At 36.7% G+C, this 461,373-nt stretch carries 427 protein-coding genes, 4 tRNA genes, 2 pseudogenes and 1 riboswitch (1 of these 434 only partly in view); of the genes and pseudogenes, 217 read left to right on the top strand and 216 right to left on the bottom strand.

Features of this window, described 5'->3' with window-relative positions; genetic code table 11:
• The 5 genes from OPU68_RS02165 to OPU68_RS02145 all read right to left on the bottom strand — a co-directional run.
• A protein-coding gene (locus OPU68_RS02165; RefSeq protein WP_498472309.1) for an RluA family pseudouridine synthase crosses the window boundary here: on the bottom strand, nucleotides 1-523 show its 5' portion. The gene continues 176 nt to the left of window position 1, outside the view; 523 of the gene's 699 nt are visible here — the first part of the coding sequence; its start codon is at nucleotides 521-523; the stop codon falls past the left edge of the window.
• Nucleotides 524-526: 3 nt separating this feature from the next.
• Nucleotides 527-853, bottom strand: coding sequence for a hypothetical protein (locus tag OPU68_RS02160; RefSeq protein ID WP_498472308.1), 327 nt, complete (start codon nucleotides 851-853; stop codon nucleotides 527-529).
• Nucleotides 854-861: 8 nt separating this feature from the next.
• Nucleotides 862-1,713, bottom strand: coding sequence for a carboxylesterase family protein (locus tag OPU68_RS02155; RefSeq protein ID WP_498472307.1), 852 nt, complete (start codon nucleotides 1,711-1,713; stop codon nucleotides 862-864).
• Nucleotides 1,714-1,787: 74 nt separating this feature from the next.
• Nucleotides 1,788-2,603, bottom strand: coding sequence for a 3-methyl-2-oxobutanoate hydroxymethyltransferase (panB, locus tag OPU68_RS02150; RefSeq protein ID WP_498472306.1), 816 nt, complete (start codon nucleotides 2,601-2,603; stop codon nucleotides 1,788-1,790).
• Between the two features lie 72 nt (nucleotides 2,604-2,675).
• Entirely contained in the window at nucleotides 2,676-3,389 is a 714-nt protein-coding gene (locus OPU68_RS02145; RefSeq protein ID WP_498472305.1) for a Crp/Fnr family transcriptional regulator, read from the bottom strand.
• Between the two features lie 95 nt (nucleotides 3,390-3,484).
• Here OPU68_RS02145 and OPU68_RS02140 point away from each other — a divergent pair, with 95 nt between their 5' ends.
• The 8 genes from OPU68_RS02140 (at nucleotide 3,485) to OPU68_RS02105 (ending at nucleotide 12,323) form a co-directional block, all read left to right on the top strand.
• Nucleotides 3,485-5,863 (top strand): heavy metal translocating P-type ATPase, encoded by a 2,379-nt coding sequence (locus tag OPU68_RS02140; protein WP_498472304.1) that lies wholly within the window; start codon nucleotides 3,485-3,487, stop codon nucleotides 5,861-5,863.
• 111 nt (nucleotides 5,864-5,974) lie between these two features.
• Nucleotides 5,975-6,163 (top strand): cbb3-type cytochrome oxidase assembly protein CcoS, encoded by a 189-nt coding sequence (ccoS, locus tag OPU68_RS02135; RefSeq protein WP_498472303.1) that lies wholly within the window; start codon nucleotides 5,975-5,977, stop codon nucleotides 6,161-6,163.
• A gap of 15 nt (nucleotides 6,164-6,178) precedes the next feature.
• On the top strand, nucleotides 6,179-8,464 hold the full coding sequence (ccoN, locus tag OPU68_RS02130) for a cytochrome-c oxidase, cbb3-type subunit I (protein ID WP_498472302.1): 2,286 nt from the start codon (nucleotides 6,179-6,181) through the stop codon (nucleotides 8,462-8,464).
• 12 nt (nucleotides 8,465-8,476) lie between these two features.
• Nucleotides 8,477-8,674 carry a CcoQ/FixQ family Cbb3-type cytochrome c oxidase assembly chaperone gene (locus tag OPU68_RS02125; RefSeq protein WP_498472301.1) on the top strand — a complete coding sequence of 66 codons (198 nt, stop codon included), beginning with the start codon at nucleotides 8,477-8,479 and terminating at the stop codon, nucleotides 8,672-8,674.
• 19 nt (nucleotides 8,675-8,693) lie between these two features.
• Nucleotides 8,694-9,578, top strand: a complete 885-nt coding sequence (locus OPU68_RS02120) for a c-type cytochrome (protein WP_498472300.1) — start codon at nucleotides 8,694-8,696, stop codon at nucleotides 9,576-9,578.
• Nucleotides 9,579-9,688: 110 nt separating this feature from the next.
• Nucleotides 9,689-11,143: a cytochrome c oxidase accessory protein CcoG gene (gene ccoG, locus OPU68_RS02115; protein WP_498472299.1), complete on the top strand. Its 1,455-nt coding sequence runs from the start codon at nucleotides 9,689-9,691 to the stop codon at nucleotides 11,141-11,143.
• A gap of 2 nt (nucleotides 11,144-11,145) precedes the next feature.
• Nucleotides 11,146-11,595, top strand: a complete 450-nt coding sequence (locus OPU68_RS02110) for a FixH family protein (RefSeq protein ID WP_498472298.1) — start codon at nucleotides 11,146-11,148, stop codon at nucleotides 11,593-11,595.
• On the top strand, nucleotides 11,586-12,323 hold the full coding sequence (locus OPU68_RS02105) for a sulfite exporter TauE/SafE family protein (RefSeq protein ID WP_498472297.1): 738 nt from the start codon (nucleotides 11,586-11,588) through the stop codon (nucleotides 12,321-12,323). The genes OPU68_RS02110 and OPU68_RS02105 overlap by 10 nt, the downstream gene beginning before the upstream one ends.
• 44 nt (nucleotides 12,324-12,367) lie before the next feature.
• Here OPU68_RS02105 and OPU68_RS02100 read toward each other — a convergent pair whose 3' ends face one another.
• The 4 genes from OPU68_RS02100 to OPU68_RS02085 form a co-directional block, all read right to left on the bottom strand.
• Complete coding sequence (locus tag OPU68_RS02100) at nucleotides 12,368-12,841, bottom strand: DUF6702 family protein (protein ID WP_498472296.1); 474 nt, start codon at nucleotides 12,839-12,841, stop codon at nucleotides 12,368-12,370.
• A 58-nt stretch (nucleotides 12,842-12,899) separates the two neighbouring features.
• Complete coding sequence (locus tag OPU68_RS02095; RefSeq protein ID WP_498472295.1) at nucleotides 12,900-13,610, bottom strand: LOG family protein; 711 nt, start codon at nucleotides 13,608-13,610, stop codon at nucleotides 12,900-12,902.
• Nucleotides 13,607-14,320 (bottom strand): nucleotidyltransferase family protein, encoded by a 714-nt coding sequence (locus OPU68_RS02090; RefSeq protein WP_498472294.1) that lies wholly within the window; start codon nucleotides 14,318-14,320, stop codon nucleotides 13,607-13,609. The genes OPU68_RS02095 and OPU68_RS02090 overlap by 4 nt, the downstream gene beginning before the upstream one ends.
• Before the next feature lie 63 nt (nucleotides 14,321-14,383).
• On the bottom strand, nucleotides 14,384-14,815 hold the full coding sequence (locus OPU68_RS02085) for a RapZ C-terminal domain-containing protein (protein WP_498472293.1): 432 nt from the start codon (nucleotides 14,813-14,815) through the stop codon (nucleotides 14,384-14,386).
• A 146-nt stretch (nucleotides 14,816-14,961) separates the two neighbouring features.
• Between OPU68_RS02085 and OPU68_RS02080 the strand changes: the two genes are divergently transcribed.
• The 12 genes from OPU68_RS02080 to OPU68_RS02025 all read left to right on the top strand — a co-directional run bounded on the left by OPU68_RS02080 (nucleotide 14,962) and on the right by OPU68_RS02025 (nucleotide 25,880).
• Nucleotides 14,962-16,131, top strand: a complete 1,170-nt coding sequence (locus OPU68_RS02080) for a hypothetical protein (RefSeq protein WP_498472292.1) — start codon at nucleotides 14,962-14,964, stop codon at nucleotides 16,129-16,131.
• A 9-nt stretch (nucleotides 16,132-16,140) separates the two neighbouring features.
• Entirely contained in the window at nucleotides 16,141-16,677 is a 537-nt protein-coding gene (locus OPU68_RS02075) for an adenine phosphoribosyltransferase (RefSeq protein ID WP_498472291.1), read from the top strand.
• Between the two features lie 78 nt (nucleotides 16,678-16,755).
• Nucleotides 16,756-17,460, top strand: coding sequence for a tetratricopeptide repeat protein (locus OPU68_RS02070; RefSeq protein ID WP_498472290.1), 705 nt, complete (start codon nucleotides 16,756-16,758; stop codon nucleotides 17,458-17,460).
• 14 nt (nucleotides 17,461-17,474) lie between these two features.
• Nucleotides 17,475-17,960 carry a 6,7-dimethyl-8-ribityllumazine synthase gene (gene ribH, locus OPU68_RS02065; RefSeq protein WP_498472289.1) on the top strand — a complete coding sequence of 162 codons (486 nt, stop codon included), beginning with the start codon at nucleotides 17,475-17,477 and terminating at the stop codon, nucleotides 17,958-17,960.
• A gap of 336 nt (nucleotides 17,961-18,296) precedes the next feature.
• Complete coding sequence (gene ypfJ, locus OPU68_RS02060; RefSeq protein ID WP_498472287.1) at nucleotides 18,297-19,145, top strand: KPN_02809 family neutral zinc metallopeptidase; 849 nt, start codon at nucleotides 18,297-18,299, stop codon at nucleotides 19,143-19,145.
• A 311-nt stretch (nucleotides 19,146-19,456) separates the two neighbouring features.
• On the top strand, nucleotides 19,457-20,686 hold the full coding sequence (locus OPU68_RS02055) for a site-specific integrase (RefSeq protein ID WP_498472286.1): 1,230 nt from the start codon (nucleotides 19,457-19,459) through the stop codon (nucleotides 20,684-20,686).
• Nucleotides 20,687-20,982: 296 nt separating this feature from the next.
• Nucleotides 20,983-21,261 (top strand): helix-turn-helix domain-containing protein, encoded by a 279-nt coding sequence (locus OPU68_RS02050; protein ID WP_498472285.1) that lies wholly within the window; start codon nucleotides 20,983-20,985, stop codon nucleotides 21,259-21,261.
• Between the two features lie 85 nt (nucleotides 21,262-21,346).
• Nucleotides 21,347-22,585 carry a primase-helicase family protein gene (locus OPU68_RS02045; RefSeq protein WP_498472284.1) on the top strand — a complete coding sequence of 413 codons (1,239 nt, stop codon included), beginning with the start codon at nucleotides 21,347-21,349 and terminating at the stop codon, nucleotides 22,583-22,585.
• 266 nt (nucleotides 22,586-22,851) lie between these two features.
• Entirely contained in the window at nucleotides 22,852-23,730 is an 879-nt protein-coding gene (locus tag OPU68_RS02040; protein WP_498472283.1) for a DUF8464 domain-containing protein, read from the top strand.
• A gap of 147 nt (nucleotides 23,731-23,877) precedes the next feature.
• Nucleotides 23,878-24,333 (top strand): plasmid mobilization protein, encoded by a 456-nt coding sequence (locus OPU68_RS02035; protein ID WP_498472282.1) that lies wholly within the window; start codon nucleotides 23,878-23,880, stop codon nucleotides 24,331-24,333.
• A 12-nt stretch (nucleotides 24,334-24,345) separates the two neighbouring features.
• Nucleotides 24,346-25,284 (top strand): relaxase/mobilization nuclease domain-containing protein, encoded by a 939-nt coding sequence (locus tag OPU68_RS02030; protein WP_498472281.1) that lies wholly within the window; start codon nucleotides 24,346-24,348, stop codon nucleotides 25,282-25,284.
• 2 nt (nucleotides 25,285-25,286) lie between these two features.
• Nucleotides 25,287-25,880: a hypothetical protein gene (locus OPU68_RS02025; RefSeq protein WP_498472280.1), complete on the top strand. Its 594-nt coding sequence runs from the start codon at nucleotides 25,287-25,289 to the stop codon at nucleotides 25,878-25,880.
• Nucleotides 25,881-26,164: 284 nt separating this feature from the next.
• Here the strand turns inward: OPU68_RS02025 and OPU68_RS02020 are convergent, their stop codons facing one another.
• On the bottom strand, nucleotides 26,165-27,259 hold the full coding sequence (locus OPU68_RS02020; protein ID WP_498472279.1) for a nuclease/transposase family protein: 1,095 nt from the start codon (nucleotides 27,257-27,259) through the stop codon (nucleotides 26,165-26,167).
• Between the two features lies 1 nt (nucleotide 27,260).
• Entirely contained in the window at nucleotides 27,261-28,076 is an 816-nt protein-coding gene (locus OPU68_RS02015; protein ID WP_498472278.1) for an RNA polymerase sigma factor, read from the bottom strand.
• 398 nt (nucleotides 28,077-28,474) lie between these two features.
• Between OPU68_RS02015 and OPU68_RS02010 the strand changes: the two genes are divergently transcribed.
• From OPU68_RS02010 to OPU68_RS01940, 15 genes are all read left to right on the top strand, one after another.
• Nucleotides 28,475-28,699: a helix-turn-helix domain-containing protein gene (locus OPU68_RS02010; protein WP_065722192.1), complete on the top strand. Its 225-nt coding sequence runs from the start codon at nucleotides 28,475-28,477 to the stop codon at nucleotides 28,697-28,699.
• A 287-nt stretch (nucleotides 28,700-28,986) separates the two neighbouring features.
• Nucleotides 28,987-29,595 (top strand): recombinase family protein, encoded by a 609-nt coding sequence (locus OPU68_RS02005; RefSeq protein ID WP_498472277.1) that lies wholly within the window; start codon nucleotides 28,987-28,989, stop codon nucleotides 29,593-29,595.
• Between the two features lie 118 nt (nucleotides 29,596-29,713).
• Nucleotides 29,714-30,811, top strand: coding sequence for a porin (locus OPU68_RS02000; protein WP_498472276.1), 1,098 nt, complete (start codon nucleotides 29,714-29,716; stop codon nucleotides 30,809-30,811).
• Nucleotides 30,812-30,828: 17 nt separating this feature from the next.
• A complete protein-coding gene (locus OPU68_RS01995; RefSeq protein WP_498472275.1) occupies nucleotides 30,829-32,259 on the top strand; it encodes an anion permease in 1,431 nt (476 codons plus the stop codon).
• A gap of 16 nt (nucleotides 32,260-32,275) precedes the next feature.
• Nucleotides 32,276-32,932 carry a succinate dehydrogenase cytochrome b subunit gene (locus tag OPU68_RS01990; protein WP_498472274.1) on the top strand — a complete coding sequence of 219 codons (657 nt, stop codon included), beginning with the start codon at nucleotides 32,276-32,278 and terminating at the stop codon, nucleotides 32,930-32,932.
• An 11-nt stretch (nucleotides 32,933-32,943) separates the two neighbouring features.
• The gene (locus OPU68_RS01985; protein ID WP_498472273.1) at nucleotides 32,944-34,860 is read left to right on the top strand and encodes a fumarate reductase/succinate dehydrogenase flavoprotein subunit; all 1,917 of its coding nucleotides are present in this window, start codon (nucleotides 32,944-32,946) and stop codon (nucleotides 34,858-34,860) included.
• Nucleotides 34,861-34,870: 10 nt separating this feature from the next.
• Nucleotides 34,871-35,620, top strand: a complete 750-nt coding sequence (locus OPU68_RS01980; RefSeq protein WP_498472272.1) for a succinate dehydrogenase/fumarate reductase iron-sulfur subunit — start codon at nucleotides 34,871-34,873, stop codon at nucleotides 35,618-35,620.
• Nucleotides 35,621-35,937: 317 nt separating this feature from the next.
• Nucleotides 35,938-36,429: an MFS transporter gene (locus tag OPU68_RS01975; RefSeq protein ID WP_498472271.1), complete on the top strand. Its 492-nt coding sequence runs from the start codon at nucleotides 35,938-35,940 to the stop codon at nucleotides 36,427-36,429.
• Between the two features lie 483 nt (nucleotides 36,430-36,912).
• Nucleotides 36,913-37,236: a cupin domain-containing protein gene (locus OPU68_RS01970; protein WP_073335367.1), complete on the top strand. Its 324-nt coding sequence runs from the start codon at nucleotides 36,913-36,915 to the stop codon at nucleotides 37,234-37,236.
• A 505-nt stretch (nucleotides 37,237-37,741) separates the two neighbouring features.
• On the top strand, nucleotides 37,742-38,122 hold the full coding sequence (locus OPU68_RS01965; RefSeq protein WP_079466049.1) for a hypothetical protein: 381 nt from the start codon (nucleotides 37,742-37,744) through the stop codon (nucleotides 38,120-38,122).
• A gap of 185 nt (nucleotides 38,123-38,307) precedes the next feature.
• On the top strand, nucleotides 38,308-42,657 hold the full coding sequence (locus tag OPU68_RS01960) for a CusA/CzcA family heavy metal efflux RND transporter (protein WP_498472270.1): 4,350 nt from the start codon (nucleotides 38,308-38,310) through the stop codon (nucleotides 42,655-42,657).
• The gene (locus tag OPU68_RS01955; protein WP_498472338.1) at nucleotides 42,658-43,815 is read left to right on the top strand and encodes an efflux RND transporter periplasmic adaptor subunit; all 1,158 of its coding nucleotides are present in this window, start codon (nucleotides 42,658-42,660) and stop codon (nucleotides 43,813-43,815) included. It begins immediately after the preceding gene.
• A gap of 42 nt (nucleotides 43,816-43,857) precedes the next feature.
• A complete protein-coding gene (locus OPU68_RS01950; protein WP_498472269.1) occupies nucleotides 43,858-44,325 on the top strand; it encodes a heme-binding domain-containing protein in 468 nt (155 codons plus the stop codon).
• A 99-nt stretch (nucleotides 44,326-44,424) separates the two neighbouring features.
• A complete protein-coding gene (locus tag OPU68_RS01945) occupies nucleotides 44,425-45,192 on the top strand; it encodes a phosphatase PAP2 family protein (RefSeq protein ID WP_079466046.1) in 768 nt (255 codons plus the stop codon).
• A gap of 139 nt (nucleotides 45,193-45,331) precedes the next feature.
• Nucleotides 45,332-47,848, top strand: a complete 2,517-nt coding sequence (locus tag OPU68_RS01940) for a cation-translocating P-type ATPase (RefSeq protein WP_079466045.1) — start codon at nucleotides 45,332-45,334, stop codon at nucleotides 47,846-47,848.
• A gap of 20 nt (nucleotides 47,849-47,868) precedes the next feature.
• Here the strand turns inward: OPU68_RS01940 and OPU68_RS01935 are convergent.
• A pseudogene (locus tag OPU68_RS01935) lies at nucleotides 47,869-48,099 on the bottom strand (hypothetical protein); the annotation flags it as partial.
• 31 nt (nucleotides 48,100-48,130) lie between these two features.
• Between OPU68_RS01935 and OPU68_RS01930 the strand changes: the two are divergent.
• Both OPU68_RS01930 and OPU68_RS01925 read left to right on the top strand, forming a co-directional pair.
• Nucleotides 48,131-48,373, top strand: a complete 243-nt coding sequence (locus OPU68_RS01930) for a hypothetical protein (protein WP_079466044.1) — start codon at nucleotides 48,131-48,133, stop codon at nucleotides 48,371-48,373.
• 46 nt (nucleotides 48,374-48,419) lie between these two features.
• Nucleotides 48,420-48,806, top strand: coding sequence for a hypothetical protein (locus tag OPU68_RS01925; RefSeq protein WP_123921093.1), 387 nt, complete (start codon nucleotides 48,420-48,422; stop codon nucleotides 48,804-48,806).
• A 165-nt stretch (nucleotides 48,807-48,971) separates the two neighbouring features.
• On the opposite strand, the gene OPU68_RS01920 is transcribed toward OPU68_RS01925, so the two are convergent.
• From OPU68_RS01920 to OPU68_RS01910, 3 genes are all read right to left on the bottom strand, one after another.
• Nucleotides 48,972-49,202 (bottom strand): hypothetical protein, encoded by a 231-nt coding sequence (locus tag OPU68_RS01920; protein WP_498472268.1) that lies wholly within the window; start codon nucleotides 49,200-49,202, stop codon nucleotides 48,972-48,974.
• 201 nt (nucleotides 49,203-49,403) lie between these two features.
• Nucleotides 49,404-50,003 carry a hypothetical protein gene (locus tag OPU68_RS01915; protein ID WP_073336897.1) on the bottom strand — a complete coding sequence of 200 codons (600 nt, stop codon included), beginning with the start codon at nucleotides 50,001-50,003 and terminating at the stop codon, nucleotides 49,404-49,406.
• 244 nt (nucleotides 50,004-50,247) lie between these two features.
• Nucleotides 50,248-50,814, bottom strand: coding sequence for a thiol-activated cytolysin family protein (locus tag OPU68_RS01910; RefSeq protein WP_498472267.1), 567 nt, complete (start codon nucleotides 50,812-50,814; stop codon nucleotides 50,248-50,250).
• 35 nt (nucleotides 50,815-50,849) lie between these two features.
• Here OPU68_RS01910 and OPU68_RS01905 point away from each other — a divergent pair, with 35 nt between their 5' ends.
• Nucleotides 50,850-51,437 (top strand): hypothetical protein, encoded by a 588-nt coding sequence (locus tag OPU68_RS01905; protein ID WP_498472266.1) that lies wholly within the window; start codon nucleotides 50,850-50,852, stop codon nucleotides 51,435-51,437.
• 205 nt (nucleotides 51,438-51,642) lie between these two features.
• Here the strand turns inward: OPU68_RS01905 and OPU68_RS01900 are convergent, their stop codons facing one another.
• From OPU68_RS01900 to OPU68_RS01860, 9 genes are all read right to left on the bottom strand, one after another.
• On the bottom strand, nucleotides 51,643-52,143 hold the full coding sequence (locus OPU68_RS01900; protein WP_498472265.1) for a GreA/GreB family elongation factor: 501 nt from the start codon (nucleotides 52,141-52,143) through the stop codon (nucleotides 51,643-51,645).
• A 314-nt stretch (nucleotides 52,144-52,457) separates the two neighbouring features.
• Nucleotides 52,458-53,018 carry a Crp/Fnr family transcriptional regulator gene (locus OPU68_RS01895; protein WP_139421379.1) on the bottom strand — a complete coding sequence of 187 codons (561 nt, stop codon included), beginning with the start codon at nucleotides 53,016-53,018 and terminating at the stop codon, nucleotides 52,458-52,460.
• Between the two features lie 81 nt (nucleotides 53,019-53,099).
• On the bottom strand, nucleotides 53,100-54,098 hold the full coding sequence (locus OPU68_RS01890; RefSeq protein WP_498472264.1) for an alpha/beta hydrolase: 999 nt from the start codon (nucleotides 54,096-54,098) through the stop codon (nucleotides 53,100-53,102).
• Nucleotides 54,099-54,212: 114 nt separating this feature from the next.
• Nucleotides 54,213-55,112 carry a 3-hydroxyacyl-CoA dehydrogenase gene (locus tag OPU68_RS01885; RefSeq protein ID WP_498472263.1) on the bottom strand — a complete coding sequence of 300 codons (900 nt, stop codon included), beginning with the start codon at nucleotides 55,110-55,112 and terminating at the stop codon, nucleotides 54,213-54,215.
• A gap of 65 nt (nucleotides 55,113-55,177) precedes the next feature.
• Nucleotides 55,178-57,085 carry an oleate hydratase gene (locus OPU68_RS01880; RefSeq protein ID WP_498472262.1) on the bottom strand — a complete coding sequence of 636 codons (1,908 nt, stop codon included), beginning with the start codon at nucleotides 57,083-57,085 and terminating at the stop codon, nucleotides 55,178-55,180.
• A gap of 284 nt (nucleotides 57,086-57,369) precedes the next feature.
• Entirely contained in the window at nucleotides 57,370-58,623 is a 1,254-nt protein-coding gene (locus OPU68_RS01875) for an ABC transporter permease (RefSeq protein ID WP_498472261.1), read from the bottom strand.
• A 26-nt stretch (nucleotides 58,624-58,649) separates the two neighbouring features.
• Nucleotides 58,650-59,606, bottom strand: coding sequence for an HlyD family secretion protein (locus OPU68_RS01870; protein WP_498472260.1), 957 nt, complete (start codon nucleotides 59,604-59,606; stop codon nucleotides 58,650-58,652).
• Between the two features lie 33 nt (nucleotides 59,607-59,639).
• On the bottom strand, nucleotides 59,640-61,046 hold the full coding sequence (locus tag OPU68_RS01865) for a TolC family protein (protein ID WP_498472259.1): 1,407 nt from the start codon (nucleotides 61,044-61,046) through the stop codon (nucleotides 59,640-59,642).
• Between the two features lie 108 nt (nucleotides 61,047-61,154).
• Complete coding sequence (locus OPU68_RS01860; protein WP_498472258.1) at nucleotides 61,155-61,355, bottom strand: hypothetical protein; 201 nt, start codon at nucleotides 61,353-61,355, stop codon at nucleotides 61,155-61,157.
• A 505-nt stretch (nucleotides 61,356-61,860) separates the two neighbouring features.
• On the opposite strand from OPU68_RS01860, the gene OPU68_RS01855 reads away from it, so the two are divergent.
• On the top strand, nucleotides 61,861-62,637 hold the full coding sequence (locus tag OPU68_RS01855; RefSeq protein ID WP_498472257.1) for a copper resistance protein NlpE: 777 nt from the start codon (nucleotides 61,861-61,863) through the stop codon (nucleotides 62,635-62,637).
• 403 nt (nucleotides 62,638-63,040) lie between these two features.
• Nucleotides 63,041-63,334, top strand: a complete 294-nt coding sequence (locus tag OPU68_RS01850) for a putative quinol monooxygenase (protein WP_139421366.1) — start codon at nucleotides 63,041-63,043, stop codon at nucleotides 63,332-63,334.
• 328 nt (nucleotides 63,335-63,662) lie between these two features.
• Here OPU68_RS01850 and OPU68_RS01845 read toward each other — a convergent pair.
• From OPU68_RS01845 to OPU68_RS01835, 3 genes are all read right to left on the bottom strand, one after another.
• Nucleotides 63,663-63,746 (bottom strand) — tRNA-Leu (locus OPU68_RS01845).
• A 5-nt stretch (nucleotides 63,747-63,751) separates the two neighbouring features.
• Nucleotides 63,752-63,827: transfer RNA gene (locus tag OPU68_RS01840), tRNA-Gly, on the bottom strand.
• Between the two features lie 41 nt (nucleotides 63,828-63,868).
• Nucleotides 63,869-63,950 (bottom strand) — tRNA-Leu (locus OPU68_RS01835).
• 168 nt (nucleotides 63,951-64,118) lie between these two features.
• On the opposite strand from OPU68_RS01835, the gene OPU68_RS01830 reads away from it, so the two are divergent.
• The 5 genes from OPU68_RS01830 (at nucleotide 64,119) to OPU68_RS01810 (ending at nucleotide 68,592) form a co-directional block, all read left to right on the top strand.
• Nucleotides 64,119-64,499, top strand: a complete 381-nt coding sequence (locus OPU68_RS01830) for a DUF3127 domain-containing protein (protein WP_063971492.1) — start codon at nucleotides 64,119-64,121, stop codon at nucleotides 64,497-64,499.
• Between the two features lie 87 nt (nucleotides 64,500-64,586).
• Nucleotides 64,587-65,390: an N-formylglutamate amidohydrolase gene (locus tag OPU68_RS01825; protein WP_498472256.1), complete on the top strand. Its 804-nt coding sequence runs from the start codon at nucleotides 64,587-64,589 to the stop codon at nucleotides 65,388-65,390.
• 307 nt (nucleotides 65,391-65,697) lie between these two features.
• On the top strand, nucleotides 65,698-67,062 hold the full coding sequence (hutF, locus tag OPU68_RS01820) for a formimidoylglutamate deiminase (RefSeq protein ID WP_498472254.1): 1,365 nt from the start codon (nucleotides 65,698-65,700) through the stop codon (nucleotides 67,060-67,062).
• 4 nt (nucleotides 67,063-67,066) lie between these two features.
• Entirely contained in the window at nucleotides 67,067-67,714 is a 648-nt protein-coding gene (gene aat, locus OPU68_RS01815; RefSeq protein WP_498472253.1) for a leucyl/phenylalanyl-tRNA--protein transferase, read from the top strand.
• A complete protein-coding gene (locus OPU68_RS01810; protein WP_498472252.1) occupies nucleotides 67,711-68,592 on the top strand; it encodes a DMT family transporter in 882 nt (293 codons plus the stop codon). The genes aat and OPU68_RS01810 overlap by 4 nt, the downstream gene beginning before the upstream one ends.
• A gap of 532 nt (nucleotides 68,593-69,124) precedes the next feature.
• Here the strand turns inward: OPU68_RS01810 and OPU68_RS01805 are convergent.
• The 21 genes from OPU68_RS01805 to OPU68_RS01705 all read right to left on the bottom strand — a co-directional run bounded on the left by OPU68_RS01805 (nucleotide 69,125) and on the right by OPU68_RS01705 (nucleotide 98,089).
• Nucleotides 69,125-70,495, bottom strand: coding sequence for a tetratricopeptide repeat protein (locus OPU68_RS01805; RefSeq protein WP_498472251.1), 1,371 nt, complete (start codon nucleotides 70,493-70,495; stop codon nucleotides 69,125-69,127).
• A gap of 161 nt (nucleotides 70,496-70,656) precedes the next feature.
• A complete protein-coding gene (locus tag OPU68_RS01800) occupies nucleotides 70,657-71,271 on the bottom strand; it encodes a hypothetical protein (RefSeq protein ID WP_498472250.1) in 615 nt (204 codons plus the stop codon).
• A gap of 58 nt (nucleotides 71,272-71,329) precedes the next feature.
• Nucleotides 71,330-72,199, bottom strand: coding sequence for a dTDP-4-dehydrorhamnose reductase (gene rfbD, locus OPU68_RS01795; RefSeq protein ID WP_498472249.1), 870 nt, complete (start codon nucleotides 72,197-72,199; stop codon nucleotides 71,330-71,332).
• Nucleotides 72,200-72,201: 2 nt separating this feature from the next.
• On the bottom strand, nucleotides 72,202-72,681 hold the full coding sequence (locus OPU68_RS01790; protein ID WP_498472248.1) for an acyl-CoA thioesterase: 480 nt from the start codon (nucleotides 72,679-72,681) through the stop codon (nucleotides 72,202-72,204).
• Nucleotides 72,682-72,744: 63 nt separating this feature from the next.
• Entirely contained in the window at nucleotides 72,745-73,245 is a 501-nt protein-coding gene (locus OPU68_RS01785) for an OmpH/Skp family outer membrane protein (protein WP_498472247.1), read from the bottom strand.
• A gap of 34 nt (nucleotides 73,246-73,279) precedes the next feature.
• Nucleotides 73,280-73,921 carry an OmpH/Skp family outer membrane protein gene (locus tag OPU68_RS01780; protein ID WP_498472246.1) on the bottom strand — a complete coding sequence of 214 codons (642 nt, stop codon included), beginning with the start codon at nucleotides 73,919-73,921 and terminating at the stop codon, nucleotides 73,280-73,282.
• A gap of 22 nt (nucleotides 73,922-73,943) precedes the next feature.
• Nucleotides 73,944-76,478: an outer membrane protein assembly factor BamA gene (bamA, locus tag OPU68_RS01775; RefSeq protein ID WP_498472245.1), complete on the bottom strand. Its 2,535-nt coding sequence runs from the start codon at nucleotides 76,476-76,478 to the stop codon at nucleotides 73,944-73,946.
• Nucleotides 76,479-76,510: 32 nt separating this feature from the next.
• Nucleotides 76,511-77,257: an undecaprenyl pyrophosphate synthase gene (gene uppS, locus OPU68_RS01770; RefSeq protein WP_498472244.1), complete on the bottom strand. Its 747-nt coding sequence runs from the start codon at nucleotides 77,255-77,257 to the stop codon at nucleotides 76,511-76,513.
• 5 nt (nucleotides 77,258-77,262) lie between these two features.
• Nucleotides 77,263-78,060 (bottom strand): type IX secretion system protein PorG, encoded by a 798-nt coding sequence (gene porG / locus OPU68_RS01765; RefSeq protein WP_498472243.1) that lies wholly within the window; start codon nucleotides 78,058-78,060, stop codon nucleotides 77,263-77,265.
• 178 nt (nucleotides 78,061-78,238) lie between these two features.
• The gene (locus tag OPU68_RS01760) at nucleotides 78,239-80,743 is read right to left on the bottom strand and encodes an exopolysaccharide transport family protein (protein WP_498472242.1); all 2,505 of its coding nucleotides are present in this window, start codon (nucleotides 80,741-80,743) and stop codon (nucleotides 78,239-78,241) included.
• A gap of 1 nt (nucleotide 80,744) precedes the next feature.
• Nucleotides 80,745-81,623 (bottom strand): polysaccharide biosynthesis/export family protein, encoded by an 879-nt coding sequence (locus OPU68_RS01755; protein WP_498472241.1) that lies wholly within the window; start codon nucleotides 81,621-81,623, stop codon nucleotides 80,745-80,747.
• Between the two features lie 30 nt (nucleotides 81,624-81,653).
• Nucleotides 81,654-82,760, bottom strand: coding sequence for a glycosyltransferase family 4 protein (locus OPU68_RS01750; protein WP_498472239.1), 1,107 nt, complete (start codon nucleotides 82,758-82,760; stop codon nucleotides 81,654-81,656).
• A 19-nt stretch (nucleotides 82,761-82,779) separates the two neighbouring features.
• Complete coding sequence (locus OPU68_RS01745; RefSeq protein ID WP_498472238.1) at nucleotides 82,780-83,793, bottom strand: glycosyltransferase family 2 protein; 1,014 nt, start codon at nucleotides 83,791-83,793, stop codon at nucleotides 82,780-82,782.
• A gap of 3 nt (nucleotides 83,794-83,796) precedes the next feature.
• Nucleotides 83,797-84,867, bottom strand: coding sequence for a formimidoylglutamase (locus OPU68_RS01740; RefSeq protein WP_498472237.1), 1,071 nt, complete (start codon nucleotides 84,865-84,867; stop codon nucleotides 83,797-83,799).
• A 5-nt stretch (nucleotides 84,868-84,872) separates the two neighbouring features.
• Nucleotides 84,873-86,429, bottom strand: coding sequence for a DUF8728 domain-containing protein (locus OPU68_RS01735; protein WP_498472236.1), 1,557 nt, complete (start codon nucleotides 86,427-86,429; stop codon nucleotides 84,873-84,875).
• 40 nt (nucleotides 86,430-86,469) lie between these two features.
• On the bottom strand, nucleotides 86,470-87,597 hold the full coding sequence (locus OPU68_RS01730; protein ID WP_498472235.1) for an EpsG family protein: 1,128 nt from the start codon (nucleotides 87,595-87,597) through the stop codon (nucleotides 86,470-86,472).
• A gap of 87 nt (nucleotides 87,598-87,684) precedes the next feature.
• Nucleotides 87,685-89,142, bottom strand: coding sequence for a hypothetical protein (locus OPU68_RS01725; protein WP_498472234.1), 1,458 nt, complete (start codon nucleotides 89,140-89,142; stop codon nucleotides 87,685-87,687).
• Between the two features lie 400 nt (nucleotides 89,143-89,542).
• Complete coding sequence (locus OPU68_RS01720; RefSeq protein ID WP_498472233.1) at nucleotides 89,543-93,973, bottom strand: PKD domain-containing protein; 4,431 nt, start codon at nucleotides 93,971-93,973, stop codon at nucleotides 89,543-89,545.
• Nucleotides 93,974-94,104: 131 nt separating this feature from the next.
• Complete coding sequence (locus OPU68_RS01715; RefSeq protein ID WP_498472232.1) at nucleotides 94,105-95,235, bottom strand: glycosyltransferase; 1,131 nt, start codon at nucleotides 95,233-95,235, stop codon at nucleotides 94,105-94,107.
• Nucleotides 95,236-95,256: 21 nt separating this feature from the next.
• The gene (locus OPU68_RS01710; RefSeq protein WP_498472231.1) at nucleotides 95,257-96,606 is read right to left on the bottom strand and encodes a hypothetical protein; all 1,350 of its coding nucleotides are present in this window, start codon (nucleotides 96,604-96,606) and stop codon (nucleotides 95,257-95,259) included.
• 400 nt (nucleotides 96,607-97,006) lie between these two features.
• Nucleotides 97,007-98,089: a glycoside hydrolase family protein gene (locus OPU68_RS01705; protein ID WP_498472230.1), complete on the bottom strand. Its 1,083-nt coding sequence runs from the start codon at nucleotides 98,087-98,089 to the stop codon at nucleotides 97,007-97,009.
• A gap of 161 nt (nucleotides 98,090-98,250) precedes the next feature.
• Between OPU68_RS01705 and OPU68_RS01700 the strand changes: the two genes are divergently transcribed.
• From OPU68_RS01700 to OPU68_RS01670, 7 genes are all read left to right on the top strand, one after another.
• Nucleotides 98,251-98,802 carry a DUF7010 family protein gene (locus OPU68_RS01700; RefSeq protein ID WP_498472228.1) on the top strand — a complete coding sequence of 184 codons (552 nt, stop codon included), beginning with the start codon at nucleotides 98,251-98,253 and terminating at the stop codon, nucleotides 98,800-98,802.
• A 173-nt stretch (nucleotides 98,803-98,975) separates the two neighbouring features.
• Nucleotides 98,976-99,455 carry a hypothetical protein gene (locus OPU68_RS01695; RefSeq protein ID WP_498472227.1) on the top strand — a complete coding sequence of 160 codons (480 nt, stop codon included), beginning with the start codon at nucleotides 98,976-98,978 and terminating at the stop codon, nucleotides 99,453-99,455.
• Between the two features lie 301 nt (nucleotides 99,456-99,756).
• A complete protein-coding gene (locus OPU68_RS01690) occupies nucleotides 99,757-100,164 on the top strand; it encodes a retroviral-like aspartic protease family protein (protein WP_498472226.1) in 408 nt (135 codons plus the stop codon).
• 120 nt (nucleotides 100,165-100,284) lie between these two features.
• Nucleotides 100,285-101,322, top strand: coding sequence for a DUF2971 domain-containing protein (locus tag OPU68_RS01685; RefSeq protein ID WP_498472225.1), 1,038 nt, complete (start codon nucleotides 100,285-100,287; stop codon nucleotides 101,320-101,322).
• 129 nt (nucleotides 101,323-101,451) lie between these two features.
• On the top strand, nucleotides 101,452-101,760 hold the full coding sequence (locus OPU68_RS01680) for a hypothetical protein (protein WP_498472224.1): 309 nt from the start codon (nucleotides 101,452-101,454) through the stop codon (nucleotides 101,758-101,760).
• Nucleotides 101,761-101,784: 24 nt separating this feature from the next.
• Entirely contained in the window at nucleotides 101,785-102,705 is a 921-nt protein-coding gene (locus tag OPU68_RS01675; protein WP_498472223.1) for an alpha/beta hydrolase family protein, read from the top strand.
• 271 nt (nucleotides 102,706-102,976) lie between these two features.
• On the top strand, nucleotides 102,977-103,387 hold the full coding sequence (locus OPU68_RS01670; protein ID WP_498472222.1) for a VOC family protein: 411 nt from the start codon (nucleotides 102,977-102,979) through the stop codon (nucleotides 103,385-103,387).
• 99 nt (nucleotides 103,388-103,486) lie between these two features.
• On the opposite strand, the gene topA is transcribed toward OPU68_RS01670, so the two are convergent.
• A complete protein-coding gene (gene topA / locus OPU68_RS01665; RefSeq protein WP_498472221.1) occupies nucleotides 103,487-106,057 on the bottom strand; it encodes a type I DNA topoisomerase in 2,571 nt (856 codons plus the stop codon).
• Between the two features lie 125 nt (nucleotides 106,058-106,182).
• Between topA and OPU68_RS01660 the strand changes: the two genes are divergently transcribed.
• The 25 genes from OPU68_RS01660 to OPU68_RS01540 all read left to right on the top strand — a co-directional run bounded on the left by OPU68_RS01660 (nucleotide 106,183) and on the right by OPU68_RS01540 (nucleotide 126,637).
• Nucleotides 106,183-109,836, top strand: coding sequence for an MMPL family transporter (locus OPU68_RS01660; RefSeq protein ID WP_498472220.1), 3,654 nt, complete (start codon nucleotides 106,183-106,185; stop codon nucleotides 109,834-109,836).
• 42 nt (nucleotides 109,837-109,878) lie between these two features.
• Complete coding sequence (locus OPU68_RS01655) at nucleotides 109,879-110,790, top strand: dialkylresorcinol condensing enzyme DarA (protein ID WP_498472219.1); 912 nt, start codon at nucleotides 109,879-109,881, stop codon at nucleotides 110,788-110,790.
• A 3-nt stretch (nucleotides 110,791-110,793) separates the two neighbouring features.
• Entirely contained in the window at nucleotides 110,794-111,933 is a 1,140-nt protein-coding gene (darB, locus tag OPU68_RS01650) for a dialkylresorcinol biosynthesis protein DarB (protein WP_498472218.1), read from the top strand.
• Nucleotides 111,933-112,364, top strand: a complete 432-nt coding sequence (locus tag OPU68_RS01645; protein ID WP_498472217.1) for a hotdog family protein — start codon at nucleotides 111,933-111,935, stop codon at nucleotides 112,362-112,364. Before darB ends, OPU68_RS01645 begins: the two co-directional genes overlap by 1 nt.
• Before the next feature lie 95 nt (nucleotides 112,365-112,459).
• Entirely contained in the window at nucleotides 112,460-112,903 is a 444-nt protein-coding gene (locus tag OPU68_RS01640; protein ID WP_498472216.1) for a hotdog family protein, read from the top strand.
• A gap of 7 nt (nucleotides 112,904-112,910) precedes the next feature.
• Complete coding sequence (gene DarG, locus OPU68_RS01635) at nucleotides 112,911-113,318, top strand: flexirubin biosynthesis protein DarG (RefSeq protein WP_498472215.1); 408 nt, start codon at nucleotides 112,911-112,913, stop codon at nucleotides 113,316-113,318.
• Between the two features lie 47 nt (nucleotides 113,319-113,365).
• A complete protein-coding gene (locus OPU68_RS01630; protein WP_498472214.1) occupies nucleotides 113,366-113,518 on the top strand; it encodes a hypothetical protein in 153 nt (50 codons plus the stop codon).
• Between the two features lie 110 nt (nucleotides 113,519-113,628).
• Nucleotides 113,629-113,949 carry a hypothetical protein gene (locus OPU68_RS01625; RefSeq protein ID WP_498472213.1) on the top strand — a complete coding sequence of 107 codons (321 nt, stop codon included), beginning with the start codon at nucleotides 113,629-113,631 and terminating at the stop codon, nucleotides 113,947-113,949.
• Nucleotides 113,950-113,963: 14 nt separating this feature from the next.
• Nucleotides 113,964-114,959: a BtrH-related acyltransferase DarH gene (gene darH, locus OPU68_RS01620; RefSeq protein ID WP_498472212.1), complete on the top strand. Its 996-nt coding sequence runs from the start codon at nucleotides 113,964-113,966 to the stop codon at nucleotides 114,957-114,959.
• 1 nt (nucleotide 114,960) lies between these two features.
• The gene (locus OPU68_RS01615) at nucleotides 114,961-115,713 is read left to right on the top strand and encodes an ABC transporter ATP-binding protein (protein ID WP_498472211.1); all 753 of its coding nucleotides are present in this window, start codon (nucleotides 114,961-114,963) and stop codon (nucleotides 115,711-115,713) included.
• Entirely contained in the window at nucleotides 115,703-116,965 is a 1,263-nt protein-coding gene (locus OPU68_RS01610; protein ID WP_498472210.1) for an ABC transporter permease, read from the top strand. The genes OPU68_RS01615 and OPU68_RS01610 overlap by 11 nt, the downstream gene beginning before the upstream one ends.
• Nucleotides 116,955-117,374 carry an acyl-CoA thioesterase gene (locus tag OPU68_RS01605; RefSeq protein WP_498472209.1) on the top strand — a complete coding sequence of 140 codons (420 nt, stop codon included), beginning with the start codon at nucleotides 116,955-116,957 and terminating at the stop codon, nucleotides 117,372-117,374. Before OPU68_RS01610 ends, OPU68_RS01605 begins: the two co-directional genes overlap by 11 nt.
• A gap of 66 nt (nucleotides 117,375-117,440) precedes the next feature.
• Complete coding sequence (locus OPU68_RS01600; RefSeq protein ID WP_498472208.1) at nucleotides 117,441-118,607, top strand: beta-ketoacyl synthase N-terminal-like domain-containing protein; 1,167 nt, start codon at nucleotides 117,441-117,443, stop codon at nucleotides 118,605-118,607.
• A 40-nt stretch (nucleotides 118,608-118,647) separates the two neighbouring features.
• Complete coding sequence (locus tag OPU68_RS01595; RefSeq protein ID WP_498472207.1) at nucleotides 118,648-118,890, top strand: hypothetical protein; 243 nt, start codon at nucleotides 118,648-118,650, stop codon at nucleotides 118,888-118,890.
• On the top strand, nucleotides 118,880-119,167 hold the full coding sequence (locus tag OPU68_RS01590; protein ID WP_498472206.1) for a type II toxin-antitoxin system RelE/ParE family toxin: 288 nt from the start codon (nucleotides 118,880-118,882) through the stop codon (nucleotides 119,165-119,167). The genes OPU68_RS01595 and OPU68_RS01590 overlap by 11 nt, the downstream gene beginning before the upstream one ends.
• Nucleotides 119,168-119,184: 17 nt before the next feature.
• The gene (locus OPU68_RS01585) at nucleotides 119,185-119,724 is read left to right on the top strand and encodes a 3-oxoacyl-ACP synthase (RefSeq protein ID WP_498472205.1); all 540 of its coding nucleotides are present in this window, start codon (nucleotides 119,185-119,187) and stop codon (nucleotides 119,722-119,724) included.
• Between the two features lie 149 nt (nucleotides 119,725-119,873).
• Nucleotides 119,874-120,131, top strand: coding sequence for a phosphopantetheine-binding protein (locus tag OPU68_RS01580; protein WP_498472204.1), 258 nt, complete (start codon nucleotides 119,874-119,876; stop codon nucleotides 120,129-120,131).
• Between the two features lie 82 nt (nucleotides 120,132-120,213).
• Entirely contained in the window at nucleotides 120,214-121,410 is a 1,197-nt protein-coding gene (locus tag OPU68_RS01575) for a beta-ketoacyl-[acyl-carrier-protein] synthase family protein (protein ID WP_498472203.1), read from the top strand.
• Nucleotides 121,410-122,471 carry a beta-ketoacyl synthase N-terminal-like domain-containing protein gene (locus OPU68_RS01570; protein ID WP_498472201.1) on the top strand — a complete coding sequence of 354 codons (1,062 nt, stop codon included), beginning with the start codon at nucleotides 121,410-121,412 and terminating at the stop codon, nucleotides 122,469-122,471. The genes OPU68_RS01575 and OPU68_RS01570 overlap by 1 nt, the downstream gene beginning before the upstream one ends.
• 153 nt (nucleotides 122,472-122,624) lie before the next feature.
• Nucleotides 122,625-123,380, top strand: coding sequence for a polysaccharide deacetylase family protein (locus OPU68_RS01565; protein ID WP_498472200.1), 756 nt, complete (start codon nucleotides 122,625-122,627; stop codon nucleotides 123,378-123,380).
• A complete protein-coding gene (gene lolA2, locus OPU68_RS01560) occupies nucleotides 123,373-123,999 on the top strand; it encodes a flexirubin biosynthesis/transport protein LolA2 (protein ID WP_498472199.1) in 627 nt (208 codons plus the stop codon). Before OPU68_RS01565 ends, lolA2 begins: the two co-directional genes overlap by 8 nt.
• Nucleotides 123,965-124,600, top strand: coding sequence for a flexirubin biosynthesis protein LolB2 (gene lolB2 / locus OPU68_RS01555; RefSeq protein ID WP_498472198.1), 636 nt, complete (start codon nucleotides 123,965-123,967; stop codon nucleotides 124,598-124,600). Before lolA2 ends, lolB2 begins: the two co-directional genes overlap by 35 nt.
• Before the next feature lie 3 nt (nucleotides 124,601-124,603).
• Entirely contained in the window at nucleotides 124,604-124,978 is a 375-nt protein-coding gene (locus OPU68_RS01550) for an ApeI family dehydratase (protein ID WP_498472197.1), read from the top strand.
• 4 nt (nucleotides 124,979-124,982) lie between these two features.
• Nucleotides 124,983-125,465: a hypothetical protein gene (locus OPU68_RS01545; protein WP_498472196.1), complete on the top strand. Its 483-nt coding sequence runs from the start codon at nucleotides 124,983-124,985 to the stop codon at nucleotides 125,463-125,465.
• Nucleotides 125,465-126,637 carry a DUF2062 domain-containing protein gene (locus OPU68_RS01540; RefSeq protein ID WP_498472195.1) on the top strand — a complete coding sequence of 391 codons (1,173 nt, stop codon included), beginning with the start codon at nucleotides 125,465-125,467 and terminating at the stop codon, nucleotides 126,635-126,637. The genes OPU68_RS01545 and OPU68_RS01540 overlap by 1 nt, the downstream gene beginning before the upstream one ends.
• Before the next feature lie 187 nt (nucleotides 126,638-126,824).
• Here OPU68_RS01540 and OPU68_RS01535 read toward each other — a convergent pair whose 3' ends face one another.
• From OPU68_RS01535 to flxA, 7 genes are all read right to left on the bottom strand, one after another.
• Nucleotides 126,825-128,471, bottom strand: a complete 1,647-nt coding sequence (locus tag OPU68_RS01535; RefSeq protein ID WP_498472193.1) for a C45 family autoproteolytic acyltransferase/hydrolase — start codon at nucleotides 128,469-128,471, stop codon at nucleotides 126,825-126,827.
• On the bottom strand, nucleotides 128,461-129,993 hold the full coding sequence (locus tag OPU68_RS01530; RefSeq protein WP_498472192.1) for a phytoene desaturase family protein: 1,533 nt from the start codon (nucleotides 129,991-129,993) through the stop codon (nucleotides 128,461-128,463). Before OPU68_RS01530 ends, OPU68_RS01535 begins: the two co-directional genes overlap by 11 nt.
• Before the next feature lie 194 nt (nucleotides 129,994-130,187).
• Nucleotides 130,188-131,072: a lysophospholipid acyltransferase family protein gene (locus tag OPU68_RS01525; protein ID WP_498472191.1), complete on the bottom strand. Its 885-nt coding sequence runs from the start codon at nucleotides 131,070-131,072 to the stop codon at nucleotides 130,188-130,190.
• A gap of 52 nt (nucleotides 131,073-131,124) precedes the next feature.
• Nucleotides 131,125-131,379, bottom strand: coding sequence for an acyl carrier protein (locus tag OPU68_RS01520; protein ID WP_498472190.1), 255 nt, complete (start codon nucleotides 131,377-131,379; stop codon nucleotides 131,125-131,127).
• A gap of 7 nt (nucleotides 131,380-131,386) precedes the next feature.
• Nucleotides 131,387-132,607 carry a beta-ketoacyl-[acyl-carrier-protein] synthase family protein gene (locus tag OPU68_RS01515; RefSeq protein WP_498472189.1) on the bottom strand — a complete coding sequence of 407 codons (1,221 nt, stop codon included), beginning with the start codon at nucleotides 132,605-132,607 and terminating at the stop codon, nucleotides 131,387-131,389.
• Between the two features lie 71 nt (nucleotides 132,608-132,678).
• A complete protein-coding gene (gene flxB, locus OPU68_RS01510) occupies nucleotides 132,679-133,410 on the bottom strand; it encodes a flexirubin biosynthesis SDR family reductase FlxB (protein WP_498472188.1) in 732 nt (243 codons plus the stop codon).
• 46 nt (nucleotides 133,411-133,456) lie between these two features.
• Nucleotides 133,457-134,971 (bottom strand): flexirubin biosynthesis tyrosine ammonia-lyase FlxA, encoded by a 1,515-nt coding sequence (gene flxA / locus OPU68_RS01505; RefSeq protein WP_498472187.1) that lies wholly within the window; start codon nucleotides 134,969-134,971, stop codon nucleotides 133,457-133,459.
• A gap of 89 nt (nucleotides 134,972-135,060) precedes the next feature.
• Here flxA and OPU68_RS01500 point away from each other — a divergent pair, with 89 nt between their 5' ends.
• Entirely contained in the window at nucleotides 135,061-136,329 is a 1,269-nt protein-coding gene (locus OPU68_RS01500; protein ID WP_498472337.1) for an NAD(P)/FAD-dependent oxidoreductase, read from the top strand.
• Here OPU68_RS01500 and flxY read toward each other — a convergent pair.
• Entirely contained in the window at nucleotides 136,318-137,607 is a 1,290-nt protein-coding gene (gene flxY / locus OPU68_RS01495) for a flexirubin biosynthesis putative acyl-CoA ligase FlxY (RefSeq protein WP_498472336.1), read from the bottom strand. The genes OPU68_RS01500 and flxY overlap by 12 nt on opposite strands.
• Before the next feature lie 172 nt (nucleotides 137,608-137,779).
• Here flxY and ileS point away from each other — a divergent pair, with 172 nt between their 5' ends.
• From ileS to trpS, 7 genes are all read left to right on the top strand, one after another.
• Nucleotides 137,780-141,346 carry an isoleucine--tRNA ligase gene (gene ileS / locus OPU68_RS01490; protein WP_498472186.1) on the top strand — a complete coding sequence of 1,189 codons (3,567 nt, stop codon included), beginning with the start codon at nucleotides 137,780-137,782 and terminating at the stop codon, nucleotides 141,344-141,346.
• 156 nt (nucleotides 141,347-141,502) lie between these two features.
• Nucleotides 141,503-141,883, top strand: a complete 381-nt coding sequence (locus OPU68_RS01485; protein ID WP_498472335.1) for a TraR/DksA family transcriptional regulator — start codon at nucleotides 141,503-141,505, stop codon at nucleotides 141,881-141,883.
• A gap of 99 nt (nucleotides 141,884-141,982) precedes the next feature.
• Complete coding sequence (locus tag OPU68_RS01480) at nucleotides 141,983-142,225, top strand: DUF6576 domain-containing protein (protein ID WP_498472185.1); 243 nt, start codon at nucleotides 141,983-141,985, stop codon at nucleotides 142,223-142,225.
• A gap of 81 nt (nucleotides 142,226-142,306) precedes the next feature.
• Complete coding sequence (locus OPU68_RS01475) at nucleotides 142,307-142,498, top strand: DUF2683 family protein (protein WP_498472184.1); 192 nt, start codon at nucleotides 142,307-142,309, stop codon at nucleotides 142,496-142,498.
• Complete coding sequence (locus tag OPU68_RS01470; protein WP_498472183.1) at nucleotides 142,498-143,151, top strand: lipoprotein signal peptidase; 654 nt, start codon at nucleotides 142,498-142,500, stop codon at nucleotides 143,149-143,151. The genes OPU68_RS01475 and OPU68_RS01470 overlap by 1 nt, the downstream gene beginning before the upstream one ends.
• Nucleotides 143,152-143,170: 19 nt before the next feature.
• Nucleotides 143,171-143,812, top strand: coding sequence for a SanA/YdcF family protein (locus tag OPU68_RS01465; protein WP_498472182.1), 642 nt, complete (start codon nucleotides 143,171-143,173; stop codon nucleotides 143,810-143,812).
• A 69-nt stretch (nucleotides 143,813-143,881) separates the two neighbouring features.
• Complete coding sequence (gene trpS / locus OPU68_RS01460) at nucleotides 143,882-144,850, top strand: tryptophan--tRNA ligase (RefSeq protein ID WP_498472181.1); 969 nt, start codon at nucleotides 143,882-143,884, stop codon at nucleotides 144,848-144,850.
• Nucleotides 144,851-144,903: 53 nt separating this feature from the next.
• Here the strand turns inward: trpS and OPU68_RS01455 are convergent, their stop codons facing one another.
• The 6 genes from OPU68_RS01455 to OPU68_RS01430 form a co-directional block, all read right to left on the bottom strand.
• Complete coding sequence (locus tag OPU68_RS01455; protein WP_498472180.1) at nucleotides 144,904-145,602, bottom strand: YjjG family noncanonical pyrimidine nucleotidase; 699 nt, start codon at nucleotides 145,600-145,602, stop codon at nucleotides 144,904-144,906.
• A 79-nt stretch (nucleotides 145,603-145,681) separates the two neighbouring features.
• A complete protein-coding gene (locus OPU68_RS01450; RefSeq protein WP_232704573.1) occupies nucleotides 145,682-145,819 on the bottom strand; it encodes a hypothetical protein in 138 nt (45 codons plus the stop codon).
• Between the two features lie 55 nt (nucleotides 145,820-145,874).
• Nucleotides 145,875-146,465 carry an RNA polymerase sigma factor gene (locus OPU68_RS01445; RefSeq protein WP_498472179.1) on the bottom strand — a complete coding sequence of 197 codons (591 nt, stop codon included), beginning with the start codon at nucleotides 146,463-146,465 and terminating at the stop codon, nucleotides 145,875-145,877.
• A gap of 216 nt (nucleotides 146,466-146,681) precedes the next feature.
• A complete protein-coding gene (locus OPU68_RS01440; protein ID WP_498472178.1) occupies nucleotides 146,682-147,155 on the bottom strand; it encodes a hypothetical protein in 474 nt (157 codons plus the stop codon).
• 118 nt (nucleotides 147,156-147,273) lie between these two features.
• Complete coding sequence (metK, locus tag OPU68_RS01435; protein ID WP_498472177.1) at nucleotides 147,274-148,554, bottom strand: methionine adenosyltransferase; 1,281 nt, start codon at nucleotides 148,552-148,554, stop codon at nucleotides 147,274-147,276.
• A gap of 199 nt (nucleotides 148,555-148,753) precedes the next feature.
• The gene (locus tag OPU68_RS01430) at nucleotides 148,754-149,704 is read right to left on the bottom strand and encodes a hydrogen peroxide-inducible genes activator (protein ID WP_498472176.1); all 951 of its coding nucleotides are present in this window, start codon (nucleotides 149,702-149,704) and stop codon (nucleotides 148,754-148,756) included.
• A 110-nt stretch (nucleotides 149,705-149,814) separates the two neighbouring features.
• Between OPU68_RS01430 and OPU68_RS01425 the strand changes: the two genes are divergently transcribed.
• The 3 genes from OPU68_RS01425 (at nucleotide 149,815) to recJ (ending at nucleotide 154,117) form a co-directional block, all read left to right on the top strand.
• Nucleotides 149,815-151,305: a catalase gene (locus tag OPU68_RS01425; protein ID WP_498472175.1), complete on the top strand. Its 1,491-nt coding sequence runs from the start codon at nucleotides 149,815-149,817 to the stop codon at nucleotides 151,303-151,305.
• A 116-nt stretch (nucleotides 151,306-151,421) separates the two neighbouring features.
• The gene (locus OPU68_RS01420) at nucleotides 151,422-152,312 is read left to right on the top strand and encodes a T9SS type A sorting domain-containing protein (RefSeq protein ID WP_498472174.1); all 891 of its coding nucleotides are present in this window, start codon (nucleotides 151,422-151,424) and stop codon (nucleotides 152,310-152,312) included.
• A gap of 92 nt (nucleotides 152,313-152,404) precedes the next feature.
• Nucleotides 152,405-154,117, top strand: coding sequence for a single-stranded-DNA-specific exonuclease RecJ (recJ, locus tag OPU68_RS01415; RefSeq protein ID WP_498472173.1), 1,713 nt, complete (start codon nucleotides 152,405-152,407; stop codon nucleotides 154,115-154,117).
• A 50-nt stretch (nucleotides 154,118-154,167) separates the two neighbouring features.
• Here the strand turns inward: recJ and OPU68_RS01410 are convergent, their stop codons facing one another.
• From OPU68_RS01410 to OPU68_RS01395, 4 genes are all read right to left on the bottom strand, one after another.
• Nucleotides 154,168-156,732, bottom strand: a complete 2,565-nt coding sequence (locus tag OPU68_RS01410; protein ID WP_498472172.1) for a DUF7619 domain-containing protein — start codon at nucleotides 156,730-156,732, stop codon at nucleotides 154,168-154,170.
• 91 nt (nucleotides 156,733-156,823) lie between these two features.
• Nucleotides 156,824-158,290 (bottom strand): hypothetical protein, encoded by a 1,467-nt coding sequence (locus OPU68_RS01405; protein WP_498472171.1) that lies wholly within the window; start codon nucleotides 158,288-158,290, stop codon nucleotides 156,824-156,826.
• A gap of 69 nt (nucleotides 158,291-158,359) precedes the next feature.
• Nucleotides 158,360-159,121, bottom strand: a complete 762-nt coding sequence (locus OPU68_RS01400; RefSeq protein WP_498472170.1) for a LytR/AlgR family response regulator transcription factor — start codon at nucleotides 159,119-159,121, stop codon at nucleotides 158,360-158,362.
• A 1-nt stretch (nucleotide 159,122) separates the two neighbouring features.
• Nucleotides 159,123-161,042 (bottom strand): tetratricopeptide repeat-containing sensor histidine kinase, encoded by a 1,920-nt coding sequence (locus tag OPU68_RS01395; RefSeq protein WP_498472169.1) that lies wholly within the window; start codon nucleotides 161,040-161,042, stop codon nucleotides 159,123-159,125.
• 136 nt (nucleotides 161,043-161,178) lie between these two features.
• Here OPU68_RS01395 and nadD point away from each other — a divergent pair, with 136 nt between their 5' ends.
• From nadD to OPU68_RS01370, 5 genes are all read left to right on the top strand, one after another.
• On the top strand, nucleotides 161,179-161,793 hold the full coding sequence (nadD, locus tag OPU68_RS01390; protein ID WP_498472168.1) for a nicotinate (nicotinamide) nucleotide adenylyltransferase: 615 nt from the start codon (nucleotides 161,179-161,181) through the stop codon (nucleotides 161,791-161,793).
• 57 nt (nucleotides 161,794-161,850) lie between these two features.
• Nucleotides 161,851-162,192 (top strand): DUF3817 domain-containing protein, encoded by a 342-nt coding sequence (locus OPU68_RS01385; RefSeq protein ID WP_498472167.1) that lies wholly within the window; start codon nucleotides 161,851-161,853, stop codon nucleotides 162,190-162,192.
• 55 nt (nucleotides 162,193-162,247) lie between these two features.
• Nucleotides 162,248-163,246: a 2-hydroxyacid dehydrogenase gene (locus OPU68_RS01380; RefSeq protein WP_498472166.1), complete on the top strand. Its 999-nt coding sequence runs from the start codon at nucleotides 162,248-162,250 to the stop codon at nucleotides 163,244-163,246.
• Between the two features lie 286 nt (nucleotides 163,247-163,532).
• Entirely contained in the window at nucleotides 163,533-165,791 is a 2,259-nt protein-coding gene (locus OPU68_RS01375) for a TonB-dependent receptor domain-containing protein (RefSeq protein ID WP_498472165.1), read from the top strand.
• Between the two features lie 36 nt (nucleotides 165,792-165,827).
• Nucleotides 165,828-168,086, top strand: a complete 2,259-nt coding sequence (locus OPU68_RS01370) for a TonB-dependent receptor domain-containing protein (protein ID WP_498472164.1) — start codon at nucleotides 165,828-165,830, stop codon at nucleotides 168,084-168,086.
• A gap of 90 nt (nucleotides 168,087-168,176) precedes the next feature.
• On the opposite strand, the gene ctlX is transcribed toward OPU68_RS01370, so the two are convergent.
• From ctlX to OPU68_RS01345, 5 genes are all read right to left on the bottom strand, one after another.
• Nucleotides 168,177-169,094 (bottom strand): citrulline utilization hydrolase CtlX, encoded by a 918-nt coding sequence (ctlX, locus tag OPU68_RS01365; RefSeq protein WP_498472163.1) that lies wholly within the window; start codon nucleotides 169,092-169,094, stop codon nucleotides 168,177-168,179.
• 38 nt (nucleotides 169,095-169,132) lie between these two features.
• Nucleotides 169,133-170,047, bottom strand: coding sequence for a dimethylarginine dimethylaminohydrolase family protein (locus tag OPU68_RS01360; protein ID WP_498472334.1), 915 nt, complete (start codon nucleotides 170,045-170,047; stop codon nucleotides 169,133-169,135).
• 179 nt (nucleotides 170,048-170,226) lie between these two features.
• Complete coding sequence (locus tag OPU68_RS01355) at nucleotides 170,227-171,513, bottom strand: citrate synthase (protein WP_498472162.1); 1,287 nt, start codon at nucleotides 171,511-171,513, stop codon at nucleotides 170,227-170,229.
• 217 nt (nucleotides 171,514-171,730) lie between these two features.
• Nucleotides 171,731-173,023, bottom strand: a complete 1,293-nt coding sequence (gene eno, locus OPU68_RS01350; RefSeq protein WP_498472161.1) for a phosphopyruvate hydratase — start codon at nucleotides 173,021-173,023, stop codon at nucleotides 171,731-171,733.
• Nucleotides 173,024-173,144: 121 nt separating this feature from the next.
• A complete protein-coding gene (locus tag OPU68_RS01345; RefSeq protein ID WP_498472160.1) occupies nucleotides 173,145-173,543 on the bottom strand; it encodes a septal ring lytic transglycosylase RlpA family protein in 399 nt (132 codons plus the stop codon).
• Nucleotides 173,544-173,676: 133 nt separating this feature from the next.
• On the opposite strand from OPU68_RS01345, the gene OPU68_RS01340 reads away from it, so the two are divergent.
• The 4 genes from OPU68_RS01340 (at nucleotide 173,677) to OPU68_RS01325 (ending at nucleotide 176,453) form a co-directional block, all read left to right on the top strand.
• Nucleotides 173,677-174,444, top strand: a complete 768-nt coding sequence (locus tag OPU68_RS01340) for an enoyl-CoA hydratase/isomerase family protein (protein ID WP_498472159.1) — start codon at nucleotides 173,677-173,679, stop codon at nucleotides 174,442-174,444.
• A 9-nt stretch (nucleotides 174,445-174,453) separates the two neighbouring features.
• Entirely contained in the window at nucleotides 174,454-174,885 is a 432-nt protein-coding gene (locus OPU68_RS01335) for a deoxycytidylate deaminase (RefSeq protein ID WP_498472158.1), read from the top strand.
• 44 nt (nucleotides 174,886-174,929) lie between these two features.
• Nucleotides 174,930-175,841, top strand: a complete 912-nt coding sequence (gene xerD / locus OPU68_RS01330; RefSeq protein ID WP_498472157.1) for a site-specific tyrosine recombinase XerD — start codon at nucleotides 174,930-174,932, stop codon at nucleotides 175,839-175,841.
• A gap of 96 nt (nucleotides 175,842-175,937) precedes the next feature.
• Nucleotides 175,938-176,453, top strand: a complete 516-nt coding sequence (locus OPU68_RS01325) for an NUDIX hydrolase (protein ID WP_498472156.1) — start codon at nucleotides 175,938-175,940, stop codon at nucleotides 176,451-176,453.
• Nucleotides 176,454-176,531: 78 nt separating this feature from the next.
• On the opposite strand, the gene OPU68_RS01320 is transcribed toward OPU68_RS01325, so the two are convergent.
• Complete coding sequence (locus OPU68_RS01320) at nucleotides 176,532-177,089, bottom strand: thioredoxin family protein (protein ID WP_498472155.1); 558 nt, start codon at nucleotides 177,087-177,089, stop codon at nucleotides 176,532-176,534.
• Between the two features lie 108 nt (nucleotides 177,090-177,197).
• Complete coding sequence (gene miaA / locus OPU68_RS01315) at nucleotides 177,198-178,100, bottom strand: tRNA (adenosine(37)-N6)-dimethylallyltransferase MiaA (protein WP_498472154.1); 903 nt, start codon at nucleotides 178,098-178,100, stop codon at nucleotides 177,198-177,200.
• Between the two features lie 215 nt (nucleotides 178,101-178,315).
• On the opposite strand from miaA, the gene OPU68_RS01310 reads away from it, so the two are divergent.
• Nucleotides 178,316-179,470: a methionine aminotransferase gene (locus tag OPU68_RS01310; RefSeq protein ID WP_498472153.1), complete on the top strand. Its 1,155-nt coding sequence runs from the start codon at nucleotides 178,316-178,318 to the stop codon at nucleotides 179,468-179,470.
• 15 nt (nucleotides 179,471-179,485) lie between these two features.
• A complete protein-coding gene (locus OPU68_RS01305) occupies nucleotides 179,486-180,052 on the top strand; it encodes a DUF2911 domain-containing protein (protein WP_498472152.1) in 567 nt (188 codons plus the stop codon).
• Nucleotides 180,053-180,110: 58 nt separating this feature from the next.
• Here OPU68_RS01305 and OPU68_RS01300 read toward each other — a convergent pair whose 3' ends face one another.
• The 8 genes from OPU68_RS01300 to OPU68_RS01265 all read right to left on the bottom strand — a co-directional run bounded on the left by OPU68_RS01300 (nucleotide 180,111) and on the right by OPU68_RS01265 (nucleotide 190,818).
• Nucleotides 180,111-180,734, bottom strand: coding sequence for an HAD family hydrolase (locus tag OPU68_RS01300; protein ID WP_498472151.1), 624 nt, complete (start codon nucleotides 180,732-180,734; stop codon nucleotides 180,111-180,113).
• Complete coding sequence (gene hutI, locus OPU68_RS01295; RefSeq protein WP_498472150.1) at nucleotides 180,731-181,957, bottom strand: imidazolonepropionase; 1,227 nt, start codon at nucleotides 181,955-181,957, stop codon at nucleotides 180,731-180,733. Before hutI ends, OPU68_RS01300 begins: the two co-directional genes overlap by 4 nt.
• A 56-nt stretch (nucleotides 181,958-182,013) precedes the next feature.
• Nucleotides 182,014-182,970, bottom strand: a complete 957-nt coding sequence (gene metF, locus OPU68_RS01290) for a methylenetetrahydrofolate reductase [NAD(P)H] (protein WP_498472149.1) — start codon at nucleotides 182,968-182,970, stop codon at nucleotides 182,014-182,016.
• 27 nt (nucleotides 182,971-182,997) lie between these two features.
• Nucleotides 182,998-185,661 carry a methionine synthase gene (metH, locus tag OPU68_RS01285; RefSeq protein ID WP_498472148.1) on the bottom strand — a complete coding sequence of 888 codons (2,664 nt, stop codon included), beginning with the start codon at nucleotides 185,659-185,661 and terminating at the stop codon, nucleotides 182,998-183,000.
• A gap of 52 nt (nucleotides 185,662-185,713) precedes the next feature.
• A complete protein-coding gene (locus OPU68_RS01280) occupies nucleotides 185,714-186,736 on the bottom strand; it encodes a homocysteine S-methyltransferase family protein (RefSeq protein WP_498472147.1) in 1,023 nt (340 codons plus the stop codon).
• 309 nt (nucleotides 186,737-187,045) lie between these two features.
• The gene (locus tag OPU68_RS01275) at nucleotides 187,046-188,212 is read right to left on the bottom strand and encodes an O-succinylhomoserine sulfhydrylase (protein WP_498472146.1); all 1,167 of its coding nucleotides are present in this window, start codon (nucleotides 188,210-188,212) and stop codon (nucleotides 187,046-187,048) included.
• 120 nt (nucleotides 188,213-188,332) lie between these two features.
• Nucleotides 188,333-189,871 (bottom strand): ACT domain-containing protein, encoded by a 1,539-nt coding sequence (locus OPU68_RS01270; protein WP_498472145.1) that lies wholly within the window; start codon nucleotides 189,869-189,871, stop codon nucleotides 188,333-188,335.
• Nucleotides 189,868-190,818 (bottom strand): alpha/beta fold hydrolase, encoded by a 951-nt coding sequence (locus tag OPU68_RS01265; RefSeq protein ID WP_498472144.1) that lies wholly within the window; start codon nucleotides 190,816-190,818, stop codon nucleotides 189,868-189,870. The genes OPU68_RS01270 and OPU68_RS01265 overlap by 4 nt, the downstream gene beginning before the upstream one ends.
• A gap of 54 nt (nucleotides 190,819-190,872) precedes the next feature.
• A riboswitch (SAM riboswitch) is annotated at nucleotides 190,873-190,980 on the bottom strand.
• A 148-nt stretch (nucleotides 190,981-191,128) separates the two neighbouring features.
• On the opposite strand from OPU68_RS01265, the gene OPU68_RS01260 reads away from it, so the two are divergent.
• Complete coding sequence (locus OPU68_RS01260; protein WP_498472143.1) at nucleotides 191,129-191,935, top strand: glucose 1-dehydrogenase; 807 nt, start codon at nucleotides 191,129-191,131, stop codon at nucleotides 191,933-191,935.
• A gap of 248 nt (nucleotides 191,936-192,183) precedes the next feature.
• The gene (locus OPU68_RS01255; protein WP_498472142.1) at nucleotides 192,184-194,790 is read left to right on the top strand and encodes an MGH1-like glycoside hydrolase domain-containing protein; all 2,607 of its coding nucleotides are present in this window, start codon (nucleotides 192,184-192,186) and stop codon (nucleotides 194,788-194,790) included.
• Nucleotides 194,791-194,831: 41 nt separating this feature from the next.
• Here OPU68_RS01255 and OPU68_RS01250 read toward each other — a convergent pair whose 3' ends face one another.
• From OPU68_RS01250 to OPU68_RS01215, 8 genes are all read right to left on the bottom strand, one after another.
• The gene (locus tag OPU68_RS01250; protein WP_498472141.1) at nucleotides 194,832-195,254 is read right to left on the bottom strand and encodes an OsmC family protein; all 423 of its coding nucleotides are present in this window, start codon (nucleotides 195,252-195,254) and stop codon (nucleotides 194,832-194,834) included.
• A gap of 23 nt (nucleotides 195,255-195,277) precedes the next feature.
• Entirely contained in the window at nucleotides 195,278-196,600 is a 1,323-nt protein-coding gene (locus OPU68_RS01245) for a DUF58 domain-containing protein (RefSeq protein WP_498472140.1), read from the bottom strand.
• A gap of 7 nt (nucleotides 196,601-196,607) precedes the next feature.
• Nucleotides 196,608-196,928, bottom strand: coding sequence for a four helix bundle protein (locus OPU68_RS01240; protein ID WP_498472138.1), 321 nt, complete (start codon nucleotides 196,926-196,928; stop codon nucleotides 196,608-196,610).
• A 94-nt stretch (nucleotides 196,929-197,022) separates the two neighbouring features.
• On the bottom strand, nucleotides 197,023-198,018 hold the full coding sequence (locus tag OPU68_RS01235) for an AAA family ATPase (protein WP_498472137.1): 996 nt from the start codon (nucleotides 198,016-198,018) through the stop codon (nucleotides 197,023-197,025).
• A 129-nt stretch (nucleotides 198,019-198,147) separates the two neighbouring features.
• On the bottom strand, nucleotides 198,148-198,615 hold the full coding sequence (tnpA, locus tag OPU68_RS01230) for an IS200/IS605 family transposase (protein WP_498472136.1): 468 nt from the start codon (nucleotides 198,613-198,615) through the stop codon (nucleotides 198,148-198,150).
• Nucleotides 198,616-198,706: 91 nt separating this feature from the next.
• A complete protein-coding gene (locus OPU68_RS01225; protein WP_498472135.1) occupies nucleotides 198,707-199,870 on the bottom strand; it encodes a DUF4350 family protein in 1,164 nt (387 codons plus the stop codon).
• 26 nt (nucleotides 199,871-199,896) lie between these two features.
• Nucleotides 199,897-200,673: a DUF4129 domain-containing protein gene (locus OPU68_RS01220; protein WP_498472134.1), complete on the bottom strand. Its 777-nt coding sequence runs from the start codon at nucleotides 200,671-200,673 to the stop codon at nucleotides 199,897-199,899.
• 24 nt (nucleotides 200,674-200,697) lie between these two features.
• A complete protein-coding gene (locus tag OPU68_RS01215; protein WP_498472133.1) occupies nucleotides 200,698-201,690 on the bottom strand; it encodes a stage II sporulation protein M in 993 nt (330 codons plus the stop codon).
• 20 nt (nucleotides 201,691-201,710) lie between these two features.
• Between OPU68_RS01215 and OPU68_RS01210 the strand changes: the two genes are divergently transcribed.
• The 10 genes from OPU68_RS01210 (at nucleotide 201,711) to OPU68_RS01165 (ending at nucleotide 210,896) form a co-directional block, all read left to right on the top strand.
• Entirely contained in the window at nucleotides 201,711-202,460 is a 750-nt protein-coding gene (locus OPU68_RS01210) for an RDD family protein (protein WP_498472132.1), read from the top strand.
• Nucleotides 202,461-202,523: 63 nt separating this feature from the next.
• Nucleotides 202,524-202,934: an energy transducer TonB gene (locus OPU68_RS01205; RefSeq protein WP_498472131.1), complete on the top strand. Its 411-nt coding sequence runs from the start codon at nucleotides 202,524-202,526 to the stop codon at nucleotides 202,932-202,934.
• A 4-nt stretch (nucleotides 202,935-202,938) separates the two neighbouring features.
• Nucleotides 202,939-203,661, top strand: a complete 723-nt coding sequence (locus OPU68_RS01200; protein ID WP_498472130.1) for an energy transducer TonB — start codon at nucleotides 202,939-202,941, stop codon at nucleotides 203,659-203,661.
• Nucleotides 203,662-203,766: 105 nt separating this feature from the next.
• Complete coding sequence (gene miaB / locus OPU68_RS01195; protein ID WP_498472129.1) at nucleotides 203,767-205,209, top strand: tRNA (N6-isopentenyl adenosine(37)-C2)-methylthiotransferase MiaB; 1,443 nt, start codon at nucleotides 203,767-203,769, stop codon at nucleotides 205,207-205,209.
• Nucleotides 205,210-205,236: 27 nt separating this feature from the next.
• On the top strand, nucleotides 205,237-205,728 hold the full coding sequence (locus OPU68_RS01190) for a hypothetical protein (protein WP_498472128.1): 492 nt from the start codon (nucleotides 205,237-205,239) through the stop codon (nucleotides 205,726-205,728).
• Nucleotides 205,700-206,518: a tetratricopeptide repeat protein gene (locus tag OPU68_RS01185; RefSeq protein WP_498472127.1), complete on the top strand. Its 819-nt coding sequence runs from the start codon at nucleotides 205,700-205,702 to the stop codon at nucleotides 206,516-206,518. The genes OPU68_RS01190 and OPU68_RS01185 overlap by 29 nt, the downstream gene beginning before the upstream one ends.
• Before the next feature lie 38 nt (nucleotides 206,519-206,556).
• A complete protein-coding gene (locus OPU68_RS01180) occupies nucleotides 206,557-207,852 on the top strand; it encodes a sigma-54 interaction domain-containing protein (RefSeq protein WP_498472126.1) in 1,296 nt (431 codons plus the stop codon).
• Between the two features lies 1 nt (nucleotide 207,853).
• The gene (locus OPU68_RS01175) at nucleotides 207,854-208,543 is read left to right on the top strand and encodes a hypothetical protein (protein WP_498472125.1); all 690 of its coding nucleotides are present in this window, start codon (nucleotides 207,854-207,856) and stop codon (nucleotides 208,541-208,543) included.
• 3 nt (nucleotides 208,544-208,546) lie between these two features.
• Nucleotides 208,547-209,098 carry an LPS assembly lipoprotein LptE gene (lptE, locus tag OPU68_RS01170; protein WP_498472124.1) on the top strand — a complete coding sequence of 184 codons (552 nt, stop codon included), beginning with the start codon at nucleotides 208,547-208,549 and terminating at the stop codon, nucleotides 209,096-209,098.
• A 4-nt stretch (nucleotides 209,099-209,102) separates the two neighbouring features.
• Entirely contained in the window at nucleotides 209,103-210,896 is a 1,794-nt protein-coding gene (locus OPU68_RS01165) for a DUF8458 domain-containing protein (RefSeq protein WP_498472123.1), read from the top strand.
• A gap of 34 nt (nucleotides 210,897-210,930) precedes the next feature.
• Here the strand turns inward: OPU68_RS01165 and OPU68_RS01160 are convergent, their stop codons facing one another.
• Complete coding sequence (locus OPU68_RS01160; protein ID WP_498472122.1) at nucleotides 210,931-211,737, bottom strand: GLPGLI family protein; 807 nt, start codon at nucleotides 211,735-211,737, stop codon at nucleotides 210,931-210,933.
• Between the two features lie 2 nt (nucleotides 211,738-211,739).
• Nucleotides 211,740-212,696 carry a GLPGLI family protein gene (locus OPU68_RS01155; RefSeq protein WP_498472121.1) on the bottom strand — a complete coding sequence of 319 codons (957 nt, stop codon included), beginning with the start codon at nucleotides 212,694-212,696 and terminating at the stop codon, nucleotides 211,740-211,742.
• A 229-nt stretch (nucleotides 212,697-212,925) separates the two neighbouring features.
• Between OPU68_RS01155 and OPU68_RS01150 the strand changes: the two genes are divergently transcribed.
• From OPU68_RS01150 to OPU68_RS01120, 7 genes are all read left to right on the top strand, one after another.
• The gene (locus OPU68_RS01150; RefSeq protein ID WP_498472120.1) at nucleotides 212,926-213,255 is read left to right on the top strand and encodes a HesB/IscA family protein; all 330 of its coding nucleotides are present in this window, start codon (nucleotides 212,926-212,928) and stop codon (nucleotides 213,253-213,255) included.
• A gap of 41 nt (nucleotides 213,256-213,296) precedes the next feature.
• Nucleotides 213,297-213,665, top strand: a complete 369-nt coding sequence (locus OPU68_RS01145; protein ID WP_498472119.1) for a four helix bundle protein — start codon at nucleotides 213,297-213,299, stop codon at nucleotides 213,663-213,665.
• A gap of 37 nt (nucleotides 213,666-213,702) precedes the next feature.
• Entirely contained in the window at nucleotides 213,703-215,151 is a 1,449-nt protein-coding gene (gene sufB, locus OPU68_RS01140; protein ID WP_498472118.1) for a Fe-S cluster assembly protein SufB, read from the top strand.
• Between the two features lie 9 nt (nucleotides 215,152-215,160).
• Nucleotides 215,161-215,577 carry a hydroxyisourate hydrolase gene (gene uraH / locus OPU68_RS01135; protein ID WP_498472117.1) on the top strand — a complete coding sequence of 139 codons (417 nt, stop codon included), beginning with the start codon at nucleotides 215,161-215,163 and terminating at the stop codon, nucleotides 215,575-215,577.
• 32 nt (nucleotides 215,578-215,609) lie between these two features.
• On the top strand, nucleotides 215,610-216,353 hold the full coding sequence (sufC, locus tag OPU68_RS01130) for a Fe-S cluster assembly ATPase SufC (RefSeq protein ID WP_133944889.1): 744 nt from the start codon (nucleotides 215,610-215,612) through the stop codon (nucleotides 216,351-216,353).
• A 39-nt stretch (nucleotides 216,354-216,392) separates the two neighbouring features.
• Nucleotides 216,393-217,700 (top strand): Fe-S cluster assembly protein SufD, encoded by a 1,308-nt coding sequence (gene sufD / locus OPU68_RS01125; RefSeq protein WP_498472116.1) that lies wholly within the window; start codon nucleotides 216,393-216,395, stop codon nucleotides 217,698-217,700.
• A 190-nt stretch (nucleotides 217,701-217,890) separates the two neighbouring features.
• Nucleotides 217,891-218,412 carry a hypothetical protein gene (locus tag OPU68_RS01120; protein WP_498472115.1) on the top strand — a complete coding sequence of 174 codons (522 nt, stop codon included), beginning with the start codon at nucleotides 217,891-217,893 and terminating at the stop codon, nucleotides 218,410-218,412.
• A gap of 57 nt (nucleotides 218,413-218,469) precedes the next feature.
• Here the strand turns inward: OPU68_RS01120 and OPU68_RS01115 are convergent, their stop codons facing one another.
• The 6 genes from OPU68_RS01115 to OPU68_RS01090 form a co-directional block, all read right to left on the bottom strand.
• Complete coding sequence (locus tag OPU68_RS01115; protein ID WP_498472114.1) at nucleotides 218,470-218,820, bottom strand: hypothetical protein; 351 nt, start codon at nucleotides 218,818-218,820, stop codon at nucleotides 218,470-218,472.
• A gap of 16 nt (nucleotides 218,821-218,836) precedes the next feature.
• Nucleotides 218,837-219,181 (bottom strand): DUF1801 domain-containing protein, encoded by a 345-nt coding sequence (locus OPU68_RS01110; protein ID WP_498472113.1) that lies wholly within the window; start codon nucleotides 219,179-219,181, stop codon nucleotides 218,837-218,839.
• Between the two features lie 6 nt (nucleotides 219,182-219,187).
• Nucleotides 219,188-221,026 (bottom strand): ABC transporter ATP-binding protein, encoded by a 1,839-nt coding sequence (locus tag OPU68_RS01105; RefSeq protein WP_498472112.1) that lies wholly within the window; start codon nucleotides 221,024-221,026, stop codon nucleotides 219,188-219,190.
• Between the two features lie 56 nt (nucleotides 221,027-221,082).
• On the bottom strand, nucleotides 221,083-222,009 hold the full coding sequence (locus OPU68_RS01100; RefSeq protein ID WP_498472111.1) for a M28 family peptidase: 927 nt from the start codon (nucleotides 222,007-222,009) through the stop codon (nucleotides 221,083-221,085).
• Nucleotides 222,010-222,094: 85 nt separating this feature from the next.
• Nucleotides 222,095-222,688 carry a hypothetical protein gene (locus OPU68_RS01095; RefSeq protein ID WP_498472110.1) on the bottom strand — a complete coding sequence of 198 codons (594 nt, stop codon included), beginning with the start codon at nucleotides 222,686-222,688 and terminating at the stop codon, nucleotides 222,095-222,097.
• A gap of 69 nt (nucleotides 222,689-222,757) precedes the next feature.
• A complete protein-coding gene (locus OPU68_RS01090; protein ID WP_498472109.1) occupies nucleotides 222,758-223,147 on the bottom strand; it encodes a DUF4293 family protein in 390 nt (129 codons plus the stop codon).
• Nucleotides 223,148-223,319: 172 nt separating this feature from the next.
• Here OPU68_RS01090 and rho point away from each other — a divergent pair, with 172 nt between their 5' ends.
• Nucleotides 223,320-225,122 (top strand): transcription termination factor Rho, encoded by a 1,803-nt coding sequence (rho, locus tag OPU68_RS01085; RefSeq protein WP_498472107.1) that lies wholly within the window; start codon nucleotides 223,320-223,322, stop codon nucleotides 225,120-225,122.
• A gap of 132 nt (nucleotides 225,123-225,254) precedes the next feature.
• On the opposite strand, the gene OPU68_RS01080 is transcribed toward rho, so the two are convergent.
• Both OPU68_RS01080 and OPU68_RS01075 read right to left on the bottom strand, forming a co-directional pair.
• Nucleotides 225,255-225,548 (bottom strand): GNAT family N-acetyltransferase, encoded by a 294-nt coding sequence (locus OPU68_RS01080; RefSeq protein ID WP_498472106.1) that lies wholly within the window; start codon nucleotides 225,546-225,548, stop codon nucleotides 225,255-225,257.
• Nucleotides 225,549-225,620: 72 nt separating this feature from the next.
• Nucleotides 225,621-226,832, bottom strand: a complete 1,212-nt coding sequence (locus OPU68_RS01075; RefSeq protein WP_498472105.1) for a type IX secretion system plug protein — start codon at nucleotides 226,830-226,832, stop codon at nucleotides 225,621-225,623.
• Nucleotides 226,833-226,876: 44 nt separating this feature from the next.
• Here OPU68_RS01075 and OPU68_RS01070 point away from each other — a divergent pair, with 44 nt between their 5' ends.
• Nucleotides 226,877-227,515 (top strand): MBL fold metallo-hydrolase, encoded by a 639-nt coding sequence (locus tag OPU68_RS01070; protein ID WP_498472104.1) that lies wholly within the window; start codon nucleotides 226,877-226,879, stop codon nucleotides 227,513-227,515.
• 29 nt (nucleotides 227,516-227,544) lie between these two features.
• Here the strand turns inward: OPU68_RS01070 and OPU68_RS01065 are convergent, their stop codons facing one another.
• The 8 genes from OPU68_RS01065 to OPU68_RS01030 all read right to left on the bottom strand — a co-directional run bounded on the left by OPU68_RS01065 (nucleotide 227,545) and on the right by OPU68_RS01030 (nucleotide 237,089).
• Nucleotides 227,545-227,871, bottom strand: a complete 327-nt coding sequence (locus tag OPU68_RS01065) for an SUF system Fe-S cluster assembly protein (protein WP_498472103.1) — start codon at nucleotides 227,869-227,871, stop codon at nucleotides 227,545-227,547.
• A 1-nt stretch (nucleotide 227,872) separates the two neighbouring features.
• Nucleotides 227,873-228,568, bottom strand: coding sequence for a 3'-5' exonuclease (locus OPU68_RS01060; protein ID WP_498472102.1), 696 nt, complete (start codon nucleotides 228,566-228,568; stop codon nucleotides 227,873-227,875).
• 79 nt (nucleotides 228,569-228,647) lie between these two features.
• Nucleotides 228,648-229,982: a quinol:cytochrome C oxidoreductase gene (locus OPU68_RS01055; protein WP_498472101.1), complete on the bottom strand. Its 1,335-nt coding sequence runs from the start codon at nucleotides 229,980-229,982 to the stop codon at nucleotides 228,648-228,650.
• A 12-nt stretch (nucleotides 229,983-229,994) separates the two neighbouring features.
• Complete coding sequence (locus tag OPU68_RS01050) at nucleotides 229,995-230,738, bottom strand: c-type cytochrome (RefSeq protein ID WP_498472100.1); 744 nt, start codon at nucleotides 230,736-230,738, stop codon at nucleotides 229,995-229,997.
• Nucleotides 230,731-231,252 carry a DUF3341 domain-containing protein gene (locus OPU68_RS01045; protein WP_498472099.1) on the bottom strand — a complete coding sequence of 174 codons (522 nt, stop codon included), beginning with the start codon at nucleotides 231,250-231,252 and terminating at the stop codon, nucleotides 230,731-230,733. Before OPU68_RS01045 ends, OPU68_RS01050 begins: the two co-directional genes overlap by 8 nt.
• The gene (nrfD, locus tag OPU68_RS01040) at nucleotides 231,239-232,636 is read right to left on the bottom strand and encodes an NrfD/PsrC family molybdoenzyme membrane anchor subunit (RefSeq protein ID WP_498472098.1); all 1,398 of its coding nucleotides are present in this window, start codon (nucleotides 232,634-232,636) and stop codon (nucleotides 231,239-231,241) included. Before nrfD ends, OPU68_RS01045 begins: the two co-directional genes overlap by 14 nt.
• Before the next feature lie 7 nt (nucleotides 232,637-232,643).
• The gene (locus OPU68_RS01035; protein WP_498472096.1) at nucleotides 232,644-235,697 is read right to left on the bottom strand and encodes a TAT-variant-translocated molybdopterin oxidoreductase; all 3,054 of its coding nucleotides are present in this window, start codon (nucleotides 235,695-235,697) and stop codon (nucleotides 232,644-232,646) included.
• 21 nt (nucleotides 235,698-235,718) lie between these two features.
• On the bottom strand, nucleotides 235,719-237,089 hold the full coding sequence (locus tag OPU68_RS01030) for a c-type cytochrome (RefSeq protein ID WP_498472094.1): 1,371 nt from the start codon (nucleotides 237,087-237,089) through the stop codon (nucleotides 235,719-235,721).
• 188 nt (nucleotides 237,090-237,277) lie between these two features.
• Between OPU68_RS01030 and OPU68_RS01025 the strand changes: the two genes are divergently transcribed.
• Entirely contained in the window at nucleotides 237,278-237,787 is a 510-nt protein-coding gene (locus OPU68_RS01025) for an SPOR domain-containing protein (protein ID WP_498472093.1), read from the top strand.
• A 48-nt stretch (nucleotides 237,788-237,835) separates the two neighbouring features.
• On the opposite strand, the gene OPU68_RS01020 is transcribed toward OPU68_RS01025, so the two are convergent.
• The 5 genes from OPU68_RS01020 to OPU68_RS01000 form a co-directional block, all read right to left on the bottom strand.
• The gene (locus OPU68_RS01020; protein ID WP_498472092.1) at nucleotides 237,836-239,113 is read right to left on the bottom strand and encodes a DUF6080 domain-containing protein; all 1,278 of its coding nucleotides are present in this window, start codon (nucleotides 239,111-239,113) and stop codon (nucleotides 237,836-237,838) included.
• 152 nt (nucleotides 239,114-239,265) lie between these two features.
• On the bottom strand, nucleotides 239,266-240,807 hold the full coding sequence (locus OPU68_RS01015; RefSeq protein WP_498472091.1) for a protein adenylyltransferase SelO: 1,542 nt from the start codon (nucleotides 240,805-240,807) through the stop codon (nucleotides 239,266-239,268).
• 40 nt (nucleotides 240,808-240,847) lie between these two features.
• On the bottom strand, nucleotides 240,848-243,205 hold the full coding sequence (locus tag OPU68_RS01010; RefSeq protein ID WP_498472090.1) for a penicillin-binding protein 1A: 2,358 nt from the start codon (nucleotides 243,203-243,205) through the stop codon (nucleotides 240,848-240,850).
• A gap of 7 nt (nucleotides 243,206-243,212) precedes the next feature.
• A complete protein-coding gene (locus OPU68_RS01005) occupies nucleotides 243,213-243,683 on the bottom strand; it encodes a gliding motility lipoprotein GldH (protein WP_498472088.1) in 471 nt (156 codons plus the stop codon).
• Nucleotides 243,667-245,133: a PSP1 domain-containing protein gene (locus tag OPU68_RS01000; protein WP_498472087.1), complete on the bottom strand. Its 1,467-nt coding sequence runs from the start codon at nucleotides 245,131-245,133 to the stop codon at nucleotides 243,667-243,669. Before OPU68_RS01000 ends, OPU68_RS01005 begins: the two co-directional genes overlap by 17 nt.
• Before the next feature lie 379 nt (nucleotides 245,134-245,512).
• On the opposite strand from OPU68_RS01000, the gene OPU68_RS00995 reads away from it, so the two are divergent.
• From OPU68_RS00995 to OPU68_RS00975, 5 genes are all read left to right on the top strand, one after another.
• Nucleotides 245,513-246,748, top strand: coding sequence for an OmpP1/FadL family transporter (locus OPU68_RS00995; protein WP_498472086.1), 1,236 nt, complete (start codon nucleotides 245,513-245,515; stop codon nucleotides 246,746-246,748).
• 15 nt (nucleotides 246,749-246,763) lie between these two features.
• A complete protein-coding gene (locus OPU68_RS00990; protein WP_498472085.1) occupies nucleotides 246,764-248,299 on the top strand; it encodes an SGNH/GDSL hydrolase family protein in 1,536 nt (511 codons plus the stop codon).
• Nucleotides 248,300-248,407: 108 nt separating this feature from the next.
• A complete protein-coding gene (locus OPU68_RS00985; protein ID WP_498472084.1) occupies nucleotides 248,408-248,833 on the top strand; it encodes an RrF2 family transcriptional regulator in 426 nt (141 codons plus the stop codon).
• 56 nt (nucleotides 248,834-248,889) lie between these two features.
• Nucleotides 248,890-249,462 carry a hypothetical protein gene (locus tag OPU68_RS00980; protein ID WP_498472083.1) on the top strand — a complete coding sequence of 191 codons (573 nt, stop codon included), beginning with the start codon at nucleotides 248,890-248,892 and terminating at the stop codon, nucleotides 249,460-249,462.
• 61 nt (nucleotides 249,463-249,523) lie between these two features.
• Nucleotides 249,524-249,955 carry a nucleoside deaminase gene (locus tag OPU68_RS00975; RefSeq protein WP_498472081.1) on the top strand — a complete coding sequence of 144 codons (432 nt, stop codon included), beginning with the start codon at nucleotides 249,524-249,526 and terminating at the stop codon, nucleotides 249,953-249,955.
• Here OPU68_RS00975 and OPU68_RS00970 read toward each other — a convergent pair whose 3' ends face one another.
• Together OPU68_RS00970 and OPU68_RS00965 are read right to left on the bottom strand one after the other, a co-directional pair.
• On the bottom strand, nucleotides 249,956-250,714 hold the full coding sequence (locus OPU68_RS00970; protein ID WP_498472080.1) for a type III pantothenate kinase: 759 nt from the start codon (nucleotides 250,712-250,714) through the stop codon (nucleotides 249,956-249,958).
• Nucleotides 250,715-251,101: 387 nt separating this feature from the next.
• Complete coding sequence (locus OPU68_RS00965) at nucleotides 251,102-252,961, bottom strand: M1 family metallopeptidase (protein ID WP_498472333.1); 1,860 nt, start codon at nucleotides 252,959-252,961, stop codon at nucleotides 251,102-251,104.
• Nucleotides 252,962-253,133: 172 nt separating this feature from the next.
• Here OPU68_RS00965 and OPU68_RS00960 point away from each other — a divergent pair, with 172 nt between their 5' ends.
• Both OPU68_RS00960 and OPU68_RS00955 read left to right on the top strand, forming a co-directional pair.
• The gene (locus OPU68_RS00960) at nucleotides 253,134-253,844 is read left to right on the top strand and encodes a TlpA family protein disulfide reductase (protein WP_498472079.1); all 711 of its coding nucleotides are present in this window, start codon (nucleotides 253,134-253,136) and stop codon (nucleotides 253,842-253,844) included.
• 376 nt (nucleotides 253,845-254,220) lie between these two features.
• The gene (locus tag OPU68_RS00955) at nucleotides 254,221-255,738 is read left to right on the top strand and encodes a GH3 auxin-responsive promoter family protein (RefSeq protein WP_498472078.1); all 1,518 of its coding nucleotides are present in this window, start codon (nucleotides 254,221-254,223) and stop codon (nucleotides 255,736-255,738) included.
• A 131-nt stretch (nucleotides 255,739-255,869) separates the two neighbouring features.
• Here the strand turns inward: OPU68_RS00955 and OPU68_RS00950 are convergent, their stop codons facing one another.
• The 5 genes from OPU68_RS00950 to OPU68_RS00930 form a co-directional block, all read right to left on the bottom strand.
• The gene (locus tag OPU68_RS00950; protein WP_498472077.1) at nucleotides 255,870-257,519 is read right to left on the bottom strand and encodes a DNA repair protein RecN; all 1,650 of its coding nucleotides are present in this window, start codon (nucleotides 257,517-257,519) and stop codon (nucleotides 255,870-255,872) included.
• A gap of 182 nt (nucleotides 257,520-257,701) precedes the next feature.
• Nucleotides 257,702-258,607, bottom strand: a complete 906-nt coding sequence (gene porD / locus OPU68_RS00945; RefSeq protein WP_498472076.1) for a type IX secretion system protein PorD — start codon at nucleotides 258,605-258,607, stop codon at nucleotides 257,702-257,704.
• Nucleotides 258,608-258,701: 94 nt separating this feature from the next.
• Nucleotides 258,702-259,895 carry a bifunctional phosphopantothenoylcysteine decarboxylase/phosphopantothenate--cysteine ligase CoaBC gene (coaBC, locus tag OPU68_RS00940; RefSeq protein ID WP_498472075.1) on the bottom strand — a complete coding sequence of 398 codons (1,194 nt, stop codon included), beginning with the start codon at nucleotides 259,893-259,895 and terminating at the stop codon, nucleotides 258,702-258,704.
• A gap of 110 nt (nucleotides 259,896-260,005) precedes the next feature.
• Nucleotides 260,006-260,329 (bottom strand): DNA-directed RNA polymerase subunit omega, encoded by a 324-nt coding sequence (locus tag OPU68_RS00935; RefSeq protein WP_028122280.1) that lies wholly within the window; start codon nucleotides 260,327-260,329, stop codon nucleotides 260,006-260,008.
• Nucleotides 260,330-260,362: 33 nt separating this feature from the next.
• Entirely contained in the window at nucleotides 260,363-261,355 is a 993-nt protein-coding gene (locus OPU68_RS00930) for an outer membrane protein assembly factor BamD (RefSeq protein ID WP_498472074.1), read from the bottom strand.
• Between the two features lie 242 nt (nucleotides 261,356-261,597).
• Between OPU68_RS00930 and OPU68_RS00925 the strand changes: the two genes are divergently transcribed.
• From OPU68_RS00925 to OPU68_RS00910, 4 genes are all read left to right on the top strand, one after another.
• Nucleotides 261,598-262,548: a hypothetical protein gene (locus OPU68_RS00925; RefSeq protein ID WP_498472073.1), complete on the top strand. Its 951-nt coding sequence runs from the start codon at nucleotides 261,598-261,600 to the stop codon at nucleotides 262,546-262,548.
• 69 nt (nucleotides 262,549-262,617) lie between these two features.
• Nucleotides 262,618-264,414 (top strand): translation elongation factor 4, encoded by a 1,797-nt coding sequence (gene lepA, locus OPU68_RS00920; RefSeq protein WP_498472072.1) that lies wholly within the window; start codon nucleotides 262,618-262,620, stop codon nucleotides 264,412-264,414.
• A gap of 81 nt (nucleotides 264,415-264,495) precedes the next feature.
• Nucleotides 264,496-265,038: an RNA 2'-phosphotransferase gene (locus OPU68_RS00915; protein WP_498472071.1), complete on the top strand. Its 543-nt coding sequence runs from the start codon at nucleotides 264,496-264,498 to the stop codon at nucleotides 265,036-265,038.
• A gap of 86 nt (nucleotides 265,039-265,124) precedes the next feature.
• Entirely contained in the window at nucleotides 265,125-266,840 is a 1,716-nt protein-coding gene (locus tag OPU68_RS00910; protein ID WP_498472070.1) for a M14 family metallopeptidase, read from the top strand.
• A 101-nt stretch (nucleotides 266,841-266,941) separates the two neighbouring features.
• On the opposite strand, the gene OPU68_RS00905 is transcribed toward OPU68_RS00910, so the two are convergent.
• The 19 genes from OPU68_RS00905 to mraZ all read right to left on the bottom strand — a co-directional run bounded on the left by OPU68_RS00905 (nucleotide 266,942) and on the right by mraZ (nucleotide 287,932).
• Nucleotides 266,942-267,763, bottom strand: coding sequence for a choice-of-anchor J domain-containing protein (locus tag OPU68_RS00905; protein WP_498472069.1), 822 nt, complete (start codon nucleotides 267,761-267,763; stop codon nucleotides 266,942-266,944).
• 90 nt (nucleotides 267,764-267,853) lie between these two features.
• Nucleotides 267,854-268,492, bottom strand: coding sequence for a 50S ribosomal protein L25/general stress protein Ctc (locus tag OPU68_RS00900; protein ID WP_498472068.1), 639 nt, complete (start codon nucleotides 268,490-268,492; stop codon nucleotides 267,854-267,856).
• A 43-nt stretch (nucleotides 268,493-268,535) separates the two neighbouring features.
• Nucleotides 268,536-269,474: a ribose-phosphate pyrophosphokinase gene (locus tag OPU68_RS00895; protein ID WP_498472066.1), complete on the bottom strand. Its 939-nt coding sequence runs from the start codon at nucleotides 269,472-269,474 to the stop codon at nucleotides 268,536-268,538.
• A gap of 190 nt (nucleotides 269,475-269,664) precedes the next feature.
• Nucleotides 269,665-270,075 (bottom strand): BrxA/BrxB family bacilliredoxin, encoded by a 411-nt coding sequence (locus tag OPU68_RS00890; protein WP_498472065.1) that lies wholly within the window; start codon nucleotides 270,073-270,075, stop codon nucleotides 269,665-269,667.
• Nucleotides 270,076-270,396: 321 nt separating this feature from the next.
• Entirely contained in the window at nucleotides 270,397-270,843 is a 447-nt protein-coding gene (locus tag OPU68_RS00885) for a GatB/YqeY domain-containing protein (protein WP_498472064.1), read from the bottom strand.
• A gap of 100 nt (nucleotides 270,844-270,943) precedes the next feature.
• Nucleotides 270,944-272,824, bottom strand: coding sequence for a cell division protein FtsZ (ftsZ, locus tag OPU68_RS00880; RefSeq protein ID WP_498472063.1), 1,881 nt, complete (start codon nucleotides 272,822-272,824; stop codon nucleotides 270,944-270,946).
• A 113-nt stretch (nucleotides 272,825-272,937) separates the two neighbouring features.
• Entirely contained in the window at nucleotides 272,938-274,326 is a 1,389-nt protein-coding gene (gene ftsA / locus OPU68_RS00875; protein ID WP_498472062.1) for a cell division protein FtsA, read from the bottom strand.
• 116 nt (nucleotides 274,327-274,442) lie between these two features.
• Nucleotides 274,443-275,447 carry a cell division protein FtsQ/DivIB gene (locus OPU68_RS00870; protein WP_498472061.1) on the bottom strand — a complete coding sequence of 335 codons (1,005 nt, stop codon included), beginning with the start codon at nucleotides 275,445-275,447 and terminating at the stop codon, nucleotides 274,443-274,445.
• A gap of 70 nt (nucleotides 275,448-275,517) precedes the next feature.
• Nucleotides 275,518-276,894: a UDP-N-acetylmuramate--L-alanine ligase gene (murC, locus tag OPU68_RS00865; RefSeq protein WP_498472060.1), complete on the bottom strand. Its 1,377-nt coding sequence runs from the start codon at nucleotides 276,892-276,894 to the stop codon at nucleotides 275,518-275,520.
• An 8-nt stretch (nucleotides 276,895-276,902) separates the two neighbouring features.
• On the bottom strand, nucleotides 276,903-277,367 hold the full coding sequence (locus OPU68_RS00860; RefSeq protein ID WP_498472059.1) for a hypothetical protein: 465 nt from the start codon (nucleotides 277,365-277,367) through the stop codon (nucleotides 276,903-276,905).
• Nucleotides 277,364-278,488: an undecaprenyldiphospho-muramoylpentapeptide beta-N-acetylglucosaminyltransferase gene (gene murG / locus OPU68_RS00855; RefSeq protein ID WP_498472058.1), complete on the bottom strand. Its 1,125-nt coding sequence runs from the start codon at nucleotides 278,486-278,488 to the stop codon at nucleotides 277,364-277,366. Before murG ends, OPU68_RS00860 begins: the two co-directional genes overlap by 4 nt.
• Before the next feature lie 122 nt (nucleotides 278,489-278,610).
• Entirely contained in the window at nucleotides 278,611-279,846 is a 1,236-nt protein-coding gene (locus OPU68_RS00850) for an FtsW/RodA/SpoVE family cell cycle protein (RefSeq protein WP_498472057.1), read from the bottom strand.
• Between the two features lie 44 nt (nucleotides 279,847-279,890).
• A complete protein-coding gene (gene murD, locus OPU68_RS00845) occupies nucleotides 279,891-281,234 on the bottom strand; it encodes a UDP-N-acetylmuramoyl-L-alanine--D-glutamate ligase (RefSeq protein WP_498472056.1) in 1,344 nt (447 codons plus the stop codon).
• An 81-nt stretch (nucleotides 281,235-281,315) separates the two neighbouring features.
• Complete coding sequence (gene mraY, locus OPU68_RS00840) at nucleotides 281,316-282,557, bottom strand: phospho-N-acetylmuramoyl-pentapeptide-transferase (RefSeq protein WP_498472055.1); 1,242 nt, start codon at nucleotides 282,555-282,557, stop codon at nucleotides 281,316-281,318.
• A gap of 6 nt (nucleotides 282,558-282,563) precedes the next feature.
• Complete coding sequence (locus OPU68_RS00835; RefSeq protein ID WP_498472054.1) at nucleotides 282,564-284,024, bottom strand: UDP-N-acetylmuramoyl-L-alanyl-D-glutamate--2,6-diaminopimelate ligase; 1,461 nt, start codon at nucleotides 284,022-284,024, stop codon at nucleotides 282,564-282,566.
• A gap of 40 nt (nucleotides 284,025-284,064) precedes the next feature.
• A complete protein-coding gene (locus tag OPU68_RS00830) occupies nucleotides 284,065-286,062 on the bottom strand; it encodes a penicillin-binding transpeptidase domain-containing protein (RefSeq protein WP_498472053.1) in 1,998 nt (665 codons plus the stop codon).
• On the bottom strand, nucleotides 286,043-286,408 hold the full coding sequence (locus OPU68_RS00825; protein ID WP_063971539.1) for an FtsL-like putative cell division protein: 366 nt from the start codon (nucleotides 286,406-286,408) through the stop codon (nucleotides 286,043-286,045). The genes OPU68_RS00830 and OPU68_RS00825 overlap by 20 nt, the downstream gene beginning before the upstream one ends.
• A 75-nt stretch (nucleotides 286,409-286,483) precedes the next feature.
• A complete protein-coding gene (gene rsmH / locus OPU68_RS00820) occupies nucleotides 286,484-287,377 on the bottom strand; it encodes a 16S rRNA (cytosine(1402)-N(4))-methyltransferase RsmH (RefSeq protein WP_498472052.1) in 894 nt (297 codons plus the stop codon).
• An 81-nt stretch (nucleotides 287,378-287,458) separates the two neighbouring features.
• Nucleotides 287,459-287,932: a division/cell wall cluster transcriptional repressor MraZ gene (mraZ, locus tag OPU68_RS00815; protein WP_498472051.1), complete on the bottom strand. Its 474-nt coding sequence runs from the start codon at nucleotides 287,930-287,932 to the stop codon at nucleotides 287,459-287,461.
• A 334-nt stretch (nucleotides 287,933-288,266) separates the two neighbouring features.
• Between mraZ and OPU68_RS00810 the strand changes: the two genes are divergently transcribed.
• The 9 genes from OPU68_RS00810 to OPU68_RS00770 all read left to right on the top strand — a co-directional run bounded on the left by OPU68_RS00810 (nucleotide 288,267) and on the right by OPU68_RS00770 (nucleotide 298,321).
• The gene (locus OPU68_RS00810) at nucleotides 288,267-288,893 is read left to right on the top strand and encodes an NAD(P)H-dependent oxidoreductase (protein ID WP_498472050.1); all 627 of its coding nucleotides are present in this window, start codon (nucleotides 288,267-288,269) and stop codon (nucleotides 288,891-288,893) included.
• Nucleotides 288,894-288,917: 24 nt separating this feature from the next.
• A complete protein-coding gene (locus OPU68_RS00805) occupies nucleotides 288,918-289,160 on the top strand; it encodes a hypothetical protein (RefSeq protein WP_498472049.1) in 243 nt (80 codons plus the stop codon).
• Between the two features lie 201 nt (nucleotides 289,161-289,361).
• The gene (gene nadB, locus OPU68_RS00800; protein WP_498472048.1) at nucleotides 289,362-290,957 is read left to right on the top strand and encodes an L-aspartate oxidase; all 1,596 of its coding nucleotides are present in this window, start codon (nucleotides 289,362-289,364) and stop codon (nucleotides 290,955-290,957) included.
• 7 nt (nucleotides 290,958-290,964) lie between these two features.
• Nucleotides 290,965-292,119, top strand: coding sequence for a PDDEXK nuclease domain-containing protein (locus OPU68_RS00795; RefSeq protein WP_498472047.1), 1,155 nt, complete (start codon nucleotides 290,965-290,967; stop codon nucleotides 292,117-292,119).
• Nucleotides 292,116-292,979 carry a carboxylating nicotinate-nucleotide diphosphorylase gene (nadC, locus tag OPU68_RS00790; RefSeq protein ID WP_498472046.1) on the top strand — a complete coding sequence of 288 codons (864 nt, stop codon included), beginning with the start codon at nucleotides 292,116-292,118 and terminating at the stop codon, nucleotides 292,977-292,979. The genes OPU68_RS00795 and nadC overlap by 4 nt, the downstream gene beginning before the upstream one ends.
• 60 nt (nucleotides 292,980-293,039) lie before the next feature.
• Entirely contained in the window at nucleotides 293,040-295,733 is a 2,694-nt protein-coding gene (locus OPU68_RS00785) for a TonB-dependent receptor (protein WP_498472045.1), read from the top strand.
• A gap of 81 nt (nucleotides 295,734-295,814) precedes the next feature.
• Nucleotides 295,815-296,243, top strand: a complete 429-nt coding sequence (locus OPU68_RS00780; protein WP_498472044.1) for a hypothetical protein — start codon at nucleotides 295,815-295,817, stop codon at nucleotides 296,241-296,243.
• Nucleotides 296,244-296,279: 36 nt separating this feature from the next.
• Nucleotides 296,280-297,269, top strand: a complete 990-nt coding sequence (locus OPU68_RS00775) for an aspartate-semialdehyde dehydrogenase (RefSeq protein WP_498472042.1) — start codon at nucleotides 296,280-296,282, stop codon at nucleotides 297,267-297,269.
• A gap of 53 nt (nucleotides 297,270-297,322) precedes the next feature.
• Nucleotides 297,323-298,321, top strand: coding sequence for a cation diffusion facilitator family transporter (locus OPU68_RS00770; RefSeq protein ID WP_498472041.1), 999 nt, complete (start codon nucleotides 297,323-297,325; stop codon nucleotides 298,319-298,321).
• Here the strand turns inward: OPU68_RS00770 and OPU68_RS00765 are convergent.
• Nucleotides 298,318-298,743 (bottom strand): exosortase F system-associated membrane protein, encoded by a 426-nt coding sequence (locus OPU68_RS00765; RefSeq protein WP_498472040.1) that lies wholly within the window; start codon nucleotides 298,741-298,743, stop codon nucleotides 298,318-298,320. The genes OPU68_RS00770 and OPU68_RS00765 overlap by 4 nt on opposite strands.
• Before the next feature lie 375 nt (nucleotides 298,744-299,118).
• Nucleotides 299,119-299,649 carry an exosortase family protein XrtF gene (gene xrtF, locus OPU68_RS00760; RefSeq protein WP_498472039.1) on the bottom strand — a complete coding sequence of 177 codons (531 nt, stop codon included), beginning with the start codon at nucleotides 299,647-299,649 and terminating at the stop codon, nucleotides 299,119-299,121.
• A 57-nt stretch (nucleotides 299,650-299,706) separates the two neighbouring features.
• Between xrtF and OPU68_RS00755 the strand changes: the two genes are divergently transcribed.
• Nucleotides 299,707-300,723 (top strand): aminoglycoside phosphotransferase family protein, encoded by a 1,017-nt coding sequence (locus tag OPU68_RS00755; protein WP_498472038.1) that lies wholly within the window; start codon nucleotides 299,707-299,709, stop codon nucleotides 300,721-300,723.
• A 95-nt stretch (nucleotides 300,724-300,818) separates the two neighbouring features.
• Here the strand turns inward: OPU68_RS00755 and OPU68_RS00750 are convergent, their stop codons facing one another.
• Both OPU68_RS00750 and OPU68_RS00745 read right to left on the bottom strand, forming a co-directional pair.
• On the bottom strand, nucleotides 300,819-301,478 hold the full coding sequence (locus OPU68_RS00750) for a C40 family peptidase (RefSeq protein ID WP_498472036.1): 660 nt from the start codon (nucleotides 301,476-301,478) through the stop codon (nucleotides 300,819-300,821).
• Between the two features lie 222 nt (nucleotides 301,479-301,700).
• Complete coding sequence (locus OPU68_RS00745; protein WP_498472035.1) at nucleotides 301,701-303,899, bottom strand: glutamine synthetase III family protein; 2,199 nt, start codon at nucleotides 303,897-303,899, stop codon at nucleotides 301,701-301,703.
• 348 nt (nucleotides 303,900-304,247) lie between these two features.
• On the opposite strand from OPU68_RS00745, the gene OPU68_RS00740 reads away from it, so the two are divergent.
• Nucleotides 304,248-305,915 (top strand): DUF6909 family protein, encoded by a 1,668-nt coding sequence (locus tag OPU68_RS00740; RefSeq protein ID WP_498472034.1) that lies wholly within the window; start codon nucleotides 304,248-304,250, stop codon nucleotides 305,913-305,915.
• A 70-nt stretch (nucleotides 305,916-305,985) separates the two neighbouring features.
• Complete coding sequence (locus OPU68_RS00735; protein WP_498472033.1) at nucleotides 305,986-306,912, top strand: hypothetical protein; 927 nt, start codon at nucleotides 305,986-305,988, stop codon at nucleotides 306,910-306,912.
• Between the two features lie 7 nt (nucleotides 306,913-306,919).
• Here the strand turns inward: OPU68_RS00735 and OPU68_RS00730 are convergent, their stop codons facing one another.
• Nucleotides 306,920-308,161 (bottom strand): DUF445 domain-containing protein, encoded by a 1,242-nt coding sequence (locus tag OPU68_RS00730; protein ID WP_498472032.1) that lies wholly within the window; start codon nucleotides 308,159-308,161, stop codon nucleotides 306,920-306,922.
• Between the two features lie 128 nt (nucleotides 308,162-308,289).
• Here OPU68_RS00730 and OPU68_RS00725 point away from each other — a divergent pair, with 128 nt between their 5' ends.
• Nucleotides 308,290-309,819, top strand: coding sequence for a hypothetical protein (locus OPU68_RS00725; RefSeq protein WP_498472031.1), 1,530 nt, complete (start codon nucleotides 308,290-308,292; stop codon nucleotides 309,817-309,819).
• An 18-nt stretch (nucleotides 309,820-309,837) separates the two neighbouring features.
• Here the strand turns inward: OPU68_RS00725 and OPU68_RS00720 are convergent, their stop codons facing one another.
• Nucleotides 309,838-311,139 carry a M48 family metallopeptidase gene (locus OPU68_RS00720; protein ID WP_498472030.1) on the bottom strand — a complete coding sequence of 434 codons (1,302 nt, stop codon included), beginning with the start codon at nucleotides 311,137-311,139 and terminating at the stop codon, nucleotides 309,838-309,840.
• A gap of 80 nt (nucleotides 311,140-311,219) precedes the next feature.
• Here OPU68_RS00720 and OPU68_RS00715 point away from each other — a divergent pair, with 80 nt between their 5' ends.
• On the top strand, nucleotides 311,220-312,362 hold the full coding sequence (locus tag OPU68_RS00715; protein ID WP_498472029.1) for a serine hydrolase domain-containing protein: 1,143 nt from the start codon (nucleotides 311,220-311,222) through the stop codon (nucleotides 312,360-312,362).
• On the opposite strand, the gene OPU68_RS00710 is transcribed toward OPU68_RS00715, so the two are convergent.
• Nucleotides 312,359-312,988: a TetR/AcrR family transcriptional regulator gene (locus OPU68_RS00710; protein ID WP_498472028.1), complete on the bottom strand. Its 630-nt coding sequence runs from the start codon at nucleotides 312,986-312,988 to the stop codon at nucleotides 312,359-312,361. The genes OPU68_RS00715 and OPU68_RS00710 overlap by 4 nt on opposite strands.
• Nucleotides 312,989-313,143: 155 nt before the next feature.
• Here OPU68_RS00710 and OPU68_RS00705 point away from each other — a divergent pair, with 155 nt between their 5' ends.
• From OPU68_RS00705 to OPU68_RS00690, 4 genes are read left to right on the top strand one after another with little or no spacing between them, the layout of a single operon-like run.
• Nucleotides 313,144-313,854: a TatD family hydrolase gene (locus tag OPU68_RS00705; RefSeq protein ID WP_498472027.1), complete on the top strand. Its 711-nt coding sequence runs from the start codon at nucleotides 313,144-313,146 to the stop codon at nucleotides 313,852-313,854.
• A complete protein-coding gene (locus OPU68_RS00700) occupies nucleotides 313,847-314,572 on the top strand; it encodes a tRNA threonylcarbamoyladenosine dehydratase (protein WP_498472026.1) in 726 nt (241 codons plus the stop codon). Before OPU68_RS00705 ends, OPU68_RS00700 begins: the two co-directional genes overlap by 8 nt.
• Nucleotides 314,573-314,580: 8 nt before the next feature.
• Nucleotides 314,581-314,952 (top strand): ribonuclease P protein component, encoded by a 372-nt coding sequence (gene rnpA / locus OPU68_RS00695; protein WP_498472025.1) that lies wholly within the window; start codon nucleotides 314,581-314,583, stop codon nucleotides 314,950-314,952.
• Nucleotides 314,953-314,996: 44 nt separating this feature from the next.
• Nucleotides 314,997-315,590 carry a DUF4126 domain-containing protein gene (locus tag OPU68_RS00690; protein ID WP_498472024.1) on the top strand — a complete coding sequence of 198 codons (594 nt, stop codon included), beginning with the start codon at nucleotides 314,997-314,999 and terminating at the stop codon, nucleotides 315,588-315,590.
• Between the two features lie 58 nt (nucleotides 315,591-315,648).
• On the opposite strand, the gene OPU68_RS00685 is transcribed toward OPU68_RS00690, so the two are convergent.
• Together OPU68_RS00685 and OPU68_RS00680 are read right to left on the bottom strand one after the other, a co-directional pair.
• Nucleotides 315,649-317,055 carry a M949_1556 family lipoprotein gene (locus tag OPU68_RS00685; protein WP_498472023.1) on the bottom strand — a complete coding sequence of 469 codons (1,407 nt, stop codon included), beginning with the start codon at nucleotides 317,053-317,055 and terminating at the stop codon, nucleotides 315,649-315,651.
• A gap of 10 nt (nucleotides 317,056-317,065) precedes the next feature.
• The gene (locus OPU68_RS00680) at nucleotides 317,066-319,945 is read right to left on the bottom strand and encodes a carboxypeptidase regulatory-like domain-containing protein (protein WP_498472022.1); all 2,880 of its coding nucleotides are present in this window, start codon (nucleotides 319,943-319,945) and stop codon (nucleotides 317,066-317,068) included.
• Between the two features lie 223 nt (nucleotides 319,946-320,168).
• Between OPU68_RS00680 and OPU68_RS00675 the strand changes: the two genes are divergently transcribed.
• Together OPU68_RS00675 and OPU68_RS00670 are read left to right on the top strand one after the other, a co-directional pair.
• The gene (locus OPU68_RS00675) at nucleotides 320,169-321,374 is read left to right on the top strand and encodes an endonuclease/exonuclease/phosphatase family protein (RefSeq protein ID WP_498472020.1); all 1,206 of its coding nucleotides are present in this window, start codon (nucleotides 320,169-320,171) and stop codon (nucleotides 321,372-321,374) included.
• A 298-nt stretch (nucleotides 321,375-321,672) separates the two neighbouring features.
• A complete protein-coding gene (locus OPU68_RS00670) occupies nucleotides 321,673-322,098 on the top strand; it encodes a DUF6146 family protein (protein WP_498472019.1) in 426 nt (141 codons plus the stop codon).
• A gap of 48 nt (nucleotides 322,099-322,146) precedes the next feature.
• Here the strand turns inward: OPU68_RS00670 and prfA are convergent, their stop codons facing one another.
• Nucleotides 322,147-323,235: a peptide chain release factor 1 gene (gene prfA, locus OPU68_RS00665; protein ID WP_498472018.1), complete on the bottom strand. Its 1,089-nt coding sequence runs from the start codon at nucleotides 323,233-323,235 to the stop codon at nucleotides 322,147-322,149.
• 292 nt (nucleotides 323,236-323,527) lie between these two features.
• Complete coding sequence (locus tag OPU68_RS00660; RefSeq protein ID WP_498472017.1) at nucleotides 323,528-323,803, bottom strand: hypothetical protein; 276 nt, start codon at nucleotides 323,801-323,803, stop codon at nucleotides 323,528-323,530.
• Between the two features lie 285 nt (nucleotides 323,804-324,088).
• On the opposite strand from OPU68_RS00660, the gene fumC reads away from it, so the two are divergent.
• Nucleotides 324,089-325,483 (top strand): class II fumarate hydratase, encoded by a 1,395-nt coding sequence (gene fumC, locus OPU68_RS00655; protein ID WP_498472016.1) that lies wholly within the window; start codon nucleotides 324,089-324,091, stop codon nucleotides 325,481-325,483.
• 151 nt (nucleotides 325,484-325,634) lie between these two features.
• Here fumC and OPU68_RS00650 read toward each other — a convergent pair whose 3' ends face one another.
• Nucleotides 325,635-326,345 carry an ABC transporter ATP-binding protein gene (locus tag OPU68_RS00650; protein ID WP_498472015.1) on the bottom strand — a complete coding sequence of 237 codons (711 nt, stop codon included), beginning with the start codon at nucleotides 326,343-326,345 and terminating at the stop codon, nucleotides 325,635-325,637.
• Between the two features lie 117 nt (nucleotides 326,346-326,462).
• Nucleotides 326,463-327,926 carry a DUF5687 family protein gene (locus tag OPU68_RS00645; RefSeq protein WP_498472014.1) on the bottom strand — a complete coding sequence of 488 codons (1,464 nt, stop codon included), beginning with the start codon at nucleotides 327,924-327,926 and terminating at the stop codon, nucleotides 326,463-326,465.
• Between the two features lie 183 nt (nucleotides 327,927-328,109).
• On the opposite strand from OPU68_RS00645, the gene dnaB reads away from it, so the two are divergent.
• Genes dnaB through rnhA form a run of 3 tightly spaced genes read left to right on the top strand, consistent with a single transcriptional unit; the run spans nucleotide 328,110 to nucleotide 330,521 of the window.
• Nucleotides 328,110-329,681 (top strand): replicative DNA helicase, encoded by a 1,572-nt coding sequence (gene dnaB, locus OPU68_RS00640; RefSeq protein WP_498472012.1) that lies wholly within the window; start codon nucleotides 328,110-328,112, stop codon nucleotides 329,679-329,681.
• A 10-nt stretch (nucleotides 329,682-329,691) separates the two neighbouring features.
• On the top strand, nucleotides 329,692-330,042 hold the full coding sequence (locus OPU68_RS00635; RefSeq protein WP_498472011.1) for a hypothetical protein: 351 nt from the start codon (nucleotides 329,692-329,694) through the stop codon (nucleotides 330,040-330,042).
• Between the two features lie 2 nt (nucleotides 330,043-330,044).
• Entirely contained in the window at nucleotides 330,045-330,521 is a 477-nt protein-coding gene (gene rnhA, locus OPU68_RS00630; RefSeq protein ID WP_498472010.1) for a ribonuclease HI, read from the top strand.
• 3 nt (nucleotides 330,522-330,524) lie between these two features.
• On the opposite strand, the gene OPU68_RS00625 is transcribed toward rnhA, so the two are convergent.
• From OPU68_RS00625 to OPU68_RS00615, 3 genes are read right to left on the bottom strand one after another with little or no spacing between them, the layout of a single operon-like run.
• Complete coding sequence (locus OPU68_RS00625; RefSeq protein WP_498472332.1) at nucleotides 330,525-332,126, bottom strand: YifB family Mg chelatase-like AAA ATPase; 1,602 nt, start codon at nucleotides 332,124-332,126, stop codon at nucleotides 330,525-330,527.
• Between the two features lie 12 nt (nucleotides 332,127-332,138).
• Nucleotides 332,139-333,218, bottom strand: a complete 1,080-nt coding sequence (locus OPU68_RS00620) for a mannose-1-phosphate guanylyltransferase (protein ID WP_498472009.1) — start codon at nucleotides 333,216-333,218, stop codon at nucleotides 332,139-332,141.
• A complete protein-coding gene (locus tag OPU68_RS00615) occupies nucleotides 333,215-333,811 on the bottom strand; it encodes a SprT-like domain-containing protein (protein ID WP_498472008.1) in 597 nt (198 codons plus the stop codon). The genes OPU68_RS00620 and OPU68_RS00615 overlap by 4 nt, the downstream gene beginning before the upstream one ends.
• 126 nt (nucleotides 333,812-333,937) lie before the next feature.
• Between OPU68_RS00615 and OPU68_RS00610 the strand changes: the two genes are divergently transcribed.
• Together OPU68_RS00610 and OPU68_RS00605 are read left to right on the top strand one after the other, a co-directional pair.
• Nucleotides 333,938-335,581 (top strand): tetratricopeptide repeat-containing sensor histidine kinase, encoded by a 1,644-nt coding sequence (locus tag OPU68_RS00610; RefSeq protein WP_498472007.1) that lies wholly within the window; start codon nucleotides 333,938-333,940, stop codon nucleotides 335,579-335,581.
• Between the two features lie 3 nt (nucleotides 335,582-335,584).
• Nucleotides 335,585-336,247, top strand: coding sequence for a response regulator (locus tag OPU68_RS00605; protein WP_498472006.1), 663 nt, complete (start codon nucleotides 335,585-335,587; stop codon nucleotides 336,245-336,247).
• 147 nt (nucleotides 336,248-336,394) lie between these two features.
• Here the strand turns inward: OPU68_RS00605 and OPU68_RS00600 are convergent, their stop codons facing one another.
• From OPU68_RS00600 to OPU68_RS00580, 5 genes are all read right to left on the bottom strand, one after another.
• Complete coding sequence (locus tag OPU68_RS00600) at nucleotides 336,395-336,844, bottom strand: GNAT family N-acetyltransferase (RefSeq protein WP_498472005.1); 450 nt, start codon at nucleotides 336,842-336,844, stop codon at nucleotides 336,395-336,397.
• Nucleotides 336,837-337,460 (bottom strand): ribosome biogenesis GTP-binding protein YihA/YsxC, encoded by a 624-nt coding sequence (gene yihA / locus OPU68_RS00595; RefSeq protein WP_498472004.1) that lies wholly within the window; start codon nucleotides 337,458-337,460, stop codon nucleotides 336,837-336,839. Before yihA ends, OPU68_RS00600 begins: the two co-directional genes overlap by 8 nt.
• Before the next feature lie 87 nt (nucleotides 337,461-337,547).
• A complete protein-coding gene (locus OPU68_RS00590) occupies nucleotides 337,548-338,309 on the bottom strand; it encodes an alpha/beta fold hydrolase (RefSeq protein ID WP_498472003.1) in 762 nt (253 codons plus the stop codon).
• Nucleotides 338,310-338,384: 75 nt separating this feature from the next.
• Nucleotides 338,385-338,783: a hypothetical protein gene (locus OPU68_RS00585; protein WP_498472002.1), complete on the bottom strand. Its 399-nt coding sequence runs from the start codon at nucleotides 338,781-338,783 to the stop codon at nucleotides 338,385-338,387.
• A 45-nt stretch (nucleotides 338,784-338,828) separates the two neighbouring features.
• Nucleotides 338,829-340,229, bottom strand: a complete 1,401-nt coding sequence (locus OPU68_RS00580) for a nucleoside recognition domain-containing protein (RefSeq protein ID WP_498472000.1) — start codon at nucleotides 340,227-340,229, stop codon at nucleotides 338,829-338,831.
• 485 nt (nucleotides 340,230-340,714) lie between these two features.
• Between OPU68_RS00580 and OPU68_RS00575 the strand changes: the two genes are divergently transcribed.
• The 4 genes from OPU68_RS00575 (at nucleotide 340,715) to OPU68_RS00560 (ending at nucleotide 344,507) form a co-directional block, all read left to right on the top strand.
• Nucleotides 340,715-341,743, top strand: coding sequence for a methionine ABC transporter ATP-binding protein (locus tag OPU68_RS00575; protein ID WP_498471999.1), 1,029 nt, complete (start codon nucleotides 340,715-340,717; stop codon nucleotides 341,741-341,743).
• A complete protein-coding gene (gene metI, locus OPU68_RS00570; protein WP_498471998.1) occupies nucleotides 341,733-342,386 on the top strand; it encodes a methionine ABC transporter permease MetI in 654 nt (217 codons plus the stop codon). The genes OPU68_RS00575 and metI overlap by 11 nt, the downstream gene beginning before the upstream one ends.
• Before the next feature lie 10 nt (nucleotides 342,387-342,396).
• Entirely contained in the window at nucleotides 342,397-343,200 is an 804-nt protein-coding gene (metQ, locus tag OPU68_RS00565; protein ID WP_498471997.1) for a methionine ABC transporter substrate-binding lipoprotein MetQ, read from the top strand.
• A gap of 242 nt (nucleotides 343,201-343,442) precedes the next feature.
• Complete coding sequence (locus OPU68_RS00560; protein ID WP_498471996.1) at nucleotides 343,443-344,507, top strand: T9SS type A sorting domain-containing protein; 1,065 nt, start codon at nucleotides 343,443-343,445, stop codon at nucleotides 344,505-344,507.
• Nucleotides 344,508-344,732: 225 nt separating this feature from the next.
• Here the strand turns inward: OPU68_RS00560 and OPU68_RS00555 are convergent, their stop codons facing one another.
• The 5 genes from OPU68_RS00555 to OPU68_RS00535 all read right to left on the bottom strand — a co-directional run bounded on the left by OPU68_RS00555 (nucleotide 344,733) and on the right by OPU68_RS00535 (nucleotide 350,160).
• Entirely contained in the window at nucleotides 344,733-345,242 is a 510-nt protein-coding gene (locus tag OPU68_RS00555; RefSeq protein WP_498471994.1) for a hypothetical protein, read from the bottom strand.
• A 62-nt stretch (nucleotides 345,243-345,304) separates the two neighbouring features.
• Complete coding sequence (gene lysA, locus OPU68_RS00550) at nucleotides 345,305-346,504, bottom strand: diaminopimelate decarboxylase (protein WP_274275800.1); 1,200 nt, start codon at nucleotides 346,502-346,504, stop codon at nucleotides 345,305-345,307.
• A gap of 384 nt (nucleotides 346,505-346,888) precedes the next feature.
• A complete protein-coding gene (locus OPU68_RS00545; protein ID WP_498471993.1) occupies nucleotides 346,889-347,368 on the bottom strand; it encodes a hypothetical protein in 480 nt (159 codons plus the stop codon).
• A 6-nt stretch (nucleotides 347,369-347,374) separates the two neighbouring features.
• Complete coding sequence (locus OPU68_RS00540) at nucleotides 347,375-348,604, bottom strand: 3'-5' exonuclease (RefSeq protein WP_498471992.1); 1,230 nt, start codon at nucleotides 348,602-348,604, stop codon at nucleotides 347,375-347,377.
• Nucleotides 348,605-348,633: 29 nt separating this feature from the next.
• Nucleotides 348,634-350,160: a helicase HerA-like domain-containing protein gene (locus tag OPU68_RS00535; protein WP_498472331.1), complete on the bottom strand. Its 1,527-nt coding sequence runs from the start codon at nucleotides 350,158-350,160 to the stop codon at nucleotides 348,634-348,636.
• Nucleotides 350,161-350,286: 126 nt separating this feature from the next.
• On the opposite strand from OPU68_RS00535, the gene OPU68_RS00530 reads away from it, so the two are divergent.
• The 8 genes from OPU68_RS00530 to OPU68_RS00495 all read left to right on the top strand — a co-directional run bounded on the left by OPU68_RS00530 (nucleotide 350,287) and on the right by OPU68_RS00495 (nucleotide 357,246).
• On the top strand, nucleotides 350,287-351,168 hold the full coding sequence (locus OPU68_RS00530) for a bestrophin family protein (RefSeq protein ID WP_498471991.1): 882 nt from the start codon (nucleotides 350,287-350,289) through the stop codon (nucleotides 351,166-351,168).
• 2 nt (nucleotides 351,169-351,170) lie between these two features.
• Nucleotides 351,171-351,701 (top strand): RNA methyltransferase, encoded by a 531-nt coding sequence (locus OPU68_RS00525; RefSeq protein ID WP_498471990.1) that lies wholly within the window; start codon nucleotides 351,171-351,173, stop codon nucleotides 351,699-351,701.
• Between the two features lie 11 nt (nucleotides 351,702-351,712).
• On the top strand, nucleotides 351,713-352,867 hold the full coding sequence (locus OPU68_RS00520; protein WP_498471989.1) for a hypothetical protein: 1,155 nt from the start codon (nucleotides 351,713-351,715) through the stop codon (nucleotides 352,865-352,867).
• A 171-nt stretch (nucleotides 352,868-353,038) separates the two neighbouring features.
• Nucleotides 353,039-353,692, top strand: coding sequence for a CBS domain-containing protein (locus OPU68_RS00515; protein ID WP_498471988.1), 654 nt, complete (start codon nucleotides 353,039-353,041; stop codon nucleotides 353,690-353,692).
• A gap of 3 nt (nucleotides 353,693-353,695) precedes the next feature.
• A complete protein-coding gene (locus OPU68_RS00510) occupies nucleotides 353,696-354,568 on the top strand; it encodes an NAD kinase (protein WP_498471986.1) in 873 nt (290 codons plus the stop codon).
• Nucleotides 354,569-354,670: 102 nt separating this feature from the next.
• Entirely contained in the window at nucleotides 354,671-355,738 is a 1,068-nt protein-coding gene (gene fbaA, locus OPU68_RS00505) for a class II fructose-bisphosphate aldolase (RefSeq protein ID WP_498471985.1), read from the top strand.
• Nucleotides 355,739-355,824: 86 nt separating this feature from the next.
• Nucleotides 355,825-356,682 (top strand): acetyl-CoA carboxylase, carboxyltransferase subunit beta, encoded by an 858-nt coding sequence (gene accD, locus OPU68_RS00500; protein ID WP_498471984.1) that lies wholly within the window; start codon nucleotides 355,825-355,827, stop codon nucleotides 356,680-356,682.
• Between the two features lie 111 nt (nucleotides 356,683-356,793).
• Nucleotides 356,794-357,246, top strand: coding sequence for a DUF6973 domain-containing protein (locus OPU68_RS00495; protein ID WP_498471983.1), 453 nt, complete (start codon nucleotides 356,794-356,796; stop codon nucleotides 357,244-357,246).
• 67 nt (nucleotides 357,247-357,313) lie between these two features.
• On the opposite strand, the gene OPU68_RS00490 is transcribed toward OPU68_RS00495, so the two are convergent.
• The 3 genes from OPU68_RS00490 to surE all read right to left on the bottom strand — a co-directional run bounded on the left by OPU68_RS00490 (nucleotide 357,314) and on the right by surE (nucleotide 359,490).
• Nucleotides 357,314-358,003 (bottom strand): class I SAM-dependent methyltransferase, encoded by a 690-nt coding sequence (locus tag OPU68_RS00490; RefSeq protein WP_498471982.1) that lies wholly within the window; start codon nucleotides 358,001-358,003, stop codon nucleotides 357,314-357,316.
• Nucleotides 358,004-358,148: 145 nt separating this feature from the next.
• On the bottom strand, nucleotides 358,149-358,709 hold the full coding sequence (locus tag OPU68_RS00485; RefSeq protein WP_498471981.1) for a Crp/Fnr family transcriptional regulator: 561 nt from the start codon (nucleotides 358,707-358,709) through the stop codon (nucleotides 358,149-358,151).
• A gap of 16 nt (nucleotides 358,710-358,725) precedes the next feature.
• Nucleotides 358,726-359,490 (bottom strand): 5'/3'-nucleotidase SurE, encoded by a 765-nt coding sequence (gene surE / locus OPU68_RS00480; protein ID WP_498471980.1) that lies wholly within the window; start codon nucleotides 359,488-359,490, stop codon nucleotides 358,726-358,728.
• Nucleotides 359,491-359,819: 329 nt separating this feature from the next.
• Here surE and OPU68_RS00475 point away from each other — a divergent pair, with 329 nt between their 5' ends.
• Entirely contained in the window at nucleotides 359,820-361,940 is a 2,121-nt protein-coding gene (locus tag OPU68_RS00475; RefSeq protein WP_498471979.1) for a carboxy terminal-processing peptidase, read from the top strand.
• A 57-nt stretch (nucleotides 361,941-361,997) separates the two neighbouring features.
• On the opposite strand, the gene htpG is transcribed toward OPU68_RS00475, so the two are convergent.
• Nucleotides 361,998-363,887: a molecular chaperone HtpG gene (gene htpG, locus OPU68_RS00470; protein ID WP_498471978.1), complete on the bottom strand. Its 1,890-nt coding sequence runs from the start codon at nucleotides 363,885-363,887 to the stop codon at nucleotides 361,998-362,000.
• 514 nt (nucleotides 363,888-364,401) lie between these two features.
• On the opposite strand from htpG, the gene scpA reads away from it, so the two are divergent.
• From scpA to OPU68_RS00440, 6 genes are all read left to right on the top strand, one after another.
• Nucleotides 364,402-366,525 (top strand): methylmalonyl-CoA mutase, encoded by a 2,124-nt coding sequence (gene scpA, locus OPU68_RS00465; protein WP_498471977.1) that lies wholly within the window; start codon nucleotides 364,402-364,404, stop codon nucleotides 366,523-366,525.
• Between the two features lie 1,024 nt (nucleotides 366,526-367,549).
• Nucleotides 367,550-368,941 carry an RtcB family protein gene (locus OPU68_RS00460; protein ID WP_498471976.1) on the top strand — a complete coding sequence of 464 codons (1,392 nt, stop codon included), beginning with the start codon at nucleotides 367,550-367,552 and terminating at the stop codon, nucleotides 368,939-368,941.
• A gap of 85 nt (nucleotides 368,942-369,026) precedes the next feature.
• Nucleotides 369,027-369,725, top strand: coding sequence for a peptide chain release factor H (gene prfH / locus OPU68_RS00455; protein WP_498471974.1), 699 nt, complete (start codon nucleotides 369,027-369,029; stop codon nucleotides 369,723-369,725).
• A complete protein-coding gene (locus tag OPU68_RS00450; protein WP_498471973.1) occupies nucleotides 369,712-370,236 on the top strand; it encodes a tetratricopeptide repeat protein in 525 nt (174 codons plus the stop codon). The genes prfH and OPU68_RS00450 overlap by 14 nt, the downstream gene beginning before the upstream one ends.
• Nucleotides 370,237-370,343: 107 nt before the next feature.
• Nucleotides 370,344-370,910 (top strand): Crp/Fnr family transcriptional regulator, encoded by a 567-nt coding sequence (locus OPU68_RS00445; protein WP_498471972.1) that lies wholly within the window; start codon nucleotides 370,344-370,346, stop codon nucleotides 370,908-370,910.
• A gap of 81 nt (nucleotides 370,911-370,991) precedes the next feature.
• The gene (locus tag OPU68_RS00440; protein WP_498471971.1) at nucleotides 370,992-371,729 is read left to right on the top strand and encodes an SDR family oxidoreductase; all 738 of its coding nucleotides are present in this window, start codon (nucleotides 370,992-370,994) and stop codon (nucleotides 371,727-371,729) included.
• A gap of 57 nt (nucleotides 371,730-371,786) precedes the next feature.
• Here OPU68_RS00440 and OPU68_RS00435 read toward each other — a convergent pair whose 3' ends face one another.
• Nucleotides 371,787-372,113, bottom strand: coding sequence for a hypothetical protein (locus OPU68_RS00435; RefSeq protein ID WP_498471970.1), 327 nt, complete (start codon nucleotides 372,111-372,113; stop codon nucleotides 371,787-371,789).
• A gap of 91 nt (nucleotides 372,114-372,204) precedes the next feature.
• Between OPU68_RS00435 and meaB the strand changes: the two genes are divergently transcribed.
• Entirely contained in the window at nucleotides 372,205-373,191 is a 987-nt protein-coding gene (meaB, locus tag OPU68_RS00430; RefSeq protein WP_498471969.1) for a methylmalonyl Co-A mutase-associated GTPase MeaB, read from the top strand.
• On the opposite strand, the gene OPU68_RS00425 is transcribed toward meaB, so the two are convergent.
• The 3 genes from OPU68_RS00425 to OPU68_RS00415 all read right to left on the bottom strand — a co-directional run bounded on the left by OPU68_RS00425 (nucleotide 373,192) and on the right by OPU68_RS00415 (nucleotide 375,099).
• Nucleotides 373,192-373,707 carry a DUF4251 domain-containing protein gene (locus OPU68_RS00425; RefSeq protein WP_498471968.1) on the bottom strand — a complete coding sequence of 172 codons (516 nt, stop codon included), beginning with the start codon at nucleotides 373,705-373,707 and terminating at the stop codon, nucleotides 373,192-373,194. It lies immediately after the preceding gene.
• Nucleotides 373,708-373,775: 68 nt separating this feature from the next.
• A complete protein-coding gene (locus OPU68_RS00420; protein ID WP_498471967.1) occupies nucleotides 373,776-374,882 on the bottom strand; it encodes a glycosyltransferase in 1,107 nt (368 codons plus the stop codon).
• A gap of 1 nt (nucleotide 374,883) precedes the next feature.
• Nucleotides 374,884-375,099 carry a uroporphyrinogen decarboxylase gene (locus tag OPU68_RS00415; protein WP_498471966.1) on the bottom strand — a complete coding sequence of 72 codons (216 nt, stop codon included), beginning with the start codon at nucleotides 375,097-375,099 and terminating at the stop codon, nucleotides 374,884-374,886.
• 165 nt (nucleotides 375,100-375,264) lie between these two features.
• Between OPU68_RS00415 and OPU68_RS00410 the strand changes: the two genes are divergently transcribed.
• Together OPU68_RS00410 and OPU68_RS00405 are read left to right on the top strand one after the other, a co-directional pair.
• The gene (locus tag OPU68_RS00410) at nucleotides 375,265-377,787 is read left to right on the top strand and encodes an ATP-dependent Clp protease ATP-binding subunit (protein ID WP_498471965.1); all 2,523 of its coding nucleotides are present in this window, start codon (nucleotides 375,265-375,267) and stop codon (nucleotides 377,785-377,787) included.
• A 52-nt stretch (nucleotides 377,788-377,839) separates the two neighbouring features.
• Complete coding sequence (locus tag OPU68_RS00405; protein ID WP_498471964.1) at nucleotides 377,840-378,424, top strand: Crp/Fnr family transcriptional regulator; 585 nt, start codon at nucleotides 377,840-377,842, stop codon at nucleotides 378,422-378,424.
• A 112-nt stretch (nucleotides 378,425-378,536) separates the two neighbouring features.
• Here OPU68_RS00405 and OPU68_RS00400 read toward each other — a convergent pair whose 3' ends face one another.
• Both OPU68_RS00400 and OPU68_RS00395 read right to left on the bottom strand, forming a co-directional pair.
• On the bottom strand, nucleotides 378,537-378,794 hold the full coding sequence (locus OPU68_RS00400) for a hypothetical protein (RefSeq protein ID WP_498471962.1): 258 nt from the start codon (nucleotides 378,792-378,794) through the stop codon (nucleotides 378,537-378,539).
• The gene (locus tag OPU68_RS00395) at nucleotides 378,791-379,060 is read right to left on the bottom strand and encodes a hypothetical protein (protein WP_498471961.1); all 270 of its coding nucleotides are present in this window, start codon (nucleotides 379,058-379,060) and stop codon (nucleotides 378,791-378,793) included. The genes OPU68_RS00400 and OPU68_RS00395 overlap by 4 nt, the downstream gene beginning before the upstream one ends.
• Before the next feature lie 263 nt (nucleotides 379,061-379,323).
• Between OPU68_RS00395 and mnmA the strand changes: the two genes are divergently transcribed.
• Nucleotides 379,324-380,511 (top strand): tRNA 2-thiouridine(34) synthase MnmA, encoded by a 1,188-nt coding sequence (gene mnmA, locus OPU68_RS00390; RefSeq protein ID WP_498471960.1) that lies wholly within the window; start codon nucleotides 379,324-379,326, stop codon nucleotides 380,509-380,511.
• 60 nt (nucleotides 380,512-380,571) lie between these two features.
• Here mnmA and OPU68_RS00385 read toward each other — a convergent pair whose 3' ends face one another.
• Genes OPU68_RS00385 through OPU68_RS00365 form a run of 5 tightly spaced genes read right to left on the bottom strand, consistent with a single transcriptional unit; the run spans nucleotide 380,572 to nucleotide 383,566 of the window.
• Nucleotides 380,572-381,318 (bottom strand): LytR/AlgR family response regulator transcription factor, encoded by a 747-nt coding sequence (locus OPU68_RS00385; protein ID WP_498471958.1) that lies wholly within the window; start codon nucleotides 381,316-381,318, stop codon nucleotides 380,572-380,574.
• Between the two features lie 41 nt (nucleotides 381,319-381,359).
• Entirely contained in the window at nucleotides 381,360-381,662 is a 303-nt protein-coding gene (locus tag OPU68_RS00380) for a 2TM domain-containing protein (protein WP_498471957.1), read from the bottom strand.
• The gene (locus OPU68_RS00375; protein WP_498471956.1) at nucleotides 381,649-381,948 is read right to left on the bottom strand and encodes a 2TM domain-containing protein; all 300 of its coding nucleotides are present in this window, start codon (nucleotides 381,946-381,948) and stop codon (nucleotides 381,649-381,651) included. The genes OPU68_RS00380 and OPU68_RS00375 overlap by 14 nt, the downstream gene beginning before the upstream one ends.
• A 5-nt stretch (nucleotides 381,949-381,953) precedes the next feature.
• Entirely contained in the window at nucleotides 381,954-382,232 is a 279-nt protein-coding gene (locus OPU68_RS00370) for a 2TM domain-containing protein (protein WP_498471955.1), read from the bottom strand.
• 2 nt (nucleotides 382,233-382,234) lie between these two features.
• Nucleotides 382,235-383,566 (bottom strand): 2TM domain-containing protein, encoded by a 1,332-nt coding sequence (locus tag OPU68_RS00365; RefSeq protein WP_498471954.1) that lies wholly within the window; start codon nucleotides 383,564-383,566, stop codon nucleotides 382,235-382,237.
• A 188-nt stretch (nucleotides 383,567-383,754) separates the two neighbouring features.
• Between OPU68_RS00365 and OPU68_RS00360 the strand changes: the two genes are divergently transcribed.
• The 4 genes from OPU68_RS00360 (at nucleotide 383,755) to OPU68_RS00345 (ending at nucleotide 387,436) form a co-directional block, all read left to right on the top strand.
• Entirely contained in the window at nucleotides 383,755-383,952 is a 198-nt protein-coding gene (locus tag OPU68_RS00360) for a hypothetical protein (RefSeq protein WP_498471953.1), read from the top strand.
• Nucleotides 383,953-384,201: 249 nt separating this feature from the next.
• Nucleotides 384,202-385,242 (top strand): PA0069 family radical SAM protein, encoded by a 1,041-nt coding sequence (locus OPU68_RS00355; RefSeq protein WP_498471952.1) that lies wholly within the window; start codon nucleotides 384,202-384,204, stop codon nucleotides 385,240-385,242.
• A 177-nt stretch (nucleotides 385,243-385,419) separates the two neighbouring features.
• The gene (menD, locus tag OPU68_RS00350) at nucleotides 385,420-387,084 is read left to right on the top strand and encodes a 2-succinyl-5-enolpyruvyl-6-hydroxy-3-cyclohexene-1-carboxylic-acid synthase (protein ID WP_498471951.1); all 1,665 of its coding nucleotides are present in this window, start codon (nucleotides 385,420-385,422) and stop codon (nucleotides 387,082-387,084) included.
• 4 nt (nucleotides 387,085-387,088) lie between these two features.
• Complete coding sequence (locus OPU68_RS00345; protein WP_498471950.1) at nucleotides 387,089-387,436, top strand: hypothetical protein; 348 nt, start codon at nucleotides 387,089-387,091, stop codon at nucleotides 387,434-387,436.
• Between the two features lie 7 nt (nucleotides 387,437-387,443).
• Here the strand turns inward: OPU68_RS00345 and OPU68_RS00340 are convergent, their stop codons facing one another.
• Both OPU68_RS00340 and OPU68_RS00335 read right to left on the bottom strand, forming a co-directional pair.
• Nucleotides 387,444-388,070 (bottom strand): aminotransferase class IV, encoded by a 627-nt coding sequence (locus OPU68_RS00340; protein ID WP_498471949.1) that lies wholly within the window; start codon nucleotides 388,068-388,070, stop codon nucleotides 387,444-387,446.
• Complete coding sequence (locus OPU68_RS00335) at nucleotides 388,054-388,998, bottom strand: aminodeoxychorismate synthase component I (protein WP_498471948.1); 945 nt, start codon at nucleotides 388,996-388,998, stop codon at nucleotides 388,054-388,056. The genes OPU68_RS00340 and OPU68_RS00335 overlap by 17 nt, the downstream gene beginning before the upstream one ends.
• Before the next feature lie 124 nt (nucleotides 388,999-389,122).
• Here OPU68_RS00335 and OPU68_RS00330 point away from each other — a divergent pair, with 124 nt between their 5' ends.
• The 6 genes from OPU68_RS00330 (at nucleotide 389,123) to OPU68_RS00305 (ending at nucleotide 393,849) form a co-directional block, all read left to right on the top strand.
• A complete protein-coding gene (locus tag OPU68_RS00330; RefSeq protein ID WP_498471947.1) occupies nucleotides 389,123-389,830 on the top strand; it encodes a hypothetical protein in 708 nt (235 codons plus the stop codon).
• A 71-nt stretch (nucleotides 389,831-389,901) separates the two neighbouring features.
• Complete coding sequence (locus tag OPU68_RS00325; protein WP_498471946.1) at nucleotides 389,902-390,642, top strand: beta-carotene 15,15'-monooxygenase; 741 nt, start codon at nucleotides 389,902-389,904, stop codon at nucleotides 390,640-390,642.
• Between the two features lie 5 nt (nucleotides 390,643-390,647).
• Nucleotides 390,648-391,739: an AI-2E family transporter gene (locus tag OPU68_RS00320; RefSeq protein ID WP_498471945.1), complete on the top strand. Its 1,092-nt coding sequence runs from the start codon at nucleotides 390,648-390,650 to the stop codon at nucleotides 391,737-391,739.
• An 8-nt stretch (nucleotides 391,740-391,747) separates the two neighbouring features.
• A complete protein-coding gene (locus OPU68_RS00315) occupies nucleotides 391,748-391,999 on the top strand; it encodes a DUF3820 family protein (RefSeq protein WP_498472330.1) in 252 nt (83 codons plus the stop codon).
• Between the two features lie 3 nt (nucleotides 392,000-392,002).
• Nucleotides 392,003-393,040, top strand: coding sequence for a glycosyltransferase family 9 protein (locus OPU68_RS00310; RefSeq protein WP_498471944.1), 1,038 nt, complete (start codon nucleotides 392,003-392,005; stop codon nucleotides 393,038-393,040).
• Between the two features lie 38 nt (nucleotides 393,041-393,078).
• Nucleotides 393,079-393,849 carry a lipopolysaccharide kinase InaA family protein gene (locus OPU68_RS00305; protein WP_498471943.1) on the top strand — a complete coding sequence of 257 codons (771 nt, stop codon included), beginning with the start codon at nucleotides 393,079-393,081 and terminating at the stop codon, nucleotides 393,847-393,849.
• Here OPU68_RS00305 and uvrB read toward each other — a convergent pair.
• From uvrB to OPU68_RS00290, 3 genes are all read right to left on the bottom strand, one after another.
• On the bottom strand, nucleotides 393,846-395,837 hold the full coding sequence (gene uvrB, locus OPU68_RS00300) for an excinuclease ABC subunit UvrB (RefSeq protein ID WP_498471942.1): 1,992 nt from the start codon (nucleotides 395,835-395,837) through the stop codon (nucleotides 393,846-393,848). The two genes, OPU68_RS00305 and uvrB, sit on opposite strands and share 4 nt — an antisense overlap.
• A gap of 66 nt (nucleotides 395,838-395,903) precedes the next feature.
• Nucleotides 395,904-397,253 carry a M56 family metallopeptidase gene (locus OPU68_RS00295; protein WP_498471941.1) on the bottom strand — a complete coding sequence of 450 codons (1,350 nt, stop codon included), beginning with the start codon at nucleotides 397,251-397,253 and terminating at the stop codon, nucleotides 395,904-395,906.
• Nucleotides 397,253-397,624 (bottom strand): BlaI/MecI/CopY family transcriptional regulator, encoded by a 372-nt coding sequence (locus OPU68_RS00290; protein WP_498471939.1) that lies wholly within the window; start codon nucleotides 397,622-397,624, stop codon nucleotides 397,253-397,255. Before OPU68_RS00290 ends, OPU68_RS00295 begins: the two co-directional genes overlap by 1 nt.
• Nucleotides 397,625-397,724: 100 nt before the next feature.
• Here OPU68_RS00290 and OPU68_RS00285 point away from each other — a divergent pair, with 100 nt between their 5' ends.
• A complete protein-coding gene (locus tag OPU68_RS00285; protein ID WP_498471938.1) occupies nucleotides 397,725-398,924 on the top strand; it encodes a PQQ-dependent sugar dehydrogenase in 1,200 nt (399 codons plus the stop codon).
• A gap of 20 nt (nucleotides 398,925-398,944) precedes the next feature.
• Here OPU68_RS00285 and tsaB read toward each other — a convergent pair whose 3' ends face one another.
• The 5 genes from tsaB to OPU68_RS00260 all read right to left on the bottom strand — a co-directional run bounded on the left by tsaB (nucleotide 398,945) and on the right by OPU68_RS00260 (nucleotide 402,941).
• Nucleotides 398,945-399,631 carry a tRNA (adenosine(37)-N6)-threonylcarbamoyltransferase complex dimerization subunit type 1 TsaB gene (tsaB, locus tag OPU68_RS00280; RefSeq protein ID WP_498471937.1) on the bottom strand — a complete coding sequence of 229 codons (687 nt, stop codon included), beginning with the start codon at nucleotides 399,629-399,631 and terminating at the stop codon, nucleotides 398,945-398,947.
• A 25-nt stretch (nucleotides 399,632-399,656) separates the two neighbouring features.
• Nucleotides 399,657-400,088 (bottom strand): nuclear transport factor 2 family protein, encoded by a 432-nt coding sequence (locus OPU68_RS00275; protein WP_498471935.1) that lies wholly within the window; start codon nucleotides 400,086-400,088, stop codon nucleotides 399,657-399,659.
• 7 nt (nucleotides 400,089-400,095) lie between these two features.
• Entirely contained in the window at nucleotides 400,096-400,848 is a 753-nt protein-coding gene (locus tag OPU68_RS00270; RefSeq protein WP_498471934.1) for an SDR family NAD(P)-dependent oxidoreductase, read from the bottom strand.
• Between the two features lie 139 nt (nucleotides 400,849-400,987).
• Nucleotides 400,988-401,533: a peptide-methionine (R)-S-oxide reductase MsrB gene (gene msrB / locus OPU68_RS00265; RefSeq protein WP_498471933.1), complete on the bottom strand. Its 546-nt coding sequence runs from the start codon at nucleotides 401,531-401,533 to the stop codon at nucleotides 400,988-400,990.
• A 49-nt stretch (nucleotides 401,534-401,582) separates the two neighbouring features.
• Entirely contained in the window at nucleotides 401,583-402,941 is a 1,359-nt protein-coding gene (locus OPU68_RS00260) for an acyl-CoA dehydrogenase family protein (RefSeq protein ID WP_498471932.1), read from the bottom strand.
• A gap of 412 nt (nucleotides 402,942-403,353) precedes the next feature.
• On the opposite strand from OPU68_RS00260, the gene OPU68_RS00255 reads away from it, so the two are divergent.
• The 6 genes from OPU68_RS00255 to OPU68_RS00230 all read left to right on the top strand — a co-directional run bounded on the left by OPU68_RS00255 (nucleotide 403,354) and on the right by OPU68_RS00230 (nucleotide 408,230).
• The gene (locus OPU68_RS00255) at nucleotides 403,354-403,968 is read left to right on the top strand and encodes a DUF4349 domain-containing protein (protein ID WP_498471931.1); all 615 of its coding nucleotides are present in this window, start codon (nucleotides 403,354-403,356) and stop codon (nucleotides 403,966-403,968) included.
• 47 nt (nucleotides 403,969-404,015) lie between these two features.
• Nucleotides 404,016-404,225: a hypothetical protein gene (locus OPU68_RS00250; protein WP_498471930.1), complete on the top strand. Its 210-nt coding sequence runs from the start codon at nucleotides 404,016-404,018 to the stop codon at nucleotides 404,223-404,225.
• A 138-nt stretch (nucleotides 404,226-404,363) separates the two neighbouring features.
• Nucleotides 404,364-404,735: a hypothetical protein gene (locus OPU68_RS00245; RefSeq protein ID WP_498471929.1), complete on the top strand. Its 372-nt coding sequence runs from the start codon at nucleotides 404,364-404,366 to the stop codon at nucleotides 404,733-404,735.
• Nucleotides 404,736-404,841: 106 nt separating this feature from the next.
• On the top strand, nucleotides 404,842-405,231 hold the full coding sequence (locus OPU68_RS00240) for a heavy-metal-associated domain-containing protein (protein ID WP_498471928.1): 390 nt from the start codon (nucleotides 404,842-404,844) through the stop codon (nucleotides 405,229-405,231).
• A gap of 20 nt (nucleotides 405,232-405,251) precedes the next feature.
• On the top strand, nucleotides 405,252-407,582 hold the full coding sequence (locus OPU68_RS00235; RefSeq protein WP_498471927.1) for a TonB-dependent receptor domain-containing protein: 2,331 nt from the start codon (nucleotides 405,252-405,254) through the stop codon (nucleotides 407,580-407,582).
• Nucleotides 407,583-407,783: 201 nt separating this feature from the next.
• Nucleotides 407,784-408,230 (top strand): hypothetical protein, encoded by a 447-nt coding sequence (locus OPU68_RS00230; protein ID WP_498471925.1) that lies wholly within the window; start codon nucleotides 407,784-407,786, stop codon nucleotides 408,228-408,230.
• 75 nt (nucleotides 408,231-408,305) lie between these two features.
• Here the strand turns inward: OPU68_RS00230 and OPU68_RS00225 are convergent, their stop codons facing one another.
• The 3 genes from OPU68_RS00225 to OPU68_RS00215 form a co-directional block, all read right to left on the bottom strand.
• Nucleotides 408,306-408,530, bottom strand: a complete 225-nt coding sequence (locus tag OPU68_RS00225) for a putative signal transducing protein (RefSeq protein ID WP_498471924.1) — start codon at nucleotides 408,528-408,530, stop codon at nucleotides 408,306-408,308.
• A gap of 2 nt (nucleotides 408,531-408,532) precedes the next feature.
• A complete protein-coding gene (locus OPU68_RS00220; protein ID WP_498471923.1) occupies nucleotides 408,533-409,540 on the bottom strand; it encodes a quinone-dependent dihydroorotate dehydrogenase in 1,008 nt (335 codons plus the stop codon).
• Between the two features lie 119 nt (nucleotides 409,541-409,659).
• A complete protein-coding gene (locus OPU68_RS00215; RefSeq protein ID WP_498471922.1) occupies nucleotides 409,660-412,311 on the bottom strand; it encodes a hypothetical protein in 2,652 nt (883 codons plus the stop codon).
• 247 nt (nucleotides 412,312-412,558) lie between these two features.
• Here OPU68_RS00215 and OPU68_RS00210 point away from each other — a divergent pair, with 247 nt between their 5' ends.
• The 6 genes from OPU68_RS00210 (at nucleotide 412,559) to OPU68_RS00185 (ending at nucleotide 420,778) form a co-directional block, all read left to right on the top strand.
• Nucleotides 412,559-414,214 (top strand): tetratricopeptide repeat protein, encoded by a 1,656-nt coding sequence (locus OPU68_RS00210; RefSeq protein WP_498471921.1) that lies wholly within the window; start codon nucleotides 412,559-412,561, stop codon nucleotides 414,212-414,214.
• 101 nt (nucleotides 414,215-414,315) lie between these two features.
• Complete coding sequence (locus OPU68_RS00205) at nucleotides 414,316-416,604, top strand: T9SS type A sorting domain-containing protein (protein ID WP_498471919.1); 2,289 nt, start codon at nucleotides 414,316-414,318, stop codon at nucleotides 416,602-416,604.
• A gap of 107 nt (nucleotides 416,605-416,711) precedes the next feature.
• Entirely contained in the window at nucleotides 416,712-417,206 is a 495-nt protein-coding gene (locus OPU68_RS00200; protein WP_498471917.1) for an RNA polymerase sigma factor, read from the top strand.
• The gene (locus OPU68_RS00195) at nucleotides 417,193-417,786 is read left to right on the top strand and encodes a hypothetical protein (protein WP_498471916.1); all 594 of its coding nucleotides are present in this window, start codon (nucleotides 417,193-417,195) and stop codon (nucleotides 417,784-417,786) included. The genes OPU68_RS00200 and OPU68_RS00195 overlap by 14 nt, the downstream gene beginning before the upstream one ends.
• Before the next feature lie 223 nt (nucleotides 417,787-418,009).
• Nucleotides 418,010-419,551 carry a glycine--tRNA ligase gene (locus OPU68_RS00190; RefSeq protein ID WP_498471915.1) on the top strand — a complete coding sequence of 514 codons (1,542 nt, stop codon included), beginning with the start codon at nucleotides 418,010-418,012 and terminating at the stop codon, nucleotides 419,549-419,551.
• 99 nt (nucleotides 419,552-419,650) lie between these two features.
• Entirely contained in the window at nucleotides 419,651-420,778 is a 1,128-nt protein-coding gene (locus OPU68_RS00185; RefSeq protein WP_498471914.1) for a serine hydrolase domain-containing protein, read from the top strand.
• A 90-nt stretch (nucleotides 420,779-420,868) separates the two neighbouring features.
• On the opposite strand, the gene OPU68_RS00180 is transcribed toward OPU68_RS00185, so the two are convergent.
• The 10 genes from OPU68_RS00180 to rpiB all read right to left on the bottom strand — a co-directional run bounded on the left by OPU68_RS00180 (nucleotide 420,869) and on the right by rpiB (nucleotide 433,385).
• Nucleotides 420,869-421,297: a hypothetical protein gene (locus tag OPU68_RS00180; protein WP_498471913.1), complete on the bottom strand. Its 429-nt coding sequence runs from the start codon at nucleotides 421,295-421,297 to the stop codon at nucleotides 420,869-420,871.
• 201 nt (nucleotides 421,298-421,498) lie between these two features.
• Nucleotides 421,499-423,544, bottom strand: a complete 2,046-nt coding sequence (locus OPU68_RS00175; RefSeq protein ID WP_498472329.1) for a prolyl oligopeptidase family serine peptidase — start codon at nucleotides 423,542-423,544, stop codon at nucleotides 421,499-421,501.
• Between the two features lie 482 nt (nucleotides 423,545-424,026).
• Nucleotides 424,027-424,668 carry a tetratricopeptide repeat protein gene (locus tag OPU68_RS00170; protein ID WP_498471912.1) on the bottom strand — a complete coding sequence of 214 codons (642 nt, stop codon included), beginning with the start codon at nucleotides 424,666-424,668 and terminating at the stop codon, nucleotides 424,027-424,029.
• 264 nt (nucleotides 424,669-424,932) lie between these two features.
• The gene (locus OPU68_RS00165) at nucleotides 424,933-427,164 is read right to left on the bottom strand and encodes a TonB-dependent receptor (protein WP_498471911.1); all 2,232 of its coding nucleotides are present in this window, start codon (nucleotides 427,162-427,164) and stop codon (nucleotides 424,933-424,935) included.
• Between the two features lie 145 nt (nucleotides 427,165-427,309).
• A complete protein-coding gene (locus tag OPU68_RS00160; RefSeq protein ID WP_498471910.1) occupies nucleotides 427,310-427,678 on the bottom strand; it encodes a YraN family protein in 369 nt (122 codons plus the stop codon).
• Nucleotides 427,679-427,714: 36 nt separating this feature from the next.
• Nucleotides 427,715-428,644, bottom strand: a complete 930-nt coding sequence (locus OPU68_RS00155) for a S66 peptidase family protein (RefSeq protein WP_498471909.1) — start codon at nucleotides 428,642-428,644, stop codon at nucleotides 427,715-427,717.
• A 284-nt stretch (nucleotides 428,645-428,928) separates the two neighbouring features.
• Nucleotides 428,929-429,606 (bottom strand): LysE family translocator, encoded by a 678-nt coding sequence (locus tag OPU68_RS00150; RefSeq protein ID WP_034963621.1) that lies wholly within the window; start codon nucleotides 429,604-429,606, stop codon nucleotides 428,929-428,931.
• Between the two features lie 204 nt (nucleotides 429,607-429,810).
• On the bottom strand, nucleotides 429,811-431,961 hold the full coding sequence (gene rnr, locus OPU68_RS00145; protein WP_498471908.1) for a ribonuclease R: 2,151 nt from the start codon (nucleotides 431,959-431,961) through the stop codon (nucleotides 429,811-429,813).
• 14 nt (nucleotides 431,962-431,975) lie between these two features.
• Nucleotides 431,976-432,770: a hypothetical protein gene (locus OPU68_RS00140; RefSeq protein WP_498471907.1), complete on the bottom strand. Its 795-nt coding sequence runs from the start codon at nucleotides 432,768-432,770 to the stop codon at nucleotides 431,976-431,978.
• 183 nt (nucleotides 432,771-432,953) lie between these two features.
• Complete coding sequence (gene rpiB / locus OPU68_RS00135; protein ID WP_498471906.1) at nucleotides 432,954-433,385, bottom strand: ribose 5-phosphate isomerase B; 432 nt, start codon at nucleotides 433,383-433,385, stop codon at nucleotides 432,954-432,956.
• 677 nt (nucleotides 433,386-434,062) lie between these two features.
• On the opposite strand from rpiB, the gene OPU68_RS00130 reads away from it, so the two are divergent.
• Nucleotides 434,063-435,253 carry a phosphoglycerate kinase gene (locus tag OPU68_RS00130; protein ID WP_498471905.1) on the top strand — a complete coding sequence of 397 codons (1,191 nt, stop codon included), beginning with the start codon at nucleotides 434,063-434,065 and terminating at the stop codon, nucleotides 435,251-435,253.
• 219 nt (nucleotides 435,254-435,472) lie between these two features.
• Here OPU68_RS00130 and OPU68_RS00125 read toward each other — a convergent pair whose 3' ends face one another.
• The 6 genes from OPU68_RS00125 to OPU68_RS00100 all read right to left on the bottom strand — a co-directional run bounded on the left by OPU68_RS00125 (nucleotide 435,473) and on the right by OPU68_RS00100 (nucleotide 444,073).
• The gene (locus OPU68_RS00125) at nucleotides 435,473-436,294 is read right to left on the bottom strand and encodes a class I SAM-dependent methyltransferase (RefSeq protein WP_498471904.1); all 822 of its coding nucleotides are present in this window, start codon (nucleotides 436,292-436,294) and stop codon (nucleotides 435,473-435,475) included.
• Nucleotides 436,295-436,373: 79 nt separating this feature from the next.
• A complete protein-coding gene (mnmG, locus tag OPU68_RS00120) occupies nucleotides 436,374-438,236 on the bottom strand; it encodes a tRNA uridine-5-carboxymethylaminomethyl(34) synthesis enzyme MnmG (protein ID WP_498471903.1) in 1,863 nt (620 codons plus the stop codon).
• A 207-nt stretch (nucleotides 438,237-438,443) separates the two neighbouring features.
• Nucleotides 438,444-438,860 (bottom strand): rRNA maturation RNase YbeY, encoded by a 417-nt coding sequence (gene ybeY, locus OPU68_RS00115; RefSeq protein ID WP_498471902.1) that lies wholly within the window; start codon nucleotides 438,858-438,860, stop codon nucleotides 438,444-438,446.
• A 4-nt stretch (nucleotides 438,861-438,864) separates the two neighbouring features.
• A complete protein-coding gene (locus OPU68_RS00110) occupies nucleotides 438,865-441,021 on the bottom strand; it encodes a patatin-like phospholipase family protein (RefSeq protein WP_498471901.1) in 2,157 nt (718 codons plus the stop codon).
• A 1-nt stretch (nucleotide 441,022) separates the two neighbouring features.
• Entirely contained in the window at nucleotides 441,023-443,467 is a 2,445-nt protein-coding gene (locus OPU68_RS00105) for a bifunctional UDP-N-acetylmuramoyl-tripeptide:D-alanyl-D-alanine ligase/alanine racemase (protein WP_498471900.1), read from the bottom strand.
• An 18-nt stretch (nucleotides 443,468-443,485) separates the two neighbouring features.
• Nucleotides 443,486-444,073 carry a thymidine kinase gene (locus OPU68_RS00100; RefSeq protein ID WP_498471899.1) on the bottom strand — a complete coding sequence of 196 codons (588 nt, stop codon included), beginning with the start codon at nucleotides 444,071-444,073 and terminating at the stop codon, nucleotides 443,486-443,488.
• A gap of 125 nt (nucleotides 444,074-444,198) precedes the next feature.
• Here OPU68_RS00100 and OPU68_RS00095 point away from each other — a divergent pair, with 125 nt between their 5' ends.
• The 7 genes from OPU68_RS00095 to OPU68_RS00065 are packed head-to-tail and all read left to right on the top strand — an operon-like array spanning nucleotide 444,199 to nucleotide 450,099.
• Entirely contained in the window at nucleotides 444,199-445,557 is a 1,359-nt protein-coding gene (locus OPU68_RS00095) for a DUF8457 domain-containing protein (RefSeq protein ID WP_498471898.1), read from the top strand.
• Nucleotides 445,558-446,229: a 16S rRNA (cytidine(1402)-2'-O)-methyltransferase gene (gene rsmI / locus OPU68_RS00090; protein WP_133944568.1), complete on the top strand. Its 672-nt coding sequence runs from the start codon at nucleotides 445,558-445,560 to the stop codon at nucleotides 446,227-446,229.
• 44 nt (nucleotides 446,230-446,273) lie between these two features.
• Nucleotides 446,274-447,017 (top strand): 3-oxoacyl-[acyl-carrier-protein] reductase, encoded by a 744-nt coding sequence (gene fabG / locus OPU68_RS00085; RefSeq protein WP_498471896.1) that lies wholly within the window; start codon nucleotides 446,274-446,276, stop codon nucleotides 447,015-447,017.
• 57 nt (nucleotides 447,018-447,074) lie between these two features.
• Nucleotides 447,075-447,827, top strand: a complete 753-nt coding sequence (locus tag OPU68_RS00080) for a prolipoprotein diacylglyceryl transferase (RefSeq protein ID WP_498471895.1) — start codon at nucleotides 447,075-447,077, stop codon at nucleotides 447,825-447,827.
• Nucleotides 447,824-448,063 (top strand): hypothetical protein, encoded by a 240-nt coding sequence (locus tag OPU68_RS00075; protein ID WP_498471894.1) that lies wholly within the window; start codon nucleotides 447,824-447,826, stop codon nucleotides 448,061-448,063. Before OPU68_RS00080 ends, OPU68_RS00075 begins: the two co-directional genes overlap by 4 nt.
• A 9-nt stretch (nucleotides 448,064-448,072) precedes the next feature.
• Nucleotides 448,073-449,476, top strand: coding sequence for a radical SAM protein (locus OPU68_RS00070; RefSeq protein WP_498471893.1), 1,404 nt, complete (start codon nucleotides 448,073-448,075; stop codon nucleotides 449,474-449,476).
• Between the two features lie 50 nt (nucleotides 449,477-449,526).
• A complete protein-coding gene (locus OPU68_RS00065; RefSeq protein WP_498471892.1) occupies nucleotides 449,527-450,099 on the top strand; it encodes a 5'-methylthioadenosine/S-adenosylhomocysteine nucleosidase family protein in 573 nt (190 codons plus the stop codon).
• A gap of 53 nt (nucleotides 450,100-450,152) precedes the next feature.
• Here the strand turns inward: OPU68_RS00065 and OPU68_RS00060 are convergent, their stop codons facing one another.
• Complete coding sequence (locus OPU68_RS00060) at nucleotides 450,153-451,193, bottom strand: GMP reductase (RefSeq protein ID WP_498471891.1); 1,041 nt, start codon at nucleotides 451,191-451,193, stop codon at nucleotides 450,153-450,155.
• A 259-nt stretch (nucleotides 451,194-451,452) separates the two neighbouring features.
• Here OPU68_RS00060 and OPU68_RS00055 point away from each other — a divergent pair, with 259 nt between their 5' ends.
• Nucleotides 451,453-452,661, top strand: a complete 1,209-nt coding sequence (locus OPU68_RS00055; RefSeq protein ID WP_498471890.1) for a glycosyltransferase — start codon at nucleotides 451,453-451,455, stop codon at nucleotides 452,659-452,661.
• Between the two features lie 11 nt (nucleotides 452,662-452,672).
• On the top strand, nucleotides 452,673-453,416 hold the full coding sequence (locus tag OPU68_RS00050) for a DUF3667 domain-containing protein (RefSeq protein WP_498471889.1): 744 nt from the start codon (nucleotides 452,673-452,675) through the stop codon (nucleotides 453,414-453,416).
• A 64-nt stretch (nucleotides 453,417-453,480) separates the two neighbouring features.
• On the opposite strand, the gene OPU68_RS00045 is transcribed toward OPU68_RS00050, so the two are convergent.
• Nucleotides 453,481-453,554, bottom strand: a tRNA-Asn gene (locus tag OPU68_RS00045).
• Nucleotides 453,555-453,639: 85 nt separating this feature from the next.
• Nucleotides 453,640-455,121, bottom strand: a complete 1,482-nt coding sequence (rseP, locus tag OPU68_RS00040; RefSeq protein WP_498471887.1) for an RIP metalloprotease RseP — start codon at nucleotides 455,119-455,121, stop codon at nucleotides 453,640-453,642.
• A gap of 309 nt (nucleotides 455,122-455,430) precedes the next feature.
• Between rseP and OPU68_RS00035 the strand changes: the two genes are divergently transcribed.
• Complete coding sequence (locus OPU68_RS00035; RefSeq protein WP_498471886.1) at nucleotides 455,431-456,330, top strand: pirin family protein; 900 nt, start codon at nucleotides 455,431-455,433, stop codon at nucleotides 456,328-456,330.
• A gap of 53 nt (nucleotides 456,331-456,383) precedes the next feature.
• Here the strand turns inward: OPU68_RS00035 and OPU68_RS00030 are convergent, their stop codons facing one another.
• The 4 genes from OPU68_RS00030 to OPU68_RS00015 form a co-directional block, all read right to left on the bottom strand.
• Nucleotides 456,384-456,806 (bottom strand): DUF6646 family protein, encoded by a 423-nt coding sequence (locus OPU68_RS00030; RefSeq protein ID WP_498471884.1) that lies wholly within the window; start codon nucleotides 456,804-456,806, stop codon nucleotides 456,384-456,386.
• A gap of 46 nt (nucleotides 456,807-456,852) precedes the next feature.
• The gene (locus OPU68_RS00025; protein WP_498471883.1) at nucleotides 456,853-457,860 is read right to left on the bottom strand and encodes a cytochrome d ubiquinol oxidase subunit II; all 1,008 of its coding nucleotides are present in this window, start codon (nucleotides 457,858-457,860) and stop codon (nucleotides 456,853-456,855) included.
• Nucleotides 457,861-457,862: 2 nt separating this feature from the next.
• Entirely contained in the window at nucleotides 457,863-459,200 is a 1,338-nt protein-coding gene (locus OPU68_RS00020; RefSeq protein WP_498471882.1) for a cytochrome ubiquinol oxidase subunit I, read from the bottom strand.
• A 173-nt stretch (nucleotides 459,201-459,373) separates the two neighbouring features.
• Nucleotides 459,374-460,012: a DUF6266 family protein gene (locus OPU68_RS00015; RefSeq protein WP_498471880.1), complete on the bottom strand. Its 639-nt coding sequence runs from the start codon at nucleotides 460,010-460,012 to the stop codon at nucleotides 459,374-459,376.
• A gap of 398 nt (nucleotides 460,013-460,410) precedes the next feature.
• On the opposite strand from OPU68_RS00015, the gene OPU68_RS00010 reads away from it, so the two are divergent.
• Both OPU68_RS00010 and OPU68_RS00005 read left to right on the top strand, forming a co-directional pair.
• Entirely contained in the window at nucleotides 460,411-460,596 is a 186-nt protein-coding gene (locus OPU68_RS00010) for a hypothetical protein (RefSeq protein ID WP_498471879.1), read from the top strand.
• Between the two features lie 218 nt (nucleotides 460,597-460,814).
• Nucleotides 460,815-461,373, top strand: a pseudogene (locus tag OPU68_RS00005) (T9SS type A sorting domain-containing protein); the annotation flags it as partial.

The raw sequence follows: 461,373 nt of genomic DNA, 5'->3' as shown, positions 1-461,373 counted from the left end.
CTCCAATTTTTGACAACTGAGCCCGGATTTGATGATGTCTTCCCGTTTCCAAATCAATTTCCAACAATTGGTAATTATCTAAAGTTTTGACAACATTGTAAGTTAAAATTGATTCTTTTGCACCTTCAGTTTGCTTTACAAAAACTGTTGCTTTGTTTGTCTTCTCGTTTTTTTGGAGATAATGAACCAGTCTTTGCGATTTCGGAAGCATTTCCTTGCCAACAATCGCCCAATAGGTTTTTTTGACTTCACGATCTTTTACCATTACCGTCAATCTGGAAAGCGCTTTGGAAGTTTTCGCATAAATTACTAAACCGGAAGTTGGTCTGTCTATTCTATGAACCAAACCAAGAAAAACATTTCCCGGTTTATCATCTCTTTTTTTAATGAAATCTTTGATTAATTCGAGCAAAGACAGATCGCCTGTTTTATCACCTTGGACGAGTTGCCCGGCTTTTTTGTTGATGACCAACATATGATTGTCTTCGTAAACGATTTGATCTTCAGAAAAATATTGATTCATAACTTAATCTCTGGAAATCCTTTGTCTATTAAAAATAGAAACAATCACGCCCGTAAAAAGTCCGATCGTTTTAATCCTTGCAAATTGAGAATCGAAGGGTAAAAAAGCACCAATAATACAAAGACCAGCTGCGATGTACATCAGATAAACAAATTTCTTATTCAGGAAAGACTGCGCTTGAAACACAAAACTTAAACCGATCAGAATATAAAAGAATCTTTGATAAAGCAAATCCGTGATCTCCTGAGGAAATATATTAAACCAGCCTACCGCAAGGCAAATCAATGCCAGAATAGATAAAACGCCTTGTATTGTATTAGAATTTTTCATTTTTAAATTTAATTTTTAGTTTGCTTAAAAAGCCATTTTGGAATCTTATCTACCAACTCGGCAGAGAGAATATTGTTATGATATTTGTCTTTATATTCCCAAAGAAACACTTTGCCTTTGGTTTTCATTTCTTCAAAAAACCTGAAATTGCTTTGAGGAAAATTATCTGTGTCCAGACTTCCGTGGACAATCCAGATTGGCATTTTCGTGAGTTCATCTATTTTATCAAACTGAGAAATTCCCGAAACGTTGATCGCCGCTGCAAACAGATCTGGTCTTTTGGAGATTGCGTTCGAAGTTGTTGCGCCACCCATCGAGAATCCAATCACGTAAATCCTGCTTGGGTCAATATTTTCTTTTATAACTAATGAATCAATGGACTTTAAAACCATATCTAAGTGTTCATTCGATTCAGAAACTTTCACATTTCGGGTTTCATCCAGATGATAATTGGAAGAACGAATTGGAAACTGAGGCGACAAAATATAAGCCTGATATTTTTCCCTATTCTCCGGAAGCAGCCACATTTTGGACAAAACACCCATTTGTGAAGTGTTGTTTGTTCCAATGGCGCCCGAACCGTGAAAGACCAAAATTAAAGGATATTTTTTGCTTTGATCTATTTTTTCGGGTTTTAATAATCGATAATTCAAAGCTACTTTTCCGTCATCAAATTTTCCCGTCTGGAAATCTGAAAAATCAAGATTTTTAATTTCCTTAATTCTTGCAAGTGATTTCAACGAATCTTTTTTATCATAAAATTCCGTTCTTGTTCCAAATGTTGTTTGATGACAAACACACGAAACAATTGAGAATAAAATTACAGTGAAAAATAGAAGTTTCGTAATTTTTTGAATCATCATTAAGTGTTTATAATTAAAACCCTTTCAGAGTTTTGATTTCTGAAAGGGCATTATATATTTTTATTTTGTTATTAATAACTTTCCTTCTCATTCGGGAAGTCAGACGTTTTCACATCTGTTACAAATTGAGAAACGGCGCCTGTAATTTCTGTGTACAAATCCAAATATCTTCTTAGAAATTTCGGAGAAAAACCTTTATTCATCCCAACCATATCGTGATAAACAAGGACTTGACCGTCACAGTTAATTCCAGCTCCAATCCCAATCGTAGGAATCGAAATGCTTTCTGTGGCTTTCTTTGCCAAATCTGCCGGAATTTTTTCCAAAACAACTGCAAAACATCCCAATTCTTCCAGAAGTTTGCAATCCGCAATTAATTTTTCGGCTTCTGCATCTTCTTTTGCACGCACTTTATAAGTTCCGAACTGATAAATACTTTGAGGTGTCAAACCGAGATGTCCGCAAACCGGAATTCCTGCGTTCACAATTTTTCTGATGGATTCTTCAATTTCTTTTCCACCTTCGATTTTGATAGCGTGTGCACCGCCTTCTTTCATCATTCTTACCGCAGATTCCAATGCTTTTTCCGGATTACTTTGATAAGTTCCGAATGGTAAATCTGCCACTACCAAGGCTCTTTCCACACCACGAACAACACATTGCGTGTGATAAATCATTTGATCTAGTGTGATTGGTAAAGTCGTTTCAAAACCGGCCATCACATTTGCTGCAGAATCACCAATTAAGATAGAATCTACACCGCCGGCGTCAACCATTTTTGCAGTTGTGAAATCGTAAGCCGTCAACATTGTGATTTTTTCCTTATCGAATTTCATTTTTCGCAAGGTTTCTGTGGTGATTTTTTTTATTTCGGAGTGTACAGACATTATTTTGGAATTAAGAATGAATAATTAAAAATGAAAATCTTATTAATTATTCATTCTTAATTTTTAATTAGATTATATTACGACGTGACCAAGCTTGATCAGTTTGTCTCGATTAAGGATTTTGATATTTCTGCCTTCTACGGAGATCAGATCATCTTGTTTGAATTCGGAAATCAATCTGATTGCGCTTTCTGTTGCTGTTCCAATCAGATTGGCAATTTCTTCTCTCGTCAAAGAAATTTTGATAAAACCTTCGGGATCAGTTCCGAGTTTTTGTTCCAATAAAATTAGGATTTCAGCCAGTCTTTCTCTTACTGTTTTCTGAGCAAGAAAAGTGACAGTGTTAGCAGATTCGCCCAATTCGTAAGCTATTTTTTGAAGCATTGCATAAGACAATTTCGGATCTACTTTCAAAAGATGAAGAAAAATATCCGCCGGTAAAAACTGAACGGTCATTGGTGTCATTGCTTCTGCATTGGCCTGGAAATTCTCGCCACAAAGCAAAGAACGGTAACCTATCAAATCATTTTCTTTACAGAATCTTAAGATCTGGTCTTTTCCGTAAACACCTGATTTGGATAATTTTGCCGTTCCTTTTTCGATAAAATAAACACCTTTCGGCGATTCTCCATCTTCAAAAACGACTTCGCCTTTTGAGAATTCAAGAACTTTTAAAGCTTTTTCATACACTTCAAAATCTTCAGAATTAAGACTTTCCCGCAAAGAATCTTTATGAAAAGCCTTCGAGAAATTTTCTTCTATAACCAATTGTTGTTCAAGAGACATACCTATGACATTTGTCAGCAAAAATAAGACTTTTTAACGCTACATACCAATATTTTTGCCGTAATTTTGCAATCCAAACACCTGAGTAATTTTTAATGGCAGAACAATGTTTTCACTGCGGGCAAAAAATCGATAAGGAACAAATTCTTTTTGATGAAAAAACATTTTGCTGCAACGGTTGCCAATCGGTTTATGAAATTCTGAATGTTCATAATCTGGACAATTTTTACAACATCAACAAACGCTCCGGAATAAAACCTAGTACGGAAAACAATTCCCAGTTTGATTATCTTGACACCCCCGAAATTTTCGCTAAAATTGCAGATTTCTCGGAAGGCGGAACTACGCTTGTGACTTTCAAGATTCCTGTAATCCACTGTTCTTCATGCATTTGGCTTTTGGAAAGTCTTCACACCATTAATAAAAACATCAAATATTCTCAAGTCAATTTTACCAGAAAAACCGTTCAGATTTCTTTCAAAGAAGAAGATTTGAAACTCAGTGAACTGGCAAAATTCCTTACCAATCTTGGTTACAAACCAGTCATTAATCTGGAAACGGCTGAGAAAAAAATTGATACTTTAGACAAAACACTTCTCATCAAACTGGCAATTGCCGGGTTTGCTTTCGGAAACGGAATGTTTTTCAGCTTCCCGGAGTACATTTCTGGCGACGATGTCTGGTTTCATTCTTACAAACATTTATTCCGGGTTATTCTATTTTTGCTGGCAACTGCGGTTGTATTTTATTCAGCTTCAGATTATTATAAATCAGCTTGGTACGGGCTGAAAAACAAAATCATTAACATTGATGTTCCGATTGTTCTCGGAATCTTCGTTCTTTACGGAAGAAGTATTTATGAAGTCGTAACCGATTATGGTCCAGGCTATTTCGATACGCTTTGCGGATTATTGTTTTTTATGTTGATGGGGAAAATGTTTCAGAAAAGAACTTACAACACACTTTCCTACGACAGAGATTACAAATCTTTTTATCCAATTGCCGTCACGAAAGTTGACTTTGATGGAAACCAGAAAAATATTTTATTATCCGAATTGGCAGTTGGTGACAGAATTATGGTGAGAAATCAGGAAATCATTCCTGTAGATTCCATTTTGATTAAAGGCGAAGGAAATATCGACAACAGTTTTATTACCGGAGAATCTGCTCACATTTCCAAAAAACCTGGGGATAAAATTTTTGCCGGCGGAAAACAATCTGGTTCAATTCTCGAACTTGAAGTGATTAAAAGCGTGGACCAAAGTTACTTGACTCAGCTCTGGAACAAGGAAGCTTTCAAAAAATTCGAAACCGGACTTGATACTTTAACGAATACAATCAGCAAATACTTCACATTCGTTATTTTAGGAATTACACTTCTTGCAGGAATCTATTGGGCAAGAATTGACACAGAAAAGATGTTCCAGGTAGTTTCCGCAATTCTGATTGTGGCTTGCCCGTGTGCTTTGGCTTTGTCGGCACCGTTTACTTTTGGTCACATAATGAGAATTTTAGGCCGGAATAATTTCTATGTAAAAGATACTTTGACGATTGAACGATTAGCAAAAATCGACACTTTGGTTTTCGATAAAACCGGTACAATTACCGAAAGTAAAAAATCTAACATCAATTATTTCGGAACTGAGATTGAGGATATTGATTTGAAGAACATCAAGTCACTTCTGAAAAACTCAAACCATCCGCTTTCCAAATCGCTTTATAATTTCATTGAAGTTAATGATGACTACTTTGAAGTTGAAGATTTTGTGGAGATTTCGGGAAAAGGTTATCAGGGAAAAGTTCGTGGCGCTACTTATAAAATTGGTTCAGCGAGTTTTACAGGTGAAAAATCCCAAGATTTGGAAACTGCGGTTTACATTAAAAAAGATGAAAACTTCATTGGAAAATTCATTTTCAAAAATGAATATCGAAACAATCTTTCTACACTTTTCAGTCATTTAAAAAATTATAAAATCAATATTCTGAGCGGCGACAATCCTTCAGAAAAATCGATTCTTGAAAAACTGATTCCGAATGTTTCTGAGATGAAATTCAATCAAAATCCGGAAAACAAGTTGGATTTCATCAAAGAATTACAAGACAAAGGACAGAAAGTGGCAATGCTTGGCGACGGATTGAATGACGCCGGAGCCTTAAAACAAAGCAACGTCGGAATCGCGATTTCGGATGACAGCAATTCTTTCACACCATCTTCCGATGTGATTATGAATGGTGAAAAAATTCCGGATCTGGATAAATTTTTAGCTTTGTCAAAAGATGCGATTACGATTGTAAAAATCACATTCATAATTAGTTTGTGTTATAATGTTATCGGAGTTGGATTTGCGGTTTCCGGAAAAATGCATCCACTTTTTGCAGCGATTTTTATGCCTTTGAGTTCTGTAACAGTTGTAACATTCACGACACTTTCCACTTGGCTTAGAAGTTCCAAATACTTCAGGATAAACATTTAGAACGCCCTTATTTAGAGCGATTATAAATTATCCATATTTCCGTCATTCTGACCAAAGTCAGTAATTTTCACTAAATTTGACGACTGTTTTTACCTTAAATTTGTAGCAGATATGGAGATTCTCTATTTGATGATTATCTGCAGCGTTTCTTTAGCTGTTATTTTCTTAATTATTTTCATAATTGGAGCTAGAAAAGGACAGTTTGAGGACGATGAATCACCCGCAGTCAGAATTTTATTTGACGATGAAGTGAAGACAGAAAAGGAGATAAAAACTCCGGAAAAAAATGATAAAGAATAATTGCTATTTGTAGATATGGAAACACAAAAATTTAGTTATGACAACGGGATTGTTCGCGCCTTTCTTATTGCGACGGTCGTTTTCGGGTTATTAGGTTTTTTATTAGGACTTACCGCTGCGTTGTTGCTATTTTACCCTGAATTACCAGAATTTTTCCTGGGAACAGATGACCCGACTATCCAAACGCTAAGAAGCGGAGGAATGCAGGGACTGATAGATTCTCAAGGTGCTTTTGGATTTGGGCGAATCAGAATGATGCACACGAGTACTGTAATTTTCGCTTTCGTGGGGAACAGTTTCTTTGCAGGATTTTACTATTCTATGCAGAGATTGCTTAAAACCAGAATGTGGAGTGACACTTTATCTTGGATGCATTTCTGGGGTTGGCAGCTGATGTTGGTAACTACTTTGATTACTTTCATAATGGGGATCAATACCTCAAAAGAATACGCTGAACACGAATGGCCAATTGATTTATTAATCTTGGTGGTGTGGCTGATTTTCGGACTTAATATGTTTGCGACAATAGCAATAAGAAGAGTAAGACATATGTATGTTGCAATTTGGTTCTACATCGGAACATGGGTTGCAGTAGCGATGCTTCACATTTTCAACAACTTAGAAGTTCCATTATCTTTTGGCGGATGGAAATCATATTCAGCTTACGCCGGTGTGAAAGACGCCTTGGTACAATGGTGGTACGGACATAATGCGGTTGCATTTTTCCTTACAACTCCGGTGCTTGGGATGATGTACTATTTTGTTCCGAAGGCTGCAGACAGACCGGTTTTCTCCTACAAATTATCGATTATTCACTTTTGGTCGTTGATCTTTGTCTATATCTGGGCAGGTCCTCACCACTTACAATATACATCTTTACCAGCTTGGGCTCAGGCTGTAGGAACAGGTTTCTCTATTATGCTTATCGCTCCATCTTGGGGAGGTATGCTAAACGGTCTATTGACTTTGAGGGGTGCCTGGGATAAGGTAAGAGAAAATCCGGTTCTTAAATTCTTTGTAGTAGCTGTAACTTGTTATGGTATGGCAACCTTTGAAGGACCTCTTTTAGCAACCAAAACAGTGAATAAAGTAGGTCACTTTACAGATTGGGTTATTGGTCACGTTCACTTAGGTGCACTTGGATGGAACGGATTTATGGCTTTTGGGGTCATCTATTACTTAGTTCCAATCATGTGGAGAACCAAACTTTGGTCTGTGAAATTAGCTAACTGGCATTTCTGGTTGGGAACTTTCGGGATCATTTTCTACGCAGTTCCATTGTATATTGCTGGATTTACCCAAGGATTGATGTGGAAACAATTCAACCCGGACGGAACTTTGATGTACAAAAACTGGTTGGATACGGTAACAGCGATTTTACCATTCTTTAAATTAAGATTCTTAGGTGGGTTTTTATATTTCTCTGGAGCCATTCTTATGGTTGTGAACTTGGTAGCTACCGCTAGAAAAGGATCTTTCCAAAGAGAAGTTCCTGTTGAAGTTCCTGCATTGGCAAAAATCAATAAAGGAAGAAAAGAAGGAGAAACATTCCACTTATGGTTGGAAAGAACACCGTTATATCTAGGAATACTATCTTTCATCGCAGTAGCAATTGGTGGATCTTTAGAAATCCTTCCTACAATATTTGTAAAAGAAAACGTACCGACAATTTCAGCAGTGAAGCCTTACTCACCATTGGAACTGGAAGGTAGAGATCTATATATCAGAGAAGGTTGTAACTCTTGCCACTCGCAGATGATTCGTCCTTTCCGAGATGAAGTTGTGAGATTCAACGGGAAAAACGGACAGTATTCCAAAGCCGGAGAATACATCTATGACAGACCATTCCTTTGGGGATCTAAAAGAACAGGTCCGGATTTGCAGAGAGAAGGTGGCGCAAGACCAGATTCTTGGCACTTCAAACATATGTACAATCCAAGATCTACATCTGCAGGTTCCATTATGCCGAGATTCCCTTGGTTGATAGAAAATACACTTGACAGAAGCAAGACCAAAGCAAAATTAGAATTGATGAAAAACTCTTTCGATGTTCCATATACCAAATCTCAGATCGATTCTATGGATACTTGGATGAATAATCAAGCTAACGCAATCGTTAAAAATGTATTCTCTGAAGCTGATGATGTTAAGAAATCATTTGCTGAAGCTAAAGCTAATAAGGCAAAATCAGGAGAACAATTTGTTCCGCTTGAGAAAAGAGAGATCGTAGCTTTGATATCTTACCTGCAAAGACTTGGAACGGATATCAAAACAACAGAAGTAAAAACAGCCAGTAATTAATAATTAAAATAAATGATTCCGCAAAGTTTTAAAGACATCGTCTCCAATGTGGAAAATGCAGGTTTGTTTCAAACCATTGCAATGATCATCTTCATTTTATTCTTTGTTATAATGGTTTATGTTGTGATCAACAGACCGAAAAAATATTATAAAGAAGAAGAAAATGCACCTTTGGAAAAAGATCATGAAGACGACGAATTTACTTTGTAATTAAAAAAGATAATTAATCATGAAAAGAAGAACACCTGTTTATATTAATATTCCAATCGTTTTAGGATTACTAATTATTGTTTTTTACATGTTCTCCCAAAGTTCGGACTTCCTGTCTTCCAAGTTTTTCTTGGGAACAGCTTTGATCAGTATCGTTGTGGTATTTATTCAGGGAGCAATTGGAGATTTGATTGAGAATGAGAAATTCAAAAAATTAACTGATACAGAAAAAGCAGCTTACATCTCTGATAAAAAAGTGCCTTACTTCCAATATCTTTGGAATGGTGCTTTCAAAAGCCAATCAGAAAAAGAAGAGAAAGACATTCTTATTGATCACGGATTCGACGGCATTATGGAACTAGACAATCAGCTTCCAAAATGGTGGTTGGGATTATTTTATTTCGGAGTTGCCTATTGTATTTTGTATGTTTCATCTTATTTCTTAACAGATTTCGCTCATCCTTACAAAGAATATGAGCAGGAATACAGAGAGCAGACAGCCGCTATCAATGAGTATATGGCAACCGTCACTCAGCCAACCATAGAGACGGCAGTTTTTTCTGAAGATAATGTAGAAGCTGGTAAAGCTGTTTTCGAAACCAACTGTGTGTCTTGCCACGGAGAAGGTGGAAAGGGTGGAATCGGGCCTAACTTGACAGATAATTTCTGGATCAACCAACCTGAAAAAACATTATTCAAGACTGTTTTCTGGATGGTGGAAAACGGAAGTCCAAATAACCCTACAATGCAGGCTTGGGGTAAAAATGGTGTTGTTTCCGGGTTTGAAATTCAGCAAGTGGCAGCGTATGTTTACCACATCAACCAGGAACAAGCTCCTATTACACCTGCAAAAGGTGGTGCGGCTCCGCAAGGAACAGAAGCGCATTGGGAAAAAACTAAGTAATATCATATAAAAGAGATTGTCAAAGAATATCGTTCTTTTCGGAATGGTATTTGAAAATGAATAGTACACTGTTCATTCTCAGGACAATCTCTTTTTTTATCTAAAATATTATGAGTACTACAGAAAAAAAATACAACGAAGCGGAAAGCTGGGTCGTAGAAGCTGAAACATTCAGAGACTCTGTAGGGACAATGGATAATACCGGTAAAAGAAAATGGGTATTTCCAAGAAAACCTAAAGGAAAATTTACCAATTACAGAGTTCTGGTAAGTATCTTATTATTAGCAATCTATTTTGCTGTTCCATTCTTGAAAATCAATGGAAATCCGGTTCTGTTATTCAATATTATAGAACGTCAATTCTTTATTTTCGGGCAGCCTTTTTATCCTCAGGATTTCTTTATTTTGGCTTTGGGCGCCATCGTTTCATTAATATTCATCATCATTTTTACCGTTGTCTTCGGAAGGATTTTTTGTGGCTGGATTTGTCCTCAAACCATTTTTCTGGAAATGATATTCCGTAAAATAGAATATGCAATAGAAGGCGACAGAAACAAACAAATACGTCTGGATAATCAGGAATGGGATACGGAGAAGATCTGGAAACGATCTTTGAAATGGTTTATTTTTCTATTAATTTCAATCATCATTACCCACATTATGTTTATGTACATTGTTGGGTATGAAGAGGTTTTCAGAATTATGCAGGAAGGTCCGTTTGCAAAACCTACCAATTTTTTGGTAATGATTCTTTTTACCGCCGCATTTTATTTTGTATTTGCCTGGTTTAGAGAGCAGGTTTGTACAATGGTTTGTCCTTATGGAAGGCTTCAAGGTGTTTTGATTGACAAAGAAACCATCAACGTTTTTTACGATTACAAAAGAGGAGAAAACCGGGCCAAATGGAAAAAAGGAGAAGACAGAAGAGCTGAAGGCAAAGGCGATTGTATCGATTGCAAACAGTGCGTTGTAGTCTGCCCTACAGGAATTGACATCCGTGATGGTTTGCAGATGGAATGCGTGAATTGTACGGCTTGTATTGATGCTTGTGATGAAGTAATGGTAAAAGTAGGTCTTCCGCCAGGATTGATCCGATACGCTTCCGAAAAAGAAATTGAGGAACAGCAGAACTTCAAATTCTCAGGAAAGATGAAGGCTTATACGATTGTGTTATTAGCATTAGTCGCTTTCTTAGGCGGACTATTGTACAACAGAGGCGAGATGGAAGCCAAATTCCTGAAACCACCAGGATCAACTTTCTTCGTAAGAGATGGGAAAATTACCAACACTTACAACTATACTTTCCTTAATAAGTCAAACGAAAACAAAACGGTGATCATTAAAATTATTGAACCTAAAAACGGTGAAATATCCTCTGGGACTTCCAACCGAATCATCATGAAAAGAGATGCGATGATCAAAGGAACTATCAACGTTAGTTTCCCGGAAAGTCAAATCAAACTTTCAAAACAAAATCTCGAGTTGGGTGTTTACGATATGAATGGCGAATTATTAGATTCTTACGACACCTATTTTGAAGGACCTTTTAAATTTCAATTTAATTAATAATGAAAAACTTAAATTGGGGACACGGATTGATGATTGCCTTAGGATGTTTTATCCTTTTCATCCTCTTTCTGATCTTTATTTTTCCAATGGGAAAACAGAATGCCGAAATGATTTCCAATAATTATTATGAGGAAGAACTGAAATACCAAGACGTCATCGATGCCAAAAATAATGCAGCGAAATTAGAAAAAACGCCAACCTATAAAACGACCGGTGAAGGTCTTTTGGTAACATTCCCTGAAACTATAAAAGTAGATGAAAACACCGTCAACTTTGTTTTGTTCAGAACCGAAGATTCTAATCTGGATGTAAAAAAAGAAGTCACTTTACAACATAATCTATTCTTGATTCCTGCAAAAGTAATCTCAAAAGGTTCTTATACTTTAAAATTAAAATGGAAAGAAAATAAAAAGCCTTATCAGGTGGATTATGACATCTTATGGAAATAGCACTCATCATATCGGCGATTGGTTTGGGATTCGCGTCCGGATTCCATTGCATCGGTATGTGTGGACCCATTGCTCTATCGATGGGGCTGACGAAAAATCAGAAGGCCAATTTCTATCTTCAAAATCTCACCTATCAATTCGGAAGGATTCTCACCTACTCTATTCTTGGCGGAATCCTGGGCATCATCGGTCAAAGTTTTGAATTGGCTGGATTTCAAAAATATTTAACTGTTTTGGTGGGAATTTTATTGATTGTAATGGCAGTTTTCTCTTTCGGAGGAAAAGACTTTGCCGCAAAAATTCCATTTGTCTCCAGAGGCTTATTGAAGGTCAAAATGAAACTTGGGAAAACCCTACAGCGTCCAGATTACAAATCTCGTTTCGCCACCGGAATTCTGAATGGACTTCTACCTTGCGGAATGGTGTACATGGCTTTGACGGCTTCTTTAGCCGCTGGAGGCATTTGGCAAAGTTCATTCTTTATGTTCCTTTTTGGATTAGGAACTTTCCCATTTATGTTCGCCGTAGTTTACTTAGGAAATTTTATTACAACAGCTTTCCGAGTTCGGATTTTAAAAGTAATTCCTGTAATGATGATTATCTTGGGCGGATTATTTGTTTTAAGAGGATTGGAACTGGGAATTCCGTACGTTTCGCCACATTCCGAATCTTTGCACGTGAATCATTCTACTGATGGTTTTCATATGGATCATACGAATTGTCATTAAATAAAAGACATAAAAAAAATCGGCCAACTGACCGATTTTAATTTTTAGAAAGTGACTTCCGCAGTTTCCTTTCCCTTCTGGAAGTTGAGCGTTTTCAATGCACCTTTATAAGTAATATTCACGATATTGACCTGTTTTGGAAACTGTCCAATCAAAATACTGTTCTTGATTTTCAAACTTGAAATATCAGAAACACCACCCGCTTCATAATAAACCCAAACTGATTCACCATTTACCTGACTGCCTGTGAAAGTCAATGCTTTTGGAGCACCATTGATAGATACATCTACATTATTGTTCACATATTTTTTAACTTCTGCTTCGAAACCTGCCGTTGCCGGGTCGATTTTGACGGCTTGAGAAATGTGAGTCGTATTTAGCTTAGTTGTGAACTTCAAAGTTTTGGTTCCATCAATATAATCCACTTTGGTCATTGATGAAAAGAAATCCAACACTGTAAAGCTAAAAAGCCCAACCAATAAGATTCCGAGAGATAATATAAGTATTGATTTTTTCATTTTAATTAAGTTTTAATAACTTTTATGATTAAATTAAGGTCAAATTATATGCCACACATTAGAAATTCACACTTACCGAATATTTGTCATAGAATGCTTTGATATGCGCCACGGCATCTTCTGCCGTATCCACAACGCGGAAAAGTTCCAAGTCTTTTTCAGCAATCAAACCTTCTTTCAACAATGTGCCTTTAAACCAATCCAGCAATCCGCTCCAGAACGCACTTCCGACCAAAACAATTGGAAACTTCCCTATTTTATTGGTCTGGATTAAGGTCAAAGCTTCTGTCAATTCGTCCAAGGTTCCAAAACCACCAGGCATCACAACGAAACCTTGCGAATATTTGACGAACATTACTTTCCTAACGAAGAAATAATCAAAATTGATATTGTAACCTTTGTCAACATAAGGATTAAAGTGCTGTTCGAAAGGCAATTCGATGTTTAAACCGATCGATTTTCCATGTCCGTTGGCACCTTTGTTTCCTGCTTCCATTATTCCAGGTCCGCCTCCAGTGATGACTCCAAAACCGATTTCCGTAATTTTCTTCGCAATGTCAACAGCCATTTTGTAATAGAAATTATCTTCCTTCAATCTAGCAGAGCCAAAAATGGAAACGCATGGTCCAATTCTGGCCATTTTTTCGTAACCGTCCACGAACTCGGACATCACGCGGAAAACCATCCAACTATCTTTTGTAATTGTCTCGTCCCAAGTCTTTTGTCGCAGACTTTCCTGCAATCTTTTATCGTCGTCCTGTTCTATCATCTGAATATTCTTTCCGCTTCAACAATCGATTCCGGTCTGCCAACATCTACAAGATTTGAAGTATGCTGATAACCCACGATGATATCTTCTTTCATCAATTCCATATATTCATCCATAATAGAGAATTTTCCGGTTCTTGTGAATTTATCAAAAATTTCAGAATTCACGCAATGAACGCCACTGAACGCCAATTCTCTCAATTTGAAAATCCCGCCAACCACAGTTTTTTTATTGGTTTGAAGGTTTCTCCAGCCTTTCAGAAACATTTTTTCGTTGAACATCAGTTTTCTGGAACTTTCTCTGTCAGACACAGCCAAAGTAACCATTGCTCCTTTAGTTTCGTGAAGTCGGATGAAATTACTGATGTTAAGATCAGTCAGAATATCCACATTCATGATCAGAAATGATTTTTCATTCTCAAGGAATCTTTTTGCGAAAAGCAATCCGCCACCGGTTTCCAAAAGTTCTTCGTGCTCATTTGAGATTTCGATATTAGCTCCGAAGTTATCGTTCTCAGCTAAAAAAGCCAGAATCTGTCCTCCGAAATGATGAATATTGATGACAAAATCATTGATTCCAAAACCCTGAAGATATTTGATATTTCGTTCGAGAAGTGGAACTCCGTTTACTTTTGCCAAAGCTTTCGGATGTTCGTTAGTAAAAGGTTTCAATCGGGTTCCCTTTCCTGCAGCAAATATTAATGCTTTCATATTTTATTAATGATAAATAATAATTGATAAATGATTGAATAATGAGAGATAAATAATCAATTATTAATTATCGCTTATCGTTGATAAATTAAGATGTAATTGTTCGTCGTGATGCACCGAAACTTCCGCCTCAGGATATTTTTCTTTAATAAATTGAGCCGTTTTAATCGCCGAATAAACCGAACGATGTTGTCCGCCAGTGCAACCAAAATTGATTTGCAGATGTTCAAAATTTCGGCTCAAATAATTTTCAATACTGATAGAAATAAGTGAATGGATTGATGTCAAGAAGTTTGGCATTTCTGTTTTCGTTTCCAAAAACACCTGAACGCCGATGTCATTACCTGTTTGTACTTTATATTCTTCTATTCTTCCGGGATTCAGTATTCCGCGGCAATCGAAGACGAAACCGCCTCCATTCTCGGTATTATCTTTTGGGATGCCACCTTTTTTATAAGAAAAACTATGAATCTCTATATTGAGTTTGTTCTGCATTAAATATAATTTTTCCGTAAAGTTACTTTTTTTAATTTTCTTTCAAAAATCTGAGTATTCTGAATTTAAAATTTAATTTTGCATATTAATTGATGTAGGAACGTAAAAATCACACAAATTTCTTATTTTTAAAAAATAAATCTAAAATGAAATTCATAAAATACTGTCTATTAATAAGTTTATTGATTTTCACAGTCAGCTGCAAAAAGACAAAAGTGGATGGCAGCAACCGGATGAGCTTTCAGGAAAGCATCAATGATATGGCTTCCAGCTTACCGACTCTGCAACAAGTGAAATTTAATGAAGCTTTGTATATTCTCAAAACTTTTGGCGTAGAAGCAGAAGGCGATGTTGCAGAAATTGAAGCATTAGGAAAACTTCTGAACGGCAAAAAAACACCGGAAATTCTTGCTTTGGCAGATCAGGTGGCTCAGAAAAACGGAATCGCATGGAGCAGCACAGCTCCGCCTAGTTTAGGAGAAATGAACATCTTTGGTGATGTGGCCGCTTCCGAAAAGGACCCGAATGACATTGAAGCCGCAGGACTCAACATTGTGGTTAGAAATATTGCCGGCGACAGTCTTACAGGATCCAAAGGCCTAATCATCATCCCACAATTAATTGACAACAACGGAAAAAAAGTAGACTTCGAAGGCGCAGCGTTGGAAACTATTATGGAAATCTCCAGCGGCGGAACTAAAATCTCAACGTCTAAAAACCTAATGCAAGACCCAGCCTTTCGAGGTTTCACGATTAAGTATTCATCACTTCCGAGAGAAAAAATCTTCGAAGATAAAATCGATATCAAACTATCTGTAAAAACAACCAAGAAGCTTTTGCAGATGATAAAAATGGGAATTCCTGTTAACGGACAAGCGCTTTACACACCGCCAGCGCCTGTAGTTGAGGATTCTCTGCAAGCGCCACCACCTCAAGTAGATCCGCAAACTGGAGAAACACTTGCTCCACCTCCTGCTGCTCCTGCAAAATCAACCGCAGATCCGAAAGCTACAGTCACAAAGTTCCTTAATAACCTCTCAACTCAGAATTTAAAAGCTGCATTTGAAACATCTGAAAATCCAAATTGGGGATCTTATGACAAATTTTCCAACCCAAATTCAGGCTTCGGCTCAGTAAAAAATATTAATGTCAAAAACATGACAGTGCCTTACAACAAAGACAATTCTGCAAATGTGAACGTGACTTATGATGTAACAGACAAAAACGGAAAAGTAACTTCATTAAATGTAACTTACGGTTTGAAAGCTATCAACAATAACTGGAAAATCACGACATACAAAATCAACAATCCTTAAAAATAAATAATGGCGTCAGCAGAACTCATCCATAAGCTAGAACAAACCATAGAAAACATCCCGGACTTCCCAATTCCGGGAATCCAATTCAAAGATATTTGCCCTATTTTCCTTCAGCCAAAACTATATGAAGAAGTGATTGCGGATCTTGCAGAGTTCAGCCGTGGAAAAATTGACGTCGTTTGCGGAATAGAAAGCCGTGGTTACCTTTTCGGAATTGCAATCGCTGTCGCTTTGGATGTTCCTTTTGTATTAATTCGAAAAGCAGGAAAATTGCCGCCACCATTCATCAGTGAAAAATATGACCTGGAATATGGTTCTGCGGAAATCGAAATGAAAACCGGACATCTTAAAGAAGGACAACGTGTTTTGATTCACGATGACCTCTTAGCAACAGGCGGAACCACAGAAGCTGCCGCAAAATTAGTTGCAAAGCAAGGAGCAATCCCGACGCAATTCAGTTTTTTGATTGATTTAAAAGATCTGAACGGCGAAGATAGATTATCAAAATTTGGGGCAGAAGTCTATTCTATCCTCAATTATTAAAGAATTTTCATACTAAAAAAAGAATTTTTGCAAATCAAAACTAAAACATTAAATTTGCACTTCATTTACTAAAAAATTATGGCAGATCTACATAACAAAAAAAACGAACAAGAAGGAAAAGAAACTGTAGAATTCTTCAAAGATCTTGATAAAGAAGCACTTAATATCGAAGGCTTTTTAGAAAAAAACGCTAAACCTCTAAGTATTGGTTTCGGTATTTTGATCATTGCAGTTTTAGGCTGGTTTGGCTATCAGCAGTTCATTGTTGGTCCTAAAAACGAGGAAGCTACGAAAAGTTATCTTTCTGCTCAGAAAAACTTAGCTGAAGGCAAAGAAGATTTAGCTCTTGGTGGAAAATCTGTTGCAAACCCAGGTTTCTTGGGAACTTATGAACAATACGGAAATACTCAGGCTGGTAAATTAGCCGCTTACAACGCCGGATTGATTGAATTCAAAAAAGGAAACTATCAGAAAGCTTACGATTTGCTAGACAACTTCAGTTCAAGTAACAAAGTTTTGGTAGCGCTAAAATACGGTGCAATGGCAGACTGTCTTTCCAACCTTAATAAAAGCGATGACGCTCTGGCAATGGCAGACAAAGCTTCTTCCGCTTCAGACGACGCTTACACTTCTTACTATTTCACAAAGAAAGCAGGAATGTTAGCTTTGGCACTTAAAAAAAATGCAGATGCAAAAAAATATTTCGCTGCGATTGACGAGAAATATCAGGATTATGACAACGGTCAATCCGATGCATTCATAGAAATGACAAAATATTATTAAAAATATAAAAAAATATGGCTACTGTAAATCTTTCAGATTACAAACCGCTCAACATATCCAATGCCGATGAATATTCAATCGGCATTGTTGTTTCTGAGTGGAACGACTTTATCACTTATAACCTTAGAAACGGTGCTCTCGATACGTTGAAAGCCGAAGGCATCAAGGAAGAGAACATTCAAATTTATTACGTTCCCGGCGCATTCGAGTTGAGTTTTGCAACGATGAAACTTTGTCGTTCAGGAAAATTTGCGGCTGTCATAGCCATTGGAAACGTGATTCGCGGGGAAACGCCACATTTCGAATTCGTATGTTCCGGCGTGACGCAAGGTATTAAAGACTGTAATATTTTGACCGACACACCAGCCATTTTCTGCGTTTTGACAGATGACAACAAAGAGCAATCCATCGCAAGAAGCGGCGGAAGTCTAGGCAACAAAGGCGTAGAAGCAGCCGTTACGGCACTGAAAATGATAGACTTCAACATCAAATCAAATTAGAATTTCCGATTGTAGATTTTTTGGAGCTTTTGACTCCGTAGAATAATAAGTTAAAAATTTTTATTTAGAGCTATTTCCTGCTGTCCACTGTATCTTTTTTTCCCAGGCTCAATTCCAGCCGCAAAAAAAGGATGCCGTTTCCATCAGGGCTATTTGATAAAGTAGGTTTCAAAATAATTCCATGTATATCAAAAAGAAATTATTACTTTTAATAAAAATAAAATATGAAATCGCCATTAATGAGTTTTGCAAACAAATACCGATGAAGATCAAGGCGATACCATTACTTGTCCCGACTATTCGGGATCACCATTAAAAAACAATAAAAACATACGTATGAAATGGACAAATGACAGAAGTGGCAATCTCGACGACAGACGTGGCTCAGGCGGCGGGGGCGGAATGCTAGTTGGAGGCGGATTGGGAACAATCATCGTTGCAGCCATCGTTTTCTTTCTTGGAGGCGATCCCTCGGCAATCCTTAATAACAGCAGTTCTTCGCAACCACAAACAGAACAGAGAGAACTTTCCAAAGAAGAACTCAACGTCCGGGAATTTGTAAGTATGCTGACTAAAGAAAATGAAGACACCTGGGGAAAAATCTTTCAGGATAATGGTATTCAATTCACGCCAGCCAAAGTCGTTCTCTTCGAAAACGGAACAGATTCAGGTTGCGGACAAGCTCAGTCAGAGATGGGCCCTTTCTATTGCCCCGCCGATCAAACTATCTATATGGATATGAGTTTCTTCAACGAGCTTCAACAGAAATTTGGCGCAAAGGTTGGAGAGTTCACAGTGGCTTACGTTCTTGGTCACGAATACGGACATCATATTCAAACCTTATTGGGAACCACTCAAAAAGTCAATCAATTAAGAGGAAAATATTCTGAAACGGAAATGAACAAGGTTTCCGTTGCCACAGAACTACAAGCCGATTTCTACGCTGGACTTTGGGCAAAACAAACAGACAACCGTGAGAAAATATTAGAACCTGGCGATATTCAGGAGGCAATGAGCGCCGCCGCCGCCGTTGGTGACGATAACATCCAGAAAAGAGGACAAGGCTACGTGAACCAGGAAAGCTTCACACACGGTTCTTCCGCACAAAGAGAAGAATGGTTTATGAAAGGCTATAATACTGGCGATATAAGACAAGGTGATACTTTTAATGCGCTATTGAGATAAGATCAGCGAAACATTGTAAATAAAAATAACAGGCAAATGATTGTCTGTTATTTTTTTATCTATACTTCAAAAATTTTTGACTGAAAACAAAAATGACTATCAATCCAAAGATTAACAGTCATATTTTGTACCCCAGACGGAGGTATTATAAAACTTTTCTATTTTTTCCTTTTTTTTAATTCATTTATATTCAATAACTTTGATATACAATAGGTTTTAAGATAATTGATTTTTTGATTTTAAATAATCTTAAATGTAAATTAATCCCCCCTTTTGTTCCCCCTTACATTTATTTATATCTATTTCAACTTATGATAAAGTACAATTTTGAATTAAGAAAAGACAAAGTAAGTCAAGACGGTTTAATGCCAATTAGAATATTATTCAGAATTGACAGCTCTATAATAAAAAGAAATACTGGATTGAGTTGCAAAATAAATGACTGGCAAAATAATCGTGTGAAAGCTAATTCAAAAAAAGATACTTATTATGGCTATGACGAAATAAATGAAAAACTCCAACAGATAGAAACCAAAATTCAAGACATTTCGCTTTATTTCAGAGCAAATAAGCTTGAACCAACAAAGGATTTGTTTATTGAAAAGTTTGATTCAAATGAAAAAGTTGAAACATCTAGTGAAGTCGATTTTTTCAAATGCTTTACAGAATACATTGACAAAGGAAAATTAATAAAAACGCCTAACACCATCAAGGGTCAAACTACTGTAAAAAACTATCTGGAATTCTTTTGTAAGGAAAATGGAATTTTGCTTTCTTTTGATAAAATTGATGAAGATTTTTTTGAATCAATAAGGGATTACTCTTATGAAATAAAAAAGATGAAGCAAAATTATTTCGCTAAAGTAATCAAGGTCTTAAAGTCATTTTTAAACTGGGCAACAGAAAAAGGATATAATGCAAACAGGGAGTTCGAGAAATTTAGAGCTGTTGAACACGACATTGATATTGTGTATTTAACATTTGAAGAGTTGATGAAATTATACGAAAAAGATTTTGACAGCGATAGACTGTCTCAGGTTCGGGATTTCTATTGTATGGGATGTTTCACAGGCTTACGATTTTCTGACCTTTCAAAATTACATTTAGCCAACATTTCTGAAGACCATATAGTTCTTTCTATTCAGAAAACTAAAACACAGAATCACGCCATCAAGCTGAACAAATACGCAAAAGCTATTTTAGAGAAATACAAAGGAACAATCAATGAACCCCTACCCGTTATCTCTTCTCAAAAATTCAATGAATACATCAAAGATTGTTGTGAATTAGCAGCAATCACACAACCGTTCACAACTCATTGGTTTGTGGGTAATAGGAAAAAATCGCTCACACAACCCAAATGTAAATTCATAACAAGCCATACAGCTAGAAAAACATTTATTACGAATTCTTTACTATTGGGGATGGAGCCCAAAGCAATAAAGAAAATAGCCAACATTAAGAAAGATACTGTTTTGGATAAGTATATGAAAGTAACGGAAGCATTCACAGACGAACAAATGGACAAAGCGTGGGGATAGTTTTTCTTATAACTTGATTTATTTTAAATAATATCCAATAATCTTTATTTTTGATTAACCTAAAAAGAAGTTAAACTATATTAAAATGAGCTGTTTTTAGTTAAATTTAGTTAAAAAACCAATTCCACTTAAAAGGCTAATTTGGAATAATTTAGATTAATCTGGATTAAAAAAAATAAAATTTGGGCTAGTTTGGATTAAATTGGATGAATCCAGATGATTCGTAACTATTTGATTTACAGTTGTTAAATTAATATTATTGCATTTAAATTTAAACCAATTTAAAATACAATAATATGTCCGTACAACTCTATTCCCATTCCAAAGGAGATTTGGAAAAAGCGGTTGAAATCATTCTTAAGAAAGCAAAAGAATTTACAGTACCCGCTAAAGCAGAACAACAACAACCGGAAGACCTAATCCCACAGATTGAAGCTGCGAAATTCCTGCACGTTTCTATTCCCACCATTATTGATTGGAGAAAAAACAAAAACCTGCCCTATTACAATTTTAGCGGTCGCTATTACTATTCCAAAAAAGAACTTTTAGAACACGGAAAAAATCGAAGAAAGTAAGTGTAACTACTTATCATTGAAAGTTGCATTCTTCAATTTTTTTTAACCTTTTCGTAATTCCCTGCGGAAGCAAACCCCTTTTACAATGAGCGAAAAAATCCCTTATCTAAGAGTAGGAACCACCTACTATAAAAATATTGAGAAACCGTTAATCTCAGGAGATAAGATCTCAATACTGACTCGATGGAATCGTGAGACCATTATCAGCGATCACGGAAAGATATACGTCTCAAAAGTTCCTAAGTATGACGGTTTCTGTTGTATACCATCTCATTTGCAATACCAACAAATTATTCAAGGATTCTATAATGTTTACAATGAGATTCCTTATCAGCCGATTAAAGAAACACCGGAGCAAACATCCCTGAAAGAGAAGATTCCATTTTCACTTAGATTTATGGAGCATATTTTCGCAGAACAGTTGGAATTTGGATTGGATTATATCAAGATCTTACTGCAATATCCAACACAGATACTCCCGATTCTTTGTCTTGTAAGCAAAGAAAGATCTACCGGAAAATCAACTTTTATCAAATGGCTGAAATCCATTTTTGGACTTAATATGACTTACATCAAAGGAGATTCTTTCAGCAGTCAGTTTAATTCGGATTGGACATCGATGCTTATTGTTGCTATTGATGAAGTATTCTTTGACAAAAAGGAGATCACTGAACGATTAAAATATCTTTCCACGACTGATAAAGATAAGAAGGAGGCAAAAGGAAAAGATCGTGAAGAAGTGGAATTTTTTGGAAAATTCATTCTATGTTCCAATAATGAAGACAACTTCATCCAGATTGATGAAAATGAGATCCGATTCTGGATTATTAAAATTAGATCAATCAAAAGCGAGAACACTGAATTTCTACACAATCTAAACAAGGAGATTCCCTATTTCCTCCGTTACCTAATCCAAAGACCTTTTCACAGTCATAAGGAGACAAGAATGTGGTTCACTGATTCCCAAATTAGAACAAAAGCCCTTCAAAAATTGGTTTGGAAAAACAACAATAAACTAGAATCTAAGATCATCGAACTTTTATATGAGTTTTTCGAAAATACCGAAGATAAAATTATCAACTGTATTCCACAGGATATTTTCAATATGCTTGGTAAAATGTTCAGCAAACAATATTGGACGGTCAACGATGTCAGGAAACTCCTGAAAGAAAACTGGAGACTTGAACCTCAGAACAATTCATTGGCTTACATCAAATACGATCTAGATTATAGTGGAAGTTTTTACCAGCAGAATAAAACAGGGCGATATTTTACAATAGAAAGGAATTTTATTATTCAAAAATTTGATGAAATGATGAATTAATTGATAATGAAAATAAAATCAATTAGTTACAGCTCATCAAAAGCCTCATCAAACTTTTAAACCTTGGTTTTTGATGAGAGACTGATGAGAAGAATGTTTCTACTTTGATGAGATGACGAGACTTTGATGAGGTTATAAAGCATTGTAATTCAATTTTTTATAAGGCTTTCTCATCAATTCATCAAAAATTAGTCAAAGACAAATCCATCCGCTTTCGTCGACAGGACAACTGCTATCTATTAATAAAAACATTAAAATTTACAAAAATGAACTGCAAACAATTTAATACAATCCCGTTGGAAGAAGTCCTCCTTTCTCTCGGACACCTTCCCACGAAACAAAATGAAAAAGAAGCTTGGTATCTCAACCCCTTTGCCAGCGAATCTCAAGCCTCTTTTAAAATCAATAAAAGACTAAACTATTGGTACCTATTTTCAGAAGGAATCGGTGGAACGAATACCGACTTTATGAAGAAATATCTGAACGCTTCAGTCAATGAAGTTTTAATATGGGCAGAAGATCAGAATTTTTCTTCCTTTCAACAGCAAAATTTCCAAAACCAGATTTTAGAAAATCTTCCTAAAAATTATGAAATATGTGACATAAGAGAAATCCAAAATTCAGCACTTTTAGAATATTTAAAGAGCCGAAAAGTAGAAAGTCAAACCGAATTTTTAAAAGAGATTCATTATCGAATGAAAGATAAAAACTATTTCGGAATTGGTTTCAAGAACGATTCTGGCGGTTATGAAATCCGCAATAAATACTCCAAAATTTGTTTGGGTAAAAAAGATGTTTCTAATATAAAAAGCGGATCAGAATCGCTTCGGGTTTTCGAGGGGTTTTTCGATTTTCTCTCATTTAAAAATGTAGAGAATTTTTTAGAAAAAGAACCTGCCGATTATCTCATTTTGAATTCTGTGTCGATGATTTCAAAGATTAAAAAATCACTCGAAGCTTATGATAATATTGAGCTTTATTTTGACAATGATGATGCCGGAAATCGTGCCGTTGAAATGATTAAAAATGAAAACCAAAACGCAAAAGATTGTCGGGTTTTATATTCAGATTTCAAAGACTTGAATGAGTGGTTGATCCATAAAAATCCATCAAATCAGAGACAAGTGAAACTTAGGAGAAGGTGAGTAAAATAAACACAGGTAAAATATGGTGGTATGTTAGTGCAAAAAGTACCCAAAGTTTACAATAAGCGTGACCGCTGATTGCAAAATTGGGATTTTTGATTTCTTCCTATCGTCAGAAATGTGTTGAAACACACTAATATAAACACAATGGAAAAAGATTTCTTACAGGAGTTTATCACAAAAGCTATCGAAGAAAATGAAAAGAAACTTGATGGCGAAAAGAGAAAAAAGCACTTTCAGGAGCTCGGCAGAAAAGGTGGTTTGAAAAAGAAAAACAATAACCATCTAAGCAAAATAATTTCTTTTCGGGTGACGGATTCTGAGTATGATGAAAACCAAAAATCTGCTCAAAAATTAAAGCTCAAACTGTCCACCTACGCAAGGATGGTTTACATGGAAAAAGAACTTAAAATAAATGAATTTAAAACCGATGAAGTCTTGCTACAATATGGAAATCATTTTATCAGAATTAAAAATTTATTGAGGCATCGTGAGTTCTCAGAGTTTGAAAATAAGAAGCAGATCCTTCAGGAAATTGAGACCGTAACCAACCTGATTTATCATTATCTGTATGAGAAACAAAACAGAGAGAAACCTACTTAATGAAACTTAAAAATGAATAACAGCGCAACGACCAGAAACATCTCAAAGATCGCTATTGAATACAACGGTAATGATAAAGGAACTGCACAGAGAGTCTACCAAAATAATCTGTTAACCGAAGATCCGGAGCATCAATTTAAAGAAATGAAAACCGTTGCCGACAGAAACAAAAATGTGAAGAACTGGGCACTGACCGGATACATCTCTCCTGAAAAATCGATTGGAGATAAACTTTCCAATGACGAACTCACACAGCTCGCACTGAAAGCTTTAAAAAAGATCGGGGTTACCGATAACAACCAGATGATTTTGGATATTCATGCATCAACGAAGCAAAAGCACATTCACTTCATTGTAAACCGTGTAGATATCCATGGTTTTAATACTATAAAAGCTCACAAAATTGGTGAGAACTTCGGAAAGGCGGTTCGTGAAGTCTGTCGGGAAATGAATCTGAAGACAGATATTGAGATTGGCAAGGAAAAGAAAAAAATGATGCTTGAATCGTTGATCGCTTCTCTTAAAATTTCTAAAAACTTTGTCGAGCTTATTGATTCTATGAAAAAATCAGGTTATAGGATAACTCTTTCTCAAAATGAAAAAGTGGGAATCTCTGGGATGCGAATCGTGAGATTTGAAGATATTAATCATCAGACCGAGCGCGATTATAAGCCGGGTTATAAGCTCTCTGAAATCACCAGTACGTTAAGGATTACAGACATCAAGCAAAAATTACAGGAAAATCAAGAAAGAGCAGGGGATTTCGGTTCAAAGAATATTCAAGTTGGTGTAAGTGAAAATGTTAATATAAATAAGTATTTAAACGAACAGAAAAATTCATCCTCGGTTAGCAATCAGCTTGAAAATATGGCAAAGGCATTACTGAAGCCAACTTTCACTCCAGCACAGGATGATGATTTGCTAAAAAAGAAAAAACGAAAATTTAGATAAAAATGGATAACGAAAACAAGCAGCTTGATGGCGTAGCACTACTCAAGAAGGTAATTGAAACCAATGAAGCCACTATTGAACATTATATTATGCTCATGAATTCCCGTGAAGATATTGTACACATGGATCAGAAGATAGAGGCTTCTTTGATTAATTTGAATGCGACTCTCGATAAATCATCTAGAATGTTAGAAGTAGAAGAACAAAGAAGGCAAGACTTTCTGCTGGCAATCCCCAAGACTATCGAGGCAAACTTTTCTGATAAAGCAGTCGGGCAACTTGAGCAGTTGGAAAAAAAATCAACACTTTTCAAGACTGCAATTTACGGAATAATTGGAGCTCTGTTACTTTCGGTTTTAACAACAATTGGAAATGTTGTTTTTGCAAAGCAGTGGTACACCGAGAGCCTTCGCAGCAAAACTGAAATCAGGCAGGATATTCTGGACGAAATTAAAAATAACGGTCAATCGCTATATCGGGTGGATGACTATGATCAACTTAAATATAATACCGACCTGATGAACAGATGGATGAAAAAAAATCCGAAAGATGCAGAAAAGTTTTTAAGGTTTAAAGATGGTTATGAAAGCAGATAGACAAGTTTAATCGTACTCAATCAGTTCTGAGATATTACTGAAGTAACTCCGGAATGCCAACTCTCACCAATCCATAATTTTTCAAACATCCAACGGAATTCTGAAAAATGTATATCCATTTTTTTTCTTTTTCTTTTCACCATCAGTAATTTATTAGTATCTGCGATTCATATTTTAAGTTATAAAAAAAGAGCCCACGCCGTTGTATATACTACTAGAGTATTTAGTGAGTGTTCAAGACCTCACCCTGCGGGTTTACAAGCACCCTCATTGTTTTTTTTAAGCTATCCGATAATCAATTCGATTCCGGCCTTTTCAGCTTTATATTTTATCTTGGTCTGTAAGTCATAATAACTCCAGTTGCGAAGTACAAACTCCTGTTCTTTTGCAATACCTATTTTGTCTTCTTGATCTTTAAGAATCAGGGTGCCTGCCTGCTGCCGGATGCAAAAATCAATCAGCATACGGCTGTACAGATGAAGATGATGACTGACAAAACGGTTTTCCAGATTTTCTATTTTATGCAGTGCCTTCTGTTTCCGTTTGGTTCCATTTCCGGAACGGGAATAAGCGACTCCGGCTCGAATCCTTTTATTACTGGCCTGGATCGCCAACCTGCGGTAGAGGAATTCCTCTTTCGAGCCAATATTCATTCGCACATTATTTGCTTTTACCACGATTGGATGCTCCAGAGACAAAGAAGCTTCTGCAATGATTTCTGGTTTTAAACGGTGGTCTTCCTTTTCAAATTCAAATACTGCAAGCCAAAATATTTTCCCGTCTTTCAGTTGTACCTGTGAGTTGCACAACTTGATCTCTTCTCTTAAGAGGCGTTCCAGAACCGTATGTTTATCAGAGAAATCTCTCCCTAAATAGGTTCTGACCGGGATTGCAAACATATTGAAGCTGAACGCTTTCTTTTCCGCATCATAGTTCATTTTGCTGATGCATTTCACCGGAAGCGGAATGGGTATATCTTTTTTAAAGTTCATTAAAGATTTTGATCCCTGCCAATAGTCAGCTTTGTTTTTGGAAAAGGTAGACTGAACTGTATTGTTAAGGCATCCCAGAATGTCGGTGGGGATTTCTCCTTTAAAACGGTCAAAGACCAGGCGTGCTGTGGTGTTTGTTTTAGAACGGTCGAAGATTCCCATTTCATCCTTTTTTTCGTCAGCAAGCTTATATTGGATGTCTTCGGTGAGGTAAAAGAAATCCTTGATCATTTCCTGTACATACAGATGGGAAACAATCAGATTAGCCGCCCGGAAACAGCGGTTCTGATAACGGTAGAGCTTTTCCCACATTTGGCTTTTATCTTCAGATGGAACATCAATCACCAGCTGAATTTTTCGGGTCAGGGTTATCGTAGACTTTTCCATATCAAAGGGGTATTTGAAAATTGTTTTGACTTTGCAGGTGCTGATAGGCATAAAGAAATTCCCGATGAACTTCCTTTTCTGGTAGTTGCAGTTCCTGTGCAATCACCGCAAAAGAGGATTTTTGCTCAAACCTTCTTTTGATAATCTCCAGCTGCTGATTGCTGAGTTGTTCTGACTGCTCTTTTTTAATTGCTGCTTTTTCTTCAGGCTGCTCAAACGAGGCGACTTTAAGAATTTTACGAAGCTCATCTATGGCTTTGCTCACCTCTATGCTTATGCCTGTCACGCTGCTTCCCATAGCCTCTGCAATGGGTTTGTACTGGAAGCCATATTCCAGGCAAAGTTCTATCAGGTGTTTTCTTTTGGGATTCAGAACGGGTAAGACCTTTGTGATTTCATCAAATTTGTTTTGGTCGGATTCCTGGCCGTGTAAATACTCTTTATCTTTCAAAGGGTCGTAACCGGCGAGATAATCCTGATAATTCTCAAAACTGTCAAGAGAAGCCATTAAGCGGGTGAATTTATTTCTTGGCGCAGTCACATACGCTATACAATCCCTTTTCATCACAAACCGTAAAAAGCCGGTAATATGATCAGGCGTTTCAATGGTGTCGCGGTGCAACCACAATTTTAGGAAGGTATCCTGAACAATAGTGTCCACTACAAAATCATCCTTCAGCACTTGCCATCCAACCCAGAAAAGAAGTCTTTTGTAACGTAAATGAATATGATTTAGAGCAATGGGATTGCCGTCTTTCAGCAGTTTGTATAACTGAAAATCAGTCAACTTTCGGGGCAAAGTGTTTGTTGCTTTCATAAGCAGTCTTTTTTTTAGTTACATTATAACTAGAAGGAACTGCTAAGATTCACAGGAAGAATTCTCTACATCATCCATAATACTAACTTACTACATTTCGCCAAAATAAAAGCGTGGAACTCAACTTATTGACTAGAGGTACTGGTATACCCGTGTACGATAAGTGAGCCCACGCCGCGGTCGTGAGCTAATATACTTATCTTCTCGTACACATAAAAATTACCAGTTTTCTAGTCGAGAATCTAAGCAATAGCTTCGATTAATATTATTGAAGTATTGCAAAGTTACCATTGTTGTAACTTATATAGCAAATATAAAACATTTTTCCTATTGTAGGTTAATTCGACTACAAAATTTTATTTAAATCTCATCAATTTGTCTATTCAATGTAGATCGAAATGGATAAATTAGATTTTAGAATAGCTTTTGGGAAAAGAATAGAGATTTTTAGAAAAAAGCTTAATTTGAGTTATAGAGAGTTGGCTCAAAAGTGTGATGTTGATCACAGTAATATTAGTAAAATAGAAAAAGGGGAAGTTGATCTTAGGATCTCTACTATTCAGGAGCTAGCCAAAGGTTTAGATGTGCATCCACAAGAATTATTTAATTTTAAATTAAAATAAGAAAATTTTTCCTGAACAATTTTATTCTTAAAAATGGATAAAATACCGAAGAGCGTCGGTATTTTTGTTTTGTAAAAATCATGAGAATAACACGGGGTTCAAAATTTAGTAAGTAGGTTTTTAAATGTTTCTGTTTGCCAATTCTAATCAAAAAAAAATGGTAGTATTTTGAGATTTTAAAATACATTGTGTTTAAAATCTGATATTTTCAATTTACTTTCTCAAAATGTCATATCATTAATCAAAGTTTCATAAATTTACAAGGTGTGAGTTTAATGTTACAAAGTATGAAAATAGGATATGCCCGGGTTTCGACTAAAGATCAAAATTTAGATTTACAAATTGAAGCCTTAGAAAAAGCAGGCTGTGAAAAAATTTATCAGGAGAAAATTTCGGGTGCAACAAAAAATCGCCCGGAACTTGATAAAATGATTGAGCAGTTTAGAGAAAGTGACGAACTCTATGTTTGGCGGCTTGATCGATTAGGTCGAAGCTTAAAAAACATTATTGATCTTGTTTTAAGTTTAAGCGATAAAGGAATTATCATAAAAGGTCTTGTAGATGGTGTTGATACTTCAACTATTAATGGGAGACTTTTCTTAAATTTAATGGCTTCTTTGGCTGAATATGAAAGAGAATTAATTAGAGAAAGAACAAATGCTGGTTTACAATCTGCAAGAGCAAGAGGTAGATTGGGAGGTAGACCTAAGGGTTATACTAAAGAAACAATTTCTAAACTGTTACTTCTGCGCACTATATACAAAGATGTCACGAAACGTCCCGAAGATATTTATAAGCCTTTTGGATTGACTAGAGCAACATTTTATAGGTATGCGAAAATTTTGGACAATCATACGGATGAAGAAATAAAGAAAATGGGAATTAAGAAAAAATAATTTTTAAAAAAATTAAATTATTATAAAATGGCAATAAGTGGATTATAAAATATATAAAATGAGTGGTTTTTCATTACTAAAAAAATACATGTTGCTTAGTTTAATATTAATCAGCATCATGTCAATTGCACAGATACCCGATTCTACGGCAAGTAAAAAGGTGGAAGATGTTATCAAATATCCTCAACTTCAGATCAAGGGTCTTTTTCAGGCGCGTTATATTGTGGGCATGAACAGGGATGTTGATGTAAATGGTCTTCATCATTCTGACGGATCCGGAACCAGCAACAATTTTATGGTCAAATACATGAGGGTTCAGGTTCATGCCCAGATCAGCAAACGGACGGAAGTGGTAGTTCTTGCTAATCTTGCTGATTTTAAAAATGATCCTAAATCCAGAGTTTTAGAGAACGCCTATTTAAAATATACCTTTAATAAAAAATTAGCGATTACTGTCGGGCAATACAGACCCTGGTTTGGTATTGAAGAAACATATCCTATTGACATTATTAAATCATTGGATTGGTCAAACCAATATACAGAGTTCGGAAAACTGGGATGGACGAGTTTTCAGATCGGACTTTCTGCAACCGGACAGCTTGAATTAGGGACAATTCCAATTCAGTATGCAGTATCTATTGTTAATGGAAACGGCAAAAATCAAGTGAGTGACAACGATAACGGCAAGCAGTATTCTACACGGTTGGTTTTTGGTCTTTCTAAAAAATACAGCGTAAATCTAGGTCTAAATGGTGGTATAGGCGAAGTTTTGAGTAACAAGATCTATGCTGTAGGAATCGATATCAGTTCTATTGTACATTTTGATTCAAAATGGAGTCTGGATATGCAGTTTGAAGCTAAACAGGCAACCAACCATCTTCTTTATTTTGCTGTTGCTCCTGAACTGAGAACTGATAGCCCTGATCAAAACTTGATTCGTGGAGCTTATTTCCTTCCAAATTTAAGATACGAAATTAATCACAGGAATCTAAGTGCCTTTGAATTGTCCTGCCGATATGAATATCTGGATACCAATTTCAGATTGAACTCAAATCCCAGACAGACCATTACCCCCATGTTTGGACTGGAATTTTTGAAAAATTATGGGGCTAGGATCCAACTTGGAGTACAGTTCGACCGGTATAAAAACAGCATAGCCAATACAACACAATATAACAACAATCTATTCATTGTGCAGGTACAAAGTAGATTTTAAACATTCAAAAAACGATTATGAAAGAAGTAACTTTTAAAGGCTTGGCAATAACGTTTGCTGTTGCTCTGATTCTATGGTTTATTCCCGCACCTGAAGGAGTAGCAGAAAATGCCTGGCATCTTTTCGGGATATTTGCAGCAACTATTTTGGGAATTATCTTAAAAGCTGCTCCAATGGGAACGATGTGCATGATGGCTCTCGGAGTCACTGCACTGAGTCAGGTTCTGGCACCGGGAGACGCCGGCAAATCAATTACCAAAGCACTTTCAGGGTTTGGAGATAAAGTAATCTGGCTTATTGGTATTTCATTCTTTATTGCGAGAGGATTTATCAAAACCGGATTAGGAAATAGAATCGCTTTTTTATTCATCCGGGTATTTGGGAAAAGTTCTTTGGGATTGGCGTATGGATTAGGTTTGGCCGACGTTTGTTTGGCGCCAGCTATTCCCAGTAATACTGCAAGAGGTGGTGGAATTATTTTTCCGATTATGAAATCGATGGCGATGAGTTTCGATTCTGTTCCTGAAAAACCTGAAACGCACAGAAAGCTCGGTTCATTCTTAACATTAAACAGTTATTACATGAACCTGATCGCCTCGTCTATGTTTTTAACAGGAACAGCGAGTAATCCAATGTGTCAGAAGTTTGCTGCAGGATTCGGAATTAACATCAGTTGGATGTCTTGGGCAGCTGCAGGTTTCTTGCCCGGATTGGTTGCATTCTTAGTGGTGCCTCTGGTTTTATATAAATTATATCCGCCTGAATTAAAGAAAACGGATGGTGCTCCACAAATGGCTGCACAGAAATTAAAAGAAATGGGACCCATTTCCAAAAATGAATGGCTGATGTTATTGGCATTTTTTATTTTACTGGGTCTCTGGATTTTTGGCAGTGCATTGTCAATCGATGCCACAACAACAGCATTTATCGGCTTAACTTTACTACTGCTGACCTCCGTATTAACCTGGGAAGATTTAAAATCCGAAAAAGGGGCATGGGATACGATTGTGTGGTTTGCGGTGTTAGTCATGATGGCAAGTTCATTGAATGAACTTGGTTTTATTGGCTGGTTCAGTGATCTGATTAAAGTGAAAATTGGTGACATGACCTGGACCGTCGCCTTTCCAGTGATTATTCTTGTTTATTTCTTTAGTCATTATATTTTCGCCAGTGCGACAGCGCATGTTGCCGCAATGTATGCAGCTTTATTGGGAGTTGGTATTGCAGTCGGAATTCCTCCGATGTTATTGGCTATGATGCTGGGTTTTCTAGGTTCTATTTTTGGCGTACTGACGCACTATGGTCATGGTCCGGCTCCTGTGTTCTTCGGAAGCGGATATGTTGACTTGAAATCCTGGTGGCTCCGTGGTTTGGAAATAGGAATTGTTCTGTTGATTATTTATATGGGCGTTGGCGGACTTTGGATGAAAATATTGGGATATTATTAATCAGTAAATACAAAATATGCTTTCAACATTATCTAGAAAGATGCTAATGTGTCTTACAGGTCTTTTCCTAAGTTTTTTTCTACTGATTCATTTCCTCGGAAATCTTCAGCTTTTTTTACCGGAAGAGAAGGCACATCTTCAGTTCAACGCTTACTCACATTTTCTATCCGGAAATATTGCTATTAAGGTGGTTTCCTATGTCTTATACGCAAGTATTATTCTTCATGCGATTGATAGCTTAATCATCACATTAAAAAATAAAAAAACCGGAGCGAAATATCAATATGAGAATCGGGGAAGAGCCAGTAAATGGTACTCCCGAAATATGGGTATCCTGGGAACTTTGATTTTAATTTTCCTTGTGATCCACTTTCAGAATTTCTGGTATGTCTATAAATTCGGAAGTTTGCCGCTGGACGAAGATGGAAATAAAGACCTCTACATACTGGTAGTGACCGTCTTTAAAGAATGGTGGTATGTCCTTATTTACGTCCTTTCAATGGTTGCTTTATGCTATCACATGATCCATGGAATTTACAGTGCGACCAGAACATTAGGATTATTTCATCCAAAATTTGTCAAATGGTTTAAAATTATTGGAACTGCTTACTCAGTCATTATCAGTTTAGGATTTGCCCTGATGCCTGTTTACATATTCTTCACTGCCCATTAAATATAGAAAATATGGATTTAGATTCAAAAATACCGGAAGGACCATTGGAACAAAAATGGGAAAACTATAAAAAATCAGCTAAGCTCGTCAATCCTGCCAACCGAAAAAAATTGGACGTTATCGTCGTAGGGACAGGACTTGCTGGAAGTTCCCTCGCCGCTTCGTTGGGTGAAATGGGCTACAATGTAAAATCATTTTGTTTTCAGGACAGCCCCAGAAGAGCACATTCGGTTGCGGCTCAAGGAGGGGTGAATGCTGCTAAAAATTATAAAAATGATGGTGACAGCGTGTATAGAATGTTTGTGGACACCCTAAAAGGTGGAGATTTCAGGGCACGTGAAGCAAATGTTTACCGAATGGCAGAGTGTTCGTTAAACCTTATTGATCAGGCTGTTGCACAAGGTGTTCCCTTTGGTAGAGAATATGGAGGCTATCTCAACAACCGATCCTTTGGAGGTGTTCAGGTAAGCCGTACATTCTATGCAAGGGGACAAACCGGTCAGCAATTGCTTTTAGGAGCTTATCAAGCTTTAATGCGGCAGGTTGGTAAGAAGAGTGTGCAGCTATTTTCAAGACATGAAATGCTTGACCTGGTGACCATCGACGGAAAAGCACGAGGAATTATTGTACGTAATTTAGATACCGGAGAAATTGAAAGACACGCCGCCCACGCTGTAGTTTTAGCTACGGGTGGGTATGGTAAAATCTATTACTTATCTACTTTGGCAATGGGCTGTAATGGTTCCGCAATTTGGAGAGCACATAAAAATGGAGCATTAATGGCATCTCCGAGTTGGATTCAGGTGCACCCTACATCACTGCCGCAGTCAGGTGATTATCAGTCGAAATTAACCTTGATGTCAGAATCTTTAAGAAACGACGGCAGAATCTGGGTTCCTCTAAAAGAAAATGAAACCAGAAAAGCCAATGATATTCCTGAAAATGAAAGGGATTATTATCTGGAAAGGAGATATCCGGCTTTCGGAAATTTGGCGCCAAGAGATATTTCATCAAGAGCAGCTAAAGAACGAATCGATGCTGGTTTTGGAATTGGTCCGTTAAAAAATGCAGTCTATCTGGACTTTTCAAAAGCTTTAAAAGATCAGGGTAAAGAAAAAATCCAGGAAAAATATGGAAATTTATTTGAGATGTATCTTAAAATCACAGGATACAATGCTTATGAAGCACCCATGATGATATCTCCTTCTGCCCACTTTACAATGGGTGGGCTGTGGGTCGATTATGAATTAATGACTACCATACCAGGTTTATTTGCTCTAGGAGAAGCTAATTTCGCAGACCATGGAGCGAACAGACTCGGCGCAAACTCTCTGCTTCAGGCCTCGGTGGACGGATATTTCATCGCACCTTACACCATCGCCAATTATTTATCACAAGAAATCCATACCGGAAAAATTACAACAGAAGGCAATGAATTTGAAAAAGCAGAAAATCAGGTCAGAAAACAGATTGAAAGCTTAATCACTATTAATGGAACAAAGACCGTTGATTATTTTCATAAAACATTGGGTAAACTGCTTTATGACTATTGTGGATTAGCAAGAAAAGAAGAAGGTTTAAAATTCGCAATCGCAGAAATCCAAAAACTGAAACAGGAATTTTATAAAGACGTCAAAGTATCAGGAAAGGCGGATAGTATGAATTCTGAACTTGAAAAAGCAGGACGTGTTGCCGATTATTTTGAAATTGGCGAACTGATGTGCTATGATGCCTTAACCCGAAATGAATCCTGCGGAGCCCATTTCCGGGAAGAATATCAAACTCCAGAAGGCGAAGCATTGAGAAACGATGCTGAGTTTCAATTTATCTCTGCGTGGGCTTGGACGGGTGACAATAATGAGCCTGAACTTATTAAAGAACCTTTGGTTTTTAAAGAAATACAACCCACTGTAAGAAGTTACAAGTAAAATATAAATTATGGATTTGCATCTTAAAATATGGAGACAGAAAGATCATCAGAGTGAAGGTAAGCTGGTGGACTATGATTTAAAGGAATTAAATCCTGATATGTCCTTTCTTGAAATGTTGGACACATTAAACGAAAAACTAATCATTAGTGGTGATGATCCGGTAGAATTTGATCACGACTGCCGTGAAGGAATTTGCGGGCAATGCGGAATGATGATCAATGGGATTGCTCATGGTCCCATCAAACAAATCACCACGTGCCAGCTTCATCTACGTTCCTTTAAAGATGGTGAAAAGATTATGATTGAACCTTTCAGAGCTTTGGGTTTTCCAATTAAAAGAGATTTAAAAGTTGACCGTTCTGCATTCGACAGGATTATCTCTTCAGGAGGTTTTGTATCGGTAAATACCGGTCAGGCTCCTGATGCGACGGCTATTGCAGTCACTCATCAGACTGAAGAAGAAGCGTTTGATTCTGCTGCCTGTATTGGATGCGGTGCCTGTGTTGCGACCTGTAAAAATGGCAGTGCTGCATTGTTTACTTCAGCAAAGATTTCACACATGGTCTTACTTCCACAAGGTAGAGAAGAAAGAAGTTCTCGCGTCCTAAATATGGTGAAACAGATGGATGCTGAACATTTTGGTCACTGTTCTAACACCGAAGCATGTGAAGTTGAATGTCCACAAGGAATTTCTGTATTGAATATTGCCAGAATGAATTATGAATATGGGAGGGCATTGTTTCTACGTAAAAAATAATTCTGCTTATTTCGTAGAACAATACTTAGTTGATGGTTGAATGGAAATGTATCAAAAAAAACGCTACATTAGCTCAGGAATAGCAAATAAACTTATAATATGGACTCACGAATAATAGAAAAAATTTTACTAGGTTCGCTTATAATGACGGTAATTATATTTCTAATGGAAATTAACTTCTATGATGATACTAATTACACGGCAGGTAAATTAAACAAAATATTGTTCTGGTCATATATCAGAGGTCTAGTAATCTCTGGAAGTGTTAATATAGCAAATAATTATTTTTCAAAATTAAGAGATAAATAATACAGGGCATGGCAATAGAACTCGGTGGTGTCATATTCCTCAGCCTTGGTGGATTCTTAGGAGAGAAAGGATGGCAATATCCATTTCTAATTTATGGAATTGCATTGATTTGTTTAGTTCTAACCATCCTGTTTATTCCATCACAAAAAAGTAATGTGATAGAAGTACAATCGGAAGATGTGCTTGAAAAGAAGATTACGGTCACAGGAATTATCTTGAATATTGTTTTAACAACAAGTATTGCAATGATTTTATTTTTTATAACGTTTGTGACCCTTCCGAGCTACCTTCCTTCAAAGTTTGTATTTTCAGAATCTGAAACTGGTTATTTTATGGCTTTCATTTCATTGATTGCAGTAGTTTCTGCAAGTCTGATGCCTTCAATAACACATAAATTTGGTTCATGGAAGACAGTATCTCTGGGATTTTCCATTTTTGCAATAGGATATCTGTTTTTCGCCTTCTCTTCAAACATTGTAGTCTCGGTGGAGCTGCGGTAGCTACAGGAATTGGATTTGGTTTAACCATTCCGTTACTCAATCACATGACAGTTGAGAGCAGTAGTCCTAAAAACATAGGACGAAACCTAAGCTACTATTCAATTGGAATCTTCGGAGGACAATTCATGTCTTCGTTTCTCGGACTGATTTCTTCTGATCCTAAGAACTTATTTATCATCTGTGCTGTGATAGCATTCGTGACTTTCTTTGGTTTAAATAAAATAAAGCATGTTTAATTTTAAAAAATAAAAATATTATTTTTCATACATCTACAAATCGACATTATGTAAATTAGCAGAGTATAGAAAGTCTCAAAAAACGATTATTCAATCAATCCAGACGAGGGATACACTTCGTTATTATTATAGTGGCTATAGTTTTGCTTTATGATCAAATTGAATATGTAGTGCTATCTGAAGTTTTACGCTTTTTTTAAGTGAAACTTCCCTGCTTTTTCTTATTTTAATAGCAAAATAAATGTTTATGACAGATACAGCTTCCTTCTATGAGGATTTACGTTATGAGGACGGAAAAAAACCAGCAGTTAAAACAATGATTAAAAATGATTTTGCAAAAGAAATCAGAATTCTGTTTCGTGATACACAAGAAATGAAGGCACATACTGCTCCATTTCCAATTATCGTTCATGTCATGGAAGGTTTAATTGACTTTGGGGTTGATGGTAAACGGCATCTGTTGAAGAAAGGCATGATAATCCAATTGCCGGCCCATGTTCCGCACGATCTTATTGCACTGCAAGAGAGTATGGTAAGATTGAGCTTATTATTGCAAAAAAGTTCAGACTAACCAAACTGGCAATCTGACTCTTATTTTGATATTTAACTGAATTTAAATTTATTTGCAACTGTCTGATGTTAAACTTGTTCAATAAGATAAAATAGTCTCAAAAAGCGATAATTCGGCAAAAGATGGACAAAGGAAAAAAAGAGGCTACAGTTCCCCACTAAGATTCTATTGGGATGAACTCTATAAAAATCAAAAAAAGCTTACTCTGGAATTTTCGGATGATATTATTTTCTCATTAACCGATCAATTATCCTCAAACATCTGTTTGAGGATTTTTTAATGCAATAAAAATTTATTTTATCTGCTTTTTTTGTGTACAATTAAATAGGGTCTGAGTTATAATAAATCTATCGTCATCGATATTATTTTATTTAACCTGATATTGGTGAACGTATCCTTTTCTTTAATTATAGTTCATTGATATTCCTGTTTATATTGTTTGCATTTAGAGATAAGCATATATATTTATAATCATTCTTAATGAAACATTTCATAATTTTGATACGTGAAAAAATGGATTTCCATACTGTTACTTTCCTTTTATTTGGTTTCGACAACTGAACTGTATCAGCTATTGAAAATCCCAACACTGATAGAGCACTTTATTGAGCATAGTGGAGATAATCCTGAGATGACACTGATTTCTTTTCTTAAAATGCATTATGATCATCCTGTGAAAGATGCTGACTATCAGACAGATCAGAAGTTGCCTTTCGTAACCCATTCGTCTCATCTTGTGCTTGTTTTCACTGTAAATCCAAATTTGACTGTTGAAGTCAAAAAACCAATCATAACAGATCATCATAAGAAAATTGTTTCCTTTGGTAATCTTTTCTATGATAAAGATGATTCAAATTCTATCTGGCAACCGCCGAAAAACTGTTAAAATCTTTTCGTTTTTACTTTACGTTTTTATGACGTCAATCTTATTGTGAACATTTCTGTTGATGGTATTCTTAGTGATATTCAAAACCAAGATTAGCTACTGTATTTCACGATATGATCGTGCTGACTATTTTCTTGTCAGCTAAAAACGTATTCAATTTCAAAAAAAATTTAACAGAATTATTTATGCTAACAAAAATCATTGAGTTTTCTGTGAAGAATAAACTCATTATAGCATTATTGGTATTCGGGTTGATAGGCGTTGGCGCTTATCAGGTGACCCAATTACCGATAGATGCAGTCCCTGATATTACCAATAATCAGGTTCAGGTGATCACAACTGCGCCATCATTTGGGGCGACAGATATAGAAAGATTAGTCACTTTTCCAATAGAACAGGCCAACAGTAATATTTCAGGACTGAAGGAAATCCGAAGTTTTTCAAGGTTTGGACTTTCACTGGTTACCATCGTTTTTGATGACGGTGTTGATATTTACTGGGCTAGACAACAGGTTGCAGAGAGACTGCAACAAGTTCAGAATCAGATTCCACAGGATGTGGGAACGCCTGCTTTAGGACCTATTTCTACAGGACTTGGAGAAATTTATCAATATGTTGTCCGTCCGAAAAAAGGATATGAAAGCAAATATGATATTACAGAACTCAGAACACTTCAGGATTGGATTGTCAGAAGACAATTGCTTGGTGTAAAAGGCGTTGCGGAAGTCAGCAGTTTTGGCGGAAAACTGAAACAATATGAAATTTCCGTCAATCCCGATAAACTCAATGCTTACGGAATTACCATTACAGATGTTTTCGATGCATTGAAAACCAATAACCAGAATACAGGCGGTTCTTATATCGAAAAAGGACCTACCGTTCTATACATAAGAAGTGAAGGATTGGTCGGGAATCTGGATGATATTAAAAATATTGCTATCGCCACCAAAAACAATGATGTTCCTCTGTTTATAAGAGATATTGCAAAGGTGCGTTACGGTTATGCAACAAGATTTGGGGCAATGACTTACAATGACACCGGCGAAGTTTCGGGTGCGATTGTGATGATGTTGAAAGGTGAAAATAGCAGCGAGGTAATCAAAAATGTAAAAGCCAAAATCGAGCAAATCCGAAAAACCTTGCCGGAAGGTATTGTGATAGAACCATTTTTAGACCGAACCAAAATGGTGAACAACGCCATTGGTACTGTTGAAAAAAACCTGATGGAAGGCGCATTGATTGTCGTTTTTGTACTGGTTTTATTTCTGGGGAATTTCCGTGCAGGCTTGTTGGTCGCGTCCGTCATTCCTTTGGCAATGCTTTTTGCGGTTTGTATGATGAATCTCTTCGGCGTCAGCGGAAATCTGATGAGTCTGGGTGCGCTGGATTTCGGGCTGATTATAGACGGTGCTGTGATTATTGTAGAATCTGTAATGCATCAGTTTACCCACAATTCAAAATTCCGGAAAGCGCTGTCAGTTTCAAAACAGGAAATGGACACCATTGTCATAGATTCCGCAGGAAAGATGATGAACAGTGCGGTCTTCGGACAGATCATCATCCTCATTGTGTATCTGCCAATTTTAACATTACAAGGAATTGAAGGTAAAATGTTCAAACCAATGGCACAAACCGTTGCCTTCGCTTTATTGGGAGCATTTCTGCTTTCTCTGACTTATATTCCGATGATGAGTTCTATTATTTTAAGCAAGAAAATATGCCACAAAATGAACTTTTCAGACCGGTTAATGGCGAAGGCTGAAAATCTTTACCGAAAAACTATACTAAAAGTTTTAAGAATACCAAAAACCATTTTCAGTATTGTCATTGTTCTTTTTATCCTTTCCGTTGTGGTTCTAAGCAGAATGGGAGGCGAATTTATACCATCCCTGGAAGAAGGAGATTTTGCTGTTGATACCAGAGTTTTGCCCGGAAGCAACCTCAAAACCACAATTGAAAGTACGCAGAAAGCAGCTCATATTCTGAAAACCCGCTTTCCGGAAGTTCAGAAAGTAGTTACCAAAATAGGAAGCGGAGAAGTTCCCACCGACCCGATGCCGATGGATGCTTCGGATATGATGGTAATCCTGAAAGATAAAAGCGAATGGACTTCCGCCAAAACCTTTCCGGAGCTTTCAGACAAAATGAGCAAAGCGTTGGAAGATGTTCCCGGAATTACCGTTGGTTTTCAGTATCCTGTGCAGATGCGTTTTAATGAATTGATGACCGGCGCAAGACAGGATGTTGTTTTGAAAATATTCGGAGAAGATCTGGAAATATTGGCGAAAAATGCCAATCAGCTTGGTAAAATAATCAATACCGTAAAGGGAACTCAAAATCTATATATCGAGCCTGTTTCTGGTCTTCCGCAGGTGATTATCCAATACAACAGACCGGTGATTGCACAATATCATTTGTCTATCGGAGACATCAACAGAGTGATCAATACCGCTTTTGCAGGGCAAAGCACAGGTCTGGTTTTCGAGGGCGAAAAACGTTTTGATATGGTCGTCAGATTAAACAGTAATGACCGAAAGAATCTGGATGATGTCAGGAATTTATTAATTCCCACGCCGTCTGGTAATCAGATTCCGCTTTCTCAGCTTGCCAATGTCGAGATTAAAGATGGTCCGAACCAAATACAGCGTGAGAACGGGCAACGGAGAATTGTGGTAGGTTTTAACATCAAAAACCGTGATGTTCAGGGAATTGTAGAAGAACTTCAAGCCAAAGTTGACAAACAATTGAAACTTCCTACAGGATATTATGTCACGTACGGAGGTTCTTTTGAAAACCTCAAAAATGCCAAAAACAGACTGATGATTGCAGTTCCTATTGCCTTGGTTTTAATTTTTGTACTGTTGTTTCTGGCGTTTAATTCGGTGAAAGAAAGTCTTTTGATTTATACGGCGATTCCGCTTTCCATTATAGGCGGTGTGCTGTTACTGGCTGCAAGAGGAATGCCTTTCAGCATCAGTGCTGGTGTTGGATTCATCGCGCTTTTCGGTGTGGCTGTCCTTAATGGAATTGTACTGATTTCAGAATTCAACAGACTGTATAAAGGTGGCATTAAAAATATTGTCAGAATTGTGGTAGACGGCGGAGAAGCCAGATTAAGACCAGTGTTGATGACTGCTTTTGTGGCTTCATTAGGATTTATCCCGATGGCAGTGAGTAACGGCGCCGGAGCAGAAGTCCAAAGACCATTGGCAACCGTTGTCATCGGCGGACTTTTGATTGCGACATTGCTCACCCTTTTTGTGCTTCCACTGCTTTACGTAACTATTGAAAAAGGATTAAAAATGAAAAATAACCGCAAAAATATAATAACGCCCATTCTCATTATTTTCTTTGTTTTAACGGGAAATATGATGAATTCTCAAACCAAAGTCACTTTAAATGAAGCGGTTGCCATCGCTTTAAAAAACAATAGAGGTCTTAAAAGTGAGAAATTAAAATCAGAATATGCAAAAGCACTTATCAAGACTTCTTCAGACATTCCTCAGACAGGAATTTCTGCTGATTACGGGCAAATCAACAGCGCTTATCGTGATCTGAAATTTGGGGTTTCCCAGAGCATTGCATTTCCTACCGTTTACAAAAGACAAAAAAATCTCTATACAGAAGAATGGAAAAAAAGCGAGCTGAATATTTCATTGAAAGAATATCAGCTGAAAAAAGGCGTGACACTCACATTCTACAACATTCTGTATTGGCAGGAAAAGGAAAAGATTCTGAATGAATCGTTAGATTTTTATGCTCAATTTCTGGATAAGGCAACTTTAAGATTAAAAAGTGGCGAGAGTAATATTTTGGAAAAAGCGACGGCTGCCAATCAAAAATCAGCTATCGAAATCCAGATTAAACAAGTGAAACAGGAACTGAGAACTTTGCAGCTGCAATTGCAATGGCTTTTGAATTCAGAAACAGAATTCATTCCTGATGGAGACCGTATTTTTTCTCTTTCCAATCTGCAAAATGATGTTTCCGGTAATCCTTCGTTAAAAATATTAGAACAGCAAAAAAACATTGCAGCACAACAAACGGCTTTGGAGAAATCTAAATTACTGCCCGGTTTACAATTAGCTTATAATCTGAACAGTTTCCGTGGGATGGGTGCAGATGACAAAGTGTACACTGCTTCACCACAGTTTCATTCTGTTCAGGTTGGCGTTTCGGTTCCGATATTTTCTGGGGGACAAAAAGCAAGGATTGAAGCTTCAAAAATTGCAGAATCTGTGACCGAAAATGATTTGCAGAATGCGGAGTTTACGTTAAAAAACCAGTATAAAAAACTATCAGAAATTCAGCAGAAAAACTTGGAGATAGTTTCTCAATACGAGAAATATGAACTGAAAAATGCCAATATGATTCTGGAAACTGCTCAAAAACAGTTCATCAACGGAGAAATTAATTATCTGGAATTTGTAATGCTTGCCAACCAGGCGATCAGCATCAAAAATAATTATACAGATGCCGTTTGGAATCTTAATGAAAGCATTGTTGAGCTGGAATATATCACTTTAAATCAATAAATTATGTCAAAATCAATTCAAAATAAATATTCGGTTTTATTAATGCTTGTCCTCTTTTTTGCGGTTCAGTGTAATCAAAAAGAAGAAACTATTGCAAAGCCAACAGCTCCTAAAGATGAAACTACGGTTACATTGACCGATGCTCAGCTTAAAAATACGACTATCGAAACAATGTCGCTTTCTGTGAAGAATATTTCTACAGTGCTCAGAATCAATGGAAAAATAGATGTTCCGCCACAGAATCTGGTTTCCGTAAGCGTTCCGTTGGGCGGTTACCTGAAAAACACCAACCTGCTTCCGGGAATGAAAGTAAGCAAAGGACAGGTGATCGCCGTGATAGAAAATCCTCAGTTTATACAGCTTCAGCAGGATTATTTGATGGCAAAATCGAAACTTCATTTCGCAGAACTGGATTATAACAGACAAAAAAAGCTGAACCAAAGCCAGGCAAGCAGTGATAAAGTAATGCAGATGGCGCAGTCTGAGATGAACAGCCAGAGAATTATGATGAATACTTTGGCAGAACAGCTTCAGCTCGTGAACATCAATGCGGGAAGTCTTACTTCGGGAAATATCAGAAAAAGTGTTCCGGTGTACAGCACGATCAACGGTTTTGTGAGCAAAGTGAATGTGAATATCGGAAAGTTTGTGAATCCTTCTGATGTTTTGTTTGAACTCATCAATCCAAATGATATTCATCTGAACCTGAAAGTGTATGAAAAAGACCTCCAAATGCTGAAAATAGGACAAAGACTTACCGCCAATACCAATACGCAGCCGGATAAAAAATACGGTGGCGAAATTATCCTGATCAGCAAAGATATCAATGCAGACGGAACGGCAGATGTGCATTGCCATTTTGAGCAGTACGATCACAATCTGACTCCAGGGATGTATATGAACGCCGAAGTAGAAACCAAAACATCTTTTTCCAACGCGCTACCAGAGGAAAGTATTGTCAATTTTGAAGGTAAAGATTATGTTTTTGTTGAGGAAAAAAAGCAAACTTATAAAATGATTCCGGTAACGCTGGGAGAAGCTGAAAACGGTTTCATTCAAATCAAAAATTTTGAAGATTTTAAGAACAGAAAAATCGTTACCAAAAATGCCTATACGCTTCTAATGAAGTTAAAAAATACGGCAAGTGAAGAGGAATAATTCCACTCAAATAAATATTAATCCAAAAAAAAATAAAAAATTATGAATAAGTCAATTTTAAATTTAAAAAATATTTTAACTGTACTGTTGTTGCTGTTTATCGGTATTCAGTTTATTGATGTCCAGAAAAATATCAGTCAGAGTCAATCTGCCAACGCTATCGAAAATCACTATAAAATACCTGAAAAAGTTCAGGCAATTTTAAAAACAAGTTGCTATGACTGCCATTCCAACAATACAACTTATCCTTCTTACAGCAAGTTGCAACCTGTGAAATGGTGGTTGGCAGATCACGTGAATTCTGGTAAAAGACATCTCAACTTTGATGAATTCAATTCTTACAGCCGTGATAAAAAACTTGAGAAACTGGATGAGATCGTAGAAACCGTCAAAGAAGGCGAAATGCCGCTTGCTTCCTATACAGTTATTCATCAGGATGCAAAACTATCTGCTTCTAGTCGGGCTGAAATAGAAAAGTGGGTCAGTGAAACAAAAAAAGGGATCAAATAGATGTTCAGATTTAATTTCAACTCATTCTTGATCAATCATCACATAGGATCCTTGAAATCTTATATTATTTCTTTAAATTTAATGTTTAAATAACTGACCATGAAATTATTAATAATCATTGTTTTAACCTGTTCAAACATTTGTTTTGGACAGGTTAGATCTGATTCAGCCGGACTGAAAAAACTCGATGTAGAGAATTACAGTGATTCAGTGTACAAACCAAGCTACAAAAAACTCATTATTCCAACAGTGTTTATTGGCTTCGGAGTAGTAAGCCTAAGTTCTGATGCGCTCAAAAATCTAAACAGTTCCACAAAGTATGAGATCGGAGAACATCAACCCAAGCATATCACTCTTGATAACTACACCCAATATTTGCCTGCAGCAATGGTCTATGGTTATAATCTTGCAGGCATAAAAGGAAAGCATAATCTTAAGGAGCGAACTATTATCTACGGAACCTCTCAGCTGATTTCTGCTGCATTTGTTTTGCCTTTAAAGCATCTGGTAAAAGAGGAACGTCCGGATAGTACCAATCATCTTTCTTTTCCTTCCGGCCATACAGCGACTGCTTTTTCTTCCGCACATTTTCTCTTCAGAGAATATCAGGATGAGAATATTTGGATTGCCCTTTCAGGATATCCCATTGCCATTTTTACAGGTGTTTACAGGACATTAAATGATAAACATTGGGTAGGCGATGTGGTTGCAGGGGCTGGATTTGGTATCCTGAGCACCGAGATCGCCTATTGGATATTCCCCATTGTCAATAAGATCTTCAAAAATAACGAATCGAAAGGCGTCACTTTCATCTATCCGGTCATTCAATCGAAGTCTGTCGGTTTGGGTCTGGTTTTGAATCTGTAATGATGCAATATCACTAGAACAAAGCTCCAATTGCTAATCACAGTTTTATCCATACAGATGATTAACTGATATGGTTCAGGCAGGGAGATCCAATTTCTACATAATAATTGCTTACTTTTAAATAACTTATTTATTTGATATGTCTTACAATATACCCGAAGGACTTACTGGTCTCATCAGCGATGAAGTGACAGCTTCCAGACAACAATATGGATATAACCGGTTAGAGGGTATCCATAAGAACACGTGGTTTGATCTGCTTATCGGTATTTTAAAAGAACCGATGCTGATCCTGCTTATCATTATCTCGGTCATTTATGTTATCGTGGGGGATTATGGAGAGGCTGCGTTTATGTTTGTGGCAATTGTTGCGGTGACGGCGATTTCTTTTTATCAGGATAACCGAAGTAAAAAAGCTTTAGAGGAACTTGAAAAACTTAATGAGCCTTTAAGTAGGGTCATCAGAAACTCGAAGGCAGTAGAAATTCCGACCTATGAAATTGTCGTTGGTGATCTATGCATTACCGAGGAAGGAAGGATTATCAATGCTGATGGGGTCATTGTTCACAGCAATGATTTTTCCGTGAATGAATCTTCGCTTACCGGCGAAAGTTTTTCTGTTTTCAAGGATAGCAGATCTGAGGATCATCTTGTTTACAGTGGAACGGTAACGGTTTCGGGGTTAGCCGTTTTTAAAGTCAATAAAATAGGCAAAGAAACGCGTGTCGGCAAAATTGGAGAATCCATACTGAATATAAAAGAAGAAATTTCGCCACTGCAGATCCAGATCCGGAAATTTGTAAAAGGGATGGCTGTTATTGGTATCGTTATTTTTCTAATGGTTTGCATCTTCAGTTATATTAAAACCGGAGATCTGGTAACGAGTCTTCTTAGTGGATTAACACTCGCGATGTCTGTACTTCCCGAAGAAATTCCTGTAGCCTTTACAACTTTTATGGCTTTGGGTGCCTGGAAACTGATGCGTGAAGGTATTATTATCAAACGGAGCAGTATTGTGGAAACCTTGGGAAGCACCACGGTCATCTGTACCGATAAAACAGGGACTATTACTGAAAATTCAATGAAGCTTCAACATTTATATAATTACCTTTCCGATAAGATTTATGAAGAAAAGGAATTCAAAAATGATGATTTAAGTGAATTGATTAATTATGCAATGTGGAGCAGTGAGCCAGTCCCTTTTGACCCTATGGAAATAACTCTGCACAAAACATATGAGGAAACTCAAAAGAATGATGTAAGAAAAGAATATCAGATGTTTCACGAATATCCACTTGAAGGGAAACCTCCGATGATGACCCATCTTTTTGAAAACACAGATAAAGACAGGATCATTGCAGCAAAAGGCGCTCCCGAAGCTATTTTGAGTGTTTCCAAGCTATCAGAGACTGAAAAAGAAAAGATAAGAGATATTATAAAAACGTTTGGACAGCAAGGCTACCGTGTTTTGGGAGTTGCCAAGTCTCATTTTGAAGGAAACAGCTTTCCAAAAAACCAACAGGATCTTGATTTTGAATTTTTAGGGCTGACTGTATTTTATGATCCCCCAAAAAAAGGAATCAAAGAGGTATTTCAAAGTATTTACGATGCAGGTATTAAAGTGAAGGTCATTACCGGTGATAATGCAGATACAACGAATGCCATTGCGCTTCAGGCAGGAATTATCAATACTACTCCCGCAATCAATGGAAGTGATATTATAGGAAGTTCTGAAAAAGAGCTGATGCAGATCTCGGAGAATACCGTTCTATTTACCAGAATGTTTCCTGATGCCAAGCTTGCGGTAGTAAATGCCCTGAAAAAGAAAGGGGAAGTGGTAGCGATGCTTGGAGATGGCGTAAACGACGGTCCAGCATTAAAAGCTGCCCATATTGGCGTAGCTATGGGAAATAAAGGGACTGAAATTGCCAAATCAGCTGCTGCGCTGGTGATTACGAATGATGATCTGGAAAAACTGATTGTCGGAATTGCCGCTGGTAGAAGAATTTACACCAATATTAAAAAGGCGATCCAGTATATTATTTCCATTCATATTCCTATTATACTGACGGTTTCTTTGCCTCTGTTTTTAGGATGGATATTTCCGCACATATTTACTCCGGTTCATGTTATTTTCCTCGAGCTGGTTATGGGACCGACCTGTTCTATTGTTTATGAGAATGAGCCTATGGAAAAAAATACAATGAAACAACCTCCAAGAGCTATGGGAGATACTTTTTTAAGTCTAAAAGAGTTGGGAATCAGTATTATTCAGGGATTGGTGATCACTCTCGGAGTTTTGTTTGCCTATCAGTTTGCTGTTCAAAACGGAGGTGATGAAGAAAAGACAAGGGCAATGGTATTCAGTACATTGATCTTTGCCAACATATTACTGAGTTTTGTCAACCGGTCATTCTTTTATAGTGTGCTGGAAAGTTTCAGAAACCGTAATCCCTTGCTTATCGGCATTTCTGCCTTGGTTTTGGGGTTGCTTTTTGCAATATTATATGTAAAGCCGATCTCTCTATTCTTTAAAGTAACAGCACTTAATGTAAGTGAATTGGGGATGACCGTTATCATTGCAGCGGTTTCTGTTTTATGGTTCGAGATCTACAAATATGTAAAAAGAATAGGAAAAGCAAAAGAACAAAAATAAAGAATCAGGGAATATTAACTTTATACAGAAAACTTATTTCTGGGCAGACCAATCTCATGTTCCTGCGGATAAGGTTTTCTTTGCGTCATACTGACGTCCTCCCGTAAAGTTCTAGCAACTTCTAATGATTTGGATTCATCCATTGAATATCTTGGGTCAGGAATGAACGGCATTTTTGCCATTTTCTGGATCGTAATTGTCGGAAAGTGAAAATCAACTTCGACCGTTCCCAATAAAAGATAACAACCACCTTCTTTGTTTTTAATTAAATTAAACAAAAACATGAAAATTAAATATTTTGAAATTAATGATGATTTAATCAAAAACAATTTAATAGAATTTGCAAATGCCTCCAAATATCTTTTATACAATGAAAACCCGGCATTATTAGAAAAGCTAGACATTGAAAATGATATATTTTATTTTAAAACAATCCCAGTAAAACCAAAATTAAATTATGGTATTGGGAGTGGATTTTTTAATCAAAATAATAAAAAAGACGGTATATGGGATGAAGATGGATGAAAATAATTTATAAAAACGGTGAAATAATACACAGAAAATAAATAAAATGAAAAATATACTATTGATATTGTTATTTAGTTGTATAAATATTTTTTCCCAAACGGGAAAAATTTGTACTCTTTATTTATCCTCGAATAAAAATGATTCAATGTTAGAAGAAATATATAATTGTGATGGTAGTTTTTTTTTAAAATTTAAATATGGAGAAGCAAAAGATGCGGTTGTAGTAAAACAAAAAGATGGCTCTTATAAAATATCAAACATTGGCTATATGATAAATCAACAATATTTAGATATCAAGAAATTTCAAAAAAAGAAATATTTTATTCTTGTTAAAAAAGACAAAATAACATTAAGCGTTATTGAGGCTGATAATCAGAAGAAATTTTATGAATATTTGAAGTCAAAAAAAACACAAAAATATTTATTATAAAGCGGCAGCATTTTTTCCACCATTCTAAAAATCATACTTCTGTCTTCTTCATCCAATTGGTTTATTAGATGGAGTTTTTCAAAATCGGGTTTATCTTCGATGGTAATATCTTCGGGAACAATATTTTCGTAATTTAAAATTTGGTCTGTAGAAAGATTAAAAAGTTTAGACAATTTTAAAATTTCTTCCACAGATAAATTCATAGTCAGTAATTATATTTTCGCTTAAACCATCTGATATTTCTTTTTCTCTCATTTTTGTAAATAGCTTATTTTTACAATTGTGCAAAATAGAAATTTTGTACTTTATTTCCGTTAATGTCGCCAAAGCCACAACTTTAATACTCAATAGAATAAGTCTCAAAAAACGATAGCAAAATAGAAAATTTTTTTTCATTTACTTTAATTTTCCTCATACAAAATCTTTAGGTATGTCAATTAACATAAACTGAAATTTAAAAAAAATGAATAGAGTAAGCTTATTGAATTCACATAGCTATTTTAATCAGAAAAATCTTTCTTACAAAATAAAACCGTTCTCAATCGAGAACGGTTTTTTGTTAATAATCAAAACCTATTTATGACTGAACAATTGTATTTAGTTTGAACTATAATTATACGTTATATTAGCCCAAAACACTTCATCTCCGCTGTTTGTCATATTTCCCGGACCACTAAAAGTGGATGACGGAAAAATATTATTGTAATTAGCAATTCCAAAACCTGTTGTTTTTGAAATAAACAATGCTTGAGAGCTATCTGCCGGAGCCTTTTTTATATATTTAAAAACTCTTTTTAGTTTTAAAGATGATGTCGATTTATCAAAATTTCCAAAATATTCAGTATTGCTATTTTCTTTGATAAAGACAGAATCTTGCTTAATTGAGATGTTATATTTCAAATCAGACGCATTATCAGCGACGAGTTTTACAGTCATATTTTCAAGATCAAGTTCTACTTTTTTCCAAGAAGACTCCTTATAAAGTGACCAGTAATTTTGAATATAGCTTTCATCAGCAGTTATCGAATTTCCAGATGGACCTTTAAATAGATTTACATTGTTTACAGTATAAGTTTTAAAATTCATGCTGTATTTTGTGGAAGATACTGGTGTAGTGGTTGTAGTTTCGACCTGACCCTCATTTTCGCATGCAATACATGTTAATGCTGCAAGAATTATGTATGTAAATAATTTCATGACACAAAATTAGTCAATTATAATAAATGTATTGTTATTGCTTGGAAGAAGTCTATACGTATAATTCTCAGTATAATTTGAAACAAATTCACAAGGAAATCTTCCTCTAGGTACACAAACACCCTCCACTCTCGTAAGAGGTTGATTCGGAATGCTCATGCCAGTATTTAACCCTGCGTTTTGAAGGGTAATCTGTTCTGTGGTTTCTGTGTAATTCCAGCTATTAGATGTAGGCCCTCCACCTTTAACTCCTTTTTTTTAATTTTTTCTCAATGACAAACTTAATACTTGGGGGAGCAATCATATTAGTTTGGCTGCGGTTTGAGTAGAAGTTTAATCTGAGATCTACATTTTTATTGCGTCCGCTACTAACTATATTATCGTGAACCATTCGTACATAAACAGGTGGTTTTCTAATATCATACTTAAATGTTGTTTTTACCTGTGAGTTATCATTCAGATATGAGTAAGAACAAAAAATTGGCACTCCAGGCTGACTTTTAGAAAATGTTCCTTTAGCTACATGATTTACAAATGATTGATACCCCTGGAAAGACTGGACAGCCGTCACACCATTACCACCGATTAAATATAGATTAAAATCTGCACCATCAAGGAAGTTTCTTTCTTCCTGAGTCAAAGTACTTTCACCATTAACGAAAAGTTTGCTGAAACTTTCATTCAGGATTGTACGTGCTGTCTCTGTCAATTCATTAGTTTCAATAGAGAGAACTCCCATTCTTCCGTAAGAAATAGAACTAACATATACAGGTTCAACACCACCGGTATCAATATTTGTATCATTAACCAATACATTAGCTCAGGAATAGTAAATAAACTTATAATATGGACTCACGAAGAATAGAAAAAATTTTATTAGGTGCGCTTATAATAACGGTAATTATATTTCTAATGGAAATTAACTTCTATGATGATACTAATTACACGGCAAGTAAATTAAACGAAATATTGTTCTGGTCAATTATAAGAGGTCTAGTAATCTCTGGAAGTGTTAATATCCAACTCGATGCTGATAAGAAAGAAGTAAGCGGAGAATTAGCCAAAAATTATATTTTTAAACAAATAAAAGCATATACGCCGGCCCAGTTGAATGGTACGTATCATAGCAACACCAGTGAGAAAGGATACAACGAAATCCTGACATTGACATCTGAAAACGACAGTATTTACTCAGTAAAAATTTCATTTACGGGTGCTGCGAAAGGGTGTACGTTTGAAGGAAAAGGAAAGTTAGTGAATAATCAGATTGATGTTGATTTAAAAACCATCAATAAAGATTTAAAAGGGACGATAACTATTTTATTTAAGGAAAATACAGCTGAAGTATTTACTTCCAAATTTGAAGATAGATTCGCATTAAATTACTTTTGTGGTGGCGGTGCAAGTTTAGCCGGAGATTATCATAAGAAATAGCATAATAAAGGTTTTATAAATAGCCTCGGTAAAAAACTTCGGTTGATGCATGGAAGTCCATTAACGAAAGTGTAGCTGAACATAAGGTTATTGAGCATTATATATTTTACCCTAAAAATTTTTAAAAAAATGGAAGAGACTTCCAGAAAGGTCTCTTTTTTTTGCTCGTGGTTTTCATCCGTTTTTTCAAAAATTCACAAATCCATTAGTATTTTATCGACACTATTTCAAACTGCTTTTCCGCTTTTCCCAATTTCAATGTCACGCGATCGCCGACCTTTCTGTCCATAAAGGTTTTCGCAATAGGAGAGGTAAACGCTATTTTCCCTTCTGCAACATTTGCCTCATCCACACCCACGATTTGATAATGCTGGATTTTGGGATCGGAGTCAACTTTAAAGTACACTTCAGCACCGAACTTCACTATATTTTTGGGTTGTTTGGCAAGGTTAACAATTTTCGCAGACGAAATTCGATCGAGTAACAATTGCAATTTCGCGTTGATTAAATTTACGGCAATGCGATTTTCATTCTCGTCCGAAATGGAGGTATTGTCGCGCTCGTGAATCATTTGGTCACGTTCGGCGAGTAACTGACCGTATCCGACCTCTGTAACGAAGTTTACCGTACCGCGCGGTAAATCGGCACGGGGCGGAATCATCGGAATTTCCTCCTGATCACCCTCTTTCACAAATCCCCTACTCATATATTCCAGTTATACATTTATTCTGTTACACTTAAAATTATTGATATGTTTTGAGTTAAAAAACTACCAGATAAACATAACCGTTTTAAGGCTATAAAGGTTGCAAACCTGTTTCGAAAAGCACTTAACTACAAAGTGCGCAATTCAGACAACCGCTGTTTAGCCGCAATTGTTTCATTGTCTGCAATGTAAATATACATTTTTTTAAGGAACTTCGCATTCTTCAGACGCAAGAATAAAATCTTTACAAAATGCACAATTATTTTTCGCACCGCCACTCAAGCAGCATCTCTGTCTGTACTTTGATATCTTTTCTAAACCTCACTTCTGATCCTACTCAAAGTTTCCTGAGAAATGCCAAGATAAGAAGCTATCATCCCAAGCGGAGCACGCAAAAGTATATCCGAATTATCTTCTAAAAGCTGAATATATTTTTCCCTTGCCGTCATATACTGCAAAGAATTGATGCGCCTTTCCATATTCGACATCAGTAGCCCCAACACACGGCGACTGAAATTGGCGATGGTAAGCGAAGTTTCGCAGAGTTCTTCCATTTTCGAGTAAAGGAAAAAGACAACTTCACTGTCTTCTATCGCTTCAATGGAATGCCGCGCCGGAATTTTCTCAAAAATGGTGTCTTTATTAGCCAGAATGCTGTTTTCAGGATAAAAATTGGTGGTGATGTCTTTTCCTTTTTCAAAATAAAACGAGCGCAGAAGTCCTTTTTCTACAAAATACACCTTGCGGTTTAAAGTGTTTTGATCGCTGATAACGGTACCCTTTTTCACAGAAATTTTTTCGGTCTGGGTGTTCAGAAAACTGCGGATATCATCGTCGATGGTGATGTAGGTGGCAAGCATTTCGGGAAAAGTCATCAGGATTCAATTTGTACAAAAATAAAAATAATGCCCCACAAATGAGGCATTATTCACAAACTAAACATTAAAAATAAACTATTAAAAATCAATCTCTTGTAACCACCTGAAAAGTTCGTCATACACTTTTATGCGCACCGGTTTTCTGGAAAGCACCAAATCGTGAATGCCGCCTTTTACGGGAACTATCGTGACATTCCCCTTAAAATTTTCAGCATTTTTATGAATATCATTCACGTTCAGGATGATATCGGTGGTCGTTACTTCCTCATTCCAGACTTTGGGATAGCCCGATTTTTCAGAATGCATCACCAATACCGGAACCTTGAGTTCTACATTGCGGATGTCTCTCTGTGCACGGTGAATAGCGCGGATAAAGCCAAAATTCACTTTCCCGTTGGCATTGGGTTTCAGTTTTAAATCATAATTCCATTCGCCCTGGAAATTTTTATGCAGGCTTTCACCGTATAACGTGGAAAATCCACCGCCAATTTTCGTGTCAGGATAATGTTTTCCCAAACCACTGATGATGGGAACCCCAATTTTTTTTGCCATAAACCCCATATTGAAATCGTAAAACGGACTGTTCACCCAAAGTCCGGCAATGTTCGGATTTTCAGTATGATATTTCATATACCGTGTCGTAATCAAGCCGCCGGTTGAGTGTCCTGCCAACAGAATTTTGTTATGATTTTCGGCAGCAATGATTTTTAAAGCCTCATCGATTTCGGCATTGTACTCGTCCAGATTTCTGACATTGTTAAAAGTTTGATGCGGCAAATAAGAACGCCCATATTTTCTTAAATCCAAAGCATAAAAGTCAAACCCTTTTTCATTGAATTTTTCGGCCATTTCTGCCTGAAAAAAATAATCGTTAAACCCGTGAATATACAACACTGCTTTATGGGTGGGACTTTCCGCTTTTTTACGGATGACTGTTGCGGTAACTTTTCCTTCGTAATCGTTTGGAAAATTCAATGTTTTCTGCTCAAAACCGTTTCCCAAAATATCCGGCTTATATTCCTGCGAGAAGAAAAACCCCGAAAGGAAAATCAGCAGCAGTAAAAAGTTCTTTTTCATTGTCCAGTTGTTTGTTAACGCAAAGTTCGGGCTTCTTTTGAAATTTGGCTTTGACATTTATCAAAAAAAACGCCCGGAAATTTCCGGACGCTCTTTCTATAATAATGAAAACTTCTATTTCAAAAAGTCTTTACCCTGAAAAGTCGGGTTGGGATATTTATAAAAACCTTCGCCGCTGGAAACGCCAAGTTTTCCGGCATCGATAAACTGATTTTTCAGCACGTTGACAAATTTCATTTTTTCCTCATTTCCTGAGCGTTCCGCTTCGGTTTTAAAAATGTGGTATACCGTTCCCAAACCAACCACATCCAAAATACCGAACGGTCCTATTGGCGAACCGGTTCCGAGCATCCAGGTTTTGTCGATGGTTTCAATGTCCGCAACGCCTTTCGCATATAAAGTGATTCCTGAACTCAACAGCGGCACCAAAAGCGTATTGAGAATGTAGCCAGGCTGTTCTTTTTTCAGTGGCAGCGCAATCATTCCGATTGATTTGGCGAATTCCACGAGTGTTGCAAATACTTCGGGATCGGTCTTTTCAGTGCCCATAATTTCCGCCGTGTTGTGTTTCCAGATTTCGTTGGCGAAATGCAAAGCGAGAAATTTTTCCGGCCTTCCGGTTTCATCCATCAATAAACTTGGCAAAAGCGTGGAAGTATTGGTGGCAAAAATGGTTTTTTCGGGGGCGATTTTGGATAAATTTCTGTAAAATTCCTTTTTAATGCCGATACTTTCCGGAATGGCTTCAATCAGCAGATCCGCATCGGAAACCGCGTCGTGAAGGTTGATTGAAAACTGCAGTTTTTGATAGGCTTCTTCCAGTTTTTCGGATGAAATCTGCAGGTCCGATTTGTATCGGGGCAGAAAAGTGTCAATCAGTTTTTTGGATTTTTCAATGGCTTCCCCATTGATGTCGTAAATGGTCACGTCATAGCCGTGCAGTGCGGATTGGAAAGCAACTTGCGAACCCAAAACGCCGCTTCCGGCTACGGTAATTTTTTTTATTGTTGTCATTTTTTTTTAAATTTTAGAAAACCTTAGAGGTATTCAAAACCTATAAGGCTTTTCAGGTTAAATAATTACTCCCCTTCTTGCTTATGCTCAAAGAGACTTTTTAGTTTGTCCCACTGCTGCGCGAAAAAACCATCGGCTTCGTCGTGCGAAATTTCCGGCAGAATATGCTCGAAATAGGTATCCTTCAAAACTTTATTCAGAATTCCGCTGCCCGGAAAACCTTTGCCGTCGTTCAAAGTATTGGCGGCTTTTAACAAATGACGGATGTCGTATTGCAACGGATTGATATCAGGGACCTGTTTGTTACTGTCAAGAAGTTCATAAACCGCAATTCTTGCCGTTCTTACTGAACTTTCCATTGTAAAAACTACATCGTTATTGGTTTCCACAAACTGTCCTACCAGTCCGAGATTCACACAGCCATCGGGAACAACCTGTGGACGGTCACCTTTTGCACGCGGTAAAAACATGGAAGTGATATACGGCATGTAAGAGGTTTTCACGATCGTATTTTCTATGATATTATCCAGTTGATTTTCAATTCCTAAATGATAGGCCAACTCTGCCAAAATCTCGTTTCCAGTACATTCCGGCATTGTTTTCTGAACGTAATTTCCTTTTTCGTCCATCAGCAAAGCATACACCCAGATGACCAAAACATCATCCGGCTGATTCGGGAAATGAGGCTGTCTGTTGCAGGTAAAACTCATCACCCAGTTGCTGTCGGTAATCGAAATAATACCTCCTGTAACGGTTTTGCCGGAATAGGGATCGTTCACCGAATACTCTTTCAGTTTTTCTACAAAAGCAGACGGTTTACAGGTAAGCGTTGCCGACATCCATGCCGATTTGGAAACATCGGAATTGAATTTTTCAGGTTTGCCAAAAACTTCAGATTTTTTTGCCAGATTGTTCCAAACTGTCCATCCTTTTGATTTTCCGGAATTTTCTTTGGTAAAATCTACCAAGGGTGCCGTAACATTATCGCCGTAGCGTGTGTCTTCCGTCATAGAGCCGGTTGTGACGATCACAAAATCATTTTCGCGTACTGCAATGTTCACTTCAGAACCGTTCTGTTCGGTAATAATATTTCTGACAGTTTTTTTATCGCCTGCGATTTCGATATCCAGGTTTTTTACCACGGTATCAAACTGAATTTTGACGCCCAGTTCCTGTAAATGTTTCCGTAAAGGAACTACGAAGGTGTCATACTGATTGTATTTTGGAAAAACCAGCGAGGAAAGGTCATTCAAACCGTCAATAGCGTGCAGGAAACGGTGAAAGTACAGTTTGAGTTCCAGTAAACTCTGCCAGTTTTCGAAAGCAAACATGGTGCGCCAAAACCACCAAAAATTACTTTCTAAAAATGTTTCGGAAAACCAGTCTTCTATGGTTAAATCATCCAGTTCTTCCTTTTTCGCGAGCAGAAGTTTCATCACCGCCCACTGGTCTTTTTTGCTAAGCCCGAATTTGCTGAAATCCTTTACTTCGCCTCTGTTGTGAATGAGCCTTGCTTTGGAATGGTTGCGGTCGTTGTCGTTTACAATCCGGTATTCATCGAGCACGGAATAAGGCTTGGGAAGTTCCAAAGCGGGAATATCCTGAAACATATCCCAGAAATTTTCGTAGGTAAAATCCATTTCACGTCCGCCGCGAATAATGTATCCGGTTTGTGCGTTTCCGGAGCCGTCCAAAGAACCGCCTTCAATTTGGAGTTTTTCCAAAAAAGTAATATTTCCGGCAGGAATTTGGCCATCCCGAATGAAATAATAGGCAGATGAAAGTCCGGCGATTCCGCTACCTACAATATAAACTTTGCTGTCTTTAAATTTGCCGTCCGGAAGTCCTATATTTCTTTGGTAATTCCCAATCTGATCGGGAAAAGGCATTGTGTCGGTGGGAACATTCTGCAGGCGCGTTTGGCTTGCATCGGGTTGATGATTGACTTTTCTGTGATTTTCGGTTGTGTTCATAATTAATTTTTTTGTAGATTAATGATGACTCGAAGGTACGACCGCAGGTTTTTTTATCTTTTGACATTTGTCAAAAAGTGATTTTAACTGAAAGGAGCAAAGTTTGATAGGAGTTAGAGGTTACAGGTTAGAGGTTAGAGAAAGCGTGCTAGAACATCCACTAGTTAAGAAATTCTTTACCATAAATTTAGATTAGATTTATTTCGTACATCCTCTCAAAAACAAAAAAAACGTCCGGAAATTGCTTCCCGGACGAACAAACAAACTATAAAGAAATGAAAACTTTATATTTCTTGCGGTGTTGAGCCGTTTTCTTTGAGGTTATTTTCTGATGCTGTAATTTCATCAAAATCATCGCTTTCATCATCTTCTGAAATATGGTATTTTTTGTAGAGTGAGTTGATTTTAATTTTAAGCGCAATCCATCCTAATACAAAATACACTAACGCCAGGATCAAAAGATGGATGAAGTATTTTTGGGTTAAATAATCCGAACCACGCTCCACAACCATGATTTTTAATGCCTCGAGATAAGGCGTCAGGGGAATAATGGAATTGAAATACTGCACCAACTGAGGCATCGCCGACGTGGGCCACGTAAATCCACTTACGATGAACGCCGGAGAAGCAATCACCATCAGATATTGTGTCGCCTTCAGCGCGTCAGGAACCAGAATACTGAACAGCACGCCCAAATTGGTAGATGCCACCACGAAAATTGCGGTTAGCAGAAAAAAGTTGGGCACATTCACCGGTGACGGAATTTTAAAATAAAGGCTGCACAGGTAGAAAAAGAGGATATTGAAATTAGCAAAAACCCATACCGGAAGGCATTTTATCGCCATCACCAAAATCGCATATTTGTGTTTACCGGCAAAATCACGTTTAAAACTATCGCGCTTTAATTCCTCAGCAAAAGTCACGGCCATTGCCATCAAAATTACCTGCTGCAGTACCACCGCCATCATCGCGGGCCACATAAAAATCAGGTAATTACTCGTGGTGTTAAACAGCGTGATGTAATTGGCTTTAAACGGTTCGTACTGGGTTTTCGCAATTTCGGCATTCATGCCTTTTCTCTGCAGCCCCTTGATCTCTGCACCTGCCGAAAATGTTCCCAAGATCTGCTGAATCGCTTTCGTAGCAAAATTGGCGGTGAGTACATTGGACGTGTTGACGTAAACCGTAATTTCAGGATACTTTTTCTGAAGCATCAGCGCCTCAAACCGTTCCGGAATGATGACAACAGCAGCCGCTTCGGTTTTAATGACCTCATCTTTCAGGGGAGCCGGCTCATCGATATAATTCAGGACTTTAATGGTGTGATTGTCCTCAAACATTTGGGTTACCTGGTCGGAAAGCGGTGTTTTATCGTGGTTGATGAGGATCACCGGAATATTTTCAACCTTCCCTTTTTTATACGTGAACCCAATGAGCAATGCGTAGAATGCCGGTGCCATAAAAAACACCGAAAGCATGGTTTTGTTGGTAAAAAAGAGCCGAAATTCTCTTCTCAGTAAATATGTTAACTGTTTCATTTTTAATAGAATAAAAATTCCGTCACTTATTTTAAAACCACATTGGAGTTCACCAGAATATTACCCAATTGGGCTCGATTATCTGGAATTACTTTAATCTCATAAACCGCATCTTCAGGATTATAATCCGGAAAAGCCGTCGTAATATCGGCGTATTTTGCCAATTGTTTGATGGAAACAATGCGCCCGGTAATTTCTTTTTGGTTGTAATTTACGACCATTTTTACGGTTTTCCCTTTTTGATAAGATGAAATTTTACTTTCCGGAACGGTGAATCTGAAATAAGTCGTGTCCGGAATATAGCCTGAAAAAAGCGCAAAACCGGCAGTCGCGAGTTCGCCTTTGTTCAAAGAAACTGTTTCGATTTCCATATCGTTTGTAGCGATCACGTACCTTTCAGAATAAGCCACATTCGCTTCCTGCAGCGCGCCCATCGCCTGATTGGCCTGTCCTTCCGCCATTTCTATTTTTTCGTATCGCGTACCGATCTGAACGTCGTGGAGTTCGGCATTTGCAGCGTCCAACTGTGCTTTAGCGCCTTGGTATTTCGCAAAGGCTTCATCATAATTTTGTGGCGAAAGCAGGCTGTCGCGGTACATATTTCTTGCCCTATTGTACGCTTTCTGCGCATACTGGTACTGCTCCTGAAGCCCTTTTTGTTTGGCTCTCAACTGTCGCATTTGGTCGGCGGTAGCACCGTTTCTTGCCATTAGAGCCTGTGCCTTGGCTGCGGAAGTCGCCCCCTTTGCCTGTGCGATTTTTGCAGAAACTTCAGGCACATCGAGTTTTGCCAGCGTATCCCCGGCTTTTACGGTTTGCCCCTCTTCCACATAAATTTCCAGTATTCTACCGGTTACTTTTGGTGAAAAAGTAATGAGGTCTTTTCTGGTTTTACCTTCAATGGCACGTTCTGCGGGCTTTTCGCTGCAATTGACCAAAGTTAACAGGGTAAGAACAGAAAGTATTTTTAATGTAGATTTCATTTCGTTTGCTTGTTTTTTAATTTTTTTAATTAATTAAAGATTTTCAAGATTAAGGTTTTGGGTAGATTTCATCAGTTCAATAGCGGAAACTCTCTGATTGAAAATCGCGGTCTGCAATTCCAGTTCGGCATTCTGTAAATCTGTTTCAGCGTCGATAAGGGCGGCGGAAGTTTTGGTGCCGTATCTGAATTCCTTTTCCACCTGTTCCAAACCTTTTGCTGCGATCTGTCTTGCCTTTTCTTTCAGTTTTATTTGTGCGTTCGCGATGTTGTAATTGGTTTGGTTGTTGGCGAGGTTTAAGTTCAATTTTTTAATTGCGTCTTTCTGTTTGCTCTCCAGAATTTCTTTGTCTATTTTGGCTTTTTCAATGGCGTGTTTACCTTCATTACCGTCGAAAACCTCCCATTTAAAACCAATCCCTGCGGTAAACATGGGAAATACGTTTATGGCACTGGGATGCAAATCGAGTTTTTTTTCTGTGCCGGGAAAAATTTCATCCGAGGTTGTAATGTGGTTGTTGTAAAGTCCGAAATACGACAGCGAAGTCTGCGCCTGAACTTTCGGAACCCACCATCTTTCTTCGGCTTTAATTTTAAAATCTGTCGCGTTAATACCATGCTGAAGCGCTTTCACTTCTGCCCTGTTTTCTACGGTTTCGTTCAGAACATCGTAGTTTATCGGCTGAAGGCCGTGTTCAATCATGGCAATACGCTCCCTTTCAATGCCGGTCAAAAGATGGATCTGAGTGATCAGAAGATCCTTTTTACCTGCATATTCCACCATTTTGGAATCCAAAGTGGTCTGTGCAAGTTCTATTTTTTTGTGGTCGTAAGGCGTAATCAATCCGTAACCCAAGGCTTTGTCGGCCGTTTTTTTATTGATTTCCAAACGTTTTTTGGACTGATCCAGAACTTTTTTGGATTCATAGACCAGCGACAATTGGTCGTATGCTTTGGAAATTTCGGTAATGACGTCGTCCTTGGTTTTCTGCATCATCACTTCTTCCGAAAGATTTTTTTCGCGATTGGCTTCTTTCAGGTATTTTACCTTTCCGCCGGAATAAATCACCATACTGGCTTCGGCTTTTGCAGAGGCAGAAAGACCGGAAATATTGAATGTATTACTCAGTTGTCCTTCAGGCACCACCGCTCCCGGAAAAACCGGAGGAACTGCCGGAACTTTAATTTCCGGTGAACTGATATGCGCCGAAGTGTACATATAACCGGTTTTCCCGGTAACCTCCACTTTTGGGAGAAACACATCATTCAGTTTTTCGTCGTCGAGTTTTGTATACTTATTTTCTAAAACCTGCTGGTTCAGCGTTTCATTATTCTGCAGCGCACTGCTGATGAGTTCCTGCAACGTAGGTGCCTGCTGCGCATAGAGCGTGAGCGGCAGCGAAAAAACTGCGCTCATAAGGAGTTTGTGTATAGTTTTCATTTCTGTTTGTTTGTAAAATTGAACGTGCAAATTTGCGACCGCTGCAAATAAATTCCTTTGACAAATGTCAAAAAAAAAACCGGAAGCCCAAATGTTCCGGTCTATGTATTAAAATTTAAAATCATGAAATTGTTTTGGGTTAAACATTATCCGATTTTTGAAGCCTCGCATCAATGATTTCAAATGCCTTTTTTCATCTTCGAGGCTTACCATTATTTTCAAAGTGTTCGCCGTCGGCGTTGTGGTGAAGGTCATATATTTGTATTCGACCGTGTTTTCGATACCGGCATCCGCTAGTTTAGGTTTCACCAGCTGAATCTCCTGCTGTACTTCACTTTCAAATACTGGAACTTTGGTTTTGTTGGTTCAATTACCAGAGTTTCGGTGGGCTTGAAAAGCCAATAATGAATTAGAAAATCATCGAAACGAAATAAATAAATAAAAACGCTGAGATAAACGCCTGTTGGAGGGAAGCTTCGGGAGCTTTTCAGAAATTATGGTTTCATCGTAAAAAGTTTTAAAGAGATGAAGAGACCTCTAGAATGGTCTCTTTTTTGTAAGCCTGCTGTAGCCTTTTTAAATTGATCTTTACAAAGTTGTGCGAGTAGTTAAGCGACCAAAAATTAAGTTTGTTATTTTTTGCACTATGGGAAATCACCTGCCACGATAACAGCTGTTTTTCGATGCAAATTTATTCTTATCTCAAAAATAATAACTTCAAATTCTTCTATTTTAGTACTCCGCAAAGCCTTATTGGGTCTTTTAAAATTATTAATTAGGTCATCAAACATTTTAAACTAATCAAAAAAAAATAATGAACACATTTAAATTTTTAACCGTAGCAGCACTAACCACCATTTTTGTTTCTTGCAGCGACAGTAAATCAACCGTTGACACTGCAAATAAAGAGCAGACAAAAACAGAGACACAGCAGAATAATGATTTTTCTTCAGGAATCTACACGGCAACATTGCCTTGTGCAGATTGTATGGGAATCGAAACTTATATTACCTTTCAAAAAGACAACAAAGCGGTTAAAAGTACATCGTATTTAGACAGCGACGGTACTTCTGAAAACGAGTATGGTACTTGGACAAAGAATGATGATATTATTGAAGTATCCATCCCAAATTCGCCCAAAGAATATTATCTGGTAAAACCCAACAAAACTTTGGTAAGATTGGATGCTGATAAGAAAGAAGTAAGCGGAGAATTAGCCAAAAATTATATTTTTAAAGAAGTAAAAGCTTATACGCCCGCTCAATTGAACGGTACCTATAACACCAACGTCAGTGGGAAAGGATACAACCAAATTCTGGAATTGAAATCTGAAAATGACAGTATTTATTCAGTGAAAATTTCATTTACCGGTGCTGTGAAAGGCTGTACTTTTAAAGGCAAAGGAAAGTTAGTGAACAATCAGATTGATGTTGATTTAAAAACCATCAATATAGATTTAAAAGGGACGATGACGATTTTATTTAAGGATAAAACAGCTGAAGTATTTACTTCGAAATTTGACGATAGATTGGCATTAAATTACTTTTGTGGCGGCGGTGCAAGTTTAGCCGGAGATTATTATAAAAAATAATATTAAGGGTTTTATCAGTAGCTGATCGATAAAAAACTTCGGTTGATCGCTGGTAGTCCAATAATGAAATTGTTGTTGAACGGAAGGTTATTTAGCATTATAGATTTTACCGTAAAATTTTTTTAAAAAAATTGAAGAGACTTGTTGAAAGGTCTCTTTTTTTGTACGTCGTTTTCATCTGTTATTTTAATTAACTTTCTAGAGTAATTTTAAGCTGCCCAAGGAATCGTCTGAACTACTTTCTGCTGAACAGATTGTAGGTGGGCAGCACAATTTGATGCTGATTTGCGATGATCCACATTAACGTTGTTTAACATCTTTTGTATTTTTAGATTGATTAGGAAAACTTATTTTTGTTAGAAAGAGTTGAAGAACACTCTTAATAACATTAAAATTTTAAATTATGGAAAAGTTTGCAGTATTAGCAAGAGTAGAAGCAAAACCAGGTAAAGAAAATGAAGTATTGGAATTCCTAAAGTCAGCCTTGCCGCTTGCGGAAGGTGAGCCAGGAACCGTAAGATGGTATGCTTTACAAATTGGCCCTTCTACTTTTGGTATATTCGATACGTTCGAAACTACAGATGCAAGAGATGCTCACTTGAATGGTGAGATTGCAAAGGCTTTAATGGCCAATGCTTCTGAATTACTTGCTAAAGAACCTGTACTTGAAATGGTAGATCTGCTAGCAGTAAAGTAAGCAATCGAACACAAATTTTTAATACAGTTAAATGGAGCAAGGCATTTCCCCGGCTCCATTTTTTTTATATCATTTTGTGAAAGGTTGAACCTTTGCTGTGTATACAAGATTTATCTTGATTATTCAAAGAAAATTTCGCAAATAGTAATGAGGAACTTACTAATGATTCAGGTATCCAAATCTCAGGCGTTATGCAGCTAGTATAATAGAGGTAAACTTGCATTGGAGATCTTGTTGATTAAGAAAATATTAAAATTTCTTATCCCCCCCTTTGTTCCCCCTTAAAATAAAAAACTCTCTGTTAACCGTAGTTACAGAGAGTTTTAAGTACCCCAGACGGGACTTGAACCCGTACGTCCTTACGGACACAGGATTTTAAGTCCTGCGTGTCTACCAGTTCCACCACCAGGGCAGAGGTGGAGCGAAAAACGGGACTCGAACCCGCGACCCCGACCTTGGCAAGGTCGTGCTCTACCAGCTGAGCTATTTTCGCATAAAAAAAATTCCTAATTGCTTAGAAATTTTTTAGCATTGTGCGGATGAAGGGACTCGAACCCCCACGCGGTGAAGCACCAGATCCTAAGTCTGGCATGGCTACCAATTACATCACATCCGCATTATTTTTAAGAACTTCTTTTCTTTCGTTTTGGTGAGTGCAAATATAGAACCTTTTAATATTAACTCCAAAATTATTTCAATCTTTTTTTAAAGTTTTTTGACCTTCTGTTTTTTGAATAACATCAATACTTTTATTACCTTTACAGACTTAAAACATTTACGAGACATGGAATTAACAGGAACAATCAAGAAGATTTCTGATTTACAAACATTTGCAAGCGGATTTCAAAAAAAAGAACTCGTTCTTTTGACTGAAGAACAGTATCCACAACCAATCAATATCGAGTTTACCCAAGATAAAGTTGATTTGCTGAACGCATACAAAGTTGGAGATAGCGTAAAAGTTCATATCAATATCAGAGGAAGGGAATGGACAAGTCCTCAAGGTGAAGTAAAGTATTTCAACTCTATCGTAGGATGGAGAATGGAAAAAGGTGGTGCTTCCGATTTCAATGAGCCAACTCAAGCAACTCCAAATCAAGGTCAACCGGCTGCTGAGAACAAGAACGTTTTCGCAGAGGACGAAGATGACGATTTGCCATTCTAAGATTTTTAGAATCAATCTATAATAAATCCCTGCATTTTTGATAAAAGATGCAGGGATTCTTTTTATATTTCAACTTTGAAATCGTCTATGGAAATCTTTAAAATCATCGAACCCAAAACTTCAAAAGTTCCTATCATCATTAGCGTTCCTCACACAGGCACTTTCATTCCGGATGATATAAAATCTAAGATGAATCCAGAATTGTCTAAAAAACTGGACGATACCGATTGGTTCATAGATAAGCTTTATGGTTTTGCAACTGACTTAGGAATAACGATTATTACCGCCAATTACAGCAGATGGGTTGTTGACCTTAATAGAAATCCGGAAAATCAACCGCTTTATAATGACGGAAGAGTTATTACCGACGTGGTGACCATTACGGATTTTAATGGAAATCAGATTTATAAAGATAATGACGTTCCGGATTCTGAGGAAGTTTCAAGAAGAGTTGAGCTTTATCACAAACCTTACCACGAGAAATTAGATGAGCTTTTAAAGAATACAAAAGCTGAATTCGGGAAAGTGTTGTTATTTGATGCGCATTCGATAAGGAAGTCTGTTCCTGGAATTCGTGCTGAGGATTTTCCAGATTTGATTCTTGGTGATAATGATGAAACGTCTGCAAGTTCGGAATTAATCAAAGCAACGATTGAGTCTTTGCAAAATAAAGGTTATGAATTCTTGCATAATCATCCTTTTAAAGGTGGTTACATCACGAGAAGTTTTGGAAAACCGGAGGAAAATATTCACGCTTTGCAACTGGAAATGTGCAAGACGAATTATATGGATGTTTCGGAAATGAATTATGATAAGACTAATGCGGAGAGAATTCAGGTAGTTTTGAAAGAGACTTTGGCAAATCTTATCGAGCAAATGAAATTTATTTGACTTTAATAATATTACCACAAAGTTTGTCATTCCGTAGGAATCTATACTGTTGAAATTGACTTCGTCGAACCACTTCGTTAGGTTTCTTTCAAAATGACAAATATTGTGTTTATGACAAAATGTTGATTCGAAGCTGAAAACCGCAGCCCGACTTGAGCGGAAATCCTTTTTTGCGTGGTCTTGCGTTCTATTGAACTGGAAACATTCTGCAAAAAAGATTGGGAGCGGAAGGCGGATAAAGCTGCCCAAATAATAAAAAATAATGTTGGTAACTATCAACTATGAACCAAAAACCATCAACTAAAAAATGTACACATTCAAAGGATTACTGACCGAAAACGGATGGATGGAAAATGCTTTTATAAAGCTGGACAACGCCGGAAATATCTCTGAACTGAAAACCGTAAAAAAACCTGAAGGCGAATATGTCGACGGTTATGTTTTGCCCGGATTTCAGAATGCGCATTCGCACGCTTTTCAGTACGCGATGTGTGGTTTGGCAGAATATTTTGAAGGCTCGGAAGTTCCGGATGATTTCTGGAGCTGGCGCGATGCGATGTACAGAATTGCGTTGTCGCTTTCCCCAGAACAGATGGAAGATGTGGCGGCAATGTTATACGCTGAGATGCTGAGAAACGGTTATACATCGGTGGCGGAATTTCATTATGTGCATCACGATAAAGATGGAAAAGCTTATCAGAATCTCTCCGAAATGGGAGAAAGATTAGTTGCTGCTGCGAAAAGAGTTGGCATTAGAATCACGTTGATTCCAATGTTTTACCAGAAAGGAAATTTCGGGACGGAGCCTTACGATTTGCAAAGACGTTTTATTTTTAAAAATATTGAAGATTATTATCAATTGTTGGAAGCTTCAAAAGAGTCGATAAAGTTTTATGATAAAGCGAATCTGGCGGTTGGTTCGCATTCTTTGAGAGCCGTTCAGAAAGAGGATTTGATTGAGTCTTCTTTACTTGCGAAAGATTATCCGTTTCATATTCACATTGCGGAACAGTTGAAAGAGATCAAAGATTGTATGGATTTCTACGGAAAAAGACCTGCTGAATGGCTTTTGGAAAATTGTGAGGTGAATGAAAATTTCAATTTGATTCATTGCACACATTTGGAAGATAATGAGGTTGAAGGTATTGCAAAATCTGGTGCAAACATCGTGCTTTGCCCGTCAACGGAAGGAAATTTGGGTGATGGGAGATTTAGGTTTAAGGATTATCAGAAGTTTGGCGGGAATTGGTCGATTGGAACGGACAGTCAGATTTGCGTGAATCCTTTGGAAGATTTGCGAATTCTGGATTACGGTCAACGGATTCATACGCACAGACGTGATACTTTTTTCCAGTCGAATCTTGGTGACAGCGGATTCAATGCTTTGAAGACGGCTTGGAAATCCGGACGGAAATCGATGGCTTTTGAGAATGAAAATTTTTTCAAAGTCGGAGAAAGTTTTGATGCGGTTGTAATTGACGCCAAAGCACCTTTGATTGCGACCTCTTCTCTTAAAAATCTTTGTAATACGATTGTTTATTCTTCTGATTCTTCACATTTGCTTGGAACTATTGTTGCCGGAAAATGGGTGGTGAAAAATGGGAAACATGAGCATTATGAAGAGGTGAGACAAGGTTTTGTCACATCCATTAATGAAATTAAAATACGCTAATTAAATGCTTCGCTTAGACTCAGAAGATATTTCTTTTCCTGACCCGGAACTTTATGACCCAGATGGCGGACTAATGGCAATTAGTGGCGACTTAAAACCGGAAAGACTTTGGTTCGCCTATCAATTGGGACTTTTTCCCTGGTACAATGAAGGTGAGGAAATCCTTTGGTGGTGCCCAGATCCGCGATTTGTTCTTTTTCCGAATGAAATCAAAATCTCAAAATCGATGAAGAAAATTCTGAGAGACGATGTTTTTGAATTTACGGAAAACCAATGTTTCGAAGACGTGATGAGGAATTGCAAAATGGCGGAACGGAAAGACCAGGACGGAACCTGGATCAACGAAGATCTAATAGAATCTTTTGTGAAACTTCATCAATTTGGGAAAGCAAAAAGCTTTGAAGTTTGGCAAAACAGTGACTTAGTTGGTGGATTTTACGGAATCCAGGTCGGAAATGTGTTTTGTGGCGAAAGTATGTTTGCAAAAGTTTCCAACGCTTCCAAAGCCGGATTTATCCATTTTACAACCAAATATCAGAACAAATGGGAACTCATCGACTGCCAAATACATTCTGAACATCTGGAAAGTCTGGGCGCAAAAATGATTCCTAAAATCGATTATTTAAAAATCTTAAAACAACAAATCTCTTGACAGCAGAAAGACAAAAATGGATGCTCCTTATCGCATTATCATTAATTTGGGGATCATCTTTTATATTAATTAAAAAATCGCTTAACCATTTCAATCCTTATGAAGTAGGTGCTTTACGCGTTCTGATTTCCGGAATTGTGTTGATGCCTTACGCCATCTCAAAAATCAAACTGTTTCCGAAACGTCATTTGAAATGGCTGATCATTGCAGGATTGACTGGAAGTTTTATTCCGATGTTTCTATTTCCAATGGCGGAAACCGAAGTCAGCAGCAGCATTGCCGGAATTATCAATTCTATGATGCCGATATTTGTAATTATCGTGGGATCTTTGGTGTGGAAATTCTCCACCACAAAAAGACAATTACTCGGTGTTCTGATCAGTTTTTTCGGCGCTTGTATCTTAGCTTTAGGGAGTGGCGAGGGTGGTGAGATCAAAGTCTATCCTATTCTGCTATTGCTTCTTGCAACCTTGCTTTATGCAGTCAGCACAACCACTATAAAATCAAAACTACACGAGGTTCCTGCGATCCTGATGTCAGCTTATATTTTTTCATTTGTCTTATTTTTACCATCACTGATTGCATTGGTTTTATCAGGATTTTTCAAAGACCTGACTTTAAATCAAAGCACGCTTGAAGGATTAGGTTTCGTGGCGATATTATCCATCGTCGGTACAGGATTGGCGATGATGTTGAATTATAAATTACTGAGTATTTCTACGCCTTTATTCGCTTCTACTGTAACTTTATTAATGCCGATTGTTGCGATTATATGGGGAGTTCTGGATGGTGAGAAGCTGACGACGCAGCAATCTGTCGGGGCTTTGATTATCTTGGCTGGATTGATATTTTTGAGGAGTAAGCCGAAGGTGGTTTAAGTTTGAAATAACAAAATACGCTCAGCTTTTCTAAATTTCAGCGTCACTAAATTTGCCCGCTTAAAACTTGTCTGCACAAGTTGTTCATTTTGTCCGCACACATTGTTCAATCTGTCCGCACAAGTTATCCAATTTGTCCGCACAAATTATTGAGTTTGTCTGCACAAATTGGATAAACAAAGCAGTTAAGTTGAGTATGTTCTGAAATACCGATGAATAACGGGCTTAGAATTGTCTGTCTTTTGAGAATTTTACAGGCCGCTCCTACGGAGCTTGTTCGAAATCGACTCATTCTTTTCTATTAACAGGTCGTCGCTCTGCGACTTTTAATTGAAAAGAGCTTGTAATCCGATGTTAATTTTGGTGCTGAAAATTCAATAATATGCCGAAAGCCCTAGCCCTGATTGCAGTGGAAATCCCACAGCAATCCCTTCGACAGGCTCAGGACAGGCTGGCTTGCGAGGAATTGCAACGGAAAGCAGGTTCCCGGCTCCCGAAAACGAAAAAGCCCAGACGAATCTGAGCTTTTATTTTATTTCTTTTTAGCCTTTATTTTTTTGACCTGTTCTTTGATGAATGGATATTTCTGCTGCATATCTTTGCTGAGCGTTGAGTCCAGTTCCAAAGCTTTTTCAAGCATTGCGATTCCTTCTGATTCGCTTTTCAAATGCAAGTAGCAATTGCTGAGCTGATAATATAATTCTGCGCGTGGATGGGCTTTAAGGGCTTTTTCCAAAATTGTAATCGCTTCTTCATATTCGCCAATCAGCATCAGAACTTCTGAGTAGGCGTACCAGTTGTAAAACCTCGTTGGTTCGGATTCTATCAGCTTTTTAAGGCAAATTAAGCTTTCTTCGTAATCTCCGCTAGTAATGTAAAGGAATGCCAGACGCTTTTGGTACTCGACGTTTCCTTCGCTAAGATTAGCAGCTTCCTGAGCAAAATACAGTGATTCTTTTATATTGCCCAACTCTTCGTAGATGAAGGACTGCTCCATCATCGCCAAATAAAACTGCGGGTCTTCTCTCAATGATTTTTGGAAAGATGTCAGTGCGGGAACCAATTTCTTGGCTTCTTTGTAACACAATCCAATCTTGTAGAAAGTGAATGCTTTGGTGTATTCCAAATCGAGCATTTCTTCGTAAACGGCAATCGCTTTGTCCCACTCTCCCATTGCTTCGTAACAAGCCGCTTTGTTGGCGTAAACACCGACAGCCTGCGAGTTAATCGCTAACAGATAATCGAAACCGTTGATGGCTTCTTCATAATTCTTTTTGTTGAAATGGAATTGCCCATACTCGTACCAAGCCGTTTCTGAAAAAGAAAATTTGTCAAGATATTGATTCAGGAAATCCAAAGCTTCTTGCGAACGGTTCAGTTTGCTGTAACAAACCATCACGTTTTCCAAAGAATAATCGTCGTAAGGGTCGTGCTCCAAAGCTGAAGTGTAATGTTTCAGGGCATTGAATGGGTCGTCCAGATTGACATATTCGTCAGCAATGAAGTTGTGAAGGAAATTCTCTTCCTCTTCCAATTCCAAAGCTTTCTGGCAATATTCGATTGATTTTTTCGGGTTTCCGAGATTTGAGTAATATTTCGCGCAACAAACCAAAAAGTCTGTGTCTTCCAAAGATGACTGATGCAATTCATCAATCAGTTCTTTAGCTTTCGTATAACGTTCCAGTTCCAGGAAAACCTCCAATTGCTTGGTTTTGATTTCGAGGGAATTCGGATGTATTTTCAGAGCGTGGTTTACAGCCATTTCTGCATAGCTATAATCTCCCAGTTCCAGATAATAGATGATTATTTCTATATACTCTTCGGTATCGAAGTAGAATTCATCATTATTCTCTATCATTTCTTCGAACTTTTTAGCAAGTTCGTTTTCAAAAAATTCTTCCAATATATGTGATTTAGATTTGAGATTCAGCTCCGCTCAGGTTGGATTTATCCTCTGTGAGATTTGTAAATCAATTACAATTGCCCGGTCTTAAATCTTCATTTAATAAAGTTACTTAATTTTATTCTGAAAATAAGCTATGTAACTTCAACAACTTATTAACATTAATCCTTTTTCTGCTCTGTGTATATTGTAGTCAAAAACATACCAAACGACTTTTCCAATCCGATAATATCGCCCGATTTCAGGTTGACACCGCCGTAAAGGCTGTCATTACTACGAATCTTGAAATTGGTCAAAGAAAGGTACAAAGACGGCTGTCCTTCTTTTGCTGACAATTTTACAGTTGAACCCAGTAATTTTCTGGTGGAGACTGACATAACTTCACTCTCTTTCAAATCAAGTTTGATGAAACTTCTTGGTTCTAACTCTGTGGTTTTGTTGTTGATATTGATTTTCTGTTTCTTTTCTGAAGCCGAAACCAGATAAGCAACGTTCTCTTCGTTTGGAATATCATCAATATTCGTATAATACAAATTCAAAATATAATAAGACGAATTGAATTTTTGAATCGTTCCGTCGATGTTTTCGATTGGTTTTAAACTGAATGAGTTCGCTCCAACTTGTTTTGCTTTTTTATAAATATCACCGAAAATCTCCACATCTTTATCTGAATAAAAATTCACAAGAATTTCTCCCAAGAATTCAGATTTCGAAGGTTCATTGATTTTATAAAAAAACTTGTCTTTGTTGTCATTGGTTTTCTCTACCTTATTCAAAGTAACTATCTGAAGGTAAAAGAATTGAAAACAAAAAACACTGATTAAAAAGAGTAGTTTACGCATTCGTTATTTTTAGGATTTCTACACAATCCTGAAGACTGTTTTCCCAATGTTTTGGTTCGATGTTATAATCTTTCTCGATTTTGTCCAAAGACATTGTGCTTCTTTTTGGGCGTTTAGCCGGCGTAGGGAATTCCTCGGTTGTTATTGATTTTAATATAACTTTGGAATCTGAAAATTCTTTTATTTTATTAGCAAAATCAAACCAAGTGGTTTCCGGATAATTGGAGAAATGGTAGATTCCAAATTTTTTATTTTCAGTTTCGATGATATCCATAATCGCTTCTGCAAGGTCATTGGCGTTGGTCGGTTGTCCGTGTTGGTCACCTACGATTCCCATTTCGTCTTTGATATTGAACAAATGCAACATCGTCTTCACAAAGTTCTTATTGAATTCTGAATACAACCAAGACGTTCTGAGAATTACAGTTTCAGGATTATTTTCCAAAGCTAATTCTTCGCCTTTTCGTTTTGAAGCGCCATAAACACCGATTGGGTCTGTAAAATCATCTTCGGAATAACTCAGATTGGTTTCGCCATCGAAAACATAATCTGTTGAAACGTGAATCAAAACAGCGTTGTGTTCTTTGGAAACTTCAGCCAAATTACCAACACCGACTGCGTTAACAGCGAAAGCTTTTTCTTCCTCTTTCTCAGCCAAATCAACAGCCGTGTATGCTGAAGCATTGATGACAAAATCAGGTTGATATTCTTCGAATTCTTTTTCAATCTGCGCTTTGTCTGTAATATTAAGCGCATCCGATCCGGTAAAATTGAAATCAAACTGATCGTGGTATTTTGGTGCTAATTTTTGAAGACAATGTCCTAACTGGCCATTTCCACCAATAACTAAAATTCTTTGCATAATTATTTTGTTCTATTTTGATTTCTGAAAAAGACCACTCTTTCCTTGAATGTTTTATGATCAATTTCTACTAAGAAATGAGCAACCTTTTCCAATGTAGAATCCGGCATTTTCTCCGCTCTTCTGGTTTTCATATTGAAGTAGATCACTGTCAACCAAAACACGGCATTTACCTTTCCATTTTCATCTTTCATAAGCAATTCCACAACTGCCGTCAAATCATCAACAGAAACAGTCTTGCTGGTAATTTCAACGGTTGAATTGTACCTTACTTCTTTCAGATATGCAATCTCATTTTGAATGGTAACCCAAGTGCAGCCCGTTTCTCTCGTATATTGCTCGTAGGTGAATCCGTAGTTTTGTTCCACGTGATCTTCTCTTGCGTTGAGCATATATTCCAGATATTTCACATTATTGAGATGACCAATCGGGTCGCAATCTGCAAAACGAATCTTTACTGTTGATGAAAATTCTTTTTCCATAATACAAAAATAAAAAAACCGCTCCGTAAAAAGAGCGGTTTTCATTATTTTCTTGCCTTAAAATTAAAGACCTAATTCTTTTTTAACAGCAGCTGTTGCATCTGTACCTGCTTTGTAAACTAAAGCCGGGCTAGAAGCATCGAATACAAATTCGTAAGCAGCAGCTTTTGAAACTTTAGAAATAGCATCATTGATTTTTTTCTCAATTGGCGCTAAACCTGCGTCTCTTTTCTCAGCGATATCTTTTTGAGCAGCAGCATAAAGTTGCTGAAGATTGTCCTGAAGTTTTTGAACTTCCTGGCTTCTTTGCTCGTTGATAGCTGGCGTTTGTTTTGCAGCCTCATCCTGATATTTTTTCATCAAATCCTGAAGAGATTTTCCTTGTTTCTCCAATTCACCTTGTTTTGAAGTCTGCAAAGTTTGTAATTGAGCATCAAGCGCCTTCATTTCCGGCATAGATGTAAAGATCGAATTGATATCAACAGAAGCAATTTTTTGAGCTTGTGCAAATCCAGTTGCAAAAACCATTACAACGGCTACTAATAATACATTTAATTTGTTCATTTTAAAAAGTTATGTTTATAATTTATATTAATTTCTATTTAAGTTCAATTGGCTCTGCAGATTTTGCTTTTCTCTGCATTGCACCTCCTTTTATTTTATTATCCGTTTTTCCTCTGGAATTATTTACACCTGGTCTTGTATTGCTTTTGGTTTCTTCTACTTTTGGCAGAGATTTTACTAAAAGATTGAGAACAGCTTCGGTGTAGTCATATTTTTTATCAAGGAATATCACACTGATATTGTTGCTTTTATCAAGAACTATGCCCAGATTATTCTTAGTAGAGACTGTTTTGATCGCATTCCAGATCTGATCTTGATATGGTTTCGTCAGGTTCGATCTCAATTGATTGATCTCGCCATTTGATCCAAATCTTCCACCAATCGTGTTGCGGATATTGGTTTCCATATCTATTACTTCTTTCTCTCTTAGCTTTAATTGATCACCTAAAAGAAGTACTTTTTCATTCTCAAACGCTTCTCTTTTTCTCTCATATTCTGACTGCAACCTTTGAAGATCTGACTGCCATTGAGCAACCTGTGTATTAAGTCTGGCTTCGGCCTCTTTGTACTGAGGCAGTTTGCTCAATACATAGTTTGTATCTACAACGCCAATCTTCTGTGCATAGATTTGTGTTGCGGTAAAAAGAATTGTTATAATTAAAGCTATTTTTTTCATCGTATAAAAATAAAAAATTATTTTATAATGGTTGATTCATCAAGAAATGCTGCTGCCATCCTGAAGGATCTGAACTTCCCAGAGTTTTATCAAATCCATAAGCGAAATCAAATCCGATCAAACCAAATGCTGACATCGATACTCTGATACCAAGACCTGCAGATCTTTTTAATTTGAATGGATTGTAAGTTCCGTAACTGTTCCAGGCGTTACCAGCTTCTACAAAAGTAAGAACGAAAATTTTCGCTGTTTGGTTCATAGAAATTGGATATCTAAGTTCAGCCGCAAATCTATTATAAATAGTCGCACCTCCGTAGGGCGTAATATCATAAGTTGAAGATGAGCTAAAACCTGTAGAAGAAGCATTTTCATAACCTCTCAAAGGCACTAATTCTCTACCATCATATCTACCATTGAACAAGCCTACACCTCCGACATAATATCTTTCAAATGGTGGCGGACCTAATTCTTTGCTGTATCCATTTAAGAATCCCATTTCTCCAGTTGTTCTAAGAACCAATTTCCCGATAACCTCGTTGTAGAAATCTGCCTTTAGCTTTACTTTATAGAATTCCATCCATTTGTACTTATCCAAAGTATTCATACTAGCATAATCTTTGTCACTAAACCAAGAATATGGTGGTGTAAATTTCAAAGTTGCTTCTATATTGGAACCATAAGTTGGAAACACAGGATCCAATCCGGCAGAACTTCTGCTCAAACCGATATTGAAACTGAATGATTTTGTACTTCCGTTATACTCCACCTGATCACCAAAATTAAATGGATAGTTACTAAAGTTATAACTCTGGTACTGAATCCCTGTATAAAGAGAGAAATAATCATCCGGCCATTTTAATAATCTTGTCAAACCTACACTTGCGGAGAAGATATCCATCTTCTGGTCGCCTGTTGATAATGAGTAATTCACGTTTGAATAGTTCAATCCAACACTAAGAGCAGTGGGTCTGGTTCCAAAAACCCAAGGTTCTGTGAACGAGACTCCGTAATTGGTAAAATATTGCCCAGCTTGTGCCTGAAGGGATAATGTCTGTCCATCTCCCTGAGGAACAGGTTTGAAGTCTTTGAATTTTAAGAAGTTTCTCAGTGAGAAATTATTAAAAGTCAAACCAAGTGTTCCGATGAAAGATCCCCCACCGTAACCAGCCTGCAACTGAACCTGGGAAGACCCTTTCTCTACAAGTGTCCAGTGCATATTAACCGTATTATCCTGTGGATTTGGTTTTACATCTGTTCCAATTTGCTGAGGATCAAAGAACTGCATACCTGCCAATTCAAAATATGTTCTTTTGATATCTGTTTTTGCAAACAAAGCACCCGGTTTTGTTCTTAATGCTCTCAAGATAACGTGATCATGAGTCGTGGTGTTACCAGACCACGTTACACGGTTCCAGGTTGCTTTTTCGCCTTCGCTAATTCTAATTTCTAAGTTAATAGAATCTCCTTTTACAGATTTCTCTATCGGAGTTACATTGGAGAATAGGAATCCATTGTTCATATAAATGGATTTGATGTCAGAGTCATCTTCTTTACCACCATCATCTCCAACTTTTTTGTTGAATCCAACAGCATCGTAGATATCTCCTGTTTTATAACCTAATACTCTTTGTAAAAACTCAGTGGTAAAGGTTGTATTACCAATAAAATTGATATCACCGATATAGTATTTCTTACCTTCATTCAATTTTACATTGATGTTATAACCTTTATTATTTCTGGTCACAGAATCAGAAACAATTGTTGCATCACGGAAACCTAATGAGTTGTAGTAACTGATCAGGTTTTTCTTGTCTTCATCATATTTGTCCTGAACAAATTTTGACGGTTTTAAAATCCCCAAAAGAAATCTTTTCTGCTTGGTATCTTTAAACCCGCTCTTTCTTAATTTTCTGTCAGATACGCTGGTATTCCCATCAAACTCGATTTTATCGATCTTAACTTTTTTACCTTTTGAAACTTCGATCGTCCAGTCAACCAAATTGGCATCACCACCATTGGCCTTTTCCTGGATATTAATCTTAGCATCAGCAAAACCTTTTGCAATATATTCCTGTGGAATCTTATTTTGTAGGCTGGAAACTAAATTGTTATTGATTTTTGTACCAGGTTTCAAATTGTTATCCTTAATGAGCTTCTCATTTTTGGATTTTCCAATTCCTTTACCTGTAAATTTAACTTCTCCAAGTTCTTTAAGGTCTTGCAACGAGAATTGCAGGACAACATTCTGTCCTTCCACATCCTGAATATAGACCTCAACCTTAGAAAAAGATTGCGTTTCCCAGAGTTTCTTGATAGCGTTGCTAACTCGTTGCCCGGGAATTTCTAACTTCTCTCCTTTCACTAGACCTGTAAAACGCAAAATCTGAGCTGGTGTATATCTTTTGACACCGTCTACAACGATATCTTTTAGAACGTACTCTTGATTTTGGTTTGCTGCAAGTTCTGTGTTTTCTGCATTGTTACCCTGTGGAACAACCTGTGCGTTTACAAACGCTGAAGTTGCTAACAAAATAATGGGTATAATTCTTAATCTCATCCTTATTGAAGTTGTTCTCTTTTCTAAATATATTATGAAAGAAGCTGCTCGCTTGTCTTTCCGTATCTTCTTTCTTTATTTTGATAATCCAAAATGCACTGGAAAAATGTATCCTTTGTAAAATCTGGCCATAGAACATCTAAAAACTGAAGTTCTGCATAGGCAATCTGCCACAGCAAAAAATTACTGATCCTTACTTCTCCACTGGTTCTAATCATAAGATCTACCGGTGGGAAATCCTTGGTGTAAAGATGATTTTCAAAACAATTTTCATCAATCTCGTCCGCATTTAGCTTTCTATCTTTTACTTTCTGGCTGATCTCTTTTACGGCTTTCAGAATCTCTTTTTGTGAGCCATAGCTTAATGCTAAAATCAGATTTCCGTTTTTATTATCTTTTGTAATATCTATTAAATTCTCTAACTGATCTTTTACCAACTCCGGCAATGCTGATATATCACCAATGACGTGCATCCTGAGTCCTTTAGAAAATATATCTTCCGCTTCCAGCAATAGTGTTTCTGACAACAGATTCATAAGCGTATCTACTTCATCCTTTGGTCTGTTCCAGTTTTCTGAGGAAAAAGTATAAAGCGTAAGGTATGGAATATGAACCTCGTTACATGCATTGATAGCATTACGAACTGCATTAATTGCATTCTTGTGTCCAAAGGTCCTGTCTTTTCCTCTGGATTTCGCCCATCTTCCATTGCCATCCATAATGACAGCAACATGTTGAGGCAACTTGTCTTTATCTATAAGTTTCTTTAAGTCGTCCATAATCATTATTTGCAATAACAAGGTGGTCTTCCAAAAGAATAAGACAAAATAAGCGTTGCGGAATTGATCCAATCTTTTGAATTTGGATTACCTATATTTCTCTGCTGGATAAAACCCTGTACAATTGCAGTCGTATTTTCATCATTAAGACTGGTCTTTTTTACCGTGATATCTTTCTCTTCCAGCGTGCTATAATCTACCTGATCTGAGAATGTTGGCCGGAATGTGAATTCTCCTGACAATGCCCAGTTATAATTAAACTTATATTTGAGGCCAACACCAAACGGTATTCCCATCGTAAACGCTTTATCTTGTTTATAAGCCACCTGCACGTCTGTGACAGATGCTATTGTAAGTTCCGGCTTGGCAGTTTCCATATACAAAGCAGAAAGACCACCAAAAATATAGGGACTCAGCATACTTACCTGTTCTTCGTTTACAGGCAAAAAATTATATTCGAAGACTAGGTCTGCAGAAAATACTGAGTTTGTGCCACGCATCTGTCGCATTCTCCTGTAGTTTTCTTTAGCATAACGGTCATCAAACTGGATATTGTTAAATCCTATATTAAGCCTGATTGTCTGATAAGGGTTAAAATTCATCCTGTACATCACTCCTCCATAGAATGGCACACCATTATCCGATATGCCCCCAATTGGTCTCTGGAGAACATAGTTTGTCCTTCCAATGTCGCCGACAAGATTGCTCATCCCCATTTGCACCCCAAGCTCATGCCTCTGCGCATTGGCAAAGCTGAAAAAACTAAATAGTACGATAAGGGTATAAGTGATGTCTTTCTTCATTTTCAATTTACTGAAACGTATTTTATTCAAAAATTTGGTGCAAATATAAAACATTTTTAGTTTAAGGAACTTCTTAATGTTAAGTTAAATAAGAGTGAAAAAATATAAATTATTGTTATAAAACGAACATGTCTTCAAAATAGTCTTTAAAAAAAACAAAAGCCTTTTAAAAAGGCTCTTATTTTTTATTAAAAAACATTTTCAGTTTGTTCCTGATTTTGATGATCGTAGGTTCTTTATAATTTTTATCCTCGTCAAAATAGCCGTAGCCATATCCGTAGCCGTAGCCATAACCGTAGCCATAACCGTAGCCATAACCTTGTTTCACTACGAAGTCATTGTAAACAAGTCCTAAATTATTAATTTCTTTGTTAAAATATTTTTCGCTGATCATTCTCAGCATGTGTTTTTCTGTGTATTCGTGGCGGACTACATAAATGGTAGTGTCTGCTTTTTTGATTAGCTCGAATGAATCTGCAACCAAACCAACCGGCGGAGAATCTATAATAACATATTCGTAGATTTCCTTCAATCTCTCTATGAATTTCATGTTATGATCACTCATCAATAACTCAGATGGATTTGGAGGGATGGGTCCGGAAGTAATTACATCCAATCCCGGGATGCTGGTGTGATTGATAATCTCCTCCAATTGTACTTGTCCGGTCAGATAATTGGAAATCCCATTTTTGTTATTGATTTTAAAATCACCAAAAATTTTCGGTTTTCTAAGATCCATTCCCAAAAGGACTGCTTTTTTACCACTTAGTCCCAAGACCGAAGCAATATTAATTGAAACATACGTTTTCCCTTCTCCACTGATGGATGATGTCACGAGAATAACTTTGCTTTTTTGCTCCTCGTCAAATAAAAAACGGAGGTTTGCCCTAATAGCTCTAAAGGCTTCGGAAATGGAAGATTTTGGCTCTTCCAATACTGTTAAATTATTATCATAATTATTGTGTCCAATAACTCCGAGAAGTGGAATCCTGGTCGCTGATAATAATTCTTTAAGATTTCGGATTTTGTTATCCAACAATTCTCCCAAAACTAAAAACACAAGAGGAATGAGTAATAGTCCTCCAATAATCTGAATTTTAGTAGCATTTACATCCGGAGCAATAGGACCTTGACCCAGATTTTTCGCTTTGTCTATAACGTTCAGATTGCTTTGATTGGTCGCAACTCGCATCTGAGATTTTGCCTGCTCAGAAAGGAGTGTGTTGTAAGTACTTTCTATAATATCATATCCTCTTTGAGCATCCAAAAACAAACGCTGTTTTTCCGGTAAAGTAACCAGCTCCTGCTCAATTTTTGCTATGCCTGTATTCAAATCGGTTAATTTGTTGTAGTAACCTTGGAAATACTTTTTCAATCCGTCTTGTGAGGTATATTTAGCCTCATTTATCAACCGGTTTATTTCACGCATCGGCTCTGAATTTGGAGTGTAAACCTGCGCTAACTCTCTCCGTTTTGCGTATAACTGCTTTAATTCCGATACAGACGCATTGAAAGTTCCATCTTCTATGCCTGCTAAATTTAAACTTATAAGCTTCTCAATATTATTGGTGCCGACCGTATTTCTGATATCATTTAAAGAATTGATTTTCATTGTCAATTCTGCCTTTTGTGATTCGAGATCGGTAAGCTTTTGTAAAGTTTTAGAATCGATATTTGCCATATCGAAAAGGCGGTTGTTGATCTTCAGATTATTCAGAACAATACCACTGGAGTCCAATTTTTTTCTGATTGTCGTAAGATTACCATTCAGATATTCTACGGTATTTTGATCCACGGTATTCTGATCCAGCAATCTTTTTTTAATTAATTCCTCCACAGAATTATTAAGAAAACTGACTGTATTATTCAGATTATAACCTGTTTTGCTAATTATCATAATGGATGAAAGCTCCTTGTCAAAATCAACAAAAAGACTTCCAATAATGGAATTAACAGCCTCATTGACAGGAATAAGATTTACAATTACATTATCCAAACCTAAATTTGATGGATTTGGATTCTTAACCAATCTAAATCTGAGATTAGGCGTTTCATACCATTCATCAAGCTTCAGAATTTTGTTGTTTGGTCTTGGATAAGCTCCTATGGTTTCATAAGATTCTGTATTGTAATTGTACAGACCTGTAGACTGTCCTTCTTCCGGCAGGATAATCTCATAGGTATTTCCGCTTTTCGGGATGATACTTATTGGATAATTGACTTGCTGCAGATGTGAGTAATCTATCTCAAGGAAAAATGGACTGTCTTCCTGATCAAGATAGGTGGTCTTAATCAATCCTTTTGTAGTGTAATTGGTATGGAGTTTTAACTTTTTTACCAAATATTCATTATGGCTTCTGGATAATAATATTTTTTTGAGGTAAACACCATCCTGATTTCCGCCCTGACCCCAGATAAAATTTATGGATTGATTGGGTGTAAAATAACTGGCTGTATTATTTGAGATACTTAATGATAGGCTAGACTGATAGATTCTTTGCGCATAATACTTGCTGTAAACATAAGATATACAATAACCTAAAAATCCTAAAATGACAAACCAATACCAGTTGCGAAGAACTCTCTGCACAAAGTGAGCCGGATCAAACAAATTGAAAGCTCCCATTTTTTCAGCAACCTGAGCTGAGTCTTGTGTATTTTTTCCGTTCTTATCGGGAATCATATTATAATGTCTTTAGGATTAGATAAATAGACATTACTGTAGTAAGCACGGAGACTCCTGTAGTCAAAGCCTGTACAGGTTCCTTACCAAATCCATTGATGCTTTTACCATTCGTATTCAGATAGATAATATCGCCGTTTTGAAGCCAATAGTAAGGCGAATTCATAGCATCTTCTCTCGTCAAATCAAGTTTTGCCGTTTTGATGCCTTCCGGGTATTTTCTATGGATTGTTATACTTTTTCTGTCGACAGTACGATTCAAACCTCCATTCATTGCAAGTGCCTGCATGATATTGAGTTGGGTCACGTAAGCTGTTTTTTCGCCAGTCATTCCTACAGTTTCCATATCGCCTAAAATGTAATATCTGATCCCATCCAAGTTGAGTCTGACTTCTGATTTTCCTTGCAGAAAATTCTCATTGACACGAGTTTGGATCTCTTTGGTCATGTCTTCTACGGTACGTCCCTCTGCTTTTACATATCCAATTCCGAAAATATTAACATCACCATTGGAATCGACCTTCAAGCCGTTAAAATAAAATGTTGAATTTCCTCCTATTCCTCCGCCAACTTGAGAGCCACCACCCGGCTGAGCACCTCCAGCAGACTGCGAAGAAGCTACGCCACCGCCCGATGCAGAAGCATTGAGAGAAGAATAAAACTGAGCAGCATCACCCTTAGGTGTAGTTACAACATTAAGGGTCAGGATATCACCTTTTGTAATCCTGTATTCTGGTACATTATAAGGCACCAAACCTTCCTCATTTATTGTAAGACTTTCGCTTGGCTGCAGATAACGGATATCTTTTTTTGTGACACAAGAAGATATCCCTAGTAAAATGAGTAGTAAAAATATGTTAAACAAATAACTTTTTTTCATTAATGTTCTTTTAGCAAAAATATAACAATTTCAATCTTTTCTGAATCTCAATAAAAATATTGGTAAATAAGCTCCTATAAAACCTAAAATCAGGATAATGACTAATAACTGATTGACGTTAAAATGTCTGAAGAAATAGGTAATACCTACGATTAATAAAAAGTAGGCTATAATATAAGCTGTTGACCGTTTATGAGTCAAACCGAGATTAAGTAGTTTGTGGTGAATGTGGTTTTTGTCCGGGGACATTATGGATTTACCGTGGTATATTCTAGTGATGATAACCGTAATAGTATCAATAATTGGAAGAATCAAAATCGCAACCGCAATTACCGGTGCAGACTGAAGGTGGTAAAAGACCTCATCCTTCTTTGCAATAAAAATTTCTATAAATGAAATACCCGTAAAAGCGAGCAGAAATCCCAATATCATAGAACCGGTGTCTCCCATAAATATTTTTGTACTCCGCTTATTTGATAGATTATAAATCAGAAAGCCTAAAGATGCCGCTATGATAATACCACAAAGAATTACCAATGGGTCATTGTGATCGCCTAATCTGAAAAAACTGATACCAAACAATGCACTTGTGACTATGGTGTAACTGCCTGCGAGACCATCGATCCCATCAATCAGATTAAAGGCATTAATTAATATAATAAATGTAAAAATACTGAAGAGGACACTGATATAATAATTGATCTCATAAATACCAAATAAGCCGAAAAGACTTCTAATCCTCACATCGGAACAAATGACCATCAATGCGGAAACTAAAATCTGAGCCAGTAATTTTTTGTAAGCCCGAAGAACCATTATATCATCCATTACACCTACAAAAAACAAAATGATAAAGGACGCAAAAAGAAATTTGTATCGATCAAATAATTCGTAGGCAAAGATTGGTGCACAAACGCCTAAAGAGAAAAAAACCGCAATGCCACCGAGATTGGGAATCTTTCTGAGATGAGAGCTTCTTGCGCCAGGCTCATCCATAAGATTTTTACGTCTGGAAATTTTTATGATAGTAGGAATAGCAAGATAAGTGATGAGAAAAGAGAATGTAAATCCCAAAATCAACTTGAAATAGAAAAAAGATATCCCGTAACTTTCTAGAAAAACTTGGAAATTATTCATTCGTGTCTTATGTTGGATTTTAACTTTTGCCCATTAATCTCCTGATAATCCTCTTAAATCCGAAAAAATATAAGAGGTAATATAACTTTTTTTTCAGAGGCAAAGATAATAGATAATTCTTACCAAACCGATTAAATTGCAATATATCTTTAATTTTTAGCCCTTTAGTTCTAATATAATCATCCAAAATACAAGACATTTTATAAAAATCAGCATCTTTTTTTACAAAAGCCAGATAGGCTAAAAAAGTGTAAACACCTTCCAGAATCTGAAAATTCTTCAAAGCTGTTTTCTGGCTGGAAAATCTGCTTTTTTCATAAAATTGTTCTACAGTTTCCACAGCTTTCAGAATATCAAGGCCTTTCATCGTATGGCTTTTGCTGATAGAATCCTGTCTTTCAAGATATTGGTAATAAAAATTCGACTTGAAAGCCAGAACATTACATTCCAACAACAGTTGCGGAATCAATTCTATATCTTCAAAATGGATTCCTTTTTTGAATCGTTTTTCATTAAACAAATCCCTCTTGAAAAGCTTATTACAAGCGAAATAAGAAATATCTGAAAAAACCGAAAGATGATCCTCAAGTACAATTTTCTCCGGAAAACCTGGCAACTGCGTTAATTTTTGAGTGATATTTCCAATTTCATCCACTTTCTGAAGATTGCAGATGGTCATTTCTGCCTGATGTTTTTCGGCTAACTCGTACATTTCCAGAAACATATTTTCGGAAATATAATCATCGCTGTCTACAAAACCAAGATATTTACCGGTAGCTCTATCTATTCCGAAATTTCTGGCATCACTTAGTCCGCCATTTTCTTTTATAAAGCCAAAGATTTTTTCAGGATATTTAAGTTGAAAATCTTCAATGATTTTTTGAGAATCATCTTTACTGCCATCATTTACAACCAGAATTTCAATTTCCTTCAAAGTTTGATTGACTAATGACAACAGGCATTTTTCCAGATATAATTCTACATTATAAACCGGAACGATGACGGAAACTTTGATAGGCAATGCGGAATTCATATTTTAATTTCTTGTAAATCTCGAACTTAGGAAACCTCTTTTAGCCTCATCAAAATCCGAACGTGAGCAAGGGATACAATTATCAATATTCTCGTCTTCACCAAAATACCAAAGATTGCTGAAAACATCTCGCTTAAAAGCATACTGTTCATCCTTGATTAAAACAAAAAATGTTTCAAAAGACTTTTCTTTAGGATGCGATCTCTGAATATTAATTCCTTCTATCAAATACCAAATCATTTGCGCCAAAAGCTGATGATTGAGCTGAGATTCGGAGTAAATATTATAGTTAAAAATCCCAACAGATTTCAATTTTTCGCCAAGACCTATTTCTTTCATATAGGCGCAAACTTCCCTTTTATTAAGACCATTCACTTGCGGATTGATGGAAAAAGCTTCATTGAAACTTTCGACAGCATCACAGTTTATTGTCACCAAGTCTGCTTTCCGGAAATAAGGTTCGGTTTTCTCGGTAGAATTCATCATTTCTGCCAATCGGATGATATCGAACTGAACTTCTTTAATCAATTTCACAGAATCAGATTCATTCAGATGTTTCTGATAACCAAGATGATGGTAATTTTTGATAGAGAAATTTTTAGATCCCAAAATCTTACTCAAGAAATTGGATTCGTGGATTTCTTCATCCTGTTTCAATGAAACGACGTTGCTGATTTGGGTATAATTAATATCTTTCTGATGAAAACTAAGCGCCGAAAACAGGGAAAAAGCAAAATCATTACTTCCACCAATAACAACAGGAATTGCATGTTTGTAATGACAAGCTGATAAAACCTCCTGTAAAATATAATGCGAATCCTGAGACGTTTTCCCGGAAACCAAATCGCCCAAATCCACGATCTGAATATCAAAATCGAGTTGAGAAAGCTTGTAAAATTCTCTGCGGATTTGGGTAAATTCCTGACTGTCTGCATCGCCATTGGCGCCTCTGTAATCTGACAAAAACAACAAGACAATACTGTCTTCCTTAATCTCATTGACGATTTTGTCTCCGATCTGCCAATTCTCAGTTCGGATTTTTCTTGGTGGAATAATAAAATCTTCGAAGTTCATTGATTCTATTTTATAATATTAATAATGACATCTTTTGGTGTTTCTTTGGAAAACTTCACCAATTGATTTCTAAGTTGATCTGCATTTTGTTTTTTAACGGAATAAAACGAAACCGTAGTTCCTCCAGCCATATACAGATCGGGAATGGTAAGCGTCCCGACTTTTGTGAAATAGTCCGGCATTTTGACCCAGTCTTCAAACACCATAGCAATCTCAAAACCCTGCAGCTTTGCCGTGTTGTAAATGTAAGCCTGAAGTTTTTTATTGTCTGTAAACTCGCCGTGATCTGCCTTCCTGAGCTTTGCCACTTCTATGCTTCCCAATCCGTACGTATCCAGAAGATGGATGTTGTTGAAATATGTAATCGCGCCGATGTCATTTGCTATAACTTTGGCATTTCTGTGATAGTTGTTGAGAAAATCTGCCAGCTGGATCTGTTGGTCGAAAATATTTTTGGACGCCATAGATTGAAATTTCAGCATCGGGACAAACCGCATAGAAAATGTAATTAATAACAAAATAATCATTGCAAATTTCAACACTTGGTTTCCGACTTTCTTTTGAAAAATTTCATCCGCAAAAGGTGCAATCGCAAACAGAATCACGACTACCAAATAAGCTTCATACCGAATGAGCCAACCAAAATTGGCAAACAAAAGATGAACTGCGAAGCCACAGAAAACGACAATTGGAATGGCGTTTTTAGAAATCCTGTCTGTAAAAGTTTTTTGACTTTTTGATTTGATGAAAATCTGGATAATTAAAATTAAGATTAATACCAAAACCGAAATTCCCCGATAGGCATTTCCCGCAACTCTTGTGAAGAATCCGACAATTCCGTCATTGGTATTGCCTTTTAGAATCAAAGAATTCGGAAGGAAAAACGATCCGTGGTCTACAGAAATCCAACCGTAAATCAAAACAGGTGTGATGGCAAACAATCCAAGCGCAACACTTTGGAAATATTCTTTCTTGATAAAAAAGAGATAAACGCAGATAAAAAAAACGAAGAACAAACTTTCGTACCGGAAACCCGTTGCCACAATCGCGAGCAAAGCCAAATTGGAAAAATTTCTCGGCGTCTGATCTTCCAGATATTTTTTGAAAGCCAATAAAGCCAGAACCATTGCCAATGTATGGAAAACATGCTCCATCCCTGTCATGATCATCAGATGCAAAGGCATTAATAAAACTATGGAAGACAGAAAAACAGTGTAAGTTAACTTTGAAAACTGCTTCAGATAATTGTGAGAAATCCAAATCAGAAAGATTCCTGCAATGCTATTGGCCACAAGTGGAAGATATTCCCAATTTCCGAAAACCTTGATCAGGACAGCTAATAAGAATGTGAAAAGCGGAGAAGACGTGGTAGAAGAAAACTCGTACTGCGTGATTCCCCAGACGTTGAATTCCGCAAAATTCTTCGCCATAGAAAGATGAATATAGGCATCATCCAGCGGATAAATGTAGCGTCCGGCGAAACCAGTCACAGATTGTATGTTGTAAAAAATCAATAAGCCTAGAATCAGGACTATTAATAAAAGGGTTAATTTTTTTTTCATCTTTAAAATAAAGTTTTCCAAATTTGCTTAGGCATTGATTTTAATAACTCCACAGGAAGTTCATATACGTTTCTGGCGTGAATCTCCCTGCCCTGCCCTGATAACTTGCAAAAACGAAATAATAGAAGATCATAAAAGAAACAAAAAATAAATGCCAGAATCTTTTGGTATTTACCTTTTCCATTCCGCTAATTATATTCGGAATTACCAGTGCAGCAAATCCTACATAAACGCCAACCAGCCGTGTGGAAAATACAGGATTGTCCCGGAAAATAAAATAGAGACACACACCAAAAACCAAAATATTCCGCAGATACTCATAGTACCAGACTGTTTTACTGGCCGTTTTATCATAAACTATCAGCAAAAAAGAATTGAGTATCATTGTGGCATCCATAAAACTGGAAGCTTTGTCTTCATAACCAATATATCCATTGTAACCGTTGGAAACCTCCTGAAGATTAAGACTACCGAGAAAGCCTGAAAACAAGTTATAAATCTGGAAAGGAGAAAGAATAACGCAGGTAATAATGGCATAGAAAATCCGGTTTGCATTCAGCGGAATCAGCACCAGCCAATAAGCAGGCAAAAAGATAACCGCAGACTTATGGAAGCCGTACGCTATATAAAGACAAAGAAGGTACCAGACCAATTTCCTTTCTTTGATAAATTGATACGAAAGGATACAAAATGACATCCCAAGCGCCTGTCTCATGTGACCACTATCTGCAATAAAATATCCGGGAATAAATAACAACAATGCCGAAAAAACAGGATATGGCGAATCTTTCCTGAATGTCCAAAGCTTTAAGCCTAATGTGATACAGGCACTTACAAATGTAAAAGACTGAAACGGACCGCCGAAGGAGAACACAAACTTGTTGAGCACTACATACATCCACTCAATATCCAAATCACTCTTCCTCATCAGCATTTTATCTACCAGTTCGGAATAGTCTATCGTAGGAAAATACAAAGTATAGAATGATCTGTAAATAGGGTAATCTGCACCAACATTGCCACGCATTCCCGATAACAATATCATAATAACGGCTACAAACCATATAGAAAATGACGATCCTTTGCCCTCTTTGCCGTACACATCCTGAAAACTAAATAAAATCAGTATCACAAAAAGAATGGTAAAAGCTGGATGAAGGATTGGCATTTGTATTTAGAAATAGTTTTTGTAAATGACAAATGTATTAAAAATCATTGTTAATCTTATTCTCTAAAATAATTAAAAGATTTCTTTCTATTTCTGCACGTCATCTTTATAAAGATTATTTTGAATTATTTCAAAAACTTTGTTCTTTTTCATTTCAATAAAATTTTCATCCATAATAACTGCGCCCTTAGGTTGGAATTTGATAACTTTTTTACAATTCGGCGAGATCTGCATTTCCCTATATGGTATATCATATTCATCTAATCTGTTTAGCGTGCTTTTAAATTCTTTTGCATCAATAAGAATTGTATTATTAGATTTTTTCAGAGATTCTAAAGTATAATAAATTTTTTGCGACTTATAGAAGTTAGCAATTGCTACTGCGCCTACAAACAAACTGACATTGACAATCAAGATAATATAAAGCACCGGAAGATACCTTATTTTGTTATGATTTATATCTAAAATCAACAACAGTAAAATTGGAATCAGGTAGAAATGAGGAATATACCTTACCCACCAGGGATCCGAAATTACTATTACCGAAATCAAAAGAGGTATTATTGACATTAATAATATTTTTTGAACAGCCTTGAGATTTTTAAGTTTCTTTAAATTGAACAAATAGAATAAGAAAAGTAATAATAAAAATCCACCATAAAAAACACCAAATCCGCCGATCATTATATCACTGTCAGCCAATCGTATTATTTCATCTTTGTGAATAGAAAAGGGTATTTTATATTCCAGTTTTTCAGTGTTTAACGATCCCGTTTTTGCAAAAAGAGTGATCGCCAGTTTTTCTAATCGATTATGATTATCAACAAAATCTCTAGGCGTTGTGAGATACATTATATCTACAGCTCCTTTTCCTAACAGCGGATAGAATAAATGTCTCCCACTCAGTAGATTATTGAGATAAGGATTGATAGTAACAGTTAATAAACAAAGTAATCCGACGCCTGCGGAATACAACAATTCAAAAAAACATTTCTTCTGTTTGATAACCAGGAGGATAATAAGTAATGAGACTGATATAAAAACTCCAAAAATCACTATCGAAGTGAATTTGATACTGCTTCCTAAAACCATACTTGCCACGAAAATGAACAGATAAATATTCTTTCTTTGCTTGAGATATAAAAATACAGAGCACATACAGCAAACCAAAAAAGAATATATAAGCGCATCTATATAATAAGTAAAGACTTGGGAAACCACCACAGGATTAAAAGCAACTAAAAAGGAATACAAAATTTTAAGTTTCTTCTTCAATCCTAATAATCCAAGTGCACAATAGCAGATAAAAAATGATGCAAACAATGCTATCCAATTTATACATTTGCCAATCTCGATTTGATTGGCAGACAAATAGATCAAGCTACTTAACGTTTCACCTCCTTTTGGATAATTATCTATCCAGAGCTTTCCAATTCTAGCATTAGATGAGGTGTATATAGGATTCCATCCATTCTTCAGCTGTATCATAGTTTCCTGATGATAATACTGCCCATCGTAAGAGTTGTCAAAAACAATCAAGCTCATAATGTAACAAAACATTAAAATCACAAATACAGTAAAAAGTGTAAGAGTATTGTTCCTGAAAACAATTAAAGTAATTAAAAGAGAAAGAGGATAATAAAATGCTTGTAAAGAAAAACCAAAAATAAAACCTGTGTTAGCTATTATTAGACCTAGAAATAAATGAAATATCAGAACAAAAGCAATAAAGCTTATGTCAATTTTCTGTAAAAAAGAATTCATTTGTGTTTTTGTTTTTTTGAATCGTACATCTCAAGAACTATACGACCATCATTTGTTGTGTGTTTTTATTTTCTTTGATGACTTTTCAATATTGATTCTATATTGCCTTGTTTTTAGTAAAAGAACAAAACTGAGAAGGCCGGACTTCGACCTTCTCAAAGTAGAAGAAATCAATTGATAATTAGTTTTTAATAATTTTGGCTATAGTCTCAAAACCATTTATCCTTATGAAATAAATTCCCATTGATAACGATGATAAAGAAGTTTTCTTATTTTCGAATGTCCCGGATCTTACCAATTTTCCAGATGTATCATAGATATCATATTGAAATACTCCATCTTTATTGATACTTAAAATATCATTTACCGGATTTGGGTAAAATTCAAGCATTTCCTTTTCTGAAGCATAGCTTTTTGCTTTGTTTGCTATAACAATTATTTTCACATTTGGAGTTTCAGGGATACTTCCTCTGTATATATCATTATGTTTCACACAGCGTACATTCATCGCAAGTGCAGGACTGTAAGCATATCCTGTTACCATTTCATAAACTCGCCCTATATAAAGTCCTGTGGCAAAACCTTGGAAATTAGAGTTTAATGATGCAGTCCAAGAACCAATATAGCCATAAGCGATTGCTGCCGGACCCAAGGCTGTAGGGTAGAAGCCTCTAATTCCTGTGAAAGGATAGTTACCAATTCTATATTTTGTATTCGGATTACCCATTATTTCGGCATTATCAAACTGAAGACCATACCTATTGTTTACAGATTGGGATCTGATAGCTTTACCATAATAAAAAGGAACTGTGGTTGCAGGATCCGAGGAAACAGGTTTTTTAAGTGTTTCGCGGATACCTAACGAATAATAAGTATAAATATCGGCATTTGAGTTCTTAAAATAACCATTATACCATGGAGAATTACCTTTCGTATACAACACTAAAGGATCACCATTTATATCTAAAGTACCTTTATCAAAACCATTGTTTACTGATTCCATGTCTGGTACTCGCCATCCGCTAGGACAAGGATCAAATGGAGATTTTTTAGTACCATGGCCCCATCTGTCTGACATTGCGTTTGGTTCATTTGATAACCAATCGTTACCATAAATAGAAGAATTTTGATCCTGATAAATAAAAGTTAAAGGATTTTTTATAGCATATTCTAAATTCTCTTTTATTTTTATGCTTTTATTTGTATTACTACTTGCAACGACACTATATGCCTTTGAATATATACTTGTGGCATAATTTTCCTCGCTGCTTATTAATGTTGTATATGAAGTTGGTGGTAAATTACCCATAGTGTCTGGGCCTGATTCATTTCTAAATATAGGAATATTAACAGCTGTCGGCACGTATGCTCCATTATTCCCATTATACCCCGGACTTCTAAAAGCAGGAATAGGATCTTTCCTTCCCCATTGATATTGCATACCCCCAGAATTTCTAATGGCTGCCATCATATTAACATCATTTTCAGGGCTAATACCTGCAATACTTGGTAAAGCATCTATAGCACCTAAATTTCTATCCATAAACTCTGTTGTTAATGGCGGCACACCAGAATTAGTCCAATTCACATAGTTTTCATTCGGCAAAAGTACATTTTCTGTTGTATAAGTAACACTAGAAGGTGTGGTATTCGAAACCCATAAATGCCAACTCCAGTATACAGGATTATTTACACTTCCTTTATGTAATGATATTAATGCATTTCCACTTTGATCTTTAGGAATTACAACCCATATTTTACCATCTTTTACATTTGCTAAGGAAGTAGGTGGATCTACAATTTGCAGATTAGAAACTAAAGAAGGATTTGTTGTCCAAAAAACATTTACTTTTAGATTATCAACAGAAAGATTCTGATCATTCATATATTGATTATGTACAGAAAATGCCTTACTAATAGGTATTTCAAGAATTCGATCTTGATTACTTTTAGTTAATAAGTAACTGTTCGGATTATCCAATCCTTCGATATAGGTTTTATAATATTGAGAATCATTCTCATCAAGCGAAAAATATTGAGTCTGAAAATCATAATTTTCAGCCAAAGGATCTTCCATACATCTGCATCCACCTGGAGCCATCGTATGAGTGGTAGCAACAGAAGGGTTGTAAGAATATAGTCCTTTTAATGTAGGATAATTAATCAGATCAGGCTGGCCATTCTGTCCTGGATCAGGAATTAGAGAAGTAAATCTCGCAAAGGGTGTATTAGGATTTGAATGCATTGTGGCAGACCACAAAACTGTTTCATGAACATCTTGAAATGTGGGACTAAACACACCTCCGGAATACAAGTTTATCTTCCCTGATCCAGGGAACACCCCCATGTTTTTACCATTTACATTAGATAAATCCATTCCTAATGAAGGATATACTTTAAGACCATTGGTATATGCAGATGATCCCATTGGTTTTAATATATTGTATTTACCACTCACGAAATCAGAAGTAGTTATTTCATAATCTACACCCCAAGGAGAGAAATTCATTTTATCTCCATTTGCTGATAAATCGGATGGTATTCGCCATCCATTCGGGCAAGGGTCATAAGAAGACTTTGTCTTATAACCTTTTCTACGAGAATAAAGCTCTGGATGAGCATCATTAATTCCTTTAGAATTATCAGACCAAAGATTGCTTGTAGAAGACCCATTAAACCAAGTCTTGGAAGAAGCATCAACTGTATTATAAACTGGTTTCAAAGGATTATTAACAGAATATCTAATATTATCAAGCATTGTTTTGGACATCGGACGATCATAGAAATAAGTAGCATAAGAAATAGCGTTACCTATATAAGAAGAATTACGATGCCTGTATGTTCCTAATGCTCCCGATATTTCGTAAAATGTACCGTCTTTATAAACTAAGGGAGGTAATGGGTCTTTTCTTCCCCACTGATACATTAATCCACCTGATTTATGCCAATCATCACCCAAAAACTTGCTACTTACAGCACCTAAATTTCTGTCCATATATTTTGGAGTAAAAGGAATAATATCATTATCACTTCCCTGACCACCCACAAATTCTAATTGCGTAGCTCCCCCTCCACTATGACCATAAGAAGTAGTTTGGCTGGCAGGATTATCAGTAACCCACACATGCCAACTCCAAACAACATTATCTTTTGCTGGGGATAAATTATTTCCGGATACTAAACCTATCACGGCATTTCCTTCTCCTTTTGATTTATCTATTACAACTTTAATCTTTGATAATTTTACATCAGTTGAATTTAACTCCAAATTTAAATTATAGTCATTTGGATCTAATGTTTTAATTAGTCCTGAAACATCTTCCCAAAGAACCTTTGCCGTTAAAGTGTTATTAAGTATATTACTGTTATTCAAATATCCATTTGCGTCCCACATCGAAAATGCCTTTTCTATAGGAATATATAACCCATCAACTTTTTCTCCTGACGGTAATAGACCATCTTTGTAAAATATATAACTATTCGGTGCCAATGTATAATCAGGCTTTGCGACCGTCTCTACATAATCATTGATCTTAAGAGATGATTGCATTCCATTTCCGTAATCAGCAATCAATTCCGAAGTATGAAACCCTTTATTACTAAAGGTAACAGACGGGTTTGCTAAATTTGAACTTATCACATTTGCACCATCTTGAAAATTCCAGCTGTAAGAAATAGGAGTTCCGGCGGATAAATTTTTAAACTGAATTGGATTACCATTACTGGCTACAAAAGAAGATGCTGAAAATTCCGCTCTTGGTGAGAGCGTAAAACTGCTTCCGAGATCAACCTGAGCGTTTACATCAACTGCTTGTCTTTGTCCTGCAGTATTGGTGTAAGCTTTTACTTTTATGAAATATTTTGCACCAGCTTCCAATGGATAATTAGAAACCAATGGATTCTGGCTGTTCAACCATCCATTGGTAGTTCCAAGCGTATTAGTAATCTGTGTTTCTGTCGTTGTATTATCAGGATTTACCTTTACCAGATAAGTCCAGCTTCTTATAAAAGAAAGACATCTCAAATTCAATACTGCTGTTGTAACATTTGAGGGAATATCAAAACTCTTGCTTACATAATAATGATTACCTGTTATTGTATTATTTCCTGTTATCCATCTACTTTCTAATAGCGCTGTGGTTATTTGTGCAAAAGACCATCCTGAAGCCATAAATCTTGTAACAGGAGTAGATGTAATATTATTTGGATCTGTATATGTCCAATCAGGATCAGAAACCCCAATATCACCCAGTAATGCACTGGTTGTATTATCATATCCTGTATTCAAAAAGATCTTTGAAGAATTTCCCGATGCAATTTTAAAAGTCCTGGTAGAAAGAGAACTTCCGCTGGCGTTGCTGACAGTTAATTTTGCAATGTAAGTTCCCGGCGACGAATAAGTAATGACTGGACTTCCACTTGTAGAAGTAGCTGGTAAGCCACCAGGAAATTCCCAGAAATAAGTCGTGGGATCATTTGTGCTCTCACTCAGAAAACTGACGACATTAGAACTTCCCGAAGAAGAATAGCTGGCAGAGAATTTGGAAATGGGCTTTTGTCCAAATAAGAATAGGACACAAAACAGCAGAACTGTAGTATAAATTTTCATCATTTGTTTGTTTTTGTAAATATAAAATAAAAAAACAAACAAAAAATAATTTTTTATACTTAATTAGAATTTAACTGTTTTGATCGAGAATTAGAAATAATATTTGGCTTTATAATCTGCACTGTTTTCAAATGCTATTTTAATAAAACATGCCATTCCTGAATGATCCTATCTTTTTTCCACTTTTCAGATTCAGAAAAGCTGGAACGCATCAGATCTGCTAATCCTGCCGGATTTCGCACAAGAAATTTCAACTTTTCTTTGAACTGTTCCTTATTTCTTAACGGAATCAGAAATCCGTTTTTTTCGTTCACTATTTCAGAAGGACCACTCGGGCAATCGTAGGCTATCAAAGCGTTGGAAGAAAACATCGCTTCTACCAAAACAACTCCAAAACCCTCTCTAAGGGATGTAAGACAGTTTATTTTGGATTTGGAAATGACAGCTCGCACGTTGTCAGAATCCAATTGTCCCAGAAGAAAAACATTCGATAACGCATTATCCTCAATATATTGCTTCAAAACAGGCATTTCCGGCCCATCTCCGATGATCTTCACTTGCCAGTCTGCTGGCAAATCAGCCTCCTTAATGATTTCCAAAAATTCTAAAACATTCTTGTCCTGATCCAGCCTTGCAATCATCGTAATCAGATTTTTTTTTGCCTCAGCAGTAACGAAATCCTGATTTTCAATATGACTGTCCATCATATTTCCAATAATATAAGTTTCAGGATTAATTGATTGATAATATCGGCCATCATCTTTATTCAGACAAATGACTTTTTGGAGATTTTTGTAATAAGGTTTCAATTTGTCCCAAAATGCGCCACCGACCATATGACTTGTATGTTCCCAGGCAATCGTTTTATGATTCACTCCTTTATTAACAGCCAATGCACAGGACAATTTATACCAGCAGGAGATGATCCGGTCATACTTTGTGTGATTTTTCTTCAGCCAATTATTCATCAATATCGTTACACCAAGCTGATAGATATAGGCATTGATGTTATTGAGTTTCGGAATGAATCGCAAATATTCCTTATTGAATTTGCAAACCTGAAACGTCCAGAACGAGAAAGAATCCACATAATGTTTTTTCACCCTAATATCGAGTGGATAAAAATCTTCGTGCTTAGCCATTAGAAAGAGAATATCAACCTCGTAGCCTTCATTTACCAATTCATTGGCAAGATTGACCAATACTTTTGCAACGCCGCCAGCTTTTATGTTTTGATAATAAACAAAGAGAATTTTTCTTTTCATACAATTGGAATATTTAAATTCTTACCAATAAAAATTCCCAATCATCTGCATTCCAAACGTCTGAAACAAACAGAGATAGAATAAAATCCTGAACTGATCCGAATTAATATCTTTCAGCAATATCAAAAAATAAGGCACCAAAAACAGACAGGCTCTCGCTGTTTCGCCTGTGCCGTAAGCACCAGTCAGAAGCATTGCTGAAATTGCCGAAATAGCAGAGAAAAACAAAATATTTAAATTTCTGTTTTCAAATACTTCTGTTTCATTTTTCTTAGAAAAGAAAACAGCTAAAAACCCGAAAGACAGAAAAAGAAGAATCTCGCCCACATCTTCCAGCCTGGTCATCAGATAAACAAATGGCTGATGCAAAAGCCTGAAACCATCCGGATTCTCGGAATGTGAAGCTTGTAGGAAGGTTTCTAAATGATTGTAGCCTGTGGTTGAATAAATAATCAAAAAGATTAATACATACAAGACCGTCGCCATTAGACTCAGCCAGACAAAATTCCATTTTCCTTTCAACAGAAAATAGAAACTGAAACAGCCCAAAAATGCAAACAGAAACAAGCCGGAAAATGTGATCAGATTGGTAAAGATGAATCCTAAACTGATTAACAGAAAGGAAACCGCATCAATTTTATTTAGATTAAAAATTCTTGCAAATCCTAAGAGAACAATCAAAGTCGAAGTCAAAACCAAAGAATCTATGGAAACCAGAAGATATATATTCACAGAAGGAATTACTGCAAACAAAAGCAGCATCCACTTTCTTCTTTTCTCCTCGAAACCGAGATAAACCAGAATCTGATAAAATATAGGAAAAGACAAACAGCCAATTGCAAAGAATACAATTGCCAAAGTTTCGATATTAGAAATATTCAAAATCCAAAAGTGCAGAAGCGTCACAAATGGCGGATGCGTCTTGGTGTGCAGCTGGAAATGTTCAAGATTTTTAGTGAAATCCCGCAGCCAAATACTCCCATCAGTAATATTTATCGCATCTGCATAATATTGCCTTCCTTTCAGATAAAAGGGTTGCAGAAAAGCCGTATCGAAATCTCCCTGACTCAGATTTCCTAAAACCACCAGAACGACGGCAATCAAAAACAGAAGATAAACATTCAGTTTTTCCGAATATCTGAAAGCGAAGATGCCGCTAAGTAAAAATAGAAATGCGAACACAAATCCGCTCCACAAAAACTGATTGGGATAGATGACGGAGATCGGAAAAAGAATTCCGGTTCCTGTAAAACCACCTTGATTCTGGTAATAGAAATTAGCACCGGCAATGCCGATCCAGATAAAGACAGCAACAAAAAAAACGATCCATGGAAAAGTCTTCCAGTTTGTCCATTGTAATTTTTCGCCCATTCAAAAATGTGTTTTGGTTTTAGAATGGTCAAAAATATTAATAAAACTTTAGAAAGTCTTTAGTTTTTTATGATTGTCCTGATTTTTGCTAAAAGGCTTCGACTATGCTCAATATAAACTACGTCGAAGTGCCGTGATCACTATCCAAATTTTCAAACAATGACAAATCGTCGATCTATGACAAATCCCATAGCCCTGATTGCAACGGCATCCTTTTGTGATGAGGTACGAAGAGCAAAAGATATAGTGGAAAGCAGATTCCCGGCTGCTGATCTAAAATCAAGTATTTGATAATTAATACTAAGAAGATTACTCTCGCAGATTTTGCTGATCAAGCAGATCTGAAGAGAGGATTTTGATCTGCAAAATCTTTAAAATCTGCGAGAACAAAAACACTGTGCTAAATAATCTCAAACACAAAAGTGGTAGAAGTCTCAAACTTCCCGCCCTGTGTAGCTCCGAACAAGAACTGAGGTCTTTTCCCATCCTTACTCATCAGCAGCATCGGGCGCTCCAGCCTTCCGAATCTGTTGAGGTTTTTGGGCGGTGCAGGTTCTGTGATGTAATGTTTCATTTCCAGGTAAGCGATCTCCGGTTTTGTCCATTGGATGCCGTCTTTTGTGGTCAAGTGAAGTCCATATTCGTGGTTGTAGAATCCCATATCGCGGGCGATCATGTGGAATTTACCGTTCTGTTTCCAGATGAATGCGTCTTCCAGTTGGGCATTGTTTGGTAAGGATGAAAAATCGATGACGGGATTTTCTGAGACTTTGGTATAAGGTCCCATTGGCGAATCGGCTTTTGCCAATCCGTATTTCCGGTTGCCACGGACGGGGCCTTTCTGGGTTTCATATTCGTGGGTGTTCCAGGATTTGTAGAACAGCCAATATTTGCCGTCGTTGCCTTTCACGAAAGCAGGATTGGTGGTGCAATGGTCGTCCCATGCGCCCTCTTTTCCGGGAAGCAGCAAGGGCTTATCAGGCCTTGTCCAATCGCCGTCCAGCGTTTTGGAAGTGGCGAGTCCGATTCTTTTGGTGTTGGTTTTCCCGTTGGAATTTCCCATAAAAAAAAGATAATATTGGTCATCTACTTTTTTAATTAATGGATTGTGGCAAGTCGTGGCGTCCCAAAACCCTTCACCTCTTGGTGCCAGAATGACTTGCTTGTGCTGAAACTCGGTGAAGGGTGAATCGGCTTCTGCCCTGCAAATCTCGGAACCGTTGAGCCAGCCGCCCATTCCTTTTTCTTTCTTCCATCGGGAATAGAAAAGGTGGACTTTCCCATCGTCGCCCCAAATCGGGGAACTGCACCAGATGTAGAAACCTTCCAGAGAAAACTGCCTCCCAATGGGTTTTAGATTGAAGTAAGGCTTCTCAGAAAAATCAAAGGCTTTGGTAAATGAAGTCCCAAAAACCAAGGCAGCGGCTCCTAATGCTGAGGTCTGTAAAAAATCTTTGCGTGTGAAGTGTCTGGGCTTATTCATAATTCTGATTTACAGCTAAAGTAATGGATGTCGTTCTAAATAGTATCCTGCGGTTTCGGTTTGACTTAATTCCTTGAAAATTAAACTATTGATCTGATATAATAGTATAATTGTTATATTTATGATATTATTAATGAGGTCACGAAATTAATTTAAACATTATGACAGAAAATCAAAGAACACTTGAGCAGCAAAAAAATGAATTCAAACAAAAGAAACTTTTGGCTTCTCCGATTGCCGGTTTAATTGCCTGGCTGGCAGTAGCTGTTTCAGGACTTTTTTTCTCCGATAACGTTACGGTTTGGGTCTTATTTGTCGCAACAGGCTCGATCGTTTATCTCGCGATGGGCATTTCAAAACTGACAGGCGAAGACTATCTGGACAAAAGCAAACCAAAAAATACTTTCGACAATTTGTTTTTTCTTACAGTAGCGCAATCGGTTTTAGTGTATTCAATTGCCATCCCCTTTTTTATGGAAAACTACACTTCCCTTCCTTTAACTGTCGGTATTTTGACCGGACTGATGTGGCTTCCGCTAAGCTGGATCATAGATCATTGGGTCGGGATATTTCATTCGGTGGTGAGGACGGTTTCAATCTTGCTGCTTTGGTATTTGTTTCCGTCAGATAGATTTGTTTCCATTCCGATAGCGATTGTGATCATTTATGCTGTGTCCATTGTGATTTTGAAAAACAGAAAAATTGATATTTAAGACAGAGCTCAATCTCAAGTCGCAAATTTTTGGCCTATTTTAAATTTAATTTTTTGATTTTAAGATATTTGTTCACAATATTCAGTAAATCAATAAAAAATTAACTTATGTAAACATATTGTATATTATAATTTATTAGTTTTATCCAATTAATAAATTAAAATTCACAAACGATGAGTACAAAAAATCAAATCAGCATCGACATCCCTCAATCTGTTATAGACCAAGTAACAGAAAATCTACAAAACTCCAGAACATTGCTTGCCCCTTACCTACAGGCTCTTGCACCAGGAGAGAAAAAGTCAATTTTCAAAATGGGAGACAAAACGGTGGCGACAGTTCAGAAAGTGGAAGATTACACAGAAACCAATCCTGAATTTGCCCCAAGTTATATGGACAAGCCGGAGTTCGTAAAAGATGTATCCGTAGTCACAGACCTTTCTCCCCTTCGCAATCTGGCTACCCAACTGGCTTCTGACCTTAGTGATACCATTACCATTGCCGGCAACGAGGCATTATTGGCTGCACTACTCTACTACGGCTCAGTAAAAGAAGCTTCCAGTAAAGGCGTAGCGGCGGCAACCCCAATCTACGAAGACCTCAGCGCAAGATTTGCAAGAAAAGGCTACAAAAAGAAACCTGACACAGAGTAAGATCTTGTTTCCCCGATCCTAACGAGAGGAAAACATCTCTCCAAATTACCCAAACGACTCTTTTCACTCATCAACGAGTATAAAAGAGTCGTTTTTGAGTATAAAAGACTCAAATTCCAGTATAAAAGACTCAACGACGAGTAAAAAAGACTCGAATTTCAGTATAAAAGACTCGTTTTTGAGTCTCGGAGACTGGATGACGAGTGTAAAAGACTGGTTTGTGAGTGTTTTTGGGTGGAGTGGGAATTGTGGGTATATTTGGGTTTACATTAAATAAAAAAGATAACTTTTGTTTATGATAATGAGAAATGAACCATTTCAATTAGGGATTACCTTACAAGGACTAGTCTTACCAACAGAAAAACCTATTATAGATTTGTGGATTGAACCTTTACAGAAATTTGTACCAGCGCTCTTAGATACAGGAGCAACACAGTATTCAATAGAAAACGAATTAGCAATTGCGCTAAATTTAGAAAAGAGAAAGAATGAGAGAGTTGCGTATATAGCTCTGAATGAATTGACCGAAGTAAATGTTTACAGTATGGAATTCCGATTAGCTGGAATGATGGATTATAGAATCACAGAAAATTTCCATAGCATTCCATTCAATTTTATGTATAAAGTTATTATTGGAACTGATTTTCTCAAACGATGTAAATCATTCCATATTGATTACATAAATAAGATTTGGAAAATAGAACTGTAAAAAATAAAAGGCGCTATATCATGGACCTGCAATCTATAACTTCATTTTAATAAAAATATAAAGTGCAATATGAAATACCATAAAGTAATTATTAGAGTAACACATAAATTATTTTAACAAATGAAAGTTTATAAATACAGAAGTAATGATGAAAAATTTTTAAAGCGTGATATAAGTACATTTTCACAAAATAAATTTCATGCTTCTACTTTTGAAGATTTAAATGACCCTTTCGAAGCAAACTTCAACGAATCTATCACTGAATCTGCTAATCTTTTAGAAACAGTATTTAATACAAGTGCTGAAGATATTCGAAAAAATTTCAACAAAATCCTTCACTACAAAGATAAATTGGGAATATTTTCCCTTTCCAAATCAGTTTTAAGCGAACAGATGTGGGCTCATTATTCTAATTCTAACTATGGTTATTGTATTGAATACGATTTTGATAAAATCATTGAAAGAAATCAGGATTATGACTTAGCTTTTGATTTAGATCTTAATTATAAAGATATTTTACCAGTAATAACAATTGAAGATATCAGAGGTAATAAAATGGCTACGAAAATGTTTGGAACTAAAAAAGAGTTTTGGTCATATGAAAAGGAAATAAGATTAGTCTTTGATTCTTCATCTTTAAAATCACATCAAGAATCAGCAATCACGGGTATTTATTTTGGTTATAAAGCTGACCAAATTTTAATCGAAACATTCAAAGATAAATTTAAGAATAGAGATATTACTTTTTATCAAATGAAACCAAACAGAAAATCCAATTTTTTAGAATATAAAGAACTTTTCAAGTCTAGTAGAAAATTGAAATTTAGTGTCGAAAAATTCAATTTTGAATTACTTAAATCAAAAAATAATTCAGCGGTTAATAATTATTACATCTATTTGAAAGACAATTACACAAAAATCGAAATGAAAGAATTATGTATGGCATTTATAGAGAAATATAGTTACAAGCCATCAAATCTATATCTCTTGAATTCCAAATCTAATCAAACAATTGAACTAATCGACAAGTACCCAAAATCCGATGAACAATATGTTATTTGGGCTGAGACTGTTATTGCAGAATTTCCCTATGATTGCGACCAAGAAATATTTCTTGATCCTTATAAAGATTTGTATTATAAAAAACTCAAATCGTAGAATAAAATCGAACTAAAAAACAAATAACTAAATCAAATGAAAACAATAAACAAACCAGCCATCCTTAGAACCACCACAAACCTCCCTCCGATGTTGCGGATTTGCAATCCGTGACTTAATTTTATTATTATGGGATATAAAAGTGTTTGTTTGGATTGTCATAAATCCTTTAGTCTTGGAACTGATTTTGAAAATTTAAGAGAATCAGCTTGTCCTCAATGCGGACAAAAAATGGTTTTATTAAATCACAAATTCAGACCTCCAAAATTAGAAAGCAAAGAGTGGGAAGTAGTAAAACTACTTGTTGAAAATGGATTTAAGTATCAACAAATACTTTCAAAACATGATAATGGAAATTCATACTATGCTGTAGATTATCCTTTAACGCTGAAAGAGGCAAAAGAATTTATTATTACTTACAAAAGTCAAGCAATCTAGAAAAACAATTAAACTAAACCTAAAATGAAAACTATAAATATGACTATCTTAAAAAATTATGCAAGCACAAAAAAACTTTACAGAAACCTTCTGCTATTATTCCTTTTTACAACTATCACTCAGGCATTAGCAACTCCCCCAACCTTTACCACCAAAAATATAAAATTCCTAAGCCAGGGCGACTCGCTTGCCGGAACTATTTATAAGCCTGATCATATTTCTGCGGCGGTTGTCATCATTCACGGATCGGGACAGGAAAAAAGGATGACAGAATTTGCGACAATGTTGGCTAACAATGGGATTGCAGTTTTCACATATGACAAACGGGGCGTCGGAGAATCTGGCGGTACCTATGCAGGACCGGAAGTAGGCACCAATAATGTGGACGCCGCCAATCTCAATCTGCTGTCTCTGGATGCGAGCGCCGCAGTGGATGTCTTGTCCAAATATCTGTCAAACAAGAAAATCCCAGTAGGTCTTACGGGTGGAAGCCAGGCCGGATGGATCATTCCGCTGACGGCAGAGAAGAATAAGAAAGTCAAATTTATGGCGATCTTCAGTGGCGCACTCATCACAGTGAAGGAACAGCTGAGGTTTCAGTTTTACACCAACGGCAATTCAAAATTCTGGGATACGCACACAGAAGAAGATGCCCGCAAACACACAATGACCGACCCGGACAAATACGAGTTCACCGACACAGACCCAATGGATGCGCTTTCCAAATTGTCAATCCCGGGACTGTGGATCTTTGGCGGTAAAGATATCCAGGTTCTCGTGAATCTATCTATTGAAAAACTCAACACTTTAAAGTCCAAAGGCAAACCTTATGAGCATAAACTGTTCCCGGCATTAGGCCATAATACGGCGTTCTCGAATGATGAAAAGCCGGTGAAGGAGATGATTGAGTGGATGAAGAGTGTGAAAAAATTTAAAAATAAATGATGTTTTGGAGTTTCAAATTTTGGCTTTATTAGTAAAAAAACGCAGGTTACTTATACGATTTCACACGAATTCAGCTATCTTAATTATTATAACTCTGTCATTCTGAATGTAACGCAGTGAAATGAAGAAGCTAAGCTATACACGAGATTCTTCCTTCGTCAGAGTGACAAATAGCGTAAAATTATATGTAGTCATCAAAACATATTCTAACTGACATACTCTTGTCATAATGTGACCTTACTTTTGTACCAGATAATTTAAAACAAATAAAATGGGTACTACAAATTTAATATCAATAAGAATTATTACCGCTGACATCAAGCGATTAGTTCTGTTCCTTGAAGCAGCAACAGGCTCAGCAGCCAGATGGTCGACTGATGATTTTGCAGAGATCACGTCAAAATCTTTCACATTAGCAATCGGTAGTACGCGTACATTGGCTTTTTTTGGAGAAGGAATTGCTGAGCCTGCGACAAATAAAAGTGTTATCATAGAATTCCTTGTTGATGATGTAGATGTTGAGTATCTAAAAATTAAGGATTTAACAAATGACATTGTTCAGGAACCAACTACAATGCCTTGGGGTAATCGTTCTTTGTTGTTTCGTGATCCGGATGGGAATTTAATTAATTTTTTTACACCTATAAGTGACGAAGCAAAAAAGAAATTTTCGGTCAGTTAAGCCTAATTGAAGAATAAATCTCCCGGAAGTTTTTCACAAACAAAAACAAAACACCTTTTGAAGATTTCAAAAGGTGTTTTATATTAAGTCTAAAAACTCTTATTTCTTAGCAGCAGGTTTCTTCGCCGGTGCTTTCTTTGCAGCAGGCTTTTTCGCTGTCGTAGCTTTTTTGGCTGCTGGTTTCTTTTTCTCAACGAAGGCTTTTGGGTCTTGCGCCGTGATCCATTTTTTCACCTCATCTAATGAAACATCTTTCAAATCTTCTGCTTCATATTTGGTGTCGTCCTTCTTTTTCGGGATCTTGTGGATGTTCTTTCCGTGTTTCACGATCGGTCCCCATCTCGCATTTTCGATGGAGATCTTTTCTGCTTCCCAATGCTGGATGTATCGGTTGGCCTCTTTCTCCAGTTTCGCATCGATCAGTTCATTGATGTCGCTTTGAGACAGATTATCGAAGTTATAACGTTTCGGAACGTTGATGAAGATACTTTGATATTTGATAAACGGTCCGAATCTTCCGGTTCCTTTCGTCACTGGTTCACCTTTGTAGCTTGCGATTGGCGCATCTGCCACTTTCTTTTCGTTGATGATTTCCTCTGCACGGTTTTGATCTACAGAGAGCGGGTCTTCACCTTTCGGGATGCTGATATAGGTCTCGCCCCATTTCACATAAGGTCCGAATCTTCCAACACCGACAGCAACGGGTTGTCCGTCCACTTCTTTCAAATCAAAAGGCAGTCTGAACACTTCCAGAGCGTCTTCCAAAGTGATTGTTGCGATATTCTGATGTGCCATCAATGAAGCGAAAATTGGCTTCTCCTCGTCATCCTGTTCACCAATCTGGATCATCGGTCCGAATCTTCCGATTCTTGCGTGAACGTTTTTACCGGATTTTGGATCGACTCCTAAGATTCTTTCGCCATTCGCGCGGTCTGCATTTTCCTCAACATCTTCTATCCTTGGATGGAATTTGGAGTAGAAATCCGTCATCATTTCTTTCCATTTCTGATCGCCGCTTGCAATGTGGTCAAAACTTTCCTCAACCTTTGCTGTAAATCCGTAATCCAGGATCTCCGCAAAATTGTTGGTCAGGAAATCATTCACAACTTCACCAATATCGGTTGGGATAAATTTGTTTTTATCACCACCAAATTTCTCTTCAAGCACTTCTTTTTTTACACCGGATTTGCCCAATGTCATTTTTACGATCTCTCTTGTTTGTGGCTCGAGTTCTCGTTTATCCACATAGCCACGATTCTGAATCGTCTGAATTGTTGGGGCATAAGTCGATGGACGACCAATTCCCAACTCTTCCAGTTTCTTCACCAAACCAGCCTCCGTAAATCTTGCAGATGGTCTTGTAAATTTTTCTGTCGCAGTAATTTTTTTATAATCTAAAGCTTCGCCAATGGAAACTTTCGGTAACAATTTTTCGTTGCTTTCGTCATCTTCGTCCTCCGTTTTCACGATGCCATAAGCTTTAAGGAAACCATCGAAGATAATCACTTCACCTTGTGCTTCGAAATGTTGTGGCAACTTGGAATTTCCAATTTCGATCACAGTTTTCTCAATTTTCGCATTCTCCATTTGAGAAGCCAGAGTTCGTCTGTAAATTAATTGGTATAATTTATTCAACTGCACATCACCAATGGATTTCAAAGCGAAATCTGTCGGACGGATCGCCTCGTGAGCTTCCTGTGCAGAAGATGATTTTGTGGTGTAATTTCTTGGTTTGGAATAATTCTCACCATATTCTGAAATGATCTGCGCTTTCGCACCGTTGATCGCTTCCTGAGAAAGATTCACAGAATCTGTTCTCATATAAGTAATGAATCCTTCCTCATAAAGTCTCTGCGCCAAACGCATCGTAGAAGTTACGTTATATCCAAGTCTTGAAGATGCTTCCTGTTGTAAAGTAGAAGTTGTGAACGGCGCAGAAGCTGTTCTTGTCCCTGGTTTGGTTTCTACATTCAGAACTTTGAAGTCTGTAGTTTTTGCCAGATTAAGAAAGTTCTCTGCATCAGCTTCTTTCTCGAAATCTTTTTTCAATTTCGCCAGGATTTCCTGCTGAGCATTATTAAGGAAAATCCCTTCCAATTTGAAACTAGGTTTCGGTATAAACTCACGGATTTCTTTTTCCCTTTCTACAACCAATCTTACAGCAACGGATTGTACACGTCCTGCGGAAAGTCCGGTTTTCACTTTTTTCCAAAGTACCGGTGACATTTCGAAACCTACGATTCTGTCCAGAACTCGTCTTGCTTGTTGTGCATTGACCAAATTCTGGTCGATATCTCTCGGATTATCAATCGCTTTCAGGATCGCATTTTTGGTGATCTCGTGGAAAACGATTCTTTTTCTGTTTTCGGGTTTTAATTTTAATTCATCTGCCAAATGCCAGGCAATCGCTTCTCCTTCGCGGTCCTCATCGGACGCCAGCCAAACCATATCGGCTTTTTTCACAGAAGCCTTTAATTCTGCCACCAATTTTTTCTTATCAGCAGACACTTCATAATCGGGCGTGAAGCTTGCAAGGTCTATTCCCATTCCTTTTTTAGGCAAATCGCGGATATGTCCAAAGCTGGATTTCACCTCAAAATCACTACCCAGATATTTCTGGATTGTTTTTGCTTTTGCTGGTGATTCGACGATTACTAAATTCTTTGGCATACTGGAAAATTTTTGCAAAAGTAGAGGTTTTTTTTTATACCACTCATTTAGTATGCTGGATTTTAAAATTTGTCGTTATTAATTATATCAATGAAAGCAGTAAATTTGCCTGTTCAGTATACAAAATGCATCGCTTTTTCATCTATCTATATTATCTGATTTCCAAAAACAGAATCTTTTCCGTTGCGGTGACGCTGGGAGTCGCTGTTTTGTGTTTATTTTTTGCTTCAAAAATTAATTTTGAAGAAGACATCAATCAAATCATTCCTAAAAGCGAAAAATCTGATCTGACGGCGAAAGTTCTGAAACAACTCAACTTTTCAGATAAAATCATCGTCATTATCGAAAAAAAATCGAAAGACGACAACTTTCAGTTATCCGAAACAGCTGATAAATTTTTAGAAAAAACACAACCTTTACAAAAATATATCGGCTCGATTCAGGGAAAGGTGAATGATAACGAAATTTCGGAAACGTTTGATTTTGTTAATCAGAATCTACCTCTATTTTTAGACGAAAACGATTACAAGGAAATTGACAGAAAGCTCAACAAAGACAGCATTGCAAAACAAGTTGAGAACAATTATGTTTCATTAGTTTCTCCGACAAGTTTGGTCACGAAAGATTTCATTAAAAAAGATCCATTGGGAATTACTTTTTTAGGAATCAAAAAACTGAACGCTTTAAACATCAGCAAAGATTTTAAACTCGAAGACAATTACGTCGTAACCAAAGACGGAAAAAATCTTCTGCTTTTCATCGAACCGAAAAATAAAAGCAACGACACCAAAAACAACGAAGCTTTCGTCAATCAACTCAATGAAATCAAAGACAACCTCAACAAAGAATTCAAAGGAAAAACTGAATTAAGTTATTTCGGTTCGCCAGTGATTGCGGTTGCAAATGCCCAGCAAATCAAAAAAGATATTCAGAATACGGTGATTATTTCGATGACTGTGTTGATGATTTTATTGATTTATTATTTTAAAAGTTTTTTCACACCTATAGTTATCTTTCTACCGACTTTATTTTCGGTTTTGCTGGCGTTGTTGGTTTTGTATTTTATTAAAGATAAAATTTCTGCCATTTCATTAAGTGTTGGTGCCATTTTGATCGGAATTACCATCGACTACGCGCTCCACATTCTCACACATTATAAGCATAACAACAATATTGAAGAGCTTTACAAAGAAATTACCCAACCGATTATTCTGAGCAGTGCAACGACGGCAGTTTCATTTTTATGTCTTGTTTTTGTCCGTTCCGAAGCTTTGAAGGATTTGGGACTTTTCGCTTCGATTACGGTTTTGTTTTCGTCAGTTTTGGCTTTAATAATTGTTCCGCAACTGTATCATCCGAAGGAAAAATCGGGGAAAGTAAATGCTAATTTCATTGATAAAATCGGACATTATCCTTACGAGAAAAACAAACCTTTGATTATTGGTTGTTCGATCGTGATTATTGCGTGCTTGTTTGGTTTCCGCCATGTTGGTTTCAATGAAGATATTGGCGATCTCAATTACATTCCGAAAGATTTAAAAATAAGTGAGGCGAAACTTGAAAAATTGTCCGACATCACTTCAAAATCCATTTACACCATTTCTTACGGAAACTCTGAGGAAGAAGCTTTGGCAAGAAACTCAGATTTGAGTCAGTTTTTGGAGAAAGAAAAAAAGGAAGGGAAAATTTTAAGCTACAATTCTCTGGGAAACGTTGTTTTATCTAAAGAAGACCAGCAGAAAAAAGTAGCAATCTGGCAAAGCTTCTGGGACGAAAACAAGAAAAACCAAACCATTTCTGAATTGGTCAATAATGGAAATAAATTCGGTTTCAACAGTTCAGCTTTCGATCAGTTCAATGAAAATTTAAATAAAGCCTACTCTACTGTAAGTTTAAAAGATTACTCAACAATAAAAGCCTTTCAAATCTCAGAATTTCTCAGTCAGGAAAATGGTTTTTATACGGTTTCGAATGTGGTGAAAGTGGATGAAAAGAAAAGAGACGCTTTCATCAAAGATATTGAAAAGAAACACGACGCCATCGCCATCGACCGCCAACAAATGAACGAAAACTTTTTGGGCTTACTGAAAAGAGATTTCAACACCTTAATCAATTACTCATTGTTGGCAATCCTTCTCACTATCATTGTTTTCTTTAGAAATTTTGAATTGACTTTGCTTACGATGTTTCCTATTGTTTTAACAGGAGTTGTCACAGCGGGAATTCTCTATTTCCTTGGATTAGAATTAAATATTTTCAGCACCGTTGTCTGCACTTTGGTTTTCGGGGTTGGTGATGACTTCAGTATTTTCCTCACGAAAGCAATGCAGAAAGAACATACGACAGGAAAAAATGAACTTCCGACGTACAGAATTTCGATTATTTTGGCAGTTTTTACAACGATTTTATCCATCGGTTCTTTGATTTTCGCAAAACATCCGGCATTGCATTCTTTGGCATTAGTCGCTTTGATTGGAATGCTTTCCGTGATTATCATTACCTCAACTTTATATCCGTTCTGGTTTAGATTTTTAATTATTAATAGAACTAAAAAAGGACTTTCTCCGATCACTTTCAGACTGTTCTTACATTCGGTGATTCTCTTTATATATTATGGTTTGGGCGGATTGATTTTCTCAGCATTTGGAAGTGTTTTCGTAAAAAATGCGAAAGGGAAAACTTTAGATATTATCAAATTGATTTTGGCGAAATTTATGACCTCCGTTTTGTACGGAAATCCTTTTGTAAAGAAAAAAATCATTGCAAATCCTAACGAAGACTTCAGCAAACCTGCTATTATCATTGCAAATCACACATCTTTTCTTGATACTCTGGCAATTGGAATGACGACGCATAAGATTGTTTACCTTGTAAATGACTGGGTCTACGACTCTCCGATTTTCGGAAAACTTGTAAAAGCTTTAGGTTTTTTTCCGGTCTCCCAAGGTATCGAAAATGGAAAGGAGAAATTGAAAGAAAAAATCGAACAAGGTTATTCATTAGTGGTTTTCCCAGAAGCTGAAAGGTCTTACACAAATGATATCAAACGTTTTCACAAAGGCGCTTTTTATTTGGCCGAAGAATTTAGTTTAGACATTTTGCCAATCTACATTCACGGGAATTCGGAAGTTTTGCCAAAAGGCGATTTTATCATCTACGACGGAAGTATCACAATAAAAGTGGGCGACAGAATTAGAAAAGATGATTTGACTTTCGGAGAGAATTATTCTGAGAGAACAAAAAAAATCAATGCCTATTTCCGAAACGAATTTGCCAAACTGAGAAATGAAATTGAAGACGAGAATTATTTCAAAAAGAAATTATTTTTAAGCTTCCTTTATAAAGAAACGGAAGTTGTAAAGACTGTCAAAGAAGATTTTAATAAAAATAAATCTGTTTATTTTGAGCTGAATAAGCATATTCCAAAAGATGCTACCATCCTCCATATTTCGGACGATTTTGGACAAAAGGACATCCTTCTCACTTTACAGCAAGCGAGCAGAAAAATTTTTTCACTGATTAAAGATGAAGAAAAAAGAGAAATCGCTCAACAAAATTATCTGGTGAGAAAACGAAAGATAAATTACATTCGAAACCTTTCTGACATTAATAAAACCATTGATGTCCTTCTAATTTCTAACCAACATTTTGACCTTTCTAGCATCCAAAATCTGCCGGAAACGATTATTTTCCTCAACACAGAAAATTCAATTTCTGAGAATCTCAATTTTAACTTAATCCATAATTCCGAATCAATTAAGGTATTAAGACAGAAATAATAAATTTGAAAATCTTATTTTTGTAATTATATTAGATTATTGATGCAGAAAAACATACTTGTCATTTATTACACACAAACAGGGCAACTGGAAGATATTGTAAAAAATATCGCCAAACCGTTTGAAAATAATGAACAATACAAAGTCACCTATTACAATATCAAACTGAAAGAAGATTTCCCTTTTCCGTGGCCGAGTGATGTTTTTTTCAACACTTTTCCCGAATCTTATCTTCAAATCCCAAGCGAAATCCACCCGCCGTCCGACGAAGTTCTGAACACCAGATTCGATTTGATTCTTTTCGGCTATCAGGTTTGGTATCTCACGCCATCAATTCCAACTATTTCATTTTTGAAAAGTGGATTTGCTGAGCAGATTTTAAAAGACACGCCAATCGTAACCATTTCCGGAACGCGGAATATGTGGATGCTTTCTCAGGAAAAACTGAAAGTTTACTTGAAAAGAATGAATGCTAGATTGGTTGGAAACATCGCATTGGTAGACAGGCACGACAATTACACCAGCGTTTTGACAATCCTGCGTTGGCTTACAACCGGACAAAAAGAAAAATCCGGAATGTTACCTTCCGCCGGCGTTTCCGATGAGGAAATCAATGGAGCAGGAAAATATGGCGAAATCATCAAAACTTATTTAGACAAAAACGATTTTGCAAATCTTCAGCCAGATTTGGTAAAAAATGGAGCAGTGGAAATCCGTCCTTTTCTCGTAAGAATGGAAAAAGTGGGGAACAAGATTTTCACCATTTGGAGCAAATTGATTATCAATAAAAAAGAAAAACGACCTTTGCTTATCAAATTCTTTAAGGTATATTTGATGACAGCAATATGGGTGGTGTCACCAATAGTTTTGGTATTCCATTTGCTTTTGACGCCTATTTTGTGGTTCAAAAGAAAGAAACAAAGAGAATATTTACAAGGAATAAATTTAAAATAAAAAATGAGTAACGTATATATCACCAAGTCTTCCACGTACTTACCAAATGATCCGATTGCCAATGACGAAATGGAAAATTATTTGGGACTGGTAAACGACAAACCATCTAAAGCCAGAGCATTGATTTTGAGAAACAATCAAATCAAAACGAGATATTATGCCTTGGACACCAACTCCAAACCGACGCACACCAATGCCGAAATAACGGCAAAAGCAATTGAAGGTTTGTTCGATGACCAATTCACGAAAGAAGATATGGAACTGTTGTCTTGCGGAACGACTTCTGCAGACCAAATCCAACCTTCGCACGCCTCAATGGTTCACGGCGAACTGAACATTGGAAAATCTGTGGAAATCAACACTTCTATGGGACTTTGCAACTCCGGAATGAACGCTTTGAACTATGGTTTCCTTTCTGTAAAAGCAGATGTGAAAAACAATGCTGTTTGCGTAGGTTCTGAAAGATTTTCTTCTTGGATGACGGCGGACAAATTCAACCACGAGGCAGAAAATTTGAAGCTTCTTGAAGAAAGACCAATTGTAGCCTTCAAAAGAGAATTCCTAAGATGGATGTTATCTGACGGTGCTGGCGCATTCTTATTGGAAAATAAACCAAGAGAAAACGAAACGTCTCTAAGAATCGAATGGATTGATTTCTATTCTTATGCACACCAAATCGAAGCTTGTATGTACTCAGGTTGCGAAAAACAGGAAGACGGAAGCCTGAAATCTTGGGCAGAATATCCAGCGGAAGAATGGTTGAACCAATCCATCTTTGCTTTGAAACAGGACACGAAAATCCTTGACAAATATATTTTGGTAAAAGGCGCAGAAAGTTTGAGAACTTCTTTCGACAAACATCAGTTAGACCCGAAATCTGTTGACCACGTTTTGGCGCACATTTCATCCGGTTATTTCAAAAATGGATTGAAGGAAGAATTTGCCAATGTTGGATTGGATTTCCCTTGGGAAAAATGGTTCTACAATCTTTCTGAAGTGGGGAATATCGGCGCCGGTTCTATCTTCATCGCTGTTGAACAATTGATGAATTCTGGAAAATTGAAGAAAGGTGAAAAAATCCTTCTTTGCGTTCCGGAAAGTGGAAGATTCGCGTATTCTTGTGCATTATTGACGGTTTGCTAATGGAAAGCCACTTACCAAACTCCGACAAAGATTTTGTAGAAAGTCTGATTCCGCAAAGGTTTCCTTTCGTAATGGTTGGCGAAGTTTCCGATTATTCTGAAAGTCACGTTGTTTCTGGATTTATCATTAAAGAAGATAATATTTTCGTCAGCGAAGGCACTTTTCAGGCTTCAGGACTAATTGAACATCAGGCACAAACAGTGGCTTTGCATACAGGTTACAAATATTTTCTTCTAGGTAAAGAATCTCCGACAGGTTACATTGGCGCCATCAAATCTGTTGAAGTTGAAAGCTTACCGAAAATAGGCGACCAACTGATTTCTGAAGCCACGATTCTGAATGAAATGATGGGTGTAACTTTAGTAGAAATTATAACTAAAATCAATGAAACAGTGATTGCAAAATCGCAGATGAAAACGGTTGTGAAATAATAAAAATAAACCACAAAAGTCACAAAAGAAAAAGTAAATTATTCTAAAGTTAGAAATTACGATTGCTTTTGTGACTTTTGTGTTTAAAATAAAATATGGAATTGAAGGCCGAAAACTTAATCAACATCCACAATTTTCTTCCCCATCGCAAACCAATGCTGATGGCGGATTACATTTTGGAATTGACGCCGGAAACTGTCATCACTTCTTTTGAAATTAAAGCAGACAATATTTTTGTTTTAAATAATGAATTTGTGGAATCCGGATTGATAGAAAATGTGGCACAAACCTGTTCATCGATTCTTGGACAAAGTTTTTTCCAGAATCCAGATGTTGAAACTAAAGTGATAGGTTTCATTACCAATATCAAAAAAATAGAGATTTTTGCCTTACCTAAAGTGGGCGATAATATCATTTCCAAAGCATCTTTGATTTTTCAATACGAGAACATTTGCCACATTTTCTGCGAGACTTTTATTAATGAAAAATTACTGATACGAGCAGAAATTAATTTGTTTATTCAGGAATTGAAAAACTAAGAATCAGATGAAAAAACAAGACATTCCACAGGACGAAAGCAATCTTCAATCAGCAAATATGACCGAAATGTTATATGTGACTGATGAAAATAACAATTACACCACCGCTCAAAGCATCGGTTGGGAAGCCAAAAAAGCTGCCCTTGACGAATCGATGGAGCTCATCAATGAAAGAATTGAAGAGGCAAAACAAAACGTTGCCAACAATATAGCCAGCCCAATTGTCTATTTTATGGAACTCAACAAAATGGATATACAGGTTTTGGCAGCTTATGTAAACAAATGGAAATGGACTGTAAAAAAACATTTTAAGCCAAATATTTTCAAAAAACTAAATGATTCTACCCTGAAAAAATACGCCGACACTTTCGCAATTTCAGTAGATGAATTAAAAAATTTTGACGGGAAATCATAATGACCTTAACTGAGCAAAATTATTACTGTGAACTACGTTAAATTATTATGAAAAAAATTATATTACTTTTTCTTTTATTTTCTGGATTAATTACAGCTCAGAAAAAGAAAAGCTTAAAGCAACAAAAGTCTTGGGATGTTAATTGCTATTTGCCTACAGGTGAGAATGCTCAGCTGAACAAAGTGTTGGCAAATCAATAAATGATTTTAGTTATAAATTTGAGGAAAAAGCAAGAACTTGGAATGCTTGGGTTAAAGAAGATGAAGCAATCGTTGTTTTCAAATCATTCACTAAAAATCCATTATTCCTGTTGTTGCTCAAAAACAAAAATTATTCAGCAGAAAAAATAAAAGAAATAATTGAGAGTGTAAATGAAGAAAATTCAAGCTACTATTATTATTTTGGCAAATATAATTACGGCTCGCATCATTTAGGTTTGAAAAGCGAACTAAAGTCTTATATAGAGAAGAAAATACTTGATAAGAAATTTGTTTTAGAAACTTTAAACCAACCGACAGAAATAAAACAATCTTTATATGGTGGAGAACCAGCAACTTGCTTTTTGTATCCAGAAATTGGTGTAAGGATTTATTTCAATTATGACATAGCTATAGGTTATGACGAGTATTAAAACAAAAACAACGAATGAAAATCAACTTCGAACACCACCAGACAGCCCACTGCGAAAACGGTGTGGCCTCCAATTTACTCCTCAACAGAGGTTTAAAACTCAGCGAACCAATGATTTTCGGAATTGGTTCCGGATTGTTTTTCGTGTATTTACCATTTTTAAAAGTAAATTTTGCACCGGGATTTAGCTATCGCCCAATGCCGGGAGCAATTTTCAGTAAAGCGGCAAAAAGACTTGGAATTAAAATTAAAAGAGTAAAATTTTCAAATCCAAAAGAAGCACAGGCAGCTTTAGAGAAAAATTTAGAACAAAATATCCCGACAGGTTTACAGGTAGGCGTTTTTAACCTTACTTATTTTCCTGAAGAATATAAATTCCATTTCAACGCCCACAATTTGGTGGTTTACGGAAAAGAAGACGGAAAATTCCTTATCAGCGACCCTGTGATGGATTTTGCAACAACACTGACTGAAGCCGAACTGGAAAAAGTTCGTTATGCTAAAGGCGCGCTCGCACCGAAAGGTCATATGTATTTCCCTACACATATTCCTGAAAATGTAAACTTAGAAGAAGCTATTAAAAAAGGAATTAAAGATACCTGCAAAAATATGCTCGCTCCCGTTCCGATTATCGGAATAAAAGCGATGCGTTGGGTCGCAAAAAGCATCCCGAAATGGGCTGAGAAAAAAGGTACGAAAGTGACCAATCATTATCTCGGACAACTCATCAGAATGCAGGAAGAAATCGGGACCGGCGGTGGCGGATTCAGATTTATTTACGGCGCTTTTTTACAGGAAGCCTCAGTGATTCTTAAAAATGACGAGTTGAAAGAATTATCTAAAGAAATTACCGCAATCGGCGACCTTTGGAGAGATTTTGCTGTAGATATCGCAAGAGTTTATAAGAACAGAAATTCGAAAAGCGACATTTACAATCAGCTTTCAAAATCAATGCTTCATATTGCTGATTTGGAAGAGGCGTTTTATAAGAAATTGAGAAAAGCGATTTAAGTTGGAAAATATCATCGAAATAAAAAATCTGTACAAGAAATACAAAAATTCGGAAGACTTTTCGGTTAATGATATTTCTTTGAACATCGATAAAAACGAAATTTATGGAATTCTCGGTCCCAACGGAGCAGGAAAAACCACGTTGATTTCTATGCTTTCAGGTTTGATTAAACCAACTTCAGGAAGTTTTACCATTAACTGTTTGTCGCCTAAAAAAGACAATTCGAAAATCAAACAAATCATCGGTGTTGTTCCACAGGAATATGCGCTCTACCCTACTTTGACGGCGAAGGAAAACCTGTTATTCTTTGGAAGTCTGTATGGCTTAAAGAACGATTATCTTCACAAAGCCATTGATGAAGCTTTAGAATTAATGGGCTTGACGAAATTTGCCAATAAAAAAGTCGACCAGTTTTCAGGCGGAATGAAACGCCGTTGTAACCTGATTGCAGGAACGCTTCACAACCCGAAAGTTCTGTTTCTGGACGAGCCGACCGTTGGCGTTGATGTTCAGTCGAAAAAAGCAATTATCGATTATCTTTTAGATTTAAATAAAAAAGGAACCTGCATTATTTACACTTCGCATCACTTATCGGAAGCGGAGGAATTCTGTACAAAAATCGCCATCATCGACCACGGAAAAATCCACGCAACGGGAACTCCGCAAGAATTGGTGGAAAGAGTTGCCAATGCTGAAAACCTGGAGGATGTTTTCATTTCATTAACCGGAAAAGAATTGAGAGATGTTGTATAAATTGTGGAGAAGTTTCATCAAGGAAATTCAGTTGCTGAAAAGAGATTCGGGCGGAATTGTCATTATATTTTTAATGCCTTTATTGCTGATTATTACGATTACTTTAATTCAGGATTCGACATTCAAAAATCTGGAAGGTTCAAAAATACCGATTATTTTTATTGATAACGACAAATCTGAAGTTTCCAAAGTCATAAAAAAAGAACTGGAAACCAGCAAAACGTTTGAACTCGTTACCGATTACAACGAAAAATCAGCTGAGAAAGCAGTTTTCACGGGAGATTATCAACTGGCGATCGTCATTCCTGAAAATTTGACGAAAGATTTAAATTCAAATATTGATTCTAAAGTTCAGACCGTCGTAAGCTCATTTGGTTTGGAAACCGATTCGACTGCGACAAAAGCTGTGGCTTCAAAAGCGAAAGACATTCATCTTTATTTCGATCCTGCAACCAATGCCGGATTTAAAAATTCTGTGATGAATGCCATTAACAAAATGGTTTTTGAAATCGAGAATAAAAAAATCTATAAAGCCTTCCAAGACCAACTCGGAACGACGGAAGACCTTGAAAACAAAAGCTCAATTACCTTCAAAGAAATAACACCGAACAAAGGCAAAGAAGAACTGATGCCGAATTCCGTTCAGCACAACGTTCCGGCTTGGGCTTTGTTTGCGATTTTCTTTATTGTGGTGCCTTTGTCGATTAATTTAGTTAAAGAAAAAAGCCAGGGAACGAGCGTAAGAGTTCGTGTGAGCCCGACGCCGTATTACATTCATATTTTAGGAAAAACATTTACCTATCTAATCATCTGCGTCATCCAGTTTTTGCTGATGGTTGCAGTGGGAATCTGGCTTTTCCCTTTGATGGATTTACCTCAGTTTGATGTCACCGGAAAAATGTTCCACCTTCTCATTGTCACTCTTTTTGCAGGATTGGCAGCGATTGGATTTGGAGTTTTAATTGGAACCGTTTCAGACACACAGGAACAGTCGGCGCCTTTTGGAGCGACTTCTGTAGTAGTCTTGGCAGCAATTGGCGGAATCTGGGTTCCGGTTTTTCTGATGCCTGAATTTATGCAGAAAATTGCGCAGTTTTCCCCAATGAACTGGGGACTGAATGCGTATTACGATATTATTTTAAGAAACAGTGGCATTGGCGAAATTGCCAAAGAACTGATTTTCCTATTTTTATTTTATATTGCGATGGTGACTATTTCTTTACTTTACGAACGAAAACAAAATGCAGTCTAAAAATTTAACTTGTACCGAAGAAGTACGCGTACGATTCAATGAGACAGACCCGCTGGGAATTGTCTGGCACGGGCATTATATCGTGTATTTTGAGGATGGAAGAGAAGCTTTCGGAAGACAGCACGGTTTGACCTATCTTGACATTCAGAAAGCAGGATTTGTAACACCTATTGTGAAAAGCACGTGCGAACATTTTCTTCCTTTGAAATACGGCGAAACTTTCAATATTGTAACCACTTTTGTGAATTCTGTTTCGGCGAAATTGATTTATAAATACGAGATTTTCAATCAACAAAATCAATTGATCTGCAGTGGAGAAACCACTCAGGTTTTTCTGGATTCTGAGAATAATTTATGTCTGTACAATCCGGAGTTTTTCCAAACCTGGAAAGATAAAATGGGATTATAATTGGCTTTTAGCGATTAGCTTTTGGCTTTTGGCTTTTCAAAAAAGATTCAAAAATTTTAGTAATTAATGAACAAAGAAATTTACATTACAGACTATAACTGTGTCACACCTTTGGGTTTTGATGTGGAATCAAACTGGAAAGCACTTCTGGAAGGAAAATCTGGCGTGGCTTTGCATAAAGTTATTGATAATCTAGATCCATTTTACGTTTCTAAAATTGATTCTGAAAAACTTGAAGAGGAATTTAAAAAACTCTTCGGCTCAGCTCAGAGTAGCACGGAAAATTTCACAAGACTTGAAAAAATGTTTTTGTTAAGTCTAAAACCTTTGGTAAAAAGACATCAAATTTCAGATGAAACCGCTTTTATTCTTTCAACGACTAAAGGAAATATCAGTTTATTAAAAAACGAAAGCACTTTGCCGGAAGGCGTTTACCTTTCAAAATTAGCGCAAAAACTCGCAGATTTTTTTGGATTTAAAACCAAACCGATTGTTATTTCAAACGCTTGTGTTTCCGGAGTAATGGCGATTTCTGTTGCAAAAAATATGATTCTGGCAGGAAAATACAAAGATGCTTTTGTGATTGCCGGTGATGAAATTTCCGAGTTTGTAATTTCAGGATTCAATTCGTTTCAGGCAATTGGAAGTGAGCCCTGCAAACCTTATGATAAAAACCGAAACGGAATTAACTTGGGCGAAGCCACGGCAGCACTTTACATTACCAGTTGTCATTCTGACGAAGGAAGAATCTCACAAATCGACAAATTTAAGTTCAAAGTTTTAGGCGACTCAGCGATTAACGACGCCAATCACATTTCAGGACCCTCAAGGACCGGCGACGGATTGTTTGCGAGCATTCAAAATGCGATGAAAGAAGCGAAAGTTTCTGTCAAACAAATCGATTTTATTTCCGCCCACGGAACGGCAACGCTTTACAACGACGAAATGGAAGCCATCGCATTTAACCGAATGGATTTGCAAAATGTTCCGCTCAACAGTATGAAAGGTTATTACGGGCATTGTCTCGGCGCATCAGGTTTATTGGAAAGCATTATTTCTATGGAATCTGCATTGAAAAACACTTTAATACCATCCAAAAACTTTGAAGAAATGGGTGTTTCTCAGGATTTGAATATTATTAAAGAAAATCAAACTGCAGACATCAAATATATTCTGAAAACAGCTTCTGGTTTTGGTGGGTGTAATGCGGCTATAGTTTTGGAAAAGGCATAAAAATAATTTTGTACTTTTGATAGAATTAAAGTTTTAGGAAATGGAATCTACTGTAGAAATCAGAAAAAGAATTCACGACTTTATAGATATTGCAGATGAGAGAATTTTGCGCATTATCAATGGAATTATAGATGTGGAAGAGCAAGAAGACAACTGTCCCGCTGTTCCGGATTGGTATTACGAGAAGCTTGAAATTGAAAGGGAAAAGCATTTAAAGGGAGAAACACCTTCATATACTTGGGAAGAAGTAAAGAAAAAGTTGATGAAAGACTATGACTTATAAATTAATTTTAAAGTCAAGAGCTCACATCGATCTAGCGGAAGCAATAGAATATTATCAAAGCAAGCGAAAAGGTCTAGGTCTTAAATTTTTAAAATGTGTTCAAAAGTTTTTTGGCAGAATTACCAAAAATCCGCTCCACTATTCATTAAAAAGTAGCCAATTTCGTGAAGCATACATCCAAAAATTCCCTTTCGTTATTATTTATGAATTGATAGATAACGAAGTTGTGGTGTTCACTGTTTTCAACACTCATCAAAATCCAACAAAAAAGCCTTAAACTTTTGAAAATCCTCAATGAAGAAAACAGACATTTGCATCATAGAAAACTCAAAAATAACCGTCAACGAACAAATTATTTTTGAAAGCAAAACTGAAAATTTCTCAGATTTCGCAAAAGAAGCTTATAAAAGTTTAGAAGTGAATTATCCAAAATTTCATAAAATGGATAATCTCAGCAAACTTGCATTTCTAGCTTCCGAAATGATTCTGAAAAATGACAACCACAGCAAAACAGCTTTGGTTTTCGCCAACAAATCATCAAGCCTCGATACCGATTTTAAATATCAGGAAAGCATCAATTCTCAGGAAAATTATTTCCCGAGTCCTGCTGTTTTTGTGTACACTTTACCTAACATTTGCGTTGGCGAAATTAGCATTAAACATAAAATGCAGACTGAAAACGCATTTTTCGTTCTGGATGAATTTGATGAGGAATTTTTAAACTCCTACGCAGCACAGATTCTGCAATCAGGGAAAGCTGAGAAAGTCTTGTGTGGGTGGGTCGAACTATATCAGGAAAGTTATAAAGCTTTTGTATATTTGCTGACATTATAAATTTGATAATTTGAAAATGTGCTAATTTGAAAATGTTCATAATAAGTACAACAATTGTTCAACAGACGAAATTTAATTTAGATCCAATATCTGTTAAATTGTAAAACATTTTCAAATTATCTAATTAACATATTTTCAAATTAATTTTTATGGAAGATTTAAAATTAGAATTAAAAAACAAAATCATAGAAGTTCTTAATCTTGAGGACATTGCAGTAGAAGAAATCAAAGATACAGACCCACTTTTTGGTGGCGGTCTTGGTTTGGATTCTATCGACGCTTTAGAATTAATCGTCCTTCTTGACAAAGACTACGGAATCAAATTATCTGACCCGAAAAAAGGGAAAGAAATCTTCCAGTCTATCGAAGTGATGGCAAAATACATCGAAGAAAACAGAACAAAATAAATTAATTTACCAATCTAACAATGTAACAGCCTAAAAATTATTGGTAAACTGTTACATTGCTACATTGTTACATTTGTAAAAGATGAGTCAAAAAATTGCCATTACAGGAATGGGCATCATTTCCGCCATTGGTAACAATGTTGAGGAAAATTTTATTTCGCTGACGACCGGTAAACACGGCATTTCAGACATCGAATTGTTTGAAACACGCCACGCCGGAAGCATCAAAACAGGCGAGATAAAATTGTCTAATGAGGAACTTGCGAAGAAACTTCAGCTAAATAAAGACAACAATGTCACAAGAACAGCTTTGTTGGGAATGGTAGCCGCAAAAGAAGCTGTAGAAAGCGCTGGAATTTCGGATATCAACGAGCACAAAACCGGACTCATTTCCTCCACTAGCGTGGGCGGAATGGATGTTACCGAAAAATATTTCTACACCTACGAAGATTTTCCTGAAAAGCAAAAATACATCGACGCTCACGACGCAGGAAATTCATCTTTGGCGATTGCAGAATTGTTGGGTCTGAAAGGAATGGTTTCTACCATCAGCACAGCCTGTTCGTCTGCAGCTAATGCGATTATGATGGGCGCAAAACTCATTAAAAACGGCGTTCTTGACCGTGTGATTGTGGGCGGAACAGATTCTCTCTCAAAGTTTACTTTGAATGGATTTAATGCGCTGATGATTTTGACCGATTCTTACAATACGCCTTTTGACAACGATAGAAAGGGTCTGAATCTAGGTGAAGCAGCTGCTTTTCTCGTTTTGGAATCTGATGAAGTTGTGAAAAAAGAAAACAAAAAAGTCTTAGCTTATCTTTCTGGTTATGGAAATGCCAACGATGCTCATCATCAAACCGCCTCGTCTGAAAACGGACAAGGAGCTTTTTTAGCAATGGAAAAAGCGTTGAAAGTTTCTGGTTTAAATAAAGATAACATCGATTACATCAACGTTCACGGTACTGCAACTCCGAATAATGATTTGTCTGAAGGCATTGCTATGATTCGGATTTTTGGTGAAAATCAAGTTCCGGAATTCAGTTCTACGAAAGCGTTTACAGGTCATACTTTGGCGGCGGCGGCGGGAATTGAAGCCGTTTATTCGATTTTAGCGATGCAGAACAATGTGATTTTTCCAAATCTTAATTTCAAAACCAAAATGGAAGAATTTGATTTGACACCGGTTACCGAACTGAAAGAGAAAAACATCAATCACGTACTTTCCAACTCGTTTGGATTTGGCGGAAACTGTTCAACTTTAATTTTTTCTAAATAATGAGTGCAGTTTACATCAACAGTGCTGCCTGCATCTCGGTTCAGGACACTTTAAACGAAAACTTTTTTGACAATTTAAAGCCTGAAAATTCTGTTCAGGTTTTAAAAGCGATTGAGCCGAATTACAAAGAATTCATTCCGCCAGCAATGAGCAGAAGAATGTCTAAAACGGTAAAAATGAGTTCAGTAGCTTCCACAAAAGCTTTACAGGAAGCTGGAATCGAAAAACCCGATGCCATCATCGTCGGAACAGGAATGGGCTGCTCTCAGGATTCTGAAAAGTTTCTGAAAAATGTTCTTGAAAATAATGAAGAGTTTTTAACACCAACATTTTTTATTCAGTCAACTCACAATACAGTTTCCGGGCAGATTGCTTTGGGATTGCAATGTCACGGCTATAATTTCACTTACGTCAACTGTTCTTCGTCGCTGGAATTCTCAATGCTGGATGCAAAACTTCAGATATTGGATGGCGAAGCAGACATTGTTTTGGTAGGTTCTACAGACGAACAAACCGACAGAACAATGGAATTGTTTAAGCTGAATAATTCCATTAAAAAAGAAGAAAATCTTCCGGTTGATTATTTGAATTCGAAAACGGAAGGCGTAATTTGGGGCGAAGGTTCGAGCTTTTTTGTTTTGGGAAAAGAGAAAACGGAAACTTCTTATGCACAATTAAAAGATATTCAAATCATTAACTCATTAAAATTAAATGAAACTCAACAATTCATCGAAGATTTTTTAGTTAAAAATAATTTGAAAAACCAAGATATTAATGCTGTGATTTTAGGTTTCAGTGGTGATTCAGAATCGGATGTTTATTATAAAAATGCTTCTGAACTATTTGCAAACTCCTCATTACTTTACTACAAACACTTGAGCGGAGAATTCAATACGGCAAGCGGGTTTTCAACGTTTATGGCTTGTCAAATTATAAAAAATCAGAAGATTCCGGAAGTGATGTTGATTAATTCTGTAAAAAAAGATAGCATTAAAAATATTCTTTTGTATAATCATTTGAAAGGAAGCGACCATAGTTTGGTTTTGTTGGAGAAAGCTTAATTTACTAGATTATTTTCTGTGAAAATAATCAGAGTCTTTGTCATTCAGAGCGAAACGAAGTGGAGCGTGGAATCTAAGCAAATTTAAGATACTGTCGAGATTCCTACGGAATGACAAACAGATTGTTAAAGTTTAAATCCAAAAACAATAAAGATGAAACATTATCCATTTATTATTTTTTATCTTTTCTTGAATTTCTTTATTTACGCATTTCAAGGAACAATTTGGGTTTACATTTTCTGTTTTATACTCTTTTCTGCAGTTGTGGTTTGGGGTTCTTTTGATATTCAATTAGGCTATTTTGTCAACAGTTTTACCCATAAACGAACAAAAATCAAAGAAATCGCTTTGACTTTTGATGACGGACCAACTGAATTTACAACGAAGTTTTTAGATTTATTAAAGGAAAACAATATAAAAGCTACCTTTTTCTGCATCGGAAAACAGATCGAAAAATATCCCGAAACGTTCCAAAGAATTATTGCGGAAGGTCACACAATTGGAAATCATACTTATTCGCATTCCAATAACACAGGATTTTTATCGACTTCAAAAATGATTCAGGAAATTGAAAAATGTGATGAAATAATGTTGAAAATAGGAGATATTAAAACTGATTTGTATCGACCACCTTTTGGGGTAACCAACCCAAATATTGCAAAAGCAATCAAAAAAACGAATAAGAAAAGTATCGGCTGGAATGTTCGTTCCTTGGATACCGTAATTTCTAATGAGAATATAATTTTTAAAAAAATTACAAAAAGCCTAAAAAAAGGAAGCATAATCCTGCTTCACGATACTTCAGAGAAAACTTATCAAGTTTTGGTCGAATTATTGTTATTTTTGGAGCGTCAAAAGTATTCAACTTTCACTGTTAATTCAATATTTAAATCTAAAAATAATGTTTAAAAATATAGCTTTTATAGCACTTTTATTAATTTCAACTTTTGCTTTTGCACAGAACACAGCAATGACGAGCGCTGAATCTAAAGCATTCGTGACAAAAATTTCTGCTGAAACAAAAGAGATTAAAACTTTGCAGAGCGATTTTGTTCAAACTAAAAAAATGGATTTTCTGGATAAAAACATCGTCACACAAGGCAGAATGTCATTAAAATCACCAAATACACTGAGCTGGAAATACACAAAACCTTATCAGTACAGCATTATTTTTAAGGAAAATAAAATCTTCATCAACGACCAAGGGAAAAAATCTTCGGTTGATGCAAAGAGCAAAACTTTTGAAAAAATCAACAAATTAATAGTGGGAAGTTCGAATGGAAAAATGTTCAATGATCCTGAATTCTCTGTAGCTTATTTTAAAAATGGGAATTTTAACATTGCAAAATTTACTCCCAAATCTGCACAGCTTTTAAAGTACATCAAGCAAATCGAGTTGAGTTTTCCTAAAAACCAAACCACCGTTTCTCAAGTTAATATGACGGAAGCTACGGGAGACACAACCAATATTGTTTTCAAAAACACCAAAATCAATGCGCCGATTCCTGCTTCAGAGTTTTCTTTATAGTTCGTTTTTTTTGCTTTTGGTTTCTTGTAAATCTTATCAGCTAAAAGATGTAAAATCGGTATCAAACACAGAAAAAACGGTTGAAAATCTATACTTTTCATCAAAAGAAGATTACGTTTATAAATGTCACATGGATATTTATAAAAATCATATCAGCGGAATTTTAATTATTAAAAAGATTTCGGAAACCACACATCGAGTTGTAATGACCTCTGATTTTGGGAATAAAATGATTGATTTTGAAATATCAGAGAATGATTTTAAGCTCAACTATGTTTTGGCAGATTTAAACAAAAAAATGGTGATTAATTTTCTGAAAAATGATTTTCAGGAATTATTAAGACAAAAATATCCTGTTGCTGAAAGTTTTGAAAATGAAAACTTTAGTATTTTTCGATCAGAACTAGATAAAAAAAATTATTATCTGTCTTTCAACAAAGAAAATTCTCTTCTCACAAAAATTGTTTATACAAAGAATAATAAGGAGAAAATCAATTTTACTTTTGAAGCTAAAAAACCTACTTTTGCAGAGACAATCAATCTTCAACACAAAGATTTTAAAATCAACATCAAACTTTTCCAAATCACTGAAACTGAATAAAATATGCAAACCATTCTTAACAACTTTTACACTTTAGAATCATCTGAAAAATCAGAGAATGGAAGTTTCATTGCGAAGATAAAACTCAATCCCGCCCACGAGATTTTCAAAGGACATTTTCCCGGAAATCCAGTGACGCCAGGTGTTTGTATGATGCAGATTGTGAAAGACTTAACTGAAAATTTCACCGCTTCAAAATTGTTCCTGAAATCAGCTTCCAATGTGAAGTTTATGGCCATCATCAATCCCTTTGAAACGCCGGATCTGTTTTTACAATTGGACATTACCGAAAAAGATGGAGAACTGAAAGTAAAAAACACCACCAGTTTTGGCGAAACAATTGCATTAAAAATGTCTGTTAATTACAACAAAATTTAAGGTTATGAAATTGATGTTCACTTTAATGTTTATGTTCTTCTCATTCTTCCAGTCAGACCTGGAATCTTTGAGAAACAGCTACTCCAAAGCAAACTCATCAAACGAGAATGCTAAGAATTTCATTGCTTTGGCTGATAAAAAATCATCAAATGACCCCGTAATTTCTGCCTACAAATCTGCTTCTAAAATCTTGGAAGCGAAAGTGACGACCGAAAAAAACAAAAGAAAATCCTTTGTAAAATCGGGCGCAACTACCTTGGAAAGCCTCATTGCGAGCAATCCAAATAATGCAGAATTACGTGTCATAAGAATGAGCGTTCAGGAAAACATCCCAAAAATCGTGGGTTACCACAAGAATCTGAAAGAAGACAAAACTTTTCTCATCAACAACTACAGCAAACAAAACGCTGACCTGAAAAGCTACATCAAACAGTTTGCCGGGCAATCCAAAACGATGACGGCCTCCGAAAAAGCTTCATTCAAATAATGACCATTCACGAAGTACGAAACGCCATCTTAGAAAGGAAAATCTGCGTTTTAATCCCTACTTACAACAACGAAAGAACGCTGAAACGCGTCATTGAAGGCGTGCTGGATTACACCCAAAACATCATTGTTGTAAACGACGGTTCCACGGATTCTACTTCGTCCATTTTGAGCGATTATCGCCAAATTTCAATCATCAATTTACCCGAAAACAAAGGCAAAGGAAATGCGTTGAAAATCGGTTTCAGAAAAGCTTTGGAACTTGGATTTGATTTTGCCATCACGATAGATTCCGACGGGCAACATTATCCCGATGATATTCCCGTTTTTGTGGAAGCTTTGCTTGCGGAAAATGAAGATGTTTTGCTCATCGGCAACCGGAATATGTCGCAAGATGGCATTCCTAAGAAAAGCAGTTTCGGAAACAATTTTTCCAACTTCTGGTTTTGGTTTGAGACGGGAATCAAACTTCAGGACACGCAATCGGGTTATCGACTTTATCCCTTGAACAAAATTCCTAACAAATATTTCACACCAAAATTCGAGTTTGAAATCGAAATTATCGTAAGAACCGCGTGGAAAAATGTTCCGGTCAAAAATGTTCCGGTGAAAGTCCTATACGACCCAGCGGAACGGGTTTCTCATTTCCGCCCTTTCAAAGATTTTACACGAATCAGTATTCTCAATACCATATTGGTTATCATCACTTTAGCCTACATCAAACCTCGAAATTTTATACATAATTTCAGGAAGAAAAGTTTTAAAAATTTTATCAAAGAAGACGTTTTGGAAAGCGACGGAAGCAATCGTACCAAAGCATTTTCCATTGCCTTGGGCGTGTTCATCGGACTGTCGCCGGTTTGGGGATTGCAGACGTTTTTGACGATTTCTTTATCCGTTATTTTCAAGCTCAACAAAGTGCTGGCATTTGTCTCTTCCAACATCAGTTTTCCGCCGTTTATTCCGTTCATTATTGCAGGTTCTCTCTTTATTGGCGCTCCTTTTGTGGATGGAGAAACCAATTTTATGAATCACGAAATCAACTTCGAACTGGTCAAAAATCACCTGCTTCAATACATTATCGGCAGTCTGATTCTGGCATCTTCGGTCTCCACAATTTTGGGCGTTGGTTTTTATCTTTTCCTCAATAAAGTCAATCCAGAAAACGGTTAGAATGATTTGGGCAACTTATCCGCCTTCCACTCCCGCTATTTTTGCCTAAGCTTTTCCAGCTACAAAAAATGAGCTCCGTTCAAGTCGGGTTGCGCTTCGCAAAGTTTGGGGATTGTACAATAAATGCAATTTTGTCATTCCGTAGGAATCTAAACTAATAAAAATTCACGAGAATTATTTGGCCTGTTTATCTCAACTTTCTCAAAGTCTTCTTCAAATATTTCTCAACATTCTTTTTGTTGGGAACCGTTGTAATTTCCTTCGTCAAAGCTTTTTCAAATTCAAATTTCGCCTTCTGATAATCTTTTTGATTGAAATAATATTTCCCAGCCTGATAATAAACCAACCAGAAATCCGGATTCAAAGCTTGATAATGATTGATAAATTCATCAGACAAAATTTTATTTTCATCAAACTGAGAACTCAATTTTTTAAATTCTTCATAATTCTTAAATTCCCGAGAATCCAAAAAAGAATCTTTCGCAATATTCAATTCGGAAGTTGCAAATTCTCCAGTTTTTAATCGCTCATCAGAAAAGATTTTATTCAAATCATAACAGACAAATTCTCCCAGTTGATAAGGATTTGACGATACCCAAACCAATCTTTTTTCTGGCGAAAAAACCACAGCGTGATGCGCCAAAAGTTGGTTCAAAGCTTTCTCATTTCCGTAACCGATTTTTTCTCCTTTCAAACCAGATTTATCTCTTAGAATAGAAGCCATTTTTTCAGGATTTAATTTTGAGTTTTCATCCAGCAATTGCTGAAGTTTCTCGAATCGATATTCCGAATGACTTTCCGCAATTTGCTTCTGATTTCGCTTGTCATCTTTGTAAACTTCAGATTGAAAATGATTCGTACAAACCAACTTACTCGTGTTCTCTACTCTATAAACGCCAAAATTATCCGGCGAAACTTCAATAATGACAGCATTTCTATCATTCGCACTTCCAACCAAAATCGATTCTGAAACAAAGACTTTCCGATTTTTTGCAATCGCAATCGCTTCATCAATATTTTTAGCAAACTGTAGAATTTCACGTGTTACCAAAGAAATCGGCGTTTTTGCGGTCATCGGAATTTTAGATTTTCCAGCGTTGATAGTGACCGTGATTCCTTCTTTGTTCATTCCCGAAACCACACCAATCATTCCTGGCCAACTGACCGACAGATACGGAATTCCGTTTTCCGGTTCTACAAATTCGACCAACTTATTTTTGGCAAAATCGTCGCCGACATAAAAATCGAAATTTCTTCCAATCAACAAATCGCCGTCTTCCGTATTTTCATTCCAAACAGCCAAAGACGAACAGCCAACCATCGCCAAATCCTGCATTGCGTGGCCAATGTCGTGTGCGCCGTGCAAATACAAACTTCGAAGATATTTTGGCGCGATAAAGTTGTATTTGTCCGATGAATATTGGGATAAACCATAGATTTCAGTTTGATAATCTTCCCGAACGTTCAAATACATTTTCCTGTTGTACCATTTCAAAAAACCATTCAATAATTTTTGTTTGAATTTTGATGGGACAAAACCTTCAACCTTGGAAAAGAAAATCGCTTCCTGATTCTGCATCAAACTTTGAGTCAAAGCTCCATTGTTATAACCCAACTGCAAAGTATTTCCTTTGATATAGAGTTCCCAAAGTTGCTGTTTATTTTTGGTAAGATAATTTTCTTTGAAGCTAAAAGTTGAGTCGTTTAATTTTTCAACTTTCGGAATCTCAAGGGAATATTGGCTGATTTCCGGAACGTGATTGATGGACTTTGAAACGCCACACGAAATGACATTTAAAACAAAAAACAGATAAAGTAGAACTCTATTTTTCATCAGCTTGATTTAAATCTTGAGTCAATCTTTCATCAATCAATTCTTTTCCCAGAATCTCCGAGCAAGTGTTGAACGCTCCAATCGTACATCCCAAAATCCCGTGCATATTCACGCTTTGACCTGTCAGAAAAAGATTACTGACTTTGGTTTTCGGCGAAAAAATAGTTCTCATCGGATTGGAAGAATCTTTTGTGTAGCCGTACATATTTCCCTTGTAACCGCCGATGTAATCGCGATAAGAAAGTGGCGAAGAGGTATGAACAGCTTTGATTTGAGAATGCAAATCCGGGAATTTCTTTTCGATTTCAGAAATCAACTTTTCAGCTTTTTCAACTTTGAATGCTTCATAAGTCTTTCCTCGTTCGTGTTCTTCTGCAACCGTATTGAAAGTGTTTTCCCATTGTATGACATCATCGTAATTCATATAAGTCAGAATGGTCAAACTTTCTGCGAACTCCGGATTTTGTTTGGAAGCCGTTGCCGAAAGCATATAAGATTCTGGCCAATTTTCCTCAGAATAATTGGACTGATTCCAGATATTTTCTTCGTTTTTGTAATGATAATAATTGTAATTGAAATGATTGAAAGTCTTAGGTTTCAAAACAATATAAACGCTGAAACACGAGCTAACCGATTCCAATTCATCGATTCTTTTGGTGAAAGATTTCTTGAAATGTTCTTTACCAATCAAATCTAAAGTGGTTTTTATCTCAATATTCGAAATAAAATTTTTGGCAAAATATTCTTTTCCTTTTTTGGTTTTTACAGATTTCAAAGTATTTTCTTGATCAAAAATCATTTCTGAAACTTCGGAATGCTTATAAATTTCTGCGTCGTATTTTCTCAATTGTTTAATCAGTAATTTAGAAATCTGACTTCCACCGTTTGTACATTTATACGCACTTTGAATGTAGGAATTAACCGTCAAAGCGTGAACGTACAAAGGCGTTTTCGATGAACCTGCGTAAAGGAAATTAGAGCCTGATAAAACGGCTTGCAATTTTTTGTTTGATGTTACCGATTCTATGAATTCTTTAGCATTAATGTAGAGAATGTCTTCATCATATTTTCCTTCGCCTACGAGATTATATCTGGGAAATTGGTTGCAAACATTCTGAATTTCATCAACATATCTAATTAAATTTTTTCGCTCATTTGGAAATATATTCGATAATTGATTTACAAAATTGTTATAACCTTGGGAATGTGGATATTCGATTTCGTCGTTTTCGAAAGTGATTTTGTCGAATCCGATTTCGTCCATTTTTTCGAGATTCAAATCGTGGACGATGTCGAGATATTTGAAGTATTGGTGGAGATTCTGACCTTCGGAAAGGCCGCCCAGATAATGAACGCCCGTATCGAAAATGAGTTTGTCCCGCGAAAAGGTCTGAAGGTTTCCGCCGTACTGATTATTCTTTTCCAATACGCATACTTTCAGTCCTTCTTTCGCCAAAACCAAGGCAGAAACAAGTCCACCAATTCCGCTTCCGATGACTAGTATGTCGTATTGTTTTTTCAATGAATAAAATTGTTAAGAAAGAAAAACTTACTATTTATGTCGACTCTTGATTTTATACCGAATCTGCAGCCCGGCCTGAGCGGAAATCCTTTTTTGTGGCTGGAAAAGAGATGGCAAAAAGATTGACTTCGTCGAACCACTTCGTTAGGTTTGGGAACGGAAGGCGGAAATAGCTGCCATAAATATATTGAAAATCAATCAATATCGTCCCAAAAGTCGAAGTAATTGAACCATTGGAGTGGATATTTTTTGAGCATCGATTCCAAATTTTGGACGTAGGAGTTGAGCAGGCCTTGTGAATCTCGGTTTTTTATGTTCTCTGCGACTCTTGCGTAAAGATGATAATGAAGATTTTTTTCCTTCATCACATAAACGTAAACCACAGGAACGCGCAATCTGGAGGCAATGAGGAAAGGTCCGGCAGGAAATTTGGCGGTTTTTCCGAGCAAGTCAGCTTCCAGAAATTTGGAGCCTTCGAAATATCGGTCGCCTGTGAAACAAATGAGTTCGTTGTTGGAAAGCGCTTCGTTGATCGCAAAAATATGCGACATATCGTCCTTCACACAAATGAATTTGATGTTGCTTTTCTTTACGGAAATGCTTTCCATATATTTCCTGATGGCGGTCACTTCCTGGTCTGTTGTGACCAGATTGATTTGCGCATCAAAATCGATGTCTGCAAAAAAGTGTTCGGCAATTTCGAAATTTCCGATGTGAGCGCTGATGAGAACACCCCCTTTTTTCTCGGCGAGAAGATTTTTGAGATTTTCAATACCATCGAATTCGTAGGTGAATCGGTTTCTTAATCCTACGGAAATTGCAGTTTTGTCAATCAGAACTTTACCGAAAACGAAGTAGCTTTTGAAAACGGAAAGTTTGGTTTTCAAAGCATTGTAATTCAGTCTATTTTTGAAATAATAAGAAATATATTGGTTGCTTTTCTTCTCGAAAATGAAGTAGTAGGTCGCAACGAAATAGAGGACAAAATAGGAGCTTCGGATTCCGATATTCTTAATGCACCAAACGAAAATCCGGTAGCCTAATATTGTTCCTTTGGATTTGCCTTTCCATTTGTTCATAGTTCAGATGTTAGACTTTAGATGCTATAAATTAGACAAATAAAACCGTAAACTAGGCTGTTTTTTCTGAAATCTTTTGTTCTATTGTGGTATAGAAATCTTCAAACGTGATGACTTTTTTGAAGTCTGTCTCACCTAATTTTACACCAAAATTAGATTCGATCACCACAACCATATCGATATAATCCAAGCTGTCCAAGCCCAAAGTGGTTTTGAAATTAGCTTCATTCACAATATCATCGCGATCAACTTCGAACTCATTGACAAGAAAGCTATCAACGATCGCAACAATTTTATCTCTATCCATGGTGTTTTTAAACAAATTTTTTAACGATTAATGCAGAATTGGTTCCTCCAAATCCGAAAGAATTCGACAAAAATACGTCAATTTTTTGATTTTTAGTTTCGGAGATCAGATTTATCTTTTTTGCGTCTTCATCAGGGTTTTCCAGATTGATATTCGGAGCCACAAAATCGTTCTGCATCATCAGAATTGAGTAAATCACTTCACTCGCACCTGCCATCCAGCATTCGTGTCCGGTCATCGATTTGGTAGAACTAACAGGAACATCGCTGCCAAAAATCTCGTAAATTGCTTTAGCTTCATTCGCATCGCCTAATGGTGTGGAAGTTGCGTGTGCATTGATATAATCGATATCTTTCACATCCAAACCAGTCTGCTTCAAAGCTCGGTTCATTGCCAATGCGGGACCTTCAACATTTGGCGTGGAAATGTGTCCACCGTTTGAAGAAAATCCGTAACCTACGATTTCTGCGATGATATTGGTACCTCTTTTTTGGGCAGATTCCAGACTTTCAACAATCAAAGTTGCCGCGCCACCACTTGGAATCAAACCATCTCTGTCTGAATCGAAAGGTCTTGATGCTTTGGCTGGTTCATTTTCTCTCACCGAAAATACGCCCAAACCGTCAAAACTTGCCATCGAATATTTATTGGTTTCCTGTGCACCACCGCAAACGATGATGTCCTGAAAACCGTTTTTGATCATCATAAAAGCCAATCCCAGTGAATGAGATCCACTTGCACAGGCTGCACTGATGGTCAGATTAATTCCTCTTAATTTAAAAATAGTAGAAAGATTCATCGTCACAGTGGAGTTCATCGACTTGAAAATAGCCCCGGAACCCATCAATGTTGTATCTTTTTTTTCTCTTGCAATGTCGATAGACTCTACCACTGCTTTTGAAACGCTGTCGTTTCCGTATAGAATTCCGACCTCATTTTCATCTAAAAAATCCTGATCGATGTTGGCTTGTTTCAGAGCATCAAGCGTTGCGAGATAAGCATATTCACTTTCTTCGCCCATACTGATGCGCTGTCTTCTGCTGAGAAGATTTTTTAAATCTGGCTTCGGAACGACTCCGCTGAGACCCGACCGGAAACCAAATTCTTTTCTCTCATCCACCAAAACAATTCCGGATTTGCCGTGATACAGGGATTCTTTCACCTCTTGCAAAGAAGTTCCGATGCAAGAATAAATTCCCATTCCGGTAATGACTACCCTGTTTTCCATTTAAAATTTTAGGTTATCGGTTGTAGATTTTAGGTTGAAAAAACTGCCACCTATTATCTGCTACCTGATTTTTATGAATAAATTCCTCCGTTAATATTAATAATTTCTCCTGTGATGTATGAAGATTTTTTTGATGCTAAAAATGCGACCAAATCTGCTACTTCTTCTGCTTCACCAAATCGGTTGGCGGGAATCATTGCTTTCAGTTCATCTTCATTGAAATCCTGCGTCATATCTGTTTTGATGAAACCGGGAGCAACGGCATTTACTGTTATATTTCTTTTGGCAACTTCCTGGGCCAGAGCTTTTGTCACTCCAACCAAAGCACCTTTCGCAGCTGAATAATTGGTTTGTCCGGCCGTCCCTTTTACTCCTGAAACAGAAACCATATTAATAATTCTGCCGTATTTGTTTCTCAATAATTTCTGAATGAAAAAATTGGTCACATTGTAAAAACCATTTAAACTGGTGTTAATCACTGAGTTCCAGTCTTCGCTCGGCATCCACATAAATAATCCGTCTCTTGTGATTCCGGCGTTATTGACGATGACCTCGACAATGGATTTTGGATTATTTTCTTGCCATTCATTTAAAACTTTTTGAGTTTCTTCCGCATTACCAACATCGAATTTAAGAATTTCTCCTGTAGAACCCAATTCTTCAACTTTGGCTAAAGTTTCCTTTGCTGCAGCTTCATTGGATGTATAATTGATCAGAATATGATAGTTTTTTTCTTCTGCCAATTTCAGACAGATTGCTCTACCAATTCCTCTGGATCCGCCTGTTATGATTGCACATTTCATTGGTTATTGTTTTTTAATTCCTATAGGTTTAAACGATGGTTTCAAATTAATTCTTCAAATATTCCTTCACCTTTTCTACAAACGGATACATCACCAAATCTTCTTTAAAAGCCGGAACAATTGAGCGAACATCATCGTACAGTTTTTTAGTATTAGATGAAATTTCTTTCTGACATTCCAAAAACTCAATCGCTTGAACAATGGTAATCAATTCAATAGCCAGAACTTCGAAAGCATTTGCAATAACTTTACTACAGATCACTGCAGAATTGGTCCCCATACTCACAATATCCTGATTGTCATTGTTATTCGGAATACTGTGAACGTACATCGGATTCGACAACATTTGACTTTCCGCTGTTGTGGAAGTTGCGGTGAATTGAACACCTTGCATACCAAAATTCAATCCTAATTTTCCGAGATTGACAAATGGCGGGAAAATCTCGTTGATTTTTGCATTCAGAAGATAGTTGAGCTGTCTTTCTGCAAGCATTGTAAGTTTTGTGATGACGATTTTCAGCTTGTCCATTTCCAAAGAAATATAGTCACCGTGGAAGTTTCCACCGTGGTAAACGTGTTGATCTTCGGGAATGATAATCGGATTGTCGTTGGCAGAATTAATCTCATCTTCCAATATTTTTTCCGTGAATTCCAAAGTGTCCAAAACCGGTCCCAAAATCTGCGGAACGCATCTGAGAGAATAATATTCCTGAACTTTATCTTTGAAGATTTCCTCTTTATTTTCCTTATTATAAAGATGGTCTTCTCTTTTTCTAATTAGTTTGCTGTCATAAAGGCTTTCGCGCATTCTTGAAGCAATTTTCTGCTGACCTGCGTGTCTTTTTGTAGAGTTTAAAGCTTCTGAAAAATGGTCGTCATAAGCTTTCACAATTTCGTTGATTGCACAAGAAAGTCTCAAAGATATATCCACCAATTTTCTGGAATAATAGGCATTAATAATCCCAATTCCCGTCATCGTAGAAGTTCCGTTCATCAATCCCAAACCTTCGCGAATGTGGACTTTTATCGGTTCCAGATTTAATTCTGCAAAAACATCTTTTGTTTCGCGTCTTTCATTTTTATAAAAAACTTCGCCTTCGCCAATCAAGACCAAAGCCAAATGCGCCAATTGAACCAAATCGCCACTTGCTCCAACGCCACCGTGTTCGAAAATCAACGGCGTGACATCTTTATTAATTAATTCCTTTAATAAAAAAATAACCGAAGGATGAATTCCCGATTTCCCTAGACTCAAAGTGTTCAATCTCGCTAACATCACGGCTTTTGCAGATTGTGGCGAAAGTGGATTTCCAACGCCGGAAGAGTGGCTTCTTATCAAATTATATTGAAGCTGATTTCTGTTTTCCTCACTGATTCTGTATTGCGCCATTGGTCCGAAACCAGTGTTGACGCCATAAATCACTTTGTCTTTGGAAAATTCTTCTAAAAAATTGAAACCATTTTCTACTTTCGACAAAAGTGCTTCGCTTAATTCAAGCGTTTCGTTATCGAAAATAATTTTATAAAAATCCTCTAATTTGAGGTTAGCCGTTAATACCATCTATCATTATTTAAAAAAAGGAGAAAACTGATTCGAAATCAATTTTTTGTGATTAATTTTGTGACGCAAAGATAGATAGAATATCAGAAATAATGAAAGAATTTGTAGATGTCCTAGTGATTGGAGCCGGACCTTCGGGTTGTGTGTCTTCCGCATATCTTCATAACAACGGCGCAAAAGTGAAAGTGGTAGAAAAAACCAAATTTCCGCGATTGGTTGTCGGAGAAAGCCTGATTCCGCGAGTGATGGACCATTTTCACGAAGCTGGACTTTTCGAAGCGTTGGACAGCCAAGGTTTTGAGAAGAAGCTTGGCGCAAGATTTATGAGAGGTGATGAAGTCTGTATTTTTGATTTTAGTAATAAATTTGGTGAAGGCTGGGATTGGACTTGGCAGGTTCCCAGAGCAGATTTCGACAAAGTTTTGGCAGATGAAGTTATCAGAAAAGGCGTTGATTTGGAATTTGAAACGGAAGTGATTTCTGTGGAATTTAATGGTTCTGATTCAATTACAACTGTTAAAAATAAAAATGGCGAAACAAAGGAAATTCACGCAAAATTCATTATCGATTCCAGCGGTTATGGAAGAGTTTTGCCGAGATTGTTGGATTTAGAAAAACCTTCAAAACTTTCTCCACATTCCGCGATTTTTTCCCACGTTGATGATATTAATCGTGAAAAAGGCGTGGAAGGAACATTGATTTCTTTCGATATTATTGAAACCGAAGTTTGGCTTTGGGTGATTCCTTTTTCGAATGGAAAAACAAGTTTAGGAATCGTTGGGCCGACTGATTATATTGATAAACTCTCGGAAAATGGCGATACGACGGAAGCTTTGAGAAAAGCCATTTCACTTTCCGATTATTATGTAAAACGTTTTGATGATGTTGATTTTCTTTTTGAACCGAGACACTTGAAAGATTATTCCTGTTCCGTGAAAAAATTATTCGGAAACGGATTCGCTTTGACTGGAAATGCTTCGGAATTTCTCGACCCGGTTTTTTCATCCGGAATGGCTTTCGCAACGGAATCCGGAATGCTTTCCGCAAAATTAGCCTTAAGACAACTGAACGGCGAAACCATCGATTGGCAAAAAGAATATTCGGATTACATTTTGTACGGCGTCAACGTTTTTACGACTTATGTGAAAGAATGGTACACTGGGAATTTACAGGAATTATTTTTCCACCAACCGGAAAACCCCGATGTAAAAAGAAAAATCTGCGCGGTTCTCGCCGGATATGTTTGGGATAAGAAAAACCCATTCGTCAGGATTCACGATTCTGCGGTGAAGAATCTTGCTAACTTCATCAAATTAGAAAAACTGGAACTTCAAAAATCCAGCAAATCAATTCCTTAAATCTATAAAATTAATTGGCTTACGACTCGTTGGATTGAAAACGACCTTCGACAAAACTTCAAAATCCAAAACTTCAATTTTCGGACTCACTCTCAGTTTTGCACGGAAATGGTCTCGCACTTCGTCCACAAAATTTTCGGTTTCGTTGTCTGTACTTAGTTTGATGATGATTTCGTCCAAACCAATTTCGTCTGATTTAATGACAATTTGATAACACGAAACATTTCCGAAATCATTCATAATATCACTCATCGCAGGCGGATAAAGCGTTGTACCTTTGTACTTTATCATTTGCTGTTTTCTGCCGAGAACAGGACCAAGACGCATCGTGTTTCTTCCACATTTGCAAGGTTCGTAATGCGCTTTCACAAGATCTCCCGTTTTGAATCTTAAAAGAGGAATTGCTTCAACACCCAAAGTCGTAATCGTCAATTCGCCACTTTCTCCTTCTTTTAATGGATTTTCATTGTCGTCAAGGATTTCTGTAATAATCAATTCAGGATGATGATGACCACCGATTTGAAATTTACATTCTGTAAAAGCGGTGCTCATTTCCGTCGATGCATAAGTTGAAAATAGTTGAATATTCCATCTTTCTTTGATTTTTTGGGACAGAATATTATCAGTAAAGTCTTGATTTTTAAGTCCTTCTCCAATACAAATGGCACCATAAACGCTGGAATTTTTATAATCGATGCCGTGTTTCTCGGCGTAATCTATCATTTTCAATAGGAAAGACGGAACTGTAATCAGATATTTCGGCTTATATCTGGAAATCGAATCCCACTGCAGTTCCGGAATTCCAGGTCCCATTCTCACAACACTCGCACCCATTTTCCGAAGTCCGAGAAAATAAGCCAAACCAGCCATAAATCTTTTATCGATGGTTGTAATCATCTGCACAACATCACCTTTTTGGATTCCAGCGCAAGCAAAAGAAATAGCTTCATTGTAAGCCAATCTTTCCAAATCTTTGTCCGACAATCCGAAAGTCACAGGATCGCCCAAAGTTCCGGAAGTTGTGCTGTAATCCACAATTTCGCTTTGAGGAACACAGAAAAAATCCTGATTATTCGCCTGAATATCATTTTTGGAAGTCGTCGGAATTTTTGTTAAATCTTCAAGCGTTTTGATTTCATTAATATCAATTTTATTGTCTTTGAATAATTTTTGATAAAACGGCGAATTGGATTTTAGGTAAACCAAAAGCTCTTTTAATTTGCTTTCCTGAAAGGTTTTGATTGACTTTAAATCGGATTTTTCAATGGTTGGGTGTATTTCCAAGGATGATAATTTTATGTGACAAATTTATAAAAACATAAACCAATTTTATGATTCTGAATTTGAAGTTTTTAACATTCAGAAACCGAGCAAAAGATGCTTTAAAAATCGACAAAAATCACTAAATTCGCAAACTTAATCTATCAGAAACAGATTTCAGACATTGAAAATGAGCAAGTTCACAGAATATAAAAATCTTAGCCTAACCGAAACTGCAAAAAACGTTGCAGAATTTTGGAAAACCAACGATACTTTCAAAAAATCCGTAGAAATCCGCGAAGGACAACCGGAATTTGTTTTCTATGAAGGACCGCCTTCCGCCAATGGAATGCCGGGAATTCACCACGTAATGGCGAGAGCGATTAAAGATATTTTCTGCCGCTTCCAAACGCAATCCGGAAAGCAGGTTTTCAGAAAAGCAGGTTGGGACACGCACGGACTTCCCGTAGAATTGGGCGTTGAGAAAGAATTGGGAATTACCAAAGAAGATATCGGCAAGAAAATAAGCATCGAAGAATACAACGAAGCTTGTAAAAACGCCGTGATGCGCTACACCGATGTCTGGAACGATATGACCGAAAAAATCGGCTATTGGGTGGATATGGATAATCCGTACATCACTTACAAGCCAAAATATATGGAATCGGTTTGGTGGCTTTTGAAACAAATCTATGATAAAGGTTTGCTGTACAAAGGTTACACAATTCAGCCATATTCTCCGAAAGCAGGAACAGGATTGTCTTCCCACGAAGTAAATCAGCCAGGCGCTTACCGTGATGTTTCTGATACAACTGTTGTAGCTCAATTTAAAATAAAACAAGCGCCCGAAAACGCAAGCGAAACCTGGAAAAAGTTATCGGCACTTGCTTATTCTGATTCCAAAATAGAAAGTTCTGAAGCTGCAGGAAACAGTTGCGGCGGAGCTTTGCACTGGGAAGAATTTGACAATCAGCAACCAAAATCTGATGTCTATTTTCTTGCCTGGACGACGACACCTTGGACTTTACCTTCCAACACTGCTTTGACGGTTGGACCAAAAATCGATTATGTTTTGGTGAAAACATTCAACCAATATACGTTTGAGCCAATCAATATTGTTTTGGCGAAAGCGTTGGTTGGAAAACAATTTGCGAAAAAATATGCGGAAGGAACTGATGAAGATTTCGCAAATTACACTTCTGAAAGCAAAGTTATTCCTTATCAAATATTAGCAGAATTCAAAGGTGCAGATTTGGTTGGAATTCAATATGAGCAATTATTAGATTACGCCAAACCTTATCAAAATCCGGAAAACGCTTTCCGAGTGATTGCCGGAGATTTTGTAACGACGGAAGATGGAACAGGAATCGTGCACACTGCGCCGACTTTTGGTGCAGATGATGCGAAAGTTGCGAAAGAAGCAACACCTGAAGTTCCGCCAATGTTGGTTTTGGATGACAACGGAAATCCGGTTCCTTTGGTTGATATGCAGGGAAAATTTTTATCGATTGTAAAAGACGACGCTTACGGTTTTGCGAATGAATATGTGAAAGGCGAATATTTGAATGAAGAAGAAAAAAGCACAGAATTCAATATTCAAAAAGAAAATTTAAAATCAATTATTTCTGATTTAAAAGCGTATCTTTCTGTTGATGAGAGAATTGCCTTAAAATTAAGAAAAGAAAACAAAGCCTTCAAGGTTGAAAAATATGTTCACAGTTATCCGCACAGTTGGAGAACTGATGAGCCTTTGTTGTATTATCCATTAGATTCTTGGTTCATCAAAGTAACTGATGTGAAAGACAGAATGTTCGATTTGAATGAAACCATCAACTGGAAACCAAAATCTACAGGTGAAGGCCGTTTCGGAAATTGGTTGAAAAATGCCAACGACTGGAATCTTTCACGTTCGAGGTATTGGGGAATTCCGTTGCCGATTTGGAGAACTGAAGATAAAAAAGAAGAAGTTTTAATCGGTTCTGTTGAAGAATTGTACAACGCAATTGAAAAATCCATCGAAGCTGGTTTCCAGAAAGAAAATCCTTTCAAAGATTTCGAGATTGGAAATATGTCTGAGGAAAATTATGCTTTAGTCGACCTTCATAAAAATATTGTTGACCAAATCACTTTGGTTTCAGAATCCGGAAAACCGATGAAGCGTGAAAGCGATTTGATTGATGTTTGGTTCGATTCCGGAGCGATGCCTTATGCACAATTACATTATCCGTTCGAGAATAAAGAGCAAGTTGATAACAACAAAGCTTTCCCGGCAGATTTCATTGCGGAAGGCGTTGACCAAACTCGTGGTTGGTTCTATACTTTGCACGCGATTGCAACGACAGTTTTCGATTCTGTAGCTTATAAAAATGTCGTTTCAAACGGTTTGGTTTTGGACAAAAACGGGCAGAAAATGTCGAAACGTCTCGGAAATGCCGTTGATCCATTCGAAACACTTTCGATTTACGGACCAGATGCGACGCGTTGGTATATGATTTCCAATGCGAATCCTTGGGAAAACCTGAAATTTGATATTGAAGGCATTGATGAAGTGCGTAGAAAATTCTTTGGAACGCTTTACAATACCTACTCTTTCTTCGCTTTGTACGCCAATGTTGACGGTTTCAAATACCTGGAAAGCAACATTGAAAACCGTCCGGAAATCGACCGTTGGATTTTATCTGAATTAAATTTATTAATCAAAGACGTTAAATCTTTCTACGAAGATTACGAGCCAACAAAAGCTTCAAGAGCAATCAATAATTTCGTTAATGACAACTTATCGAATTGGTATGTAAGACTTTGCAGAAGACGTTTCTGGAAAGGCGATTATTCTGATGACAAAATTTCTGCATACCAAACTCTATATACTTGCTTGGAAACTGTAGCGAAACTTTCTGCGCCAATTGCGCCGTTCTTTATGGACCAATTGTTCCAGGATTTGAATAAAGTTACTGGAAAAGATTTGGTAAACTCTGTTCATTTGACGGATTTCCCAGTTGTAAATGAAAGCTTGATTGATCAGGATTTGGTTGAGAAAACGCATTTGGCTCAGCAAATCACATCGATGGTTTTTTCATTGAGAAAGAAAGAAAACGTGAAAGTTCGTCAGCCACTTCAAAAAGTAATGATTCCGGTTTTGGATAAGAAAACTGAAGAGCAAATCCTAGCTGTTTCAGAGTTAATTAAACAAGAAGTGAATGTGAAGGAATTGCAACTGATTAATTCCGAAGAAGCGTCGCATCTTATTGTAAAACAAATCAAACCAAATTTCAAAACCTTGGGCGCGAGATTAGGAAAAGATATGAAAACTGTGGCTGGAGAAATCTCCAATTTCACTTCTGAGCAAATTGCTTCCTTAGAAAAAGAAGGAAAAGCAACTGTTTCCGGATACGAAATCACCACTGAAGATGTAGAAATTTTCACAAAAGACATTCCGGGATGGACAGTAGCAAGCGAAGGAAAAACAACTGTGGCATTAGATTTGACGCTGACGGATGAGTTGAAATCGGAAGGAATTGCGAGAGAATTCATTAATAGAGTTCAAAACCTTAGAAAAGAAAAAGATTTTGATTTAACGGACAGAATATCAATCCAATTGGAAGAGAATTCGCCGTTCCAGAAAGAACTTATTAACAATGATGCATATATTTCTGAAGAAGTATTGTCAGATAAAATAGAATTTGTAAATTCACTCTCGAATTTTGACGAAATAGAGATAGATGAAGAAAAATTCAAGGTTAAAGTTGAGAAAAAATAAACGATTTTTTATTATTGTTAAGAAATTGTGAATTGATAACCCTTTATTGATATTTTTTAAATTTTATTTCTATAATTGTCAATTAATAAAAAAGCGTGGCTGCTGAAATGTAAAAAGCCAAAAAAATAAATTTTTGAACAATTAATAACAATGGAAATGGCCGACGAAAAATTACGATATAGTGATGCTGATCTGCAAGAATTCAAGAAATTAATCCAAGATAAAATTGATAAAGCGGAACACGACTTGGTGCTAATAAAAGAAAGTTTTATCAATGACCAAAATAATGGAACGGATGATACTTCACCAACCTTCAAGGCTTTTGAAGAAGGTGCAGAAACATTGAGCAAAGAGCAGAATTCTATCCTGGCAGGAAGACAGGAAAAATTTGTACGTGATCTGAAACACGCATTGATCAGAATCCAAAACAAAACTTACGGAATCTGCAGAGTAACCGGAAAACTGATCCCGAAAGAAAGATTGAGAGCGGTTCCTCACGCAACTTTGAGCATCGAAGCTAAAAATATGCAGCGATAAATTGTTGTAAAAAAGTATTAAGTACAACGTATAATGTAAAAACTCTAATACAAAGCATAAGGTGTTGCGGCACTTTTGCTTTGTATTTTTTTTATAAATATGACAGTCATTATTATTTTATTAGTGGTTATTTTGATCGGATTTTTTGTTTTTAAGAGTAAGTCGGTCAAGAATATTTTTCAACCGGAGCAGAAATATTATACCATTGATGACAAATTCAACGCAAAGCGCAAGGAACGACAGGACGAAATAGACAAACTGCTTAGTAAAATAGGGGAAAACGGATTGGATGATCTTACGGAAAAAGAACGCAAAAGGCTGGATGAATTGTCTAAGAAATAAGTAATTTGAAGTACATTTGCAAAAATTTTTCTTCAAGGAAAATTAATATGATCCTGATTTTAAACTAAAAAATATACAAAAATGGAATCCATAATTGTACACCCAAAAAACGCAATGGAACTAACTGCACTGAAAAGTGTCCTGAAAGATATGAACATTGAATTCGAAAAGTTTCACACGAAGAATAATTTTCATAATAAAAAAACAATCCAAAAGATCACGGACAGAAAGGATAAAAAAATCATCAGAACGCCCAAACCAAAAGGATTGTAATGAGTAAGAAAACAATTATCGCACTAGTCACATTATTGATTCTCATAATAGATCAAGCTTCAAAAATCTTTGTCAAAACCCATTTTTACCTTGGTGAAAGCGTGAATGTTTTTGGACTTAGCTGGTTCAAAATGACGTTTGTAGAAAATCCGGGAATGGCTTACGGACTTCATTTCGGAGGACTTTGGGGAAAATATGCCTTAATATTACTTAGAGTAGTCCTTGCGATTGGGATGGTGGTTCTTTTCAAAAAATGGCTGAAAGAAGGCGCTTCCAATTATCTCCTTATTCCAATGGCGATGATCTTTGCCGGCGCAATCGGTAATGTTTTTGATGGTATTTTCTATGGTGTGATTTTCGACAGCGGTACTTTTTATGACGCAGCTTCCGAAAGATGGATAGATTACGGCGGCGTTTCCAAATTGACGCAAATTGGTCACGGATATTCAGATTTGATGAAAGGCTGCGTGGTGGATATGCTGCACTTCCCTTTGGTTGATACCGTTTGGCCGGATTGGGTTCCTGTTTTGGGCGGGAACAGAATTGAGTTCTTCAAATATATATTTAACGTTGCAGACAGTTCTATTACTGTTGGAGCTTTGTTTCTTTATATTTTCAGAAAGAAGGCTTTTCCAAATGGTTTGGATTTTTAAATAAACACAGAAAACACAAATGAAACTATTTAAAAAATTAATCAAAATATTCCTGCTGCTTTTTGTGGCAGGATTTCTTTTTATCCTCTTTGCCAATTACACGATCAAAAACGAGAGTGATGAATTTCTCTACACTGATGTCAGCAAAATCCCAAGTTGTAAAACAGCCTTAGTACTGGGAACAAGCAAAACTTTGAGCAACGGAAATCCGAATTTATATTTTTCTTATCGGATCAAAGCCACAGCAGAATTGTACAAAGCCGGTAAGATTAAATATATTATCGTAAGTGGTGACAATTCGGTTGAAGGATACAACGAGCCCGAAGAAATGAAAAATGACCTTATCGCAGAAGGGATTCCGGCAGATAAAATCTTCGAAGATTTTGCAGGTTTCAGAACTTTGGATTCTGTTGTGAGAGCGAAGGAAATTTTCGGACAGGAGAAATTCATTATTGTTTCGCAGAGATTCCATAATGAAAGAGCTGTTTTTCTGGCTCAGAAAAATGGACTTACCGCTTATGGTTATAATGCTGCAGATGTGAATAAATATGCCGGAATTAAAACCAATCTCCGGGAATATCTTGCAAAAGCAAAGGTGTTTGTAGATCTGCTGTTTGGGGTCGACCCGACGTTTGGCGGAGAGAAAATTGAAATCAAATAAATCAATACTTTGCTAAACATTTAATCTTTCCTATTTTTGTCAACTGAATTTTATAAAATCTAAATCTTAATGTCTAGAATCCTTACCGGAATACAAGCCACCGGAACACCACATTTGGGAAATCTTTTGGGAGCAATTATTCCCGCTATCGAATTATCCAAAAAACCCGAGAACGAATCCTTTTTGTTCATCGCCAATCTTCATTCTTTAACGCAGATTAAAAACGCTGTTGAACTTAAAGAAAACACCTACGAAATTGCTGCAGCTTGGCTTGCCTGCGGACTAGACACTGAAAAAACATACTTCTACAGACAAAGTGACATTCCGGAAACCTGCGAACTTTCGTGGCATTTGTCATGCTTTTTCCCTTACCAAAGATTAACATTGGCACATTCTTTCAAGGATAAAGCAGACAGATTGAGCGATGTGAATGCCGGACTTTTCACTTACCCAATTTTGATGGCTGCTGATATTCTATTGTATGATGCTGAAATCGTTCCGGTTGGGAAAGATCAGCTTCAGCATTTGGAAATTGCAAGAGATGTGGCTTCCAGATTTAATAATCAAATGGGAGACGTTTTGGTTTTGCCTCAGGCAGAATTGCAACAAGACACGAAATATGTTCCCGGAACCGACGGACACAAAATGTCAAAATCGAGAGGAAACATCATTAATATTTTCTTGCCGGAAAAAGAACTGAAAAAGCAGGTAATGTCCATCGAAACAGATTCTACACCATTGGAAGATCCGAAAGATCCGGAAACAGATAAAGTTTTTGCAATCTACGCGTTGGTTGCAACGCCTGAACAAACGGAAGAATTAAGAGCGAAATATTTGGCTGGAAACTACGGTTACGGTCACGCTAAAAAAGAATTGCTAGATTTGATTCTAACAAGATTTGCGAAGGAAAGAGAGACTTTCGATTACTATATGAATAACCTTCCAGAGCTCGAAGCAAAACTTCAGGAAGGCGCTCAGAAAACAAGAAAGATCGCTACAGAGACCATTACAAGAGTAAGAGAAAGTTTAGGAATCTAATCCTACAAACTTCAACCCATAAAAAAAGCCTTTCAAATTGAAAGGCTTTTGTTTTATAAATATTGCTTGACTTCTGATAGATTTTTGATGACTTTCAGATTCTCTTCCTGAGGATTATCATTGTAAACATCAAAGAAAATAACATCGATTCCGAATCTTTGCGCACCTTTTACATCTGCAATCCAGTCGTCGCCGATCAAAATACTTTCAGATTTCTCAGCTCTCGCAAGATCTAACGAATGTTGGAAAATTTCGGGTCTGGGTTTTCTTACGCCAACAGAATCTGCACTTGTTATGGTTTCAAAATAGTCGGCAATTCCGGAAAGAATACATTTTCTTTCAGTCACTTCCTGGAAACCGTTGGAGATGATGTGCATTTTATATCCCTTAGCTTCGAGATAATCAAGTAAATCCGCTGCGCCGGGAACGAGTTCATTGTATTTTAAAATTTCATCAAGAAAATGATGTTCAAAATAATCTGCTAACACCTGATTATCAACTTCAAATCTTAAGAAGGTGTTGTAAAATCTGTACTTTCTTAGATGTTCCTTATCAATCTCACCATCGCGGATCTGTTCCCAAAGTTTTTCATTGATCTCGTGATAAGCATCGTGAAACAATTCAAAATCGATGTTATATTTTTCGGAAATTTCCTGATTTTTAAATAATTCTTTGATGGTCAAATATGCGTTTTTGCGGTGATCCCAAAGTGTATTATCGAGATCAAAAAAAATGTGCCTTATGTTTTTCATAAGGCACAAATCTAATCATTTTTGATCCACGTAGGAAAGTTCAATCATAAAAAATCAATTATTTAAAATCTAAAAATGCTTAGTTCTTCGAAACTAAAATGGTTTTTCTGTTCTTAGTTTTTATTGGATGAATATTCTTGGAATAGTTCATCAGAAAATCGATTATTTCTTTTTTCGGCATCAAAGCTTTCGTTGTTAAAGTGTCGTTTTTTTTCATAGGCTGACTTTTACAACAATAACGCCAAAAGAAAATCTTTATTATTAAATATTTATTATTTTGTCAAAATAATATTATGTTCTTCCATAATCTTTCTAAGGTTGATCAACGCATATCTTACTCTGCCCAATGTCGTATTAATACTCGTATCTGTATGATCTGCAATCTCTTTGAAGCTGAGACCATCGAAAAACCTAAGCTTTATCACCTCTTGCTGGTTCTCCGGAAGCATTACGAGCATTCTCAAAAGATCGTCATTTATTTGCTTATCTATCAAACGGTCCTCAATATTATTTTCCGGCTCTTTGATAATGTCAAAGATAGAAAACTCTTCATTTTCGTAAGATGTTTCGGATATTTTGATGTTTTTTGACTGGAGTCGGTAATGATCAATGATCAAATTGTGAGCGATACGTTTTGCCCAAAGGATGAATTTGTTTTCCTCTTTGTAGCGGCCTTCCTTCAGTGTCACAATGATTTTGATAAATGTATCCTGGAAGATATCATTTGCAAGATCCTCATCCATCAGTTTGTAATAGATAAAGCTGAAAAGATCTTTTTTGTGCCTGTTTATAAGTAAGGAAAGAGATTTCTCTTCGCCGTTTTGATATTGAAGAATCAGTTGGCTATCAGTCTGCGTTTTCATAATATTTACTTCTTTGATATAAAACCCAGCAGTTCATTAATTACATTAATAACTAATTTAGTCTGGCTCGGTTGATTTATTTTAAAAAAAGTAATTTTATTCTATACGCTGTAATTTAGGTTTGTAAAAGTAATAAAAAAGTCAAAACAAAACGTTAAGAGATTGTTAAACTTTCAAATTCTTTTAATTTGATGCAAAAAAAATTAAAAAGTTAAATCAATTAAGTACAACTAATGGGATATTTATTGTGAAATTGATATTGAGGCCTTTCAGCTCTTTGCCGTTAATTCCCTCTTTATCGATTGAAAAACCATAGCCTCCAGTTAAATCCAGAATCCCAAAAAGACTGAATCCTGCCTTCGGAGCAATATATTTATTAGTAGCTTCTGCTCCCAAAATGAAATAATGCGCGTGGTAGAAGTCTACATTTTTCTGAAAATTTAACAGGAAATCAGCATTTACTTTTGGCATGATTGCAAACTTATTATTTGCAGAACCCATTAATGCAGACGCTCCAACTCTGAAGAGAACATCGTCATTACTCAGGAAAAGCAACTTACCTCCTATTTCCCCAAAACTTTGGTTTTGATAGACATAACCTGCTGTGACAAACTTATGCATCGTCAATTGGGACTTTGCAAAACCACAGAAGGACAATAATATAATAAGGATATAAAGTTTTGATTTCATTTTTCTAATCTTATTTACGACAAAAATAACAAAACAGATGCTTGAAAGCGTAATTAATTAAAAAAACTGCTTCATCCCAAGACAAAGCAGTTTTGATTATAATTTTATAAGAATCAGATTAAAGTCCGAATTCTTTTTTGATGTCTTCTACTCGATCCAGTTTTTCCCAGGTGAAAAATTCCAAGTCTTTCAAAGTTAATTCATTTTTAAGACCTTTATTGAAGGTTTTATCAGCTACGTAATAATCTTTCCCCATATGTCCGTAAGCTGCAGTCTCGATATAGATAGGATTTCTTAGCTTAAGGTTTTTCTCAACGGCGTAAGGTCTAAGGTCAAACAATTGCTGAACTTTCTTAGCCAGCTCGCCATCGTTGATATCCAATTTGGAAGTTCCGTAAGTATTGATGTAAAGCCCACAAGGTTCTGCAACACCGATTGCATAAGAAACCTGAACCAAAACCTCATCTGCAACACCAGCTGCAACCAAATTTTTCGCAATGTGTCTTGTTGCGTAAGCCGCACTTCTGTCCACTTTACTTGGATCTTTTCCAGAGAATGCACCACCACCGTGAGCACCTTTTCCACCGTAAGTATCCACGATGATCTTTCTTCCCGTCAAACCTGTATCTCCGTGAGGACCACCAATTACAAATTTTCCTGTTGGGTTGATATGATATTTGATATCGCCATTAAACAAACTCTGAATTTCAGGTTTTTGCTTAGCTTTGATCTTAGGAATCAAGATTTCAACAATATCTTTTTTGATTTTAGCCAACATTGCTTCTTCGCTTCCGAAATCGTCGTGCTGTGTAGAAACTACAATGCTGTCTATTCTCACTGGTTTGTGATCATCAGAATATTCAATAGTCACCTGAGATTTTGCATCCGGACGAAGGTAAGGAATCGCTGAACCTTCTCTTCTAAGATCTGCCAATTCTTTAAGAATCTGATGTGCAAGATCTAACGCCAAAGGCATATAATTTTCGGTTTCGTTGGTTGCATATCCGAACATCATTCCCTGATCTCCGGCACCTTGAGCATTTGCTCTGGTTTCGAAATCAGTCTCATCCAATGTTCTGTCAACACCTTGGTTGATATCCGGAGACTGCTCGTGAATCGCAGAGATCACACCGCAAGAGTCACCGTTGAACATATATTCGCTTTTTGTGTAACCAATTTTATTGATCACATTTCTTGCAATCTGCTGAACATCAAGATAAGCTTCTGACTTCACTTCGCCGGCCAAAACAACCTGACCAGTGGTCACAAGTGTTTCGCAAGCTACTTTTGAGTTTTTGTCGTAAGCTAAAAAATGATCAATAAGTGCATCAGAGATCTGATCTGCAACTTTATCCGGATGTCCTTCAGAAACTGATTCGGACGTAAATAAATAAGACATAAATAAATTCCTTTTATATTAATTTGTTTAAGGATAAACTACTGATTGTAAAAAGGAACTAAAAAAGAAAAATCTGTTTTAGCATTTTTTATTGAGGTTGCAATCAGTCAAAGTTCTCCTCCGTTTATTCAAAATCGGATGCAAATTTACAAACTAAATTTTAGATTTCAAAATCAATTCCTATTCAGTTAGTATGAATTTATTCAGGTTTTATGCTGACGTAATTTTCTTCATCCTTATAGAAATTAAGTTTCTTCTCCATAGAGCTGCGGATTTCGGAAATCAATTCATCTATGATTTTCTGTTTGTAAGTCGGTTTGTAATAGATCAGGCTGATTTCTCTGTACGGAAACGGCTTGATAAATCTGGAAACTTTCTTTTTCTGCTCTTGCGACAATTGTTGAACTCCAATTTCTGACAAGATCGTAATTCCGCCCACTTTATCCACCATTTGAATTAACGTGCTCACATTGGAAGCCATAAATTCTAGATTTTTTGGTTTAAGAGAATTTTCTTTCAGATGACAGATATTTTCGAACTGTGTCCGCAGGCAGTTTCCTTCCTCCAGGAGCCAGACTTTATTCACATCAATATCTTCCGGAACAACAAAACAATCTTTCTTTTGTACCTCTTCCGCACCGGAATAAAGCATCAGCTCCTCATTAAAAAGGAAATCCTGATAAAACTCGTCAGCAGCACTATAAGGCGTTGAAATAATCCCGGCATCCAATTCTCCGGACTTCAGAGATTTGATAATACTGTCGGTTGTCATTTCCTTGATATTCAGTTCTATCTGAGGATTTTTGTTCAGAAAACTAAAAATCTCATTTGGAAGAATAAAAGTTGAAACCGTTGGGATGATTCCCAAATTGATTTTACCTGCCAGAATATTATTGAGAAAATTGGCTTTACTCTTGAGTTCCATCACGGCATCAATGATTTTTTGAGCCTCTTTGATGAGTTCTGCACCTGCATCTGTAGTCCTGATTGGATGCGTGGTTCTGTCAAAAATCTTGACATCCAGCTCATCTTCAAACTTCTGGATCATCGCGCTAAGAGTAGGCTGAGTGATAAAACACGCTTGTGCAGCTTTGCCAAAATGTTTATATTTATCAACCGCAATCAAGTATTCTAATTGTTGGATATTCACGGGTTCTAATTTATTTTATCTATGACAAATATAATTATTAATTTGTTTCATGAATAGGTTTTTTTATCGAATTTAGCTTTAAAATAACATACATCAATAAAATCTGAAATATGGAAAATAAGAAAAAACTCACCAATTCCGTTGGAGCACCATACTTTGAACATCAGGACTCTCAAACTGTTGGCCCACGCGGTCCGGTTTTGCTGCAAGACTTTATACTTCAGGAGAATCTTGCACATTTCGTAAGAGAAAGGATTCCGGAAAGAATCGTTCATGCCAAAGGTTCCGGCGCGTATGGAACTTTTACCGTTACCCACAACATCAGCCATTTGACAAGAGCAAAAATCTTCTCTCAGGTTGGAAACTCATGCAGAATGTTTGCAAGATTCTCTACAGTAGGCGGAGAAATGGGAAGCGCCGATACAGAAAGAGATCCCAGAGGTTTTGCTTTGAAATTTTACACGGAAGACGGGAATTGGGACTTGGTTGGAAACAACACGCCTGTTTTCTTTATTAAGGATGCTAAAAAATTCCCCGACTTCATTCATACTCAAAAGCGTGTTCCAAAAACAAATCTGAAAAGCAAAACGATGATGTGGGATTTTTGGTCTCTTAACCCAGAATCTCTTCATCAGGTTTTAATCTTAATGTCTGACAGAGGAATACCTCACGGATATCGTCATATGCACGGATTTGGCTCTCACACTTTTTCTTTGATTAATGAAAATAATGAAAGAACATGGGTTAAATTCCATTTCAAAACGCAGCAAGGCATCAAAAATTTCACAGATGCTGATGCCACAATAATGAAAGGTGAGAACCCGGATTTTTCTCAGGAAGATTTGGTAAATGCCATAGAAAAAGGAGATTTTCCAAAATGGAAACTTTATATCCAGACAATGACGGAAGAACAGGCAAAAGAATGGCGCTGGAATCCGTTTGACGTGACCAAAGTCTGGTTCCAAGACGAGTTTCCTCTTCAGGAAGTAGGTGTGATGGAACTGAATGAAGTACCTAGAAATTATTTTGTACACGTGGAACAATCTGCTTTTGCGCCAAGCCATTTGGTGGATGGGATTAGTTTTTCTCCGGATAAAATGCTGCAAGGCAGATTATTTTCTTACGCCGATGCCCACAGATACAGAGTTGGTGTAAATTCTCATCAGCTGGAAGTTAACAGATGTCCTTTTGCTGTCAATAATTTCCAGAGAGCAGGACAGATGGCAAGCGATTCTAATTATGGTGACCAGCCAAATTATTTTCCAAATAGTTTCAGCGATGTAGAACCTGCAGAATCTTACAAAAATCTGGAATACGACTTGGACAATTCCCGAGTTGCCCACTTTGACAGAAATCAAAATGATGATGACCATTACACACAGCCTGGATTATTCTATACGAAAGCTCTAGACACAGAAGCGAGAACATCGTTAGTAAATAACATCATTGGACATCTTGGCGGTGTAGACGGACCGAAACGTGACGAGATCATCAACCGTCAGCTTTGTCATTTCTTCCGTGCAAACATAGAACTTGGGATGAGAGTTGCACAAGGTCTTGGCGTAAACATCGATGCTAATGCGATGAATCACACGAAATAGATTTACAAATTATTATAAAACCTAAACCTTTCGATTTTTTCGGAAGGTTTTTTTGTTGACTTAAAATTAGTTCGTAATTATTTCTCTAAATTCGCTTTCCATTTTTAAATTGATTTATGACAAAATTTTTATTCTCTTTAGCAACGGCTTTTTTATCGATTTCAATATCTGCGCAACAGCAAAAAATATCTTTTGAAACTTCTGAAGGTTACAATTCTGGAACAATAGTCGGACAAAAAGAATGGATGGTAAAAACTGATATTCCCAATAGTAATTTCAAAGTTATCAACGGAAATTCTACAGACGGTGCAAATTCAGTTCAGGTTACAAGCAACGGAAATTATACCGAAAGCCTCTCCTATCTCTTCAAAAAAATCCCTGAATATAACAGACTTTCAATCTCTGCAGATGTAAAATTGGAGAATTTGGACAGTTCAGATTATTATATGTTGTCACTTTATTACAACAACAATGGCGTTTATTCCTGGGCTGGCGGATTTTATTTTGATTACGAAGGCGGAATGTATGCAGACAGCGATGAAGCCATCAAATACATCCAAGATTGGGAAGCCGGAAAATGGTATAATTTGAGAATAGAAATAGACCACCTGACAGATAAAAATGTGAAATATTATCTTGACAATCAATTGGTTTTCACAAGTCCACTGAGCAATAAAATCATAAGAACCAATGAACTGAATTTTGAATTTGATAATTACAACAGTGGTTATATTGTTGACAATATTATCATTAAAGATTTGGATCAATTATCAGTAAATGACATCAATAAAACCCAGGTCAGTGTTTTTCCAAATCCAAGTTCTGATTTCATTAATATAAAATCTGATGAAGAAATTAAATCCATAAAAATTTATGATATCAAAGGTTCATTAATTAAATCTGATAATATTTCAAAAGTCGATATTTCTACTTTCCCTAAAGGAAATTATATCATTTCGATTGAAACAAAATCCGGAGTTGAGACTAAAAAATTTATCAAAAATTAAGCGCAAAATTTTTGATTTTCAATACAGGCTGTCAATCAAATTGGTAGCTTTTTTAATTTCTTATCGATAAATTTTTCATTACTTTTGTAGCTATGAGTCAAAAATGGATCTATAAACCCGAGCCGGACGAAGAAATTGTTGATGGATTAATTTCTTCTATTGGTTTTGGAACTTTAGAATCCAAAATCCTGGTGATGCGAGGCATTGATAATTATCAGAAAGCCCGCGAATTCTTCAAACCAAACGGAACAGACATCCACAATCCTTTCCTGATGGCCGATATGCAAAAAGCGGTAGAACGCATTGCAACGTCTATAGAAAACGGCGAAAAAATATTGGTCTACGGCGATTATGATGTAGACGGAACCACTTCGGTGGCTTTGATGTACTTATATCTCAGCAAAATAGTTGACAAAAAATATCTTGATTTTTACATCCCAGACAGAAATGTTGAAGGTTACGGGATTTCTGACGAAGGAATCGACTTCGCAAAAGAGAACGGATTTTCATTAATCATTGCTTTGGATTGCGGGATTAAATCTGTGGACAAAATAGATTATGCCAATTCCGTAGGTGTGGATTTCATCATTTGCGATCACCATTTACCAGGCGACGAACTCCCTAAAGCGATTGCTGTTCTGGATCCGAAAAGAAAAGACTGCCGATATCCTTATAAGGAACTGAGTGGTTGCGGCGTCGGTTTCAAACTTTGTCAAGGTCTTAACACCATCTATAAAATTCCGGAAAGTGAATTGTTTGAATTAACGGATCTGCTGGCCATTAGTATTGCCTCGGACATCGTTGCAATGACTGGTGAAAACCGGGTCTTGGCAATGCAAGGTTTGAAGTTCCTCAGAAAAACAAGGAAGTTTGGATTAAGATTACTAATTCCAGAAGAGAAATTAGCACACTTCGAAATTTCAAATATTGTTTTTGATATTGCTCCAAAAATCAATGCTGCGGGAAGAATTTCTCATGCTAAAGCTTCGGTTGAACTGATGATTTCGGACAACCTGAAGCAAGCTCAGCAAATGGTTGAAAACATCATCAACTTGAATGATGAGCGCCGCGAGATGGACATCAACATTACGCAGTCAGCGATGAGCCAGGCTTTGGAAATGCACAAAAACCAACGATACTCCACGATTGTTTACGATCCAATTTGGAACAAAGGCGTGATCGGCATTGTAGCTTCCAGATTAATAGAAAATTACTTCAAGCCAACTTTAGTTTTCACTGAGGGAAATAACGGCGAAATGGTGGCTTCTGCAAGATCAGTTTCGGATTTTGACATTCATAAAGCCTTGGAGTTCTGTTCAGATTTGTTTATGAAATTTGGTGGACATCAGGCTGCGGCAGGACTTTCTATGGAAAAAGAAAAGTTTGAAGAGTTTAAAATACGTTTCGAAGATTATGTGAAAAGTAATATTCAGGAACATCAGAAAGAACCAACAATTTATGTTGACAGTATTGTAAATCCTGAAGATCTGAATCGGGAATTCATCAATTTCCATAGAAAACTAGCTCCTTTTGGACCTCAAAATATGAAACCGATTTTGGTTCTTAAAAATGTAAAAGTGAATGGCTATGTAAAATTGATGGGAAAAGAAAGCACGCATCTAAAATTCAATATTTTGCAACCGACGACCGGCAGAAATGTCGAATGTGTCGGATTCCGTTTTGGACAATTTGCTGAAGAGTTTAGAACTAAAACTTTCGATCTGGCATTTACCATTGAAGAAAATCATTGGAAGGGTAATGTTTCTCATTTCTTAAATATTAGAGATGTAAATTTCAGAGATTAAAAATTAAATTATAAAAAAACCCGATTCACTTTGAATCGGGTTCTTCGTTTTTATTCCTTAATGATTTTCTGTAATGTGGTGTCTTTCGAGGTTTTTATTTTCACGTAATAAGTTCCCCTTGGAGCATTTATATTAATTTTCAGTTCCTTGGAAGGCAGATTATATATTTGTTTTTGAATTAACCTTCCTCCAGAATCATATATTTCTATGGCATTAATCTTCTCGTCTGACATCATATTAATTAAGCCTGTAGTTGGAATCGGATAAATTTTTATTTCCGAATCTTTACTATTCTGCACACCCAACGTTGGAGATTGATAAACCATTTTATTAGCATACATCAATCCTGTAGAGCAAGAAACAATGGCATTCACATCCAAAGATTGTCTCACGGTAGAATTGTTTGAGTAAACCATAACTTTGATGTAGTATCTTCCCGGTGATAGGCTGTAATTATCCACTTTCGGACTTCTGCTATTGAGCCAACCTTTGAAACCGTCACTCATCCATTGCGTTCTCGTGATTTCTATCTCGTCTTCACTTCCGTCTGGATTTACTTTTACAAGATAAGTCCAGTTTCTTACAAAAGACAAGGATCTTAGATTTAGTTTAGCATCCGTTGCGTTGTCTGGGACTGTGAAATCTCTGCTTTTGTAGGTGTAATATCCTTCAAAATTGTTCAAAGAAATCCATTGGCTGTTGTTTCCATTTCCGATGTCGGCAAAACTCCATCCGGAAAAAGTCTGTCTTACTTTTGGTGTCATTTCTGTTCCGTTGATATCATAGCCTTTCCAGTCGTCATCGGCAGAGTCAATTGCAATGAAATTATTATCAGAATTCTTTCCTGTTGACAAATCTGCCACATTCCCTCCAACATTGAAAGTAATTGTCTGAGTGGATAAAGCATTATTTGAATCAAAAACAGTTAATTTAGCAGTGTAATTTCCCGGAACAGTGTAAGTCACTGTTGGTTTTACATTTGTGTTTGAGCTGACGGAAGGATTTCCTGAAAATTCCCATTGATAATTTGTAATATTTCCTGTACTTAGGCTTGCATCAAAATTGATCTTATAATTATTCTGGCTAAAATCTGATGCCGTATAATTGAGTTTAGCTGCAAGGATTGAGCTTGCATCATAGATCGTTGTGACATACTCATTGGTCTCAATCGGGAAATTATAATCGAAATAAATTTCTGCGATATTATTTACCGTATCACCTTCTACAAGGTCTGTTTTGGATCTCATCTTCAGCAAAACATTGCCATGACCACCACTTTGAAGTTTTATTTTTTTGAAAATAAATTCAACCTGATCTCCTGTGATTCTGGTTACTACATCAGCAGATGCGTTTTGCAGTTGTAATGTATTAATATCAAATTCAGTTGGATCAACATTCATTTTCACGACGATATTTTCTGCCTCGGCAGTTCCCGTATTTTCAAAATTGACCACATAATGGAGATATTTCCCAACTGCGACAGATGGAATCGTCTCTCCTTCCAGACAAACGATGTCATTCGGGTCAAAAGAGTTCACAACTGTATGATTGAAACCAAAATTGTTATCTTCCGGCGTAAGATCTGTGCTGTTTGGCGTAATCTGGGCATTGAAAGCCAAAATATCGCCCGAGTTTACCGGATTGGTTGAATTGGTCGGCGTATTGATTGTGAAAGTAATTTCCGAAGCTGTATTTTCAAATGGTTTCAGATTGGCATAATTAAATTCCAGAGTTCCACTGCTAGCCACAGAATATGGAAGCGAACTGTTTTGGAAAGTCATTTTGCTGGCGTCGTAGTTTAGAACTACTTTCCCGGAAAGTGTTGTATTTCCCTTATTTCTCCAAACCAACTTGTAAGTCGCATCAAATCCTGGTCTTGCATTGGTAAGTGGTGCTATCACGACCTCAGCGTCATTTTGATTTCCGTTGGCAGTGACACAAATATCTTGGGTAAAAACATTGTTGTTATTATCTGCAAAGCTCGTAGAAAAATTAGCAGGAGAAACAGTGAACAAAGCAGGATTCTCTGCAAGAGCTGTGATATTAAAATTACCCGATTGCGTGTAAAACTCGTATTTCCCATCGTTTTGGGCGAAGGTTTCTCCTGAGTTTGTTCCGTCATTTATTTTAAGTTTAAGGAATTCGAAAGCGTTGTCTGATGTGTCGCAACCGTTGTTATTTGCATCAAATTTTACCGTTCCGGAAATAGTGTTGTGGTTTCCGCCTGGTGTGAATGAGCAATAGGAGTTGACATTGGCATTTGCTAAATATGATTTTATTTGTTCAATTTCAGAATCGTCTGCACAGATGTATTTGAGGTTTGTATTATCAAACGCGCCTCCATATTCTTCAATATACTGCTGTTTTCCGTTCTTGATGAAAAGCGTTTCCAAATATGGATTATCCATAATAGCAATAACTTCTAATTTTTTATTTTGAGAAAAATCTAAAGTTGAAAATTTTGAATCCGGACAATACATCAATTTGAGATTCTCAAGAGAGGACACATCTATTGTAGACAATTTGTTTCCTCCAATCATAAGCTCTTCAATCTTAGGCGTATTGTCAAAGATTAAACTTTGCAGCTTATTACCTGCAACATACAAATTTTTCAAATTTGAACAATTTTTAATATTAAAATCATTCAATTCTGTTTGATTTACTGTGATTTGGGTAAGAGAGGAACAATTTTCAAAATTCAGTTTTTCAATAGCTCCTCCACCATAAAAAAAATGCAGGCAGAAATACAAATTGTTTTAGAGAAGTACAGTTTTTAAAATTAGCTTCGATTAACCCAGATTGTCCATCTACATTGACTTCCTCTAATGAGCTACAATTCTCTGCATTCAATTGATGTAGAAAATTGGTAGCAAAATCTGGTTGAGGATTAGCACCTAATTTATACCATACACTCGCTGAAAGTGTTTCCAAAGATTGCATTCCACTAATATCCAAATCAGAGATAGGTTGATTGTTTAGATTCAAGGTTTTCAGAAAAGCATTATTCTTAACTATAAGATTCCTCAAAGATCCAAATACATTATCATAAGGATTGGTTGAGTAGTTAAAATAATTAAAATTTAACACTTCCAAATTAGTTGCTGGCGTAGCATCAAAAGATTCACCAGAAAATCTCTCAACAGAAATGGTTTTTAGACTTGGAACATTGCTCGTTTCAAGAATGTTACAAGTATATAAATCTATCAAATTAAGCGATGGACAATTGTTTGCATACAATGCTTGCAGAAATTGTGAATCACTTTTTATTGTTTGCAAACTACTGCAATTGTTTGCAAGAAGTGCGCTTATTCCCGAATTATAATCTGGATTGGTCAAGTTCAAATCTGTAAGTAATGGGCAATCACTAACATCAAGTGTGCAAACTTGCAGAGGATTACCATAGTTATAATTTCCCTTTACGGACACCGATGTCAACTGATCACAACGACTGAGATCAATATTGTTAAATCCTATATTAGAGATATTAACTGATTTGAGATTGTTATGGTTGCTTAGGATTAATGTTTCAGAAGGATCAAAATAAATACTGCTGCTTGTTAGTGTAAGATATTCCAGCAAATTAGCATTCTGAATCTTTTCCAAAAATAAATTCCCTGATGAAGCACCATATTTCAAACTAAGACTTTTGAGCTGAGGAATGATATTGCTATCCATAAGCTCAATGCCTGAAATAATAAGTGATTCTAAATTAGGACAATTGCTTAACGATATTTTTCCTGGGTCAGAATTATAAAAAATTGCCGAAAACTGCTTTAAATTATTCAGTCCTGATATATTTAATTCAACATTGGGAACAGCAATTCTACTCAATACAATAGATGTGGCATTAACAAAAGCATTGACTCCTTCATAGTCCATAATTCTGTCCAACTCATTGAAAGCCGGTTCTTCAACACCACCAAAGCTAATCATTTTTGGCTGCACCTTTAGTTCACTTACAGCCTGTGCTTCTATGAAACTGATCTCCCCATCTCCATTAGCATCTATGGCAAAATAATTTCCGCTTAAGTTTTTTGCAACCGTATTGCTAGGAGAAGAAGCCAATAAAATTGCCTTAAAATTAGCATCCGGAATATTAATAATCTGTGCCTGCATTCCTATGGAAAGGAACACTAGCCAAAAAAAAAGTTTTTTCATCATTTGTATTTTCATTGTTAAAATTAGTTTGTTTTTTTTCTAAAATATTACATCATTTAGAATTCGGTTATTTTGAATGAGAATTTAAAGTTTACTGATCATTTCCTGTAGTCTTTCCTTTTTCCGCTGAGAAACCGGAAGCTGGGAATCGTCCGACATTACCACAAAGCCACCATCTTTTTTGATGTAGGATTTCAGTTCGTTTAGGTTGATGAGATGCGACTGGTGAATTCTTTCAAAACCTTGTTCTTTGAGGAGTTCCTCATATTCCTTCAAGGTTTTGGAGATCATTATGGTTTTGTGATTTTTAATGAAAAATTTGGTATAATTATCTTCGCTTTCGCAGCGGATAATGTCTTTGATCTCAAAAAGATGAATCCCATCCGAAGTAGAAAGTGCAATCTTTTTGAAACCGTCCGGTTTTTTTTGAATATTTTCCAGTAGCAAGCCAATGTTTCTGCTATCCCGATTTTGACTGATTACATTTTTGATTTTCTTCAAAACACTTTGCAGCTCTTCCGGATTTACGGGTTTCAAAAGAAAATCCAACGCACTGAACCTAAAAGCCTTAATCGCAAATTCTTCGTGAGCCGTAATAAAAATGATCTGCGAAGCCACGTTTCCGAATTTCTCATTCAGCTTTTCCAGAATGTCAAAACCGGTTCCGTCATTCATCATAATATCCAAAAAAACGATGTCGGGTTTTGCAGTTTCTATCAGCTCTGTTCCGGATTTCACACTATCAGCTTCACCCACGATCTGGATTTCCGGTGCATACAAATTGATCATCATCCTCATTCCTTCCCGCAGGTTACCGTCGTCGTCTATTAATACCGCTTTTATCATCTTAATCTTGTATATAATTCAGTGGAAGTTCCAGCGTAATTCTGGTTCCTTTGCCGTTATTATTTTCATCTTTCAATTCCTCAATTTTCAGATTTACTTTTCTGTTTTCCAGCTCTTCCAGGGTTTCCAATCTTTTTTTAGAAATTTCCAAAGCCATAGAATTGTGCACATTCACAGAGTTTTTCTTGAGTTCCCGGGAAGTGTTGATTCCTATGCCGTCATCTTCTATCACGCAAATGAGCTGGTCATCTTTCTGCGTAAAATCTATTTTAATAAAACCGCTTCCATCCTTTGGCGCAACACCGTGGATAATCGCATTTTCCACATAAGGCTGCAAAAGCAAAGACGGAATCGCCGTATCATCTTCAATTTCAGAATCTTTACTAATTTTAAAATTAAATTTCTGGTTGAATCTCAACTGTTCCAGCTCCAGATAATTCTGCAATGCCTCAATTTCTTTATCAATTGGGATTACAGATTCCTTAGAAAATTCCAAAGTCAAACGCATCAGTTTGGAAAATTTGGACAGATATTTCATCGCATCTTCCTTCCCATTTTGCATGATGAATGAGGAAATAGACGCCAGACAATTGAACACAAAATGAGGATTCATCTGCAGATGCAAAGCTTTGTGCTCAAACTCTACAAGTTGCTTTTGCAGCATCAGTGTTTTTTCCCGCTCTTTGTTTCGGAGGTAGACGTACAATCCTGCCAGGGCAGATCCAAGAATCACAAATCCTAATACTATTTTCAGTTTTTCTCTTCTCGCCGATTCTTTTTTCTCCAGCTGCAATTTTTCATAATGAAAATCGAGTTCTGTTTTCAGACGCTGTTGCTCGTTGATGATTTTTTCGAGATTTTCTTTTTCGAGGTTGTAATTTCTGAGATGCAGCAATGCCAATTGTTGATTTCCCTGCCTATCATAAATATCGGAAAGTAGTTTTTCAGAGTTCATTCGCGTTTCCGGAAGGTCTAATTCTTTAGCCATTTCCAGACTTTTCCCTGCAAACTCAAGCGATTTTTCCAGATTATTTTCATTGAAACTGACTTCTCCCAACAGAAAATAGGTGTCAGAAAGTCCGAATTTGTGATCGATACTTTGAAATGTTTCTTCAGCTTTCATCAAAAAAACAGTCGCAGAATCGTATTGATTTTCAGATATATAATACCGGGAATAATTATTATAAAGTTCGCCCAGACCTCGCGGATTTGGATTGATCTCAAAAGCTTTCAAACTCTCGTCAAAGTATTGTTTCGCTTTGTTTTTTTGATTTTGATTAAGATAGATTAATCCAATATTGGAAGCACTTACCGCAACTGCAGGATTGTTATCTTGTTTTTGCAGCCGGTTGGCTTTGAGAAAATATTCCAGAGCTTTTTTATCGTCATTAATGGATTTGTAAATCACACCAATGTTGTTGTAGATCTTGGACAGCTGAAGTTTATTGTTCAGATCTTCATAGATTTTCATAGCACGGAAATCATATTCCAATGCTTTTGCGTAATTGTTTTTTTCAGAAAATGCAATGCCTTTGCTTCCTAATGTTTTAGCCAGGATTTCTTTGGCTTCTTTTGAATGATCATTGTGATTAATGAGAATCTTTTCCGACGCATCAAAATTTTGTATCGCTTTGTCGTAATCACTTAGAATAATGTAAGAAATTCCAATATTTTGGAAGGCTTTTGCTTCCTGGATTTTGTGATCTGTTTTTCTGGAATTTGTAAGAGCAAGCTTTGCAAATTTCTGCATCGCAGTTGGGTCGGAAGGTTGATAGGCTTCAGAAATCTGGTTCTGAAGCTTTGTAATTTTGTCAGGATCTTTTGTTCTATTTAAAACCGACAGAAGAGAATCCGGAGCCGATTTTTGTGCAGAATTGATGACAAAAAAGCAAAATAAAAGGAGCGTAAAAAATGGTTTCATTTGTGTTTCGGATGCAAAATTAAACTATTCATTTGAAAACCAAAACTCTAATTGAGAAAATGCAGACTATGAATTAGAATTTGATTTCAGATTGACATTTTTATTCTCTAAATTTGAGGTTCAAACTTTTACAGATTTGGAAAACAATAAAAAAATCGGGCTTTTTTTTGGCTCTTTCAATCCAATTCATATTGGGCATTTGATTTTGGGAAATTACATTCTTGAAAATTCCGATATGGAAGAATTGTGGTTTGTGGTAAGTCCGCAAAATCCTTTCAAAGACAAAAAATCTTTGCTCAAGGATCACAACCGTTTGGATATGGTGCAGCTTGCCATCAAAAACTATCCGAAAATGCGTGCTTCCAATGTGGAATTTTCTCTGCCAGTTCCGAGTTATACGATTGATACGTTGACTTATCTGAAAGAGAAATATCCGGGTTTTTCATTTTCATTAATCATGGGCGAAGACAATCTGGGAAGCCTTCACAAATGGAAAAACTACGAATTACTTCTTGAAAATTATCAGATTATAGTGTATCCGAGAATTTTAGTTGAAGAAAAAAGAGACGAGGTTTTTGAGAGCAGCAGACAGAAAATAATACAACACCAAAATATCCATCAGATCAATGCGCCAATCATAGAATTGTCTGCGACAGAGATCCGCAATATGATAAAAGCCGGAAAAAATACAAGACCAATGCTACCACCGGAAGTTTTTGAATATTTGGATGGAAGTAGTTTTTATAAATAATGAGTTTAATCATTAATCGTTTTTCTTTGCTCTTTATTCTTTTATCTTTGCTCCAATATGAACATCATAGAAAAATACTACTCCAAATATCCGGAAGAAAAAATCATCAAATGGTTTAAGCAGATTTGTGTCGCAGAAGCTATTTCCTGGTTTTTCCTCTTCACAGCGATGGTTTGGATCCGCCTCGAGCCAGAAAGTGTTTTCGCAATCGTGTACATCAGTACCGTTGGGACTATTCACGGATTTTTTTTTACACTTTACCTCATCTTTCTTCCGGCGGTGAGGAAAATATATGCTTGGGATGATGAGGATTCTATATTTGCTTTGTGCGCTGCTTTTTTTCCGTTTGCAACCATTTGGGTTGATAAAAAACTGATGAATAAAAATCGGGATGAATGATGAAAATCAATCTTTAAAAATTCTTTTTAGCGACTGATTTTCTTAACTTTAAGGAATGAAAATCACATTCTTCTCTTCCAAACCTTACGACAAGGAATTCTTTGACAAAGTCAATCAGGATTTCAATTTTAAACTCGAGTATTTCGAAACACATCTCGGTCCGCATATTCTGAATGTCATTGACCATTCCGATGCTGTTTGCGCTTTTGTAAATGACACTTTGAATGCTGAAGTCCTGGAATCGCTTTCCAAAAAAGGGGTAAAATATATTGCCTTGCGCTGCGCAGGTTTCAATAATGTGGATCTGGAAGCAGCGAAACGTCTTGGAATGAGAGTCTGCAGAGTTCCTGCATATTCTCCGGAAGCTGTTGCGGAACATGCAATGGCGATGATTCTGACACTTAACCGGAAAATTCATAAAGCTTACAACCGCGTTCGTGAACAGAATTTTTCTTTGAATGGATTGATGGGATTTAATCTTTATCAAAAAACGATTGGCGTGATCGGAACTGGGAATATTGGAACTGCATTTGCAAAAATTGCTAAAGGATTTGGCGCGAAAATCCTTGCTTACGACATTACAGAAAGTAAGGAATTAAAAGATATGGGAATCCAATATATTCCACTTGATCAATTGCTTTCTGAATCTGATGTGATTTCACTTCATTGTTCGCTGATGGAATCTACACATCATCTGATCAACAAAGATTCTATCAATAAAATGAAAGAAAATGTGATGATCATCAACACCAGCCGTGGCGGATTGATCGACACAAAAGCGGTAATTGATGGTTTAAAATCCAAACATATCGGTTATCTCGGAATTGATGTTTATGAGCAGGAAGAGAAATTATTTTTCCGCGATCTTTCTCACACAATTATCGAAGATGATACAATCCAGCGATTGATGAGTTTCCCCAATGTTTTGGTAACAGCGCATCAGGCCTTTTTCACGGAAGAAGCTTTGCATCAGATTGCGACTTCTACTTTAACTAGTCTTTCCAACTTCGAAACCAATAAAGAATTTGAAAATCCGAATGCGGTTTTAATTTAAAATTTCATTTAAACTGAAAAAATATTTCGATTACAATGGTCGGAAAATTAAGCCTTTGCAAAAATTTGCAGAGGCTTTTTTACTTTTTCTCAATCTTGATGTAATAAAATTTGAGCTTCAATTGTCTAATCTATAAACTGAGACAAAATTTTTATAACTGAAAATCAACGCTTTAAAAACAAAACTAATTTTTATTTACTACTTTGTATTGCATAATACTAATATTATAATATATCTTTGCAATATCAAATAGTAAGAAAAGCCAACTACTTTAAAACAAACAATTATGAAAGCCAAGATCCTCATCGCAGTTATATTTTTCTCCGGAATGGTAACTGCTCAGCAAACGAAGATAGATTCCACAAAAACTAAAAATATCGAAGAAGTAAAACTTAGTAAAAAAGTTTTTCAGAAAAAATCTGACCGATTTGTTTACGATGTTGCTTCCTCTCCTATTGCAAAAGGAACCAATTCTTTTAACCTGCTGCAACAGACACCAATGTTGTCCAGTACAGACGGAAAGACTTTCAAAATAATGGGGAAATCCAACGTAGTTTTCTACATCAATGGAAAAAGAACATTGATGGATGCGGAAGCAATAACTGAAATGCTGAAAAATACACCTTCCGAAAATATCCAGAGAATAGAAGTGGTAACGGTTCCTGGAAGTGAGTTTCAGGTGGAGGCAAACGAAGGTGTCATCAACATCGTGATGAAAAAAAGCAAAACGAATGGCTACAACGGAACATTGAAAATGAATAACAGCCAAAGTTTTTACAATAATCCTTCTTCTGGTGTTGCCTTCAATGCGAGACAAAATAAATGGTATTTCAATTCCAACTTCAATATGGGAAGCTACAGAGAAAGAGAAAAATATACGCTGACCAACGGCGATTCAACTTTCAGTAACGAGTCTTACGGAACGATGGATGATCCGAACAAAAACTACGGTGGAAGTATCAATATTGATTATGAGATTAATAAAAAACAAAGTCTTGGATTCAGTTATAATATGCGTTACAATAAGAGTTTCGGTTCTGTACTGGATATGACGAATTTCGAAAACGGACAACTTTCCAACAGAACTATCAATCAGGAAGATGCTCAAACGAGAAACCATAATTTCAATCTTAATTATGAAATAAAGACTGATACGCTTGGAAGTAAATTAAGTTCAAACATTTCTTACCTATGGTTCAACAGAGATAAAGTAAGTCTTGGCGAGACATTTCCATTGTCTAATACAGGCACTTATAGCGCCTTTCAACAAGCTGTTCCTCAGGTTATTAACAACTACGCAGCAAATATTGATTATATCAAAAAATTCAGAAATGAAAGTACATTTGCCATTGGAACAAGTTATAATTATACCAATACGGACAGTGATACCAAACAAAATAATTTTGACGGAATCAATTTTATAGAAGACAATCTTCTTTCCAATCACTTTATTTACAAAGAAAATATCATCGGTGCTTACGCTACTTACGAGAGAAAATTCAGTGAAAAATTCTCCGGGAAATTAGGAACAAGATTCGAAGCTACAATCAGCACAGGTGAAGTTGTTGGAAAAGCAGATATTGGTTTTGAAAGAAATTATAACAATCTTTTGCCTTACGCCACTTTGAATTATGCTATTAATGAAAACAATAATATTACCTATAGTTTTTCCAGCAGAGTGAGAAGACCAGGATTTGGGCAGCTGAATCCTTCCAGAACTTACTTCACGCCGAGTAATTATATTCAGAACAATCCTTTTATGCAGGCTTCCAAGAATTATAATCAGGAGATCAATTATATGTACAAAAATGCTTTCTATGCCAATTTGAGTTTAAACTTTGCGGAAAATGCTTACAGCCAATTGCCTTTGCAGGGAATTGAAACAAAAATCCAAAGAGACGAAAACGGAAATCCTATCCTTGGACCTGATGGACAACCAATCAAAATAACCTCCAAATTCCTTAGATATATCAGAACCAATTATGGCAACAACAAACAGTTGGGATTGACTTTAGGAATGAATAAAGCGTGGTTCGGCGACATCTGGACAACCAATTATTCTGCAAATTTTGAATATGCAACTATATCCGGCGGTGTAACAAAAGATCCAACTTCGCAACTACTTCCAGGAGACACAGAAGAATTACAACCTTTTATTATTAATATTAAAACATTGAATATGTTCTTTCAGGCCAACAATATGATCAGATTATCATCGAAAAAAGATTGGTATGCGGGTGTTAATTACTGGATAATGCCGTCAAGAGAAATGGAAATTGGAAAGCTTCATACACAACAAAGTTTGGACTTAAATATCAAAAAAATAATGGGGAATTTCACATTCCTTGTAGAAGTGAATGACATTCTTAATTCAAACATCGATGACATCAGAACTATGCAGCCCAATGGAACTTATAATAGCGTAAGAAGCTTCAAATACGGAAGAGAACTGAACATCAATGTGACTTATAATTTCGGAAATCAAAAATTAAAAAAAGCCAGAGAAGTGAAATCTGCTAACGATGCTATCAGATCCAGAACTTAATCATTATCAAAACTTTAACTCTCAATAAATCTATTTATGAAAACTCTCAATACAAAACTACTTTTAGGATTAAGTATCGTCTCAGGAATCTATCTGAATGCTCAAGAGAAACCTAAAACAGATTCTGCTGCCACAAAAAACATTGAAGCTGTTACCATCACAAAACAAGTCTTCAAAAAAGAAAGTGACCGTTTCGTCTATGATGTTGCCGCCTCGCCAGTTGCAAAAGGAAACACCGCTTTTAATATTTTGAAACAGACGCCTTTGGTTTCTTCTACCGACGATAAAACATTGAAAATTATTGGGAAAAACAACGCGGTGATTTTCATTAATGGAAGAAAAACCAATATGGATGCTGAGTCATTAACTCAATTCCTGAAAAATACACCAGCCGAAAACATCCAGAAAATCGAGGTGATTACGCTTCCGGGAAGTGAATATCAGGTGGAATCTTCCGACGGAATTATTAATATCGTTCTGAAGAAAAAAATGACCGACGGACTGAACGGAAATATGAGAATGGGAAATTCCCAGAGTTACTACAACTCTTCATACGCCGGACTTTCCCTGAATTACAGAAAAGATAAATTGGGAATCAGTTCCAACATCAATACAAGCCAGAACATTCAGGAGCAATATTATATCCTGAGAAATGGGACAGCCACTTCCAGCAATCAATCGGAAGGAAGAGTAACAGATCCCAACAAAAATCTTGGCGGCTATTTAAACATCGATTATCAATTGAATGACAACAGCAACTTAGCCATGACTTGGAATTCCTGGGCAAACAGAAGTTACGGCTCTACCTCTAACCTTTTCAATACGATAACAGGTCCCAATGCAATAGGACAGCAAGAAACCAATTACAATTTTACCAAGAATCTAGAAAATTCTCGCTCGTACAACAATTCTTTGAATTTGAATTACGAATGGAAAACGGACACGCTTGGAAGTAAACTGAATTTGAATGCCGCTTACCTTCATTATAAACGTTTCCAAAATGCTGATAATAAAACTTATAACTCAGACATTTTCCAGACTTTGATCGGCAGTCCAATTACTCAAATTACACAAAGCACGCCACAGATCATTGATAATTTCTCTTTCTTAGGCGATTACATTAAGAAATTTAAAAATGATTTTACCGTTTCTGTCGGCGGAAACTACAACAAGACCAAAACCGACAACAATACACTTAATGAAACTTACAGAGTAGGCCAAGCACCGAAGATCAGTCCAAACTACTTTATTTATGATGAAAATATCTACGGTGTTTATTTAACACTTGAAAAGAAATTCTCTGACAAATTCTCCGGGAAGATCGGATCCAGATATGAGATCACAAAAAGTGTCGGGACTTCTGACAATTCTGAAAACCCCGAACTTAACAGGTTCGAAAGAGACTATAATAATTTTTTGCCTTACGTAAGTTTGAACTATGCGATCAATGATAAAAATAATATCTCATACGCTTTCTCCAGTAGAATGAGAAGACCAAGCTTCTGGGAACTGAATCCTGTTAAAAACTACCTGACAGATGTGAATTACACTCAGAATAATCCATTTGTAAAAGCCGCTTCGGTTTACACAAATGAAATGACCTATATGTTTAAGAATTCTTATTTCCTAATCTTGAATCATTCCTATACGAAAGATGTGATCACGCAGGTCTCTTTGATCGGAGCACCAGTTTCTACAACTGGAATTGTAGGACAGGATCAGCTGAGATACATCAGAACCAATTTTGGAGACAAACAAGAAATGTCCGCAATGATAGGGATGCAGAAATCATTTTTCAAACAATATCTGACGACCAACTTTAATATCGGAATGCAGCGAAATATCAATAATGGATTCCTTAATACCGATCCAATCACAGGTGAAGTTTTCCCGGATTATGTGAACAAGATCAAGTCTAACAGTTTACTCATCCAAACCAACAACACCGTAAGACTGGACAAAAAGAAAACCTGGTTCCTTGGCGTCAACTATTGGTATGTCGACAACCAGCAAATAGAATTGGGACAACTTAAATCATTAATGAGCCTTGACGCCAACATCAAAAAAGTATGGAACGACTGGACCTTCGCTTTAGAGATCTATGACCTTTTGAAAACAAACAAAGTGGTGATCAGCGATAATTCTCAAGCCGACGGAAAATATAATTACATCAATCAAAATCAATACAACCAAAGCGTCAACTTCAGCATCACTTACAATTTCGGGAACAAAAAAGTTCAGAAGATTAGAGATATCGACAGCGCAGACAAGGACATAAAAAACCGCACCAGATAACTACATTATATATCACGTTAAATTTTTCAAAAAGAAAATCCCGTCAAGTTTTATTACAAGACGGGATTTTTGATTTGTTTTTAAATCAATTTATTTCTTCGGCAGGAAAACCTCTGCCAACATACATCTGGCACTTCCACCACCGTTGGTTTCTATGGTCTCCAAGTCAGAATAAATGATTTCTGAATATTTTTCGATGGCAGAAACTTGTTCCTGCTTCAAAGATTTGTACGCACTTTGGCTCATCACCAAGAATCTTTCTCCAAAATTATTTTGAACCTGAAGCATATTTCCAGCAAAATGCTGCATTTGCTCTTCGGAAATCTCTACCAATTCTTTTCCCGAATTTTTGATGGATTCAATGACTTTTTCTCTTTCTAGTTCGTCATCGATACAATCTAAGCAGATTACAACAAACTTGTCTGCAACACACATCATTACATTGGTATGATAAATAGGCAATCTTTCTTCACCCGCAGTTTGATACGAATGAAAAACGACAGGTTTGAAGCCGAATTCACTACAGAACTTTCTGAAAAGTTCCTCATCCAATCTCAAAGAAACTGATCCGTAAGCAATTTTGTTATCGTGGTCAAAGATCATACTGCCTGTTCCTTCCAGATATTTATTTTCCTTTTCAATTTTAGAATAATCGATAATTTCTTTGACATCAAACTGTTCTTTGACTTGATTGATAATGTCATTGCGTCTTTCCAAACGTCTGTTTTCCGCAAACATCGGATATAATACAACTTTTCCATCCTGATGAAAACTCACCCAGTTATTAGGGAAAATAGAATCCGGCGTTTTCGGATCAATTGTATCTTTTATGGTAATGACATTGATGCTTTTCGCTCTCAATTTTTCAACAAAAGAATTGAATTCCTCAAGTGCTTTTTCCTGCACATTTCCTTCCTGCTGAACCTGAAAATAATTGTTAACCGCCGTTTGCTCGTTGAATCCGAAAGCAATTGGCTCTATCATTAGAACTGTATCTGTAGTCTGCATTGTATTAATTAAAAGATTAAGAAATTTAGATTGAGAAATTATTCTCTTACCAAAGGCAACGTTGAACATCTCAAAAGTCCACCCATTTTGGAAATTTCACGGTAAGGAATTTCTTCTACGGTAATTCCCCATTCGTTGCGGAAATGGTCATTCATTCTGGTGAAAGCTTTGTCGGAAACTACGACGTCTGGTGCAAGTGAAAATACATTCGGGAACATCTGGAACATCTCTTCGTCATTGACATTGAAGCAATTTTCTTCACCAAAAATATCGAGAACCAATTGGTAGTCATCTTCGTCTACAAATCCATTTTTGTAAATCACACATTTGTCCTCTCCAATCGGATTGAAGGTACAATCTAAATGCAGAATGCCTTCATAAGGTTTGGTATCACTTTTCTTTAAATCCAAATCGATAATTCTCTTTTTAGGGAAATATTCTTTTAGAATTTCAATCGCATATTCGTTGGTTCTGGCGGTCTTTAGATTTCTGTAATCCGGGCTGTAACTCGTTCCTACAAAAAGGAATTCTTCCCAAACAATAACGTCGCCGCCTTCTATGTGTGCTTTTTCCGGCAGGTTGATGACGTTTCTCCAGGATACTTTATCAATGATATGTCGGTAAGCTTCCTGCTCATCTGCACGATCCGGAATAATGTTGGAAATGATCATTTTGTCTTCGATCACAAAAGCAACATCGCGGGCAAAAACCTGATTGTAATCTTTGATAATTTTCGGACGGAAAACCTCGACATCATATTTTTTCAGAACTTTCTCAAATTCTGACATTTCAAAGACGATATCTTCTTCTTTCGGATAGATATTATTTTCGATGGTGTTGTATGATTTTGCATCATAACTTTCTGCAAGCGTAGGAATTGGTCCATTGGATTTTGGTTGACCAAGAACTACAGATTTCAGTTTACCGGTTTCGTTTTTAATATTAAGATTAATTGCCATAAAAATGTAAGTGTCGCAAATATAATTAAAGCTTTGCAATAACCGAAGATTCAGGAATAATATCTGTTTATAATCTTTATCAAGCGTTTTAGAATTCTGATTTAAAGGTGTGGCCAAAAAATAATCCCCAAAAACAATGTTTCGGGGATTATTAATTTTATTTAAGAAAGATATTATCTGCTTTTGATATCCAAGTAATCTCTTTGCTGAGCACCTTGGTAGATCTGTCTTGGTCTTCCAATCGGATCACCTTTCAGTCTCATTTCTCTCCACTGAGAGATCCATCCTGGCAATCTTCCTAGTGCAAACATTACAGTAAACATTTCTGTCGGGATTCCCAAAGCTCTGTAAATGATTCCTGAATAGAAATCTACGTTTGGATACAATTTTCTTTCGATGAAGTATTCATCTTCCAAAGCTACTTTTTCCAATTGCATAGCAATGTCTAGCGCTTTATCCTGAATTCCTAACGAGTTTAAGATATCATCTGCCGCTTTTTTGATGATCTTCGCTCTTGGGTCAAAGTTTTTGTAAACTCTGTGTCCGAAGCCCATCAAACGGAAACTGTCTTCTTTACTTTTCGCTTTTTCCACCCATTTTGTAACATCACCGCCATCTTTTTCGATCATTTCCAACATCTCGATCACTGCCTGGTTTGCACCTCCATGAAGTGGTCCCCAAAGTGCTGAAACACCGGAAGAAATAGAAGCAAAAAGACCTGTATGAGCGGAACCAACCATCCTTACTGTAGACGTAGAGCAGTTTTGCTCGTGATCTGCATGAAGAATCAGTAACTTATCCAAAGCTGCAACCACAACCGGATCCATTTGGAACTCTTGATTAGGAAGTTTGAACGCCATTTTGTAGAAATTCTCTACATAGTTCAGGCTGTTGTCTCCGTGGTTGATTGGTAAACCTTGGGTTTTTCTGTAAGTCCAGGCACAAAGGTGAGAGAATTTTGCAATCATTAATTCTGAGGCAAAATCCAATTCTTCTTTTGATTTCACATCTACCGCTCTTGGATTGAAAGCTGTAAGCGCAGAAGTCAGAGAAGATAAAACGCCCATTGGATGCGCAGAACGTGGGAAAACATCGATTAGTTTTTTAAGCTCATCTGCTACAAAATTATATTTTTTAATATTATTTTCGAAGCTTGTGAATTGCTCTGCTTTTGGTAATTCTCCGTGAAGCAAAAGATACATTACCTCTGTGAAATTGGATTTCTCAGCAATCTGCTCTATAGGATAACCTCTGTATAATAATTCCCCTTTATCACCGTCTAGGTAAGTAATTTCACTAATTGTAGCACCTGTGTTTTTGTAACCAAGATCCAAAGTAATCAATCCTGTTTGATCTCTCAGTTTGGAAATATCAATTCCTCTGTCACCGATAGTACTATCTACGATTGGATATTCGAAACTTTGTCCGTCGTAATTTAATATAACTTTGTTATCTGACATTATAAAAATATTTATGTGTTAAATATAGGAATTTAGGTTTAAATGGTCAACTGACAAAAGTCATATCTTGTAATTGATTCTATTAATATTAATAATTGAACTAATTAAATGATTTGTTACAGAAAATACATAAAACCAATCCATTGATTTACAATTAAATAAAACAAAAAGACATTTGAATTTCTTCAAATGTCTTTTAATATTTATTTTAGGTCGATTACTTTTTGAACTTAAAAGCGTCCATCCCAGGGAAAATTGCAGTTTCTCCAAGAGCTTCTTCAATTCTTAATAATTGATTATATTTCGCCATTCTGTCAGATCTGGAAGCAGAACCGGTTTTGATCTGTCCACAGTTCTGCGCTACAGCAAGATCTGCAATTGTAGAATCTTCTGTTTCACCGGATCTGTGAGACATTACGGTTGTATATTTGTTATGCTGAGCCATTTGTACAGCTGCCATAGTTTCGGAAAGAGAACCAATCTGGTTTACTTTTACCAGGATTGAGTTAGCAATTCCTTCATTGATACCTTTAGAAAGTCTTTCAACATTGGTTACGAACAAATCATCTCCAACCAACTGTACTTTATCACCGATTTTCTCAGTCAGTTCTTTCCAGCCTGCCCAATCGTTTTCCTGCATTCCGTCCTCGATAGAGATAATTGGATATTTTCCAGCCAATTCTGCAAGGTAAGAAACCTGCTCGCTGCTTGTGAATTGAGCTGCATCCGGAGTCTGGAATTTTCTGTAATCATAGATTCCGTCTTTGTAGAATTCTGAAGCTGCACAATCCAAAGCGATCATAATATCGTCTCCCGGTTTGTATCCAGCTTTTTCGATAGCTTGCAATAGAGTATCCAAAGCATCTTCAGTTCCTTTGAAAGTTGGTGCAAAACCACCTTCGTCTCCTACAGCTGTAGACAATCCTCTTCCGTGAAGAATAGATTTCAGGCTGTGGAAAATCTCAGTTCCTTTTCTAAGAGCGTGAGAGAAAGAATCAGCTTTTACAGGCATTACCATAAATTCCTGGAAAGCAATCGGCGCATCTGAATGAGAACCACCGTTGATCACGTTCATCATTGGAACAGGAAGCGTGTTGGCGTTCACACCACCTACATATTTATAAAGAGGCATTCTAAGTTCGTTAGCAGCCGCTTTCGCAACAGCTAAAGAAACACCAAGGATCGCGTTTGCACCTAGTTTTCCTTTATTGTGAGTTCCATCAAGATCGATCATTACCGCGTCGATAAGATTTTGTTCGAAAACCGGAAGCCCGATCAATTCCGGAGCAATGATTTCCTTCACGTTCTCAACAGCCTTCAAAACACCTTTTCCAAGGAATTCCGGCGCGCCGTCTCTTAGTTCAACTGCTTCGTGCTCGCCTGTAGATGCACCAGAAGGTACCGCTGCACGCCCCATTGCTCCACTTTCCGTGAAAACATCTACTTCAATTGTTGGATTCCCTCTGGAATCTAATATTTGTCTTGCTTCGATAAATGAAATGTAACTCATTGTCTTGATGTTATTTTTTAAGATTTTTATTGTTTACTTTTTTAAAGCATTGCAAATTTAAACATTTTAAATATATTATGTGTCGAATCAGTTTATAGTTTCATATACATGATATTAAGGATTATCTCAAAATCCGGTATTTCACTTTTACAATTCCTTCATTCAGGTTGGCGATTTTTTTGAAAGCACCCTGGCTGATGTCAAATTCTCTCGATGGTTTCAACGGTCCGCGGTCATTTACAGTAATGATGACGGATTTATCATTTTCAACATTGATGATTTCTACCCGTGTCCCAAACGAAAGCGATTTGTGTGCGCCGGTCATTTTGGAATGTCTGTACGTTTCGCCACTCGCCGTTTTATTCCCATTAAATTTATTGGCATAATATGAAACAGTCGTCGATTTATACCCTGAATTGTACTTAGAAGAACTTCTGCCACCACAGGAAAACAGAAAAAGCACAAGTAGGGATATGTATATTTTAAATAGATATTGAGGTATTTTGAATAAAGTTTTCATTATAATAATTTACAAAGGTTAATAAAAGACCATTAAAAATGTTAATTATTCATTAATATTTTGTTTATATTGCATAAATTTCTAAATTAGTTCTTTAATAAGTTTAGAGATTAATATATAATCTCCTATTTAAATGAATTACGAAAGTATAAAAATAACGATAGACAGAAAAATCGCAGTTGTAACAATCAACCGACCAGAAAGCTTAAACGCCTTGAACACTCAGGTTTTTAATGATCTGGAAAGTGTGTTTGATTTTCTGGAAAACGAAAAAACAGTTAACTGTATTATAGTAACCGGAAGCGGAGAAAAATCATTTGTTGCTGGTGCAGATATTAAGGAATTTTCAGATTTTAGTCAGGAAAAAGCAACTGACCTATCAAAAAGGGGACATTTTGTTTTCAATAAAATCGAAAATCTAAGCAAACCTGTCATTGCAGCGGTCAATGGTTTTGCCTTAGGCGGTGGATTGGAATTAGCAATGTCCTGCCATTTAAGATACGCTTCTGAAAATGCTAAACTTGGCCTGCCGGAAGTAACTTTGGGATTAATTCCCGGCTACGGCGGAACACAGAGATTGCCAAAATTAGTGGGTAAAGGAATTGCAAACGAGATGATTTTCTCTGCAAAAATGATTTCTGCAGAAAAGGCAAAATCTATTGGTTTGGTAAATGAAGTTTTTTCTCTTGAAGAATTACTTACAAAAACACAGGAGTTGGCCGAGCAGATTGTCAAAAACTCGCCGCAGGGCATTGCAAAAGCTATAAAAGCGGTCAATGCAAGTGACAAAGAAAATGGAATGGAGAGCGAGATTAATTCTTTCGGAGAATTATTTGCTCAGGGAGATTTTAAAGAAGGTGTTTCGGCTTTTCTTGAAAAAAGGAAACCGACCTTCGGTTAAATTAGAAGAATGAATTATAATAAATTCGATATTGCTTATCTTAAGATGGCGTCTGAATGGGCAAATCTATCTTACTGTAAGCGGAAAAAAGTAGGAGCACTTATCGTGAAAGACAGAATGATAATCTCCGACGGATACAACGGTACGCCTTCCGGTTTCGAAAACAACTGTGAAGACGAAGAAGGGAAAACAAGTTGGTTTGTGCTGCACGCAGAAGCTAATGCGATTTTGAAAATAGCAAGCAGTACACAATCCTGCAAAGATGCAACGCTGTACATTACAATGTCGCCTTGCAAAGATTGCAGCAAACTGATACTACAGGCAGGCATCAAAAAAGTAGTGTACATGACGGTTTACTCCGACGATAGCGGATTGGAGTTTTTAAGAAACGCAGGAATTGAAACATTAAATATAACTGAACAAGAATTATATAGTATATGATAGAATAATACATTTTTATAAACAATTTTAAAAAAAACACAAATATGAACTGGTCCGAAAAAATTACAGACTTCTCAAATTTTCTCAAATTTGAGAAAAGTTTCTCTGACAACACACTTGACGCTTATGTCAGAGACATCAAAAAACTGGAAAGCTTTGCTACAAATGATTTGGGAGAAATTTCCCCACAAATCATCAGTTATGAAAACCTTCAGGAATTCATCTATCAATTATCTAAAAAGAAAATCAGCGAACGTTCGCAGGCTAGAGGAATATCTTCTATCAAAGCGTTTTTCAAGTTTCTTTTGGAAGAAGAATATAGAGAGGATAATCCTGCTTCTTTATTGGAAGGTCCAAAACTTGGCCTTTACTTGCCTGACACTTTGAGTATTGATGACATCGACAGAATCATCAGCAATATTGACAAACACACAGATATTGGCAAAAGAAACCAATGTATCTTGGAAGTTCTATATGGTTGCGGATTGCGTGTTTCGGAATTAGTAGATTTGAAAATTTCCAATATCAATTTTAAAGAAAACTTTATCATCGTAGAAGGAAAAGGTGAAAAAACAAGGCTTGTACCTCTGGCAAAATCTACAGCAGAATGTATTTTAAATTACATTAAAACTGTGAGAGGTGTCAACAAAATAAATAAAAAATACGAAGACATTCTTTTCCTGAACACAAGAGGAACCAATATGTCCAGAGTAATTGTCTTTATCATTATTAAAGAATTGACGCAGAAAGCCGGAATCAACAAAAGTATTTCGCCGCACACATTCCGTCATTCTTTTGCGACTCATTTATTGCAAAATGGTGCAGATTTGAGATTCATCCAGGAAATGTTAGGTCACAGCAGCATCACGACGACTCAGGTTTACACGCATTTGAAAACGGAGGAGTTGAGAGATGTTATCATCCAATTCCATCCGAGAAATAGAAAAGTGGTTTAATATTTAATCACAAAAATACTTTTAAGGCCACATAGAAATTAATTTTTATGTGGCTTTTTCTTTTAAAAAAGGTTTTTATTTCAGTAATTTTATCCAATGGAAAATTTGAAATTCTGCCCAAAATGTGGACACGAAACGTTGGAATGGAATAATGTAACAAAATTTAGTTGCAGCAACTGTGATTTAGTCTTGTATCACAATACAGCCGCAGCTGTCGCTGTCATCATCAAACACGAAAATGAATTATTTTTCACAGTCAGAAATCAAGAGCCGGGAAAAGGAAAATTAGATTTACCGGGCGGTTTTTGTGACCCAAAAGAAAGTTCCGAAGAAACCTGCGCCAGAGAACTTTATGAAGAATTAGAATTGAAAATTAATGTTCAAAAACTGAAATATCTGGGAAGTCGACCGAACATTTATCCATATAAAAACATCAGTTACAACACGATGGATTTATTTTATGAATATGAAGTTGATGAAAAATTTGAAATCAAAATAGAAGAATCTGAAATTTCTGAAGGCATTTGGATTCCGATTTCAGAAATTGATATTGACAAAATTGCCTTCGAATCCCAAAAGAATTTCATTCAAAATAATGTCGACAAACTTTAATTAAAAAACCCAGAAACTAATTTCTGGGTTTTCTATATTTTCAAAGCCAATAGCTAAAAGCAAAATGCCAAAAGCTGCTTATTTCCACTTGATGTTACAGCCTAAACTTGGTCTTTGGAAATCTTCTTGGTCTTGTCCGGCCAAATGATTTTCGAAAGCAATGACCAAATCTTCTCCAGTAATTTCTTTTTGATTTCCCGGTCGTGAGTCGTCCATTTGTCCACGATAGATTAATTTTAAATTCTCATCAAAGAAATAAAAATCTGGTGTACAAGCCGCGTCAAAAGCTTTTGCAACTTCCTGACTTTCGTCGTAGAGATAAGGGAATTTCAATGCTTTTTCTTCTGCAAACTCCACCATCATCTCTGGAGAATCAGCTGGATATCTGTCAACATCGTTGGAATTAATTCCGATAAATTCAATTCCCTGAGATTTGTAATCTTCATACAATTCCTCTAAAACATCGATGATGTGAAGCACAAACGGACAATGATTGCACATAAAAACCACCAAAGTTCCCTTCTTTCCTTTCAGAGATTCCAGACTTTGGATTTCGTTATTTTTCACAGGATTCGGAAGGCCGAAATATGGCGCTTTCGTTCCCAGAGCCAACATATTTGATTGTGTATTTGACATATTTATTCTTAATTAAATGATTAAAAAATTAATTATTAAAAAATTAGCGAGTAAAAAATTAAGATTGAATTTATTTTAAATAAAGTAATTTTTTAATCTTTGAATCCTTTAATTTTTTAATATTTCCAGCAAAGATAATGCTTCTTCCACAGAATCATCATAATTGACCCAATTCACATTTTCCAGTTTCCTGTTCCAGGTCATTTGGCGTTTTGCATATCGGCGGGAATTTTTCTTGATTTCAGAAACTGCGAAATCCAAATCCCATTCTCCGTCAAAATATTTGAATAATTCCGAATAGCCAACCGTTTGTAACGCCACTTTATCTCTGTCAGAAATTAATCCTTTGGCTTCATCAAGCAAACCATTTTCCATCATAATATCTACACGTCGGTTGATTCTTTCATAGATGATTTCTCTTGGCGCCTGAATACCGATTCTAAACGATTCAAAATCACGTTTTGGTTTTGGTAAACTAAGATTTTCGGTGTAAGTTTTTCCTGTCTGCCAAATGATATCGATTGCTCGCAATAATCGCCTTGAATTATCTTTATCAACAACCGAATAATATTCCGGATCAAGTTCTGAAAGTAATTTTTGCAAAGGTTCAATGCCTCCGTTTTCAAAAATAGAAATGAGTTTTTTTTGATTGGCTTCGTCAGCTTCCGGCAAATCGTTCAATCCTTCGACTACAGCTTTTTCGTACATTCCGCTTCCTCCAACCATTATTGCAACATCTTTTTCAGAAAAGATCTCATCCAATTTTTCCAATGCTTCGTGTTCATATAAACCAATCGAATAATAATCGTTGATACTAAGATTCCCAACAAAGTGATGTTTTGCCTCAGCCAATTCTGATTCGGTCGGCATTGCTGTTCCGATTTTCATCTCTTTATAAAACTGACGGGAATCGCAGGAAATAATTTCCGTGCCGAGATGATTTGCCAAATCAATAGCCAATCTGGTTTTCCCGATTCCTGTAGTTCCGACGATGGAGATAAGACGTTTCAAAAAATTATTTTTGCAAATTTACGAAATGTGAAATTTCTTCCTATGTTTAAATCATCGAAAATTAAATCTTTAAATCTAAAATTTAATTCGCAGATTAAACTGATTTGCAGGTTTATTTTTCTCAAAATCTGCTTAATTTGCTAAATCAGTGCGATAATATTTTAGTAGATTTTCTTTTAGATTTAAAATAATTATTACTTAATTTTACCATCATTATGGCTTTAAGATTATTTGCATCCAAACTTCCGGACGTGAAAACCACAATTTTTACAGAAATGTCTTTGTTGGCGCAACAGGAAAATGCCGTCAATCTTTCTCAAGGTTTTCCGGATTATCAAGCTGATGAAAATCTTCTCAAATATTTGGGCGATTTTGCGAAAGAAGGTTACAATCAGTATGCACCGTTATCTGGAATTAAGGAACTTAGAGAACAGATTTCGAGGAAATTCGGTTCTCAATATGAAATTGATTACCATCCGGATTCTGAAATTAATATCACTGCTGGCGCAACGCAAGGAATTTTCAATGTCATTTCTGCTTTTGTTGAAAAAGATGATGAAGTGATTATCTTCGAACCGGCTTACGATTGCTACGAACCTGCGATTATTCTGAATGGCGGAATCGTGAAAAATGTCAAAATGCTTTATCCGGATTACAAAATCAATTGGAATGAAGTGAAAAATCTGGTTTCCGAAAAGACCAAAATGATTATCATCAACAATCCCAATAATCCTTCCGGAAAAATATTGAAACAAAATGATATTGAGGAATTAATCAAGATTGTAAAAGATACCAACATCATTATTCTCAGCGATGAAGTTTATGAAAATATCACATTTGACGGAAAATCTCATTTGACATTAGCCAAATATTCAGAGTTGAAAGAACGAACTTTTGTCGTTGGCTCATTTGGAAAACTGCTTCACATCACGGGTTGGAAAATTGGTTATATACTTGCGCCTGAACAACTGATGAATGAGTTCCGAAAAGTCCATCAATACAATGTTTTTTGCGTGAATACGCCTGCGCAATTTGCGATTGCAAAATATCTTCAAAACATTCAAAATTTTTCTGAAACCTCAACATTCTTTGAAGAGAAAAGAAATTATCTGAGAAATGCTTTGAATGAAACACCATTTGAATTGTTAGATTGTGAAGGAACTTATTTTTTGTCCGCTAATTTTGGTTCGATTTCCGATATGCAAGACAAGGAATTTTGCTATTGGCTCACGAAAGAATACAAAGTTGCAACTATTCCATTTTCAGCATTTTATAAGGATAAAACCGACGAAAATGTGATTCGATTTTGTTTCGCCAAAAAACAGGAAACTTTAGACAAGGCCATTGAACAATTAATAAAAATAAAATAGAAATAATAAAAACTTATGAAAAATTTAATTTTAGCGGCTTTTCTATTAATAGGTGTTAGCGCTTATTCTCAAGCCAAATTGGACCCAACAAAACTGAATTATTTGTCAGCAGATGCAAGTCCGATGGATGCAACCTATTATCCACTTCAGGCGCTTTCTTCAAAGTCAGAAACTCCGAAAGTGAAAGTCGTTTATTCAAGACCTCAGAAAAAAAACAGAGTTGTTTTCGGAAATCTTGTGAAATACGGAGAAATCTGGAGAATGGGTGCAAATGAAAATACTGAAATCAAATTTTATACGCCTGTAAAAATTGCCGGAAAAGATATTCCTGCCGGAACTTACAGTTTATTCGCAGTTCCGAATGAAAAAGAATGGACGATTGTTTTGAATTCTGATATCGATAAATGGGGTGCGTATGCTTATGACAAAAGCAAAGATGTGGTGAGATTCAACGTGCCGGCCGAGAAAACGGATAAGGTTGTTGAGAATTTTTCCATCACTTTTGTACAGACAAAATCTGGTACAGATCTATATGCTGGTTGGGATAATACACAAGTTAAGTTCCCGATTGAGTTCAAATAATCTTCAAGATTTATAAAAAAATGGAAGCCTTATCAAAATTTGATAAGGCTTTTTACGATTAAAGTTTTAATAGATCTTTGAACGTTTCAATTTGATATTCAGAGTTTTCTATTTTTCCGAAACCATAAGCGGCATAAATAAAATCGACACCGGCCTTGTCCGAAGATTCTTTGTCCCAAACTGTATCACCAACATAAACTGGATTTTGAAGATCATTTCTATTGACAATCAATCTGATATTTTGGTCTTTTGGCAAACCACCATTTCCAAAACATTCAAAATCCTCGAAATATGAATTGAGATCGTAATAATCCAGAAAACTCTCAATATAGCCGGAAAGACAATTGCTGACGATGAAAAGACGATGCGTCTTACTTAGCTTTTCTAATGTTTCTATGACTTGCGGGAACAATCTTCCGCCAGATTCATTGAGATATTTTTTCTCTCTCGTACTGTAAATATCTTCAAAATCCTGAAGTTTTTCTTTCGGAATAAAATTGAAATGTTGAGCAAAAATATCGTCCATCTTCATTCCTGAGAAATTTCTGATTTCCAAAGAACTTAGATCGATGTCAAAACCAATTTCTATGATGCTATCATTAAAAGCTCTGACAACCGTTTCCGAAGCATCCCAAAGCGTCCCATCCAAGTCAAAAATAATGCTGTCTCTTTCTTTTATCATAAAATTGATTTTCCGTTGATGTAAACTCTGGATGGAGCCATACTCCCCTGATTGTACAGAATATTTTGAAAATTATCTGTTTCGTAAGTGATGAAATCTGCTTTTTTTCCTTTTGCCAAAATCCCTCTATCTTCTAAACCCAAAGCGTAAGCTGCGCGAAAAGTAATTGCTGCTAAAACCTCAGCAGTCGATAATTTTTGGTAAGTTGCTAAGATTGAGGCTTGCGTTACGAGATTTCCCATCGGTGCCGAGCCGGGATTCCAGTCAGTTGCGATGGCGAGGATTCCGCCTTTGTCAAGGATTTTTCTGGCTGGCGAAAATGGTTCGCCTAATCCTAAACTTGCGCCTGGCAAGGCAATTGCCACAGTATTTGAATTAGCCAGAAATTCGATATCTTCATCAATAGTTGCTTCCAGATGGTCGGCAGATTTTGCTCCGACTTCTACTGCGATTCTGGAACTTCCAGCTGTAAACTGGTCGGCGTGAACGGTGATTTGGAATCCCATTTCTCTAGCTTTTATTAAAAAATCTTTGCTCTCTGCCGGTTGAAAAGCTGATTTTTCTATAAAGATATCGACTCTGTTTGCGAGATTTTCCTCTTTAACTTTGGATAAGATTTCGCCAATGATATAATTGAGATATTCCTGAGAAGTTCCCTCGAAATCTTTTGGTTTCAGATGTGCTGAGAGACAAGTCGGAATCAATGTTGCTTCGGTTTTAGCCTGAGCTTTTTTAATTGCTCTGAGCATTTTCAGTTCCTCGTCAACATTCAGTCCGTATCCACTTTTTATCTCAATGGTTGTAATGCCTTGATTTAACAAAATATTGGTGCGTTCCAAGATTCCATCAATCAAATCTTCCTCAGAAGCTTTTCTGGTGTGTTGCACAGAACTCCAGATTCCACCGCCAGATTCTGCAATCTCGAGATAGGTTTTTCCGGCATTTCGCATTGCAAAATCATTAGCCCTATTTCCTCCGAAGCAAATATGTGTGTGCGCGTCTACAAAGGAAGGAATCGCAATCTGTTCATTTTCAATCAAATCAATTTCAGAATCAGGGAATTTTTGCTTTAACAAATCGAAATCTACTACTTCGAGAATAATTCCATTTTCCATCAAAATTCCTCCGTTTGAAATGATTTCTAAGTTTTCATCATTCAACTTTCCTTTTAATGAAAGATGATTAAGTGTGACTATTTGTTTGAAAGGACCGGATAATTTCATATTAAATATTGAATTGTAAAATTAAAAAAAGAGATGCAAATCGCATCTCTTTTGTTTTAAAAAACTTCTCTTCCAATTTTCAGAATATTATCACTTTTCCCCATCGAATAAAAGTGGAGAACAGGAATGCCAAAATCCAGCAACTCTTTGCATTGATTAATCGCCCATTCTATACCGACTTCACGTACATCGCTGTTGGTTTTGCATTTCAAAACTTCTGAGATTAAATTCTCAGGCAAATCGATTTTGAAAACTTGAGGCAACATTTGCAGATGGCCTTTAGTTGCAATTGGTTTGATGCCTGGAATAATTGGAACATCTATTCCGATTTCTCTGGCTTGTTTTACGAAGTCAAAAAATTTTTGATTGTCGAAGAACATTTGAGTGACGATGTAATCTGCGCCAGCTTCCACTTTTTTCTTCAACATTTGAAGGTCGTAATTCATAGAAGGTGCTTCAATATGTTTCTCTGGATAACCAGCAACGCCAATACAGAAACTACTATTATCATCAGAGACAATTTCTTCGTGAAGGTATTTTCCGGTTCCCAAATCGTGAATCTGTTTTACCAAATCCGAAGCATATTTGTGTCCGCCTTTTGACTGCTCAAAATATTTTTCGCCTTTCATTGCATCGCCTCTTAAAGCGACAATGTTATTGATCCCCAAATACATACAATCTACCAAAAGATATTCGGTTTCTTCTTTTGTAAAGCCTCCGCACAAAACGTGTGGCACTGTATCTACATTATATTTATTTTGAATTGCCGAACAAATTCCCAAAGTTCCAGGACGCATTCTTGTGATTTTTCGCTCCATCAAACCATTTCCTCTTTCAAGAAAAATATATTCTTCGCGGGAAGTTGTTACATCAATAAAAGGCGGTTTGAACTCCATCAATGGGTCAATATTTTTATACAAATCTGCGATTCCGACGCCTTTTTGTGGCGGAACGATTTCAAAAGAGAAAAGCGTTTTTCCGTTGGCGTTTTTTATATGGTCAGTAATTTTCATTTAATAGTTTTAAAATAATTTATAGAATTAATCAGCCAAATTCGGGCTCAGCCATTTTCTCGCATATTCCAAATCGACATCTTTTCTTTCCGCATAATCCTTCAATTGGTCTTCATCAATTTTTCCGACTCCGAAATATTTAGATTTCTCATTTCCAAAATAATATCCTGAAACCGCTGCGGTTGGCCACATTGCAAGACTTTCTGTCAAAGTCACGCCAATTTTTTCATCCACTTTCAGCAAATCCCAAATCGTCAACTTATCCAAATGGTCAGGACAAGCCGGATAGCCTGGAGCGGGACGGATTCCCAAATATTTTTCTTTAATCAAATCATCATTGGTCAAAGTTTCATTTTCTGAATAACCCCAATATTCGGTTCTGACTTTTTTGTGAAGATATTCTGCAAAAGCCTCTGCAAAACGGTCGGCCAAAGCTTTTACCATTATAGCATTGTAATCGTCCATTTTATCTTCGTATTCTTTAGCCAATTCATCCGCACCAAAACCTGTACAAACGCAGAAAACGCCGATATAATCCTGCTTCCCAGAATTTTCAGGAGCAATAAAATCTGACAAAGCAAAATATTCTTTACCCTCGGATTTTTTATGTTGTTGTCTCAAAGTTCTGAAAGTCGAAATCACATTTTGATTATCATCATAAACCAAAATATCATCACGCTCAGTCGCATTCGCAGGGAAAATTCCGAAAATACCTTTTGCTTTAAAACTCTTTTCTTGAAGGATTTTCTTAAGCATTGCTTTGGCTTCATTAAACAAAATCGTCGCTTGCTCGCCAACCACATTGTCCGTCAAAATATCTGGAAATTTCCCAAACAATTGCCAGCTTCTGAAAAATGGCGACCAGTCGATAAATTCAACCAATTCAACCAAATCTTGGTCTTCGATAATTGTGATTCCTAATTTATTTGGCTTGTGAATCTCTTCATTCTCCCAATCGATTTTGAACTTCTGTTTTCTCGCTTCCTCGATTGTCACGTATTCTTTATCAACTTGTCGGTTCAGGAATTTCTCACGGAAATCGTCGTAATCTTTTTTCAATTCCAAAGAATAAACGCTGGATTTATCTTTATTTAAAAGTGAACTTACGACACCAACTGCTCTGGAAGCATCGTTCACGTGAACAACTGTATTCGCATATTTCGGAGCGATTTTTACCGCAGTGTGCGCTTTGGAAGTTGTGGCACCACCAATCAATAATGGGAAACTAAGATTTCTTCTTTCTAATTCCGAAGCCAAATGAACCATCTCGTCCAGACTTGGTGTAATCAATCCGCTCAAGCCGATGATATCCACTTTTTCATCAATCGCCGTTTGGATAATTTTATCTGCCGGAACCATCACGCCGAGGTCAACGATGTCGTAATTGTTGCAACCCAAAACCACACTCACAATATTTTTTCCGATATCGTGAACGTCACCTTTTACGGTTGCCATCAAAATTTTACCATTGGCAGGTCTAGTTCCGTCTTTTTCAGCTTCGATGAATGGTTGAAGGTAAGCAACGGCTTTTTTCATAACTCTTGCGGATTTCACCACCTGAGGCAAGAACATCTTTCCGCTTCCAAAAAGGTCGCCGACAACGCCCATTCCAGTCATCAGATTAACTTCGATGACGTGAAGCGGTTTTTCCGATTGCAATCTGGCTTCTTCAGTATCTTCTTCGATAAAACGGTCAAGTCCTTTGACTAATGAATGTGTGATTCTATCTTGCAAAGGCATTTCTCGCCAAGCCAAATCTTCGGCTTTTTCTTTTTTTGTGGATTTTACTCTTTCGGAATAATCCAACAATCTTTCAGTTGCATCGTCTTTTCTGTCGAGCATTACGTCCTCGACCAATTCCAGAAGTTCTTTCGGGATTTCGTCATAAACTTCGAGCATTGTTGGGTTTACGATTCCCATATTCATTCCCGCTTTTATGGCGTGGTAAAGGAAAACAGAGTGCATTGCTTCACGAACAGAGTCATTTCCTCGGAAAGAAAATGAAACATTGGAAACGCCTCCACTTACCGACGCATAAGGAAGATTGGTGCGAACCCAACGCGTCGCCTCGATAAAATCGATAGCATTTCTGCGGTGTTCTTCCATCCCAGTTGCAACAGGGAAAATATTCAAATCGAAAATAATATCTTCTGCCGGAAAATCCAGTTGATTGACCAAAATATCATAAGAACGTTTGGTAATCTCCAGTCTTCTCTCAAAATTATCAGCTTGCCCAACCTCATCAAAAGCCATTACAATCACCGCAGCGCCGTAACGTTTGATTGCTTTTGCGTATTTGATAAACTCTTCCTCTCCTTCTTTTAAACTGATGGAATTGACCACCGCTTTTCCCTGAACAACCTGTAATCCCGCTTCCAAGATTTCCCATTTCGAGGAATCAATCATAATTGGGATTCTGGAAATGTCCGGTTCTGAAGCAATTAAGTTCAGGAATTTTATCATCGATGCTTTTCCGTCAATCAATCCGTCATCGAAATTGACATCTAGGATTTGTGCGCCACCATCTACCTGATGACGGGCGATATCGAGTGCTTCGGAAAATTTTTCTTCCTTAATTAATCGAAGAAATTTTTTTGAACCGGCCACATTGGTTCTTTCCCCAACATTGATGAAGTTGGATTCCGGCGTTATAATTAGAGGTTCTAGACCTGATAATTTTAAGTATTTCATATTTTTTAATGCATCAAATGAAAATACATCAATCTAACAATTTCAATAACTGTTAAATTGATGTATCATTCAGTTGACCAATTTTTCTAGGTTCGTAGTTATTTGCCAAATCAGCAATCTCTTTGATATGTTCCGGCGTCGTTCCGCAACAACCGCCGATAATATTGATTAGTCCTTTTTCTAAATATTCCTGCACCTGCTCAGCCATTTGACTCGCAGTTTCGTCGTATTGACCGAAAGCGTTCGGTAAGCCGGCGTTTGGATAAGCCGAGATTCCGAATTCTGACTGAGAAGAAATCGCTTCCAAATAAGGCGTGAGTTGTTTTGCACCCAAAGCACAGTTGAATCCTACACTCAATAAGTTAAGATGAGAAACAGAAATCAGGAAAGCTTCGGCGGTTTGTCCGCTCAAAGTTCTTCCGGAAGCGTCGGTAATCGTTCCGGAAACCATAATCGGGATTTTGATATTTCTTTCTTCCTGAATTTGGTCGATGGCGAAAAGTGCTGCTTTTGCATTCAATGTGTCGAAGATGGTTTCTACCAAAAGAATGTCTGAACCACCGTCCAGCAAAGCTTCTGCCTGTTGTTTGTACGCAATCCTCAGTTCGTCAAAAGTGATGGCTCTGTAACCTGGGTCATTCACGTCCGGACTTAAACTCGCTGTTCTGTTTGTTGGTCCAATGGAACCTGCAACAAATCTAGGTTTGTCAGGGTTTTGAACTGTAAATTCGTCGCAGACTTTGCGGGCGATTTTGGCTGATTCGTAATTCAGTTCGTAAACCAAATCTTCCATATGATAATCCGCCATCGCAATCGTGGTTCCGGAGAATGTGTTGGTTTCGATGATGTCTGCGCCAGCCAAAAGGTATTTTTTGTGAATTTCTTCAATCGCTTCGGGTTGCGTCAAAGAGAGCAAATCGTTGTTTCCTTTGAGTGAGGATTCCCAGTCTTTGAAACGCTCGCCGCGATAATCTTCTTCCGAGAAATTGTAGCGTTGAATCATTGTTCCCATTGCGCCGTCGAGAATCAAAATTCTTTCGGAAATGGCTTTATATAATTGTTCTGAATTTTTCATTATTTCCATAGGTTTTTACCAACGGTTATTTATATTGAACCCTGTCGGATTCTGATTTCTTTGTTCTTTTACCATAGGTTTTACCTACGGCTACTAATATTGAATCCTTCGGATTCGTTGTGTTTTTATTTTTTTCTTCGATTGAAAGAGTAAACCTCAACATAGCCCCGATGGGAACGGCATCCTTTTTTTGCTTTGACTTAATTTTCTTTTTGATGACCAATCGGCGTAGCAAAAAAAGATATAGTGGACAGCGGGTGGGAATCTTGCTTCGAAGCTGAAAACTTGTTGCTCCAAATATTTTTTCCGCTAGTCCAAAGCTTGTTTCAAATCGTTGATAATATCATCTATATTTTCTAATCCTACCGAGCACCGCACCAATCCGGCGGTGATTCCAACCTCGTTTCGCTCGTCATCGGAAAGCTTGGAATGCGTTGTGGAAGCAGGATGTGTGACAATCGTTCTTGTATCGCCTAAGTTTGCGGAAAGAGAACACATCTTGATCCGGTTGAGGAAATTTCGTCCGCCCTCTATGCCGTTTTTGACTTCAAAAGCGACGATGTTTCCACCTAATTTCATTTGTTTTTTGGCGATTTCGTAGCTTGGATGAGATTTCAGGAATGGATATTTTACCAATTCGACATTCGGGTGATTTTCCAGAAACTCAGCCACTTTGAGCGCATTTTCGCAATGTTTCTCGACACGAATCGCCAACGTTTCCAAGCTTTTGCTCAAAACCCAAGCATTGAACGGCGACATTGCAGGACCTGTGTTTCTTGCGAAAAGGTAAATCTCGCGAATCAAATCTGCCTTTCCAACGGCAACGCCACCGAGCACACGACCTTGACCGTCAATGAGTTTCGTTGCGGAGTGAACGACAATATCTGCGCCGTATTTAATTGGCTGTTGCAAGTAAGGCGTTGCGAAACAGTTATCTACGACAAAAATTAAGTTATGCTTTTTTGCAATTTGTCCAAAAAATTCTAAATCTAATATTTCGATTGCTGGATTTGTCGGCGTTTCCAAGTACAGGATTTTTGTATTTGGTTGGATGTAATTTTCAATATTCTCGGCGTCTTCTGCTTTGAAATAAGTGGTTTCGATGTTCCATTTTGGGAAATATTTCGTGAACAAGGTATGTGTGGAACCGAAAACCGACTGACAGCTCACGATGTGGTCGCCCGCGTTGAGCAAGGTCGCAAATGTGGAATAAATCGAAGCCATTCCCGTCGCAAAAGCATAACCAGATTCTGCGCCTTCCATTTTCACGATTTTATCTACGAATTCTGTGACATTTGGGTTGCTGAAACGGCTGTAAAGATTCTTGTCTTTTTCTTCCGCAAAGCTCGTGCGCATATCTTCCGCATCTTCGAAAACGAAGCTTGACGTGAGGTATAAAGGCGTGGAATGCTCGTCAAACTGAGTTCTTTCGGTTTGGGTTCTGATGGCTAATGTTTCAAAATTTTGATTTTCCATTTTTTATTTTTTCTAAGGGTTGGAATTGTTTGTTCCATTTTTTGTTATCGTTGGAATGAATTCCAACGCTGTAACATCGGTCGTTCCTGTGGAACTCGAAGACTTCCAACTTCCTGCTTTTTATTTTGTTTCGCTTAATCTTAAAATGTCTCCAAAAACGCCTCGAGCAGTTACTTTTGCTCCGGCTCCGGCACCCATAATGACGATTGGATTTTCGCCGTAACTTTCTGTGTAGATTTCGAAAATGGAGTCTGAACCTTTGAGTTGTCCGAGTGCGGAATTGCCGGGAACTGAGATTAATTTTACGTCCAGTTCTCCTTTTTCTTCCTGAAGGTTTCCGTGCAAATCCCCGACGTAACGCAGAACGTGGTCGGGTTTCTGGTTTTCTTTGATATTTTGATATTCTGAATCTAATTCTTCCAATCTGAAAATAAATTCATCTTTGTTGATGTCCAAAAGGTTTTGTGGAACAAGATTTTGAATGTTAATATCTTGGAATTCATTAATTAAATCTAATTCTCTAGCCAGAATCAATAATTTTCTCGCAACATCGTTTCCTGATAAATCTTCACGCGGGTCTGGTTCTGTGAAACCTTTTTCCATCGCTTCTCGGATGATGACAGAATATTTGTCATTTCGAAGAGAAAAATTATTGAAGACATAACTCAGAGTTCCGGAAAAAACACCTTTGATTCTGGTGATGTTTTCGCCTGAAAGATGGAGAAGTTTGATGGTGTCAATCAATGGTAAACCTGCACCGACATTGGTTTCATACAGATATTTCTTTTTGTTTTTTTCTAATAATTTTCTGAAATCGCGGTATTCTGAAATTGGTAAGGTGTTGTAAATTTTGTTCGAGCCTACGACGTCAAAACCATTTTCAACAAAAGTCGGATAATGTTTTACAAAATCTTTGCTCGCTGTGTTGTCCACCATCACAAGGTTCTCCAAGTGATGTTCTTTAGCAAACTCAACTAATTTTTCTACACTCGAGTCTGTTTGAGAAAATTTGATTTTCTGTCTCCAATCGCTTCCGAAACCGGCTTGGTTGAAAGCAATTTTTTTGGAATTCGCAATTGCAACGATTTTCAAATCCACTCTTTTTCTTTTTAAGATATCGTAAGCAGAATCGAGGATTTGCTCTACCAAAGTTCCGCCGACATTTCCGTGACCAATCAAAGCGAGATGAACGGTTTTTGGTTTTCCGTAGATTTCGGTTTCGATGATGTTTTTGGTGATTTCGGTTTGGTTTTCGGTCACCACAATGTTCACTCTTCCAGCAGAAGCGATTTGACTTAATAATAAAGGAAAAATCTTGTTGCGTTGAAGTTCAGATAAAATCTTATTGTAATTATCCGAAACAAACCCGATAACGCTAAGACTATCAATACTATAAATATTATTAACGTAACCTTCCTTCGTTTCCTGTTCGAATTCTTTTTTCAGAAATTTAACCGCATCTTCTGCATCAACTTCATCGACAAGGACAGAGATTCCATTTTCAATCGCTTGCTGGGAAATAACACCAACGCTTATTCCGCCTCCATTTAAAGCTTGGAAGATGCGTGAATCTACACCGATTTGTCCGAGGAAATTTTTCCCTTCGAAGTTGACCAAAGCTTTGTTTCTATAAATATTAATTGCGTTCTTGTCTGTCATCGGTTCAAAAATAGAGGTGTTAAAATATTGTTTAGTTGTTCGTATTCCATAAGGAAAGCGTCGTGTCCGTGGATGGATTTGATTTCGTGATACTGAACATTTTTGTTTTTATGTTGTAAAAAATCGTAAGTATTTTTAATCTCAAAAGCCGGATAAAAAAGGTCTGAGTCAACCGAAACCAAATGGATTTCTGCATTGATGTTTTCCAGTTCATTTTCCTTTCCGTTGATGTTCATCAGAAGGTGATTGACAAGTCTGTAGGCTTTTAAACTAAATCTTTCGTTTAATCGGTTTCCGTGAAAGTTGAGCCAGTCGTGGGATTTTAAAATTTTCTTTTCAGAATCCGTTTCTCTTTTGAATCTTGAGTTAAGCGATTTCGGTGTTCTGTAGCACAACATTGCGTGAACTCTGGCTTTTTCTAATGGCTTATCTTCTGATTCTAAAAGATATTTCTGAACCAGACATTGCGAATGCAACCAATCCGAAGTTTTGAAATCTGTTGCAATGGGAATAAATCTTTCTGCTAAATTATTTTCCAAAGCCAGCATTTCCCAACCAATAGAACCGCCTACAGAACCGCCAACCAAAGCGAAAAGTTTTTCGATTTTTAAAAGCTTTAAACCTTCGATGAAAATTTTTGCAATGTCCTGAACAATGAAATCTTCATAATTATCAATGAAATAGCCGTCGAATCCATTTCCTGGAATATTGAAACAGATTACTGTAAATCGGTTTGTGTCGATTACTTTTCCGTTCCCGACCAGAACTTTCCACCATCCGTTTTCGCTGGCAACATCGGAATTTCCAGTTAGTGCGTGGTTTATCAGAATGATTGGAGCAGAATACAGTTCTTTTCCAAAAAGCTGATAGCTTAATGGAATATCATAGACCTTTCCGGCTTGTGTCGTGAAATGTAATGTCTGAAGATGTTGTAACTTATTTTCCAATTTTCTTAAATGATAAAAATTGAAAATGCTACGGGGAAATGTAGAATAAATGTTTGGTTATCTTTTCCCGACTAATTCGGGATAGAATTTAGCACCTTCTTCGTTTCCGAAGGGTTGCCAAGGTTTCACAGAGTCTAATCTCTCCACCTTTCTCGATAACATTTTCAATATGTAAATGAACAATTCTGACTGCAAATATACTTCACAAAGTTTACTTTTTCCAAATTTCGCCTGAAATTTCTAAAATAATTATTTGTTAATAATATATTTTCCCAGAACTTGCGTATCATATTTGCTTTAAAAAAAAATTATGGAAATCAATCTTAATAAACAAGTCGCCATTGTAACAGGTTCCAGCAGTGGAATCGGGAAAGGAATTGCTATTAGTTTGGCAAAATCTGGCGCCATTACCATCATAAATCATTCATCGGAACATTCTCGTCCGGAAGCGGAGGAAACTTTGAAAACCATTGAGGAAAATGGTGGCGAAGGTTTTATTATTCAATGTGATGTGAGCAAGGAAGACCAGGTTCAGGCAATGTTTCAAAAGACAATTGAAAAATATGGGACTGTAGATATTCTTATCAATAACGCTGGTTTGCAACAAGATGCGTCTTTCATTGATATGACTTTGGAACAATGGCAAAAAGTGATTGATGTCAATTTAACAGGACAATTTTTATGTTCGAGAGAAGCCATCAGAGAATTTTTGAAACGTGGAATGAACGACAAATCCAAAGCTTTGGGGAAAATCATCAATATCAGTAGTGTTCACGAGACGATTCCGTGGGCTGGACACGCGAATTATGCGTCCAGCAAAGGTGCGCTGAGAATGTTGATGCAGACTTTGGCTCAGGAATATGGAAAGGATAAAATCCGTGTGAATAATATCTGTCCGGGCGCAATACAAACGCCAATCAACAAATCTGCTTGGGATAATGAAAAATCTTTGGATGCGCTGATGACGCTGATTCCGTACGACAGAATCGGGCAACCGGAAGACATTGGAAATTTAGCCGTATTTTTGGCGAGTGATTATTCGGATTACATTACGGGAGCGAGTATTTATGTGGATGGTGGAATGACAACGCTGGAGAGTTTTGCGGATAACGGGTGATTAATTATTAATGATAAATTATTAATTATTGATAGTTTTTTAATTCGTTGATAGAATGACAAATCTTCAACATAGCCCCGATGGGAACGGCATCCTTTTTTTGCTTTGAGAAAGTTTTCTTTTGGATGACCAATCTTCTGAGCAAAAAAAGATATAGTGGACAGCGGGTTGGACAGTTCGAACAAAAGTCGAAACGTGATGCTCCTAAATTAAAAACGAATAATTATCCAAAAAATAATTAGAAAAATATGAACGAGGAAGAAAAATTGAGGAATCCGCGTTGGAAGAAATGGGGACCTTATGTGAGCCATCGCCAATGGGGAAATGTGCGGGAAGATTACAGTACAAACGGTGATGCGTGGGGATTTACAGGCCACGACACAGCAGAAGCCTGGTCCTACAGATGGGCCGAGGAAGGCATCGCAGGAATCTCGGATGAGAAGCAACAGATGTGTTTCGCATTCTCCTTTTGGAACAAAAAAGATATTAGAATTAAAGAACGTTTTTTCGGACTGAGCAATTATCAGGGAAATCACGGGGAAGATATAAAGGAGATTTTTTATTATTTGGACAATACGCCGTCTCACAGCTATATGAAGATGGTTTACAAATATCCAATCAATGAATTTCCGTACGAAGAGCTCATCAGCGTGAATGGTCAGCGTTCCAAAAATGAGATGGAATATGAGCTGATTGACACGGGAATTTTCGATAACGATGAATATTTTGATATTTTCATTGAGTATGCAAAAGCCGGGGAGGATGATTTTTTAATCAGGATTGATGTTCATAACCGTAGCGACAAACCTGCACCAATCGTGGTTTTGCCAACGGTTTGGTACAGGAACAATTGGGTTTGGGGTTATAATGATTACAAGGCGAATCTTGGTTTTTCTAAGCAAGGAGAAATTGATATTCATCACGACAGCATCAGCATCAAAAAGTTATATTCCAGAAACAGAAATGTGGAGGCTTTGTTTTGTGAAAATGAGACGAACAGAGCGAGATTATTCAATACACCTAGAACGGAAGGTTTTTTTAAAGACGGTATCAATCAATACATTACGAAAGGATTAGACACCATTAATCCTAAAAAAACCGGAACCAAAGCGTCTTTGCATTGTGAAGAAATCATTGAAGCGCACAGCAATAAGGTTTTCGAATTCCGATTGTCTCCGCATATTATGGAGGATGCATTTTGGGATTTTGATGAAATCATCAACCACAGAAAGCAGGATTCGGATAATTTCTATGCTAATATTCAGAAAGACATTGAAAATGAAGACGAGAAAAATGTTCAAAGACAGGCTTTTGCAGGTTTGCTTTGGAACAAACAGTTTTACCATTATAATGTTGGGAAATGGCTGAAAGGCGACCCAAATTTCCCAATTCAAAGAAAAGGCTACGTCCGAAACAGCGATTGGGAACATCTTCATAACAAAGACATCATCTCGATGCCCGACAAATGGGAATATCCTTGGTATGCAACCTGGGATTTGGCTTTCCATTGTGTTAGTTTTTGCGTGATTGATTCGGAATTTGCTAAAGACCAATTGATTACGCTGACCAAAGAATGGTATATGCACCCGAACGGGCAGATGCCGGCCTACGAATGGAATTTCGATGATGTGAATCCGCCTGTTCACGCTTGGGCAACTTTCCGGGTTTTTAAAATTGATGAAAAAAATAATGGGAAGCCGGATTTGGCTTTTCTGGAAAGGGTTTTTCAAAAATTATTACTGAATTTCACTTGGTGGGTCAACCGAAAAGATTACAACGGGAACAACCTTTTCGGAGGCGGATTCTTGGGGCTTGACAACATCGGAGCCTTTGACAGGAATATGGAATTCAATGAAGGTGAACATTTGGAACAAGCCGACGGAACCAGCTGGATGGCAATGTATGCGCTGAATATGATGAGGATTTCTATGGAATTAGCGATTCATAATCCAGTTTATGAAGATATGGCCATCAAGTTTTTCGAGCATTACCTTTATATCGCAGAAGCGATGGAAAACATTGGTGATGGGAAGCAAGGGCTTTGGAATGAGGAAGACGGATTTTTCTACGATGTGCTTCAGCTTTCCAATGGAGATAGTGTGAGTTTGAAACTTCGAAGCATTGTTGGATTGATTCCGATGTTTGCGGTCGAGGTTGTGGAACACAGTATGTTGGAGAAATTGCCACAGTTCAAAAAAAGAATGGAATGGATTCTGAAAAATAAGCAAGACCTCACGAAACTCGTTTCCCAGTGGTACGTGGAAGGTGAAGGAAACAAACACCTTTTGAGTATTCTAAGAAAAACAAGATTGACAAAAGTTCTGACAAGATTGGTTGACGAATCAGAATTTTTGAGTGATTACGGAATCCGGGCGATGTCCAAAGTTTATGAAGAAAATCCGTTCCGATTTACTGTTCACGACCAGGAACACGTGGTTTATTACACGCCTGCAGAAAGCGACAGCCGAATGTTTGGTGGCAACAGTAACTGGCGTGGACCAATCTGGTTTCCGATTAACTTCCTGATTGTCGAGAGTTTACAGCGTTTCCATTTCTTTTTCGGCGATGCTTTGACGATTGAATATCCGAAAGGAAGTGGCGTTCAGAAGAATCTTGAGGAAGTTTCCAAAGACATCAGCGACAGACTTTGTGGTATTTTCCTGAAAGACGAAAATGGGAACAGAGCGTTTAATGGTGGTGTTGATAAATTCAATAACGATCCGCATTTCAAGGATTACATTATGTTCTTCGAATATTTCCACGGTGACAATGGCCGAGGCGTTGGTGCTTCCCATCAAACCGGATGGACTTCGACTGTTGCGAAGTTGATTCAACCGAGGTTGACGCACAGATAAAATTATAATAAAAACCTTATCAGATTTGATAAGGTTTTTATTTATTCTACAACTTCTCCATTCACGCTCACTTCGTAAGTGATTTCCACATTTGGCTCCAGCGTTTTGGAAACCGAACAATATTTTTCAAAAGATAATTCTGCTGCTTTTCTTGCTTTTTTCGGGTCGATATTTCCTTGAAGAAAGAAACTTACTTTTATTGTTTTAAATGGTTTTGCTTCGTCCACCTGAACTCTTTCGCCATCCACTTCGGCAAAAAAAGAATCGATTTGCTGACGTTGTTTTTTTAAGATTGAAACCAGATCAATTCCGCTGCAACCTGCGACTGCCATCAAAAGTGACTGCATTGGCGAAACACCTTTTGCGCCAGGTAAAGTTGTATTATCAAGTAAGATCGAATTTCCCTGTTCATTCGTACATTCGAAAAGGAAATCGTCGTTAAGTCTATTTAATTTTATCTTCATTTTTCTTTTAATTAAATTCAAATTTACAAAATTCCTCTTGCTTTTATCTCCAGATATTTATTGATGACATCTATGTTGAGGTTTTCTGGCAATGTATAAATGCTGTAAATTCCGTATTTTCTGAGTTCCTGAATAATCAGTTTTTTCTCGAACTCGAATTTCTCTGCAATAATTTCGTCATAGATTTCCTGCATATTTTCCGGATTGGTATTCAACAGTTTGTGAACTTCGGAATTTTTAAAAAATATAACAACGAGAAGATGATTTTTGGCAATTCCTCTCAGATATTTCATCTGGCGATTCAGTCCATCCAAAGTTTCGAAATTGGTAAATAGTAAGACTAAACTTCTTTGATTTAAATGAAATTTAGTTTCCTGATAAAGCCTTCCAAAATCACTTTCGAAGAAGTTGGTTTGAACATTATAAAGAGCTTCGGAAATCTTTTTCAGTTGTCCTGATTTGTTGTCTGCAGCGACTTTATTTTCGGGTTTTTTGGAGAAAGTCATCATTCCGGCCCGGTCGCCTTTTTTCAGAATAATGTGTGACAACGCCATTGTCGCATTAATGGAATAATCCAGCAAGCTCAATCCGTTGAAAGGCATTTTCATCGTCCTGCCTTTATCGATGAGCATCATAATTCGCTGAGATTTCTCGTCCTGAAATTGATTGACCATCAATTTGCTAGATTTAGAAGTCGCTTTCCAATTGATGCTTCTGATGTCATCGCCCTGAACATAATCACGAATTTGCTCAAATTCCATGGTATGTCCAAGCTTTCTGATTTTCTTGATTCCGCCGAGCATAAATTCATTTTGAAGTGCCATCAATTCATATTTTCTGAGATGAATGAACGATGGATAACTTGCCAACATTGCATCTTTCTGAAAAGTAAATCTTCTGGAAACCAAACCGATTGGCGAATTAACGTAGATATTCAGATTTCCAAAACTGTATTCGCCACGCTCTTTCGGCTCGAGAATATATTCGAAAAATGTATTGTTTCCGCTTTCGATATTTTTCTTAATCAGGAAATCCCGCTTTTGAAACTGAAAGGGAATTTCGTCGATAATTTTTGTGTTAATATTAAAATTGTAATTATTTCTTATATCAACTTTCACCGAGTTTTCATCGCCGTTGGATAATTTTTCGGGCAAAATTCTTTGGGCGTTGACGCCTTCTTTATTAATGAAAAGAATCAAACCATCAATCGCTGTCAACACTAAAACAAAAATCAATAATGAGTTGGCAATCCACATCATTACCGGAAAGAAAAATGCCAAAACATAGCAGATCCCCATGCCGAATAGGGCGAAGAAGAATTTGTTATTTAGGTATAAGGATTTCATCAAGGTTTTAGGTTGTAGGGTTTGAGTCTTTTAATGAATTAATTAAACCATTAATCATTTTAGAAATTTCAATAATATTAAAACTAAGGGTTTCGAAAATAGTGTCGTCTATAAATCCTAGATTTTTAGAAATGATGATTTGAGTTTCTATTTCGCTACAACTTCCTCTCGCTATTCGTAAAAATTGTAGATAATCGGCTTTACTTCTTCTTGTGTTTCCTTCTGCAATATTGCTTGGAACAGAAACGGAGGCTCTTCTTAATTGTGAAGTCAATCCATAAATCTCGTTTGAAGGAAATTTCTCAGTAATCCTGTAAATTTCTGTCACTAAATTTATTGACTTCTGCCAAACAATTAATTCTTTAAAATGAGCCATAATCAACGAAACTAAAAACTACCACCTAAATTCTACTACCTAATTACTATCTCGGAACTTCAATGCTTTCCAGAATTTGGCGAATGATTTCGTCTGCCGTCAAACCTTCCATTTCACGTTCCGGAGAAACAATTATTCGGTGTCTTAATACCGCAAATGACGCTTCTTTGATATCTTCAGGCGTTACAAAATCTCGACCTCGGATTGCGGCAAAAGCTTTACTCGCAGTCAACAAAGCCAAACTTGCTCTCGGCGAAGCTCCCAGATATAAAAACTGATTCTCTCTTGTATTGACAATGATTTTCGCAATGTATTCCAGAAGGTTTTGTTCAACGATAATTTCTTTTACCAACTGCTGATATTGCTTTAATTGCTGTCCGGAAATTACGGTTTGAACCACGTCGGTTTTATCTTCTAGCCTATTGTTATGTTGGTTTTTGATGATTTCAATTTCCTGCTCCAGATTTGGGTAACCAACTTCTATTTTGAAAAGGAAACGATCGAGTTGCGCTTCCGGCAATCTGTAAGTTCCTTCGTGCTCGATTGGATTTTGAGTAGCCACAACCAAAAATGGTTCTTCCATCTGATATTTTACGCCATCCATTGTAATTTGACGTTCCTCCATTACTTCAAATAAAGCGGATTGCGTTTTAGCAGGCGAACGGTTGATCTCATCAATCAAAATAAAACTCGAGAAAATCGGTCCTTTTTTGTATTGAAAATCTGCTTCCTTAACATTGAAAACGGATGTTCCCAAAATATCGGAAGGCATCAGATCCGGCGTAAACTGGATTCTGCTGAAATCTACAGAAATGGTTTTCGCCAATAATTTTGCAGAAATGGTTTTGGCTACGCCCGGAACGCCTTCAATCAAAACGTGTCCGTTCGAAAGAAGGGCCACCAGCAGATGCTCAATCATATTTTCCTGGCCGATGATGACTTTTCCTATTTCAGCTTTTACGCGTTCCAGATTATTTCGTAAGTCCGCCATATCCAGCCTAGACTGGAATTCTGGTGCTTTGTCTTGGTATTGTTCTTCCATAGTTTCGTTAAATTTTCTAATGACCTCAAAAGGTGTATTTATTTTAATCAATTTGGCGAAGCTCCGTCGGAGCTAAATGTTTGTAGCTTATTATCACTCTCTCCTACGGAGCTCCGTAGGAGCAGCACTTTAATCGTTATAAAAATCAAACAAATATTTCTCATCATATTGAATTTCAAATTTATTCAAAAGCTCAAGATATTCCTCCCGAAAACTTTTCTTTTTGTGATGTTCTTCCTGATTGTTAATATAATTAATGACCTTATCAATCTGACTTTTCGAATATGAAAACGCGCCGTAACCTTCTTGCCAGTTAAATCTTCCATCGAACCAATTTTCTTCATTAATGAATCTTGATGAATTTGATTTGATATCACGGACTAGATCTGGAATTTTGAAATTCAAACTATTAAATCCAATCAGGAGATGAATGTGATCTGGATTTGCATAAATTGACAGTAGTTTTTGATTATTATTTTTAATGATTCCCGCAATGTATTTTTGTAATGATTCTCTTTTTGTTGGATGGATGAGATTTTGTCTTCCCTGTACAGCGAAGACAAATTGAATATAGATTTGAATGTAAGTGTTTGCCATTATGTATTTTGTGTCGCTCCTACGGAGCTGATTAAATTATGATTGCGTTTTCTACAAACATTTCGTTCCTACGGAACTTATTATTCTCATTTTAAATTTGATCCAAAAGCTGATTCATCCTGATAAGATCTTCCTTCATCACACTTGCATACGGATCTTGACCTTTCTTTACGAGCTCCACAGCTTCTTTTATCAGTTCTATATTTTTTCCGGTTTTAAGATGGAGTTTATTGATGAATTGATCGTCCAGATTATGTGTGTCAATCATCAGATCCATTCTTATTTTATGTAAGAAATATTGTGTTTTTTTCGCCATCATCTCGTGGAAGTCGCCTTCCTGTAAATAGAGATTTCCAATACTTTTGATGAATTCTACAGAAGTATTTTTTAAAGGTTCCACAATCGGAACGATGCGTTGTTTCCTTTTCGCATTGAAAATAACAAATATGATCAACCCAAATAGTAGCAAATACCAGGCATATTTGAGTGGCGGATTGCTATGGATAAATCTCAGCGGAGACATCGATAAAGGCGCGTCATTATCCATAAACCAAACTGTTTCCCGATTTGGCAAGTAAGACAAAACACTTTCCAGATATTTGTTTTTCGAATTTAAAAGATAATAATTCGTAAGAACCAAAGGCTCGGAATGCACATAGAAATGACCTTCCCCAAAAGGAACTTTGATGAAATCTACATTGATGGAAGTCTGATTATTGTTTTCTTTTCGCATTGTTTTTCCTAAAACTTCGATGTCATTTCTGATGTAAGAAAAACCTTTGTTGTCAGGAGATTTATCAATAAGTAAATTGTTGTTAATCAGTTTTTTATCTGTCAATTGCAGATGGTAACTTTTTTCATAACTCACTGTTTTGAATCTGAAACCTAAAGTGTCTCTCAGTGCCGCCGTAGTTTTGTCTGTGAACCAAATGACATCCGAGCCGTAAGAAACTTCATCCATAATGTATTGCCAGGAAACATCGTCCAGTTCTTTCTGAATAATCAGAATATTATGCGGCTCTTTCTGATTGTTTTTCTCATAATAATCATAAGGCGAGATTCTAACTTTTTCTAATTTTTTATTGAATAAATTATTGGATTCCTGATCAAAAATATAAAGTCCAAAAGGAGTCTTTTTTTCGATATTGTAATTCTTCCGCCAATCCAAAACCGGCTTTTTGTTTCTCCCAAACATAGCCACCACAATCAGAATGATGATGAAAATAGCAGCGTATATTTTGAATGATTTATTCATTGATTTTATTGGATGAGATAATTTTATTAGAATTTATTAAAATATGTTTTATAATGTTGATAATCCTTTTCTTGCGTATCGAATTCGCCGTACCAGATGTAATCATAGATGTAAATAACACGTCTGAAATCCTCTTGTAAATTTTTGTTTTTCAGTTCTTTAAGGTAATCCTGGTTTGTTTTTTCAGGATTCCAGTTGATGAGGTTTTTATCGGTCAATTTTTTGATTGAATAAAGAAAATGATAACGAATCGCTGAACGATAATCTTGCTGTTTTTCCAATTGCGAAATTCTTTCAGGAAAATTAATCTCGTGAATATTTTCTTCGATGTCGTGACTGGTAATTTTAATCTTCCTATTCCTTTTTCCAAGTAAGAAATTACCGTCTTTTGACATCAGATATCGGATCAGAAAATACAGTAGAAATCCAACAATAGCAATTCCAAAGAACCTTAGAATATTGGTTGTGTAATAACCGACTTTATTAGGATCAATATCTTTGAAAATTTTGGATAACAATTGTCCAATTTTTCTTTTGATCAAATCCCAAATCGATTCTTTTGGTTTTGCAACTTCGTATTTAAAATCGTCTCCTTTATATTTGTTTTTGAAATTTGGAGTGAAGTTTTTTGGGTAAAGGACGTTATCTGTTGAATAATTGGTCTTAACCAGAGAATCAGACTCCATGAAGGTGTCTGTGTCAGCCGAATCTACAACCACAACTTCCTCTACCTGTTCATATTGTGAAAAAGCAAAAGTGCTAAATAAAGAAAAAAACAGAAAAAGGAAAACTCTGAATCTCATCTATTTTAAATAAAAATTATCAGATTAGAGAATTTTCGGTTGTGAAATAATTGCATTTTGGTTTAGTTTTTTGACGATAATATGAGGATAAATAAAATAATAAAAAGCAATCACAGATAAGGTTCCGAAAATGATAATAATGTTTAAAACCAAAGGCATTGTCTGCGCATATCTTGTGACAAAACCTTCGATCAATCCGGCAAATATGGTGAATGGAACTGTACTTAGATAAATTTTAAAACTATTTCGGAAACCAAGTTTGAAAGATTCTAAACGTGATAATGTTTTTGGAAACAAAATTGAGGCACCCAAAATCAAACCAGCCATTGCTTCCACAACCATTCCGAAGATTTCAAATACGCCGTGAAGCCAGATTCCCTTTGCACTTTCCAGCAAAGCATTATGTGTTTTGAAGAAAAACTGAAACGCGCCCAACATTATGCTGTTCTGCATCAAAGCGTACAAAGTCCCCAAGCCTCCTAAAATTCCGTAGATGTAAAGTTTTGCGCCAACCACTAAGTTATTAACAATAATCATTAATGAAGTACTCCAGCTTGCACTGGAACCGTAAATTGCCGTTGCATCGCCTTTCTTTATATTTTCCAAAGTCTGATTTACATAGCCTTCGCCCAAAATCAATGTAGCAAAATCCTTATCATAAATAGAAGAAATCACACCAATTCCTACAAACAAAATAAAAAACACAAACGCATAATGAAGATAACGCCGGTATTCATAAACTGTGAGCGGAACTTCTGTGGTGAAAAAATGTCTGATTCGGTTTTCCTCTATTCTTTTGGTTTTATAGATTTTCTGGAAAATCTGAGAAGAGAGAAAATTGAGATAAACGGTGGTTTTACTTTTCGGATAATAAGTCTGAGCAAAAGAGAGATCATTGATCAGATTGATGTAAAGTGACGAAAGATCATCTGGATTTTTTTTTATTTTTCCATTGACAACCTGCTCAGTTTCCAACCATTTTGCTTTATTTTGCTTTATAAAAGCCACTTCTCTCATAACGCTAAAATAATAAAAATATGGATCAAATCGCCATCAATACTTCACAAAATGTAAACGTCAGTTTTACGTTGGCAGGAATTGGGAAAAGAATCGTTGCATTTTTTATTGATTCGTTGATCAAAGGGTTTTATGTTTTCATACTTTCCTGGGCGATGCGTAATTTTTTCGATTATGATAATTTTATCCAAGGGATGGATAGTTGGTCTGTTGGCGCTTTCATCTTCATCATCACATTTCCCATTCACATTTACACTTTGGTTTTGGAAAGCATGATGGAAGGGCAGACTTTTGGAAAGAAATTAATGAAGATAAAGGTTGTCAAAATCGATGGTTATCAGGCAGGTTTCGGAGATTATCTGATGCGGTGGATTTTCCGTTTGGTAGATATTTTTGGTAGTTTTGGATTAGTGGCATTCATCACAGGATTGGCTTCAAAAAACAATCAGCGTTTAGGCGATATTGCAACTGGAACTGCGGTTATTTCTCTGAAAAATAATGTCAATATTTCTCACACAATTCTGGAACAATTAAAAGAAGACTACGTTCCGACTTTCCCGCAAGTGATTTTATTAAGTGATAATGATGTGAGAATTATCAAAGAAAATTTCCAGAAAGCTTTGAAATCCGATGACCGTGAAATCATCAATAGATTAACGAAAAGAATTGTTGAGATTCTAAAATTGGAACCTGAATCTATACAATTCACTCAAAGACAGTTTATTAGCGTTGTTATCAAAGATTATAATTTCTATACCGGAAAAGATTAATAAAAGCAAAATCAATTCTACAGTCATTTTAATATATTTGACAAAACTTTTAACCATTAGAAAATGAGAATCTTTCTATTGATAGCTACATTATTGATAAGCAATCCTGCTTTTTCGCAATCCGGAACTACTAAAACAGCAATTACAGAAGATTCTGTAGCCGAATTTCCCGGTGGACAAACTGCTTTCCGGAATGAGTTTATGAAAATGGTTCACGCTTATGTGGATATTACTGCTTACGCTGTAAATGGAAAATTTACTTTTGTTTTGACCATTGATGAAAAAGGAAAAATGAGCGAACTGAAAATCTACCCCAAAGTCAAGTTTGATGAAGAATTCAAGCAGGATATAAACTTCGCTATGAAACGTATCAAGAAAAAATGGAAACCTGCCATCAAAAATGGAGTTCCCGTAAGTTCCAATATTATCTTCGAAATCAATTTTACGTCTGACCATTCGGATGAGGAATATTAAAATTATGAAAAAATTTTACCTTCTTCTATTATTAATTCCGGGTTTATTTTATTCTCAGGTTTTAGATGAATACCCAAAAAATCAAACTTTCTACAAAGATGGTATTATAAATTTTTATAAAGAAGCGCACGAATTTCTGATAAAAACTAATGCAAAAGAATGTGATGAAAAAGAAATTTATGTTCCAAGAATATTAGTAACAGCAGAAGGAAAGGTAAAAGTTGTACAGGATAATGATACGCTTAATATTTCCAAAAATAAATGTGCTTTTGACTTATCAATGCAAGTTTTGAAAGGATTGAAAAATTGGAAGCCAGCAGAAGTGAAAGCCGGAAAATTTGCAGCAATTACTGATTTTATTTTTTACCCAAAAGATCTAATGAGTAATTACAAAGAGAATTATAATGCAAATAATAATGTGAAAAATGCTGTTTATTCTGGAGGGAAGGAAAAATTTGACAAGGACTTTCACGACAATTTCATGGCATTATTTCAGGATTACCATATTAATGGAAATATTAATATTGAATTTTACATAAACGAAACTGGAGAGATTATAAATGCAAGAATTTATCCTGCGATAGACAATAAGGATTTTAACAAGGATTTTTTCAGAACCTTAAAAAGATTGAAGAAAAAATGGAATCCCGGTTTGTATTCTAACCTTCCAATCAAACAACGAATAGCATTCCCTGTGAGATTTTTAATTAATTTTAACAAAAGATAAGTCTGCCATTCTGTCACAATATTTTGTATCTTTGCAAACTAATGTAATTTCAAATTCGCAATTCAAAATTTTGAATTCTGAACTTTGAATTTTTAATTGATTACCGTGCAGGAAAAATATATAGACGAAACCAAACAAGGCGAAGCTTTTGCAATTGCAGAAAAACCAGGGAATGGCAAAAAATTGTTTCTGGAAAGCTACGGCTGTCAGATGAACTTCTCTGATTCCGAGATTGTTGCATCTATTCTAAACGAGCAAGGCTACAACACAACTTTGAAAGTAGAAGAAGCTGATTTGATTTTATTAAATACTTGCTCCATTCGTGAAAAAGCAGAGCAAACTGTAAGAATGCGTCTTGCTCAATTCAAAAATCTTAAAAAGGAACGTCCAAATATGACTGTTGGAGTTCTTGGCTGTATGGCGGAAAGATTGAAAACCAAATTTTTAGACGAAGAACAACTCGTAGATTTGGTGGTCGGTCCGGATGCATACAGAGATCTTCCAAACCTTCTCAAAGAAACCGATGATGGTAGAGATGCAATCAACGTAATCCTTTCAAAAGAAGAAACTTACGCTGATATCAATCCTGTTCGCTTGGGTGGAAATGGCGTAACTGCTTTTGTGACGATTACAAGAGGATGTGATAATATGTGTACTTTTTGCGTCGTTCCGTTTACAAGAGGTCGTGAGAGAAGCCGTGATCCGCATTCTATCATTGAGGAATGTCAAAGTCTTTGGGAAAATGGTTATAAAGAAATTACACTTCTTGGTCAAAATGTTGACTCATATCTTTGGTATGGAGGTGGTCCAAAAAAAGATTTTGCCAAAGCTTCCGAAATGCAAAAACTGACAGCTATTAATTTTGCTCAGTTGCTTGATATGGTTGCAGTTGCAGTTCCGAAAATGAGAATCAGATTCTCAACTTCCAATCCACACGAGATGACGGAGCAGGTTTTCAGAATGATTGCAAAACACGATAATATTTGTAATTATGTGCACCTTCCGGTTCAAAGCGGAAGCGACAGAATTCTTCAGTTGATGAACCGTCAGCATACAAGACAAGAATATTTGGATTTAATTAAAAAAGGAAAAGAAATTGTTCCCGATATTTCGTTTTCGCAAGATATGATTATTGGTTTCTGCACGGAAACTGAAGAAGATCACCAGATGACAATGAGCCTGATGCGAGAAGTGGAATATGATTACGGTTATATGTTTTCCTATTCCACAAGACCGGGAACTCCGGCTCACAAGAAATTGGAAGACGATATTCCTGCAGATGTAAAACAGCGTCGTTTGGCAGAAGTAATTGCACTACAAGGCGAACTTTCCAGAAAAAGAATGGAGGGTTATGTTGGCAGAGTTCACGAAATTCTAATTGAAGGAACTTCCAAAAAGAACCAAAACCAATGGAAAGGCAGAAATTCCCAAAATGCAGTTTGTGTTTTCGATAAACTGGAAGGACAGAAACTGGGCGACATTGTGTCTGTTTTTGTTCACGGAAATACGCAGGGAACGCTTTTGGGGAAACGGTTTGATAATTCATAACCATCGAATTCTTATTTTGAACTAAGATTGAAGAACATTTTTTACATATTATTTCTTTTACCCAATTTGTTTTTATCTCAAAATGCAAAATGGAATTGGATTGGAAATATAGCTTTTGATGAGAAAATTGATCGGAAAGATTTTGTTTTATGTAATGAGAATCAGATTTACCAATATTTTAATGATTCTAAAGGTTTTCAATATAAAGGCGAAAAATTAGCTGTTGAAGAAGAGTTTCAGAAGATATATAAATCTGAAAATGTAAAAAAGGAAAACGGTTGGATAAGAATTCGTTTTGTTGTGAATTGTAATGGAGAATCCGATAGATTCAGAATTCTGACAGCAAATTACGATTACGAGCCAATAGAATTTGACAACAATATTACTTCGCAACTATTAAATATTACAAAATCTCTGACTGGATGGATTCCAAAATCAGTCAATGGTAAAAAAGTCGATTATTATCAATACTTAATTTTCAAAATCAAAGATGGAAAAATCGACGAAATATTGCCTTAGTTTTCAACTGATTTTAGTTGCATTTTTCACTTACGGTCAATCCTTGAACTGTAATGCTTTCCGCTTGGAAGGCGATTCCTTAAAATATAAAGCCTGTGAAAAAGCAACTCAAACCTTAAAAAGTTTTTACCAGTTCGATCAGCGTTTCCATGATGGATTATCTGAAGCAATAAAAATAGCTCCAAATTTTGATTATCCTTATAAAGAACAATCTGTTGCTTATCTTAAAAGCGGCGATTTTGTTTCCTGGAAAAAACTGATTGATAAAAGTGTAGAACTCAATCCTAAAGGAAATCTTGGTTACAGAGGCTGGTGCAGATATCAGTTTTTCCGAGATTACGAAGGTGCAATTCAAGATATTGAAGCCTTAGAAAAAATTTATCCAACCGGATATTTGGGATATTCCGTCAACGGCGATTATGAGCTGCAGATTGCAAAAGCACTTTGCTATTCGGCAATCGGACAAAAAGAAAAGGCTCTTTCTATCATAGAAAATCAGTTGGCAAAAAAAGACCACAATGTTGGTCTGTATGATTATTACCAGCTTGGTGTCACTTATTTTGAATTAAATAAATACGACAAAGCTTTAGAAAACTTCGAGAAACAAAGCAAAGTTTATGATTTTGCAGAAAATATATATTTTAGAAGCAAAGTTTCTAAAATCAGAAATAAAGATTATTTGGATTTGAAAAAGGCAGCATTAATTGCCTATGATGATGGCAAAACAATGCTGGAAGGCTACACACATCATTTCAACAAAGTTTACAGAAAACAAATTACGGAACTGTAAATTTTAATCATTTAATTTTTTAATCATTTAATAAAAAAATGGCAGACTTACAATCTATAAAAGCACGCTTCGGAATTATCGGAAATTTCCCGGCACTTAACCGGGCTTTAGAAAAAGCAATTCAGGTAGCACCAACAGATATTTCGGTTTTAGTAATGGGCGAAAGTGGCGTTGGGAAAGAATTTATCCCAAAGATTATCCACGGCGAATCCAGAAGAAAACACCAACCTTATATTGTCGTAAACTGTGGCGCAATCCCGGAAGGAACAATCGATTCAGAACTTTTTGGGCACGAAAAAGGCGCGTTTACGGGCGCAACTTCTACCAGAAAAGGTTACTTTGAAGTGGCTGACGGCGGAACGATTTTCCTTGATGAAGTAGGAGAGTTACCACTTCAGACACAAGTTCGTCTCTTGAGAGTTCTTGAAAGCGGCGAATTTATGAAAGTCGGTTCTTCTCAGGTTCAAAAAACAAATGTGAGAATTGTGGCGGCAACCAATGTGAATATGATGAAGGCAATTGGTGACAATCGTTTCCGTGAAGATCTTTATTATCGTTTGAACACTGTTCAGATTGATATGCCTGCTCTTCGTGAAAGAAAAGGCGATATTCATCTGTTATTCAGAAAGTTTGCAATCGATTTTGCAGAGAAATACAGAATGCCGGAACTGAAATTGACCGACGATGCAGTTTCTTATCTTGAGAATTATGCTTTCCCGGGAAACGTTCGTCAATTGAGAAATCTTGTTGAACAAATGACTGTCGTGGAACAGAACCGCGAAGTGAATTCTACGAAATTGGCAGAATATATTCCGATGAATGCAAATCTTCCTGCAGTGATCTCCAAAACAAATGGAGCCGGAACTTCCTCAGATTTCAGTTCAGAAAGGGATATTATGTACAAAATCCTTTTCGATATGCGAAGCGACATTAATGATTTAAAATCCTTAACTTCGGAACTGATAAAAAATAAGGGAAATACGGATCTCAGCCTGCAGGAAAAAAATCTGATTAACAGGATTTATACACCGGAAACGCAACAGGCAACAAGTCCGAATTCTTTGCTTTATTTTGAAAATAATCAGCAGAATCAAAATCAGATTCATCATCCGACAATTGTTTCTGATGACGAAGATCATCACTACAACGATGTGGAAGATATTGAATTGGAAGAAAGCAGACCGGAATCTCTCTCGCTTCAAAATAATGAAAAAGATTTGATTATTAAAGCTTTGGAAAAACACAAAGGCAGAAGAAACAGAGCGGCAGACGAATTGGGGATTTCACAAAGAACGCTTTACAGAAAGATAAAACAATATAATCTCGAAGAATAAAATGCAAGCTCAACTTAAACCAAGAAAAGTCAATTTCAAATTTGGAGAATATATTTCACAAGCCATTGATTTGATGAAAAAAGATTTCGGAGTGATATTCCTTTCTTTTCTTTGCTTAATGATTCTCTCCATAATTCCTTTCTGCGGAATACTTGCAGCAGGAAATTTCTACAAAATCTGTTACAAGGTTGAAAAAGGACTTCCAACAGGTGCTGGAGAGATTTTTAATTTTGATGATTTTGTACCATATTTTATTTTTCAATTATATATGATTGTAGGTTTTATCGCCGCATTTTTTCCTGTAGCATTTTTAGGAATCTTTGCAGATAGTGACGGAGTAGTTTCTGGCTTTGCAAAAGGTATTGGAATGGTTTATTTTTTGGCGGCATATTTTGTCATTATTTATTTGTTCTTACAGGCATTTTACATTCCTGCTCTGATAACATTTAAAAAAATAACAAACATCAAAACCGCTTGGAACATGTCGAAAATTATGAGCAAAGGAAATCTTCTGAGGATCCTTTTCTTTTCAATAGTTGTTGCTTTTCTTGGAGAATTAGGAATTATTCTTTGCGGCGTTGGGGTTTTTCTCACTTTGCCTCTTATAGGTGTCTCGCACTATTTTGCCTTCAAAGACGGACTTGCCCAAATAGAATATGACGAGCTGGAAGAAATTGGTCAAAAATATTAATTTATGAAAATGATGCTTTCGAAGTTGAAAAATAATATATCATTTGGCACTTGTTTATTTATAGTTGTTTCTTGTGTCTTAACCTCTTGCTACTCGTTCACCGGATCATCTCTGAGTCCGGAAATGAAAACAGTGAAGATCAATACTTTTCCGAATAACGCAGCGAATAATCTTCCGAGTTTGAGTCAGGAGTTTACGGTTGCATTACAAAACCGTTTTTTACAAAGAACCACCTTGAAGGGCGCTATTGAAAAGCCCGATCTTTTGATAGAAGGAGAAATTAGTGATTACAACATTACCCCAACCAGTATTGGAACGCCAACAACTACGGATCAGGGAAATACAATTCAGGCTTTGCAGAATAAACTGACCATCACAATAAAAGTGCATTACGAAAACAGCGTAGATCCGACTTTGAGTTTCGACAGAACTTACAGCGATGAAGCGGTTTTCAACAGCGATCTGGATATTAACACGATAGAAACTGCACAAGTCAGAATTGTAAACGAAAGGATCATCAATAAAATTTATAACGACATTGTCGCCAACTGGTAAAGGTATGAATACTAGAGTTTTAGAATTAATAAAGAATCCAAAAATCATCACTGAGTCTGATCTTAATATTTTAGAATCGGAGTCAGAAAAAATGCCTTATGCACAAAGTATTCGGGCACTTTACCTTTACGGGATCAATCTTTACAGATCAGAAAATTATAAAGAAAATCTTTCTAAAACCGCAGCTTACACGACAGATAAAAAGATACTTTTTCAGTTTATAAATTCCCAGAAAAATGATAAAAAAGACGAAGCGTTAGTTCAAAAAATACTTGATGAAGTCCCTGTAATCCAAGTTGCGAACGAACAAACAACAGCTAAAGACATCATCGAAAAAACGGAGGAAAATCCGCAGGAAATCGAAAACGCATCTGTTGTTCTGAATAAATTTGATATTGACAGAATCATAGAATCTGAAAGCGAGGATAACTCAGAATTTATAATTGTAGAAGGTGAAAAGAACCGTTTGCTTTACGAAGGTGAAGAAAATTTCCTGGAAGAAAAATCTCAGGAAATAGATCTGGAAGCAACCAAAGAATCCGGAGTGATCACCGTCAAAGATGATCTTGAAATTAAAGAAAATCTGATTATTAATGATGATAACAGATCTGAAGAGACGATTTCCGAGCATAGAAATGTTGAACAAGTCATAGAAACGCCTGTCGAAATAATTTCTGAAACTAAGATTGACACGCAAGTTCAAGATGAAGATTCTTCCGGAAATATCAGTTTTAATGGGATTGAAGATTTCCTGCCTCAAGTTAAATTCTCTGTTCCAAAAAATCATTTAGATTATCTGAATCCGCCGAAAAAAGAAGTTCAGAAAGATGAAATTTTGACAGAAGTAAAACCAGTTTCAAAATCAGAATATAAAGAACCTGCTTTGGAAGAAATTCCTGAAAACGAAATTAATAAAAATGAAATCAGCTTTGGGGATACACAATCTTTTGAAGTTTCAGAACATGCAAAAATTGAAGAAACTGAATCTCAGGCTTTAATTGAAATTGCTGAAGAAGATGCGAAAAACCAGATCAGTTTTGAGAATACCCAGACTTTTGAAGTTTCAAAATCTGAAGAAAATATAACTGAAAATCAAATTCCTGAGACAGAAGATATTAAAGTTGACGAAGAAGTCGTTGAAAATCCAATTTCCACTTGGAAGCCAATGTCTTTTTCGACAAATACACCGGACGCTTTAATTGGTAAAACACCGGAAATCGAAAAACCAAAACAAGAAATTATCACAGAAGAAAAAGTTGAAAAACAGGAAGTAATTGAGGAAACTGTCTTTGATGAAAAACCAATTGCGGAAGAAAAATCTCAGATTAATGAAAATGAAAGACCTGTGATGAATGTTTCATTTTTTGGTACTGAAGTTTCAAAAATAAAAGAAGAAAAAGAAATTCCGTCAATCCTTGATAAACCTGAAGCAAAAGAAACCGTTGACAGCAATGTTGGAACTTTCATCAACACCTGGCAAAGCTGGCTGAAAATCGACAGACCAAAACCAGAGGAATCTCCTGAAAAAACGATTGTCGTAAAAGAGAAAATCATTGATGAGTTCATAGAAAAAAACCCAAGAATTTCTCAACTGAAAGACGAGGTCAATTTTGTAGTGAAAGAGAAAAAAGACGACATCTCACATCTGATGACAGAAACTTTGGCCAAACTTTATGTTGAGCAAAAACTCTACTCCAAAGCGATAAAAGCGTACGAGATTCTCTCGGAAAAACATCCTCAGAAATCAGATTACTTTAATGAAAAAATTGAAGAAGTCAAGGAAATCAGAAAGTCATAAAAACAAAAATCTGGAAAATTAATTTCCAGATTTTTTATTTCAGTTCAATTGGATTGTTTCTGCTTTTCACTTCTGCCTCCATTCTTTTTTGGAATTCCTGCATTTGCTTTGGATCAATTGCCGGCCCGTTTCCGCCACCTCGTCCGCTATTTCTAGTAGCATTAATAAAGCTTGCTGGATCTTTTTGCATCTTCTTTTCCATATCTGCATATTTGGATTTGGAAAGTGTGATAACCTGCCCTCGGTTCAAAGGCTGATAAATCTCTGCTATTTTTTTTGTCTGCATCAAATCGAAAGAGTAATCGCCTTTTTCGTCTTGAATTTTCACGATCAATCCTGGCAAACCGGAGAATTTATATGGCCCATCTTGCAAAGGGACTTCTTGTGTAAACCATGCGTACCAGGTTCTTCCACCGAATTTCGTCTCTGCTTTCTGCGTTTGATAATCTCCAATTTTTACAGTTTCTGGTAAAATTTCCCATTCAAAAACAGGCGTTTCCGAATAAGAATAATTATCTCTTCCGATTCTGGATTTGTAAACCAAACTTTGATTTGATAGGTCTTTTTCGATAGTGAACTGAAGATTGCTTCTCAAATTCTGCATTTGCGTTCTGTCAAAATTTCTTGTGGCTCGCATTCTTTCCATCACAGAATCTCTTTTCATCGCATTTTCTGCGTAGAAAAAAGATTTCTTTCCATCCGTATCAAGATAAGCCAGCTCGGTTTTTTTCTCAACATTTGTGGAATCCGGCGTCAGTGTTGCCTGATAGATAAATCTGGTACTTTGCTGAGCCATGACGAGTGGCATTGCGAGCAGGCTTAGTATTTTTAAAATTTTCATATTTAATATTTATTAGTCAGTTCAATTGGATTTGTATTTCCGAAATTCATCACATTTCCATTATTTCCGGATGCGCTTCGTGGATTTCCCATCTGTATTTCAGGTTGTCCGTTTCCAACTTCGCTGCCCGGCATTCCGCCATTCATTCCGCCAGGTTGTTGTCCTCCGAATCCGCCATTCATTCCGTTTCTTTGATTCATTCGGTTGAAGCTGTCAAAGTTGATTTCGGGATCTTTATTTTTGACCATTTCCATTCTTACAGACTCCTTGTCACCGCGGAAATTGATCCTTGTCGATTTTCTTGCATCGGTTTTTATGATTTCGGAAAAAGAATTTGGAATATTTATTTTTTTGATAAAAGTAAATCTGTAATCGCCTTTATCATCTTCTAACTTTAATATTAATCCCGGAAGTCCTAAAAATTTATATGGCCCATCGGAGATTTTGATGTCGGGCGCGAACCAAGCGGTCCAGGTTCTTCCACCAAAAACCATTGTTGCTTTTTGAACTTTATAATTATTAAAATCTGAAACCTGTGTGGAAATGTCCCAATTCATTTTTCGGTCTTCCTGATAATAAACTTGCTTTGAACCGACGCTTTCAACAAAATTTACAGATTTTTCTTCCCAGTTTTTTGTGATGAAATAGTCGAAGAATGTTGGTTGGATTGATTTTCCGTTTGGTAATTTTGGAAATTCGGATTTATCTTTTTTTGATTTTTTAATTTCGGTAATTCCTTGTTGTCTCAAAACTGCAGTCAAAGAATCTCTCAAAAATTTACTTTCGCTGATGAATAATGACTGGTTATTTTTAACATCCAAAAAAGTATTTTCAACTTGCATATTCACAAGGTTGATGGTGTCTGGATTGACTTCCGTCTGGTAAATATATCTTTCTGTTTGACATAATATTTTACCTGAAAAAGAAAACAGAATCATCAAAATTAATAGCTTCTTCATAATTTAAAACTGATTGTTTGATTAACAAAATCAAGCAAAGTTAATTATTAGAACTGTGAGAATTAATATTTGTTCATTTTATGACAACAATTTAACATTAACAAACTGTTTTTCATTACCAAACGAATGTCAGGCTATACTGGAAAATCATCAAAATAGATGTCATCGATTTGAGATTGCGGAAATTAGTTCGTACTTTTGTAGACTAAAATCAGTCTAAATAAAAACAATGATACAAGTAAGCGATCAGGCAAAATCTAAGGCGGCTCAGCTGATGTCCGAAGAAGGCTTCAACCCTGAGACTGACTATATAAGAGTAGGCGTAAAAAGTGGCGGTTGTTCCGGACTAGAATACGTCTTGAAGTTTGATAATATAAAAAATGAAACCGACACGATTTTCGAAGATAACGGCGTAAGAGTCATTATTGAGAAAAAATCCATTCTTTATCTTGCAGGAACAGTCCTGGAATATTCTGGCGGATTGAACGGGAAAGGTTTTATTTTTAACAATCCAAATGCTGCGAGAACTTGTGGCTGCGGAGAGAGTTTCAGTCTTTAATTATTAAAAGATTATTTATTAAAAGATTAAAAAATTAGTGTGTGGCTAGAGAATTTGAAAAATTTGAGGTTTACGAATTAACAATTAATCTTACCAAGAAAATATACAATCTTTTAAACAAAGAGAAATTCACGAGAGAATTTGAACTTTGTAATCAATTAAAAAGAGCAGTCCTTTCAATATCAAATAATATTGCTGAGGGAAGCGAATATAATAACAACGCGCAGTTTATCAGATTTTTGAAATATTCAAAAGGTAGCTGTGCAGAAGTTAGAAATATGTTGAATCTTTGTCAAATTTTATACGAAGAAGATACAGAGGATTTAATTAATGATTCAAAAATTGTTTCAATTCAATTGTCGAAGTTTATTGATTATCTATCACGAACAGACAATATAAAAAGGCGTTAATTTTTTAATCATTTAATTTTTTAATCATTTAATTTAAATGGCAAAATATACAGAGGACGATTTAAGGGAAGACCTTAAAACAAAAGAATATGAGGCGGGCTTTTATACCGATATCGAGTATGATGATTTCCCGACTGGACTAAATGAAGACATCGTGCGCGCTATTTCTGCAAAGAAAGAAGAGCCGGAATGGATGACGGAATGGCGTTTGGAATCTTTCCGAATCTGGCAGAAAATGACAGAACCGGATTGGGCCAACATCAAATATGAAAAGCCTGATTTCCAGGCGATAAAATATTACGCTGCGCCAACTGCAAAACCAGAATTGGCAAGTTTAGACGAAGTTGACCCAGAACTTTTGGCAACTTTTGCAAAATTAGGAATCAACATCGAAGAGCAGAAAAGACTGGCAAACGTTGCTGTTGACATCGTGATTGATTCTGTTTCCGTTAAAACGACTTTTCAGGCAACTTTGCTTGAGAAAGGTGTTATCTTTTGTTCAATTTCAGAAGCGATCAAGAATCATCCGGATTTAGTTAAAAAATATCTTGGAAAAGTAGTTCCGAGAGGTGATAACTTCTACGCAGCACTTAACTCCGCAGTTTTCTCTGACGGAAGTTTCTGCTACATTCCAAAAGGTGTAAGATGCCCAATGGAATTGTCCACTTATTTCCGAATTAATCAGTCAGGAACCGGACAGTTCGAAAGAACTTTGGTGATTGCTGACGCAGGAAGTTATGTTTCATATCTGGAAGGTTGTACGGCACCATCCAGAGACGAAAATCAGCTTCATGCCGCAGTTGTAGAACTGATTGCGATGGATGACGCCGAAATCAAATATTCCACCGTTCAGAACTGGTATCCAGGAAATGCTGAAGGAAAAGGAGGTGTTTTCAATTTCGTGACTAAAAGAGGACTTTGTGAAAACAGAGCCAAAATCTCCTGGACGCAAGTAGAAACTGGTTCTGCTGTGACCTGGAAATATCCATCTTGTATCCTGAAAGGTGATAACTCAATCGGCGAATTTTATTCGATTGCCGTAACGAATAATCACCAATACGCTGATACAGGAACTAAGATGATTCACATCGGAAAGAATTCGAGATCGACAATTATTTCGAAAGGAATCTCTGCTGGAAAATCTCAGAATTCATACAGAGGTTTGGTAAAAGTAATGCCATCTGCAAAAGGAGCGCGTAACTTCTCCCAATGTGATTCACTTTTGATGGGAAATGAATGTGGTGCACACACTTTCCCTTACATCGAGATTAAAGATCCTACAGCACAATTGGAACACGAGGCTACAACTTCGAAGATTGGAGAAGATCAGATCTTCTATTGTAACCAAAGAGGAATCGATACAGAAAGAGCAATTGCATTGATCGTGAATGGATTCAGCAAGGAAGTTTTGAATAAGCTTCCAATGGAATTTGCGATTGAAGCTCAAAAATTACTGGAGATTTCATTGGAAGGTTCGGTTGGATAATTAGAAATAATGAAAAAGTTTTTATATCTATTTTTCGTCGTATTATTTACCAGTGTTTCGGCTCAGGAAAAAAAAGAATTTCAGCTTTCGAGCCATATTCTTGATATTACTGTTGGTCAGCCGGTCGAGAAAGTAGATGTTCAGTTGGAAAAGTTTGACGAGACTACAAAACAATGGGTTTCATTAGGCAAAAAGCAAACAGACAAGAATGGTAGAATCGCAGATTTCTTACCTTATACGAAAGACTTAAAAAGTAATTACGGAAAATATAAACTGATATTCTTAACGGAAGATTATTTTAAAAATAAAAAAGTAGAAAGCTTCTATCCATTTATTGAAGTGGTGTTCCAGATCAAAGATGACAAGCACTATCACGTGCCGATCACATTATCACCGTTTGGATATTCAACTTACAGAGGAAGCTAATATAATTGACATAAAGAAAAGTATAACTAAGGATGTTACAAATCAAAAACTTACACGCCAAAATTGAAGATGGCGCAGAAATATTAAAAGGAATCAATCTTGAGATCAAACCAGGCGAGGTTCACGCAATTATGGGACCCAACGGCGCCGGTAAATCTACGCTTTCATCTGTGATTGCAGGGAAAGAGGATTATGAAGTAACCGAAGGAAGCATCCTTTTCGAAGGTGAAGATATCGCTGAAGATGCTCCGGAAGAAAGAGCGCACAAGGGGATTTTCCTTTCGTTCCAATATCCGGTTGAGATTCCTGGCGTTTCTGTTACCAACTTTATCAAAGCAGCGCTTAACGAAACCAGAAAAGCAAACGGATTGGAAGATATGGGCGCAAAAGAAATGCTTGGATTGATTCGTGAAAAATCAGAGCAATTGGGCATTAAAAAAGATTTCCTTTCCAGATCTTTGAACGAAGGTTTTTCTGGAGGTGAGAAGAAAAGAAACGAGATCTTCCAAATGATGATGCTGAATCCAAAACTGGCAATTCTAGATGAAACCGATTCTGGACTTGATATCGATGCTTTGAGAATCGTTGCAGATGGTGTTAATAAGTTCAAGAATGAAGGCAACGCGGTTCTTTTGATCACACATTACCAAAGACTTTTGAATTACATTCAGCCAGATTTCGTACACGTTTTGGCAGACGGGAAAATTATTAAAACAGGAGATAAATCTCTAGCACTTGAATTGGAAGAAAAAGGCTACGATTGGCTTTTAAACTAAATACAAATCTTCTAACAGATGCAAAATCAAACCATTATAATGGCTTTATTTGAACAGACAATAGATCAACATTCAGATTTTTTGGGAATGCTTCGTCACAGATTTTTGGACGAGGACAGAAAAACGGCTCTTGAGGCTTTTGCTTTGAAAGGTTTTCCTACCAAAAAAGATGAGGAATACAAATACACAAACCTGAAAGAGATCACGGAAAAGGAATACAATTTTTTCCCAACAGAAGAGCACCACATCTCGAGAGAGCAACTGGATGCGCTTCATTTGGGCGAGGAAAACTTTGACCGAATCGTTTTCATCAACGGAAAACTTCACAAAGAATTTTCTAAGATTTCTATCGGAAATGCAGAGTTTCTTTCATTCAATTACGCATTGAATGATCCGGCTCACAAAGAGGTTTTTGATAAATATTTCAACACGATCGCCAACAAAGATCTGGCTTTCACGAACCTGAATTCTGCTTACTGCAAATTCGGATTCTTCTTGAGAGTTCCGAAAAATGTAGTGATCGAAAAACCAATCCATGTTTTCTATCTTTCTCAAAATCAGGAAGAAAACACGTTCTACAACACAAGAAATCTCTTGATCGTAGAAGAAGGCGCAAAAGTGGAGATCATAGAAAGTCATCATAACTTGGACGAATCTTTCGTGCTAACCAACTCTGTGACAGAGATTTTCACTTATCAAAATGCAAAAACCGACTGGCACAAATTGCAGAATGACAATGATACTTCTTATCTTGTAGATCACACATTTGCGAAGCAGGAAAGAGACAGTTTGACAACGGTAAATACCTTCACTTTTGGAGGGAAATTGGTTCGTAACAATCTGGATTTCATTCACAACGGCGAAAATATCAACTCGTTTATGAACGGCATCACGATCATCGGAAAAGACCAATTGGTGGACCATCACACTGCCGTGCATCACAACACGCCAAACTGTGAATCTTACCAGAATTACAAAGGAATTTTCAAAGACAAATCGCACGGTGTTTTCAACGGAAAAGTGTTTGTGAATAAGATTGCTCAGAAAACCAATGCGTATCAGCAGAACAATAATATTTTGCTGGACGAAGGCGCAACTATCGACACAAAACCTCAGTTGGAGATTTTTGCAGATGATGTAAAATGTTCGCACGGTTGTACTGTTGGACAGCTCAACGAAGACGCAATGTTTTACTTGAGAGCAAGAGGAATTTCCAAGAAAGAAGCGCGAGCATTGTTGCTTTACGCTTTCGCCAACGATGCGATGCAAAACATTGACATCGAACAATTAAAAACAAAAGTTTCCAAACTACTCGCTGAAAAACTGGAGGTGAATATGGAATTTTAAAACTTCAACATACACAATCTAAATCCCGGAATTTTCTGGGATTTTTTTTGGGTCGCTTTTTTTCCGCTTTTCGTTCCCTCCCGATTTTACATCGGGATCCGTTCAGCTCGGGGCGCAGCTTTCCATATATTTTGAAAATTTGCAGTTAAATTGTAAATTTGAATATCTTCAGAACAATTACTAAACACAAATGAACTACGAAAAACTACAATTCAACCTCAACGCTTACAAAGAAACCGGCGAAATCCTGGACGGTGCCAAATTCCTCATCCATCAATTCGATTTGGATGATGACAATTTTGCAGGATTTGGTTTCCGCGACGAATTAGAAAAGAACTCAATTCTATTAACCGCCAATGGAGAACTCGGAGAATTGCAACACGTGATGATCCCAAAAAATATTTTCGATTTTGATTTGACTTTGGTTCTAAATATGTTAGCTCACGAGATGTTGCACGTCCGCCAGAAATCTCCAAAGATGATGGTTACAGACAAAAACGAGCGAGAATGGCAGGCTTACCACGAAATGCTTTTCCACAACAACTTTCCGCAGATTCCGGAGCTTTCCGATTACTACAAAAAATTCTTCGGCGAAAAAGCTTTGATTTATTACGGAAGAATGGGCGAAGGAAGTGAACTTCAATTGAAATATGCTGATCAGAAATCGGAAGTTGAAAGACTTTTGGGAAATTTAACTATCAAAGAAAAATAAGCTTTTGATCTCAAGTTTGCCTGTGAAAAATGGGTTGGAAGTTAGGTAATCGAATTATTACTTAAGCAAACCGTCTTTCCAAAAATAATAGGAAAATTGAGAATACAATTTACGCTGATTGTCTTTATTTATCCATTGATATTTTTGAAAAATAATGTCTTCAAAGCGTTTTTCTAATTCAATAACAATTATAGAATCTCCTTTATAATCAACCAAATTCCAGCAATCATCTTGAATACTTTTACACAAATTTTTATGGTTCTCTATTTGTGAAATATTAAGCTGTGGAAACTTTTTAATCAGCTTTTCAGATATATCTTTTCCAAAATCATTGCCCCATTCTAATGATAACTTTAATGCAAAGTTTTCTATTTGGAACGGCTCATTTTTTCTGAATAATGAAAACATAATTTAATTCTAAATTTTATTTGATGAAAGTCTTTACTTCATCAACAATATCAAAAATCAAATCCATTGGCAAATCTTCTTCCATATCCAAAAGCAGGATTTTGAACTTCTTTCTGCCTTCTGATAGAAGTTCGGGATAATCCAATCTGTCGCCGTGATAAAAACTGAGATAATGTTTCTGATGCTGTTTGCTGTAGTAAAAATAGCAGAGCATTTTCTTTTTGTATTTCAGAAAAGGAAGTCCAAAACTTAAAGTTTCGGTAATCAATTCATCAGAAATTAGAATTTTCTCTCGAATATAAAGAAGCGAGCTTCTCGCAGGCTCATCAATCCGATAAAAATATTCTTGAATTGGATTCATAGATCATTAATCAAAATTCTGAAGCTCTACCAACTTGCGGTACGTTCCGTTTTTCTCCATCAATTCCTGATGCGAACCTTGCTCTATGATGTCACCTTTTTCCATCACGACAATGTGATCTGCTTTTTGAATGGTTGACAATCTGTGAGCGATAATTAATGATGTTCTGTTTTCCATCATCTTTTCCAAAGCATCCTGAACGTATCTTTCAGATTCTGTGTCTAAGGCAGAAGTAGCCTCGTCCAGAATCATAATCGGTGGGTTTTTCAGAACGGCTCTTGCGATGGAAACTCTTTGCTTTTGTCCACCGGAAAGTTTGTTACCGTCATCGCCAATATTAGTATGATAGCCGTTTTGTAGCTGAATGATAAACTCGTGGGCGTTGGCGATTTTCGCAGCTTCCATCACTTGTTCTTCGGTTGCATCAGGATTTCCCATCAGAATATTATTGTAAACCGAATCATTAAATAAAACAGATTCCTGAGTTACCATTCCGAGAAGTTTACGGTAATCTGTCAGTTTTAAGTTTTTGATGTTATGCCCATCAATTAAAATTTCGCCTTCGGAAACATCGTAGAATCTTGCTAATAAATTGGCAATCGTTGTTTTACCACTTCCAGACTGACCGACTAAAGCTACAGTTTTTCCTTTTGGGACAGTAATAGAAACATTCTTAAGAATCAAATTTGATTTCTCATAATAGAAACCAATATTCCTGAATTCGATTTTATCATTCATTTCAGAAATTGGAGTCGGATTTGCAACTTCTTCCACCTTCAAATCATAATCTAAAACTTCTGAAACTCTCTCCAAACTTGCCATTCCACCTTGTATTGCAGAAACTGCATTTGACAAGCGTTTTGCAGGATCCAAAACCTGAAAGAAAACACCGATAAATGCAAGAAAAGTAGCGGGATCTTTGTTGGTTCCATTGATGATTTCAGTTCCTGCATAGTAAGTGATAATTAACATCGTAACAGATCCAAGGAATTCGCTCATTGGAGAAGCTAATTCTCTTCTTCGGCTCATAGATATGGCGTGATGCTGCCATTGGTCTGTCGTTTTATTAAATCTGTTTTTGAGGATTTTATCGGCATTGAAAATCTTAATAACTTTTGAAGATTTCAAAGTTTCATCAACCAAAGAGAAAAGATTCCCTAATTCTTCCTGTGCAAATCTTGCCTGCTTTTTCAGACTTTTTCCGACCCAGGAAATGATCCAGCCCATAATCGGGAAGACGATTAATGAGAATAAAGTCAGTTTTGGAGATAATAAAAATAATGCTGTAAGAGATGATAAAATCATAAACGGCGAATTCACAATATCAACTAGAGACCCCATAATTCCGCCTTCTACTGCGCCAATATCATTGGAAATCCGAGACATCATATCGCCTTTTCTTTGTTCAGTAAAAAAAGATACTGGTAATTTCAAGAATTTGTCATACATCAAAGTTCTCAAATCTCTGGTAATCCCAACACGATAGTTGACCAATAAATAAGAGCCGAGATATCGGAAAATATTTCTGAGTAAAAAGGCTACTGCAGTAATTGAACAAAGTACAGCCAAAACTTTAATGCCGCCGTGCTCATCCATATTAATCTGAATCGTGTAATATGCCCAATCTTTGACGTAACCAAAATAATCCGCGATTCTGCCGCTCCAAACAGGTGCTTTTGAGGTATCAACTTTGTCGACAGTTCCAAACATCACACTTAGAATTGGCAACAAAGTCCCAATGGAAGCGATCTGAAGAAGAGAATAAAGAATATTGAAAAACATACTGCCCCACAAATATTTTTGATGTGGCTTGGCAATACTTATAATGCGTTGAAATGGTTTCATTCAAAAAAATTGAATTGCAAAATTACGGAAAATAAATAGCTTAGTTTATCAAGACGTTAGAAATCGAAATTTACTTTGTCGTTGTATTTTGGTGTGAAGTTTTTGGTATTCAGCTTCTCGATTGTTTTTGCAAAATTGTTGATGATATTGGTCAAATTATCTGTGTCTACAATTTTAATGTCATCATTTACAGCGTGATAATGAAAAGCTTTGGTCATATCGACTGTAGAAATAGAATGCGCGATGATTTTTTTCTTAACAAAATTCACATTATCTGATCTGTAAAAAAGCTGTTCGTTTTTGTAAGGATCCGGATAAACCTTAAGTCTGTTTACTGCGGTTGCATTAATTAATTCATCAAAATCTGAGAACTCATCTCCAGTCATAAATACTGCATTCTTCCCGAATTGAGATTCTGTCGCCAGCATTTCGAAGTTGAAAAGTGCAGAGATATTATTGAAAACAGGATTTAGATCTTTGTTTTCGGATAATGCTTTTGAACCTATTAATCCAACTTCTTCTGCATTGAAAGCCATAAAAACCAAAGAAAAATCTGTCTTTTTATTTTTGAAGTAATCTGCAATTCCAATTACGGTAGAGATTCCGCTTGCGTCATCGTCAGCTCCGTTATAAATATTGTCTCCAGAATTCGTGTTCGTTCCGATATGATCAAAATGTCCTGAGAAAGCCAAACTTTTCTCGGATTTTCCTTTCTTTATTCCACAGACGTTAAAACCTTTTTGCCCTTTATATTCAAATGGAATCAAATAAGAATCACCGAAACAATAGTCCAGATTATTTTTTTTGAATTCGCTTGCAATGTATTCCGCAGCTTTATCATTTTCCGGTGTTCCGAATTTTCTGCCCTTCATCTCATCAGAAGCCAAAGTGGAAATGATGTTCACAACTCTTTCTTTGGGAATGTCCTGACCAAAAGAAAATAACGACTGTACCAATAAAATTACCAAGCTTATTTTTTTCATAGAGAAATATTTTTGTTATTAAAATTTTAGGAAGTTGAATTTATATGATGATGAGTCATAGGTTGATCTGTTTTGTTACCGTGAGCTAATCGTAAAGGTAATATCTTTTGTAAATAAAGAAGACTTCGAATAAGATAAAAAAGATCAGAACAGAGGAATAATAGAATGTCTTTTTAGAATTAATGAAAATCAATGCGAAACTTAGCGGAATATGAGTTAAAATCCGAATGCCATACAGTGGCATCAATGATTCGAGATAATCTTTGCCTTTGTAAAGCGTATCTACAAGGTCCAGGCAAAACATAATTCCAAGAAATGCAAAAAGCCACTTTCTGCGGGAATAAAAATAATTTTTATAGTCACTATCATAATCCTTCAAATCTGTCGGATAGAGTAATGTACACAGAACAAAGAATAAAATGATATATGCAATTATGAATATGTATTGTGTAAAAGTCCACGATGTGATGGCTCTAAGGCGATATTCCCACCACCAAAAGTGAATCATCAAAATAAAAATATAGAAAACAAATAACAGATGCAGCCAAAATGGTTTGTTCCGTCCGGGATGTTGGATAAATCTTACGCTTCCGTTCAGTAAAGTTCCGATTCCCAAACTCAGGATAATACTGATGATCGTTTTTAAGTGATTGAATGTGTCCACGTTATTAACTTTCAACAAATCTATCAAAATAAAAAACAGCCTCCAAAAGGAAGCTGTTCTTACTCAAAAAAATCGTCGTCAAGTTTATCGAAGTCTGTCTACAGATTTTACGAGCCTCTCATCTTTCTTGATGTACACATTTGCCAGAAGCAAACACACAATCGCAATTACTGAGAAAACCGGCTCAATACCCTTCTCAGGAAACTGAATTCCTCCGGGTAAGTTTTGCAGCCAATAAATCAAAAAACCAAGCAACAAAGCGTTTATAAAAATACTGATGTTATTCAGCAAGATTTGTCTTTTGCGGTTTTTGAAACTGAAAATACTTAGCAATCCTAGTAATATTAATAAAACAGTAGAAATATTAATAATTAAGTTTCCACCTAATATATCAAAATCCTGAGCTGTAAGATTGAGGAACAAAGCACCTAATACAGCTAATAATATCCAGATTGTTTGTATTCTTTGTAACATTTTTTTCGATTAATTCCGTTTTGAATGGGAATAAATTGTCTGCAAAAGTAAAATAATTTTTGCTTAATTCAAAAATTAATGTAGATTTGCATTGTAATCACCTATTAAAAATGATAATCGCCTGATTTTCATTCTTACTTTTACAAAATTAATTTACTTTTTTACGCATTATATGTTTAATATTGAAACGCTAAGGTCAAAATCCGATGAGGAATTGTCCAAACTTTCTAAAGATTTAGGCGTCAATTTGGCAAAGAAAAGCTCTCCGGAAGAAACAGTTTTCGCTATTCTGGACTATCAGGCTTCTAATCCAAACATCATAAAAGATTATCTAAACGCCAATCAGGAAAATATGAATAAAAACACAGAAGATAACTCTGAGGAAAAAGCTGCTCCTGCAAAGAAACGAGGCAGGAAACCTGCAGAAAAACCCAAGCAGGAAGCAGAGATTCCAGTCACAGAAGTTGCAAAAGAAGAAGTTCCTGTAGCGGTAGAAACGCCGGTTGCAAAGGAGGAAGTCAAAAAACCAAATCCGCCGAAGAAAAAACAACCAAGAGCAAGAGTTGCAGCCAACGAAAATCAAGAAGTCGTATCAGAAGCTAAACCTTCGGAAACAACTCCGCCGGCAGAACCGATTCAGTCAACCGAAACTGCTCCTAAAACTGACGAAAAACCAGAGGAAACTAAGCCTCAACAAAGACAGCCTCAACAGCAAAACAACCGTCAGCAAAATCAAAAGACCAACAATAATAACAATAGAGGTCAGCAAAAAACACAAAATCCCAATTCTCCCCAACACAACAATCAGAAAGAACATTCCGAAAACCAACAGGACAATTCGCCAAAAAAAGAATTCAACTTTGATGGATTGATCACGATTGAAGGTGTTTTGGAAATTCTTCCGGACAATTACGGATTCCTTCGTTCTTCAGATTTCAGTTATATCTCTTCCCCGGATGATGTTTACGTTTCAACCAATCAGATCAGAAATTATGGTTTGAAAACCGGAGATACCGTAAAAGGAATGGTAAGATTACCAAAAGAAGGCGAGAAATATTTCTCTCTTTTGAAACCTACTGAAGTTAACGGACGTGATCTGGCTTTTATTAAGGATAGAGTTGCTTTTGAATATTTGACGCCGCTTTTCCCTCAGGAGAAATTTAATCTTGCAGGAAAAGGTTCTACGCTTTCCACAAGAATTGTTGATTTGTTCGCACCAATCGGGAAAGGACAAAGAGCAATGATTGTTGCACAGCCAAAAACCGGTAAAACGATTTTGCTTAAAGATATCGCAAACGCTATTTCTGCAAACCACCCGGAAGCTTACATGATGGTTCTTCTAATTGACGAACGCCCTGAGGAGGTTACTGATATGCAAAGAAGTGTAAACGCAGAGGTTATCGCATCAACTTTTGATGAAGCAGCAGATAAGCACGTAAAAGTGGCGAATTTGGTGTTGTCAAAAGCACAAAGAATGGTAGAATGCGGACACGATGTTGTCATTCTATTAGACTCGATCACAAGATTGGCAAGAGCTTATAATACTGTAACACCAGCTTCCGGGAAAATACTTTCTGGTGGTGTGGATGCCAATGCACTTCACAAACCGAAACGTTTCTTCGGTGCCGCAAGAAAAATCGAAAATGGTGGATCTTTGACAATCATCGCAACTGCTTTGATCGATACAGGTTCCAAAATGGACGAGGTAATCTTCGAAGAGTTCAAAGGAACCGGAAATATGGAATTGCAACTGGACAGAAAAATCGCAAATAAAAGAATCTATCCGGCTGTGGATTTGGTTTCATCCAGCACAAGAAGAGATGATCTTCTCTTGGACGAGGCTACGATGCAGCGTATGTGGATTATGAGAAAATATCTTGCTGATATGAATCCTATGGAAGCTATGGAATTTGTTCAAAAACAAATGAAAGCTACATTGAACAACGAGGAATTTTTGATGTCTATGAACAGATAAATTGATTGTACATTGTAAAAAGTACAATGTATTTTAAAAATAAAAATTCCGAATCAGATCAGATTCGGAATTTTTATTTAATTTATGTAATGGGATTTACATTATACTTTTTACTTAATACATTTTACAGTTTTAAGAAACCAAAATATCTTCAACATCATCCTTTCTACTAAGAACTGCGTGAGCATAAGAGCAATGTGCTTTTATTTTCCAGCCATTTTTTCTGGCAAATTCTACTGATTTTTCTACCAATTTTTTTCCGAGACCTTGTCCTTCAAATTTTGGGAAAACCATCACGTAGCTGACAATTAATTTTTTGAGTTCGGGAACGATTGTATAAGTCAACCTTCCGACATCTTCTATTCCATCTTTTAAAGTGATGTAACCACCGTTTCCGGATTTGTTGTTTTCAAAACTGAGATCCATAAGAATGTTTTATGGTTGGCATAGCGAAAATTATTCCAAACGACTTAAAACGGTTGCGATTTTAATACAAAATTATCTCACAGGTGTTCTAAATTCTCCATACCCAATCAACCCATCGAAGTTTCTTCCAAATGGTGTGTAATATAAAAAAGCTTGATAAAGATTTTCTGTCTGCCAGAAGTTTCCATTGATTTCGCCGTAATTAAGTTTTCCGTCAGAACCTTTTGTAGCGAGAATGTAACTGTAAAATCCCTGCTTCAGATAGATTTTAGCGATGTACTTCTGCGCTTTTTCATCGTAAAACATTTGGCTTTTTGCATCCGCTTTATAATCGTTGAACATTCCCAAAACATAAAATTCTTTATCTGATTTTTGACTGTCAAGTGCAAAAAATACCCAAGAATAATCGCCTTCTCTGTCAGCATCTCTTTCTATTCCAAGGTCATTTCTTCTGAAATAGAAAGCGCCATTCACATCTGGCTGGTACTGATAATCTCCCGGATAGGCCCAAACCGGATGCAGATAAGTGTAGTTTTTACCATCAATATTTTCCGTATTCGCAACCATATCCAAAGCCTGATTCATCACTTTATTATCAAAGTAATAAAACTCATTATTCCCTGGAAAGGCGAGTCCAAGCTGTTGAAACAACAATTGATTCCCTAAAGTCGAACTTGGACGGATATTGGTCAAAGAAATTCCCCAATTGTTATTTTGAATGACACTTAATGATAATGATGACAGATTATTGGTGATTCCCGAACCATTTCCTGTAGCCTGAATTTCAAGACGTTGTTTCGCATTTGGATTTTTTGCATCGATGAATCTGGTTACATTAATTCCGAGATTGGCGCCGTCTTCATAAATTGAAAACCTCTTTTTGAACAATGGCTTGTCCTGAGAGTCTTTATAAACAATGATCTCATAGTTCCCTGAAATTTTTGGCTGAATTTTTTCGTTCGGAAAAACCAACTCGTAATGCGTGTATTTCTGATAAGTGTTGAAAGAATATTGGAACTGATCGATCAAAGCATTCATACTTCCATTGGCATATTCTGTGAAAAAAAGTCCGTCCTCTTCCCAGTTTCTGTTGTAATGTTTGTAGGTATAGCGGTAGAGCTGGCTGGAGTTGGAAAGATCATCAAATCTTAAAATTAATTGTTGACCCTGAGCTATAACAGCCGTTTCATCATTGGTTTTGGGATTGAAAACCTGTACACTTCTGATTTCCTGAGCAAAAGAAATTGTACTTAAAAAAAGAAAAAATAGTCTGGTTAACTTCATATCGCTAAGTTAATGTTTTATATTTTTACAGTTAAATTAAAAAAATGTTACACGTAGAATCCTTCACCTTCAATCCCTTTTCCGAAAATACGTACCTCATTTATAACGATGAAAAGGAAACTTTTCTTATCGATCCCGGAAATATGCCGGATGCTGAGACAAAAGTTCTGGCAGATTTTATAAAATCCAATGAGCTTAAAATTCAAAATATTTTACTGACTCACGCCCATATCGATCATATAATTGGTTTGCAATGGGCTTATGATACGTTCCAAGTTCCGGTTTTGGTTCATCTTAATGAAATCGAGATCCTGGAAAAAGCACCTTTCACGGCAAAGAATTATGGTTTCTTTTTCCCAGCTTTTAAAGGCGAAATTCAAAATATAGAAGAAGGCGACAATTTAAAATTAGGTTCTGACATTTTTCAGATTTTTGATATTCCGGGACATTCGCCGGGAAGTGTTGCTTTTTATAATTCGGAGAATGAATTTGTGATTTCCGGCGACGCACTTTTTATGATGAGCATCGGCAGAACAGACCTTTACAAAGGCGATTATGACCAATTGATCACAAGTATCAAAACTAAATTACTAACGCTTCCGGAAAGCACGAAAGTTTTCAGCGGGCACGGAGAATCTACGACGATTGGCTTTGAAAAAAATCATAATTCATTTTTGAAATGAAAAAATCCTGCAAATTGCAGGATTTATTTTTATAACATACCAAGCTCAAACTTGGCTTCTTCACTCATCATTTCTTTGGTCCAGGTCGGTTCAAAGGTCAATTCTATTTTAGCAGATTTTACGCCTTCTACACCCCGTACTTTATCCTCAACTTCTACAGGTAATGTTTCTGCAACCGGACAATTAGGAGATGTCAATGTCATTGTAACCAAAACGTCTGCTTCTTCTGAGATCTGAACGTCGTAAACCAGTCCCAGTTCATAAATATCAACGGGGATTTCCGGGTCATAAACGGATTTCAGTTCCTTAATTATTTCTTCGCCTATATCTGCAATTTGATCGTCTGTAAGTTTCATTTTAATCTAATCTTTTTAATAAATCTTCCTGACGCATACGCCGGAAAATGTTTGCCAAAGTTAAGACATCTTTTTCACAATAATGAATGATTCTGTCTATATCACGGTCTTTGTAGTATATATCGGCAACCATACTTCCATCGATATCATCTTTTGGTGTTGGAATTCCGAAGATGTGAGCCAGTAATTCCAGCGAAACATAACTTTTCCAATCTCCGAATTTCCAAAGCTCCATTGTATCGATGTGAGGAATTTCCCAAGGTTTCTTTCCAAACATTTGAAATGGTGTTGGCGGTTGAATGCCGTGGACCAAAAGTCTTCTGGCTATGTATGGAAAATCGAATTCTTTACCATTATGTGCGCAAAGAATCACATTGTTCATCCTGGGAGAATTAAATAATTCACAAAATTCAATTAGTAAGTTTTTCTCTTCTCCAGAGAATGTTTTGATCTTTAGTTTTCCGGAATTCGTATCAATCATCCCAATCGATATGCAAATGATCATTCCAAATTCTGCCATTATTCCAGCTCGCTGTTCGTAGAAATCCGAAGCTTCTATTTCTTCTTTTCTTTGAGGTTTGGTTTTCTTATCCCAGAGATATTGTGTATTTGGATCTAAACTATTCCAAGAGTCAATTTGTGGAACGGTTTCAATATCGATAAAGAGAATATTTTCTATTGGAAGTTTATGAATCATTTGTTTTTTTATGTTTCCTTAAAATTAATAAAAAAACCCAACATCTCTGCTGGGTTTATACTGATTGTTCTAAAATGAATTAGAATGGATATTCGTAAATCTCTGATTCGTGGAAGAACGGATTTCCTGTCGGCATCAATTTTAGTTTGGATAATGCTGTCATTACAGCAAAAACAAATAGACCAACTACAAAAATAAATGAACCTAATACCAACAATGCCATTGGAAGATTGTTCCAGTAAGGACCTACTGTCCCAGGCATTACCATATTGAAATAATCTACAGCGTGACCAAAGATAACCAGGCAAGCCATAAATGTCACCACTTTATAATTTCTCTTGATGCTGCTGCTCACTAAAACCAATAGCGGCACTAAGAAGTTGATAACAAGCATTGGTAAGAAAACTGGTTTATAGTATTCAAATCTACCAAAGAAATAATTAATCTCTTCCGGTACGTTAGCATACCAATATAACATAAATTGACAGAACCACAGATAACTCCATAGCAAGCTTGTTGCAAAAAGGAATTTACCCAAATCATGAAGATGATTGTTATTAAATTGAGGATAAACACCTTTTTTCTTAATATAAACACTTACCAAAATGATACAGGCAACTGCAGTTGATAAACAGCTAACCATAGAATACCATATGTAAAGTGTAGAATACCAATGTGGATCTATAGACATCAACCAATCCCAAGCCCATGCAGCAGATGCAAATCCGAAGAATGCGATGTAACCTACGTTCCAGCTGTAAAGGCTAGCATAGATTTTTCTGTCTCCTTTGTTTTCATCTACTTTTTTGGAAAGGCTTTTAAGTTTCCAAACAAAGAATGATGCTCCTAAAGTATAGATCAAAGTTCTGATAAAATAGAAAGGGATATTAAGAAATCTTGATTTTTCATATAAAATAACATCAAATTCCGGTGAATTTGGATCTGTAAGTTCGGGATCCATCCAGTGGAATATATGTCCAACTCCGGTGATATTAAGAATCGTAAGAATAATTAAAAGTGCTCCTCCATACGGTATGAAAGACGCAACAGCTTCCATCACTCTTGTTACAATAATAGACCAACCTGCGTGAGCAGCGTGCTGAATACTGTAGAAGAACAATGCACAACAGCTAATTCCAAAAAAGAATACGGCAAATGTATGAATTGCTGCCAAAGGCTGATTGTGGATCTGATGTTTTGCATGCTCCAGATGAGCACCGTGATCCTGTGGTCCTACTAATTCACTGGAATGAGAAGGAGCCTCGTGACCTTTTGAATGAACAGACTCCATCCAATGAGAAATTGTAGCATCATCCAATCCATGGTTAAGAGCATAACCAATCCCGAATAAAACAACTCCTACAACAATGAGTATGATAGAATACAATTTTAATTTAGGTGAAAAACTATACATTTTTTTCTTTTTTTATTTAGCATTGGTTTTAGCTTCCGGTGCAGTTGCAGTAGAAGTTTTTTCAGTCGTAGCGTTAGCAGCTGGTGTCGCAGTTGCTACCGGAGCTGGAGCAGCAGTTCCTGCTGTCGGTGCTTTGAAGGTATTATAAACATACAAAGCTACTCTCCATCTATCTCCTACGTTAAGTTGTCCTGCATAAGAACCCATCGCGTTTCTACCATTAGTCAAAACATAATGTACAGAACCTATCGTAATGTCTCTATCTGCGTAATTTGGAACACCTGCATAGGCACCGCTTTTCACAATTGGTCCTTGCCCGTCTCCAGCAGTTCCGTGACAAGCAGAACAAGTATGATCAAATAAGATCTTTCCTCTCGCCAAATCCTTTTCAAGATTTTCAGGTTTCAGAGGCGAAGTAGTTATTAGTTTTGCAGCATCATAGCCAGCATTGTATTCGTCTACATTTTTTGGTAATGTCTCCTCACTTATGACTCCGTCTCTGTTTTGTGGTACAGTACCTTCTACAGGAGAAAGCCCTGTTGCCCCATTTCTGGAAACAAATGCAGGAATTTCATTTTCGTGATCGGAATAAGCATCCTTAGCCTTCATCAAAGGATCATAAGCCACAGGAAAATACATATCCGGAAAATATACCAAAGGCGGGTTATCTTTAGGTCCACCGCAAGAATTCAGTAAAACAGTAGTTAAACCAAAGATTGCCGTAATTTTTAATATACTATTCTTCATCTTAAGCATCTTTAACTGTTATTTCTTCAACACCTGTATCTATCAACAGTTGTTTTATCGTTTCAACATCGTCAGAAACAAACTCTATCATAAATTTGTCATCTGTAGTTCTTGGATCCGGATTCTGAGGTTTTGCACCAGGATACATTTTATTTCTTACAAGAAAAGTAAGAGACATCAGGTGAGCTGCACAGAAAACCATTAATTCAAACATTGGATCAATGAACGCAGGAAAATTATGCAACCAGTCAAATGATGGTTTCCCACCAATATTTTGTGGCCAGTCGTGGTTCATAATCCAAGCAGTCAAGGTAATACCAATCGTAATACCGTAACAAGCATAAATAAATGCAGCGTCCGAGATTCTGGTTTTCTTCAGTCCAAGTGCTTTGTCTAGTCCGTGAACAGGAAACGGTGTATACACTTCGTTTATACTGATTCCTTTATCCGTAAAGGCTTTCACGCCGTGCATCAAATCATCGTCGTCGCCGTAAAGTCCATATATAATTTTAGTGGTGCTCATCTCCTTCTTTTGCTTTATAAGTTTCACCGGAAATTTTCAAAATACTTTTCAATTCTGCTTGTGCAATGACAGGGAATGTTCTTGCATACAATAAGAATAATACTGAGAAGAAACCAATCGTTCCAAGATATACTCCAACGTCAATAATTGTTGGTTTAAACATTGTCCAAGATGATGGTAAATAATCTCTTGACAAGTTGATAACGATAATATCAAAACGCTCAAACCACATTCCGATATTAATGATCAATGCAATTACAAATGTCCAGAATATATTCGTTCTAACTTTTTTGAACCAGAATGCTGCAGGCACTACAAGATTACAGATAATCAATGCCCAGAATGCCCACCAGTAAGGACCAGTTGCTGCTCCTGGAGATAGATATGTAAAATCTTCAAATCTTGATCCGGAATACCAACCGATAAAATATTCAGTGGCATAAGCAACAGTTACCATTCCACCTGTTACTACGATTACGATGTTCATAATTTCGATATGGTACAAAGTGATATAGTCTTCTAGGTGACAAACTTTTCTAGCAACTAACAGTAATGTCTGTACCATCGCAAATCCTGAGAAGATAGCTCCTGCTACGAAATATGGTGGATATATGGTTGAGTGCCAACCTTTGATCACCGATGTAGCAAAGTCAAATGATACCGTGGTGTGTACCGAGAATACAAGTGGTGTTGCCAAACCTGCTAAAACCAAAGATAACTCTTCGAATCTCTGCCAGTGTTTTGCTTTTCCACCCCAGCCGAAGGCAAGGATTGTATAAATCTTTTTATTAAAAGGCGTTTTCGCTCTATCTCGGATCATTGCAAAGTCAGGAATCAATCCCATAAACCAGAATACCACTGATACAGAGAAATAAGTAGAAATCGCAAATACGTCCCAAAGCAATGGTGAGTTGAAATTAACCCAAAGAGAACCAAATTGGTTTGGCAAAGGGAAAACCCAATATCCAACCCAAACTCTACCCATGTGAATCACCGGGAAGATAGCCGCCTGGCAAACTGCGAAGATCGTCATTGCTTCTGCAGAACGGTTAACGGACATTCTCCATCTTTGTCTGAATAATAATAGTACGGCAGAGATCAATGTTCCTGCGTGACCGATACCTACCCACCAAACGAAATTGGTAATATCCCAACCCCAGTTAATGGTTCTGTTTAGTCCCCAGGCACCGATACCTGTTCCGATGGTGTATGCAATACAACCAAATCCGTAAACAAACAGAATTAAAGCGGCATACAATGATGCCCACCATAATTTCCCTGCGCGTTCTTCGATAGGTCTTGCGATATCCTCTGTGATATCGTGATAAGTCTTGTGACCAATAATTAAAGGTTCCCTTATCGGAGCTTCGTAATGTCCTGACATTTTTTACCTATTTATTATTTAAACTTTCTTTTCTGTTTCTGATTTTTGTATGATAGAAAACGTTTGGTTTTGTACCAATCTCCTCCAGCAATACATATTTTCTATTCCCGTTGAATAGACTTCTAACTTCGGAAGCTACGTCATTCATATCTCCAAATTTAAGAGATCCTGTAGAACAAGCTTTGGAACAAGCCGTCTGGAATTCTCCGTCTGCAATTCTTCTACCGTCTTTTTTAGCTTCAAGAATTGTAGTCTGAGTCATTTGGATACACATAGAACATTTCTCCATCACCCCTCTTGTTCTTGTAACAACATCAGGATTAAGAACCATTCTTCCAAGGTCATTATTCATATTGAAGTCAAACTTGTCATTCAATGCGTAATTGAACCAGTTGAATCTTCTCACTTTATAAGGACAGTTATTTGCACAATATCTTGTACCAATACATCTGTTGTAAGCCATTTGGTTTTGACCCTGTTTTCCGTGCGATGTTGCAGCAACAGGACAAACAGTCTCACAAGGTGCGTGGTTACAGTGCTGACACATTACCGGTTGGAAGATCACATCAGGATTATCTGCCGGATGGTTCAAAATACCTTCTGTGAAAGGGCCACCATAAAGTTGAGCGGCATTTAGACCTCTGTCGATCTGCTCTTTAGTTTCGATTTTCTCGATTGCAGAGTAGTAACGGTCGATTCTTAACCAATACATATCTCTCGACATTCTGATCTCTTCTTTACCTACAACAGCAACGTTGTTTTCTGCCTGACAAGCTACGACACAAGCACCACAACCAGTACAAGAGTTAAGATCTACTGACAAATTGAAGTGAGGACCATCTGTATCATCATAAGAATCCCAAAGGTCAACTTTCCCTATTGGAAGTTCACCTCCAATCGTGTGCATTGCCAAAGGCTTATTCCATTCGTCTACAGGTTTGTTGATGAAATCATCTAAAGAAACTTCTTTAGCAATCTCGTAACGTCCCATCAATGTATTTTGAAGCTGCATTCCTGCAAACTCGTAGTCTTCTCCGGTTTTCTCAATTTTTACATTAGTAAGAACTGTGTTGTAACCATCAAAAATTGGATAAGCATTAATACCCGTATTAGCAACTTTACCTGAATCTTTTTTACCATAACCCAAAGCCAGACCCAAAGATCCTTCCGCTTGTCCAGGCTGAATGAAAACAGGAACATCTTTCAATGTCACACCATTTACAGTCAGGTTAACCAAATCTCCGTCCAGCTGCATTCTTGCATTAAGGCTATTTTCAAGACCCATAGCTTCTGCATCTTTCGGAGAAATTGTCAAATAATTATCCCAAGACAATCTTGAAATTGGATCCGGAAGCTCCATCAACCAAGGGTTATTGGACTGTGTTCCGTCACCAATTGCTGGTTTGGTATAAAGTTGTAATTCTAATTGAGCAGGTTTGAAAGCTGATAATTCAGCAACAGCCTGAGCTGCGTTTCCGCCTGCGTAAGTCAATCCAGTTGAAAGACCGCCAGTTGAAAATCCGTTATAAAGGGTCTTATTGAAAGATTTCCCTTCATTCAGCGTTAAAGCATTTGCTTTAAGATAATCGTAATAATTGTTAGCAGGACTGTTTTTGCCATTTATCCAAACCAAAAGAGATTCCTCTAATTGTCTTGATTTGTAGATCTTTTGGATCGTTGGCTGCATCAATGAGTATGCACCAGTTTCCGGCGTGATATCTCCCCAGGACTCCAACCAATGTGCGAAAGGAATCACAGCTTTTGCAGCTTTGTACATTTCATTTTTCTTATCTGTAATAGCTACAGAATAAGGAACTTTAGAAATCGCAGCTTTAAGAGATTCTCCTTTTGCGTGAGAATAGATTGGGTTGATATTATTGGTGATGAGAACACCTACCTGACCGCCATTCAACCAAGATAAAAATTCGTTGAATCTAGCGTTGTCGTATTCTTTAAGGAAATTAGCTTTACCTGTAAAAGCTGTAGATCCTAATTTTTGATTAATTAAATGAGCTAAAACGTAAGCCGCTTTTGAACCATCAGCCAATACAACAGCGTTGCTGCCTTTTGCCTGAAGTTCTTTTACGATTTCAGAAGCCGCTTTGTCAGCAGTTCCGCCGTTCAGTCCGTTATAAACTTCCACCAAAGTTTTGAAAACAGCACTTGGCTTTAATCTAAATCTTGAATCGGCATTAGCGCCTGTCAAACTTAAATTAGACTCCACCTGAATGTGTCTCAACATTTCCGGTCCTGGTTTTCTTGCCGCAGCATAAGAAACTTCTAAGCTGGATGCGTTGTAATCTCCTAAGAAATCTGCGTTGAAAGAAACCACTAACTGAGATTTGCTGAGATCATAAACCGGCAAAGCTCTCTGGCCGAAAACTTCCTGAGCTGCGTCTAGTGCTGCAGCGTAAGGAATTGCATCGTAAGTGATAAGTTCTGCAGAAGGATATTTAGTTTTAAAGTCTCCAAACAATTTCTTGAAAGTTGGACTTGGATAAGAGTGGGACAAAACCACAATCTTCTTACCGCTTGCCTGAGATTCTGCTAAACCTTTCAGTATAAAATCATCAACTTTATTAAAATCGGTTTGCTCATCTCCATTCAGAGCAGGCATTTTCACTTTATCATTATCATAAAGAGAAAGTACACTTGCCTGTGCTCTCGCGTTGGTAGTTCCCAGAGAACCCGCAACAGGATTTGGTTCAATTTTGATTGGCCGCCCTTCTCTCGTTTTTACTAAAACACTTGAGAAATCGTAGCCATCGAAATATGAAGAGGCAAAATAATTTGGAATCCCCGGAATGATGTCATGTGGCTTTACCACATAAGGAATCGTTTTGATAACCGGTGCTTCACAAGCTGCCAATGTAACGGCAGCCGTAGAGAAACCTAATAATTTAAGAAAATCTCTACGAGAAGTCCCTGAATTATTATCAGCATCTCCCAAGAATTCATCTACCGGAATTTCATTCTGAAACTCTTTCAGCGCCAATTTCCCGTTAAGGCTTGGATCTTTTAGTTCGTGAATACTTCTGAATTGTATTTTATTTGAAGCCATTTATACTTCTAATTTATATTATTAATAATGACATTTACCACACTCAAGACCTCCAATTGCATCTACAGTGATTTTGGATCCTTCACCATATTGTTTTTTCAACTTATCGTGCAGATTTTTGAAGTACTCTTTATTGTAACCGTTGTTCATATCTACTTCTGTAGTTCTGTGACATTCTATACACCAACCCATTGTGAAGTTGTTTGCCATCTGAACGACGTTCATTGTATCAATTTTTCCGTGACAAGCTTTACATACGACATCAATTTTGTTGGCTGCATCTTTCTGCTTGGCGTTGAATCCAGTGATGATTGCCTGCTCTCCTGCAACAACGTGCTGAGCGTGATTGAAGTAAACAAAATCCGGCATATTGTGGATTCTTGTCCACTCAACAGGTTCTGTTTTACCTGTGTAAGCCTGTTTGTCAGCATCCCAACCTACGTGTTGATATATTTTTTGAATCTCACCTGTGTAGAACTCTCTGTCTTTTCCTGGCTCAAGATATTTTCCTTTGTACTCGGAAATAGAACGGTGACAGTTCATACAAACGTTAAGAGAAGGAATCTCAGAGACTTTACCGTATTTTGCACTTGAGTGACACAGCTGACAGTCGATTTTATTTTCGCCTGCGTGGATTTTGTGAGAGAAATAAATTGGCTGCTCAGGAGCGTATCCTTTGTAAACACCAATCCACATCAACCAGTTCCAAACGCCATAAACTGCGAATAAAGCCAACAAACCAATAAGTCCTTTTCCTACGTAGCTGTATTTCTCATACATCGCCGAATAAGAAACGACTCTTGTAGAATTAAGATCTGATAATTCCGGGGTCTGCTGTAATTTAACTAATTGACGAATTTTGATCAACAACCAGAATAATAAACCTGCAATAGCAATCAATGCTGCGATCACGATTTTAGAATTAAGCTGTTGTGCTTTTTGAGCTTCGATAGCTGCTGTACTGTCAACAGCACCTGCTGCCGATTTGTCGTCAGCTGCCGGCTCTTCTTTCGGCGGATTAGTCGTGTATTCCAAGATATCATCGATATCCTGATCAGAAAGTTTCCCTTCGAATACCTGCATCGCAACTTTTCCATTTTCTTCATAGATCTTGTTTGCGTATGCATCGCCTGACGCTCTCAGTTTCTCATTATTCGTGATCCACTTATGAAGCCAGTCAACATCCTGACCATCTTTTTTGACTTTCTCAACAACACCGCCAAGTGCAGGCCCTACAACTTTTTTGTCCAAAGCGTGACAAGCTGTACAGTTCGCTTTGAAAAGCTCCTGTCCTTTTTTCGGATCGCCTTGTGCATAAACGGAAGCGCCGGTTGACAACAATAAACTAATTGCTATCAGACCCTTTTTGTAATGCTTTCTCCAACTAATCATTTATATAATCTTGGGTTAGTAAATTCTATTGACTGTTACATTCAATTCCGCAAAAATAGTACTTTAACAAAAATTAAGAAGACCTTATCGTATGGTTTTTCTCAATTCTAATTAATTTGTAACAGTTCTAAATAACCAGGTTTGCGTTTCATTCAATTTATTTTAAATTTGCTGAAAATAAATATTAAATGAACAATCTGCTTAAGCTTTTCATACTCGTTACCGTGTTTTCTTTTTACCAAATTGATGCTCAGTACATTGTGAAGAAAGACACCATCTCCGGAACTGAGCTTTCCTTCTCTCTAGATGAACGTATAAATGATGCTTTGGAAAAGGTGAAAGGCAATTGCAACCGGTTTTCTGACAATCCTGTGAAAACACCTCCAAAAATTTTAGTTGCCAATAGAGAGCTTACAAATGCTGAGATCTGCAGGAAAAACCCTAAAATAATGGGTTTCAAAATCCAGGTTGTTGTGGTCAAAAGTAATGAGGAGGCTACTAGAATCAGTTCGGAATTCAGAAATAACTTCAGAAATCTGAAAGTTGAGAAAGATGCTTCACTCAGACCAAATTACAAGATTTTGGCTGGAAGTTATTTTTCCAAACAAAGCGCTTCTGATGATCTTCGTAATATCAAAAGAGTCTATCCAACGGCAACTGTCATTCCTTACGCTGTATTCTGCGTAGAAGCGAAATAAATTAAAATTAAATAATAGAAAAATGCCTTCAGATATTGAAGGCATTTTTTATTTGTAGTAAGTTTCCAGAAATTGATAAAACTCCGTCAATCGATAAAAATTATTGAACCCAAGATAAACTGTCAGAATTAGCAATATTCCGTACAAAAATGTCAATGGTAATTTACTTTCTTTAAGACTGAAAAACAGCCAGCCAATCAGCAAAGGATAAACGAAAACAAAATGTCCACCGTAAATGTACGACGTGTGAAGCCCGAATTTCAGAACACAATGGATCATAATATCAACCAAAAATGAAATTACCAAAATCCAGACAAGCTTGTTTATGAAGTTCCTGAAAAGGCTCCAAATGACCATTAATAGTATAATTCCTATGAAAATATAAGGAACGACAGATGAATAAACATCCATAAACAAAGCTTTGTAATAGAAGGTTTTGTCCTTGTTGTGATAATCTCTGATTTCATAATTGGAAAACAGAATATTGCCGCCGAAAAACCAGGAACAGATCATATCCCAAAGCGGCGTCAGTTTAGGTTTTGAGAATTTGTCGTATTGCTCTTCGGTTTTGGTAAAAAAATTCTGAATGTTAAAATCAAGTCTTAATAAAAATAAAAAGATAAAAACGCCAGCAGAAACAGCAATTTTCGAAACCGCAACTCCGATCTTCTTCCAGTTCCAGAAGATTTTATTCTCAAACAAAAACGGAATGTAGACTTTGACAATATTCGTGATTGTCAAACCGCCGATAAAAACCGAACCAAAGATCGTAGCTGCAAATGAAACAGGTTTCTCTTCATTGATTTTCTTCGCTGAATAATAATTGAATATCGATAAGAAAAGCAAAGTGTACGTGTAAGTTTCCGGTGTGAAACTCAACAGAATATTGGTCACAAACAAACCGTAAAAAAAGAGAATTAATAAACTGATTTTCAGCGGAAGTTGAATGATATTATTAAGATATTTGAAAATCTGAATATTGGCTAAACTGATAATTGAAGTAGAAAGCAATGCCAAAACCAATCTGAAAGTTGAATTATAATGGTTTCCTGAAATCCACATTGCAAGATCCCGAATCACATCAAAGAAATAGTTTGAAAGTGGATGCCGCTCAAAACCACCGCCAGTCTGCACAATCGCTCTGTTATCAAAACTAAAATAGCCGTCCCACGGAATTCTGTCATCATAGATAATACTGAAATTTTCAGCAATGAACCACGCATTTGCGCCGTATGCAATCACGAAAAACAGAAAGATAAAACCTTCGGTTTTGGTGGATGGGAAAACGATCTTTAGGAAGGATAAAAATTTGTTCAGGAGTTTCAAACTTGAGATATTTTTGCAAAAATAGAGTTAAAACTTAAATCTGGAAATCTATTTTGAACCAAAAAGGCTCGCCGATGAGCCAAAAAGGGTGGTTTTCCAAGCAATTAGGCTGGTTTTAAAATTTGAGAGAATCGAATTAATATAAATAACTACTAAGAACTACAAGACAACTGACTACTCCCCGTCTGATTATCATACTTTGAAGGTCGTTTTTTATTGAATTCCGGATACAGGTTTTCGTAAGAATTTTCTAGAGCTTTTTTCAGCTTGAAGAACATCTCATAATTCCCATTTTCTGCATCCTGAATTGCTTCGAACAAAAGATAATTTCTGAGAATGAATTTCGGATTTGTTTTGGACATTAATTCCAGAGACTCGGTTTCTAAAATATTATTTTTAAGTTTTCTTGCCTGATATTTTTCGATGAAATATGATAATTTTTTTAAATCAATTTCAGTCAGATTTCGGTAAAAAGAATCTTTGAAATCATCTCTTTTAATATGAGAAATTTGTTTTTCAAGCTGTTGGAAAAATAAAGAGTAATCCAAATTCAAATCCTGCATCATCTGCTGCCATTCTGTGAAAAAGCGTTCATCTTCTGCCAAAACCTCATCGAAACCAAATTTGTCTGCCAACATCCTGTCGTGTTTTACCCAAAATTGTTTCCTGAAATCATCTAAAATTTTTTCTAAAATATCAGCATCATTGATCAAAGGAAAAATGGCATTCGCCAAAGTCGCCAAGTTCCAATGTGAAATCTGGCCTTGTTTCCCAAAAGCATATCGCCTTCCCGGCAAATCTGTGGTGTTTGGTGTAAATTCCAAATCATAACCATCCATCATAGAATACGGTCCGTAATCTATCGTCAATCCAAGAATCGACATATTATCGGTATTCATCACACCGTGAACGAAACCGACGCGATACCAATCAATAATCATTTTTAAAGTTCTGTCGCAAATTGCCTGAAACCAATCGATATATTTACTTGGATTATTTTCTGAAGAAACTTCGGGGAAGAAATTTTCAATTGTGTAGTCAGCTAATTGCTTTAATAAATCCTCTTGTTTTCTGGCAGACAACAATTCGAAATGACCAAAACGAAGAAATGATTCTGCCGTTCTCACGACAACTGCACCTTGCTCCTTTTGCGGATTCCCGGAATACTGAATATCTCTGATTACATCTTCGCCCGTTTTTGAAAGGCTCAAAGCTCTGGTTGTTGGAACGCCGAGATGAAACATTGCTTCGCTCATCAGATATTCCCGGATTGATGATCGTAAAACCGCTCTACCATCAGCACTTCTTGAGTATGGTGTTGCTCCTGCTCCTTTCCATTGGATTTCTGTTTGTTTGCTTCCATTGGGGATTTCGCCTGCATAAATTGCCCTTCCGTCGCCCAATTGTCCTGCCCAATTTCCAAATTGATGCCCGGCATAAGCGGTGGCATAAGTTTCTACATTTTCCGGAAGATTCTGTGCTGCGAGGAAATCTTTATCCAATTGACTTTCAATTCTTCCAAGACCTATTTCCTCTGCAAGATTTTCATTAAAATCAATTAATACTGTTCTTTCAAAATCAGCAGGTTTCACAATGCAAAACATCACATCCGACGTTTGTCTCTGCATTGTATTTCCTGAGAAATCTCCGGGAAAGAGTTTCGTGAATTTCTGAGTAATTTGATTGAGTTTCATATTTACAAAAAACCCACATCAGAAATGTGGGTTATATTTTTTATTTATTAAAATCTATATCTTCTCCGGAATTAAGAGCTTCGTTGGAACGGTCTTCTTTTTTCACCGGTTTTTCGGGTACGATTTGTGTCGGATTTTTGAGCTCGTCTATTGACTGCAATCCGCCATCATCGCCGTATCCATTTCTAAGGTTATTAAGATCCGAACAACTACCTGTCCAGTTCGCAGGTTTTATAAACTTATCATCTGTAAGGATATTCAAAGCTTTGTCTGCAAATACTTTTTTCATAAAAATTGCCCAGATCGGAAGTCCCATTTTTGCTCCCTGTCCTTCTCCTGTACTCCAGAAGTGGGTTGCTCTGTCTTCCCATCCTACCCAGACTCCGGTTGCAAGTTTCGGAACAATTCCCATAAACCAACCGTCTGAGTTGTTCTGCGTGGTTCCTGTTTTACCTGCTATCTCTACAGTTGCCGGAATTCCGCGTCTTCTCAACTCGCCGGAAGCGGTTCCGAATTCTGCTACACCTTTCATCAGATCGATCATTGTGTAGGCATACATCTCGTTCATCACCTCTTTTACGACTGGTTTTACTTCTTTGATCACACGTCCGTTGGCATCTTCAATTCTCCAGATCATTTCAGGTTTTGTGTAATTCCCGAAATTAGCGAAAGTACTGTAAGCACCCAACATTTCATAAATCGTAATATCTGAAGTTCCCAATGCCATGGGCAAACTGGTGGAAATATCGGTTGTTACCCCAAGATCTCTTGCGGTTTGTATGACGTTTTGCGTTCCAGACATCTCTGCCAAACGTAACGCTACGGGGTTTTGAGATTGAGCTAACGCATTTTTAAGTGTCAGCATTCCGCCTCTTCCCGGAACGTGGTAAGTTCCTTTATTAAAACTTGCGTTGGAAACCGTAGAACATGGCGTCATCCCAAGATGCATAATGGCCGTGGCATAAACAAAAGGTTTGAAGGTAGATCCTACCTGACGTTTCCCTTGTTTCACATGATCGTACTGGAAATGCTGCCAGTTGATACCGCCGACCCAAGCTTTGATATCACCTGTCGCAGGTTCCATAGACATCAGTCCGGCCTGTGCAATCTGCTTGTGATAACGGATAGAATCCCAAGGCGACATCTCTACTTCCTCCTCACCTTGCCAGGTAAATCTTGACATTTTCACAGGTTTGTGGAAATCCAGCATAATAGAATCCTCAGACATTCCTTCGGCCTTCAGCTGTTTGTATCTGCCTGTTCTTCGTACAGAAGACATCATCAGCTTATTAATATCAGGTTTTGAAAGGAAATAATACGGTCTGTTTGAATTACGTCTCATTTCGCCATCAAAACTTCTCTGAAGATCTGTCAAATGTTCTTTGATTGCCTCTTCAGCATATTTTTGCATTCTTGAATCTAACGTTACATAAATCTTTAATCCATTTTTGTAAAGATTCAGCTCTTTTCCTGTTTCCTTTTCGTAAGTTTCAAGATATTGTTGAATTTCTTTTCTCAGATAAAATTTATAATACGATGAGAATCCATCCTCTACTGTTTCTATTTCATGGAAATCTACAACAATTGGTGTGGAAAAAGCTTTTTCATAAGTAGAATTATCGATGTATCCAGTTTCCAGCATTTGTTTCAAGACTACATCTCTTCTCACTTTTGCCTTTTCCGGATTTCTGTAAGGATTATTTCTCCTCGGCGCTTCCAACATTGCAACAAAAGTGGCCGCTTCCGGCAAAGTCAATTGATTGACAGATTTATTAAAATAAACCCTGGATGCCATTTCGATTCCTTTCGCATTGAAGAGGAAATCCATTTTGTTGAAGTATAATGCAATTATTTCCTCTTTGGTATAGCGTTTTTCTAGACTTACGGCAACGCTCCATTCCTTCAGTTTCTGAAAAATTCTTTCTATCCTGTTTTGAGAAGCATTCCCGGTAAACAATAATTTGGCAAGCTGCTGCGTAATGGTAGAACCTCCGCCTCTTTCGCCTCCGTATCTGATGGCTCTGGCAATAGACTTGAGATCTATTCCGGAATGTTCCTTGAAACGCTCATCCTCTTTTGCCTGCAATGCATACACCAAATATGGCGGTAACTGCTTGTAAGTCACCGGTTTGGTCTTTTCTTTTTCAAATTTTCCTAATAGAACATTGTCTGATGAGTATATCTCTGATGCAACGTAGATATCAGGATTTTCCAATTCCTTTACGTCCGGCATATCACCCACAAATCCTTGGGAAACGGCAAAAAACAATCCGGAAATTCCTAAAACTACAGCGAAAAATCCAATCCAAATGATCTTAATCCATTTTTTGATTCCGGATTTTGCTTTTTTCTTGTCTGGCAGAGGAAAAGTTTTATGTTCAGTTTTCTTATTTTCCATTAATAAATTATGGCTTTAAGTTTTGAATTTTAATTCCTATATCTTCTATTCCCGGCAAAACATTCTTCCTCATTGCCTGAATCACTTTGAAAGAATATTTACCGTTTTGCGGAAATTTATAATTGAGTTTATATTGAAAAACAATCTCTTTCGTATCTCCGAAACCTGTTCCTATCCATTCTCCATTTGGTTTTGCTAACACAAAATTAAGCGTATCGGTTGAGATCTTTTTTTTATTATTTTCAAGACTCGCGATCAGCCGGAGATTACTGTACGGATAATCATTATTATTCCGAACGACTATCATTAGATTCTTCTGATTCTGAGCATCTTTAATATCAAAATCAAATGTTTGAACGTCATTCTTTTTCCACTGATTATTGATGTCGTTTACCAAAACTTTTTCATTTTCGTTTTGACAGGATATCACGGATAAAAATAATATAAAAATAACAATCGATCTAAGCATTACCTTCATTTTTCGGCGGAAATTTCTTTTTCGGTTTTTTGAACGGTTTTTTGTGCGTTTTATTTTCCGCAGGCTGACCATCTGTAGTCTGAACATTCGGCGCAGCTACTTTATTTTCTACTGGTCTTTGTTCGTTTGGACGATTCCTGTTATCCGTTTGTCTTGGATTTTTATTGCCAGAACCTTGATTATTAGTCGACTGAACTTTTAATTCCGCAGTTTTATTTTCTACCGGCTTTTGATCATTCGGACGGTTTCTGTTGTCCACCTGTCTTGGATTTTTATTTTCCGATTGTGGTCTTGCAGTTCTGTTTTCCTGTTGTTTAGGATTTCTGTCCCTGTTGCTATTGTTGTTCGGTCTTGGTTTTCTATTTTTCTTTTCGAATCGGTCAACGCTGTTTTCCTGAATCAAATCAGAAGTAACCATACGATTTTCAATGACTTTGACGTCTTCCAGAGCCTTAGATTTCTCGCCTTTTTTATTGATGGCAATCATCTTTTGAACTTCATAGATATCGATATCGTACCAAGCCATCGAGTTTTCCACATACGCAAACCACATTTTCTTTTTGAAAACATCGATTTTGATACAGAATGCTCTTCCTTTTTCCGTATTCAGCACTGTACTGGATGATGGGAAATCTCTCAAAACATCGAGGTACGTATCCAATTCATAATTAAGACAACATTTCAGTTTACCACATTGTCCTGCTAATTTCTGAGGATTGATGCTCAACTGCTGGTATCTCGCTGCATTGGTATTTACAGAACGGAAATCCGTAAGCCAGGTAGAACAACAAAGTTCACGACCACAAGATCCAATACCACCAACTTTTGCAGATTCCTGACGGAATCCGATTTGCTTCATATCAATCTTAGTCCGGAAAGTTGACGCATATTCTTTAATTAATACACGGAAATCTATTCGATTATCTGCTGTGTAATAAAAAGTTACTTTTGATCCATCTCCCTGATATTCAACATCTGTGATCTTCATTTCGAGGTTGAGACCGTAAGCAATTTTACGGGCATCAACTTTGATGGCATTTTCCTTATTTCTAAGATCTTGCCAGGTTTCTACATCCTTTTGATTTGCAAGGCGATAGACTTTTTGTATGCTATCTTCGTGTACATTTTTCTTCTTCATCTGGATCTTCACGAGTTCCCCAGAAAGACTTACTACACCTATATCGTGACCCGGGCTGGATTCTACAGCAATGATACTTCCTATATGTAAAGGCAGGTTGTTGACGTTTCTATAATATAATTTACGTTCATTTTTAAAACGAACTTCCACATATTCTGAACTTTTTGAACCCGAAGGATTAACATCGGAAAGCCAGTCAAAAACACTTAATTTATAACTATTGCCACAAGTATCTACACTACTGCACCCACTGGCACTCTTCGTACCGCAAGAGTGGGAAGAATCGCCGGATGTTTTGCATCCACAACTCATATTTTATTTTTTTTATGTCTGATTGCAAAGTTAATATAAATTTTATTTAAGCTTGACGAATATATTTTTTAAAAATACTTTTTTGTTAATTTTAAGTTAATACACGATTAATATTGATAAATAATTAAATTATAAACACAAATTTTATGATATACTTAAAATGGATTTAACCGTTTTAGGATGTTTTAGGATGCCTTGTTTAAAATTAAACTGAAACATAAAAAAAAATGATAATTAACATAAACAACTACTAATCAAACAATTAATTATCTATCAAAATCAAACAATTATTCTTAGAATAGCAATGTTTAACATTTTTTGTGTTTTTTTATAATTGTTATCAAAATAATTATAAATTTGGAACATTAATAATAATCATATGAAAAGAATTTTAATGACTGCGGCCTTAGCAGCCGGTGTAATGGCATACGCAGGAGGTTTCCGGGTATCTCTTCAGGGCGTAAAGCAGTTAGCGATGGCTCATACGAGTGCTCACGCGGAGGATGCAAGTATTGCATTTTTCAACCCTGCAGGTATTTCTTTTATTCCTAACAAAGTAAGTGTTGTTGCGGGCGGTTTTGGAGTTTCAAATCAAATCACTTTCCAAAATACAAGTACTTTAAAGCAAACCGAAACAGATAATCCATTAGGAACACCATTTTATTTTGCCGCTGCTTATAAGATTGTAGACAAACTTTCAGTGGGACTAAGTATTACAACACCATTCGGCAGCACGATAGAATGGCCATCTGGATGGGAAGGTGCAGAAATGGTAGAGAAACTAGAACTGAAGAGTTTCTTCTTCCAACCAATGGTTTCTGTAAAATTAGCACCTTGGGCTTCTTTTGGGGCTAGCTATATCTATGCAAGGGGGAAAGTAGATTGGACAAAACGCGTAACTCAGCTTGGAGGATCTCTTAACTTACTGGATGACGAAGCGACAGGTCACGGTTTTGGATTTGGTTTCTACTTCCAGCCGGATAGTAAATGGGATGTGAGTGTAGCTTACCGTTCTCCTGTAGATATGAAGGCTGAAAACGGTAAAGCGACTTTCAATGTTTCTTCTGCATTATATCCTAATATTGGTTTGGCAGCAACTGGCGGAGTAGATACCTTCAAAGCGACTTTGCCTTTGGTAGATGAGATTACTTTGGGTGCAACTTACAAAGTGACGCCTAAGTGGTTGGTTTCTGCAGATTTTAATTATCACGGATGGGAAAGATATAATAAGCTGACTTTGGATTTTGCTAATGCGCCGGTTGGTAATCAGGCAGATCCTACAATATTGGTAGCTCCTAAAAACTTTAAAAACGCCAAGACTTTCCGCGTAGGAACACAATATATGGTTACGGATATGATAGCTGCAAGAGCAGGTTGGTATTATGATGAGTCTCCATATTCCGATGAAAACTTCATCCCGGAAACGCCGTCTTTTGACAATTACGTAATTACCGCCGGAGTTGGACTTAAGTTTAATAAATTGGGTGTAGATATTTCTGGTGCTTATGCAATGCCGGAAAGCAGAAAAGTTAATAATGCTTATAACAGTTTTTACGGACAGGCTAAGGCAAAAGTATTTTACTTTGGTTTAGGATTATCTTACAACGCATTTTAAAAAATAGAACTAATTATGAAAAAGATATTTTTATCAATTATAGCAGCTTCACTTTTATTCGCGGTAAGCTGTCAGACAGATTTCGATAACAGTACAGAAGATGTTGTTGTAACTTCCGGAGAAGCTAACTTCTCCAAATATGTAGCTTTGGGTAACTCTTTGACATCAGGATACAGAGACGGAACATTATATTCCAGCGGACAAAATGAATCTTATCCCCTGATGCTTGCTACTCAAATGAAACTTGCTGGTGGCGGTGAATTCAAACAACCTATGATGCCAAATGATGTTGGAGGTTTTAATGATTTGAAAGATGCCAACGGAAACATATTATATCCTGGTAAACTAACATTACAGGTTTCAAATGGCGCGCTTAGTCCGGTTTACTCTGCGCCCGCAGCTGCATTAGACAATGTAACTTCAGGTGGACCATATCAAAATATGGGGGTTCCCGGAGCAAAATCATTTCATCTGGTTACACCTGGATACGGAAGTGCTGCAAACCTATCTTTAGGACGAGCTAATCCTTATTTTGTAAGATTTGCAACTTCTGCTTCAACAACGGTTCTAGCAGACGCAATGGCTCAAAAACCAACCTTTTTCTCTCTTTGGATTGGTGCAAATGATGTCCTAAGTTATGCTACAAGTGGAGGAAGCGGTGTAGATCAAAAAGGAAATACAAATCCAGCAACTTATGGATCCAACGATATTTCTGATCCGAATGTTGTTGCTGCTTCTATAAAAGGAGTTCTTGACGGATTAAAATCTGTTGGCACAACCAAAGGAGCGATTTCTAATATTCCTTATGTTTCTTCTGTTCCTTATTTTACGACTGTACCTTATAATCCATTGACACCAGCTGCTTTAGGCGCAAACCTTACAGCTTTGAATTCAGGTTTATATGGTCCTCTTAAACAGGCTTTAACAGCTTTTGGGGCAGGAACAAGAATTAACTTATTATCTTCTACTTCCGCAAATCCTTTATTGATTAAGGATACTTCGCTTACGAATTTGTCGGCTCAGTTAACTGCTGCTTTGACTCCTTCTTTAGGTGCAGCTACAGCAGCGGCTTTTGGACAAATCTATGGTCAGGCGAGACAAGCAACTTCTGAAGACTTTATATTGTTACCTGCAAATACTATTATAGCAAAAACAAATCCTAATGCACCTGCCAGTATAAATGTATATGGCGTATCTTTTCCGCTAGATAACCAATACGTTTTAACTAAAACAGAATCTGCATTGGTCACAGCTGCTACAGACGCTTATAATGCTTCTATTACAAGCTTAGCATCAGCTTATGGGTTGGCATTGGTAGACTCAAAATCCAAAATGATAGAACTAAATTCTGCATCCGGAATACAATGGGACGGTGTTAAATACACCGCAAAATTTGTAACAGGAGGAGCATTCTCTCTAGATGGTGTACATCCAACCGGAAGAGGATATGCAATCATTGCAAACGAGTTTTTGAAAGCAATCAACATGAAGTATAGGTCAAATCTTCCAATGATAAGCCCTAACTCTTATTCAGGCGTTAAGTTCCCATAAGGAAAAATAATAATTAATATAGCCGTCTTGTTTGGAAAAACGAGGCGGCTTTTTTTATTAGAAATTAATATTATTTCCGAGTTATAAAATTTTGATTATTTTTACACTATGCTTTCAAAAAGAGTCAAATACGCCATCAAAACTTTGCTTTTCCTGAACAGGACAAACAATGCTTCCCTATTTTCTGCTAAAAAAATATCAGAGAATGAACGTATTCCGCTCAAATTCTTGGAGCAAATCCTTCGTGAACTGAAACAGAACAAAATTCTTAAAAGCGAACGCGGCGCAGAAGGTGGTTACACTTTTATGAAAGATCCTGCCGACATCAAAGTTCTGGATGTGATTAGAATTGTAGACGGACCAGTAGCGATGTTACCTTGTGCATCTCTCAATTTTTATGAAAAGTGCGCCGATTGTACAGATGAAGCCACTTGCAGTATTAGAAAATTATTAATCAACGTTCGTGATAATATGCTTCCTATTTTGGACACAAGCATCGCAGATATGACAAAATTGGAAAAGACCCCTGTCTAAATATTCACAAACTAAGATTTTAAACAATATACAATCTTAAAAAACTAATAACATTCATGAAAAAAACCATTAGCCTTCTTGCCCTGGCAATTTTAGGCATAACCGGAATCAGTGCACAAACTGAAAATCCCAACTCAACTTCTGAACGAAAAAATGATGTGATGATCAGCCCTATAGAACTGATCGCCACTCCTCTCCTTAATATTTCTTACGAAAGACTGATCTCGGAAAATATGGGAGTCGGAGTCAATGGAATGTTTTATTTCGGAAATAATGATGACTTCGACGACACAGGATTTACCCAAATTTCACCTTACTACAGAATGTATTTCGGGAAAAAATATGCCGCCGGTTTTTTTGTAGAAGGCTTTGTTCCAATCACATCTACAACAGATTATTATTACACCTACACCAACTCTGCTCCATATACTTACTCGGAAGAAATAAGAAGAACAACCGTTGGAATCGGAATTGGGCTTGGTGGTAAATGGATTACCAGAAACAATATCGTTTTTGAAGTGAGCGGAGGACTTGCAAGAAGATTTGGAGGCAGTAAAAACAACATCGATTTCTATGACGGCGATAATCTTACCGGTAAAGGAATGCTGGGAATTGGATATCGTTTCTAGAACATAGATTTTATCATTAATGAATAAAAAGGTTTAGTTTTGTGCTAAACTTTTTTGCGTTATGTTCACCGACGAATATTTTATGAAAATGGCTTTTCACGAGGCTCAAATGGCTTTGGAAAAAGATGAAGTTCCGATTGGCTGCGTCATAGTTTCCAACAACAGAGTCATTGCAAAATCTCATAATCTTACGGAAACTTTGAATGATGTTACCGCGCACGCAGAAATGCAGGCCATCACTTCCGGAGCCAATTATCTTGGCGGGAAATATCTACAGAATTGTAAGATGTATGTTACTTTGGAACCTTGCGTGATGTGTGCAGGTGCTTTGAGCTGGTCACAAATTTCAAAAGTTGTGATTGGTGCGAGGGATGAGCAAAGAGGTTTTATTCACAAAGGTTTATCACTCCATCCAAAAACAGAAGTCGTAACAGGAATCATGGAAAACGAATGTTCTCAGATTGTAAAAGATTTTTTCAGGAATAAAAGATAGTTACAATTCCTTTCCAAGAAAATACAATCCTTTCAAAGTGTGAAGTCTGTCGCCGATGTTGATTTTGTCTGTCAAAGGTTTGTAAACGTGGCTCACACCACCGGTTGCAATGACGAAACAGTCATCATTCACCTCACCATTAATTCGATCTATAAAACCTTCCACCATTCCAAGATAACCGTACACCATTCCGCTTTGCATACACGTCACGGTGTCCAGCCCAAGAACAGTCTTTGGTTTTACCAATTCGATTTCCGGAAGCTGAGCTGTGTCGTGAATCAAACTATTTAATGAAGTGATAATTCCGGGAGCGATGATAACACCCAAAGTCTCTCCATTCTCATCCAGACAACTTGCCGTAAGCGCTGTGCCAAAATCGATAATGATTTTCTTTTTTCCGGGATAGAGATTGTGTGCAGCCACTAAGTTGGCGTAGATATCCGTTCCCATTTGTTTGGACTTCGGGATCACACCGGAAGGCGTATTCCTGTCAACGATGATCGGAACTTTGTTATGAATCTTTTTGATTCCGCTGCTCACGACTTTCGTTAACTGGGGCACAACCGAACCAATGATCACTTTATCAATATTCTGAGGATCAATTTTATAGGTTTGGTACAGCATTAAAATCTGAACATACAATTCGTCCGTCGTTTTGTAAGGTTTTGTATTTATGACCCACGAGATGTCACAATTGTCATCATCAAACAGTCCGAAACGAATGTTGGTATTGCCTATATTGATTACGATGGAATTCATTATGATGCTATATGATTACCTATTTCTATTATTAAATCAGAGCTTTATTGGTCAAAATACCTAAGCTTGTTGGTTCACATACCCAATACTATTGGTTAAAAAGACCAACTTACATAATTAAAAGACTAATTCTATTGGTTAAAACAACCAACTTACTTGGTTAAGATGACCAAGTTAATTTTTTAAAAGACTAATCTTACTGGTTAAAACAACCAACTTATTTGGTTAAGATGACCAAGTTAATTGGTTAAAACAACCAACTTACTTGGTTCAAAGACCTTAGTTTTTGTTTAATTACGGGTTTTTCTTGAAATCCGGAGGCTACGTGTGTTAAATCCTCCAAACATTCTCTAACCTTAATCTTTTGCCTTTATTCTTTTGTTCTCCTTACTTCACTTCCAAATAATTATCCTCAGGATTCACATCTGCGAGACGCTGACTGAAATCAATTCCAATTGCCGACAACTGTGCTTTGGTATAAGGAATCGTGAAACTGTATTCCTGCTGCGTCCACGCCCAATATGGCAAAGTTTTAAACGGTCCGTAGATATCTTTTGTTTTCCAGGTTCTGGTAAGACTTAATGGGATATTATAATTAACAACCTTTTTATCCTTAGTCAAAACACTGAAGTCGATTGGCATTGGAACGCCACCCTTATTTACCAAAGTGATTGTAGTAGATTCCGGATCATATTTCACATTTTTGATGCCGTAATCGATTGTTTTTGTCGTGTTGATCCAATAATGCTGAAACCATTTCAAATCCATTCCGGTAATTTGCTGAGCGATGTGGATAAAATCTCTTTCCGTTGGATGCTTCATTGCCCATTCGTCGTAATATTTCAGCATAATTCGATTGAGATTTTCTTCCCCAACGATGTAACCCAACTGCACCAAAAACATTTCGCCTTTGATGTAACTTGCATAAGTATAAGCCGTTCCGTTGTCGTGGTGGTCTGCTAACCAAACCGCAGGTTCTTCTTTCCCAGATTTTGTGAAATTGACATAAGCGCGGATAGCGTCTGCAAAAGGATTTGGTTTAGCTTCTTTTGGAGGGAACAGTCTGTAAGAGACGAAATCTTCTGCATACTGCGTGAAACCTTCGTCCATCCAAGGCCTTACACTTTCGTTGGTTGCGAGCATCTGCTGAAACCAAGAGTGCGCACCTTCATGGAACATCAATCCGCTAAGACCTTCCAGACTTGTAGATTCTCCCAGAATCATGGTGCACATTCCGTACTCCATTCCACCATCGCCACCCTGGATGAAGGAATAGCTCGGCCATTTATAACGTCCGAAAGTAGCATTCATCAACTGGTAGTATTTTGTGATGTATGGTTTCATTTCTGACCAATATTTTGTCTTTTCCGATTTTTGATAAACTAAGAAAACCTTTGGTCCATCTAGAATAGGAAAACTTTCTACAGTATAATCTCTGTCCGCTGCCCAGGCAAAATCAAGGATATTTTTTGCTGTCCATTTCCACGTCACTTTGTTGGAAATATCTTGTTTAATTGTTGCATTGCTGTCGTAACCTTTTACTTCCGCCGGGTTTTCCAGATTTCCGCCGGCTCCGATGACATAATCTTTGTCGATTTTAATATTTACTTCATAGTCAGAAAACGGAGCGTGGAATTCTCTTCCGATGTAATCAAAAGCAGCCCAGCCGTCATAATCATATTCAGCTATTTTCGGATACCATTGGCTCATTGTCATATCGATGCCTTCGCGGTTGTTTCGGCCGCTTCTTCGGATCTGCATCGGGATGACAGCGTCCCATTCCATTGTGAAAGTGGTAGAAGAATTTGGTTTGATAGCTTCAGCCAAATAAACTTTCATTATCGTCCCCTGAACCTCAAATTTCAAATCTTTTCCGTTCTGCTTTATCCAACGGATATTTTGCGCGCCTTCTTCATTCTTCGGAATCTCGGATAATCTGGAAACCATTGTATTTCCGACTCTTTTTGCCAATCTGCTGTCAGCATTCACACCTTGACCCGCCACACGCTGGTCCATCATAGAACCTGCTTTGAAGGCGTTCCAATACAAATGAAAATAGGCAACTCTCAGCTCGTCCGGAGAATTATTTTGATATTGCAAAGTCTGTTTCCCTTGGTAAGTGAAGTTGGCAGCATCTACATCAATATCCATTTTATATTTTGCATATTGCTGGGAGTAAGCGTTTTGCTGCGCGAAAGAGAATAAAGAACAAAGAGTAAAGACTAAAGAGTAGGCAGTTTTTTTCATAGAATTATTTTTGTGAACCTTTGGAGATTTGATGCTCATAAAGGTTTTCTATTTTTAATTGTCTCAAAAATACTAAGTTTTTGTTGAATGGCAAGTGGAAAGGCGGGGAAGGTTGGGTTGTGGGTGGAAATTTTGTAAATTTGAGAGTACAATTCAAAATTCTAAAAACGACATGAAAAAAACACTAACCATTTTAAGTATTATAATATCATTTCTAGCCCTTTCTCAAACAAAATATTATCAGGATAAGAATGGAAAAATTCTTGACAAAAAGGCTTATGACAAAGAAAAACAATATAAACTAAAAGATATACACAAACAACTTGGCAAAGATTTCGATTTTGAAGAAGACTTAGCTTTAAAGAGATCCAATAAAGATAGCATCGTGTATTCTTTCGATTTTAATATGCTTCCCCTGGAACTAAAATTGGAAAAAGAAAGATTAAATAAATTTAAAAACAAAAAATTCGTTATTGATAATTTAGAGTTTCTCAATCCAGATGACAGACAAAAGTTAGACTTAAGCAAACCAACTTTTATTAATTTCTGGTTTACCAGTTGCCCACCTTGCATCGAGGAAATGCCAGCTTTGAATGAATTGAAAGAAAAGTACAATAATAAAATCAACTTTATTTCGATTACTTTCAATACAAAAGAACAAGTTGTGAAATTTTTGACAAAGTATGATTTTAAATTTGCTCACGTTCCTCATCAGCAAAAACTAATTGATTCTTATGGAATTAGTGGCTACCCAAAATCATTTCTTTTGGATAAAAATCAGAACTTAATTTATATTGAAGACGGATTACCTGGTAAAGAAAATGAAAAAGCATATGAAATAATTATGAGTAAGATGGAAACTAAAATCCAGAAATTGTTGTAAAAAAAACAGTTAACTTTTACATACTTTATTCTTTAAATAGGAATCTATACAAAACCCTTTTGGATTCATCCGGAATGACAAAATTATTTTTTATGTTGACTGTTGTTCTGTGTTGAATCTGCAGCCCGACTTGAGCGGAAATCCTTTTTTGCTTTGACTTCAAATTCTATTTAAACTGAAATCGTCTGCAAAAAAGATTGGGAGCGGAAGGCGGAAAAGCTGCCATAAAAAATTAATAAAACTCACAACCGCAGCTTAATAGCAGAATATTTATAAAATAGCTCACATTTTAGGAATAATTGCGAAAAAACACAAGATTTTCAAAAACAAAAATCAAATCATTTTCCATTCTCAAAATTTGTTATATTTGTGAAGAATGGCAACCAAAGCACTTTTTAATTCTGTCGTCAATTGGTTTATCCGCCAACGGATAGATCAGATAGAACATTTCATAAAATATCCTGTGGAAACGCAGGAAGGATTGCTCTTTTCCCAGCTTTTTCATGCTGAAGAGACAGAATATGGAATGAAGTACGGTTTCAGCTCAATTTCAAATTACAAAGATTTCCGCAAAAAAGTTCCAATCGTTTGCTACGAAGACTTCGAACCCTACATAGAAAAAGCGCGACAAGGGCAGAAAGACATATTTTGGCCAGGTGTTATTAAGCAATTTGCAAAATCTTCCGGGACGACCAATGCCAAAAGCAAATACATTCCCATTACCGCAGAAAGTCTGGAAGATTGCCATTACAAGGCTGGCAAAGATCTCATTTCTATCTATGTCAACAATCATCCGGAAAGCGAACTCTTTCAGCACAAAAATTTGCGTCTGGGCGGAAGTGCGGAGATGTATCAGGACTTCAACACAAAGTTCGGAGATTTGTCCGCAATATTGATAGACAATCTGCCATTCTGGGTAGAGATCATCAATACGCCAAGCAAAAAAACATCCCTGATGTCTGAATGGGAAACCAAAATGAAAGCCATTATCAGCGAAGTAAAGGACGAAGATGTAGGAAGTCTTACCGGCGTTCCGAGTTGGATGATGGTTCTTCTGCAAAAAACTCTGCAGGAAACAGGAAAGGATTTTATCTCAGAATTATGGCCGAATCTGGAAGTCTTCTTTCACGGCGGCATCAGCTTCAAGCCTTATAAGAATCAATACACGGAGATTTTAGGAAAGAACATCAGATACTACGAAATTTACAATGCCTCTGAAGGATTTTTTGCAATCCAGGATCAGGCCGGGAGTGACGAAATGCTGCTGATGCTGGATTATGGGATTTTCTATGAGTTCATCCCCATGGATCTTTATTATGCAGGAATCAGAGAAGCAATTCCTATTTCTGAGGTTGAGATCGATAAGAATTATGCTGTTGTCATTACTACAAACGGAGGACTCTGGCGATATTTAATTGGTGACACCGTCAAATTTACTTCTGTAAATCCTTATCGAATAAAAATTTCCGGCAGGACAAAACATTACATCAATGCTTTTGGAGAAGAATTAATGATTGATAATGTTGAAACTGCCCTCAAGATTGCCTGTGAACATCTGGATGCAAGCGTTTCTGATTATACTGGCGCTCCGGTTTTTATGACCAGTAAAAACAAAGGCTGTCACGAATGGATCTTCGAATTTACCAAACAGCCGAGTTGTATGAACGAATTCGCAGAGGTTTTTGATAGATCCCTGAAAACGCTGAATTCCGATTACGAAGCAAAACGATACAACGATATCACATTAAAAAGTCCAATAATCCATTCCGCAAAACCCAATCTGTTCTACGAATGGATGGCTAGCCGCGGGAAATTAGGTGGACAAAATAAAGTTCCAAGATTGAGCAACGACAGACAATATATCGACCCGCTTCTAAAACTGAACGGAGATTAATATCCAGTTTGGATTTCCAATCCAATTAATTTTCCTGATTTTTTATTGTTAAACTGAATATTAATAAGAGAATTTTTTTAACTTTTAAAAAAGCTTTTATTGCAGGATTTGCAGTAAAAGCTTTTTCATTCTCAGCCGATTAACTCTTTGGCCTGCGAAATCGCTGCTTCTGTAATTCTGGAACCGGAAATCAATTGCGCAATTTCATTGAGTTTTTCGTCGTCGGAAAGTTTGACGATGGTGGTTTTGGTGATTCCGTTTTCATCAAATTTCACCACTTTGTAATTCTCATTTCCTTTTGCCGCGACTTGTGCAAGGTGTGTGATGACGATGAGTTGAAGATCTTGAGACATCTCCTGCATCAGTTTCCCCATTTCCTCGGCAATCCTTCCGGAAACGCCTGTGTCGATTTCGTCCAGAATAAGAGTTGGAAGATCATTATTCTCCGCCATTATTTTTTTGATGGCGAGCATTACTCGGGATCTTTCTCCGCCGGAAACAGCGCTTTGGATGGGTTTCAATGGAAAACCAGAATTTGCTTGGAAAAGGATTTGGATATTATTTTTTCCGTGAAGATTATATGATTGAGAATCCGCCAAATCAATTTTCAGAATTGCTTTTTCCAAACCGAGTTTTGAGAAGATTTCTTTAGCTTGATTTTCCAGATTCCCGGAGAATTTCTTCCTGTTTTCAGCTAATTGCTGACTGAAAGTTTGAAGTTCTTTTTCAATCAGTTTAAGGTTTTTTTCTTTTTCTTCGATTTGATTTTCAATCGTTTCCAAAGAGTTTTGGCTTGCTGATAATTCTTCTCGGATTGACAAAAGTCCGTCAATGTCATTCACCTGATGTTTCAGGAAAAGCGAATTCAATCGGTTGACAGTCGTCAATAAGGCTTGCAAAAGATTCGGGTCAATTTCCAGATTTTCTGCCTTGTTTTCTATTTCAATATTGATGTCTTTCAGTTCAAGATAAGACGTTTCCAATCGTTCGCTGAGATCCTGGTATTCGGAAGAAAGCTCTGAAAGTTTGGCGATTTTATTTTTAACTTCAAAAAGTCCCGATAAGATTCCGAAATCTTCCTGATTTAGTTTTGATAAGATTTCTGAAAGATATTCGCTGATTTGCCCTGCATTTTCCTGCGTATTGAGTTGATTCTGAATTTCTTCAAAATCCAAATCGTCCAATTGCATTTCTTCCAACTCTGCGAGAAGAAAATTTTTATAATCAGATTCCTTGTTATTTTCTGCAAGTGCAGATTTCAGTTGTTCAATTTCTCTCTTCGTTGTCTGATAACCAACGTAATGTTTTTGATAATCAGAAAGTAACGATTTATTTTTTGCCAAGCCGTCCAAGATTCCAAATTGGAATTGCTCGGTAAAAAGGTCAGACGTTTCGAATTGTGAATGAATGTCTATCAATCTTGAAGATAATTCCTTCAAAACATCCAAAGTCACAGGAACATCATTGATGAAGGCTCGGGATTTTCCGCCAGACGAAATTTCTCTTCTAATGATCGTCTGTTCTTCAAAATCCAGATCTTTTTCTTCAAAGAAATCTCGGAAATTTTCGGTGATTTGGAATTCGGTTTCTACAATGCTTTTCGCATCAGACTTTGTAAAGGATTTGGCGTCGGCTCTTTCGCCCATTATCAGACGAAGCGCACCAAGAATGATGGATTTTCCTGCACCGGTTTCTCCAGTTATGACCTGAAGACCTTTCCTGAGATCAATCTCAAGAGTGTCAATTAATGCAAAATTCTGAATGAAAATTCTTGAAAGCACGAAAAATTATTTTTTACAACTAAATTATTACTAAAGGTCGATTTGAAGACGAAAATCCTCAGCCTGACTTGAACAGAAATCCTTTTTTGCGAAAACTCAAACTTCGATTTGATCTGAAATCGTCTTGCAAAAAAGAGTGGAAGGCGGAAATAGCGGCCCAAATAATTGGACTTACAAATTTTCTATTTCCACTTATTCCATTTGGTGTCAATGTCTTTTGGAGAAAATGTGCTCATCATCGTTTTCAGTTCACTGATGTTGACAGAAGCGTTGTTTCCGGAATCAAAAATATTGAAAATCTCGGTACTTTTGCTCTCCAGAAAAACATTGAAAGGATAATTCATTTGGAAATTATTATCATAAAACTTCAACTGCATAAGAGACTCTGCAATCGTCTTTTTCGCAGGACCTTGATCTGGCTTTGCCAAATTATCAAGACCAGCACGGTGATAGCTGTAGAAAACGGTTCTTAAAGTTGAAGAATTTTCATTTTGTAAACCAGAAATGAGTGCGCCTCGGTTTCTCTGACTTTCGATCTGGTTCCAGCCGTCATAGCTTTGATTCTGAGAGTTTTGGGCAATCTTGAAAGCTTTGTCAAACCAGGCTTGTCCGCCTTTCAGTTGGAAACTGTCGCCGTCGTAACCGAGAATCAAATAAATATAGAAGCTGATAACATCTGTTAGGTTTTTTCCTGAAAATTGTCTTTCGTTGAAAATCAAATTCTCATTTTCATTATATTCGAAAGAAAAGCTGGTATCATTAATATTCATCAAAGGTGACTCGTATTGGGAGTTGAAAACCGGACGCGTTGCCTGAACCACCATTGTCCCTTTAAAACTGTTATTACCTATACGTTCCGAAATTACGATCGCAAAGTTGCATTTGATCTTTTCAAAATTCTGAAGTTTTCTTCCTGTCCAGCTGGTATTATTAATGTAATCTCTAAGCGATTTTTCCAAAGTTCTGAAAACCTGCGTGTTGCTTCCTGCAATCTGCTGGTTGTTGATCTGCACATTTGCCAAAAGCTCCTGTGAGAAAGCCGTTTGAGCGAAGAATAAAGTGCAGATTATATAAAGTAGTTTTTTCATTCAAGTATAAAAATGTTTGTAAAAATAAGCAATCTTTGTCAAAGAAAATAATCTAAAACAGGCATAAAATCATAACGGAAAACCGTGGATTTTGTTACAATTTTTCCTCAATAAAATTCAGGATGTCTTTTGCGACTTCTTCTTTTGATTTCAATGAAAATAATTGTTCCTCTGTTGGTGTAAAAATTTTGATCTTGTTGGTAGCATTTGCAAATCCTGCGCCTTCATCTCTCAAAGAATTTAAGACAATCATATCCAGATTTTTCTTTGCTAATTTCCCTTTAGCGTTCTCTTCTTCATTCTGAGTTTCCAAAGCAAAACCTACCAAGAACTGTTTAGACTTTTTCTCGCCCATTGTCCGGAGAATATCTTTGTTTTTGACCAACTCAATCGTCAATTCATTTTCGTTTTTCTTGATTTTTTCCGTCGCTTTTACTTTCGGCGTGTAATCTGCAACGGCTGCGCTCATTATTGCAACATCCACATTTTCATAATGTTTAAAAACTTCATCAAACATTTCCTGAGCTGAGGTTACTCTGTAAATTTTAATATTTTTGTCATCCACTTTTTGAGAAGATGGTCCTGAAATCAATACCACGTCAGCACCACGTTTTGCCGCTTCTTTTGCCAAATCGAAACCCATTTTTCCGGAAGAATGATTTCCGATAAATCTTACAGGATCAATATTTTCATAGGTCGGTCCGGCTGTAATTAGAAATTTTTTGCCTGCGAAACTTTGTTCAATGTTCGTAAATTGATTTTCTAAAACTGATAAAATGGTTGAAGGTTCAGCCAATCTGCCTTGTCCTGAAAGTCCGCTTGCCAATTCTCCGAATTCTGCAGGAATGATTTTGTGTCCAAAACTTTCAGCAGTCTGAAGATTTTTAGTAACCGCTGGATGTGCGTACATATCAAGATCCATTGCAGGAGCGATGATTACTGGACATTTTGCGGACATATAAACAGCCATCAAAAGATTGTCGCAAAGTCCGTTTGTGATCTTTGCTAGAGTATTGGCGGTGCAAGGTGCAATGAGCATCAGATCTGCCCAAAGCGCTAACTCAACGTGGTTGTTCCAGGTCTTGTTTTCATCATAAAAATCGGTGTAAACTTTATCTTTGGATAAGGTAGAAAGCGTAAGTGGTGAGACAAAATCTTCTGAGGATTTTGTCATAACAATTTTTACTTCTGCTCCGGATTTTATTAGATCCCGAACAAGGTAATTCATTTTGTAAGCCGCGATTCCTCCAGTAATTCCCAGAATAATTTTTTTGCCTTGCAAACTCATTTTTGCTTTGATTTTTATTAACGAAAGTATTAATAATTTTAATAACAAAAAAACCGTCGGATTGAAGATAAATTCAAAGCGACGGTTTTATATTTTAAATCAGAAAAGATTTAGTTTTTCTCTTCGGTTTTTCTGTGGTAGATCTCATCATCCAGCCATTCTCTGATAGCAATAGATGTTGGTTTTGGCATTTTTTCGTAATGCTTGGAGATTTCGATTTGCTCTCTGTTTTCGAAAACTTCTTCCAAAGTAGAATTGTGAACAGCAAATTCATCAAGTTTTCCGTGTAATTCTGTACGGATTTCAGCGTTGATTTGCTCAGCTCTTTTACCCATAATCACGATAGCTTCGTAGATGCTGGCTACTTTTGCTTCGATTTTATCTTTGTCGTAAGTGATGGTACTTACTTCTGCTTTTGTATCTTTAAGGCTCATTGGGCGAATTGTTTAGGGTTGCAAATATACTAATTATCTTTTAAACTTGAAAGTGGCTTGTGGCTCCGGCGAATTTACCTTCGCACTGTCTCTTCTTGCCTGATCGGCGGAGTTTTCCATTTTCAACTGGTTTTTCTCCTGCTCTATTTCTTTTTTCTCGTTTTCTTTAGATTCGGCATTTTTCACTTTAGCTTCGTATTCTGCCTTTCTTTTTTCTACATCCACTTGTAAAGCAGCGAATTTTACCTTTTCAGCTTCCAGTTTTACGTTTAGCTCATCTGCTGTTTTAGAATATTCAGAATTTGGAAGTTCTGCAGAAATTCTTTTTGTGTAAGCAGCGGCGTTGTCCAATCTTTCTTTTTTCAGGTCATAAATAGAATTGATGGCCAATTCATATTTAGACTTCATAATGATATCGTAGATTTTTGGTCTCAGTTTGGTTGCGGGGAAATCTTCCAAAACGTTTTCAAAAGTTACCGCAGCGGCTTTGTACTCGCCCATTTTGTAATATTGCTTGGCATTTTCAAAAGCTTTGAATTCCAATTTATAAGTCAATTCATCTACAAGTTGTGTGATGTTTTTGGAACGTTCAGAATCAGGATAGTCATTCAGGAAGTTCTGTAATTCTGTAATGGCAGATTCTGTATTGCTTTGATCTAAGTTATACTGTAAAGATCCTTCATAATAACAAAGCGCAGATAAGTAAGCCGCCTCTTCTTTTCTTGGGTCTTGTGGGAAACTCACCACAAAATTCTTGAACTGATTGGCTGCCAATCTGTAGTTCTTATCATAATAATTGGCATAAGCCGAATTGAAAACAACATTGGGCGCATCATCTGTTCCCGCTACCAGATTTGGTAATCTGTCATACAATGCCAAAGCATCAGTCCATTTTTTCTTTGCGAATTTTTCATTGGCAACTTTCAAGATAAAATCTTTGTCGGCACTCTTCATAGCCTGATCCATTTCTGTTTTGCAAGACAGCAAAATCACAGACAACACTAATAAACTAATATATTTCTTCATAATTCCCGCCAGAATAAATCTGTCACTTGATTGTAATTAATTTGCAAAAATAAAACTTTTTTCTCCAAAACTTTTTTTTTATGAAAGATTAACGTTTTATTTGCTTTTAAGACATATGGTAAACTGCTATAACACTCACTTTATTAATAATAGAAAAATTCAAATTCAAATGAAAAAAACAATTTTATTGATGTTATTTCCTGTTTTTTTTACAGCTCAGACCACAATGAAAAAAGATCAGATTGGATGTTCCGATAAGAGATTATTATGGTGCATCTACGCTTACGGTAATTGATGAAAGGAAAGATGAAAACATTGGGAATATTGTTTACAAAGGAGAAACATATAATTTTAGTTTTCCGGAAGGTACTGCAACTGATAATATTGAAGATTGGTTTTCAAGACAGAATAAAAAGAAAGGAGGAAGAGAATTGATTTTATTAATTCAAGATTTGAACGTATATAATTCTTTGGTAACCAATACGAATTATTGTAAACTAAAAGTAAAACTCACCACATTCCTAAAACAAGATTCAAAATATTTTGCTTTGAAGAGATATGAGGATGTACTTACTTTTAATCCCAAAGAAGCAAGTGGAATTCCCACAACCTTATCAAAAGGAATTGAGAAAATCTTACAGCATATTGTGTCAAAATCCTTTAAGGATGAAGCTTCAATGGTACCTTTGGCTGAAAATGAATTGTCTGATTATTATAATATCTTACTGGAAAAACAAAATGCAGTTGCTGCAAAGTCTCTGAAAAATGGCGTTTATGAAGATTTCGAAAAATTCTATAATCAAGATGCATTAAGATACAGAATAGTAAAAGACGAAAAAGGAAATGTCGTAAAAGCCGAAAATCCTGATAATCTGGAAGAGAAACTGCGTGCTCACAAGATCTTTGCTTATGTGGAAAATGGTGTGGCTTATCACAACACGTTGGAAGGATTTGTTCAACTCAATAAGAATGAAGGTGGGTTTTATATAGATTCCAATAGAAATTTGATTTATCCATCCGTTGGAAATACATTCGGGCTTGTAGGTGCTTTGTTTGGAGGGATAGTTGGCGGCGTGATTGGTGGAACAATTGATGCGATTAAAGCTAATTCCAGATTCAACAATGCTAAAACTGAAAAAAGGGAAAAAGTTTATATTGACTTTATGAACGGACAATATATTTTCCGAGATTAGAAACTGAGTAATATAAAACAAGCTTTTACAGTCTCTTTTTTTTATCTTTGCAAATTACAAGAATTTTAAATGAAAAACATCAGGAACTTCTGCATTATTGCACATATCGATCACGGTAAAAGTACATTGGCAGATCGTCTTTTAGAATACACCAATACAGTGACTTCCAGAGAATTACAATCTCAGACTTTGGATGACATGGATTTGGAAAAAGAACGTGGAATCACCATCAAGTCTCACGCTATCCAAATGGATTACGAGCTGAATGGTGAAAAATATATCCTAAACCTTATCGATACGCCGGGACACGTGGATTTTTCTTACGAAGTTTCCCGTTCTATTGCAGCTTGCGAAGGTGCACTTTTGATTGTGGATGCAGCGCAAAGTATTCAGGCTCAGACGATAAGTAATTTATACTTGGCTTTAGAAAACGATCTGGAAATTATTCCGATCCTTAATAAAATAGATCTTCCATCTGCTAATCCGGAAGAAGTTACCGACGAAATTATGGGACTTTTGGGTTGCAAATATGAAGATGTTCTAAGAGTTTCCGGAAAAACAGGAGAAGGTGTTCACGAATTGCTCGAGCAGATTGTAAAAAGAGTTCCGCCACCAGTTGGAGACCCGAAAGCACCACTTCAAGCTTTGATCTTTGATTCTGTTTACAATCCTTTCCGAGGCATTGAAGCTTATTTCAAAGTGGTGAACGGAAGTATTTCTAAAAACGAAAAAATTAAATTTTTCGCAACCGGAAAAGAATATGGTGCGGATGAAGTTGGAACTTTGAAACTAAAACAGCTTCCAAAGAAAACCATCGAATGTGGTGACGTAGGCTATATAATTTCCGGAATCAAAGATGCCCGTGAAGTAAAAGTGGGTGACACAATTACCTCTTTCGTAAATCCTGCTTCGGAAGCAATCGACGGTTTCGAAGAAGTGAAACCAATGGTTTTTGCCGGAATCTATCCAATCGAATCTGAGGATTTTGAGGAATTGAGATTCTCATTAGAAAAATTAAGACTGAATGATGCTTCTTTGGTTTTCGAGCCGGAAAGTTCTGCAGCGCTTGGTTTTGGTTTCCGTTGCGGATTCCTGGGAATGCTTCACATGGAAATTGTTCAGGAACGTTTGGATCGTGAATTCAATATGGATGTGATCACAACGGTTCCCAATGTGTCGTACCACGGTTTTTCCAAAAAAGATCCGGAAACGCCAATCTTGATTAATAACCCATCGGAAATGATGGATCCAATAAGTCTTGACCGAGTGGAAGAACCTTTCATCAAGGCTTCAATCATTACAAAATCTGATTTCGTGGGCGGTGTAATGACACTTTGCATCGAGAAAAGAGGAGAAATAGTTAATCAAAGTTATTTGACGGCGGACAGAGTAGAATTGACTTTCAATATGCCATTGGCAGAAGTTGTTTTCGATTTTTATGACAGACTGAAATCCATTTCAAAAGGTTACGCTTCATTCGATTATTCGCCGATTGGGATGCGTGCATCGAAGTTGGTAAAAATGGACATTTTGATCAATGGTGATATGGTGGATGCTTTGTCTTCGTTGATTCACGATTCTAATGCGTATCACATTGGTAAAAAAATGTGTGAAAAATTACGCGAACTGATTCCGAGACAACAGTTTGATATTGCTGTTCAGGCCGCGTTGGGAGCGAAAGTAATCGCCAGAGAAACCATCAAAGCTTTGAGAAAAGACGTTACTGCCAAATGTTACGGAGGTGATATTTCCAGAAAACGTAAACTTCTTGAGAAACAGAAAGAAGGTAAGAAAAAGATGAAACAAATTGGTAGAGTAGAAGTTCCTCAGTCAGCGTTTATGGCTGTTTTGAAACTTAACGATTAGAACTGATTTAAAATTTTATAAATAAATATAATCCGCGGAAATTTTCTGCGGATTTTTTATAAATAATCAAAATACAAACGCATGAGTGAACAGCAAAATAAAAAAATAAGCAAGTTCCTAAGTCTCGTCCTTCGGCATAAACCGGAAACGATCAACTTAGTTCTGGACGAAAACGGATGGGCAAATGTTGATGAATTAATCACAAAATCTACAAACGATTTTCAAGGTTTCACCTTTGAAGAACTGGACGAAATTGTGCAGACAAACGACAAAAAACGTTTCATTTTCAATGAAGATAAAACGAAAATCCGAGCAAATCAAGGTCATTCAATTGATATTGATTTGGCGTTTAAACCACAACAACCACCGGACTTTCTCTATCACGGAACGGCTCAGAACAATTTGGATTCTATTTTAGAAAAAGGAATTGAAAAAAGAAACAGACAGCACGTTCATTTGAGTTTAGATAATGAAATAGCCTCCAAAGTAGGAATGCGCCACGGAAAACCAATTGTTTTGACCATCAAAACAGGCAAAATGTTCGAAGACGGAATTCTCTTTTATCTTTCTGAAAATAATGTTTGGTTAACGGATTTTGTGGATGCGAAATATATTAAGAATTAACCAACTTAGTCACTTAAGAATAATTGATCCACAGAAAATTCTGTGGTTTTTTTATTTTATATTTTCGAGTTTTCTACATTTGTACTATGAAAAATCTCCCAATCCTCTTCCTCCTAATCGCAACTTCCACATTTTCTCAATCCCTGCAAACTCCTTTCGAAAAAGGCAACGGCAATCAAACCGTGACTTTTGACGAAATGAGAAATTATTATCAGAAATTGGATAAGGAATTTGAAAGCATCATTTTTCAGACAAAAGGAGAGGATGACAACGGCGCACCAATCGATGTTGTGATTTTCAATCCATCAGGAAAAAGTTTTGAAGAAGCCAAAAAAGGAAAGTCAGTTTTATTCGTCAACAACGGTATTCATCCAGGCGAACCGGACGGAATTGATGCGACGATGATATTAATGCGAGACTTAGCAGCCGGAAAAATCAAAGCACCGAAAAATGTTATCATCGCTGCAATTGCAAGCTACAATATCAGTGGAATGATGAAACGAGGGAGTTTTTCCAGAGCCAATCAAAATGGTCCGGAAGAATATGGTTTTCGTGGAAATGCTCGCAATTACGATTTGAACCGTGATTTCATCAAAACAGATTCTAAGAATTCCAGAAGTTTTCAGCAGATTTTTCAATGGCTGAAACCTGATGTTTTTATAGATAATCACGTCAGCAACGGCGCAGATTATCAATATACATTCACATATATTTCCACCAACAAAGAACGGTTGGGAAATGTCCTCGGCAATTATTTCAATGACGAAATGCAGAAAACGCTTCTGAAAAATATGGCGAAAAAAGGTGTGATTTCTGTGCCTTATGTCAACATTCACGGCGATGTTCCGGACGGCGGTTTCCCAACGTTCATCGACTCTCCGAGATATGCGACAGGTTACACGACTTTGTTCAATACAATCGGGACGGTTGTGGAAACGCATATGCTGAAGCCGTACAAAGACCGCGTGAAAGTGACGTACGATTATATGGTCGATAACATCAATTATATCGATGAAAACTACAAGAACATTCAGCAAAAGCGAGCCGAAAATCTGAATCAATACAAAGTCGGAAACAAATATGCAATTGCCTGGAAACTCGATTCTACAAAATACGAAACGATTGATTTCAAAGGTTTTGAAGCGAAGTACAAACCAAGCGAAGTTTCCGGAAAAACCAGACTTTGGTACGACAGAAAATCGCCGTTTTCCAATCCTGTGAAGTTTTACAACAATTACGTTCCGGCGAAAGAAGTCACAATTCCAAAATATTACGTCATTGCACAATCCGAATGGAAAGTGATTGATTTACTGAAACTTAATCAAATCAAAATGATTCCGATAAAACAGGATTCTGCGATGGCGGTGGAAAGTTACAGAATCAAAGATTTCAAAACCGTTCCCAATCCTTACGAAGGCCATTATCTGCATTACGACACATTTGTGACCAAAGATTCTGGCAAAATGAAGTTTCGAGCAGGCGATTTTCTAGTTCCGCTGAATCAGGACGGTGTGAAGTTTCTCTTAGAAACTTTGGAGCCGGAAGCGTTAGATTCTTACTTCAACTGGAATTTCTTTGATGCGATGCTGGGTCAGAAAGAATATTATTCACCTTACGTTTTCGAAGATACAGCAAATCAACTTCTGAAAGACAACAAAGCTCTGAAAACCGCGTTCGAAATGGAAAAATCCATCAATCCAAAATTGGCACAAGACGGGGAAGCGCAACTGGATTGGGTTTACAAACATTCCGAATATTACGAAAAAACGCATCGGCTTTATCCGATTTTTAGGATTAATTAAATCATCAGATAATAAAAAAGATGAATTCAAATACTGGATTGGATTTAAACAAAAAGGTCTCTTAAGTAAAGAGACCTTTCATAATTGATAACTAAAAAGGATTATTTCTTAATTATTTTTTTGCTTACAATTCCGGATTTTGTTTCGATAGAGATAGTATAAAATCCTTTTTCCAGATCAGAAATATTGAACTTATTATCTACCGATTTTAATTGCGACTTCACAACTTTTCCGGATAAATCATAGATCTTGACAGAAATTACATCCTTAGCATTGTTTATTGTGAAATAATCTGCTATTGGGTTTGGATATATTGTCAAATCTTTTTTATTAAAATCTTCTGCAGTCAATACCGGTGTTGCTACAACATCTATATCATCTATACTAAGAATATTACCATTTGTAAAATCATTTACCCAGGCAAGATAAATAGTTTGTCCTGCGTAAGCTGATAGATTGACCTGATAAGGTGTCTGGTCAGAAATAGGTAAATTGACTGCGTGATCTACTGCTAATATATTCGTAAATGAAGCTTTGGCAGTAGTGGTAGTTGAGATTTTCAATTTGAATCCATCATCATACGGCGTTCCCTGATGTGCTCTAGCGAAAAATTCCAGAGCCACCGTAGAATTTGCAGGCAAAGTGATTGCGGGAGAAACCAACCATCTGTCTGCCTGTGCAATAGTTGTAAACCAAGAAGGGGAAGACGCTACAAGATTACCATTTTCCACTTGCCAGTTGATCACATTCCATGCATTGGGAAATGCTGCGGCGTATGTTCCGAAGGGTGTATTGGCATCGTTGTATAATGTCCATCCGGCGTCCTGTAAAGATGTTATATTTTCAAAGCTTTCTGTGTAAACTGAGGTCTGAGCATTCCCCATAACAGAGGCTAATAAAAAAGAGAATAAAAGTTTTTTCATAAATCGTAAATTTTAATTATTAATGTAAATATAAAAAAAAACCGCCTCGTAAAAAACGAGACGGTTAATATGATATGTACAGATTAATAATTACTCTGCCGAAGTTTCTTCAGTTGTTGTTTCTGCTCCACCTTCTGTTACTTCTTCATCGTCATCATCCATTGCTGCTGCAGCATTTTTGCTAGCATTTCTAGACATTTTAACAGCAACAATTACTGCATTGTCCGGGTGCATGAATGTATATTTGTCATTTTTAAGACTTTCCACATAGAATTTGTTTCCAATCTTAAGAGGTGTGATATCCACAACAATCTCGTCTGGCAAGTTAGCTGGGATAGCTTTTACTTTTAATTTTCTGTAAGTTTGTCTAAGAACACCACCGGCAACTACACCTTTGGAACGACCTGTAACTCTTACCGGAACTTCCATAACTACTGGTTTGTCATCAGATAATCTGTAGAAGTCTGCGTGAATGATCTTGTCCGTAATCGGGTGGAACTGAATATCTTGAAGAACAGCAGGAATTACCTGTCCGTCAACTTCAATAGATACCGTGTGTGCTTCGGGAGTATACACCAAACCTTTGAACGCTTTCTCCAATGCAGAGAAGTTCAATGGCTCGCCACCTCCGTAAACAACACAAGGAACTAATTCAGCATCACGTAAAGCTTTAGTAGACTTTTTGCCCACGCTTTCTCTTTTTGTACCTTGAATTGTAATTGATTTCATTTTGTATAAAATTATTTTAAGGGTGCAAAGATATTAATTTTTTTTAAATAATGAACTTCTCACTGATGGATTTGTGCTCGTGTACCATATTCATCACATCTGCAAATAATTCTGCGCAGGATAGAACGCGGATTTTTGAAGATCTGTCTTCTTTCAAAGGAATAGAATCTGTTACAATGACTTCCTGTAGCTGGGAGTTTTCTATGTTTTCGTAAGCTTTTCCGGACAGTACACCGTGAGTCGCCATTGCTCTTACAGATTTTGCACCTTTTTCCATTAATATATCTGCCGCTTTGCAAAGTGTTCCGGCAGTATCTATCATATCATCTATAAGAATGACATTCTTGTCTTTAACATCACCAATCAGGAACATTTCTTCTACAACGTTGGCTTTTTTCCTTTCTTTATAGCATATCACAACGTCAGCACCCAAATGTCCTGCATAATTTTTCGCTCTTTTTGCTCCTCCCATATCTGGTGAAGCAATCGTCAAATTATCAAGATTAAGCGATTGGATGTATTTCACAAAAATCGTAGATGCGTACAAATGATCTACCGGAATCTCGAAGAATCCCTGAATCTGATCTGCGTGCAAATCCATTGTCATAATTCTTGTAGCTCCGGCTGCAGTCAAAAGATTAGCAACTAGTTTTGCGCCGATTGGTGCTCGTGGTTTATCTTTTCTGTCCTGTCTTGCCAAGCCGTAGTAAGGAATCACAACGGTAATATTTTTGGCAGAAGCTCTTTTTGCAGCGTCTATCATTAATAACAATTCCAAAAGATTATCCGCCGGTGGAAATGTGGATGCAATAAGGAAAACACGCGCTCCTCTTACAGATTGTTCCAATACAGGTTCAAACTCTCCGTCACTGAAATGCTGAATATTGATTTTGCCCAATGGCTGCCCATAACTCTGAGCAATTTTTTCCGCCAACTCGTGGCTGGTTCTGGTAGAAAACAAATAACTTGCTTGATCTGACATTTTTACTTTTTTGCAAATTTAAAAAATAATGAAAAGTTTGAAAGCTTATTTCCGAACTTTTCATCAATAGATTTTTATTTTTTCATTGGAATTAATATGGAATCGCCTGTTACCATTGGATTTCATAAAAATTACTGAAGATGATTTCATAAAAAAAGACCAAAACATTTCTGTTCTGGTCTTTCTATTATTAACAATATTCGTCGAAAGCCGCCTGAAGGTTTGCGGCTATTGCGCCTGCAGGATTTCCTTCGATGTGGTGTCTTTCTAGCATATGCACCAATTCTCCGTCCTTGAAAAGTGCAACAGCTGGTGAACTTGGTGGGAACGGTGCCAGCAATCTTCTTGCTTCTGCCACGGCATCTGTATCAAATCCTGCAAATGCTGTTACCAAATGATCGGGCTTCTTCTCGCCTGTCAAAGAGTACAAAACGCCTGGTCTTGCTGCTCCTGCCGCACAACCGCAAACGGAATTGATTACTAAAAGCGTTGTTCCTTGTTGTTTAAGTGCGGAGTCAACTTCTGCTGGTGTTGTAAGGTCTTGGAAACCTTTATCTGTAAGTTCTGCCTTCATTGGCAATACTAAATCTGCTGGATACATAATTGATTTGTTTAAAAGTTTAACGTTCAAAATTTCGTTTGAGTTGCAAATTTAATCAATATTAATTTGCCCCACTCATCTTTCATTCTATTAAAATCATTCCGAAAATCTATTGAGACATTTTGACCGATAGATAGCTTATGGTAATTGGCTTTTTGCTGTTGGCTTTAATGCGTTGGGCAAATAAAAAAACCCAAAATCCTAAGACCTTGGGTTCAAATCAAATCGATATGCATATTTTGTATATCCCATAGCAATGAATGATAATTTATAAATGATGAATGATAAAATCAATTATCGCTTATCAACTATCATTTATATTTAGGAAAGTAACTTCTTCACCATTTCGGAAATGCTCTTTCCGTCTGATTTTCCTGCTAATGCTTTGGAAGCAACGCCCATTACTTTTCCTAAATCTTTGATACTTTCTGCGCCGGTCTCAGAAATGATTTTCTTGATTTCTGATTCCAATTCTTCTGAAGAAAGCTGTTGTGGAAGAAACTTCTCAATCACTTTGGATTGCGCTTCTTCTACTTCCGCAAGATCTGTTCTTCCCTGAGCTGTAAACTGGTCATAGGAATCCTTTCTTTGCTTAATCATTCTTTGCAAAATTGCAATTTCCTGTTCTGCTGAAACTTCCGCTCCAATGGCTTCCGTTTTCACCAATAATATTTGCGCTTTCACAGCACGGAGAGAATCCAGAGCAACTCTGTCTTTCTCTCTCATTGCAGTTTTTATTGCGTCGTTTATTGTAAGTTCTAAACTCATAATTTTTGTATTAATGTAAAAGGTATTAATGTATTTATGCCTGAAATGTAAAGTAACTTTTAATCGTTAATACATTTTACGTAAATACATTAGTACAATTCTAATCTACGTCTTTATTAAGAAAACGATTCTCTCTCAGTTGCATATTTCCGTTGTTATCAGACAAATAGGTGTTGATGTTTTGGTCTGATGCGTTGGCGCCATCGATGATGATGTTCTTTCTTTTGAACGCCGGAACTGTTTCGAAAACATTCTCATTGTCCAATTGCTGGTAACGGGAATTGAATTCTTTCAACTTGTTTCTTCTGTCCAAAGCTTTTGAAGCATCTGGCGTTTTATTGAAAAATGTGAATCCACTTTCAGTTTCCTGAATTGGTTCAGCTTGTCTTTCTTCAACGATTTCTTCTTTTACTTCTGATGTGAAAGAATAATTATTAGCTTTGGGCTCCTCAATTTTTTCTTCGATAACCTCGTTTACAACTTCTTCTTTTGCTTGAGGAACAATTTGTTTTTCAATTACTGGAAATTCTTCTTCAGTTGAAGATTCATTGATGGTGAAAGTCACTTCTACCGGTTTTTCAACTTCTTCAGTTTTAAAAGACGCTTTTGGCTTGTCTTCAACTTCGAAAGTAAAAGATTGAGGCTCTAAATCGAAGTCGTCATTCGCATCTTCCTCGAAATTGAAAAGATTGTATTCATTCTTTCCTTCGTTCACATAATCATTAGAATAATCGATTATTTCCTCGTTTTCGATGATTTGAGTTTCAGTCTCAACTTCTTCAACCAAACTTTCTACTAAAGAATTAGTTGGAAAATTAGACGTTCCGAAATCGTCATCATCTTCTAAACGAAAAAAATTCTTTCCAGATTCTGGCTGAGGTTTTGACTCTTCCTGAAGTCTGCTTTTGAAAGGGGATTCTCTGTTTCTTGAAAACGAATTTGGTCTGTCGTCCAAAGAATATTTAATCGTTTCAGTTGTTCCCGTGTGCTTTTTATCGTCGTTTGAGAATCCAGTTGCGATGACCAAAACGCTTACTGCATCGCCCAATTCCTCATCTGTTCCAACTCCAAAAATAATATCAGCCGTGTGGCCAGCTTCTTTTTGGATATAGTCCATAATCACACCGATTTCGTCCATAGTCACCTCAGAAACACCGCTTCTAATCAACAATAGAACGTTTTTCGCTCCCGTGATTTTGTTGTCGTTCAACAATGGAGAATCCAATGCTTTCTTCACCGCTTCTTCTGCTTTTTTCTCGCCAGTTGCAACGCCGGTTGACATCAATGCTGTTCCGGAATTCTGAAGTACAGATTTCGCATCACGGAAATCGATATTAACATCGAAATAACCTGTAATCACCTCTGCCATTCCTTTCGCTGCATTTGTCAAAACTTCATCGGCCTTGGAAAAACCTTGTTTGAAACCAAGATTTCCGAATTGCTGTCTTAATTTATCATTATTAATAACAATAAGAGAATCAACATTATTTCTTAATTTTTCAAGACCCAATTCAGCTTGGTCCAATCTTCTTTTTCCTTCAAAACTAAAAGGTACGGTTACGATTCCTACAGTCAGGATTCCCATTTCCTTCGCTACTTTTGCAATGACAGGCGCCGCACCAGTTCCCGTTCCACCGCCCATTCCGGCTGTGATGAAAACCATTTTGGTGTTTTGTCCCATCGCCGCTTTGATTTCGTCGATACTTTCAATCGCTGCTTTCTCTCCAACTTCCGGGTCAGCACCTGCACCAAGACCTTCTGTCATAGAGATTCCTAACTGCACTTTGTTAGAAACCGGATTGTTGTCCAAAGTCTGAGCATCGGTATTGCAGATTACGAAATCAACGCCGTAAATCCCTTTCTCGTACATATGCTTCAAAGCGTTGTTTCCACCGCCACCAACACCAATTACTTTGATGATGGCAGAATTCCCTTTTGGTAGGTCAAAGGAAAAACCTTGTGTGTTTGATATATTGTCCATAATGGTATGTTTTTTTATAATTGATAGGTTAATGATAATCGATAGTTGATAAATGATAATCGATTCTTTGCGCTTGCATAAATCATTTATCAATTATCATTCATCATTTATAGTTACTCTTCTACTTCTTCAAAGAATTTTTTTACTTTGTCCATCAGTGATTGTCCGAAAGTTGGTCGGTTTTTCTTCACTTCTGCTTTGTGTTTTGCAATCTCTACAATGTCATTCTGAACCTGATGCGTTTGGATTTCCTGAGATTGAGCCTGAACTTGTATTGCATTCTCGATTTGAGGTTTCAATTCTTCGATGATTTCTTCCTCTGTCACCAGCATTTTCTTGTCTCGGATTTTCAAACTTTCCATTAACAAACCGATGGAAGTTGCAAATTCCGGACCTTTCAAATATTGATTTTTATCGTTCGCTACATATTCATTAGCGAAACCAATTCTACTGTCAAAGCCTGTTGTGTAGTTGGCTAGCTGACGAAGGTTTCTCAAATTGGAACCACCGCCTGTCAAAACGATTCCGGCAATCAGTTTTTTCTTTTGTTCGAATGCGCCGTAAGCTTTCAACTCCGTATTCACCATTTCAAGAATCTCTTCAACTCTTGCATTGATGATTTGAGCCAAAACTTTCAACGAAATCTCTTTGTCCGGACGGCCGTGCAATCCTGGAATCGTCACGTACGTACTATCTTTTTCCAATTCCGGAACAGACGAACCGAATTTCACTTTCAGTTGCTCCGCGTGTTTCTCGATGATTGAACATCCTTCCTTGATATCATCGGTAATAATCCCGCCACCGTAAGGAATCACGCAAGTATGACGGATGATGTTGTCTTTGAAAATCGCAATATCCGTAGTTCCACCACCGATGTCAACAATCGCAACACCCGCTTCTTTTTCTTCTTTAGTCAAAACCGCTTCGGACGACGCCAAAGGTTCCAAAGTCAAAGCTTCCATTTCCAAACCGGCTTCACGAACGCATCTTGCGATGTTTCTGATAGAACCCATTTGTCCCACTACCACGTGGAAATTGGCTTCCAATCTTTTGCCGTGCATCCCGACTGGTTCCTGGATTTCGCCTTCGGAATCCACTTTATAATCCTGAGGTAAAACGTGAATGATTTCTTCGCCTGGAAGCATCACCAACTTCTTCACCTGGTCTTTTAGTTTCTCGATATCCTCCTCCGTAATGTACTGGTCCGGATGGTCTCTCATAATATAATCCGAATGCTGAAGCGAACGGATGTGTTTGCCTGCAATTCCGACCGTCACCTTGTTGATAGGCACGCCAGCGCTGGATTGTGCTTCTGCCACAGCGGACTTGATGGAGTTGATGGTTTGGGAAATATTATTGACAATTCCTTTGTGAACGCCTAAACTTTTTGCTTTTCCAACGCCCAGAATTTCAATTTTCCCGTGAGCGTTTCGTCTTCCGACAATGGCGACAATCTTAGTTGTCCCAATGTCCAGACCTACTGAATACTCTTGATTTTCCATTATATGCTCGATTTGATTTTTTAATTTTTAACGCAAAGTCCGCAAAGTTTTTTTGATTCTTGCAATGCTTTTAAGTTCGCAAAGACGTAAAACCCATCAAAGACTTTTATATTTAATTATTCTACAACTACTTTTGCTTTTTTCTTTTTATCAGTTTTTTTGGAAGCCGTTTCCTTTTTCTTGGTGGAAGCTTTCTTCGTTTCTGGTTTCTTCTCTACTTTTTTGGGCTTCGAAGTTTCCTTTTTCGGTTCCGATTTTTTAACCACTTTCTTTGGTTTAGGTTTTTTTTCCTTGATCTCTTTCTTTATTGGAGTTGACGCTAAATTATGAGTTTGTGTTTCTTCCAGTTTTTTGATTTCAATTTTTGGTGCATTTCTTAGAATGCTGTCGTTTTCTTTGAAATAAGGATTCAGCGTTGTGACAATCTGATTATCGTATTTCAATGAAATCTTCTTGTACTTCTGCGTATTCTGGTCCACCAGATATTTCTCAACAAAGGTTTTAAAACCTCTTACTTTCAAATCGATATTATCAAGGTCACCGATTTCAACTTTGTAATTTCCATCGCTGGTTAGCAGATTGTAATCCTCTTTTTCTTTTGTGATTCCAATAAAATATTTTTTACTGAAATCATCTTTGTCAATCTTCTCAATTAAATCTCCCAACGCTTCATATTCCGAAGGTTTCACGTCGCCCATCACCAGCATACTTGGCAGTGAAAAGTTTTTGGAAATAGGAAACTCCACGCCTTTTTTATCGACGTAGAAATCTTTTCCATCCTTATTTAATCTAAAAGCCGGAATTCTTTGTTTGATGTCCACATTCAGATTTCCATTCAGATTCAGATAAACATTGGCGCTGTCCACAAAAGGAATCAGATTGATTTTCTTCTCCAATTCGGGAATGTTGATGTCTCCAATTTTTCTTGTCGGATTGTATTGTTTCACCAATTCTTTGATGTCTTTCTCATCCACAAAATAAACCGGCGTTTTGCCTTGGTTCATATTGATAGACACGTTTTCCATTTTAGCATCGTTGAAACGCTTCAATGAGAAACTGAGCAGAAATCCAAAAAGGACGACTGTCACGAGTATCTTCAATATTCTCCACTTGTTTTTCATTTTTTTATTTGTTGTATTTATGTAAAATGTATTCACGTATTCACGATGGAAGTCATTAATAAATTTTACGTTAATACTTTTTTACAATTTCTAAGTTTGGAAGCCATTCCACGATGCCGTCATAAAGCGTATCGATATTTCCGGCTCCGACTGTCAAAAGAATATCAAAATCCTTTTCTTTTATTAATTCAAAAGTCTCCTGTAATGTGCAGACTTTCTTGTTTCCAATTTCAATTTTGTCCGATAACCACGCTGAGGTAATTCCTTCATAATTTTCCTGAAGTTCCCTTGCCGGATAAATATCCAAAAGCAAAAGGTCATCAGCTTTTTCCAGACTTCTCGCAAAATCCTCAGCAAAATCTCTCGTTCTGCTGAATAAATGCGGTTGAAAAACCACCAACAATTTCTTGGTCGGATAAAAGGTTTTTATGGAACCAATGACCGCGTTCAGTTCTGTTGGATGATGCGCATAATCATCAATGTAAATCTTTCCGTTATCGAAAATATGTTTTGTATATCTTCTCTTAATGCCTTTAAAACTTGCGATTGCTTTCTTCAAAGTTTTGAAATCCACACCTAAATTGCTCAGAATCGCCAAAGCAACCGTCGCATTTTCAACATTGTGAATTCCCGGAATTTCCCAGACAAAATCATCGATTTCTTCCGTTGGTGTATGAAAATCGAAATAGATCTTGTCGTGATCCATTCTCAGGTTATCAGAATAATAATCTGCTTCTTCGTTTACCGCATAAGTCAAATGTTCTCTTCCAATCGCAATTCCTTTTCTTACAAATAATTGATTGTCATTCGGAACCAAAGCTGCAAAATCTCTGAAACCTTCTTCAATCTGAATTCTGTCACCATAAATATCCAAATGGTCTGCATCAATCGAGGTTACAACAGCCCAATCTGGTGAAAGATTCAGAAAACTTCTGTCGTATTCATCCGCTTCAACTACAGAAAACTGGTTTCCGTTGTAATCAAAATTCGATTTGAAGTTCTCGGAAATTCCTCCCAAAAATGCAGATGAAGGCATATTCGCTTCTTTGCACAAATGCGCAATCAAAGTCGAAGTGGTCGTCTTTCCGTGTGTTCCTGCAACGGCGATGCAATCTGTATTTTCTGTGATTAAACCAAGAACTTTTGCACGTTTCAAAATCTCAAAACTTTCACTTGCGAAGTAATCTAAGATTCCGAGTTTCTTAATCGCTGGCGTGTAAATAACCAATGTCGATTCTTTGTCGAACGCCACGATTTTTTCATCTATCACATCTTCAAACGAAATATCAATACCTTCAAAACCGAGTTGAGCCGTCAGTTTCGTTGGAGTTTTGTCATAGCCCAAAACGTTTTTGCCGTTCGCGTGAAAAAATCTCGCGAGCGCACTCATCCCAATCCCACCGATACCGATGAAATAGAAGTTTTGATATTTATTTAAGATGCTCATTTCTATTCTTATCTTTTTGACTTAGTTGCTCTATATCTTGGAATACTGATTCTTTCAAACATATTATTATCTCTATAAATATTGATCCTTACAAATTGTACACTGTCACTTTTTGAAGCTTTGGCTTTGAAAATAAAATAATCCAAAAAGTCCTTTGGAGAATAATTTGATTTTGCCTCGCTCAATTCTCCGATTGTAATCGTCCCATATCTACTATTATAATATTCACAGCTTTTTTTAAAACTTTCGGGAGTTAATTTATTTTTAAAATTAATATCCATTTTATATCCCTGAAACTCCGAATAATCCTGCTTTTCACATTTAGCAAAATAATCTGTGGCGAAGTTTTTTACTAACTTGATTCTTTCCGAACTTCGATTTTTTCCTTTAAGATCAGGTCTGTATTTCGATGCGCAGGAAACGGTCATCAAAACCGTCAAAACCATACTTAGAATATAAAAATGTTTCATCATTTGATCACTTTAAAAATCTCATCCACAATTCCTTTCGCCGCTTTTGACTTTGCAAAAAACTCCAGATTTTTTGACATTTCATTTCTAACATTCTCACTCTCACAAATCTCGGAAAGCGTGTTCCAGAATTTATCTTTCATCTCAGAATCTTTGACCATTCTTGCCGCATTTTTATCCACCAAAGTCAATGCATTTTTAGTTTGATGGTCTTCTGCCGCAAATGGAAACGGAACCAACAAAACCGGTTTTTTCGCCACTGCCAATTCTGAAATCGCAATTGCACCAGCTCTGGAAACTATCACATCCGCCGCCGAGTATGCCAAAGCCATATTGGAGATGAATTCTTTGATCTGGATGGAAGCTGGAGGTTGGATGCTGGAAATTATCTCAGCAAAATCTGTTTTCCCAGTTTGCCAGATAAGTTGGTAATCTTTTTCTTTTAATTTATCCAAATTGTCTTTCCAGCCGTTGTTAAGAGTCCTTGAACCAAGTGAACCACCGACTGAGAGAATTGTTAATTTATTTTTATCCAAGCCTAATTTTTCCTTAGCCAAATCTTTATCAATCAAATCAGTAATGATATTTTGACGGATTGGATTCCCTAAGAAATAAGTTTTCGTTCCTGAGAAAAATTTCTCCATATCAGGATAAGCCGTGAAAACTGCTTTCGCTTTTTTGGCATTGAAAACATTGGTCTTTCCAGGCAAGGAATTCTGTTCCTGTATGAAAGTTGGAATTCCCATTTTCGCAGCGATGTATAACGCTGGTCCACTTGCAAAACCTCCCGTTCCAACCGCAAAATCCGGTTTGAAATCTTTGATGATTCGTTTAGCCTTCAACAAACTTGAAATCACTTTTAATGGAAGTCCGAGATTCTTGAGAAGATTTCCTCTGTCGAATCCGGCAATGTTCAAACCTTCGATTTTGAATCCGGCTTGAGGCACTTTTTCCATTTCCATTTTTCCATTCGCACCAATGAACAAAAACTCAGCGTCGGGAAACCTTTTTTGGATTTCCTGAGCAATCGCAACTGCCGGAAAGATGTGTCCACCTGTTCCGCCACCGCTTAGTAAAATGCGGATTGCTTTTGGCTTTTGGCTATTTGCTGCTTGGTTGTTCATTTTATTGATTCAATTCCTATTTTTATTTTCACATTTTCATTGGAATAAATTCCAACGTTTATAAATCTTTCGTTCCTACGGAACTAAATTGGCTTCCATCTTCTGACTTCCATCTTCCAACTTTAAGCTATATCATTGATTTCTTCCAAACTCTGTCTTTTGCCCAAGCCTTCTTCATCATACACCTGAATTCTGGAACTCACATTCAGAATAATTCCGAGCTGAATATAAGTCACCAACATCGATGTTCCACCGTAACTGATCAATGGTAATGGCTGACCTGTCACCGGAATCAGATTCACTGCAACGGCGATGTTGACCGACAGTTGAACAAAAATCATCAGACCAATCGCCAAGACCAGCAACGACCCGAAAAATGCGGGCATTTTACTGGCAATCATTACAATCCTGATAATCATTATCATATAAAGGCTTATCAGAACGAAGGCTCCTATCCAACCGTATTCTTCCACAATAATGGCGAAAATAAAATCCGAAACCGATTGTGGTAATGTTTGCTTCAAAGCACTTTTTCCAGGTCCAATTCCATTGAATCCACCGTGAACAATCGCTGCTTTCGCCTGCATCACCTGATAGTTTTTGGCTTTGATGCTTTCATCCTCTACATCAGCTGTTTTCTTGGAACTCGTAAAGGTTTCGATACGGCTCATCCAAGTGTGAACACGGTTCCCGCCAATTAAATTGGTGTTCAGCGCAATCACTAAAAACATTACGATGAAAACCACCGAAAGCGAGATGAAACCCGCGACGTATTGCCAAGCTAACTGACCGATAATAAGGATAATAATTGACACCATCATAATCATTAAAGCTGTAGAACCGTTGTCTTTCGCAACCAATCCAAATACAATTAGAATTGGTCCGAAGATATAAACGATGTTTTCAATCGGAACTCTTTCCCTTTTGATTTTCTTAGTTAAATATCTACACAGATAAATGATTAGCATCAAATAAGCGAATGAAGATGGCTGAAATGAAATCGGTGTTCCAGGAATCTTTAGCCATCTTGATGCACTCGCACCTTCAATCTTTTGTCCTGTGAACATCGTAATCAGCAACAGTCCAATTGTGAACAAAAGCAGGATGGAACTCAGTTTCCCGATGTATTCGTACTTGACCGTTCCCACGAAACGCATAATTCCTAAACCAATGAAAACGAAAATGATATGCTTGAAAACGTGACCTGTTGTGGTCCCGTTGTTCACAATATACTCCAGATTCGAACTTGCGGAATAAACCGGAAACACGGAAAGGAAGGAAATCAAAATGATAACCGACCAAAGGACCTTGTCGCCTTTCAGCAGTTCAAATTTGTTTTCTGTAGTTTGGTTTTCCATCTGATAATGAATAATTAAAAATGAATATTGAACACTTTTAACTATTAATTGTTAATTATTAATTCGTTTAATACTTCCTTTTTGAATTGATTTCCACGGTCTTCATAACCATTGAACAAATCAAAACTTGCGCAACAGGGTGACAACAAAACGACGTCTCCTTTTTCTGCTACTGCCTTGGAAACTTCAACTGCTTGTTGCATACTCGAAGTGTCATAAATCTGTGTTTTTTTGCCTTTGAAAAAATCAATAATTTTGTGATTATCAATTCCTAAGCATACAATTGCTTTTACTTTTCTTTTAACTAAATCTTCTATCTCTGTATAATCGTTTCCTTTGTCTTTTCCACCGACAATCCAAACGACAGGTTGTTTCATACTTTCCAATGCGAAATATGTAGCATTCACGTTGGTTGCTTTGCTGTCGTTGATGAATTTCACACCGTGGATTTCTGCAACAGGTTCCAATCTGTGTTCTACCGCCTGAAAAGTCATCAATGAATTTCTGATACTTTGATTGCTGATTTCCAACAACTTTCCGGCAATACTCGCCGCTAAGCTGTTCGCCACATTATGTTTCCCCACCAATGATAATTCGTCGATGCTCATCGTGAATCCTTCATTGATATTGACCACGAAATTTTCATCAATCGAGAAAGCGCCTTTTTCTAATCTTTCATTCAGTGAAAATGGAACTTTGGTCACTTTTAAATCGAGTTTTCCAAGGATTGATTTGCTCATTTCATCATCTTTATTATAGATGAAAAAATTGTTAGCTTCCTGATTCTCTGCAATTTTGAACTTCGCCAAAGCATATTCTTCATAATTGTAATTGTACTGGTCAAGATGGTCCTTAGACAAATTCAACAACAAGGAAATGTATGGTCTAAAGTTTTGAATATCATCCAATTGAAAACTGCTCACTTCCAAAACATAGTAATCGAAATTCTCTTCAGCAACTTGTTTGGCAAAGCTCTTTCCGATGTTTCCACCCAAACCAACATTGAAACCGTCTTCCTTCAAGATATAGTAAATCAAAGAAGTCGTGGTCGTTTTCCCGTTGCTTCCAGTGATAGCGATGATTTTCGCATCTGTAAACTCAGAGGCAAATTCAATCTCAGAAGACAATCTGATTCCTTTTTCCTGAATCTTCAAAATCATCTCGGCTTTTTTCGGAATTCCAGGGCTTTTGATAATCCAGTCGGCATTCAGTATTTTTTCTTCAGAATGTTTTCCATCCTCATAATCAACGCCAAGTTCGTCCAGCTCTTTTTTGTAATTCTCACGAATCATTCCCATATCCGATAGGAACACGTCAAAGCCTTTAGCCTTCGCCAAATATGCTGCGCCAACACCGCTTTCTCCGCCACCAAGTATTACTACTCTCATTTGTAATTGATTAAGAGATTTAAAGATTAAGAGATTTTGTAATTTCTTAATTCCTTAATTTCTCAATTGTTTAATTTATAGTTATCTAGTTTTTAAAGTGATTAAGCAAATAATGGCCAGCATTACGCCTAAGATTATCATTCGGTTTACGATTTTGCTTTCGTGAAAACCTTCCTTCTGATAATGGTGGTGAAGCGGTGACATTTTGAATAATCTATTGTTCTGGGCATATTCCAGCCCATATTTTCTCTTTCTGTATTTGAAGACCCAAACCTGTAGAATCACGGATAAAAGTTCTATCAGAAAAACGCCGCACAAAACTGGAATCAACAATTCTTTTCTGAGGATAATTGCCAAAACCGCAATCACACCCCCAAGCATCAAACTTCCTGTATCGCCCATAAAAACCTGCGCCGGATAAGTATTGTACCAGAAAAATCCAATCACAGCTCCCACCAATGCAAGGGCAAAAATAGTCGTCTCTCCCATATGCGGAAGGAACATAATATTCAGATAATCAGCAAAAATGATGTTACCGGAGACATAAGCGAAAAACGCTAACGTCAGCAAAATGACGACACTGGTTCCGGCTGCTAATCCATCAATTCCATCTGTAATATTGGCCCCGTTTGAAACCGCCGTTACGATGAAAATCGTAATAGGAATGAAAACAATCCAAGCCCATTCGTGCGCTTTTGCATCGTCCATCCAAAATAAAATTCCGCTGTAATCGAACTCGTTATTCTTTGTGAATGGCACTGTAGAAACAGGGATTTTTTCCTCATCCATAAAGTTCTGCTCCACATTATTTCTGTTCACAACAGTTGAGTCCGCGTATTTTCTCTTAACCTCGATATCGGGATGAAAATACATTGTAACTCCGACAATTAAGCCTAAACCAACTTGTCCGATTACTTTGAATTTTCCACTTAATCCGTCTTTATTTTTTTTAACTTTTTTGAGATAATCATCCAAGAAACCAATCGCTCCCATCCACAAAACTGAAATAATCAAAAGAACGATGTACACATTGGTAATTCTGGTAAACAGTAAAACCGGAATGATGGTCGCCAGAATGATAATCAAACCACCCATTGTCGGCGTTCCTTCTTTCTGCTTTTGCCCTTCCAGACCAAGGTCTCTTACCAATTCTCCCATTTGTTTTTTTCTGAGGTAGTTGATAATCTTTTTCCCGTAAGCCATCGCAATAATCAGCGAAAACAAAACTGCCATCGCTGCCCGGAACGAAATGTATTTGAACAAGTTCATTCCCGGAACGTGGATTCCGTGAGCGGTTAAATATTCGTATAAATAATACAGCATATTTTCTTATTTTCCCATTAATTGTAATAGTTCTCTAATCGTCTCTTTGTCATCAAAATGATGTTTCACGCCGTTGATTTCTTGATACGTTTCGTGGCCTTTTCCTGCGACTACGACGATATCTTTTGGCTCAGCAAATTTGATGGCCATTTTAATCGCTTCTCTTCTGTCCGGAATCGAAGTGTATTTGCTGAAATTTTGTGGTTGAATTCCGGCTTCAATTTCTTTAATGATTTGCGCTGGGTCTTCCGTTCTTGGATTGTCCGAAGTGATAATTGCCAACGTTGATTTCTTTGTCGCAATGTCACCCATTTCCGGACGTTTGGTTTTATCTCTGTCGCCGCCACAACCGAAAACACAAATCAATCTTTCGTTTTTCGTTCTGATTTCATTGATGCTGTCCAACACATTTTCCAAGGCATCCGGCGTGTGAGAATAATCGACCACGAAGAAAATTCCGCCATTTGATTTTATCGTTTCGAATCGGCCATTCACGCGTTGAAGCACAGAAATTGCCTGCAAAACCTCATCTTCGTTCATTCCTAATTCTAAGGCAATTCCGTAAGCTAAAAGTAGATTTGAAGCGTTGAATTTCCCTGTCAAAGTTGTCCAGAATTCTTTGTTATTAAAGTTCAATAACATTCCGTTGAAGTCCACTTCCAGCACTTTTCCGTGGAAATCTGCCATCGTTTTCAAAGCGAAGGTTTTCTTTTTCGCTTTTGTATTTTGTAGCATTACCGAACCGTTTTTGTCATCAGCATTTGTGATGGCAATTGCGGAATCTTCCAGCTCGTCAAAGAATCTTTTTTTCGCGTAGATGTAGTTTTGGAAAGTCTTGTGATAATCCAAATGGTCGTGCGTGATATTCGTAAAACCAGCAATTTTGAAGTGTAAACCTTCGGTTCTGTTTTGAGAAATCCCGTGAGAACTGACTTCCATAAAAGCATATTCACAACCGATTTCTACCGCTTTCGCCAACATTTGATTTAGTCTGATGACATCCGGCGTTGTGTGAGTTGAAGGGATAATTTCGTCTCCAATTCTATATTCAACAGTCGAAATCAAAGCAGATTGATAACCCAAAGTTTTGAAAATATCAAACAATAAAGTTGTAACGGTTGTTTTTCCGTTGGTTCCGGTAACGCCGATTAATTTTAATTTTTCTGAAGGATTTCCGTAAAAGTTAGAAGCCAAATGTCCTAATGCTTTTGAAGAATCTTCAACTTTAATGTAAGTAATATTATCATTAATGTCTGAAGGCAATTCTTCACAAATAATCACTTTCGCACCTTTCTCGATACTCGAATTGATGTAAGAATGTCCGTCCGAAACTGTTCCTTTCAACGCCACATACAAAGAATCTTCAACAACTTTTCTGCTGTCGAAAACCAATTCAGACACTTCTTTTTCGAGAGTTCCGATTGTTTCCAAAACCTGGATTCTTTGTAATAATTTTTCTAAATTCATATTCTGCTTGTAGCTTCTGGCTAATTGCCTTTAGCTTATTTTAATTCTGAAGATTCAGATATATTTTTTGATTTTTCCCGATGGTTGCGCCTTCTGCCGGAAACTGTCCCGTAATTTTCCCAACACCTTTGTAATCCACTCTGTAACCCAAATTTTCAAGTTGTGGAATCACATTTTTGCCAATCATCCCAACCAGTTTCGGCATCGAATCTTTTTTAATGTTGACCTTTACATTAGGCTCAATCATTTTACTCAGGTCAACTTTGTGCTCCACCAACAATTCTTTCTCAACATTCAAAGGCGTTTTCAGGAATGTCTTTCCTGCAATCTCTTTGAAGACTGGTGCCGAAACAGTTCCCCCATAAAACCCCTTTGATGTATCCGGTTGATTCACGACCACAAAACAGGTGTATTTCGGATTGTCTGATGGATAAAAACCGGCAAAAGAAGCCTGATATCTCATTGGCCCAGGCAACCAGTATAAGATTCTGGCCGTTCCTGTTTTACCTGCAATTTTCAGATTTGGAGTGTAAATACTTTTCGCCGTTCCTTTCTCAACTGCTTTTGTCAAAGCGCTTGTCATCATTTGGATGGCTTTGTCTGACGCCATTTTTTTGACCATCACTTCCGGTTTAGCCTCGTAAAGTGCCTTACCATCTTTTGTGATTTTATCAATGAAAAGCGGTTTTACCATTTTACCTTTGTTGGCAATCCCATTGTAGAAAGTCACCATTTGTAACAATGGAAAACTTGAAGAATAGCCATATCCTAAGGAAGCCAAAGTCGCTTTGTTCCAGCGTTTGCTTTGCGGAGTCTGAATCGATGGTTTTGCAATTCCCGGTAATTCGATTTGCATTTTATCGAACATTTTCCAACGCTTCAAATGGTCTATGAAAACCTGTGGCTTATCTGCATAATGTTCCGTAATCAACTTTGCTGCACCTACGTTACTAGACTTCGCCAAAACGTCACTCACATCATAAGTTCCACCGCCGTGACCATCCGTGATTTTTTGTCCTGCGTAAGTCCAGATTCCATTTCCGATGTTCACTTTTGTATTTTCATCAATGAAACCATCGTCCATTGCAGCCAAAAGAGAAACTGTTTTGAAAGTCGAACCTGGTTCCTGCGCATCTTTTACGGTATAATTGTAAGCATCTACATAGATTCCCAGTTCGGTTCTTCTTAGGTTGACCATCGCTCTTACCTTTCCTGTTGCAACTTCCATCACCACCACACTTCCGTGGTCTGCATCAAATTTTATCAATTGATTTTCCAAAGCCGTATGCGCAATATCCTGAATTCTCAAATCCAAAGTCGTATAAACATCCTGACCATCAATTGGCTCCTGAACTTTCCAGTAGTCAATTGGTTTCCATTGAGATGAATTGATTCTCTGCTCCAAACGTTTTCCATCAATTCCGGTCAAGAATTTGCTGAAAGCGCCTTCCAATCCAGATTTTGATTCTCCATTGTCAGCACCAATTGTTCCGGCTCCGATTTGAGTCGTTGCCAATTCTCTACGGAAATTTCTTTCTACGATGAAACCACCTTTGTTCTTACCTTTTTTGAAGATTGGAAATTCTCGGATTCTATCATATTCATCGAAGTCAAGTCCTTTTGCCAGAAGATAATATTGGTTATTTTTTTTGTTCTGAGCATCCAGTCTTGCACGAAAATAACTTCTCGGTTTGTCGAACATTTTGCTGAGAGAATCCGTCAAAGCTGCAATGTTATTGGAATAAATCGTATCCCTCATCGATTTGAAATCCAGATAAACATCATAACGCATCACCGTCGTCGCCAAGATAGAACCGTCTGAAGCGAAAAGGTTTCCACGAGCGGCTTTCAAAGTAGCTTCTCGGTAATTTTTGCTGATGTAATTATCCTCAAATTCCTGAACATTGGTATTCTGAAGAACCAAAATTCTCCCTAAAAAAATGACAAACAAAACGAAAGCTCCCAAAACAAAAAGGTAGCCCCACTTCAGCGCATTGGAACGTTTTTTTTCGTAATTGTTATCTGGTTGCTTTATCATCTGTGCTGTCCGCTTTTATCAATAATTTCATTGGGTGGCTTTCCAAACTCACCAAAGAATCCTGAACCATTTCTTTTCCCAGTTCTGATTCCATTCTAATTTTTATCAGTCGGCTTTGTGCATAGGCATTTCGCGACTTGTACTCCTCAGTTTCTTCTTTTAATTTGTTGACGTGTTCAATTTTTGTGTTGACCAAATGGTTGCTGTAAATCATCACCATCAGCAATCCGAAAATGAACAGGAAATATTTGTAATGCGCTTTTACCTCATCACGGTTAAGGAAATTCCCTTTTATGATGTCCATAAAAGTGAGTCTCTTCTGTTTGTTTTGAGTTAATTTTGCCATTTTTGGTTGTTTGTTGTCGGTTGACAGTTGATAGATTTAGAATTTCTCCAACAACCATCAACTAAAAACCATCAACTATAATTTTGTTCCTATTCTCATTTTTGCGCTTCGTGCGCGTGAGTTTTCTTCTATTTCTTTATCGTCCGGGATGATTGCTTTTGTCTTTAATAATTCAAAAGTTTTCTTGTAATTCCCGTAAATATCACGAGGCGGTTCACCCTCGAACATTCCATTTTTCAGGAAACGTTTTACCAATCTGTCTTCCAAAGAATGGTAAGAAATCATTACCAACCTGCCTTCTGGCTTTAAAACTTTGTAAGATTGAACCAATAATTCCTTCAACACTTCCAATTCCTGATTCACCTCAATTCTGATTGCCTGAAAAATTTGAGCGAAGAATTTATTCTGCTTGAAAGCCGGGATATAACTGAAAAGTGATTTCAATTCATCCGTCGTATTGATCTTTTTTGTTTTTCTGTGATGAACAATTTCTCTGGCCAACTTTCTGGATTCTCTCAGCTCGCCGTAATTGTATAGCACATTAGCCAAATCTTCTTCTTCATATTCATTGATGATTTTCTTTGCATCAAGTCCTTGCATCACATTCATTCTCATATCAAGAGGCGCATTGCTTCTGATGGAAAATCCACGTTCCGCCTCATCAAACTGATGGGAAGAAACACCTAAGTCCGCCAAAATCCCATCAACGCCTGTAACGCCGTAAGCCAACAATGAATTCTCCAAAAACCTGAAATTCTGATTAATCAAAGTGAATCTCGGGTCATCAATATTATTCTTCAGAGCATCCAAATCCTGGTCGAAAGCGTACAGTTTCCCTTTGTCCGAAAGTCGACCGAGAATCTCACGGGAATGTCCGCCACCACCGAAAGTGCAGTCCACGTAGATCCCGTCCGGATTGGTTACCAGACCATCTACACTTTGTTTCAGCAAGACTGGATTATGATACATATTTTAGATTTTTGTATTGATGTCAAAATTATTTACGTATTAATGATTCGGATTCGTGAATACATTTTACATTGATACTTTTTACAAATTTTGATTATTAATTTCGTCCAGGTTTCCCATTACATCTTCTGCGAGGTTTGCAAAATCAATTTCACTTACCGCGATGACCTGTTCGTAAGATTCTTTGTCCCAAATTTCGAAGAGTTCACCGGCACTGGTGATGACGATTTCCTTGTTAAGATTGGCAAACTGCGTCAAATCTTTGCTGATTTGCAGACGTCCAACGTTGTCCATTTCCACAGTTTTCACACCAGCCGTAAACATTCTGATGAAATCTGCATTTTTCTTGATGAACCGATTGAGTGAATTAATCTTCGCCATCAATCTGTCCCAAGGTTCCATCGGGTAAACTTCCAGACATTTTTGAAATACCGAACGCTTGACGATAAATGGCTCATCTGCAAAGTGTTCCATCTGCTTCGTAAGCGAAGCAGGCAGTTTGATGCGCCCTTTGTCATCTATTTTACACTCGTATGTTCCAATGAAGTTTTTCATTTGGAGCAAATTTATATAAATTTCTACCACATTTTACCACTTTTGCCCACAATTGTACTTAATGTTTATAACTTTTTGGTTTCAGGGCTTTCTTGGCTAATGATTTGATTTAAAATCAATTAAATAAAAATATTAGGAAATCCTTTATCATAAAGGCTTTTCTTTGAGTGGTTTAAAAAAATGGGCGTAAAAGTTGTTATTATTTAAAATCATTCTAAACCCAAAATCAAATCCTTATATTTGTTATATGAAATCGCCACACTTTAAAAATGAAAGTACCGATGGATAAAAAAGCGATTGAGTTTGACCTTTAAAAATCAATAAGTTTCTGCATATGAATTATTTAGAAGCGCTTAACTGGCGATATTCCGTAAAACGATTTAACGGAAAAAAGATTAGCTCCGAAAAACTGAACAATATTTTGGAAGCTGGAAGATTGTCAGTCAGCTCACAGGGACTTCAGCCGTATCATCTTTTGGTAGTTGAGAACGATGAGACGATTCAGAAACTGATTCCGGCGTTTTACAATCCATCGCAGATATCGACTTGTTCGCATTTGATTGCTTTGGTTTCTAAGACCAATATTAATAAGGAATATGTCGATAATTATTTCAGTCATATCATAAATGAGCGAGGCGTGACTTTGGAACAATTGGTGGCTTTTAGAAATAATATCAATACCCAATTGGAAAATCAAACTTCGCAGGAAATGGAAAGTTGGTCGGAAAAGCAGAGTTATATCGTTCTTGGTTCTTTGATAATGGCCTCTGCACAGGAAAATATTGACAGTTGCCCGATGGAAGGTTTCAGACAAGACATTTTGGAAGACGTTTTGAAAATCGATAAAGAAAGTGAGAAAATCGCCGTGGTTCTGACTTTAGGTTATAGGGCTGAGGATGATAATTTCCAAAACTTCAAAAAAGTGAGAAAACCTGCGGATAAGTTCATCAAATTTCTGTAATTTTAATTTTAAATTCAAGGTAAAATGAATGCAATCAGACAAATCGTGGAGGTGAAAGACCACAAATTGAATATCGAACTTCCCGAAAACTTTGACTCTGAATATGCAGAAGTAATCATTTTCGCAAAAGATGAAAGTTTTGATTTTGAGATTTCTGAGGAGGAAAAGGAATTGATGCGAGAAAGAGTCAGAAATGCAAAACCTGAGGATTTTACTGATTGGGATTCTATTAAACAAGAATTTTTAACGCAAAGTCGCAATCATTAATTTTATTGAAAACTGTTAAAAGTCGCAAAAAATCAAAGATTTTAATTGGTCAAAGTTGAAACTTCGCGACTTAAAACATTAAGCCTTTATTACAAATATTTCGTGCCTTTGCGATATTTTTTTTAAAATACCTAAATCTGACCCTGAAAATTATCCTTCAATTTAAATTCTTATTTTTAATCTTTCAATTTTAAAATATAAATGATAAAAACAGACGTTCTCGTAATCGGTTCCGGAATCTCAGGGCTTTCTTATGCCATCAAAATCTCCGAACAATTGCCAGACACCAAAATCATCATCGTAACAAAAGGTAATGAGGATGAGAGCAATACAAAATATGCGCAAGGCGGATTGGCCGTTGTCACAGATTTTTCCAAAGATAATTTTCAAAAACATATAGACGATACGTTGCGGGCCGGCGATTACATCAATGACCCCGAAATCGTACGGACAGTTGTAGAAGAAGCGCCACTCAGATTCAATGAAATTGTGGAATGGGGTGCAAAATTTGACCAAGAGAAAGGTCAATATTCACTCGGACGAGAAGGCGGACACACGGAAAACCGAATCGTTCATCACAAAGACATCACAGGTTTCGAGATTGAAAGAGCACTTTTGGAAACCGTCAACAATTCTCCGAATATCGAAATGTTGGCACATCATTACGTCATCGATTTGATCACTCAGCACCACGTTCCAAATAAAAAATTCGAGAAAGAAAATCTTGATTGTTACGGCGCTTACGTCCTCGACGAGAAAAATAAAAAAATAAAAAAAATCACTGCGAAAATCACTTTGGTGGCAACCGGAGGCGCAGGTCACGTTTATAAGAACACTACGAATCCAATCATCGCAACCGGAGACGGAATTGCCTTTGTTCACAGAGCGCACGGCAAGGTTTCCAATATGCAATATTACCAGTTTCATCCAACGGCAATGTATTCCAAACGTGACGGAATGTTGTTCCTAATTTCCGAAGCTGTTCGTGGTGACGGCGCAAAATTGAGAACGAAATCCGGAAAACCTTTTATGCAAAAGTATGATGAGCGCGAAGAATTAGCTTCCCGTGACATCGTTGCAAGAGGAATTGATAATGAACTGAAAATATCCGGAGACGATTACGTTGGTTTGGATTGTCGAGAGATGGACAAGGAAAAATTCGTTCATCACTTTCCCAATATTTATCAGAAATGTCTCGACGAAGGTATCGACCCGATGAAAGAGTTGATTCCCGTGGTTCCGGCTTGTCATTATTTGATGGGCGGAATTGATACGGATAAAAAAGGACAATCTTCCATCAAAAATCTTTTCGCCGTTGGAGAATGTACCAATTCCGGACTTCACGGCGCAAATCGTTTAGCTTCGAATTCCTTATTAGAAGGTTTGGTTTTTGGCCACAACGCGGCGATGAAAACCGTTGAACTCCTTAAAGAAAATGATTTCAACTTTGATGACCTGAAAGCTGTTCCGGAATGGAATGAAGAGGGAATGAAAATGATGGACGAGATGGTTCTCGTGACCTACCTCAGAAAGCAACTTCAGGAAATGATGAGCGATTTGGTTGCGATTGTGAGAAGCAATGCGAGACTAGAATTAGCCAAGAAAAAACAGCGTGAAATCTACGAAGCTGTGACGGAACTTTATAATTATTCCATCCTTTCGCCACAACTTTCGGAATTGAGGAATCTTGTGAATGTGTCTTATTTGATTATCAAGCAATCATTAGAAATGAAAGAAAACAAAGGTGCATTTTACAATAAAGATTTGGCTACGAAACCGCTTTTGATTAATGAGTAATTGAAATATGCTTAAAGAGAACAATGAACAATACTTCCGTTGGATTTCAGATTTGAAACAGAAAATCCAGCAAAGTCAAATCAAAGCGGCCATTCAGGTGAATTCTGCTTTGATAGAGATGTATTGGGATTTGGGAAGGGAAATTTCCGAAAGGAGTTTTGAGAATACTTACGGTTCGGGATTTTTCAAGCAATTGAGTAATGATTTGAGAAATGAATTTCCTGAGATTAAAGGTTTTTCCTCATCCAATTTAAGATACTTTGAAACATTCTATCAATTTTATAATCAAGAAGTTATAAACCTCCACCAAGTTGGTGGAATATTCACAGAAGAAGAAAATAAACAGATACCAAAAGTTCAACAAGTTGTTGGCGAAGTCAGAAAAAATAATGACAATTCAAATCTCCAGCAAGTTGGTGGAGAATTAATCCAAAAGCTTTTTTTAATTCCGTGGAGGCATCACGTTGAAATTTTCACGAAATGTAAAAATGTAACCGAAGCTTTATTTTACATTAATCAAACCATAGAAAACGGTTGGAGCAGAGCGGTTTTACTTAATATGATTTCTGGAAATCTCTACCAATCTCAAGGAAAAGCGATTACTAATTTTTCTAAAACCCTTCCTGACTATGATAGCGAACTGGTAAAACAAACTTTGAAAGACCCTTATATTTTCGATTTCCTTAATATCACTGATAATTTCAAAGAGCGCGAACTGGAAAATGCTTTGATTGATAATATTCAGAAATTCTTAATTGAACTGGGCAATGGTTTCGCATTTGTCGGGAAGCAGGTAGAAATGAAAGTCGGGAATCAAAGTTTTTTCTTAGATTTACTTTTCTATCATATTAAATTAAAAAGATACGTTGTCATCGAACTGAAATCTGGAGAATTTGAGCCGGAGCACGCAGGAAAACTCAATTTTTACGTCACTTCTGTTGATAAGCAATTGCGTGACGAAAATGATAATGCAACCGTCGGATTGATTATCTGCAAAACCAAAGATGACATCATTGCAGAATATTCTTTGACCGATTTGCACAAACCTTTGGGAATCTCTTCCTATGAATTAAGAAAAATTTTACCCGATAACTTTAAATCTTCTTTGCCGAGCATTGAAGAAATTGAAAATGAACTTAATAAAAATATCAACACAAAATGAAAAGACCAGCATACGCCTCCGATAAAGTTTTAAAAGAATTCATCAGAACAGCTCTGGAAGAAGACATCCAAAACGGTGACCACTCTACACTTTCCACGATTCCAAAAGATCTGGAACAAAAGGCTCAATTAATAGTTAAAGAAAATTGTATTCTTGCCGGAGTGGAATTGGCTGAAATTATTTTCAAATACTTTGATAAAAATCTGAAGGTTGAAACTTTTATCAAAGATGGAGAATCTGCTAAAAAAGGCGATATTGCTTTCATTGTTACCGGAAAAGCAAGGTCGATTCTATCAACAGAAAGAGTGGTCCTGAACTGTATGCAAAGAATGAGTGGCATTGCAACGATGACGCACGATTGGGATTCCCGATTAATAGGAACAAAAACAAAACTGCTTGACACAAGAAAAACAACGCCTAATTTCCGGGTTTGTGAAAAGTGGGCTGTCGCCATCGGTGGCGGAACCAATCACAGATACGGTTTGTATGATATGATAATGCTGAAAGATAATCACATCGATTACAATGGAAGCATCACCAATGCTGTAAAAATGGCAAAAGACTATGCCAAAAAAAATAAACTGAAACTTAAGATAGAAGTCGAAACCAGAAACCTTGAGGAAGTAAAAGAAGCCGTAAAATCCGGTGCTGACAGGATTATGTTTGATAATATGCCAGTGGAAATGATGACTGAAGCTGTAAAAATAGTAAATGGAAAATCTGAGACCGAAGCATCCGGAGGAATCACACGTGATGTGTTAAATTCGGTGGCGAAAACTGGTGTAGATTTTATCTCAGCGGGTGCTTTAACCCATTCTTCGAGCAATATCGACCTGAGTCTCAAGGCATTAAAAATTTAACATTATATTAACAGAACATATTGATTTTTTTAAGACTTTTGCGACATAAATCTTAAAAAAATGAAAATGTTATCGAAAAAACCAGTATTTGCCTTAATGCTGACGATGAGTACAGCAAGTTTTTACTTTGCCCAGTCTACTCAAGATACAATTGACAAAAACACAGACATTGAACAAGTAGTGTTGACAGGAGTTGCTGATATCGCAAAAGATAGAAAAACCCCTGTTGCTGTTTCTACAATTAAAGAAGCACAAATCGTACAGAGATTAGGAAATCAAGAATTTCCTGAAATTCTTAATTCTACTCCATCGGTGTATACAACAAAAGGCGGCGGTGGTTTTGGAGATGGTAGAATCAACATCCGTGGTTTCGATACTAACAATACTGCGGTAATGATTAACGGTGTACCTGTTAACGGAATGGAAGACGGCGCCGTTTATTGGTCTAACTGGTTAGGACTATCTGACGTAACTTCTGCAATGCAAGTACAAAGAGGACTAGGCTCTTCTAAGCTGGCAATCGCTTCTGTTGGTGGAACAATTAACGTTCTTACAAGAGCTGCTGATAAAAAAAGAGAAGGTAATGTAACTGTTGGTCTTGGAAACGATGGTTATCTTAAAACATTATTTTCCTACAATACAGGAAAATCTCAGACAGGCTGGTCTTCATCTTTCTTAATGTCAAGAACTGCTGGTAGTACTTATATTGATGGTTCTGAGTTCGAAGCATACAACTATTATTTTGCTTTAGGATATCAAAAAGGAAAACACGATTTCCAGTTTACTTTTACAGGTGCTCCACAATGGCATAATCAAAATTTCAATGGTACTATTGCAACTTATTTGAAGTATGGGAATGGTGTAGACGAACCGAACAGAAGATATAACTCTAACTGGGGTTATCTTAATGGACAGGAATATTCTCAGTCAGTGAACTATTACAGTAAACCTGTTGCTTCATTCAACTGGGATTGGACGATGTCAGAAAAATCCAAATTATCAACAGTTATTTATGGCTCTTGGGGTCGTGGAGGCGGAACTGGTGTTATTGGAACAATTACAGGAAATAAAACCAGTGGGTCTGGAGCAGCAACCAATTCCAAAGGAATTAATGACGCTTATTTCAAAGACGAAAATGGTTTAATCCGTTTTGATGATCTTGTAGCTTGGAATCAAGGTAACAGAACGTTTAGCTGGACCGCTAATGGTTCTAACTATACTGCGGTAAATGCAACACCTGGAACAGCAACAAGAACAAACGGATTAGTAAGAAGAGCTTCCGTAAATTCTCACGACTGGTACGGAATTTTATCAAACTTCCAACACAAAATCAACGACAGCTGGAATTTTTCTGCCGGAGTTGACGGAAGATATTACTATGGTTTCCACCCTGGAATCCTGACAGATCTTTGGGGGAATAATCAATTCATAGAAAAGGATAACAAAAATAATCCTAATATGATAGTAAATACCGCTTACAGTCCTACAGCGCCAGCCAATCCTTTTGCTGCTGCTGTAAAAGATAAAAGCCAGATTGTTTATAGAAATTATGACGGAAGAGTTCTTTGGGGTGGTGTATTTGGACAGTTAGAATATTCTAAAGACCAGATTTCCGCTTTTGTTCAAGGTTCAGCTTCAGAACAAGGATTTTCAAGAATTGACAATTGGATCATTGACGGCGTTACAGAACAGTTAGGAGAAAAAGTTCCTAGAAGAACAGAAATGAAATTTTTGTTTGGTTATAATGCAAAAGCTGGTGTGAACTATAATATTAATGATCAGCATAACGTTTTTGTAAATGCTGGATATTACTCTAAGCAGCCAAACTTCAATGCTGTTTTCCCATACTCAGTTTCAGACGGTAGACAAACAGGTAGCCAGCAGATAATTAATAAGGATCTTAAAAACGAAAAAATTTCTTCTGCAGAATTTGGTTATGGATTCAGATCTTCTACATTAAGAGCAAATGTAAACTTATACTACACATCTTGGGATGATAGATTCGTGAGACTAACCGGATTAACTGTCTATGGTGTAGAAAGAGCAACCGTTAGTTTAAATGGAGTAAAACAAGTCCATATGGGTGCAGAGCTGGAAATGTTCTATAAGCCAGTAAGTTATTTAGAGTTTAACGGAATGTTTTCAATAGGAAACTGGAAGTATAAAAATAATCCAAGTGGTCTTTTGGTTGACGAAAATGGAGCACCTCTAGTTGGAGCAAACGGAAGAAATGATGTAACTTTAGCTTTGGACGGTCTTAAAGTTGCCGATGCAGCACAAACCACTACAGCAATCGGTGCAACAATCAAACCTGTTAAAAATCTTGATATCTATGGAACTTGGAGATATTACGATAACCTTTATGGAACTTTTAGCATTAACAGTGGTTTTATTATCCCGGAAAGTGGCGTAATTCCAGCTGCAAGATCTGAAAAAGGCTCACTGAAAGCACCTTCTTATAATTTGACAGATGTTGGAGCATCTTACACATTTGATTTAAAAAATGGTCATAGACTAATGCTTTCTGCAAATGTTTATAACTTGTTTGACACAACGTATATCTCTGATTTAAGATCTTCTACTAAAAAAACTTTATCAGATTATAAAGATATTACAGGTGGTCTGACAGCTCAACAGCAGTTAGATGCATACAATAGTAACTCAAGTAATTTCTACAAAGGTCTAGATGTAAGCAACAACGTTTACTTCGGTTTTGGAAGAACTTGGGCAGCTACGATCTCTTATAGATTCTAAACATTTATTTGTTTTAATTAATAACTCAAATCCCGGCTATCTGTCGGGATTTTTTTATCTTTGTCATTCAAAAATCTGAATATGGAAGTTTACAACATTCTTTTGCACGCACACAAGGGTTTCGCTTATCTGGAACTGGCTTTGGTGGCTGCATTTTTAATTCTTCTGTTGGTAACAATGTTTACTTACAGTGGCAACATTACAAAGGCTTTACGCAAAGTGACATTGTTTACAATGATCTTCTTTCACGTTCAATTCCTGATTGGTATCACCATGCTGATCACCAATTTCACAAAAGGTCTGGATATGGGCGCAGTAATGAAAAACGCTGACCTGAGATTCACTTACGTGGAGCACCCATTCTCTATGCTGGTTGCTGCAGTTTTGATGACCATCGTAAACAAAAAACTGAAAACTGCTGACAAATTAACAATACGTCTTATGTCTTTAGGATTTGTGGCGATTGCACTTTTCGTATTCGCATTTCCTTGGGCAAGAGTTTTCGGATAAAATCAATTATCATTAATATTTAATCAATTATAAAAAATGAAAGTAGCTGTAGTAGGCGCAACCGGAATGGTTGGACAAGTTATGCTGAGAGTTTTGGAAGAGAGAAATCTTCCAATCACCGAATTAATTCCTGTAGCATCAGAGAGATCTGTTGGCAACAAAGTCAAGTTTAAGGACAAGGAATTCACTATCGTAAGCATGGACGACGCTATTGCAGTCAAACCCGAGATCGCCATCTTTTCTGCTGGTGGTGATACTTCATTGGAATTTGCTCCTAAATTTGCCGAAGTTGGAACCGTGGTTATCGACAATTCTTCTGCCTGGAGAATGGATCCGACTAAAAAATTGGTCGTTCCGGAGATCAACGCCAATGTGTTGACCAAAGAAGATAAAATTATCGCTAATCCAAATTGTTCTACAATCCAATTGGTAATGGTTCTTCACCCTTTGAATATTAAATATGATATTAAAAGAGTCGTGGTTTCTACTTATCAATCTGTAACCGGAACTGGTAAAGCTGCTGTTGATCAATTAAATTCTGAAATTAAAGGCGAAAGTCCTGAGAAAGTTTATCCTTATCAGATCTTCAAAAATGCATTGCCACATTGCGATGTTTTCTCTGATGATGATTACACGAAGGAAGAAATTAAATTGATGAAAGAGCCTAAAAAAATCATGGGCGACGATACTTTCAATTTGACAGCGACAGCCGTAAGAGTTCCCGTACAAGGCGGACATTCCGAAAGCGTTAACATCGAATTCGAAAATGAATTTGACCTTGAAGATGTAAGAAAAATCCTTTCCGAAACACCCGGCGTGACACTTCAGGATGATGTGAAGAATAACCACTACCCGATGCCATTGTATTCCGAAGGAAAAGATGATGTTTTTGTAGGAAGAATCCGAAGAGATCTTTCCCAGCCGAAAACGCTCAACCTCTGGATTGTGGCAGACAATCTGCGAAAAGGCGCTGCTACAAACGCAGTTCAGATCGCAGAATATCTGATAGCAAACAACTTAGTATAAACTAACAAAAATCAAAGAATCTTCGAAAAACCTCGAAGATTCTTTTTTTAGCAATGGAAAATAGCAAAGAACAAAATTCCAGTATCGCTTTTCAGAAATGGATTGCTGCGGTCGGGATTATCCTTTTTATCGGTAAAATTATTGCGTGGAAACTGACGAATTCTGACTCCGTATTTTCGGACGCCATGGAGAGCATCGTAAATGTCATCAGTGCTTTTATGGGACTTTACGCCCTATATCTTGGTGGAAAACCGAGAGACGAGAATCATCCTTACGGTCACGGAAAAGTTGAGTTCGTAACTTCGGCTATCGAAGGTTCTCTCATCAGTATTGCCGGAATTATGATCATCTATGAAGGCTGCAACAGTTTAATTTCAGGTAAAGTCCTTAATAAAATCGATTGGGGAATCTGGATCATTGCTGCGACTGCGATTGCCAATTACGTTTTAGGATATATCTCTATCCAGAAAGGCAAGCGGCAGAATTCTATCGTACTTATTTCTTCCGGAAAGCATCTCCAGTCCGATACATTTTCTACCCTCGGTGTAGTGGCCAGTTTGATTATTGTTTATTTCACAAAATTAATTTGGATAGATTCTCTTGTGGCTTTGGCTTTAGGTTTTTATATCATTACGATTGGCTATAAAATTATCCGGCAATCTCTGAGCGGAATTATGGACGAAGCCGATCCTGCAATGCTGGGAAGATTGGCAGAATTCTTAAACGAAAACCGGAAACAGGAATGGATAGACGTTCACAATATGAAAATCCAGCAATTCGGGAGCCGCCTTCACATCGATGCACACATTACCTTACCGTGGTATTTTGAACTGAGAACAGCTCACAATCAAATGGAAGAAATGATCAAGGAGATTGCAGAAAACACCGATAGAACTGTAGAGTTTAATTTTCATATGGATGATTGCAAACCAACTTCCTGCGCCATCTGCCAAATTGCAAACTGCCCGGTCCGTCAGCACAACTTTGTGAAAAAAGTAGAATGGAATGGCGAAAATATTTCTCAGCCGGATAAACATACGGCAGAGAATTAGTCCAAATTCATCTTTTTCCGATAATAAAAAATCGGAACAATTAAAAGTAAAGGTAAAGGCTGTATCACAAATCTTCTGATGTAAAAAGAAAACAAATATCCGAAATGGAATTTGTCATAAATACAGAAAATATAAATCGGGAAAACAATCACAAAAATCAATGTGATGAGGAGTAAAGCCTGCTTTGTCCACGCTTTATTTTGAAACAAGAAGTGAATGATCAAAACGGAAAAAAAGCTATTCAGTCCAAACCTGCAAAGATAGGATAATAACAATTTTCCCCAATAAAAACTTGGAAAGATGGCACTTTGATCTGCAGATTTGAAGTAAGTAAGAAAAGGGTCATAAAAAATCATGCCTTCTACCGCTCGAATCCCTATTAATCCTAGGATGCATAATAAAACATAAAAGTACCTAAGCATTTTCTGAATTATTAAGACATTGCAAAACTGATATAAAAATAATCATTTTTACAAAAATTAGACACCGAAAAAGACCAAGTGATTGTTCTAACATTTGAGGCTAGAATTACACTAAATCAATTTCAATAAAAAAAGTTGAATTTTTAGAAAATGAATCTTGGAACTCGGAATTCGGATGGATTCAAATAGCATATATCGAAATACGCCAGAAGGTAAATAAATTTATTTTTCATTGTTTTATGTGTGTTAGGGGATAAAATTACAAAATAAAATCAACTACTATACCATTATTCCCTAAAAAAAGAATTTCTTAAAACAAAAGAAGACGAAATTAATTTTAATTCCGTCTTCTGATATTTTTAATGTTGGAAAAGGTTAGGCCTTTTCTTTCCTGTCAAGTGCAAAGTACTGGATCCAAATCAACCAAAGTGCAATCACTCCACCATAGATAATCGATGGGAAAATATAATCGTGACCAACTTTCTCGTACTGCGGATATTCGAGGTAGATAATATTCAGTAAGGTAATTCTGGAAACATTCAGGATATGAAGAATAATGATTCCTGCCAGGATATAAAAAAATGTTTTAGTGCCTTTATAGAATGCGAAGATAAAAGCTGAGAAAAGAATAGCTACAGAAATTACGTTACAGCCTTCTACCATTCTGGTTGTGAACCGTCCGTCCGTTTGGAAAAGAATGCTGTGAAGTTTCAAATTGTCTAACAAATCTGTAGGAAATCCGAACTTATTCTGGAGAAATGCCACTTGTTTCGCAACCCATCTGGTGAACGGATCTACAACCTCGCTATCATAATGATTAAGATACAACTGATAAAGCAGTACAAAAACAATATAGATCAGTACAAATCGCAACAAAATCTTTAGAACCGGTAAAAAATCTTTCATCGTTTGCAAAATTACAATTTTTCGTGTTTCGGTAATATTAATTAATAACTTTGTAATATGTTACATCACCAGAAATTTTTTGAGGGTTTTTTAGGAAAGAAAGCCGATTCTTTTTTTACACTTCCGCAGAGCGGATCTTCGAGAATCAATTATATTGCTACTTCCGAAGGGAAAAAATATGTGATAACTTATAATGAGAATATCCGAGAGAACGAAGCTTTTTTTTATTTTTCGAATTTGTTTAATACTTTGAACCTTAATACGCCAAAGGTTTTATTAATGAATGAGGAAAGAGATCTTTACATTCAGCAATTTCTTGGAAACCAGACCTTGTCCGAAGTTATTTCTGATGAAGGATTATCGGATCGGGTTACAGATCTGGTGAAGAAAAGCCTGAAAGCACTTTTCCAACTACAAACAAAAACTTTGGGAAAAGTAGATTTCAGCCAGAGTTTTGAATATGAAAGTTATGATGATCTGCCAATCACGCACGATCTTTATTATTTTAAGAATTTCTTGATTGATGTTTTGGAAATCGAATATCACAAATCGACTTTGCTGCAAGAGTTCAAAGAAATTTCCGAGATTATCCAAAAGCTTAGCCCGAAAGTGTTGATGATCCGGGATTTCCAATCCAGAAATATTCTGGTGGATGAAAAGGATGAGGTCTTCTTTATTGATTATCAATCCGCGATGGAAGGTCCGGCTGGTTATGATGTAATCTCGTTTCTTTATCAGGCAAAAGCGAATTTTCCAAATGACCTCAAAGATGAAATGCTGGAATATTATTTATCTTTCTGGAAAAATGAGACTGAAAGAAAAGCTCTCGAGCAATCTTTTAACTGGATGAAGATGATGCGATTTCTGCAGGTTTTGGGCGCTTATGGATTCCGAGGATTGATCCAGAGAAAATCGCATTTTTTAGCCAGTCTTTTGCAGGGAATTGAGAATATTTTTGAATTGAGTGAAAACTGGAAAGAAATGTCAATTGAGTTCCCGGAACTGAATGCTGTCATTAAGAAATTGAAGTCTCAGGACATTCAGTTTAAGATCGAGAATTTGATTATTAATTAGATCATTTAATTTAAAAATCGTCCTCTTTTGATTTCATAGAAATAAAAAACCTCAGAAATGAATTCTGAGGTTTTTTCTGAATATTTTCAGTCTCTCTAATTATTTAATACACTTAATCTGTTCTCTCTTACAACCCGCTTAGCGAATCTGAATTTCGGTCCCCAATAGTTATCCGCTAGTGATGAAACCATTACACCTTTTGACGTTGCTGCGTGGATAAATTTGACTTCTCCTTCTGCTGTAACTTCTTCTACAATCCCAACGTGTGAGATTCTGCTGCCTCTGTGTGAGAAGAAAACCAAATCGCCTTTTTGTAACTCGGTTCTTTCTACAGAATCACCTTCTTGTGACTGTTGTGCTGCAACTCTTGGAAGATCCATCCCAGCTGCTGCACCAAATACTGACAATACGAATGCTGAACAATCTATTCCGCTTCTGGAAGTCCCTCCGTATCTGTAAGGAGTTCCCAGGTAACTTTCAGCTTCGGATAAGATGTTATCTATTGTATTGCTGTGTTTGATCGCATTTTCTATTGCAGATCGTTTGATCACATCGTTCGTATTAGCAATAGCTGCTAACACTTGTTGACCTTTGTTGTTATTAGAATTATTAGTAACAGCTTTAACATTCAGGGAAGCAAACTTGGCATCGCTTTTGTATGTTTGTGTATTAGAAACCACATAATTGGAAACGCAAGATTGCAATGAAAAAAATGTGGCGACAAATAAGAAATAAACTAGAACTCTTTTCTTCATATATATTTAATTATTTGTTAAACTTGGGTAGGTTTTTTGTGATTGCATAGCAAATTTAGCCATTACTCTTGGAAGGGTCTCCCAAATCAATTTGGCAGCTCTCCAGTTTAACATAATTTAACAGTCTCGTGCAGAATGTTAAAGAAAAACAAACCGCAAAGCCTATTTTTAGACTTTGCGGTTTTATTTTTAGTTAAGATTCTTTAACGTTTTAGAGTTTGTCTATCTCGTAAATAAGAGTTCTCTATATTTAGTCATTGGCCAAAGCTCGTCATCCACCATCATTTCCAAAGCGTCAGAAGCTTCTCTAATGTTCTCAAATAAAGGGATTACTTTATTGCAATATTCCTCAGCTTGTTTCTGGCTTCCTGCGGTATTTTTAGCTTTTTCTTTCGCAGTTAGCAAAGAATCTACTCCAATTTTGATTTGGGAAACATTTCCAGAGATATCAGAAATTAGACTCAATTGTTCTTTTGCCAAAGTTTTGAATTCTTTCTCATCGAAGATTTCCTTCAAACCTTTAACATTCTCGATCAATCTGTTTTGATAATTAAGAGCTGCCGGAATAATATGGTTTCTTGCGATGTCTGCCAATACTCTGGCTTCGATGTCGATCACCGTAGAATATTTCTCAAGTTTGATCTCGTTTCTGGCTTCGAACTCTCTGTGGGAATAGATTCCTAATTCTTCGTAAAGATCAACGAATTTTTTGTCCAATTCCTGTTTCAAAGCTTCAGGCGTTGTTTTTAGATTGTTCAAACCTCTTTTCTTCGCTTCTTTTGCCCAATCATCAGAATATCCGTCACCTTCGAACATAATGTTCTTAGACTGCTTGATATATTCTCTAAGGATATTGAAGATCGCCTCATCTTTCTTAAGACCAGTTTCAATCAAAGCATCCACTTCTTTTTTGAAAGTTCTCAATTGTTTTGCAGCGATGACATTCATTACCGTCATTACTTCCGCACAGTTTGCAGAAGAACCAACTGCTCTGATCTCGAATTTGTTTCCCGTAAAAGCAAAAGGAGATGTTCTGTTTCTGTCGGTATTATCCAAAAGGATTTCAGGGATTTTACCAACAACGTTTAGTTTCAATTCTGTTTTTTCTTCCGGAGACAATTTCCCGTCTGTTACTTTTTCTAATTCCTCAAGAACTCTGAACAATTGACTTCCGATAAACGCAGAGATAATTGCTGGCGGCGCTTCATTAGCTCCCAATCTATGGTCGTTGCTCGCAGATGCGATAGATGCTCTTAATAAATCAGCATAATCGTGAACCGCTTTCAAAGTATTCACAAAGAAAGTAAGGAACTGAAGGTTTTTCTTTGGATTTTTCCCTGGACTCAAAAGGTTATCGCCAGTGTCAGTCGCCAAAGACCAGTTGTTATGCTTTCCACTTCCGTTTACGCCGGCAAATGGTTTTTCGTGAAATAAGATATGGAAATGGTGCTTATGAGCAATTCTTGCCATAATGTCCATTAATAATGAGTTGTGATCAACCGCAACATTCGCTTCTTCAAACATTGGTGCCAACTCGAATTGGTTTGGAGCAACCTCGTTGTGACGAGTTGTAACTGGAATTCCCAACTTCATACATTCGATTTCCAACTCCTTCATAAAGTTAAGAACTCTGGTAGGAATCGAACCGAAATAATGATCGTCCAGCTGCTGACCTTTTGCCGGAGAATGTCCAAGCAAAGTTTTCCCGGTTAAAACCAAATCCGGACGAGACTGATACAAAGCCGTATCTACCAGGAAATATTCCTGTTCCCAACCAAGCGTGGGAGAAACTTTAGTTACATTTTTATCGAAATAAGCTTTACAAACATCCGTTGCAGCTTCATCAACTGCATTCAATGCTCTTAATAAAGGCGCTTTATAATCTAGAGTTTCACCGGTATAAGAAATAAAAATCGAAGGAATACAAAGTGTGGTTCCCATAATGAAAGCTGGAGAAGTCGGATCCCAAGCGGTATAACCTCTTGCTTCAAAAGTATTTCTGATGCCGCCATTCGGGAAAGAAGAAGCATCCGGCTCCTGCTGGATCAACATTCCACCACTGAATCTCTCGATTGCTCTACCTCCTTCAATTGGTGTGAAGAAAGAATCATGTTTCTCTGCAGTTGCTCCTGTCAAAGGCTGAAACCAGTGTGTGTAATGTGTTACACCTTTTGATAACGCCCAATCTTTCATAGCAACAGCCACCTGATCAGCGATGTGTCTTTGGATTTTTGTTCCTTTTTTAGAAGCTTCCATTAATAGTTGGAAAGCATCTTTTGTAAGATATTCTCTCATTGTTTCTTCAGAGAATACGTTTTGACAAAACAATTCGGATAGTTTTGCAGGAACTTCTACGAAATTATCTCTTCTGTAATTTCTGAAAGGAAGCTCGGCTAAGGCTTTAAATCTTAATGTTGACATAAAATTTTGTTGTTTTAAACGTGGCAAATTTACAAAAAATATAAATTCAAATTAAATTACCCCTTAAAAATTATAGTCATTTTTATATGATTTAAATTTTAATCTTTAATCAACCCCTAAAAAATTAGACTAATTTAAATTTAAAATAAAAAATGCAGTGTTTTATTATTGTTATCGAAATATGAATAAAATTTATTTTGACAATCATTTCTAAGTATTAAAGAGAAAGATTAATTTTAAGTCCGATTGTTGATTTACAAAATATCCAATTAAATAATTGATTATCAATAAATTAAATATTTAAATTAAATTTCGTAACTTCGCAGACTTTTATAAAAATTTTAATATATGGCAAATTCAAGAGCAAGAGAAACCACAGAGGCTATCGAAAGATTATACGTGTCGATGCGACATTTATTTTACAGAGGATTTTTCAAACCTTCAGGTGTTTCAGGCGAGTCATTAAGAAAACTCTTAATGGTCATCAATCCTGAAATCTACGGAAGTATGAGTATTCCCAACAAGATAGAACTGGACGGTTTACTTTATGTTCTTGATCGTCTTCCAGAAGGGATTGAGGAATGTTCTTTCATCCATCTGACTTCCGACGAAGGTTTTGATAAAGGAAGTTTCGAACCAATAGTTCCTAAGAAAAGACGTAGAAATTGCTACAGAATCGATGAACACCAAATGAATATCGAGGTTCTATTAGGACGTTCTGAAATCTATGATATTTTGACCCACCTTACCTTCTTATATCTTGAAGCTGACAAAATCAGAAACATCGGTTTTGATCTGAGCGAAGATGGCAGGCCAAGACGCATCTGGAAGATCATTGAAGAAGTTGCAAAGGGTGAGAAAAAGCACAGCAGAAAAGAAAAAGAAGTCGCTTTAATTCATCTTTCTTCTTTCTTAGGAAGAACATTTGATGAAACACTTAATGCTTACAATAGTTTCGGCGACGATAACAATCCAGATCGTCTGTTTAAAATCATCTATTACTTAGGACAAGTAAGTTTGACAGATTGGAAAGAAATAAGTGAAAGAGAAATTTATTTCTCATCAATCCTACAAGAAAGAGTTGGCCATCACCTTTTCGGAGAGAAATGGGCAAACAAGATCAAACAGGTTTTGGTAGAAAACAATCTTCATATGCGTCCACTTCACATCATCAGTGCGAATATGCACTCTGTGAAGAATATGTTGTTCGCCAACGATGCGCTTAGTAAAAAAGGAACGAAAGAAGTTGATTACAAACTTTTTGCTGACATCAGCAATAAAAAAGACCTTCAAACCAAAGTCTTAGATCACGCCTTGAAAGAAGGAATGATCTATATTGATGACCACAGCGGAAGTAACATTGATGTTCAGATCATCGACCTTGCTAAAACTGAACTTAAAAATTCGGTTTTCTCAGGACAGAAATACAAAGGCGACGATGTAATCTTAGTTTTCGATTACGCTTTCGGAGAGCAGGCTTTTGAGGTAATGGACGAATTATTAAGACCTTACGAAGTGAACGGCGAAGTTTATATGATGAAAGTGAAATCAGTTTCCATAATGGGAAAAGCCGGAATCTTAACTGGCGGAAAAGGTGATATTATGATCCCAACGTCTCACATCTTCGAAGGAACAGCGGACAATTACACTTTCGAAAACGCTTTGAAACTCCAAGATTTTGTTGATGATGAAGTAAAAGCTTTTGAAGGACCAATGGTTACCGTTTTGGGAACATCGCTTCAAAACAAAGATATTCTTTCTTACTTTATGACGACTTCGTGGAAAGCCATCGGACTGGAAATGGAAGGTGCGCATTACCAAAAAGCGATTCAGGTAGCGAGCAAAATCCGCCATCATATTTCTCCGGATCTGTTTGTGATGTATGCTTATTACGCTTCGGATAACCCTTTGGAAACGGGAAGCACCCTATCTTCCGGCGGACTTGGATTGACTGGTGTGAAACCAACTTATATGATCACTCATAAAATTATCGAGAAAATTCTTGAACAGAAATAAAATTGAAAGCCTCCTAATGGGAGGTTTTTTCGTGAATATTCTATGGACTTATTTTCTTTACATTTGAAATATGGAATTTTTTACTAGCAGCGGAATCTCACTTTTACTGTTTCTATTTTCAATTTTCTTATTCGTTATGGGACGAATAAGGAAAAACAGCTTCCAAAAAAAATATCCGCGCCTTTCAGATGCACAGAAAGATTTTATCTTAGACTCTAAGAACCGCATTACAATTAAAGGAAATAACATATATATTCAAAATCATCATTTATATTCAGGGCTTTCAGATATTGAAAAAGAAATAATAATTCTGGAAGGTCAAGTTCCTAAAATTCGAATTTTTGAAAACAATCAACTTATTAAAACTTTCATTGTAGAGCCGAAATATTCTAATCCCAATCTTGACGGTCAAATTTTTGACTGTGAAATACGGACTAATGGTAATTTTTCCGTACAAATAGAAGGTGCAATCTACAAGGATATGGAACAGCTTCTTTATAAAAAACCTTTAGATGTTGAATATTTGAGGTTTCAGCCATTTCATTTATCGCATCGCAAAGAGAATGATGAAAAATTAATTGGTCGAGGAATGATTGCAAGAGGTCTTCATTATATTGGTCATCACGATGGCGGGAATATTAGATTGATTTGTATTTGTGACTCTTGTCAAGAAAGTTTTTCAGTAGATTTCTACCACTCAGGTTTCTCTGATACTCAATATTTTTACTCTTCAAACAGTAAAGAAACTTTAATGGTGAGTTTTGACAAAATAAGAGAAATGCCTTCTTACTACGAGCAAAATTTTGATGAAAATATTTTAGCCAAAACAGAGAAGAAATTCCCTAAAACAACAGATGGAGAATTCAAATATTACAATCCTTTTTGTTGTCCGCATTGCTTAGCACCATACAATGATTATCAAAAATTCAAAGACGATCGTCTGGGAGACATTTACGCTCATTTTTATCTGAATAAAAATAATGTAAGAAGTTTCTAATATTACATTATATAAAATTCGCAACCGTGTAAATGATCAACCCAACCAAACCACCAACAATAGTTCCATTAATCCGGATAAACTGAAGGTCTTTCCCAACTTCCAATTCCAGTTTTCGGCTGAGTTCTTTTCCTTCCCAATTCCCGACGGTTGTGCTTATTAATTCGCCGAAACCCTTCGTGTTTTTCAAAATGTATTTATAGGCAGTTAATCTTACCCAATTATCTATTCTATTTTGGAATTGCTCATCATTCTGAAGATTGAAAACAAACTCGTCCAGATTTTTTTTGATGTAAAATTTCAGTTTGGAATCCTGGTCTGTCAATTCTTTTATCAATGATGATTTCAGAGATTGCCAGATGTCATGGGAATATTGATTCAGTTTTTCACCTTGCAGAAATTCTGATTTTATATTTTCAAATTCCGATTCCCATTTCGGTTCTTCTTTCAGTTCTGTTGAGAATTCGAAAATCTTGTTTGTAATTTCTGTTCTCAACGGATGCTTCATATCCTCTTCTACTTCCCGGAAATAATCGCTCAAACCTTTTGTTATTTTTTCAGAGATTTTAGAATCAACAGATTTTGGAATGAAAAAAAAACTTTCCTTTTCCACGCGCTCAGTCACCAATTTCTGATTTTCAAGAATGTAATTTTTGATTTGAGAACTGAGTCCGGTTATCAATCTTTGATGGTCGTTTTTATTAAGGATATATTCGATTCCATTTCCGATGATTGAATTCAATTTAATAGAATCAGCCATCTCTTCGGCTTTGTTCATAATGAATTTCACAACCGTTTCATCATCCAGTTTATGAATGATATTAATTAAAATCGATGACAATTCATTGATCAAAACATTCTGATTTCTATCTTTTGAAAGCCAATCGCCAACATAAACCGAAACCTTTAGTTTTTGAATGTAAGGCCGGATATTTTGATGCGAAAGGAAATTCTCAACGACGAAATTTCCCAAGTTGTCTCCAATTTTTTCTTTAGAATTCTCAATCAAATTAGTGTGCGGTATTTTGATTCCCAAAGGATAATTGAAAAGCGCTGTCACAGCAAACCAATCCGCCAATGCTCCGACCATCGCAGCTTCCGAAAATGCCCGAATGTAACCAATCCAATGTGAATGATTTTGCTTTTGGAGAATCGTCATCAAAACAAATACAACTGCCATCAAGATAAATAATCCTGTAGCAAGCATTTTGTGGTTCCGTAGTTGTCGTTTTTTTAATTCATCATTCATAATCACGGAAAATCGAAAATCGTTCCAAACAAAATTAGTCAAATAATCGAGCATTTCCCTTGAAAATCACTTGGATAAATTCGAAAAGAGACTTTTATTTTTTTAGTTTTGTGGCAGAAAACAATTCCATGAAAAAACTTTCCATTTTAATGATGTTATTTCTTTCATCATTTCTATTTTCTCAGTCTCAGGATCTATACGCTTTGGCAAAAGGTGATTATCTTGGTTTCAATGCGATCTTTGATCAAAAGGACAATCTGTTCGGTTATGTTTCCATCTATTCTTACGGCAAAAACAGTGATAAGACAAAGAAATTTGAATATGTAATTCTTGACAAAAACCTGAATCCAATTGCTAATAAAGAATTCGAAGGCGATATTACAGCGGGCGATTACTTCGGGTATATGGATTTCCGGGGAAATATTATCTTAAAACCTTCAAGTCTTGATCGTGAATATGTAACTAATAAAACTGTTTTCACACCTTCTTCTATGATCATCGATCTGAAAGATAATTCCATCAAAAGAAAAATCTATTACGATTATGACAATGGAAATTTCAAAGAAATAACAGAGCAAAAATCCTGGAAAAGCGCCAAAAAAGAAAACAAAGAAGAGAAAAAAGCGAAAGGCTATAACTATATTTCTTATGTGGTGGAAATCAAAGAAGGCGGCTACATCGCTGTGGAATATAACGATTACGGAAATTACGTTAATCAAAACAGCCTGATCAAATTTGATGAAAACAAAAAAGAAATCTGGCGATACAAATACAACGAAAGCGGAAACAAAAAACAAGGCGAAGAAATTTCCTTAATCGAGAAAGATGAAAAGAATCTGTTTTTCCTTGTCAAGAAAACGGCAGAAAAAAACAAACAGTATTTTCTCCTGGTGCTTGACACAAAAACCGGCGAAGAAGTCAGCATGAAAAAGATAGACGTTCTGAACAACGAAACTTTGGATTACATTACAAGCCTGTTTTCCTACAGCTTCGGCAACATTGATAATGATAAAATCATCGATGATAAAATCGTTATGCTTGGCAGTCATATCACTAATAATTTCAGAAAAATTGGTTACACGAGATTGCTGATTGATAAAAAATCTTTTGAGACCAGCGTCCAGGATCTTGATCACCTGGATCTTACTGTAGAAATTCCAAAAATAAAAGAGAACGGAATGGTAGAATCCGGATATTTCCTGGAACCTAGGGATGCATTTTTCTTAAAAGATGGCAGTGTAGGAATGATATTGGAAAAATACAAACCTGAAGGCGAATACAGCGCGCCGAAGACTACAGACCTTGTATATGTCTTTACAGATAAGGATTTTAAAAAGAAAGGCGTGAAAATTTTTGAAAAGGAAAAATCAAAATGGTCCAACTCGGATTATCTTTTCTCACAATATCTGAATGATGGGAAAGACGTAGTTTTCTTCTACAGAGATTACGTGAAAGATTCTGCTACGAAAGAAAAAAACTGGAATCTTTACATCAATACTTTGATTGACGGGAATTTCAAACAGGAAATAGTTCCGATTTCTGCCAAAGATGATTTTACGGTTTTGCCTTATGTTGGCAAAGAAGGCTACATCTTGCTGAGAGAATTCAATAAAAAAGAAAAGTATAACAAAATTCGACTGGAACGCCTTAATTACTAAAGCAAAAGTCTCTGTAAATCAGAGACTTTTTTTATTGTAGAATTCAGCAATATATTTGATGTCATCCAGACTCAGATTCCACATAAAGTTGAGGAACTGCTGGTAGCTTTCGTCCTGATTTTTAGGATCTACCCTGTCCAGATAGCGATTGAGCTTATAATTTTTTCTGGCTTCAAAGATTTTTTCGAAGTTTTTCCCAAGCCAATATTTGTAATATTCTGTTTCCTGAGTTTCTTTTTGCAAGAGTTGTAAGGCAGAATAGATTCCTGCACCAAAATCCTCAGACTGATAATAATTGGGAAGAAACTCAAGTTTTGCTATTTTTTCCAACTCCTGAAATTCGGCGGAAGGTTCAACTTTATTAGTAGTTACGTTTTGATCCGGAAACTGTTTATTCAGATATTTGATTCTCAGATCCATTTCCGGATGAGATGCCACAGAATCTTTGTCAATTTTATCTTTGTAATGAGAATAATCGTAGGTCGAAAAGTCTTCTTTTTGCAGCCATTTTTCTTTAAAAGGATGTTGCGGCAAGTCGAAAAACTGCTTGTAAGTTTCGGCTTTCACAACATTTGGAGAAATGGTGTCAAACTTTTTCAGTGTCAATAAAGCATTTTTAAATTCAGTTTTTGCAAAGTTTGATTTTAAATAATAAATATAACCAAGAGAATCTGCTTCGTTTTCCTGCTTTCTCTTTTCTGCACTGAATTTGTACAATTGTCTCTTATAAATTTGATACGCTTTTTCGCCTTTGTTATTTTGAATGAGAGCCAGATTTTTCACTTCTTCTTTTCCGTTTTTTTCCAGTGTCATATCGGCCAGCTGCGTTTTGATGGAATGATCCAGAAAAAGATGTCCAAGCTCGTGACAAATGACGGAAGCAAACTGGTCCTGATTATCAACCCAATAAAACAGTCCCATATTCACAACCAAAGTTCCGTCGCCCATACAATAGGCATTTGGCGTGTTATTTTTTTCTACAAGGATTTTTAGATTTGGGTAATTAAGAGAATTACTTTTTAATATTTGATCAACAACATTATTTACATATTTATTGAATACGGTATTGAAAACAAAATTTTTGCTTTTCACTTCATCCTGAAAATATTTCTGAAATCTCGACAACGAATTTGAAAGCTCGCGTCCGGTTTTACCTTCGTACTTTTCTTTTTGTCTTTTATTAAAAAGCTCGCTGTCTTTGGTATAAGTATTCAAAAAGTTTTTCCGCTCCGGATAATCTGCGGTATCAATCGGTTTGTAAATCTGAGCAGGATTTAAAGAGAAAATACCCAGCATCAAAATCAATACAATTGTTCTCATCAACAAAATTTTAACAAAAATAATCTTTTCACATTATCATGATCACATTATCTATATTTTTGTAAGTAAAGTTTTATTCAATGCAAAAAGTAATTAAAGTTGTTCTGGTGATATTAGCCTCTCTGATACTTTTGATTTACATCACAGGTTACAATTATCTTTTTAGCGCAATCAGACTCACATATCTCCAAGGAGAAACCAATTCTATAATAGATGACGGGAAGAATTTTCCTTCACATCTTATTTCTAAAGGCTATCCGAAACCTTGGCAGACTGACATTAACTATAATAAAAAACCATTGTCTCCGGAACTGGAAAAACATCTTAAAGAGACAGAGTCAGTTTCATTTTTGGTCATTCAGCATGGGAAAATTTTGCAGGAACATTATTGGGATGGTTACAATAAAAATACAGCGAGCAATTCTTTCTCAATCGCCAAAACAGTCACTGTTTTATTATTAGGAAAAGCTATTGATGATGGGAGAATCTCAGGGATTAATCAGAAATTTTCAGATTTTTACCCAGATTTTTCCGGAAAGGAGTTTGGAAACAGCCTCACTCTTGGAAATCTCGCTTCTATGCAGGCCGGACTGGACTGGAAAGAAGATTACAAAGATATTTTCTCCAAAAACGCCGAAGCTTACTATGGTTTTTCCACTGCAGATGTTGTTTTTCAGACAAAATTCAAACAAAGTCCGGGTGAGAAGTTTGAATATCAAAGTGGCGCCTCTCAGCTTTTAGGATTTGCCGTCGGTAAATCTGTTGGAATGCCGCTCGCTTCCTACGCTTCAGCAAAACTCTGGAAACCTCTTGGAATGGAACAAAACGCTGAATGGTCAACAGATAATCTGGGTATAGAAAAAACCTTTTGCTGCATCCAATCCAACGCTCGTGATTTTGCAAAAATCGGCTCTTTACTTTTGAATAGAGGTAAGCTTGAGAATATGCCTTTAATTGATGAAAAATTTGTGGATCTAATGACCACACCTACAGAAAACTCAAACGGTGTTTACGGTTTAGGTGTTTGGACAAACTATGATACGAAAATTCACCACTACTATCTTCGCGGGCTTTACGGCCAGTATGTGATTATTGTGCCGGAATATGAGATGATTATCGTACGACTTGGAAATAAGGAAGGCGAGGCAAAGGATTCTAAAAACCGTCCGAAAGATATTGAATTTTATATTAATGAAGCTTTGAAACTGACTAATAAAAATTAATCTGTTTCGTAATCCAAAAGCGCGAAAACACTCAGCAAAATACTGCTTTTAAGTTTTTGTTCCGCTTCTTTCATATACTGGGCATCATTGGTTGCGGGAATATACAACTCATAAAAATTACGGTTTCTGATTACAAATAATGTAGAACCAATGATCATTGTAAGAACGTCTTCAGATTTCGGAGCGTTGTGAAAAACGCCGGAAACAATTCCTTTTTTCACAATATCATCCAACCTTGTCACACAAATCTGATAAAACTCCAGCAAATCATCTTTCACATTATCCTGAGTTCTGATTTCCTGAGTTACAAAACCGTGAAAATAGCTGTATTTGAACAGCAAAGACACGATATAGTTTACGATCTCCTTCATCTGCATCTCCGGTTTCCCTTCTTTTATCGTCTGAGCAAATTCAGAAAAACTCTCTTTTGTACGCTGAACACGGTATTGATAAAGGTAAGACATCATCTTTTCCTTGGATCCGAAATAATATGAGATCATTGCCACATTGATATTCGCTTTTGTGCAAATATCTCGCACAGAGGTTCCATCAAAGCCTTTTTTGGCAATTAATTCTTCTGCAACATCCAAAATATTGATTTGTTTTTCTGTAAATTTTTTTCTCATATATCAAAAAAGATCTTATGTAAAATTAACATTTTTTTTGATTAATTAACATTTAATTTATTTTCATTTATAATTTGATCCAATCAGCTTTATTTGTCATTCATTCATAATATCTTTTGCCTGAGATTTTTAACCAAATAACAATTGGAAATCGAGTGAACTTATGTAGATCTAATCTGAGCAAAGTCATACTAGAAACTATAGTTGACCGTTCCAAAAACTTTAATTTCTTATCTTTGACTATGGATTTTTTGGATTTTCATCATCATAAACTGAATCAGGTTGGGATTTACAATTTAAATCTTAATGAAGAAATTTCGAGTGGAAACTTCTCTGCTGGTCTTCATCCAAAAGATATTTCTGAAAACTGGAAATCCGACTTTGAAAAAATCAAAACGATTTCCATTACAGACAACTGTCTTGCGATCGGTGAATGTGGATTAGACGGATTGATTTCCGTTAATGAAGACCTTCAAAACGAAGTTTTCAAAAACCATATTGCCTGGGCAGAAGAGATTAAAAAACCAATTATAATCCATTGTGTAAAAAGATTTTCACAGCTTTTGCATTATAAAAACGCTAAAGTTCCAATGATCATTCATGGATTTAATAAGAAAGAAAATATCGCTCAGGAACTTTTGGAAGCTGGCTTTTACCTGAGTTTTGGATATGCAGCATTAGAAAACTTATCTTTGCAAAACATAATTAAAAATATTCCCATCCAAAGATTATTTCTGGAAACAGACGATTCTGATTTTGAGATCATTAAGCTTTACGAAAAAGTGTCTGAAATCAAATCTATTGCTTTGGAAGATTTGAAAAATCAAATGTGGGAAAACTTAAATCATCTTGTTAAGAATGGATAAATTTTGGCTGGAACGCACCGAATTATTGATAAAAGAAGAAGGCATTGAAAAACTTCAAAACGCTAAAGTTTTGGTAGTTGGTTTGGGCGGCGTTGGATCTTTTGCAGCAGAATTTCTGGCAAGAGCCGGCATCGGAAAAATGGTAATTGTGGACGGCGATGTTGTAGATATTACTAATATCAATCGTCAATTGCCTGCACTTCATTCCACAATCGGCCAACATAAAGTTGAGTTGGTTGGAGACAGATTGATGGACATAAATCCAAAACTTGATCTTACCAAAATCAATGAGTTTTTGGAACCGGAAAGAATGCGGGAAATTTTACAATCCGAAAAATTCGACTATGTTTTAGATTGCATCGATTCTTTGACACCAAAAATTGCATTAATCATTGCTTGTCGAAGAACTAAAACTAAGCTTGTTTCCTCAATGGGCGCAGGTGGAAAATCTGATCCAAGCAAAGTAATGGTTCGCGATATTCATAAAACCAACAATTGCCTGCTCGCTAGACAAGTGAGAAAACGACTGAAAAAAGAGAAAATCGACAAAGGTTTCCGTTGTGTTTTCTCTACCGAATTACAAGACGAAGAAAGCTTGAAAATGACGGACGGAACCAATTTTAAACGTTCTTTTTATGGTACAATCAGTTTTATTCCGGCTATTTTCGGCTTGTATGTAGCAGCAGAAGTTATCAATTACTTAACCGGAAAAGAATAAATTTTCCGATGAAAATAAACAGTTTCCCCACTCACGAAAAACTGAAAAGAAAATCGGAAATTGACCATCTTTTTAAGAAAGGTAAGTGGCTGACTGTGGACAATATCCGGGTAATTCACATCAAATCTAATGAAAGTTTTTCTGTTCCAAATCACAGAATCGGTGTTTCTGTTGGAAAGAAATTTTTCAAAAAAGCGGTAGACAGAAATCGCATAAAACGCTTATTGCGAGAATGTTATCGTCTAAACAAAGCAACTTATCTGGAAGCTTTCAAAGAAAAATCTATTGTGATGATTTTCTGGGCTTCCAAAGAAATGCCGAAGAACTTTTCTGTGGTTGAAACACAGTTTATTAATCTCTGTAAAAAGAAATCTGAATAATATCCTGAATTAATTTGTAATTTTATTCTCAAACAAAATTACAAATGGCTGATATCTTACCTTACTTATTAAGCACTTTTATCGGAATTGGATTAGCTGCTGCTTCCGGTTTCCGTGTCTTTTTACCATTATTTGCTGTGAGTCTTGCTTCTTACCTTGGGTGGATTCCAATGGGTGACAACTTCGAATGGTTGTCCGGATTGCCGACATTAATAACAACAGGCGTTGCAACTGTAATCGAAATTCTTGCTTACTACATTCCGGTTGTTGATAATTTTCTCGATACTTTATCAATTCCTTTGGCAACTATTGCCGGATCTGTTTTGTTTGCCAGCCAGTTTATGGAATTGGGGACTTTTCCGCAATGGGCTTTAGCATTGATTGCCGGTGGTGGAACTGCTGCGACGATTGCTTCAGGATTTGCCGGAACACGAGCCGCATCGACAGCTACAACAGCCGGAATTGGAAATAATCTGGTTGCGACCACAGAAACTGCCGGCGCAGGGCTGATGTCTGTTCTTTCTATCTTTCTTCCTGTTCTTGCTTTTATTTTTGCGATGGTATTAATTGTTCTTGTTTTATTTTTTGGAAGGAAACTTTGGCGGAAGATGAAAACGCAGAATTCCGGGATATTTTAAAATAAAAAAGACCGCAAATTGCGGTCTTTTTTATTTTAAAATCAATTGTAATCTAATCTTAGTTTACAACAATATCGTCGATTTGTATTGTTGTAGTAACTCCAGGATTACCGCCTTCATATTTGAAAACTACAAATCCATTTCCTGTAAGAGCCGCAGGAATGTTATATGTTCCAGCAGGAGCTAAAGTTCCATATCCTGAACTAGGCGTTTTCGGAACTGTAAAGGTTGAAGTGATATCCGCTAGTGTTGCAGTTGAAATATCTGAACCCGGTGTATAATTTGTTGTTGTATAAACCTTCAAAGCATCTCCATTATAAAAACCAACATTCACTTTAAATGCCATTGTACTTGCAGCAGTAAAATCTACAGGAACAATAAAATATGTGTGAATATTTCCACTTGCTCCATTTGCAGAAAGCTGAATATATTTGTTGCTGTTAAATGATCTAATTTCCCAATATCTGCTGCCTAACTCTGCATAATTGATATACTTTGGAAAATTATTGAAAAACGGTGCTGAAGTATTAGCTGGATATGATTCAAAATTTTCTGTATACGATCCCGAATATGTGATTGATGAACCACCAATAATACCTGTTGCGAATCTATCTTTATTAAAATTAATATCTTTAAGAGATCTGATCAGCATTTGCCACCCACTGTTATATCGACTAACAACAAATGTAAGATCTCCAGACCCTTGTGGTAGTAGATTTGCCCCGAAAGTAGAGAATCCAGAATTTCTGATTACGGTTGTTTCACCAGTTTTATCTACAATGTCCCGGTCAGTATCTTGTCCCACTCCTGCTATATAATTGATAAATGTTTTTGGTTGTGGCAATACCAACTCTTTAGAAAACTGAACACCTTCTACAGTTACCAGAGTGTTTATATACTTTTCAGCTTTCGCATCTTTCAACGATGCTAACTTTGTAGGAACAAGGGTAGCAATATCAAGTCTATTACTTCCATTACAAACACCAGCAAGATATCTTGTCAGAAGTATACTTGGGATTCTTCCTATAGCATAAGTGGGATCGATAGATCCAATTTTGATTGTTCCTCTATCTAAACCTAACACCAAGCCATTTGCCTTGATACGCACGTGTGCTCCCACAGGAAAATCAGCATAGTTAGAAGCTTTATCAACTTCCATCTGTAAACCAATTGTTGGGTTTTCAGGTTTATCCTGGAATGAAATTGTTTTGTAAAAGTTACCATTCTCGTCTGATGAGACGATGTAGGCATCAAAAATTACGGCTGCACCATCTGCAGGAACTTTGTAAGTACCTGTTGCAGGTGCTTTAGCTGCAAAAGCAGCCATTTCTATTGTAGGTGCGTCGAATCTGTTGTTGCAAAGAATTTCTGGTGTGTTCCAGTCATCATCTTTGACGCACGAAGAAAAGGTTGCTGCAACCATTGCAGAGAAAACCAATGTTTTGATTGTTGTATATGTTTTCATTTTTTTTATTTTAAAATCTTACTTGTAAATTTACGAAATATGAACGTCCTTGTGTATACCAATATTTAGGACCGAATAATGTTTGACTTCTGTTAAAATCTTCCTGAAAGCCATCAAACTTCACGTTTCTTGTTTGTTCAAAACCTCCGGTAATATATTTAGTATTATCAAAAATATTATTTACGCTCGCTGAGATCAATAAATAATATTTGCCCATCAACCAAGACTTACCAACGTTTGCATTTATGAAATATGCAGCAGGCAGTTTGTTTGGTGCCAATAATCTTCTTAATTCCTCATCATTCACGTTTGCATACGGTGTTCCTGTATTGCTGTTTTGTACAAAACTCTGAGATCTAAGCAATGCAGAAGGATCTAAATAATTGTTGTCCAAATAGTTCCAGTTTGCTCCAACCCACCAGTATTTCGGGGAACTGTATCTAAAACCAGCAGAAAAAGCCATTTGAGGCGTTCCGCCTTGCTTATAATTCTTAAGATTCGATTTTCCGAAATCTACAAAAGATTGTCCGTTTCCAAAAACACCTATTGCATCTGATGCAAAGTAAACGTTGGGATCATTACGATAGGTATATTGACCATAGCTGGCAACACCTTGTAAGGATAGAGTTGGCAGCAATTTAAAATCTACGCCAAGTTCTGCTCCGATATTTCTTTTCTCAACATTAGACATAACTTGAGTTACAAAAGCACTCTGAATATATTGTCCGCCAGTATTCGTATCTGTTGTCCCTCCAGTAAGGGAATTATCGATTTGAATACCATCTGCAAAGAATCTCTGAACATTTGTTTCATTCTGAGTATCAATTAAATATACAGATGCTCTAACTTTATATAAAGGCGTATTGATAACATAACTTAAGTCATTAGCATTGACAACAGTATTTTTGATATTAGGCGCAACAGATGCATTAAGCCTTGGATTAATGAAAAGATCTTCTAAATAAGGTGCTTGAGAGAAATAGCTACCATTATAAACTAAGAAGTTTCTTCCATTAATTTTATAAATAATCTGACCTTTTAAACCAAAATTCCAGAATTCATAATCTTTGCTTTTTCCAAAAGAATCTGCGTAGAGATAATGCTTAAACAATCCTTCTCTACTAGATGTTGAATATCCTGCAAGACCCGATACAAAAACATCAAATTTGCCTTCTGAGAATTTAAAACCAGGATTTACCTTTGCTTCTTGTCTTCTGAAAATATAGTTATATAATAATCTATCACCCTCTTTCTTAGCAATATTAGCTTCTCCTTCGTTGTATAAAGCAGATGTACCAGGATTATTAGTTGCAGCAAAAGGATCTCTGTTGAGTACAAAATCTGCTCCTAGAAGATCATTAACTTCTCTATATAATTCTGATCGGTAGTTCTGATAAGAAATGTTCAACATAAACTTAGCTTTATCAGTAAAATTGTAAGTGTAGTGCGTTGCTGCATTCCAAACCTTATCATCACTCACATCATTTACAAGATAATATAACGCTCTTTTACCAGTTACTCCGTATTGGTTGATAGGATCTTGCCCTATATTAGCAGCATATAGTCTATTCCAGTTTATTTGAGTCACACTTGGATCTCCACTTTCCCAAGCAGCTTTTGATGAACGATATGCGTCACCTGCGGCAAGATAATTTCCTGTAGCTGGATCCAAAGTAAATGCATCAGGATTCAATGATCCGAAATAGCTCGGTAAATTTCTGTAATATGTAGGTGAAGGATTTGGTACACTTTGCCAGTCTAACCTAGAACCTTTATCTTTTCCAAACTGGTAAGAAACTGAAGTCCAAAGATTAGAGTTTTTATTAATTTTTAAGAAATCCTGTAACTGGAAAAGTGGCTGAAATGTTTTTCTAACTCTTTCATTTCTTTTCTCTCCATTCTGCCAACCCCAATATGAGTTGTAATGTACACCTCTATAATCGTAAACTTCTTGTGTATTAGGACTCGAAGTAGATCTTCTTGTTGGTGATGCAAAAGCATTGAATGTAATCGTATGATTGTCATTGATTTTCTTCTCTACACCTAAATAAGTTCCGTAAGCATCATAAAAAGTTCCTTCCTGGATGCCTTCTTCCGCCCATCTTTTAGCACCCATCAATGTAAATGCCCAACCGCTTTTAGACATTCCGGACGTATATCTTAAAGATACTCTTTGTCTGTAATTTCTGTTTGTGATAGAGTAAACAGCCTGGAAACCTTTTCTGTACTCACTGGCTTTTGTGTTTTTATAAATTACACCGCTTGATCCTCCAAAAGCATATTCAGAAGGTGAATGGTTTGCGGCAATTTCCGGGTATCTTACAATTTCATTAAGACCTCCCCAGTTAGAAAAATCTACATTTCCATTATCAGATTTTACCATAGAAACACCATTCAGCATGTTTTCGGAAGTTCTTCCGTCCACGCCTCTTGGTCGGAACCAATATGCACCTAGGTCAAAACTTGCGATTCTGTTGAAAACATCCTGAGAAGATTGCAAAAGACCAACCGTTGAGGATTGTCCGCTATCTTCATCTCCAGAATTGTCCAGGATTGCAAGACCTTGATCTGCTCCGGTTAATGTAGAGTAAAGGGTAATAACGCCCAGGTCTTTTCTTTTTTCTGTGGTAATGTCAAATTCCAAAGTTTTTGTTTCGAAATTTGGCTTTGTCACCACAATCTGATAATGTCCGGTTTTCAAATCTACAAACTGGAAATATCCAATTTTGTCTGCCGAAACACCATTACCTTCTCCTTTTAGATCTACTTGTGCTTTCTCTACCGGTTTCCCGTCAGCATCTTTCAGGTATGCAAAAACCGTAGTCTGTGCGTAGTAAAATGATGCCGGAAGCATTGTAAATAAGGAGATTAATGATAATTTTTTAATCATAAATCAATTAGGTTTTGTTTGCTCTTTTTTTCTAATATACAGTCCGTTACACACGGAAGGCAAATGTATATAAATTTTTGATAATTAATACTTTTTAACATTTTTTTTTATTTTAACAAATTGTCAATTAATTGCTACATAATTATCAATTGTCAAAAACATAAGATTTTTATTTTGCAACAAACCAAAAAAAATTACTTTTGTAGCCTTACATATTTTATTTATGAAAAACATTATAGGCTTAATTGCTATTTTTAGTATCTCCTTATTATCTGCACAACAAAAAAGACAGGTGCGTGCGGCTACTGTAGGATTTCTGAACGTTGAAAATCTCTGGGACACCGTTCGTTCCGCTGATTATATAGATGGTACCAAAGACATCAGCAACCCTTCTTTCCACAGAAGTGTACCGTTGGATTCCGTCAAATATCTGGAAGTTACGGAGAAAGATTACGCCGGGCCTTGGAACGACCAATCACTTAAAGGAAAGAAAGTGGTAAGAATACAAGGCGGATCTGAAGAGTTCACACCAAAAAGTGGTAAAAACTATAATTATAAGATCTATAAGCAAAAATTAGAAAACGAAGCAAAAGTAATCTCAGAAATGGGAAAAGCTTACACCAATACAGCTCCGGTTGTCGTAGGTTTAATAGAAGTAGAAAACCGCCAGGTGATGGAGGATCTTGTAAAAGAGCCTGCCATTGCGAAATATGATTACGGCGTTGTTCATTTCAACTCTTATGATTACAGAGGAATAGATGTTGGTTTTATTTATCAGAAAAGAAGATTCACACCATCCAAATCTTGGAAAAAAGAAGTGAAAATCTTTGGCGACGAGGGCAGAAGAGAATATACCAGAGATATTGTTGTATTGACAGGTTTCCTTGATAACGAAAAAGTAGCATTTTTCCTAAATCACTGGCCATCCAGAAGAGGTGGTGAAGCGGCTTCTCTTCCAAAAAGAAATGCAGCAGCCACAATCCTTAAAAAGGAAATGGACAGTGTACAAGCATTAGACCCTTCGACCAAAATGTTTGCAATGGGCGATTTCAATGATGATCCTATCAGTCCAAGTTTAAAAAATTATTTGAAAGCAGCTGGCAATCCGAAAGATCTGTCAGAAACGACACCTTATCTCAATCTGATGTATCCTTTATATAAAAATGGTGTTGCATCTTTGGCTTATCAGGACGCACCAAATTTATTTGATCAGATCATCGTTTCTTCTAATTTATACTCTCCAAACAAAGAACTGAGAAAAGATTACACGGTTTTCAAAGCGGAGATTTTTGCACCGGCATATTTGGTCAACAAAGAAGGAAATTACAAAGGCTACCCTTTCCGTTCGTGGAATGGCGATCAGTTTACCGGCGGTTATTCCGATCACTTTCCGGCATTTGTGGTTTTGCAGAAAGACCCAGCACCTTAATATTACTTCACTCATAATACAAACCGTTTCAAATCTTTGGAACGGTTTTTTGTTTACTTTAAATAGAAATTATTTGGGCAGCTTTCCCGCGCTCCGTTCCCGCTATTTTTTTGCCAAAACCCTTTTCCCTAGCAAAAAAAATGAGCTCCACTCAGCTCGGGCTGCGAGAGATTCAACGCACCAATAGAGAATGTAAAATAACTTATGTAACTTAGTCTTTCTTAGACTTTGCAAATTGCCATCAGATACAAATCTGCAAAATCAGCGAGAATATTATAACTTCAATCCAAATTTAAACATGAAAAACTTAATCGCCCTCGCCATATTTTCCGCTTTCATCTGGTCTTGTTCCACAAGTTCAAAACCATTAGCACAAGACCAAAAACCATCCATCGCAACCCAAAAGAAGACCGATTCCGCAGACGAATGGGAAATCACCGTTTTCGATGCCGAATATGAAACCTTTGTTGCCACCAGAGCACAACCAAAATCAATGTTTACAGAAAGCAGTTTAAAATCCCGGAATACCATTTTGGTCAACGAATGGAATTCCAGATTCTATTCCGGCACAAATCCAAATTTTTATGAAGTCGCCATAGATTATGATCCAAAAGAAAATTATGGTTTAGACTTCGAATACAGAATGTATCAATTTTTTGCCTATTGCAATTGGAAATACGGAATTAGGTTTAATGGACTGAGAGGAATCGATAAAGTAAAATAGAAAAAGACTGCAAATTTGCAGTCTTTTCGTTTATATAAAATGAGAATATTAAGAAATACCCTCTTCTTCTCCTTTTAATTTCTCAGCATTCTCAGCCATTATTACAGCATCAATCATCTCAGAAATATCGCCATTCATGTAAGCATCCAGATTGTACATCGATTTATTAATTCTATGATCTGTCACCCTCCCTTGCGGATAGTTGTAAGTTTTGATCTTTGCAGAACGGTCACCAGTGGAAACCATAGATTTACGCTGTGCCGCAATGTCACCAACAGATTTTTGAACTTCAATATCATATAATTTTGTTCGGAGCATTTCCATTGCTAACTCTCTGTTTGCCAACTGAGAACGCGCTTGCTGACAAACCACAACCATTCCGGACGGTTTATGCGTCAACTGAACTTTTGTCTCAACCTTGTTTACGTTCTGTCCACCAGCACCTCCGGAACGCGATGTCTGCATTTCGATGTCAGCAGGATTCAGTTCAAAATCAATCTCTTCAGCTTCCGGTAAAACCGCAATCGTAATCGCAGAAGTATGCACACGACCCTGAGATTCTGTTTCCGGAACACGCTGCACACGGTGAACACCGGATTCGAACTTCATAATGCCATAAACACCTTCTCCTTCAACTTTTAAAATTAATTCTTTGTAGCCCTTAGTAGATTCGCTGGAATCTGTGATCTCGTGCTTCCATCCTTTCGTTTTGAAGTACATTGCATAAGCTCTGTAAACATCTTCCACAAAAATCGCCGCTTCATCGCCACCGGTTCCGGCACGAAGTTCCACAATTACGTTTTTGTCATCGGTAGGATCTTTCGGAATCAGAAGGAACTTAAGCTGTTCTTCAAATTCCGGAAGTTTGTCCATTGCTTCGTACTTTTCCTGCTTTGCCATTTCTACGAATTCTCTGTCAGATCCGTCGGCAATGATTTCGTCAGATTCTGCAATCGTATCAAGAGCACCTTTATATTCATCAAATACTTTTACGATCTTTCCAAGATCGCTGTATTCTTTGTTAAGTGTGGAATATCTTTTTTGGTCAGTGATCACATCCGGTTGGATGATAAGATCTGCGACCTCATTATATCGTTGTTTTATCGCTTCCAGTTTTGGAATTAATGACTTGGACATAGGTAAATTTTAGTTTGCAAAGATACGGAATTAAGAAACAAGAAGAAAGAGGCAAGAATCAAGACTTAAGATTCAATAAAAATAGTTTTATAATTTTAAAAACCACAAAGGCACAAGGTTTTTACACAAGGCTCACAAAGTTATTTTTTGATAACGAGTAACTTAATTGTGTTCTTTATTAATTCTTTTGTGTCTTTGTTTTAAAATAAAAAAATCCACTCTTAAAAGAATGGATTCAAATATATATTGTTTCGCTTTGAGTGCAATCTCTCACGAAAAGAAAATTGCCAAATCAATGGTGGTGACCTTGACTTGCTGGTTTTTCACCTGCTGGTCTTTGGTAGATCACTTCTACACCTTCCTGCTCATAAAGCTTTTTGTATCTTATTTGTTCTGGATCAAAATTCTTATTGATTTTTCCAAAATATTCTGCAACACCTTCTGTTAACCAAAGTGGTACGATAAATCCGAAGAACATAAAAATACACCAAAATCCACACAAGAACATTGTGAAAAAGTAAACTGTCCATAGGAATTGGTAAACCGGCCAAAAAGCTGATAACATCATAATGCTATTATTTTGAGCAAAAATAGACGTTTTTATTTTATTTCACAAAATTTCGGGATTGATTTTTTTCATTTTGCTGAACTTTTAGTTTTTAGTAATTTCGTAAGGTTTTAAAAATGTTTGCTTTGCTAAAATTATTTAAGCGCAAAGCCCGCAAAGAATTATTTAAAATTGATCGTTTGTAAGGTCGCAAAGCCGTAAAACTTAGCAAAGAAATTTTATTCTTTGCTGATGCAAGGATTTCTGTGTGACTTTTGTAGTAAAATAAAATTTAATAAATATATAATGAGTTTCAGAATCGAAAAAGACACAATGGGCGACGTGCAGGTGCCTGCAGATAAATTTTGGGGTGCACAGACGGAGCGTTCCAGAAATAATTTCAAAATCGGGCCGGAAGGAAGTATGCCTCGCGAAATCATCGATGCATTTGCTTACCTGAAAAAAGCTGCGGCGTTTACCAATGCGGAGTTAGGCGTTCTTGACCAAGAAAAAAGAGACCTCATCGGGAAAGTTTGTGATGAGATTCTTGAAGGCAAATTATACGATCAGTTTCCTTTGGTAATCTGGCAAACAGGTTCCGGAACACAATCCAATATGAATGTGAACGAAGTGGTTGCCAACAGATCTCACGTTTTGAACGGCGGTAATCTTGGCGAGAAAACTTTGGTTCACCCGAATGATGATGTGAACAAATCTCAGTCTTCCAATGACACTTATCCAACAGCAATGCACATCGCAGCTTACACGAAAGTGGTGAAAGAGACTTTGCCTGCTTTGGAAAAACTGAGAAATACAATGGACGAAAAAGCGAAAAAATTCCAGAACATCGTGAAAATCGGAAGAACGCATCTGATGGACGCGACGCCTTTGACACTTGGACAGGAATTCTCCGGCTATGTTGCGCAATTGGATTATGCGAAAAAAGCAATTAACAATACTTTGGATCACCTGAAAGAGTTGGCTTTGGGTGGAACTGCGGTAGGAACCGGACTTAATACACCGAAAGGTTATGATGTTTTGGTTGCGAAATATATCGCGGACTTCACAGGACTTCCTTTTGTAACGGCTCCGAATAAATTCGAGGCTTTGGCAGCGCACGACGGCATTGTGGAATCTCACGGTGCATTGAAGCAATTGGCGGTTTCTCTTTATAAAATTGCTCAGGATATCAGATTGTTAGCTTCCGGACCAAGATCTGGAATCGGTGAGATCCACATTCCTGAAAATGAACCAGGTTCATCTATTATGCCAGGAAAAGTGAATCCGACTCAGAACGAAGCGATTACAATGGTTTGTGCGCAAGTTCTTGGAAATGATACAACAATTTCTTTCGCTGGAACGCAAGGAAATTATGAACTGAATGTTTTTAAACCAGTAATGGCGTATAATTTCTTGCAATCTGCACAGTTGTTGGCGGATTCTATGATTTCATTCAATGATCATTGCGCAGTTGGAATTGAGCCGAACGAACCTAGAATCAAAGAATTGGTTGACAAATCTTTGATGTTGGTGACAGCATTGAACACGCACATCGGTTACGAAAATGCGGCTAAAATTGCTAAGACAGCACACAAGAACGGAACGACTTTGAAAGAAGAAGCCGTGAATCTTGGACTTTTGACAGCTGAACAATTTGACGAATGGGTAAAACCGGAAGATATGGTTGGAAGCTTGAAATAAAACGCAAGAGTTTAGATATCAGAAGTTAAAAAAAAATGCCTCAGGAATTTCTGAGGCATTTTTTTGTCTTAATATTCTCGCAGATTAAGCAAATTAGGCAGATCTTATAATTATTCCTCATCAAAATTGAAATCTGGAAGAATTTACTTTTTTAAATTACTGAAACCTGATCAGCAAAATATTGCTCTAAATCTCTCAGTGTTTCCGGAGATGTTTGGATATCTCTTACCAATTCTCCCTTGTTGATGACCACAATTCTTTCACAAACATCTGTGGTGTGCGCCAAATCGTGGCTGGAAATCAGAAATGTGGAATCAGAATTGTGAGACCAGTCTTTGATTAAATTTTTAAGTTTAATCTGCGTTGAAGGATCTAAGTTTGCAAAAGGCTCATCGAGGATAATAATCTCAGGCGTTCCAATCAAAGCACCGATGATTCCGACTTTTTTCATGTTTCCTTTGGAAAGGTCACGGATGTATTTTTTGGCATTCAGGATTTCGCCGTTGAAGAAATCGTTGAAGTTTTTCAGGAATTCGTCAACTTGGGTCTTGGTCTGACCTCTGAGTTCGCCCAGGAAATAGAAATATTCTTCGGGCGTGAGATATCCAATCAAAAAAGTTTCATCGATGAAAGCGCCGACTTTGTTTTTCCAATTTTCGGACTCGTTGACTTTTTCTTCGTCGATGGCAACGAAGCCCGAAGTTGGTTCTATCAAATCAAGAATTAAACTGAACAAGGTGGTTTTTCCAGCGCCGTTATTCCCAACCAGACCGATGGTTTGACCTTTTTGGAAATCAAGTGTTTCTATGCTTAAGACTTTTTTTGTTTCGTAAACTTTGGAGAGGTTATTTATTGTGATCATTTTATTTAGATTTATTTTGAACGCAAAGTGCGCAAAGATTTTGTATTATTATTGAAAATATTTTAAGGTTCGCAAAGGCGTAAAACTCATCAAACAACTAAAGAAATTATTTTATCATTAATTTCCTTTAAAAGCTTTGATGGTGGAATATTTCTCTTTCTTGTAAAGCTTGACAATGAAATCGAAGAATTTTTCCCTGAAAAGAAAACCGATCAATCCCAAAGCAGCCAAACTAGCAACTGCTGCGGCTGTTCCGAAGAAATATTTTGTAGCACCGAAAACGGCCATTGGCAAAACCATTTGAGGTAAAATCATTAAGATACTTTTGAAACTGAAATTATTTTTCTTGCCTAAAGATTTTCCTCTGGAATTAAGATCGACAGGATTTTTGTTATAAGCTCCGGATAACAAAACAATCTGAGAATTGACGCCGATATTGTAAAGTCCGCCCGCTAGAAATGTAAAATACAATTCCCAACTTATAAATGCATAAGCAACTGCCAAAACCATACTCACAGCCACAGCGCTCACGATGAGCGACCATTTTGCCCTCAGATATTCTTTATAAGGCACATTCAAAGTCATCATCAATGGATAATAGGAACTATCGAACGATGGCACTCTTTGTCCGAACATAAAAAGAAATCCGCCCGTTACGAATAGTCCCATAAACAGCTGCATATAAGGAGTTTCATACATCGGATTACTAAAAAGCAGCAATCCGTAGAACAAGAAGAGAAAACTTCCCAAAGTAATTGATTTCGCAGCTTTGCTTCGTTTTATCATTCGGATGTCATTGTTGATGAATGTTCCTAGAACGCCATATTTATTGAGAAACTGAATGCTTTCCGTCTTTCCGACTTCCTGTTTCATTTCCAAACCTTTGTCCAGATAGAAATTTTCTTTGATGAATTTTTTAACTATGAAGAATCCTGTTAACATTAATATTATTGGAATAACAATCGTCCACCAATGATGATAAAATTTAATAAAAACCAATTCCGAAAACGACGATAAAGAAATGATTTTATAATAATCTAATCCCGCAAATGTGACCAGAACAACACCAAGTATCCAGACAACAGCATCTTTTCCGTTTAAAAGAATATTAAGAAAATTACTGCAAAAACTTAAAATGATAATAGCAAAGATCCATGAGAAACTTCCCGCAACCGAATGACCGTTGTAAAGCAAGATCACTAAAAGTGGAATATAAATGAAAAGTCCGCCCCAACTGAAAAATGAGGAGAAAGTTTTACCAATCATATAATTCACAAGCGTGCTTTTCCTGATGTTCATTGTCAGAAAAGGTTTGATGTTCTGAGTCGGCATCTGCTGGAAAAAATACCTGAGGAAAAGATCAGCAACCAGCCAATAGATCAAATACTTACTGATGAAAGACACCGGATCGATATGCAATTCTTTCTTTGGCAGGTAATAAGCAATAAAAGCAATACCTACAAACATCGCCAAAAAATACAACATTCCCAAAAGCTGGAAAATCTTCACTATAATATTCGCAGCCAAAGAGCTGGATCTGAAAAAACTTTTGAATTCTAACTTGATAAACCGTTGCAGCATAGTTGTGATATTTTGGTTAAATTTAATGAATTTAGAATTTGCTAATGTTTCTATTTATTAAGTTCATTTTTATCTGGAAATGTTACAAAATATTTTAATTTATTAACATTTGAATATAAAAATTGTTAGTTGTTTGCATATAACTAAAATTGACAGAACTTTCAAAAATTATATCTTTGTAAAATGGCACAGAAGGATACATTATCGTCTTTGATTCACGGTAATTTTGCAAAGGAACTCTCTATTTCGGATGGCAAAATGCCACCCAATGCATTGGATTTTGAAAAAATTGTGATCGGAACTTTTCTAATTGACAGAAAAGGGCTCGATCATTCTATAGATTTACTCACAGCGGAAGTTTTCTACGACCCAAGACACCAGACCATTTTTGCGGCAATCTTGAAACTGTACGAAAGTAACTCGCCTATCGATTTGATGACTGTGATTCAGGAACTTAAAAGAACCGAAAAATTAAGTCTTGGCGGAGGTGATCATTATATTATTGACCTGACAATGGGCGTAAGTTCATCTGCTCATATCGAATATCACGTGCGTGTGATTTTGGAAAAATTCATTTTAAGATCATTAATTAATGTTTCCGCTAACGTGATCGATAGCTCTTACAAAGAAACTACCGACGTTTTCGAACTGCTTGACAAAGCAGAACAGTCGTTCTTCGAAATCACTAACGGAACCATAAAAAAAGGTTTTGACACAGCCAATTCATTGGTAAAAGAAGCGATTGATAAGATTAAATCTCTGAAAGATAAAGAAGGTCTGTCCGGAATTCCATCAGGATTTACAGCTTTAGACAAAGAAACCGGTGGCTGGCAAAACTCAGACCTTATCATCATTGCGGCAAGACCGGCGATGGGGAAAACGGCTTTTATCCTGTCTATGGCAAGAAATATCTGTGTAGATCATAATATTCCGATGGCATTATTCTCTCTGGAGATGGCATCTGTCCAGTTGATTACAAGGATGATCTCTTCCGAAACAGGTATCTCATCAGAGAAATTGAGAAAAGGACAAATGGCAGATGAAGAGTGGCAAAGATTGTTCACGAACGTTTCTGCTCTTGAAAATGCACCACTTTATATTGATGAAACCCCTTCCCTTTCCATCTTCGATTTCCGGGCAAAATGCCGACGATTGGTAATGCAGCACGGCGTGAAGATCATTATGGTCGATTACCTTCAGCTGATGACAGCAAGTTCCGGAAAAGGTGCAGGAAACCGTGAGCAGGAAATTGCAATGATCTCCCGATCTTTGAAAGCAATCGCAAAAGAACTTAATGTTCCTGTGATCGCACTTTCCCAGCTTTCCAGAAGTGTGGAAACGCGCCCTGGAAAAAGACCAATGCTTTCTGACCTCCGTGAATCCGGTGCAATTGAGCAGGATGCGGATATCGTGTCCTTCATCTTCCGACCAGAATATTACAAAATCGGGGTTTGGGATAATGACGAAGAAGGTACAGAAACAAGTACAGAAAACCAGGCTGAAATCATTATTGCAAAACACAGAAATGGTGCGACTGCAGACGTTCGTTTAGCTTTCCACAAGAACATTGGTAAGTTTGCCGACCTTGGAACCAATTACGAGTACACGCCATCAAACTTCGGTCAGAAAGATGAGCCATCAGGTTTCGATAGAATTACCATCACGAGTGATCCACATTCGGCATTCGGACTTCCTAATAACAATCAGGTTTCCGGTTCTGCGATGAATGATGATGATGATGATATGCCGTTTTAAAAACTACAATATGAAAACAATCAAAACACCTGACTTTTTCATTGAAAAAGCGAATGAATATATTAGGCAAGCCGATAGTTTCTTAGAGAAAAATATTAATTCAAGTATTGTTGACACACGTTTAATGAGTTTTGATGACAAAGCGAAACTAAGAGAATCATTGAGCGAAATACAAGAGCTGAAATTAAAAATCAGATTACTTTTGTCTGAATTTGAAAATGGTTGTCTTTTTACAAACAACCTAATAAATGAGCCAACAGATGCACGCCAGATGTTAGCCAAAAGCAATAAGGATATTTTAAATTCTTATAGGAGAACATTAGAATTATTTATTGAACATTTAAAAGAATTCAGATTATAAAGTTGAGAGTCGAAATCTTTACAGACGGAGCCTGCAGCGGGAATCCCGGCCCCGGCGGTTATGGTATCCTCATGCGCGTTCCCGAAAAAAAATATCAGAAAACCTATTCTAAAGGTTTTCGCAAGACCACCAACAACCGGATGGAACTGATGGCGGTAATTGTTGCATTAGGTAATCTAAGAACTTCTGACAACGATGTCCACGTCTTTACCGACAGCAAATATGTTGCGGATGCCATCAATCAGAAATGGATCTATGGCTGGATCAAACGTGGCTGGAAGAATGTCAAAAACCCAGATCTCTGGAAAGAATTCTATACTTTGTATCAACTTCACGAGCCGAAATTCCATTGGATAAAAGGTCACGCCGGTCATCCCGAAAACGAGATCTGTGATCAATTGGCTGTTGCCGCTGCAAAATCCGGAAAGCTGGAGATCGATTCTTATTTTGAGAATCAAAACGAAGGCGGCTTATTTTAAACCCTAAACATTCCAAAAATCCCGATCCAGGCTTCTATACTGAATGGCTTCCGAAATATGATCGCCCTGTATATTTTCGGAACCTTCCAAGTCGGCTATTGTTCTGGCAACTTTCAAAATTCTACTGTAGGCTCTGGCAGAGAGATTCAGTTTTGACATTGCAGCTTTTATCAATAATTGAGAATATTCATCCAGTTCGCAATGTTTTTCCATTTCCTTAGATCCCATTTGCGCATTATAGCTGATGTCGGAATCTTTATACCTTTCATTCTGAATATCTCTCGCTTTGTTCACCCGCGCTCTGATGCTTGCACTACTTTCGCCTTTTCTCTTCTCTGTCAGTTGTTCATATTCCACCTTAGAAACTTCAATATGAATATCGATCCTGTCCAGAAGCGGTCCGGATAATTTGTTCATATAACGCTGCATTTCCATTGTGGATGATGTATTGTTGGGATCATCAGGGAAATAACCGCTTGGGCTTGGATTCATACTCGCAACGAGCATAAAGCTTGCAGGATATTCTATGGTAAACTTGGCTCGGGAAATCGTAACAACTCTGTCTTCCAACGGCTGTCTCATTACTTCCAAAACCGTTCTTTTGAATTCAGGCATTTCGTCCAGAAACAAAACACCATTGTGAGCCAAAGATATTTCGCCAGGCTGAGGATAGCTTCCGCCGCCAACCAAAGCTACGTCCGAAATTGTATGGTGCGGCGCACGAAACGGTCGAATTGTTATCAATGAAGTCTCGGCACCCATCTTTCCTGCCACCGAATGAATCTTTGTGGTTTCTAAAGATTCTTTGAGACTGAGTGTCGGCAATATACTCGGTAAACGCTTGGCTATCATCGTTTTTCCACTTCCTGGGGAACCGATCAGAATGATATTATGACCACCAGCTGCTGCAACTTCCATCGCACGCTTGGCAGATTCCTGTCCTTTGACTTCATCAAAATCAAATGGGAAATGATCAACTTTATCTTGGAATTCCTTTCTCGTATCGATTTCAAACTTTTCTAATGCAATATCATCATTAAAGAAATCAATGACCTCCTTAATATTATCAATGCCATAGACATCGAGCTGATTGACAATGGCAGCTTCCCGTGCATTTATCTTCGGAAGGATAATGCCTTTGAAGCCGTCTTCTCTCGCTTTGATAGCAATTGGAAGAACGCCTCGGATGGGCTGCAGACTTCCATCCAGAGACAGTTCTCCCATAATGATGTAGTCGCTGAGCGTATCATATTTTATCAGATCAGAAGCGGCTAAAATCCCCAATGCGATGCTCAAGTCATAAGCTGCACCTTCTTTCCGAAGATCTGCCGGTGCCATATTGATGGTAATTTTCTTACCCGGAATTTTGAATCCTGAATTCTTGAGCGCTGCGGAAATCCGATAACTGCTTTCCTTAATAGCATTATCCGGAAGGCCAACCAAATGGTAGCCGACACCTTGATCTACATTAACTTCTATGGTAATAATCTGTGCAGAAACGCCGTGGATGGCAGCACCGTAAATTTTAACAAGCATTTGTGTTTCGTTTTTCCAAAAATAAAAAAAACTCTTTGATGAACACCAAAGAGCTAAATATTTTTTGATAAATAAATCACATTACATAAATCGTTCGCCTTTTTTCAGGTTTTTGAGATCCAAAACGTAGTCTTTTATCAACTGATCATTTTCTCGTGGGCAAATCAGCAACGCTTTTTCCGTGTCTACAATAATGTAGTTTTTAAGACCATCTATAACTGCCGCTTTGTTCTGGTTTTTGATTCTGATGACATTGCCTTTTGAGTTGTAAGTCAGGACGTTTTTAGAACTTATTGCATTGTTATCGTCGTTCTTGTCTGCATTGGTGTAAACCGAAGTCCAGGTTCCCAAGTCGCTCCAACCAAGATTGGCAGGGATGACATAAACATTGTTGGCTTTTTCCAGAATACCATTATCTATTGATATTTTGCTAACAGTTGGGTAAATCAAATCAATGCATTCCTTCTCAGCTTCACAATTATATTCACAATTATTGAATTGATTGGACATCTCGGGAAGATATTTTTTGAAAGCAGACAAGATGCTTTTCACACTCCAGACAAAAATTCCCGCATTCCAAAGAAAATCACCCGATTCTAAAAAGCTTTTTGCAATCTCAAGATCTGGTTTCTCTGTAAACGTTTTTACTTTGGAATAATCTTCATTGTTTTCCTGAATGAATTGGATGTAACCATAGCCTGTATCAGGTCTTGTTGGTGTGATACCCAAAGTTACCAGATAATCATTCTCCGAAGTCAATTTGAAGCCAAGTTCTACTTTTTCAAGAAAAGCTCTTTCTTTCAGGATTAAATGGTCAGCCGGCATTACAATGATATTGGCATTTGGATTTGCGCTTTCTATCTTTTTGGCCATATAAAGGTTACAAGCCGAAGTGTTTTTCATTGCAGGTTCACCTACGATATTATTAGCCGGAATATCTGGCAACTGCTGTTGCGTAAGTTCCACATACTCCTGATTTGTAATTACATAGATGTTTTCCTTGGGGATCAATTGATTGATTCTGTCAAAAGTCTGCTGAATCATTGTTCTCCCTGTTCCTAAAATATCGTGAAACTGCTTTGGAAATTTCTGAGTACTCATAGGCCAAAATCGGCTTCCGATACCACCAGCCATTATCACACAGTAATTATTGTTGGTCATATTTGTTTAGTATTTTCGACCTCTGCCAGAGGGCGGAATAAATATTTTTTTTCGTTTTTCAAATTGACGCAAAGATATAACTTTTTCTTTTTTTCCAATAGTCTATAATCATCGCCTTTGTAACGAAATTCATCATTAATTAATAAATTCTCAACAAAAACAAAATTATCCTCAGGATTTTCGATATGGAAATAACGCACTAACTCCGGACTTGCCATAAAGTTGGCTTTCGGATTTTTTGAGAATTTTAAAACAATTGGTTTCAGATCATCAGTATAGATATCTATACTTTCCAAAAGCATCTCTGTAAATGTATTTTTCCACTCTTTCCCATGCGCACTGATTCTGAAATTAAATTTCTCAAATGCAATAAGATGAGCCAGTTCGTGCGTCAGAACAAAGAAGAAAAGTTGTTTATCTAAGGTAGAATTTACCGTGATCTGATGAGATTTGTCCGGCAATCTTCTGTAATCTCCGAGTTTGCTATTCCTGTTTTTGGTAATCTTGATATGAATATAATGATCCGAAAACCATTTTTTGAGAAAAGGAAATGTGTTTTCAGGAAGATATTGCTCTAAAGTTTTGATTGACATTAATAATCGAATGATCAACAAAAATAATGATTAACGTTGATTTTATAATTAATTATTATTCAATTATTGATATTTTCCTTAAATTTCGGATAAATTGTAAAATTGAACAGATCGTTTTTCTATTTTTTGATGTTACTTCTAATGGGTTGTTCCAAGGAAGAAATGCCAAAAATAAAATCATCCAAAAACCAGGTTAATCCTTTCTACGAAAAAGCATTTGTCTTTATGGATAAAGACTCGGACAGCTCTTTCTTTTATCTGGACAAGGCCAAAGAGCTTTTCCAAAAGAGAAATGACAGTTTCGGGATGGGGAAATGTTTTGTGAATATGGCAATCATCCAGGAAAAAGAAGGCGATAATTTTGGAAGCATTGAAACAAGCTTGCATGCGAGCCAGTTTTTGAAAGAAAAAGATACGGCTCATTATAATTTTCTATTTTGCAACTACAACAATTTGGGAGTTGCTTCTTTGAATCTTAAAAATTACAATGACGCAAGGCGCTTCAATGAAAAAGCATTTTTGTTTACCAAAGATCCTATTGATAAAATGGCTTTGGGGAACAATCTTGCGATGATTTATCATAATGAAAAAAATTACAAAAAAGCAGTTAGTATCTACACCAAACTACTGGATAGTGTGGGCAGTAAAAGCGAATTTTATCCAAGATTATTATTGAATTATTCCAGAAGCAAGTGGTTTGAAGAAAAAAATTATAACCCAGTTCACAATTATCTACTCGCAGAAAAACTGAGTAAAAATCTGGATGACGAGTGGACAAAAGATGCAGCTTATGCCTATCTGTCTGCTTATTATTTAAATAAAAATACTGATTCATCAAAATTATATGCTAATAAGATGCTGGCTCTTGCTCAAAAGCTGGATTATCCTGCGGATCAACTGGAAGCGTTGCAAAATCTGATCAAAATATCAGATGCGCCGCATTCTCAAAAATATTTTGATGACTATACAAGAATTCAGGACAGCTTGGTAAATGCCCAAAACAAAGCAAAAAATCAATTTGCACTCATCCGTTTTGAAAGCGAAAAATCCAAAGCGGAAAATCTCAAATTACAAAAAGAAAAAACGACAAATGAATATAAAATTCTACGCCAGAAAATCATCAGCTGGGGTATTTTCCTAGGTACAATCTTGCTCCTGTCTATTATCTTTTTATGGATCAAAAGGAAACGGCAGCGCCTGATCCAGGATGCGGATAATAAACTGCAGGAACAGCGTCTGGACTTTTCCAAAAAAGTACACGACGTGGTTGCCAACGGAATCTATGAAGTAATGACAACGATAGAAAATCAAAACGATCTTCCGAAAGAAAAAATCCTCGACAAATTGGAAATGATGTACGAAAAATCACGGGATTTATCATACGACGATACACCTCAGCAGGATTTCTGTGAGAAAATATCAGGCTTAATCAGCTCTTTTGATAATGATAACACCAAGATCATTATCATTGGCAATGATGTCGATTTCTGGATTGGAATTGATCAGGTTTCTAAGGAAGAACTATTTCAGATCATAAGAGAACTTCTCGTGAATATGAAAAAACACAGCCAAGCAAGTCAGGTCATATTAAGATTTATCAAGGAAAACAACTCCAGAGAAATCAAATACATAGATAACGGAATTGGACTTTCTGAAGGGTTCGCAGAAAAAAACGGATTTACCAATATGAGATCCAGATTGGAAAATATCAATGCAAAACTGGCCATTGAAGAAAGTAATACCGGTTTAAAATTATCAATCAAATTATAAGAAATGTTCGGTAAAATATTAATTGCAGAAGACCACGAGAGCAGTAATTTTTCTGTACAAAAAGTTTTGGAAGAGCTGCAAATCCCGGTCGTAGATCACGTCTATTATTGTGATGATGCTTTTTCATATCTCAAAAAACATCTGGAATCGGCTCCTTATCAGGTTCTGATAACCGACCTGTCTTTTGAGGAAGATCACAGAAAACAACGCATCAAAAACGGACGGGAACTGATAAAACTCTGCCGGGAAACAGATCCCGATCTCAAAGTAATTGTCTTTTCTGCAGAACACAGGCTGGGGATTATAGACTTGTTATTCGACGAATTGAACATCAATGCATTTGTTCGAAAAGCGCGGTCTGATTCCAAAGAACTTAAAAAAGCCATACAATCCGTTTATAATAACGAAACTTATATCTCTCACGATCTCAAATTACCGGTAAAAACCGTGAATACTTTGGAATTCAGTAATTATGACATAGTACTTTTAAAGTTGCTTTCTGATGGCATTTTGCAGAAAAACATTCCTAATATTTTAAAGGAAAGAAATATCCACCCGGATAGTTTGAGCAGCGTAGAAAAAAGAATGAATGCCATGAAACTAGCATTGACGGTAAAAAACAACGAACAATTGATAGCTTATTGTAAAGATTTGGGAATAATTTGAGATTTTTTAAATTATTTTCCCATTTTACGGTTTACCGTAAGGAAATGTGATTTTATGTGATTAATTTTGCAACAGATTAATAACCGTAAAAACACAAAACACAATACGATCATTTCCTAAACAGCCTGAAGACTTCTTCAGGCTGTTTTATTTTCGCAACATTTCTGTATGTGGAATATTATCCTCCAAGTATTTTTTTCCGGTATTCTGGAATCCAAAATCAGAATAAAACTTCAGCAGATAATCCTGTGCAGAAATGCGCACTTCCCCAGTTCCCAATCGGTTTTCTATGATCTCCAGAGCATATTTTATCAATTGTTTACCAAGTCCGGTTCCTCTTCCGTTTTCTGTGGTAATGACTCTGCCGATAGACGTTTCCGGATATTTAATGCCTTTGTCGAAAATCCTGCAATAGGCTAAAACCTCGCCATTATTTTCTGCCCAAAGATGAATCGCTTTTTGATCATAATCATCCAAATCAGGATACGGACAATCCTGTTCCACAACGAAAACATTGATTCTGGCTTTGATGATTTCGTAAAGTTCAGTAGTGGTAAGTTCAGAAAACGTTTTGATTTTCCAATCTGCATTAATCATCGAATCGCACTTTATTTTTGATCAAAAACTGATTGGTTTCTGAAATGAACTTCAGAATGTTGTCTGTGCCTGTTTTCTTTTCTGCTGAGGTGACATAAATATCCGGAAGGTCTTCCCAGGTTTTAAGTAATTCAGTTTTGTAAGCTTCTACATTTCTGTCGGCTGCTCCAGGTTTCAGTTTATCTACTTTTGTAAAAACAATAGAAAACGGAACATTGTTTTCGCCACACCATTCCATAAACTCAAGATCGATTTTCTGAGGAGCCAGGCGCGAATCTATCAACACAAAAAGGTTGACCAGATTTTGTCTGTTTAGGATATAATTCGTGATCAGTTTCTCAAAATCTTTTCTGAGACTTTTTGAAACTTTTGCGTAACCATAACCTGGTAAATCGGTTAGAAACCAGGCTTCATTTACCAGAAAATGATTAATCAACTGGGTTTTCCCCGGTGTCTGCGACGTTTTCGCAAGATCTTTGTGATTCATCATTGCATTGATGAGGGATGATTTCCCAACATTGGAACGCCCGATGAAAGCATATTCTGCCATCGTAGGTTCGGGACAATCCTGCCACTTCTGGCTGCTTTTTACAAATTCTGCGGTTTTGATTACCATTTTGATATCATATAAAAACCATTAAGAAATCAAATTATTTAATGAAAAAACTCAATGTCTTAATGGTTTTAATTTATTTAATAAAATTTAAATTACTCTTTTCAGCCAGTCGTATAGAATCTCATTGAACTCGTCCGGCTTTTCCATCATCGCCGCATGGCCGCATTTTTCTATCCAGTACAATTCGGAATTGATGATGAATTTATGCATATCCTCTGCCACTTCCGGTGGAGTCACGTTATCCTGTCTTCCCCAGATGATGCAGGTTGGGCAGGTGATTTTCGGAAGATCATTCAGCATATTGTGTTTGATGGCGCTTCTTGCAAGCATCACGGTTTTGATGCCTTTCATCCTGTCATTTACAACAGCGAAAACCTCATCTACCAATTCGTCTGTAGCCACAATCGGGTCATAAAAAACTTCCTGTGTCTTTTTCTTGATATAATCTTTATCACTTTTCCTAGGGAAACTGTCGCCAAAAGTTCTCTCATACAAACCGGAACTTCCTGTCAAAACTAAATTCTGAACCAATTCCGGACGCGAAATCGTAAGAATAAGACCAATATGTCCGCCCATAGAATTGCCAACAATAGTTACCGGTTTTCCGATAACATCTGTAATAAACTTGGCGACAAACTTCGAAATTGAAGTCAGGTTGGTATTTAGAATTGGAAGATCATAGATTGGTAATTGTGGAACAATCACACGAAAACCTTTCTCTGCGAAGAAATTAATCATCTTATCGAAGTTGCTCAAGCCTCCCATTAAACCATGCAGAAGCACCATTGGATGACCTTCACCCGCTTCTACATAAGTATATTTCGTGTCTTTTTTAGTTTTAAAAATCATATTGCTATTCGATAACCCGCCAAAAATACAAATAAAAGATTAATTTTTGTTTCAAGCTTTATTTAAAGGTAAATTTTAATTTATTTTTAACACAGATTTCAGTTCATTGATTCGGTTGATGATTGGCATTGCGAAAATTCCGCTGGTTGTGAGATAAAGTTCGTAAAAAGTTTTTGCTTTCTCTGCAAAATCAAGTTTGTTTTCTGTCCGGAAATGAAACATAAAAACATTCCCAAGCATCTCATAATAATCTACGTAGTCTTTGGATTCGCGAAGCTTTACCATTTCTATGATTTCTTCTTTCGATTTTGATGAAAGTTCAGTAAAATCCATTTTGAAAATATCCTTCATCAGAGAATCGAAATCCAGTTCTTTCTGCATCAGACTCTCTTCGGGTTTTCCAAGAAGTAATTTCTCTAATGCCTGAGTGAATTGTCTTATTAATCTAAGTGTAAAATCTTTATCCTGAATCATTAATTAGGTTTTAGTTGTTAGGATTTAGTCCTTAGTTTCAAATTATTAGCCAAAAAATAAATACGCCAAAATTACCGAAACCGTAACTCCCACCAAATCTGCCAAAAGCATAGATCCAACTGTATATCTTGTATTCTTGATTCCCACCGAGCCAAAATAAACGGCAATCACATAAAATGTTGTGTCCGAACTTCCTTGCAAAATGGCTGATAATTTCCCGGCGAAACTGTCTGCTCCAAAGGTTTTCATCGTATCTACCATCATTCCTCGTGCGCCGGAACCGGACAGAGGCTTTATCAAAGCAGTTGGTAATCCGTCCACAAATCTCGAGTCAAGATGTGATGAGCTGGCAATCCATTTCATTCCGTCGATAATCACTTCGAAAACGCCGCTTGTTCTCAACAGAGAGATTGCAATCAACATTCCTACCAAATACGGAATGATCTTTACACAAACCCAAAAACCCTCTTTAGCTCCATCGATAAAAGCATCGAAAACATTGATCTTTTTATAAACTGCACCCAAAACGATTGCAAGGAAAATTAATAGAATAATCCCATTGCTCATCACTTTGCTGAAAGAATCCAGTTCATCTTTGCTCAGCTGAACCAAGTAAATGACAAGCAAAGCGATGATTGCAGAAATCCCACCAACGTAAGCCAAAACGATTGGTTGAAAAAGATTAATCCTTTGTCTGATGGAAACTATTGTCATCGCTGCCAGAGTTGCACAAAATGTAGCAATCATACACGGGAGAAAAATATCCGTTGGCGTCACCGAACCCATTGATGAACGGATCGCGATGATAGAAACAGGGATCAACGTGAGTCCGCTGGCGTGCAGGCAGAGAAACATAATCTGGGCGTTGCTGGCTTTATCTTTATCCGGATTTAATGTTTGCAGGCTTTCCATAGCTTTGAGTCCGAAAGGTGTTGCAGCGTTATCAAGTCCTAATAAATTTGCGCTGAAATTCAACATCATATGTCCGAATGACGGATGGTTTTTTGGAATGTCGGGGAATAATTTTGAGAAAAAAGGCTGAATCATCCGGCTTAGGAAATTGATGCCGCCTGCTTTTTCAGCAATGCTCATGAAGCCCATAAAAAGCGCCATAATTCCAATCAGTTTGAAGCAAATGTTGACCGCCGTTTCGCTGGTTCCGATGACGCCGTCTGTTTCAGCAACCCGATAAGTACTGACATTCTGAAGTGAATCCATTTTGTAATGAATGTGGCTTTCTTCAAGTTCCGGAGTTGTCTGCAGAGATTTCTGAATATCAGGAGAAAACTGCGCCAATGGTTTCTGAGAAATTTTGATCGTGTCACCGCCTTTGCCGACAACCATATCGTTGAAGATCTGGCTGTAATTCTCCGAGCTGAAATATTTTATGGATGCAACCGCAATTGCAATGATGATGAAGGCTGACCAAATCCTGCTTAGAACCATTCTGGAAATTAATTTCAGTAAATGTAAGAAAAATGATGATAGATTTTAGAAACTGGGATTTAGAAATTAAAATATTAATGGGAAACCAAATCCCGCAGCCCGGCCTGAGTGGAGCTCATTTTTTTTGCGTTGGGAAAGCTTGGCAAAAAATAGCGGGAACGGAGGACGGAAATAGCTGCCATAAAAAATAAAAACTCGCTATTCGACGAATGTCAAAAGCTACCCAAATCATTACATTTTCTGAAACTTAACAAGCCTTTGCAAAACTGATTTTTGTCATAAATCCAAATTATACTTGTTTAGTATGAATTCAATTGATACCTTTGCATCGGCTTTTTTTAAACACTATCAATGTTGAAATATTGTTTTGTTTGTTGCAGTAGATATTTCGGTGAGATATAAATGAAGAAGAGAATAGTGTGTTTATTTCGAAAACCTTTCAGAATCTCATTTGAAAGGTTTTTTATTTTAATTAATTAATAAAAATGATTGAACTTTTAAACGTTACCAAAAGTTTTAAGACCAAAAATAAGACGATCCAGGCTTTGGCAGATGTTTCTTTGACGGTGGAAAAAGGTGAGATCTTTGGCGTAATCGGAACTTCCGGCGCCGGGAAAAGTACGCTGATCCGTTGCGTCAACCTTCTCGAAAAACCGAATGACGGGAAAGTCATTGTAGATAATATTGAACTGACAAAATTGTCTGATGCTCAATTGACCTTGGAACGTAGAAAGACCTCAATGATCTTCCAACATTTTAATTTGTTGTCTTCGCGAACGGTTTTTGACAATATTGCATTTCCCTTGGAACTGGAGGGAAAATCCAAATCCGAGATCAAGCAAAAGGTGAATAGTCTTTTGGACCTTGTTGGTTTGAATGACAAGGCAAAAGATTATCCTGCTAATCTTTCCGGCGGACAAAAACAAAGAGTTGCGATCGCAAGAGCCTTGGCAAACGATCCGAAAGTTTTGCTTTGTGATGAAGCAACCAGTGCGCTGGATCCGGCAACCACCAAATCGATTTTGAAACTACTGAAATCTATTAATCAAAAATTGAACCTGACAATTCTTCTGATCACGCACGAAATGGAAGTGATCAAAACGATCTGCGATAAAGTGGCGGTGATCGATCACGGAAAATTGGTGGAACAAGGCAACGTGGAACAGATCTTCACCAATCCGCAACAGGAAATCACGAAAGGATTTATCCAATCTTCTCTGAATGTAGAATTGCCTTTGGTCTATCAAAATTTGTTGAGCAGTATTGATAGTGGAAATAATAATCCACTGGTAAAATTTATGCTGACAGGAAACAACGATCAAAGTTTTGTCATCAGCAATTTGTTTGAAAAATTTAGGGTTAAAGCCAAGGTAATCAGTGCACAGCTGGAATATGTTGGCAACCTGAGTTTTGGGGTTTTGCTTGTGGAATTGCAGGGTGAAAATACCAACGAGGCTTTGGCTTATTTGGAAAATGAATATTCTAACACAGAAATTTTAGGTTATGTCGGATAGTATGATCAATTTGTTATTTCAAGGGACATTAGAAACGATTGTGATGACCCTGGTTTCCGGATTTTTCGGGTTTCTTTTGGGATTGCCGATGGGGATTTTCTTGTTTCTGACCAGAAAAGGCCAATTGCTGGAGAATAAAGTTTCTCATCAAATTGTTTCTGTCATCGTGAATATTTTCCGTTCGATTCCATTTATTATTTTGATTGTCTGGATGATTCCATTCACGAGAACAATTGTCGGAACATCGATTGGTGTGGCGGCAGCATTGGTTCCGTTGAGTGTTGGTTCTGCTCCGTTTATCGCGAGATTGGTAGAAAACAGTTTGCTGGAAATTCCGTCCGGATTGATAGAAGCGGCGAGATCTATGGGTGCAAAACCGTTGCAGATCATTAGAAAAGTTCTTTTGCCAGAAGCTTTGCCTTCACTAATCAATAATGTCAGCATTACTTTGATCACACTTGTTGGGTATTCCGCAATGGGTGGCGCAGTTGGCGCTGGCGGATTGGGACAAGTTGGTTATCAGTATGGCTACATCGGCTATGATTTTGCGGTAATGAATTCGGTCTTGGTATTACTGATCATTCTGGTTTTCATCATTCAATTGGCGGGAGATTTCCTATCAAAAAAATTCAATCACAGATAAAAAATTAAAAATGAATAAATTAAAAATAATTGCTTTAGCATTTGCTATCATCACATTATCAGCTTGTAACAAGAAAGAATCAAACCCGAATGTTTTAAAAATTGGAATTGCTTCCGGACCTGAACAAGGCCTGGCGGAAGAAGCAAAAAAAGTAGCGAAGGAAAAATATGGTTTGGATGTAGAATTGGTTAGTTTCAACGATTATGTTGTTCCAAACGAAGCTTTGAGCCAGGGCGATGTGGATGCAAACGCTTTTCAACATTTGCCTTACTTGGAAGAACAATCCAGACAACGAGGCTACAAATTGGCGGTTGTAGGAAAAACATTTGTTTACCCAATCGTAGCTTATTCGAAAAAGATAAAATCGATTTCTGAACTGAAACCCGGGCAAACGATCGTCATTCCAAATGATCCTACAAATGGCGGAAGATCACTATTATTACTTAAAAAACAAGGCTTAATCAAGTTAAAAGATGGCGTTGGCTTGCTTCCTAAAGTGACAGACATCACAGAAAATCCGAAGAATTTCAGAATCTTGGAATTAGAAGCACCTCAGATTCCGAGAGTTTTAGAAGATAAAGAAGTGGTTTTGGCAATTATCAATAATAATTTTGCTGCTCAGGCGGGACTTGATCCGGAAAAAGAAGGTTTGTTCACGGAAGATAAAGATTCTCCTTACGCCAATTTAATTGTTTCAAGAGAAGACAATAAGAATGATGAAAAGATCAAAAATTTCGTTAAAGCTTATCAATCTCCGGAAGTAGAAGCTGTGGCGAAGCAAACCTTCAAAGGAGGTGCTGTGAAAGCGTGGTAAAACTTCTATTTTATATCTAGTTTTTAAGTTGGTGATTCTTTTGAGTCACCATTTTTTATAATGCAATCAAAATTAATTATGATTAAAAATTATACATTCTTGTTTTTTACAAATCAAACATCTACTAATCAATATCATAAATGAAATAATAAATAATAAAGATGCATTAGTAGATTATGACTTTAATCATTTTATTATTTTTATTAATTCTAAATAAATATGTTTGCAAAAAAATAAATTATATGTTTAGCAAATATCTTTCTTTAGGTCTTCTGGGACTTATCATTAATGTAAAAGCTCAAAACTGCACACCACAAACTGCGGGTGCTGCAATTGGGAATAATGGTTGCGTGAGTTTAACTTATCAAAATCAAAGTGTTTCTTATAAAACCGTTAGAGCAGCTGATGGAAACGAATGGCTACAGCAAAACCTCGGAAGTTCAAACGTAGCGACAAGCATTGCTGATGAAGGCGCACGTGGCGATTACTTCCAGTATGGGCGTTGGGATGACGGTCATCAGTTAAAAACTTCTGCAACCAGCGAAACTTACCCAACACCAAATAATCCACTTGGTTTAGGATCCGGAACTTCAACTTTTTACATCGGCGGTGGTTCGCCATGGAACTCTAATTATACAGGTTGGTTCGCAAACCCAAATCAAAATGATACCTGGTCGGCAAAAAACCTTTCTGAGGTGACAGAACACAACGGCATCGATCCTTGCAAAGCTATTGGTGACAACTGGCAAATGCCGTCCGAAGCAGATTGGGATCTTGTAATGCAAAAAGAAAACATTTTCCCAAAACCAGCTGGAGCTACAACCGGAGGAATGCAGAGAGGCTTTGAAAGCAATCTGAAAATAGCCGGAGCCGGAGCTCGTAAAGAATCAGTGTTTTCTTTCGAAGGACAACGCGCTTACATCTGGACAAAATCTCCAAGTGCCAACCCAAATTTTTACCGGTATGCCTATTTGGGAACGTCATCTCTTAGCACAACAGGTTTTGGTGGTGATGCGAAGAGCTTTGGCTATTCTGTAAGATGTGTGAACAAATCCAATAATACTTTGGCTGTTAATGATTACTCTAAAGTTGATTTTAGTTTTGGACCAAATCCTGCAGACAAATTCATCAAAATCAACACAGAAAATGCTATTAAGTCTGTAGAAGTTTTATCCATCACAGGACAGAAACTTTCTGAAACCAAAGAAAATACCGTTGATGTTTCTCGTTTGGCAAAGGGAAATTACTTAATCATAATTACTCTTGAAAATGGTAAAACGATAACGAAGAAGTTTACTAAGAAATAACTTTTTTAGAATTAATTGAGCGAAAGCTCACATCAGTTTATGGTCGGAAGTAAAATCTTCCGGCTATTTTGTTTTAGAATCAAAAGAGCACATAAAATTGATTTTCAGTATTTTTTAGAAGATTATATTTAGATATTTATTAGATATCATTGCCGAAATTAATTCGACAATGACACTTAATAAATTCGTTTTTAAACTTTGTGAAAAATTACTAGTTAGTAAAATTTAATTAAAAGCATTATCATAAGCCATCGATGAAAAATCGATTTTCAACATTGCTTGGGAATCTATTGGATTTTCGTTGCATTTTGCGGGCGTCCAGGTTTTATTGACTTTTTTGGCAGCTTCTTTCAGATCATTAAGAAATGGTTCACTGTTGGCTACTTTTGGCCCTGCTTCAAGTTTTGAGAGAACACCATCTTTTGTAATATCCATTTTTACAAAGAACAAACCGTTGATCACGTAGGTTTTCCAGTTCACGTTTTCCATTAGTTTTTCTTTCAGTTCTTTGATGTAGGCATCAGAACCTCCGGGGTATTTTAAGCTTTTGAATTTTGCAGGATCGCAGGAATTATCTTTGATTTGATAGATTCCACGTACGTTGTAAGCAACAGAACTGAGGGAGTTGTCCATCATTGGAATATCGATGTTCATTGCTTCTTCAACATCATTATTGGCTTGAGCAAAAGCAAGAGAGCTTACCAATAAACTAAATGAAAGTAATAGTGATCTCATAGAATTTGATTTAAAATAAATAAAAGAAATTTTGTGCCAAAATGTTTCTGATTAGCAATTATTTACAAAACTTCAATCTGATTTTTCAATAGATCTTCAAACTCATCTCTTTTTCTGATGAGGTGCGCTTTTCCATCCAGAAACATTACTTCTGCAGGTTTCAATCTCGAATTGAAATTGGAACTCATCTCAAAACCATAGGCGCCCGCATTTCTGAAAACCAAAACATCGCCTTCTCTCACCTCATTTATTTTTCTGTCCCAAGCGAAAGTGTCTGTCTCACAGATGTTTCCGACAACGGTGTAAATCCTTTCCGCACCTTTGGGATTCGATAAGTTTTCGATAATGTGATAAGAATCGTAGAACATCGGACGAATCAAATGGTTAAAACCAGAATTCACGCCTACAAAAACTGTCGCGGTTGTTTGCTTGATGACATTTGATTTTACCAAGAAATGACCGCTGTCACTCACCAAAAATTTCCCTGGCTCAAACCAAAGCTGGAATTTCTTCCCGGATTCTTCCTCGTATTTTTTGATGGATGCATTTACTTTTTTTCCAAGAGATTTCACATCCGTTTCGATGTCACCTTCTTGATAAGGCACTTTGAAACCGCTTCCCATATCCAGATATTTCAAATTCGGGAAATGTTCTGCCAGTTCAAACATAATCTCAAGACCTTGGATGAAAACATCTGGGTCTTTGATTTCGCTTCCCGTGTGCATATGAAGACCTTCCACATTAAGGTTTGTCGATTTCATCACACGCTCGATATGACGCATTTGGTGAATCGAAATCCCGAATTTGGAATCAATATGTCCTGTCGAGATTTTGTGATTCCCTCCAGCATAAATGTGTGGATTGATTCTCACAAAAATCGGATAAGAACCTCCGAATTTGTTTCCAAATTGCTCAAGAATCGAAATGTTATCGATGTTGATATGAACTTTATGAGACATTGCTTCCTCGATCTCAGCCAAATCCACACAGTTTGGCGTGAATAGAATTCTGTCGTTGGAGAAACCAGCTTTCAAGCCCAATTTCACTTCGTTGATAGAAACGCAATCCAAAGAAGCGCCCAGTTTTTCTACGTACTTCAGGATATTGATGTTGGTCAGAGCCTTTGCGGCGTAGAAAAAACGCGTGGTCTTCGAGAAAGAAGACGTCAGCTTTTTATACTGCTCGCTGATGGAATTAACGTCATAAACATATACGGGCGTCCCGAATTCTTTTGCTATACTTAGCAAGTCCTGATTGGTCATAATCGTAGATTTTTAAAAATAAAAAGGCAGATTCTTATATAAAGAGTCTGCCACAATAGATATCTTATGCATGCAACTCCTTAGACATTCCAAACCTTAGAGAACCTTACAGCTCCCTTTTTTCCGATTTTGCTTTGTTTAAAATATTGCATTGCTTGTTGTTAATAAATTTTGGCAAAATTAGAGTTTATCTGTAAATCTCGCAATTTTTGGATTGATTTTTATTTTTGGCAGCTATTGACCTTGTCGAAAGTTATTTTTTGAAAATTAATAAGGCAGCTTTATCCGCCTTCCGTTCCCAATCTTTTTGCCGAGGCTTTTCCAGCCACAAAAAAGGATTTCCACTCAAGTCGGGCTGCGAGATTAGGTATATTATAAATGATGTCAGTAAATTTTATAGTTCCCGTATTCTTTTTTATACTCAAGATTTAAATTCAAGTAAATCAATGAGTCACTTTTTATTATAAATTTTGAATTATTAAATTCTGTGAAAATTTTGGAATTAGGTTTTGGATTACAATTTTTCATTGTTGTTTTCATTGATTCGAAAGTTTCTTTTTCATTTAACGAAAAGTCATCAATATATAAACATTCATTTGGTCTGAGAGAATTCAATATCAAAGTATCTTTATTTTTCCTCCATAAACCTTCAGAATAAATTTGAGTTATATGTCCCGATTCAGAATACTTGAACTCATTATTTTTTAATAAAGTCAAAGTAGCATTAGAATAAGGATATCTTACAACTTTCCAGTCACGAACAAATTCTTCATCTTTATGAAGTTTATTATCAACCGATTTTGAACAATCAAAAAAGGTTGTGAAAAGAATAAATAAAGTAAAAAACTGCAGAATTCTTTTCATTGAATTTTATTTTTCTGGAAGCGGAGAAACCTCAAACTCATTCCTCAAAAGTGCCAACTGCAAATCATTCTGCAAATCCTGAGAGAATCTGGAAACAGGCAACATCAGTTTTTTAATTTTATCCAAAGATTGGATTTGATGATACAAATCGTAAAATCCAAAACCTGTCAGTTTTCCGTTTTCTAAAATGAGAAAAGATTTTTCGCCCAAAGTTCTTCCGGATGAAGTCCAGATTTCGTTTCTCTTTTTAAGGTTAATTTTCTGCGTGAATTCCTCAAAATTCTCTTTCAGTTCCGGTTTGGATTTGATGTAATTAATGGCTTTCAAACCCTGCGTAAAACTTTTGAATCTCAAATAAGGTTTCTCTTCCTGTTCTTTTTTGATTTTCTCAAGAATGTATTTGTTATTTCTGTTAAACAATCCAAATGGCAAAGGTTGTCTTTTATTAATGCCTTTGTTCTGCACCATCAGTTTGGCAATCAGGTCGGTTCCCGTTAATTCATAAGAAGTCAGAACTGCATCTTCCTGAATGTTTTTATACTTTCTGGAATCTGATTCGAGGATTTTTTTGGCCGATTTGTAGAGATCTTCTACCACATCGGAATAAATAATTGTTCCTTCAGAATTTTGAAAATAGAGAATTCCGCGTTCGTTCGGAAGATCTTCTGTCAATAACTGGATTTTATTGAGATAACTTTTTGCGTGATTCTGTTCGTGTTGAGATTGGATGATTTCATTGGATTTATCCTTAATCATCAATAACTTAAACAGGTCTAAAGTCGCTCTCGCATCACCACTTGCTCTGTGCGCTTCTGTCAAAGGAATTCCGATTGATTTGCAAAGCTTGCTCAAGGAATAACTTTTCTCCTCGGGAATCAATTTTTTAGCTAAAGGAATGGTGTCTAAAGTATTGATTTTGAAATCGTAACCAAGTCGTTTGAATGATTGGCGAAGCATCCGATAATCGAAATCAATATTGTGGCCAACCAAAGTTGAATCTTGTGTTATTTCTACCACACGTTTGGCAATCTCGTGAAATTTCGGAGCGGTCAAAACCATTTTTGATGAGATTCCTGTCAACTTTTGGACAAAAGCCGAGATCTCATCTTCCGGATTCACGAGCGAGATAAACTGGTCTGTAATCTCGTGACCGTCAAAACGATAGACCGCAATTTCTATGATGCTTTCCTTCCGGAAAGGAGCGCCGTTACTTTCTATATCTATTACTGAATACATCTGCATTTATGCGATCTGCACTTATTTAATTATCTTTTTTTACTGAACATTCCCAAAATAAACTTTGCGCCTTCTCTTGCTAAAGTATTCAGAAATGTTTTTCCTGCTCGGCTTTCAATGACTTGCTCAAACATTCCGGGCTCTTCTTTGGTTTGTGCAGCTCTTTCTCTTGTTGGTGTCGGAATTGCGGTTTGTGTGAGTTCTTCTATTCTTTTATTGAGAATCTCGTAGGCACTTTTTTTATCGATGTTCTCCTCATATTTTCTGACTAATTCAGAGTTTCTTGTCAATTCATCAATTTCCGATGAGGTCAAAATATCCATTCTACTTTCCGGCGAAATCAGGTAAGTTTGGACTAGCGGCGTTGGAATTCCTTTCTCATCAAGAGCTGTTACAAAAGCCTCTCCAATTCCGAGACTTTGGATCAATTGGCTGGCGTTATAAAATTCTGTCGTTGGATAATTCTCAACTGCTTTATCGATTTCCTTTTTATCTTTTCCAGTGAAACCTCTCAAGGCGTGCTGGATTTTAAGACCTAATTGACTTAAAATATTTTCAGGAACATCGCCAGGAATTTGAGTAATGAAATAGATTCCGATTCCTTTAGATCTGATTAATTTAACCATCGTTTCAATCTGAGAAAGCAAAGTTTTGGAAGCTTCATTGAAAAGTAAATGTGCTTCATCAATAAATAAAACCAACTTCGGTTTTCCGCTGTCGCCTTCCTCAGGGAAAGTCATATAGATTTCCGCAAACAATGATAAAATAAAGGTTGAGAAGAGATTCGGTTTGCTTTGTATATCATCCACACGGAAAATATTCACAACGCCTTTTCCGTCTCTGGTCTTTAAAAGATCTTCAACATCAAAACTTGGTTCTCCGAAAAAAGTTGCTGCACCTTGCTGTTCCATCGCAACAATTGATCTCAAAATTGCGCCCAAAGATGCCGGAGCAATCGAGCCATAATTATCAGCCAATTCCTTTTTGCCAATCGGATTATCCGTCACATACTGAAGCACTTTTTTTAAATCATTCAAATCTACCAAAGGCAAAGCTTTGTCATCAGAATATTTGAAAACGATAGACATAATACTTTGCTGAGTATCATTGAGACCAAGGATTTTGCTTAATAAAATCGGCCCGAATTCCAGAACTGTCGCTCTCAGTTTCACACCTTTTGCGCCGGAAATTGTCATCAGTTCTACCGGGAAATTCTGTGGCGAATATGGTAAACCTGTTTTAGAATATCGCTCTTTGATGTTGTCGTTTTCTGTTCCGCTTTCAGCGATTCCGGAAAGATCACCTTTGATGTCCATTACCAAAGTCGGGATTCCTGCGTGAGACAATTGCTCTACGAAAACTTGTAGTGTTTTGGTCTTTCCGGTTCCTGTTGCACCTGCAATCAAACCGTGTCTGTTGACGGTTTTCAGAGGAATTGAAACATTAACTTCTGTTACTATTTCGCCGTCCAGCATTCCTTTTCCAAGGATGATGTGGTCGCCTTTTGGGTTGTATTTTGAATTGAGATCGGTTATGAATTTTTCTTTATCAGCCATCGTTTGGTTTTTCAATCCTTAAATTTAAAAATAATTTTCAGAAACGGTTTTAAAACTTCAACTTATTACATATCAATCCTAAGTTTTTATTCGATATAAATTATCTTTGCAATCAAATGCCATTCTATGCGCGCTTACAACACAAAAAATTTCCTGAAAATCCTCGTCAGTCTTCATAAAACTGATACGTTGAGTATTCTGTTCCCGACAATGTTGCTGGTTGGCGTTTATTCGTACGGGATGTATTTTCTTGAGATAGAATATCTGCACCTCACTTCCAAATCTACCGTCAGTCATATCGGAATGCTGCATTCTCTGCTTGGGTTTGTTTTGTCTTTGTTGTTGGTTTTCAGAACCAATACAGCTTATGACCGTTGGTGGGAAGGCCGAAAACTTTGGGGAAAACTGGTGAATGACAGCCGGAATTTTATGATCAAAATGAGTAGTATTCTGGATGACAAAGATGTGAAGACCAAAACTCAGATCGCAAGATATCTTAAGTTTTTCCCACATTTGCTGGCCACTCATCTTTCAAAGGAATCTACCAGGTTGGTTCTGGATGAAGATTTCACAGACCTCAAAAAAGAACTGAAACATCATCCGCCCACAGAATTGATTTACCTGTTGATGAAGAAACTCTTTCATTTGAAAAAAGAAGGTAAGATCTCGGAAACGGAAATGCTCTTCCTGGATTCTCAATTGTCTGGATTTCTGGATGTTTGTGGCGGTTGTGAGAGAATAAAAAACACTCCAATTCCTTATTCTTATTCATCTTTTATTAAGAAATTTATCGTCTTCTACGTTTTGGCTTTGCCTGTTGCAAATGTTGTAAATCTTGGTTTCTTTATGATACCGATTACCATGTTTGTCTATTATGTATTGATGAGTCTGGAACTGATTGCAGAAGAAATAGAAGATCCGTTCAATAATGATGAAAATGACATCCCGATGGAATCTATCGCACAAAATATCGAAAGAAACATCGATTTAATTTTAAATAAATCTTGATCGTGATAAAAAAATTAAAACTCGAAGAATTAGGAAGAATTGATTTAGAAACTTTCAAAAATACAGCGAAGATTCCGCTTGTGATCATCCTGGACAGCGTGAGAAGTATGCACAATGTCGGGGCCATCTTCCGAACTGGTGATGCTTTTCTGATTGAGAAAGTTGTCTTGTGTGGCATCACACCCCAACCGCCTCACCGCGAAATCCACAAAGCAGCACTAGGCGCAACGGAAAGTGTTGACTGGATTTATGAGCAAGACATTAATATTGCTATAGAAAATCTTAAGAAAGAAAATTTCAATATTATTGGGATTGAGCAAACTTCCGACAGCCAGAAGATTTCTGATTTTGAAATTAAATCTGATGAAAAATATGCTTTAATCCTAGGAAATGAAGTGGACGGAATCAGTGATGAAGCTTTGCCGAATGTTGATGTGTTTTTGGAAATTCCTCAATTGGGAACCAAGCATTCTCTCAACGTAAGTGTTTGTGGCGGAATCGTGATTTGGGAATTTGCGAAAAACTTAAAATAAAACTAAAAACTATGAATAACGAAAATGTAAACAAAGTCTTTGACTTGTACGTCAAAAAATCTTACAGTTCGGAAATTGAAAAATATTTGAACTCTTTGAATGTTTCTGATGAAGAAAAACAAGAAATTAAACAGGTTGCCTATGAAAAGTACACAGATTATAGTGTGAATAAATTGGTTGCCAAAAATAAATTTTATTTGATTTTATCTGTGTTTTCGGCTGTTGTTTTGCTTTTTATATTTTTTTTTATAGTTCCGAAGCAAAATATCAATAATGATTTTTTTTACTCAATTAGCGGAAGTGTTCTGATTTGTTTTTCTCTTTATTGCTCTTTTCTGTTTCTCACATCCATTGATAAAGAAAAAATGAGACCAGTTACCCATAGTCAAACCTATGACTATGGAGCCTTTTTTACATTATTTTTTGCGCTAGGAATAATTCCCGGAGCTTTATTCTATTTTTTTATCTCTTCAACCATAGAAAGCGGACAAGAAAAAATCTTGGAAGAGACCAAGGTTTTTACAACAGCAACAGTTGTGGATGGAGCATCTGTAGATAGAACCAGCTTGAAAGGAAGAACTTCTAACACGACATACATTATTGTAGAATTCGAGAATAAAAAAGGAGAAAAAGTTAAAAGAAAGATAGACATAAGCAAAAATGAATTCCGTGATTTTGGAAAAGATCAGGAAGTAAATTTGATATATTCCAGTGTTAATGATTATAATATTAAAGTTTTAAACAAAGATGCTGACTTGGCAAAATATACAAATTCTCAGCAAAGAGATTTTACGTTTAGCGATTTAGTTTCTCTTATTCGTGAAAAAGATGTTTTAAAAGTTCTTAATAACATTAGATATGGCTGGAAGGATCATGCTCCTGAAGAGTGGATTAATGAAAAAGATCAGTCGGTAATTAAGAGGGGAAATAATGAATTGATTTATTTTGGAAGCAACGAGGATTACTATAATTTCACAAGGAATATCGAGGCAGGTTACCGTGAGATTACTGATTCGAATTCCAAGACAGCGATGCTTCCTTTCGGAAATAAAACCTTTGAAAATGACCAGTACAAAATTATCGTAGAGCAATTGGTTGAAAATGGTCAGCCAGTTAATACAATTGTGAATATTATTCCAAAAGAAAACAATTTGCCCATTAAATAAAAAAACTGCAAACACAATGAAGTGTTGCAGTTTGAAATAAATCTAATAAAAAGTAAAAATGAAAGGCGACAAAGATATATTTTTTGTTTAATACAATGCAATACTTTTCATAAAATTTTATAATTTTTTTTAAAACCTTTTCTCCGTAAGGATTTTTTGTAAATTAGCATAATGTTTATAAAAGACTACATTTCCAAAGATTATCCCGCTTTTGGCGACAGAGACTCTATAGAAGAAGCTTCTGAAGTTGCAAAAGAGTTTGGGTATTCCCACGTTTTCATTGTGAACAAAGGCGTTTTCCTCGGCGGACTCAGCCAGTCTTTCCTGGAAGACAGTCCGGAAGGAAATTTGGACAGTCTTAATATTCACTACGAAAGATTCGCTATTATAGAAGACAGCAGTTTACTGGACAGCATCAAGCTTTTCCACACCTTCAATGCAAATGTGATTCCCGTGATTTCCAAAGAAGAAAAATATCTGGGTTACATCTCCTGTGATGACATCTTCAATGAATTTTCAAAATATCCCTTGTTTTCCGAAAACGGAGCGATTCTTACGATTCAAACGACTGGTCTACATTATTCTATGACGGAGATTTCTCAGATCGTGGAAAGCAACAATGCGAAAATCTACGGAACTTTTATCAGCGCCATCAAGGAAGACAGCATAGAAATAACACTCAAAATCAGCAATGAAAACCTGAGTTCTATTGATGAAACCTTTGAAAGATATGGTTACAATATAGTTAATAAACATTACGACGACGAGAAAGAAGAACTGTTGAAAGATCGTTTCGGGTTTTTTCAGAAATTTTTGGAGATTTAATTTATGAAGGCAGCTATCTATTCTCAAAAAAAAGACCTTGATACGTTTCTGTATCTCAACAAATTCATTTCTGAATTGGTACTCCGGGATGTGAAAGTAGTTTTGCATTCGGAAATGGCTGAAAAACTGAATTTCTCAAAAGATTTCGAAACATTTTCCTGTAAAGAAGAACTTAGAAGTAAAAACGTCAATATCGTCTTTAGCTTTGGTGGCGATGGAACCATTCTCAATGCATTGACTTTTATCCAGGATTTGGAGATTCCGATTATAGGTGTGAATACAGGGCGACTGGGATTTTTGGCTAATTTCAGAAAAGACCAGATTTTTGATGAGCTGGATTCTATTATTCTTGATAAAAATTACAACATCAGCGAGCGTTCTGTCATCAAAATCACTACTGATAATCCTAATGTCATTGATTTTCCTTTTGCTTTGAATGACGTCAGCCTTTCCAGAAAAGAAACGACATCAATGATTACTGTGGAATCTTATATTAATGAAGAATTCCTGAATGTATTCTGGGGCGACGGACTGATTGTTTCTACACCAACGGGTTCTACAGCGTACTCTTTAAGTTGTGGTGGACCAATCATTTCTCCGGCAAATGACAATTTCGTCATCACGCCAATTGCGCCTCACAATCTAAACGTTCGTCCACTCATTGTAAAAGATGATGCGAAAATTAAACTGATTGTCAAAAGCCGTGTAGAGCAATATACTTTGGCTTTGGATTCCAGGCTTTATCACATGGAGATCGGCAGTGAAATCAATATTGAAAAAGCCGATTTCTCACTGTTTCTTATCAAACCGAAAAATTTCAGTTTCTATGAGACCATTCGCCAGAAATTGCTTTGGGGGAATGATAAGAGGAATTAATGAAAATATTAGTCATAACATAAGACTGAAAATTCGAAACTTAAAATTGTTAATAAATTTGTAACTTTACCGTTCAAAAAAAATCTTAAAAATATAATCAAAATGAGCAGAAAATTTCCGGCAGGAGTTGCCACTGGTTCTTTAGTAACAGAAATATTCGATTATGCAAAAGAGAAGCAGTTTGCGCTTCCGGCAGCTAATGTAATAGGGTCTAGTAATGTAAACGCAACTTTGGAAACTGCTGCGAAACTGAACGCACCTGTAATCATCCAGTTCTCAAACGGAGGATCTATCTTCAACGCTGGAAAAGGTCTCAATAATGATAATCAAAGAGCGGCAGTTCTAGGAGCTGTTGCCGGAGCTAAACATATCCACACTTTGGCAGAAGCTTACGGAGCAACTGTAATTTTGCATACAGACCATTGCGCCAAGAAATTGTTACCATGGATTGACGGTCTTTTAGATGCAAGTGAAGAATTCTACAAACAAAACGGAAAGTCTCTTTATTCTTCTCACATGTTGGATTTCTCTGAGGAGCCAATTGAAGAAAACCTTGAGCTTTCTGCAAAATATTTCGAGAGAATGGCGAAAATGGAAATGACGCTTGAGATCGAATTAGGCGTAACCGGAGGAGAAGAAGATGGTGTTGACAATTCTGACGTTGACAGCTCAAAACTTTACACTCAGCCGGAAGAAGTAGCACACGCTTACGAAGTTCTGAAAAACATCTCTGACAATTTCACAATTGCGGCAGCTTTCGGAAACGTACACGGTGTTTACAAACCAGGAAACGTAAAATTGACGCCGAAAATCCTTGACAATTCTCAGAAGTATGTTCAGCAGAAATTCGGATTGGGAGAGAAACCGGTGAATTTTGTATTCCACGGTGGATCTGGTTCTACTTTAATGGAAATCCGTGAGGCAATCGGTTACGGTGTTGTGAAAATGAACATCGATACAGATTTGCAATTCGGTTACACTGAAGGCATCAGAGATTATATGACAGAGCAGATCGAGTATCTACGTCATCAAATCGGAAACCCAACCGGAGCAGATTCGCCAAACAAGAAATTCTACGATCCAAGAGTTTGGGTAAGAAAAGGAGAAGAAACTTATATTAAAAGATTGACTCAGGCTTTCGAAGATCTGAACAATATTAATACACTTTAATTTATTTGTAAAAAGTAACAAGTACAAAGTATAATGTATCTTGCTTTGTACTTTTTACTTTGTACATTCTACATAATACACAGAAAATGGCATTTGATTGGTTTAAAAGGAAAGGGCAAAATATTACCACTTCTACAGAAGACAAAAAGGACGTTCCAAAAGGACTTTGGCACAAAACGCCAACTGGAAAAATTATAGAAGCTGAAGAACTGAAGGCTAATAATTTTGTTTCTCCGGAAGATGGTTTCCACGTAAGAATCGGGAGCAGAGAATATTTCGATATGCTTTTTGATGATCAGAAATTCAAGGAATTGGATGCTGATGTGGAAAGTGTTGATATTCTTAAATTTAAGGATACAAAATCTTACACAGACCGTTTGAAAGAAGTAAAAGCCAAAACCAAACTGACAGATTCTATCCGCAATGCGACAGGAAAAGTGAACGGTGTGGAAATGGTAATTTCCTGTATGGATTTTGCTTTCATCGGTGGATCTTTGGGTTCTGTGATGGGCGAAAAAATCCGCAGAGCGATTGATTATTGCATCAAAAATAGACTGCCTTACATGATCATCTGCCAATCAGGCGGCGCAAGAATGCAGGAAGCAGCTTATTCACTGATGCAGCTGGCGAAAGTTCAGGCAAAGTTGGTTCAGCTTTCTGATGCTGGTTTACCTTACATCGCTTATTTAACGGATCCAACTTTTGGTGGAATTACGGCTTCTTTTGCAATGACTGCAGATTTAATTATCGCAGAACCAAGCGCTTTGATCGGATTTGCAGGACCAAGAGTGATTCGTGAAACCATAGGTAAAGATTTGCCGGAAGGTTTCCAAACATCTGAGTTTTTGCAGGAAAAAGGTTTTGTAGATTTCATCGTGAAAAGAACTGAAATCAAACAGCAAGTTTCAAGAGCAGTAAAACTTTTGATCCACGAATATCATTAATCAAATTATTAAACTAAAAATATACTCTCTCAAATCTGGGAGAGTTTTTTATTGATGAGATTTATAGGCATTTTTTTTCGAGCATTAAAATCATTAACCTTTAATAAATTATTGAAGGTTTTTTCGATTGGAATCATGCATCCATTGTTTGCGTTTCTTTACACTTATGCAAGCCTAAAAGCTTTCAAAATTGCAAAGGAACTGTATCCGGAAAGTAATTCTAACAGTGGCATCGGAAACGCTTTCCGACACGCTTATTGGTGCTGTATTATTATGATGTACTTCTGCAAGGTTTCATCACCTGCAAAATCATTAAAATGGTGCAAAAGACTGACAGACATGCACGAAGATCTTTTCCCAAACAAACCTTTGGAAACCAAAATGGATCTTCATAATAATCAATTGGGGATGGATTATTTTATGAGTCTATTGCCCGGTGTTCACCGTCAGTTTTTCGAAAGTACTTTTTTTATTGATGAACTTCAGAAGAAGACAAAAGATGCGGTTTTGATAACATCGGTTGATGATAAGGTTGATAAAGATATTTTGATCTATTTGGAATAAAAACGAGCAGATTTTGAATGGTAATGGCCGGGGGAAATTCTGACTATGATTATTTCATTAGCAAGATTTATTTCCTAGATAGTTTTACTAGATATTGATCATTCTGATCTTCGAAGATCAATTCTGAGTTCCAGCCTTCTTCCGAAGTAATTTTTTCTAAAGTTCTAAAATCCAGATAAAGCCATTTGAACCAATCTGTGACTTCCTTTTGATATTCATATCGGCAGGTGACTTCACCGTAATATTGATCTCTCGGAAGAACATCGTCTTCATACATATAACTAATATCAGAAGAATCAAAAATTAAAATTCCATTTTCATTAAGCAAAGTTTCTGCTTTTCTGAGGAATTTTCTGAAGCCAGATAAATCACCACACAATCCGATTCCGTTCATCAAAAGCAAAAGCGTCTCGAATTTTCCTTCATTAAATTTGAAAATATCTTCACAAACCACATTTTTCAAGCCTCGGTCTTCCATCACTTCACAAGCTGCAGGAGAAATTTCCAAGCCAACAACATCCAGATTTCTATTTTGAAGCATCAAAGCATGGCTTCCTGCGCCAGCGCCAATATCCAGAATTTTTCCTTTGCACAGATCAAGTGCTTTCTTCTCCAGAACAGGTAATTGTTTTTCGGTCCGGAAATACACGGAAATTGGCATCTCCACTTTCGGTCCAAAAGTATCGTGAACATAGAGTTTTCCTCTGCTGGTTTTGTAGTGAAAATTTTTGATGGCAAGTCCGGGAAGATCAATCATAGTAATAAAAACTTGCTGCAAAGATAAAATTAATAAAAAAAGCATCCAGATCTCTCTGAACACTTTTTTTCGTCATTCGGAACTTTCATTCTGAATGCTCAATACAAATGTACCTTTTATTTAGTTCATATAAAATGAACCATGGTTAAGAAATTCGCTTTCTGATTCTGCTGAGTGCCTGAGGTGTAATTCCCATAAATGTAGCAATGTGTTTCAGTGGAATCAGCTGGAAAAGATCGGGTTCCTCTTTCAGCAATTTCAAATATCTCTCTTCGGCAGATTCGCTTAAGTAAGAAAATTCTTTATTAAGTTTTGCTAAATAGATATTTTCGATTGTCAATCTGCCGATGAGATTTCCTACTGGAGAAGTTCTGTAAACCTCCTGAAGATCATCATAATGAATTTGCCAGACTACCATATCTGTCAATGCTTCCACATTGCACCTGGAAGGCGATCTTTGCAGAAAAGAATCATAAGAGGTAAGATATTGATATTTAAAAACAAATCTTGTCGTGAGTTCTTTGTTTTCCTTTACAAAAAAAAGCCTTGCTACTCCTACTTCTACGAAGGATAGATAGTTTTCAACTTCGCCTTCTTTCAGAATCAAATCTTTTTTCCTGTATTCTTTTCTAACGTTCTTGCTCCTGTAAATTTCCCAGTTTTCTTCTGTAAGTGGAATTTTTTTAGAGAGCAGAAATTGTTTCATAAACTCCATCCGGTTTCTATTTATAAACGGAATTCAGTTCGTTGATGTATTCGTAAGCTGTTAAATCAAATTTTACCGGAACGATGCTGATAAATCCGTTTGCCAAAGCTGTTTCGTCTGCATCTTCGGACTCATCCATGTTGTTGAAATAGCCAGTCAGCCAGTAGTACTTTTTGCCGTGCGGATTGGTTCTTTCATCAAAGCTTTCTTCCCATTTTGCATTTGCCTGTTTACAGATTTTGATACCTTTTATTTCATCTTTTTTAAGGTTTGGAATATTCACATTTAGCACAACACCTTTCGGCATTGGGTTTTCCAAGGTTTTGAGGATAATTTCTTTTATGAATTCTTCTGCCTGATCAAAATCTGCTTCCCATTTCAAATCGGAAAGAGAAAATCCGATCGCCGGCAAACCTTCTACGCCAGCTTCCACAGCGGCAGACATCGTTCCTGAGTAAATAACATTAATGGAAGAATTAGACCCATGATTGATTCCTGAAACCACGATATCCGGTCTTCTTGGAAGGATTTTATCCAAAGCCATTTTCACACAGTCTACAGGCGTTCCGGAACAGGAAAAATCTTTTTGAGGTCCATCAAGATTCAGTTCTTCAAAGCTCAACGTTGAATTGATCGTGATGGCGTGTCCTTTTCCACTTTGTGGAGAATTGGGAGCAACTACAATGACGTCTCCAATTTGGTTAACAATACTTATTAGTTTTCTAATTCCCGGCGCCGTAATTCCATCATCATTGGTTACCAGTATCAATGGTTTGCTCATAAAATTTATTTTATATTTTTTCGCTTTTTGCGAGATTTTCAAAATTATCTCAAAAATAACCAATTTATAATGAGTAAAATAAAATAAGGTGTTAAATTTGGTTTCGTTTTTGAATACCAACGTAACATTCAAAAGAAAATTTTGACTAATCAAAACTAAAGATTAAACAACTTTTCATATTTTTATATCATCTCGGAAATTTATCTTGCAGATTTTATAGATTTAGCAGATTAGTATAAAAGTTTAAATCTGCTGAATTTGCTTAATCAGCGAGAGAATAATATTAAAAAAATCTAATTAAATAGATTATAAAGCCACCTTTAAAATTTATGTTCAAAAAAATCAAGTTCAAGAAACTGCTGATGTTTGCGCCACTTATGACGCTGATGTTCTGTTTCAATTCTCCACAAAATGATGATGAAAAAATGCAGACCATTATGGTAAGCGTTAAAAACACACTTTCATACCTTCATTACAGCCCAAAACCAATTAACGACGCTTATTCCCAGGACGTTTTTGATAAATATATGGAAGACGTGGATGCGTCCAAAAGATATTTTCTTCAGTCTGATATGGACGAGTTCAAAAAACATTATACAAAACTGGATGATTACCTAAATAACGGGAATCTTGTTTTCTATAAATTGACCGTGGACAGACTTTATCAGCGTGTAGACGAGATTGATAAAATGGCTCAGGATATTCTATCAAAACCTATCAATCTTGAAGAGGACGAAGAATTGATCTTGGAACCTAAAAAAAGAGTGAATCCTGCTGACGCAAAACAACAGTACAACGAATGGAAAAAGTACATCAAGTACAACATCCTTCAGGAAATGGAAACTCTTACCAGCAAAGAAGAGGCTCAGAAAAAGAAAAAGGATTCGGTAGTAAACAATAAACTTCCTGATACTATAAAATATGCGCCGCTTTCTATGGAAAAAAAGCGTGAAAAAGCTACAGCAGAAGTTAAAGATCTGATTACGGATTCTTTTCGAAGATTCAAGAAAAGAAAAAAAATGGACTGGTTCTCAGTTTATATGAACGCTTACACAGAAGTTTTTGATCCGCATACAAACTATTTCTCTCCACAGAACAAGGAAGAATTTGATATGAATTTCACTGGAAAAGTAATTGGCATTGGCGCAATCATTCAGGAAAAAAGAGGATTCTTATATCTTGGCGCTTTGACGATTGGCGCACCAGCGTGGAAATCCAAACAATTGACAGAAGGTGACAAAATCTTAAAAGTCAGATCCAAACCGAAAGAAGAAGCAGTAAACGTTGTAGGAATGTTGTCTGATGAAGCCGTAAGATTGATCCGTGGAGAAAAAGGAACACCTGTAACTTTAACCGTTGAGAAAAAAGACAAGACCATCAAAGAGGTGACAATGATCCGCGAAGAAGTGGCGATAGAAGACACCTTTGCAAGAAGTATTTCAGTTACCGGGAAAAATGGAAAAAAATACGGATTCATTTATCTTCCTAGTTTTAATGTAGATTTTGAAGATCCAAAAGGCAGAAATGCTTCTGACGACATCAAAGCAGAATTAATCAAACTTAAAAAAGAAAATGTAGAAGGAATTATCCTGGATCTTAGGAGCAATGGCGGTGGTTCTTTGACAGAAGTTGGAGATATTATGGGCTTGTTTATGAATGCAGGACCTTACGTTCAGGTAAAAGACAGCCGTGGAAAAGTTCAGGTACTAAGCAACAAATCTAATGAGCCTATCTGGACTGGTCCGCTTGTAGTCATGCAAAATGAATTGTCAGCTTCGGCTTCCGAGATTCTTGCCGGTGCTTTTCAGGATTATGGGAGAGCTGCGGTTATCGGTTCACCTAGTTCTTTCGGAAAAGGAACAGTTCAGACGTTTGTGGAACTAAATAGATTCCTGAATACCAATGATGACTTTGGTTCTCTGAAACTGACAATCCAGAAATTCTACAGAATTACCGGAGAATCTACCCAGAGAAAAGGCGTGGAATCTGACATCAAAATGAAAGATTTCTTCTCTTATGCAGAAGTAGGCGAACGTTTTGACCAATATGCTTTGCCTTGGGACAAAATAGAAACAGCAAGTTACAAGAAACTTTCAACGCTAAATATTGCTCAATTACAGACAGATATAGACAAGCAGCTTGTGAACAACAACAATTATAAATTGTTACAGCAATCTGCAGAATGGAAGGAAGCGCTTGATAAAGAAGAGACAATTACGCTGAATCAAACCAAATTTAATGAGCTGATGAAAACGCGTAAAGCACAGATTGATAAGTTCAAAGTTCTGGATAAATTCAATAACGGATTGAAATTCACAATTCACCCGGACGAGGCAGAAAGAATCAAGAAAGACGAAGTTTTTGCCAAGAAAACCGAAAACTGGAGAAAAAATCTTGAAAGAGATTTCTATCTTGAGGAAACGGTAAATGCACTTTCGAAGATCAAATAAATAAAAAAGCGGAACTAAAATTTAGTTCCGCTTTTTTATGTTTAAAGAAATACTTTATTACTTCAAACTCTCAAAACTACGCTTGATAAAGTCCGTCAGCTCTTTTCCTTTCAAAAGATTCTGAGATAATTTTGCCAAATCCAAAGCCTGATTAATCATCGCACTTTTTTCTTCCGGATTCTCTTTCTTCAATAATTCTCCGGCAAAATCTGAGTTAGAATTTACAACCAGATTATACATTTCTGGGAAGCCGCCCATTCCGAACATTCCGCCACCGCCGGTTGCCTGCATATCTTTCATTCTTCTGATGAACTCAGGCTGAGTAAGTGTAAACGGCGCATCTGTAGAATCCAGATCTTCCAGTTGAACCGTAAACTTCTGATCATTGATAGATTCCTCGATGTTTCTCTTCAAAGCTTCTTTGTCAGAATCATTCAGTTTAGAAATAACAGGTTCGTCTTTTTTGATCAGATTATTGATGTGATCCGCATCCACTCTCGCAAAAGAAACATTGTCCTTAGAACCTTCCAATTTCTGGATCAAGTGTGGAACGATTGGAGAATCAAGCAACAAAACTTCATAACCTTTATCTCTAGCAGAAGCGATGTAGCTGTGCTGCTCATCAGCATTCGTTGCGTATAGAATCACTGTTTTTCCGTCTTTGTCTGTTTGAGTTGGTTTGATTTTCTCCACCAATTCATTCCAAAGATAATATTGGCCTTCCGTCGTTGGGTAAAGCGCAAATTTGTCAGATTTCTCATAGAATTTATCTTCCGAGATCATTCCGTACTCGATCACAATCTTGATGTCATTCCATTTTTGCTGGTAATCTTCACGATTTTCATTGAACAGAGAAACCATTTTGTCCGCCACTTTTTTCGTGATGTAAGAAGATATCTTCTTCACCGCGCCATCAGCCTGCAAGTAAGAACGGGAAACGTTCAACGGAATATCCGGAGAATCGATCACACCTCTCAGCAACATCAGGAAATCAGGAACAATGCCTTTCACCTCATCCGTCACATAAACCTGATTTTGGTACAATTGAATCTTATCTTTCTCGATATTAAGGTTATTCGCCAATTTCGGGAAGAACAAAACACCAGTCAAATTGAAAGGATAATCCACGTTCAAATGGATGTGGAACAACGGATCCTCAAACTGCATCGGATACAATTCTCTGTAGAAATTGTTGTAATCCTCCGCTTTCAGCTCACTCGGCGCTTTTGTCCAGGCCGGAGTCGGATTATTGATAATATTATCCACCTCAACCGTTTCCGCTTTTGCATCTTCGGCAGAACCTTCTGGTAAAGGCAAAGTTTCCGTTTTCGTTCCAAATTTAATTGGAATTTGATTGAATTTATTATATTTCGTCAAAAGCTCACGGATTTTGGATTCTTCCAAAAATTCCAAAGAATCTTCTGCAATATGAAGCACGATTTCCGTTCCTCTGTCAGACTTTTCGGTTTCTTCCAAAGTATATTCCGGACTTCCATCACAGATCCAACGAACCGCTTTAGTATCTTCTTTGTAAGATTTCGTGAAGATTTCCACTTTCTCAGCCACCATAAATGCCGAATAAAATCCAAGACCAAAATGGCCGATAATTCCTGCATCTTTCGCAGAATCCTTATATTTTTCAAGGAATTCCTCCGCACCGGAAAACGCAACCTGGTTGATGTATTTCTCAACTTCCTCGCCCGTCATTCCAAGACCTTGATCCTTGATGGTCAGCGTTTTCGCCTCTTTATCAATTTTAACCTCGATGATCGGATTTCCATAATCCACTTTCGCTTCACCAATCACGGTCAGATGTTTCAACTTCGTCGTTGCATCCGTCGCATTGGAGATCAATTCACGAAGAAAAATCTCGTGATCACTGTAAAGAAACTTCTTGATCAGCGGAAAAATATTCTCCACCGACACATTAATACTTCCTGTTGACATATTTATATTATTTTTTGTTTAATTAATTTTAAAATTCCCGAACTCTCAAACTCTCCCACTCTCAAACGTAATTAGACGACTGCCAAAAGCCAAAACTTTCCCCCGCGCTATTTTGTCACCGGGCTATCCGTTACAATCTTTTGCTTATCACGATTTGTCATTGATTGACGCATTTCCCAAGCAAAAGGATTTCCGCTACTATCCCTGTCGCGGGTTTCCACAGTCCGTCAAGATTTCACAAAAAAAAGACCATCCAACAATTAATGACAAATTGTCGCTTTGAAATATCTCTAATACAAAAGTCTTCGACTCCGCTCAGACTGACACTTTTAAAATGATGCAGATAGCATTAGAGTTGTCACACTGAGCGGAGTCGAAGTGTTTATCTACTAAAACTTATGTGTTCTTCATTTGCATTTAGAATTAACTCAATTTGACTTAAGTGTAAAAAAATTTTGTCTCTTTTGTGGTTTAAAAAAATCCTTACATTTACTTTCCACAACAAGAAAGCAAAATGCGCCACAAAATTCAAAATCAAAACCCTGATTTCAAGAACATTACATTCAATTCCAATTCAGAAAATTACACTTTTGAAAAAGACGGCTTGGAACTGAAATCAAAATACACCAGCGAAGACGTTAAAAACAAAGACATCAAAGCCGGCTCCGCAGGGATTGCGCCTTTTCTTCGTGGTCCCTATTCTACGATGTACGTTCAGAAACCTTGGACCATCCGCCAATATGCAGGGTTTTCCACAGCAGAAGAATCCAATGCTTTTTACAGAAGAAATCTCCAAGCCGGACAAAAAGGATTGTCGGTTGCATTTGATTTGGCAACACACAGAGGTTATGATTCCGACCACGCAAGAGTCGTCGGCGACGTTGGAAAAGCAGGCGTTGCGATAGATTCGGTTGAGGATATGAAGATTTTATTCGACCAGATTCCATTAGACGAAATCTCAGTCTCGATGACGATGAACGGAGCGGTTTTGCCGATTTTATCTTTTTATATTGTTTCCGCAGAAGAACAAGGTGTTTCTATGGACAAACTTTCCGGAACCATTCAAAATGACATTTTGAAGGAATTTATGGTTCGGAATACTTACATCTATCCGCCAACGCCTTCAATGAAAATCATCGCCGATATTTTCGAATATACTTCTAAAAATATCCCGAAATTCAACTCGATTTCGATTTCCGGTTATCATATGCAGGAAGCTGGCGCAACGCCCGTTTTGGAAATGGCATACACTTTAGCCGACGGTTTAGAATATGTAAGAACAGGAATCAAAGCCGGAATGAATGTCGATGATTTCGCTCCGAGATTATCATTCTTTTGGGCCATCGGAATGAATCATTTTATGGAGATTGCGAAAATGCGTGCTGCAAGATACATTTGGGCGAATCTTTTGAAACAATTCAATCCTCAGAATCCAAAATCTTTAGCCTTAAGAACCCATTCGCAAACATCTGGATGGAGTTTGACAGAGCAAGAACCTTTTAATAATATCACCAGAACAACAATTGAAGCGTTGTCTTCAGCTTTGGGCGGAACACAATCTTTGCACACGAATGCTTTGGATGAAGCGATTGCTTTGCCAACAGATTACTCCGCTAAAATTGCCAGAAATACTCAAATTATTCTTCAGCAAGAATCGGGAATCTGTGACGTTGTTGACCCTATGGGCGGAAGTCATTTGATAGAATCTCTCACTCAACAAATGATTGAGGAAGCAATGAAATTCATAGATGAAGTGGAAAAAGAAGGCGGAATGACCAAAGCGATCGAAGCGGGAATCCCGAAAATGAGAATCGAAGAAGCTTCGGCCATCAAGCAGGCAAAAATTGACAGCGGAGAAGAATTTATCATCGGCATTAATTCCTTCAAATCAGATTTAAAACAGACCGAAATCGAAATCCTCGACATCGATAATACGGAAGTCCGCAGAAAACAAATTGAAAGACTAGATTCAATAAAATTAAATCGAAATTCTTCAAAAGTTGATGAAATTTTAAATAAAATCCGAGAAACCGCAAAAATGGGAACTGGAAATCTTCTGGAATTGTGCATCGAAGCAGCTCGCAGAAGAGTCACACTCGGCGAAATGAGCGATGCTATGGAAGAAAGCTTCGGACGTTACAAAGCCAATATCAGAACCATATCAGGAGTTTACGCAATGAATGCAAGCAAAAATGAATACTTTGAAAAAGCAGTTGCTTTAAGTCAGAAATTTGAAGACCAGGAAGGAAGACGACCAAGAATTATGGTTGCGAAAATGGGACAAGACGGTCACGACCGCGGAGCAAAAGTCGTAGCAACCGCATTTGCCGATATGGGATTTGATGTCGATGTTGCACCATTATTTCAAACACCGGAAGAAGTTGCGAAGCAGGCTGTGGAAAATGACATTCATATTTTGGGTGTTTCGTCTTTGGCGGCTGGTCACAAAACTTTGGTTCCACAAGTTGTGGAAGAACTTAAAAAACTCGGTGCAGACGATATCACCATCGTTGTTGGAGGTGTCATTCCACAGCAGGATTATGAATTTTTATATCAAAACGGCGCGCATCATATTTTTGGTCCAGGAACGAATTTGCCGAAAAGTGCGGTGGAGATTTTGGAGAAATTTTTAGCTTAACCTTTATTATAAGTAATGTTTGGAAAACTAAATAAAAAATACAGCAATGCCCTACTTTCATTCAATTTTTATGCTCTCGCGATTTTAGTAATATTTTTAATTGCAATCTCGGGAAGGTTCAAATCGGGGTCTTGTACACCAAACTTAGATATCCTGTCCGTAATCTTTTTATACCTTATTTCTTTTATTCTTCTTTTAATCAATGGAGTAAGAGTCTTCTATTATAAGAAACCCAACAAATATTCTTTTTACATACATTTAATTGCATTTTCTCTATTGACATTTTTTTTCTTCACATTTAAAAAATAATTCTATATTTGCACCTGAAAATCAAGTTCAACCAATAAAAAACAACGAAGCAATGTTCAAATACAATCAACATACATCAGTAGGATTGCCTTTTGCAAAGGCGAGGCTTCGTGGTTTGGTACCTTCTTAGAACAACAGTATAATGAAATATCAAAACCCGGAGTCGTAAGATTTCGGGTTTTTTATTGCGCAATATTTCAAACTCAAAACAGTTTCCCCGAAATCAATTTTTTTGTTAGGAGCTTAATCCCGTTTGCAGTTTATACTGAGCTTGTCGAAGTGCTGTATCTTTTTTTGCCATCGCTTTTTTCAAGCCAATGCTAAAAAAAGGATTTCCACTGCAATCGGGGCTAGGGTTTTCTGCTCCAATCAAAATATTTGTCTGAAAATAGAAAATTCCGACAATCAAGCCATTAAAAATTAGAAAAAACCACAAAGTGATGACGCCAAAATTTTGGATTCAACACACCAGCAAAATTTTCAAAGTTTGAAAAAGCCTTGAAAAGGCGAAATCAAAAGCATTGGGTGAAGCCCAATGATAGAAAGAAATTGAGAGGTTGCGAAGCCCTGAAATTGAAGATTCGACGTAGTCAAAGGGCGAAATCATTTAGCGGTAATTTTCTTTAACAACAAATTAAAAAAAATCAACTAATAATTTAGTTGAATAAAATCTGATGCGGGAATGTCTATCATCTCACATCTAAAATCTAAAAAGATGGGAAATTTAAAATTAAAAGGAAAAGATATATTAAAATTAGGCTATCCAAACAACCAGAGCGTCAACATCGCTTTGGAAGTAATGAAAAGAAATTTTGCAACCAAAAATATTCATTATGTGAAATCTCTTCTCAAGGAAATCCAGCAGAATCCGGAGAACTTCGAGAAAGATTTAACCTTCGGACAAATCGCAGAAGCTTTGATTTCATCCAAGAAAACTGAAAAAAGAATGCTCAATACCAACCGGGCGTCTTTCGAGATTTTCGGAAACAATATTTCAGAGGAAGCAAAAAACCAACTCTACACCGCACTGAAACTGCCAATTGCAACACAAGGCGCTTTGATGCCCGATGCACACAGCGGTTACGGACTTCCAATCGGTGGTGTTCTTGCAGTAGAAAATGCCGTGATTCCTTATGGAGTAGGGATGGATATCGGATGCAGAATGTCGCTCAGTATTTTGGATACGCCAATTTCATATCTCGACGGCGCGAAAGACAAATATGAAAAAGCGCTTGCCGAACACACCAAATTCGGAATGTATGAAACGCACAAATCTCACGTCGACCACGAGATTTTCGACAAAGATACGTTTGATTTAATTCCGATTTTGAGAAGATTAAAAGGTAAAGCCATCAAACAAATGGGAAGTTCCGGCGGTGGAAATCACTTTGTAGAATTCGGGGAAGTGGAAATTATGGAAGAAGACAAGCAAATCAATCTTCCGAAAGGTAAATATCTCGGAATTCTTTCACACAGTGGTTCGCGTGGTTTGGGAGCCGAAATCGCTCAATATTATTCGAGAGTGGCGACCGAACAGTGTCCGTTACCAAAAGGAGCGCAAAACTTCGCCTGGCTGGATTTGAACACGCACCTCGGATTAGAATACTGGACGGCGATGAATCTTGCGGGAGATTACGCTTCGGCCTGTCACGACGATATTCACAGAAGATTGGTGAAAGCGGTCGGCGGAAGAGTGAAAGCCACAATCGAAAACTATCACAACTTTGCGTGGAAAGAAATCCACAACGGGAAAGAAGTAATCGTTCACAGAAAAGGCGCCACTCCGGCCAATGAAAACGAGTTGGGAATGATTCCCGGTTCGATGACGGCAAAAGGTTTTATCGTGCGTGGAAAAGGAAATCCGGATTCACTGAACTCGGCTTCACACGGAGCAGGACGGGCTTTTTCGAGAGGGGAATGCAGAAACCGTTTCACTCAAAATGACATCAAGAAAGAATTAAAACTCAAAAATGTCACCTTGATGGGCGGAAATGCGGAAGAAGCACCGATGGCGTATAAAGACATCAATGAAGTGATGAATGGGCAAAGTGAATTGGTCGATATTCTCGGAACTTTTCAACCCCGAATTGTGAGGATGGATAAATAAAATGGTTGTTAGTTTTTGGTTGATGGTTGTTAGAATTTTAACACCGTCAACTGACAACCATCAACCGACAACAAATTAAAAAACAATGGACAAAATAATACAAATCACCTCAGGAAGAGGACCTTTGGAATGTCAATGGGTAGTTGCCAAAGTTCTGAAGGTTTTCCTCGAGGAGGCAAAACAAAATAAAATCGATTACGAAATCATTCACCGTGAAAATGGCGATGAAAACCTGACTTTGAAATCTGCGACCTTACTTTTAAAAGGAAAAGGAGCAAATGAATTTCTGAAAAACTGGCTTGGTAGCATTCTTTGGATTGGGAAAAGCACTTTCAGAAAATTCCATAAACGAAGCAATTGGTTTATCGGGATTTTCGAATTGGAAGGTTTGGAGAAAATTGAATTTAATGAGAAAGAAATTCAGTTTCAGACGGCGAGAAGTCAGGGAAGCGGCGGACAAAACGTGAATAAAGTAGAAACTGCTGTTCGTGCGACTTATCCGAAAACCGGACAGAGTGTTTTCGTGCAGGATTCCCGTTCGCAACTGGAGAATAAGAAGCTTTCGATTATCCGCTTGAAAGAAAAAGTGATGGAATTTCACATTCAACGTATGCAAAAGCAAATGCAGGAAACGTGGAATAATCATTTGAATGTTCAGAGAGGAAATCCCATTCGGACATTTTCCGGAACCGATTTTAAAAAGAATCATCAGGAGAAATCTTTCAAAAAAGAAAGAAGTCAACTGAAAAATGAATTAAAAAACTACAGAAATGACCTTAACTAAAAGTAAATATTATTTTGAAGCGTTGGATAATTATCCCTACAGCTTACCAGATTGTCTTGAAGCGTTGAACTACGCACTTTCTTACGACCCTGAAGATGCCGATTCGCTTTGTCTGATGGGAAGAATCTACAGCGAAATGCTCAACGATTACGAAAAAGCAAAGCTTTATTTCGAAGAAGCTATGCAATGCGATGTAACAAATCTCAATACGCCAAAATATTATATCAAATGTCTTTTGGATAACGAAGATTTTCAGGAAGCGGAAAAACTGATTGCTTATGCTTTGAAAATCAAGGGAATTGACAAGGCTGTTTTATGGTATTACAGAGCTTTGCTTTCCGAGATGAGAGGAAGTTTTCCGAATGCTTTGAAATTTTTGAAAGAAGCAAAACAATTCAGTTATAATAAGGAAATGCTTGAATTCCTAAAAGAAAGAGAGCTGTTTATCAAATCGAAAATGCCCAAAAAGCCGAAGAAAAAATCAGCTAAAAAGAAGAAGGAAACCAATTAAGGTTTCCTTTTTTTTATGATGTTGCTGATTAATTATATAGAAATCTTTTGTATTATTTTTTACCAAATGACAAATCAAGAAAGAATTATTCTCCCTAAATTTCCACAATGAAAGAACTATTCGATTTTATTTTACGGTTTGGAAATCTGAATGTGCAGCAGATCGACTTTATTAAAAGTAAAGCTCAAGAAATTGATTTTCAAAAAGATGAATACTTTTCAGAAGCCGGTAAAATTGCAAATCAGGTTGGATTTGTGGTTGACGGAATTCTGCGTGTCTGCTATTACAATAATGAAGGCGAAGAGATCACAAAATATTTCATCGACGAAAACAATCTGGTTGTTGATCTGGAAAGTTTTGACAATCAAATTATTTCAAGTTCTTATGTTCAGGCAATTACAGATTGTAAGATGATCATTTTTTCCAGGAAAGACTGGCTGGAACTTATACAGACTATTGTTGGTTTCGATGTTATAGTTAACAAAATCATTTCCAGGGCATTATTACAGAAAGTTGAGCGAAGAAGTCCGTTGGTAACCGAAGACGCAACAAAGCGTTATCTCAAATTCCTGGAAATCTACCCGAATGTAGTCAACCGGATTCCGCTGTCGTATGTTGCTTCTTATCTTGGTGTTACGCAATCTTCACTCAGCCGGATCAGGAAAAATATTTAATTAAATTGCTTTTTGTCATTTGGCAAATGCTATTGTTTTTAATTGGCTCAATTTTACATCATCAATTTAAAACAAGAAAAAATGACAACAGTATTAATAACAGGTGCCAACAGAAGTATTGGTCTTGAAACCGCAAAACAGCTTTCTCAAAAAGATTTATTCGTTTATCTGGGAAGTCGTGATTTGGCGAAAGGCGCAGCAATTGTAAAAGAACTTAATGAACAAGGATTCAACAATATCAAAGCAATTGAAATAGACGTCACTAATCCGGAATCAATTTTATCAGCAAAAAACATCGTTGAAAAAGAACAGGGGAAACTGGATATTCTAATTAACAATGCCGGAATTCTTGGAACTCAACCTCAAACGGCAACAGAAACGTCTGTTGAAAATATCAAAGAAGTTTTTGAAACTAATTTCTTCGGTGTGATCAATGTGACGCAGGCATTTTTGGATTTGCTTAAAAAATCTGACAAACCGAGAATTAGCAATATCACTTCCGGACTTGGCTCATTGACACTTCACAGCGATCCGAGTTGGAAATATTATCAAGTTAAAAACGCAGCTTACGGACCTTCAAAAACAGCATTGAATGCTTACACAATTGTCTTAGCTTATGAATTGAAAGATTCAAATTTCAAAGTGAATGTGATTGATCCGGGTTATACAGCTACAGATTTCAATCATCACAGCGGTCCGGGTTCTATAGAAAGTGCGGCATCATTCATCATCAAACATACTTTGACAGAAGATGATGCGCCAACCGGACAATTTTACAGTAATGATATTGAAGATGAAACAGGAATAAGTCCTTGGTAGTATTCTTAAAACAAATAACAAAAAGAGAAACTTTAGAGTTTCTCTTTTTTATTTTAATTATTTCTTAGCATTGGCATTTACGTAAGCTAAAACCCAATTGGTTTCTTCCGCATTCAGTTTTGCTTTTGGAGCCATTCTTGTCATAATCGGCTGCCAATCTGCTACTGTGAACTCAGATGGCGAAGGCAATCCGTGGCATCTTCCACATTTTAAATTAAATAAATCTTCTCCTTTTTTAAGCATCTCTTCTTTGGTAAGATTAGCTGTTGCTGTCGATATAGCTGTAGAAACTGTTGGCGTGGTTGCTGTTGGTGTAGCTGTCTGCGTTTTGCAAGAATAAACGATGACGCCTAAAAGACACAAACTATATAAGTATTTTTTCATTATTTTTGAATTTGATTTTCATCAAAAATAATTAATTTGATGGCAGTTTATAACGCTCTCTTCTAATTTGTAACAATTCCAAATATCCAAAATGGCAAAGCAATTCGGTATCGACGATTACATCAATGGAATCAACGCGTCTGATAAACGGATACTTGGGAAAGCCATTACCCTCATTGAAAGTAAAAAGCCCGAACACAGAGATCTTGCTGATCAGCTTTTGAAAGCAATTATTCCTTTCACAGGAAAATCAATTCGGGTTGGAATTACGGGCGTTCCGGGAGCTGGCAAATCAACTTTTATAGAAACATTTGGAAAATTAGCGATTGAAAAAGGAAAAAAAGTCGCTGTTCTGGCTGTTGATCCAAGTTCGTCCATTAATAAAGGAAGTATTCTTGGCGACAAAACCAGAATGGAAGAATTGGCAAAAGATCCAAACGCATTTATCCGGCCAAGTCCGAGTTCAGGTTTTCTTGGCGGCATTGCAAATACAACTTTTGAAAGTTTATTAATTTGTGAAGCAGCAGGTTACGATTATATTTTGATAGAAACCGTTGGTGTCGGGCAAAGTGAAACGTTGGTAAATGATATTACCGATGTTTTCGTTTTTCTTAAAATCATTGGCGGAGGCGATGAACTTCAGGGCATCAAACGTGGCATTATGGAAATGGCAGATTTGATTTTCATTAATAAAGTCAATTCCGAAAATCTTGCAAAAGCCAAATTGACAAAAACCGAATTATCCAGAGCTTTACAATTTATCACAGCGAAAGAAAAAGACTGGAAAGTGCCTATTATTCTTGGTTCGGCTTTGGAAAATGAAGGCTTCACGGACACTTTTGAAAAGATAGAAAACTTTATTTCTCTTAAAAATAAGAACGGAACCTTTATAGAAAATCGAAAAACTCAGGCTGAAAAAAGGTTTGAATTCTGGGTTAAGGAATATATTCTTGAGAAAGCAAAAAGAGACAATTCACTCGAAAATTCTTACCTCGAACATAAAAAAAATGCTTCCGAACTCAATTCAAATTCGAGCTCTGAAGCCAGGGAATTTGTCAAAAAATTATTTGATAATTAATTATTTCGCAGCTGAAAGATTTCCATCAAAACTGATCGGCTGTCTGTTGTTAGAACTTACCGACAAAAATGCACTTCCGTTTTTGAAAATCTCCAGATTGAAAACATAGCTTTCTCTTTGGTCTACTGTCGTAATTACAAACAGCGTATTACCTTTTTTGGTTGTGGATTGTTTTATCCTGAAGTCCTTAGACTCGAATCTGATTCCACCGTTATTTGCGTCACCTGGAGTAGCACTAAAAGCTCTTCCAAAATAAGGTAAAGCAACGCTGAACAAATCCTTTTTTAAATTAAAACCATAACCGGGGTCAAGATTCAGAATACGTGTTCCAGTCGAACCCGGCATAGAATTCATCACATTGATGACATCATAATTTGTTGGGAAAGTTTTGGTTGCGTTAAAATCAAATTCTTTCTTTTCAACAACAGCATTTAAAGTTGTTGGCTCCAAATAGATTTGGCTTCCGCAACTTACTGTCATCAAGGCTAAACTGAATATTAAGATTAAGGATTTCATTTTCAAATTTTTATAAAGTTAATGCAACAAGAATGATGCAACTTTTAGATTCAATAAAAACGGAAAAGTTAATGGTTGTGTTCCAATTCTTTTCTGGAATCGCTGAAAATTTTCAATATTTTGTCTTCTTCATTTTCCCAGCAAAGTTCATCAGAAGCCACATTAAGGTTATGAAGATAATAAGCTTTACCATTTTCCAAAACCAGATTTATTTTCTCTGCAAGATGTTCTGGCGAATGATTTTCTATGATCTCCCCTACTTCAAAAGAATTAACAATATTTGTCATTTCAGGAAAGTTAGAAACAACGACAGGTACTCGGGATTGGATATAATCTGAGATTTTATTTGGCAAAGAATAATAATAACTTAGTCCGTTGTTTTCTTCTATACTCAATCCTACATCAGCTTTTGGCGTAATTTCCCGGAGTTCTGCTGGTGACAGCTTACCAAGAAATTTTATTTTATGCTCAATTCCAGATTGTTTAGCCAATGCCCAGAATTCGCATTCCAGCGGTCCGCCTCCGGCAATCCACAATTCAGCATTTTGAATCGATTGCATTGCAAGAATTGCTTTGTCTATTCCACGGGAATAATTGAGCCAACCCTGATACAGAATTATTTTTTTTGAATTTTCTTTCGTTCCGGTAAACTCAATTTTTCTGGGCAGATTATTGATGACAACCGGCTTATTGATCTCGTATTCTTTTACAAACCAATTGGCGTAGGAATTACTTGCCGTAATCATACGTTTGATTTTTGGAATAAATGTTTTCTCGATTTTCTTCCATACGTGTTTCACCCAACGACCCTGGATTGTTGGCATTTCAGTAAAGATCTCGTGGCTGTCAAAAATGATTGGAATCTTAAGTTTCTTGGAAATCAGATAATTTGGCATAAGTGTTTCCAAATCATTGGCCAATAAAATGGTCTTATTGTCAGCATGTTTTAGAAGTTCTTTGTATAATTTTCTTTGGAATTCTATGTAAGCAAAACGTAATATTTTCGATTTTAATTCGATTCTGAAAAAAGGATAAGGCCGTTCCATTTCCGGCGTCCCAAGCCAATTACATCCAATAAGAACAGGTTCATAGCCGTTATCATAAAGTGTTTTACATACCTTCTCCACGCGCTGGTCGGTATATAAATTGTTGAAAACACTTACGATTACTTTCATTTTAATTCTTTTTGAAAATATTATAGATCTGAATTAAAGCAAGAATTCCATTTGGAATAATGATTGGCCAAAGCATTCCGCTATAAATTCCATAGATTACAAAACAGATGCAGCCCAATAAATTGATGGTTCTGATCGTTTTAATATCTTTCAGCAGAAAACTAGCAACGACAAAAGCTGAAGCTAAATAACCAACGTATTCTGACCAATTATTCATTAACATTTATTAAGGATTACAAACCTAAACAATTTTTAAAAAAATCAGGTCATAAAGTCCATTTTTTTCTGATGGCAATCTATTTGCAAACAAATATTTAAATTTTACAATAATTAATTGTAGGATTTATCATAAAAAACATAACTTAGTGTATAATTTTTAATTATGGATTATAAATTTTCAGACGGTTTGAACCGCGTGTTCAAGCAAAGCAAAAATGAAGCAAGGCGTTTGCAGAGTGAATTTCTGAATACTGAACATTTCCTTTTAGGAATCATCAAAACTGAAAATTCTGCGAAAGAGATCCTCGAAAGTCTAAGTGCGGATCTTACCCAAATAAAAAGAAAAATAGAAACCCTGAGTTCAGCAAACTCTAACCCGTTTACTGCAAATATGGGAAGCATTTCTTTTACAAAAATGGCAGATCAGGCTGTAAAAAGATCTGAGCTGGAATGTCGCCAATATCAATCTGCTGACATCAATACAGTTCACCTACTTTTAGGTGTTTTGTACAAACAAGAAGATCCTACAGCGAATATTCTTCAGGCTTACGATATCGATTATGATGCTGTTCAAAAAGCATACAGAACGATGTTGAAAAACACCGATCAGTTGCCACAAAATAGTGCATACGATGACGATGAGGAGAAAGAAGAACCTTACAGCCAGATGAAAAAACCTTCGGGAAATCTTGGCGCTCAAAAAAGCAAAACGCCAACTTTGGATAATTTTGGTCGTGATTTGACTTCTCTCGCAAGAGACGGAAAACTGGATCCGGTAATTGGTCGTGAAAAAGAAATCGAAAGGGTTTCTCAGATCTTATCAAGAAGAAAGAAAAACAATCCGCTTTTGATTGGTGAACCAGGAGTTGGTAAATCAGCAATTGCAGAAGGTTTGGCTTTGAGAATTCAGCAGAAAAAAGTTTCTCGAGTTCTTTACGGTAAACGTGTTATTACTTTAGACTTAGCAAGTTTAGTTGCCGGAACCAAATATCGTGGACAATTCGAAGAGAGAATGAAAGCGATTATGACGGAACTCGAGAAAAACCGTGATGTCATTCTTTTCATTGATGAGTTGCATACGATTGTTGGCGCAGGAAGTTCTACCGGAAGTTTAGATGCTTCCAATATGTTCAAACCAGCTTTGGCAAGAGGTGAAATCCAATGTATTGGTGCTACAACTCTTGACGAGTACAGACAATATATCGAGAAAGATGGAGCCTTGGAACGTCGTTTCCAAAAAGTAATGGTGGAGCCAACTACGGTAGACGAAACGATTCAGATCCTTCATCAAATCAAAGATAAATACGAAGATCACCACAATGTTCATTACACAGATGAGGCTATCAACGCTTGTGTGAATTTGACAGCGAGGTATATTACAGACAGATTCCTTCCGGACAAAGCGATTGATGCGATGGACGAAGCCGGATCTAGAGTTTATATCAAAAATATGAAAGTTCCTTCCGAAATTATCGAGCACGAAACGCGCATCGAAGAAGTGAAGGAATTGAAACAGCAAGCAGTGAAAGCTCAGGATTACCTTGAAGCCAGAAAACTGAAAGACGAGGAAGAAAGACTTCAAATCGAATTGAATCTTGCTCAGGAACAATGGGACAAAGACGTCAAAGAGAAAAAAGAAGAAGTAACGGAAGAAAGTGTTGCGGAAGTTGTCTCTATGATGAGTGGCGTTCCAGTGACCAAAGTTGGCAAAAATGAGCTTGATAAACTGGCTCAGATGGATGAGAAACTGAACGGAAAAGTAATTGGACAAGAAGACGCTGTGAAAAAAGTGGTGAAAGCCATTCAAAGAAACAGAGCTGGTCTTAAAGATCCAAATCGTCCAATCGGAACATTCATTTTCTTAGGAACAACCGGTGTTGGTAAAACCGAGCTTGCTAAAGTAATGGCTCGTGAATTATTCGACTCAGACGAAGCTTTGATTAGAATCGATATGAGTGAGTATATGGAGAAATTTGCGGTTTCCAGATTGGTCGGAGCGCCTCCAGGATACGTTGGTTATGAAGAAGGTGGACAATTAACAGAAGCTGTGCGAAGAAAACCTTACGCAGTCGTTCTTTTAGATGAGATTGAGAAAGCGCATCCAGATGTTTTCAACATTTTGCTGCAGATTTTGGACGAAGGTTTCGTAACCGATTCATTAGGTAGAAAAATTGATTTTAGAAATACAATCATTATTTTAACTTCGAATATCGGAACAAGAGACCTGAAGGACTTCGGAGATGGTGTAGGATTCGGAACCAATGCGAAGAAAACAAATACCGATGCAAGAGCAAGGTCTACGATTGAGAACGCTTTGAAGAAAGCATTTGCACCGGAATTCCTAAACAGAATAGATGACATTATTATCTTCAACTCTCTTGAGCAAAAAGATATTAAGAAAATCATCGATTTGGAATTGTCCAAATTGTATGGCAGATTGGAAAAATTAGGCTACAGAATCGAGTTGACGGAAGAAGCAAAAGATTTCATCTCGGAAAAAGGATGGGACAAAGATTTCGGAGCTAGACCTCTGAAACGTGCGATTCAGAAATATATCGAAGATCTCTTAGCCGAAATGCTTGTCAATAAGCAATTTGGAGAAGGTGAAACCGTTGTTCTGAAAGTAAATGAAGCCAAAGATGGTTTGGAAGGCGAAACTGTGAAAGAAGAACAGATTGTAAAATAAATCATTTCAAATTTATATAGACCACCTTTGCGGGTGGTCTTTTTTGTATCTTATGGAAGAATCATCTAAAGAATATTTGTTACAAAATATCCCTGGAATCACGAAAGAGGATATTGAAATTTTGTGGCCTTACACAACTTTACGGAAGTTCAAATCCGGGGAAACTTACATCAGGCCGGGCGAGAATAACCGTAAGGTTTACTTCATTAAAAGTGGAATTGTTCGCGTTTATCATCTGGAAGCTAACGGCACAGAAAAGACCATTCTTTTTCACAATAAGAAGAGTTTTTTCGGGAATTATGACGGGATTATTTACAATCAGCCATCGAGATATTTTTATCAATCCATCGGTGAAACAGAGCTTTTTGAACTGACTTATGACGCTATTCATATTGGTTCACAAAAAAGTCTGACCATTAATAATCTGCGGGCGAATATGTTCCTAACTATGATTGGAATTCTTTTGCAAAATATCGAAGATTTTGTACTTCTAAATCCGGAAGAAAGATATCAGAAACATCTGGAAGAAAATGCAAAAGTCTTGCAAAAAGTACCTTCAAAATATATTGCTTCTCTATTGGGAATCACACCAGTATCTCTTAGCAGAATAAAAAAGAGACTTTTTAAAGGAAATTAACAAACGTTAATTTTTGTTCCGAAAATTCATTTTACATTTGCAGTCCCTAATAAGGTCCTCTAAAAAAATCTATCCGAACACAAATGGTGATAAATAAGAGGACTTTATTTTTTTATAAGCCTACCACAAATCCCACACTCGGGATAAATCCTGTACTGAAAATACTGCTTCTTTCCTTCCACAACACATTGTACATCAATCCAAATTGTGCAAATGCATTATTTCCTATCGGTTGCATATAACCGCCGCCGAGATACAGCGCCGTTTCATCTGTATCAAATTTATACCCTGTGAATTTTTCTTCAGAATTAATGAAATATTGCTGAAGATTAGCGCCTACAAAGAAAGAACGGGCAAAATAGTAATTCATAAAAGGACCAACGCCAAACATTGTCGATTTGTAAAAATCTGAAGTTTGCCAGGAAACATTTCCGATAACGCCGCCTTCCAATTGGTCTGTGATTTTATAACCGATCTTGGAGAAACTTGTAGATTGAAATAACTATCACTACCGAAACCAACGCCCAATCCGCCACCGAAAGTCCAGCGGTTGGTTTGAGTTCCGGAACTCATTGCAATTTGCGAAAAGCTTAGAACGCTAATTAGAATTAAGGAAAGACTGAATAATTTTTTCATAATTAATGTGGTTTTTTATGTTGACATTTTAATCAAGGTTGACTCTCGCAGCCCGACTTGAACGGAAATCCTTTTTTGCTGTGGGAAAGTATTGGCAAAAAAGATTGGGAGTGGAAGGCGGATAAAGCTGCCCAAATAATTAATGTTGCTAATATCGTTTTTATCAATCCTTAAAATTATGGTTTTTTTGCGAAAGTTTTAATTGTATTTTTGCATCCTCAAACTAAGAACTCCCGTCAAGAGTTTCGTAAAATTGAAATCAAATGAAAATAGTAGTTGGCCTCTCCGGAGGCGTAGATTCTAGCGTGACAGCTTATCTTTTGCAGCAACAAGGTCACGAAGTTATCGCACTTTTTATGCGAAACTGGAACGATGCATCGGTGACATTGGAAGATGAATGCCCTTGGATTGAAGACAGTAATGATGCGCTTCTCGTCGCACAAAAATTAGGAATTCCTTATCAGGTCATCGATATGAGCGAGCTCTACAAGGAGCGAATCGTGGATTATATGTTTGACGAATATCAAAAGGGAAGAACGCCAAATCCAGATGTACTTTGTAACCGCGAAGTGAAATTCGATGTGTTTATGAAAACGGCTTTATCGCTTGGTGCTGAGAAAGTTGCAACCGGACATTATGCGCGCGTGACTTCTACTTTTGATGAAAAAGGGAAAGAGATTTTTCACTTGCTTGCAGGTAAAGATAATAACAAAGACCAAAGTTATTTTCTTTGTCAGTTGAGTCAAGACCAATTGTCAAAAGCGTTGTTTCCCATCGGAGAATTGACGAAACCTGAAGTTCGGGAAATTGCTAAAGAAATCGGTTTGGTAACCGCGGACAAGAAAGATTCTCAGGGACTTTGCTTTATTGGGAAAGTGAGTTTGCCGACATTCTTACAACAGCAGCTTGTTCCGAAAGAAGGAGAAATTGTTGAGATTTTTAATGACTTTGCTGAGTTTCATAAAGAGACTCCAACTTTTAATTCAAAATTAGAAGAGCTGGAATATCTGTCGGCGAAAATCAATTATAAAAAAGAGGACGGAAAAGTGATTGGCAAGCATCAAGGTGCGCAGTTTTTCACGATTGGGCAAAGCAAAGGTTTGGGAATTGGTGGTCACAAGGAATCTTGTTTCATCATCTGCCGAGAGATGGAAAATAATATCATCTTCGTAGGTGAAGGGAAAAATTTCCCCGGACTTTTCCGAAAAGCTTTGAAAATTGAAAATGCCGAATTGCATTGGGTTCGTGAAGATTTGAGATTGAAAAACGGCGAATCTATGGAAGTTTTGGCAAGAATCCGCTACAGACAAACTTTGGAAAAAGCAACGATTCATCAATTCGAAAATGGATTCTATATGGAGTTTGAAAATCCTCAGTCTGCTATTGCTGAAGGACAATTTGCGGCTTGGTACATCGATGATGAATTGATTGGAAGCGGCGTGATTGCTTAAAAATAAATTGAATTAAATAGTTGAACAGGCTTTGCGGAATTTTCGTGAAACCTGTTTTTTCTAATTTCCAGCCAGCCAATCCTTAAAATCCTTCACTCTATCACGACTTACCGTAATTTCTTCGTTTGGTTGGAACTCCAAATCTACTTTATAATTAGGAGAAATGTGAATGTTTTTGATGTAATCTGAGCTGATGATGAATTGTCTGTTGACACGGAAAAATTTGGAAGGCTCGAGGACATTTTCGAGTTCATCAAGAGTAAAATCTGTAGGGAAATTTCTTTCTTTGGTTTGAAGATAGACGATTTTGTTCTCGCTGTAGAAACAGATGACTTCATTGATGGAAACCACCTTCAAATTATAACCAATTTTGACCAAAATCCGTGAAAGTGTTGCCTGTTCTTTTTTAACGATTTGTCTGATTTCCTGTGAATTAACAGCGCCTTGTTCCGGTAAGAATGATTTGAATTTTTCAATTGCTTTTGCCAAATCTTCTTCCTCGATAGGTTTCAAAAGATAATCGATGCTGTTGAGTTTGAAGGCCTTCAAAGTATATTGGTCAAAAGCTGTAGTGTAAATGATAAAAGCCTTCGTCGAAACTTTATCAAAAATATCAAACGACAATCCGTCACCGAGAACTATGTCAGAAAAAATCAATTGTGGATGTTCATTTTCCTGAAACCAATCGACTGATTCTTCTACAGAATTAAGGCTTGCAACTACTTCTAAATCAGAAAACAAACTCAATAATTTTTCAAGTCGTCTGACTGCCGGTTTTTCGTCTTCGATGATTATCGTTCTTATCATTTTTATAGTTTATTTTATTTGATTCGAAATTAGTTAAAATATTATTTTTCTTTGTCCATTATTTCCCGAATTTTTCGCTCTTCCCAATCTTTCCCGAGAACAAATTGAGGAACAAAAACACTCATTGCGTGGGCAAGCAAACCAATTCCCCAGAAAAATAAAGTGACGAAATTTTCTGGCTTGAAATAACTTTCTCCGGGTTTTAGATTTTGGATATTAATAAATACAATCAACAGATTGACAAGAACATAAATCGTCAAATGGATATAAAACCCTTTCAGTTTTTTCACTCTTTTCTTAGCCTCAAGATATTTGATATCGTTTTTATCTTTAATAATTTCCATTGTTTTGCTTTTTGAGTTCTTTATTAATCATATCATTTTCCCAATCGGAGTTGAAGAAAAACAGCTTAATTCCTTTGATTGCGAGAATCAATCCCCAGATGATAAAAATCCAGGAAACCTGCATCTCTCCAAGGTTTTGTGGAAACCCGTGTTTGAAGAATTTGATGCCATAAACGATTCCGAACACAATTGCGAAAACCAAAATCCCAGTATAGAATTTTTTGATTTTTCTTACTCTTTCCACAGCCATTTCGTAACGTGGATTTTCTTTATTAATAATTTCCATTTTATTTAGTTTTTAAGGTTATTTTGATTGTTCATTATTTCCCGAATCTTATGTTCTTCCCACTTTTTACCTGTAAAAAGATAGATTGAATATCCCAAAATGCTGATTCCAAATCCAACTACTGGAAACCAAAACCAATGAAAGTCGGGATTAGTTTTTAAGTTGATAAAAATGAGATAAGGCATCAGAATAACGATTCCAGAAAGCATTATATAAAAAGCTTTTATTTCTTTCATTCGTGCTTTGGCCAGCTTCAGTTTTAGTTTCTCAAAATCAGTTTCCATCACTAATATTTTTTGAAATCATCCTTGCGTAGAATCTCCTGAATCTTTTTTTCTTCCCAGTTTTTACCTATGGCAAAAACGTTCATTCCGTGAGCTGCTAATCCAATTCCCCATCCTAACATTGGCCAGTAAAACCAGATTTCTGTTGGAGAAGTGAGCAGATTGATAATTGCCAAAAATGGAATAATAATGCAATATGATATTAAATTTCCGTAGAAACCTTTCAGTTCTTTTACTCTTTTTACCGCTTTTTCGTAAGCAACATTTTCTGTAGTTTGTGAGGTGTAAGTTGTCATTGTTTGGGTATTTTTTTCTATTAATATTGGTATTTTTACTTTGAAGTTTTCTTCTGATTTTTCTATATAAACATTGTCTTTGGTTAGAAGTGCGTATCGTTGAACGATGTTTGCCAAACCGATTCCTGCGCTTTCTTTCAGTTGTTCTCTTACCTGAAGATTATTTTCGATGCAGAGAAATTTCCCTTCTGAGAAGACCCTGATGTTCAATGGTTTTGATGACGTGGCAAAATTATGTTTGATGCAATTCTCCAGTAATAATTGTAATGAAAGCGGTACAACTAGTTTTTTTAAATCATCAGGATTAACATCAAATGTGAAACTTACGCTATCTTCAAATCTGGTTTTCAAAAGGTTGCAGTAGATTTTAGCAAATTCTATTTCATCTTCCACTTTTACCATTTCCTTGTCTTTTTGCTCCAAAACATATCGGTAGATTTTCGACATCGATGTTGTGAACTTCTGCGCCTGTTCCGGATTTTCATCAATCAAAGCGGTTAAAACATTCAACGAATTGAAGAGGAAATGCGGATCCAATTGGTTCTTCAAAGATTCGAACTGGGCGTTGGCAGATTTGGCGATGAGTTTCTGTTCCACGACTTCTTTTTTCGTGTTCTTTTTCAGTTCCTCCATAAAGCCTTTGGCGTGAAGGAATGCCGAAATCATCAACGCAAAATTTATCATAAACCAATTGGTAAAAGTATATTTTCCGGAAAAAATATCTTCTGGAGTAGCCACTTTTTGAATGACCACATAGTTCATATAATTACACGCATAAACCATTATGAAGTTGACAATTAATGTTGCTACGATTCCAAGAATGGTTCTAAGTCTGGTTTGTTCTGTCCACGATAGTTTTTTATTGAGAAAATCATTCACATAACCATTACTCAACCCTAAGCCGAATGCATACATTGCCGAAATTAGCAAGTTGTAACCAAAGCTTTCTAAAGTTTTTTCATCAGAGAAAAAAGTGAAGAAAAAAATGGATGAGCCCAGTGTAATCCACGTTAGCGTTATTAATGGTTTTTTATTCATATTCTAATTGCTTGGTTCAAAATTATGACAGAAAGAAAAGTTAGGCAATTATATATGACCGAATTGTTAAAAAATCCTACTGAACTGTAAAAAGTACCGCTTGGAATCTTAAATTTTTGATAAGATTGAGGTTTGCCACTCAAAAAGGAACATCTTTTGCTTGGAAAAAAATATTAATCTTTAATCATATGAAGAGAAACGTAGAAATCATCTTTGCCGGAATCTTCGGGACAGCAGCTGTTCTGGGCGTTTTGGTGGCGAGAAAATATTTAAGAAACAGAGTTTACAACAGCGATTATTCTGACCATCATCATTTATTCGGGAATTCCAGGAGAAATCCTTATGCAGCCGCGGATGACGGCGTAGAGTTAGACGCATTTTTATGACACACACTATTTAATTACACAAATTTCCGGTTCTCACGAACCGGATTTTTTTTGTGGAAAACTTTCCGGAATTTTAAGAGAGATTTTATTTTTCTAATGATAATTTTGAAGATAATAATTCCAATCAATTTTAGCGCAAAGGCGGAAGTTTCTATTTCAAAGCTTCTGTAAGTCGCAAATATTTGCGGCTTGATATGAGCTCAATGACACTTTAATTTGTGCCTTTGCGTTATTTTTTTCCAATAAAAAATGTCAAATTTCATCCCAAAAGGGCAAGGCGCTCAACGAAATGTTGTCAACAAATTTGACCGATTCACGCACGAACCGGAAGATTATGAATTGGATTTAATCAAAACGCAGGTCACAGAAGTTTTCCCGAAAAGCATCATCAATATTGTAAAAAGTCCGGATTTGCCGATGGATTATTCTATGAATCCGTACCAAGGTTGCGAACACGGCTGTTCCTATTGTTTCGCCCGACCAACACACGAGTTTTGGGGCTACAGCGCAGGCGTCGATTTCGAAAGAAAACTGATGGTCAAGAAAAATGCGCCCGAACTTCTGGAGAAAACGTTTCAGAAGAAATCTTACGTTCCAAAACCGATTATGCTTTCCGGAAACACCGATTGTTATCAACCGATTGAAAGAGAATTTGAAATCACGAGAAAACTGTTGCAAGTTTGTTTGGATTACAGAAATCCGGTTTCCATCATCACCAAAAACGCTTTGGTCTTGAGAGATATTGATATTCTCGAAAAAATGGCAGAGAAAAATCTGATTTCGGTTTCGCTGAGCATTCCGACAATCAACGAAGAACTCCGACGCGTGATGGAACCACGAACTTCAACCGCAAAAAACAAACTGAAAGCCATAGAAGTTTTATCTGAAAAAAACATTCCTGTAAATGTGATGATTGCACCCGTAATTCCAGGTTTGACCAGCGATGAAAGTCTCGGCATAATGAAAGCGGTTTCTGAAGCTGGTGCGAGAAGTTGCGGTTATACTTTGGTCAGATTGAATGACACTGTTGAGCCAGTTTTTATCCAATGGCTGGAAACGCATTTCCCCGACAGAAAAGACAAAGTTCTGAATCTCATCCGCTCGATGAGAGGTGGAAATCTAGGAGAGAAGAGATATTTCCAGCGTTATCAAGGCGAAGGAAATATTGCAGAGATGATTCATAAAACCTTTGAAATCGGGAAGAAGAAGTTTTTTAATAATCGTGAAAGAGCAAGTTTGACGACTGAGCATTTTACTGGAAGCCGAACACAACAATTGCGCTTGTTTTAGGTTTTTTATCACAAGGCCTGAGGTTATTTTAAATTCTAATTCAAAAAAGTCGCAAATTTAAATTTAAACTGCGACTTAGAAGCGATTAGTTTGTCTATATTTTCCGTCTTTGCGATAAAATAAACAAGTCTTTTGATTAAATTTGCAAACTGATTTATTTCTCAGTAAATTTCTACAATGAAGCAATATTCCGCAAAACGCAGTATCCAGATTCTCGCACATATTCTTGAACAATACGGCATCGACAAAATCATCATTTCTCCAGGTTCCAGAAATGCGCCTTTATCGATTCATTTTTCCGAGATTGATGCGTTCCAATGTTACAGTATTGTGGACGAGAGAGCGGCAGCATTTGTTGGTTTGGGAATTTCAAAATCAATCAAAAAACCTGTCGCAATCACTTGTACAAGCGGTTCCGCAGCAACCAATTATTATCCTGCCGTTGTAGAAGCGTTTTATCAGAATATTCCGCTTTTGATTTTGACGGCTGACAGACCTTCGGATTTTGTGGATTTGTTTGACGGACAAACCATTCGTCAGAAAAACCTTTTTCAGCAACATTCTTACGGCGACTTCGAGTTATTGGAAGATGAGAAAGACGGCGCAGACGACCACAACTTCGAAACCATCAAAAAAGCAGTTGAACTCTGCATCGAAAAAAGCGGCCCGGTTCACATCAATATTCCTTTGAATGAGCCTCTTTATAACTTGATAGATGAGTTGCCGGTTTTGCCAATCGTAGAAAAAACGATTCAGAAAAAGACTTACGAAATTCCTTCAAATCTGATTGCGGATTGGCATACTTCCAAACGAATTCTAATTTTAACCGGATCGTTAGACCCAAATCCGGAATTATCGGCTCAGCTTTCTCAATTGGTTAAAAATCATACCGTTGTCGTTTTGACGGAAATGAATTCAAATCTTCAACACGAGAAATTCTTCGCTCATATCGACCGATATATCACAGATTTTACTGAAGAAGATTACAGAACTTACGCACCGGATTTGCTAATTACAATCGGACAAAATGTAGTTTCCAAAAGAGTAAAACAATTCCTTAGAAAAGCCAAACCAGCACAACATTGGCACATTGATGAATATTGGCAGCCAGACACTTATTTCGCTTTAACTCAAAAAATTGAAACTAAAGCTGAAGTTTTCTTTTCCAAATTATTAAAATCCATCAATCTTGAACCAAGACCATTCTTCAATCTTTGGGACGTTTTGAAAGATAAAAAAGACGCAAAACACGAGGAATACTTGAACAAAGCACCATTCTCAGATTTCTATCTTTTCAATCAGTTATCAAATCATATTCCTGAGAATTACAAGATTCATTTCTCGAATAGTTCGGCAATCCGATATGCGCAATTGTTTGATTATCAAAAGCACGATGTTTATTGTAATCGAGGAACCAGCGGGATCGATGGCTGTACTTCTACTGCAATGGGATTTGCAATGATGGAAGATGAACCCACGATTTTGATTACCGGAGATTTGTCGTTTTTCTATGATATCAATGGACTTTGGAACCAATATATTCCGCCTTACACTAGGATTGTGATTTTCAACAACGGTGAAGGCAATATTTTCAGAATCATTCCGGGACCAAACGGAACCAATGCTTTGGACGAATTTATTGCGACGACACATCACAGGAATGCAGAATTATTGGCGAAAAATTTCGGTTTTGATTATACGAAAGTTGAGGACGAAATTACATTAGACAGAGTTTTACCCAACTTTTTCAAGTCCAATCCGAAACCAAAGATTTTAGAAGTGATGACTTCTGAATGTAATAATGCGGATATTTTGAAGCAGTATTTTGAATCTTTGAAATAAACCTATGATAAAGAAAATTTTATTTTATGTCTCTGCGATATCGCTTTGCGCTTGTACAGCACGGAAAACAAATTCTATTGAGAAAAACTTTCTATTGCCGGACGAAGGGGAAGCAAAATACTACCTGATAGATCAAATAAGAATAGCCCAAAAGGACAAAAGACTCGGAGAAAATCCAATGTTAATTATAAATGGATCTGTAATTTATTATTCTTATAAAGAGAAGATAGAGCCAATTCAAATTAAAGAATCACAAATTAAAACAATTCAGTTTACGAAAGCTGAAAATTGTGTGAGTTTATATGGTAAGGCTTGTGCTGACGGATTAGTAACTATTACAGCCTCATATTAATATTGCCTTAAAAGATTAAATCCGATTCTTCTTTCGGTAGATTGATAATTTTTTCAATCGGATAAATGAACATTTCATCAAAATCATTGAGTGCATTAATCAGTTGAAAATGTGAAAATTCCTTAATGTTATCAAGCGTAATTTCAGTTTCTTCGATTTTCTTTGAGCTTAATAAACTTTGTCGCATCACACCATTCAGCAAGTAATTCTTTGACGTAAACCAGGTTTTATCTTTCAGGAAAAGGAGATTGGAATAAGATGTGTCTATGATTTGATTTTCTTTAACAATGATAATTTCGTCTGCTCCGCTGTCATTTTTTAATTTTTGGAATTGCCTTCTGTCGGCTGATTTGAAAGTGTAATCAATTTCATTATCTATGACCAATTCGAAATCATCGTGTTCTGAAATGGCGTACGGAACAATCTGGGTTTTGAAATTGTTATCCAGATCATATTCAATTCGGAATTTGTAAAGTCCGTCTTCGTCGTGTTTCAGGTTTAAAAATAAATCTTGAATTTCTATTTTACATTCCTTTCCGAAATAAGAAAATGTCTCATTCATTCTTTTTTGATGAAGTTCTGTCAGGAAGATTTTTTGGTCTTCCACTTTGATGCTTTCAATAAATTGGGACATAAATTTTGTTTTTCATTTCTTCGTATTCGCTTTTTAACTCGCTTTGGTGCGTGATTCCGCCGCCGCTTTTAAAAAAGAGTTTTTCGTTTTCTTTTTCAATAAATCTGATCATCACGCAGGAATCCAAATTTTTTCCGTCAAAATAGCCTGCAATTCCGGTGTAAAAACCTCGGTCATATTTCTCAGCTTCGAGGATGATTTCCAATGTTTTCGGTTTTGGCGCACCGAGAATAGAACCGGCTGGCAAAAGTTTTTGGAGAATTGAACCGATTTTGTTTTGAAACTCCGGTTTGATTTCGCCTTCGATTTCGGAACTCATTGCAAGGAGATCTTTTTGTTTTGTTTTGATGAAATCGATTCTTTGAAAATCTTTAACGCGAACATTGTTGGCAACCATACTCAAATCGTTTCTCAGTAAATCTACGACTGTGTAATGTTCCGCTTTTTCTTTCGGGTCGTTTTTCAGAATATTTTCTGCATTTTCAATTTCCGCATCAATTGTTCCTTTCATCGGATGCGTAAAAATCTTATTATCAATGATTTCGATAAATGTTTCCGGCGAAAAACATACGAATTCCTTAGGAGCCAAAATTTTATATTTTGCTTTTGAAAATTTGAAAATATCTTCCAAAGTCAAACTGGTTTCAATCTCGGTTTTTCTGGTGTAATTAGTCAAATAAGAATTTCCTTTTCTCAAGTTTTCCTGAACAATTCCGAATCCTCTTTGATAATCTTCTAATGTTTCAGGGAAAGATTTCCATTCAAAGTTTGGAATTGGCTCGTGTTCATTTTTTACGTTTGTAAGATTATGAAAATCAATCAACAAACTATTATTTTCAATTTCGTTTTGAGTGAAAATTCTGACCACATCCATTAAAAAATTGATCAGAAAAAAAAAGGGTTCTTTTCTTTCTGATAATTCGTCCATTACTTGAAACTTCGGATTCTGAAACATAAAAACAAAATTAAGAGAAAAGATGATAGAGAAAAGATAAAAGACTTAAAATGTGATTTATCAATTCTTATCGAGTATTTTTGCAAAAATTTTGAGAATGACGACGCCAAAACCGGAAATTGGAAAAATACTGACAGAAGCTTACGAATACTGGATGAAGACTTTGCCGTTTCAGTTTTTGTTCACGGTAATTTATTTTGCTGTGACGATGTTTGCCGGATCGTACGCATTCCGATATTACGGTCTTTTTGAAGAAGTTCAGAAATTTCAGGGCTTGATTTATACAGACGGAAGGGCGTTTTTTAATAAATATGGCGAACTGATGCAAACCGAAAACGCCATTTTGTTTTTGCAGGTGATGATGGTTATCAAAGCGGTGATTTTCCCTCTGAATATTGGCTTTCTAAAAATCTACAGAAAACTGGATCTTGGTGAAAAACCGGAAACGAGTGATCTTTTTGCGGGTTTTAGCGGGCATTATTTCTTTCTGTTTGTGATGTACTCGCTGGCCTGGAGCGTGATCAGTAATTTCATTTCCTTCTTTATTTTCCTTTGGATCCCGATGGCTTTGTTTGTTCCTGCATTGATTTTCTTCAAAGGTTTTAATTATTTCCAATCTTTCAAAATCAGTGTTCAGACGTTTAAAGATCATTTTATTCTGATGTTTATTGCGACGATTGTTTCGATTCTGTTTTCTTACAGCGGATTTATTATGTTTTTCTTTGGAATTTTTCTGACTTTCCCGTTTTGGAATGCGATGATCTATGTTCTTTACAAACATTTGATCGGTGATTTTGAGGAATAATTGTTTATGAGTTAATTTGATTCAAGAAAATTTTATGTAGATTTGATTATAAACTTCAAACTTAAACTACTATGGACAATTTTAATGAATTCGATTCTCCTGCCAATGTTCCAACCAGGGAAACCAGCAGTATTATTTCTCACGCTCTGGAAATTTTTAAGAACACATTTTTATACTGTTTTCTTGCAGTCGTGATTTACTTTTTGCTCAGCATTGTCATTCAATTATTGACTGGTTTTGATTCTCAGCTTTTCGTGGAGCAGGTAAGAGAGAGAGGTGATGGATTCGGTTATGGCGATATTATTGCCACACCTGGTTTTGTAACTTACAGTGGCGCCAATTTTCTTGTGACGCTTCTTTTGACGCCTATTTTTGTCAGTTTGATCTATGTTGCCAACAAATCGAATTTCAAACAACCAATTGTGGTTTCTGACATCTTTTTTGCATACAAACAGAATTTTATCAACATTGTTATTTATGCACTCATTACTCAGATTGCACTTTTTATTTTGTTAATAATGTGTGTTTTGCCTGCCGTTTTTGTTATGCCTTTCTTTTTCTTAGGTTATCCTATTCTTATTTTTGAAAAAGCAAGTGCTTTTGATGCGCTTAAAAAATCATTTGCCATTGTTCAGGAAAATTATGGCACAATTTTACTTACAGCATTGCTTGCTGGCCTTATCAGTATTGCCGGAGTTGTTTTGTGCTGTGTCGGGATTTACCTTACGATCCCTTTTGTTTACGTCGCAATGTACTCTACCTACTGTGCTTATCAAGGTGCACCAAGACAATTAGATAACTATAAACAATAAAAACTATGTCAGATTCCGGTAAACCTATTGATTCTGTTGTAATAAAACAGATCGCTTTAATTCTTTTGATCTGCCTTCTGGTCGGATTGATTTGCTGGAATCTGGCATTATTTCTCCCTTCATTTTTAGGAGCCGTTACGTTGTACATTGTTTGCAAAAAATACAATTATTATCTTGTTGAAGAGAAAAACTGGAAACCTTGGGTAGCCGCATTGGCTCTCATGCTTGCATCACTGATTATTTTGATTCTTCCCGTTTACTTTATTGTAGATATGCTTGTTGCCAAAGCAGGTAATGCTCAGGTTTATATGGAGAAATTCAATGTTTTTCTGGAGAAGATTCACGTTTTTATCTTTCAAAAAGTTGGTTTTGACATTCTTAGCAAAGAGAATATCACCAAGGTTACAAACTTTGCAGGTACGCTTTCTACAAGAGCTTTGAGTACCACTGTAAATACTTTTACAGTGATTGTATCCATGTATTTTATCTTGTATTTTATGTTTGTAAAAGCTCGGTTTTTTGAAAGAATCGTAGCGAGAGCAATGCCTTTCAAACGAGCAAATACAAAATTACTTGGTGACAAATTTACTAAGCTGGTGTTAGCTAATGCCATTGGTATTCCTGTTGTAGCCATTGGTCAAGGTGTGGTTGCCCTTATTGGATACTGGATTTTCGGTGCGCCAAGTGCAATTCTTCTATTCGCTCTTACTGCTGTCTCATCTATGCTCCCAGTAGTTGGTGCAGCTATCGTGTATGTTCCTGTCGGTATTTTTATGATTGCAGAAGGTGATTCTACCGGAGGAATTGGAGTGATAATTTATGGACTTGTAGTCGTAGGACTTACAGATAATCTACTTCGATTCACATTACTGAAAAAACTGGAAGACATCCATCCATTGGTTACTGTTTTCGGGATCATTCTGGGGATGAATCTTTTTGGATTTATGGGATTGATTTTCGGTCCGATTTTAATGTCGATCACAGTTTTGCTGATTCAGGTTTACAGAGATGAGTTTTCGGATGAAGATACACCGCCGGAATTACAGATCCCGAATGACAACGATGAGCTGGATCAAAAAATAAATTTAATAGTATAATGGAAGGTCTGAATCCAGAAATCCTCAGGGAAATTTGTGAAGTTCGAATGCCGTTTGGGAAACACAAAGATATGATCCTTGCAGATTTGCCAATCAGTTATCTGGAATGGTTTCAAAGTCAGGGAATGCCAAAAGGTAAACTCGGAATGCAGCTTTCTACAATTTACGAAATCAAAATCAATGGTTTGATGGATTTGCTAATTCCAATCCGCGGACAAGTCAATTATTCTAAAGATAAAAAAACGACTTATAAGTTTTAATTAATGAAAATCAAAAAAAAGATTAATACTGCAAGACGATCATTAATGCGACGTCTTACCAAAAATATTGGTAAATCAAATGCAGGTATTAAGAACAATCAAAACATAAAAATTCAAAGAATTCTGATTTCCAGACCAAATCACAGATTAGGAAATCTTCTTTTATTAACACCTTTGGTTCAGGAAGTCTCAAATACTTTTCCAGATGCGAAAATAGATCTTTTTGTAAAAGGCGGCGTAACGCCAATTATCTATAAAAACTACAAAAACATACATCGTTACAACCAGCTTCCTAAAAAGCCTTTCAGCAGTTTGGGGAAATATATCAAAGGTTGGTTTCAGCTGAAGTTTCGGAAATATGATTTGGCAATTAATTCCAATCCGGGTTCATCCTCCGGTCGATTGTCTATTCTTTCGACCAATTCTACTTACAAATTTTTTGGAGATCACGATGAAGAATTGAGTTCAAAATATCCGGATTACAACCACGATGCGAAGAAAACAATTTACAATCTGAGAAAATTCCTTACCGAACTGGGCTTTCCTGAAAACAATTCTAAAATCCCATCTTTAAAAATCATTTTAGACCAGGAAGAACTGGAAACCGGAAAAGCAAATTTTCAGAAAATCGTCCAAAACGATAAGAAAACCATTTGTCTTTTTACAAACGCAACTGGTGCCAAAATATATTCGGAAGAATGGTGGAATGCTTTTTACGATAAATTAAAAACGGCATTTCCGGATTACAATATTATAGAACTTTTGCCTGTAGAAAACATTTCAAAACTTAATTTCAAGATTCCACATTTTTACAGTACAGACATTCGGGAAATGAGCGGATTTTTAGCAAACTGCGCACTTTTTATCGCAGCAGACAATGGTGTGATGCATCTTGCGAGTGCTGTAAATGTGCCTACAATCGGGCTTTTCCAGGTGACGGATGAAACGATGTACAAACCTTACAACGACAAAAGCTTTTCCATCAACACAAATAATGTGGATATGGATAAAGTAATCGATCAAATCAAAACGTCTTTATAATATTAAAGCTCGAATTGATTTAAAAAACTATAACACAAATGACTATGAACTTTGTTCTTTCCGAGGTGTATTCTCAATACAAAAACGATATTTTAAACATTTTAAAGAATTTTAAAGATGATGGTGTTGTAGTTGGTCACGGAAATAGGAACGTCGTAAAATATTTTGTGGTTGGTGGTTTGAAATTCAATTTTAAATCATTCAAACAACATAATATTATAAATCGACACGTTTATAAATATTACCGTAAATCGAAATCCAGACGTTCTTACGAGTATGCTCAGATGCTTTTGGACAAAGGTTTCCACACGCCAAAACCCGTTGCTTTTATTGAAAATCACGATTTGATTGGCGTGACTTCCAGCTATTATGTGAGTGAGCAATTGGAGGATATTTTTACTTTAAATGATGCGCTTTACAATCCTGCTCTTCCGGACAGAGAACGGATTATTAAAGATTACACCAAGCTGATTTTCCAACTTCACGAAAATGGAATCGAATTCATTGATAATGCAGGCGGAAATTTCTTAATTAAAAAAGAAAATGAAACGTACCAGTTTTATCTCGTCGACCTCAACCGAATGAATTTTTATCAGGAAATTAATATTTCAAAGCGACTTCAAAACTTTGAACGTTTGACGAATGACCCGGAAATCATCAGATTAATCAGCGAAGAATATGCAAAACTTTCCGGAACAACTTATGAGTTTTGCTCGCAAAAAATCGTTGATTTTGCTAAGAAAAAGGCTTTCAAACTTAAAATTAAAAGAATCCTGAAGTTCTATAAATTCTTTCTGAAAAAAAGTTAAGCTTTCAACGCAGCGATTTCGTCTCTCAGCTTCGCCGCTTTTATGAAGTCCAGGTTTTTGGCCGCGGCTTCCATTTCTTTTTGTTTTGCAGCCACGATTTTTTGTATGTCTTCGCTTCCGTATGTTGCTTTTGTTTCCGCAACTTCCTGCATCAGAACTTTTTGAGTGTATTTTTCGTCCGGGAAATCTTTGCTTCTTCCTACCAGATTTTCACTGATTTTTTTGTTCAGTGCCATTGGAACTTTGCCGTGTTCTGTGTTGTACTGCATCTGCTTTTCACGACGGTAAAGTGTTTCATCGATTGCGGCCTGCATAGATTTTGTCATTTTATCCGCATACATTATCGCTCGCCCGTTTAGGTTTCTTGCCGCTCTACCAACTGTTTGAATCATTGATCTTCTGGAACGCAGCATTCCTTCTTTATCAGCATCCAAAATCGCAACCAGCGAAACTTCCGGTAAATCCAATCCTTCTCTTAAAAGATTGACACCGACCAAAACATCAAACAACCCAAGACGCAAATCCTGCATAATCTGAATCCTTTCCAATGTCTCCACATCTGAGTGAATATATCGAGTTCGGATTCCGACTTTCGTGAAATATTTAGTCAGTTCTTCCGCCATTTTTTTGGTTAAGGTTGTTACCAAAACACGTTCGTCCGCTTCTTCTCTTTTATGAATTTCCTCAATGAGATCATCAATTTGATTCATTGTTGGGCGAACCTCGATAATCGGATCTAAAAGTCCTGTTGGACGGATGATCTGTTCGATGTAAGTTCCGCCGGATTTTTCCAATTCGTAATCTGCAGGAGTTGCGGAAACATAGATTACTTGATTTTGCATCGTCTCGAACTCATCAAATTTCAAAGGTCGATTGTCCATCGCAGCGGGTAGACGGAAACCATGTTCTACCAAAACTTCTTTTCGGCTTCTGTCGCCTCCGTACATGGCATGAACCTGTGGGATTGTTACGTGACTTTCATCAATCACCATCAGGAAATCTTTCGGGAAATAATCCAAAAGGCAAAATGGTCTTGATCCAGGCAAACGCCCATCCATATATCTGGAATAATTCTCGATTCCGGAACAGTAGCCTAACTCACGGATCATTTCTAAATCAAGCTCGGTTCTTTCTTCAAGACGCTTGGCTTCCAACGGTTTTTCAATCTCTCTGAAGAAATCGACTTGTTTTACCATATCATCCTGGATTTGACGAATTGCTCCTTGCATTGTTTCAGGTGTAGTCACGAAAAGATTTGCTGGATAAATATTAATCGTATCAAAGTTTGAAGTCACATTTCCTGAAACGGGATCAAAACTTTGAATAGTCTCAATCTGATCGCCGAAAAACTGAAGTCTGATCGCTGTATCAGCATAAGCCGGATAAACATCTATCACATCACCCTTCACACGGAAAGTTCCTCTTTGAAATTCATTCAAAGCTCTGGAATACAATGCACTAACTAAAGAATTAAGCAATCTCGTTCTGGAGATTTTTTCACTCTTGGTAATCGTAATCAATGACTTTTCAAATTCCTTTGGATTTCCAACACCATAAATACAGGAAACCGAGGCTACGATCAAAACATCTCGTCTTCCGGAAAGCAAACTTGCTGAGGCAGAAAGTCTCAGTTTTTCAACTTCTTCATTGATACTCAAGTCTTTCTCGATATAAGTATTTGTAGAAGCGATGAAGGCTTCCGGCTGATAGTAGTCGTAATAACTCACAAAATATTCTACCGCATTGTCCGGAAAAAACTCCTTGAACTCCATAAAAAGCTGAGCCGCCAAAGTCTTGTTGTGTGCCAAAACCAAAGTCGGTTTCTGAACCTGATTCACAACATTGGCAACTGTAAATGTTTTTCCGGAACCGGTAACACCTAAAAGGGTCTGGTATTTTTCGCCGATATTGATGCCTTCTACCAATTTCTCGATGGCTTTTGGCTGATCTCCAGTAGGTTTGTATTCTGATTGAAGTTTGAATTGCATAACACAAAAATACGAAAAAACGTTCCAAAAAATGGAACGTTTTACTATTGTGACAATTCTTTAATTCTATTGAAAATTCATTGTGATTGGTAATTGGAAAACTGTTGCAGCAGCTTTTCCTTCTTCCGTCGCTGGTTTCCACACTTTGTTTTCAGTGACTAATTTCATTGTTCTAATCGCTTCATTGTTGAATGTCTGACTTGGACCTTCTGCTCTTACATCCTTTGTTTTTCCGTTTTCATCAATGGTAATATAGACATTTGTCTTTAAAGTTCCATCTTTTTTCCCGAATGCAGAGGAATCAAAATTATTGGAAAAACTGGTTCTCAAAGAATTGAGACCTTCCGGAAATTCTGCTGGTGTAATATCTCTTGCAGGAGGCGGCGGTGGTGGAATTGGCAATTCGTTTTCCTTCATTACTCTTGGCGTTGGAGGAGAAGGAACATTTTTCTTTCCTTTAATTTTTACATTACTTTGAACAGACTTTTTCTGAGGAATTGTGTCCATCTTTAAGGTTTTGGCCGTTGTGATTTCCGGAATTCCAGATTTCACTTCAAGTTTGGTTTCAGAAGCGTAAACTTTTTGGACAAACAGAATGCTTAATCCTGCAAAGGCCGAAACAGCGAGCAATTTTTTGAACTTTTCTAATTTTGATTTTTTGGTGGTCATCATAATAAATCGTTTTTTGGTGTTATTAAAATTGAATTGATTGATTAAGGAAAGATTCTGCGCATTCAAAACTTCGGCGAGAATCAGATTCTGATAATCTTTAATATTGAATTGTTTCTGGACGATCACTTCATCAGCCAGAAATTCGTGGTTGTCTTTAATGGCTTTTTTATAAAAATAAATAGCGGGATTGAACCAGGAAATAGCATTAAGGATTTCTACTAAAATCAAATCGAGAGAATGTTTCTGAACCAAATGTGTCGTCTCGTGCAAGAAAATCCGATGATCTATTTGATCTTCAAAGTGTTTTTTGCTTAGATAAATCTTATTCCAAAAACTGAATGGCGGCAGATCTTTTTCAATTAATTTTACGTTTTGACTTTTATAAATAATATCAGTTCCTTTTAATTTTAAAATTTTTCTAATTGACATCAAAGACCTAATAATCAAAGCAAATGAAATCAGAAAATAAATGATTAAAATCAAATTCATCCAATTGAAATCCGATGTCTGATTTGCTTTCTGAATCAATTGCTGGGTTGTAACTTCTTCAAAAATTAATTGACTTTTCTTTTCTGATATCGACGGCAGATTAATCTTAACAAAAGGAATCGTGTAAGAAAAAATCAAAGCAAACAAAAGGTAAAACCGGTTGAACCGGAATATCTTCTCCCTCTGCAAAAACAAATAGTAAATCGCTATTAATAACAATGAACAAAGGATAATCTTTAAAATTACAGTTTCCATTACGGTTCTATTTCTTTGTCAATAATATCTCTTAGTTCCTTCAGTTGTTTCTGTGAAAGTTTGGAATTCGATGTGAAAAAAGAGGCAAACTGGCTCACGGAACTGTTGAAAAAACGATCAATCATAGAAGTCATTTCGCCTTGGAAATAATCTTCTTTCTTCACTTTCGGGAAATATTCTCTTGAGTTTCCATAAAGCTTATAGCCTACCAGATCTTTGTTCTGCATTCTCTTCAACAATGTTGCAATGGTTGTAGATGCTGGTTTCGGATCGTCGTAATCTTCCAAAATATCTTTCATAAAAACCTTCTCTTTTTTCCAGAGGATTTCCATTAAAATCATTTCGGTTTCTGTCAGTTTTTGTTCGTTCATTCTACAAATTTATATTTTGTTCTACAAATGTAGAATTAAATTTTGAATGGGCAAATTTTGCTGGCATTATTTTTTCATAGAACATTTCAAAATAAATCTTATGTTAAAATCCACATTACCAACACTTTTTTGTTCCTTCTTCCTTTTTTATTCTTGTGGTTGGAAAGGACAACCAAGCAAAGCCACCTCTCTGGAAGAAAAACCAAACACAGATTACAAGCCCGCTTTTGCCGGACAAACCAGAATAACGCCTGTTAAAACTACTACGCCTTACAATGTAGAGGTCCTCAATACTTCCTTAGGAAAACCCTGGGGAATTATCAATTTGCCAGACGGACGATTTCTAATCACGGAAAAATCCGGTTTTATCAATGTGGTTTCCTCTGATGGAAAAATGGTTTCAAAAATCGAAGGTTTTCCCAAAGTTGATTCCAAAGGACAAGGCGGAATGTTGGACGTGGCGCTGGATCCAGATTTCAAAACAAATAACACCATTTATTTCAGCTTTTCTGAACCTTATCAGGATGGCAATCATACAGCGGTGGGAAAAGGCAAACTATCATCAGATTTAAAAACCATTTCTGAGGTAAAAGTTATTTTCCGCGCAACACCAACTTATGATGGTGATAAGCATTACGGAAGTCGATTAGAATTTGACAAAGACGGAAATCTTTTTGTAAGCACAGGTGAAAGATCTGATAAGGAAACGAGAGTTTATGCTCAGAAAACGGACAATTATTTAGGAAAAATACTGAAAATAACGAAAGACGGAAAAGCTGCTCCTGGAAATCCGTTCACCGGAAAAGCAGGTTACAAACCGGAAATCTATGCTTACGGAATCCGAAATCCGCAAGGAATGGCTTTGGATGAAAAAGGACAACTTTGGGACATCGAGATGGGACCAAGAGGCGGTGATGAAATCAACCTGATCCAAGCCGGAAAAAACTATGGCTGGGGAGATGTAAGTTATGGAATCGAATATACCGGACAAAAAATAAATAATGGCACAACTCAGAAAACAGGAACAGAACAACCTGTATATTATTGGGATCCGGTGGTTTCGCCAAGTGGATCAACGTTCTACACAGGTAATATTGAGGAATGGAAAAACAACCTGTTTATTGGCTGCCTTAGCGGAGAACACATCAACAGAATCGTCATCAAAGACAATAAAGTAGTAGGCGAAGAAAGATTGTTGCTAGACCAAAAAGAAAGATTCCGAGATGTAATGAACGGAGCAGACGGTAATCTGTATGGAATTACCGATAGCGGAAAACTCTACAAAGTTTCAAAGAAATAAATTTAAAAATCCTGACTTGTTCAGGATTTTTTTATGCGGTCTGCTTTCTTAATTCCCTGGAAATCCTTCAGATAAAACGGTTCAAAGTAAGCGGTATCTTCAAAATCTTTTTGATTAAATTTCTCAACTGACTTCTTAATTAATCCTTTTGCTGATGGGAAAATATCAGATTTAAATTCTGCATTCGGAAGGTTCAGGATTTCTTGTGCCTTTTTTGCTCCATCGCCAATGAACACAACTTTTTTATCAGCTAATTCTGAAAATGAGCTTTCATCAAGAATTTTTGCTTCAGTTTCCTTTACCATTTCACCGGAAGTTCCATCGAAAAATGCGGTGTAAACTTCCATTCTTCTGGCGTCAATTAATGGGATAATTAGTTCAAAATCTTGATTGACGAATTCTTCCACCATAGAATCCAAAGAATTGATGGCAATCAAAGGGAGTTTCAAACCATAACAAAACCCTTTTGCTGAAGCAGCACCAATTCTGAGACCTGTGTACGAACCCGGACCTTTCCCAAGAGAAATTGCGTCTAAATCTTTCAAAGAAATTTCAGCGCCTTCCAAAGCCCACTCTACGAACGAGTGAAGGCTTTCAGACTGTTTATAATTATCGGAAACTTCTTCGCAAAGACAAAGTATTTCTTCGCCATCGGAAATAGCAACTGAACAGTTTTTGGACGAGGTTTCTATGTGGAGGATTTTCATTGTGCAAATGTAAGAATTTAGAGAATTACGATTTCAAAGCCGCGCTTTGCCTGCTCCATAATTTCCAGATTCCTTTTTGTCGAATCCAGAATTCCAGTACGGAAAGTTTCATTTTGAAGATTTCGTTTTTGTAAAGTCCTTTTACAGCGACAATTCTTCTGATATTAGCAAACTTATTTTTGATTTTAAATTCTTTCAATTCAGTTTGATTGACGGATTGATATTTTACTTTTCCAGACTCAAAATCTGTTTTAAAATCCTGATAATTCTGAACCCAACCGTTGGAATGTCCAAAAGAAACATCAGCAGAAAACAATTCGAGAATTTTGGAATTGTTACTCTGCATCAGAGAATCGAGTCTCGAAACCTGACTCAATAATGCTTTTTTCTGCTTGGAATAATTCTGAGAAAATCCGAAGATAAAATTGAATAAGAAAAGGAATGTCAGAAATTTCATTTTGAAACTAAACATTTCGGTAAATCGTTCTTGGTTCAGCCTGAGCTTTTGGATAAATGGCAATTTCTGCAATCGAAACTCTTTCCGGAGCATTGATGCAATAAGCAATCGTGTCTGCAATATCTTCTGGCAACAAAGGCTGGTAACCTGCATAAACCGTAGCTGCTCTTTCGGAATCACCTTTGAATCTCACTTTTGAAAAATCGGTTTCTACAGCTCCCGGCTGAATATTTGTCACACGGATTCCGAATTCTGTCAACTCCAGTCTCATTCCTTCAGAAATGACGTCGACCGCTTTTTTTGAAGCACAATAAATCACGCCGTTTGCGTATGTTTGTCTTGCGGCCACCGAACTGATGTTGATGATTTGTCCATTTTGTTTTTCTTTCATCAATTTGATAATGGGCTGAGACACGTAAAGCAAACCTTTCACATTGCCGTCCATCATTGCGTTCCAATCGTCCGGATTTCCATCTGCAATTGAGTCTAGTCCGTGCGCATTTCCGGCGTTGTTGATTAAAACATCAATATTTTTCCAATCTTCTGGAAGCGAGCTGATGGCTTCGAAAACCTCATCCGAATTTCTGACATCAAAGCTTAATGTAAAAATTTCTGTTTCTTTTGACAATTCGGATTTCAATTCTTCGAGAATGGTTTTGTTTCTTCCGCAAAGAATGATTCTGTTTTTCTGTTTTGCCAAGAGAATGGCGGTTGATTTTCCTATTCCGGAAGTGGCTCCGGTGATGAATATTGTTTTCAATTTACTTTAGATTTAGACGTACAAAATTAACGTAAAGTCACAAGTATTTTTGAATCTGAACCTAAAAAAAGTCGCAAATAAAACTATGCGACTTTCTTAAGGTTTTTATTGAAATTAATTTATGCCTTTGCGATAAATCTTATTTCTGACTATCAGCCTGGAAATCCAAACTTACAGAATTCATACAGAATCGAGTTCCAGTTGGTGGCGGACCATCATTGAAAACGTGACCTAAATGGGAATCGCATCGTTTGCATAGAACCTCGATTCGCTCCATTCCGTGGGTGGAATCTCGTTTGTAGCTCACACCTTCTTTGTCCGCTTCGAAGAAACTTGGCCAGCCACAAGTGCTTGCAAATTTGGAACTAGAGCGGAACAAATGATTGCCACAAACGGCGCAATAATATTCGCCAAGTTCATCAAATTCATTATATTTTCCTGTGAATGGATATTCCGTATTAGCTTCTCTTGAAATGGCGTAAACTTCCGCCGGAAGGATTTTTTTCCATTCTTCGTTGGAGACGTTTAGTTTGGTTTTATCAGTTCTTGAATAGTAAGGATTGTTTGCGTGTGTGTTATCTTCCATTGTTTTCTGTTGTGTTGGTTGTTTGGTTAAATCGACTTTTTTCTGCGCACATTGCTGCAAAAATAAGGTCATTAATATTAAAAAAACTAATTTTTTCATCTGAGTAAATTTACGAAATCTAATATTAGATTCCATTATCATAAGTTAGTTAAACAAACGCACTCATTCCCGTTATTGAACGTCCGACAATCAACGAGTTGATTTCCTTGGTTCCTTCGTAAGAATAAATCGCTTCTGCATCGGCGACAAATCTGGCAACATCGTGTTCCAAAAGAATGCCGTTTCCGCCCATTACTTCTCTTGCTTGTGCGACAACATCACGCGTTCTAAGGCTACAAAAGACTTTTGCTAATGAAGCGTGTTCATCTTTCAGAATATCCTGATCCTGCATTTCCGAAAGTCTGAAAACTAATGTTTGCATTGCTGTAAGATTGGATAACATTTCCACCAAATGTCCCTGAATCAACTGGAAAGAAGCAATCGGTTTTCCGAATTGTTCGCGTTTTCTGGTGTAGTCCAAAGCGCTCTCATAAGCTCCTCTTGCGCACCCGGTTGCCATCCATGCAACGCCGGCTCTCGTCATTTGAAGAACTTTTGCGGTGTCTTTGAAAGAATTTGCATGTTCCATTTTTTGGGAATCTGCGACGAAACAATCTTTCATCGTAATTAATCCGTTTTGCACAATTCTGAGTGCCATTTTGCCTCTGATTTTTTCAACTGTAAATCCTGGTGTATCTTTTTCTACTATAAATCCTTTCACCTGATTATCGTCTAAATCTTTCGCCCAAATAATGATGACATCAGCAAAAGTTGCATTTCCAATCCATTTTTTCTGTCCGTTCAGAATCCAGCCGCCTTCTACTTTTTTACAAGTTGTTGTCAATCCGCCAGCTGCTCCTGAACCGACTTCTGGCTCGGTCAATCCAAATGCGCCAATCAGATCGAATTGCTGCATTCCGGGAAGATATTTTTGTTTTTGTTCCTCAGAACCACACATATAAATTGAACCCATCGACAAGCCGGACTGAACACCGAAAAACGTTGCCAATGATGCATCAACTCTGGCGATTTCCATTGCAATAACGCCTTCCATCAAGAAAGGTAAATTCGGACAGCCGTAACCTTCGTAAGTCACACCGCAGAGATTCAGTTTTTTGAATTTTGGGATGAGTTCGTGTGGGAAATCGTCCGTCAGCCAATATCTGTTGACCAGAGGTTTGGCTTCTTTTTCCATAAACTCACGGACTTTCAGTTGGATGGCTCGTTGCTCGTCCGTCAGTTTCAAATGTAGTTCGTAAAAGTCGCCGTTGATGGGTGGTAATTCTCTATTCTTGCCAGAAGAATCCAGCATTTTGGTCAAACTATTCAATTGATTTTTATCAAGTTTTGAAAACTGATGCATCAATTTTGGAAGGTCGACTTTTTGTGAGATTTGGGAGAGTTGGTCTATGTCGATATTTTTTAAAAGGTTGAAAACGCCTTTAATATTGGAGATTGTGCTGTTCATAGATTCTGTTTTTATAATTAATGCAATTAATATTCCTAAAAAGAACTTACAATTCTAATCTTATCGACTATTTTCTGAAAATCTATTTTACAAAAATATGATTATCAATATTTTAAAATCTGGATTGATTTACAATTAGTTTCGGATTGATTTGCAGAATTACTTTCATTTTAATTATCAATTTTGAGAAAAGAGGTTTCAAATAATTGACAAAACTTGAATTGGAAACGAATCCCGCAGCCCGACTTGAGTGGAGCTCTTTTTTTGCGATTGGAAAAGCCTGGCAAAAAAAGCGGGAACGGAAGACGGATTAAGCTGCCCAAAATTTAAAAATTTAATTTCTAAAATAATCTATTATGAAATCGTTTGCGATTCCATTTTACCATTAAAAAACAAATAAAATATATTCAAAATGAAAACGAAAATCTTATCAATCAGCTTAAGTGCATTAATTTTAATTGGATGTAATAAAAAAGACTACGTCGATTCAAATGCAGATTATGAAACCACAGCTTCTGCTGACAGTATTTCTGTGGCTGCGACCCAACAAATCGAAGGCAAGCAATTTGTGAAAACTGCGGAAGTGGATATGGAAGTGAAGGACGTTTATGGGGCAAAAATCTCGATTGAAAAACATTTGATTTCGCTTGGTGGATTTGTAACGCAGAGCCGAATGGAAGCGCAGACTTTGTCGGAAAATACTTATAATATTTCTGATGAATCGTCGATGTTGATAAGGAAATTTCAGAATCAGAATAGAATGCAAGTGCGCATTCTAACAGATAAACTGGGGGAGTTTTTGGATTTCATAAATGATAAAAAAGTGTTTCTTAATTCCAGAATTATTTCTGCGGAAGATGTGACGGAGAATATCAAATTGTCTAAAATGGAAGCGGAAAGACAAACGAAAACCAGCACGAATATTTCTCAACTGAAAGCCGGAAAAGACAAGGTAAAACTGGATGACGAAAATATGTCCAAGCGAATTCTCAAAAATATTCTGATGAAATCCTTGCCGACCAACTGAAATATTCCACGGTTGATATTTACATCAAAGAACCAAGCACGAGTGTGGTGAAAATCCTAATTGTCAACACCAAAAACGTCGATAACGAATACAAATACAATTTCTTTTTCGATGTGAAAAATGCTTTTGTGGAAGGCTTTTATTTGATTCAGCAGATTTTTGTTTTTCTGATTTCGATTTGGCCGATTGTTTTGATTTTAGGATTGGTATTTTATTTTTGGAGAAGGAGAAAAGCATTTGTGAAAAGTGAGAAATAGTTTTATCGCAAAGGCACAGGAAATTTATATTCGATGCTTAAAAGTCGCAAAGTTCAATTTGCGACTTTTATCAGTGTTTATAGAAAATAATTCCGCCTTTGCGTTTGGATAATTTTTATTTCCTAATTTTGAAAAACGATGTTGAGAAAACTGCAACTTTTTTTTATGATTTTCTGTTTGGGGATTTTTGTGTTTCCGAAGCAGAATTTCAATGCGCAAGTTGCTCAGAGTTCTTGTTGTGAATCTCAATCCAATAATTCTGACTGTTGTGAGAAAGAAGATTCTTCTTCCAAATCTTGCAGTCACGATTCCAAGAAAGAAAAAGACTGCAAAGACAATTGCACGACTTGCAAAACCTGCAGTTCCGGATTCGTGTTTTCTGTTGTTCTGAATAACTTCGACAACAAACTGAGAACTCCTATTTTCCAAATCGAAAATCAATACTCTTATTATTCTCAATTGCCATTAGCACGAGCATTCATTATTTGGCAACCGCCTAAACTTGGTTAATTTTTATTGAATTTTATCTTTATAAAGTCTTCGAGAGCCTCAGACTGACAATTCAGTTGACAATTTCGCAAAGACTTCATTAGTCAAACAATTAAAATTAATCAAAATGAATTCTATTATAAAATCAGGGATTTTGTTCCTATCTATATTTCTATTTTCAAACTTTTCTGCGCAGACAAAAACCTTCAAAGCAAAAGTAGAAGGCAATTGCGGAATGTGCAAAGAACGCATCGAATCTGTTGCAAAATTCGACAAGAACGTAAAATCTGCCGTCTGGAGCGTGAGCAAAAAAACCTTGACTGTTAGTTATGACGCTTCGAAAACCGACAAAAAAGCAATCCTAAAAAGCATTGCTGAAGTTGGTCACGACAACGAAATGTTCCGTGCATCCAGCAAAGTCTATGATGAGTTGGAAGTTTGTTGCCAGTACGACCGTTCGGACAACAGTAAGTTGGCGAAAAACTGCGACCCAAAACAAGTTTGCGAACTTAAATAATCCATTTAAAATTTTTGACGATGAACAATTTAAGTAAAAAACTGATGTTTTTTGTGCTGTTGCTGATGTCTGTTTTTTCCTTTGCCCAAGCTGTGACAGAACAGTTTTTGGTGAAAGGGAACTGCAATATGTGCAAAGCCAGAATAGAAACTACTGCGACAAAAGCGGGCGCAATCTCTGCCAATTGGAGCGCAGAAACTCAAACCTTGACAATGGTTTTGGACGAATCCAAAGTCACTTGCGACACAATTCTAAAACAAGTGGCAGAAGCCGGACACGACAACGAGAAATTCAAAGCGTCGGAAGATGCTTACAAAGCTTTGCCTGCGTGTTGCCTTTACACGAGAGGTTCTGATAAAAATGAAAATGCCCACACAGATTCGGATTCGAATGCAAAGCAAATCGAAGGTGTGAAAATTACCCGAGAAAAAGAAGCAACCGCAATCAGCAAGAAAGAAGCTGGATTGATTTTCAATATCAGTTCGAAAGAATTATTGAAAGCGGCGTGCTGTAATCTCTCGGAAAGTTTTGAAACTAACGCGACTGTGGATGTTTCTTTCAGCAATGCGGTGACCGGAACCAAGCAATTGAAAATGTTAGGATTAGACCAAAAATACACTTTGCTGACCAAAGAACAATTGCCTGAAATCCGTGGTTTGGCTTCGGCTTATGGTCTGAATTTCATTCCAGGAAAATGGATTGGTGGAATCCAATTGACGAAAGGTGGAAGTACAGTTGTGAACGGTTACGAAAGTATTACAGGACAAATCAATACGGAACTTTTGAAAACCCACGATGATGATAAAAAATCGGAAACGGAAATCAATCTTTTTTCAGATAACAACGGCCGTGTTGAAGCCAATGTAACGAGCACTTCTCCAATTTCTGACAAATGGAATCAAAGTGTTTTGCTTCACGGAAACGGAACTTTTGGCGACACAGATATGAACGATGATGGCTTTCTCGACAGACCAAAAGGAAGTCAGTTAAATGTAGCTTATTTGCTGAATTACAATGATTTGGAAGACTCTGGATTCGCTTCGCACTTCGGAATTAATTTTTTGAAAGATGAACGAACAGCCGGACAAATTGGATTTAATAAAAGAATTCCGCAGAAAGACCAATCGCTTTACGGAGTTGGGATTGATATTTCGAGATTCCAATTGTGGAACAAAACGGGTTATGTTTTCAAAGGGAAACCTTATCAAAGTCTCGGCTGGATGAATCAACTGACTTATCATCAGCAAGATAGCTTTTTCGGATTGAGAAATTATTATGGAAAAGAAACGTCTTATTATTCCAATTTAATTTTCGAAAGCATCATCGGAAATACAAATAACAAATATAAAGTCGGGGCGAGTTTCCTTTATGACAAGTACGATGAAGATTATCTTTTGGACCATTACAAAAGAACTGAAACTGTTCCGGGATTGTTTGCAGAATATACTTTGACAGGCGAAAAATTCACTTTGGTGACAGGCGCTCGTGTTGATTTTCACAATCTTGCAGGAACGCAGTTTACGCCGAGAATGAATTTCAAATATGACTTGACGCCGAAAACTATTTTCAGAATTTCAGCCGGAAGAGGTTTCCGAACTGCAAATATCTTTGCGGAAAGTCAGGCTTATTTTGCTTCGAATCGAGAAATCCAAGTCATTAACAATGGTGGAGAAATCTACGGTTTGAAACCAGAAATCGCTTGGAATTATGGTGTGAGTCTTCAGCAGGAATTCAAATTATTTGGAAGAAAATCCAGTATTTTGGCGGATTTCTTTAGAACGGATTTCCAGAATCAAGTCGTAACCGATTTGGATGAGTCTGCTCAGAAAATTTTATTCTATAATCTTGAAGGAAAATCTTTTGCGAACAGTTTTCAGACACAATGGGATTTTCAGCCATTGAAAAATCTGGAATTCCGAGTGGCTTACAAATATTATGATGTGGCTTTGGATTACCTGAGTGGATTGAAAAAAGTGCCTTTTATGGCTAAACATCGTGGATTTGCAAACGTGGCTTATTCAACCAATAAAACGGAAAAAGGCAGATTCTGGAGCTTTGACACGACATTAAATTTAGTCGGAAAACAAAGACTTCCAAACACAAAATCAAATCCTGCAGAATTCCAGATTGGAGATTATTCACCAAGTTATTCTACTTTGAATGCTCAGATTTCAAGGAATTTTTCCGAGAAAATCAGAGTTTATTTGGGCGGAGAGAATTTGACCGGTTATCAGCAGAAAGTTGCGATTCTTGACGCTGCTAATCCTTTCGGAAATTACTTTGACGGCGGAATGGTTTATGCGCCGATTATGAAGCAGAATTTCTATGTTGGTGTGGATTTTAAGTTTTAAAACTAATTCCTAATTAGCAATAGAAAATTTTATTAACCACATAGACACATAGTTTTTTGTATGGATTTAAGATAAAATAGATGTGAATTCTATACTTTCTTTTATCAAAGCATATTTTACATTTTTCTATATGCCTATGTGGTTTTATTATTCTAAACAGTGTTTTAATTTAAAAATATTAAATTTGATAAAATTAGAAAATTGAAAAAAATAACAATCCTTATAATAAGCGTTGCACTTTTATATTCGTGTGACAAGGCAAAGACAAGTACAACCGAAGCGGAAGTTGTGAAAAGCGATTCGGCAGTTGTTGGGAATGATTCCGCAACGTCGGTTTCTACGGCAGAAAATGCGGTAACTCCAGCGCCATTGAACGCGTCTCCAGTTGCTTCAACTTCTGGAAAACCAGCACTAAATCCTGCTCACGGACAGCCGTATCACCGTTGCGAAATTGCCGTTGGAGCGCCAATCGACAGTGCGCCGTCTCAGCAACAAGCAACGCCACAAGCGCAAACGCCATCAATCTTAAGTCCAAATGTTGCGCCTGCACCGCAAGCTCAATCACTTGGACCAAAACCAGCGACGAATCCTGCTCACGGCGAACCTCATCACCGTTGTGATTTGGCTGTTGGTGCGCCTTTGACTTAGAATTTTTGAATCTATAAAAAAATGCAACTTTTAGAAGTTGCATTTTTTGTTTTGTTATGAATATTTTGAATAATTTTAAGCTTCCTGATTGTAAAAACCTTGCATCAACTCATTCGCTTTTTCGAAGTCGTTTTCTGAGACTTTTAGCTGAACACCGCCACTTGTCGTGTTGAACAAATTGTACGTATTAGCCAAAATATTCCCGAAAACAAAGGTTTCTACGCCATTGGTTTCTAAGAAAATTTTGAGCATTTCTGCTTCTATTTCTGTATTGAATATTTTGAGGGTGACTAATTCCATTTTTATGATTTTTTGAGAATTGCTTGATTGATTTCGTTAATCAATTCCGGACCTTCGTAGATAAATCCTGTGTAAAGCTGAACAAGACTCGCGCCAGCTTCCAGTTTTTCTATCGCATCTTGCGCCGTGTGAATTCCACCAACGCCAATGATTGGGAATGCTTTTCCACTTTTTTCGGAGAGAAATCTGATGACTTCTGTCGAGCGTTTTGTCAAAGGTTTTCCGGAAAGTCCGCCGGCTTCGGTTTTATTTTCTGAGATTAAATTTTCTCTTGACAACGTCGTATTCGTCGCAATCACGCCCGCGATTTGAGTTTCTTTAATGATATCAATAATATCCAAAAGTTGCTCATCTGTCAAATCCGGTGCGATTTTCAGAAGAATTGGTTTTTGTTTTGGCTTTTCGAGATTGAGGTTTTGAAGCGTCGACAACAATTCTGTCAAAGGTTTTTTGTCTTGCAATTCACGGAGATTTGGTGTGTTTGGGGAACTGACATTCACAACGAAATAATCCACGTACGTAAATAATTTTTCGAAACAGATTTTATAATCGTTGACGGCTTCTTCGTTTGGCGTCACTTTATTTTTTCCGATGTTTCCGCCGATGAGAACGTTTTTATTTTTCTTCAAACGTTCAATCGCTTCGTCCACACCACCATTATTGAAACCCATTCGGTTGATTATTGCAGAATCTTCTTTTAGTCTGAACAATCGTTTTTTATCATTTCCAGCCTGAGGTTTCGGTGTCAAAGTTCCGATTTCTATGAATCCAAAACCAAGGTCAGAAAGTTCATTGAAGAGTTTTGCGTCTTTATCAAAACCTGCGGCCAGACCAACCGGATTTTTGAATTTCAATCCGAAAACTTCACGCTCGAGACGTTTGTCAACAATTGGTTTTGGTAAAAATAATTTGGCCAGAAAACCAAAATTCTTGAGAGCAGAAAAGGTAAAGTGATGAACTTCTTCTGGGTCGAATTTGAAAAGAAGCGGACGAATTAGGCTTTTGTACATCGGAGAAAAGTTTTACAAAAATACAGAATTGAAATTCAATTAAAGAGATATTTAAGCAAAAAGGCAATCACTTAAAACGATAAGTAATTGCCTGAAATATTTTCCAATGGTTTCTTTTTCTACTTGTTTCCAAGTTTTTCCAGATATTCTCCCAAAGGAATATCGAGTCCTATACCGTAGAAAGTGCCGTAAGGAAAGCTTCTGTTTTTAACAAAAGGAAAGCCCAAAACCACATTAAAGTCTAAGGAATTATAGAACCTTAAGCCTGTTGCAATACCTGCGTGTGCGAAATTAAAATTTTGGTTTGTTGTCGTATTCGCTAAAGAATAAAGAAGTCCGGAACCATATATTGCGACATACCAGTCATTTATAAAAGGTGATTTTTTATTGAGATAGACATCACTTTTGATGACATTTTCATAGCCTCGGTATTTTTTGAAATCTAAAATTTTGAATCTGACACCAATTTTCTCAGATGCAAAACCAATATTCCTAATCTCTTCTGTGGCTTCTCCATTTTTTGAAGGAAATGTGAACTTATTAAAAAAGAAATTTTGGTTTAGTCCAAGCGTTAGATATAATGAAAATCTGGATGTGTTGTTTCTCTCATAATACTGCTGCAAATCATTTAAAAAAGAAACAACATCTATTTCTACATATTCTTTTTCTGCATTAGGATTGATCAAAGTGTATTTTTTTATTCCATTTACAAATATCTGATAACTGTCTTTGAAAGCTCCTTCCGGAAGTTCTTCTGATATTTTTCCACTGTTTTCTCTCATCAGATCTATAATGCTTGAGTACGTGTCTGCTTTATCGAGTCTTCCAAGATTTCCTATAAATTCAAATAATGAGAGCAGATTTTCAGAGTATTTTATATTGAGTTGCTTGTTCGTTAAAAGTTTAATCTTTAGTAGTGGTGTCAGGTTTTTGATGCTGACAATTATGTCTTTATAATATTGGGAATTCTCATTGTCCAAAGTTTTTACAAGTACGATTTCCTTTAAAATATCATTTTCCAGAAAGGAAATATCTGACAGCGTGTAATCTTTATCTGTTCGTAGATAATTTAATTTTTCGAATAAAGACGGTATTATCTTGACGAGCGATTCCTTTACTTCCGTATTATTTTCATTAATATAAATATTTTCTGAACTCTCTATCTGTGCAATCAAAAAATCAATATAGGCTTTAAAGAAAGTACTCGTTTTAGCAATATTTTTATTTGCTTCTCTGATTTGGAAATCAAGTTCTTCAATGTTTTTATTGAAATTTTTATTAAATTCTTCGAGGTTTTTTTTATTCTCGATCTGTGTGTTTTTTAGTTCATCGTTTATTTTATAAATTACAGAAATACTATCGATTTTATTTACAATGCGTTTCAGGCTTGTTTCTTTATTTTGTGCATTTAGCTCGGTTGTACTGAATATCGAATCTTTTACTTTCTTTTCGTTCCTGACGATTTCCAAACTTTTTTTATAGCTTGTTGGATCTTTTGTAATACTTTCGATTCTCTTTGACGGCAAAGGTTTTATTTCAAATTTATCTATTGAGGAGTAAAGCGACTCAAGCTTTGGCAGATCTTTTTTAAGCGCATCAGATTTCAATTTAATATTGTTGTAGATGTTCACAATATTGTTGTTTTTTTCCGAATTATTTTTCAGAAAAACATCCGTAGCGTCCAGGTCTTTTATAGGATTATTGCCTATAGTTGCTATCTTGAATTCTTTAAGTTTAAGAATATCATTTTTTATGGATAGTAAATTGTTTAGTTTAAGCAATTCATTCTGTACATCTGCATTAACCAAAGATTTATCTTTCAAAAAAGCATTTATCTCATCATAATTCAGCTGGCTCAAATAAATATTCGTCAGCTCCTCTCCAATATTGCCAACGTTGGAGATTTTCGCTTCACTTAGAAATGTTTTAATAATATCGTAATTTTCAATATATGGATTTATCGCATTATTGATACTTTCTTTTATTTGTTTGTCTTTTTCTTCACTTACAAAAGGCGCCTGCTCTTCCCTGTAATCAATTTTATTTTTAAAAAAACCTTTCTTTATAAGCCTTTCGTTTTCTGATAAAGCCAAACTCACCAAATCCAGCTTTTGTCCGAACCTGAATTTAGTACTATCGAGATTTATAAATTTAACACTATCTACATTTTTCTTTAAAAGATATCTTTTGATTTTCCGTATTTCTTTTTCTTTTTTATCAAGATCTGATAGAGTGTTCTTCGCCTCTTCTGTTTTTCTTTCTTCTATTACTTTTCTTAATGTGTTTTCGATGTTTATTTTGTCGTTTTCTAAGGCTTTCAGAGACTTAAATTTTTCATCGAATGAAAGCATTTTAATATTCGCAATGTAATCTGTACTGTAGTTTATTTTGACATTGTTCTCAAATATTTTCGAATCCAATTTTTCCAGAGCTTTCGTCACACCTAAAGCAATCGCATAATTGGTCGTCAGTTCCAAAACTTCCTTTTCTATAACTTGAGGATTTTTCTCGTTCAGGAGAATATTCAGGCAATTCTGAACATAAAAACGAGTGGTATAATTGGTATCCGGAAACATTTTGAACATAAAGCGTTTCAGGGCTTCTTTTTTCAGTTCCTTTTGTTTCTCCATTATGATTTTAGTAAGAACTTCTACATCTATAGTTCCTTTATTCATAGTTAACGTTTCCAGACCAATTCCCAAAGTGGGATTTATCTGGCTGTAGTTTATGCTATACAGAAATAGCATAAAAAAAAGGATTGTTTTTCTCATGGCTTTTGTTTTTGTTGTGAAAATTTTAGTTTTTTGAAATAAAGTTTTTTTGATTTTAAATTTACAATTTTATTCTTTTACATACATAATCTTACGAATTACGCACTATAACTGGGAAATCATTAACAATGGCACATTTTAAAAGGAATTAATGATGTATAATTAAGCTCTTACGTAGTAAGTTCAGACTTCAAAAAAAATGAGAGCAAAATCTTTATTATCTTTACTTGTTTTTATCTTAAATCTAATGATCCAGAAGCATTTTCATAAAAACTTAGTTTTTATCATTTTCCTGATTATTCTGCCCATTCAGGCTTTCGCCATCGTTCCAAAAGATTGCGAGAAAATGGTCATTCAGGGTATTGAAGCGATGAATAAAAAGGATTTTGGAAAATCTTTGCAGCTGCTTACAAAATCCAGGAATATTGCTAGAGAAAACAAATGGTACCGCGAAGAATTCCTGGCTGTGAATAATATTGGCGCTAATTATTATATGAGACTGGACTACGGCGAGGCGCTAAATAATTATCTAGATGCCTATAAAATTGCTGTGGCTCACCTAGACGAAAAGTCAGAAATGACGGTTCTCAACAACATCGCAATCCTGTATTCAAGAGACCAAAAACAGGACAAAGCGGAGGATTATTTCTTGAAAGCATACGAGCTCGCAGGAAAATCTAACAACAAGGTTTCCAAAGGTTTATATGCTATTAATCTTGCTATCGTCTCCAATGAAAAGAAAGAATATGCCAAATCAAAAAATTACATTGATGAAGCGCTGAAACTTACCATAAATTCGCCGTACAATCTCTTGGCAAAATCGACTTACGCAGAAACGCTTATCAATCTAAAGCATTACGATGAAGCGGAAAAACTTCTTTCCTCACTTTTACCTTTGCTAAATGGTGTAGAGCATTCAGAATATAAAACGCAGGCTTTTTACAACCTAGCTGTGGTAGCTGAAGAAAAAAATAACCTTCCAAAAGCATTTAATTATCTGAAATTGGCTGAAGAAAATAATCAGAGTTATGATTTTAAGGATAATATTTTTGAAAAGTTGAGCAGCCTTTACAAAAAGGCAAACAATATAGATCGTGCAGTTTCCTATAAAGACTCGGTAATTGCGGTGAAAGATTCTGTGAATAAAATCAAAAACGGACAACTTTTTGAAAACAGCAGAATTAAATTTGAACTGGAAAATTCTCAGAAAAACCTAGCCGACAGCCAGCAAAAACTGACTTCCCAACGCAGTATTTTTATCAAAAGTTTGCTTCTAGCGATTTTTATCATCGGAATCATCATCTGGGCTTTGAGAACGAGTATTCTTAAAAACAAACAGCAGAAAATCATTGAAGAAAGTAATGCAGAGATTGCCAAACTGGAACTCGAAAAGGAAAAAAAGAACAAGGAAATTCTTGAAAATCAATTAAAAGAAAAAGAAGTTCTGGCTCTTTTGGAAGAAGAAAAGTACAAAAACGAAATTGAAAACAAAAACAGAAAACTTACAACCAAGGCTTTGCAGCTTTCTACAAAAATAGAATTGATAGACGATCTCGTCAAAACGCTTTCCCGGCAAACCGATGATTTTGAAAATCAGGACGTCAGCAATATCATCAAACAACTCAAAATTCTTCAGAGACAAAGCCGGGAAGAGGAAGGTTTTTTTATTCATTTTGAAGATGTGAATCAAGGGTTTATTTCTAAATTAAAAACACTTCATCCGGATCTTAATTCCAATGACATCCGTTTTCTTTCCTATGTCTATATGAACCTTTCTATGAAGGAGATTTCGTCTCTTCTAAACATTACAACAGAAGCCTGCCGGAAGCGAAAAGAGCGGATTATCAAGAAAATGGGACAAGATGACAACATAGACTTATATAACTATATTACAGGTATTTAGCGAAAATGTCACACTATTTCTGATCTTCCGTCCTATTATTTCCGTACCGTTTTTTTGAATTGCTAATTTTTATCATAACATTTGTTTACAAAATTAGATATATGAGAAAAATTACTGTTTTAGCCGGCGTTTTATTAGCCTTTTTTACTAGCAACGCCCATGCACAAGTAGATGTTCTAGGAAAAAATGAGTTCGGAAGAATCTTTGATCTTACTTACAGTGTTACGACTCCAAATACGGTTTATGCCACTACAATTTCCAGAAACATTCTGGAATCCCGCGACAATGGTGCCACGTGGAAACCAATATATTCTCTGACTCCTGAGGTTGGAACAAGCCTCGGCAATCTGAAGCTGAGCAAGGACGGATCTTTTCTTTCTTTTTCTACCAGACTCGGAGGTCTTGGTTATGTCCAGATTCTGGACGTGCAAACCAGACAGATTGTAAAATCTTACGCATTGCCGAATGATACGGATCTGCCTTGGGTAAATTCATACGACTTTTTTGGGAACGATAAGGAAACACTGATTGTTGCCTCCCAATTCTCCGAAGGTTTTGGCGCAGCAAACAAAGTTTTTTACACGGCCAATGGCGGAAATGATTGGAAACAAATCTATTATTCTGTAGAAAACAACAATATTATTACCAATGCTGTAGCGATAAATCCAGCGGACAAAAACAAATTGTACATCGCAAACGGACTTGGGAATACAGAAACAATTGGTGGACTTTTAATTTCAACTGATGCCGGTGAAACATTTACTCAAAAGCTTCCGGGAAGTCCTTTGAGCACGATAGAATTCAATCCAAACAATGCAAACGAATTTTATGCAGGTACAGGAATCAGCTTCGGCGCAAGTCCGGAAGGTCTTTTCCATTCTGCAGACGGCGGATCCAGCTTTGACACAAAAAATGTAGCGTGGAACAGCGACGGTATTTTGAACAACATCGTTGCCATCAAGTACAATCCTCTGGATAACAATAACATTGTAGTTTTGGAAGAAGATGAGTTTGTTTCTACCAAAGATGGTGGCGCAACTTGGCAAAGCGTCGTTTATCCTTATGACAACCTCAACAGTTATTATTACGGATTAGGCGCTAGTTTCAATCCTTACAAGGCGGGAGAAGTTTTCATAAGCGCCAATTATCAACCGCTTTTTTCTCAGAACAATGGCGAAACATTCACACAACTGAAAACACCGTTCTTCAGCTCTACAGGACAGATCGGTTTATTTGAAAGCGAAACGGCTAAGCATTTATATTACGGTGTCCAAAACGGATTTGTGCATAGAAATCTTGCAGATAATACAGATCAGGCGTACAAGATCCAGAATTTGAACATATTCAGCAGCAATGATGCGCCCATTTACCTTACAGACTCCAAAAAAGATGGCAGAATTTATTCTTTTCAAGGCTCTTTTATGGGATCTACGTTTTCTGTGAGTGATGATTTTGGTGCTAATTTCACGACTGTCTTCAATCCTTCTTCCAGCAAATTGACAAATGTGATTACAGATCCGCAGGTTACAAACCAAATCTGGGCAACTTATGACAATTGGGAGCAAGGTGCTTTGGACAAGGTGAACTTCAATAATCCGAATGATGTCCAGGTGACCAATGTTACTTTGCCTGTTCAGGCATCTGTTCAGAAGATTTTGCATCCAAACAATATTTCTGATGAGTTCTTCTTGTTGATTGGATCCGAACTTTACAAAACCGCAGACGGCGGAAACAACTGGACTTCTGTTTTTGTGAGCGATGATCTTTCTAACGCCAAAGTATTTGATATTGCACAGAGCAAAATCAATCCAAACAATATTGCACTTGGTACATCTGTAGGAACTTTTCTTTCTGCGGACAAAGGTTTGACCTGGACAAAAAAATCAGACTTCATTACCAACAAAGTATTTTATTCTGATGCCAACGCAGGTGTACTGGTAGCGGCAACTTATGATTCCGATGTTTCAATTTTCCAGCTATATTACTCTTACGACAATGCTGCAACCTGGAAATCTATTGAACCTGGCGAAGTAATGCACACCTTCTGTACATCCATCAATGTAGATTTCTCAGACAAAAATGCATACGTTTATATTGCATCATCAGATTTGGGTCTGTTGGGTTACAACCTTGATTTTGATATCCTTGCAAATGATGAAGTGACCCATCTTAAATCTGACATTATGATCTATCCAAACCCAACGGCTGATGTGGTTCATATTAATGATAAGAATTTGAAAGTAGTCGCATTGTACGATATGAACGGTAAAAAACTATTGGAGAGCAACAAGACCGAAATGAATGTTTCTCAGCTTCCAAAAGGTATTTATGTTCTTAGAATAGTAACTGCTAACAACCAGGTGATCAGTAAGAAACTGATTAAGAAATAAATCTATCTTCATAATTCCTAAAAGCGTCTCAAAAATTTTGAGGCGCTTTTTTGTTTTAATTGTGTAACATTTTCTGTTTCTTACACTCTAAATTTCAAAACAAGACAATGCAGGTTTTAAACTTCGAAGAAATATACCACGATTACTGGAAGAAGATATTTCGGCTTTGTATGGGTTATGTGAATGACGATGATGCTGCGAAGGATCTTTGTCAGGAAACATTTGTAGCGGTTTTCCAGCAGTTGCCAAAGTTCCGCCAGGAAGCTGCTATTGGAACCTGGATCTACAGAATTGCAACCAATATTTGTCTGAGACAGATCAACATCGAAAAGCGAATGCCGAAAAGTGAATTGCCTTACCAAATTAAGGATAATTATGAAAAGGACAACAAACTTGAGCAAGATAAAATGACAAACCTTCTCTATCAATGTATTTCGGAATTACCAGAACTGGAAAGGATCATCATTTCATTGGAACTCGAAGAAATGAAACAGGCAGAGATTGCTGAAGTCGTAGGGATTTCACCTGCGAATGTAAGAGTCAAAATACACAGAATCAAAGAAAAGTTAACCGAAAAATTTAAGAATTATGCAAACCGATAATATCAATTTCCAAGACATCTGGAATAAGAAAAGTGCGGAAATTCCTAACATCCAAGAAATAAAATCTACCGCTGATAAGTACAAAAAGAAACAATTACGGTTTACAATCTGTCACATTCTCAGTCTTTCAGTTACAGCTGTTATGATTATTTTTATTTGGAATGTCATTGATTTTAAAATGTTTACTACTAGTTTAGGAATCGTCATAATTCTGATTACTTTGGCTATGTATATCTATTTGGTTTCGGAAAATATCAATGTAATTCGGAAGATCAATCCTTCAATCAGCAATCAGGAATATCTGGCTTCTTTGAAAAAATTGCAAAAGCAACAGCTTTATATGCAGACGAAAGGAATCAGTATTTATTATGTTTTGTTGACAGCTGGTTTTGCTTTTTACTTTTATGAATTTGCCATGAGAATGTCAACTTTAGGTGCGTCATTGGCTTATGGATTGACATTTCTTTGGTTGGGAGTTGCGTGGTTTTTTCTGCGGCCAAAACAGATCAAAAAACAGAATGCAAAAATCTCAAAGGTGATTGATTCTTTGGAATTGATTGAGAAAGACCTGAACAACTAAAGAAACGTCATTCAAAACTGAAACCGTAACTAGCCCTGATGGTAGTGGAAATCCCACAGCTGGCGATGGGAAAGCAAGGCGCGAGGAATTGCAGCGGACAGCAGGTTCCCGGCTTCCAAAGATTCAAAGTTTTGAGATTCAAAATTCAAGGTTAAAAAAACTTCCATCTTCCATCATCTCACTTCCGGCAAAATCCTTATTTTTGCACTTCAATTAACTAAATATGGCAAAGCAAGAAGATGTTTTCAAGAAAGTGATTTCCCACGCAAAGGAATATGGTTTTATTTTCCCAAGTTCTGAGATCTATGACGGACTTTCTGCGATCTACGATTATGGACAAAACGGTGCGGAACTGAAAAATAACATCAAACAATACTGGTGGAAAGCGATGGTTCAGCTGAACGAAAACATCGTGGGCATCGACTCTGCCATCTTTATGCACCCAACGATCTGGAAAGCTTCCGGACACGTGGACGCGTTCAACGATCCATTGATCGACAACAAGGATTCTAAAAAGAGATTTCGTGCGGATGTTTTGATCGAGGATTATTGCGCGAAAATTGAGGATAAAGAAAATAAAGAGATAGAAAAAGCGGCCAAGAGATTTGGTGATGCTTTTGATAAAGCTGAGTTTGAAGCTACGAATCCAAGAGTTTTGGAATATCGTGCGAAAAGAGCGGCAATCCTTACAAGAATGGCGAAATCTTTGGAAAACGAAGATCTTGCGGATGTAAAAGCTTTGATAGAAGAATTGGAAATCGCCGATCCGGATACAGGTTCTAAAAACTGGACGGAAGTGCGACAATTCAACTTGATGTTTGGGACCAAATTGGGTGCTTCGGCTGATACGGCGACGGATCTCTATTTGAGACCAGAAACGGCTCAGGGAATTTTTGTGAATTACCTGAATGTTCAGAAAACTTCCAGACATAAATTACCTTTCGGGATTGCGCAGATTGGAAAAGCATTTAGAAATGAAATCGTTGCGAGACAGTTCATCTTCCGAATGAGAGAATTTGAACAAATGGAAATGCAATATTTTGTAGCGCCCGGAACGGAGTTGGAATTCTACGAACAATGGAAAACAAAACGTCTAAACTGGCATTTGGCTCTTGGATTGGGTTCTGAAAATTACCGTTTCCACGACCACGAGAAATTAGCGCATTATGCAAATGCTGCGGCTGATATTGAGTTTAATTTCCCATTCGGGTTCAAGGAATTAGAGGGAATCCACAGTAGAACTGACTTTGACTTGAAGGCTCACGAAAAATTCTCTGGTAGAAAGTTACAGTATTTTGATCCGGAAAGAAACGAGAATTATGTGCCTTACGTTGTAGAAACTTCGGTTGGATTGGACAGATTGTTCTTGGCCTTGTTCTCGACTTGTCTTAAGGATGAAGTTCTGGAAGACGGCTCTGAGAGAACAGTTCTAAGTTTGCCACCAGCTTTGGCTCCGGTAAAAGCGGCGATTCTTCCATTGATGAAAAAAGATGGTTTGGCAGAATATGCAGAAACGATTTTCAACGACCTGAAGTATGATTTTAACTTGTTCTACGAGGAGAAAGATGCGATCGGTAAACGTTATAGAAGACAAGATGCTATTGGAACGCCACTTTGTATCACCATCGATCACGATAGTTTGGTGGACAATACCGTAACCATCAGAGATCGTGATACGATGAAGCAGGAGAGAGTTTCTGTGGCGGATCTAAGAAGAATTATTGATGAAAAGACTAGTTTTAGGAATTTGCTTTCTAAGATTTAATCTTATTTAATATAAATTAAAATCCCGATTTGATGTCGGGATTTTTTATTTTAAAATAAGCGAAATAAGAAAGGCATAATTTTTACTTTCCTTTTGGCCATGAAAAAAATATGGTTTGCTTTTTTAGCCACCGCATCTGCCACTGCCGCCATCTATATTTCCGGTTATGGCTATATTTTTAAAGCAATTGGCATTAATCTTAAAAAAGGACCATTGACGCCATCCATTGATGATGAAGAAAAATTCCCATCCAATCCTGTTCAAAATGCAAATCCAAAACCTTGGGGAAAAGACACGAGTTACAACAAAAAAACACTCCCAGAAACTGTACTGAAGGATCTGAAAAAAACAAGAACCTCATCACTTGTGGTGATTCAAGACGGCAAATTGGTGCACGAACAATATTGGAAAGATCATAACTATTCTTCACAGATGAACTCATTTTCTATGGCGAAAGGGATTCTCTCCATCTTAGTTGGTTGTGCCATAGAAGACGGTTATCTTGAAAATGAAAACCAGCTGATCTCCACCATTTTTCCACAATATGAAAACAGCAAATATGGTAAATTTCTCACAGTATGCCATCTGATGATGATGCAATCCGGAATGGATTGGGACGAGGAGTACAACCATCCATTTGCTCAAAATTCCAAGCAATATTTTATAAATGATTTGGCTGAACAGACTTTTGCAGTAGAAGTAAAAGAAATGCCCGGAAAAAAATATGAATACCAAAGTGTTTCTCCTCAGCTTTTAGGATTTGTTTTGAAGGAAGTAACAGGTAAGGAACTCTCTACTTATCTTTCGGAGAAATTGTGGAAACCTCTGGAGATGGAATTCCCAGCCAAATGGAGCACAGATGAAAAAGGAATGGAAAAGGCATTCTGCTGTATTCATGCAACGCCAAGAGATTTTGCTAAAATAGGACAACTTCTTTTGCAGAACGGAAGCTGGAACGGAAAACAAATCATCAGCAAAGATTACTGTAAAAAACTCCTCACGCCAACAACTGAAAATGATGCTTTCTGCTTTACAGTCTGGGCAAATGACGAAACCGAAATAAAGCACCGTTTTTTGTACGGGTTTCTTGGACAATTTATCATCACTATTCCCGAAAAAAATATGGTTATTGTAAAGACTGGCTTTGATCCCCGTCTTGCTGTTGATAAAAAACTACGTCCAATTCAGGTAAATTTTTTGGTCGAAGAATTAACCAAAATGTTTTAACTTATTTACTACTAATATTTTTCTTAATTAATAATAGAGATGATTACATATAAAAAAAGGATTTAAAATTAATTAAATCCCTTCTATATTTTACTTCACTTTCCCCAAGTGAATCACCTGATTTCCCTGAGAAATAAATAAAGAATCTGCTGTAGTTTCTGCGGAAATACTGTTTCTTTCGTAAAGTTCGCCTGCCGCGGTTGCTTTTTTGAAGTCCAGAACATATTCCATGTTATTCGCTTCGATAGTGACTGTTTTGGATTTGCCATTATCATCAAAAGTAGCTTTTGCACGGCTTCCGTCTTCGGCTTTGTAAGGATAAGAAACTGATGATGTTTTATTACCATTCAAATCTTTCTCCATAGATGTTGTAGTGGCGCTGTCTATTTTTCCGTTGTCGTCTGTTACTGTACTTTCTGTAGCATAAGTTTGATTCATCATTTTGCTGTCTTCATTTTTTTTACACGAAGCTAAAGCTAAACCAACTGAAACACTTAATATCAAGTAATTTGTTCTCATTTGTAAATTTTTTTATTATTAATTCTATACAAAATGCTTTCCAAAAAACAAAAATCCCGAAAACTAGTTTCAGGATTTTGTTGTGTGAATTTTTATCGCAAAGTCGCAAAATAAATATTGTTTTCAATAATAATATTTAAAACTTTGTGGCTTATAGCATTAGAATAATATAATTTTCTCCGCCTTTGCGATAAAATATGGTTACTTCTTCAAAGTCTTAATTCCCATTTCGAATAACGCAAAACTCAACAAATCAGCATTTTCGCCAATGACTTGTTCTGTAGAACGTCCTGCGCCGTGACCGGCATTTTTCTCGATTCTCAAGAGAATTGGATTACTACAAGATTGTTTCTCCTGCAACTCAGCGCCGAATTTGAAAGAATGGGCCGGAACGACTCTGTCATCGTGATCACTTGTGATAATCATTGTTGACGGATAACAGGTTCCTGATTTTACCTGATGAACCGGTGAATAAGACTTCAAATACTCAAACATTTCCTTGTTGTCTTCGGCCGTTCCGTAATCATAAGACCAGCCTGCGCCAGCAGTGAATTTGTTGTACCTCAACATATCCAAAACGCCTACACCCGGGAACGCAACTTTTGCCAGATCAGGTCGCATTGTCATAGTTGCACCTACCAGAAGTCCACCGTTTGAACGTCCGGAAAGCGCCATAAATTCTTTCGAAGTGTAACCTTTCGACTGTAGGTATTCTCCGGCAGCAATGAAGTCATCAAACACGTTCTTCTTCTGCTGTTTCGTTCCTGCATCGTGCCATTTTTTTCCGTATTCGCCACCGCCACGGATATTTGGTACTGCGTAGATGCCGCCATTTTCCATCCAGATCGCATTCACAACAGAGAAACCTGGTTGCAAACTGATGTTGAAACCGCCGTAAGAATAAAGGATTGTTGGATTTTTACCATCCAGCTTGGTTCCTTTTTTATAATTGATCATCATCGGAATCTTCGTTCCGTCTTTTGAAGTGTAGAAAACCTGTTCTGAAACATAATCTTCGGGATTGAATTTCACATCCGGTTTCTGATAAACTTCTGATTTTCCGGAATCTACATTATACTTGTAAATCGTTCCAGGCGTAATGTAATTAGTAAATGAGTAATAAAGATCCTTCTCTTTTTCTTTCCCTCCAAAACCTGAGATATTTCCTTTTCCAGGAAGTGAGATTTCTCTAATTAATTTTCCAGTTTTATCAAATTGCTTTACAATATCAATCGCATCTTTCATATAAGTAGCGAAGAAATAGCCGCCACCTTCGGAGATTCCCAGCACATTTTCAGTTTCCGGGATTACATCTTTCCAGTTTTCCGGACCTGGATTATTGATGCTCACCTTCACCAATCGCATATTTGGAGCATCTTTGTCTGTGAAGATAAAAATGTCATCGCCCTGTGTATCTACAATATCGGCATTGATATCAAAACCTCTATTGATCTGAACAAAGTCGCCACCGTTCTTCAAATCCTTAATGTATAATTCGTTTCCGTTGGTTGCGTTAGCGCCGGAAATAATCAGGAATCTTTGGTCTTCCGAAACGCCTGCGGAAAGATATCTTCTCGGCGTTTTTTCACCTCCGAAAATCAATTGGTCTTCGGACTGTTTTGTTCCAAGTTTGTGGAAATAAACCTTGTGCTTATCTGTCATTCCGGACAGCACAGTTCCCTCTTTCGGCTTGTCATAGCTGGAATAATAGAAACCTTCATCACCTTTCCAAGCAATTCCACTAAATTTCACATCAACAATTGTTTCATCGATTTGCTTCTTCGTGATAGCGTCGATAATGATGATTTTGTTCCAATCACTTCCACCTTCTGAGATTGAATATGCCGCAAGATTTCCTTTTTTATTAAATGAAAGATTCGAAAGTGAAGTGGTTCCTTTTTCAGAAAATTTATTTGGATCCAGAAAAACCTCGATGTTTTTGGTTTTGAGACCTGTTCTGTAGATCACAGATTGCGCCTGTAATCCGTTGTTTTTGGAGAAATAAGTATAATCACCTTCTTTGAACGGCGCCGAGATCTTTTCGTAGTTCCAGATGGTTCTCAGCTGATCTTTGATGGTTTCACGGTAAGGGATTTTGGAGAGGTAATTCTGGCTGTAAGCTACTTCCTCATCCACCCATTTTTTAGTCGCTTCAGAATCATTTTCCAGATCGCGGTAAGGATCTGCAACCTGGGTTCCGAAATAATTGTCAACCTGAGTTCCTTTTACTGCTTTCGGATAAGTCATTTTTTGAGAATAAAAAGTGGCTGAAAATAGGACTCCAGCCGTTAATAATACCGGTTTAATATTCATTGATAAAGGTTTTCTCAAAAATACAAAAAAATAGAACTTCTGAAGTGTGTGGCAAGTATCTTTGTAAGCGTATGGAAATCAGTTTTAATTCCCGCAACTTGTTTAAACTAAATCACAACTTGTATTTTCTCTAAACAACCCATTTAAACTAAAACGCAATTTGATTTTGCTCTGTGCAACCTGTTTAAACCAAATCACAACTTGTATTTTCTCTAAACAACCCATTTAAACTAAAACACAATTTGATTTTGCTTTGTGCAACTTGTTTAAACCAAATCACAACTTGTATTTTCTCTAAACAACCTGTTTAAACTAAAACACAAAATATCTTAGCTTCCCGCAACTTGTTTGGAACTAAATAAAAATTCCCTCGCTGATAACGAAGGAACTTTATGAAAAAATGAATGTTTGTGTTTTTATTTCTGACTGATAAAATATTCGGCCTCTGCTTTTCCCCAATTTGGATCGAGCGCCGTTTTTGGTTTGTAAGCAGCGAACTGTTCCAAAGATTTCTTGAATAACTCTACACCTTTTGGTTTGCTTCCACCGTATTGCTCGGGCGTGAAGTAAGCATCTTCTGCCAAAAGTACCGTGATTCTGGGATTTTCCGGATCCAGTTCTTTGGCTTTTGCCAATGCTTTCTGTGCCACTGGTGCTTCCTTCATGTAGCGGGACATCGGGTCTACCATCATTCGGAATCCGCTGGTGATCTTTTTCAGGATGTAGATCTCGGCATTGTTTGGACTAAGCGCCTCTGCTTGGGCAATGTATTTTTCCGCTTGCTCTGCAATGGGATCGAGCTCTGCATTTTTCCCCGATCTCATCAGCACTCTTCCCTTCTGTATGGTTGCATAGGCGGCGTAATAGTAAGGCAGCCATTGGGTATTTTCTTTGGTTCCAATTCTTTCAAAATCATTGGTCAAAGCCGTTAATTCTTCCGTCGTTTTAGAAGTTTCTATTTTGCTTATTTTTTCTGTCATTGCCTTTTCATAGGCGGTTTGCGCAAAAGCTGTGAAACCAAGTAAAGAAAGGCTGAAGCTTAAGATCAATTTTTTCATAATAGTATATTTTATTTGTTTGTTTGTTTTAAATTTCTGATTCAAAGATAGAATGAGTTTTTGGTCATCGAAATATTATTCTGCTGAGCTGTAGTTTTTGATGACTGAATTGTTGTTTTAGAATAATTTTTATCGCAAAGTCACAAAATTTATTTAAAATTAATTTGCTTTTTAAGGCGCAAATCTTTGATTTTAATTCTATTCAATCTTTAGTGGCTTTCAACAGTTTTACAGTTTTTTACTTGCGCCTTTGCGATAAGTATTTTACAAATTATTATTAATTGCATCATTCGTCTTATCAACACCAAAACTGACGAAGACGCCGATGAAGACAAAGGTATTAACAGGCGGTCTTACGGCACTTCTGCTATTGCCATCTGCCGAATAATTGTATCCGTAAACATTTTTGTTTCCTAAGACATTATTGATGCTGAGAACAAATACGGTAAACGATTTGGAATCTTTTTTCCCGACACTCGGTACATAATTCACACTGAAATTCAGTCCGCTGTAATCTTTCAGTCTTCCTTGATGACGAATTATATTTTCTCCATTTTCTGAAACCAAATCATAATAAGGTCGCCCTTTGGAATAGGTATATGACAGATTAAATCCTGTTTTCCAATCCATAATGAACTTTTTGGCAACCGCATTAATGGTATGTTTTGAGGCGAAATTCGGAGCTAAACTAAAAGGATAGTTCAGGAAATTTCTTTTCGAATCCAGATAAGAATAGGTCAGCCAATAATCGATGTCCTTGATGGTCTTTTTGTCTCTCCAGAATAGTTCGATTCCTTTTGCATAGCCCTTTCCACCGTTGTCATTTGCGATCTGATAATACTGAGTGGTTGTCGCATCTGTGTTATCTATCAAAGAAGTTGTTTTGATCAGATCACCATATTTTTTATAAAATGCTTCGAATCTCAGACTTCTTCCGTCCGCATTTTTCTGAACCTGAAAGATGTAATGATCCGCCCGCTGGAAATTGAAATTCTTGCTGTAAAGATATTTGCTTTCCGGATTTTGATAGAAGATCCCATAAGCGAAAGATGTGGTCCAGTCTTTAGAAATCCTGTAGGCCAAAGCCGCTCTTGGCGAGAAATTCCATTTGTCTAGGTAAGATGAATGTTCCGTTCTGGCTCCTATTTTTGCCGTTAAATTATTAGTGAAAATCAAATCGGTTTCCGCAAATGCAGACGAGATCAAATCTTTGTAATCTCTTTCAAAAGATCCATATTTCATAGTTTCATCCGCATTATTCAATTCAAAACCAGCCCGAAGAATGCTCGCTCTGTTGATTTTTCTTTCGACAACCGCTTTTGCATTGATGTAATTCGATTTACTATTGATTGGCGTATTGGATTGTTCCACATTATTAAGAAAGGTGGCAAAATTCAAATTGCTGGAGTTGTAAGTGTAAGACGTTCCAATATTCAAAAGATACTTCCCGAATTTCTCTCTATAGGACAGATTGTGATACATATTCTGCCCTTTCAGGTTGACCATATTTTTGTCAGAATCTTCCTCGAGACTTTCGGATCCCACTGCCATTTTGTTTTCATCCACGCTTCCGTAATATTTGATGAAACCACCTTTTTTGGTTTTGATCCTGAAGTTGCCGTCAAATCCATAACCCTGAGGATATTTATCAAAATCTGTATTGAAATTGAATAATTTGCCCATCAATCCAAGATTAGAATATCCACCGGCAACGCCCCAGGAAGCGGTTTTTCCCTGATTTAATTTTTGATAATTGGCACTGAGGAAAATCGGGGAAACACCGAAATCAAAAGAGGTGGTTTCCGGAAGATCCACACTTTCCAAAATAAGAACTGATGACAAAGCCTGACCATAAATTGCAGAATATCCGCCACTTGAGAAGACATTCCCTTTAAATAAAGACGTATTGAAACGATCTCTTCCGGCAATTCCCGGAACCGAATTGGTGAAATAATTATTCACAAGGTTTCCGTCCATAAAGATCTTGGTTTCTGCGCCGGTTCCGCCTCTTACGAACAGACCTTCGCTCTCTCCCACTTTCTGAACGCCTGGCAAATAACCCAAGGCAGACGAAATTTGCCCATTGGCACCAGCCGTTGTATAAACATCCAAAGGCGTGAGTAATGCTGTTGCACGCTTTTTATCGCTGGCTTCTATACTTCCTGCTGTGATCACAACCGCATTGATCTCATTGATCTGGGCTTTCAGATTGACCGGGACAGAAATGTCTTTTCCTTCCAATTTAACGGGTATTTCAACCTCATCATAATCTGTTCCTGAAAAAACCAGAATTTTATCTCCGGATTCTGTAGTTGTGAAAGAATAATTTCCATTGGCGTCAGATGTAGCACCGTCGTAAGTGTCTTTTAATGTGACATTAATATCTTTCAAAGCTTTGTTTTTGAAAGTAACTTTCCCGGAAATGGTAATCTGTGACCAAATGCTGATGCTGATCAAAAAGAAAAATAGACCAATGATCTTGCGGTGCGTTTTCATATCTCATAATTTTGATTCAAAGATATTCCAGGGAATGATCATATTAAATTAAATGTAACCGAACCGTAGATATTGATAACTGAATTGTAAATGTTTCACGTAAAACATTTTTTTAAAATTCTAATTAATAGTGTTTTATATCAAATCAAATTTCGAAGCTTTGAAATGCATCAATAATATGAGTAATCTCCAAGGTTTTTTGTTTGTTGGGAAGGACGGAGATGATGTCGAAACGGACTTCCTTATCAATATTATTTTCCTCGATATAATAATTAGCCGCAGAGATTAACAATTTGATTTTCTTTTTGTTAACAGCTTCTTGTGGTTCCAAAAAAGCATCTGTATGCCTGGCTTTCACTTCCACAACCACTATTTGGTTTTCAAATTCTGCAATGATATCGACTTCAGCTTTTAAGTAACGGAAATTGCGGGCAAGAATCTTGTAATTTGCCTTAACCAAAAAATCTACAGCCAAATCTTCTGCTATTTTTCCAAATTCGTTATGATCTGCCATCGGAGTTATAATTGATGAATGATGATTGATAAATGGTTAGAACTTAATCGAAACCTTTTTTCCAACTTTCATTGTAATTTCTGAACCTATAATCAACGGTCCGTTGTCGTAAATATGACCGTTTGGAAAGTTGAAAATTGTTGGGAAATCGTACTGGGAAACTCGGTTTGCAATCTGTTGGTTGACGAATGGGTCGAAGGATTCTTCGTAACTTTTATTCTCGCCTTCTTTTCCCATATTGGTCATTCCGCCAACGATGAGTCCTTTTATTTTCTTGAAAACGCCTGCTAATTCCAGACTCATTATCATTCTGTCCATTGCGTAGAAATTCTCGCCAATGTCTTCAATGAATAAAATTTTATCTTGAAAATCGAAAGAATATTTTGTTCCCAAAAGTGCATAAATCAACGCGAGATTTCCACCGACTAAAATTCCGGAAGCCTCTCCTACTCTATTATTTTCTGTAGAATCGATTTTATAATTTGGGAATTTTCCTTTTAGAATATCGAAGGTTAAGTCATAACTTTCGTCGGTTACGCCAAAGCTTGACGTTTTAATAGTTTGTCCGTGGATGGATGCAAAACCTTTTTTCAACAGATAACTTTGAATAACCGTATTGTCAGAATATCCAATGTACCATTTTGGATTTTTCTTGAATTCTTTCAAATCCAAATGCTGGACCAAATGCTGACAGCCATAACCACCTCTCGAAGCCCAGATTGCGGAAATCTCTGGGTCGTTTAAAGCCCAATTGATATCCTTAATCCTTTGTTTTTCCGTTCCGGCATAAGAATAGCCATTTTGGAATTTTGTGTAGAGATTTTCGCCTAAAATGGGTTCGTAACCTTTGCTTTTGATTAAAGCTAAGGTTTTTTGCACTTGAGTTTCTTCTACAGAGCCAGCTGGGGAAATTATGGCGATTTTGTCTCCTTTTTTTAGGGATTTTGGGAAAGTGATGTTTTGCATTTGTGTTGGTTTTATTTTAACGCAAAGGTCGCAAAGATTTTTTTAGTTTATTGAAAATATTTTAAGATTCGCAAGGACGCTTCGCTCATCAAAATTTTCGGTTTTGGTCTTTCTTAGATTTTAAAAGATTGGCAAAATTGGATTTTATGACGAACTTCGATTGGTGACAAATCTTCAACCTTGCGAAGCGCGCCCCGACCTGAGTGGAGCTCTTTTTGTAAGCCTCGGAAAAAGCCTTGGCACAAAAAAGCGGGAACGGAGGGCGGATAAAGGCGCCCAAATCATTATTTAATTTTCGGTTGTTGTTTCTCTGCTTTTTCTAATTTTTCTTCGAACTTGTTGAATTTCTTAAAGCTTTGCATAAAGATAAACACACTGAAAATCATTAAGATACATCCAACTGCTTTTCTTATTTTGTTCGCCACTCGTTGATTGAGCCTGTCGTGGAATTGTTTTGCTAAGATGATTTTGGACAAATCTATTAACAAATAAGTTCCGATTACAATCCCAATATAAAGAACGAAATCCTCTACTTTTGGATAGGCATTTCGTACAGAAACAACCGTTACGAGCCAGAAAAGTACAACACCGATATTCAGTAAATTGAGTAAAAATCCGTTGAGGAATGTTTTGATGTAGTTTTGGTCGATGAGTTTTTCTTCGCCTTCGATGTGCATTTTGGTCCTCGAAAGGAGCATATAAATGGCATAAATGAGAATCAGAAAGGCGGAAATCCGATAGAATCCTGGATGTTTGTCGATGAGGCTCACTAAATCCGCGCTGGCATAATAACTGACAACGATGCAAAGTAAATCCGCAGTAACCACGCCAATATCCAAGGCAATCGCGTGTCTGGGACCTCTGGAAAAGCTGGTTTCTATGAGCAGGAAAAAGATGGGTCCGATGAACACCAAACTCAGCATAATTCCCAGGCCGACTGCGTATAAAATGAGTTCTAACATTCTTAGTTTTTTGTGAAAAGCAAAATGTATCTTGTAAAAGACGAAGACAAAAATACATTTTACTTTTTAAATAATGTCATCAGAGAATTTAAACTTGAAAAATTCAACCACATAGTCACATAGTTTATTGGATTTAAAATAAAAAGCTAAAATAGAAGTTTTTCTACTTTAGCTTTGTCTATGTGTCTATGTGGTTAATCTATTCTACTCCACAATTTTGAAATCGAGTTGTTTTGCAATCAGATTGGCTTTCACCACTTTGATTTTGACCTCGTCTCCAAGTCGGAAAGTATTGCCGGTTCTGGAACCGATAATTGCGTAATTTTTTGCATCTAAAGAGTAAGAATCATCTACTAAATCTCTTAGTTTTATCATTCCTTCTGCGCCATTTTCAGGGATTTCTACCCAGAAACCATAGTCAGAAACGCCGGAAATAACACCTGCGAAAACTTCGCCCACGTGTTCTTCCATAAATTTGACCTGCATAAATTTGATACTTTCTCTCTCTGCTTCAGAAGCCAATCTTTCCATTGCAGAACAATGTTTGGCCTGCTCTTCCACCACTTCTCTGTTTGGCGATTTTCCACCGTCCAAATAATGTTGAAGCAATCTGTGCGCGATCAAATCGGGATAACGACGGATTGGCGATGTAAAATGCGAATAATATTCGAAGCCAAGTCCGTAATGGCCAATTGGATCGGTGGAATAAATCGCTTTACTCATCGTTCTCATCGCCAAGGTTTCTACCATATTTTCTTCGCCTTTTCCTTTGACGTCACTCAATAATTTATTCAGAGATTCAGCGACTTTTTGGGTATTTGCCAGGTCCATTTTGTAACCGAAAGTGCCTACGAAATCTCTTAAAGCGGTCAACTTCGCTGGGTCTGGGTCATCGTGGATTCTGTAAATGAAAGTATTTCCGGTTGGTTCATTTCTTTTGTTTAATGAAATAAATTCGGAGACTTTTTTGTTGGCCAAAAGCATAAATTCCTCAATCAAATGGTTGGAATCTTTGCTGACTTTGAAGTAAACGCCAATTGGTTTGCTGTTCTCATCAAGGTTAAATCTCACCTCACTCCTATCAAATGTGATGGCGCCATTTCGGATTCTTTCGGCTCTTAGGATTTTCGCTAATTTATCGAGTTGAAGGATTTCTGCTGTTAAATCGCCTTCCTGAGTTTCGATTCTTTCCTGCGCTTCCTCGTAAGAAAATCTTCTGTCGGAATGGATTAACGTTCTGCCAAACCATTGCTTGTGAATTTTCGCATCTTCATCCAGTTCAAAAACGGCTGAGAATGTGAATTTATCTTCATTTGGTCGCAGTGAACAAACATCATTACTCAAAACCTCCGGAAGCATCGGCACTACTCTATCGACAAGATAAACCGATGTTGCTCTTTTGTAAGCTTCATCATCCAAAATAGTTCCTGGTTTTACGTAATGCGAAACGTCCGCAATGTGAACACCGATTTGCCACAATCCATTCTCTAATTTCTGAATTGATAAAGCATCATCGAAATCTTTCGCATCTTTCGGGTCAATTGTAAAGGTGCAAATATCACGCATATCCCAGCGTTTTGCGACTTCTTCATCGTTGATGCTTCTATCGATTTGGTCTGCGTCGTGCTCCACTTCCGGCTCGAAATTGTAAGGCAAACCATATTCTGCAAGAATTGCGTGGATTTCTGTTTCGTGGTCGCCAGGCGTTCCAAGAACTGTGACGATTTCGCCTTCCGGATTTTTGCTTCCTGGTCGCCATTCACGCATTTTCACGATGACTTTGTCGCCGTCTTGTGCGCCATTGAAATGGTTTTTGGAAATGAACATATCCGTATTCATCGTTCTTTTTTCGAAAACTACAAATCCGAAATCCTTATCTGCAATCTGCTGGAAAATCCCGACAAAAGTATCTTTTGCACGTTCCAGAACTTCTGCAACGGAACCTTCTACTTTTTTACCTTTGAAATTATAGGTTACCAAAAGGACTTTGTCGCCTTGCAAAGCATCTTTCACATTTTTCTGATGAACGAAGATATCATCGGCCATTCCTTCTACTTTTACGTAAGCATTTCCGGATTGGTTGAAATCGATAACGCCAGTCAAAGTTCCTTCAATATTGAGATTGACGATGTATTTTCCTTTCTCGGTTTCTTTGATTTTCTGTAGCGCCTGCAATCTGTGAAGCGCTTGGATTACAAGTTCTCTTTGTCTTGGATTCTTGTAATCTATGCCATCCGCAATCTGTTTGTAATTGTAGATTTTGGATGTTTTCTGATTCATAAAACGAAGGATTGTTCTTCCTAAATCCAGAAGTTTCTGTTCGTTTTTATGAGATGTATTTTTTTTGTTTTTCATTGTTCTCTATTTGTTTATAGTAAAATCCATTTACTATTTTTATATTGAAATCTGAGTGTTTGTGGGGTATTGTCTTTGTTGTAATAAATATCAACAATCACTAAATTTCCTAATTCATTTTTGAAATCAAACATCAGATTATCTGCTTGCTCGATGTTCAGTTCATATTTTTTATTGGGGAAATAACACATTTCCTGTTCTCTATTTCTGTATAAAATTTTTGCTGTGGAAGCCAATTCTCCAATAATTTTAAAATATCTAAAGTCCCTAAATTGTTGCCAATCTTCGAATGAACTCTTTGACAGCAAAGTCATTCCAAAATCGTTATCAAAGTTATTAATTGCTAACACCGGAATTATGTTTGCATCGATTTTTTTTCTGAAAGATTTTATCATCTTTTCAGTCATAAAATCTGAAGAAGAAAAATTTGGATTTATGACATTGTAATCACTTCTACATTCATACATAAAAGGAACTCCACAATCATATCCTTTCATATTTTCCAGGCTAATTAAAAGATTATGATTTTTAAATTTTCTAAAATCGATTTTAGAAAAAATGATGTCACCAAGTTTCGAGTAATCAATTGATTGAGATTCTTGTTTTAATTTATCAAATAATAGTTTCTTCTCTTTCTGAAATTCTGTGCAATCCGGCTTTGTTGGGTCAGGACATCCATAATAATTCCCTTTTACATTAGGACAATAATCATCTTTATCCAAAACGCCATCGCCATCCATATCTTTTCCCTGCGCTGATAAACACAAAAAAGAAAAAATCATCGAAAAACAGAATAGAGTTTTTATCATTTTAAAATTTACTGAGATTCGCAGTAATTAATCATCAATAAAGATAAAATAAAATAGGGGAGTTTGGGAAACCTTTGTATTAATTTATGGTTTCGTGAGAAAGAACTTTCTCTGTGAAATGCGTTGCAAAGATATAACTTTAAAAATAAAACCTGTAATCTTAACAATTACAGGTTTTTATGTTTAGCAAAATGCTATTTTATCAACTCTTTTCTGATGTCTGCCACCTTCAAAATCCGTGGTTAGAAACTTATCTACAATCTCAAACGCCAGTTCTTTTGAAATGAATCTCGCCGGAATCGAAATCATATTCGCATCGTTGTGTTGTCTCGCCAATGATGCAATTTCTGGCATCCAGCAAAGTGCACATCGTATTTTCTGATGTTTATTAGCCGTGATTTGAACGCCGTTTCCGCTTCCGCAAATCAAAATTCCCAATTCGTTTTCTCCATTTTCTACAGACGTTGCAGATGGATGCACAAAGTCCGGATAGTCAACAGAATCAGCAGAGTAGGTTCCAAAATCTTGCACTTCAAACTTGCCGTCGAGGTATTTTTTGATTAGCTCTTTATATTCAAAACCCGCGTGGTCACAGGCTATTGCAATCTTTTTCATTTCGTTTAATTAATGATTTATTTCAAGGATAAAATTAATACATATTTTATTAATGTTGGCATACTATTTTAATACAATTATCAATAATATTTATAATTAATTATTTAAACATTAATTATATAAAATTAATAATGATAATTAAATAATCAAATTTTAAAATCATTAATAAGAAGATAATAGAATGTTAGAAATTGTCAGAAAACCTGTGGATAACTTCTGCCAAGTATTTCTTTTTATAACTGATAATTTTTAGTAATGGACTATTTTTTGACAACTTCAATTCTTTATTTCAAATTAGTTTTGGCTCACTTCAAGGAAGTTTATCCCCAGAATGGTTTCTAATATTGAGGTTTGAAATTAATTACAAACATTTGTTGATAACAATCTTAATTATTTGATTGTCAATATTAAATTAATGTTAAAAACCTACTCATTAATCCACATTTCGTGTGATGAAATAATTGGTTTTTATTTCTCCGCATACTACCGCACTACAACAATACACTACAATATTATTTTTTTATAAAAAGAAAAAGAGATGTATAATAATGTAATGAAGGTTTGTGGATTCTTTTTGCAAATTAAATTTTTGAAAGGGAAGAATAAGTTTTAAATTTGTGAAACAAAGAGGGCAGGATTTATTCTGTTCTTTTAATAAAAACCTTAAATTAAAATTAATGAAAACAATAAAAGATTTCGATTTTAAAAACAAAAAAGCTTTAGTACGTGTTGACTTCAATGTTCCGCAGGACGAAAATCTAAAAGTAACGGACAATACCAGAATTATTTCTGTAAAACCTACTGTTGATAAAATTCTTGCTGATGGTGGTTCTGTAATCTTAATGACGCACCTTGGAAGACCAAAAGGCGAAGTAAACGACAAATATTCTCTTAAAAATATTCTGGATGAAGTTTCTTCAGTTCTTGGTAAAGAAGTGAAATTTGTGGACGAATCGATAGGAGAGAAGGCTGAACAAGCTTCCGCTGAACTTCAACCTGGCGAAATTCTTTTGTTGGAGAATCTTCGTTTTCATAATGAAGAGGAAAAAGGTGATGAAGCTTTCGCTGAGAAGTTATCAAAATTAGGTGATGCTTACGTGAATGATGCTTTTGGAACTGCGCATAGAGCACACGCTTCCACAGCTGTAATTGCTGAATTTTTTCCTTCTACTAAATTTTTCGGTTTACTGATGGAAAATGAATTAATTGCAATCGATAAAGTTCTAAAATCTGGTGAAAAGCCTGTAACTGCGATACTTGGAGGTTCTAAAGTTTCTACAAAAATTACAATTATTGAAAATATTCTTCCTGCAATTGATAACTTAATCATTGGTGGCGGAATGTCTTTCACATTTATAAAAGCTCTTGGTGGAAAAATCGGACAATCAATTGTTGAAGACGATAAATTAAGTCTTGCTATCGAAATTCTTGAAAAAGCAAAACAACATAACGTAGAAGTGTATCTTCCTACAGATGTTATCATTGCTGATGATTTCAATAATGAAGCGGATAGAAAAGAATGTGATATCAGAGAAATCCCTGAAGATTGGCAAGGTTTGGATGCAGGTCCAAAATCAAGAGAAATCTTCAATGATGTTTTATTAAATTCAAGAACAATTCTTTGGAATGGTCCAATCGGTGTTTTTGAAATGTCAAATTTTGCTGCTGGAACTATAGCTTTAGGCGACAGTATTGCGGAAGCTACAAAACTTGGAGCGTTCTCATTAGTTGGAGGAGGCGACAGTGTTGCATTTGTAAAGCAATTCGGATATTCTGACAAAGTAAGTTATGTTTCGACTGGAGGAGGAGCAATGTTGGAAAGTTTGGAAGGTTTGGAACTTCCAGGTGTTGCAGCGATTAATAAATAAGAATTAATTTTCTTAAATATAAAAACCGACAGAGTAATTTGTCGGTTTTATTTTTGTCTGTACTTGAATAATCTTTGAGAAAATTTTTTTATGCAATTCTCAAGCACTTAATTTGAAATTGAGAAACGTTTCTCATTTTTTTAAATTTTGCATTTATTAACAAATTTTGAACAAAATAGCCGAAAATTGGCCTTCAGAAACCATTCAAAAATCGATTTTCTATCTTTTTTCGATAATATATATCAAACTCGAAAATTCTGTGTTAAAAAGTGCTTTTACGTTAGAAATTGTTCCATGAACCACAGCTTTTAGACAAAAAAGAGGTGATTTCTTATATTTTTCACTTAACATCGAGATATAAAATGAATCGAGTAGGAGTGGTTTTATTTTTCTTAATTTCCAATCTGGATTTTTAGAAATCAGATTTTCCATTCCATTTTTTGAAAAATGATAAATGTGTCTTGGTACATCATAAGCCGCCCAAAATTCTTTATAATGTTTCGCATCGTAAGAAGTCGGGTTTGGAATAGCAATTATTAATAATCCTTTTGGTTGAAGTTTATTATAAAATTGGCTGAGCGTCTCGCTCTGATTTTCGATGTGTTCGAAAACGTGCCAAAGCGTAATGGCATCCAGACTTTGATTTTCTATTGAACTTAAATCATCAATAATTTTTGCCTTTGACGTCTTATTTATGGCTGCATTTCTTGCATCCGAATTTGGTTCAAATCCAAAGGTTTCAAAATCATTTTCAATATATTTTACAAATTCTCCCGCACCGCAACCGTAATCCAAAACTTTAGAATCCTTTTTTATTCTGTCCAGAAGAATCGTTTTCTTGTATTGAAGATTGAAAGATTGTAAAAACTTGTAAACTTTCTCCTTCAAACTTCCAGTGTCCTGATGATGCGAAATGTAATCTTCGCTCTCATAATATTTGGAAATATTCGATGGAATAGGAGAGGTTTTGAAAACACCTTTTGTTTCAGTTTCTATCAATTCGAATTCTTCCTGAGATAGAAAATGGTCTTTAATTTTCATTTTATAATTTGTTATTTAAACAAAAAGAACAATGAAAATTGCATTGTTCTTTGATATGTTTCACGTGGAACATTACTAATTATCTTCCTAAGTAAATCAATAAAACATTGATATCTGAAGGAGAAACACCACTAATTCTGCCAGCTTGAGCAATTGTAACTGGTCTTACTTTGGTCATCTTTTGCTTAGCTTCTGTAGATAAAGATGCTATTTTAGAATAGTCAAAATCTTGAGGAATTTTAAATGTTTCCAGACGGTTTAATTTAGCCACATTATCCTTTTCTTTCTCGATGTAACCTTTGTATTTGATGTTGATTTCAGCTTGTTCTCGGACTTCTTCTTTGTAGGCTGAAGTAATATCTTTTATAGTTTGAATTTCTTCTAGCTTTTTCAAAGTCATATTTGGACGAGTCAAGTAATGAGAAGCTCTGTAAGCTTGGTCTACAATAGAAGATTCAATGCTTTCAAGAATGGGATTGATAGCGTTTGGTTTGATTGAAGTTTCTCTTAAATAGGCTTCCAGTTCATCACTTTTTGTGATTTTTTCCTGAACATTTCTCAATCTTTCTTCTTTTGCTAAACCAAGATTGTAAGCTTTTTCTGTCAATCTGATGTCTGCATTATCCTGTCTTAAAAGCAATCTGTATTCTGCACGAGAAGTGAACATTCTGTAAGGTTCTTCTGTTCCTTTTGTAATCAAATCATCGATTAAAACACCAATATAAGCCTCATCTCTATTAAGAATAAATTCACCCTTGTCGTGGATTTTATTGTGCGCATTAATACCCGCCATCAAGCCTTGTCCTGCAGCTTCTTCATAACCAGTCGTTCCATTAATCTGACCAGCAAAATAAAGGTTTTGAACCAACTTAGTTTCAAGTGTGTGATAGAGTTGGGTAGGAGGGAAGTAATCGTATTCTATGGCGTAGCCAGGACGGAAAACTTTGACATTTTCGAAGCCTGGAATGTGTCTCATCGCTTTGATTTGAACATCTTCCGGAAGAGAGGAGCTGAATCCATTCACATAGATTTCGACGGTTTTCCAACCCTCTGGTTCTACAAATAATTGATGTCTGTTTCGCTCTGCAAAACGGTTGATTTTATCTTCAATACTCGGGCAATATCTTGGTCCTGTACTTTGAATAGTTCCGTTGAACATTGGGCTTCTGTCAAAACCTTCACGTAAAATATCGTGAACAGTTTCGTTGGTGTAAACGATATGACAACTTAACTGTTTGGTTAACTTGGGAGTATCTAAATAACTGAATTTCTGAGGATTTTCATCGCCTTTTTGTTCTTCCATTTTGGAATAGTCAAGGCTTCTTCCGTCAACTCTTGGTGGTGTTCCGGTTTTCATTCTGCCAGATTCGAAGCCTAGAGAAACTAGTTGTTCTGTGATTCCGAAAGCTCTTGGTTCGCCCATTCTTCCGCCACCAATTTGCTTGTCTCCAACGTGAATCAAACCATTTAGGAATGTTCCGTTTGTAAGCACTACAGACTTTGACTTGATTTCTATTCCCAAGCCTGTGACAACACCAACTGCCTTACCATTTTCGATGATTAAGCTTTTGACCATATCCTGAAAAAAATCAAGGTTTGGTGTGTTTTCAAGTGCTAAACGCCATTCTTCGGCGAAGAGCATTCTGTCATTTTGGGTTCTTGGTGACCACATTGCCGGACCTTTGGAAAGGTTCAACATCTTGAATTGGATGGCTGATTTGTCTGCAATGATTCCGGAATATCCGCCCATTGCATCGATTTCGCGTACAATTTGTCCTTTGGCAATTCCACCCATTGCCGGGTTGCAGCTCATCTGTCCAATGGTCTGCATATTCATTGTGACCAAAAGTGTTTTTGAACCTAAATTGGCTGCAGCAGCTGCGGCTTCACAACCTGCGTGTCCTGCGCCAACAACGATGACGTCGTATATTTCTGTAATCATTTTATTTATTTAATTGAATGTTCCACGTGAAACATTGTCTAAACTTAATTCAAAAAGTGAAATGTAACTAGCCCCGATTGTAACGTAAATCCTTTTTGTAAGAAGCAATGGGAAAAGCCAAGGACTTGCAAAAAGATTGCAGTGTAAAGCGGGAAATAGCTCCAAATAATTTATACAAAGTTACTATTCGACGTAGTAAAATAGCTCCTAAAAATTTAAATATCGATTAATATAAAAATCTTCTTTTTGTCGCATTGTGGATTCTTCTTCTTCAGTTTTGTCCTTGTATCCGCAAAGATGAAGTAAACCGTGAGCTAAAACTCGTCTGAATTCTGATTCAAAATCCTGAGATAGTGTAGAAGCGTTGTCCAAAATGCGCGGCAAAGATACGAAAATATCTCCTGAGACGGTTTTTCCCTTCACGTAGTCAAACGTGATGATGTCTGTGTAATAATCGTGGTCGAGATAATCCTGATTGACCTTGAGAAGATAATCGTCGTCGCAGAATATATAATTGATGTCGCCCGGTTTTTTGTCCTCGGAAAGAATCAAATCTTCCAGCCAGGTTGAAATGTTGGAATCTATCTTTTTTGGGTCGATGTTTTCAAAGAAATAGTTTATCATAATGTTAAAACCAGTGCCCCAATATAACACTGAAAATGGCTTTGTGGTTGTTTAGGGATTTGCTTACGTTTAGTTTGATTTGACCAAATGGTGATTTGTAGCCTGCCGTTAAACCGATAGAGCTATAATTAAGTTTTACAGCGTCCTCGAATTTGATAGAATCAAAAAGGTTTGCAAAACTGAAATTACCGATCAGAAAATAATTTTTGTTGAAACGCAACTGGAAATCGTTTGATGCAAGAAAGATATTATTGTCATTGAGCAAACCAAATTGAAAACCTGCAAATCTTTTGAAGTTGACGATATTCTGTTCAAAAATTCCACCGAGTCTGTATTGGTAAAATGAGGGAAGATTTTCGCCAATTGTGATACCTCCATACAAATTGAGGCGGTAAGTGAACATTTTTGAAATGTAGAAATTCACCTTGATGTCTGCTTTCACGAGTAGAGGTTTCTTATCTATTTCGTCGCTAAACAAGTCAATGATTTTTCCTTCAGCATTGAAATAAAATCCTTTTGTCGGGAAATCTCTGTCATTCTGAGTATCGCTTTTTAGGAAAATGTAGGGGTTCATGAATTTGGCGTCATCCTTATCTGCACCATTTTTATCGCTCTCGAAATAATCATAACTGAGTCCGCCTCCCATTGCGAATTTATCCTTCCAGACGGATTGTATATAAAGTTCATTTCGGAACCATTTCCAGGATTCTAAGGTATTGTTGTCAGAATTCTTCAGGTCGAAGCTCATTGCGGAGGAATATATCCCAACGCCGGGAATGTAGCCGTTGTCTACAAAATAATTGAAATAATACCTTGGACTGTCACCAACAACCACATCTAATGATAAGTTTGAGTTCTGAAATAGCAGCCTTTTTGCCGAATAATTCAATAACAATCCGGTTTTGAAAATTTCGTTATAGTGTAATCCAATTTTGAGAAAATGTCGTGTATCATCTTCTGTTACATATAGCTTGAGGTAATTGGTATTATTTTCCTGGACGATATCGTAATTAAGAAACTTGTAATTGTTGGTCGCATAGAGCTTATCCAGCATCTTGTTGATGCTTCCATAAGTCTGCATGGAAGGGATTTTAAGCCCCATTTTTCCTCTGATATAGTTAGACCTGTAGATTTTTGCATTCTCAACCACTAGACTGTCTATTTTGTACACACTTGAGAAAATTGGATTAATGGAAGACCTGACCCTTTCAAAATTTCGTTTTGGTAATTCTTTCAGGATATCGGTGTATTTTAAAGCTTCCACGTAACCACTGTCAAGGATTTGGCGCTTGCTGTCGTAACTTGTTGCTGTGATTCCGGTAAGATTTGGCTTTATGTTGATATCTGTGTATTTGTACTGATTTTTGGTTTCTTTTTGAATACCAAAGTCAATGACTTGATTAAGAATTGAAATAACGCTATTTAGATTGTCGCGCTTTGTTAAAGGTTGATTTAAATCCACTCCAATCACAATATCAATTCCCTTATCTTTCAAAGGTTTTGAAGGATAATTGACGCTCATTGCACCATCTACATAAATGCTGTCGCCGATTTTAACAGGCTCCAAAAGTGAAGGAAAAGCTGAGCTAGCTAATATTGACGAAACCAAATCACCTTTTTCAAAAACTTTCATCTCGCCACTTTCTATGTTCGTAGCAACACACATAAAAGGAATTGGTAATTTGGAAAAATCGTCAATATTTGAGACGTTTTTCATCAATTCTTTTAAAAGATAAATGTTCCGTTGACCAGTGCTGATGGAGGATGGAAAAGAAACCTTACCATTTTTAAGTGGAATGGTTAACAGATATTTGTCAACACTTTTATTAAAAAAGCTGGTTTCCTGTCTGGTTTTTGGGTCGGTTATCAATGAATAAAAATCCGTATCCATCACGATTTTCTCAATGTCTTTTCCCGTGTAGCCAGAAGCGTACAAACCGCCGACAATCGCGCCCATACTAGTTCCGGAGATATAATCGATTTTAATTCCAAGTGAATCTATGACCTTCAAAACACCAACGTGAGAAAATCCTTTAGCGCCTCCTCCGGAAAGAGAAAGTCCAATTCGTGGATTTTTCGGGATGACAAGATTTTCTTTTACTTGAGAATAACTTATCAGATAAGCTAAAAAAGTAAACAGAAATATAAGTTTTTTTATCATTTTAATTTTTGATATAGATTCTTTTCACTCTTGGCGAAATCGATGTTAAAACTTCGTAAGTAATTGTATTGCAATATTTTGAAAATTCTTCTAATGTCGGATGTGAATTGAAAATGACAACAGAATCGCCTTCTTTTACATTCGCATTGTCCACATTTATCATCATCATATCCATACAGACGTTGCCAACAATTGGACAAAGCTTTTTATTAATACCAACATTTCCGACTTTATTTCCCACCAATCTTGGAATTCCGTCTGCATAACCAATGGGAATAGTGGCGATTTTTGTATCGTGTTCAGCTTTGTATTTTCTGCTATAACCAACAGATTCACCATTTTTTACTTCGGAAATTTGTGAAACAACAGTTTTAAAACTTACCGAATTATGAAGTTGTTTTTTAATATTTTTATTAGAAGTTTCTCCAATCATTCCAATGCCTATTCTTACCATATCATATTGATAATCAGAATAATTGGTAATTCCTGCGGAATTTAAAATGTGTCTTAAAGGTTTGTAACCAAGTTGATTAATCAAATAACTTGAATTTTTTTCAAACGTTTCAATTTGATTTAATGTAAATTCCCTTTCTTCAGGAGCATCGGAAGAAGATAAATGGCTGAAAATACTCTGAACTTTGACATTCATCGTATTTAATTTTTCATTTAATTCATCCAATTCAAAATCCTTAAAACCAAGCCGATGCATTCCTGTTTCAAGCTTAATGTGAATTGGATATTTCTGTTGACTTCCAGACCTTATAAGTTGCTCATTGAATAATTCTAAGACTCTCAGACTGTAAATTTCTGGCTCCAAATTATATTCAATCACGGCATCATAACTGTGTTGCTCGGGATTCATTACGATAATTGGCGTTGTGATTCCTTTTTTTCTAAGTTCAACACCTTCGTCCGCGAAAGCAACACCAAGATAATCAATGTGATGCAATTGTAAAAATTCTGAAATCTCATAACTTCCTAATCCATAAGCATTTGCTTTTACCATAGCCATCATTTTAGTTTCTGGTTTTAGCAAAGATTTATGGAAGTTGATATTATGAAGAATTGCGTTCAGATTAATTTCCAAAACTGTATCGTGCTTTCTAAGTTCAAGAATTTCTTTAATTTTTTCAATCTCGAATTTTCTTGCGCCTTTAAGAAGAATAACTTGATTTTCAATTTCATTAATTACTTTACTATCAATGAATTGATTTGTATCATTAAAAGTATAAGTTTCAGATGTAAATAATTCTGGAAAATTGCTTATTTCTTCTCCAATCAGGAAAACTTTATCAAATTTCTGCTCATTCACTAGCTCCGAAACTTCTGAATAAAGTTCTTCAGAATTCTCATTAGAATCTAAAATGTCAGTCAGAATCAAAGATTTTTTCGGCTTGTTGTATTCACCGATAAATTGAAAAGCAATCTTCAAAGAATCCAGATCCAGATTATAAGAATCATTGATGATCAGATTATTCCTGATTCCTTCGATACTTTCCAAACGCATTTCAATCGCTTTCAAAGCATCGATTTTTTCCTTGATATCAGAATTTGAAATTTTAAGTTGTTTTAAAATCCCAATTAAAGCGAGAACATTTGTCAAAGTTGCTTCATCTCTTTGGAAAATCGGAAGCGTGATGATTTCTTCAAAATATTTGATTTGAATATCTTGAGTTCTGTCATTCACATCGGAAATGATATGAATGTCATTACTAATTTCTAATCCGTAAGATATTAATTTTTTACTTGAGTATAATTGATTTATTATTTTATCTGTCAATAAGTTATCAGCATTATAGAATATAATTTCTGAATTTTTAAATAGCTTTAATTTTTCATTAATCAATTCCTTTTCAGAACTGAAATTCGCCGAATGTGCGGTACCAATATGCGTCAGCAATCCAATCTTCGGATGGAAAATATTCTCCTGATTTTGCATTTCGTCAGGTTTGGAAATCCCAACTTCGAAAATTCCCAATTCGTGCTTTTTTTCGATTTGAAGTAATGATAAAGGCAAACCTATTTGAGAATTAAAACTCTTCGGACTTTTCACAGTCACGAATTCATTCGAAAGACATTGGTAAAGCCATTCTTTCAAAATTGTTTTCCCATTGCTTCCGGTAATTCCAATTGAGTTGATAGTAGAATTTTCAAAATGATATTTTGCCAAAGTCTTTAAAAACTCAACCGAATTGTGTGTAATGATTTGATTGATAGAGGAATTATCAATTTTATTTTCAGTGATAATTGTATCGATTCCCTTCTCGATAACAGAATCAATATATTTTTGACCGGAATTTTTTTTGGTGTTGATGGCAAGAAACGCCGTGTGCTTCGTAGAATAAATCGTCCTACTGTCAAAAGCAATATTTTTGATTTTGATTTCGCCGTTTCCGATGACTTCGGAATTGGTAATATCTGCAATTTCTTTGATGGTGTAATTCATTGATTTACAAAGAATAAACTATTTATTTTTTTCGATAACTTCTTCTACAAAAACACGTCTGCTAACTGCATCATAAGCTTCGGTTTCACCTAATTCTACGAGGTCTTGTCCCTCGGAAGTTCTCATAGAATAATTGGCTAAATTTCCTGTTCTCCTGCAAATCGCGTGAACTTTCGTTACATATTCTGCAGTCGCCATTAGATTTGGCATCGGCCCGAAAGGTCGTCCAAGAAAATCCATATCCAAACCGGCAATCACAACTCTTATCCCATTGTTTGCCAATTGATTAGCAACATCAACAATGCTTTCGTCAAAAAACTGAGCTTCGTCAATCGCCACAACGTGACAATTGGAACCAAGCAGAAGTATTTCAGAAGGACTTTCCACGGCCGTACTTCTGATTTTGTTTTGGTTGTGCGAAACAACATCTTCGTCCGAATATCTCGTGTCGATTTTCGGTTTGAAAATTTCCACATTTTGACCAGCCATTTCTGCACGGCGAAGCCTGCGGATGAGTTCCTCCGTTTTGCCGGAAAACATCGAGCCACAAATAACCTCCATCCAACCACTTTGTTTGGAATGATTGATTGTATTTTCTAAAAACATTATTAATTTAGCAAAAAATTGTTTTAAAATTCAATTAAGAAAAACTTAACGAAATCCTTTTACAGAACAAAATTGTTCTTAAATTTATAAACATCAAATTTAAGTAAAAATTAATAAGATTTATTATGCAAAACTTGCAACATCCATACGAAGAAATTTTCGGTGAAATCAAAATTCTTTTGGCAGAATTGTCGAATTCTGATTCTTATGAAAATCTTTTAACCAAAGAAAATCACCTGAATCAGATTTATCAAAAATTTTCTTTCCTAAAGATTTCGAACGAATTTGGTTTTTCTTCAACCACAAAAGAAGCTTTAGAAGTTATTGAAAATCAGGAAACAAAACTTAATTCTGATTTAATTTCAGTTGAGGAATTTGAGGATGAAAATAAAGTTGAGGAAATCATCGTGGCAGAAACTGAAGTTCACGATATTTTTGATGACGTTCCGGAAGTGGAAGAAGTTCACTCATTTAAAGAAATTGATGAGCAGGAACATTCTCAGGAAGATATAGTTGAGGAAGTTTCCAATTTTGCAGAAATCGAATCTCACGAAAATAAAGTTGAAGGGGAATTTCAATCTGAAGAAATTTCAGTCTTAGAAGATGAATTTGTAGAGGAAGTTTCCAGTTTTGCAGAAATTGATTCTGAGGAAAATGAATTAGTTGAAGAAGTTTCAAACTTCGCTGAAATCGATTCTGAAGAAGAGCAGATTGAGGATGAAATTCAAACTGAAGATTCGCAAATCGTAGAAAATGAATCTGTTGAATCTGTTTCGAATTTTAACGAAATAAATTCTGAAGAAAATAAGGTTGAGGAAAAAGTCGAAGAAAATGAATTTATTTCCGAAATCGAAGAGAATCTATTACAAGATAGTTCTCAGAAATTAGAACCAATGCAAGACAGTCAGTTCTCTTTTGCGATGAATAGAGAAGAAACTCAAGCACCGAAAGAAGATGACTACCAAGAAAGACTTGCCGAAAAAGAAGCTAAGTTGAAAGAATTGGAGGAGAACCACAGAAAAATTGTGGAGCTTTCCAAAAATTCAGTTCCCCAGGAAACGCCAAGAAAAGATTATGAAGCGCAAGAAGAACATCTGGATAAGAAATTCAAGCTGGCAAATATCAAAGGTTTGAAAGTCGCCAAATCTCTTTTCGATGATGACCACTTGGAAGATATCGAACAGCATCAACCAAAACAAGAATCCGGAAGCCTATTGAAAAATAATGTGCCGACAGATTATATGGAGGCGCCAAAACCAAAACCGGAATTCAAACTCGATTTAAATGACAGAATCGCATTCTCTCAGCATCTTTTTGATGGAAGTCAAAGTGAATTGAATCAAGTGGTTACGGTTCTTAATTCTTTCACTTCGCTTGATAAGGCTCAGGAGTTTTTGAGTGATATTTATTATGAGAGAGATTGGAAAAAAGTGGATAGTTACGCGCAGAGATTGTGGACTTTGGTGGAAAATAGATTTTTATAAATGAGTGGAATTTTATATTTCGTCCCAACGCCGATCGGGAATTTGGAAGATATGACTTTCCGTGCGGTAAAAGTGCTGAAAGAAGTAGATTATATTTTGTGCGAAGACACCAGAACCTCAGGATTTCTCCTGAAGCATTATGAGATTTCAAAACCTTTGAAGTCCTATCATTTGCACAATGAGCATAATATGACGGAAAAAGTCATTAATGATTTAGAAAACGGCCAAACGATCGCAATTATCACGGACGCAGGAACACCAGGAATTTCTGACCCAGGTTATCTCTTGGCGAAAGCTTGTGCAGATAAAGATTTGGAAATGATCTGTCTGCCTGGCGCAACAGCCTTTGTTCCAGCGCTTGTAGTTTCCGGATTGCCGAATCACGATTTCTATTTCGCAGGTTTCCTTCCACAGAAAAAAGGACGACAAACCAAACTGAAACAATTGGCAGAAGAGAAGAAAACCATCATTCTCTATGAAAGTCCTCATAAAATCAATACAACACTTGAGCAAATCAAAGAGTTCTTTGGCGATGAGACGAAAGTGAGCTTGAGCAGAGAGATTTCCAAAAAATTTGAGGAAACAAAGCGCGGAAATATTGATGAATTGATTGCATTCTCAAAAAGCAAAACTTTGAAAGGCGAGATTGTTTTGATTGTGAATAATTCTTAAAATACTATTTTTGCCATAACAAATAGAAAATACGATACAACTATATGGGACTATTAGAAGGAAAAGTTGCAATCATCACAGGTGCAACCAGAGGAATTGGAAGAGGAATTGCGGAAGTTTTTGCAAAAGAAGGTGCAAAAATTGCGTTCACTTACGCCGGTTCTGTTGAAAAAGCCAAAGAATTGGAAACAGAACTCAGCAAAACAACTCAAATCAAAGGTTATCAGTCAGATGCTTCAGATTACGATGCTGCTCAGAAATTGGTAGAAGACGTTTTGGCAGAATTCGGAGTGATTAATATCTTGGTAAACAACGCAGGAATCACACGAGATAACTTGTTGATGAGAATGTCAAAAGACGATTGGGACACGATTATCAAAGTCAATCTGGACTCTGTTTTCAACCTGACAAAAGCCGTTATCAAGCCAATGATGAAAGCAAAATCCGGTTCCATCATCAATATGACTTCCGTGGTTGGCGTGAAAGGAAACGCAGGACAAGCAAATTATGCTGCTTCAAAAGCTGGAGTAATTGGCTTCACAAAATCTATCGCCCTGGAGTTAGGTTCTAGAAACATCCGTTGCAACGCCATCGCACCAGGTTTCATCGAAACTGAAATGACGGCTGCATTGGACGAAAAAACAGTTCAAAGCTGGAGAGACGGGATTCCGTTGAAACGTGGCGGACAGCCGGAAGATGTGGCAAATGCCTGCGTTTTCTTCGGCAGCAATATGTCTTCTTACGTTTCCGGCCAAGTCCTGAATGTGGACGGTGGAATGTTGACTTAATCAAATTTAAAATAAATAATAAAATGCAGTGAGAGCTGCATTTTTTGTTTCATAAATATGTCAATCCATTTTCCTGTAACATTTGATCTTTTCGGTAAAGAAATTCTCATGCATCCCGTTTTGGAATCAGTGGGGATTTTCCTGGCGATGCGCTATTATTTCTATCTGAAAAATAAATCAAAGGAAAAATTACCATTAAATATTTCATTGGCAGTTTTAATTGGCGCAACAGCAGGCGCATTAATTGGCTCTAAACTCATTGGAAACTTAGAAAAACCAAGTTTACTTTTCAGTCATTTCTCATTCGTCAGATTCTGGACCAATAATACGATTGTTGGCGGATTAGCTTTTGGATTAATGGGCGTAGAAATAGCAAAGAAAATCGTCGGCCACAAAAAAAGCACTGGCGATTTGATTGTTTATCCACTATTATTGGCAATGGTTGTCGGGAGAATTGGGTGTTTTTTCACAGGAATCTATGAGGAAACTTACGGTTTACCAACCGATTCGATTTTCGGAATGCATTTGGGAGATCAATATCTAAGACATCCAGTCGCATTATATGAAATTGCATTTCTTCTTTTTATGTGGTTCGAATTGAAAATGATTGAAGGAAAAAAGAAATATCCATCAGGTTTTCTGTTCCAAATATTTATGCTGAGTTATTTCTGTTTTAGGTTTTTTCTTGATTTTATCAAACCAAGAGAAGAAATCATCGGAAATCTTGGAACAATACAAATCGTATGTTTATTGGTAATTTTATACTACATTTATAATATTAACAAAACACTTCAAAAACAAAGCAAATGAAATCACTGACCTTATTGGAAGTTGGAAATCTTGGTGGATTAGTTGCAATAATTATTGGAATTATAGTTGTTGTTGCCATTGTAATTTCACTTGTCATCACAGTTATTGCAAAAGTGATTTACGAATCTAAAGACAATCGGAAATTTACGAGCAAACAGTTTTGGCAGACCATGCTGATTTCGCTTTTGATTTGCGGTCTGATCAGCGGGATGGTTTGCGGCGGAATGTTTGTTTAAAGGGAAATTATGCCAGTTAGAGATTATACTTATTACGACTACACGATTAGTCTTTGTCCAGAATGTCTGAAACGCGTTGGTGCGAAAATTATCATCGAAAATGACGAGGTTTTTATGACCAAAAGATGTCCGGATCACGGATTTTTCAAGACCAAGATCGCAACCGACGTTCATTATTACAAAAATATCAGAAACTATAACAAAGCTTCGGAAACGCCGGTACATTTTGGGACAGATGTAGAGTTTGGCTGTCCGTACGATTGTGGTCTTTGTGTGGATCACGAGCAGCACAGCTGTCTTTCTATAGTAGAAGTTACGGATCGCTGTAATCTTACCTGTCCAACGTGTTATGCGATGTCTTCGCCACATTATGGCAGTCACAGAACTTTGGAAGAGATCGAAGCGATGTTTGACACCATTGTCCATAACGAAGGCGAGCCAGACGTAGTACAGATCAGTGGAGGAGAACCAACCATCCATCCGGAGTTTTTCAAAATAATGGATATTGCGAAGTCCAAACCCATCAAACATCTGATGCTGAATACCAACGGAATCCGAATTGCCAATGATCCTGGTTTTGCCGAAAAACTAGCCACGTACGCACCAGAATTTGAGATCTATCTTCAGTTCGATTCCTTCAAACCGGAAGTTTTAGAAGATTTCCGAGGCAAAGATCTGACCAATGTTCGGATGAAAGCCTTAGAAAAACTTAATGAATTAAACCTTTCCACAACCTTAGTTATTGTCCTTCAAAAAGGTAAAAACATTGATGAAATTGGTAAGATCATAGAGTTTGCTTTGAAGCAGAAATGTGTCCGCGGAATTACTTTTCAGCCAGTTGAGATAGCCGGTAGAAACAGAGAAGATTCGGCGCATGAAAAAATCACATTGACGGAAGTTCGCCAGGAGATTCTCAACCAGTTTCCACTTTTAAACGGCGACGACATTATTCCTGTTCCTTGTAACCCCGATTCTTTGGCAATGGGCTACATTTTGAAATTGGAAAACGAAATTATTCCATTGACGAGGTACATCAATCCTGCCGATCTTCTCAACAACGAGACAAAAAACACCATCGTTTACGAACAGGATACAGGTTTGCAGATGCAACTTTTAGACATCTTCAGTACTGGAATTTCTGTGGATAAGGTTCAGCCGAAGGTAAATCAGTTATTGTGTTGTCTTCCAGAGGTTTCTGCGCCCAATTTAGACTATGACAATCTCTTCAGAATCATTATAATGAATTTTATGGATGCTCACGATTTCGATGTTCGTGCGGTTAAGAAATCCTGCGTTCATATCGTCAATAAAGATCTGAAAATGATCCCTTTCGAGACGATGAATTTATTTTACAGAGACAGCAAAGTTCAGTATTTGGAAGAGCTTAAGAAAGAAGGGAAGGTTTTGTTTTAAAATAATCAACAGTCTAAATTTAAGAGGAGAAAACTTGCTTTGTAATAATTATGAGAATCAACGGAAAAATTTACAATAACATTTTATTGGTCTTTGCTTTGGAATCGGAAGCAGGAAAAGAATTTGAAAATTTCGAAAAAGTTTTTGTGGGAATTGGAAAAATTAAAGCGACTTATAATCTGACGAAGGCAATTCAGAAATTTAATCCTGATTTAATTATCAATCTTGGAACTGCGGGAAGCACGACGTTTGATAGAGGAAGTGTTGTTAATTGCAATCGATTTATTCAGAGAGATATGGATGTTCAAGCTTTAGGTTTTCAGAAGTTTGAAACACCTTTTTCCGATGAACCTGTTCTTCTTGAATATGGATTAAAATTAGAAAATTTCCCAAATGGAATTTGTGGTTCCGGAGATCAATTCGAAATTGAACATATTAATCCAGAATATAACATCATCGATATGGAAGCTTTTGCTCTTGCGAAAGTGGCGGAGCAGGAAGGAATCGATTTTCTTTGTCTAAAATATATTTCTGACGGAGCTGATGGAAACGCAGCTGATGACTGGACAGTAGAAGTGAAAAAAGCTTCGATTGCATTAAGAAGAGAACTTGACAAGCTTTAAATAGAAAACCAGCCAAATTATGGCTGGTTTTCTATTTATTTTAAATTAATTTCTTATCCATTAAAAACCTGATTCTCCTGCTCCTGAACTCTAATAAAAGTCGTTCGCTTAGAAAGTTCTTTCAGTTTCGAAGCGCCAACATATGTACAAGTGGAACGCACACCACCAAGAATATCTTTCACAGTGTCAGAAACTGGACCTTTATAAGCAACTTTTACAGTTTTTCCTTCGGAAGCGCGGTATTCTGCAACGCCGCCAGAATGTTTATCCATAGCTGTTTGAGAACTCATTCCGTAGAATAATCTGAACGTTTTTCCATTTTCTTCCACTATTTCGCCACCACTTTCGTCGTGTCCGGCAAACATACCGCCAAGCATCACGAAATCTGAGCCGCCACCGAAAGCTTTTGCCACATCGCCCGGAACTTTGCAGCCACCATCGCCGATGATTTGTCCGCCGAGACCGTGCGCTGCATCAGCACATTCAATAATTGCGGAGAGCTGGGGATAACCAACGCCGGTTTTTACGCGCGTTGTACAAACTGAACCAGGACCAATTCCCACCTTGATGACATCGGCGCCGGCAAGGATCAGTTCTTCCACCATTTCGCCGGTTACAACGTTTCCGGCGATGATGATTTTATCCGGGAAATTTTCTCTGGCTTTCTTTACGAATTGAACAAAATGTTCTGAATAACCATTCGCCACATCAATGCAAAGAAATTGAATCTTCGGATTGGCGTCTAAAATGATTTTTATTTTCTCTTCGTCAGCTTTTCCGGTTCCCGTGCTTAGTGCAATGTATTGGTAAAATTCGTCTGATTTTCCATTCAGGAATTGGTTCCATTCTTCAACTGAGTAATGTTTGTGGATTGCGGTAATTATTTTTTCTTTGGATAAGGCTTCTGCCATTTCGAAAGTTCCTACGGTGTCCATATTCGCAGCAATCAATGGAACGCCGCTCCATTTTTTCTGGGTGTGCAGAAAAGTGAATTCTCTTTCTATCGTAACTTCTGAACGGGATTTGAGTGTAGAACGTTTCGGACGAAACATCACATCTTTGAACCCTAACTTGATTTCGTTTTCTATTCGCATACTTCAAAATTAATATAATTTTTTTTGAAAATGGTGATGTTTGATGTTGAAAATTGATTTGAAAACTAAAGTTTGTTTTTATGACGAATCTGCAGCCCGACTTGAGCGGAAATCCTTTTTTGCGTGGACTCAGGTTCTATTGAAATTGAAATTGTCGGCAAAAAAGATTGACTTCGTCGAACCACTCCGTTAGGTTTGGGAGCGGAAGGCGGAAAAAGCTGCCCAAAATATTCAAATAAGAATTTCTATTTTTGTTTCTGTGAAACACCTCGTTATTATTGGTCTCGTGATTCCCGAGCCAGCTTCTACTGCAGCTGGTCATCGGATGATGCAGTTGATTCAGCTTTTTTCTGAAAATAATTATCGAATTACTTTTCTGACGGCTTCTAATAATGTGGAATTCTCTGAGAAAATAGCGATTGAAAAAATTGAAATCAATAATGAGAGTTTTGATGAGAAAATTAGAATTCTGAATCCTGATGTTGTTCTTTTTGACCGATATGTGACGGAAGAACAATTCGGCTGGCGCGTTTCTGAGAATTGTCCGAACGCTGTGAAAATCATTGATACGGAAGATCTTCATTTTTTGAGAGAAGCAAGAAGAAAGGCTTTTGTTGAAAAGAGAATTGTTGAAAAGAAAGATTTCATTAATGATGTTTTTGTGCGGGAAATTGCTTCGATTTTGCGTTGTGATTTGTCTTTGATTATTTCGGAATTCGAATATAAATTGTTGGTTGATGATTTTAAAATCAATCCAAATCTTTTGTTTTATGTTCCGTTTTTGACTGAGAATTTTGAGAAAAGCAAAACAGGTTTTGAAGATAGAAAACATTTTGTAAGCATAGGAAACTTTCTCCACGAGCCCAACTGGCAAACGGTTTTGAAGTTGAAACAAATTTGGAAATCAATCAGGAAAAGAATTCCGGAAGTTGAACTTCATATTTACGGCGCTTACACAAGTCAGAAGGTTTTGGAACTTCATAACGAGAAAGATGGTTTTCTGGTAAAAGGAAGAGCAGATTCTGTGGAAGATATTTTTAATAAAGCTAAAGTTTTGCTCGCGCCAATTCCATTTGGGGCAGGTTTGAAAGGGAAACTTTGGGAAAGCATGAAATTTGGATTACCAAATGTAACTACATCAATTGGAGCTGAAGCAATGCACAAAGATCTTCCTTGGAATGGTTTTATTGAAGATTCTGATGAGATTTTTGCTGAAAAAGCAGTTGAACTTTATCAAAATGAAACTGTCTGGAATCAGGCTCAGGAAAATGGATATGAGATTTTGGAAACTGTTTTCAGGAAAGATTTGTTTGCGGAGTCTTTCATTAATAAAGTCTCGGAAATAACTGATAACCTAGAAAACCGAAGAACCGAAAATTATCTCGGAAAAATCCTGCAACACCATCAATTAAATTCGACAAAATATATGAGCCGCTGGATCGAGGAGAAGAATAAGAAAACTAACTAAAACTGGAAATTATGCAAACTTGTAAAAATTGCGGACATCGTTTTGAAGGGAAATTCTGTAATAACTGTGGACAAACTGCGGATACGGAAAGAATTGATTTTCATTTTTTGAAGCACGAGATTCCGCATAGTTTTTTTCATATAAATGCCGGACTGCTTTACACCAGCAAACAGATGTTTATCCGTCCGGGACATTCTATCCGGGAATATCTTGAGGGAAAAAGAATTAAGCATATCCAGCCACTTTCTTTCATTTTGATACTAGCGGGATTCTATATTCTGCTTTGCCACTGGTTTCATCTCAATCTTTTCACATTGTCCGATGAGCAGGGATCCAAAATTGTGCTGAACCACAATTCTATTAGTTTTGATGAGTACATGCTGAAGAACTTTGGTTGGCTGACACTTGCAACGATTCCTTTTTACGCGATTGGAACGTTTGTCTGTTTTTATAATAAGGGATATAATTACACCGAATATCTGATTCTGAATACTTTCAAAGCAGGGCAGAGGCTGCTAATTCAGATTGTATTTTTGCCATTTATTTTCCTGATCAAACATTCTTTCAGCATCAGCAATGTTGTTCTGGTTATCTACCTGATTGATCTGGGACTTAATTTTTGGACGAATATTCAGTTCTTTAATTTTATGAAACCAATAAATGTTATCATTCGATCTCTTCTGAGCCATGTTATTCTAATCATTTTGTTGATTCTTATTGTGGCTTTGTTATTAGCGTTTGGAATACTTACCTGATCAACATAGAAATAAGAGAAAGTACACAAAAACAAAAAACCACCACATTTCTGTGATGGTTTTGCTCCTCTTGCTGGGCTCGAACCAGCGACCCTCTGATTAACAGTCAGATGCTCTAACCAACTGAGCTAAAGAGGAATGTTTCTTTTTGCTTTAAGCGTGTGCAAATATAGAAACTTTTTTAAAAACTCCAAAACTTTTTTTGAAAGTTTTTTTAATTTTTTCAGCTCACAGCTTGCACTATCAGCTTAACTATATCATTTCCAAATATTAACACCATCAGTCCTAATAAGAAAATCACACCCACCATTTGTGCATTTTCCAAAACTTTCTGTGGAACAGGTTTTCTCGTGATGATTTCCCACAATGTAAACAGAACGTGACCGCCGTCTAAGCCCGGAATCGGAATCAAATTAAGGAATGCCAGCCAGATAGAAAACTTAGCTGTAAAAGACCAGAACTGTTGCCAGTTGATAGAAAGATCTCCATCTTTGCTCTTATCCACGTGCATATTGTTTACAATCGCAATTGGTCCGCCTACTTTTTTGTAGCCTTTAATGGTTTTATTAAAGATCAATTTGAATTGCTTCACCTGATAAGTCAAACTCTCAATAGTTCTTGTGTAGCCTCTTCCAATAGATTCAGAAAAAGAATAGTGGTTCAAAGTGATCATCTTTTTGTAATCTTTGAAAGATCCAACTCCGACTTTTCCTTCTTTATCCACAGGAATTGAAATTGGAACCAAAGTCTGTCCTCGCTCAACGACAAATTCTACTTTCTTACCTGCTTTTTTAGAAACAATAGGTGCCAACTCATCATAATAATCGATTTTCTGATTATCGATACTAATTATTTTATCACCAATTTTAAGACCTGCATCCTGAGTTGATTTTTGAATGATTGTATCCACAGTCGGAGCAATTCTCGGCATCAGGAATGCTTTTGGAGTGCTCTCTTGCAAAACCAATGCTTTTCCTTCGTCGCTTGTCGGGAAAGTCACTTCTTTTCCGTTTCTCAAAACAGTTACGTTGTCGCTCAATAAAACATCCAAAGATAATTTATCAAAATCCTTTTGCGTTTTGCCGTCAACTTTTAAAATTTTATCACCGTTTTCAAAACCCATTTTCAGTGAAGGTTCAGAATAATACATTTTGCCGCCCAATTTCTCGGTGTCATAATTTTCCTCGCCATAGAAATAAGAAAGCGAACCGAAAATCAACCAAGCCAAAAAGAAATTAACCGTTACACCACCAAGCATAATGATTAGCCTTTGCCAAGCCGGTTTCGCACGGAATTCCCAAGGCTCTGCCGGTTTTTTCAATTGCTCGGTGTCCATGCTTTCGTCCACCATTCCGGCAATTTTCACGTAACCTCCGAAAGGAAGCCATCCGATTCCATATTTCACGCCTTCGTGTTTTCTCCAGTCGTTTTCAGGAAGTGTAGAAACGTCAATTGGCTGAAGAACTTTTTTACCGTCTATTTCAACTTCTTCCTCAGTAGGATCGTTTTTCGAAAAGAATCTATATTGCCATTTTCCATTAATCTTTTTCATTGTGAAAACGGAAAAATACGGATCGAAGAATAAAAAGAATTTGTCTACTTTGGTTTTGAACCATTTCGCTGGCAGGAAGTGCCCGATTTCGTGTAATGTTACAAGGATAGAAATGCTCAGGATAAACTGAAATATCTTTAATGCTAATTCCATTAATATGTTTTAAAATTATAAGTTGTCAAAGGTAATCAATTAGTCAGAAACTATACCAATGTAAAATCGCTGTCAAAAAGTCATTTATAGACTTCCTGATCATCAGTTTTATTTGGGCAGCTATTCCGCCCTCCGTTCCCGCTTTTTTTGTCATTGCGAAAGACCGGAAGTCGTATGTTGAGCCAGCCAACCATCGCAATAACAAAAAAGAGCTCCACTCAGGTCGGGCTGCGTGCGATTCCACGGAAACTAAAATTAGAAATATTAATTAGAAATCATTAATTTTAAATCAAAATTAAAATCGAAATTATGTCAAATATTCAAATGATAATCGAGGAAAGAGCTGCCGACATCGGGAACTTTCTGGTTGGGAGATTGCTGCCGTTTTCTCAGAAAAGAAGTGTTGGTCCGTTTGTTTTCATCGATCACATGGGACCAGCTGCATTAAAAGATTACGAAAATTTGGATGTTCCGCCACATCCGCACATCGGCCTTTCAACTTTGACTTTTTTGTTTGAAGGAAGTATTATGCACCGTGATTCTATCGGAACAGAGATCGAAATCAAAGAAGGCGCAGTCAACTGGATGACCGCCGGAAAAGCTGTTGCACACTCCGAAAGAACGCCAGAATATATGAGAACATCTGAAAAAAGTCTTCACGGATTACAAATTTGGGTAGCTCTACCAAAAGAACTGGAAGATATGGAACCGGAGTTTTGTCACATTAATAAAGAAGATATCCCAAGCTGGAGAGACAACGAGGTAGATTATAAACTGATTGCCGGAGAAATCCTCGGCCGCAAATCGCCGGTTCCGGTTTATTCGCCACTTTATTTCCTTGAAGTGAAAAATACTTCTGTGGAGGATAAAGAAATCATTCTTGGCGATTATCTTTTCGGGGAATCATCGCTTTATATTCTGGAAGGTAATATCGAAAGTGAAGGCAATCTTTACAATCCGAAACATATTCTCATTGCAAAAGATGCAAAACTCTGTCATTTTGTTTTGAAGCCCAATTCTACAGTTTACATTTTCGGAGGCGAACCGTTTCCGGAACCAAGACATATCTATTGGAATTTCGTTTCCTCAGAAAAAGAAAAGATTGAGGAAGCCAAAAGGAAATGGGAAAACCACGAGTTCCCGAAAGTCATTAATGATGATGGCTACGTTCCGCTTCCGCCGCAGAATAAGAATCTTAAACTTAAATAAAAATAAAAAGCAACTCAAATCGAGTTGCTTTTTTATGTCAAATTAATTTCTTTTTAAAAAGAGTACGAAACGCCAAAACTTCCATTGTTCCCGGCTTCTACAAATGCGCCCCAATTTTCCGTAAAGAAATATCTCGCCCCAATGTAAACGCCCAAGCCAAAGTTTCTGCCCGCAACACCCACATTCGCACCGGGATAAATATCCAGTTCCGGAGGTAAAGCCAAAGTTTCTTGTAGGTGAAACCCAACGCGTCCGAAGATAAACGGATTGTCATCTTTTTCATTAAAATAGACATTCGCGCCTCCACCAACAGAGATCAAACTGTTAAGCCCATAATCATAACTCGCAGCAATCCCGGTTCCGAATCCCCAGGCGTTGATTCCAGCCTGTGCTTTCTGATCGCCGGCGCCTGTCCATGCCTGTGAAAAGCCAAACACACCCAAATTGATTGCCATCAATGCAAAAATCTTTTTCATATGCAAAATTCAAAAATATAGTTTCTACAACGTTGTTTTACGGATTTTATTTTTCTTTTTCTTCAAATGAAAACAGCAGGTAAAATAAAAACGGCAGTATAAAAATACTTCCCAACAGCAAAGCCCAACCCAATGCCGCAATGGTTTTAGGCGCCGCACTTTCATCAAACAAAGACAATGAACTGCCATTGGCGAAGAGAATAATATCAGGATTGTGCTGATAAGTTGCTGCCACCAGAATCATAATGATTTGAAAACCACCAAGAACCCTCGCAAGTAAGAAATTACTTTTTTTAATAGCATCATTTGTAAAGAGTAAGCTGATTGTGGCTAGGGTAATTGCAATGATTCCCAGAGCCTTGGAAAAGATCCATTTCAATAAAGGGATATCAGAAAAATATGCACTCACAAAAACCAGAACGCCTGTAATTACAACATAAAAAGCAGTTTGTCTGGTCTTGCGGATCAGGATTGGTAAGACATCATCAATAAATCTTGCTTGGTGGAGAGAAAATAATGAGGCCAGATAAGCACAAAGTGCAACCGTGAAAAATCCCACACAAACACCAAACCAATTCAGCCAGCTGAAAATATAGAGACCAAGGAAATCTTTTGCTTCCGTATCAATAGAGCCGGAAATCGTTGCGGCTGCGATCATTCCAAGGAAAAAAGGCGTCAGTAAGCTGGAGTAATAAAATATTTGTGTGTAAAGTTTCTGCCAGCTGTCGTGTACCGCATCGTAATTTCTAAAGGTGAAAGCGGTTCCTCTCGCAATAATGCCAACCAGCATCAAAACCAAAGGAATATGAAGATAGGTTGAAACGGTTGTGTAAATCGTAGGAAATCCCACAAACAGAATCACAATCGCAATAATCAGCCACATATGATTCGCTTCCCAAATGGGTGCGATAGACTTTAACATAATCGATTTTGTCTTGTCCCGATAAGATTTTCTAGAAAACAATTCGATAATTCCTGCTCCGAAATCTGCGCCACCAGTGATGATGTACAAACAGATCGAAACCCAAAGAAATGCAATTACAACGTAGATCATTTTTATTTGGTTTTAGGATTATAATTAGGATCAGTCGGATCGTAGAGTTTCGGAACCATTTTGATTTGTCTTAATAAAAGAAAAACGATAATTAATGATAACGAGAGGAAAACCATTGTGAAAAAGTAAAATGAATATTGGATTCCAGGCATTGGCGTGACAGCGTCAATGGTTCGCATAATTCCGTAGATGATCCAAGGTTGTCTTCCGACTTCTGTCACCGTCCAGCCAGCTTCCAGAGCAATATAACCAAATGGAATTGCTGCAACGAAGATTTTTAAAAACCATGATTTCGTAAGCCATTGCTTTTTCCAAAAACTGGCAATCAGATATAATCCACCGATTCCCATCATTACACTTCCGAAGAATATCATAATTTGAAAAGCATAATGCACAACGGCAACTGGCGGCCATTCGTCTTTCGGAAAATCTTTCAGACCTTTTACTTCAGAATTAAAATCGCCGTTTGCCAGAAAACTCAAGACTTTCGGAACTTTGATGGCATATTTTATCTGTTCCGTTTTTTCATCCGGAATTCCGCCAATGACGAAACTTGCGCCTTTTTCGGTTTCGAAGTGGGCTTCCATCGCTGCCAGTTTGATGGGTTGTCTTTTAGCAACAGATTTCGCTGCAACATCCCCACTGATTGGTGCCAGCAAAGCTCCGAAGATGGCAAATCCTGCAGAAATCCTGAACGCTTTTGTGTGGAAACTGATATTTCGTTTTTTGAGAATCATTAAGGCGTGAATCCCTGCAACCGCAAACCCAGTCGCTGCAAAGGCTGCAACCGTCATATGAAAAGCCTGCGGAAACCAAGCCTCGTTGAACATCGCTTTTATAGGATCGATGTTCACATATTGTCCATTAATATAATCGAAACCAGCCGGACTGTTCATCCAGGCATTGGCTGCAACAACCAGAATTCCGGAAGCTAAACCACTCACGCCCACGACAACACCACAAAACCAATGAAACCATTTGTTGAATTTTTCCCATCCGTAAAGAAAAAAACCAATGGCAATCGCCTCAATGAAAAATGCGGTTCCTTCCAAAGAAAACGGCATCCCGAAAATAGGACCAGCGTGCTCCATGAACTTTGGCCAGAGTAATCCCAGCTCAAAAGACAGCATCGTCCCGGAAACCGCACCGGTTGCAAAAAGAATCGCAACACCTTTGCTCCAGGCTTTCGTAAGGCCTTTGTAAACTTCGTCTTTTGTTGTGAGATATTTGTAATGAGAAAACGCCATCAGGAAAGGCATTACCATCCCGACACAGGAGAATATAATGTGGAATCCCAGAGACATTGCCATCTGCGAACGGGCAGCAATAAAATCATCCATAACCTTAATTTGATGGTAAAGTTAGTTCTAATTCCGAAGCTTTCGATTGTATTTCGCCAAGACAATTGTCATATTTACTGAACTTGTAGTAGTTTTTTATTAATGCCAATACTAAATTAATTTTTAATTTTTTATAAATCAACCAGCCCGATATTCTTCGGGCTGGTTGTTTATTATTGAATGTTTCCTATATATTGTGAGTTAGAGGCCGTTTCTCCGTTTTCTGATCGGAATGCGATCCAGACATGGATTTTTTTTGACTGAAAGTTAACAGGAAGATTAGCTGTGTAAGATGCATCTGATCGTTTGGCGGCATTCTCAATAAAAAAAGAAAGATGATCTCCATCCGCGGCAATTAGGATCTGAGCGAGGTCATTTTCTCTTTCGGCATTGCCTCCAGCGTTGTCCTGCCAGGAGATTTCCAAAGATTCAGATGAAGCCAGATTCAGGTTTAACGGAATTGGCGCCAAAAGGTTTCCTTTGGAAAAAGAAATGGCAGGATAGTCCGGCGTGATGGTAGAGTCTGCGTAATCGATGTTGAAATTCTCCATCAGATTGGTCATTGCCAGAATGTAGCTGGACTTCATTCCGTTTCGGATTCCGAAGTGTTTGCAGGCGTATCCTTTGTAGGACTGCATAAATTCTGTGCATTTCTTCATCCGGTTCTGTACCATCAGCTGTTTGGCGGATGGTGGCGAAGTGCGTTTTCTCGGACGGATTCTCGTGATTTCGTTTCCGAATACATTGGCAACCACGATGCGTCCTGTGCGTCCTGAAGTGCCAGATAATAGTGAGTCGTATAACTTACCCATAATAAAGTGTTTTTTTGGTTTAAAAATATTGTGAATTAATTACCACCGTGGTAATGTTTTTCAAAAGTATTTTCCCAAAGCGACAAAACCTGACGTGTTATTTTTTATTTTGAATCTGATTCAAAAAATAATTTGAGCCATAAAAATCCACCTGTTTTTCTGGGGTAGTTTCTATATCCTTTCTTCGATGTTTGTTCGATGCTTGTTCGAATGTTGTTGTATGTTTTTATTCCTGAAATTATCATATTATGTTAAATAGAATTAATCATTGTATGAAATCCATTTAACATAATAAATTACTTGTAAAAACACTTGAAATGTTGCTAAAATTTTGCTAATTTGGCAATCGTTAAAAATAACCAATGAAAAAACTCATTATAAGCCTGGGCGTCCTAGCTGTGGGATCTTCCTATGCCCAAAAGGTAAGCTGGCAAAGAGAAATCCCCTCTTCCACACAGGATTTTCTTACAGCTATGACTTCTACCATAGACAGACAGATTCTCTTGTCCGGCAGTTCCATCCAAAGCCAAAAGCCAGCAGCTATAGGCAATAATCAAAATACCGCTACGACTATCATATCATAAAACTTGACCAGCAGGGTCAGAATGTTTGGGAGAAATACTTCGGCGGCACGAGACACGACTACCTGACCTCTTCCATTGCCACACAGGAAGGAGGGATTTTACTTGCAGGAACTTCCTTTTCTAACCAGTCCGGAGATAAAAAAGAGAATAATCTTGGCGGTAGTGACGCCTGGCTGATTCGTCTCGACGAAAATGGAGAAGAACTGTGGCAAAAAACTTTGGGAACGAAAAGCAATGACGAGGCATCTGCAGTTGTACAGTCTACAGACTTGGGATTTTTTGTGGCCGGAAATATTAATGATAATAAAAAGCTGTTCGGTTCTAAGGACGTTTTCATTTCCAAATTGGACAAAGACGGAAAATTAATTCAAACTACAATTTTTGGAGGAAAGTCTGTAGACGAAGTTACCGATATGACGCCCACGCCGGATGGCGGTGCGGTGGTTTTGATATATTCGTCCTCTCCTAATATCCTCTCCCCAGCCCTCTCCAAAGGAGAGGGAGCTAACTACTCTGAAAAATGGGAGTTAGCGGAGATTGGTAATCTGAGTCCTGCAACACTGAATCCGAAACTCGAAACGCATTACGGCGAAGGCGATTATTTCGTTGTAAAACTGGACAAAAATTCTAAGATAGAATGGCAGAAAACTTACGGAGGAACCGGCGACGACCGTCCGAAAAGCATTGCTTTTACTGACAATGGATATCTGGTATCAGGCGAAAGCAGAAGCAATTCTTCAGGAAACAAAAAAGAAAATGTAAAGGATGGAACGGACA

Source organism: Chryseobacterium sp. TB1-D10, from assembly GCF_059803555.1.
Note: the sequence above shows the minus strand (reverse complement) of the source record. Positions and strands in the feature narration are given on the sequence as shown.

Coding starts and splice junctions, on each gene's coding strand:
- OPU68_RS02160 (WP_498472308.1), bottom strand. CDS start 853: ATGAAAAATTCTAATACAATACAAGGCGTTTTATCTATTCTGGCATTG.
- OPU68_RS02155 (WP_498472307.1), bottom strand. CDS start 1,713: ATGATTCAAAAAATTACGAAACTTCTATTTTTCACTGTAATTTTATTC.
- panB (WP_498472306.1), bottom strand. CDS start 2,603: ATGTCTGTACACTCCGAAATAAAAAAAATCACCACAGAAACCTTGCGA.
- OPU68_RS02145 (WP_498472305.1), bottom strand. CDS start 3,389: ATGTCTCTTGAACAACAATTGGTTATAGAAGAAAATTTCTCGAAGGCT.
- OPU68_RS02140 (WP_498472304.1), top strand. CDS start 3,485: ATGGCAGAACAATGTTTTCACTGCGGGCAAAAAATCGATAAGGAACAA.
- ccoS (WP_498472303.1), top strand. CDS start 5,975: ATGGAGATTCTCTATTTGATGATTATCTGCAGCGTTTCTTTAGCTGTT.
- ccoN (WP_498472302.1), top strand. CDS start 6,179: ATGGAAACACAAAAATTTAGTTATGACAACGGGATTGTTCGCGCCTTT.
- OPU68_RS02125 (WP_498472301.1), top strand. CDS start 8,477: ATGATTCCGCAAAGTTTTAAAGACATCGTCTCCAATGTGGAAAATGCA.
- OPU68_RS02120 (WP_498472300.1), top strand. CDS start 8,694: ATGAAAAGAAGAACACCTGTTTATATTAATATTCCAATCGTTTTAGGA.
- ccoG (WP_498472299.1), top strand. CDS start 9,689: ATGAGTACTACAGAAAAAAAATACAACGAAGCGGAAAGCTGGGTCGTA.
- OPU68_RS02110 (WP_498472298.1), top strand. CDS start 11,146: ATGAAAAACTTAAATTGGGGACACGGATTGATGATTGCCTTAGGATGT.
- OPU68_RS02105 (WP_498472297.1), top strand. CDS start 11,586: ATGGAAATAGCACTCATCATATCGGCGATTGGTTTGGGATTCGCGTCC.
- OPU68_RS02100 (WP_498472296.1), bottom strand. CDS start 12,841: ATGAAAAAATCAATACTTATATTATCTCTCGGAATCTTATTGGTTGGG.
- OPU68_RS02095 (WP_498472295.1), bottom strand. CDS start 13,610: ATGATAGAACAGGACGACGATAAAAGATTGCAGGAAAGTCTGCGACAA.
- OPU68_RS02090 (WP_498472294.1), bottom strand. CDS start 14,320: ATGAAAGCATTAATATTTGCTGCAGGAAAGGGAACCCGATTGAAACCT.
- OPU68_RS02085 (WP_498472293.1), bottom strand. CDS start 14,815: ATGCAGAACAAACTCAATATAGAGATTCATAGTTTTTCTTATAAAAAA.
- OPU68_RS02080 (WP_498472292.1), top strand. CDS start 14,962: ATGAAATTCATAAAATACTGTCTATTAATAAGTTTATTGATTTTCACA.
- OPU68_RS02075 (WP_498472291.1), top strand. CDS start 16,141: ATGGCGTCAGCAGAACTCATCCATAAGCTAGAACAAACCATAGAAAAC.
- OPU68_RS02070 (WP_498472290.1), top strand. CDS start 16,756: ATGGCAGATCTACATAACAAAAAAAACGAACAAGAAGGAAAAGAAACT.
- ribH (WP_498472289.1), top strand. CDS start 17,475: ATGGCTACTGTAAATCTTTCAGATTACAAACCGCTCAACATATCCAAT.
- ypfJ (WP_498472287.1), top strand. CDS start 18,297: ATGAAATGGACAAATGACAGAAGTGGCAATCTCGACGACAGACGTGGC.
- OPU68_RS02055 (WP_498472286.1), top strand. CDS start 19,457: ATGATAAAGTACAATTTTGAATTAAGAAAAGACAAAGTAAGTCAAGAC.
- OPU68_RS02050 (WP_498472285.1), top strand. CDS start 20,983: ATGTCCGTACAACTCTATTCCCATTCCAAAGGAGATTTGGAAAAAGCG.
- OPU68_RS02045 (WP_498472284.1), top strand. CDS start 21,347: ATGAGCGAAAAAATCCCTTATCTAAGAGTAGGAACCACCTACTATAAA.
- OPU68_RS02040 (WP_498472283.1), top strand. CDS start 22,852: ATGAACTGCAAACAATTTAATACAATCCCGTTGGAAGAAGTCCTCCTT.
- OPU68_RS02035 (WP_498472282.1), top strand. CDS start 23,878: ATGGAAAAAGATTTCTTACAGGAGTTTATCACAAAAGCTATCGAAGAA.
- OPU68_RS02030 (WP_498472281.1), top strand. CDS start 24,346: ATGAATAACAGCGCAACGACCAGAAACATCTCAAAGATCGCTATTGAA.
- OPU68_RS02025 (WP_498472280.1), top strand. CDS start 25,287: ATGGATAACGAAAACAAGCAGCTTGATGGCGTAGCACTACTCAAGAAG.
- OPU68_RS02020 (WP_498472279.1), bottom strand. CDS start 27,259: ATGGAAAAGTCTACGATAACCCTGACCCGAAAAATTCAGCTGGTGATT.
- OPU68_RS02015 (WP_498472278.1), bottom strand. CDS start 28,076: ATGAAAGCAACAAACACTTTGCCCCGAAAGTTGACTGATTTTCAGTTA.
- OPU68_RS02010 (WP_065722192.1), top strand. CDS start 28,475: ATGGATAAATTAGATTTTAGAATAGCTTTTGGGAAAAGAATAGAGATT.
- OPU68_RS02005 (WP_498472277.1), top strand. CDS start 28,987: ATGAAAATAGGATATGCCCGGGTTTCGACTAAAGATCAAAATTTAGAT.
- OPU68_RS02000 (WP_498472276.1), top strand. CDS start 29,714: ATGTCAATTGCACAGATACCCGATTCTACGGCAAGTAAAAAGGTGGAA.
- OPU68_RS01995 (WP_498472275.1), top strand. CDS start 30,829: ATGAAAGAAGTAACTTTTAAAGGCTTGGCAATAACGTTTGCTGTTGCT.
- OPU68_RS01990 (WP_498472274.1), top strand. CDS start 32,276: ATGCTTTCAACATTATCTAGAAAGATGCTAATGTGTCTTACAGGTCTT.
- OPU68_RS01985 (WP_498472273.1), top strand. CDS start 32,944: ATGGATTTAGATTCAAAAATACCGGAAGGACCATTGGAACAAAAATGG.
- OPU68_RS01980 (WP_498472272.1), top strand. CDS start 34,871: ATGGATTTGCATCTTAAAATATGGAGACAGAAAGATCATCAGAGTGAA.
- OPU68_RS01975 (WP_498472271.1), top strand. CDS start 35,938: ATGGCAATAGAACTCGGTGGTGTCATATTCCTCAGCCTTGGTGGATTC.
- OPU68_RS01970 (WP_073335367.1), top strand. CDS start 36,913: ATGACAGATACAGCTTCCTTCTATGAGGATTTACGTTATGAGGACGGA.
- OPU68_RS01960 (WP_498472270.1), top strand. CDS start 38,308: ATGCTAACAAAAATCATTGAGTTTTCTGTGAAGAATAAACTCATTATA.
- OPU68_RS01950 (WP_498472269.1), top strand. CDS start 43,858: ATGAATAAGTCAATTTTAAATTTAAAAAATATTTTAACTGTACTGTTG.
- OPU68_RS01945 (WP_079466046.1), top strand. CDS start 44,425: ATGAAATTATTAATAATCATTGTTTTAACCTGTTCAAACATTTGTTTT.
- OPU68_RS01940 (WP_079466045.1), top strand. CDS start 45,332: ATGTCTTACAATATACCCGAAGGACTTACTGGTCTCATCAGCGATGAA.
- OPU68_RS01930 (WP_079466044.1), top strand. CDS start 48,131: ATGAAAATTAAATATTTTGAAATTAATGATGATTTAATCAAAAACAAT.
- OPU68_RS01925 (WP_123921093.1), top strand. CDS start 48,420: ATGAAAAATATACTATTGATATTGTTATTTAGTTGTATAAATATTTTT.
- OPU68_RS01920 (WP_498472268.1), bottom strand. CDS start 49,202: ATGAAAAAAAATTTTCTATTTTGCTATCGTTTTTTGAGACTTATTCTA.
- OPU68_RS01915 (WP_073336897.1), bottom strand. CDS start 50,003: ATGAAATTATTTACATACATAATTCTTGCAGCATTAACATGTATTGCA.
- OPU68_RS01905 (WP_498472266.1), top strand. CDS start 50,850: ATGGACTCACGAAGAATAGAAAAAATTTTATTAGGTGCGCTTATAATA.
- OPU68_RS01900 (WP_498472265.1), bottom strand. CDS start 52,143: ATGAGTAGGGGATTTGTGAAAGAGGGTGATCAGGAGGAAATTCCGATG.
- OPU68_RS01895 (WP_139421379.1), bottom strand. CDS start 53,018: ATGACTTTTCCCGAAATGCTTGCCACCTACATCACCATCGACGATGAT.
- OPU68_RS01890 (WP_498472264.1), bottom strand. CDS start 54,098: ATGAAAAAGAACTTTTTACTGCTGCTGATTTTCCTTTCGGGGTTTTTC.
- OPU68_RS01885 (WP_498472263.1), bottom strand. CDS start 55,112: ATGACAACAATAAAAAAAATTACCGTAGCCGGAAGCGGCGTTTTGGGT.
- OPU68_RS01880 (WP_498472262.1), bottom strand. CDS start 57,085: ATGAACACAACCGAAAATCACAGAAAAGTCAATCATCAACCCGATGCA.
- OPU68_RS01875 (WP_498472261.1), bottom strand. CDS start 58,623: ATGAAACAGTTAACATATTTACTGAGAAGAGAATTTCGGCTCTTTTTT.
- OPU68_RS01870 (WP_498472260.1), bottom strand. CDS start 59,606: ATGAAATCTACATTAAAAATACTTTCTGTTCTTACCCTGTTAACTTTG.
- OPU68_RS01865 (WP_498472259.1), bottom strand. CDS start 61,046: ATGAAAACTATACACAAACTCCTTATGAGCGCAGTTTTTTCGCTGCCG.
- OPU68_RS01855 (WP_498472257.1), top strand. CDS start 61,861: ATGAACACATTTAAATTTTTAACCGTAGCAGCACTAACCACCATTTTT.
- OPU68_RS01850 (WP_139421366.1), top strand. CDS start 63,041: ATGGAAAAGTTTGCAGTATTAGCAAGAGTAGAAGCAAAACCAGGTAAA.
- OPU68_RS01830 (WP_063971492.1), top strand. CDS start 64,119: ATGGAATTAACAGGAACAATCAAGAAGATTTCTGATTTACAAACATTT.
- OPU68_RS01825 (WP_498472256.1), top strand. CDS start 64,587: ATGGAAATCTTTAAAATCATCGAACCCAAAACTTCAAAAGTTCCTATC.
- hutF (WP_498472254.1), top strand. CDS start 65,698: ATGTACACATTCAAAGGATTACTGACCGAAAACGGATGGATGGAAAAT.
- aat (WP_498472253.1), top strand. CDS start 67,067: ATGCTTCGCTTAGACTCAGAAGATATTTCTTTTCCTGACCCGGAACTT.
- rfbD (WP_498472249.1), bottom strand. CDS start 72,199: ATGCAAAGAATTTTAGTTATTGGTGGAAATGGCCAGTTAGGACATTGT.
- OPU68_RS01790 (WP_498472248.1), bottom strand. CDS start 72,681: ATGGAAAAAGAATTTTCATCAACAGTAAAGATTCGTTTTGCAGATTGC.
- OPU68_RS01785 (WP_498472247.1), bottom strand. CDS start 73,245: ATGAACAAATTAAATGTATTATTAGTAGCCGTTGTAATGGTTTTTGCA.
- OPU68_RS01780 (WP_498472246.1), bottom strand. CDS start 73,921: ATGAAAAAAATAGCTTTAATTATAACAATTCTTTTTACCGCAACACAA.
- bamA (WP_498472245.1), bottom strand. CDS start 76,478: ATGAGATTAAGAATTATACCCATTATTTTGTTAGCAACTTCAGCGTTT.
- uppS (WP_498472244.1), bottom strand. CDS start 77,257: ATGGACGACTTAAAGAAACTTATAGATAAAGACAAGTTGCCTCAACAT.
- porG (WP_498472243.1), bottom strand. CDS start 78,060: ATGAAGAAAGACATCACTTATACCCTTATCGTACTATTTAGTTTTTTC.
- OPU68_RS01760 (WP_498472242.1), bottom strand. CDS start 80,743: ATGATTCCCGATAAGAACGGAAAAAATACACAAGACTCAGCTCAGGTT.
- OPU68_RS01755 (WP_498472241.1), bottom strand. CDS start 81,623: ATGAAAAAAAGTTATTTGTTTAACATATTTTTACTACTCATTTTACTA.
- OPU68_RS01750 (WP_498472239.1), bottom strand. CDS start 82,760: ATGAATAATTTCCAAGTTTTTCTAGAAAGTTACGGGATATCTTTTTTC.
- OPU68_RS01745 (WP_498472238.1), bottom strand. CDS start 83,793: ATGAATTCCGCATTGCCTATCAAAGTTTCCGTCATCGTTCCGGTTTAT.
- OPU68_RS01740 (WP_498472237.1), bottom strand. CDS start 84,867: ATGAACTTCGAAGATTTTATTATTCCACCAAGAAAAATCCGAACTGAG.
- OPU68_RS01735 (WP_498472236.1), bottom strand. CDS start 86,429: ATGAAAAAAAAATTAACCCTTTTATTAATAGTCCTGATTCTAGGCTTA.
- OPU68_RS01730 (WP_498472235.1), bottom strand. CDS start 87,597: ATGCCAATCCTTCATCCAGCTTTTACCATTCTTTTTGTGATACTGATT.
- OPU68_RS01725 (WP_498472234.1), bottom strand. CDS start 89,142: ATGAGCTTGATTGTTTTTGACAACTCTTACGATGGGCAGTATTATCAT.
- OPU68_RS01720 (WP_498472233.1), bottom strand. CDS start 93,973: ATGATGAAAATTTATACTACAGTTCTGCTGTTTTGTGTCCTATTCTTA.
- OPU68_RS01715 (WP_498472232.1), bottom strand. CDS start 95,235: ATGAAAAGAAAAATTCTCTTTGTTTATTATCAAAACATAAAAGCTGGC.
- OPU68_RS01710 (WP_498472231.1), bottom strand. CDS start 96,606: ATGGGCGAAAAATTACAATGGACAAACTGGAAGACTTTTCCATGGATC.
- OPU68_RS01705 (WP_498472230.1), bottom strand. CDS start 98,089: ATGAATAAGCCCAGACACTTCACACGCAAAGATTTTTTACAGACCTCA.
- OPU68_RS01700 (WP_498472228.1), top strand. CDS start 98,251: ATGACAGAAAATCAAAGAACACTTGAGCAGCAAAAAAATGAATTCAAA.
- OPU68_RS01695 (WP_498472227.1), top strand. CDS start 98,976: ATGAGTACAAAAAATCAAATCAGCATCGACATCCCTCAATCTGTTATA.
- OPU68_RS01690 (WP_498472226.1), top strand. CDS start 99,757: ATGAGAAATGAACCATTTCAATTAGGGATTACCTTACAAGGACTAGTC.
- OPU68_RS01685 (WP_498472225.1), top strand. CDS start 100,285: ATGAAAGTTTATAAATACAGAAGTAATGATGAAAAATTTTTAAAGCGT.
- OPU68_RS01680 (WP_498472224.1), top strand. CDS start 101,452: ATGGGATATAAAAGTGTTTGTTTGGATTGTCATAAATCCTTTAGTCTT.
- OPU68_RS01675 (WP_498472223.1), top strand. CDS start 101,785: ATGAAAACTATAAATATGACTATCTTAAAAAATTATGCAAGCACAAAA.
- OPU68_RS01670 (WP_498472222.1), top strand. CDS start 102,977: ATGGGTACTACAAATTTAATATCAATAAGAATTATTACCGCTGACATC.
- topA (WP_498472221.1), bottom strand. CDS start 106,057: ATGCCAAAGAATTTAGTAATCGTCGAATCACCAGCAAAAGCAAAAACA.
- OPU68_RS01660 (WP_498472220.1), top strand. CDS start 106,183: ATGCATCGCTTTTTCATCTATCTATATTATCTGATTTCCAAAAACAGA.
- OPU68_RS01655 (WP_498472219.1), top strand. CDS start 109,879: ATGCAGAAAAACATACTTGTCATTTATTACACACAAACAGGGCAACTG.
- darB (WP_498472218.1), top strand. CDS start 110,794: ATGAGTAACGTATATATCACCAAGTCTTCCACGTACTTACCAAATGAT.
- OPU68_RS01645 (WP_498472217.1), top strand. CDS start 111,933: ATGGAAAGCCACTTACCAAACTCCGACAAAGATTTTGTAGAAAGTCTG.
- OPU68_RS01640 (WP_498472216.1), top strand. CDS start 112,460: ATGGAATTGAAGGCCGAAAACTTAATCAACATCCACAATTTTCTTCCC.
- DarG (WP_498472215.1), top strand. CDS start 112,911: ATGAAAAAACAAGACATTCCACAGGACGAAAGCAATCTTCAATCAGCA.
- OPU68_RS01630 (WP_498472214.1), top strand. CDS start 113,366: ATGAAAAAAATTATATTACTTTTTCTTTTATTTTCTGGATTAATTACA.
- darH (WP_498472212.1), top strand. CDS start 113,964: ATGAAAATCAACTTCGAACACCACCAGACAGCCCACTGCGAAAACGGT.
- OPU68_RS01610 (WP_498472210.1), top strand. CDS start 115,703: ATGTTGTATAAATTGTGGAGAAGTTTCATCAAGGAAATTCAGTTGCTG.
- OPU68_RS01605 (WP_498472209.1), top strand. CDS start 116,955: ATGCAGTCTAAAAATTTAACTTGTACCGAAGAAGTACGCGTACGATTC.
- OPU68_RS01600 (WP_498472208.1), top strand. CDS start 117,441: ATGAACAAAGAAATTTACATTACAGACTATAACTGTGTCACACCTTTG.
- OPU68_RS01595 (WP_498472207.1), top strand. CDS start 118,648: ATGGAATCTACTGTAGAAATCAGAAAAAGAATTCACGACTTTATAGAT.
- OPU68_RS01590 (WP_498472206.1), top strand. CDS start 118,880: ATGACTTATAAATTAATTTTAAAGTCAAGAGCTCACATCGATCTAGCG.
- OPU68_RS01585 (WP_498472205.1), top strand. CDS start 119,185: ATGAAGAAAACAGACATTTGCATCATAGAAAACTCAAAAATAACCGTC.
- OPU68_RS01580 (WP_498472204.1), top strand. CDS start 119,874: ATGGAAGATTTAAAATTAGAATTAAAAAACAAAATCATAGAAGTTCTT.
- OPU68_RS01575 (WP_498472203.1), top strand. CDS start 120,214: ATGAGTCAAAAAATTGCCATTACAGGAATGGGCATCATTTCCGCCATT.
- OPU68_RS01570 (WP_498472201.1), top strand. CDS start 121,410: ATGAGTGCAGTTTACATCAACAGTGCTGCCTGCATCTCGGTTCAGGAC.
- OPU68_RS01565 (WP_498472200.1), top strand. CDS start 122,625: ATGAAACATTATCCATTTATTATTTTTTATCTTTTCTTGAATTTCTTT.
- lolA2 (WP_498472199.1), top strand. CDS start 123,373: ATGTTTAAAAATATAGCTTTTATAGCACTTTTATTAATTTCAACTTTT.
- lolB2 (WP_498472198.1), top strand. CDS start 123,965: ATGCGCCGATTCCTGCTTCAGAGTTTTCTTTATAGTTCGTTTTTTTTG.
- OPU68_RS01550 (WP_498472197.1), top strand. CDS start 124,604: ATGCAAACCATTCTTAACAACTTTTACACTTTAGAATCATCTGAAAAA.
- OPU68_RS01545 (WP_498472196.1), top strand. CDS start 124,983: ATGAAATTGATGTTCACTTTAATGTTTATGTTCTTCTCATTCTTCCAG.
- OPU68_RS01540 (WP_498472195.1), top strand. CDS start 125,465: ATGACCATTCACGAAGTACGAAACGCCATCTTAGAAAGGAAAATCTGC.
- OPU68_RS01535 (WP_498472193.1), bottom strand. CDS start 128,471: ATGAAAAATAGAGTTCTACTTTATCTGTTTTTTGTTTTAAATGTCATT.
- OPU68_RS01525 (WP_498472191.1), bottom strand. CDS start 131,072: ATGAACAAATGGAAAGGCAAATCCAAAGGAACAATATTAGGCTACCGG.
- OPU68_RS01520 (WP_498472190.1), bottom strand. CDS start 131,379: ATGGATAGAGATAAAATTGTTGCGATCGTTGATAGCTTTCTTGTCAAT.
- OPU68_RS01515 (WP_498472189.1), bottom strand. CDS start 132,607: ATGGAAAACAGGGTAGTCATTACCGGAATGGGAATTTATTCTTGCATC.
- flxB (WP_498472188.1), bottom strand. CDS start 133,410: ATGAAATGTGCAATCATAACAGGCGGATCCAGAGGAATTGGTAGAGCA.
- flxA (WP_498472187.1), bottom strand. CDS start 134,971: ATGGTATTAACGGCTAACCTCAAATTAGAGGATTTTTATAAAATTATT.
- ileS (WP_498472186.1), top strand. CDS start 137,780: ATGAGCAAGTTCACAGAATATAAAAATCTTAGCCTAACCGAAACTGCA.
- OPU68_RS01485 (WP_498472335.1), top strand. CDS start 141,503: ATGGCCGACGAAAAATTACGATATAGTGATGCTGATCTGCAAGAATTC.
- OPU68_RS01480 (WP_498472185.1), top strand. CDS start 141,983: ATGACAGTCATTATTATTTTATTAGTGGTTATTTTGATCGGATTTTTT.
- OPU68_RS01475 (WP_498472184.1), top strand. CDS start 142,307: ATGGAATCCATAATTGTACACCCAAAAAACGCAATGGAACTAACTGCA.
- OPU68_RS01470 (WP_498472183.1), top strand. CDS start 142,498: ATGAGTAAGAAAACAATTATCGCACTAGTCACATTATTGATTCTCATA.
- OPU68_RS01465 (WP_498472182.1), top strand. CDS start 143,171: ATGAAACTATTTAAAAAATTAATCAAAATATTCCTGCTGCTTTTTGTG.
- trpS (WP_498472181.1), top strand. CDS start 143,882: ATGTCTAGAATCCTTACCGGAATACAAGCCACCGGAACACCACATTTG.
- OPU68_RS01455 (WP_498472180.1), bottom strand. CDS start 145,602: ATGAAAAACATAAGGCACATTTTTTTTGATCTCGATAATACACTTTGG.
- OPU68_RS01450 (WP_232704573.1), bottom strand. CDS start 145,819: ATGAAAAAAAACGACACTTTAACAACGAAAGCTTTGATGCCGAAAAAA.
- OPU68_RS01445 (WP_498472179.1), bottom strand. CDS start 146,465: ATGAAAACGCAGACTGATAGCCAACTGATTCTTCAATATCAAAACGGC.
- OPU68_RS01440 (WP_498472178.1), bottom strand. CDS start 147,155: ATGAAATCAAAACTTTATATCCTTATTATATTATTGTCCTTCTGTGGT.
- metK (WP_498472177.1), bottom strand. CDS start 148,554: ATGTCTTATTTATTTACGTCCGAATCAGTTTCTGAAGGACATCCGGAT.
- OPU68_RS01425 (WP_498472175.1), top strand. CDS start 149,815: ATGGAAAATAAGAAAAAACTCACCAATTCCGTTGGAGCACCATACTTT.
- OPU68_RS01420 (WP_498472174.1), top strand. CDS start 151,422: ATGACAAAATTTTTATTCTCTTTAGCAACGGCTTTTTTATCGATTTCA.
- recJ (WP_498472173.1), top strand. CDS start 152,405: ATGAGTCAAAAATGGATCTATAAACCCGAGCCGGACGAAGAAATTGTT.
- OPU68_RS01405 (WP_498472171.1), bottom strand. CDS start 158,290: ATGAAAATACAAATGATGAAAAAACTTTTTTTTTGGCTAGTGTTCCTT.
- OPU68_RS01400 (WP_498472170.1), bottom strand. CDS start 159,121: ATGATAAAAGCGGTATTAATAGACGACGACGGTAACCTGCGGGAAGGA.
- OPU68_RS01395 (WP_498472169.1), bottom strand. CDS start 161,042: ATGAAACCATTTTTTACGCTCCTTTTATTTTGCTTTTTTGTCATCAAT.
- OPU68_RS01385 (WP_498472167.1), top strand. CDS start 161,851: ATGAACATCATAGAAAAATACTACTCCAAATATCCGGAAGAAAAAATC.
- OPU68_RS01380 (WP_498472166.1), top strand. CDS start 162,248: ATGAAAATCACATTCTTCTCTTCCAAACCTTACGACAAGGAATTCTTT.
- OPU68_RS01375 (WP_498472165.1), top strand. CDS start 163,533: ATGAAAGCCAAGATCCTCATCGCAGTTATATTTTTCTCCGGAATGGTA.
- OPU68_RS01370 (WP_498472164.1), top strand. CDS start 165,828: ATGAAAACTCTCAATACAAAACTACTTTTAGGATTAAGTATCGTCTCA.
- ctlX (WP_498472163.1), bottom strand. CDS start 169,094: ATGCAGACTACAGATACAGTTCTAATGATAGAGCCAATTGCTTTCGGA.
- OPU68_RS01355 (WP_498472162.1), bottom strand. CDS start 171,513: ATGTCAGATAACAAAGTTATATTAAATTACGACGGACAAAGTTTCGAA.
- eno (WP_498472161.1), bottom strand. CDS start 173,023: ATGAGTTACATTTCATTTATCGAAGCAAGACAAATATTAGATTCCAGA.
- OPU68_RS01345 (WP_498472160.1), bottom strand. CDS start 173,543: ATGAAAACTTTATTCAAAATACCTCAATATCTATTTAAAATATACATA.
- OPU68_RS01340 (WP_498472159.1), top strand. CDS start 173,677: ATGAATTACGAAAGTATAAAAATAACGATAGACAGAAAAATCGCAGTT.
- OPU68_RS01335 (WP_498472158.1), top strand. CDS start 174,454: ATGAATTATAATAAATTCGATATTGCTTATCTTAAGATGGCGTCTGAA.
- xerD (WP_498472157.1), top strand. CDS start 174,930: ATGAACTGGTCCGAAAAAATTACAGACTTCTCAAATTTTCTCAAATTT.
- OPU68_RS01325 (WP_498472156.1), top strand. CDS start 175,938: ATGGAAAATTTGAAATTCTGCCCAAAATGTGGACACGAAACGTTGGAA.
- OPU68_RS01320 (WP_498472155.1), bottom strand. CDS start 177,089: ATGTCAAATACACAATCAAATATGTTGGCTCTGGGAACGAAAGCGCCA.
- OPU68_RS01310 (WP_498472153.1), top strand. CDS start 178,316: ATGGCTTTAAGATTATTTGCATCCAAACTTCCGGACGTGAAAACCACA.
- OPU68_RS01305 (WP_498472152.1), top strand. CDS start 179,486: ATGAAAAATTTAATTTTAGCGGCTTTTCTATTAATAGGTGTTAGCGCT.
- OPU68_RS01300 (WP_498472151.1), bottom strand. CDS start 180,734: ATGATAAAAGAAAGAGACAGCATTATTTTTGACTTGGATGGGACGCTT.
- hutI (WP_498472150.1), bottom strand. CDS start 181,957: ATGAAATTATCCGGTCCTTTCAAACAAATAGTCACACTTAATCATCTT.
- metF (WP_498472149.1), bottom strand. CDS start 182,970: ATGAAAATTACTGACCATATAAAAAACGCCAACGGAAAAACGCTTTTC.
- metH (WP_498472148.1), bottom strand. CDS start 185,661: ATGAAATACTTAAAATTATCAGGTCTAGAACCTCTAATTATAACGCCG.
- OPU68_RS01280 (WP_498472147.1), bottom strand. CDS start 186,736: ATGAAAAATTCAGAACAATTATATAAAGCCATTTCCGAAAGAATTTTG.
- OPU68_RS01275 (WP_498472146.1), bottom strand. CDS start 188,212: ATGGAAAATCAAAATTTTGAAACATTAGCCATCAGAACCCAAACCGAA.
- OPU68_RS01270 (WP_498472145.1), bottom strand. CDS start 189,871: ATGACAGACAAGAACGCAATTAATATTTATAGAAACAAAGCTTTGGTC.
- OPU68_RS01260 (WP_498472143.1), top strand. CDS start 191,129: ATGGAAATCAATCTTAATAAACAAGTCGCCATTGTAACAGGTTCCAGC.
- OPU68_RS01255 (WP_498472142.1), top strand. CDS start 192,184: ATGAACGAGGAAGAAAAATTGAGGAATCCGCGTTGGAAGAAATGGGGA.
- OPU68_RS01250 (WP_498472141.1), bottom strand. CDS start 195,254: ATGAAGATAAAATTAAATAGACTTAACGACGATTTCCTTTTCGAATGT.
- OPU68_RS01245 (WP_498472140.1), bottom strand. CDS start 196,600: ATGAAATCCTTATACCTAAATAACAAATTCTTCTTCGCCCTATTCGGC.
- OPU68_RS01235 (WP_498472137.1), bottom strand. CDS start 198,018: ATGGAAGAACAATACCAAGACAAAGCACCAGAATTCCAGTCTAGGCTG.
- tnpA (WP_498472136.1), bottom strand. CDS start 198,615: ATGGCAAACACTTACATTCAAATCTATATTCAATTTGTCTTCGCTGTA.
- OPU68_RS01225 (WP_498472135.1), bottom strand. CDS start 199,870: ATGAATAAATCATTCAAAATATACGCTGCTATTTTCATCATCATTCTG.
- OPU68_RS01220 (WP_498472134.1), bottom strand. CDS start 200,673: ATGAGATTCAGAGTTTTCCTTTTTCTGTTTTTTTCTTTATTTAGCACT.
- OPU68_RS01215 (WP_498472133.1), bottom strand. CDS start 201,690: ATGAGAGAAGTGGCTTTTATAAAGCAAAATAAAGCAAAATGGTTGGAA.
- OPU68_RS01210 (WP_498472132.1), top strand. CDS start 201,711: ATGGATCAAATCGCCATCAATACTTCACAAAATGTAAACGTCAGTTTT.
- OPU68_RS01205 (WP_498472131.1), top strand. CDS start 202,524: ATGAGAATCTTTCTATTGATAGCTACATTATTGATAAGCAATCCTGCT.
- OPU68_RS01200 (WP_498472130.1), top strand. CDS start 202,939: ATGAAAAAATTTTACCTTCTTCTATTATTAATTCCGGGTTTATTTTAT.
- OPU68_RS01185 (WP_498472127.1), top strand. CDS start 205,700: ATGGAAAAATCGACGAAATATTGCCTTAGTTTTCAACTGATTTTAGTT.
- OPU68_RS01180 (WP_498472126.1), top strand. CDS start 206,557: ATGGCAGACTTACAATCTATAAAAGCACGCTTCGGAATTATCGGAAAT.
- OPU68_RS01175 (WP_498472125.1), top strand. CDS start 207,854: ATGCAAGCTCAACTTAAACCAAGAAAAGTCAATTTCAAATTTGGAGAA.
- lptE (WP_498472124.1), top strand. CDS start 208,547: ATGAAAATGATGCTTTCGAAGTTGAAAAATAATATATCATTTGGCACT.
- OPU68_RS01165 (WP_498472123.1), top strand. CDS start 209,103: ATGAATACTAGAGTTTTAGAATTAATAAAGAATCCAAAAATCATCACT.
- OPU68_RS01160 (WP_498472122.1), bottom strand. CDS start 211,737: ATGAAAATTTTAAAAATACTAAGCCTGCTCGCAATGCCACTCGTCATG.
- OPU68_RS01155 (WP_498472121.1), bottom strand. CDS start 212,696: ATGAAGAAGCTATTAATTTTGATGATTCTGTTTTCTTTTTCAGGTAAA.
- OPU68_RS01150 (WP_498472120.1), top strand. CDS start 212,926: ATGATACAAGTAAGCGATCAGGCAAAATCTAAGGCGGCTCAGCTGATG.
- sufB (WP_498472118.1), top strand. CDS start 213,703: ATGGCAAAATATACAGAGGACGATTTAAGGGAAGACCTTAAAACAAAA.
- uraH (WP_498472117.1), top strand. CDS start 215,161: ATGAAAAAGTTTTTATATCTATTTTTCGTCGTATTATTTACCAGTGTT.
- sufC (WP_133944889.1), top strand. CDS start 215,610: ATGTTACAAATCAAAAACTTACACGCCAAAATTGAAGATGGCGCAGAA.
- sufD (WP_498472116.1), top strand. CDS start 216,393: ATGGCTTTATTTGAACAGACAATAGATCAACATTCAGATTTTTTGGGA.
- OPU68_RS01120 (WP_498472115.1), top strand. CDS start 217,891: ATGAACTACGAAAAACTACAATTCAACCTCAACGCTTACAAAGAAACC.
- OPU68_RS01115 (WP_498472114.1), bottom strand. CDS start 218,820: ATGTTTTCATTATTCAGAAAAAATGAGCCGTTCCAAATAGAAAACTTT.
- OPU68_RS01110 (WP_498472113.1), bottom strand. CDS start 219,181: ATGAATCCAATTCAAGAATATTTTTATCGGATTGATGAGCCTGCGAGA.
- OPU68_RS01105 (WP_498472112.1), bottom strand. CDS start 221,026: ATGAAACCATTTCAACGCATTATAAGTATTGCCAAGCCACATCAAAAA.
- OPU68_RS01100 (WP_498472111.1), bottom strand. CDS start 222,009: ATGAAAAAAATAAGCTTGGTAATTTTATTGGTACAGTCGTTATTTTCT.
- OPU68_RS01090 (WP_498472109.1), bottom strand. CDS start 223,147: ATGTTACAAAGAATACAAACAATCTGGATATTATTAGCTGTATTAGGT.
- rho (WP_498472107.1), top strand. CDS start 223,320: ATGTTTAATATTGAAACGCTAAGGTCAAAATCCGATGAGGAATTGTCC.
- OPU68_RS01080 (WP_498472106.1), bottom strand. CDS start 225,548: ATGGATCTCAGTTTTGAAAACAACAAATCCGGAAACGGTGGTTACATC.
- OPU68_RS01075 (WP_498472105.1), bottom strand. CDS start 226,832: ATGAAGTTAACCAGACTATTTTTTCTTTTTTTAAGTACAATTTCTTTT.
- OPU68_RS01070 (WP_498472104.1), top strand. CDS start 226,877: ATGTTACACGTAGAATCCTTCACCTTCAATCCCTTTTCCGAAAATACG.
- OPU68_RS01065 (WP_498472103.1), bottom strand. CDS start 227,871: ATGAAACTTACAGACGATCAAATTGCAGATATAGGCGAAGAAATAATT.
- OPU68_RS01060 (WP_498472102.1), bottom strand. CDS start 228,568: ATGATTCATAAACTTCCAATAGAAAATATTCTCTTTATCGATATTGAA.
- OPU68_RS01055 (WP_498472101.1), bottom strand. CDS start 229,982: ATGTATAGTTTTTCACCTAAATTAAAATTGTATTCTATCATACTCATT.
- OPU68_RS01050 (WP_498472100.1), bottom strand. CDS start 230,738: ATGCTTAAGATGAAGAATAGTATATTAAAAATTACGGCAATCTTTGGT.
- OPU68_RS01045 (WP_498472099.1), bottom strand. CDS start 231,252: ATGAGCACCACTAAAATTATATATGGACTTTACGGCGACGACGATGAT.
- nrfD (WP_498472098.1), bottom strand. CDS start 232,636: ATGTCAGGACATTACGAAGCTCCGATAAGGGAACCTTTAATTATTGGT.
- OPU68_RS01035 (WP_498472096.1), bottom strand. CDS start 235,697: ATGGCTTCAAATAAAATACAATTCAGAAGTATTCACGAACTAAAAGAT.
- OPU68_RS01030 (WP_498472094.1), bottom strand. CDS start 237,089: ATGATTAGTTGGAGAAAGCATTACAAAAAGGGTCTGATAGCAATTAGT.
- OPU68_RS01025 (WP_498472093.1), top strand. CDS start 237,278: ATGAACAATCTGCTTAAGCTTTTCATACTCGTTACCGTGTTTTCTTTT.
- OPU68_RS01015 (WP_498472091.1), bottom strand. CDS start 240,807: ATGAAACTCAATCAAATTACTCAGAAATTCACGAAACTCTTTCCCGGA.
- OPU68_RS01010 (WP_498472090.1), bottom strand. CDS start 243,205: ATGGAAAATAAGAAAACTGAACATAAAACTTTTCCTCTGCCAGACAAG.
- OPU68_RS01005 (WP_498472088.1), bottom strand. CDS start 243,683: ATGAAGGTAATGCTTAGATCGATTGTTATTTTTATATTATTTTTATCC.
- OPU68_RS01000 (WP_498472087.1), bottom strand. CDS start 245,133: ATGAGTTGTGGATGCAAAACATCCGGCGATTCTTCCCACTCTTGCGGT.
- OPU68_RS00995 (WP_498472086.1), top strand. CDS start 245,513: ATGAAAAGAATTTTAATGACTGCGGCCTTAGCAGCCGGTGTAATGGCA.
- OPU68_RS00990 (WP_498472085.1), top strand. CDS start 246,764: ATGAAAAAGATATTTTTATCAATTATAGCAGCTTCACTTTTATTCGCG.
- OPU68_RS00985 (WP_498472084.1), top strand. CDS start 248,408: ATGCTTTCAAAAAGAGTCAAATACGCCATCAAAACTTTGCTTTTCCTG.
- OPU68_RS00980 (WP_498472083.1), top strand. CDS start 248,890: ATGAAAAAAACCATTAGCCTTCTTGCCCTGGCAATTTTAGGCATAACC.
- OPU68_RS00975 (WP_498472081.1), top strand. CDS start 249,524: ATGTTCACCGACGAATATTTTATGAAAATGGCTTTTCACGAGGCTCAA.
- OPU68_RS00970 (WP_498472080.1), bottom strand. CDS start 250,714: ATGAATTCCATCGTAATCAATATAGGCAATACCAACATTCGTTTCGGA.
- OPU68_RS00965 (WP_498472333.1), bottom strand. CDS start 252,961: ATGAAAAAAACTGCCTACTCTTTAGTCTTTACTCTTTGTTCTTTATTC.
- OPU68_RS00960 (WP_498472079.1), top strand. CDS start 253,134: ATGAAAAAAACACTAACCATTTTAAGTATTATAATATCATTTCTAGCC.
- OPU68_RS00955 (WP_498472078.1), top strand. CDS start 254,221: ATGGCAACCAAAGCACTTTTTAATTCTGTCGTCAATTGGTTTATCCGC.
- porD (WP_498472076.1), bottom strand. CDS start 258,607: ATGAAAAAACTACTTTATATAATCTGCACTTTATTCTTCGCTCAAACG.
- coaBC (WP_498472075.1), bottom strand. CDS start 259,895: ATGAGTTTGCAAGGCAAAAAAATTATTCTGGGAATTACTGGAGGAATC.
- OPU68_RS00935 (WP_028122280.1), bottom strand. CDS start 260,329: ATGAGCCTTAAAGATACAAAAGCAGAAGTAAGTACCATCACTTACGAC.
- OPU68_RS00930 (WP_498472074.1), bottom strand. CDS start 261,355: ATGAAGAAATATATTAGTTTATTAGTGTTGTCTGTGATTTTGCTGTCT.
- lepA (WP_498472072.1), top strand. CDS start 262,618: ATGAAAAACATCAGGAACTTCTGCATTATTGCACATATCGATCACGGT.
- OPU68_RS00915 (WP_498472071.1), top strand. CDS start 264,496: ATGAGTGAACAGCAAAATAAAAAAATAAGCAAGTTCCTAAGTCTCGTC.
- OPU68_RS00910 (WP_498472070.1), top strand. CDS start 265,125: ATGAAAAATCTCCCAATCCTCTTCCTCCTAATCGCAACTTCCACATTT.
- OPU68_RS00905 (WP_498472069.1), bottom strand. CDS start 267,763: ATGAAAAAACTTTTATTCTCTTTTTTATTAGCCTCTGTTATGGGGAAT.
- OPU68_RS00900 (WP_498472068.1), bottom strand. CDS start 268,492: ATGAAATCAATTACAATTCAAGGTACAAAAAGAGAAAGCGTGGGCAAA.
- OPU68_RS00895 (WP_498472066.1), bottom strand. CDS start 269,474: ATGTCAGATCAAGCAAGTTATTTGTTTTCTACCAGAACCAGCCACGAG.
- OPU68_RS00890 (WP_498472065.1), bottom strand. CDS start 270,075: ATGTATCCAGCAGATTTAGTATTGCCAATGAAGGCAGAACTTACAGAT.
- OPU68_RS00885 (WP_498472064.1), bottom strand. CDS start 270,843: ATGAGTTTAGAACTTACAATAAACGACGCAATAAAAACTGCAATGAGA.
- ftsZ (WP_498472063.1), bottom strand. CDS start 272,824: ATGGACAATATATCAAACACACAAGGTTTTTCCTTTGACCTACCAAAA.
- ftsA (WP_498472062.1), bottom strand. CDS start 274,326: ATGGAAAATCAAGAGTATTCAGTAGGTCTGGACATTGGGACAACTAAG.
- OPU68_RS00870 (WP_498472061.1), bottom strand. CDS start 275,447: ATGAAAAACAAGTGGAGAATATTGAAGATACTCGTGACAGTCGTCCTT.
- murC (WP_498472060.1), bottom strand. CDS start 276,894: ATGAGCATCTTAAATAAATATCAAAACTTCTATTTCATCGGTATCGGT.
- OPU68_RS00860 (WP_498472059.1), bottom strand. CDS start 277,367: ATGATGAAACATTTTTATATTCTAAGTATGGTTTTGACGGTTTTGATG.
- murG (WP_498472058.1), bottom strand. CDS start 278,488: ATGAACAACCAAGCAGCAAATAGCCAAAAGCCAAAAGCAATCCGCATT.
- OPU68_RS00850 (WP_498472057.1), bottom strand. CDS start 279,846: ATGGAAAACCAAACTACAGAAAACAAATTTGAACTGCTGAAAGGCGAC.
- murD (WP_498472056.1), bottom strand. CDS start 281,234: ATGAGAGTAGTAATACTTGGTGGCGGAGAAAGCGGTGTTGGCGCAGCA.
- mraY (WP_498472055.1), bottom strand. CDS start 282,557: ATGCTGTATTATTTATACGAATATTTAACCGCTCACGGAATCCACGTT.
- OPU68_RS00835 (WP_498472054.1), bottom strand. CDS start 284,024: ATGAATTTAGAAAAATTATTACAAAGAATCCAGGTTTTGGAAACAATC.
- OPU68_RS00830 (WP_498472053.1), bottom strand. CDS start 286,062: ATGATAAAGCAACCAGATAACAATTACGAAAAAAAACGTTCCAATGCG.
- OPU68_RS00825 (WP_063971539.1), bottom strand. CDS start 286,408: ATGGCAAAATTAACTCAAAACAAACAGAAGAGACTCACTTTTATGGAC.
- rsmH (WP_498472052.1), bottom strand. CDS start 287,377: ATGTATCATAATCCAGTCTTGCTGAAACAAAGTGTAGATGGTCTGGTA.
- mraZ (WP_498472051.1), bottom strand. CDS start 287,932: ATGAAAAACTTCATTGGAACATACGAGTGTAAAATAGATGACAAAGGG.
- OPU68_RS00810 (WP_498472050.1), top strand. CDS start 288,267: ATGAATTATTTAGAAGCGCTTAACTGGCGATATTCCGTAAAACGATTT.
- OPU68_RS00805 (WP_498472049.1), top strand. CDS start 288,918: ATGAATGCAATCAGACAAATCGTGGAGGTGAAAGACCACAAATTGAAT.
- nadB (WP_498472048.1), top strand. CDS start 289,362: ATGATAAAAACAGACGTTCTCGTAATCGGTTCCGGAATCTCAGGGCTT.
- OPU68_RS00795 (WP_498472047.1), top strand. CDS start 290,965: ATGCTTAAAGAGAACAATGAACAATACTTCCGTTGGATTTCAGATTTG.
- nadC (WP_498472046.1), top strand. CDS start 292,116: ATGAAAAGACCAGCATACGCCTCCGATAAAGTTTTAAAAGAATTCATC.
- OPU68_RS00785 (WP_498472045.1), top strand. CDS start 293,040: ATGAAAATGTTATCGAAAAAACCAGTATTTGCCTTAATGCTGACGATG.
- OPU68_RS00780 (WP_498472044.1), top strand. CDS start 295,815: ATGGAAGTTTACAACATTCTTTTGCACGCACACAAGGGTTTCGCTTAT.
- OPU68_RS00775 (WP_498472042.1), top strand. CDS start 296,280: ATGAAAGTAGCTGTAGTAGGCGCAACCGGAATGGTTGGACAAGTTATG.
- OPU68_RS00770 (WP_498472041.1), top strand. CDS start 297,323: ATGGAAAATAGCAAAGAACAAAATTCCAGTATCGCTTTTCAGAAATGG.
- OPU68_RS00765 (WP_498472040.1), bottom strand. CDS start 298,743: ATGCTTAGGTACTTTTATGTTTTATTATGCATCCTAGGATTAATAGGG.
- xrtF (WP_498472039.1), bottom strand. CDS start 299,649: ATGAAAGATTTTTTACCGGTTCTAAAGATTTTGTTGCGATTTGTACTG.
- OPU68_RS00755 (WP_498472038.1), top strand. CDS start 299,707: ATGTTACATCACCAGAAATTTTTTGAGGGTTTTTTAGGAAAGAAAGCC.
- OPU68_RS00750 (WP_498472036.1), bottom strand. CDS start 301,478: ATGAAGAAAAGAGTTCTAGTTTATTTCTTATTTGTCGCCACATTTTTT.
- OPU68_RS00745 (WP_498472035.1), bottom strand. CDS start 303,899: ATGTCAACATTAAGATTTAAAGCCTTAGCCGAGCTTCCTTTCAGAAAT.
- OPU68_RS00740 (WP_498472034.1), top strand. CDS start 304,248: ATGGCAAATTCAAGAGCAAGAGAAACCACAGAGGCTATCGAAAGATTA.
- OPU68_RS00735 (WP_498472033.1), top strand. CDS start 305,986: ATGGAATTTTTTACTAGCAGCGGAATCTCACTTTTACTGTTTCTATTT.
- OPU68_RS00730 (WP_498472032.1), bottom strand. CDS start 308,161: ATGAATGATGAATTAAAAAAACGACAACTACGGAACCACAAAATGCTT.
- OPU68_RS00725 (WP_498472031.1), top strand. CDS start 308,290: ATGAAAAAACTTTCCATTTTAATGATGTTATTTCTTTCATCATTTCTA.
- OPU68_RS00720 (WP_498472030.1), bottom strand. CDS start 311,139: ATGAGAACAATTGTATTGATTTTGATGCTGGGTATTTTCTCTTTAAAT.
- OPU68_RS00715 (WP_498472029.1), top strand. CDS start 311,220: ATGCAAAAAGTAATTAAAGTTGTTCTGGTGATATTAGCCTCTCTGATA.
- OPU68_RS00710 (WP_498472028.1), bottom strand. CDS start 312,988: ATGAGAAAAAAATTTACAGAAAAACAAATCAATATTTTGGATGTTGCA.
- OPU68_RS00700 (WP_498472026.1), top strand. CDS start 313,847: ATGGATAAATTTTGGCTGGAACGCACCGAATTATTGATAAAAGAAGAA.
- rnpA (WP_498472025.1), top strand. CDS start 314,581: ATGAAAATAAACAGTTTCCCCACTCACGAAAAACTGAAAAGAAAATCG.
- OPU68_RS00690 (WP_498472024.1), top strand. CDS start 314,997: ATGGCTGATATCTTACCTTACTTATTAAGCACTTTTATCGGAATTGGA.
- OPU68_RS00685 (WP_498472023.1), bottom strand. CDS start 317,055: ATGAAAACATATACAACAATCAAAACATTGGTTTTCTCTGCAATGGTT.
- OPU68_RS00680 (WP_498472022.1), bottom strand. CDS start 319,945: ATGATTAAAAAATTATCATTAATCTCCTTATTTACAATGCTTCCGGCA.
- OPU68_RS00675 (WP_498472020.1), top strand. CDS start 320,169: ATGAAAAACATTATAGGCTTAATTGCTATTTTTAGTATCTCCTTATTA.
- OPU68_RS00670 (WP_498472019.1), top strand. CDS start 321,673: ATGAAAAACTTAATCGCCCTCGCCATATTTTCCGCTTTCATCTGGTCT.
- prfA (WP_498472018.1), bottom strand. CDS start 323,235: ATGTCCAAGTCATTAATTCCAAAACTGGAAGCGATAAAACAACGATAT.
- OPU68_RS00660 (WP_498472017.1), bottom strand. CDS start 323,803: ATGATGTTATCAGCTTTTTGGCCGGTTTACCAATTCCTATGGACAGTT.
- fumC (WP_498472016.1), top strand. CDS start 324,089: ATGAGTTTCAGAATCGAAAAAGACACAATGGGCGACGTGCAGGTGCCT.
- OPU68_RS00650 (WP_498472015.1), bottom strand. CDS start 326,345: ATGATCACAATAAATAACCTCTCCAAAGTTTACGAAACAAAAAAAGTC.
- OPU68_RS00645 (WP_498472014.1), bottom strand. CDS start 327,926: ATGCTGCAACGGTTTATCAAGTTAGAATTCAAAAGTTTTTTCAGATCC.
- dnaB (WP_498472012.1), top strand. CDS start 328,110: ATGGCACAGAAGGATACATTATCGTCTTTGATTCACGGTAATTTTGCA.
- OPU68_RS00635 (WP_498472011.1), top strand. CDS start 329,692: ATGAAAACAATCAAAACACCTGACTTTTTCATTGAAAAAGCGAATGAA.
- OPU68_RS00620 (WP_498472009.1), bottom strand. CDS start 333,218: ATGACCAACAATAATTACTGTGTGATAATGGCTGGTGGTATCGGAAGC.
- OPU68_RS00615 (WP_498472008.1), bottom strand. CDS start 333,811: ATGTCAATCAAAACTTTAGAGCAATATCTTCCTGAAAACACATTTCCT.
- OPU68_RS00605 (WP_498472006.1), top strand. CDS start 335,585: ATGTTCGGTAAAATATTAATTGCAGAAGACCACGAGAGCAGTAATTTT.
- OPU68_RS00600 (WP_498472005.1), bottom strand. CDS start 336,844: ATGATTAATGCAGATTGGAAAATCAAAACGTTTTCTGAACTTACCACT.
- yihA (WP_498472004.1), bottom strand. CDS start 337,460: ATGGTAATCAAAACCGCAGAATTTGTAAAAAGCAGCCAGAAGTGGCAG.
- OPU68_RS00590 (WP_498472003.1), bottom strand. CDS start 338,309: ATGATTTTTAAAACTAAAAAAGACACGAAATATACTTATGTAGAAGCG.
- OPU68_RS00585 (WP_498472002.1), bottom strand. CDS start 338,783: ATGATTCAGGATAAAGATTTTACACTTAGATTAATAAGACAATTCACT.
- OPU68_RS00580 (WP_498472000.1), bottom strand. CDS start 340,229: ATGGTTCTAAGCAGGATTTGGTCAGCCTTCATCATCATTGCAATTGCG.
- OPU68_RS00575 (WP_498471999.1), top strand. CDS start 340,715: ATGATTGAACTTTTAAACGTTACCAAAAGTTTTAAGACCAAAAATAAG.
- metI (WP_498471998.1), top strand. CDS start 341,733: ATGTCGGATAGTATGATCAATTTGTTATTTCAAGGGACATTAGAAACG.
- metQ (WP_498471997.1), top strand. CDS start 342,397: ATGAATAAATTAAAAATAATTGCTTTAGCATTTGCTATCATCACATTA.
- OPU68_RS00560 (WP_498471996.1), top strand. CDS start 343,443: ATGTTTAGCAAATATCTTTCTTTAGGTCTTCTGGGACTTATCATTAAT.
- OPU68_RS00555 (WP_498471994.1), bottom strand. CDS start 345,242: ATGAGATCACTATTACTTTCATTTAGTTTATTGGTAAGCTCTCTTGCT.
- lysA (WP_274275800.1), bottom strand. CDS start 346,504: ATGACCAATCAGGACTTGCTAAGTATAGCAAAAGAATTCGGGACGCCC.
- OPU68_RS00545 (WP_498471993.1), bottom strand. CDS start 347,368: ATGAAAAGAATTCTGCAGTTTTTTACTTTATTTATTCTTTTCACAACC.
- OPU68_RS00540 (WP_498471992.1), bottom strand. CDS start 348,604: ATGTATTCAGTAATAGATATAGAAAGTAACGGCGCTCCTTTCCGGAAG.
- OPU68_RS00535 (WP_498472331.1), bottom strand. CDS start 350,160: ATGGCTGATAAAGAAAAATTCATAACCGATCTCAATTCAAAATACAAC.
- OPU68_RS00530 (WP_498471991.1), top strand. CDS start 350,287: ATGCGCGCTTACAACACAAAAAATTTCCTGAAAATCCTCGTCAGTCTT.
- OPU68_RS00520 (WP_498471989.1), top strand. CDS start 351,713: ATGAATAACGAAAATGTAAACAAAGTCTTTGACTTGTACGTCAAAAAA.
- OPU68_RS00515 (WP_498471988.1), top strand. CDS start 353,039: ATGTTTATAAAAGACTACATTTCCAAAGATTATCCCGCTTTTGGCGAC.
- OPU68_RS00510 (WP_498471986.1), top strand. CDS start 353,696: ATGAAGGCAGCTATCTATTCTCAAAAAAAAGACCTTGATACGTTTCTG.
- fbaA (WP_498471985.1), top strand. CDS start 354,671: ATGAGCAGAAAATTTCCGGCAGGAGTTGCCACTGGTTCTTTAGTAACA.
- accD (WP_498471984.1), top strand. CDS start 355,825: ATGGCATTTGATTGGTTTAAAAGGAAAGGGCAAAATATTACCACTTCT.
- OPU68_RS00490 (WP_498471982.1), bottom strand. CDS start 358,003: ATGATTGATCTTCCCGGACTTGCCATCAAAAATTTTCACTACAAAACC.
- OPU68_RS00485 (WP_498471981.1), bottom strand. CDS start 358,709: ATGAAACAATTTCTGCTCTCTAAAAAAATTCCACTTACAGAAGAAAAC.
- surE (WP_498471980.1), bottom strand. CDS start 359,490: ATGAGCAAACCATTGATACTGGTAACCAATGATGATGGAATTACGGCG.
- OPU68_RS00475 (WP_498471979.1), top strand. CDS start 359,820: ATGTTCAAAAAAATCAAGTTCAAGAAACTGCTGATGTTTGCGCCACTT.
- htpG (WP_498471978.1), bottom strand. CDS start 363,887: ATGTCAACAGGAAGTATTAATGTGTCGGTGGAGAATATTTTTCCGCTG.
- scpA (WP_498471977.1), top strand. CDS start 364,402: ATGCGCCACAAAATTCAAAATCAAAACCCTGATTTCAAGAACATTACA.
- OPU68_RS00460 (WP_498471976.1), top strand. CDS start 367,550: ATGGGAAATTTAAAATTAAAAGGAAAAGATATATTAAAATTAGGCTAT.
- prfH (WP_498471974.1), top strand. CDS start 369,027: ATGGACAAAATAATACAAATCACCTCAGGAAGAGGACCTTTGGAATGT.
- OPU68_RS00450 (WP_498471973.1), top strand. CDS start 369,712: ATGACCTTAACTAAAAGTAAATATTATTTTGAAGCGTTGGATAATTAT.
- OPU68_RS00445 (WP_498471972.1), top strand. CDS start 370,344: ATGAAAGAACTATTCGATTTTATTTTACGGTTTGGAAATCTGAATGTG.
- OPU68_RS00440 (WP_498471971.1), top strand. CDS start 370,992: ATGACAACAGTATTAATAACAGGTGCCAACAGAAGTATTGGTCTTGAA.
- OPU68_RS00435 (WP_498471970.1), bottom strand. CDS start 372,113: ATGAAAAAATACTTATATAGTTTGTGTCTTTTAGGCGTCATCGTTTAT.
- meaB (WP_498471969.1), top strand. CDS start 372,205: ATGGCAAAGCAATTCGGTATCGACGATTACATCAATGGAATCAACGCG.
- OPU68_RS00425 (WP_498471968.1), bottom strand. CDS start 373,707: ATGAAATCCTTAATCTTAATATTCAGTTTAGCCTTGATGACAGTAAGT.
- OPU68_RS00420 (WP_498471967.1), bottom strand. CDS start 374,882: ATGAAAGTAATCGTAAGTGTTTTCAACAATTTATATACCGACCAGCGC.
- OPU68_RS00415 (WP_498471966.1), bottom strand. CDS start 375,099: ATGAATAATTGGTCAGAATACGTTGGTTATTTAGCTTCAGCTTTTGTC.
- OPU68_RS00410 (WP_498471965.1), top strand. CDS start 375,265: ATGGATTATAAATTTTCAGACGGTTTGAACCGCGTGTTCAAGCAAAGC.
- OPU68_RS00405 (WP_498471964.1), top strand. CDS start 377,840: ATGGAAGAATCATCTAAAGAATATTTGTTACAAAATATCCCTGGAATC.
- OPU68_RS00400 (WP_498471962.1), bottom strand. CDS start 378,794: ATGAATTACTATTTTGCCCGTTCTTTCTTTGTAGGCGCTAATCTTCAG.
- OPU68_RS00395 (WP_498471961.1), bottom strand. CDS start 379,060: ATGAAAAAATTATTCAGTCTTTCCTTAATTCTAATTAGCGTTCTAAGC.
- mnmA (WP_498471960.1), top strand. CDS start 379,324: ATGAAAATAGTAGTTGGCCTCTCCGGAGGCGTAGATTCTAGCGTGACA.
- OPU68_RS00385 (WP_498471958.1), bottom strand. CDS start 381,318: ATGATAAGAACGATAATCATCGAAGACGAAAAACCGGCAGTCAGACGA.
- OPU68_RS00380 (WP_498471957.1), bottom strand. CDS start 381,662: ATGGAAATTATTAAAGATAAAAACGATATCAAATATCTTGAGGCTAAG.
- OPU68_RS00375 (WP_498471956.1), bottom strand. CDS start 381,948: ATGGAAATTATTAATAAAGAAAATCCACGTTACGAAATGGCTGTGGAA.
- OPU68_RS00370 (WP_498471955.1), bottom strand. CDS start 382,232: ATGGAAACTGATTTTGAGAAACTAAAACTGAAGCTGGCCAAAGCACGA.
- OPU68_RS00365 (WP_498471954.1), bottom strand. CDS start 383,566: ATGAATAAAAAACCATTAATAACGCTAACGTGGATTACACTGGGCTCA.
- OPU68_RS00360 (WP_498471953.1), top strand. CDS start 383,755: ATGAAGAGAAACGTAGAAATCATCTTTGCCGGAATCTTCGGGACAGCA.
- OPU68_RS00355 (WP_498471952.1), top strand. CDS start 384,202: ATGTCAAATTTCATCCCAAAAGGGCAAGGCGCTCAACGAAATGTTGTC.
- menD (WP_498471951.1), top strand. CDS start 385,420: ATGAAGCAATATTCCGCAAAACGCAGTATCCAGATTCTCGCACATATT.
- OPU68_RS00345 (WP_498471950.1), top strand. CDS start 387,089: ATGATAAAGAAAATTTTATTTTATGTCTCTGCGATATCGCTTTGCGCT.
- OPU68_RS00340 (WP_498471949.1), bottom strand. CDS start 388,070: ATGTCCCAATTTATTGAAAGCATCAAAGTGGAAGACCAAAAAATCTTC.
- OPU68_RS00335 (WP_498471948.1), bottom strand. CDS start 388,998: ATGGACGAATTATCAGAAAGAAAAGAACCCTTTTTTTTTCTGATCAAT.
- OPU68_RS00330 (WP_498471947.1), top strand. CDS start 389,123: ATGACGACGCCAAAACCGGAAATTGGAAAAATACTGACAGAAGCTTAC.
- OPU68_RS00325 (WP_498471946.1), top strand. CDS start 389,902: ATGGACAATTTTAATGAATTCGATTCTCCTGCCAATGTTCCAACCAGG.
- OPU68_RS00320 (WP_498471945.1), top strand. CDS start 390,648: ATGTCAGATTCCGGTAAACCTATTGATTCTGTTGTAATAAAACAGATC.
- OPU68_RS00310 (WP_498471944.1), top strand. CDS start 392,003: ATGAAAATCAAAAAAAAGATTAATACTGCAAGACGATCATTAATGCGA.
- OPU68_RS00305 (WP_498471943.1), top strand. CDS start 393,079: ATGACTATGAACTTTGTTCTTTCCGAGGTGTATTCTCAATACAAAAAC.
- uvrB (WP_498471942.1), bottom strand. CDS start 395,837: ATGCAATTCAAACTTCAATCAGAATACAAACCTACTGGAGATCAGCCA.
- OPU68_RS00295 (WP_498471941.1), bottom strand. CDS start 397,253: ATGGAAACTGTAATTTTAAAGATTATCCTTTGTTCATTGTTATTAATA.
- OPU68_RS00290 (WP_498471939.1), bottom strand. CDS start 397,624: ATGAACGAACAAAAACTGACAGAAACCGAAATGATTTTAATGGAAATC.
- OPU68_RS00285 (WP_498471938.1), top strand. CDS start 397,725: ATGTTAAAATCCACATTACCAACACTTTTTTGTTCCTTCTTCCTTTTT.
- tsaB (WP_498471937.1), bottom strand. CDS start 399,631: ATGAAAATCCTCCACATAGAAACCTCGTCCAAAAACTGTTCAGTTGCT.
- OPU68_RS00275 (WP_498471935.1), bottom strand. CDS start 400,088: ATGAAATTTCTGACATTCCTTTTCTTATTCAATTTTATCTTCGGATTT.
- msrB (WP_498471933.1), bottom strand. CDS start 401,533: ATGAAAAAATTAGTTTTTTTAATATTAATGACCTTATTTTTGCAGCAA.
- OPU68_RS00260 (WP_498471932.1), bottom strand. CDS start 402,941: ATGAACAGCACAATCTCCAATATTAAAGGCGTTTTCAACCTTTTAAAA.
- OPU68_RS00255 (WP_498471931.1), top strand. CDS start 403,354: ATGAAAACGAAAATCTTATCAATCAGCTTAAGTGCATTAATTTTAATT.
- OPU68_RS00245 (WP_498471929.1), top strand. CDS start 404,364: ATGTTGAGAAAACTGCAACTTTTTTTTATGATTTTCTGTTTGGGGATT.
- OPU68_RS00240 (WP_498471928.1), top strand. CDS start 404,842: ATGAATTCTATTATAAAATCAGGGATTTTGTTCCTATCTATATTTCTA.
- OPU68_RS00235 (WP_498471927.1), top strand. CDS start 405,252: ATGAACAATTTAAGTAAAAAACTGATGTTTTTTGTGCTGTTGCTGATG.
- OPU68_RS00225 (WP_498471924.1), bottom strand. CDS start 408,530: ATGGAATTAGTCACCCTCAAAATATTCAATACAGAAATAGAAGCAGAA.
- OPU68_RS00220 (WP_498471923.1), bottom strand. CDS start 409,540: ATGTACAAAAGCCTAATTCGTCCGCTTCTTTTCAAATTCGACCCAGAA.
- OPU68_RS00215 (WP_498471922.1), bottom strand. CDS start 412,311: ATGAGAAAAACAATCCTTTTTTTTATGCTATTTCTGTATAGCATAAAC.
- OPU68_RS00210 (WP_498471921.1), top strand. CDS start 412,559: ATGATCCAGAAGCATTTTCATAAAAACTTAGTTTTTATCATTTTCCTG.
- OPU68_RS00205 (WP_498471919.1), top strand. CDS start 414,316: ATGAGAAAAATTACTGTTTTAGCCGGCGTTTTATTAGCCTTTTTTACT.
- OPU68_RS00200 (WP_498471917.1), top strand. CDS start 416,712: ATGCAGGTTTTAAACTTCGAAGAAATATACCACGATTACTGGAAGAAG.
- OPU68_RS00195 (WP_498471916.1), top strand. CDS start 417,193: ATGCAAACCGATAATATCAATTTCCAAGACATCTGGAATAAGAAAAGT.
- OPU68_RS00190 (WP_498471915.1), top strand. CDS start 418,010: ATGGCAAAGCAAGAAGATGTTTTCAAGAAAGTGATTTCCCACGCAAAG.
- OPU68_RS00185 (WP_498471914.1), top strand. CDS start 419,651: ATGAAAAAAATATGGTTTGCTTTTTTAGCCACCGCATCTGCCACTGCC.
- OPU68_RS00180 (WP_498471913.1), bottom strand. CDS start 421,297: ATGAGAACAAATTACTTGATATTAAGTGTTTCAGTTGGTTTAGCTTTA.
- OPU68_RS00175 (WP_498472329.1), bottom strand. CDS start 423,544: ATGACTTATCCGAAAGCAGTAAAAGGAACTCAGGTTGACAATTATTTC.
- OPU68_RS00170 (WP_498471912.1), bottom strand. CDS start 424,668: ATGAAAAAATTGATCTTAAGCTTCAGCCTTTCTTTACTTGGTTTCACA.
- OPU68_RS00165 (WP_498471911.1), bottom strand. CDS start 427,164: ATGAAAACGCACCGCAAGATCATTGGTCTATTTTTCTTTTTGATCAGC.
- OPU68_RS00160 (WP_498471910.1), bottom strand. CDS start 427,678: ATGGCAGATCATAACGAATTTGGAAAAATAGCAGAAGATTTGGCTGTA.
- OPU68_RS00155 (WP_498471909.1), bottom strand. CDS start 428,644: ATGCAAAACATCACTTTCCCAAAATCCCTAAAAAAAGGAGACAAAATC.
- OPU68_RS00150 (WP_034963621.1), bottom strand. CDS start 429,606: ATGTTAGAACTCATTTTATACGCAGTCGGCCTGGGAATTATGCTGAGT.
- rnr (WP_498471908.1), bottom strand. CDS start 431,961: ATGAAAAACAAAAAAAATACATCTCATAAAAACGAACAGAAACTTCTG.
- OPU68_RS00140 (WP_498471907.1), bottom strand. CDS start 432,770: ATGATAAAAACTCTATTCTGTTTTTCGATGATTTTTTCTTTTTTGTGT.
- rpiB (WP_498471906.1), bottom strand. CDS start 433,385: ATGAAAAAGATTGCAATAGCCTGTGACCACGCGGGTTTTGAATATAAA.
- OPU68_RS00130 (WP_498471905.1), top strand. CDS start 434,063: ATGAAAACAATAAAAGATTTCGATTTTAAAAACAAAAAAGCTTTAGTA.
- OPU68_RS00125 (WP_498471904.1), bottom strand. CDS start 436,294: ATGAAAATTAAAGACCATTTTCTATCTCAGGAAGAATTCGAATTGATA.
- mnmG (WP_498471903.1), bottom strand. CDS start 438,236: ATGATTACAGAAATATACGACGTCATCGTTGTTGGCGCAGGACACGCA.
- ybeY (WP_498471902.1), bottom strand. CDS start 438,860: ATGATAAACTATTTCTTTGAAAACATCGACCCAAAAAAGATAGATTCC.
- OPU68_RS00110 (WP_498471901.1), bottom strand. CDS start 441,021: ATGATAAAAAAACTTATATTTCTGTTTACTTTTTTAGCTTATCTGATA.
- OPU68_RS00105 (WP_498471900.1), bottom strand. CDS start 443,467: ATGAATTACACCATCAAAGAAATTGCAGATATTACCAATTCCGAAGTC.
- OPU68_RS00100 (WP_498471899.1), bottom strand. CDS start 444,073: ATGTTTTTAGAAAATACAATCAATCATTCCAAACAAAGTGGTTGGATG.
- OPU68_RS00095 (WP_498471898.1), top strand. CDS start 444,199: ATGCAAAACTTGCAACATCCATACGAAGAAATTTTCGGTGAAATCAAA.
- rsmI (WP_133944568.1), top strand. CDS start 445,558: ATGAGTGGAATTTTATATTTCGTCCCAACGCCGATCGGGAATTTGGAA.
- fabG (WP_498471896.1), top strand. CDS start 446,274: ATGGGACTATTAGAAGGAAAAGTTGCAATCATCACAGGTGCAACCAGA.
- OPU68_RS00080 (WP_498471895.1), top strand. CDS start 447,075: ATGTCAATCCATTTTCCTGTAACATTTGATCTTTTCGGTAAAGAAATT.
- OPU68_RS00075 (WP_498471894.1), top strand. CDS start 447,824: ATGAAATCACTGACCTTATTGGAAGTTGGAAATCTTGGTGGATTAGTT.
- OPU68_RS00070 (WP_498471893.1), top strand. CDS start 448,073: ATGCCAGTTAGAGATTATACTTATTACGACTACACGATTAGTCTTTGT.
- OPU68_RS00065 (WP_498471892.1), top strand. CDS start 449,527: ATGAGAATCAACGGAAAAATTTACAATAACATTTTATTGGTCTTTGCT.
- OPU68_RS00060 (WP_498471891.1), bottom strand. CDS start 451,193: ATGCGAATAGAAAACGAAATCAAGTTAGGGTTCAAAGATGTGATGTTT.
- OPU68_RS00050 (WP_498471889.1), top strand. CDS start 452,673: ATGCAAACTTGTAAAAATTGCGGACATCGTTTTGAAGGGAAATTCTGT.
- rseP (WP_498471887.1), bottom strand. CDS start 455,121: ATGGAATTAGCATTAAAGATATTTCAGTTTATCCTGAGCATTTCTATC.
- OPU68_RS00035 (WP_498471886.1), top strand. CDS start 455,431: ATGTCAAATATTCAAATGATAATCGAGGAAAGAGCTGCCGACATCGGG.
- OPU68_RS00030 (WP_498471884.1), bottom strand. CDS start 456,806: ATGAAAAAGATTTTTGCATTGATGGCAATCAATTTGGGTGTGTTTGGC.
- OPU68_RS00025 (WP_498471883.1), bottom strand. CDS start 457,860: ATGATCTACGTTGTAATTGCATTTCTTTGGGTTTCGATCTGTTTGTAC.
- OPU68_RS00020 (WP_498471882.1), bottom strand. CDS start 459,200: ATGGATGATTTTATTGCTGCCCGTTCGCAGATGGCAATGTCTCTGGGA.
- OPU68_RS00015 (WP_498471880.1), bottom strand. CDS start 460,012: ATGGGTAAGTTATACGACTCACTATTATCTGGCACTTCAGGACGCACA.